Source organism: Nocardioides kongjuensis, from assembly GCF_013409625.1.
Lineage (GTDB): Bacteria > Actinomycetota > Actinomycetes > Propionibacteriales > Nocardioidaceae > Nocardioides > Nocardioides kongjuensis.
Window position 1 is genome coordinate 3,985,401 of the sequence record NZ_JACCBF010000001.1, and the last position, 451,945, is coordinate 4,437,345.

A 451,945-nucleotide genomic window follows, 5' to 3' on the forward strand; every position below is an offset into this window, starting at 1 on the left:
CGAGATGCGCTTCGCCGCCTACCAGCCCTTCCTGGTGCGGATCTGGGTCAGCCACGTCAGCCGCTCCTCGTTCGCGGTCTCGCTCGAGCTGCGGGTCGCGCCCGACCACCCGCCGGCGGTCGTCGCCGAGACGAGCGCGGTGTTCTGGGACACCGCGGCCGGGTCGTCGTGGCCGATCTCCGACCAGGTGCGCGCCGCGCTGGCGGCGTACGCCGGCGAGCCGGTGGCGCTCAGGCCCCGGCCGGGACACTGACCTCCGGCGCGATCCGCCAGGCGAGGCCGAGCAGTCCGACCAGCGCCGCCAGGGCGAGGATCCCCGCGACCGCGGCGTGGAACGCGGCGTCGTGCCAGCCGTGGTCGAGGTGCAGCACGCCGCCCGCGAGCGAGGTCGCCGTCGCTGCAGCGAAGCCCGCCGGCAAGGTGAGCGCAGGCAGCCGCCGGGGACGGGACGCGCTGCGCGGGAGGCGGCGGACGTGGTGCACGATCGCCCAGCCCACCGCGAGGAGGCCGAGGATGCCGGAGGCGAACTGCGCCCACTGCTGACCGGGCAGGGCCCCGTGCGTCTCCCGCAACCAGGCGACGTGCCGCACACCCCACCGTCCCTCGTGGGTGAAGGCGTCCCACAGCGTGTGCGTGGTCGAGCCGACCACCGCCGCGAGCGGGGCGAGCAGCCAGGCACGGCGTCCGATCCGGGCACGGGCCGGGAGCCGGTCACGGATCACGCAGGGCGCGGTGTCGACGAGGGCGTCGCGCCCCAGCAGGTCCCAGAAGGCCAGCAGGACCAGGCTCAGCCCGAGGTCGAGAGTGGCGATGCCGGCCGCGCTGTGGCTGAAGCCGTAGAGCCCCCACGTCTGCGCGAGCACCGGCAGGTCGGGCGCCATCGACCCGATCACCAGCGCCGAGAGCGGCAGCCCGAGCCCCCGCAGCGGCAGTACGGCGGCCGGATGGGCCAGGGTGACCGGCACGTCAGGACCTCGGCGCCAGGTCCAGGGTCGCGGCGAGCTCCTGCCCGACCTCGATCCCCTCGGCCCGTCGTACGGCGACCTTCAGCGGCACCAGGTAGCGCCCGTCCTTCGGGAAGAGCGCGGTGCGGAAGTCGGTGTCGCCGATCCGCACGTCGACCGCCACCTGGCCCCAGTACTCCTGGCCGCGCGCGGCGTCCTTGATGTCGTCGCTGGTCCCAGCGGGCACCTCGAGGAAGACGAAGGGCGCCGGACCGCGCCACTCGACAACGGCGCCGGAGAAGACGAAACCGGGGTCGGGGGACGCGGGCACGTGGCCACGGTAGCCGTCAGGACCCGCTCGCCGGGTACGACGGCGAGAGGCGGCCCCGGGCGTCAGCGGCGCAGCAGGTCCGCGATCTCGTCGTACCCCCGCTGCTCGGCGTGCTGCAGCGGCGTGACGCCCTCACGGTCGGCGATGGACCGGTCGGCGCCGGCGTCGAGCAGGATCCGGACGATCTCCTGGTAGGGCTCGCTGCCGTCGCCGAGGATGATCGCCTCCAGCATCGAGGTCCAGCCGAGGTCGTTGACGTGGTCGATGTCGACGTCGGTCTGCACGACCCGGCGGACGTAGTCGACGTGGCCGCGCTCGCCGGCGGGGATCGGCGAGAGGCCGCCGTACCGGTTCTCGATCGTCAGGTCCGGGTTCGCCGGCAGCAGCGCCTCGAGCATCGCCACGCTGCCGGTCACGCCGGTCACCAGCCACGGGGTGTCGTGGCGGTCGTCGAGGGCGTCGGGGTCGGCACCCATCGCGACGAGCACCTCGGCGACCGCGACGTGGTCGTACGTCGAGGCCAGCAGCAGCGCGGTGCGCTGGTGGTCGTCGCGGGCCTCGACGTCGGCGCCGGCGCGCAGCGCGACGGCGACGGCGTCGGCGTTCCCGGTGCGGGCGGCGCGCAGCAGAGCGGCGTTCGCGTCGGCGGGCTTCTCGGCAGTGGTCACGTTGCTCAGGATCCTCCCCAGTCCGGCGTACCCGCGTTCGCGGGCCATCTGCAGCGGGGTCAGGCCCGCCGACGGCGAGACCATGTCGAGCTGGACGCCGCCGGCGGCGAGCACCCGCACGGTGGTGACGTACGACGCCGTGTCCTCGCCGAGCCAGACCGCCTCGTGGATCGCCTGGCAGCCGATCCGGTTGACGTGGTCGCGGTCGATGCCGGCGCGCAGCAGCTCGCCGACGACCAGACCGTGGCCGCGCTCGGCGGCGCGGATCAGGCCGGTGCCGTTCCAGCTGTCCTTGTCGTTCACCTCCGCGCCGTGCCGCAGCGCCAGTCGGAGCAGGTCGAGGTGGCCCTCGCTCGTGGCGATCAGGTACGCCGACTGCTCGGTCTCGTCCTTCGCGTCGACGTCGGCGCCCTGCCTGATCAGCCGCCGGGCGCGGGCGACGTCGTTGGCCCAGGCCGCGTCCCGCAGGCGCCGGTCGAGCCGGGCCTGCGGGACGGGAGCCCCGGTGGGAGCCGGGCTCGTCGTCGGCTCGGCCGCGACGGACCGCTCCACCGGGCGACCGGCATCCGCCGTCCCGGCGGGGTCTCCACCCCCGCACACACCCAGGACGAGCGCGAGCGGGAGCGTGACGACGACGAGCCGACGGTTCATCGCGTCGGGTCCGCGATGACCTCGTAGGGGCCCGAGGCGACCGGCTCGTCGAACTTGCTGTCGACGTACAGGACCTCGCCGCGGAACTCCTTGGCGGTGGTCAGCACGCGGTCGGGCGAGGAGGCGGCCTGGCGGACCAGCTTGGCCTTGCGGCCGTCGGCGGACAGGCGCAGGGTCGCGATCTGCTTCTTGAAGTTGCGGACCACGGTGAGGCGGTTGCCCTGCAGGACCAGGCCGTCGGCGTCGGTGAGGTCGGCACCACCGGTCCTCACCGCGCTGACCTTGCCGGTCCCGAGCGAGAAGCGCCACAGCGCGCCGGTGTTGCCCTGCGCGACGACGAGCGCCTTCTGGTCCTCGGTCACGACGATGCCACCGAGGTTGAAGCCGGCCTGCGTGGCGATGGTGGCGCTCGCGTCGGCGAACAGGCGCACCCGCCAGCCGTTGCGGCCCTTGTCGACCTTGTAGACCTCGGCGGCCTTGGAGTTGGTGAAGTACGCCGCACCGTCGGGGCCGATCGCCACGTCGTTGAGGAAGACGGGCTTGCCGGGGATCTGGAGGGCAGCGAGCAGGTCGCCCTTCTTGGAGTAGACCCACAGGTCGGGGCGGGTCGGGTTGTCGGTGCCGGGGTTTCCGATGCCGTTGGCGCCGGCGTCGTTGATGCCGTTGGGGCCGCCGGCGATGTAGACGCGGCCCTTGTCGTCGACCGTCACGCCACGCGCGGTGTAGCGGCCGTCGGTGCCGTTGCCGGCGAGCCACTCCTGGGTCCAGGAGACACCGGCCCTGCCACGGTGGATCTCGCCGCCGGTGACCTCGCTGACGTAGAACCGGCCGCGCTTCTCGTCCGCCCCGATGCCCTCGAACTTGGAGCCGGCCGGGTTGCTCGCGTCGACGGCGTCACCGTGCAGGTTGTAGACAGCGGCGTGGCCGTTGTCGCGGTCCTTGTCGGCGAAGGCCGGGGTCGCGGTGCCGAACGCGGCACCGAGGGTGCTGACCGCGGTGGCGGCGAGCAGCGTGCTGGCGATGGTCGTGCGGTTCATCGTCTCTCCTGGAGTGGGTGGATCGGGTTGATGTGCTCCACTCTCGCCCGGCCCGGGACCTCCGGACGTCGGGCAGCCGGCTACCCCTCGATAGCCGAATGGTTGATGCCGCCGACCGTCGTCGCTCCCTAGGGTGGGCGCACCATGTCCCTGCCCTCCCTGTCCCACCGACCCTCGGTCTCGCTCGGCCTGCGCCGGCCCGGCGAGCACGGCATCCTCGCGCCCGCCGGCCGCCTCGACCGCTGGCTGCTGGGGGTGCTCGTGGTCATGCTCGTGACCTGCGCGGTGCGCTACGTCGACCGGCACGCCCTCGACGCGACCGGCGTCGCCGTGCTGGCCGGTGCGTTCGTGCTCGGCCTGGCCTACGCGACCCGGGGGCTGCTGGCCGACCGCAGCTGGTGGCCGACGGCCTGGGTGAGCGGCATGGTGGTGCTGTGGGGCGCGTTGACCGCGGTGGCGCCGTCGTTCGCGTGGTGCGCCGTCCCGGTCGCGTTCGCGGTGATGCGGGTGCTCCCGTTCCCCTGGGCGGTCGGCACGGTCGTGCTGATGACGGTCCTGCTGACCGCCGCCTGGCAGCGGATCACCGACGGCTTCGACCCGGTCCAGGTCGCCGGCCCGATCGGCGTCGGCCTGGTCACCGTGCTCGCCTACCGTGCGCTCGACAACGAGTCGCGAGCACGCCAGGACCTGCTCGACCGGCTGCTCGAGGCGCAGGCCGAGCTCGCCGAGGAGCAGCACCGCACCGGCGCCCTCGCCGAGCGGACCCGCCTGTCCCGCGAGATCCACGACTCCGTGGGTCAGGGCCTCTCGAGCATCAACCTGCTCCTCCAGGCCGCCGAGCAGTCCTGGTCCGCGCAGCCCGCGACCGCCCGCGAGCACGTCCGGACCGCCGCGGCCACGGCCCGTGACGGCCTCGACGAGGTACGCCGCGTCGTACGCGACCTCGCGCCTGCCGACCTCGCCGGCGACGTCACCGGTCACGCGCTTCCCGACGCGCTGCGCCTCGCCGCCGACCAGTGGGCCCAGGCCTCCCCCGGCACGCGGGTCGAGGTCCGCGTCGACGGCGAGCCGGTCGTCGTCCCCCCGGACGTGGCGGCGGCCCTGGTCCGCACCGCCCGCGGGGCGCTGGCCAACGTGCGCGAGCACGCCGAGGCCCGGCGCGTGGCACTCACTCTCACCTACCACCTCGACGAGGTGGTCCTCGACGTCCGCGACGACGGTCGTGGCTTCGACCCCGCACAGGTGCGTGCCGTGGGGACGCGCGGCCGCGGTCTCGCCGGCGTCCGCGACCGGGCGGAGGCCCTCGGCGGACGCGCCGACGTCGAGAGCGCCCCGGGCGAGGGCACGACCGTGTCCGTCCGCTTCCCCGTGACCCAGGCCAAGGAGGAGCGATGATCCGGATCGTGCTGGTCGACGACCACCCGGTCATCCGGGCCGGGCTGCGTGCGCTGGTCGAGGGACAGGAGGACCTGTCCGTGGTCGGCGAGGCGGACGGGCTCGACCGCGCGGTCGCGGTGGTCGGCGCCGACCAGCCCGACGTCGTTCTGATGGACCTCAGCCTCGGCGACGGCGAGGCCGGCGGTGCCGAGGTCACCGCCGCGTTGCGGGCGCTGGACCCGCCGCCGGAGGTGCTCGTCCTGACGACGTACGACACCGAGTCCGACATCCTGCGCGCGCTCGAGGCCGGCGCCCGCGGCTACCTGCTCAAGGACGCCCCGCCCGACGAGCTGTTCGCCGGCATCCGCGCCACCGCCCGCGGCGAGACCGTCCTCGCGCCGTCGGTCGCCGCGACGCTCGTGCGCCGCACGACGCCCGGCGCGGTCACCATCACCGAGCGCGAGGTCGAGGTGCTCGAGCTGCTCTCCCGCGGCCTCGGCAACAAGGAGATGGCGCGTGAGCTGTTCGTCTCCGAGGCCACGGTCAAGTCGCACCTGTCGCACATCTACACCAAGCTCGGCGTCGACACCCGCGCCGGCGCGGTCGCCGCGGCCATCGAGCGGCGGATCATCCGCGCCTGAGGGTTGCGGTTTGGGACCAAACCGCGGCAGATCCGGGCGAAATCGTGCGGTCTGTGCCCAAACGACGACTGGTCAGACCAGGTCGGCGAGCGGCACGGCCGGGTCCCGGACCGCGTCGGTGACCTGCCGGCCGACCACCGCGCGCAGGGGACCGATCGCGTCCCAGTCGTTGAGGTGCATCCCGGCGACCACGCGGTCCTCCTGCAGCCACAGCACGCTCGCCTGGCGGCCGGCGAGGTCGCCGCGGACCACGAGGTCGTGGCCGGCTCCCCCGGCGACGTGGCCGACGTACTCCATCCCGAGGTCGTACTGGTCGGTGAAGAAGTACGGCAGCCTCGTGTACGGCTCGTCGCTGCCGAGCATCACCCGCGCGGCGTGGCGGCCGTGGTGGATGGCGGTGTCCCAGTGCTCGACGCGGACGTGGGTGCCGAGCGTGGGGTGGTCGTGGTTGGCGACGTCGCCCGCGGCGAGGACGTGGGGGTCGGGGGTACGCAGCCAGGCGTCGACGAGGACGCCGTTGTCGACGGCCAGGCCGGCCCGGGCCGCGAGCTCGTCGGTCGGGGAGACGCCGACGGCGACCAGGAGCAGGTCGGCGACCACGGGGCCGGAGCCCTCGACGTGGACGACGGCCTCGCCGTGCTCGTCCTCGATGCCGACGACCTGGGCGCCCAGCCGCAGGTCGACGCCGTGCTCGCGGTGCAGGTCGGCGAAGACGGTCGCGACCTCGTCACCGAGCACCCGCTGCAGCGGCAGCGGCGCCGACTCGAGGACGGTCACCGACGCGCCCCGTTGGCGGGCGGCCGAGGCGACCTCGAGACCGATCCAGCCGGCGCCGATGATCGCGATCCGCGCGCCCTCCGTCAGCCGCTCGCGCAGGGCGAGGGCGTCGTCGAGGGTGCGCAGGTGGACCACCGGCGCACGCGACGCGTCGGCCATCGGCAGGTGGCGCGGGGTGGCGCCGGTGGCGAGCAGCAGCCGGTCGTAGGGCAGCTCACCCGACTCGAGCCGCACCCGCCGCCGGTCGAGGTCGAGCCCGGTCGCGACGGTGCCCGTGCGGAGGTCGACCTGGTGCTCGTCGTACCACTCCGGCGGGTGCACGGACGCCTCCTGCGGCTGCGAGGAGCCGAGCAGGAGGCCCTTGGACAGCGGCGGCCGCTCGTACGGCGGGTGCGGCTCGCCTCCCACCACGACGATGTCGCCGGTGTGCCCCTGCTCGCGCAGCTCTGCGGCTGCGCTGGCCGCGGCGAGCCCGCCGCCGATCACCACGACGTTCATCGCCGCCCGCTCCTCAGGTCGAGGAGCTCCGCACGCCTGCGGGCGTCGTCACGCGGCTGCTGAGCATCGCCGGGTCGCCACCCCTCTTCTAAAACTGTCACGCTTACCATTTAGATCCTGTGGAATGGCGGTGTCAACCGTCGGACCCTGCGGCCACACTCCTGCCATGGCTGAGCGACGACACGGAACCCCCACCCCGCCGACCGACTCCGAGGTGGTCGCCGAGCGCTGGGACGGCGAGGACCTGTCCGGCCGGACCTTCCGACGAGTCGCCTTCGTCGACGTCGACCTGACCGACGTCGTCGCGCGGGGCGCGAGCTTCGAGGAGTGCATCTTCCGCGACTGCGACCTCAACGGAGGGCAGTTCACCGACACCGGCTTCCTCAACTGCACCTTCACGAAGTCCGCCTTCTTCGGCGCCCGGTTCGACGGCTGCAAGCTGGTCGGCTCGATGTTCGACCGCTGCCGGTTCGGACCGGTCGAGGTCGTCGGCGGCAACTGGCAGTTCGTGGGCCTGCCCGGCGCGGACCTCCGGCAGGCCACGATCCGCCGCGCGAGCTTCCGGGAGGCCGATCTCACCGGTGCGCGACTCAGCGGCGCGACGCTCCACCACGTCGACCTCGGCGGCGCGTGGCTGCACCAGGCCGACCTGTCCGGCGCCGACCTGCGCGGCTCGGACCTGTCCTCGCTCGACCCGGTCGCGGCTCAGCTGGGCAAGGCGGTCGTGGACCTCGACCAGGCCGTGGTGCTGGTGCGCGCCCTCGGGCTGAAGGTGGAGGAGGCGGTGCCGATGGAGTCCTGACAACTCCACGACCGACCGATCCGGCCTGCTGCCGGGCCGCCACGATCAGGTGAGCCCGGCCACCGCCGTCCCGGCCCGGTGCAGCTCCTCACGTACGACGGCCGCCGGCACGCCGCCCGCCACGAGGTCCGCCGACGACCGGACCAGCCCGGCCACCAGCAGCGCGCGGACCCGCGCCTCCTCGGGCGTGCGGGCGCCGCCGGCCCGGAGGACGGGGCCGAGGGTCGCGTAGAGCTCGCGGTGCCGTTGCCCGAAGTGCGCGACGATCTCGGGCGACAGCTCGGGCGCCGCCGCGCTCGCGTCGACGAGGGCGCCGTGCGCCTCGTCGGTGACGAAGTCGAGCTGCACGTCGAGCCACGCGCGCAGTCCCGCCGCCGTCGGGCCGAGCTCGTCGACGACCTCCTGCGAGCGGGCGAGAAGGGGGTCCATCTCCCGGTCGAACCAGACCTGGAGGATGTGCCCCTTCGTCGGGAAGTAGCGGTACAGCGAGGTCCGGCCCAGGCCGACCTCGGCGGCGATGTCGCCGAGCGAGACCGCCGCGACCCCGCGCTGCGCGAACAGGCGCTGCGCGGCCTCGACCACGGCGGCCTCCTGCGCGGCGACGTGCTCGGCGATGTTCGCGCCGGTGATCCGCGGCATGGGGGCTCCTCCCGTGGGTCGGGTGTCGGTGTCGGCCCGGGTGGGCACCCGGGGCGGTCAGGTCCTGCTGCCCACCTGGACCACGCCCTGGCTCAGGTGCAGGTGGCGGTCGGCCCGGGCCGCCTGGTCCGGGTCGTGGGTGACCACCACGGTAGCCGCGCCGACGCGCCGGGCCTCGTCCAGGAGCAGGTCGAGCACCGCCTGGCCCCGCTCGGGGTCGAGCGAGGCGGTCGGCTCGTCGGCCAGCACGACGCTCGGCTCGTTCATGAGGGCGCGGGCGATGCCGACGCGCTGCCGCTCGCCGCCGGACAGCTCCGCGGGCCGGGCGTCGAGCCGGTCGGCCAGGCCGACGCGGGTCAGCAGGTCGACCGCGCGGGCGCGGGCCGCCGCGTCGAGGTTGCCGGCGACGTGGGCGACGACCTCGACCTGCTCGCGCGCGGTGAGCGCCGGCAGCAGGTTGGGCGACTGGAACACGATGCCGACCCGGTCGCGTCGCAGCCGGACCCGACCGCGGTCCTTGAGTGCGCCGGCGTCGGTGCCGCCGATCAGCACCCGGCCCTCGTCGGGGACGCGGAGCAGGCCGGCGACCGCGACCAGGGTCGACTTGCCGGAGCCCGAGGCGCCGGTGACGGCGACAGTCTCGCCGGGGCGGACCTCGAGGTCGAGCCGGTCGAGGAGGACGCGGCGCGTGGTGCCGTCCGGGACGGCGACGGTGATGTTCTCCAGGCGGAGGGACATGGGGTTCTCCTTCGGGTCGGACGAGGTCACTCGGCGCTGCGCAGCGCCATGGCGGGGTCGACCGAGACCACCTTGCGGATGCCGGCGAGGCAGCCGAGCAGGCCGGCGACCACGAGCAGGCCGAGCGAGGTGAGGGCAGGTGCAGGGGCGAGCCGGAACGGGACGGCGGTGTTGTCGACGAGCGCGCCGGCGCCGAACGCGACCAGTCCGCCGAGCACGGTGGCGCCGAGGAGCACGACGACCAGCTGGCCGACGGCGTCCTTGGCGACGTAGGCACGGGACGCGCCGAGCGCCTTGAGCAGCGCGATCTGGCGCGAACGCTGCATGGTCCACACCACGAAGAAGGCGCCGACGATGAGCGCGGAGATGACGAGCAGGAACCACTGGATCATCGACATGGTCTGGGTCTCGCCGGCATAGCCGGGCGAGCCGGCGTAGGCCTGCTCCTTGGTGACGGTCGTGGTGGCGTCGGCGGCGTCGATCCGCTTCGCGGCGGCGGCGACGGTGTCGGGGTCGCCCTCGAGGGCGATGGCCGAGAAGCGGCCGCGGGCGTTCTCGCCGTACAGCAGCGACTGCCACGTCTCGAGGCTGGTGAACGCGATGTCGACGTGCCCGTAGGACCCGGCGTACGTGAAGCCGAGCACCGGGACCAACTCGTCGACGCCGACGATGGTCAGCTCGTCGCCGACCTTGATCCCCTGCTCCTTGAACTCGTGGCTGAGCACCAGCCCGGGCGGCCCGGCGAGCGCCTCCTCGGCGTCGTGGCGCGGCGCGAGGAAGGACCCGGCGGGTACGCCGAACAGCGCGACGTCGACCGTCGTGCCACCCTCGGTCCGGGCGTTCACGAAGGAGACACCCAGCGGCGAGGCCTCCACGCCGTCGACGCCCGACCACTGGTCGAGGTCCTCGTCGTTCAGCGTGGAGCGGCTGAAAGTCTCCTCCGCCCCGTGCTGGAAGGCGAGGTGGGTCATCGGCAGCCGGCGCAGGCCGGAGATGCCGTCGTCGACGAGCCCGTTGGCGAGGCCCGACAGCATGGTGGTCAGCATCGCCACCAGGGCGATCACCGACCCGACGAGGACGAACCGTCCCCTGGCGACACGCAGCTCCCTCAGCGCGAGGTACATCTCCACCACTCCCTATTTGCGGACACTGTGTCGACATCATATCGACACAGTGTCTGCAAACAAGGAATCGGAACGACCGTGACGGGGGGCTCAGCCCTTCTGGAGCGCGGCCAGCACCGCGTCGAGCTTGGTCTTGAGCTCGGGCACCTCGTCGAGGAGAACGAGCTTCTCGTTGAGGTCGCCGAGCAGGCCCTGCACCTCCCCGAGCACCACCTTGGTCTCGGCCAGTGTCGTGTCGACGGTGGTCAGCTTGCCGTCGACGTCGGCCAGCGTGGTGCCGACCGTGGCGAGCGTGGTGTCGACGTTGCCGAGCGCGGTCTCGGCGCTCCTGAGCACCTTGTCGGCCCGCTTGAGCACGTCGGCGACGGGGTTCAGACCCATGGGTTCTCCTTCAGCACGGAACAGGTGGCCTCACTGTGGCAGGCGGACCCTCAGGCGAGGCGGCCCAACACGGCCTCGGACTCGACGAGCCCGGCGTCGCTGGGCGCCTCCCCGCGGCCGAACACCTTCTCGCGCTGCTGCGCACGCCAGGCGAGGTGCGCCTGCGCGGGCCGGTCGTACCCGTACCGCTCCTGTGCCTGCACCGGCGTCAGCAGCTCCGGGGTCACCGGCGGTACGCCGAGCAGGACCGGCGCCACCACCGGGACCGTGCTGGGGGACAGCAGGGCGAGGATCCGCAGCTGGAGCCGCTTGCTCACCGAGATGGCCGCGAACGTGGCCCGCAGCACCGGGCGCGCCACGACGTCCAGGTACCGCGGCTGGGTCACCTGGCCCATCTCCCGCATCCAGTGCGGCAGCGTCGCGATCACGCCCGCCCGGAAGAACCGTCCGACCACCCACCGCGCCGGCCGGAGCACGAGCGGCACGTCGACCAGCTGGTCGACGTCCATCAGGTGCTTCATCGCCCGCTGCGCGATGGGCGATCCGGACATGACCGGCCGCATCCGCTCGTAGTACGCGTGCAGCTCGGCCCGCGATCGCGGCACGTCGTCGGGCGAGCAGGTCTGCAGCTCGGCTGCCCGGGCGCACTCCTCCCAGTACTGGGCCTCCTCCGCCTCCGAGAGCCGCCCTGGTCCGTACATCTCGTAGGCCTTGAGCACCGAGTGCCACCCGGTGACGAGGATCCACAGCTGCGAGGCGGGGTCGTTGGCGTCGTACCGCCCACCCCCGTAGGGCTCGGTGCCGATCGCCTTGCTGTGCACCTTGACCAGCACGTCCGCGGCGCGGGCCGTGGCCCGGCTGCCACCGAAGGCGACCAGCGCGAAGTAGTGGATGGTGCGGTCGTAGCGGGTCTTCGGCCGCCGGTAGATGTCCTGGGTGCGGTCGACCGAGGCCACCAGGTTCGGGTCGAGCTCCTCGACGACGACCGCCCGGCTGAAGCCGATGGTCAACGAGGTCGGGTAGCCCCAGACCTTCCAGGCCACGGACGCGGGGCCGAAGAAGCCGTAGTCCTCGGCGGGCGTGATCTCGCGGGAGCCCCTGCTCCGGTTCATCAGTGGGATCGCCATGGCGACAGAATGCTACAGTCGTGTAGTAAATGGAAGAGGGAGCTCGAACTAGGGTGGGCGCCATGTCCGAGACCGCCCGCAAGCGCCGCCCGTACGCCCCGCGCGTGCCGATGGCCGAGCGCCGCGAGCAGCTCCTCGACGCCGCCCTGACGATCATCGACCGCGACGGGTACGACGGCGTCTCGATCGACGCGATCGCCCGCGAGGTCGGGGTCACCCGCCCGGTCGTGTACGGCGCCTTCGACGGCCTCGGCCCGTTGCTGACCGCGCTGCTCGACCGGCAGCAGCAGCGCGCGATCACCCAGCTCTACGGTGCCCTGCCGCTCGCCGCGCTGGCCGGCACCCCGCTGGCGATCGTCGAGCAGGGCATCCCGGCGCTGCACGCGATGGTGCTCGCCGACCCCGTCACCTGGCGCGCGATCCTGCAGTCGCCGGGCAACGCACCGGACCCGGTGCGCGAACGGATCGAGGGCGACCGGGGACGCGTGCTGGGCACCATCCGGATGATGGTCGCCGCGGTCGTGCCGGGCGCCGACGCGGACGTGCTCGCCCACGCGGTGCTCGCGCTGCTCGAGCACTTCGGCCAGCTGGTCCTCGCCGCGCCGGAGGAGTTCAGTGCCGCACGGCTCACCGCGTCGGCCAGCGCGATGATCGGGGCGTGGCTGCCATGAGTGCCCCCACGGTCCGGCTCGCGACGCCTGCCGACGCCTTCGTGGTCGGCGGCCTGCTCTTCGACTTCAACACCGAGTACGACACCCCGACCCCGAGCGCGGCCGACTTCGGCGACCGCTTCAACGCCCTGCTGACGCGACCCGACGTGCTCGTCGTGCTCGCCGAGGACCCGGCGAGCGGAGACGCCACCGGGTTCGCCTTCCTCACGCTGCGCCCCACGCCGTACGGCGACGGCCCGCTCGCCCAGCTCGAGGAGCTGTACGTCGTCCCGCCGCTGCGCGACCAGGGCATCGGCACCGCCCTGCTGACCCGGGCGGTCGGCGAGGTCGAGCAGCGCGGCGGGATCGAGGTGCACATCAACGTCGACGAGGTCGACACCGACACCCGGCGGTTCTACGAGCGCCACGGGTTCACGAACATCCAGCCCGGCGAGGACTTCCGGATGCTGTGCTACCTCCGCGAGCTCACCTGAGCTGGCCGGCCGAGGTGGACCCCCGCTGCGCTACCTCGGGGCGGGCTCCGCGCTGAACTCCCCCGGCGTGACGCCGGTGACCGAGCGGAAGTCGCGGGTGAGGTGCGCCTGGTCGGCGTAGCCCAGCTCGGCGGCGACCCGGGCCAGGTCGACCCGCTCGCCGGCGCGGAGCAGGTCGGCCGCGTCGTGCAGCCGGCGGCGCTGCACCAGCCACTTCGGCGACAGCCCGATCCGGCGCCGGGTCAGCCGCTGCAGCGCACGCTCGCCGAGGTCGAACTTCTCGCACACCTGGGAGACCCGCTGCACCTCGCGTTCCCCCTCGACGTACTCCACGATCGCGTTGACCAGCCGGCCCTCGTCGTCGACCGGCACGAGCACGCCGAGCGCCTCGGCCACGAGCGCGCACGCCTCCTGCTGCCGCGCGACCTCGGCGGGGTCGTCCCCGAGCGCGTCGGCCACCGCGGCGACCAGGCGCGCCGCGTCCAGGCCGGCGACCGAGGCCAGCGGGCGCCGCTGGTTGGTCAGCTCGGCCACCGGACCACCGACCAGCGCGAGCCCGGCCGCCGGCTGCATCATCACGCCGAGCGCCCACCCGGTGCCCGAGAGCTCCTCGGTGCTCAACCCGGCGTGCGGGCCGACCAGCTGTGCTCCGTCCGGGCCGACGACGACCTGGCACACCGGGTACTGCAGCACCCGCTGCACCGAGCTCTGCCCCGGCGGCAGCGACCAGACCGGCACCCAGAACCGGCGCACCGCGTCACCCAGCGAGGGCGGCGGGGCGTAGCGCCGCAGGGACGGGCTGTACCCGCGGACGTCGCGCAGCTGGGCGGGCTCGACCACGTCGAGCGGTCCGTCGGGCGTCCAGCGCATGTGTCGGATTCTTTCAAGACAGGTGTCGGCGGGCCCGGGCATGGTGGGGCCATGACTTCTCCCGTGACCGAGCTCATCGCGTTCACCATCGACTCGGCCGACGCCGCGGCGCTGGCCCGCTTCTACGCCGACCTGACCGGCGGCGAGGTGACCGGCGACTACCCGGAGTACGGGTACGCGTCGGCCTCCGTCCTCGGCGCGACCCTCAACTTCCAGACCGTGCAGGACTACTCCCGCCCGCAGTGGCCGGGCCAGGAGCACCCGCAGCAGTTCCACCTGGACTTCCGGGTGCCCGACCTCGAGGCCGCCACCGAGCACGCCCGCTCGCTCGGCGCGACCGTGGCCGACACCCAGCCGGCAGCGCAGGCGGGTGGCTCGTGGCGGGTCATGCTCGACCCCGACGGGCACCCGTTCTGCCTGTGCCCGCCGCAGGAGGGCTGACCCTCTGGGATCACCCGAACCGGTGACAGCCCGGCGCACCCCGGCCCATGATGGGGCTGTGCGCCGGGTCCACCAGCCCCTCCCGAGCGCGGGTGCCGCCTACCTCGACGCCCGCGGGGACGGCCGCGCGATGCGGGTCAGCTGGCACGCCGAGGCCGAGGTCGTGGTCCTCTCGCTGTGGCGCGACAACGTCTGCACCGGCAGCTTCCAGCTCGCGCTCGAGGACGTCCCGGGCCTGGTGGACCTGCTCGCGGCCCGGTACGGCGACGCACCTGACGAATGGGCCGGGTACCAACCGGACACGGAGCCCATCCGTCAGGTGCGTGGTGGAGCCTAGGGCCCCGGCGAGCGTCAGCCGACGGTGCGGATCAGCTTCTTGTTGACGAACTCCTCCATGCCGTAGCGGCTCAGCTCGCGGCCGAAGCCGGAGCGCTTGATGCCGCCGAAGGGCAGCTCGGCCGCGTCGAGGCCGACGCCGTTGACGAAGACCATGCCGGCGTCGATCTGGTCGGCGACGCGCTGGGCCTGCTCGGCGTCGGTGGAGAAGACGTAGGAGCCGAGGCCGTACGGCGTGTCGTTGGCGATCTGCACCGCCTCGGCCTCGTCTGCCGCCCGGAACACCATCGCGACCGGGCCGAACAGCTCCTGGCGGTACGCCGGGTTGTCGGTCGTGATGCCCGAGAGCACGCCGCTGGGGTAGAACGCTCCGTCGCGCTCGCCCGCGCTGGTCAGCTGAGCGCCGCCGGCGACGGCCTGGTCGACCTGCTTCGCGAGGTTCTCGGCGGCGGTGACCGAGGACAGCGGGGAGCCGCCGGAGGCCGCGAGCAGCTTCTCGGTGAACTTGGCGACGAACTCGTCGTACAGGCCGTCGACGACGATGAACCGCTTGCCGCCGTTGCAGACCTGGCCGGCGTTGTCCATGCGGGCGAAGACGGCCGCCTCGACGGTGGCGTCGAGGTCGTCGGAGGACAGCACGATGAACGGGTCGGAGCCGCCGAGCTCGAGGACGACCTTCTTGAGGTTGCGCCCGGCGATCTCGGCGACGGCCGCACCGGCGCGCTCGGAGCCGGTGAGCGAGACGCCCTGGACGCGCGGGTCGGCGATGATGTCGGCGACCTGCTCGTTGGTGGCGTAGATGTTGACGTAGGCGCCCTCAGGGAAGCCGGCGTCCTTGAAGATCTGCTCCTGCAGCGCGGCCGAGCGCGGGCACTGCGGCGCGTGCTTGAGCAGGATCGTGTTGCCGATGATCAGGTTCGGGCCGGCGAAGCGGGCGATCTGGTAGACGGGGAAGTTCCACGGCATGATCCCGAGCAGGACGCCGACCGGCATCTTGCGGACCACCGCGGTTCCCTCGCCCTCGCCGAGCTCGATCGGCTCGTCGGCGAGGAAGCGCTCGGCGTTGTCGGCGTAGAACTCGTAGATCGACGCGGAGAAGTCGACCTCGCCCTCGGCGTCGGCGAGCGGCTTGCCCATCTCCTCGACCATCGCGGCGGCCAGCTCGGCGCTGCGCTCGCGGTGCAGCTCGGCGACCCGGCGGATCAGCGCGGCCCGGTCGGCGACGGTCGAGGTCCGGCCCCAGGAGCCGTACGCCGCGGAGGCCGCGTCGATCGCGGCGGCGATGTCGGCGTCGGTGGCGGTCGGGAAGGTCTCGACCAGCTCCCCGGTCGCGGGGTTGCGGACGGCGTACTCGGTCATGGGGTGGGGCTCCTTCGGACGATGCAGGTGAAGTGGGACGGGATGGGGTGGATCAACGGACGCCCTCGACGTCGGAGGACAGCCGCTGCGCCAGCCAGACGGGGATGATCGAGAACACGATCAGCACGACCGCGACGACGTTGACCACCGGGGCCTGGTTGGGGCGGAACATGTTGTTGAGGATCCAGATGGGCAGCGTGGTCGCCCCCTGTCCGGCCGTGAACGTGGTCACGATGATCTCGTCGAAGCTCAGTGCAAAGGCAAGCATGCCACCGGCGAGAAGTGCGGAGCGCAGCTGCGGCAGGGTGACCAGGCGGAAGGTCGTCAGGACACCCGCGCCGAGGTCGGCCGAGGCCTCCTCGAGGCTGGTGCCCATCCTCCGCAGCCGCGCCTGCACGTTGTTGAACACGGTCACGATGCAGAAGGTCGCGTGCGCCACGACGATGGTCCACAGCGAGAGGTCGACCCCCATGATCCCCTTGAACCCGTTGTTCAGCGCGATGCCGGTGACCACGCCGGGCAACGCGATCGGGAGGATCACCAGCAGGTTGACGGCGTTCTTGCCGAAGAACGAGTAGCGCTGCAGGGCCAGGGCGAGCAGCGTGCCCAGGAGCAGGGCCAGCGCGGTGGCGATCACCGCGACCTGGAGGCTGGTCACCAGCGCCTCGCGGGCGCCGGCGCTGTGCGCGGCCCGGCGCCACCACTCGAAGGTGACGCCGTCCGGCGGCCAGGTCATCGACTGGCTCGGGTTGACCGAGTTCGCGACGACGACCAGCAGCGGCACGTAGATCAGCGCGAGGACGCCGAAGGTGAGGCCGGCCAGGACGCGCCGGGAGAGCGGACTGAGGGTCATCGGAGGCCTTCTCTCGGGTGCCCGGGCATCAGAGGTTGTCCAGGGCGCCGGTACGACGGATCGCGGTCAGCAGCACCAGCATCACCACGATCGGGATCATCGCGATCGCGGCGGCCAGCGGCAGGTTGTTGGCCGCGCCGGCGTTGATGTAGACGAGGTTGCCGAGCATCTGGTTGGCGCCGCCGACGATGTTGACGGTGATGTAGTCGCCCATCGTCAGCGAGAAGCTGAAGATGGCGCCGGCCACGATGCCGGGGACGAGCAGCGGGAAGACGATCGAGCGCAGCACCAGGCCGCTCGGGGCGCCCAGGTCACCGGCCGCCTCGAGCAGCGAGTCGGGGACCCGCTCGAGCGAGGCGAAGATCGGCAAGATGACGTAGGGCAGCCAGATGTAGGCCTGGGTGATGATCACCGCGGTCAGGCCGTAGCCGGGCGAGCCGAGTCCGGTCCAGTCGGCGAGGCCGCCCTCGGAGAGCACGACCCGCCAGGAGAAGACCTTGACGAGGTAGCTGGCCCACAGCGGGGTGAGCACCGCGACCACCAGCATCCTGCGCACGCGCGGCGAGGCGACCTTGGCCATGTAGAAGGCGATCGGCAACGCGATCGCGACGTCGATGACGGTCACCGCGACCGCCACGCCGAGCGTGCGGAGGGTGACCGTGCGGTACACCTCGTTGTCGAGGAGCGTGCGGAAGTTGTCGAACGTCCACGTCCGGTCGATCTCGCTGGTGAGGCTGTCGACCGACCACAGCGAGGTGATCAGCAGCGCCGCCAGCGCGACGACGTACACCAGGAGCATCCAGGCGAGCGGCGCGGAGAGCAGGAGCGAGAGCCGGAGCCACACCATGCGGTGCAGCAGCCGGGACCCCGGCCGGGCCACCGGCCCCCGCAGTGCGGGGTCGGTGGTCCGGCCGGGCCGGATGTCGCTGTGCGACGAGGACGTGGCGGACATGATCAGCCCTTGATCTCCGTCCAGGCCTCGGTCCACTGCGAGTAGTCGGTGCACTCGACGTCGGTGCGGCCGTCGAGGCACTTCTTGACCGGCGTGCGCCAGAACCACAGCTGCTTCGCGTAGTCCTGGTCACCGGCGTGGAAGGTCGCGCAGTGGTTGGGGTCGGTGGTCTTCTTGCAGGCCTCGGGGCTGTTCGGCGCCTCGCCGAAGTACTCGGTCGCCTGCGCGTTCGCCTCGGGCGAGAGGATGTAGTCCATCCACTTGTAGGCGCAGTTCGGGTTCTTCGCCTGCGACGACAGCATCCAGGTGTCGTTCCACGCCGTGGCGCCCTCGGTGGGCAGCGTGACGTCGACGTCCTTGTTCTTGATGTTGTTCTTGATGACCTGCCAGGTCGTGCCGACGACCGAGTCGCCGGTCTCGAAGGCCTGGATCTCCTTGAGGTAGTCCGACCAGTACTCGCCGACGTACTGGCGCTGCTCCTTGAGCAGGGCGACCGCGGCGTCGAGCTGCTGCTGGTCGAGCGCGTAGGGGTTCTCGATCTTCAGCTCGGGCTTGGTCTTCATCAGGTACAGCGCGGCGTCGGCGATGTAGATCGGCGAGTCGTACGCCGTCACCTTGCCCTTGTTCTTCTCCAGCTGTGCCTTGTCGAACACCGCACCCCACGAGGTCGGGGCCTCGGCGAAGTTCGACTTGTTGAACATCAACAGGTTGGCGCCGTAGCCGTGCGGGACGCCGTAGTTCTTGCCGTCGACGGTGTTCCACTCGGTGTTCTTGAGGAAGTCGTAGACGTTGGCGTAGTTGGGCACCAGGTCGGTGTTGATCGCCTGGGCCTCCTTCGACGCGACCAGGCGCAGCGACAGGTCGCCCGAGGCGGCGATGACGTCGTACTCGCCGGACTTGGCGAGGTTGAACGCCTCGTCGGAGGTGCCGTAGCTCTTGCTGGTGACCTCGCAGCCGGTCTCCTCCTCGAACGCCGAGACCCAGTCGACCTCGGGGTCGTTGCTGCCGTCCTCGACGTAGCCGGGCCACGCCAGGATGGAGACCTTGCCCTCGGTCTTGCCGAGCTTCTCGACGGCCTCGGTCTTCTTGTCGCTGTCGCCGCTGCCACAGGCGCTCAGCACGGAGACCGAGAGCAGGGTCAGGCAGGCCGCGGCCACACGGCCTCTCCGGAGGGTGTTCTTCATCGGGTTCTCCGCTTTCTCGTTGGGTTGGGAGCGATTCATGAGCTGAGGGGTACGACGTCCGCACGGGCGAACCGGACGGTGACGTCCTCGCCGCGGTGCTCGCGGGCGTCGAGCGACCCGGTCGACTGCTCGAGCGCGACCAGGTCGACGCCGTCGCGGGTGCGCAGGTGCACCCGGTTGCCGGTCCCGAGGTAGATCGTCTCGACGACGACCGCGTCGAGCCGGACCTCGCCGTCGCGGGCGGCCTCGGTGTCGGTGCCCGGCGAGAGCCGCAGCCGCTCGGGGCGCACGGCGTGCTCGCCGGCGACACCCAGCACCCGCTGCGAGGTCTCGGCGTCGAACAGGTTGGTGGTGCCGACGAAGCCGGCGACGTACGCCGAGGCCGGGTTCTCGTAGATCTCGCGCGGGGTGCCGAGCTGCTGGATGCGGCCGGCGTCGAACACGGCGATCCGGTCGCTGAGGGTCAGCGCCTCCTCCTGGTCGTGGGTGACGAACACGAAGGTGATGCCGAGCTCGCGCTGGAGCTGCTTGAGCTCGACCTGCATCTGCTCGCGCAGCTTGAGGTCGAGGGCGCCGAGCGGCTCGTCGAGGAGCAGCACCCGCGGCTGCAGCACGATCGCGCGGGCCAGCGCGACCCGCTGCCGCTGGCCACCGGAGAGCTGGGCCGGGCGGCGCGCACCGAGGTGGCCGAGGCGGACGGTGTCGAGCGCCTGCTGGGCCCGCTCGCGGCGCTCCCTCTTGCCCATCTTGCGCACCCGCAGCCCGTAGGCGACGTTGTCGAGGACGCTCATGTGCGGGAACAGCGCGTAGTCCTGGAACACGGTGTGCACGTCGCGCTCGAAGGGCGCCGAGCGCGTGACGTCGACGCCGCCGAGCTCGACCGAGCCGGCGGTGGCCTGCTCGAACCCGGCGATCAGCCGCAGCACGGTGGTCTTGCCCGACCCGGACGGCCCGAGCATCGAGAAGAACTCGCCGTCCGCGATGTCGAGGTCGACGTGGTCCACGGCGACCACGTCGCCGTAGGTCTTGCGCAGGCCCCGCAGCGAGATCGCCGGGCTGCGGTCGACGGCAGCGGCCTCAGCGGGAGCACTGGTCGAGAGAGACATCGGATGTGCCTTTCGTCACGTACGGATTGGCGATAAGATATGACTTCACAGTTCAAAGCACAAGAGGTTCGTGGGACTGCGGGCTAGATTGCGGCGACAGCCGTGGGGACGAGGGACTGGAGGCGAGACGGTGGCCGTGCCGTTCTACGGGCGAGCATCTGCGGCGGTGTTCTCACCGCTGGAGTCGCTGAGCCGTTCGGAGCTCGTCGTACGACGGCTCACGGACGCGATCGCGCTCGGCCTGCTCCCCGACGCCGAGCAGCTGCCGGGCGAGCTCGACCTCGCCGGGATCTTCGGCGTCTCGACGGTCACCGTGCGCGAGGCACTGTCGGTGCTGCGCTCCGAGGGACTCATCGAGACCCGGCGCGGGCGCGGCGGCGGCAGCTTCGTCCGCACGCCCAAGAACGGGATCAGCCAGCTCGCCCGGCGCCGCCTCGACGGGTTCAGCCTGGGCGAGCTGCGCGACCTCGGCGACGTGTACGCCGCCATCTGCGGCGCCAGCGCCGCCCTCGCCGCCCGGCGCTCCAGCCCCGACGACGTCGACCGGTTGCAGCGCGTGGCCGACGCCCTCGAGCACGCCGAGAAGCCCGACGCCCGGCGCCGGGCCGACGCGCAGTTCCACATCGAGGTGGCCGCGGCCGCCCAGTCGCCCCGGCTCTACCACGAGGAGGTCACCCTCCAGGCCGAGTTCGGGACCCTGCTGTGGCTCGCCTTCGGCGACGACGACAGCCACGCCCAGATGGTCGGCAGCTGCCGGGCCGTCGTCGCCGCGATCGCCGAGCGCGATCCCCACGCCGCCCGCGAGGCGGCCGAGCAGCGGGTGGCCGACTCCACCGCCCGTCTCATCGACTACCAGCTCAGCGAGGTCCACGCATGAACGCGGCGAACACCCGCCTCTCCCCCGACGTCACCGCCCCCGTCATCGCGGCGGTCGCCGAGATCGCCGACCACGCGTTCGGGCTGGCGGCGTCCATCGCGACGACCGTCGAGCAGGCGCTCGCCGGCCGGCCCGCGCCCCGGCGCAGCGACCTCGCAGCCGTGGAGCCGGTCGTCGTCCCGGTCCTCTCCGACCTCGGCCAGCCGGTCCAGGGCGCCGGCTTCGTCGCCGCGCCGGGCGCGCTGCAGGACGCCGAGTGGTGGCTGGAGTGGTTCGCGCGCGACACCGACGGCCGCCCGCAGCGGCTGATCACCCACTCCGAGCCCCAGGCCATCGGCTTCTACGACTACCAGCACCTGCCCTGGTACGTCGTCCCCCGCGAGAGCGGGCAGCGCCACGTGACCGGGCCGTACGTCGACTACCTGTGCACCGAGGAGTACACGCTCACCTTCACCGTCCCGGTCCTCGTCGAGGGCCGGTTCTGCGGGGTCGGCGGCGCCGACGTCGCGGTCAAGAACGCCGAGCAGGCGCTGCTGCCGCCGCTGCGCGCGAGCGAGCACCGGATCGCCGTGGTCAACGGCTTCGGACGCATCCTGTCGAGCAACAGCGGCCGCCACCTGTGCGGCGACCTGCTCGACGGCGTCTGCTTCGACGAGCTGCCCGACGACCAGCGGGTGGGCGACCTGCCGCTCGCGGTGGTCGCGCTCGACTGATCCTCACGCCCGCCGATAGGTCAGGTGGGTGACGTGCGGCGTGTGCCGGCTCGCGACCGGCACCAGGCCGAGCGGACCGGTCCCGTCGAACATCCGCGGGCCAGCGGCCGGCCCGCCGGCCAGTCCCGCGACGTAGGGCACCAGGTGGAGGCGCAGCTCGTCGAGCTGGCCGGCCGCCAGGCAGGCGTTGATCGTCGACGCGCCGCCCGCGACGGCGACGTTGCGCTCCCCGGCCTCGCCGCGGGCCCGGGCGAGCGCGGCGTCGAGGCCGTCGGTGACGAAGTGGAAGGTCGTCCCGCCCGCCATCTCCACCGACGGGCGCTCGTGGTGGGTGAGCACGAACACCGGTGCGTGGTACGGCGGGTCCTCTCCCCACCAGCCTCGCCAGTCGAGGTCCCACTCACCTCGCCCGGGGCCGAACATGTTGCGGCCCATCACGAAGGCGCCCGCGTCGACGATCGCCGCGACCTCCGCGGCGTTGTCGTCGCCGTGCTCGAACATCCAGCGGTGCAGCTGGTTCTCGTCGAGCGAGCCGAACGGGTGCTCGCGCGTCTGGTCGGTCGCGGCGCCGAAGCCGTCGAGGGTGATGCTGATGTCCCCGGTCACGATGCCCATGCCGGTGCTGACCGAGACGCCGCAGCCGACTCATCGCCCGAGGTCGCCGAGCAGCCGCGAGCCCAGGACTCCGCGTGGGACAATGCGGTCCGTGCTGGGCATCACCGACCTGTCGACGTACCTCGTCGGCCTCGTGCTGATCATCTTGCTGCCCGGCCCGAACTCGCTCTACGTGCTGTCGGTGGCCGCACGCCGTGGCGTCCGTCCGGCGTACGCCGCCGCGGCCGGCGTGTGGACCGGCGACGCGGTGCTGATGACGCTGTCGGCGGCCGGCGTGGCGTCACTGCTGCAGGCCAACCACGTGGCGTTCTCGATCGTGAAGTGGGTCGGCGCGGGCTACCTCGGCTACCTCGCGTTCACCATGCTGCGCGGCGCGGTCATCATGTGGCGCCAGCGCCGCCGCGCGGTGAAGGCCGTCGAGGACGGCGCTCCGGCGCCGGTGCCCGGCGAGCGGCCGTACCGCCGCGCACTGGTCATCAGCCTGCTCAACCCGAAGGCGATCTTGTTCTTCGTCGCGTTCTTCGTGCAGTTCGTCGACCCGGACTACGCCCACCCGGCGCTGTCGTTCCTCGTCCTCGGCACGCTCGCCCAGGTCGCGAGCGTGGCCTACCTCAGCGCACTGATCTTCGGCGGCACCCGCCTGGCTGCGGCCTTCCGGCGGCGCAAGGGACTCTCGGCGGCGGGGACCTCGGCCGTCGGCGCGATCTTCCTCGGCTTCGCGGTCAAGCTCTCCCTCGCCCACGCCTGACCCGAGCTCGTCACCAGGTGACGGCGTCGCAGGCCGCCGAGCGGTGGCCCTCGATCTGCAGCGTGGCGTGCTCGATCTGGAACTGCTCGCGCAGCAGCAGCTGGCCCTGCCGGAGCACGCCGGTGCCGTCGGCGCCCTCGACGAGGACGAGGTGGGCGGTGGCGACGTGCATGCCGGAGGTGAGGGTCCAGGCATGCAGGTCGTGGACGTCGCACACGCCGTCGATGCCGCCGAGCGCGCCGGCGACGGTGTCGATGTCGACGCCGGCGGGGACGTGCTGGCCGAGGACGGCGAGCACCTCACGGCCGAGCATCACCGCGCGCACCGCGACGAAGGCCCCGATCAGGAAGGCGACGACCGTGTCCCAGACCGCGTCGCCGGTGGCGAGGACCAGGCCGCCGGCGACCATCACGCCGACGCTGCCCGCGGTGTCGGCGACGACCTCGGCGTAGGCGCCCTTGACGTTGAGCGACTCCTGCGAGCCGCCGCGCAGCAGCGCCATCGCGACCAGGTTGACGACCAGGCCGAGGAAGCCGACGAGAAGCATCGGGCCGGTCGCGACGTCGGGACCGGAGCCGCCCTCGCCGATCCGGCCGATCGCCTCCACCACGACGTAGACGGCGACCCCGAGCATCATCAGCACCGCGAGGCCGGAGGCGAAGACCTCGGCCCGGTAGGACCCGTAGGTACGCCGCCCGGTGCTGTCCGCGCGGGTCGCGATCTTGGTCGCGACCAGCGCGGCCCCGAGCGTGACGACGTCGGCGGCCATGTGGCCCGCGTCGGAGATCAGCGCGAGCGAGCCGCTGACCAGGCCGACCACCAGCTCGACGACGAAGAACGCCGCGACCAGGCCGAACGACACGCCCAGGCGCCAGCGGTGCCGGCCACCGGCGTGCCCGCCGTCGCCGCCGTGGCCGTGCCCGTGCCCGACGCCCATGGTCAGTCCCTCCCGCAGGGGCCGCCGGTGACCGCGACCAGCCGTTCGGCGGCGCCGACCACCTCGCGGGTCAGCTCGGGGTGGGCGAGCGAGATCAGCGAGGCCCGACCGCTGGGACGCGAGACGACGAGGCCGCAGTCGCGCAGGCAGGCGAGGTGCTTGGAGACCGTGGACTGGGCCAGGCCGAGGTGGGCGGTGAGGTCGACCACCCGGTGCTCACCGAGCGTGAGGTGCTCGAGGATCGCCAGCCGGTTGGGGTCGCTGAGCGCGTGGAGCAGGCCCGCGACGTCGGCCAGGGCGTCCACCTCGGTGGGCGCCTCGGGCAGCGCGCGGTCCAGCTGATTCATCGCCATATGGCGATGTAATCACCGCTGGGCGACGAAGGTCAAGCCGCCCCACCTCCTATGCTCGGGACCGTGATGATGCGACCCGCCGAGCTCGAGGGCGTGCGCGCCGGGACGGTCGACCTGGCGTTCCGGCGCTGGGACCGGCCGCGGGTCAAGGTCGGCACGCGGCTGCGCACCGCCGTCGGCGTCGTCGAGGTGACCAGTGTCGAGGAGGTCGCGCTCTCGCGGCTGCGGGCCGAGGACGCCCGGCGGGCGGGCGCCGCGTCGCTGACCGCGCTCAAGGACGCCCTCGCGGCGCGGGCCGACCGACCGGTGTTCCGGGTCGGTCTGCGCTACGGCGGCACCGACCCCCGCGAGACCCTGCGCGCCACCGTCCCGGACACCACCGAGATCCGCACCATCCTCGCGGGCCTCGACCGGCTCGACGCCGCCTCGGCGATCGGGCCCTGGACGCGCACGACGCTGCGGATCATCGACCGCAACCCCGAGGTCCGGGCACCGGACCTCGCGGCCGAGCTCGGCCGCGAGACGCCCGACTTCAAGAAGGACGTCCGCAAGCTCAAGGAGCGCGGGCTGACCGAGTCGCTGGCGATCGGGTACCGGCTCTCGCTCCGGGGCGAGGCGGTGCTGGACCACGAGGACGGGCCGCGCGAGCGGGCGCCCCGACGGACCGGCACCCCCCTGCCGCGCACCATCGGCGCCCCGGCGACCCGCGCCCTGCGGGCGGTCGACGTGCACACCCTCGAGGCGGTCAGCGGCTGGACCCGCGCCGATCTCGCCGCCCTGCACGGCGTCGGGCCGATCGCGCTCGACCGGCTCGAGGCGGCGATGGGCGAGCTCGGCCTCGGCTATGCGACCTGAGCCGCACCTCCTGCGCCGCCTGCTCGTCACGATCGCGGCGCTGGCGGGGCTGTTCGCCATGCACGGCCTCGCCGACCACGGCGCGGCCTCTGCGCCGCTCCCCGCGGCTGCCCTCACCCACCACGACACCGCGCCGCCCGACCACGGCGGCTCGACCGGCCACGACATGGCCGGGCTGTGCCTGGCACTGCTGGTCATGGCGGCCGGTGTGGCCGCCGGCCTGCTCGGCGTACGACGTCCGCTCGTCGCCGCGCGGAACAGGCCCGCCCGCTGGCGGCTCCTGGTCGCCCGGGCCGCGCGGTTCCGCGACCCACCCGATCTCCACCGCCTGTCGGTGCAGCGCTGCTGAGGAGCCCCGCTCCCACCCCGCAACGCACACCGACCAGACCAGGAGAACGACATGCACCGCACCACCCTGCGCCGGCTGGCCTCCGCCACCGGTGCGATCACCCTTGTCCTGAGCCTCGCCGCGTGCGGCGACGACGGCCGCGACGGCACGCCCGCCGCGGTCGAGACCGCTCGCAACGGCGACGTCTTCAACAGCGCCGACGTCGACTTCGCGACCGCGATGATCCCGCACCACGCGCAGGCGCTGCAGATGGCGCTGCTCGCCCAGGACCGCCCGTTGCCCGACGAGGTCCGGGCGCTCGTCGACCAGGTCCAGGCCGCCCAGACACCGGAGGTCGAGACGATGACCACCTGGCTGACCGACTGGGACAAGGAGATCCCGGCCACGTCGATGGACCACGCCAACGCCGGCCACGACATGGACGGGGACGCGCCCGCGCACGACATGCCCGGGATGATGTCCGGCGAGCAGCTGAAGGAGCTCGAGGACGCCTCCGACGCCGACTTCGCGAAGCTGTGGATGACGATGATGATCGAGCACCACGAGGGCGCGATCACGATGGCGAGGACCGAGCAGGCGGACGGACGGTTCGCCGACGCGATCGCCCTGGCGAGGTCCATCGCCCAGAGCCAGGCGGCCGAGATCGCGACGATGGAGGACCTGCTCGCGAAGGGCTGACCGGCGACGCGTCAGGGGGCTGACAGCCGACCACGCACGGGCCTACTGTCGGCGCCATGTCTCGAGTCGACCTTCGCACGATGGTGGGGGTCGCTGCCGGCTCCCTGATGCTCGCCGTGCCCCTGGCCTCCGCCGTACCCACCGCGGCCACCGCCGGTGCCGCGTCGCCCGCGGTCGCCGGCTGCCACGACGGCTCGGCGGCCCGGGTGGCGCAGGGCTCGACCGCGACCGAGCCCGCCCTCTATCCCAGGAACGAGGCCAACAAGTACGGCGTCATCAAGGACTCGCCGTACCTCGGCAACGGCACGGTCACCGTCCGGACCGTCTTCCACGTCATCACCGACGGCGCGAGCCAGGCCGACAGGGACCGGCTCGCCGGCATGGTGCACGCGCAGATGGACGTGCTCAACGCGTCGTACTCCGGGCAGACGGCGCCGGACGCCGCCGACACCCCGTTCCGCTTCGCCCTCGACTCGATCCAGTTCGTCGACAACCCGGCCTGGTACACCGTGACGCCCGGCAAGACCGAGCGCGACATGAAGCAGGCGCTGCACACCGGCGACTCGACGGTGCTCAACGTCTACACCGCCGACATCGGCGACGGGCTGCTCGGCTGGGCGTACTTCCCCAAGGGCTACAACAACGGCCGCGACTACATCGACGGCGTGGTCATGCTCGACGAGTCGATGCCGGGCGGCACCGCCGGCAAGTACTCCCTCGGCGACACCCTCACCCACGAGGTCGGCCACTGGCTGATGCTCGAGCACACCTTCCAGGGCGGCTGCTCGGCGTCCGGTGACGGCGTGGCCGACACCCCGCGCGAGGAGGCGCCGCAGTTCGACTGCCCGGAGGGCGCCGACTCCTGCTCGGCGCCGGGCCTGGACCCGATCCACAACTTCATGGACTACACGCAGGACTCGTGCATGAACATGTTCACCTCGGGTCAGGCGCAGCGGATGAGCGACGCCTGGGTGGCCTTCCGCGCCGCGCCGTGAAAAAGGGTTCCCGGGTGTGTCACACCCGGGAGCCGGCCGGTGTCTTGATGGCATGACCACATCAGGAACCCGCGTCCCGTCCGCCCCCGTCACCGGCCTCTACGGCGTCGTGGTGAAGAAGTTCGCCACGAGGATGTTCGGCTCGATGCCCGAGTCGATCGGCGTGCTGTGGCACCACCTGCCCGCCCTCAAGGCGAGCATGGCCTACGGCCAGAAGCTGCAGAAGTGGGACGAGTGCGACGAGACCCTCAAGACCTACGCCCACATGGCCGTCGCCTCGCTCGTCGGCTGCTCGTGGTGCCTCGACTTCAACTACTTCATGGCCCGCGACAAGGGGCTCGACCTCGACAAGGCCCGTGAGGTCCCGAACTGGCGGGCCTCGACGGTGTTCTCGACGCTGGAGCGCCAGGTGATGGAGTACGCCGAGGCGGCCAGCCAGACGCCGCCGACGGTCACCGACGAGATGGTCGAGCCGCTGCTCGCCGCCCTCGGCCCGGCCGGCCTGATCGAGCTCACCACCGTGATCGGGTTCGCGAACATGACCACCCGGTCCAACACCGCGCTCGGCATCGAGTCCGAGGGCTTCGCCTCGGCCTGCGGCATGAAGCCGCTCGCCGAGCGGCCCGCCGTAGGCTCGCCGGCATGAGCGATCCCTTCGTCGCCCACCGCAACCTGCTCTTCACCGTCGCCTACGAGATGCTCGGCTCCGCGGCCGACGCCGAGGACGTCGTGCAGGAGACCTGGCTGCGGTGGGCCGACGTCGACCAGGAGCAGGTGCAGGAGCCGCGTGCCTACCTGGTCCGGATCGTCACCCGGCAGGCCCTCAACCGGCTGCGCACCCTGAGCCGACGCCGCGAGGACTACGTCGGCGAGTGGCTCCCGGAGCCGCTGCTCACCACCCCCGACGTCGCCGAGGACGTCGAGCTCGCCGACAGCGTGTCGATGGCGATGCTCACCGTCCTGGAGACGCTGGGACCGACCGAGCGTGCGGTGTTCGTGCTGCGCGAGGTCTTCGACCTGCCCTACGACGAGATCGCGGCCGCCGTCGGCAAGACGTCGGCCGCCGTCCGCCAGATCGCCACCCGGGCTCGCAGCCACGTGGCCGCCCGGCGACCGCGGGTCGAGGTCGACCGGGACGAGCAGCACGCCGTGGTCGAGAGCTTCCTCGCCGCGGTGCAGGGCGGCGACCTCCAGGCGCTGCTCGACTCGCTGGCCCCCGACGTGGTGCTGCTGGCCGACCACGGCGGCGTCGCCCAGGCGATCCGCAAGCCCCTGCACGGCTCGGAGCCGGTCGCCCGGCTGCTGGCGAACTTCGCCACCTTCGCACCCGACGGCGTCATCGAGCCGATGTGGATCAACGGCTCCCTCGGCGCCCGGATCGACGCCCGCGGCGAGGTCACCGCGATCAGCCTGGAGGTCGAGGACGGCCGGATCTCCAAGATCCTCGTGGTCCGCAACCCGGCCAAGCTGACCTCGCTCACCGAGGAGTTCGTGCTGAGCCGCGACGCCCAGGGGCGGTCCTAGGAGACGGTTCCCTAGCTGTTCTGACCACGGACGTTAGGTACGGCGGGTCGGCTGGACCATGACGAAGACCTCCGGGTGAGGTGTGGAGCTACCACGCACCCACACTCACCACGGAGGTCTTCATGACCCACGCTAACGCCACCCTCACTCCAGCGGGACGCCTGCGTCTCGCCAAGCTCATCGTCGACAAGCGCTGGTCCCATGCCCGAGCTGCCGAACGGTTCTCGGTGAGCATCACGACCGCCCGGCGGTGGGCCAGCCGCTACCGCGAGTCCGGCAAGGCCGGGATGGTCGACCGCTCCTCCCGCCCGCACCACAATCCGAACCGGCTACCCCAGCGCACCGAGCGTCGGATCGTGAACCTGCGGGTGACCCGACGCTGGGGACCGGCCCGGATCGCGTACCACCTCGGCCTCAACCCATCGACCGTCGGTCAGGTCCTGCGCCGCTACGGCTGCCCACGGTTGAAGTGGACCGACCCGGCCACCGGCACCCGGATCAAGACCTCCTCACGCGACAAGAACCGCTACGAACACCCTGCGCCCGGTGACCTGGTCCACGTCGACATCAAGAAGCTCGGCCGGATCCCCAACGGCGGTGGATGGCGCGCCCACGGCCGCGGCTCGGCACAAGACCAACGCGCCGGCGCGGCGCGTGATCGCGCAGCCCGCGCCGGTGCATCGCCCTCGCGTGGCTACGCCTACCTGCACCACGCCGTGGACGACCACTCCCGGCTGGCCTACTCCGAGATCCTCACCGACGAGCGCAAGGAGACCGCAGCAGCGTTCTGGAAACGTGCCACGGTGTTCTTCGCCGCGCACGGCATCACAGTCAAGGCCGTGCTCACCGACAACGGGCCCTGCTACCGCTCACGCCTGTGGGCAAAAGCCCTCGGCAAACAGACCAAGCACCGCCGCACCCGCCCCTACCGACCGCAAACCAACGGCAAGGTCGAGCGGTTCAACCGGACCCTGCTCGAGGAATGGGCCTACGCCCACCCCTACACCTCAGAGGCCGACCGCGCGGCGACCTATCCAGAGTGGCTGCATCACTACAATCACCACCGCGGCCACACCAGCCTCAAAGGCAAGTCACCCATCGACCGCGTGCCCAACCTGCCCGGTCAGAACACCTAGCGGAGGTCGGCGACCGAGCCCACGACCGTGCCGTAGACGTCGCCGATCGTGGCAAGTGCCGCGGCGTGCAGCTGGGCGGCGGGGACGTCGCCGGCAGCGCTCGGCAGCGAGCGGGTGGCACACGCGTCGGCGACCACGGTGACGTCGTACCCGCGCAGCAGGGCGCCCTCGGCGGTGAACGTGACGCACATGTGGGTCATGAAGCCGGCGAGGACGACCTGCTGGTGACCGGCCGCCTCCAGGAGCTCGGCGAGCTCGGTGCCGTGGAAGGAGTTGGGGGCGCCCTTGGTGACGACCGCCTCGCCGTCGACCGGGCGCACCTTCTCGTGGATCGCGCCGATCTCGGCGGAGGTGTCGTACAGGCTGCCGGGGCCGTCGTCGTGCTGGACGTGCACCACACTCGCACCGGCGGCGCGCGCCTTGCCGAGCAGGTCCGCGGCGCGGTCGAGCGCCGCGTCCCAGCCCTCCAGCTCCATCGCACCGGTCGTGTAGGTGGTCTGGTAGTCGATGAGAACCACCGTCGCGTCGGCGAGGGTGGCGGGGACGTCGTCGGCGCCGCCGAGCGTGCGGAGCGGGGTCGAGGTCATGGGGGGTTCCTTTCCACGGGTGTGCTTCCATGGTGGCCGACCCGAATCAACACGAACAGGCCGAATCGGGTCGCCCGACATCGACATCGGCCGGAGGTACGACGTGAAGCAGCCGCGGGTCGCCGTGATCGCCGTGGAGGGCATCAGCCCGTTCCACCTGTCCGTGCCGTCCCTGGTGTGGGGCGCCGAGCAGCCGGTCGGCGAGATGGCGCCGTGGCCGATCGAGGTGGCCGCCGTACGCCCCGGTCCGTTGCGGACCTCGGCCGGTTACGCGATCACCGTCGAGCACGGCCTCGAGGCGGTCGAGCGCGCCGACGTCGTCGTGATGCCGTGGTGGGACGACCCCGAGCAGCCCGCGCCCGAGCCGGTCCTCGAGGCGCTGCGCGCGGCCCACGACCGTGGTGCGCAGGTCGTCGGTCTGTGCCTCGGCGTGTTCGTGCTCGCCGACGCCGGCCTGCTCGACGGCCGCGCCGCGACCACCCACTGGCGGTGGGCCGACACCTTCCGCCGCCGGTTCCCCGCGGTCGACCTGCGCCCCGAGACGCTGTACGTCGACGAGGACTCGGTCATCACCGGCGCCGGCGCGACGGCAGGCGTCGACACCTGCCTCCACGTCCTGGCCCAGCGCGCCGGGCGGTCGACCGCCACCAGGGTCGCGCGCCGGATCGTCGCCGCCCCGCACCGCGCCGGCGGCCAGGCGCAGTACATCGAGACGCCCGTGCCCGAGGCCTCCGACGACGCCGTCGCCCGCGCCATGGCCTGGGCGGCCGGCTCCCTCGACAGACCGCTCGGCATCGACGCGCTCGCCGACCGGGCGTGCATGAGCCGCAGCGCCTTCACGCGGGCGTTCCGGGCGCGCACCGGATCGAGCGTGCACCCGTGGCTGGTGGCCCAGCGGGTGGCCCGTGCCCAGGACCTGCTGGAGACCACCGGTCTGGGGGTCGAGGAGGTCGCCCGCCGCGTCGGCTTCGGTACGGCGGCCCGGCTGCGGACCCACTTCACCGCCGCGCTCGGGGTGACGCCCACGCGCTACCGGTCCGACTTCGCGCTCACCTCAGGAACGCCGCGAGGTGCCGGCGGCTGACGTCGGAGGCGAACAGCTCGGCGGAGAGCGCCACCATGTCGTCGACCCGGTCGTCGAGGTACATCAGGGCGTCGGCGTTCAGCAGCCGCTTGGTCGCCTCGAGCCCCTGCCGCTCGCAGGCGGTCAGCCCGGCGACCAGCTCGTCGACCGTGGCGTCGAGCCGGTCCGGCGGCACCGCGTGGGTGATCAGGCCGCTGTCGAGGGCGGTGCGGGCGTCGAAGGTCTCGGCCGTGAGGAAGGTGGTGCCGGCGACCCGGGCGTTCATGCGCGGCAGCACGCTGAGCGAGATGACCGCGGGTGTGAGGCCGAGACGGGCTTCGGTGAAGGCGTAGGTGACGTCCTCGCTGGCCACCGCCAGGTCGCAGGCGGCGACGATGCCGAGACCGCCGGCGCGGACCGGGCCGTGGATCCGGGCGAGCACGGGCAGGGGGTGGGCCAGGATCGCGCGCAGCAGTCCGGCGAGGCGCTGGGCGGACACCTCCATGCCCTCCCGGTGGGCCTCCGCGAGGTCGGCGCCGGCGCAGAACGCGCGCCCCTCGGCCCGCAGCACCACCGCCAGGACGTCGTCCCCGGCCGCCCGGTGCAGCGCCGTGCGCAGCTCCTCGAGGAGCTGGGCGGACAGCGCGTTGCGGTTGCGGTCCGAGTCGAGCGTGACGACCGCGTGCGGCCGGCCCTCGGCCTCGACCCGCTCGTAGTGGACGACCGCGGTCACGACACGGGGCCGGGCGCGGCGTCGCGAGCCGGGTCCGGAGCCGGGTCGAGGACCGGCGCACCGGTCAGCTCGCGGACCTTCTCGATGTCCATGCCGGGTGCGACGTCCACGAGCACGAGGCCCTCGGGCGTCACGTCGAGGACGGCGAGGTCGGTGATGATCCGGTCGACGACGCCGGCGCCGGTGAGCGGCAGCGTGCACGTCTCGACGATCTTGGGAGTGCCGTCCTTGGCGACGTGGTCGGTGATGACCACGACGCGGCGGGTGCCGGCGACCAGGTCCATCGCGCCGCCCATGCCCTTGACCAGTTTGCCGGGGACCGTCCAGTTGGCGAGGTCGCCGTTGCCGGCGACCTGCAGCGCACCGAGGATCGCGATGTCGACGTGGCCGCCGCGGATCATCGCGAAGCTGGTCGCGGAGTCGAAGAAGGACGCGCCCGGCGCGGTCGTGACCGTCTGCTTGCCGGCGTTGATCAGGTCGGCGTCCTCCTCCCCGTCATAGGGGAACGGGCCCATGCCGAGCAGGCCGTTCTCGCTCTGCAGCAGCACGTTGACGCCCGGCGGCAGGTGGTCGGCCACCAGGGTCGGGATGCCGATGCCGAGGTTGACGTAGTCGCCGTCGTTCAGCTCGCGGGCGGCGATGGCCGCCATCTCGTCGCGACTCCAGGCCATGTCAGGCTCCGATCCTCTCGTCGGTCCGCTGGCGCACGACGCGCTGCTCGATGTCCTTGGGCCGCTCGCTCGCCTGCACGGTGACGTCGACGAAGATGCCGGGCGTGATCACGTCGTCCGGGTCGAGGAAGCCGTCGAGGACGTGCTCGGCCTCGGCGATGCAGACCCGGCCGCTCATCGCGACCAGCGGGTTGAAGTTGCGAGCGGTCATCCGGTAGCGCAGGTTGCCCTCGGCGTCCGCGGTGTGGGCGTGGACCAGGGCGAGGTCGGCGACGATGCCGCGCTCGAGGACGTAGGTCTCGCCGTCGAACACCTCGTGCGGCTTGCCCTCGGCGACCTCGGTGCCGACGCCGGTGCGCGTGTAGAACCCGGCGATGCCGGACCCGCCGGCGCGCAGCCGCTCGGCGAGCGTGCCCTGCGGGCAGAACTCGACCTCGAGAGCACCGTCGAGGTACTGCTGCGCGAAGAGCTTGTTCTCGCCGACGTACGACGCGATCACCTTCGCGACCTGGTTGTTCTCCAGCAGCACACCGAGGCCCTTGCCGTCGACGCCCATGTTGTTGGACACGACGGTCAGCTCGCGCACCCCGCTCTCGCGCACCGCCTCGATCAGGTCGCGCGGGATGCCGCACAGGCCGAAGCCGCCCACCGCGATCGTCATCCCGTCCCGGACCCGCTCGGCCACCGCCGTACGCGCGTCGTCCACCAGCTTCCTCATGCCTGCCATCACCGCCGACGCGGACCGGCCGGGTCAACGAAGTGACCGGGCAGCGGATGCGCTGCCCCGGTGGCGTCCACTGAGTGGACGCGTACCCTGTTGCCGTGGAACGGGCTCCGGGCGTGGTCGAGAAGGTCGCCGCCCTGCTCCGCGCCCTCTCCACCGCCGAGTCGGGTGCGACGACCACCGCGCTCGCCGCCGCCACCGACCAGCCGCGCGCGACCACCCACCGGTTGCTCGAGTCGCTGGCCGCCGAGGGTCTCACCGACCGCGACCCGCAGACCGGGCGCTGGTTCCTCGGCCCGGAGACCTACGTGCTCGGCATGGCCGCCGCCACCCGCTACGACCTCACCAACGAGGCCCGCGCCAGCGTGCACCGACTGGCGAAGGAGACCGGCGAGAGCGCGTTCTTCTCGGTGCGCCGCGGCGACGAGACCGTGGTGCTGCTGCGCGAGGACGGCGACTTCCCGATCCGCTCCTACGTCCTCTACGAGAGCGCCCGGTTCCCCCTCGGCGTCGTCTCGGCCGGCATCGCGATCCTCGCCCACCTGCCCGACCGGGAGATCGACGCCTTCCTCGAACGGGTCGACCTCACCGCCGAGTGGGGCGAGCAGCACTCGGCGGCGGCGATCCGCAAGCGGCTGGCCGCGACCCGTCGTACCGGCTGGTCCGTCAACCCCGGGCACGTCGTGGAGGGCTCGTGGGGCATGGCCGCCGCGGTCTTCGACAAGTCCGGGCGGCCCGAGTGGGCGCTGACGCTCACCGGTGTCGAGCAGCGCTTCCGGCGCGACCGGCAGCCGGTGCTCGGCAGGCTGCTGCTCGAGGAGGCGCACCGGCTCTCACGGCTGGCGTGACCCGTCCGACACCCCCCGGCCTTGTCGGCGCTTGCCCGGGGTGCGTAGATTCCGCTCCGAGCCAGTCACACCCCCCGGGGTGAGGGAATCCGGTGAGAGTCCGGAACTGTCGCGCAGCGGTGAGGGCGACGGGCGAGGCACGAAGCCACTGGGCCGCACGCTGGCCTGGGAAGGCGCCTCGTCCGATTGACCCCGAGTCCGAAGACCTGCTGGCTCGATGTGTCCACCGAGCTTCGCGACTTGAGCTCCCGGCCCGACAGGTCTTCGATGCACAACCTCGATGCGGTGGAGCGTCGCCCCGACGCCCGCCGCCTGCCCGTGGCTGCGTGCGTCACCGTCCTGGTGGCGGCGGCGGTCGTCACCGTGGTCCTCTCGACCGCCTTCGGGGCCGAGCCGCTGCCCGTGGCCGTCGTGGTCGACGCGATCACGGCGCGGTTCTCGGGGGCGACCCCGGACCCGGCGTACGACGCGATCGTCTGGGACATCAGGCTGCCCCGGACCCTGCTCGCGCTCGTCGTCGGCGCCGGTCTGGCCGTCGCCGGCACCGGCATCCAGACGCTGGTGCGCAACCCGCTCGCCGACCCCTACCTGCTGGGGGTCTCCGCGGGGGCCAGCGTCGGCGCCACCGCGGTGATCACCACCGGCGTGCTGGCCGGGGCCGGCCTGTGGGCGCTGTCCCTCGGCGCCCTGGTCGGCGCGCTGGTCGCGTCGGTGCTCGTCTTCGGCATCGCGATGCTGCAGGGCGGCCTCACCCCCCTGCGCCTGGTGCTGACCGGCACCGTCCTGTCGGCGGCGTTCTCCTCGATGGCCAGCTTCCTGGTGTTCCGCAGCGCGGAGCCGCAGGCCGCGCAGTCCGTGCTGTTCTGGCTGCTGGGCTCGGTGTCGGGGGCGACGTGGCAGCAGCTGTGGCTGCCGGCGGTCGCGGTCGTCGTGAGCTTCGTGCTGCTGCTCGCGGCCAGCGGGTGGCTGGACGCCCTCGCGGTCGGGCCGGACACCGCCTCGGCGCTCGGCGTTCCGGTCGCCCGCCTGCGCATCGGCCTGTTCGCGCTGCTCGCCGTCCTGGTCGGCGTCCTCGTCGCGGTCGCCGGCGGGATCGGCTTCGTCGGCCTGGTCGTGCCCCACCTGGCCCGGATGACGGTCGGGCCACGGCACCGGGTCGCGCTCCCGGTCAGCGCGCTGGCCGGCGCCGTCTTCCTGGTCTGGGTCGACATCGCCGCCCGGGTGGCGGTGCGCCCGACCGAGATCCCGCTCAGCGTGGTCACCGGCCTGATCGGCGCGCCGGTCTTCCTCGTGCTGCTCGGACGGCGCCGCTACCGGTTCGGGGGCGACGAGTGAGCCTCCTCGACTCCACCACCCGGACCGCGGTCCCGGCGCTGAGCGCCCAGGGCGTGACCTGCGCGATCGGACGCAGGACCGTGCTGTCCGACGTCGACCTCTCCGTCGTACCGGGCGAGGTGCTCGGGCTGATCGGGGCCAACGGGACCGGCAAGTCCACGCTGCTGCGGACCCTGGCCGGCGTCCGGTCACCCGCGGCCGGTGAGGTGCGGGTGGGCGATCGTCCGCTGGCGGGCCTGCGGCCCCAGGAGCGGGCGCGCCGGATCGGGTACGTCGCGCAGGAGGAGGCGGCACCGTCCGACCTGCTGGTCGCCGAGCTGGTCGCGCTCGGCCGGGTGCCCCACCGCGGCGCCTGGGGCGGGCTCGGCGAGGACGACCGGGCCGCCGTACGGCGTGCCCTGCGGCTCGTCGACCTCGAGTACGCCGCCGCCCAGCCGCTGGACCGGCTCTCCGGTGGCGAGCGCCGCCGGGCGGTGCTGGCCCGGGGCCTGGCGCAGGAGGCGCCGCTGCTGCTCCTCGACGAGCCGACCAACCACCTCGACATCGGGCACCGGCTGGCGCTGATGCGGCTGATCCGCGGCCTGGGCCGCACCGTCGTGCTCGCCCTGCACGACCTCGACCTCGCCGCCACCTTCTGCGACCGGATCGCGGTGCTCCACGACGGCCGGCTGGTCGCGGTGGGCGAGCCCGACGCCGTCCTCACCCCGGCCGTGCTCCACGACGCGTTCGGCGTCCTGGCGACCCGGGTCACCCACCCCCTCACCGGCCGGACGCACCTGCTGTTCAGCCACGACGAAAGCGAGACCCACCCGTGAACCTGCGCTCGTACGGCGTCCTCGCCACCGCGGCCGTCCTCGCCCTCAGCGGCTGCTCGGCCGGGGCCGACGGACCCGACGAGTCGGCGGCGCGGGGCTCGGTCTCGATCACGAACTGCGGCCGGCAGACCGAGTTCCCCACCCCGGCCCGGCGGATGTTCGTCAACGACTCGAACCTGATCTCCATGGTCCTCGCGCTCGGCGCCGAGGACCAGGTCGCGGCGGTGTCCAGCATCGGTCGCGACGAGGAGGTGCTGGCCGAGCACTACGGCGACGCGGTCGCGGGGCTGAACCAGGTCTCCGACGACTACCCGAGCCTCGAGACCGTCGTCGCCGCCCGGCCCGACGTGATGGTCGCCGGCTGGAGCTACGGGTACGACGAGACGAAGCAGCTCACCCCCGACAGCCTCGCCGAACGCGACGTCGCGGCGTACGTGCTCACGGAGTCCTGCCGCCAGGCCGGCAGCAGCGCCCGCGGCATCGTCGAGCCGTGGACCGCGCTGCGCGAGGACCTCACGAACCTCGGCGCGATCACCGGACACGAGGACCGTGCCACCCAGGTGGTGGCCGACGTCGACCAGCGCCTCGCAGCCCTCGCCGAGGCCCCGCAGGCGCAGGAGCCGCCCGTGGTCTTCGTCTTCGACAGCGGCGAGAAGGCCGTCTACACCTCCGGCGCCTACGGCGCGCCGCAGGCGATCATCGAGTCCGGCGGCGGCGTCAACGCGATGGCCGAGACGTCGGACACCTGGACCGAGGTCTCCTGGGAGAAGCTCGCGACCTCCCAGCCGGATGCGTTCGCCTTCGTCGACTACCCCGGCCAGACCTTCGAGCAGAAGGTCGCCGTGCTGCGGGCCAACCCCGCCACGAGGGACCTGCCCGCCGTGAAGGAGGGCCGTTTCCTCAACCTGCCCTACGCGCTGTGGACCAGTGGGCCGCTGAACGTCGAGGCTGCGGAGGAGGTGCGCTCCGCGCTGGAGGGCTGGGGGCTGGTCCCGGTCTCGTAGGGCCCCGGGCCCGTCCGCCCTGCGCCTGTGGGACATTTGCTGCCATGTCCGGCGCGCGGCCCGAGCCGCCCCACCCGACCGGCGGAGACGTCATCCCGTTGCGGGAGGCGACCCGGGCGTGGTTCCAGATCTCGCTGCAGACCTTCGGCGGGCCCGCCGGCCAGATCGCTGTCATGCAGCACAAGCTGGTCGACGAGAAGCGCTGGATCGGGCAGAAGCGCTTCCTGCACGCACTGAACTTCTGCATGCTGCTGCCCGGCCCGGAGGCCCAGCAGCTGGCGATCTACACCGGCTGGCTGCTCAACGGGATCCGCGGCGGCCTGATCGCAGGCGGCCTGTTCGTCCTCCCGGGGATGCTCGCGCTGCTCGCGCTGTCGGGCGTCTACGTCGGCTACGGCGAGACCGACCTCGTCACCGCTCTGTTCGCCGGGGTCGCGCCGGCAGTGATCGCGGTCGTCGTCCAGGCGGTGCAGCGTGTCGGGAAGCGGGCCCTGCACCACCCCGCCCTGGTCGCCCTCGCGGTCGCGTCCTTCGTCGCCCTCACCTTCTTGGCCGTGCCCTTCCCCGTCGTGGTCTTCGCGTCCGGGCTCCTCGGCTGGCTGCTCAGCCTGCGCCTGCCCGCCCTGCGTGAACCCCGGCCCCACGGGAGCGACGAGGGTCCCGAGCCGCTGATCAGCGACGACGCCCTGCACCACGAGCTGCCGACGGTCCGCCGCTCCGGCACGGTCCTGCTGCTCGGGGCCGTGCTGTGGTTCGCCCCGGTGGCCGCGTTCGCCGTCCTGGCCGGCACGACCGGCACCCCCGTCTTCGTCGACCAGGGACTGTTCTTCTCCGGCGCCGCGGTCGTCACCTTCGGCGGTGCCTACGCCGTGCTGTCGTACGTCGCCCAGCAGGCCGTCGGCGTCTACCACTGGCTGGCCCCCGGCGAGATGGTCCGCGGCCTCGCGCTCGCCGAGACCACTCCCGGGCCGCTGATCATGGTGGTGCAGTTCGTCGCCTTCGTCGGCGCCTACCGCCACCCGGGTTCGCTCGAGCCGTGGGTGGCGGCCGTCCTGGCGTCGCTGCTCGTCACCTGGGTGACCTTCGTGCCGTGCTTCCTGTTCGTGCTGCTCGGTGCGCCGTACGTCGAGCGGCTGCGCGACAACCGCGGCCTCGGTGCCGCCCTGACCGGCATCACCGCAGCCGTGGTCGGCGTGATCGCGAACCTCGCGGTCTTCTTCGCGCTGCACACCCTGTTCGACCGCCACCGCACCCTCGACGCAGGCTGGGTGCACGTCGACGTCCCCGTGCTCGGGTCGTGGGACCCGGTCGCCTTCGCGATCACCGCCGTCGCGCTGGTCGTGATGCTCCGGCACGGCTGGAGCCCCCTGCGGACGCTGGGCCTGTGTGCGGCGCTCGGAGTCGGGATCTTCGTGGTGGGGCTGGTCTGAGCGTCGCACCTGACGAATGGGCTGCAGATCCAGGCCCTTCACAGCCCGTTCGTCAGGTGCGACGCCGGGAGGCGACCAGGTCGGCCAGGGCCGCCACCGCGCAGCGCAGCGCACACGCGGCGGCGACCCGGACGACGTCGCGAGCGGTCACGAGGACCGGCCCCGCAGCAGCACGGCCGAGGCGAGCGCCCCCACGGCGGCCACGACCGCGGCACCGACGAACGCCGCGGAGTAGCCCTCCGTCAACGCGCCGACGTCGCCCAGCCGGTCGGCGCCGGCTCCCGCTGCGATCGCGGTCATGACGGCCAGGCCGAGGGCCGAGCCGATCTGGTAGCTGGTGTTGACGATGCCCGAGGCCAGGCCGCCCTCCTCCGGCGGCGCGGCGGAGATCGCCGTGCCGAGGGTGGGGATGAAGGCGAGCGACATGCCGAGGGCGGCGACCAGCGAGGCGGGCAGCACGTCCACCGCGTAGCTGCCGTCCGCGTCGATCATCGCCAGCCAGGCCATGCCCGCGGCAAGCAGCACCAGCCCCGTGACGGTCGCGGTCCGCACGCCGAGCAGGGCGAGGACGCGCGGGGCGAGCACGACCATGCCGACCATGATCAGCAGCGTCATCGGCAGCAGCGCGGCACCGCTGGGGAACGCGGTGAAGCCGAGCACCTGCTGCAGGTAGAGGTTCAGGAAGAACCACATCGGGATCCACGCGGCACCCAGCAGGAGCTGGGCGAGGTTGGCGGCGGCCAGGTCCGGCGCGCGGAGGATGCCGAGGCGCACCAGCGGGTCGCGGCCGCGGGCCTGCTGGGCGACGAAGACCGCGACGAGCAGGACGCCTGCGCCGAGCACCCACCAGGTGCGGGCGGCGCCCCAGCCGACCTCCGGGGCCTGGACCACGGCGTACACGAGGGCGGCGAGACCGGCGGTCACCGTCACCGCACCGACGACATCGACCCGCCGCGACGTCCCCGAACGACCCGCGGGCATCGAGGACGGGACGAGGGCGAGGACCAGCAGCGCGACCGGGATGTTGATCGCGAACACCCACGGCCAGCTGAGGTACTCGGTGATCACACCGCCGAGGAAGACACCGGCGGTGCCGCCGGCGGGCGCGGCCGCGCCGTACAGGGCCAGCGCCCTGGTGAGCTCGCGCGGGTTGCCGCCGAACAGCATCATCAGCAGGGTCAGCGCGGAGGGCGCGACGAGGGCCGCCCCTGCGCCCTGGACCGCGCGGCCGGCGAGCTCGACCTCGACGTTGCCCGCGACCGCCGCCACGAGCGAGCCGGCGGCGAGGACGACCCAGCCGGCGGCGAAGACGGTGCGCGCGCCGAGGACGTCGGACACCTTGCCGCCGAGCAGCAGCAGGCCGCCGAACGCGACGACGTAGGCGTTGAAGACCCAGGACAGGTTCTCCGGCGTGAAGCCGAGGTCACGCTGCATCTCGGGCAGGGCCACGCCGATGATCGACGTGTCCATGATGACCATGAACTGGGCGGCGGCGATGACCGCGAGCCCGAGCCAGCGCCGGTTCCGGCGGCCGGCCTCCGGTGGGGTGAGGACTGACATCTCGATCTCCTTCTTGACGGATGGGTACCCTAGGGGGGTACCGTACTGAACGGATCGGGACGCTACCACGGAATACCACAGGGGGGTATCCTGTTCGGGCAGGTCGATTCCCAGCACACGAAGGACAGAGGGCCATGGCACACAGCGACACCGGCGCGGAGCACCAGCACAGCTACATCGCCAACCGCACCAAGGACGACTACCTCAAGCGGCTGCGCCGCATCGAGGGCCAGGCGCGGGGTCTGCAGCGGATGGTGGAGGAGGAGCAGTACTGCATCGACATCCTCACCCAGGTCTCCGCCATGACGAAGGCCCTCCAGTCCGTCGCCCTCGGCCTGCTCGACGAGCACATGGCGCACTGCGTCGTGAACGCCGCCAGGGAAGGGGGCGAGGAGGCCGACATCAAGCTCAAGGAGGCCTCCGACGCCATCGCCCGCCTGGTCCGTTCCTGACGCGTCCCGATCCGACTCCACCCCATCCAGCGAGAGGAATCTCCGATGAGCACCACCCAGACCTTCACCGTCACCGGCATGACCTGCGGCCACTGCGTCGCCTCCGTCACCGAGGAGGTGCAGGAGATCTCCGGCGTCCAGGACGTCGCGGTCGACCTGCCCACCGGTGCGGTCACGATCACCAGCGCCGCCCCCCTCGACGAGTCCGCCGTGAAGGCCGCCGTCGAGGAGGCCGGCTACCAGCTCGCATGAACACCCCGACGCGGCTGGCGGGCTTCGGTGCCGTCGCCGCGGCCGTGTTCGGCATCGCGCTCCTCGCCGGCCGGGCCATCGGCCCGGTCGAGGTGGAGAAGCCGGGCCACGACACGCACGCGGGCGACGCCACCGGGGGCCACGCCGAGCACCAGCAGGACGCCGGGACGACGACCGAGATCCCAGGAGGACTCATGACGTCGCAGGACGGCTACACCCTCACCCTCGACCACGCGCAGGCTGCCGCCGGCGCCGCGGTCCCGGTGAGCTTCACCATCACCGGACCCGACGGCGCACCCGTGACGTCGTACGACGTCCAGCACGACAAGCGGCTCCACCTCATCGCCGTACGACGCGACTTCAGCGGGTTCCAGCACGTCCACCCCACGCTCGACGGCGGCACCTGGTCGACCGACCTCGCGCTGACGCCCGGGACGTGGCGGCTGTTCGCCGACTTCAAAGCCACCGGCGGCGAGGCACTCACCCTCGGCACCGACCTCGCGGTCGACGGCGCGTTCGAGGCGGCAACGCCGGCCCAGGAGAACCGCACCGCCACGGTCGACGGCTACCGGGTCACCCTCGACGGCGACCTGTCCGCCGGCGCCGACGCGAGGCTCACGCTGAGCGTCAGCAAGGACGGCAAGCCGGTCACCGATCTGCAGCCCTACCTCGGCGCCTACGGCCACCTGGTCGCGCTGCGCAGCGGCGACCTCGCCTACCTCCACGTCCACCCCGACGGCGAGCCCGGCGACGGTACGACGCAGCCCGGGCCGGACGTCGTGTTCCACACCGCCGTCCCCAGCGCCGGCACCTACCACCTCTACCTCGACTTCCAGCACGACGGCGTCGTGCGCACCGCGGCGTTCACCGTGACCGCCGGGGACACCGGGGACGAGGAGAAGCACGGAGGCAGCGGTGAGCACGGACACTGACCACCAGGTCGAGCTCGCGCTGACCGGGATGACCTGCGCGTCGTGCGCCAACCGGATCGAGCGCAAGCTCAACAAGCTCGAGGGCGTCACCGCGACGGTCAACTACGCGACCGAGAAGGCGAAGGTGACCTACGCCGACGGCGTCTCCACCGACGACCTGGTCGCCGCCGTCGAGGCCGCCGGCTACGGCGCCTCGCTGCCGAGGCCGCCGGCCGCAGAGGGACAGGAGCCCGCAGCACAGGCGGATCCGGTCGCGACCCTGCGGCAGCGGCTGGTCGTCTCGGCGCTGCTGACGGTGCCGGTGGTCGCGATGGCGATGGTGCCGGCCCTGCAGGTCGACAACTGGCAGTGGCTCTCGCTGACGCTGGCCGCGCCGGTGGTGGTGTGGGGCGCGTACCCGTTCCACAAGGCGGCCTGGACCAACCTGCGCCACGGCACCTCCACCATGGACACGCTGATCTCGCTCGGCACGCTCGCCGCGCTGGGCTGGTCGCTGTACGCGCTGTTCTGGGGCACCGCCGGCACGACCGGGATGAAGCACCCGTTCGAGCTGACCATCGAGCGCAGCGACGGCAGCGGCAACATCTACCTCGAGGCCGCCGCCGGCGTGACGACGTTCATCCTGGCCGGGCGCTACTTCGAGCAGCGCTCGAAGCGGCGGGCCGGCGCGGCCCTCAAGGCGCTGCTCGAGCTCGGCGCCAAGGAGGTCGCCGTCCTCGGACCCGACGACGTCGAGGTCCGCGTCCCGGTGGGCGAGCTGAAGGTGGGCGACCGGTTCGTCGTGCGCCCGGGCGAGAAGATCGCCACCGACGGCGTGGTCGAGCGCGGCAGCTCCGCGGTCGACGCCTCGATGCTGACCGGCGAGTCCGTGCCGGTCGAGGTCGGGGAGGGCGACGCGGTCGTCGGCGCGACGGTCAACGCGGGCGGCCGGCTGGTCGTCCGGGCGACCAGGGTCGGCGCGGACACCCAGCTCGCGCAGATGGCGCGGCTGGTCGAGGACGCCCAGAACGGCAAGGCCCAGGTGCAGCGCCTGGCCGACCGGATCTCCGGGATCTTCGTCCCCGTCGTCATCCTGCTCGCGGCCGGCACCCTCGGGTTCTGGCTGGGCACGGGCAACGGTCTCGCCGCGGCGTTCACGGCGGCGGTCGCGGTCCTCATCATCGCCTGCCCGTGCGCCCTCGGCCTGGCCACCCCGACCGCCCTCATGGTCGGCACCGGCCGCGGTGCCCAGCTCGGCATCCTGATCAAGGGGCCCGAGGTGCTCGAGTCCACCCGCGCGGTCGACACGGTCGTCCTCGACAAGACCGGCACGGTCACGACCGGGCGGATGACGCTGCGCGACGTGGTCGCCGACGACGGCGAGGACGCCGCCGAGGTGCTGCGGTACGCCGGTGCGCTGGAGGACTCCTCCGAGCACCCGATCGCCCGCGCCATCGCCGACGCCGCCCGCGAGGCCGGTCCGCTGCCTGCCATCGAGGACTTCGCGAACGTCGAGGGCCTCGGCGTGCAGGGCGTGCTGCTCGACGGCGACGCATCGCACGCGGTGCTCGTCGGCCGGCCCCGCCTGCTGGAGGAGTGGTCGCAGCACCTGTCGCCGTCGCTGGCCGCCGCACTGGCGCAGGCCCAGGACACCGGCGGCACGGCGGTCGCCGTCGGCTGGGACGGCAGGGCCCGCGGGATCGTCGTGGTCGCCGACGCGGTCAAGCCGACCTCGGCCACGGCCATCGCCCAGCTGCGGGAGCTGGGCCTGCGGCCGGTGCTGCTCACCGGCGACAACGCCGTGGTGGCCCGGACGGTCGCAGCACAGGTCGGCATCGACGAGGCCGACGTCATCGCCGACGTCCTGCCCGCCGACAAGGTCGACGTCGTCAAGCGGCTGCAGGACGAGGGAAGCGTGGTGGCCATGGTCGGCGACGGCGTCAACGACGCCGCGGCGCTCGCCCAGGCCGACCTCGGCCTGGCGATGGGCACCGGCACCGACGTGGCGATCGAGGCCAGCGACCTGACCCTGGTGCGCGGCGACCTGCAGGTCGCGGTCGACGCGATCCGCCTGTCCCGGCGGACCCTGGCCACGATCAAGGGCAACCTGTTCTGGGCGTTCGCCTACAACGTCGCCGCCCTGCCGCTCGCCGCCGCCGGCCTGCTCAACCCGATGCTGGCCGGCGCCGCGATGGCGTTCTCGTCGGTGTTCGTGGTGTCCAACAGCCTGCGACTGCGCTCGTTCAAGGCCACGGCGAGCTGATCGCGGAACCCGTCAGGAATCGAGAAGCAGCGGCGGCGGGGTCGGCCATAGCGTCAGGGACATGAACACCAACTCCCTGGACACCATCCTCCTCGAGGTGGCCGACCCGGCCGCCGCTCGCGACTTCTACGCCCGGGCCTTCGGTCCGGACCTGCCGCTCGACTTCCGGGCCTCCGAGGCCCCGACCGAGGGATTCCGCGGCTTCCACGTCTCCCTCACCCTGGCCCAGCCGGCCGACGTCGACAGCTTCGCCGAGACCGCCCTGGCGGCCGGAGCCACCGCGATCAAGCCGGTCGCGAAGTCCTTCTGGGGCTACGGCGGCGTGCTGCGGGCGCCTGACGGCGCGATCTGGAAGGTCGTCAGCTCGTCGAAGAAGAACAAGGGGCCGGCCAGCCGCGACATCGAGAGCATCGTGCTCCTCATCGGCTGCGACGACATCACCGCCACCAAGCAGTTCTACGTCGACCGCGGCTTCGAGGTGGCCCGCAGCTTCGGGCGCAAGTACGTCGAGTTCGAGCCCGGCTCGGGCGCGGTGACCCTCGGCCTGCTGCCCCGCAAGGCGCTGGCCAAGGACGCCGGCGTACCGATCGAGGGCAGCGGTTCGCACCGCGTGGTCCTCGTGGGAGGCCAGACCGCGGCGAGCGACCCCGACGGCTTCGCGTGGGAGCCGGCCGGCAGTGCCGGGGTCAGCGGATCGCGAAGCCGAGCCACGACCCGAGGATGACGGTCGCGACGACGACCTCGACCCGCCGGGCCAGGCGCGAGGGGTAGACCCGGTCCTCGAGGTAGTGGGCGATGAACCCGCGCTCGTCCATCCTGGGCTTGCCCGCACCTTCGCGGCCCCAGTCCTCCAGGCGCGAGAGCGGGCAGGCGGCATCGGTCACGGCCATCCGGCCGCCCCACGCGGCGGCAGCGAGGTGCGGGATGACCACCCACGGCATCAACCAGGCCAGGAACCCGCCCACCACCGTGAAGCCGACGAACAGCACGTGGACCACGAAGGCTCCTGCTGCGACGACCCGGTGCATGGGCCGGATTGTAGTGACACGGCGTCACAGGTCCGCGGGTGGCCGGGACCCACTGATCGCCTCAGCACGCGTAGGTGGTGAAGGTGTAGCTGATCGACGCGGTCGAGTCGAAGTGCAGCTGCACCTTGGTGTAGTGCCCGACGGCGGTGCGGTAGGCGAGCACCGTCGTCGAGCCGGCATCTCCGGCGGTCTGGAGGTTCGCGGTATAGGGGAGCGACTTCAGGTCGGTGCACGAGAGACCGTTGTACGTCGTGCCGATGGGATTCGCCCCTGCCGCGCCCAAGATGGCCGCCACCGTGCCGCCGGTCGGCGATCCCCATCCACCCGCGTAGCCCGCGTCGCAGCCGGCGCAAGCAGACCCGGTCGACTGCGCGCCAGTCTCCCAGTCGATGAAGCCGCCTGCAGGCATGGTCCCGTTCCCCGAGGCCACGACAGTGGTGGGAACCGCGTGCGGGCAGGTGATCTGGCGACTGACGACGCTCCGCGCGCCGACGGAGTCGACCGTCGAGACGGCGATGGTCGACGTGCCGCCGTCGCCCGGGTAGGAACGCGTGACGCTCTCGACTCCCGTCGGCTGCGCGACCACGACGGTGTCTGTCGGGAATCCCCCACCGTTGACCAGGTACCTGTTCACCGGTCGCCCGTTGGCAGCAGGCGCGGACCAAGCGAAGGTGACGACCCCCGCGGGGTCGACGCTGCAGGGCGACGGCGCGGCCGCGGGCACGAGCGGCAGGGCGTACGGCTGTGCCGCCAGGCCCGGGGTGGACGAGCTGGTCGGTGCGCTGCAGACCGGGGTCGCGGCCGCAGTCGTGGTGCACAGGGCGACGGACACGACCACCGGCCGGTTGTCGATCACCAGCGGTCCGGTCAGGAGCACAGGGAGGCTGGCCCCGGGCGACGGCGCCGCTGCGGGGACCCAGTCGCCCTGGGACCCTCCCGAGTCGTCGGCGGACCAGTGCAGGTGGTGGAACGTCCCAGTGCCGAAGCTCGCCGGAAGCGTGACGGAGACGTCCAGCGTCTGATCCGGCCGCACCGCAGCCACGGTCACCGCTGTCGGCGGCAGGGGTGGTTTCGAGGCGCTCACCGGACCAGCCCAGTGCCGTAGTCGGCTGGATCGATGGCGCCCGTTGACGGCCTTCACCGCATAGAAGTGCGCCACCCCGTCGACGGCGACCTGGTCGCGACACGCGCGCACCGCCGGACCGACCGTGCACACGGTCCGGCGCGGACCTTCGACCCCTCCGTCCGCGCGCACCACCTTGTAGCGAAGCGGTCGACCGCGCCAACGGTGCTCCGCGGGCCAGGTGACGTCGACCGCCGTGGTCGCTGCTCCCACGCCCACAGGCACCACGGCGGCGTCCGGCGCTGGCAGCGGCGCCGGGCGGCGCTTCGCGACCGTTGCCGTCGCGTCGGAGGGCACGACGAGCAGGGCGACGGTGACCAGGAGCGAGACGAGCTCCCCACAACGACGTACCGGACGGAAGGACATCCCACGGCCCCCTCTCGGAGCCGTCAGGCGATGCCGCCGACCCCCATGAAACCCACGGAACCCATCATGACGGCGACGAGGCCGGGGTCAACCCCATCATTCGGCATCACAGCAGCCCCGTCGCCGCGAAGGCCCGCGCGTAGATCGCCCGCACGACCTGCTCCTTGCGGGCGTTGTACTGCATCCCGTGCTCCCCGGCCGCGCTCGAGGCGGCGGACGCGGCGAGCTTGGCGGCGGCGTACCGCTCGCGCTCGTCGGGGTTGCCGCGCAACCAGTCGCGGAAGATCCGGTGCTTGACCACCTCGGGGCTGTCGGGGCCGAAGACGTGCACGTGCGAGGTCGGCGACGTGCCGCGGAGCAGGCGGTGCTCGAACCACCAGGGCTCGCGCACCCGCAGCACGAAGCCGCGCGCCTCCAGCGCCGGCACGTAGGACGCCTCGTCGGCAGGGTCGGCGACGACGAGGTCGACGTCGATCACCGGCTTGGCGGGCAGGCCGGGGACGGCGGTGGAGCCGACGTGCTCGACGACCAGTGCTCGCCAGCCGAGCGCCTCCCTCACCCGGGCGGCGACCTCCTCGAACAGGTCGGGCCACGCGGGATCGGCCGCCACGACCGCCACGTCCGGCGACGGACCGGCTCCGTCCACCCACGGTGAGGCGCCCGGCGGGACGGGCGGGTCGTGGAAGGTGACGATGTCGTGGCGGCTCGGCACGGTCGGCTCGCTCAGCCCGCCAGGCCGTGCTCGTGGGCGAACACGACGATCTGCACGCGGTCGCGCAGCCCGAGCTTGCGCAGGATCGCGCCGACGTGGGTCTTCACCGTCGACTCGCTGAGGAACACCTGCCCGGCGATCTCCTGGTTCGACAACCCGCGCGCGACGGCGGCGAAGACCTCGCGCTCCTTGTCGGTGAGGCCCGTGTACGACGCGGGCGGGGCGGCGGCCGCCCTGAACTGGCTGTCGAGCAGGGTGGACAGGTCGGCCGGGGCGAGCACGGCGTTGCCGGAGTGCACGGTGCGGATGGCGTCGCGCAGCATCACCGGGGTGGTGCCCTTGAGGAGGAACCCGCTGGCGCCGTACCTGATCGCGGTCGCGGCGCGGTCGTCGAGGTTGAAGGTGGTGAGCACGACGACGCGGACCGGCTTCTCGCGGCGGGCGGCGCGGTCGGGCAGGAAGATCTGCCGGGTGGCCTCGACGCCGTCCATCTCCGGCATCCGGATGTCCATCAGCACCACGTCGGGCGCGAGCTGGTCGACCAGGCGGACGGCCTGGACGCCGTCGGCCGCCGTACCGACGACCTCCATGCCCTCCTGGGCGTCGACGATCACCCGGACGCCCTCGCGGAACAGCTCCTGGTCGTCGACGAGCAGCACCCGGATCGGCTCGGTCATCGGTTCCTCACCGGCACCCACGCGGTCGCGGTGAAGGTCGGCGGATCGGACCGCCGGCGTACGTCGAGCCGGCCACCGACCGCCTCGAGGCGGCGCCGCATCCCGTCCAGCCCCTGTCCCCCGCTGTCGGCCGGATCCCCCGCAGGTACGGCGTTGCGGACCTCGATCCGCAAGTCGCCCTCCCAGTGCCGCTCGACGTGAACCGGCTGGTCGCGCCGGCCGTGCTTGATCGCGTTGGTCAGCATCTCCTGCAGCACGCGGAACGCGACGACCGCGAGCTCGGGCGGCATCGGCTGCGGCGTACCGACCTCCGTCGTGACCACCTCGTGCCCGCTGGCCCGCACCCCGTCGACCAGGCTGTCGAGGTCGGTCTGCTGCGCGGCCGCCGTCGGGCCCGCCTGCCCAGCGGTCGAGGAGAGCACCTGCCGGACGTCCTCGAGCGAAGCGCGCGCGGAGCCGGCGATGTTGGCCATCGTCGTCTTGAGGCCCTGGGTGTCGGCGTCCTCGAGGTACTGCGCGGACTCGGCCTGCGCGAGGATCACCGCCAGCGAGTGGCCGACCACGTCGTGCACGTCGCGCGCCAGCTGGGCCTGCTCCTCGCGCAGCCGGGCGATCTCCTCGGCCTGGTCGCGCTGCGCCTCGGCTGCGACCTGCGAGCGCCGCGAGTCCTGGGACCGGGCGGCGAAGCGGAGCGCGAGGCCGAGCAGCCACGGCGTCGCCAGCAGCGCGAAGCCGACCAGCCCGGCGGCCAGCCGCCAGTCGTAGCGACTGTAGGAGTCGATGGCGAGGCGCTCGACGCCGAGCATCTGCAGCACCCGGTAGAACGAGTACGGCGACGTCATCAGCACCGCGATCGCCGCACTCAGGGGGATCGAGAGGCCGCTGAGCCAGACCGTCGGCGGCCGGCCCCACCGCGCGCAGCCGAACGCGACGGCGGCGAGCAGCACCTCGGTGAGCATCGGTTCGACGCCGATCACGACCTGCACCAGACCGGTCCCCCACGCGACCGCGAGCGCTGCTGCGGGCAGCCGTCGGGCCAGGCCCACCGCGACCGCAACGCCGACCACGACGAGCAGCGCGGGCAACGGGTCGGGCTCGTAGGAGCGCTTCACCTCGAGCAGCCCGATCACCAGGGCGACCGCCCCGACGACCAGGTCCGGCAGCCAGCGCTCGGCACGGTTCACGCCGGTCCTCCTGCCGGGTCGGTCGAGATGGTCTGCGGACAGCGAACCACACGCCTCACCGATGCGCGGAGCGGACGAGCTCGTCGAGCAGCTCGGCGTACGCCATGCCACCGGCGGCGAACATCCGGGGCGCCTGGGAGTGCGCGGTCATGCCGGGCATGGTGTTGACCTCGTTGAGCACGGGGCCGGCGGCGGTCAGGAAGAAGTCGACCCGAGCGACGCCCGCGCAACCGAGCGCGTCGAACACCTCGGTGGCGGCGTACCGGAGCGCCTTCGCGTCGGCCTCCTCCAGCCGTGCGGGAAGCCGGAAGTCCGCGTGGCCGCCGTACTTCGCGTCGTAGTCGAAGATCCCGTCGGCCACGATCTCCAGCGCCGGCGGGACGAACAGGCTGCCGTCCGCGCGCTTCAGCACGGCGACGTCGACCTCGCGACCGACCACCACGTCCTCGACGAGCACGCGGTCGTCGAGCGCGAAGGCGGCGTCGAGGGCAGGCTGCAACGCATCGGGGACGTCGACCCGGCTGACGCCCTGGCTGGACCCGGCCGCGACCGGCTTGACCACGACCGGGTGCGTCCAGCGCAGGTGCCGCGCGGTCGCCGGGGTGACCAGGACGCCCGGTGCGACGGCGATCCCGACCGCCTGCGCGACCAGCTTGGTCGCCCACTTGTCCATGGCCAGGGCGCCCGGGCGGATGCCGCTGCCGACGTACGGCAGGCCGGCGAGCTCGCACAGGGCGGCCAGCGCGCCGTCCTCGCCACGCGGGCCGTGCACGACGGGGAAGACCACGTCGCAGCCGCGTAGCACCTGGGCCGCGCCGCTGAGCCCGATCGGGCGCAGGCCGCGGTCGCGCCAGGTGCCGTCGCGGCCGATGGTGAGGGGGACGACGTCGTACGTCGCGGGGTCGAGCGCGCCCGCGACCGAGGCCGCGGAGGCGAGGGAGACGTCGTGCTCGCAGTTCTGCCCGCCGCCGATCACGGCCACCCGGGTCCTCATGCCAACCTCCGCAGGTACGTCGCCGGGCGGACCAGGCGCGGGACGCGGGCGCCGATCCCGGTGACCACCTCGTGCTCGATGGTCCCGGCCCAGGCGGCCCACTCGGCGACGGTCGGCTCGCCGTCGCGTCCGGGCCCGAAGACGGTGACGGTGTCGCCGGGCTGCGCCCCGTCGGCGCCGAGGTCGACGACCACCTGGTCCATCGAGATCCGGCCGACGAGCGGGCGCCGTACGCCGCGGACCAGGACCTCGGCGCGCCCGGAGGCGACGCGCGGCAGGCCGTCGGCGTACCCGAGCGGGAGCAGGCCGAGGTGGGTCGCGTGGGTGGTGCGGTGGTCGTGGCCGTAGCCGACGGGGGTCCCGGCACGGACCCGTCGTACCTGCACCAGCGGCGCGGTCAGCGTCATCGCCGGCTCCAGCGCGGTGGTGCGAGAGGGGTCGATGCCGACCAGGCCGGCGCCGACGCGGCTCATCGTGTGGTGCGTGCGCGGGTCGGTCAGGGTGGCGGCGGTCGCGGCGAGGTGCCGGTCCCGGGGCCGCAGCCCGGCGGCGCGGGCGACCTCGACGGACCACGCGAACCGCGTCCTGCCGCAGGCGTTGCAGGCGTCGGCCGGGTCGTCGGCGCAGCCCAGGTGTCCCATCACACCGACGACCTCGACCTCGCCCCGCTGCTCGGCACGACGGGCCGCGCGGCACAGCGCCGCCCACTCGGTCGGCTCCGCGCCGTCGCGGGCCATGCCGGCGTCGACGTGGAGGTGGACCTTCTGCCTGCCGGGAGCTGCGGCGACGGCCGCGAGGTGCGCGAGGCTCGGGACGGCGACGTCGACGTCGCGGACGGCGGCCGCAGGGAAGTCGGCGTCGACCGGGTTGAGCCAGCTGAGGACAGGTACGACGAGACCCGCGTCGCGCAGCGCGAACGCCTCCGCGAGGCTGGTGACCCCGAGCCGGGTGGCGCCGTGGGCGAGCGCGGTCCGCGCCACCTCCGTCGCGCCGTGCCCGAAGCCGTCGGCCTTGACCACCGCCATCAGCTCGCCGCTCGCGTGGGCCGCGAGGGTACGGGTGTTGCGGGCGACGGCGCCGAGGTCGACGGTGAGCTGCGGTTTGCTGACCGTGGTGGCGCGCTGGACCACCGCGAGCCCGCCGCTCACGCCGCTCCTGCCGCCACCGCCGCGGCGATCGGTCCGTAGAGCGCGTGCGGCGCGTGGGTGAGCAACGCCCAGTACCGGTCGCCGTAGCTCCAGTGCCACCACTCCGTCGGGTAGTTCACCAGCCCCTGCGAGCGCAGCACCCGGGCCAGCAGCGTGCGGTGCGCCCGCGCGTCCTGGCCGATCCCCGCCGCCGCGAACCAGCACCGCCCGTCGCTCTGCTCCGGCGTCGCGTCGATCGCCGTCCCGAGGTCGAGCTCGTCGCCGGTGATGTCGACCAGGGTGAGGTCGACCGCGGCCCCGGCCACGTGCGGCGCCACGTCGACGGGAGCCACGAACCGACTCGTCAGCCGCTCGAGCGCCGTGTCGCCGATGCCGGGGTGCAGCGCGGCCAGCTCGGCGCCGTACGACGCCACGATGGCGCGCTGCTCCTCGACCGGCCGGAAGCCCTCGACCACGCGGAGCCGGATGCCGGGCGGCAGCAACCGGTCGGCGGCGACCAGCCGGTCCGCGAGGTCCGCGCGCACCAGGGCGCCGGCGGGCGAGAGGTCGTGCGGCAGGCGCACCAGCGGCTCGCCGCACTCGGCCACGGGCACCGCTCGGACGCGGGGATCGGACAGCAGGATCGTCATGCCGTCCACGCTAGGAAGCCGGCAGGGTGCTCCACCTCGGCCTGAGGTACCGGGCAACGGTCCTCAGGTGCCGCTCGTGAACCTCCCGCATGGGGCTGGTTCAGGCGGCGCGTGGTCGGGCGGGTGCGTAGGTGATCCCCGCCTTGCTGTAGCCGTCGCGGGTGTTGCGGGGTGGTGGGGTCCACACGGGTTGTCTGGTGTCGTGGTCGATGTGGACGGCCCAGGGGGTCTGGTGGACCAGGACGTGGTGGTGGCGGCACAGCATCACGAGGTTGTCGAGACTGGTCGCACCGCCGTCGGCCCAGTGGCGGATGTGGTGGGCATCGCAGGCGAGGGGCATGCGGGTGCAGCCGGGGAACGCGCAGTGCCGGTCGCGGATGACCAACGCGGTCCAGATCGCGGTCGTCACGAGTCGTTGGGCACGGCCGACGTCCAACACCTGCCCGTGGGCGCCGAGCACGGTGGGGATGATCTCGGCGTCACACGCCATCCGCCGGACCGCGGTCGCCGAAACCCGGGCTCCGGTCGGCGTGTGTCCGTTGCGGGCCAGCCCGGCGTCGATGACCTGCTGCTCGAGTGATTCCTGGTCGATCAGCACCACCACTCGCGGCTTGGTGCCGTGGTCACGGGGCAGCTCGTCGGTGGCGGCGAGCCGGTCACAGGCGTCGACCAGCGCGTCCCAGAGTCGGGCACCGGCCTCACGCGGGTCACGCCCATCGTGGCGGCAGCCCGGGGTCAGACACGCCGCAGCGCTCGTGGAGACCCCGTCGTCGTCGAACATCGCTTCACCCGGTGCACGGTTCACACCGCCGCACGAGCCCGGCTCGCTGGTCACGGGGGCGGCGAGGGGGTGGAGGGTGGCCTTGATCCTCTCGACGTCCTCCACACTGCCGTAGCCCTTCACCCTCACCCCGCCGTGGCCGTCCTCGGCGAACGACAGGTGCCGGGCGTGATGAGCAGCGCGTTCGGCCTTCGCGCGTTCCTTCTCCGCGTTGACCAGCGCGGCGTCGGGGTCGAGCTCGCGGACCACGTCACCGAACACGGTCTGCAGATCCGACGCGTCGTGCCCACGGGCCTCGACCAGCTCCAGCATCCGCCCAGCGACCGCGGTCCGGAACTGCGGCACCCGGGGCAAGGTGTGGACCTTCGACGCGATCGTCCGGGCCTGGGGCAACGTGACCCGCCCGGACTCGAGGGCCTCCTGCACCTCCGGGAGGTCACGCAGCTGCTCGACCGCGCGGACCAGCCCACCACCAGTCCCCTTGTGACCACCCGTGGCGTGGGTGAGGAAGTCCTTGACCGACGCCCACCCCAACCCCCGGACCGCGTCGGTGGCATCGAGCCGCTCGATCCCGCGCAGCAACGCGGCATCGAGGAACGAGCGTGCCGCGACGATCGCCTCCACACCCGCCACCACGTCCGGCCCGTCGACCGCGTCCCACTCGACGCCGGCCAGCACCGAGGCACGCTCGGCCACGGCTGTGGCCTGGTCGAGCGCCCCGGGAGAAGTCATGCGCTCATCCTATCGAACACCTGTTCGAATCGTCAAGGCTCGCCTGACGGTCTCTCAGATCTCGCGTTCCCGAGGCGCGCAGGGCCCGGTGAGGTCCGCGCTCCCGCACCCAAGGTTGCAACCGCAAGAAGGCGGACCGCCTGGCGAGACGTCGTGGCCATGGAGCCGCCCGACGAGACACTGCAGGCTCGATTCGGGAGGCTCACCAAGGTCACCGACCGGTCACCTCACGGGCACCAGTCGAGCTTCGAGCGCCGTGCTCACCAACGCGATCTGGTCACCGCTCAGGCGGACGACGATCGACTGCGCGCAGTCGGCCAACGCGACCAGACGGTGTGCCCCCTGCCCCCACGCCGACGCATCGAACGCGTAGGGCGCGAACGCGACGAACGCATCCCATGCGCCGACCTGGTCGTTCTTTCGTACCCCCGTCCGGCGGTAGAGCCGGTCTTCCCCGCGTCTGGGCTCCCTCAACGAGCTCAAGCGCTCGGCTGCCTCGCGCACCTCGCTCGGCCACTCCTCCGCCATGGACCATGGAATGTCAGTCTCGAAGGTCGCGACCTCCGGCGCCGCGAGGGCAAGAAGCTCCCGGCACACGTCAGCTCGCTCGGAGGTGCTCAGCCCATCCGTCTCGACCACGTACTTGTCCCGCGACACCACAAGCTCAGGTTGTCACGAAGCCCCCGGGATCTGGCCCACGTTCTGGCAACCCTGGCTGCGCTGCCCGAGCCTCAGTCCTCGCGTCCGGGGCATGCCGCCGCGGCGCTGAGCGGGACCTCCCTCATCCCCTCCAGCGCATCGACCGCCCGCGAGCGTCCCAGGTTCCACTCCAGCCAGTCGTCGCCACCCACCTCCCGACCCGCGAGCGCGCACACCCGGTCGTTGCCGGTGAGCTCGGCGAGCGCGGGGACGGCGTCGTCGGACAGGCCGCGCAGGTAGAACCAGTCGACGCGGCCGGTGTCGTCGTACCGCGCCAGGTTGTGGCGGGCGATCCACGCGTCCGGGTTGACCAGGGCCAGGCCGAGCAGACCCACGACGCCACTCAGGAGCGCGAATCGCGCGAGCCACGCACCGCGGAGCCCGATCCCGCTGACGAGCACCGCGAGCACGAGCAGCCCCAGCCAGCCCTCGAAGACGTCGACGAGCAGGCGCAGGCGGGTGAAGCCGTAGGCCTCTTGGTAGACGTCCATCCGGTACAGCGCCGACGCGACCACGACGAGCGTCTCCGCGCACAGTGCGCCGAGGGCTACCCGCAGCCAGAGCCGGTCGGACGGGGTCTCGCGCGGGGCCTTGCGGGCGGCGACGGCGATCACGAGCAGGGTCAGGGCGGTGGCGACGGTGAGCTGGGCGAAGCCCTCGTGGACGTACTCGGCGTACGTCAGCCCGGTCGTCCGCTGCAGGTAGGCGTGCCCGCCGAACACCACCGTCGCCTGGGCGACGAGGAAGACCGCGAAGACACCGACCACGACGAGGACGGGAGCGAGCCACTCGTAGCGGCGCGCCACCGACCGCGGGCCGGTCGTGCTGCGCTCGACGCGCGGCGGGTTGAGCGAGAGGTACGCCGCCGCGAGCACGGTGCCGCCGACGGCCACGGTCACGAAGGCCCGCAGCACGAACGTGTCGATCGTCAGGTCGGGCAGCAGCGCGTCGACCCACTCCGCGACGAGCGCGTCGGCGGAGGCGAAGAGCGCTCCGAAGACGACCAGCCCGAGCACCGACCAGGCCAGGGTGCGCAGCACCGCGGCGCCGTGGCCGACGACCGGGACCGCGGCGATGGTCCGCCCGAGCCACGGCATCCCGCGCAGCCCCGCGACCGGCCACATCAGCCCCGACAGCAGGAACCCGCCGAGGCTGCGTCCGCGGGTCACGCCGATCACGCACACCCCGGCGCCGGCGAAGAGGCAGAGCACGACCACCCACTCCGCATCGCGTACGACGGCGGTCGCGGCGAGCAGCACGCACAGCCCCGCGCAGGTGAGCGTGAACGGGTCGCGTCGCTGCCGGCTCGCACCGAGCACCACCGACCCGGCGGCGAGCAGGACCAGGAACGTGCCGATGCCCAGGGCGCGCTCGGGCAGGACCAGGCCGCCGAGCAGGCCGGCGCCGACGGCGCCGAGCAGCAGGGCTGGGCGGGCCGGGACTCCGCGCTCGGGCCAGAAGCCACCGAGCAGGTCGTCGGTGATGGACGGCGGCGGGGACACCGGGGCCGGCGGGGGTGCGGTCGGAGTGGACACGGGTGCCTCCTGGCTCGACGGGATCGGTACGGCGCCCGGGCGGGCCGCGGGTTCGAGGGGCAGCTCGACCCGGACCCGGGCGCCCGTGGCGCCGCCCTCCGGGTCGAGGAAGCCGATGGTGCCGCCGTGCAGGTCGGTGACCCACCGGGCGATGGCGAGGCCGAGACCGGTGCCCCCGGTGCCGGCGGATGCGGCGAGGGTGCCGAACGGCTCGAAGACCCGCTCCCGGTCGGCCGCGGGGACACCGGCTCCGGAGTCGCGGACCTCGATCCGGTACCGCTCCCCCGCCACCTCGGCCCGCACCACGACCGTGCCGCCGGCAGGACTGTGCCGCGACGCGTTGTCGAGCAGGTTGGCGACGAGCTGGTGCAGTCGCGCCGGGTCGGCGGTGACGACGAGGTCGGGCGGGGCCACGCGCACGTCGTACGTCACGCCGCGGCCGAGCGCCTGCGCCTCGGCGACCGCATCTCTCAGCAGCTGGGCGAGCGGGACGGCCCGCGCCGCGAGCGGCGCCTTCCCGGCGTCGACACGGGCCAGGTCGAGCAGGTCCTCGACCAGGCTGCTCATCCGCTCCGCCTGGGTGAGGGCGGTGGCGAGCACCGCAGGGTCGTCGGGGACGACGCCGTCGACGACGTTCTCGAGCACCGCCCGCAGTCCGGCGAGCGGGGTGCGCAGCTCGTGGCTCACGTTGGCGACCAGGTCGCGGCGCTGCCGGTCGACGCCGGCGAGGTCGCGGGCCATCGTGTTGAACGCCCGGGCCAGCTCGCCGACCTCGTCACGTGCGGTGTCGGGCACCCGGACGGCGTAGTCGCCGGTCGCCATCCGCCGCGCGGCCTCGGTCATCTGCCGCAGCGGCGAGGTCATCCCGACCGCGAGCAGCTGGGTGAGGGCGAGCGCGAGACCGATGGTGACCGGGATCGTCAGCCAGGTGGGTACGCCGTCCGAGCGGCCGAGCGCGGCGACCAGCGCGGCCACGGTGGCGCTGGCCGCGACGAGCAGACCGAGCTTGACCTTGATCGAGCGGACGCCGACCAGCGGTTGGGGCGTCACGGCGCCGGCACCTCCAGCGCGTAGCCCACGCCGTGCGCGGTGCGGACCAGGTCGGCGCCGACCTTGGCGCGCAGGCCCTTCACATGGCTGTCGACGGTGCGGGTCCCGGTCGCGCCGTCCCACCCCCAGACCTCGGCGAGCAGCTTCTCGCGGGTGACGACCGCGCCGGGTGTCGCGGCCAGGCAGAGCAGCAGGTCGAACTCGGTCGGCGTCAGCCGCACCTCCTCCTCGCCACGCCACACCCGCCGGGCCGGGGCGTCCACCCGCAGGTCGCCGAGCTCGAGCGCCTTCCGGCCGGCCAGCGAGGCCGCCCGGTCGACGCGGCGCAGCAGTGCCGCCACCCGGGCGACCAGCTCGCGCATCCGGAACGGCTTGGTCAGGTAGTCGTCCGCCCCGACCCCGAGCCCGACCAGCACGTCGGCCTCGTCCGCACGGGCGGTGAGCATCAGCACCGGCACCGGCCGGTCGGCCTGGATGCGGCGGCACACCTCGTGGCCGTCGTACCCGGGCAGCATCACGTCGAGCAGCACGAGGTCCGGCTCGTGCTCGTCGTGCGCCGCCACCGCACCGGGCCCGTCGAAGGCCCGCACGACGTCGTACCCCTCGGCCCGGAGGCGGTCGGCGAGCGCCTGGTTGATGACCGGGTCGTCCTCGACGACGAGGACCAGGCGGCGCACGCTCTCCATGCCTCCGAGGCTACGAGCGTGGAGGGGCGGGAGGCGGGGACGACGTGTGCAGGTTCTGTGCAGATCGGCGCAGACCGGCGCGGATCGGGCAGGTCGATCAGCGACGCGCGGCGATCTCGTCCTCGACGTACCGGTCCCCGGTGGCGTAGAGCCCGCACAGGTACAGCGGCACGCACAGGCCGAGCAGCAGGAGCACCGACGGCGTCCAGCTCCCGGTGGCGGCGTGCAGGGCGCCGATCCCGAACGGCCCGGCCGCGGCCATCAGGTAGCCCGCGGACTGGGTGAAGCCGGACAGCGCGGCGGTGCCCTCGGGGGTCCGGGCACGCAGCCCGATCAGGGTCAGCACCAGCGGGAAGGTGCTGCAGCCCGCGCCGATCGCCAGCGCCCACAGCCAGCCGAGCGGGCGGGGATCGGCGAGGAAGCCGAGGTAGCCGACCGGGTAGCAGGCGATGAGCGCGGTGAGCAGCCCGCGCTGGTCGCGGAACCGGCCGGCGAGGACCGGGATGAGCAGCGAGAGCGGGATGCTGGCACCGGTCACCACGCCGAGCAGGACGCCGGAGGCCTCGGCGGAGTAGCCGGCGTCGCGGCACATCTGCGCGAACCAGCCGAAGATCGCGTACGCCTGCAGCGACTGCAGCCCGAACGCACCCACCATCGCCCACCCGAGCCGGGTGCGGGCGATCGCGCCGACGCCGAGGGAGCGGGTGCGGCGGCCCTCGTGGAGGTCGTGCCGGATCAACCCGATCCACGGCAGCACCGCGATGCCTGCGGTCAGCGACCACGCGAGCAGGCCGCGGGTGTAGTCGACCTGGTCGCCGCCGCCCGTCGCGATCGGCACGCTCAGTGCCGACGACACGGTGAGGCCGACCGCCATCGACGTCGTGTAGACGGCCGTGAGCTGGCCGACCCGGTCGGGGAAGTGGAGCTTGACCAGCGAGGGCATCAGCACGTTGGCGGTGGCGGCACCGGCGAGCGCGGTGAACGAGAGGACGAGGAACACCCAGCCCTGGTGGACGTGTCCGCGCGCCCACAGGCAGCCGGTGAGCAGCAGCAGCCCCAGCAGCGCGACCCGGTGCAGCCCGATCCACGACGCCAGCCGCGGCGCCAGCCCGCCGACGACGGCGAAGCAGATGACCGGGAGGGTGGTCAGGATCCCGGCCTGGGTGTCGCCCAGCGGCACCCCCGCGCGGATCTCCTCCAGCAGCGGGCCGACGCTGGACGCGGCCGGGCGCAGGTTGAACGCGAGGACCACGATCCCGAGGACGACGAGCAGGCGCTGGAGGCGGGTGTCCTGGACGACGTCGTCGGTGATGGTGGTCACGGAGCCATGGAACACCAGACATCCGATGTCCATTCCGCCGGGTTCGGCGCGTGCTTCAGGTGCGGTACGTCGCCCGCCGCACCAGCACCTCGAACGGACCGCGGCGCCCGCGCCGCCCCAGCTCGGCCGCGAGGAGCACCGACCCGGCCCAGGTGGTGATCGCGAGCAGGGCCGTCGCGGTGACGGTGAGGGTGCCCGCGAGCCCGAGCAGGTAGGGCGTGAACACGACCGCCCACACCACCGACTGCGCGAGGTAGCAGGTCATGGAGCGCTGCCCGGTCGCGGCGAGGGCGTCGATCACCCGGCCCGGCCGGCCCTCGACCACGCTCTCGAGCCGGCGCGCGGCGAGCGTGACGAGGGCGGCGTACCCCAGCCCACCGAGCACCCCCGTGGCGTCGTGCAACGGTCCGACCACGTCGAGCACGCCGGCGGACGGGACCGCGATGACGCCGGCCAGCGCCAGCGCGACCGGCTGCGCGCCGAGCACCGCCACCGTGATGCCGGCGGCGGCGACCGTCACGAGCAGCCGCCGGTAGCGCTCGGGCTGCTCGAGCACCCGCCGACGACCGGCCCACAGGCCGAGCAGGTAGGGACAGGCGAACCCGATCGGCCCGAGCAGTGCGATGAACGCCAGCACCGGTGGACGCTCGGCGAGCTGGGTCGCGAGGTCGGGCGGCAGCATCACGGTCCCCGGCGGGTCGGTGCTGACCGACAGCGAGTCCGCGGACGGCAGGGCGCTCAGCGCCAGGAACAGGCCGGCGACGACCAGCAGCCACCGGTCCGACCAGCGCACCGCCCAGGCGCCGACGATCAGCAGGACGCCGTACATCGCGAGGATGTCGCCCGCGAACAGCAGCAGCCCGTGGACCACGCCGACCGCGAGCAGCACGCCGGCCCGGCGCCACAGCAGGTGGCGCACCTCGCGCGGGGTGGCGCCCGCCTCGCTCTGGCGGCGCACGATGTGCGCCACGCCGTAGCCGAACAGGAAGCCGAACATCGGGAACGCCCGGCCGTCGACGAAGGTCGCGATCACCCACGTGACCGCGCGGTCGACGCCCGAGCCGTCGAGCGGGAACCCGCCGCGGATCTCGGCACCGGCCGTCGTACCCGTCAGGAAGTAGTGGGAGTTGGCGAGCGCGATGAACAGCAGCATGCAACCGCGGGCCAGGTCGGGTCCGAGCGCCCGCGCGGACAGGGCGACGGGGCCTGCGCTGGTCGTGGAGCTCACCGCGCCAGTCAAGCCGCGCCGGCACGCGGCCACATCGGACCGCGGTCGGCGCCGCCCCCTACTTCGGTCGGTGCACCTGCGCAGGCACCTGCGGTCGGCCGCCTACCTCGACGAGGCCGCGCGCGCCGCCCTCGACCTCACCGACGCGCTCAGCCGAGGTCGGGCGGCGTCGTCTCCGTGAGCCGGGGATCGGGATCGCCCGACGCCATGCCCAGCGCGCCCGCCACCACCCGCCCGAGGGTGAGCAGGTCGCCGGGCCTGCGCTTGTCGAGCCCGGCGACCAGCTGCTTGAGGATCGTCAGCTGGTCGAAGTAGATCCGCTCCGCCACGAGGTTCTCGTCCTCGTCGAAGACGAAGTACGCCGTCATCCGGGTCCGGTGCGCCGACCCGGTCGGCGGCATCCTCCCGAGCGGACCGAGGTGCGTCCCGGTCAGCCAGAACTCCACGACCACCGCGTCGTGGGTGTGCCGCAGCGCGATGATCTCGTGGTCCTGGTCGGGGAACGCGACCCGGGTGTCGTGGTAGTAGCCGCGCACCTCGTCGTCGCCGTCGTGCACCGTCATCGAGGCGACCAGCTCGTAGTGCGGGTGCGGGAAGGTCGACAGCGTGGCGTCCCAGTCCTGACGCACCTCGTCGTGGAAGTGGTCGAGCACCAGCTTCTCGCGGGCCTCGAGGACCTCGGCCGGCGGCAGCGTGAAGCGGGACATCGGCGACTCCTGGCGTCCGGTCGTCACTCGGCGGGCGCCGTGCGCACCCGGCCGTCGTCGGTGCGGTAGCCCAGGGCGAAGCTCGGGCACCGGTCCACGACCGCCACGATCTCGTCCGCGCTCGCGCGGCTCGGGTCGATCCACGGCCGGGCGTCGCGGTCGAAGACCGCCGGCAACCCGCGGACACACTCGGTCGCGTGCCGGCAGCGACCCGGCTCCCAGGTCACGACGATCCCGTCGCCGGCGTACTCGCGGATGGTCTCGCGGGGCTCCACGCCGTCAGCGTACGCCGGGGGGCGACACCCTAGGCTCGCCCGCGTGAACCTCGTCGTGTGGATCGTGACCGGGCTGCTGGCCGCACTGTTCTTGATGTCCGGCTCGATGAAGCTGGCCAAGTCGAAGGAGCAGATCCTCGCCGACCCGCGGATGGGCTGGGCCGAGACGATGCCCGCCGGCCTGATCAAGGTGATCGGCGCGAGCGAGGTGCTCGGTGCGCTCGGCCTCGTGCTGCCCGGCGCCCTCGAGGTCGCGACGGTGCTGGTCCCGGCGGCCGCGATCGGCCTCGCCGTGATCATGGCGCTCGCCGTCGTCACCCACCTGCGCCGCGGCGAGCGGCAGACCGCGCTGTTCAACGCCTTCCTGCTCGCCCTCGCCGTGTTCGTCGCCGTCGAGCGGATCGGCCCGCAGGCCTTCTGACGCTGCTACGGCGCGCGGAGGATCACGCTGACGAACACCATGCCGTCGTCGTCGCGCCAGGCTCCCACAGCCGCCTGGCGGTACGACGGCCGCACGATCACCTCGTGGTGCGAGGGCGAGTCCATCCACGCACGCACGACGGCGGCCGGGTCCCGGAAGCCCTTGCCGCGGGCGATGATCTCGCCGACCCGGCGCCCGCCGCAGTGGTCGAAGACCTTGCCCAGCCCGGGGTAGTGCACCATCTCGTCGCGCACGGCCATCCGCCGCGACCGGGCCTCGGCGACGTCGTCGACGCAGGCCGAGGCGGTCAACCCGGACAGGTCGCGTCGTACCCGGCGCCGCTCGATCGCCTGCAGCACGGCCGTCTCGTAGGCATCACCCATCGGTCGCACGACCCGCTCGGGCGCGGAGGCCGCGACCCCCGCCGGGCCGGCCACGACGAGCGCGCTCGTCACCACGAGCAGCGCGAGGGCCGCGCGGACCAGGGCATGCATGGGGGACACCTCCGAGCCGGTGTGATCCCTCAACGCTGGTGCCGGAGCGGCGTCGCCGTCAACCGTGGGTCCACGGGGGCGTCGGGCGAGACGACGGTGAGATGCTGGTCAGGTTGATCCTCACGGGGCGTCCTCCGGGTCGGTCGGGGGTCACCGGCGCAGCGCGACCGCCCGGACCCGGCCGCCACGGCCGGGGATCATCGTCACGTTGCGGTGGACCGGCCGCTCCGGTGCGGGATCGTCGACGACCAGGTCGGCGCGCCGCACGATCTCGGGCACGACGATCCGCAGCTCCTCCATCGCCAGCGCGGCGCCGAGGCAACGGCGCGTGCCACCACCGAACGGCAGCCACTCGTGGGCACCCGGCTTGCGGCCGAGGAAGCGCTCGGGTGCGAACCGGAACGGGTCCGGGTAGATGTCGTCGCGGTGGTGGAGCAGCAGGATCCCCACCAGCAGGCGGCTGTCGGGTGGCACGACGACCTCGCCGAGCCGCCACGGCACCCGCACCCGCCGCCCGATGAGGGGTACGACGGGCCGCACCCGCATCGACTCGGTGATGGTCGCCTCGAGGTAGCCGTCCGGGTCCTCGCCCGAGCGCACCACGTCGCGCAACCGGTCGTCCGCGGCAGGCGTGCGCAGCAGCCGCTCGAAGGTCCACGCGATCGAGTTCGCCGTCGTCTCGTGGCCGGCCAGGACCAGGGTCAGCAGCTCGTTGCGCAGCTCGAGGTCGCTCAGCGGCGCACCGTCCTCGTCGCGGACGTCGAGCAGCAGGCCCAGGATGTCGTGCCGGGCACCCGGTTCGTGGGCGGCACGACGCGCCGCGATCACGGCGTACATCGCGGTGTCGAGGCGCGCGACGATCCACCTCTGCGGACCCACCGACTCCTCGCGGTCGAGGTTGAGCAGCTCGGCGAGCTGGGCGAGCGGCCCGACCGAGAGCCGCAACGTCTGCCGTACGACGTGCCGCAGGCGCGCCTCCTCCGGCGCTGCCCGGTGGTCGATGCCGAAGACGCCGCTCATGATCACGTCGAGCGTGATCGCCTGCGTCGTCGCGGCGAGCGGGAACGGCGTACCCGTGGTCCAGCGGTCGAGGTGGCGCCGGGTCGCGGTCTCGATCTCCGCGCGGTAGCGGGCGATCGCGTCGCCGTGGAAGGAGGGCATCATCAGCTTGCGTCGGCGCCGGTGCTGGTCGCCGACGGCGGTGAGCACGGACAGCCCGAGGATCGGGCGCACGGGCGACTCGCCCGCGAGCGAGGGCGCCACGTCCGGAGGGGCCGCGAACAGCGAGCGGACGTGCTCGGGGTGGCGGGTCAGCACGACCGGCTTCGGGTCGAGCAGGCTGGCGAACGAGAACGCCTCGCCACGCCGGGCCCCGGCGAAGAGCTCGCCGCCGAGGTCGGCGGTGATCCGCAGGCTCTGGCGCAGCCGGTTCGGGTGCCCGGTGGCCGGCGCGGCCGGGCCGGTGCTGCCGGGCTCGAGCGGCCCGGCCAGCGACGGCTCCGGGAGGACCGGGTCGAGCGCGGCACCGGTCGAGGCACGTGCGTACCAGGGATCCGGGCGGCCGCGGCGCATCAGGAGGCCGACCAGTCCGCGCGCAGGATGCTGTAGGAGTAGCAGTCGCGGTAGGCGCCGTCGCGCCACTGGGCGCCGCGAACCGTGCCCTCGCGGGTGAAGCCGGCCTTCTCCAGCGCCCGTTGCTCGGCGAGGTTCTCGACGTCGGTGCAGGCCTCGACCCGGTTGACGCTGGTGTGGCGGAAGAAGAGGTCGACCAGCGCCCGCTGGGCCGCCGTGCCCGCACCGCGGCCGCGCGCCTCCGGGCGCAACCCGATGCCGATCATCGGGTTGCGCGACTCGGGCATCGGCCCCCACTGCTGCCAGATCCAGCTCACGCTGCCGAGCAGCAGGCCGCCGGTGTCGCAGACCGCCATCCCGCCGTGCTCACGCAGCACCGGGGAGTACGGCTCGGTGCGTGGTGCTCGGGGCCCGAAGTCGTCGTACGGCGCATCGCCGACCGCCAGCAGCGGCAGGTCCGCGGCCACGACGGGCCGGAGCACGACGTCCATCTCATCCCCTCCGGGTCGTCCGCCACAGCAGCACCGCCGCAACCACCTGCAGCACGCCGATCACCACCGCGAGCAGCGTCGCGTGGTGGTCGACGAGCGCGCCCGCGACAGCGCCGCCGACGAGGGCGCCGATGCCCTGCACGGCGGCGAACACACCGTACGCCGTGGCCCGGCGCCCGGCCGGGACCAGATCGGCGACGTACGCCTTCACCGTCGAGTCCTGCACGCCGCTCGCCGCACCCCACACGACGACACCGGCCAGCACCAACCAGAGCCGGTCGGTGAAGACGCAGAGCGGGACGACCGCGACCAGGAGGGGCACGACGAGCAGGACCCGGCCGCCCCAGCGGTCGAACATCCCGCCGGTCGCCAGCGCGGCCAGCGCCTCGATGCCCATCGCGAGCGCGTAGACGAGCGGTACGGCGGCCGCGGCGACCAGGCCTGCCTCCACGAAGCGGTAGGACATCACGCCGAAGGTCATCAGCCCGGCGGTCGTCAGGGCCGCGGACAGCGAGAACAGGTGGAAGGTGCCCGGCAGGTCGGCGCCGACCGCCGCGGCACGGACCTCGGCCCAGGCGCTGCGCGGCGGCCGGTCGAGGGCCGGTGCGTCGTCGGCGTCCGGGTCGGCCCGGGTGGCGATCGGGGCCCGGCGGCGCAGCTGGGCGAGCAGCAGCATCGCCAGCGCACCGGGGATCGCGAGCACCGCGAACCCGGGCCACAGCAGTCCGGTCAGCCCGGCGATGCCGGCCAGCAGCAGCGGTCCGGTGAAGGCACCGACCTGGTCGAGCGCCTTGTGGACCGCGAACCCCTTGCCGCGCCCGGTCGAGGTCGCCATCCGCGCCAGCAGCGCGGACTTGGCCGGGCTGCGGACCGCCTTGCCCGTGCGCTCCAGCACGATCAGCGTCGCGGCGACCGCGAGCCCGGCGCTGCCGAGGAAGGGCGTGAGCGCGAGCAGCGGCACGCAGACCGCGGTCATCGCGTAGCCGACGACGGTCAGCCGCCAGTGCCGGTTGCTGCGGTCGGCCCACGGCCCGGTGACGAGGCGGAGCATCAGGGCCACCGCCTCGCCCGCACCGGTGACCAGGCCGACCGTCAGGGCGGAGGCCCCGAGGCTGCCGAGGAAAGGGCCGGCCATCGCCCGCATGCCCTCGTAGACCATGTCGGCCGCCAGGCTGACCAGGCCGAACGCGAAGACCGTGCGCCACGGCGTCCAGACCGGGCGGTCCGGCGCGGCCTGGTCGGAGGAGGTCACCCTCAGATCCAACCAGCCCCACTGGCGATGAGCACGAGGCCGAAGATCGCGAAGAGCGCGGCGGCGCCGTACGTGACGACCTTCTCGGGCAGCTGCCGGCCGAGGACCGCGCCGAGGCCGATCGCCAGCGCGTCCGCGGCGACCATGCCGACCGTCGAGCCGAGCCAGGTGCCGAACCAGCCCTCCTGGGTGGCCAGGGTGATCGTCGCCAGCATGGTCTTGTCGCCGAGCTCGGCGAGGAAGAAGAAGACCGCGACGACGAGGACCGCGCGGCCGGTGGCGCTCGCGGCCTTGCGCTCGTCCTCCTCGGTCAGCTCGTCGCCCCGCAGCGTCCACAGCGCGAAGCCGAGGAACGCGATGCCGGCGCACACCTCGATCGTGCCCTGGTAGTCGGCGAACGCGTCGCCGATCGCGTAGCCGATGCCCACCGACACGAGGTGCACGACGGCAGTGGCCGCGGTCAGGCCGATCAGCACGTCGCGGGCGCGGTAGCGGGTGGCGAAGGTCATCGCCATCAGCTGGCTCTTGTCGCCGAGCTCGGCCACGAAGATGACCGCGGTGCTCAACAGGAAGGCGTACATCAGGATTCCTCTCCGGCGCCCGGCCGAGGAGCCCGCCGCGATGACGTGCCTTCGACCAGGCACGTCCACAAAACAGGTCGCACAACTGGTCGAAAGTCTCGTCCGCCACCTCCCGGTGGCCTGCTGCGCCGGGCCCGCACGCGGTCCAGTGTGTCGACGCAGCCGTTGAGGACTACTCCCCTTCGTGCCCCCAGTCTAGGGCTGTGTCCCGCCACCGGCCGAATCGCCCGCGACCAGGCCGAAGGCCGCGAGCAGGGAGGGCGCGGCGGCCGCCCTGCGCAGCGGCGGGGCACCGGCGACCTCCGAGAGCGCCCGGGACAGGGCGTAGTGGTCGAGCCGGGTGCCGACCACGACGTGGTCGAGCGAGGGGTGCAGCACCGCGGTGAGGACGAGGTTGTCGTGGCGCTTGTCGTCCTCGTCCGCGGTGACCACGACCGCCAGCCGCCCGGACCTCCAGTCCGGACCGGCGAGCACCCGGCCGACCACGTCGCGCATCCACCGGTCGGCCTCGGCCAGCCCGCAGTCGTGGGCGTCGTTGCACAGGTCCGGGACCGCCATCCCCACGGCCGGCAGTGTGCCGGCGGCGACGTCCCGGTCGAGCTCGGTCAGCGCGACGTCGTACGACGAGCAGTCGGCCCGCTCGTCGACGAAGTAGGTCCACGGGTTGTGCCGCACGGCGTACCGGTCGCGGTCGGCGCTCGAGCACGCCGACGGCATCCCCTCGGCGTACACCCGCGCCGTCCGGCCCGACGCGACCGCCTGCCCGAACACGCTCGGCCCGGTCAGCGGGTGCGCGGCGGGCGTCCGGTCGTCGGCGATGCCGAACGTGTCGCCGCCCGCGATGGCCAGGTAGTTGGGCAGCGAGGGGTGGGTCATCGCGTGGTAGTCGCTGGCGTGGCCGTAGCGGGTCGCGAGGTCGTAGGTCCACGGCATCCCGCTGCGCACCTGGTCGAACGAGTGGTTCTCCACGACGAGCACCAGGATCTTGTCGACCCGGTCGACCCGGTCGGCCGGGGCGCTCGGCGTCGGCGTGGGTGTCGGCGTGGGCGTGGGCGTCGGCGTGGGCGTGGGTGTCGGCGTGGGGGTCACGGTCGCGCTGGTGGCGTCGGTCGGCGTGGAGGCCGGCTTCTCGTCGGAGCCACCGCACGCTCCCAGCAGCAGCGCCGCGCTGCACACGACCACGACCCAGCCCCGACGCCCCATGGCACCCACGATGCCACCGTCGGGCACCTGTCGGGTCACTGTCGCCCAGGTGGCGGCCGCCTGTCGTGGTCCCCGGCCGCGTGGCCGGCCACGGTTGAATCACCAGTCCGACGCACGAAAGGCGATCGAGTGATGAACGAACCCAGGATCCGGGACCTTCGCACGGCACGGGGGTGGAGCCAGGAACGCCTGGCCGAGGCGAGCGGCGTCGCCGTCCGCACCATCCAGCGACTCGAGGCAGGCAACGACGCCAGCCTGGAGACGCTGTCACTGGTGGCGACGGCGCTCGAGGTACCCGTGCGTGACCTGTTCGTGTCGGTGGACGACGACCGGCTCGGCATCGCCGTCGACGGCCTGGACGCGCGCATCGCGGACGAGCGGATCGCCCGGGCAGGAGCCGAGCGCGCCCATCGGGGCTGGCGCTACCTGTATGTCGCGCTCGGGCTCGCCGTCACCGCCGCGGCGATCATCGCGGTCGGCTCACCGTCCAGCTCGGGAGAGGCGATCCTGGTCGTGCCCGCCTACTGGGTCGGCGGGTTGTTCGTGCTGCGCTTCCTCGAGAGGTCGGTGCTCGGCCCGCGGCTCGACGCCCGGTTCCCGCTGACAGCGCGCGACGCGTCCACCCGGGCCCGGTCGTGAACGGGCGTACCAGCCGCGTCGCGGGCGCGGCCGTCCCCGCCGCGCTCCTCGTCTACGCCGGGTCCCGGTGGCTCGACGGCCGCGACCTCCAGCACGGGCCGGGGCTGTGGTGGAACCTGGGACACTCCGCGTTCCTCGTCTCGTGGGTCGCGTTCGCGGTCCTCGCGGTCGCCACGGCGACCGCACCGGTCCGGCCACGCCGGGTGGCCCGCGGTGCGGGCGTCGCCACCCTGGCCGGCATCGGCGCGTTCACCTGGGTGAGCCTCGCCGACCTGTTCCCGGGCTGGCCCGAGCTGCCCGACCCGCTGCGCGTCACCGGACCCCTGCTCTTCCTCGGCGGGCTCGTCGTCCTGCTCGCGGTGACGGCCCGCGCCCGCGGGCGAGGTCCGTGGCTCGCGTTCCCGCTCCTCGCTCTCGCTGCCGCGGTCGTGGTCTCGGCGGACCTGGACCTGCTCGCCGTGTCCGCGGTGCTGTTCGGCGTGGCACTCGTGCCGGCCTGGCACGGCCTCGGTCAGCAGCCGGTGGGAGCCAGCGCGCCCGCCAGCGACCGCAGCGCCTCGGGCGCCACGCGGTAGTAGGCCCAGCGGCCGCGCTGCTCGCGAGTGGCCAGGCCCGCGTCGACCAGCAGCTTCATGTGGTGGGACACGGTCGGCTGGCTGAGACCGACCGGCTCGGTCATGTCGCAGATGCAGGCCTCGCCCTCGGGCGCCGCGGCGATCAGCGACAGCAGCTTGACCCGGGTGGGGTCACCGAGTGCCTTGAACATCCGGGCGAGCGTCTCGGCGGCCTCGTCGCTGACCAGTCCGCCGGTGACCGGCGAGCAGCAGGCCGCGAGGTCGTCGGGCTGGATCACCGGCAACGAGGAGGGCATGGATCCATCCTGCCTGACCCATTGACATTTGTCGATGTGTTGGCCAGGGTTGGCCCATCGAAGAACGTCGATACGTTTGGATCCGAGTCGAGGAGCGCGATGATGAACGACCTGCCCGTCGTGGTGATCGGCACCGGCCCCCAGGGCCTGGCCGCCGCGGCCCACCTGCTGGAGCGCGGACTGGAGCCGCTGGTGCTGGAGTCGGGCGACGGACCGGCGGCGGCGGTCGCCGAGTGGGGGCACGTACGCCTGTTCTCGGCGTGGCCGGAGCTGGTCGACGCCGCCGCGGTGCGGCTGCTCGAGCCCACCGGCTGGGTCGCTCCGGCCACCGGCTATCCCACCGGCGCCCAGTGGATCGAGGGCTACCTGGCCCCGCTCGCGGCGACGCTCGGCGACCGGGTGCGCTACGACGCCCGTGTGACCGGGGTGTCGCGCAAGGGTCGCGACCGCCTCGTCGACGCCGACCGGGCGGCCCAGCCGTTCACCGTGCACGTCAGCGACGCCGCAGGTCACGAGACCCGGGTCGAGGCCCGCGCCGTGATCGACGCGTCGGGCACCTGGCGACGACCGAACCCGGCCGGCGCGGACGGCCTGCCGGCCCTCGGCGAGCGGGCCTGCGCCGACCTGCTCACCTCCCAGGTGCCGGACAGTGCCCGCCCCGGGCGCTACGCCGGGCGCCACACCGTCGTCGTCGGCTCCGGCGACTCCGCCTTCAACGCGATCCACGAGCTGGTCCGGATCGCGGGCGAACACCCGGGGACCCGGATCACCTGGGCCATCCGGCGCGTCGTCAGCGAGGGCACCTTCGGGGGCGGCGCGGCCGACCAGCTCCCCGAGCGCGGCGCCCTCGGCCAGCGGGCGCGGCGCGCCGTCGAGTCCGGAGCCGTCGAGCTGGTGACCGGGTTCCGGACCGCGGAGATCCGCCGGGACGGCGCACGCGCCGTGCTGGTCGGCGAGGACGGCCGCGAGCTCCCGGCTGCGGACACGGTCGTCGTGCTCACCGGCTTCCGGCCCGACCTGTCGTTCCTGTCCGAGGTGCGCCTGGACCTCGACCCCACCCTCGAGGCGCCGCGTCGCATCGCGGCCGAGATCGACCCCAACATCCACTCCTGCGGCTCGGTGCAGGCGACCGGCGCCGCGGACCTGGCCCAGCCCGAGCCGGACCTCTACCTGGTCGGCATGAAGTCGTACGGCCGCGCGCCGACCTTCCTGGCCCTCACCGGCTACGAGCAGGTGCGCAGCGTCGTCGCGGCGATCGCCGGCGACCACGAGGCGGCGGCCCGCGTCGAGCTGGTGCTGCCCGACACCGGGGTGTGCGGCGGCGCCGGCGTCTTCGACGACCCGGAGGCGGCCGGCGGCGGCTGCTGCGCACCGGCGCCGGCAGCGACGGCGGGCGCGGAGCTGCTCGAGATCGGGCGGGCGCCGGTCGAGGCCTGAGCCGAAGAGCCCACGGCCACGGTGCCGAAGGTCCCTGTGCCCCCGATGCCGCGCGGCGGAGGATCGGACTGTGTCCGCACCCACCACCTACCAGGTCCACGCCACGGCCCGCCCCGGCGGCGAGGCTGCCGTGACGGCCGGCAGCACGACCGTCGCGATCGACGCCGCGTGGGACGAGCCGCCGTCGGGCTCGCCCGGCCCGGCCGAGCTGCTCGCCGGCGCCTTCGCGGCCTGCCTGCTGAAGAACCTGGCGCGGTGCCGCGGGCTGATCGGCTTCGACTACGAGGACGCCGAGGTCACGGTCACGGCCCGCCGCCAGGACGCACCGCCGCGGTTCGTGGAGATCTCCTACGCGCTGCGGGTGAGGACAGCCGAGCCCGCCCGCCGGGTCGACCTCGCACACCAGAACCTGCGCAAGTTCGGCACGGTCTTCAACACGCTCGCAGCGGTCTGCGAGGTCCGGGGCACCGTCGAGGCCGTCCCACCGGTCGGGTGAGAGGCGGTCCTCAGCAGGCCTGCTCGACCAGCGGGGCGAGCAGGCGGACCCGGGTCGCGAGCTCGTCGTACGCCAGGTCGAAGGCGGCCCGGGTGCCGGCCACGACCGGGTCGGGGACGGACCAGTGCACCTGGGAGGCCGCGCCCAGCTCCTCGTGCGCGCGGTCGCAGACGGTGACGACCAGGTCGTCGCCCCGCGGCGCCGGCCCGATGTCGTCGAGGTGGCGCGGTCGTACGTCGGGCAGGTCCAGCCCGTGCCGGCGGGCGGCGGACCGCGCCCCCGCGGCCACCCGGTCGGCCGGGTCGGTCCCGGCGGAGGTGGTGGGGATCGGGCTGGCCGCCCGCCACAGGGCGGCCGCCAGGTGGGACCGCGCCGTGTTGGCCGTGCAGACGAAGACCACCCTCCCGGGCCGGGCGAGCGAGGGGCCGCCGGTCGGCGGCAGGCCCGACGCCAGGCGCCAGTAGCTGCGCCGGCCGTCGCCCTCCGAGCGGTGGCGCGCGACGACCCCCGCGCGCTCGAGGACCTTCAGGTGGTGCGCGAGCAGGTTCGACGCGACGTCCAGGCGGGACGAGAGCTCGGACGACGCGGCGTCACCGACCGTCAGCAGGTCGACCACCCGCAGCCGGGTGGTGTCCGCGAGCGCCGCGTGGACCTCGGCCCGGCGCTCGACGGACCGAGTTTGCTCAACTTTCATTGACTCAAGTTTGACTGAGCAATATCCGACGGTCAAGATGTGCGTCGTGACCCCCACGCTCTCGCGCCGCCTGGTGGCCGAGCTCCTCGGCACCGCGTTCCTCGTCGCCACGGTGATCGGCTCCGGCATCGCCGCCAGCCGGCTCTCCCCCGGCGACACCGGCCTGCAGCTGCTCGAGAACAGCCTCGCCACCGGTGCCGCCCTGGTGGCGCTGATCATCGCGTTCCAGCCGGTGTCGGCCTCGTTCAACCCCGTCGTGACCCTCGTCGAGCGTGCCATCGGCCGGATCGGCACCACCGAGGCGGTGGCCTTCGTCGTCGCCCAGGTCGTCGGCGGCTGCCTCGGCGCGATCGCCGCCAACGTGATGTTCGGCCTCGACGCCGTCGCCGTGTCCGGGCACACCCGCGACGGCGGTGGGGTGCTGCTCGGCGAGGCGGTCGCGACCTTCGGGCTGGTGCTCGTGGTGTTCGGGGCGCTGCGCTCGGACCGCATCGAGACGGTCGCGTACGCCGTCGGCGGCTACATCGCCGCGGCGTACTGGTTCACCAGCTCGACCAGCTTCGCCAACCCGGCCGTGACCCTCGCACGGACCCTGTCCGACACCTTCGCCGGGATCGCGCCGTCCTCGGTCGCGGCGTTCGTCGCCCTCCAGCTGGTCGGCGGCGCGCTCGCCGCGCTCGCCGTCCGCTTCCTGCACCCCGCCGCGGCCGAGGAGGCCCGATGACCCCCACCGTCCTTTTCGTCTGCGTCCACAACGCCGGCCGCTCGCAGATGGCCGCGGGCTACCTGCAGCACCTCGCCGGCGACCGCATCGAGGTCCTCTCCGCCGGCTCGCAGCCCGCCGACCAGGTGAACCGGGTCGCGGTCGCGGCGATGGCCGAGGAGGGCATCGACATCGCGGCCGAGCAGCCGAAGGTGCTCACCGAGTCGGCCGTGCGCGAGGCCGACGTCGTGATCACGATGGGTTGCGGCGACGAGTGCCCGTTCTTCCCGGGCAAGCGCTACGAGGACTGGGTCCTCGACGACCCGGCCGGTCAGGGCATCGACGCCGTGCGGCCGATCCGCGACGAGATCCGGCGCCGGGTCGAGGCGCTGGTCGCCGAGCTGATTCCCTAGCCCGGGACCGGCGTCGACCAGGTCGGCGCGTGGTCCTTGTCGACCAGGACCGACCGCACGCCCTCGACGAAGTCGGCGCTGCGGATCATCGCCGCCGCGCTCACGAGCTCGGCCTGCAGGCACTCCTCGAGCGATCGCCCCCGGCCCTCGACGAGCAGGCGGTCGGTCATCGCGAGGCTGTACGGCGACGCCGCCTCCAGCGCGGCGAGCGTCTCCCCGGCCCAGGTCGCCGCCGGTCCCCCGTCGGCGACCAGTCGGCCGAGCCGCGAGTGGATGCCGGTCAGGTCCGGCGAGCTGAACACCCACTCCAGCTCGGGCCGCACCGGCGCCAGCGCCCCGGCGGGGCCGGGCGACGAGGGCGCGAGCTCGCGCAGCAGCTGCTCGAGGGGGCCGTCGTACCCGGCGATCAGCTCGGGCAGGCGGGCCAGGTCGGCGGCCGAGCAGGCGTGGGTGGCGAGGCCGAGCGCGAGCGCGTCGGCGGCGCCGATCCGGGCGCCGGTCAGGCCGAGGTAGCGGCCGGTGTGGCCGGGCAGGCGGGGCAGGAAGTGGGAGCCGCCGACGTCGGGGAAGAACCCGATCTTCGTCTCCGGCATCGCGAAGGACGCCTCCGGCGAGACCACGACGAAGGTGCCGTGCACCGACAGGCCCATCCCGCCGCCCATGCAGATGCCGCCGACCAGGGCGACGACGGGCACCGGGTAGCTGCCGAGCAGCGCGTTGACGGCGTACTCCGTCTCGAAGAAGCGCATGCTCTCCTCGTGCCGCCCGGCCAGTGAGTTCTCCCGGACCCGGCGGATGTCGCCGCCGGCGCAGAACGCCCGCTCCGACGCGCTCTCCACGACCACGGCGCGCAGGCCTGCCCCACGCCACTCCTCGAGCGCGGCGTGGATCCGCTCGACCATGGCGAGGGTGATCGCGTTGAGCGCTCGCGGCCGGTCGAGCACGATCCGGCCCACGGGCCCGAGGCGTTCGATGCGGACGTCGTCAGTGTCGACCTGCTGCACGTCCAGCAGTCTCGCAGTGGGAGGCTGGACCCCGTGAACGGGGAGCAGCTGGCGGACTGGCTCGAGGGCCTCGGCCTCGCCGACCACCTGGCCGCGGCCGGGCTGCCGACCTTCGAGCGCGACCTCGGCGGTGTCGTGCGCTGGCGCGACCCGGTGACCGGTACGGCGCTCGGTGACGAGCAGCTCGCCGACCTCGACCGGGTGCTCCACCAAGACGGCGACGACCCGACCCACGCCGTGCCCCTGGCGCTGGTGCAGCTGCGCCGTCAGACCGAGGTCCGTAGCAGCCTGCTCGCCTCGCCGACCCACACCTACGCCAGCCTCGCCGAGGTGCGCGGGGTGTCGGAGAACGCCGCCCGGTTCGCGGTGCACAAGGCGGCCGAGCGCAACGCGCTGCTCGTGGTCCCCCACGACGGCGGGGTGCTGGTGCCGGCCTTCCAGCTGGGCGACGACGGCGAGCTGCGCCCCGAGCTGGCGGCCGTCCTCGAGCCGTTGCTCGCCTCGGCGATGGACGCGTGGCAGGTGTGGGCCTGGCTCACCCAGCCCGCCGGCCTGCTCGGCGGCCAGGTGCCGCACGAGGCCGCGCGGGACGACGACGAGGTCGCGATCGTGCGCCACGCCGCCGTGCGGCTCGCCGAGCGCGCCGGCCGCTGAGCTCCCGGGGTCACGCCGGGACGAGCGAGCCCTCCGGCTGGAGGTGGGTGGTGATGCCGGTCATGTTCCAGGTGGTGATGGTGCCGACGGCGACGACCAGGTCGGCCCGGCGCTCCTCGCCGAGCAGTCGCCCGGCCTCGTCCCACAGCTCGTCGTCGACGGCGTCGATGCCACCGGTGAGGCGCTCGGTGAACGCGAGGGCCACGCGCTCGGTCTCGTCGAAGAACGGGCTCTCCTGCCAGGCGGCGACACCGTGCAGCTTGCGGCTCGGCGTACCGCGCCGCTCGAGGTCGGTGGCGTGCATGTCGACGCAGTACGCGCAGCCGTTGAGCTGCGAGGCGCGCAGCTTGACCAGGTCGTAGAGCACCGGGCCGAGCGACTTCTTCAGCCGGTTGTCGAGGGCCACGAGCGCCTGGAAGGTCTCGGGCGAGGCCTCGTGGGTGCGGGTGCGGGTCATGGTGCTTCCTTTCATGGACATTGATTGTCCAGTTATGGACCGGAGCGAAGCGCTCAGGTGCGGGAGAAGTGCCGCCGGGCGTCAGCGGCGACACTGCGGGGCGTGGCCGCGGCGAGGTCGAGGACCGAGGTGGTGGCCAGCTCGCGGCGCCAGGCGAGCTCGGCGCCGCGCATGGCGTGCGCGATGCCGCAGGGCTTGGCGAACTCACGGGCCGGCCGGTCCTGGTTCATCCCTCGCTGCCGGATCTCGGTGCAGGCGAAGGCGTCGTCGGGACCCTCGATCGCCGCGACCACGTCCATCAGGGTGATCCGGCCGGCCGGCCGGGCCAGCCGGACCCCGCCGTTCTTGCCGGGCACCGACTCGGTGATCCCGGCGCGGGTGAGCGCCTGGACCTGCTTGACGAGGTACGGCGCCGGCAGCTCGTAGGCCTCGGCCAGCCGCGCCACCGGGACCGGCGCAGCGCCCCCCTGGTCCTCCTGGAGCCAGTGCAGCAGCACGCAGACGTGGGCCGCCCACTCGACGCCCTCGTTCATCCGCACCGCACTGCCTCCTTTTAACTGGACATAGGACATCCATGTATGAGTCCGCGTGGCAACCTGCCCGCTCGGGGACTCAGCTCGACCGCGGCGCGTACATGATGATCGCGACGCCGAGCAGGCACACCAGCGCGCCGGCGACGTCGTACCGGTCGGGGCGGAAGCCGTCGAGCGCCATCGCCCAGCCGAGCGAGCCGGCGACGAACACCCCGCCGTAGGCCGCCAGGATCCGGCCGAAGTGGGCGTCGGGCTGGAGCGTCGCGACGAAGCCGTAGAGACCGAGTGCGATCACGCCCGCACCGATCCAGAGCCACCCGCGGTGCTCGCGCACGCCCTGCCACACCAGCCAGGCACCGCCGATCTCGGCGACCGCGGCGAGCACGAAGAGCGGGATCGAGCGCACCAGGTCCATGGCCCGCATTCTCACAGGGTCCGGTCGGCTGCCCGGCTCGCGCGGGGGTACCGAAGGAGCACGACACCGAACCCGAGGAGGTCACCATGAGAGGGATGGGCATCGTCGGTGTGCTGATCGTCGTGTGGCTGGCGTTCGGCGTGCTCGCTGCCGCGCAGCGCGGCTACCTCAACGGCGAGCGCGACGTGAACTGCCGGACCTTCAGCGACACGGCACTGACCGTGGTCGCGGGACCGCTCAACTACTTCGGCGTGAACCCGAAGGTCCACTGCAACGTCCGCCCGTCACGCTGAGGAGCACGCTGAGGAGCACGCCGGGGCGCGCGGCGGGCCGGGAGGGCTGCGCGCCGCTCAGAAGTAGCCGCGCGGGCGCTCGGCGGTGTCGGCGGGGTCGCCGGGCCGGTAGCCGTCCTGCCACTCGATGATGGTGCTGCGCGCGTCCATGTCGACGTGCGGGTTCGCCCGGATGAACTCGTGGACGACGCGCTCGGGGTCGACCCGCTCGCGGTTCACGATCAACCGGCCGTACGCCACCAGCTCCCGCACCGTGAAGGTCCGCACCGCGTCGTAGCCCTGAGCCCGAGTCATGGCAGCACGGTACCTCCGGTCGTCGCCGGACCGTCACCGAGCGTCGTTCGACGGGTCACCAGAAAGTTCTCCGGAATCAGGCTTGACCTTGACGCAGCGTCAACCCTGCACGCTTCCTTCATGACCAACGAAACCACCCCCGGGCAACGCCCCGAACCGGCCATCCGGGTCGCCGGCGTGGAGAAGGCCTTCGGTGAGCTCGCGGTGCTCCGCGGTGTCGACCTCGAGGTCGCGCCGGGCAGCATCGTCGCCCTGCTGGGCTCCAACGGCGCCGGCAAGACCACCCTCATCCGGATCCTCGCGACACTGCTGAAGGCGGACGCCGGGACGGCCAGCGTGCAGGGCCACGACGTCGTGACCCAGGCCGACCGCGTGCGGCAGTCCTTCAGCCTGACCGGCCAGTTCGCCGCGGTCGACGAGATCCTGACCGGACGCGAGAACCTCGTGCTGGTGGGCCGGCTGCGCCACCTCCCCGACCCCGGGCGGATCGCGGACGCCCTGCTCGCACGGTTCTCCCTGACCGAGGCCGGGAACCGCTGCGCCGGCACCTACTCCGGCGGCATGCGCCGGCGCCTCGACATCGCGATGAGCCTGATCGGCGACCCGCCGGTGATCTTCCTCGACGAGCCGACCACCGGCCTCGACCCCCAGGCCCGGATCGAGGTGTGGCAGGCCGTGCGCGACCTGGCTGCGGGCGGCACCACGGTGCTGCTCACCACGCAGTACCTCGACGAGGCCGAGGAGCTGGCCGACCGGATCGCGATCCTGCACCGCGGCCGGATCATCGTCGAGGGCACGCTCGCCGACCTCAAGCAGCTGCTGCCGCCGGCCCGGGTCGAGTACGTCGAGAAGCAGCCGACGCTCGAGGAGATCTTCCTCGCGCTCGTCGGCGACACCACTGGCGCCGAGAACTGAGGAGGACCCCATGAGCACCCACGTCGTGAGCGACACCCGCACCCTGCTCGGCCGGTCGCTGCGCCACGTCCTGCGCAGCCCGGACACCATCATCACCACCGCGATCACGCCGATCGCCATGCTGCTGCTGTTCGTCTACGTCTTCGGCGCGGCGATCGACAGCGGCGACGGGAAGTACGTGGACTACCTCCTGCCCGGGATCTTGCTGATCACCGTCGCCTCGGGGATCGCCTACACGTCGTACCGGCTCTTCCTGGACCTCAAGGGCGGCATCTTCGAGCGCTTCTTGTCGATGCCGATCGCCCGGTCCGCGGCACTGTGGGGCCACGTGCTGACCTCGCTGGTGGCCAACGCGATCTCGGTCGTGCTGGTCGTGCTGGTCGCCCTGCTGATGGGCTTCCGGTCGGGCGCCGGGGTCCTCGCCTGGCTCGGCGTGGCCGGGATCCTGGTCCTGTTCACGCTGGCCCTCACCTGGCTCGCGGTGATCGCCGGCCTGGCCGCCAAGTCGCCGGACGGCGCCGGCGGGTTCGCCTACCCGATCATCTTCCTTCCGTTCATCAGCTCGGCCTTCGTGCCGACCGACGGGATGCCCGGTCCGGTGCGGTGGTTCGCCGAGCACCAGCCGGTCACCTCGATCGTGAACACGCTGCGCAACCTGCTCGCCGAGCAGCCGGTCGGCAACGACGCGTGGATCGCCCTCGCCTGGTGCGTCGGCCTGCTCGTGCTGGCCCACGCCCTCGCGATGCGCGCCTACCGCCGCCGGTTCGCGTGAGCACCGGCGCGACGGGCAGGCTGGAGCCGTGCTGACGATCGGACAGCTGGCGTCGTACGCCGGGGTGACCATCCGGACGGTGCGCCACTACCACCAGGTCGGGCTGTTGCCGGAGCCGGAGCGGGACCGTTCCGGCTACCGGTCCTACGACGCCGCCGCCGTGGTGCGCCTGATCCGGATCCGCACCCTCGCCGACGCCGGCGTCCCCCTGGCGCGGGTGCAGGAGCTGCTCGACGCCGACCCGGACACCTTCGGCGCCGCGGTCGAGGAGATCGACCGGCGCCTGCGGGCCGAGATCCGCGAGCTGCAGCAGCACCGCAAGCGGATCGCCCAGCTCGGATCCGGGGACACGCTGGCCGTGCCCGACGAGGTCGCGGACTACCTCGACCTGGTGCGCGCGACCGGGGCGCCCGAGGAGATGCTGGAGGCCGAGCGGGACGCGTGGATCCTGGTCGCCGCGCGCTACCCGGACCAGATCCCGGCGTTCATGGCCGACAAGCGGGCCCAGCTCGAGGACGAGCGGACCGTGCGGTTCTACCGGCTCATCGGCCAGCTGCTGCGCAGCGACGGGACCGACGACGAGACGCTCGTGCACGAGATGGCCGACCTGCTGGTCGAGCTGTTCGAGGAGGCGGCCGCTGCCGGGCAGCTCGAGCAGCAGGACGGCATGATGGACGACTCCGCCTTCGTGCAGCTGCTCGACTCGATGGCCGAGGGACATCCCATGGTCACCCGGCTGCGCGAGCTCCTCGCAGAGCGCGGCTGGGCCGGCTGGACCCGCATCGAGCGGGCCTGAGGCCGCCCTCGGTAGCCTCGTCCGCATGGACATCCAGCGACTCGTCGAGGCGCTCGCGCCACTGTTGCGCGACCCCGTCGCCGAGGGCGACTTCGCCTACGGAATGGCCGACCTGCCGGCGGCCGGCACCGACGTGATGGTCAACGTGGACCCCGAGACCGAGGACCGCGACGACGTCGAGGTCGACGCCCTCGTCGAGCGGGTGCGTGCGTTCCTGGCGCTGACCCCCGAGCAGTGGGCTGCAGTGGTGGACCGGGTCGTCGCGGAGATCGAGGACGCCGTCGGCGACCAGCCGGTCGCCGAGCGCACGCCGCTGCGCGACGACCTCGCACTGACCTCGTCGGTCGTCTTCGTCGACGCGGTGCTGCTCTCGTTCGAGGCGCCGCTGCAGCTGCCCGACGCGGTCGTCCGGGTCCAGCTCGACGCCGACCACCGCTTCGAGGACCTCGAGGTCGAGATCGAGGGCGTCGAGCCCGTCTCCTTCGAGGGCCTCGACGACCTGCTCGACCACCTCAGCGAGGAGCCCGGCCCGAGCGCTCCTTGATGTCGGCGAACATGGCCTGCAGGTCGGGAGAGATCTGCGCCAGCTCGACGTACGACGCCCCTGCGGCCGAGGTGTCGAGGTAGGCGAACCGCATCAGCCCGCCCGCCATGGTGCCGGCCTGGACGACGCTGAACCCGTCGCGCTCGGCCCGCGCCAGCGCGTCGTCCATCGAGGGCACCTCGCAGCACACGTGGTGCAGCCCCGGCCCGCGCTCGGCGAGGAACTCGGTGTAGATCGAGTCCCCGGTCACCGGGCGGATCAGCTCGAGCTGCAGGTCGCCGGCGTAGCTGAGCGAGATGTCGGCGATGAAGTCGGCCGGCTCCCCGCGCAGGGTGCACGCGTCGGGGCCGAAGTGGACCCCCGGCATCCGGGTCCACCCGACCGCGCCGAGGCTCGCCCCCAGCGCCTGCTCGGTGGCGTCGAGGTCGTCGGTGACCCAGGCCAGCTGGGTCACCGGGCCGTACCCGGCACTCGGCGACGTCATGGGCGCTCCTCTCGGTCGCGCCCACAGTAGGGCCTCAGCCGGCGGCCGGCCGGGTGGCGATGCCGTCGAGCCACAGGGTGTCGGACTCGTCGCGGTGGCTGCCCGTGGAGCCGACGTGTCGCGAGCTGATGGTCGCGCCGTTCCTCAGGACGTGGACCAGTGCCATCGCGTGGCCGCGGCCGAGGTCGTAGTCCTCCTTCAGCCAGGCGATGACGTCGTTCGCCTTGACCGCGGGGCCGGCGAACCCGCGCTCCTGGGCGCGCTCGATGAGCTGACGCGGGGTCTGCCCGGTCTTCTTCTCGATGTTGTCGAGGTAGGCCTGGAAGGACATGGTGGTTCCTCTCGTGGTGCTGGTCGGTCGCCCGTACGTCGAGCGACGGTCCCGGACTTCGACATCGGGTCGCGATCGAGCTCCGGCGATGAGTCTGCGCCGTCGTACCGGTCGGTCCCTGCATGGCGAGCCTCGACGACGTGCGCCCCCTGGCCGACGAGCTGGAGCGGTCCTACCCGGTCTACGTCCGCAACCGGCTGAAGTTCCGCGTCGGCCAGATCGTGTACGCCGCCTTCTCCCGCGACGAGACCGTGATGGGCTTCGCGCTCCCGAAGGAGGAGCGCGACGCGCTCGTCGCGGGCGAGCCCGACAAGTTCCGCCTGCCGGCGGACTCGGACCTGCGGTTCAACTGGGTGCACGCCGAGCTGGCCGCCCTGGACCCGGCCGAGGCGCGCGAGCTGGTCGTCGACGCGTGGCGGATGGTCGTGCCGCAGAAGCTGTCGCGGGCCTACGACCTCACGCACCCCGAGGGCCCGGGCGACGGTCGATGAGCGCCGCCAGGCCGTCGAGGGTGCGCGCCAGCCCGAACCTCCAGGCCCGGTCGGCGTCCCACGCGCTCCCCTGCGCCTCACCGGCAGCGGCACCGATGCGGACCGCCCGCGGGTAGGTCTCCGGATCGAACGCGCGCGCCAGGATCGGCTGGTTGGCCGCCCACCACTCGGCGTCGCTGATCGCGCTGTCGGTCGTCGCGCGGGCTGCGTCGTGGGCGGCGCGGCAGTGCGACTGGACGAAGCCGAGCAGGTAGCTGAGCGCCGCGTCGGTGTCGACGTCGCCGAGCCCGGTGCCGTCGTAGGCCGCCAGCTCGTGCTCGTACTTCGCCATCACGCCCGGCCCCAGCGGCGGTCGGCTCAGCGCCGCGACCTCGGTCAGCCAGGGATGGGCGCGCAGGAGGTCGCGGTTGGACTCGGCGACCCGGGTCAGCCGGGCCCGCCACGAGCGCGCGCGCCAGGCGGGGCGCGCCATCGCGAGGTAGACCGCGTCGACCATCAGGTCGAGCAGCTCGGGCTTCCCGGGGACGTAGGTGTAGACCGACATCGCCGAGATGCCGACCTTCTCGGCCACGGCGCGCGTGGTGACCGCGGCCAGGCCCCCCTCGTCGGCGAGCGCGAGGGCGGCCGCGACGAGCTGCTCGGCGCTCACCGAGCGGCCGGGGCCCTTGCGCCGCGGCCCGGCCGACGGGTCTCCCCACAGCAGCGCCAGGGTGCGGCTCGGCTCACCGGCTCCGGTGCTCGTCCCGCTCACGGGAACAGTCTCGCACACTCGTACGTTGTACACTGTACAACGTATAGAGAACCACCCGAGGAGAACCATGGACATCACCGCCACCGCCGTCTCCCTCAACGTCGCCGACGTCGAGGCGTCCGCCGACTGGGCCCGGCGCCACCTCGGTTTCACCGAGGCGATGGCCGCCGACGGGTTCTGCTCGCTCGAGCACCCCCAGTCCGCGATGAACCTGATCTACCTGCGCACCGGGCTGTCGAGCTTCAAGCCGGCCTCCGCCGCGGGGCACGCCGACGGCGTGCTCGTCGTGTTCACCGTCGAGGACGTCGACGGCGAGTACGCCCGGCTGCGGGCCGCCGGGGTCGAGGTCGTGACCCCGATCGAGACCGAGCCCTGGGGCGAGCGCTACTTCCAGATGGCCGACCCGAACGGGGTGGTCTACCAGCTCGTGCAGTGGGTCGAGCCCACCGCCGCTCAGCCGACGACGCCGTAGAGGAGGCGCAGGACGCCTTCGGTCAGGTCGGCCAGCAGCTGCTCGACCTCGGCCTCGTCGGCGGAGGCGACGACACGCATCCGTGCATCGCGCAGGTCGAACACCATCTGCGCCAGCGCCGGTGCGTCGACCCCTCCGGGCGCGACGCCCTCGGCGCGGTCCCGCAGGACCTTCGCCGCGAGCCCGTCCACGAACCTGGCGCGCGCCCGGTCGGCCCACTCCAGCAGCGGCTGGTAGTCGAGGCTGGGGCCGGTCGTGCACGACAGGATCGAGGCGTGCTCGCGCCACACCTCGGCGACGAGGCGGTGGTGCTCCCGCAGGGCCGCACGGTCGGCGCCGGTCGTGTCCAGCCAGCCGTAGCTGTCGCCGAAGCGGTCCCACAGACCGTCCAGCAGGTCCGCCACGACGGCCTGCTTGGTCGGGAAGTAGAAGTAGAACGCGGTCCGGGAGACGCCGGCCGCCTTGGCGATCGCGTCCACGGTGAGCTCGTTGACCGACTTCGTCGCGAGCAGCCGTCGCGTCGCATCGACGATCGCCGCCTCGCGCTGGTCGCCCTTGCTGGGGCCGCCTCGACGACGGACCGGTCCGGCCGTGGTCGCGTCGGTGCTCATGACCCCGAGGATACGTCAGGTCGACAGGATGTCGAACGTGATTGACGGCACGTCACGCATTCTCGACAGTGCGTCAATTCCATGTCACCTTGGTTCCATGACCAGCACCCTCGACACGTCGGCGTCCGTCGGCGGGCAGCCCTCGGCAGCCGCCCCCACGACGTACTCCCGACTCGTCCTGCCCGCCATGGCGGCCAACGTCTTCCTCCTCGCCGTCATCCAGACCGTCGTCGTGCCGGCGCTGCCGCTCATCGGCCAGCAGCTGCACACCTCCGCCACCACGGTCGGCTGGCTGGCGACGGCCACGATGCTCACCGCGTCCGCCACGACGCCCCTGTTCGGTCGCCTCGGCGACGTGTTCGGCAGCCGGCGCGTCATCCTGGTCGCGCTCACCTTGACCCTCGCGGGTTCGGTGCTGGCGGCGACGACGCACAGCATCGGGCTCCTCATCGCGGCGCGCGTGCTGCAGGGTGCCTCGTTCGGCCTGTTCCCACTGGCCATCAGCGTGCTGCGCCAGGAGCTGCCGCTGCACAAGCTGCACCACGGGATGTCCATCGCCGCGACCGCCCTGGGGGTCGGCTCCGGCTTCGCGCTCGTCGCGACCGGGGTCCTGACGAACCACGACGGTGACTACCGCCGCATCTTCTGGCTCACGGTCGTGCTCTCGGTCGCGATGCTGGCCCTGTCGGCCAGGGCGCTGCCGAAGCACCCCGGCCGCGGAGGCAGGGTCGACTACCTCGGTGCCGGCGTCCTGGGCGCGGGACTGGTCTCGCTCCTGCTCCCCATCTCGCAGGGTCACGAGTGGGGCTGGACCTCGGCGCGCACCATCGGCCTGCTGGTCGCCGCGGCCGTGATCCTGGCCGGGTTCGCCGTGCTGCAGGGCAGGGTGGCACAGCCGCTGATGTCACTGCGCCTGCTCGCCCATCGCGACGTCGCGTTCACCAACGCCGCCTCCCTGTTCGTCGGCTACGGCATGTTCTCGGTCTTCCTCGGCGCCACGTTCTTCGTGCAGGCCCCGTCGGCACTGACCGGCTACGGCTTCGACGCCTCCGTGCTCCGCACCTCGGTCGAGTTCATGCTGCCGGGGACGCTGCTGGCCATCCCGCTCGGCCCGCTCGCGGGACGGTTCGTCGGGTCGCACGGCCCGCGCAAGGTGCTCATCGGTGCCACCGCGCTGGGCATCGTGTCGATGGCAGCGCTGGCCCTGTTCCACGCCCACGCGGCGGAGTTCATCGTCGCCGTGGTCGCGGTCAACGCCGCCATCTCCATCGCGTACGCCGCCATGCCGGCCCTGCTGAACCAGCACGTCGCTCCCCAGGACACGGGCATCGCCAACTCGGTCAACGCGGTGATGCGAACCGTCGGCGGTGCCATCGGTTCAGCCATCGTCGTCACCATCCTCGCGTCCTCCGCCCAGGCACACGCGACACCCGTCGGCACCGTCTCGATCCCCACCGAGGCGGCGTACGACACGGTGTTCGTCCTCGGCGCGGTCGCGTTCGTGCTGGCCGCGCTGTCGGCGGCGTACGGCGTCCGCAAGCACCACGTGGCTCACTGAGGCCGGTGCGGGGACGTGCCGGGTCAGCCCCCGTAGGCGTCGTCGTAGCCCTCGAGCGGGCTGCTGGGGTTGCTCTCGACGTGGAATCCGCGGTCCTGGAGGTCTTCGAAGGCGTCGGTCGCGAAGTCGTCGCCGATCGCGACGACGGCGATCCACTCGTCGCCGTCCCTCTTGATGGCCCACGTGACACCCGTGCCGTCGCCGGACTCCCAGCCGTCACCGAGGCCGAGCAAGGGACCCGCCGGGTCCTCGGCCACGATGAACGCCTCGACCCGGTCCTTGCCGGACTCCGGGTCGTCGTCGCACGCGGCGTACTCGGTCACCTCCATCTCGTGCAGGCTCGCCCTGCCGCCCTTCTCGACCGGGCGGCCCTCGGGGCAGATCGGCTCGAGCAGGCCGGCCAGGTCGCGGTCACTCGCGGGGCGGCCGAGCGCGACCACGACCGTCATCACCACCACGGCCGTGAGCAGGATGGCACCGACGATCGACCAGGTCCGACGTGTCATGCACCAGTACTGCCACCGGGCTCCGACCCGAAACCATCCGCGCGTACGTCACCCGTCCCGCCGCCCTCCCGGTCCACCCGGGCCGGGACGGCCGGACGCCAGCGCGCCCGGAAGGCCACGCTGACCGCGCCCAGCTGGGAGGTGACGCCGAGCTTGGCGAGGATCGACTTCACCTGAGTGCGCACGGTCGCCTCGGAGACGACGTGCACCGCCGCGATCTCGCTCACGGTGTCGCCGTGGACGAGGTGGGCCAGCACCTCCCGCTCACGCTGGGTCAGGGCATCGAGCCGGGCCCGGCAGTCGCGGACCTCGTTGCGCTGCTGGTGGTAGAGAGCGACCAGGCGGTGGCACTCGTCTCGCGCGAGCACCTCGCGTCCCGCGCCGATGGCGCGGATCGCGGCGAGCAGGTCGGTGAGGGAGACCGACTTCGAGAGCACGGCGTACGCGCCGAGGAAGAGCCAGCCACCCCACCGGGCCCGGTCGATCTCCGCGGTCAGGACCACGACGCTCACCCCACAGCGGCTCAGCGTGCGGATGAGCGCCGACGCGCCGTCGTGGTCGAGGTCGGGGTCGACCAGGAGGACCCGGGGACAGGTACGGGCCACGGCCTCGACCAGACGTGTTGCCGAGGTCGACGACTCGGGCGGCGAGAGCCGCTGCACCTCGTGCCCTGCGCTCGTCAGGGCCACCTGCAGCGCCTCGGCGAACATCTCGTGCCGGGCGAGCACCGTGATCTTGCACGGAGCGGGAACCATCCGGACCACCTCCAGGAGTCAGCCAAGCGGTGGGCTCCGATCCGGAGCCCTCTCCTCAACTCGTCAACTCTCAGCGGCACGGACCCGGCTCCGCCTCTTGCCTGGCCTGGATGCACCCGACGGTGCACCCGGCCGGCTTCACCACTACCGGATCACCGCCCACGGTACGTCGAGCGGTCGGGTCGCGCAGGGCATTCCACGCACGGCCTGCGGGAACTGACCGATCGGCGCCCACCCACGCCACCCGTCGGCGTCAGGGCCGCCGGGACCGAAGGCCCGTCCGACCGGACGACGGTCCCGGCGCGCACCCGTCGGGTCGCGGAGCGGCTAGCGGTCGAACTCCGCCACCACGCAGAGCTCGGCATCCTCCTGCTCGATCCAGATCCGCCGCGCACCGGTGCCGAGGAGCGCCTCCTCGACGGCGCTGAGGACCGAGTCCAAGGTCGTGACAGGCAGTCGCATGGGCACACTCAGCACGCGTTGCGGGTCCATCGGTCGGCCACCTTCCCCATGTTGCCGGTTCCCAAGAGCTGGACAGTGCAGTCCGGTCGACCCCCCACCATCGAGCATCGTGCGGTTGGGGTGACCGGTCAAGTGAAACCTGTTCTCGGGTTCGTGGAGCGCGGTTCCGCGAGCGTCAGTGCGCCATGTCGACGAACCGGCTGTAGTGGCCCTGGAAGGCCACCACGATGTCGCGGGTCGCGCCGTTGCGGTGCTTGGCGACGATCAGGTCGGCCTCGCCGGGGCGGGTCGACTCCTTCTCGTAGACGTCGTCGCGGTGGAGCAGGACGACCATGTCGGCGTCCTGCTCGATCGAGCCCGACTCACGCAGGTCGCTGACGGCGGGGCGCTTGTCGGCGCGCTGCTCGGGGCCACGGTTGAGCTGGGAGAGCGCGATCACCGGGATCTCGAGCTCCTTGGCGAGCAGCTTGATCTGGCGGGAGAACTCGGAGACCTCGAGCTGGCGGGACTCGACCTTCTTGCCGGAGCTCATCAGCTGGAGGTAGTCGATGACCATCAGCTTGAGGTCGTGCTTCTGCTTGAGCCGGCGGGCCTTCGCACGGATCTCGGTCATCGTCATGTTGGGGGAGTCGTCGATGAACATCGGCGCGGCGGAGACCTTGGCGACGTGGCGGGCCAGGCGGTCCCACTCCTCGGTGCCCATCTTGCCGTTGCGGATGTGGTTGAGCGGGATCCGCGCCTCGGCCGAGAGCAGGCGCATCACGATCTCGCCGCGCGTCATCTCGAGGCTGAAGAAGCAGGCCGTGAGGTTGTTGTGGATGGCGGCCGCACGGCAGAAGTCGAGCGCCAGCGTGGACTTGCCCATGGCGGGACGGGCCGCGACGACGATCATCTGGCCGGCGTGGAAGCCGTTGGTGAGCTCGTCGAAGTCGGCGAAGCCGGTCGGCACGCCGTAGATGCCGGCCTCGCGGTTCTCCATCGCCTCGATCTCGTCGAGGACGCCGTCCATGATGTCGGACAGCGGTGCGTAGTCCTCCGACTTGTTGCGGTCGGTGACCTTGTAGATCTCGGACTGGGCCTCGTTGACGATGCCCTCGACCTCGCCCTCGCCCGCGTAGCTGATCTGGACGATCTTGGTGCCGGCGTTGACCAGGCGGCGCAGGATCGCCTTCTCGTAGACGATCTCGGCGTAGAAGCCGGCGTTGGCGGCGATCGGCACGTTGGCGGCGAGGGTGTGCAGGTACGGCGCGCCGCCGATCTTCTGCAGCTGGCCACGCCGCTGCAGCTCACCGGCGACGGTCACCATGTCGGCCGGCTCGCCGCGGCTGTAGAGGTCGAGGATCGCCTCGTGGATCTCCTCGTGGGCCGGCCGGTAGTAGTCGACCCCGCGGATGACCTCGACGACGTCGGCGATGGCGTCCTTGGAGATCAACATCGCGCCGAGCACGGACTGCTCGGCCGCCATGTCCTGCGGAGGCGTGCGGCCGCCCGTCGGGGCCTCCCCGGGCTGGTACGGCGCGGGGCCGTCGCCGTACTCCTCCGGCGGCTCGGCGGTCCAGGCCGGGGGGTCGTCCGTGAGGCTCACGGTCCTGGCCCCCTTCCTGGTGATCGCGCCTGGGCTGGTCTGGGCTGGCTGGGCTGGTCCGGGCTGGTCGGGTCGTCCGGTTCCCAGCGTGCCGACCGGGTCCGACACAATCGTCGGGCGGTGGTCCGCGAGGACCACCGGTGCGGCAACCTACGGGGCCGACCGGGGACACCGAAAGTGGCCTGTCCACAAGGGTTGGGGATAACTCGGGGTGGGTCGTGGAGGACACGCGGACGCGGTGTGCACGGGGTGGGGAGGAAGCTGTGGAGAAGGTGCGGCACGGAGGACCCAGCTGGGCTCTGACCTGCGCAAACTCCCTCCACGGACTGTGGAGGACAAAAACCTCGGGTGTGATCCCGTTCACCTTCTGGCCACCGGCTGGTCGGACCGGGTCCGCCGCGGTGCCGCCCGCGACTACCACGCCGGGACCCGGGTTTCCACAGCGGGACCCCACTTATCCACCGGCCGGTGAGGGCGGTCACGACGCCGCCGACGGCGCCGCCCGCGAAGCGGCCGCGAGCGGCGTGCGGTGAGCAGCCCCCGCGCCCTCGACCGCGAGATCGCCCGGCTCGCGTTCCCGGCCTTCCTCGCCCTGGTGGCCGAGCCGCTGTTCCTGCTCGGCGACGCCGCCGTGGTCGGCCACCTCGGCACCCCGGAGCTGGCCGGCCTCGGCATCGCCGGCACCGTGGTGACGACGGTCGTGGGCCTGTCCATCTTCCTGGCCTACGGCACCACCGCCGGGGTCGCCCGCCAGATCGGCGCCGGTCACCGCGACGCCGCGCTGGCCCAGGGCCTCGACGGGCTCTGGCTGGCCGTGCTCATCGGGATCCCGGCCACCCTGGTCACCGCGCTGGCCGCCGACCCGCTCGTCGCGGTCTTCGGGGCGTCGTCGGACGTGGTCGAGCCCGCGACGACCTACCTCCGCGTCGCCGCCCTCGGCCTGACGCCGCTGCTGCTCATCCTCGCCGGCACCGGCGTGCTGCGCGGCCTGCAGGACACGCGGACGCCACTCGTCGTCGCCGTGGCCGGCAACCTCGCGAACCTCGCGCTCAACATCGCGCTCGTGTACGGCGCCGGCCCGGCCCCGCGGCTCGGCATCGCCGGCTCGGCGCTGGGGTCGGTGCTCGCCCAGGCCGCGATGGCGGTGGCGCTGGTGCTGGTCGTGGTCCGGGCGGCCCGGGCCGAGGGCGCCACGCTGCGCCCGCACCTGCCCGGCGTCCGGGCGGCGGCACGGGCCGGCGTTCCGCTCATCGTGCGGACCCTGACCCTGCGCGCCTCGCTCCTCGTGACGACGTACGCCGTGGTGCTGACCGCGAGCGGGGCCGGCAGCAGCACCGCCGTCCCGGTCGCCACCCACCAGCTGGCGATGACCCTGTGGGGCTTCCTGGCCTACGTGCTGGACGCCATCGCCATCGCCGCGCAGGCGATCACCGGGCGCTTCCTCGGCGCCGGCGACGTCGCCGCCACCCGCGCGGTGACCGGCCGGATGGTCGGGTGGGGGATCGTCAGCGGCGTGGTCACCGGGCTGCTGCTCGCCGCGACCAGTCCTTGGCTCGGCGCCCTCTTCACCACGGACGCGGGCGTGCGGGACGCCCTGGTCCCGGTGCTGCTGGTGGCTGCCCTCGACCAGCCGGCCGCCGGCGTGGTGTTCGTCCTCGACGGGGTGCTGATCGGTGCGGGCGACGGCCGCTACCTGGCCCGCGCCGGCGTGATCGTGCTCGCGGGCTACGCTCCGCTCGTGCTGCTGACGAGTGCGCTGGGCGCCGGTCTCCCCTGGCTGTGGGCCGTGTTCTGCGCCGTGTTCATGGGCGGCCGGCTGGCCACGCTGGTCCACCGCTCGCGCGGGGACGCCTGGCTGGTGGCCGGCGCGTGAAGCCGCTCTACTGGATCGCGATCGGCCTCGCCGTCGTCGTCTTCACCGCCGCCCCCGCCGACAGGTACGACGTCGCGGAGGTCCTCGGCTGCCTGCTGGTGCTGGTCGGCTACGTCCGGCTGGTCCGGGCGGCACCCGACCTGCCGCTGCGCCTGACGCTCGGCTACCTCGCGGTGCTCGCCCTGGTCGTCGCCGCCGTGCTCAGCCCGCCCGGCGCCCGCGCGTGGCTCGACGACGCCGACCCGGCCGTCGTGTGGGCGTCCTCGCTGCCGGCGCTCGGCTTCCAGGCCGCGCTGTGCCACGCCCTCGGCACCCGTGCCCGCGAGGCTGGTGCCCGCAGCGGCTGGACGTGGTTCGTCGCGGAGACGGCGATCCTGTTCTCGCTCGTCGCCAACGTGCTCTACGACGGCGCCGGCTGGCGCTGGCTGTACGGCGTCGGCACCGTCGGCCTCGCCGGCGTCCTGCTCGTGATCGTGCTCTGCGCGCTGCTCGGCTCGGCCCCGTGGGCCGGGGCCGAGCCGTCGGAGCCCGAGCCGTCGGAGGACGTCAGCCCTTGATCGCGGCCAGCACCTTCTCGGCCAGGCCCACGGACTGGTTGAGCGGGTCGCCCTCGTACTCGACGCCGTCCTCGTAGTCGAGGTCGATCTGCAGCAGCACGCTCGGGGTGCAGGCGCGCAGCTCGCCCTCGAAGTCCGGCGGGTTGCTGACCTTCCACCAGCCCTTGGTGGCGCCGGCGATGTCGTCGGCCGGGTCGACGACGCCGTCGTCGTCGCGCGGCTGGGGGCAGCCGAAGCTCCCCTTGGTGAAGTCCTCGGGGCCGGTCAGCTTGACCGTGACCTCGGCGAGCCCGGCGGCCTCGAAGGAGCAGTTGTCGCTGGACCACTCGAGGTCGCCCTCGCTGGTGCCGCCACCGCCGACCTCGGCGGTGCCGAAGGACATGCCGTACGCCTCGGCCAGGTCGTCGGCGGTGACCACGTCGCAGGCCATGGGCAGCCCGGCGGCCGCGGTGCTCGACGGCGCGGTCGGCTCCGTGGTGGGGGCGCTGGTCGTCTCGGTCGGTGTCGACGCCTCGGTCGCGCTGGAGGCGTCCGTCGGGGTGTCGGTCGCGTCGGGCTCGTCGTCGCCGCAGGCCGCGAGGACCGGGGTCAGCAGCAGGAGGGCGGCAGGCGCCAGCCGTCGTACACGCATGGGGGAAGCTCCGGGGTCGCAGGGGTGGGTGGGAGTGGCCCCAAAACTAACGGCGTGGCCGGTCCCGAGGGGACCGGCCACGCCGTTGGTGGTCGTGCGTGTCGAAGACGACCGGGTGAGGTCAGGCCGGGATGACGTTGAGGGCCACCGCGGCGGACACCTCGTCGTGCAGCTTGACCGACACCGCGTGGTTGCCCAGCGACTTGATCGGGTTGCCGAGGACGATGGTCCGCTTGTCGATCGCCTCGCCGGCGGCCTCGCCGAGCGCGGCGGCGATGTCGGCGGGGGTGACCGCACCGAACAGGCGGCCGCCCTGGCCGGCCTTGACCTTGACGTCGACGGGCGAGCCCTCGAGCTTGGCCTTCAGCTCGGCCGCGTGGGCCTCGTCGCGGACGGCACGCGCCGCGCGAGCGGACTTGATCGAGTCCGCCTGCGCCTGGGCGCCGCGGGTCCACCGGATGCCGAAGCCGCGGGGGATGAGGTAGTTGCGGCCGTAGCCGTCCTTGACCTCGACCACGTCACCGGCAGCGCCGAGGTTCTCGACCTCCTGGGTCAGGATGATCTTCATGAGTTCAGCTCTCCTTCTCTGACTCTGCTCAGCGACCGGCGGAGGTGTAGGGCAGCAGCGCGACCTCGCGGGCGTTCTTCACCGCGATCGCGACGTCCCGCTGGTGCTGGACGCAGTTGCCGGTCACCCGACGGGCGCGGATCTTGCCGCGGTCGGAGATGAACTTCTTCAGAAGGGCGGTGTCCTTGTAGTCGACACCGGTGGCCTTCTCCTTGCAGAACTGGCAAACCTTCTTCTTCGGCTTGCGGACGACTGCCTTCGCCATTGTGGTGCTCCTCCTCAGAGCCCGGCCGCGTCAGTCAGAAAGCGGCCGGAATGGTTGGTTGGTGATGCTGGTCAGAACGGGGGCTCGTCGTTGGACGAGACACCCGGCGCGGCCCACGGGTCGTTGGCCGGGGCGCCGCCCCCGTAGTTGGAACCGCCACCCTGGTTGCCGCCACCGGACGGGGCGCTGCCCCACGGGTCCTGACCCGCGGGACGGCCGCCGCCACCCTGGTTGCCGCCACCCTGGCCGCCGCCGTACCCGCCGCCACCGCCGGAGCGGCTGGCGCGGGTGACCTTCGCGGTCGCCCAGGTGAGCGACGGGCCGATCTCGTCGACCTGCAGCTCGTTGACGGTGCGCTTCTCGCCCTCGCGGGTCTCGTAGGAGCGCGACACCAGACGGCCCTGCACGACGACGCGCATGCCCTTCTGGAGGGACTCGGCGACGTTCTCCGCGACCTGGCGCCAGACCGAGCAGCGCAGGAACAGGGTGTCCCCGTCCTTCCACTCGTTGGTCTGGCGGTCGAAGGAACGCGGCGTCGAGGCCACCGTGAAGTTGGCGACAGCCGCGCCCGACGGGGTGAAGCGAAGCTCCGGGTCGTCGGTGAGGTTGCCGATGACGGTGATGACGGTGTCGCCAGCCATGGTGGTCTCCTGTGCGGTGGGTTCGAGTGGCCCGCCCGGGCTCGTCCCGGGCAACGGACCCCATGGTGTCCCGTGGTGCCGACATTGAACAGCCGACATCCACAGGACAGGGGTCCTGGCTACCTCAGACGGTGGGTCGCAGGACCTTGGTCCGCAGGACGGACTCGTTGAGGGTCAGCTGACGGTCGAGCTCGTCGACGGTCGCCGGAGCGGCGGTCAGCTTGATGATGGCGTAGATGCCCTCGGCGTTCTTCTTGATCTCGTACGCCAGGCGACGCTTGCCCCACACGTCGACGTTCTCGACCGTGCCGCCGTCGTTGCGGACGACGTTCAGGTACTTGTCGAGCGACGGCTGGACCGTCCGCTCGTCGAGGCTCGGGTCGAGGATGACCACGACTTCATAGTTGCGCAAAGCGGTCTCCACCTCCTCTGGACTCAGGCGGCCGTGGACTTTCCACGGCAGGAGGGCCTTGCTTGTCTGGCTGGTTCGGCCCAGCAGACGGTACGGCGCCAGCGGCACCGGACAGGAGAGGTTAACAGCGCTCGGGGGAGCGGGCCGAATCGCGACGGCAGGAACGACGAGCGGCCCGGCGCACCCAGCGCCGGACCGCCCACCGCGAGCTCGCCGGAGCTAGCCGAACAGCACCGGGTTCTGGATCTGGGTGCCGTCGATGACGAGCACCGCGATCGCGGCTGTCAGGCCCTCGGGCACGTCGAGGGACACCGTGGCGCACACGTCGTCCGAGCCGAGGTCCCACGACCCGTCGAGGGAGCCGAGCAGCTCACCTTGCGGGTTGTGGAGCTCGATGGTGAACGGCGTCCCGTCGGGCAGCCCGGTGACGGCGAAGTGCGCGTACAGGGTCGCCGGGAGGGTCACGCCGCTGAGCACCTGCGGGTCGTCGAGCGTGCTCGTGGTCGAGCAGTCGCTGTTGCCGTCGACGGTCCAGCCCGCGGGAGCAGCCGTCGCCTGGCCCATCGGGTCGGCCGGAGGCTCCGGGACGTCGTCGAGGTACGGCGAGACGTAGTCCGGGTCGCCGCCCTTCTCGGCGATCTCGACGATGTCCGAGCTGAGGTTGACCGGCCGGATCCGCGCGGAGCCACCGGTGAACGCCCCGCCCTCGCCGCTGTCGCCGACGGTGGACTCGGTGACGACCGCGCTGTTGATGCCGACCAGCTCGCCGTCGTCGTTGATCGAGGCGCCGCCGGAGTTGCCGGAGCCGATCCGGATGTCGCTGTCGATCCAGGCCCGGTTGCCGGGGACCGCGGCCTCCTTGAGGAAGGTGGACACGACGCCGCGGGTGACGGTCAGGGCCCGGTCGAGCCCGTCGTCGGACGCCACGTGGGCGACCGCCGGGAACCCGAGCGCGGTGAGCTCGTCGCCGGTGCGCAGGTCGTCGCTATCGCCGACCGGGACCGGAGGCGGCAGGTCGAGGTCCTTGTCGTCGATCTTCTTGCCGTCGGCGTCCGCGGTGATCTTGAGGACCGCAAGGTCGAGGACGCCGTCGGCGACGATCGCCTCGGCGGAGTACGACGGCGCCGCGGGCTTGTCGTCCTCGGCGGAGGTGAGGGCCACCAGGAGCCCGGCCGGGTCCTCCTCGCCGCCCTGCTGGCCAGGCGCGCTCGGCTTGCCGACGTGGGCGTTGGTCAGGATCAGCCCGTCCTCGCTGATGATCGTGCCGGAGCCGGTGTAGATGGGCTCGCCGCTGTCGTCGACGGCGATGATGAGCACGCTGGCGAGCTTGGCCCGGTCGAGCGCCTCGGTGCTGAGACCTGCCGCCTCGGTGGGGCCGTCCTCCCCGCCCGAGTCGTCGCCACCGAGCAGCACGGCTGCGGCGACGCCACCGCCGACCAGCACCAGGGCCGCGACGATCCCGCCGACGAGGGCGGCGGTGCGCCTGCGCTTCTTCTTGGCGATCGACTTCTGCGCGACACCCGTCGCCACGATCGGGACGACCTCGACCTCGGCACCCGCGGTGGGGTGGCCCAGCATCAGGGTCGTGGGCTCCTCGAGCTTGCGCTGGGTGACCCGGTCCTCCTCGAGGAAGGTGCCTGCGGTCGACCGGTCGACGTACCACCAGCCGTCGGGACGGCCCTCGACCACGCCGTGCAGCCGGGAGACCGACGGGTCGTCGACGACGACCTCGCTGGCCGGGTCGCGGCCGATCCGGACCACCACGCCCGGGGGGAACCGCTTCGACGCGCCGCCGACGCGCACCAGGAGCCCGGGGCCGCTGACGTAGCCGGGACCGGCCGGGCCGACGCCGGGCAGCATGGTCTGGGCCAGGCCGGCGGGCGGGAGCACCGCCGGGTCGGGCGCGGCGGGGCGGGCGGCGGTCGCGGGCGTGAGCACGACCTCCTCGCCGTTGACCCCGCCGAAGCGGACGGTCGTCGCACCGGTGAGCCGCACCTCGGTGACCCGGTTGCCGCCCAGGAACGTGCCGCCGCTCGAGCCGGTGTCGACGAGGACCCAGCCGGAGCCGTCCGAGCGCAGCTGCGCGTGCTGGCGGGAGGCGGAGGGCGCGGTGAGGACGATGTCGGAGCCGGTGTCGCGGCCGATGCTGACGACGCGCGGCTCCTCGAACGACCAGGTCCGGCCGCCCGCGGAGACATGGAGGGTGGTCACGCGAGGACGTTAGTGCCCCACCGGCCCTGTCCACGAGGATTCCGGGCGAAGAGGGGACACGCCCAGGACAAGGAGGGGACACACCGGGACAGCACTGTCCGGGCCCGTCCCTACGATGGCCGCATGAGCGAGCTGCGCATCGGAGCCCACGTCGACCAGACCGACCCGATCGCCGAGGCGGCGGCCCGCAACGCCCCGCTGGTGCAGTTCTTCCTGGGCAACCCGCAGTCCTACAAGGGCCCCGTCCTGTCGTACGACGGCGGCCCGGCCGCCCTCCGCGCGGCGGCCGAGGAGGCCGGCGTCGACCTGTACGTGCACGCGCCGTACCTGATCAACGTCGCCACCACCAACAACCGCCAGCGCATCCCGAGCCGCAAGCTGCTGCAGCAGCACATGGACGCCGCGGCCGAGCTCGGCGCCAAGGGACTGATCGTGCACGGCGGCCACGTCACCGACGAGGACGACCCCGCGAAGGGCTTCGACAACTGGCGCAAGGCGGTCGAGGCGACCGACATCAAGATCCCGCTGCTGATCGAGAACACGGCCGGCGGCACGAACGCGATGACCCGCTACCTCGAGCGGATCAAGGGGACCTGGGACGCGATCGCGTCCGCCGAGGGCGCCGACATGGTCGGCTTCTGCCTCGACACCTGCCACGCCCACGCCGGTGGCAACGCGCTGGAGACGATCGTCGACGACGTCCTCGCGATCACGGGCCGCATCGACCTGGTCCACGCCAACGACAGCCGCGACGCCTTCGACTCCGGCGCCGACCGGCACGCCAACTTCGGTGCCGGCCAGATCGACCCCGACCTGCTCGCCCAGGTGGTCCGCGACGCCGGTGCGCCGGTCGTGTGCGAGACGCCGGGCGGCGCCGAGGAGCACGTCGCCGACTTCGCGTGGCTGCGCGAGCGCCTCTGACGAACCCCTTGCACTCCGGCGGATCCGGCGTAATCTCGATTACATGATTACAACCGAGCAGCGCGACCAGATCCGCGGCTGGTTCGTGGGCCGGCTGCCGGAGGACCTGTTCGAGTCCCTGGTGGAGGTCACCGTCGACCGCGAGGAGATCACCGTCATCGGCCGCATCGCGGCCCCCAGGCTCGCCGAGGACGCCTCGGCGACCGAGCGCGAGGCCGCGGCCCAGGGCCGGATCCAGGAGTTCCGCGAGCGCACCCGCGACACCCGCATCGCCATCGCCCGCGAGGCCGAGCGCCAGTACGACCAGAAGGTCGCGTGGGGTGTCGAGTGCGACGGCACCCGGGCCCTGTTCACCCACCTGGCGGTGCCGACGATGACCCGGCTGCGCCAGCCCGAGCGTGCCGTCCTCGACACCCTCATCGCCGGCGGCGTCGCCCGCAGCCGCAGCGAGGCGCTGGCCTGGTGCGTCCGGCTCGTCCAGCAGCACGCCGACGACTGGCTGGCCGAGGTGCGCGACTCGCTCGAGCACGTCCAGCAGGTGCGCGCCCAGGGCCCGGACGCCCGGTGACCCGACCGGACCCGGCGACGCCGAGCATCTACGAGTGGGCCGGCGGGATGGACGCCCTGCGCCGTCTCACCACCGTGTTCTACGCACGGGTGCCGGGCGACCCGGTGCTCGCCCCGGTGTTCGCGGGCATGGACGCCGACCACCCCGAGCACGTCGCCGTGTGGCTGGCCGAGGTCTTCGGTGGCCCGGCCGGCTACACCGCCCACCGCGGCGGCCACCCGCACATGGCGCGCCAGCACCTCGGCCGCGCGATCACCGAGCAGCAGCGCCGGCGGTGGGTCGAGCTGCTGCTCGACGCTGCCGACGAGGCCGGGCTGCCGACCGACCCCGAGTCCCGGGCGGTGTTCGTCTACTACCTGGAGTGGGGCACCCGGATGGCGCTGGTCTACTCCGGCGAGGACCCGCCGGCCGTCGATGCCGCGGACGTCCCGCGGTGGGGGTGGGGACAGACCCCGCCCTGGCAGCCGGACCGACCCTAGGAGACGGGACCGTCCGCGAGCCAGCCGAGGTTCGTGGCCACCTGCTCGAGCGAGCCGAGGAGCGCGTCGTACTGCTCCGCCGAGAGACCCTCGACCGCCCGCTCGGCGACCGCCTGCACGGGGCCCTCCTGGAGCTCGGCGACCCGCTCGCTGCCTGCCTCGGTCAGCCGGTACTCGCCGCTGCGGTGCTCGACCAGCCCCGCCGCGACCAGGCCCTCGACGGCGGGGAGCAGCTCGACGGCGACGTCCTCGGCGACGGCACCGTGCTCGAGGCGCCCGAGCGCGTGCCACTCGCTGCGGCTCAGCCCGCGCTCGGCCAGGGCGTCCGCGACCTGGTCGTCGAGCAGGCGGTCGAGCGTGGTCAGCCAGTAGCCGAGCGGGCGGGGTGCGGTCATGGCCCGGCGGTACCCCGCTCGCCGGGGCTCACCCGGAGCCACCCGCCCGATAGGTTGGTTCCCATGCCCAGCGTGCGCCCGATCAGCCCGACCGAGCACCGCGACCACCTCGCCACGCTGCCCTCCGCCAGCTTCCTGCAGACGCCCGGCTGGGCGCAGGTCAAGAGCGAGTGGCGCAGCGAGTCGCTGGGGTGGTTCGACGACGCGGGGAAGCAGGTCGGTGTCGCGCTGGTGCTGTACCGGAAGCTCCCGAGGCTCAACCGCTACCTCGCCTACCTGCCCGAGGGACCGGTCATCGACTGGAGCTCCGACGACCTCGGCTCCTGGCTCGACCCGATGGTGCGGCACCTCAAGGAGCAGGGCGCGTTCGCCGTCCGCACCGGTCCGCCGGTGGTCACCCGGCGCTGGACCACCGCCCAGGTCAAGGACGGCATCGCCGACCCGGCGGTCCGCCTGCTCGGCGAGATCCCGCCGGCCGAGCGCACCCCTGCGGGTGCCCGGGTGGTCGCCCAGCTCCACGAGCTCGGCTGGCGCCACCAGGGGGTCGAGGGCGGCTTCGCGGCGGGCCAGCCCCAGTTCGTCTTCCAGGTCCCGCTCCGCTCCGCCGACGGCATCCAGCTCAGCGAGGACGAGGTCCTCAAGGCGATGAACCAGCTCTGGCGCCGCAACATCAAGAAGGCCGCCAAGGAGGGCGTCGAGGTCACCCGCGGCTCGCGGGAGGACCTGAAGGCGTTCCACGAGCTCTACGTCCACACCGCCCAGCGCGACCACTTCACGCCCCGCCCGCTGCGCTACTTCGAGACGATGCACGACGCCCTGCAGGCCGACAGCGACGAGCGGTTCACGCTGTGGCTGGCCCGCCACGACGGCGACCTGGTGGCCTCGACGATCGCGATCCGGGTCGGCGAGCACGCCTGGTACTCCTACGGCGCCTCCTCCACCGAGAAGCGCGAGGTCCGCGGCTCCAACGCGATCCAGTGGGCGATGATCCGCGACGCGATCGCCGCCGGCGCTGCGGTCTACGACCTGCGCGGCATCACCGAGACCCTCGACGCCGAGGACCCCCACGTCGGGCTGATCCAGTTCAAGGTCGGCACCGGCGGCGAGGCGGTCGAGTACGCCGGAGAGTGGGACCTGCCGATCAACCGGGCGCTCTACAAGGCGTTCCAGGTCTACCTGCAGCGGAGGGGCTGATGGTCGCGACAGGCTCGACCGGCGGGCTGACCCTCACCGTCGACGGCCCGCGCTGGCGGTCCCACCTCGAGGCGGTCGCCGACGCCCAGCCCGGGATCGTCCCGGTCGCCAAGGGCAACGGCTACGGCTTCACGCTGGGCCGGCTGGCCCGCAAGGCCCAGTGGCTGGCCGAGCGCGGCCACGACGTGCGCACCCTCGCGGTCGGCACGTACGACGAGCTGCCCGAGGTCGCCCAGCGCTGGCACGGCGACCTGCTGGTGCTCACCCCGTGGCGCCCCTGGGTGCCGCTCCCCGACACCGCGACCGGCCGGCGCCTGGTCCACACCGTCAGCCGGCTCGGCGACCTGCGCGACCTGCTGCACGCCGACCCGACCGCCCGGATCGTGCTCGAGCGGATGACCTCGATGCGCCGCCACGGCATGGCCGCCCGCGAGCTGTGGGAGGCCGGCGACCTGCTCCGCAAGCACCCCGGCGCCCGGGTCGAGGGCCTCGCCCTGCACCTGCCGCTGGGGCAGGGCACCCACCTCGGCGAGGTGACCCGGCTGGTCAACGACTTCGTCGCCGCCGAGGTCCCCACCCGCGGCACCCCGGAGGTCTGGGTCAGCCACCTCACCGACGCCGAGCTGACCACCCTGCGCAGCCAGTACGGCGACTTCACGGTCCGCCCGCGGATCGGAACCGGCCTGTGGCTCGGTGACCGCGGCGCGCTGCGGGTGACGGCGAGGGTCCTCGACGTGCACCCGGTCGAGCGCGGCGACGCGTTCGGCTACCGCGGCCGCACCGCCCCGAAGTCCGGGCACGTGCTCGTCGTCAGCGGCGGCACCGCGCACGGCATCGGCCTGGAGGCGCCCACGGGTGAGCAGTCGATCAAGGCGCGCGCGGCGACGCTGGCCCGCGGCGGCCTCGACGCGGTCGGGTTCGTGCGCTCGCCGTACGCCATCGACGGCAAGCAGCGGCTCTTCGCCGAGCCGCCACACATGCAGGCCTCGATGCTGTTCCTGCCGCACGGCGCGCGGGTGCCCGAGGTCGGCGAGGACGTCGACGTCCGGGTCCGCTACACCGCCACCGCGTTCGACCGGGTCGTGGTCACCGGCTGAGCTCCGCCACGGCCGACCCCGGCTCGACCCGCTCGAGCGCGCACGGGTCGTGGACGGGCCGGTAGAGGTCGCGCACGATCACGGCGGCGAGGTAGAGCTCGCCGAGCACCCGCACCACGATGCCGACCCAGTAGAACCCCGCGTCGCCGCCACCCGCGGGGGCGAGGTAGCCGCCGAGGTACCACCAGACCGTGCAGAAGTAGAAGACCTCGCACGCCTGCCACACGACCTGGTCGCGCCAGCGCGGCCGGGCCAGCACGGCGAGGGGGAGCAGCCACAGCACGTACTGCGGCGAGTAGACCTTGTTGACCAGCAGGAAGCCGACCACGACCAGGTAGCCCAGCTGCGCGAGGCGGGGGACCATCGCCACCGGCCCGCGGCGACCGGCGCTCATCCCGATCGCGAACACCCCGACGCACCAGGCGCCGAACAGCGCCCACGACCACACGTTGATCGTGTGCGCCGAGATGCCGAGGTCACCGGCCTGGTCGACGAGCAGCCACAGCGACCCCAGGTCGGCCTTCCGCTCGGCGTTGAACGACCAGAACACCTTCCACTGGTCCGGGCCGCTGAGGTACGCCGGCGCGTTCGCCACGACCCACGCGACCACCGCCCACAGCGCGGCGAGGGCGAAGCGCCCGACGCGGCGCTGGCGCAGGCAGATGACCAGCAGCCCGCCGAGCAGGAACAGCGGGTACAGCTTGGCGGCGGTGCCCAGCCCGATCAGCACGCCGGTGAGCACGGGCCGGTCGCGCGACCAGGCCCACAGTGCGCCGGCCACCAGGGCCACGGCGAGCAGGTCCCAGTTGATCAGGCCGGTCAGCAGCAGCGCGGGGGACGCGGCGAAGGCCGCGGCGTCCCAGGGCCGGGACCGGTTCGTCCCCGCGAGCAGCCAGGTCGCCAGCAGCGCGAGCGCGGCGAAGCCGACGGCGTTGACGAGCAGGAAGATGTCCTCCTCGTCGTGGACCTCCGGGTCGGCGTACAGGTCGGAGACGGGCTCCTTGTAGCGGGCCGCGACGTCCGGCGACCCGTTGAGCCAGTGCGTCACCCACGCGGTGCCCCAGGCCCAGTAGGAGATGCCGACGGGGTACTCCATCACGTCGTAGCGCGCCCGGGTCTGGGCGTCGTCGGAGTAGGGCCAGGCGTGCTCGGCCATCCCGCGCGGCACGTACAGCGGCTTGAGGTCGGTGTAGCACATGTGGGAGTAGACCCAGTTCTGGTCGCGTCCCTGGGCCAGCGAGCACGGCGCCTTCTGCACGAGCCCGGCCGCGAACACCACGGCGGTGAGCAGGAGCAGGACCCGGGCCGGCGTCCACCACCGGTGCGGCCGCGCGTGCTCGCCCATCGGCCCGCCGACGACCTCGCTCAGCGCCGTGACGACCGCGTCGTCGCGGGTGGGGTGGACGTGCGTCACCGGTCCCTCAGCGGTTCGCCGGTCGGCGACGCCCCTGGCGCACGCGCGGCTTCTGGCCGTTGCCGGGCCCACCGATGATCGGACCACCGCCCGTCGTGGTCGGCGGGCCGGTCGGCTGGGTCGGCACCGTGTCGGTCGGCGGCGGCGGCAGCTCCGTGGTCGGCGGAGGCGGCGGCAGCTCCGTCGGGGGAGCCTGCGTCGTCTTCGTCTCCTTGGGCTTCTTCGTCTTCTTCGGCGGCGGGGGCGGCGGCGGCACGTACTCGTGCCCGTCGTCCGGTGCCTCGCCCTTGACGTACGCCGCCGGCGGCAGGCTCTCGACGTCCGCGCCGTCGAGGGCGCGCAGCATCACCGCGGTCCAGGTCTTGGCGGGGTAGGCGCCACCGAAGTACGACGGCAGCCAGTCCTTGAGCTGCTCGTTGCCCTTGCCGCGCACGTACATCACCGCGGTCGCCAGCTGCGGCGTGTAGCCCACGAACCACGCCGAGGAGACCTCGCCGTTGCCGTTGGTGGCCGTGCCGGTCTTGCCGCCGGCCGGGCGGTCCAGGCCCAGGGCCGCCGTACCGGAACCGGACTTCACGACCTGCTGCAGGGCGTAGCCCACGTCGTCCGCGATGCCCTCCGGGACCGCGTCGTGGGTGGTGACCTTGTGGTCGTAGCGCACGACGCCGTCGCGGTCGACGACCTTCTCGATGATGTAGGCGTCGGCGGCGACGCCGCGGTTGGCGATGGTCGCGTAGCCGTTGGCCATGTTGATCGGGCTCACCGTCTGCGAGCCCAGCGAGACGCCGGTGTTGGGCTGGAGGCCCGGGCTCGAGGTCGGGATGCCGTACGGCGGGTCGGCCGGCTCGGCCGGCGGGATCCCCATCGCGTTGGCGGTGCTGATGATCTGGTTCGGGCCGTCCGGCATCGACAGGGTCATGTCGATGTAAGCGGTGTTGATCGAGTCCTCGGTGGCCTTGATCAGGTTGACCCGGCCGTAGCTGTGGTTGCCCTGGTTCTCGATCGGGCGCCCGCCGCCCGGCAGGTCGTAGGGCGAGTTGCCGTCGAAGGTGTCCTTGAGCTCGAAGCCGGACTCGATCGCCGAGGCGAGCGCGAACGGCTTGAACGTCGAGCCGGCCTGGCCGCCCGCGACCGCCCAGTTGATCTGCGAGTCGAGGTAGTCCTGGCCGCCGTAGAAGCCGCGCACGGCGCCGGTGCCGGGCTGGACCGAGGCGACCGCGACGTGCAGCTGCTTGGGGCCGAAGCCCTCCGGGCGCTGCTCGGCGACGCCCTCGGCGGCCGCGGCCATCGCCTTCTTGGTGAAGGTGGTGGTGACCTGGAGGCCGCCGCCGTTGATCTCCTCCTCGCTGAAGCCGAGGTTGCTGAGCTCCTTGCGGACCATCGTCAGCACGTGGCCGCGCTGGCCGCCGTACTGGGCGCTCTGCTTGATCTGCGGGAACTTCGGCAGCGCCTCGCGCGCCTGGGAGACCTCACCGGCGGGCGCGGTGCCCATCTTGGCCATCGAGTCGAGGACGTACTGGTAGCGGCCGAGCAGCCGCTGGGCCACGTCGTCGCCGTCCGCGGGGTCGAGCCCGTTGGGGTTGTTGAGGATCGCGGCCAGCGCGGCGGACTGCTTGAGGTTGAGGTCCGCGGCGTCCTTGGCGAAGTAGGACTGCGCCGCGGCCTGGATGCCGTAGGCGCCGCGGCCGAAGTAGATCGTGTTGAGGTAGCCCTCGAGCACGTCCTGCTTGCTCAGCTGGTTCTTCACCTTGAGCGAGAGGATCGCTTCCTTGAGCTTGCGCTTCCAGGTGCGCTCCTGGGTGAGGTACAGGATCTTGACGTACTGCTGGGTGATCGTCGACGCACCCTGGGTCGCGTTGCCCTGGGCGTTGCTGAACGCCGCGCGCAGGATGCCCTTGGGGTCGAGGCCGTTGTCGGTCCAGAAGGTCTGGTTCTCGGCGGCGACGACCGCGTCCTTCACGTACTGCGGCATCTCGTCGTAGTCGATCGAGTCACGCTTCTGCACCGCGAACTGGCCGAGCTGGCTCTTGCCGTCGGAGTAGTAGACCTGCGTGGTCTCGGTGAGGAACTCGGCGTTGGGGTCCGGGATGTCGATCGACCGGTACGCCACGAAGAAGCCGGCAGCACCCAGCAGCGCCATCACCACGCAGGCGATGAGGCCCCAGACCGTGTACCGCTTCAGCCGCTGCTTCCAGGTCCGCGGCGTGCGGTCCTTCGAGCGCGCCTTCGACTTCTTGGTCGACGCGCCGGACTTACGTTTTCCCTGAACCACGCAGGACAGGGTACGGCGCCGGTGTCAGCCGACCCGATTCCCGGAGATCTGTCCACGCAGCGCCGCCAGTGCCCGCGACGACTGGCTCTTGACCGTGCCCTCCGCGATGTCGAGCTCGGCGGCGGTCTCGGCGACCGACAACCCGAGCCAGTGCCGCAGCACGACCACCCGGCGCTGCATCGGCGGCAGCGAGCGCACGGCGGCGAGCAGCTCGGCACGCTCGTCGACCCCCAGCCCGGCGCGGGCCGCGGGGTCGTGGCCCTCCAGACCCGGCCGCTCGCGGCGCCACGGCCGGCGCCGCTCGTCGAGGTCCGCGTTGACGATGATCCGGCGCACGTACGCCAGCTCGGTGCCGGCCGCGTGCAGGCGCGGCCAGCTCACGTAGAGCTTGGCCAGCGCCGTCTGCAGCACGTCCTCGGCGCGGTCCCACTCGCCGCCGCACACGGCGTACGCGACCCGGCGCAGCCGGACCTGGTGGGCCTCGACGAACGCGGTGAACGCGGCGTCCCGCTCCTGGCGCCCGGTCACCGCAACCCCGCCCCCGAGGCGTAGCGGTCACGGGCGTGGGCGAGGAAGGCCGCGAGCGTCGGCTCGGGCAGGACGTCCGCGTCGACGGGGATGGCCTCGGTCGGCCCGCCGGGGGAGCGGCGCGCCAGCACGAAGGAGACCCGCCCGTCCAGCACCACCTTCGCGACCGCGCTGTCGTCGCCGGGCGCCGCGAAGCCGGGGACGTCCGGGTCCGGCCACTGCCCCAGGATCCGGACGCCGACGCCGGGCGCGAGGGTGCCGTCGGCGGTGAAGGTGACGTACGCCGCCGGCTCGGACCCGGTCTGCAGGTCGACCATGTCGGCCAGCCACTGCTCGAAGCGCGCGTGCCCGACGCGCGCCGGGTCCCACGACGCGCCGCCGCCGTCGGCGGTGTGGTCGAGGAGGTACCAGTAGGTCTCCTCCCCGTCCGTCACCACCAGCCCGACGGAGGCGTCCGGGGCGACCCGGTGCAGCGGGTTCGCCACCTCCCGCACGATCCGCCAGCCCCGCCGGAGCACGACCGCGCCGCTGGCGTCGTACCCGGCGTGCTGGCCGCGGACGAGCACGTCGGAGACCTTCTCGCCCGGCTCGCCCGGCCGGCCCGGCTGCGGCGCCGCGGTCACGACCGGCGACGGGGACGGCTGCTCCACCACGGGCGTCGGGTCCGGGGTGCTGCGCGACCCGGACCCGTCGGGCAGCAGGGCGACGGTGACCGCCGCGGCCGCCACGAGGGCCCCGGCCGCGCCGTAGCGCAGCCGCCGGTTGCGCTGGCGGCGCCGGCCGGACGCGACGTAGGCCGACGCCGGACGCGGGGCCGGCTCGTCGTCGTACCCGGCCTCGAGGGCGGCCGCCACCTCGTCCCACACGTCGGTGCTCACCGGCGTCCCCGCGGTGGGGTCCGGCCCAGGAGCGCAGCGGCGGAGGCGGAGGCGTCCGTGAGGTGGTTCATGTCCCTCCTACGGAGCGGGGCAGGGATCGGTTGCAGCCGACGTGCCAGTTTCACCGGTCGGCCGGTGAAACTGGCGCTGGGACGAGGAAGCTTCCTCGTCCCAGCGCCAGTTTCCTCGTCCAACCACCCCGTGCCGACACTCCCGATCCATCGGAAGTTCACGTCTCGCGGATATATCGCTACGATAGATCGCATGGCACGGCGCGGGGACACCATCGAGCTCGCAGTCCTCGGACTGCTGCACGAGGGACCCATGCACGGCTACGAGCTGCGCAAGCGGCTGAACCTGATGCTGGGCTGGGGCCGGCTGCTGTCGTACGGCTCGCTCTACCCCGCGCTGAAGAAGATGCTCCGTGGCAACCTCATCGAGGAGACCGTGCCCTCGGGTCCCCAGACCCGCCGGCAGCGGATCGTCTACCAGGTGACCGACCTGGGCACCGAGGAGTTCTCGCGCCTGATGTCGGAGGTGGGTCCTGCCGCGTGGGAGGACGACAACTTCGACATCCGGTTCCGGTTCTTCTCCTCCACCGACATGGAGATCCGGCTGCGCGTCCTCGAAGGACGCCGCTCCCGGCTCCAGGAGCGGCTCGACCGCGTCCAGCGCGAGCTGGCCATGACGCAGGCCGAGGCCGACCGGTACGCCGCAGAGCTGCAGCGTCACGGAGTGGAGTCGGTCGAGCGTGAGGTCCGGTGGCTCTCCGAGCTCATCAACGCCGAGCGCAGTGGCCAGCAGGCACCACCCGGACCGGAGACGCCGACTCCAGCAGCACCGTCGACGCCGTCCTGACCGGCACCGCACCACGCAACAGGTCAGCACCTGATCATTCACGAGATGTCATGAGTACCAAGGAAGGAAACCCCATGGGTTCGGTTCGAGTAGCGATCGCCGGCGTGGGCAACTGCGCCACGTCCCTCATCCAGGGCGTGCAGTACTACCGGGGCGCCGATGCCGCGAGCACCGTCCCGGGGCTCATGCACGTCCAGTTCGGCGACTACCACGTCAGCGACGTCGAGTTCGTCGCCGCGTTCGACGTCGACGACAAGAAGGTCGGCAAGGACCTGTCCGAGGCCATCAACGCCTCGGAGAACAACACCATCAAGATCACCGACGTCCCCACCCTGGGTGTCGAGGTCCAGCGCGGCCCGACCCTGGACGGTCTCGGCAAGTACTACCGGATGACCATCGAGGAGTCCGCGGCCGAGCCGGTCGACGTCGTCCAGGTCCTCAAGGACGCCCAGGTCGACGTGCTCGTCTCCTACCTCCCGGTGGGCTCCGAGGAGGCCGACAAGTTCTACGCCCAGTGCGCGATCGACGCCGGTGTTGCCTTCGTCAACGCCCTGCCCGTCTTCATCGCCTCCGACCCGGTCTGGGCCAAGAAGTTCGAGGACGCCGGCGTCCCGATCGTCGGTGACGACATCAAGTCGCAGGTCGGCGCCACCATCACCCACCGCGTGATGGCGAAGCTGTTCGAGGACCGCGGCGTCGTGCTGGACCGCACCTACCAGCTCAACGTCGGCGGCAACATGGACTTCAAGAACATGCTCGAGCGCGAGCGCCTGGAGTCCAAGAAGGTCTCCAAGACCCAGGCCGTCACCTCGAACCTCAACGGCCCGCTGGCCGGCAAGATCGACGACAAGAACGTCCACATCGGCCCGTCCGACTACGTCGCGTGGCTCGACGACCGCAAGTGGGCCTACGTCCGCCTCGAGGGTCGCGCCTTCGGTGACGTCCCGCTCAACCTCGAGTACAAGCTCGAGGTCTGGGACTCCCCGAACTCGGCCGGCATCATCATCGACGCCGTCCGTGCGGCCAAGATCGCCAAGGACCGCGGCGTCGGCGGCCCGATCATCCCCGCGTCGGCGTACCTCATGAAGAGCCCGCCGGTGCAGATCGAGGACACCGAGGGTCGCGCCCAGCTCGAGGCCTTCATCAAGGGCGTCTGACGCTCCCCGCTCCACCCGCTACGGCCCGGCTCGCACTCGCGAGCCGGGCCGTTCCGCGTCCAGGTGTCCGGTGGGGCGCCTCCGGCGCCTCCCGTCGGCCCTCCGGCCGGCTCGAAGCGAGGACCCCGCCGTCGGCTGACGGACGTCCCCCGAAGAGCGGATGCCGTTCGACGCCGACGGCACCCCGACATCGCCGGCCGGAGGGCCGTCGTCCGGCGCCTGCGGCGCCCCACCGGGCGCGTGCGCGCGGCCCGGGTCGCGTCAGCAGGCGGGCGGGGGCTGCAGCTGCATCCGGGTCCACACGGCACGGTGGTCGGAGACGGCGGAGTAGAGCACCTCGGCCTGGACGGGGGTGAACCAGCCGTCGTGGAGGATGAAGTCGATCCGGCTGCCGGGGCGGTCGGCAGGGACGGTGGCGCCCTTGCCGGAGCCGACGGCCCAGGAGTCGCCGAGGCCGGAGCCCTTGAGGATCGCGATCGGGCGCGAGTCGGGTCCGGTGTTGAGGTCGCCGCCGAAGAGCTTGGGCAGCGGGTCGGCGGCCATCATCTGCACGGCGGTCCTCGCCTGCACCCGGCGGGCCTTGCGGCCGCGGTGGTCGAAGTGGCTGGCATAGACGCTGACGGGTACGCCGGCCACGTCGAGCTGGGCGTGCAGCAGCCCGCGCAGCTCCTTGCCGCCGGCCATCGGCAGGTGCGTGTTGGTGGCGGACGTGATGGGGAACCGGGTCAAGATGGCGTTGCCGCGGGGACCGGCGCCGGTGTTGCGGGAGTTGCCGCCGTACACGTGGTTCAGGCCGGTCTTGGTGCCGAGCACGCTGGCCTGGTCGAGGTTGCCGCTGACGGGGCGGCCCTTGTCGACCTCCTGGAGCAGCACGACGTCCGGCTGCCAGCCGCGGATCTCGGCGGCGATCCGGTCCAGCTCGACCCGGCCGTCGTGCGCGGTGCCGAAGTGGATGTTGAAGCTCATCACCGTCAGCTGGACCGGCGCGGGCGTCGGGCAGGTGGGCGGGACGGTCGGCGGCGGCGTCGGGGACGGCGGCGGCGGCTCGGTGCGGGTGGGGGTGGCGCCCGAGGAGGGCGGCGGGGGCACCGTGGTGACCGGGGCGCCCGGACCGGCGCCCGGCTGCTGGGACGGGCCCTGCAGCACGAGCACGACCACCACCGCGACCAGGACCGCCGCGGCGACCGCCACGGTGGCGACCCTGGTCGCCCGGCTGCCCTCCGTCACGCGCCTATGAGACCAGACGGGCGGTGGGGATCAGGCCTCGGCCTCGGCCTTGATCCGCTCGAGGGTCTGCCGGATGCCGCGGCGGAGCTCGTCGGTGAAGGGCCGCTGGCCGCCGAGGACGACCTTGGTCAGCACCATCGACAGGCCCGAGATGCCGTCGGGGGTCTCGCGGCGCTCGGTCAGGCGGGTGCCGCCGTCGGCGGTCGGCGCGAGCTCGAAGGACCACACGGTCCGGTTCTCGCGGATCCGGAACGCGAAGTCGCCGGGCGTGGAGGCGGTCGGCGGCTGGAACCGGACGACCTTGCCGCCGGTCGGCCAGCGCTTGAGGCCCTGCTTGTTGAGGTTGCTGAAGACCGCGCCCTGCTTGACGACGCCACCCCGGACGGTCGACTTCACGACCTGCGGGCTCCACTTGGACATCGCCGGGATGTCGGTGACGAGCGACCACACCTTCTCGACGGGGGCGGAGATCTCGATCGAGTCCTCGAGCAGCTTCTCGTACGTGTCGGCCATGGTGGCGCCTTCCGTGGGAGCAGGGGTGGTCCCCGGCAACCTACCCGCAGGTAGCAGACCGGCGGTATGTGACGCCGGGCACAGGGGTGCGACGTCCGATTGCCGCCAGACCCGAACCGGCGGGTCCCGGGAGGCTGGCTGCCATGACGACGATGACGAACGAGAGGGTCGCCCTCATCACCGGCGGCAACCGGGGCCTCGGCCTGGCCACGGCCCGGCGCCTGGGCCGGGCGGGCGTGACGGTGGTGATCGGCGCACGCGACGTCGACCAGTCCCGGGCCGCGGTCACCGGCCTGCGCGAGGCAGGGGTGTGGGCCAGCGCCGTACCGCTGGACGTCGACGACGACACGAGCGCGCGGGACGCGGCCGAGCGGATCCGGCGCGAGCACGGCCGGCTGGACATCCTGGTCAACAACGCCGGGATCCTGCCGGAGGCGACCGCGACCGACGCGGCCGGTCCCCTCGACCCCGAGCTGTTCTCGCGCACCTTCCGCACCAACGTCCTCGGCGCCGCCGCGGTGACCGCGGCCGTCCTGCCGCTGATCGTGCGGTCCGAGCGCGGCCGGGTGGTCAACGTGTCGAGCCGGATGGGCTCGCTGAGCGACCAGCTGGACCCGACCTCGCCGTACCACGCACTGGTGGTGCCGGCCTACCAGTCGTCGAAGGCGGCGCTCAACGCGCTGACGATCGCGCTGGCCAAGAAGCTGGCCGGCACGCCGGTCAAGGTGAACTCGGTGTGCCCGGGCTGGGTGCAGACCGACCTCGGCGGCCCCGACAACCGGGCGGCCGCCCCGACGACGGCCGACGAAGCGGCCGAGGTCGTGGCGCGCGCGGCGCTCCTGGACGAGAGCGGGCCGTCGGGCAGCTTCTTCGACGCGGCCGGCCCGGTGCCCTGGTAGCAGCCGGTCAGCCCCGGGCGGCCCACCACTCCCGCAGCGCCGCGGCCGCGTCCTCCTCGGACATCGGGCCGTTGTCGAGGCGCAGCTCGAGCAGGAACTTGTACGCCTCGCCGACCTCGCGACCGGGACCGATGCCGAGCAGGGTCATGATCTGGTTGCCGTCGAGGTCGGGGCGGATCGAGGCCAGCTCCTCCTCGGCGGAGAGCCGGTCGATCCGGGCCTCCAGGTCGTCATAGGTACGACGCAGCCGGTCGGCCTTCTTCTTGTTGCGGGTCGTGCAGTCGGCGCGCGTGAGCACGTGCAGCCGCTCGAGCTGGGGCCCGGCGTCGCGGACGTAGCGGCGCACGGCGGAGTCGGTCCACTCACCGGAGCCGTAGCCGTGGAAGCGCAGGTGCAGCTCGACGAGGTCGCCGACGGCGTCGATCTGCTCGTTGCTGAACTTGAGCGCCTTCATCCGCTTGCGGGTCAGCTTGGCGCCGACGACGTCGTGGTGGTGGAAGGTGACCACGCCGTCGTCCTGGAAGCGCCTGGTCCTGGGCTTGCCGACGTCGTGCATGAGGGCGGCGAACCGGGAGACGAAGTCGGGCGCGGGGATGTCGCCGCGGGTGGCGAGGCGCGGCTCGAGGTCGATCGCCTGCTCGAGCACGGTGAGGGTGTGCTCGTAGACGTCCTTGTGGCGGTGGTGCTCGTCGCGCTCCAGCTTGAGCGCCGGCAGCTCCGGCAGCACGCGGTCAGCCAGGCCGGTCTCGACGAGCAGCTCCAGGCCCAGCCGCGGGTGGGGGGCGCAGACGAGCTTCACCAGCTCGTCGCGGACCCGCTCGGCGGAGATGATCTGGATCCGGTCGGCCATCTCGGTCATCGCCTGCACGACCGCCGGGTCGACCGAGAAGCCGAGCTGGGCGGCGAACCGGGCGGCCCGCATCATCCGCAGCGGGTCGTCGGAGAACGACTGCTCGGGGGTGCCGGGCGTGCGGATCACGCGGTGCGCGAGGTCCACCACGCCGCCGTAGGGGTCCTCCAGCTCGCGGCTCGGCAGCCGCACCGCCATCGCGTTGACGGTGAAGTCGCGACGACCCAGGTCACCGGCGAGGCTGTCGCCGTACTGCACCTCGGGCTTGCGGGAGTCGGGGTCGTAGGCCTCGGAGCGGTACGTCGTCACCTCGACGACCCACTCGCCCTTGCGGCAGCCGATGGTGCCGAAGTCGCGGCCCATGTCCCACCAGGCGTCGCCCCAGGACTTGAGGATCCTGTCGGTCTGCTCGGGGCGGGCCGAGGTGGTGAAGTCGAGGTCGTTGGAACGACGCCCGAGCATCGCGTCGCGCACCGGGCCGCCGACGAGCGCCAGCTCGTGGCCCGCGGCGGCGAACAGCGCACCGAGCTCGTCGATCACCGGGGCGATGCGGTCCAGCTCGGCGGCGACCGCGGCCTGGACGTCGACCAGCCTCATCGGGGCGGGGGAGTCAGGCACGTCGGTCACGGGCGGAGAGTCTAGGAGAGACCTCGCCCAGCGCCCTACTACCCTCGGTCCGTGGTCCGCCGTCGTTCTCGCCTGCTCGCAGGCTTGGCGACCGCTCTGGTCCTCGCGGTGGCCGCGCCCGTCGCGCCCGCGCACGCCGGAGGGGACCCTGCTCCCGAGAAGGCGCCCAGGCACGCGGAGTACGACCCGCCGCTCGAGGTCAGCATCGACGCGCTCTCACCGGGGGTGCTGCCGACCAAGGGTCCGCTGGTGATCAGCGGCACGGTGACCAACGTCGACCTCGAGACCTGGCAGCGGGTCAACCTCTACCCGATGTTCGGGTCGAGCGCGCCGGCGATGACGACCGAGGCGGAGCTGACCGCGGCGGTCGCCACCGACCCCGAGGCCCAGGTCGGCGAGCGCTACACGCAGGACCTCGCGGTGCGCGCGGAGGCCGGGTCGCTCGGGCCCGGTGAGTCCGCCGACTACACGATCCGGATCCCGCAGCGGGTGCTGCGCAGCCAGTTCCCGAACCCCACCAGCGGCGTGTACTGGTTCGGCGTGCACGCGCTCGGCGAGAACACCGACGGCCGCGACGACGTCGCCGACGGCCGCGCTCGCACCTTCCTGCCCTACCTCGCCCCCGACGCCGGCGGCCCGGTGCAGACCGCCGTCGTGGTGCCCCTGCGCGGTCGCGTCGCGCACTCGGCCGACGGCGAGCTCGGCCGCACCAGCTGGTGGGACGAGGCGCTCGCGCCCGACGGCACGCTCGGCGGGCCGCTGGCCTTCGGGGCGGCGAGCAACACCCGGCCGGTGACCTGGCTCGTGGACCCCGCCCTGCCCGACGCGGTGAGCCAGCTCGCCGCCGGCAACCCGATCCGCGAGATCGCCCCGATCGCACCCGACGACCAGCCGTCCGAGAGCGGGAGCCCGTCGCCCAGCGAGTCGGGGAGCGGTGACGCCGGCGAGGGTGGCGACGACGGGGCCGAGGTCAGCGGCGCGACGCTCCAGCCCGACAGCACCCTCGTCCGGGCCGCGCAGACCTGGCTCGACAAGGCCGGCACCGTGCTGCCCGACGACACCGTGACCCTGCTGCCGTACGGCGACCCCGACCTCGCCGCCGCGGCCCGCTCGCTGCCGAGCCTCTACGACACCGCCCGCAAGCACCCCTCGCCCACGCTCGCCGCGTGGGGCGTCGAGGGCACCCCCGTCGTCGCGTCCCGCAACGGCTACCTCGACGGCGCCGCGATCGAGGAGGTCGACGACGACGCGACCGTGCTGCTGGGCGAGCAGGTGTTCGGCGCCGAGGACTACCCCGAGGGACCGCCGGCCGGCGGCCGGGTCGGCAGCCGCACGATCGTCCCCACCGCCACGTCCACGGCCAAGGGCGGGCCCGGACCCGATGCCGCCCTGGCGCCCGTCGCGCTGCGCCAGCGGCTGCTGAGCGAGGCGACGGTCCGGATCCTCGCCGCCGGCGAGGAGTCGCCGGCCCCGATCGTCGACGTCCTCCCGTCCACCATCGACGCGGCCGACGCCTCGGAGTTCTGGTCGCAGCTGGACCCCGCGCTCGTGTCGCTGGTCTCGCTGCCGACGATCGCCGACAGCGACGCCCCGGCGACCCGCGAGCAGATCGACCCCGACGACCTCACCTACCCCGAGGGCCAGGTCTCCGCGCAGGTCGACGGCAGCGTGTTCAGCGAGGCCGGCGCCCTCATCCGCGCGGGCCGCTCGCTGCAGAGCATCCTCGGCGACGGCTATGCGATCGGCGACACGATCGTGGGCGAGGCGCTGGCCGGTACGTCGTACGCCATGCGCGGCGACTCCGACGCCGCCCCCAGGCTGGGCCGTTCGCGCGACTGGGTGAGCGACCAGCTCGAGATGGTGACCCTCGACGCACCCCAGGGCGTCACCTTGTCGAGCAGCTCCGGCAGCTTCAACGTCGCGATCGCCAACACCCTCGACCACGCGGTGACCGTGCGGATCGAGGCCGCCACGGACTCCGAGGCCACCATCAAGGCCGCCAACCCGATCGTGCTGGCCGCCAACAGCCGCTCGTCGGTCCCGATCAGTGCCGACATGCACGGCACCGGCGTCCACAACGTGCGGCTGCGCCTGACCGACGGCGACGGTACGCCGATCGGTGCCGAGGACGAGCTGCCGATCCGGTCGGGTCAGGTCGGTGTGGTGATCTGGGCGATCATCGGCACCGGCGCCGGCATCCTGTTCGTCGCCATCGGCATCCGCCTGGTCCGCCGGTTCCGCTCCCGCGGTCAGGGCGGCACCGACGAGCCGACCGACGAGCCGACCGACGGGCCGACCGACGGGGTCACTGCGTGAGCGGGTCCGACAGCACGACCGGGACCGGCGGGGAGCAGCGCAAGATCCTCGCCAACACGGCGGTGATGGCGGCCGGCACGGTCGTGTCCCGGTTCAGCGGCTTCATCCGCTCCACCCTGCTCGCCGCGGCGCTCGGCATCTCGCTGCACGCCGACATCTTCACCGTGGCCAACACGGTGCCGAACATGCTCTACATCCTGCTCGCGGGCGGCGTGTTCAACGCGGTGCTGGTGCCGCAGCTGGTGCGGTCGATGAAGAACGACGCGGACGGCGGCGCGGCGTACGTCAACCGGGTGATGACCCTGGCCGCCTGCTTCCTGGGCCTGGTGACCGTGCTGCTCGTCGTGGCGGCGCCGTTGGTGATGCAGGTCCTCGTGCCGAGCTACAACACACCCGAGCTGGCCGAGCAGCGCCAGTCGGCGATCGACTTCGCGCGCTACTGCCTGCCGCAGGTCTTCTTCTACGGCATGTTCGTGCTGGTCGGGCAGGTGCTCAACGCCCGCGGCCGGTTCGGCCCGATGATGTGGGCGCCGATCGCCAACAACGTCATCTCGGTGGCAGTGCTGGTCGCCTACCTGCTCGCGTTCGGGCCGGCGACGCCGGCCGAGCAGCGCGGCGCGTTCACGTCCGGCCAGGAGGCCCTGCTCGGCATCGGCTCGACCGTCGGGATCGCCGCGCAGCTGCTGATCCTGGTGCCCTACCTGCGTGCGGCCGGGGTGCGGGTGCGCCCCCGCTTCGACTGGCGCGGCGTCGGGCTCGGCCACACCTTGCACCTCGCGATCTGGACGGTGCTCTTCGTCGTCGTCAACCAGGTCGCGTACGTCGTGGTCGTGCGCCTCGCGTCGGGCGGGACCGCCGCCGCCGAGGACGGCACCGGCATCACGATCTACTCGAACGTGATGCTGGTGACGATGGTCCCGCACTCGATCATCACCGTGTCCCTGGCGACCGCGATCCTGCCGCGGCTCTCGGCCGCGGCGGCCGCCGACGACATGGGCCGGCTCGCCGGCACGCTCGGCTCGACGTTGCGCACGGCACTGTCGGTCGTCGTACCGTTCGCGGCGCTGCTGCCCTCGATCGCGCTCCCGCTGGCCCAGGTCGTGTGGGGGCACGGCGCGACGGCGCCGTACGTCCACCGGTTCGAGTCGTCGATGGTGCTCTTCGGCTTCGCGGTCGTCGCGTTCACCGTCCACTACCTGGTGCTGCGCGGGTTCTACGCGCTCGAGCTCAACAAGCTGGTGTTCTTCGTGCAGTGCGCGATCGCGGGCACCAACATCGGGCTCGCCGTGCTGTTCGTCAGCCGGGTCGACCCGTGGGACACCTCGCCGATGCTGGTGCTGGCGTACGGCGGCGCGTACACCGTCGGCGCGAGCCTGTCGTCCCTCGTGCTGCTGCGCACGCTGCGGCGCGGGGGCATGCCCAAGGGCGCCGTGTGGCACCGGCGCGGGTTCCTGGTGCGGCTGCTCGCGGCCAGCGCGGTCGTCTTCGTGGTCGCCCGGTTCCTCGACATCGTGGTGACCGACACCGTGGTCGAGCTGGTCGGCGCGCACCCGCACTGGCTGTGGGCGGCGCTCGAGGTCGCCGTCGTGAGCGCCGGGGCCGGGGCCGCGCTGCTCGGTGTCGCGCGCCCGTTGGGGCTCGACGACGTGACGTCCGTCGCCGACACCGTCGCCAGGCGGTTGAGCCGGCGATAGATCCGGCCTCGCCCGGACCCAGAGGTTCGACGGGTGCCTCGCGTCTGCTGCGCGCCGCGAAACGCGCACGCTGGCTGCGTTGGCGTCGCTCGATGGGCGGACAAGCACGACTTCGCTCCGCCGCCTTGCCATCGCACGCGTTTCGCGACGCTCGCGACGACGCGACTCACCCGTCGAACCTCTAAGGTGACCGGAGGGACTCGAGGGTGGATCGGCAGGGGGATCGAGGTGGCGACGTCGACGCGGTCGGGCGATGTCCTCGCCGGCCGCTACCAGTTGATCGACCTGCTCAGCGAGAGCGGCGGGGGACGCTTCTGGCGTGCCCACGACCGGATCCTCGAGCGGTTCGTGGCGCTGCACGTCATCGCCCAGGACGACCCGCGCGCCGATGAGCTGGTCGAGGCGGCCCGGACCTCGGCGCGGGTGCTCGACCCACGGATCCTGCGGGTCCTCGACGCCGAGGAGGAGGACGGGCGCTGCTTCGTGGTCAACGAGTGGGGCACCGGCATCTCGCTCGACATCCTGGTCACCCACGACGGCCCGCTGACCCCGCGCAACGCCGCCTGGCTGGTCGCCGACGTCGCCGACGCCCTCGCCCGCGCGCACGCCGCCGGGGTCACGCACGGCCGGCTCAACCCCGAGAACGTCCTCATCGACCGGTACGGCGCGGTGCGCATCATCGGCATGTGCGTCGACGCCGCCCTGCACGGCCTCTCGCCCGGTGACGTCCAGGGCGACCTCGAGGACCTCGGCGGGCTCCTGCACTGCGCGCTGACCGGCACCTGGCCGGGTCCGTCCGGCTCGATCGTCCCGGCCGCGCCGCGCGAGAACGACACCACGCTGAGCCCGCGCCAGGTCGTGGCGGGCGTGCCGCAGCCGCTCGACGTGCTGTGGCGCGAGCTCGACCAGCGGGGCGCCCAGCCGCGCTGGCGCCGCCGCAGCGCCGAACACCCCGACGTCTCCTCCGCCGCCGGCATCGCCGCCGAGCTGCTCGCCTTCGTCGGCGACCCGGCCGGCGCACCGGCCCGGCTGGCCCGCGCGATCCCGCCGATCAACGAGCTGCGCCCCGTGTGGCTGCCCGCGCTCGCCGACCCGCTGCCGCACGACGCTTCGCGCGACGACATCCCCGTCGTACCGCCGGCCCCGGAGCCCCGGGACGAGCCGGACGACGAGCCGGACGACGAGCTGGACGACGAGCCGGGCGACGAGCCGCCGATCCCGCTGGTGACCGAGCTGCCGACCGAGGCCGGGATGCCGGTGTTCGGCGACGACGAGGACGTCACCTGGCTGCGCACCCGCAGCACGCCACCGCCCCCGCCCCCGCCGTTCGAGGACCTGCCGGAGCGACCGCTGTTCGCCCCCGACCCGCCGGGCGGCGTACGACGCCGGCTGCCCCCGGTGCCCTCCGAGCCCGAGCCCGGCGCACCGCCCCCCGGGGTCACCCCCACCGGCTTCTGGCCGTGGGACACCGACACCGGCCACGACGACCACGACTCGACCGACAGCCTGGACACCGTGCCCGGACGCAGCTGGCTGCGACTGGCCATGGCGGTCGCCCTGGCGGTGCTGCTGCTGGTGGCGGTGGCGATCGCGTTCAACCTCGGCCGCGGTCGCACCGTCCTCGGCGGCGAGCCGAAGCAGGCGCCGACGACCGCCGGGACGACGGCCGGCCAGGCCGCGGTCATCGGCGGGGTGAAGGCCGGCGCGTTCGACCCGCTCGGCACCGACGGCGACGAGAACGGCGCCCTGTCCGGCGACGTGGTCGACGGCGACCCGCGGACCAGCTGGCGCACCGACACCTACTTCGACCAGCTCGGCCCGACCGGCCTGAAGACCGGCGTCGGGCTGGTCCTCGACCTGGGGCGGACCCGCTCGGTGAGCTCGGTCGACGTCCGCATGGTCGACGAGGGCGTGATGACCCCCGACAAGGTCGGCCTGTACGCCGTCGACGGCACCACCGGCCCAGCCGAGTCCCCCACCGGCACCCCTGTCGCCACGGCCGACGGCGGCGGCCGGCTCACCCTGGCTCCTGCGGCCCCGGTGAGGGCTCGCTACCTTGTCCTGTGGTGGACGGCCCTGCCGGAGGTCTCCGGTGGCTTCCGGGCCGAGGTCTCCGAGGTGGTGGTCCGTGGTGAGTGACGACGCGCTGAGCGATCACGAGCTGCTCGCTGCCCACGTCGCGGGCGACGCGACGGCCTTCGGCACCCTGGTCGCCCGGCACCGCGACCGGCTGTGGGCGGTCGCGCTGCGCACCTGCGGGAACCCCGAGACGGCCGCCGACGCCCTGCAGGACGGCCTGGTCTCGGCGTTCCGCCGCGCCGCCACGTTCCGGGGCGACGCCGCCGTGACGACCTGGCTGCACCGGGTCGTCGTCAACGCCTGCCTGGACCGCCTGCGCGCCGACAAGGTACGCCGGGCCGAGCCGCTCCCCGACGACCTCGACGACCTCGGGTCCGGCCACCGGCACCGCGAGACCGCCGGCACCGCGACCGACCCGGCCGAGCACGGCATCGTGGTCGAGCGGCGCGCGCGGGTGCTGGCTGCGCTGCGGACCCTGCCGGAGGAGCAGCGGGCCGCGATCGTGCTCGTCGACATGGAGGGCTACCCCGTTGCCGAGGTGGCCCGGATCCTCGACTGCGCCGAGGGCACCGTCAAGAGCCGCTGCTCCCGCGGCCGCGCCCGGCTGGCCGTGCTGCTGGCCGATCTCCTCGAACCCGTCGACGACGACGAGGTCCCCCCACCGCACGTCGCCGGGAACCCGATCGGGGGCCCGGACGTCGGATCGGTGACGCCTCGCGGACCGCCCGCCGGGACCGCCGTCGACTGATCACCCCACGTCCCCACCAGGGACCCCCACCCCCCGTGCCAGGAACCCCCACATGAACGACGCCCACGAGCCACTGACCCCCGCCGAGGAGGACGCCGTCCGGCGCGCCCTCGCGGACGCGGGCGGTCCGGTGCCGATGCCCGCGGAGGTCGCCGCCCGCATCGACGGCGTGATCGCCGGCCTCGCGGCCGAGCGCGGCTCGGGCACCCGGCCGCTCGGTGGCGTGCACGAGTCGCACCCCGAGGCGGTCGTCGTACCCCTCGACGAGGCAGCCCGCCGCCGGCGGAGCCGGGTCCGGATGCTGCTCGGCGCCGCGGCCGCCGTGGCCGTCGTGGCGCTCGGCGTCGGGATCGTGTCCGACCAGCAGGGTCAGGACGACCTGACCGCTGCCAGCGAGGCGGCCAAGGACGACTCCGCCCGCGGCGCCCCGAGCGACAGCGCCGGCACCAGTGCCCTCAAGGACGCCCCTGAGGCGGCCGAGGTGCCCAGTGCGGTCGACCAGGGGCGACCCTTCGTCGAGGCCCAGCGGGTGCCGACGGACCAGCCGCTGCGCGAGGTCCGCATCGCCCACCTGCGCGAGGACCTGGTCGCCCTCCAGCACGTCGAGCTGCCGCGCCCGAGCAGCGCCGACTACTCCGGCACCACCCTCACCGCGCCGGCCGACTTCATGTGCGACCCGGCCGACTTCGGTGCCGGGCACCTCGTCGGCGTCGAGTACGACGGCAAGCCGGCCGTCGTCGCCTTCCGATCGCCCGTCGGGTCGACCCAGGTCGCCGAGGTGCTCGCCTGCGGCACCGGCGACGTGCTGCACTCCACGTCGCTCGCCGCCACCGGCTGACCCCCTGCTGGACCGGGACGGGCGTCCGGGAATCCGGCGGCCTACGATCTCGTTGTCGAAGTGTCCGTCGTACCCGATCATCGGCCCGCCGGCCAGATCCTGTTGGGAGTCCCATGTCCGAGTCCGCCACCTCCGAGCCCCGCAACGTCATCGTCATCGGCTCGGGGCCGTCCGGCTACACCGCCGCGATCTACGCCGCGCGGGCCCAGCTGAACCCGCTGGTCTTCGAGGGCTCGGTCACCGCCGGCGGTGCGCTGATGAACACCACCGAGGTCGAGAACTTCCCCGGCTTCCGCGACGGCATCCAGGGCCCCGCCCTGATGGACGAGATGCGCGCCCAGGCCGAGCGCTTCGGCGCCGAGCTGGTCGCCGACGACGTCGTCGAGGTCGACCTGACCGGTGACGTCAAGGTCGTCAAGACCGCCACCGACACCTACACCGCCCGCGCGGTGATCCTGTCCACCGGCTCCGGCTACCGCAAGCTCGACCTCCCCAACGAGGAGAAGCTGTCGGGCCGCGGCGTCTCCTACTGCGCGACCTGCGACGGCTTCTTCTTCCGCGAGCAGCACATCGCGGTCGTCGGCGGCGGCGACTCGGCCGTCGAGGAGGCAACCTTCCTCACCCGCTTCGGCTCCAAGGTCTCCCTGATCGTGCGGCGCGACGAGCTGCGCGCCTCGAAGATCATGCAGGAGCGCGCCTTCGCCGACCCGAAGCTCGAGATCGTGTGGAACTCCGTCGTCGAGTCCATCAACGGCGAGGACTCCCTCGAGTCGCTCACCCTCAAGGACACCGTGACCGGCGAGACCTCCGTGCTGCCCGCGACCGGCCTGTTCATCGCGATCGGCCACGAGCCGCGCTCCGAGCTGCTGGTCGGCCAGGTCGACCTCGACGACAACGGCTACGTGCTGGTCCAGCCGGGCTCGACCGCCACCAACATCCGCGGCGTCTTCGCCGCCGGCGACCTGGTCGACCACACCTACCGCCAGGCCATCACCGCCGCGGGCACCGGCTGCTCGGCCGCCCTCGACGCGGAGCGCTACATCGCCGAGCTCGACCACGCCGCCGCGACCGCCGGGAATGCCCCGGCCAACGCGTAGGTTCCACTACACAGACTTCACGTTCAACCACAGATCCGAAGGGGTGCCCACCGTGGCCGACAACATCTCCGCCGTGACCGACGCCGAGTTCGACGCTCAGGTCCTCAAGTCCGACAAGCCCGTCCTCGTGGACTTCTGGGCCGAGTGGTGCGGTCCGTGCCGCCAGGTCGCCCCGATCCTCGACGAGATCGCCGGCGCCCACGGCGACAAGATCACGTTCTTCAAGATGAACGTCGACGAGAACCCCGTCACCCCGGCGTCGTACCGCGTCACCGGCATCCCGACGATCAACGTCTACCAGGGCGGCGAGGTCGTGAAGACCATCGTCGGTGCCCGCCCGAAGGCCGCGATCCTCAACGAGCTCGCCGACTTCATCAACTGACGTCGCAGCGGCGTCAGCCCCGACAGCCCCCGGTCATCTGGCCGGGGGCTTTCGCATTTCCCCCACCCTGCCTGGCGGCAGCCCCCAGAATGTCCACGCTCCCGACCGAAGACCGGAGGACCCATGGGGAACCACTCGGCCGTACGACGGCGCCCACCGGACCTCGGGCAGGTGCTCGCCCGGATGCTCGCCGTCCTGTTCGTCGTCGCCGTCGCCGTGGTCCTCGGGCTGCTGCTCACCGGACGGGACGTACCCCCGCCGGAGGTCACCGCACCGCCCCGCGCCAGCACGGCGCCGGCCGCCGGCCCCGTCCCGATCGAGGACGCCGAGCGCGCCGCGGTGCTGAGCGCCGCCGCGACCGCGACGGAGCAGGTCGTCGAGCAGGTCGCCGACCCGAACGCGCTGATGACCCCGCGCTACGCGCGCATCTACCGGCGCACCGTCGGCAGCGACGCCGACCCGGCCGCGCACGCCACCGTCGTCGGCACCGGCCTGGTCGGGATCGACCGGGAGCAGGCCGACGTGCTGGTCCTCCTCGACCGCACCGACGCCGAGCCGGAGAACGTCCTGGTGCACCTGCGCCGTGACCGCGGCAGCTGGCGCGTCGACGACCTGGCGCCCCTCACCGCTCCGGCCGAGCACCTCGACGAGCCGGACCCGACCCGCGGCGACCTGCTCGCCGCGGCCACGCAGGCAGCCGCGCAGGAGGTGGCGGGGGAGGTGCTCGCCGCCGGCGTCGCGACGTACGACACCACGACCGCGAGCGTGCTGGCCGTCACCGAGGACCAGCGGCTCCGGGTCGCGATGAGGCTCGTCGACGGGACCTGGCGCGCGAAGGTGTCCGCGCTGGAGCCGGTCAGCGCCGACTGATCGGCGTCGGGGCGTGCTTGGGCCGTCGTACGACGCCCACCAGCCGCTCCCAGGCCGCCTCGACCTCGCCGCGCCAGGTGACCAGCGAGCGCATCTCCATCCGCATCCGCGGCGTGACCGGGTGTGCGCGCTGGGTCTTGAACCCGACCCGGGCCAGGAAGTCCGCCGGCACGACGCACTCGGGGACCCGGCTCGGCACTCGGCGTCCGGTGCGGGCGAAGGCCTCCACCGCCCGGATCCCGTCGCGCCCGACCAGGTCGCGGGCCATGCCCTGGACGAGCAGCCGCCCGATCCCGCCGCGCGTGTGGTCGGGGCGCACCCACGCGGTGGTGAGCAGGACCGCGTCCGCGGACACGGGGGCCGTGGGAAAGGCGGCCGCACCCGGCACGTAGGAGGCCGGCGCGTAGACGACGTAGCCCACCGGCCGGCCGTCGACGAGCGCGACCCGGCCGCAGGAGCCCCACTCGCGCAGCAGCTCGGAGACCCAGGCCTCCTTCTCGGCCGCACGCTCCTCGGCATCCAGGCGCTGGCGGTGCACCGGCTCGCGCTCCCAGAACAGGCAGGTGCGGCACGGCGCGTCCGCGTCGCGGAACAGGGCGTCGAGCAGGTCGAGCGTGAGGGGGACCGTGGTCCGGGCCACGTCATCGATCCTACGACGGTGAGCGAGCCGGAAACCGGTGGCGCGGACCTGAGAGAATGCGGTTCGTGCGCAAGATCCGCCAGAGCCAGAAGCTCCGCAACGTCCGCTACGACGTCCGGGGACCGATCCTCGTCGAGGCCCAGCGCCTCGAGGCCGAGGGTCACAAGATCCTCAAGCTCAACATCGGCAACCCGGCACCGTTCGGCTTCGAGGCACCCGAGGCGATCGTGGCCGACATGGTGCACAACCTGCCCGAGGCCCAGGGCTACTCCGACTCGCGCGGCATCTACTCCGCCCGCACCGCCGTCGCGCAGTTCTACCAGTCGCGTGGCCTCAAGGACACCGCCGTCGAGGACGTCTTCATCGGCAACGGCGTCTCCGAGATGATCTCGATGGTCCTGCAGGCCTTCCTCGACGACGGCAACGAGATCCTCGTCCCGGCGCCCGACTACCCGCTGTGGACCGGCGCCGTGTCGCTGTCCGGCGGTACGCCGGTCCACTACCGGTGCGACGAGGAGAACGGCTGGATGCCGGACCTCGAGGACATCGAGTCGAAGATCACCGAGAACACGCACGGCCTGGTGATCATCAACCCCAACAACCCCACCGGCGCCGTCTACAGCAAGGAGATGGTCGCCAAGCTGGTCGACATCGCCCGGCGCCACGACCTGGTCGTCTTCGCCGACGAGATCTACGAGAAGATCCTGTTCGACGACGCCGAGCACCACCACGCCGCCGCGGCCGCCGGCAACGACGTCCTCTGCCTCACCTTCAGCGGCCTGTCCAAGGCCTACCGGGTCTGCGGCTACCGCGCCGGCTGGGTGATGATCTCCGGTCCCAAGGAGCTCGCCGAGGACTTCCTCGAGGGCCTCACCACGCTCTCCAACATGCGCATGTGCGCCAACGTCCCGGCCCAGCACGCCATCCAGACCGCGCTCGGGGGCTACCAGTCGATCAACGAGCTGATCGTCCCCGGCGGCCGGTTCTACGAGCAGGCGATGCTCGCCGACAGGCTGCTCAACGAGATCCCCGGCGTCTCCTCGGTGCGCCCACGCGGCGCGCTCTACTGCTTCCCGCGCCTGGACCCCGAGATCTACCCGATCGAGGACGACGAGGCGTTCGTCATCGAGCTGCTGCGCGCCAAGAAGATCCTGGTCACCCACGGCACCGGCTTCAACTGGTTCGCGCCCGACCACTTCCGCCTGGTCACGCTGCCCGACGTCGAGGTGCTCGAGGAGGCGATCGGCCGGATCGCGGACTTCCTCGCCGCCCGCCGCTGACGCTCACCACCCGGCACCGTCTGGGCCGGACACCGGCCGCCTGTCAGAATCTGGCCATGCTCGACATCACCTACCCGCCCGTCATCGTCACCGCCAAGGTGCTCTTCAAGCTGATGCGGCAGAAGGTGGTCGTGTCGGGCTCGGAGAACGTGCCCCGCAAGGGCGGCGCGCTGATGGCGATCAACCACACCGGCTACATCGACTTCATCTACGCCGGCGCGGGTGCCGAGCCGCAGAAGCGGCTGGTCCGGTTCATGATCAAGAAGGAGATGATGGACGCGCCGGGCGTGGGTCACCTGCTCCGGTCCTTCCACCACATCCGGGTCGACCGCTCCTCCGGCGTGCAGGCCATGAAGGACGCGCTGGCCTACCTCAAGGCCGGCGAGGTCGTCGGCATCTACCCCGAGGCCACGATCTCGCGCTCCTTCGAGATCAAGGAGCTCAAGTCCGGTGCCGCGCGGATCGCCGCCGACGCCGGCGTACCGCTCATCCCGGTCATCGTCTGGGGCGCGCACCGGCTGATGACCAAGGACCACCCGAAGGACTTCTCGCGCTCGGCCAAGACGATCATCGTCAAGGTCGGCGAGCCGCTGCACCCCACCGGCGAGGACGTCGAGGCCGAGACCGCCGAGCTGCGCGCCGTCATGCAGCGGATGCTCGACGAGGTCATCGCCGAGTACCCCGAGGCCGAGAAGGCGCCCGGCAGCTGGTGGACGCCCGCCCGCTTCGGCGGCTCCGCCCCCACCCCCGACGAGGCCGACGCGCTCGACAAGGCCGAGCTGCGGGCCCGGGCCGCCAAGCGGGCCGCCAAGAAGGCCGGCTGACACCGTCGTCGTGGAGTCGCCGCTGGTCCTGCTGGTCGAGGACGACGACGACCTGCGTACGACGACACGGCTGGTCCTCGAGTCACGCGGCTTCCGCGTGGTCACCGCTGCCGACGGCGAGGCCGGGTGGACGACGTACCTCACCCAGCCGGTGGACCTCGCCGTCGTCGACGTGGTGCTGCCCCAGCTGGACGGGCTGCGGCTGACCGAGCGGATCCGGGCCGACGGCGACCTGCCGGTGCTGCTGCTCACCGCCCGTGACCTGCCCCGCGACCAGGTCGTCGGCTTCGACGCCGGAGCGGACGACTACGTCGTGAAGCCGTTCGACGGCGACGTGCTGGAGGCGCGGCTGCGCTCGCTGCTGCGCCGGCGCGGTGGCTCGGCTCCTGCGCGGGTCGTCGAGCGCGACGGGCTGCGCGTCGACGTCGACGGGATGACGGTCGAGCGCGACGGCGTACCGGTGGAGCTGTCGGCCACGGAGTTCCGGCTGCTCACCGCGTTCCTCGACAACGCCGGCATCGTGCTCGGCCGCACCCGGCTGCTCGAGCTGGTCTGGGGGAGTGCCACCTGGGGCGACCCGCACGTCGTGGACGTGACCGTGCAGCGGCTGCGCGCCAAGATCGGCGCCGAGCAGGTGGTCACCGTGCGGGGCGCGGGCTACAAGATGGCGCGGGCCTGACCGTGCCCTCCGCACCGGCCGGCTGGCGGCACTCGCTGCGGACCCGGATCACCGTCGCCGTGGTCGGCGCCGCCACGGCGACCCTCGTGGGCGTCGGCGTGGTCGTCGACCACCAGTCGGCCGTGGACGCCCGCGACCGGCTGCGCACCCAGGCGCTGACCGAGCTCGACGCCGGGATCGCGGTCCTCGAGGTCACCTCCACGCTGCGCTACGACCTGTCCCTGGACCCGGCCCGGGTGCCCGGTCCGCTCCGGGCCTCCCTGCCGGCCGCAGGGGAGGACCGGGCGGCGACGTACTACGCCGACGACCGGATGTGGGCGGCCCGGCGCCTGTCGTCCGACCGGGTCGCGAGCGTGGCGCTGGACGACGGGCCGGTGCGGGCGGCCCGCGCCTCCCTGCGGCGGCGGATGCTGGTCGCGGCCGGTGCGGTGCTGCCGCTGACCGCACTGGTGGGGCTGCTCGTGGGTGCTGGGCTGAGCCGTCGATTGCGACGGGCAGCCGGCGCGGCCGAGGTGATCAGCCACGGCGGCACGGCGCGCTGCACCGTCGGCGGCCGCGACGAGGTGGCCGCCCTGTCCCGGGCCGTCGACGCCATGGCCGACGCCCTAGAGCGAAGGTTCCACGTGGAACAAGCGTTCTCCGCCGACGTCGCCCACGAGCTCCGCACCCCGGTCGCCGCACTCGTCAGCGCCAGCGAGCTGCTGCCGCCCGGCGAGACCACCGACCTGACCCGCGCCCTGGTCGCCCGGCTGCGCCGCCTGGTCGAGGACCTGCTCGAGGTGGCCCGTCTCGACAGCGGCGCCGAGGAGGTCGCCCTGTCGGTGCACCGGCTCGGCTCCCTGGTCCCCGGCGCGTCAGTCGTCCGCGACGCCGACGTGCTGGTCGACCCGCGCCGGGTCGAGCGGATCGTCACCAACCTGGTCGCCAACGCCGAGCGGCACGGTGGCGGACTGACGCAGCTGCGGGTGGACGGGCCACGGGTCGTCGTGCGCGACGGGGGAGCGGGCTTCCCCGCCGACGTGCTGGCCGCCGGCGCGATCCGGTTCCACAGCGCCGGCCAGGGCACCGGCCTGGGCCTCACCATCGTGCAGGGCCAGGCCCGGGCCCTCGGCGCCACGGTGACGATGAGGAACCCACCCACCGGCGGCGCCGAGGTCGTGGTCGGCTTTCAGGAGCCGGGGCCCAGCTCGGGGTCGACCGGGTCCACCGTCTGCAGCGGGTAGGTCTGCCGGGCCTGCATCCCGTCAGGGACCGGGCCCCGGACGGTGATGGTGATCCTCCCGTACGTCGCCGACGCCTCGCCCTCGACGATGTCCGAGACCACGACCTTGGCCGGCACGCTCACGTCGGTGCCCTCCGCGCAGCTCGGGTCGCAGTCGTTGGCCACGAGCGTCCCGGTCGCCGTCGCCTCGTCCGCGCCCCAGTCCGTCCAGGCCAGGTCGGTCAGGCTCTGGTTGCCGTCGGCGCAGGCGACGGTGACCGACGCCGGACTGGCCACGGGCTCACCGACGCAGTCGAGGATGTAGGTCACCGCGGCCCGGGCCGCGACGGCCGGATCGGTGGCGGCCGTCGTACCTGACCCGGCGCCGGGGCGCGCCTGCACCGGGGCGTCGTCCTCGACCCCGCAGGCGGCGAGGGCGCCGAGCGAGAGGACCAGGGACCCCGCCAGGGCGGCGGAGCGGCGGGTGCGCAGGATGTTCATGGGGTTCCGTTCTGCTGGGTGCGCGGCGGATCTCGCCGGCCCGTCCAGCGTCGCGCCCCAGCCTCACACGGCGCCGGCGCGACGATCACAGCAGCCTCACAGATCGCGTGTCGATTTCGCGATATATCGGCATATCGATCTGTCGCCTTGTCGACAAATGGCCACGGGGCGCCCGCGTCACCGGGTTCCACGTGAAACAGGGCGCGACCACCGAGGTGGTCGCGCCCTGGTCGGGACATCCGGCGTCGGTCAGATCGGGCGGTCGTTCCGGTTGCGCGGGTCGATCAGGTCGACGATGCGCTGCAGGTCGCCGGTGTTGGCGAACTCGATCGAGATCTTGCCCTTGGCCTTGCCCAGGTCGATCTTGACCCGGGTCTCCAGCCGGTCGCCGAGCCGCTCGGACAGCTCGCCCAGCCCGGGGGCCTGCGGCTTGGCGCGGCGCGGGCGGGGCGGCGTACCGGTGGTGCCGTCGCCGACCGCGACGATCTCCTCGAGGCCACGCACCGAGATGCCCTCGGCGATCACGCGCTGGGCCAGGCGGTCCTGCTGCTCGCTGTCCCCGACCCCCAGGAGGGCACGGGCGTGGCCGGCGGACAGCACGCCCGCGGCGACCCGGCGCTGGACGGCGGGGGAGAGCTTGAGCAGGCGCAGGGTGTTGCTGATCTGCGGGCGCGAGCGGCCGATCCGCTGGGCCAGCTCGTCGTGGGTGCAGGAGAAGTCCTCGAGCAGCTGCTGGTAGGCCGCCGCCTCCTCGAGCGGGTTCAGGTTGCTGCGGTGCAGGTTCTCCAGCAGCGCGTCGCGGAGCATGTCGGTGTCGTCGGTCTCGCGCACGATCGCGGGGATCGTGCCGAGGCCGGCGGCCTGGGTGGCGCGCCAGCGGCGCTCGCCCATGACCAGCTCGTAGCTGTCGGTGCCCGTCTTGCGCACCACGACGGGCTGGAGGAGGCCGATCTCCTTGATGGAGTGGACCAGCTCGGCCATCGCCTCCTCGTCGAAGACGGTCCGCGGGTTGACCGCGTTCGGCGAGATCTGCTCGACGGGCAGCTCGGCGAAGTAGGCACCGTCGACGGGCTGGAGAACCGAATCCGCGTTCTGAGCGCCGTTCGTCGAGCCGGTGGACCCAGGTGCCACCGGAGCGCTGGAAGAGGCTCCAGTGGCAAAGTCCGAATTCTGGGCGCCAGGGTTGACATCCTCGCCTCCGGCCGGGGCAGGTACGGGCGTCGGCGGGGCCGTGGGGATCAGCGAGCCGAGGCCGCGGCCGAGGCCGCGGCGGGGGGCCTGCGCGTTCACGAGAGACTCCCTCGGACGACGATCTCGCGCGCTGCTTCGAGGTAGCTGAGTGCTCCCGGCGAGCCCGGGTCGTAGGTCATCACGGTCTGACCGTACGACGGCGCCTCGGACACCCGCACCGAGCGGGGGATCGCGGTCTTGAGCACCTGGTCGCCGAAGTGCTCGCGCACCTCGGTGGCGACACCGGCGGCCAGACGCGTGCGGGCGTCGTACATCGTCAGCACGATGGTCGACACGGCGAGCTCCGGGTTGAGGTGGGCGCGCACCATGTCGACGGTCGCGAGCAGCTGGCCGAGGCCCTCGAGGGCGTAGTACTCCGCCTGGATCGGGATGAGCATCTCCGCACCCGCGACGAGCGCGTTCAAGGTGAGCAGGCCGAGCGAGGGCGGGCAGTCGATGAAGACGTAGTCGAAGCGGTCCTCCCCGACGGCCTCGGCGGTGCCGATCCGCGGGTGGGCGTCGAGGGCCTTCTTGAGCCGCTGCTCGCGGGCGACGACGCTGACCAGCTCGATCTCGGCACCGGCCAGGTCGATGGTCGCGGGGACCACCCACAGGCCGGCCGCGTCGGGGCACGGCTGGGAGATGTCGGAGATGGCGACGCCGTCGACCAGGAGCTCGTACGACGACGGGGTGCCCTGGCGGTGCTCGATGTTGAGGGCCGTCGAGGCGTTGCCCTGCGGGTCGAGGTCGATCACCAGCACGCGCTGTCCGAGCTGCGTCAGGGCGGCCGCGAGGTTGACGGTCGAGGTGGTCTTGCCGACGCCACCCTTCTGGTTGGCGACCACGAAGACCCGGGTCTCCGACGGACGGCTCAGCTGCTCCTGTGGGATGCCCGCACGGACCATCACCGTGGCCTGGGCCGCGCGAGCCAGTGGAGTCAGGTCGTCGTCGTAGCCGGCAGCGCGCTCGGCGAGCTGTGCGGCGGTCAGGGGAGCAGAGGAGGACACGGTGGCCGTCTCACGTGAAACGCCTTCCGTATCGACAGCCCCGGTTTCACGTGAAACGTGGTCCTCGGTCACTACGGTCCCTTCCGGGGCAGCCTGTGGATAACTTGGGGCGTTCTGTGGAGACTCACGCTCAGCACCCGCCTCCGGACCGGTGGAAAACCCGGGACCAGGACCCAACGAGTCGCTCACGACTTCCTCCTCTTCCTTCGCGTCGAGCCACCGCGTGATCCCCGAGAACCACGCTGGCCACGAAGCGGCAACGATACGCGGGCCGGATCGGCCCACGACAGACGGACGATGCGGATCGGCTCGACGGCGCCGTCGGCGGCGAGCTCCGCACCGAGCTCCTCCACGACAGCGGGGGCGCACCCCAGCCGCCGGGTGACCGCTTCGGCCTCGGCGACCTCCCCGGCCGCGCTGGTGCCCTTCATCGCGAGCAGAGCGCCATCGGGAGCCACGAGGGGCATGCACCAGGTCGCCAGCTTGTCGAGGGCGGCGACGGCACGGGCCGTGACGACGTCGTACGTCGCGACGCCGTGGACCGCGTCGGCGCGGCCCCGGATCACGGTGACGTTGTCGAGGCCGAGCCGCTCGACGGCCTCCTCCAGGAAGGTCGTCCGGCGCAGCAGCGGCTCGATCAGCGTCACCTGCACGTCAGGGCGGGCGATCGCGAGAACCAGGCCGGGCAGGCCCGCTCCGGACCCGACGTCGGCAACCGTGGCGTCGGCGGGCAGGGCCGCGGCCAGCAGGCCGCAGTTGATCAGGTGGCGCTCCCAGAGCCGGGGAGTCTCGCGGGGGCCGATCAGGCCGCGGACGACACCATCGGTCGCCAGCAGGTCGGCGTACGCCAGCACGAGATCGAGGCGATCGGCGGAGAAGACCTCCGCCAGGATCGCCGGGGGAGCGGGAAGGGCAGCACGCAGCACCCCCGGGTCCGCCTGGCCCTCAGGGCCGGGGGACACCGGGGGTGTGGTGTCGTCGTCTTGTTTCACGTGAAACGTCGACCGGGGGTTGTCAGGCCGGCAGGACCACGACGTAGCGCCGCGGCTCGACACCGGCGGACTCCGAGCGCAGTCCGGCGGCGGCGACCGCGTCGTGCACGATCTTGCGCTCGAAGGGGGACATCGGCTCCAGCGAGACGGGCTCGCCGGTCTTGGCGACCTCGGCGGCCGTCTCGGTGCCGAGCTGCGTCAGCCGGGTCCGCTTGTCCGCACGGAAGCCGGAGATGTCGAGCATCAGCCGCGACCGCTCACCGGTCTCCCGGTAGACCGCCAGGCGGGTGAGCTCCTGCAGCGCCTCGAGGACCTTGCCGTCGCGACCGACCAGCTGGCTCAGGTCGGCACCGACGATCGACACGGCGGCACGGTCGGCCTCCACGTCGATGTCGAGGTCACCGTCGAGGTCGGCGATGTCGAGGAGCTCCTCGAGGTAGTCGGCGGCGATGTCGCCCTCCTGCTCGAGGCGGGAGATGCGGTCGCCCTCGCCGGCGGGGGCGTCGTCCTGGACGTCGTCGGCCTGGACGTCGTCGGCCTGGTCGGCCTCGACGCTCTCCTCGGCCTCGGTCACGACCTCGGTACCGGTCTCGGTCTCGGCGCTCACTTGGTGTCTCCCTCGTTCTTCTCGGTTGCGGCCTCGGGGTCGTAGCTCTCCCAGTCGGCCGACGGGTTCTTGGCGCCGCCGCCGGCGGCTGCGCCGCCCGGCTTCGGCGTGGTCTTGCGCTGGGCACGGCTCTGCCGCTTGGGCTGCTGGCGCGTGCTGGGCCGCTGCTCCGGCTCCGGGGCGGCCTCGGTGATCGTCTCGGTCACGGTGTGGCCGTGCCGGGCGGCCTTGGCCTTGTCGCGGTCCTGCTTGGCCTTGAAGGCGGGCGTGCCGGGCGCCGGGTTGTTGCGGATGACGTAGAACTGCTGGCCCATGGTCCACAGGTTCGAGGTCGTCCAGTAGAGGAGGACACCGATCGGGAACGCGATGCCACCGAGACCGAAGGCCACCGGGAGGATGTAGAGCAGCATCTTCTGCTGCTGCGCGTACGGACCGCTCATCGCCTCGGCCGGCATGTTCTTGGCCATCAGCTGACGCTGGGTGGTGAAGGTGGTCGCCGTCATCGCCAGCACCAGGATCGCCGCGATGACCATGACCGCGGTGTTCGGGGTCTCGCCCCAGGTGCGCGACTCCCAGAAGTTGCCGTTGATCGGCAGGCTGCCGAAGAGCTTGGACTCGCCGAACTCGTGGGCCTTCTCCACGGTGAGGAAGCCGTGCGGCTTGTCGCTCTTGGTGGCACCGGAGAGCAGGCGGAACAGCGCGAAGAAGATCGGCATCTGCAGGAGGATCGGCAGGCAGGACGCGAACGGGTTGGTCCCGGCGTCCTTGTAGAGCTTCATCGTCTCCTCGGCCAGCTTCTGCCGGTCGTGGCCGTACTTCTTCTGCAGCTCCTTCACCTTGGGCTGCAGCAGCTGCATGTTGCGGCTGGACTTGATCTGCTTGACGAACAGCGGGATCAGGGCCGCGCGGATGACGAGGGTCAGGCCGATGATCGACAGCGCCCAGGACAGGCCGCCCTTGGCGTCGAGGCCGAGCACCGTGAACAGCTTGTGCCAGCCGAGGAGCACCGCCGAGATGATGTAGTACAGCGGCACCATGATGAAGTGGCCGATGTCGCCGATGATGCCCACGAATCAGGCTCCTTGCTGGAAGGGGTGACGCCCGGCGGTCGCCGGGCGGAGTTCAAGGTCGCGCTCAGCACCCGTGGGTGGACGCGCGGGGGAGTGCTCGTCGTGCACGTGGCCGCGCCGCGGCGGGACGTGGTCGACGCCGCCGGGGGACCAGGGGTGGCAGCGCAGCAGCCGCCGGACCGCGAGCCAGGTGCCGCGGAACGCGCCGTGCACCTGCAGCGCCTGCACGGCGTACGCCGAGCACGACGGGTAGTAGCGGCAGGTCGGACCCAGCAGCGGGCTGATGAGGAGCTGGTAGCCGCGCACCAGGCCGATGAGCAACCACTTCATCGCGCCTCCTGACCGGCTGCGTGCCCCTGCGAGGTCACCCGGTCCAGACAACGTGCGAGGTCCTCGCCCAGTTCCGCGTAGGACGCCTCGGCAGCGGCCGGCTGTGCGCGCACCACCAGCACGGAGCCCGCGGGGATTCCCACGAGCGCCGGGCGCACGGCGTGCCGCAGCCGCCGCTTCACGCGGTTGCGGACGACGGCGTTGCCGACGGCCTTGCTGACCACGAAGCCCGCCCGGGCGGGACGAGCCGGCAGCGCACGGTCCCCGGACATGCCGACAACCTGCTGCTCGCCAGGGAGCAGCAGGTGGGCGACGAGGGTGCGCGAGCCGGCACGACGACCCTTGCGACTGGCGGTCCGGAACAGGTCCGGCTCGGTCAGCCGCTGGTCGGCAGCGAGCACGTCAGCCCCACGGGAACCGCTGGGCGGACACGCTGGTCCGTCCTCAGACGGACAGGCTCGAGCGGCCCTTCCGGCGACGGTTCGCCAGGATGGCGCGACCGGCGCGGGTGCGCATGCGCAGTCGGAAACCGTGCACCTTGTGGCGACGTCGGTTGTTGGGCTGGTACGTCCGCTTGCTCACGATCGGCCTCTCAGGATGATGCAGATGTCGGGAAGGGTCACCGGCAGCCTCGTAGCGAGCTCCGATCGGGAGCCGCACAGCGCGTCGGCCGGCACCGCGCAGCCACGATGACCGGTGGATCCGGGGCGTCGTGGACATGCGGCACCGGTCGACACCGGTTTGACCAATCAACGGTACGCGGACGCCGGATCGGGGGTCAAACCGACGGCGTCCGGAGCACTGGGGGACACCTCACCGGTGAGCGAGGTCAAAACCTGTGGATAGCGGGTTGATCCACAGCCGCCCGGGCGGTTAGGTTCGACGGATCCGGGATTCCCCGCCGGTGCCGGCCACCCTCGGTCGACGTTCGTCGCACAGCTGCTCTCTCCATCTCGGAAAAGTGCTGCTGACCTGCGCAAACGGTGAGCCGAGGACGAGCCGGACAGGCCTCGGTTCGGCATTGTCAGCCCAATGATGCAAGAGTTCACAACCTGTGGACAAACCTGTGGAGCCAGCGTCGACCTGACGCGGTCCGGCTCCGCCGCAGACAGACGAGCGAGAGGGAGTGGCGTGACCGGCAACCCGGATCAGCCCCAGGACGAGACCAGCACCACGGCCCCGGACACCCCGCCCGTCGATCCGGCGACCGCGCGCCTCGTCCACGAGTGGACGACGGTGGTCGGCGAGCTGCAGACCCACCAGCGCGCCTGGCTCCAGGCCAGCCGTCCGGTGACCCTCCACGGCACCACCGCGATCGTCGCCGTCCCCGACGACTTCACCCGCAAGCGTCTCGAGGGCCGGCTGCGCGGCGAGCTCGAGGACGCGCTGACCGAGCGGTTCGGCCACGACGTCCAGCTCGCGGTCACCGTCGACAGCTCCCTGCGCCACGAGCTCGGGGCAGAGGTGAGCGCCTCCTCGACGTACGAGACCGGCCCCTCCTACGGGGAGCCGGCCGGCTACGAGACCTTCGAGTCCGCGCCCGCGTACGAGCGCCCGCGCGAGGACGTCGCGCCCGTCGAGCCGCAGGATCGACAAGTCGCCATGTCGACAAATCTCCCTGTCGACTCGTCGACATTGCCGCCGGACCTGGGCGCCATGCCCTCGCCGAGCGCACCGCCGGCCACGCCGAGCGGCGAGTCCCGGCTCAACCCCAAGTACACGTTCGAGACGTTCGTCATCGGCTCGTCCAACCGGTTCCCCCACGCCGCCGCGGTCGCGGTGAGCGAGGCGCCGGGCCGCAGCTACAACCCGCTGCTGGTCTACGGCGAGTCCGGTCTCGGCAAGACCCACCTGCTGCACGCGATCGGGCACTACGTCCGCACGATCTACGCCGGCTCCAAGGTGCGCTACGTGTCGAGCGAGGAGTTCACCAACGAGTTCATCAACGCGATCCGCGACGACCGGCAGGACCGGTTCAAGCGGAAGTACCGCGACGTGGACGTCCTCCTCATCGACGACATCCAGTTCCTGGAGGGCAAGACCCAGACCCAGGAGGAGTTCTTCCACACCTTCAACACGCTCCACAACGCCAACAAGCAGATCGTGCTGACCTCCGACCGTCCACCCAAGCGGCTCGAAGCGCTGGAGGACCGGCTGCGCAACCGGTTCGAGTGGGGCCTGATCACCGACGTGCAGCCGCCGGACCTCGAGACGCGGATCGCGATCTTGCGCAAGAAGGCGGCGATGGACCGGCTCACGGCGCCGTCCGACGTGCTGGAGTTCATCGCGAGCAAGATCCAGACCAACATCCGCGAGCTCGAGGGCGCCCTGATCCGGGTGACGGCCTTCGCCAACCTCAACCGCCAAGACGTCGACATGACCCTGGCCGAGATCGTGCTCAAGGACCTGATCCCCGAGGGCGGCGAGCCGGAGATCACCGCCTCGCTCATCATCGCGCAGACCGCGGCGTACTTCGGGCTCTCGATCGACGAGCTGACCGGCCCCAGCCGCGGGCGGCACCTGGTGATGGCCCGGCAGATCGCGATGTACCTGTGCCGCGAGCTCACCGGCCTGTCCCTGCCGAAGATCGGCGCGCAGTTCGGCAACCGCGACCACACGACCGTCATGTACGCCGAGCGGAAGATCAACCAGCTCCTCGGCGAGCGCCGCGCGGTCTTCAACCAGGTCAGCGAGCTGACGAACCGGGTGAAGATGCAGGCCCGCCAGGGCTGAGCCCGTGATCACGATTCCTGTGGAGAGAACCTGCGGAATTGTGAGAACTACACGGGGAGGATTCCGTGGAGGCACCGGCGCGCCCGTCCACACCGGTCGCTGGGTGCACATCGATCCTTGTGATTCACGATTTCGTCCACAGCCGTCATCCACCGGTCAACTGGCCGCTCACCTGCGCAAACACCGGTTCTCCACAGTTTCCACCACCGCTATGACCACTCCGTGACTACATGCGGACCTCGATCGCCGGAACTCCTCCGGACCTCCGATCTGTGGATGAGTGCCTGATCGTTCCCTCGCCGTCCCGCCCTCAGGGACGACGTGGCAGGATGCAACTCCCAACAACCACGTGAGAGGTACGACGACGTGAAGTTCCGTGTCGACCGCGACGTCCTCGCCGACGCCGTCGCCTGGGCTGCGCGCAGCCTGCCCGTCCGGCCCAGCGCGCCCGTGCTCGCGGGACTGCTCATCGAGGCGGGCAACGACGGCCTGGTCCTCTCGACGTTCGACTACGAAACCTCCGCACGTGCGACGCTCGCGGCCGAGGTGAGCGACGAGGGCAAGGCGCTGGTCAGCGGCCGCCTCCTCGCCGACATCTGCCGCAGCCTTCCCAACAAGCCCGTCGACCTGGTGCTCGACGGCGCCCGGGTCTCGCTGACCTGCGGCTCGTCGCGGTTCTCGCTGCAGACGCTGCCGGTCGAGGACTACCCGACGATCCCCGAGATGCCCGCCGCGACCGGCACCGTGTCCAGCGACGCGTTCGCCCACGCGGTCGCCCAGGCGGTCACCGCCGCCGGCCGCGACGACATGCTGCCGGTGCTCACCGGCGTCCGCCTCGAGATCGAGGGCTCGACGATCGCGCTGCTCGCGACCGACCGGTTCCGTCTCTCGCAGCGCGAGCTCGCGTGGAACCCGGGCACCCCGGACGCCACCCTCGCCGCCCTCGTCCCGGCGAAGGTGCTCGGCGACACCGCGAAGTCGCTGACCGCCGGGCCCGAGGTCACCATCGCGCTGTCCGCGTCCGGCTCGGGCGACGGCATCATCGGTTTCGAGGGCACCGGCCCGGGCGGCGTACGACGCACCACGACCCGCCTGCTCGACGGCGAGTTCCCCAAGGTCCGCAGCCTGTTCCCCAACGAGAAGCTCACCGTTGCGCGGATCGACCGCCAGGAGCTGATCGAGTCGGTCAAGCGCGTCTCGCTCGTCGCCGACCGCAACACGGCGGTCCAGCTGAGCTTCCGTGACGGGGCGCTGGTCCTCGACGCCGGGTCCGGCGACGACGCCCAGGCCTCCGAGTCGGTGTCCGCGCAGATCGAGGGCGACGACCTGGTCACCGGCTTCAACCCGACCTTCCTGCTCGACGGCCTCACCGCCATCGACCAGCCCGTGGTCGAGCTGGCCTTCACGCAGGCCTCGAAGCCGGTCGTCATCAGCGGCACCGGTGACCAGGGCGAGGCCGAGGACGGCGGGTCCTTCCGCTACCTGCTGATGCCGCGCCGCCTGCTCAGCTGACCCCGGCCACACCGCCCGCAGCACTGACCGCAGCACCGCCCATCGCACTGCCAACCGGAGGGAGAACCGCCGTGCACATCGGACTCGTCGGACTCGGAAAGATGGGCGGCAACATGCGCACCCGGTTGCGCAACGCCGGCCACACCGTGGTCGGCTACGACCGCAACCCCGACCTGGCTGACGTCGACAGCCTGGCCGCGATGGTCGAGGCGCTGCCCGCGCCGAAGGTCGTCTGGGTGATGGTCCCGGCCGGCGACCCGACCCGCTCCACGATCGCCGAGCTCAAGGACCTGCTCGGTGAGGGCGACCTGGTCGTCGACGGCGGCAACTCCAAGTACACCGACGACGCGATCAACGCCGCGTCGCTGGCCGAGAAGGGCATCGGCTTCGTCGACTGCGGCGTCTCGGGCGGCGTCTGGGGCCTGGAGAACGGCTACGCCCTGATGTACGGCGGCGCCGCCTCCGACATCGAGAAGGTCCAGCCCGCCTTCGACGCGCTCAAGCCCGAGGAGGGCGGGGCGGTCCACGCCGGCCCGACCCCGGGCGCGGGGCACTTCGCCAAGATGGTCCACAACGGCATCGAGTACGCCATGATGCAGGCCTACGCCGAGGGCTGGGAGCTGCTCGAGAAGGTCGACATCGTCGAGAACGTGCCCGCGATCTTCGAGTCGTGGCGCCACGGCACCGTGATCCGGTCCTGGCTGCTCGACCTGCTGACCGAGGCGATCGAGGACGACGAGCACCTCGAGGCGCTGCGCGGGTACGCCGACGACTCCGGCGAGGGCCGCTGGACGGTCCAGGCCGCGATCGACAACGCGGTGCCGATGCACGTGATCGCGTCGTCGCTGTTCGCTCGGTTCACCTCGCGCCAGACGGACAGCCCGGCGATGAAGGCGATCGCCGCGATGCGCAACCAGTTCGGCGGGCACGCGGTCCACACCGATCCGCCCCCGGGTGGAGAGGCGAACCCCGACGCTTGATCGTCGGGCGGGTCAGATGGCGAGGACCGCGCGGACGAACGCCCAGCCGAGCCATCCGACGATGACGACGACCGAGAGCGGGTGCTTGACCAGGCGGTCGAGCGAGGGGGCCGGCGCACGTCGTACCCGTGCCCGGACGGCGAGCACCGCGAGGACGACGACGACCAGCGCGAGCAGCGGCCCGAACGCGTTGGCCTGCAGCGAGTCCTGCCACCAGCCGTGGGTGAGGTAGGTCCACGAGCGGGTCAGTCCGCAGCCGGGACAGGGGAGTCCGGTCATCCGGCGGAACGGGCAGATGACCGGCCCGTCCTCGATGTGGTCGGGCGAGAGCAGCGCGCTCACGCCCAGCGCGGCGACCCCGGCGGCCGCGACGAGCTCGGAGCTCGCGAGCCGCCGGGTCGCCGGCGCGTGGGTGGTCGACATCAGCGCAGCGGCCGGCCCTGCGCGTCGGGGACCTTGCGCAGCAGGACCAGGACGAGGTCGATGATCGCCCAGATGCCGAGGCCGCCGCAGGTGAGCAGCTTCGCGACGCCGAGGCCGGTGTAGCCGAGGTAGAACCGGTCGACGCCGAAGGTCCCGACCAGCCACGACAGCAGCACGGTGGTCAGCCACTCCTTGTCGGAGTAGAGGCCGGGGACGTCCTTGGCGAGCCAGTACTGCTGGCTGTCGGCCGTGCGCACCGCGGTGTCGGGCTTGATCTGGCCGGCGACGGCCATCTGCGCGAGCTGACCGAACTCGATCGGACCCTGGTCCTGGCCCAGGTAGTTGATGAAGAACGGCCCGCTCGGCGCGGCGCCGTACCCGGGCTGCCCCCCGGGCTGCCCCGGCACGCCCGGAGCGCCGTAGGCGCCGTACTGCGGCTGGCCGTAGCCCGCCGGAGGCTGCTGGGGCGGCTGCTGCTGGCCGTAGGGGTCCGAGCCGCCGTAGGGAGGGGTGGGTGGTTGCGTCATGCGGGTCAGCCTAGGGTTCTCGGGCCACGCGCAAACCCCCAACCGGGGTGGGTTCGGGGGAGAATCGTCACGTGAGCGGGTCGAGGGAGGTGAAGACATGCACGTCGCACGGCTGAGCCTGCACGACTTCCGGTCCTACGCCACCGTCGACGTCGAGCTCGAACCCGGCGTCACCGCCTTCGTCGGGCGCAACGGCCAGGGCAAGACCAACCTGGTCGAGGCGGTCGACTACCTCTCCCGGCTGTCCTCGCACCGGGTCGCCACCGACGCCCCGCTGATCCGCGCCGGCGCCGACCAGGCGATCATCCGCGCGGCCGTGGTCCGCGAGGGGCGCACCGCCGTCCTCGAGGTCGAGCTCAACCCCGGCAAGGCCAACCGGGCCCGGATCAACCGATCGCCGCTGCCGCGGGTGCGCGAGCTCGCCGGCATCGTCCGCACCGTCGTGTTCAGCCCCGAGGACCTCGCACTGGTCAAGGGCGACCCCGGCGGCCGGCGCCGCTTCCTCGACGACCTGCTGGTGCTGCGCACCCCGCGCTACGCCGGCCTGATCTCCGACCACGAGCGGGTGCTCAAGCAGCGCAACACCCTGCTCAAGACGCTGTACGCCGCCCGCGGCTCCAGTCGCGACGCGGCGCTCGCGACCCTGGCGGTGTGGGACGACCACCTGGTGGCGACCGGCACCGAGCTGCTCGGCGCCCGGCTCGCGCTGAGCGCCGACCTGGCGCCGTACGTCGGGAAGGCCTACGAGGCCGTCGCCCGCGGAGCCTCGCGCGACGACGCGCGGATCAGCTACGAGCCGACCGTGCCGGAGCCGACCCCGGAGGCGTTCCGGGCCGAGCTCGCCCGCCGCCAGGCCGACGAGATCGGCCGCGGCGTGACGCTCGTCGGCCCGCACCGCGACGACCTGCTGCTCACCCTCGGCCCGGGCGACGACCAACGACTCCCGGTGCGGGGCTACGCCAGCCACGGCGAGTCCTGGTCGTTCGCGCTGGCGCTGCGGCTGGCGTCGTACGACCTGCTGCGGGCCGACGGCGACGACCCGATCCTGATCCTCGACGACGTGTTCGCCGAGCTCGACACCGAGCGGCGGGTGCAGCTCGCCGGGCTGGTCGCGGGTGCCGAGCAGGTGCTGGTCACCGCGGCGGTGCCGGCCGACGTACCTGTCGAGCTGGCGGGCGCGACCTTCCACGTCGCGGCGGGAGAGGTGACCCGTGGCTGAGCCCGACGAGGTCTCCGGTACCGGCGAGGAGGTCGGTGAGGAGGTCGCCGAGCACCGTCCCGACGGGCTCGACCTGGCCCGGGCGCAGATGCTCGGCACCGCCGGGTCCAGTGCGGCGCCCGCGCGTCGCCTCCCGCGGGTCAACCCCGGCAAGGGCGGCACCTACTCCTTCCGACGCCGGGCCGGTCGCTCCGAGCCGCAGCTGAGCAGCGCCCACCCCGACGGCCGCGACCCCCAGGGGCTGGGCAACGAGGTGGACCGCCTGATCGACGGTCGAGGCTGGGGCCTGGACCTGCAGGTGCGGGGCGTGTTCGCGCGGTGGGCCGAGATCGTCGGACCGGAGATCGGCGCCCACAGCACGCCCGAGTCGCTCACCGACGGCACCCTCGTGGTGCGCACCGACTCGACCGCCTGGGCCACCCAGCTCAAGCTGCTCGCGGCCACCGTCGTCCGGCGGCTCAACGAGGAGCTGGGCACCGGCACCGTCACCGTGGTCGAGGTGCTCGGGCCGCACGCGCCGACCTGGAAGCACGGTCGCCGCAAGGCTCCCGGGAGCCGCGGCCCACGCGACACCTACGGCTGATCGGGAGGCCTGGCGACGTACCGGGGCTCAGCGACACCCCTGTTCGGCGCTCCGAGCCCTGTTTCTGGGCCATCTGCGGCCACATTTCACCCGACGTTGTCCCCTGACCGCGTCGCCACGCGTGTCCTGAGGCCCTCAGAAGGCTAGAATGGGGCATCGGCCGGGAACGCGTCTCGGGACGCCTGACTCGGCCTTCGCCATGCCTTCGACAAAAGTCGGCCAGGCATGCTCCGTACGACCAAAGTGAATGAGGTCCCGCGTGTCCACTGACGACCAGTCCCCCGAGTACGACGCCTCGGCGATCCAGGTTCTCGAGGGTCTCGAGGCGGTCCGCAAGCGTCCCGGCATGTACATCGGCTCCACCGGTGAGCGCGGTCTGCACCACCTGATCTGGGAGATCGTCGACAACGCGGTGGACGAGGCGCTCGCCGGCTACTGCGACACCATCAAGGTCACCCTCAACCCCGACGGCTCGGTCAGCGTGTCCGACAACGGCCGCGGCATCCCGACCGACACCGCGCCCGGCCAAGAGCTGCCGGCCGCGACCCTCGCGCTAACCGTCCTGCACGCCGGCGGCAAGTTCGGTGGCGGCGGTTACAAGGTCTCCGGTGGTCTGCACGGCGTCGGCTCGTCGGTCGTCAACGCGCTCTCCACCAGCCTGCGCCTGGAGATCAAGAACCGCGGCTACCTGTGGGAGCAGGACTTCTCCCTCGGCGTCCCCGACTTCGACCTGCGCCAGGTCCGTCCCCTCGAGGACGGCGAGCGCACCGGTACGACGGTCACCTGGTTCGCCTCGCCGGAGATCTTCGAGACCACCGACTACAACCTCGAGACGATCTCGACCCGGTTCCGCGAGATGGCCTTCCTCAACAAGGGCCTGCGCATCGAGCTGCGCGACGCCCGGCCCAAGGCCGAGGAGCTCGCCGACGCGGTCGAGGACGGCACGGCCGAGGAGACCGCCGGCGTCGCCACCGCCGCGTCCGCGGTGCACGCCGTCGACGTCGACGGGCACAAGGCGCTCGAGCAGGTCTTCCAGTACGAGCGCGGACTGGCCGACTACGTCGACTTCCTCAACCGCAACAAGACCACCGTCAGCTCGATCATCGCGGCCGAGGCCGACACGGGCGACGACGTCCCCAACCCGATGAGCCTCGAGCTGGCGATGCAGTGGCAGGTGTCGTCCTACAACGAGTCGGTCCACACCTTCGCCAACACGATCAACACCCCCGAGGGCGGCACCCACGAGGAGGGCTTCCGCGCCGCGCTCACCTCGCTGATCAACCGGTGGGGCGAGGAGTGGGGCCTGATCAAGAAGAAGGAGGACCGGCTGACCGGTGACGACATCCGCGAGGGTCTCACCGCGATCATCAGCCTGAAGATCTCCAACCCCCAGTTCGAGGGCCAGACCAAGGCCAAGCTCGGCAACACCGAGGCCAAGGGCTTCGTCCAGTCGGTCGTCAACGACCAGCTCGGCGCCTGGCTGGAGCAGAACCCGAACGAGGGCAAGGAGGTCATCCGCAAGGCGCAGGCCGCGGCGACCGCGCGGATCGCGGCCCGCAAGGCCCGCGACCTGGCCCGCAACCGCAAGGGCCTGCTCGGCGGCGGCGGTCTCCCCGGCAAGCTGCGCGACTGCAGCTCGCGCAACCCGGAGGAGTGCGAGGTCTTCATCGTCGAGGGTGACTCGGCCGGCGGCTCGGCGGTCATGGGCCGCGAGAACCGGATCCAGGCGATCCTCCCGATCCGCGGAAAGATCCTCAACGTCGAGAAGGCGCGCATCGACAAGGTCCTGGCCAACCAGGAGGTCCAGGCGATCATCTCCGCGCTCGGCACCGGTGTGCACGAGGAGTTCGACCTCGACAAGCTGCGGTACCACAAGATCGTGCTGATGGCCGACGCCGACGTCGACGGCCACCACATCAACACCCTGCTGCTGACCCTGCTGTTCCGGTTCATGCGCCCGCTGATCGAGGCCGGCCACGTCTACCTCGCCCAGCCGCCGCTGTACCGGATCAAGTGGAACAAGCCGCACGAGCACGAGTTCGTCTACTCCGACGCCGAGCGCGACGCGGTGATGCGCGACGGCCTCGAGCAGGGCAAGAAGCTCCCCAAGGAAGCGCCGATCCAGCGCTACAAGGGTCTGGGTGAGATGAACGCCGACGAGCTGTGGGAGACCACGCTCGACCCCGACCAGCGGGTGCTGCTGCAGGTGAACCTCGAGGACGCGGCCCAGGCCGACGAGATCTTCTCGATCCTCATGGGCGAGGACGTCGAGCAGCGGCGCTCGTTCATCCAGCGCAACGCCAAGGACGTCCGATTCCTCGATATCTAGGTCTCTAACGCCAGCCCTAGACATCGATAGATCGAACCAGAAAGAGCAATCGTGACTGAGACGCAGAGCAACCTCGGCGACGGAGCGGGCGGCGGCCGGATCCAGCCGGTCGACCTCCAGGAGTCGATGAAGCGCTCCTACATCGACTACGCGATGGCGGTCATCGTCGGCCGGGCGCTGCCCGACGTGCGCGACGGCCTCAAGCCCGTGCACCGCCGGGTCCTCTACGCCATGTACGACGGCGGCTACCGCCCCGACCGCGGCTTCAACAAGTGCGCCCGCGTCGTCGGCGACGTCATGGGTAACTACCACCCCCACGGTGACTCCGCGATCTACGACACCTTGGTGCGCCTCGCGCAGCCGTGGGTGATGCGCAACCCGCTCGTCGCCGGGCAGGGCAACTTCGGCTCGCCGGGCAACGACCCCGCCGCGGCCATGCGGTACACCGAGTGCCGGATGGCACCGCTGGCCATGGAGATGGTCCGGGACATCGACGAAGAGACCGTCGACATGACCCCGAACTACGACGGCAAGACCGAGGAGCCGACGATCCTGCCGGCCCGGTTCCCCAACCTGCTGGTCAACGGCAGCGCGGGCATCGCGGTCGGCATGGCGACCAACATCCCGCCCCACAACCTGCGCGAGGTCGCCGCCGGCGCCACCTGGGCGCTCGAGCACCCCGACGCCACGCGCGAGGAGCTGCAGGACGCGCTCATCGAGCGGATCAAGGGTCCCGACTTCCCCAACGGCGCGCTGATCGTCGGGCGCGAGGGCATCGAGCAGGCCTACCGCACCGGTCGCGGCTCGATCACGCAGCGCGCGATCATCGAGGTCGACGAGGACAAGTCCGGGCGCACCCTCCTGGTCATCACCGACCTGCCCTACATGGTCAACCCCGACAACCTGCTCGTGAAGATCGCCGAGCTCGCCGACGCCGGCAAGGTGCAGGGCATCAGCGACGTGCGCAACGAGACCTCCTCGCGGGTGGGCCAGCGCATCGTCATCGTGCTCAAGCGCGACGCGGTCGCCCGGGTCGTCCTCAACAACCTGCTCAAGCACACCGAGCTGCAGACCAACTTCTCGGCCAACATGCTCGCGCTGGTCGACGGCGTACCGCGCACGCTGACCATCGACCAGTTCATCAGCAACTGGGTCGAGCACCAGGTCGACGTGATCCGGCGGCGCACCGAGTTCCGGCTCAAGAAGGCCGAGGAGCGGGCCCACATCCTGCGTGGCCTGGTCAAGGCCCTCGACATGCTCGACGAGGTGATCGCCCTCATCCGGCGCTCGCCCGACGTCGCCGAGGCGCGCCAGGGCCTGATGGAGCTGCTCGACGTCGACGAGCTCCAGGCCGACGCGATCCTCGAGATGCAGCTGCGTCGCCTCGCCGCCCTGCAGCGCCAGAAGATCATCGACGACCTCGCCGCCATCGAGCTCGAGATCGCCGACCTCAAGGACATCCTCGCCAACGTCGCGCGGCAGCGGCAGATCGTCGTCGACGAGCTCGGCGAGATCGTCGAGAAGTACGGCGACGACCGCCGTACCCAGATCATCGCGGCCGCCGGCGACATGTCCATGGAGGACCTGATCCCCGACGAGGACCAGGTCGTCTCGATCACCCGCGGCGGCTACGCCAAGCGGACCCGCGCCGACCAGTACCGCACCCAGAAGCGTGGCGGGAAGGGCGTGCGCGGCGCGTCGCTGCGCGGCGACGACGTGGTCGACCACTTCATCTCGACCACCTCCCACCACTGGCTGCTGTTCTTCACCACGGCCGGGCGGGTCTACCGCACCAAGGTCTACAACCTGCCCGAGGCCTCGCGCGACGCGAAGGGCGGCCACGTCGCCGGTCTGCTGTCGTTCCAGCCCGACGAGTCCATCGCCCAGGTGCTGGCGATCCGTGACTACGAGCAGGCGCCGTACCTCGTCCTCGCGACGAAGAAGGGCCTGGTCAAGAAGACCCGCCTCGGCGACTACAACAGCCCCCGCCAGGCCGGCGTCATCGCGATCAACTTCAAGCACGACGACGACGAGCTGATCGGTGCCGAGCTGGTCAACGTCGAGGACGACATCCTGCTCGTCTCGCAGAAGGCGCAGTCGATCCGCTTCCGCGCCACCGACGAGGCGCTGCGGCCGATGGGCCGGGCCACGGCGGGCGTGACGGGCATGAAGTTCAAGTACGACGAGGACGCGGTCCTCTCCATGTCGGTCATCCGGGCCGACGACGCGGCGCGCGAGGAGAGCGACGACAACGTCCAGTACGTCTTCACCATCACCGACACCGGCTACGCCAAGCGGACCCCGATCAAGGAGTACCGCGTCCAGGGCCGCACCGGCACCGGCATCAAGGCGATGCAGCTGGTCGACGAGAAGAAGGGCCGCCTCGTCGGCGCCTTCATCGTCGTCGAGGGCGACGAGATCCTCGCCATCACCGCTGCGGGCCAGGTCGTCCGCTCGCCCATCGACGCCAACATCGCGCCGAAGGGCCGGATCACCCAGGGCGTGCGCTTCGTGAGCCTGCGTGGCAACGACACCGTCGCCGTCGTCGCCCGCTCGGTCGAGGCCAAGGACGCCGACAGCGAGGGCGCCGAGGAGGGTGCCGAGGACGGTGCCGCCGAGGGTGGCGCCGAGGGTGCCGGCGCCGTGGGTGAGGGCTCGACGGAATCGTCGGTTCAGGCTCCGGATGCCACAATCGAGGGATCCGAGGGCACGAACGAGGCCGACGGGGAGAGTGAGAGCTGATGACCGAGCGCGTCGAGGACACCGTGGTCCGGCCGGCGGCCGCCGCCGGCCGCCCTGCCGGCGCGCCCTCGGCGTCCGGGCCCGTCCCCGCGGCTGTGCCGGGCGGCGTACCGGGTGCTCCGGCGCGGGGCCGTGCCCCGCGCCGCGCCCGCCTGCGACTGACCCGGGTCGACCCCTGGTCGGTCATGAAGACGTCGTTCCTGCTGTCCATCGCCTTCGCCGTCGTCACCGTGGTGTCGGTGGCGATGGTGTGGCAGGTGCTCGGCGCCGCCGGCGTGTGGGACTCGATCAACTCCACGATCCAGGAGGGCATCGGCGGCGAGGACGTCGCGTCCTTCCGGATCGAGGACTACGTCGGCACCAGCCGCGTCCTGGGCTTCACCATGCTCGTGGCGGCCATCGACGTCGTCCTGATCACCGCCGCAGCCACCCTCGTCGCCTTCCTCTACAACATGTCGGCCGCCCTCCTCGGCGGCATCGAGATCACCCTCGCCGAGGACGCCTGAGCTGACGAAGCTCGTCGAGTAGTCCGAGCCGCTGGGCGAGGACGTATCGAGACGCCCTCGTTTTGTCCCTCGCTCACCCCCTCCGGTAGTGTCTGTCCTCGGCTCGCTGCCGAGGGGCTTCCACCCAGATCGGCGAGTCACCCGGGCCTATAGCTCAGACGGTTAGAGCACCACACTGATAATGTGGGGGTCAGAGGTTCAAGTCCTCTTAGGCCCACGGAAAGCCCCGGCCGCGGTCACCGCGGACCGGGGCTTCTTCGAAGGAGGAGCGGTTCATGAAGAAGGTTCTTCTCGCGGTCTTCGGACTGCTCGGCCTGGTCATCGCCGGTCGCAAGCTCCAGGAGAGCAAGGCCGAGCAGGCCCTGTGGGCCGAGGCCACCGACACGCTCCCCAAGAACTGAATCACCCGCTCGGCCGTCGTACGGCTGAGCACGGGGGCCTTGGCGCAATTGGTAGCGCACCTGCTTTGCAAGCAGGGGGTTAGGGGTTCGAGTCCCCTAGGCTCCACCGCCTGACCGGGCTGCGCCTTCGGCGTAGAAACCAGCGAGGTCGGGGATCTCGCGCAACGGCCGCGCCGCCCCGAACGGGGCGTTCCAGAAGTCGCCGACCAACCCGTCGCGGTGCCACGGACCGACGTACGCGTAGGGCTCGGGGAGGAAGCCGTCCCCGGGGGAGACGCCGTAGTTCACCTCGTCGAGGGTGATCCCGAGGTCGAAGTGCTCGGGCCACAGCACCCGGTCGGCGGTCGGGCAGAAGGCGGCCAGCGCGGCGTCACCACGGGCGAAGGCGGCGTGGATCTCGGCGGCCGCCGTCGGGTCCACCTGCAGCAGGTGGGTCTCGTCGAGGCCGCAGCCGTCCTCGTAGACGCCCGCCAGGGTCAGGGGTACGACGCCCGCGGCCTCGCCCACTTCTGCGACCGTGCGACCGGGGAGGTCCACGGCCCGGTCGCCGACCCGCAGCTCGGTGCCGACGACCGACGCGTACGGTGCCCGCACGGCCGCGAAGCCTCCGGGACAGACGGCCAGCCGGATGGTGCCGTGCACCGCGTGCTGGGGACCGGCGAGCAGCAGCTCGGCGACGGTGTGCAACGAGCGTCGGGTCGCGACGAGGTCGGTCATGTCCGGACGCTAGCGCGCGATCCGGGCCGGGCGACCGGCCGACTTCTTACGGATCGGGGACAGGTGGGCGGCGAGCCTTCCGGTCCCCGCGGGTGCGGTGGACGCTGTCAGGATGACGGAGACCGCCTGGCACCGCGTCGACACCGCCGATCTCCCGGAGGAGGGTCGCGTCTCGACGTCGGTGGGTCGACGGACGGTCCGTCGCGCTGACCCGGTGCGGCGGGCGGCTGGGGGCGTTGGAGAACCGGTGCCCCCACCAGGGAGGACCCATCGGCGAGGGGTCCATCGAGAACGGCTGGTTGCGCTGTCCCTGGCACGGCTACGACTACGACCCCACCAGCGGCGAGCCTCCGGAGGGCTTCAGCGACGCCGTCGCGGCGTACGACGTCGACGAGCGCGGCGACGGGACCTACGTGCGGCTCCCGGTCCCGCCCGCACGACACCGCACCGTCTCCGACGTCCTCGTCGAGACGCTGGTCGCGCACGGGGTGGACACGGTCTTCGGGATGGTCGGCCACTCCAACCTCGGCTTCGCCGACGCCCTGCGCCGGGCCGAGGAGCGGGGAGAGGTGCGCTACATCGGCATCCGCCACGAGGGAGCAGCGGCCTTCGCGGCCAGCGCCTACGGGAAGCTGACCGGCCGCCCCGCTGCCTGCCTCGCGATCGCCGGTCCGGGGTCGACCAACCTCATCACGGGCCTGTACGACGCCCGGCTCGACGGGGCGCCGGTGGTCGCGATCTCCGGACAGGTGCCGTCGTCGGCCCGCGGCCGGGGCGCCTTCCAGGACCTCGACCTGTCCGCCGTCTTCCGCGACGTCGCCGTGTCGACCGCGACGGTGGAGGCCGGCGCCGACCACGCCGAGCTGGCGGCGCTCGCGGTGAAGCACGCCGTGGACGGGCGCGGGGTCGCCCACCTCGTCCTGCCCGACGAGGTCCAGGAGCAGCCCAGCGACGCGGCCGCGAGCCTGCCGGACGGTCGCTACGGGCGGGGTGTCGCTCGTCCCGCGGACGACGACGTCGCCCGGGCCGCCGCTCTGCTCGACCAGGCGCGGCGGCCGGTGTTCGTGGTCGGCCAGGGCGCCCGCGGTGCCCGGGCCGAGCTGCTCGCCCTTGCCGAACGCCTGGACGCCCCGGTGCTGACGACCTTCCGGGCCAAGGGTCTGGTGCCCGACGACCACCCGCTCGGCGCGGTGGCTCAGGCCGGTGGACCGCTTGAGGGTGCAGTTGATGAAGATCGCCCGCAGGTCGCCGAAGTCGAGGTCGAGGTCCGTCATGCCGTCCAGCATGGACCGCACGGCACCCCTCGCGGATCGCCCGGATGTGAACAAATGCTGACGACGACGAACGGCACTGGTCAGTGTCGGTGCCCGGTCCTACTGTCGACGCATGACCGCAACCCAGTGGACAGCGGACACCCTCCTGACGCGCTACGACGAGGTCAGGTCCCACACCGAGCGCCTCGCCGCGCCGCTCTCGCCCGAGGACCAGACGGTGCAGTCGATGCCCGACGTGTCACCGACGAAGTGGCACCGGGCGCACGTGACGTGGTTCTTCGAGACCTTCGTGCTGGCGGAGAACGAGGCGGGGTTCGCGCCGTACCAGGACCAGTACTGGTTCCTCTTCAACAGCTACTACGAGGCCGTCGGGCCCCGCTACAACCGCGCCGAGCGCGGGGTCATCAGCCGACCGGGGGCCCACGACGTGGGCGTCTACCGGGGCAACGTCGACGACCGGATGCGTGAGCTCGTCAGCAGCCTCGACCAGGGCACCGTCGACAAGCTGGCCGGCACGATCGAGCTCGGCTTCCACCACGAGCAGCAGCACCAGGAGCTGCTGCTCATGGACATCAAGCACGTGCTCTCGCTCAACCCGCTGCGCCCGACGTACGCCGGAGCCCCGGCCGCGACCACGACCCCCGACCCCCTGGGCTGGGTCGACGTCGAGGGCGGCCTGGTGGAGATCGGCCACCGCGACGCGGGCTTCTCGTTCGACAACGAGCTGCCGCTGCACCAGGTCTGGCTGGAGCCGTTCCGGCTCGCCGACCGGCTGGTGACCAACGGGGAGTGGCTCGACTTCATGGCCGACGGCGGCTACCAGCGCCCCGAGCTGTGGCTGTCGGACGGCTGGGCCCAGGTCAAGGCGCACGAGTGGCGCGCGCCCTTCTACTGGACCCAGGTCGACGGGGTCTGGTTCGAGCACACGCTGCACGGCACCTTCCCGGTCGACCTCGGCCTGCCGGTCAGCCACGTCAGCCACTACGAGGCCGACGCCTACGCGACGTGGGCGGGCAAGCGGCTGCCGACCGAGGCGGAGTGGGAGCACGCCGTGCGCAGCCAGGGCGACGACGACGCGACGGCCAACCTCGCCGACACCGAGACCTGGCACCCCCGCGCCGCGGGCGCGAGCACGGGCCGGCTGCGCCAGGTCCACGGCGACTGCTGGGAGTGGACCTCGTCGGCCTACCTGCCCTATCCCGGCTTCCACCCGGCGGCGGGCGCGATCGGCGAGTACAACGGCAAGTTCATGTCCGGCCAGATGGTGCTGCGCGGCGGCTGCGCGCTGACGCCGCCCGGCCACGCGCGGGCGAGCTACCGCAACTTCTTCCCACCCGGCGCTCGGTGGGCGTTGAGCGGACTGCGCCTTGCCGACGGCGGGGTGCGCGCATGAGCGAGTCACCCCGGGTCTGCGTCCTGCTCGAGCCCGACTGGGCCAGCGACAGCCTCGCGGCCGACGTACGCCGTGGCCTGAGCACCTACCCGCGCACCCTCCCGCCACGGTGGCTCTACGACGACCGCGGCTCCGCGCTCTTCGACGAGATCACCCGGCTGCCGGAGTACTACCCGTTCACCGCGGAGCGCTCGATCCTCGAGACGCACGCCGACGAGATCGCCGCCGCCAGCGGGGCCACGTCCCTGGTCGAGCTGGGCAGCGGGACGAGCGAGAAGTCCCGGATCCTCCTCGACGCCTTCACGCGGACCGGTCAGCTGGAGCGGTTCGCCCCGGTCGACGTGGCCGAGGGGACGCTGCGGCAGGCGGCCGACGAGATCGCGGCCCGGCACCCGGGCCTCGAGGTGGTGGCGGTGGTCGGTGACTTCACCCTCCACCTCGCGCACCTGCCCGAAGGCGGGCGCCGGATGGTCGCCTTCCTCGGCGGCACGATCGGCAACCTCTACCGCGAGGAGCGCGCGGCCTTCCTCGGCGCGCTCGCCGACCAGCTGCAGCCGGGCGACTCGCTGCTGCTCGGCACCGACCTGGTCAAGAGCGCGGACCGCCTGATCGCGGCGTACGACGACAGCCAGGGCGTCACCGAGGAGTTCATCCGCAACAGCCTGGTCGTGGTCAACCGCGAGCTCGGCGCGGACTTCGACCCCGAGGCCTTCTCCTACGTCCCGTTCTGGGACCCCCACATGGAGCGGATGGACCTGCGGCTGCGGGCCGAGGTCCCGCAGCGGATCACCATCCCCGGCGCCGACGTCGTGCTCGACCTCGCGATGGGGGAGGAGATCCGGATCGAGATCTCGACCAAGTTCCGGGTCAGCCGGATCGCCGCCGAGCTCGAGGCGGCGGGTCTCGACGTCGCCCGGGTGTGGACCGACGAGGCGGGCGACTTCGCGCTCACGCTGGCCGTCAAGGCCTGAGCGGATACCCCGCCCGGTTGTGGGTATCCCCGGGACCGGCCTGCGCGTCGGGGTGGACGTGACCGAGATGACGCGGCAAGGTCGGACCTGTGCCGGAGATCCCGGACACACCGCACATCTCGGAAGGTTGTGACGTGAAGAGAGCACTGACGATCGTTGCGTCGGTTGCGACGGCAACAGCACTGCTGGTGCCCGGGGGGAGCAGCAGCGCTGCACCGCAGGCTCCCCAGGTCGCCGCGAAGGCACCGTCGTACACCCCGCCCGCCCCGGTCTGGGGCGCGTGCACGAGCCAGCGTCTGATCGACGCCGGCGCCCAGTGCGCGATGCTCGAGGTACCCCTCGACTACGACAAGCCCAAGGGCAAGAAGATCCAGATCGCGGTCAGCCGGATCCTGCACACGAACCCCGACTACAAGGGCATGATCGCCGCCAACCCCGGCGGTCCCGGTGGCTCCGGCCTCGGCATGTCCCGGCTCGGTGCGGCGATCCCCAACGGCGTCGGCGCCAAGTACGACTGGTACGGCTTCGACCCGCGCGGTGTCGGCAGCAGCACGCCCTCGCTGAGCTGCAACCCGAACTACAAGGGCGCGGGCTACGACCGGCCCAACTACGTGCCGACCAAGAACAAGAACCTCAAGTGGTGGCAGCGCGTCACCAAGCGGTACGCCAAGGCGTGCTCGAAGGCGGACGCCAAGCGGCTGCTGAAGCACATGCACACCACCGACGTGGCCATGGACCTCGACAGCCTGCGCAAGGCGGTCGGTGCGCCGAAGCTGAACTACTACGGCTTCTCCTACGGCACCTACCTCGGCCAGGTGTACGCGACGCTGTTCCCGAAGAAGGTCGGGCGGTTCGTGTGGGACGGCGTCCTCAACGCCGACCGCGCGTTCTACCTGTCGAACGTCGACCAGAACGTCCAGTTCGACAAGAACATCAACACCTACTTCAAGTGGCTGGCCCAGAACAACGCCGTGTTCGGCCTCGGCACGAGTGGCAAGGCCATCCGCAAGGGCTACTACAAGCTGCTCAAGCGGCTCGACAAGCAGCCCGCCGCCGACGGCAAGCTCGGTCCCGACGAGCTGGCCGACGTGCTGCTCAGCGCCGGCTACTACGTCTACGACTGGAACACCATCGGCCTGGCGTACGCCAAGCTGGTCAAGACCGGTGACGGTGCGGACCTGATCGACATGTACGCCGGCCCCGGCGACGACAACGGCTTCGCCGTCTACAACGCGGTGCAGTGCACCGACGCGGTGTGGCCGAACTGGAAGAAGACCGAGGCCGACGCCTGGCGCGTGCACCGCAAGCACCCGTTCCTGACGTGGGGCAACACCTGGTACAACGCGCCCTGCCTCAACTGGCCGGCCCCGTCGCGCAAGGCGTTCGACGTCAGCGGCAAGAAGATCAAGTCGCGGATCTTGATGATCGGTGAGACCAACGACGCCGCGACGGTGTTCTCCGGCGCGCTCGTCACCCGCAAGGCGTTCCCGTCCTCGTTCCTCATCGAGGGCAAGGGCGGTACGACGCACTCCGGCTCGCTGTCCGGCGTCGCCTGCACCGACGACCTCGTCGCCAGCTACCTCGACACCGGCGTGCTGCCGAAGCGCAAGAAGCACAAGGGCAGCGACCTCAAGTGCGACCCGGTCCCGCCGCCGACGGCGAGCGTGTCCGCCCGGGGCACCGGTCCGCTGACGGTCGACGACCGGATGCCGGCCGACCTGCGGCGGCTGATCCTCGAGGCCCAGGCGAGCGGTCGCTGAGGAGGGCCCTGAGAAGGCACGGAAGCACCGGGTGATTGCCACCCACGAGCGGGCGTCGACGTCATCGTCGGCGCCCGTTCGGCTCTCCCGGCCCGAGGGGCATGGCAAGATTCGGCGCGTGAGTCGTGTGGGGAGTCTCGGTGCCGCGCTGGTCGGCGTCCTGCTCCTGACCGGCTGCAGCGGGGATCCCAAGGTCGTCCACCAGGTCGTGCCGACGCCCGAGGCGGTCGTCACCGACTACGACGCCTCGAAGGAGCCGTCGGCCGCGGTGCTGGCCCTGGTGCCGGCGGCCGCCACGACGCTCGAGGTCACCGACTTCGACCAGCTCCGCCTGGTGCTGGGCTTCTCCACGCTCGACGGGGCCACGCCCGGCCCGGAGCGTGACCGGTTCTGGGAGAAGGTCCCGCACACGGCGGCGCTCTCCGAGGGGCTGCTGCGGCCGGCCGACCAGCGGCTGCGCAACCAGTTCGGGATCAGCCAGGACGACGTCTCGTGGGAGGCCAGCTGGTCCGGGGAGTCCGGCAAGGGCTGGGTCCTCGCGTTCCACGACAAGGTGCCGATGCCGGCGATCCACCGTGCCGTCGAGGCCGGAGTCGGCCCGCTGGCCGGTGCCGTCGTCGACGACACCCGCCACCTCGTCACCTCCGCCGCGCCGCCCGAGGCGGCCGACTCCTGGGGGGCCGACCCCGCGCTCGTCGCGCTGACGGGCACGGAGGCGGTCTCGACGTACGTCGAGCGCGGCTGCACCCCCTTCGACACCGTGTTCGGCGCCGGCATGGAGAAGCAGCTCGCCGCGGCGCCGGCGGCAGCGCTGCACGGTCTCGACGAGCTCGACGCCTGGTCGGTCGCGCTCGGCACCGAGCTGGTCACGGTCCAGCTCGGCGAGAAGCGCGGCGACGCCTTCGACCGGGTCCGGCTGGCCGACGTGATGCCGCCGACGGATCCGGACTTCGGCCTGGTCATGAGCCGCGGCGTGGCGGACCCGGCCAGCGGCCGGCTGGGCTACGTCCTCAACGACCCGGCCACTGCGGCCCGGCTCACCCGCGAGGGGCACCTGCCCTTCACGGTCTGCCCGAGCTGACCTTCCCTTCGGCGAAGGTTCCATCTCGGATCCGAGACGAAAGCCCGCGGAAGGTCCTTCCGGCGACCCGATCGCGCGTCGTCGAATGGGAGCACGGGTCACCCGGGACCCGTCCAGGAGGGACCCACGATGACCAGCACCACGCGCGGCGTCGAGCGCCGCACCATCGACGTCGTACCGGCGTCCGAGCGCCACGGCACCCCACGCAGCCAGTTCACCCTCTGGTTCGGGGCCAACCTGCAGATCACCGCGATCGTCGACGGTGCGCTCGCCGTCGTCTTCGGCGCCGACGCCCTGTGGGCGATCGTCGGCCTTCTCCTCGGCAACGTGCTCGGCGGTGCCGTGATGGCGCTGCACTCCGCGCAGGGACCGAAGCTCGGGCTGCCGCAGATGATCTCCTCGCGAGCCCAGTTCGGCGTGTACGGCGCGGTGATCCCGCTCGTGCTCGTGGTCGTGATGTACCTCGGCTTCGCCGCGACCGGCAGCGTCCTCGCCGGGCAGGCGCTCAGCGAGGGTCTGCACCTCGGCGCACCGAAGCTCGGCATCGTGCTGTTCGGCGTGCTCACCGCCGTGGTCGCGACCCTCGGCTACCGCTACATCCACCTGATGGGGAAGATCTCGACCGTCGTCGGGATCGTCGGGTTCACCTACCTCGCCATCAAGATCGTCGCCGACTACGACGTCACGAGCTTCTTCGGCACCAAGGGCTTCGACATCGTCACCTTCCTGCTCGCCATCTCGCTGGGCGCCGGCTGGCAGCTGACCTTCGGCCCGTACGTCGCCGACTACTCGCGCTACCTGCCTGCCGACACCCCGGCGACCACGACCTTCCGCGCCACCTTCCTCGGCAGCGTGCTCGGCTCGCAGTGGTCGATGACCCTCGGCGCGATCATCGCCTCGATCCCCGTCACCGCGGGGGATCCGGGCTTCCTGGGCAACCAGGTCGGCTTCATGGGCGACCTCGCCGGCGGCGGGTTCGTGGCGCTGGTGATCTACCTCGTCATCGTCTGCGGCAAGCTCGCGGTCAACTGCCTCAACGCGTACGGCGGCCTGATGACCATCCTCACCACCACCTCGGCGTTCACCCGCACCAGCAAGGTCTCGCAGACGACCCGTGCCCTGCTGATCGCTGCGTTCCTGGCGACATCGGTCGGCATCGCGCTGTTCGCCTCCGCCGACTTCCTCGACAACTTCAAGAACTTCGTCCTGGTGCTGCTCATGGTGTTCACGCCCTGGAGCGCGATCAACCTCGTCGACTACTACCTGGTCTCCCGCGAGCGGGTGGACGTGCCGGCGCTCTACGACCCGGACGGCCGCTACGGTCGGTGGAACGCGACCGCGCTGGTCTCCTACGCCGTCGGCGTCGTCGCCCAGGTGCCCTTCCTCGCGCAGAAGCTCTACACCGGACCGATGACCGACGCCCTCGGTGGCGCGGACGTCTCCTGGATCGTCGGCCTCGTCGTCACGGCCGCGGTCTACTACGTGTGGGCACGCCGCACGGCGAACCCGCCCGCGGAGACGATCCCGATGCCGGAGAGCGTCTCGGCGCGCGCCGCGGTCTAGGCGCCGCTGAGCTCGTCGTACTGCGCCTTGTCGTGGGCGCAGATGACCGTCACCTCGTCGTTGCCGCGCGCCAGCTCCTGGAGCCGGTCGAGGTTCGCGAGCCGTGCCCGGTTGTCGATCGCCATCAGCCGCTGGAACGCGGCGAGCGACACCGGGCAGGCTGGCGGGTCGGCGAGCTGGCCACCGTGGAAGAAGGCGTCACCGGCGTGGAGCAGCCAGGTCCCGTCGTCGCGGCGTACGGCGACCCCGGAGTGACCACGGGTGTGGCCGTGCAGCGGGACGACCACGACGTCGTCGGCGAGCGCCGTGACCGAGGCGAACCCGAACCAGTCGTCGCCGCCCTCCTCGTGGAGGGTCCACTGCGGGCCGTGCGCCCACTGCGCGCCGACGTACCGGGCCTTCTCGCGCAGGCTCGGGTGCGTGGCGGCGGCGTGCTCGGTCGCGTGCACGTGGACCCGGGCGTTCGGGAAGTCGCCGATGCCGCCGGCGTGGTCGAGGTCGAGGTGGGTGAGCACGATGTCGGTGACGTCGGCCGGGTCGTGGCCGCGTGCCTTCACCTGGGCCAGGGCGGTCTCGCCCGGGTCGAGGTCGGGGCGCACCGTGGTGAGGAACGGCCGACCGAGGCGCTTGCGGTCGGCGAGGTCGCCGGTGCCGAACCCGGTGTCGACCAGGGCGAGCCCGTCGGGCCGCTCGAGGAGCAGGACGTGGGCGACCATGGGGGGAGCGAGGGCGGGCCTCATGGTCGCGCAGTTGAGGTGGGAGATCCGCACGGCGCTCAGCGTGTCACAGCTCGAGGTCGTGCAGGCGCTGAACCGTCGGTGACGTCGGCACCGTGCTCGGGTCGGGAGCGGTGCCGAACAGGCGGTCCGCGGTGCCCGCGGTGGTGACGGTGAACCAGTAGTGCTCGCTCTTGTAGTGGTGCAGGCGGTGGTTGCGCCAGACCTTGCGGTACCACGCCGACCGGGGCCGGTAGTCGCTGTGGAGCAGGTAGTGGGTCCACTCGTAGGCCGACTTGATCGCGTAGATCGCCGTCAGCAGGCTGAACATCGCGCTCGTCGAGGGCGTGACCAGCCAGGCCAGCCCGGTCCAGGCCGGCGCCAGCCAGAGCTGGGCCTGCCACGGGATGAAGACGAGCGGGATCGCGCGCGGGTCGGCGTGGTGCGCGCGGTGCTTGCGGGCGAGCAGCGGGTCGAGGGTGACGGGGCCGAGGTGGCGCGGCTTCCAGTGCAGGATGAACACGTGGACCACCCACTCCACGACCGGGAGGACCGCGACCAACCCGGCCGGGATCGCCAGCTCCCACCAGCTGCCCGGGCCCGCCACGACCCGTCCGGTGACCGCGGCGGCCAGGCAGGTCGCCAGCAGGTAGGGGCTCGGGTGCCGCCAGAACTCGGCGAACACCTCGCCCAGCGTCTGGTTGGTACGCCGACCGGCAGCCCGGTCGCCGACGTACTTCCCGTCGAGCTTCGCGTCGAGCCGGGCCTCGTCCTCGGCCAGCCGGCGCTGCGCGTGTGCCTCGCGCGGGCTCACGCGCCGTCCCCCATCGCGGCGAGGGCGCCGAGCAGCGTGTCGGCGGTGGGGGTCAGCACCCGGGCCGCGGCCGCTCGCGCCGTGGCGGTGTCGCCGGAGCCGATCGCGGCGGTGAGCAGCCGGTAGGGCTCGACCTGCCCGACCTCGCCGGCGAGGACGCCCGCGAGCGCGGGCAGTGCGGGCTCGTAGGCCGCACGCAGGCTGTTGAACATCAGCCGGAACACCATCGAGTCGGCGCCGTCGACGAGCAGGTCCCAGTAGTCGAGGGCGTGCACCTGCCACTCGACCGCGTCGGCGGTCGCGCTCATCGCCTCGGTGACGGCGTCCAGGGCGGTGGCCAGGGCCGGTCCGCCGCGCTCGGCGGCGAGGGCGGCGATCCCGGGACCGACCTCGGCCCGGGCCTCGATCACGCTGCGGCCGATCGACGTGTCGAGCTGGCCGCCGCGGACGAGCAGCCTGGGAAGCAGGTCGAGGCCGGCGGCCCGGCGGAAGTCGCGGACCAGGGTGGCCCCGCCGTGGCGCACCTCCACCAGGCCGGTCTGCGCGATCCGCTGCAACGCTTCGCGGACGGCGGGCCGGGAGATGCCGAGCACCTCCGCGAGACGCCGCTCGCTCGGAAGCGGCTCGCCGGCCGGCAGCTCCCCGTCGACGACCTCGTCGAGGAGCTGGTCGAAGACCTGGTCGGACACCGAGCGGCGGGTGACGGGACGAAGGGCCATGGGTCTGACGGTAGAGGCACGCTGGACTAGTGGTCAAGTGGCCAGACCAGTTGCGGTTTGGTCCCAAACCGCATGCCCGAGGCCCCGAATTGCACGGTTTGGTCCCAAACCGCAACGCCTCGGCCCGCCCCCGTAGGCTGCTGACGTGGTGCGCTGGTGGAGCATGCGGTTGTGGGGTGCCCACCTGCTCGGGCTGGTCTGCGTGTCGATCGCGGTGGGCATGGGCGCGTGGCAGTACGACGCCTGGCAGGCGCGCCGCGACGCCGAGCGGGTCGACCTGACCCACGCGAAGCCGGTCGCGATGACCGAGCTGATCGGTGCCGACGACCCGTTCCCGACGGCCGGGCTGGGGCGTCCGGTGGAGGTGCGCGGCACCTTCCTGCCGGAGGGCACCGTGCTGGTGTCCGGCCGGGCCGGCGCGACGGGCGCCGACGGCGACTGGCTGGTCACCCCGATCACGGTGGGTGACGCAGGGGCTGCCGCCGTTCCCGTGGTCCGGGGGTGGGTGCCCGACGGCACCGACCTCGCGAGCCTGCCGGCCCCGCCGAGCGGCGAGGTCGACCTGGTCGGCTGGCTGCAGCCGCCCGAGGGCAGCGGCCAGGAGGACGACGACCCGCGCGACGACGTCCTGCCCGAGCTGCGGATCGCCGACCTGGTCCAGCGCGTCGACCAGGACCTCTACGGCGCCTACGTGGTCGCCGAGAAGCCGCTGGCGGCCGACGCCGCGGCCGGGATCGAGGGCGCGACGCTCGACCAGCTGCCCGAGGCGAGCCGGTTCACCGGGCTGCGCAACATCCTGTACGCGGTCGAGTGGTGGGTCTTCGCCGCGTTCGCGGCCTTCCTGTGGTTGCGCTACGTGCGCGACGCCACGTCCGAGCGGGTGCTCGAGGAGGCCGACGCCGGGACGGGCGAGGACGCCGTCGTACGCTCGGACCCGTGACCAAGCTCTTCAACGTCTACCGCGTGCTCGCGCTCGTGGTCGGCGTGCTCCTGCTCGTCGGCACCGTCGGCTCGCTGCTGAAGTACCTGCTCGAGGACGGCACCACGCTGCAGCGGCTGGGTGACGACCTCACCCCGATCTGGCTGGTGCACGGCTGGATCTACATCGTGTACGTCGTCGTCGCCTTCCTGCTCACGCAGAAGGCGCGCTGGACGATCCCCCAGCTCGGCCTGATGCTCGTCGCCGGCCTGATCCCCGGCCTGATCTTCTGGGTGGAGCGCCGGGTCGCCCAGCGCCTGCGCGAGGACCACGCGGAGCTCGCGCAGGGCTGAGGCACCTGCGGCACCTGCAGGCGGCTAGTCCCGCGGCTCCTCCGGCAGCGGGTCGGTGAGCGGGTCCGGGCGGGCGTCGGCCGGCGCGGGCGGCGGCGGGACCTGCTCGGGCTCGTCGATCGGCGCGGGCGCGTTGTCGACGAGCAGCTCGTCCGGCGCCTCGGTGGGAGCCGGCGGCGTCGGGGGCGTGGGCGGCACGGGCGGGGTCGTCGGCGAGGTCGGTTCCGGGGCGGACTGCCACGGCGACTCGTTGCCACCCTGCAGCCTCTTGGCCACCGCGGTCACGATCGCCCCCAGCGCACCGAGGACCACCAGCTTCTTGAGCTTTCCCATGCCCTGCGCTCCCTTCGACGTTCCCGACCCCGACCGGGTCGACGACTCCATCCCACCATGTACCCGGAGGCGGGGGTCAACCCCCGGTGCGTGGGTGGCCGGGCCTGTGGTGGGGCGTGCGGGCGTCAGTAGGATCGAGGTCGTTCCGCACCACACCCGTACCACCTGGAGACGAGGCACTTCCATGGCAGAGCAGCAGGCCGTCCTGAAGACCAACAAGGGCGACATCACGCTCAACCTGTTCCCGAACCACGCGCCGGAGACGGTCGCCAACTTCACCGGCCTCGCCTCGGGCGAGAAGGCGTACGACGCCGGCAACGGTGCGTCCGGTCCGTTCTACGACGGGCTCACCTTCCACCGGGTCATCCCCGGCTTCATGATCCAGGGCGGCTGCCCGCTCGGCACCGGCACCGGCGGCCCGGGCTACACGTTCAAGGACGAGCCGCACCCCGAGCTGGTCTTCGACAAGCCCTACCTGCTCGCCATGGCGAACGCCGGCCCGGGCACCAACGGCTCGCAGTTCTTCATCACCGTCGGCCCGACCATGTGGCTGAACTTCAAGCACACCATCTTCGGCGAGGTCGCCGACCAGGCCGGTCGTGACGTCGTCGACGCCATCGCCGCCGTCCAGACCGGCCCGATGGACCGCCCGGTCGAGCCGGTCGTCATCGAGTCCGTCGAGCTCATCGGCTGACCGACTCGCATGAGCACCCCTCCGGTCGGAGTGCCGACCTGCTACCGGCACTCCGACCGCGAGACCTGGATCCACTGCCAGCGCTGCGAGCGCCCGATCTGCCCCGACTGCATGCGTGAGGCATCGGTGGGCTTCCAGTGCCCCGAGTGCGTCGCCGAGGGCCGCAAGTCGGTGCGCCAGCCGACAGCCGCGTACGGCGGCACGCCGTCCTCGAACCCCGCCCTCACCTCCCTGGTCCTGATCGGCATCAACGTCGTCGTGTGGATCGCGATCACGGCGTCGGGCGGCAACGGCAGCCGCCTCGGCGAATGGCTCGCCCTGCGGGCGCGCGGCTTCTGTCTCGACGGCGACGGCATCCTCGTCACGACCGAGGCAGCATGCAAGGCCGGCGTCTCTTCGACGTGGGTCCCGGGAGTGTCTGACGGCGGCTACTGGGAGCTGCTGACCAGCATGTTCACCCACGTCCAGCCGCTGCATCTGGGCTTCAACATGCTGGCGCTGTGGTTCCTCGGGCCGCAGCTCGAGCGCGTGCTCGGTCGCACCCGTTTCCTTGCGGTCTACCTCCTGTCCGGCTTGGCCGGCTCGGTGACGGTCTACTGGTTGTCCTCCGAGTTCGGGGGCACCGTCGGCGCCTCCGGCGCGGTCTTCGGGATGATGGGCGCGCTCGTGGTCGTCGCCTACAAGATCGGCGCGAACCCCCAGGAGCTCCTGGTGTGGATCGGCATCAACGTGGTCTTGACCTTCACTCTCTCGAACGTCTCCTGGCAAGGACACTTCGGCGGCTTGGCCGGCGGTGCCGCGATCGCCGCCGTCCTCGTGTTCGCGCCGAAGGAACGTCGGACAGCCGTCCAGGCGGCCGGCCTGTGCGTGATCGGTGCCGTGCTCGTGGCCGCCACCGTGCTCCGCACGCTCACCCTCACCTGACCCGGCACAAACTGGCTCCCCCATCGCGTCGACCCGGCAGAAACTTTCTGCCGGGTCGGGCTGTTTCTCGAGCCAGTTTCTGCCGGGTCGGCGTTTTCCCCAGGGTTGTCCACCGATGTGGATGAATGACACCCATGTAGTTCTCCCCAGCTGTGGACATCCCTGGGGAAAACGGGCTGTGGAAAAACGACCGCGCCGGCGGACCAGGGCGGTCCGCCGGCGCGGCGTACGAGGCTGCGGGAGGCCTACTCCCAGCGGGTGGCGAAGGCGAAGCCGACGGCCATGAACCCGATGCCGACGAACAGGTTCTTCTGGCCCAGGTCGTTGAGGATCGGGATGTCCTTGGGGTCGTTGCCCGTCAAGAAGATGTAGAAGACGCAGATCCACAGCAGGCCGATGAGGAAGCAGGCCAGCATGCTGATCACCACGCCGCGGCCCCGGCCCATCGGGGTGGACGGGTGGGCGGAGACCATCAGGCCGAGGAAGAACGCGATGAAGCCGATCAGGTAGTTCTTCGTGTCGAGGTCGGCGAAGAACGACGGGCCACCCGGCTGGACCGGCTTGCCGGACTTCGTGAACGTCGAGGTCCAGCCGTCCGAGGGACGGATGCCGTAGTAGGTGTAGAGGACCCAGCCGATACCGCCGAGGATCAGCACCAGCGCGATGGCGAAGCGGATGCTCAGCAGGGGGCCGCGATCGGGGTCGCCGAAGACCTCGCGCTCCTTGCGCTTCGACAGGCGGGACGACTTCGCCACGGGTGGCTCCTCGATCAGGTTCAGTGGTGGTGGACACTGTCAGTATGACGGGTGCCCACGCCGGAGGTACGACGGGCCGCCGACCCGAGGCGCGCAACCGCTCCCGGGCGTGGCGGGTGGGCACCCCTGCGGTGGTGCTGCTGTGTGGTGCGCTGCTCGCCGTCTCGGCGACCAACAGCGAGGGATCCGACCTGCGCCCGGGCCGCTACACCGACCTCGCGGGCCTGGTCGAGGGCGAGGCGTCGGACTACCGCAAGGTCGAGGCCAGGTACCAGGAGCTGTCCGACCAGGTCGACCGGCTCAGCGCCGGCGTCGGCGACAAGAGCGTGCGCGACGCGCGGCGCGAGATCGCGAAGCTGCGCGACCCGGCCGGCATGACGCCCCGCACCGGACCGGGCCTGAAGATCACCCTGTCCGACGCGCCGGAGGAGCTCCTCGACGACGCCGTCGAGCGCAACAAACACCTCGACCCCGACGAGCAGCTCAACCTCAACCGGTTCGTCGTGCACCAGCAGGACATCCAGGCCCTGGTCAACGCGCTGTGGCGCGGCGGCGCCAGTGCCGTCACCATCGCGGGCCAGCGGGTCATCTCCACGACCGGGATCCGCTGCAAGGGCCCGGTCGTCCAGCTCCAGGGCGAGCCGTTCCCGCAGCCCTACGTCATCGAGGCGGTCGGCGACGCGGGCGAGCTCTACGCCTCGGTCGCCAGCGACCCGATCGTCGCCGGCTACCGCAAGGACGCCGACAACCCGCTCATCGAGATGGGCTGGGACCTCGAGCTCGAGGACCGGATCGAGGCGCCGGCGTACGACGGCCTGGTCGACCTGCAGTACGCCCGGCCCCTGCGCTGACCTCGAAGCTCAGGGACGCACGCGGCCCAGCGGGTTGAGCGGGTCGGTCCCGTTGGCGACCTCCTGGCCGTCGCTGACGCCGTCGCCGTCGGTGTCCGGGTTGGTCGGGTCGGTCCCGCGGGCAGCCTCGTCGGCGTCCGGCAGCCCGTCGCCGTCGGTGTCGGTGACCGGCGGTGCCGGCTCGTAGGTCGACACGAAGATGACGACGTTGGAGCCCTTCGCGAGCGTCCCGTTTGCGGGGATCTGCTCGGTGACCCGGCCCTTCTTCTGGCTGGTGTCGTCGGCCGACGCGGGTCGGACGACCGGCACGAAGCCGGCGTCCCGGATCGCCTGCTCGGCGGCGGCCTGCTTCATGCCGACCACGCTCGGCACCGTCTCCGGCCCGTCGGACAGGCACAGCTCGACCGTGGCGTCCTGGTCGACCATCGTGTTGGCGGCCGGGTTCTGCTCGACGACGGTGTTCTTGGGCTCGTCGGTGTCGCACTCGCGCTCGGTGATGTTGCGCTCGGCGATGCCCGCGTCGACCAGGGTCTGGATCGCCGCCTTGCGCTTCTGCTCGACCACGGACGGCAGCGCGAACTGACCCTTGCCGAGCGAGACCACGAAGCTGATCCGGCTGCCCGCCTCGACGTAGTCGTCACCCACCGGGTCCTGCTCGATGACGCGGCCGGCCTCGATGGTGTCGTCGTTGCGGACGCTGACGGTGCCGACCTCGAAACCGGCCTTGCCGATCGCGGCGCGGGCGTCGTCCTCGGTCATCCGGACGACGTTCGGCACCCGCTCCGGCGGCGGCGTGTTGTCGAAGAGCCGGGGCAGCACGAAGAACGCCGTACCGATCAGCGCGGCGATCAGCAGGCCCAGGAGGACCCACAGGGTGGCCCGGCTGCGACGGTCGCTCTCGCGGTCGCGGTCGGGCGGCAGCGGCTGCCGGACGGCGGTCTCGTGGTGCTCGACCGGGGCGGCGTGCCGCGGCGCGACGACCGACGTCTCGCTGGTCTCGGCGGGCAGCACGGCCTGCACCGGCCGGCCGGCGAGGTAGCGCTCGATGTCGGCGCGCATCTGGGCCGCCGACTGGTAGCGGTCCTCGACCCGCTTGGCGAGCGCCTTCATCACGATGGCGTCGACCTCGGGGGTGAGGTCGTCCTCGTGCCGCGACGGGGGGACGGCGGGCTCGCGGACGTGCTGGTAGGCGACCGCCACCGGGGAGTCGCCGACGAAGGGGGGCCGGCCGGTCAGCAGCTCGTAGAGCAGGCAGCCGGCGGAGTAGACGTCGGAGCGGGAGTCGACGGTCTCGCCGCGGGCCTGCTCGGGGGAGAGGTACTGGGCGGTGCCGACGACGGCCGCGGTCTGGGTCATCGAGGACTGGGCGTCGCTCATCGCGCGGGCGATGCCGAAGTCCATCACCTTCACGTCACCGGACGGGGTGAGCATGACGTTGCCGGGCTTGATGTCGCGGTGGATGATCCCGGCGCGGTGGCTGTAGTCGAGCGCCGACAGCACGCCGCTGGTGATCTCCAGGGCGCGCTCGGGCAGGATCTTGCGGCCCTCACGCAGGATGTCGCGCAGCGTGCGGCCGGCGACGTACTCCATCACGATGTAGGGGACCACCTCGGTGCTGCCGTCGAGGTGGGTCGTGCGCTCCTCGCCGGTGTCGTAGACCGCGACGATCGCGGGGTGGTTCAGCGACGCGGACGACTGCGCCTCGCGGCGGAAGCGGGCCTGGAAGGTCGCGTCGCTGGCGAGGTCGGTGCGCAGCCGCTTGACGGCCACGACCCGACCGAGCCGGGTGTCGGTGCCCTTGCGGACCTCGGCCATGCCGCCGCGGCCGAGGAGCTCACCGAGCTCGTACCGTCCGCCGACGACGGGCCGGCCGGCGCCGGGCTCGTGCGGAGGAGTGGTCACTGGGCACCACCTGTCAGGTCGGTGGGAGCGGTGGGCAGGGTGACGGGGTTGCTGGGCTGGGTCGGCTCGGTGGTCGGCTCCTCGGGGACCGGGCCCCAGTAGTAGACGACGATCGAGTCGCCGACGGTGAGGGTGCCGTTGCGGGAGAACCGGGACACGGTGCCCTCGTCGCAGCCGCCGTCGTTGGTCCGGGAGTCCTGCTCCCAGGTGACCTTGAGGCCGTCGGCGCGCAGGTCGGCGACGGCGTCGTGGTAGTCGCTGAAGCAGGTGTACTGGTCCTCGTCGACCTCGACGGTCTTCGGCGCCTCGGTGGTCGGCTCCGTCGTCGGCTCGGTGGTCGGCTCGGAGGACTCGGTGGTCGCCTCGGTGGTCGGCGTCGTGCTCGTGTCGTCGACCGCCGGGGTGTCGTCACCGCGGTTGCCGAGCAGCAGCACGGCCGCGACCACGGCGAGGATGACGAGCACGATGACGGCGAGGGCGATCGGCCAGGGCGACTTGCGCCGCTCGTCGTCGTCCGGCGCGGGCCGGGCGTCGCCGGCGTACGCCGACGGGCTGTCCAGGCGGCGCATCGGCTGGGACGGCGGCTCGGCGGGAGTGGGGACCGGGACCGGCACGGGCGGCACGACCCCGGTCAGCACCCGGGTGCCGTCGTCGGGCTCCGGGGTCGCCGCCGCGGCCGCGACCTCGGGCGAGCGCAGCGCCTCCGCGAAGGCGGCGCCGTCGGCGTACCGCTCGGCAGGGTCCTTGGCCAGTGCGCGGCGCACGACGGCCGCCAGCGGAGCGGGCACGCTGGGCGGCAGCTGCGGGACCGGCTGCTGGAGGTGGGCGAGCGCGGTCGCGACCGGCGTCTCGGCCTCGAACGGGCGGCGCCCGGACAGGCACTCGAAGGCCACCACGCCGAGCGAGTAGACGTCGGAGGCGGGCGTCGACGGGTTGCCGCGGGCCTGCTCGGGACTGAGGTACTGCGGCGTGCCCATCACCGAGCCGGTGCGGGTCAGCGCCACCGAGTCGAGCGCACGGGCGATGCCGAAGTCGGTGATCTTGACCGTGCGGTCGGGGGTGACCAGCAGGTTGGCCGGCTTCACGTCGCGGTGCACGATGCCCGCGCGGTGGGCGACGCCGAGGGCGTCGGCGGCCTGCGCCATCAGGTCCTGGACGACCCCCGTGTCGAGGGTGCGGTCGCTGGCGCGGGCGTTGGACAGCAGGGCGGAGAGCGGCTGGCCGTCGACCAGCTCCATGACGAGGTACGGCGGCAGGTCGCCGCCGTCCTCACCGGCGCCGTAGTCGTAGACCCCCGCGATGCCCGGGTGGTGCAGCGCGGCGGCACTGCGCGCCTCGCCCTCGAACCGGCTGCGGAACAGCGAGTCGTCGGCGTACTCGGGCTTGAGGACCTTGACCGCGACCGGCCGGCCGAGCCGGGTGTCGGTCGCGCGCCAGACCACGCCCATGCCGCCGGTGGCGATCATGGAGTCGAGGCGGTAGCGACCGGCCCGGTCGGCGTACCTGCTCTGCTCGGAGGTCACTTCTTCAACACCGCTTCCATCACTGCCTTCGCGATCGGACCACCGAGCTGGCCGCCCGCGATCTCGCCGCACGCCACGTCGGGCGCCTCTTCGATCATGACTGCCACCGCCACCTCGGCGTCCTCCGCGGGCGCGAAGGAGACGAACCAGGCGTACGGCGGCTTGCCGCCCGCGCTGCACAGGGAGTCGCCGCGCTGCGCCGTGCCCGTCTTGCCGGCCACCTTGACGCCGGGGATCGCGGCCGGCGACGCCGTGCCGTTGTCGACCGTCGCCTCGAGCAGCTGGGTCAGCTCGCCGGCGGTCTGGGCCGACACGGCGTGCTCGTTGAACACCTCGGGCTCGCTCGTGCGCAGCACGTTGAAGCCGGCCGTCTGCACCTTCTCGACGAGGTAGGGCCGCATCAGCGTGCCCTGGTTGGCGATCGCGGCGGTGACCATCGCCATCTGCAGGGGCGTCGCCTGCACGGTGTTCTGGCCGATGCCGGTCTGCGCGGTCTCGGCGAGGCTCAGCTCGCGGGTGCCGCCGCCCTCGCTCTCGGGGACCTCGACGTCGGCCGGGTAGACCGACTGGACCTGGCCCTGCAGGTCGCGCAGGTAGTCGCTGTTGAAGCCGAAGGCCTCGGCCTGGGCGCGCATCTTGTCGGGGCCGACGTCGACCGCGAGCTGCGCGAAGGTCGTGTTGCACGACCACTCCATGGCCGTCGCGAAGGAGATCTTGGCCGGGCTGCACTGGCTGCGCCCGTCGTTGGCGATCCGGTGGCTGGTGCCCGGCGGCTGGTAGGTCGCGCCTGCGGGGACCTGGTCGCCGGCGTGGAACTTGCCGTTCTCGATCGCCGCCGCCGCGGTCACGAGCTTGAACGTGGAGCCCGGGAACAGCCGGGTGCGGATCGCCCGGTTGAGCAGCGGCTCCCGCTCGTCGGCGTCGAGCTGCTGGTAGGCGGCCGAGGCCTTCGCCGAGTCGTGGCTGGCCAGCTCGTTGGGGTCGTACGACGGGTAGCTGGCCATCGCGAGGATCCGGCCGGTCTTCGGCTGGATCGCCACCACGGAGCCCTCGCCGCGCGGGCCGAGGGTGTCGCGCAGGCCCTCGAACGCGGCCTTCTGCGCGGCCGCGTCGAGGGTGAGCACGACGTTGCCGCCCTGCGCGGTCTCGCCCTTGAGCAGGTCGACCAGCCGGGTCACGAACAGCTGCGGGTCCTCGCCGGTGAGCACGGCGTTCTGGCTGCGCTCGATGCCGGTCTGGCTGCCGAGCTGCAGGTAGCCGGTGACCGGGGCGAACATCCGGGCGCCGGCCTCGGGGTAGACGCGCAGGTACTTGTAGCGGTCGTCGACCGGCTTGCTCGTCGCCACCGGCTCGTCGCCGACGATGATCTGGCCCCGCTCGCGGCTGTAGGACGCCTCGGCGACGCGGGCGTTGCGCGGGTCCTTGTTGTAGGAGCCGGACTTCACGAACTGCACGTAGGTCACGTTCGCCATCAGGGCGAGGAACAAGAACATGCAGAAGATGGACACTGCGCGGATCGGCTTGTTCATCGCTCGGTCACCACCTTCACGATCTGGGTGGCCTGCTCGTCCGGGTCCTCCGCGTCGGGCGCGAGGTCCGGCAGGGGACGGCGGGCCTGGTCGGAGATGCGCAGCAGGATCGCGATGATCACCCAGTTCACGACCAGGGACGACCCGCCGTAGGACAGGAACGGTGTGGTCAGGCCGGTCAGCGGGATCAGCCGCGTGACGCCGCCGATGACGACGAAGACCTGCAGCGCGAAGACCGCGGCGAGACCGGTCGCGACCAGCTTGCCGAAGCCGTCGCGGGAGATCAGGGCGGCGCGCAGCGCGCGCTCCACGACGAGGCCGTAGAGCAGCAGCACCGCCATCACGGCGGTCAGGCCGAGCTCCTCGCCGATGGCGGCGAGGATGAAGTCGGACTCGACGTACGGCACCCGCTGGGGCATGCCCTCACCGAGGCCGCGGCCCACGAGCCCGCCCCAGGCGAAGCCGTAGAGCGCCTGCACGAGCTGGTAGCCCTTGCCGTCGGCGTCGGCGAACGGGTGCAGCCAGATGTCGACGCGGCTCTGCACGTGGCCGAAGATGCGGTACGCCGCGGTGGCGCCGCCGAAGAACAGGAGGGCGCCGACGACCAGCCAGCCGGGACGCTCGGTGGCGACGTAGAGCATGACCAGGAAGAGGCCGAAGAACAGCAGGCTGGAGCCGAGGTCGCGCTGCAGCACCAGGATGCCGAGGCTGACCACCCACATCATCAGGATCGGGCCGAGGTCGCGGCCGCGGGGCAGGTCGACGAAGACGACGCGGCGCCCGGCGAGCGCGAGCGCGTCGCGGTGGACCACGAGGTAGCCGGCGAAGGTGATGACGAGCAGCAGCTTGGCGACCTCGCCCGGCTGGAAGCTGAACGGGCCGAGCGAGATCCAGATCTTCGCGCCGTTGATCGAGGTGCCGAGGCCGGGGACCATCGGCAGGACCAGCAGCACGATCGCGGCCAGGCCGGAGGTGTAGGTGAACCGCGCGAGGAGCCGGTGGTCGGGCAGCGCGACGAGCGTGCCGACGAAGAGCGCGACGCCGAGCGTCATCCAGGTCAGCTGCTGGCTCGCCAGGCCGGTGTCCTTGGCCAGGTCGACGCGGTGGATGATCGCCAGGCCCAGGCCGTTGAGGGCGGCCACGACGGGCAGCAGCACCGGGTCGGCGTAGGGCGCGACGATGCGGACCGCGACGTGGGCCGCCACGACGAGCAGGGTCAGCCAGCCGCCGTACCCGATCAGGTTGGCGGGCACCTCGCCGTCGACACCCAGGCCGACCGCGGCGTAGGCGCCGATGCCGACGATCAGGGCGAGCACGAGCAGGAACAGCTCCGCGCCCCGCCGGCGGCGGTGCACGAATCCCATCAGCGCGGAGTTGGCGGGCATGTCCGGACTCACGACCCCTGCGGGCCGAGGGTGGTCAGGTCGGCCGCGCCGCCCTCGGTCGGGGTGGTGAACGGGGACGCCGAGTCGGCCGGCGGCGTCGTGGTCGTGGTGGCGGGCGGGGTGGTGCCCGCGGGTTCCTCGGCCTGCCGGCCGTTGGCGCCGATCCGGGTGATCGCCGCGCGGGCCCGCTCCACGCTGCCGTAGATCATCGCGCCGCCCCGGACCTCCTCCTGCGTGGACTCCTGCAGGTCGGCGACCTCCAGGTCGGAGACCTCGTAGACGTGGGAGAGGCCGGGGACGTCGACGCCGCGGTAGATGACGACGTACCCGTCGCTGTCGCCGGTGCCCTCGCCGACGTAGTACTTCTGCTGGCTCCACCAGTACGCCGTGCCCAGGGCGATCCACACGATGCCGAGCACGATCGCGGCACCCAGCAGGCGCCGCGCCCAGGCGAACCGCGGCGGCGGCTGGGGCGCGTAGCGCAGCGCCTCGGGGTCGACGATCGGGTCCTCGGGGATCGCGTAGCCGACGCCCTCGGGGATCTCGGCGGTCACCGGCTCGAGCTCGCCGGTGTCGCCGGAGCGGTGGCCGCGGAACAGGCCGCGCGCCCGGCGCCGGCTCATGTCGGCGGCGGCACCGACGACCATCGGGTCGGCCGGCGGGTGCTCGGAGGGGTCGACCACGTCGGCGACCACGCAGGTCACGTTGTCGGAGCTGCCGGCGTCCAGGCTCGCGCGCACCAGCTCGATCGAGGAGAACTCGGGCGTCCCCTCGGACAGCAGCTCGGTGAGCCGGTCGTCCTCGAGCACGCCGCACGCGCCGTCGCTGCACAGGAACAGCCGGTCGCCCGGCACCAGCTCGAGCGCGAACAGGTCCGGCTCCACGTCGTGGAGGCCGTCGAGCGCCTTGAGGATCAGGTTGCGGTGGGGGTGGACCCGCGCCTCGGCCTCGGTGATCCGGCCCTCGTCGATCAGGCTCTGCACGAAGGTGTGGTCGTTGGTCAGCTGGGACAGCTCGCCGTCGCGCAGCAGGTAGGCCCGTGAGTCGCCGATGTGGCCGACCGCCAGCCGCTGACCGTCGAACAGCGCGACCGTAGCGGTGGTGCTGGTGCCGTTGAGGGCCGGGTCCTGGTCGACCTGGGCGCCGATCGAGACGTGCGCCTCGTGCAGGCCGTCGTTGACCCGGTCGATCACGTCGACCGAGCCGGGCGACTCGTCGAGCTGGCGCAGCTCGCTGATCGCCGTACCGGAGGCGATGTCGCCACGCGCCGCGCCGCCCACGCCGTCACACACGGCCAGCAGCCACGGGCCGGAGTAGCCGGAGTCCTGGTTGTCCTTGCGCACGCGGCCGACGTCGGAGACGGCGTACCCGTCGAGCTGGAGCAGCGGGCGCGTCACGGGGAGGGGTACGTCGACCGTGTCGGGCTGGGGGTCGTGCGGCACCTCGTTGCCGGGCTCGGTCATCTACTTCCTCAGCTCCACGATGGTCTTCCCGACCCGGATCTGCGAGCCCAGACCGACCGGGACCGGTTGGGTGAGCCGCTGGCTGCCGAGGTAGGTGCCGTTGGTGGAGCCGAGGTCCTCGACGTACCACTGGCCGCCGGACTCGACGATCCGTGCGTGCCGGGTGGAGACGTAGTCGTCGTCGAGGCGGATCGCCGCGTCGTTGCCGCGTCCGATCAGCACCGGCGCCTGCGAGAGGTCGGCGACGATGCCGGTGTTGACGCCCTGCACGACCTCGACCTTGGTCGGCTGGCCGCGGCGCGGGCTGGCCGGCTTGGGGGCGCGCGGCTGCTTGCCGGGTGCGGCCGGCGCCGGCACCCGGGCACCGAACATGTCGGAGCGGATCACCGAGATCGCGGAGAGCACGAAGATCCACAAGATCGCGAGGTAGGCGATCCGGACGAGGAACAGGGTCAGCTCAGACACCGTCCACCACCTGACTTGTCTCCTGGAGCAGTCGGAGGACCAGGGACGTGTGGCCGATCTGGACCCGCGAGCCGTCGCGCAGGGCCGCACGCGCGACCTTCTGCCCGTCGACGCGGATGCCGTTGGTCGATCCCATGTCGTGCACCTCGACGTGGACGGGGGCTGCGGTCGTCGTACCGGGCTGGGGCGTGGGGGTCGTGATCAGGAACTCGGCGTGTCGCCGGCTGATGCCCGGGTCGTTGATCCTCAGGTCGGCCTCGCTGCCGCGGCCCACGACCAGTCCGGGCGCCCGCAGCGGGTGCTGCGTGCCGTTGACCTCGAGCACCGCCCGGGTGCGCTGGCTGCTGGGTCGCCGGTTCTGGTCGGTGACCTCGGCCTCGGCCTGGCTGCGCACGCGGAACCGTCCGGTCCCGAGGTCGTCGGCGGACTCGAACACGATCCGGATCGGGCCCGGGAAGACGTAGGACTGCAGCTCGGCGTGCTCGGTCAGCTGGGTCGTCAGCTCGCTCGCCAGCGCGGAGTCGTACGGCGCCAGCCGCTCAAGGTCGCCGTCGGACAGCTCCACCACGAAGCTGTTGGGCACCAGCCGCCGCTGCCGCGACAGCACCTGCGCCTTGTTGTCGAGCTCGCGCTGGAGTGCCGCCGCCACCTCGACCGGCTGCACCGCACTGCGGAAGGTGCGCGCGAACACGCCGGAGATCGCCTGCTCGAGCCGCTGCTCGAACCGCTGCAGTCCACCCACGTCGCCCACCCTCCTTCCGCACGCCTCGCTCGCCGAGCCCCCTGCCCGGCCGTTCATGATCGTATCGGTGGCGCCTCGCCCAGCCCGGGACCTTGGCTCCCGCACCCCCCGTTTTGGGCGTGGGGTGATGGCTGGGATAACCTTGCCCGGCTGTTGCATGACAGTGACGCGCGAGTGGCGGAATAGGCAGACGCGCACGGTTCAGGTCCGTGTGTCCGAAAGGACGTGGGGGTTCAACTCCCCCCTCGCGCACGTGAGAGGGCCCCGGTCGGGAGACCGGGGCCTTCGTGCTTCTCGGGGCGGTCGCGAGGTGCGCTACTGGAGCCGCGGGTCGAGCAGCAGGTCGATCATCCGTCGGTCCAGCTCCGGGCCGATGCCCGCGCCGTGCTTCGGGACGATCCGGTACATCCCCGCGGTCACGGTGTGCCGCGGGCCGACGTACACGAACCGCCGGCTGACGGCCCGCGAGTGCCGCGGGCAGCAGTCCGCCCACTCCGCCTCGTCCCAGGAGCCGACGAACACCGTGGTCGGGTCGTCCGCCCCGAACACGTGGCGCTCGACGCAGAGGACCAGCCAGGTGCGTCCGCAGACGGGGTCGCCCCCCGCGAGCCACACCGTCATCCCGAACGCGTAGGGCCCGAGCATCCCCTCGGCGTACGCGACGCCCGGGTGGTCCCTCAGCAGCGGCGCTCCGGGGTCGGCCCGCCAGCGGGGGAAGTGGTCGGAGACGACCGTCCTCGCGACCCGGCTCGAGGGCACCGCCCGGGCTGCGTCCGGCAGGGTGAGCCGTGGGTCCGCGGCCGCGGCCGCCATGGCCGCGGGAGCGAGCGGGTTGCGGTCCGCCGTACCCCTCCCGGTCATCACCAGGTATCCGATCAGCCCGTCGCGGCGCTCCACCGCGAGGGCCACCGCGTAGTCGCCGCAGGTCGCGTACGCCGCGGCCGGGCCGTCGAACGCACCGCACAGGCGCTGGTACCGGGAGATGCGGGCACGTTCACCGTGTGGTCCCGCGAGCCTCCTCGTGTGGCACGACGTCGTCCCGTTGACGGGCGGCGGGGGGCGCAGGTAGCGGCAGCCGTGCTCGAACGGGCCGCGATCGGTCAACAGGTCGACGCTGCCGTCGTGGGTGTACGAGTAGGGCGTGCCGCCGGCGGGCCAGGTGAACGCGACACCGGGGCCGCGGTCCAGGGGCGCGAGCCGACCGCCGTCGGGGTCGAGGTGCTCTGCGACCAGGGGGAGCCATCCGGCCTGGACCGCCGTCAGGGGGTTCGGGACCTCCCAGCCGGAGCCCTTGCGGGCGGCGACGGGCGTGTCGACCCAGGTCCGGGGCGACTGCGTCGGCGGCGCCGACGGCGGTGCGGCCGACGCAGGTGATGACGCCCCGACCGGCCCCTGCGTGTGCTCCCGGCCGCTCGTCGTGACCAGCACGCCTGTCACGGCCAGGGCCGCGGCCGCTGCGGCGCCCAGCGCCATCGTTCGCCGGCCCATCGACACGACCGATCACCTCCTCACGGGGACGAGCCGCAGGCGGCCGTCGAGGTTCCACGACCAGCAGGTCGCGGCCATCAGCGCTCCTTCGCGGGCCAGATCAGCCAGCCGCCGTCATCCGGGTGCTCGGCGAGCCGTCGGCCGTTGCTGGCGGAGATCTCCACGACCGGCCCTGTGTTCCTGGAGGCCTGGTGCGCAGTCCGCACGGCGATCCGGGTCCCGTCCGGCGACCAGGCGACGTTGCCGGCCCAGTCGAAGTGGCGGTGGGAGTGGTACAGGTCCTGGACGACGACCGGGCCTGCCACGCCGCCGGGGTGCAGGTGGAGCAGGACGACGTCGCTGCTGTGCGTGCCGCGGTAGACGTCGAGCAGGACCGTCTGCCCGTCGGGTGACCACCCCCAGCCGCTCGCGGTGAAGATCGATCCCCTTCCGTCGAAGTCCGCAGCGTCGTGTCGGTGCGGTTGGCTCTTGTCCAGCGCGGCGCAATCGACCAGGAGCGAGTAGGCGAGCCGGGCGTCACGACCGTCCCGGTCGACCAGCCACAGCTGCGAGACGGCGTCGCACCCGGGCTCGAGATCGCGCCTGGTCACGACCGCGAGCCGGCTGCCGTCCGCCGACCACCGCAGGCCAGACACCTGCGCCCCGCCGGTGCTCGTCGCGCCGAGGTCGAGGGTCCGGTGCAGCGTGCCGTCGTACCCGATCACCTGCGCCGTGCTGTCGCCGGCAGCAATGGTGATCTCGCCCGCTTCCGGCCCGAGGGTGGCTCGAGGCTTGCCCGTCGCGGGGCAGGGCACGACCTCGCCACAGGTGAGCGTCGCGACAGGACCGGCCCGGCCCACGACGGCGAGACCTTCCGCTGGGCTCGAGGGGTCGTCGCCGCCGAAGCGGATGACAGAGAGCCCGGTCGCCGAGACGGCGTCGAAGGAGAGCCAGTCGTAGCCGACCTCATCGCCCCCGAGGTAGTGCTCGGCGCTGGTGACCCGACCGTTGAGCGGCAAGGGATCGATCGCGGTGTGCTCCTCGCTCGGCGTCGGTCCGACCGGCTGCGGTGAGCCGTTCCCGTCGCGGGAGATCGCGAGCACGCCGGCCACGACGGCGAGGACGGCGGCCGCGGCGGCGAGGCCGGCGACGATGGTGTGGCGGTGGCGCCGGTCCCGCGCGGCTTGCTCGATGGCGCGGTCGATGTCGCCGTACACGGGGACGGCGGGGGTGATCTCGTCGAAGGTGTCGCGCAGCCTGCTCATGACTCCGCTCCCTCGAACTCGGCCACCACGTCCGGAACCAGCTCGCGCAGCCGCTGCAGTGCGACCCGGGTCTGCGACTTCACCGTGTTCGGGCTGATGCCGAGCGCGGCGGCGGCCTGGGCCTCGGTGAGGTCCTCGTAGAACCGCAGCACCAGGAGGGCGCGCTGCTTGGGCGTGAGCCGGGCCAGCGCGGCTGCGAAGGTCAGCCGGTCGCCGGCCGCGCCGGCCTCATCGCCGACCGGCGTCTCAGGGGGTGACGCCCAGGGCAGCTCGAGGAGCCGCCGTCGTCTCCAGCCGTCGACGAACCGGCTGTAGAGGATCCTGCGGACGTAGGCCTCCGGATCCACGGTGCCGGACTTCTGCCAGCGCCGGACCAGCACCACGTAGGTGTCCTGGACCAGGTCCTCGGCCGCCTGGTGGTCACCCGTGAGCAGGTAGGCCGCCCGGGAGAGCGCGGCCCCGCGCGCCGAGACGAACTCCCTGAGCTCGACCTCCCGGTCCATGGGACCACTCTCCTCGTCCGGATTCCCCTGTCATCCCTTGAACGAGGGAACGGCTCCCCGCGGGTGGGGACGGACCGGGCGTGGGTCGACGCGTCGCCGCGGTCAGGGACGCTGGGTGAGCCAGCCGGGCAGGTCGCCGACCGGGCGGTCGCCGGCGATCGTGGCGAGCGCGTCGACCAGGGCGTCGTACCGGGTCGGGCCGAGCTGGTGGCGCCAGCGCTCCGCAACGCGCTCGAACCCGGCCTCGCTGGCGACCAGGAGGTCCTCGGCGCGGGGCGTGCGGCGCAGCCGCACGGCCCGCCGGTCGCCGGGGACCGGCTCCCGGGTGAGGTAGCCGGCCTTCTCCAGCCCGGCGGCCGTCTTCGCTGCGGCCTGCTTCGTGACGCCGAGGCGCTGGCCCAGCTCGTTGATCGTGCAGCCGTCGGGGCCGATCGCCTGGAGGGCGAAGCCGTGCAGCGGTCGGGCCTCGGGGTGACCCTGCTCGGCGAGCTCGAGGTGGAGGGCGTCGACGCCGTCGCGGAAGGCACCGGCGAGCAGCAGGACCACGCGCCACGCGGGCTCGCCCACGACTCCACCTCCTGCTCCAGACCTGATCGACAACCTGGTTGACGGTAGCGCACCTGAAGCCTACCGTGATGGACAACCACATTGTCTATCTCTGAGGAGCACCATGTCCGCTCTCAAGACCGCCCGCGCCGACGCGCGGGTCACCACCACGCCGAACGCGACGATGACCACGCTCGCCTCGCCGACCCAGGGTGGCTCTGGCGCGCTGAGCATGTGGCGCGTCGACATGGCGGCCGGCCAGTCGGGGCCCGAGCACGTCTTCGACGTCGAGCAGGCCTGGCACCTGCTGGACGGGGCGGCCGCGGTCGTCGTCGACGGGCGGACGATCGAGCTGAGTGCCGGCGACACCGTCGTCGTCCCCGCCGGCAGTCCTCGGCAGGTCAGTACGACGGCCGGTGCCGCCTTCGTCGTCGCCGGGCCGGCCGGCGGGCTGGCCACCCCGCTCGGTGGTGGGACGCCCGAGCCGGTCGCGCCCGCCTGGATCCAGTGACCCCCGTGAGCGGCGTCACCGGCCAAGTAGTTGAAACGGCAACCTATTTGGGAGATGGTTGACCCATCAACCAAAGTCCTACTGCTTCAGGAGCCAGCACCATGAGCGAGTCCACCGCCCTCACCGACATCACCGGCGACTACACCCTCGACGTCGCGCACAGCCGCCTCGGCTTCGTGGCCCGGCACGCGGTGGTCACCAAGGTCCGCGGCCAGTTCACCGACTGGAACGCGACCGCCCACATCGACACCGCCAACCCCGCCGCGTCCTCGGTCACCGTGACCATCAACCCGGCCAGCGTCTCGACCGGGTCCGCGGACCGTGACGGCCACCTGACCTCGCCGGACTTCTTCGACACCGCCGCGTTCCCGGAGTGGACGTTCGTCTCCACGAACGTCTCGCGTGAGGGTGACGAGTGGACCATCACCGGCGACCTGACGATCAAGGACGTCACCAAGCCGGTCACCATCGAGTTCGAGGAGAACGGCTCGGCGAAGGACCCGTTCGGCAACGTCCGCGTCGGGTTCGAGGGTGAGGTGACCGTCAACCGCAAGGACTGGGGCCTGACCTGGAACGCCGCGCTCGAGACCGGCGGCGTGCTCGTGTCGGAGAAGATCAAGCTCGAGTTCGACATCTCCGCCATCAAGAACGCCTGACCCACGAGGTCATCGACGGCCCGTCGCGCGCAACGCGCGGCGGGCCGTTGTCGTCGTACGCCGAGATCCCGGCTCCCGGGCCTGTCGCGCCGCTGCGAGCAGTGCCAGTCTCGAAGGTGCGTCCCGCGACCCGCGCCCGACGCACCTACGTGAGGAGCCCCTCCATGAGCACGTACCAGGTCGGATACTTCGTCGGCAGCCTCTCCTCGACCTCGATCAACCGGATCCTCAGCCGGGCCCTGATCAACCTGGCGCCGCCGGACCTCGCGTTCACCGAGATCCCGATCGGCAACCTGCCGCTCTACAGCCCGGACTTCGACGCCGACTACCCGCCCGAGGCGCGGGCTCTCAAGGACGCCATCGCCGCGTCGGACGCCGTCTTGTTCATCACCCCGGAGTACAACCGGTCGATCCCCGGCGCGCTGAAGAACGCGATCGACTGGGCCTCGCGGCCGTGGGGCCAGAACTCCTTCGACCACGTGCCGGCCGGCGTGATCGGCGCCTCGATCGGCCAGATCGGGACGGCTGTCGCGCAGCAGAGCCTGCGCGGCGTGCTCAGCTTCTGCAACGCGCGCCAGATGACCGCACCCGAGGCCTACATCTACTTCAACCCCGACGTGTACGTCGACGGGCAGGTCACCGACGAGGCGACGGCGGACTTCCTGCGCGGCTACCTCACGGAGTTCCGTGACCACGTCGAGCGCGTGCTGACCGTGCTGCCCCGCAACACCTAGGAACCGATGACAGGCGCCGATGACAGGCACCGATGCTAGGCATCGACCGCTGCGGCCACGGGGCGCAGCTGGACGACGCCGAGGAGGTCAGCCGGCTGCTCGCGGAGCACGGCAGGCCGGACCGGCGCCGGTCGTGGCGCCGCGTTGAAGCCGATCACCCCGGCGACGACGAGCACCAGCGCCACGGCCAGGCCGGTCCCGATCGCCTCACCGAGCAGGGGTACGGCGGCCACGGCGGTCACGACCGGGCTGAGCGCGCCGCCCACGGCGGCGACACCGCCGCCGAGCGCACGGACGGCGTGGGTGTAGCAGAGCGTGGAGAGCAGGCCGGTGCCGATGCCCTGGAGGACGACGAACGACAGCAGGTCGGTGGGGCGCACCGACCCGGCGAGGAGGTGGGAGGGCGCCAGGCCGCTCCCCACCAGCGCGAGTGCGGCCAGTGTCGAGCCGGCGCACACGGCGACGACGATCTCGAGCGGCCTCAACGAGGTGCGCTGCAGGCCCAGCGTGTAGACCGCCCAGACCGCACCTGCCACCAGCAGGACGGTGATCCCGCTCGGTCCCGCGCCGTCGCCGATCATCGTCGCGCTCGCGACGACGCCGGCCACGATCGCGCCGAGCGAGGCCCAGGCCCGCGGTGACACCCGGCGCTGCCCGAGCAGGAGCAGGGTGACGAACAGTGGAACCGTGCCCGGGACGAGCAGGCCGGTGAGGCCGGCGCTGGTCAGTTGCGCACCGAGCGCGAACAGCAGGTAGTGCGGCAGGCCGCCGGCCAGCAGCAGCGCGACGGTCGCGCAGCGCTCGCGGGCGAGCGCCCGCACGGTGCGGGGGAGGAGCGGCGCCAGCACCAGCAGCGGTACGGCGAAGCGCACCAACGCGGCGTCCTGCTCGGTCAGGGAGGAGCCGCCGATCGCCCGCGAGGACAGGGCGAAGGACGCCCACAGCAGCACGGTCGCCGCCAGCGCGACGTACCCCGACCTCCTCCTACCGCTCTCGTCCACGGCGGCAAGATTAGGGAAATCGACGCGGCATACGATTGCGGAAAATGCCCAACAGTGGCCGATCTGTAGCAGGATCTGCCACATGACGGCCCTCGACGCGATCGACCAGCACATCCTGCTCGAGCTGCAGCTCGACGGCCGTCTCACCAACCAGGAGCTCGCCGACCGGGTCGGGCTCTCGCCGTCGCCGTGCCTGCGCCGGGTGCGGGCGCTGGAGCAGGCCGGGGTGATCACCGGCTACCGCGCCGTCGTCGCGCCGGAGACCGTCGGCCTGGCGATCACCGCCTTCGTCCGGCTGACCCTGTCGTCGCACGCCTCCGAGGTCGTCGACGCGGTCGAGCGCGAACTGCGGGACGTCCCGGAGATCACCGAGGCCTACCTGCTCGCCGGCGACGCCGACTACCTCGTCAAGGTCGTGGTCGCGTCGTTCCCTGCCTACGAGGCGTTCCTCCGCGACCGGCTCCGGGGGATCCCGTCGCTCGCCTCGATCGAGACCACCTTCGCCTTCGGCACGACGAAGGACGTCTCGCCGCTCGCGATCAGCTGAGCGGCAGCCGGTCGGGCCCGGTCGCGAACGCGGCAGCGAAGTCGAGCACGGCGGCGGTCCGGAAGCAGTTGTCGACGAGCGGGGCCTGGCGCCGGTCCTCCGAGGCGATCATGGACACCACCGAGTAGGCGTCCTTGTCGGTCAGCGCGAGATAGCGGATCCCCGGCAGGTGGAGCGCCCGGAGCGAGTCGGGGACGATCGCGACGCCCTGCTGCGCGGCGACCAGACCGAGGATGGTCGGGAACTGGACGGCCTCCTGGGCCACCTCGAGCTCGACCCCGGCGCGCCGGCACAGGGCGGCGATGTGGTCGTAGAGCCGCGAGACCTGTCGCCGGGGGAAGACCACGAAACGCTCGCCGGCGAGGTCGGCGATCCGGATCCGGCCCTGCTCGGACAGCCGGTGGTTGACCGGGACGGCGGCGACGAGCGGCTCCTTGGCGAGCGGCTGGCTCACGAAGCCCTCCAGCGGCGCCATCTCCCGGGCGACGCCGATGTCGATGCGGCCCTCGCGGATGTCCTCGATCTGGCGATCGGTGGTGCCCTCCTCGAGGGTGAGGTGCAGTCGCGGCCAGCGCTCCTGGAGTGCCAGGACCAGGGTGGGCAGCACCTGCAGGGCCGCCGAGCTCACGAAGCCCAGGCGCAGCAGGCCGGTCTCGCCGTCGGCGGCGTGCCGGACGGCGGCCAGCGTGTAGTCGACGTCCGCGAGCACCCGCCGCGCCTCGGCCAGGAGCACCCTGCCGGTGTCGGTGAGCTCCACGGACCGGGTGGTGCGGTGGAAGAGGGTCGTCTTCAGCTCGTGCTCCAGCCGGCGGATCTGCTGGCTCAGTGCCGGCTGCGCGATGTGGAGACGTTCGGCGGCACGGTTGAAGTGCATGTCCTCGGCCACGGCGACGAAGTAGCGAAGCTGACGGAGTTCCACGGGATTAAGAATGATTCATTACCAATGTAGTGGCAATAGATACTTCCGATCGATCCCCCACGCTCCTACCGTCGGAGGTCAGGACACACCGGCCGAGCACGAGGAGCACCGATGGCATCGCCCACCCCACTGACCCTCCGTCACCTCATCGACGGAGCCTGGATCGAGGGAGACGGCCCCAGCGCGGCCAGCACCGATCCGGCGAGCGGCGGCGTCGTCGCGACCTACCGCGAGGCGGGGGTGGACCTGGTGGCCAAGGCCGTCGCGGCCGCCGGCCACGCCACCTCCGACTGGGACCGTCGCGGCGTCCTCGCCCGCGGCCAGGTCCTGCGTCGCGCCGCCCTGCTCCTGGCCGAGCGCGCCGAGGACGTCGCCGTGCTGATGACCCGCGAGCAGGGCAAGACCCTCGCCGAGTCGCGCGGCGAGGTGGGCGCCACGATCGAGACGCTGCACTACCACGCGGAGTCCGCACGCCGTCCCGACGGAGCGACGTACCCCTCCTCGCACCCGGACGAGGTCGTGCGCACCGTGCGACGGCCGGTGGGGCCGGTCGCGGTCATCACGCCGTGGAACTTCCCGTTGCAGATCCCGGCCTGGAAGATCGCGCCGGCGCTGGTGCACGGCAACCCCGTGGTCTGGAAGCCCGCGAGCGACACCCCGGCCGTCGCCGTTGTGTTCGCCGAGGTCCTCGCCGAGGCCGGTGTGCCCGCGGGTGTGCTCAACCTGGTGCTCGGCCCCGGCGCGATCGGCGCGGTGCTCGTCGACAGTCCCGAGATCGCCGCCGTCACCTTCACCGGCTCGGTGCCCGTCGGCCACGCCATCCGCGACCGGGTGGTGCCGCGGGGCGCGAAGCTGCAGATGGAGCTGGGCGGTCACAACGCCGCGATCGTCCTCCCTGACGCCGACATCGCCTCGGCGGCCGACGCGATCGTCTCCGCGTCGATGGCGAGCACCGGCCAGAAGTGCACGGCGACCCGGCGCGTGATCGCCGTGGGAGACGTGTACGACGACCTGCGGGCCGCGCTCGTCGAGCGGGTCGCGGCGCTCCGGGTCGGCCCGGGCCTCGACCCCGGGAGCCAGATCGGCCCGCTGGTCTCCGAGCGGGCGCGCAGCGAGGTCGCCGCGGCCGTCGAGCAGGCGATCACCGAGGGAGCCGAGGTCGCCGCCCGCGCGGCGGAGCCGGACTCGACCGGGCACTACCTCGCGCCCACCCTGCTCGTGGGACGACCCGCGCTGACGATCTGTCGTGAGGAGGTCTTCGGGCCGGTCACCACGCTGCTGCGCGCCGAGGACCTCGACGCGGCCATCGCGCTGGCCAACGGCACGGCGTTCGGCCTGACCGCCTCGGTGTTCACCCGCGACGAGCGGGCCGCGCGTCGCTGCGTCGACGAGCTCGTCGCCGGCCTGGTCAAGGTGAACGCCCCCTCGACCGGATCCGAGATCCACGCACCCTTCGGGGGTCTGCGCGACTCGTCGTACCACGCACCGCGCGAGCAGAGCAGCGACGCCGCGGCCGAGTTCTTCACCATCACCAAGACCGCCTACCTGAGGCTGGCACCCGACGCGGTGGGGGGACGGTCGTGAGCACCCCCACCCTGGCGATGCGCCCGGCGGACCGGGTGCTCGACCCGGCCGACCTCGGCGGTGCCCGGTGCACCAGGCACAGCTTCGCCCGCACGCTCCTGCGCCGGGCGGCCGAGCGCGGCTGGCGGGTCGGGACCGAGCGGTTCGACGTCGACGACCACGGCCGCGGCACGGTCGTCTACCGGGTCGAGGCGGAGGGCCACGTGTGGCGCTTCGTCGCCTTCAGCAACGAGATCCCGGAGGCCGCCCGCACGGACCGGGTCGTCGCGGAGGCCTGGGACATCACCGGTGCTCTCGTCGAGGGCGGCCTCGACGAGGCGAGGATCGAGCGTCTCCGGGCGGAGGTGCCGCGCCAGGAGGCGGGACGCGCCGACGCCGGGACGATCATCTGGACCCGCGCCAACCGCAGCGCCCGGTTCTTCGACTACGTCGTCGACCGCCTCGCCGCAGGTCGGCAGCCCGACGCCGGCGTGCTCGGATCGGCGCCGTACGTGCTGCGGTCGACCGCGTTCTACAGCAACGGCAAGTTCGGCCTCGCCGACTTCGAGCGCTTCGACGCCGAGCACCCGCTCGGCGTGCCCTACCGGGCGCACATGCTGACCGCCTGGCTGCTGCGCGAGCTCGCCTACGACCTCGTCGAGCACTGCGCGCGTCGCCGCGATCCGGACGCCGCGCGGCTGACCGGCGCCTGGCGCCGCCACCTCGGACTCGGCAACGCGACGGGCCTCGGCATGGTGCCCTACGTCGTCAACCACCCCGCGGTGCTCGACGCCTGGGTGCAGCTGCGGGAGCGAGCGCTCGCGAGCGTCCTCGCCCGTGAGGTGCCGGCAGGCCACCCGGACGTGGCGCGCGTCGTGGCCCTGCTGGGGCGAGCACGCGACCACCTCGCGGCGCAGGTCGACCTCGCCACCGCGCCGTACCCGACCGGGCCCGAGGTCGCCGCGACGATCAGCGAGGTGCTCGCCCTGGCCGAGGAGCTTGCCGCGTGCGGGACGGTGGCGGGCATCTCGGCCACCCAGCCGTGGCGTGCGTTGCACGAGGCCGCGGAGCGGCGTGGCCCGGAGTGCCGGGGCATCGTCGCGTCGGTGCTGAGCGAGCTGTGCGACCCCGCGGTCGACTCCGCCATCGAGGCGGCGCTGCGGGTCGACGAGACCAGCCGGGTCCGGCCGTCGATGTCCTGCGGCGAGGTGGCCCGGCTGCTCGACGAGCACTACGCATGGTGCGACGACCTGGGGGCCGACGCGCCCGACGCCGAGCACCACTTCTGGTTCTCCTCGGCCAACAACGAGGAGCCGCGCCGCGCGGTGAGCACCGTCGACCCGGGCGAGCCCGTGCAGCACCGGGTCGACGTCGTGCGTCAGGTGCGAGCGCTGCGCCGTGCCCTCGCCGCCCCGGACGCTGACGCCGAGCAGCCGGTCGCCGTGCTGCTCGCCCGCGCACCGTCGCTGCGCCAGGTCGTCGCACGGGTCCAGCGCGCCGCCTCGCTCACCTACCCCGAGGTGCACGACAACCTGCTGGCGCGCGACTTCCTCCCCCTCAACGTCCAGCGGTTCCAGCTCGCCGTCTACGGCATGGAGAACTTCAGCCCGCAGTCGACCGACTGGCTGCGCGTCACGCTCTTCTCCGGAGCACCGCGCGTCGGCGAGCTCGCCGACGGAACCGTCGACGACGACTGGATCTTCGTTCCCCGACCCACCGAGAGGAGCGACGATGTCGCGCCTGCATGAGGAGTCCGTCGTCGTCGACGGGCTGCAGATCAACAACTGGTCACGTGAGGTGCTCGAGGAGCTCCGCTCCGGCGGCATCAGCGGCGTCAACGCGACCTGCGCCGTCTGGGAGGGGCCCGACGAGACCCTCCGCTCCGTGGCGGACTGGTACCGGCTGGCCCGTGAGCACGCCGACCTCGTCACCCTCGGCACCACTGCCGACGACATCCGCAAGGCGAAGGAGGAGGGGCGCGTCGCGGTCCTGCTGGGCTTCCAGAACACCAGCCCGTTCGGTGACGACTTCCGCCTGGTCGAGGTCTTCGCGCGGCTCGGCGTGCGGATCGCGCAGCTGACCTACAACATCCAGAACCTCGTGGGCGGGTCCTGCTACGAGCCCGAGGACTCGGGCCTGACCCGCTTCGGGCGCACGATCGTCGCGGAGATGAACCGGGTCGGCATGCTCGTCGACCTCTCCCACGTCGGCAACCGCACCTCGCGCGACGCCATCGACGCGTCCTCGAGGCCGGTGGCGATCACGCACTCGAACCCGACCTGGTTCTACGACAGCCCACGCAACAAGCCGGACGAGGTGATCCGGGCCCTCGCGGCGCGCGGTGGCGTGATCGGATGCTGCCTCTACCCCAACGTGATCGGCGGCGAGCGCGCGACCCTCGAGGAGTTCTGCGGGATGGTCGCGCGGCTGGTCGAGCAGATCGGTGCCGAGCACGTCGCCATCGGCAGCGACTGCACCCGCAACTGGGACGACGACTTCGTCGGCTGGCTGCGCAACGGCCGCTGGCAGGCACCGAGCGACCCGGCCCCCACCTGGCCCGCGTGGCCGGGGTGGTTCGACGGGCCCGAGCACTTCCCGCGCCTGACCGAGGGGCTGGCGGCGACCGGACTCGACGAGGACGCCATCCGCGGTGTCCTCGGCGAGAACTGGCTGCGGCTCTTCGACGACGTCCTCGTGGGGGAGCCGGTGCGATGACGACGACCCTGCACGAGATGGACGACATGCGCACCAGCACCGGACCCGTGTCCCCCTCCCGGGTGCGGGTCAGCCTCCGCGAGGTCCGCGAGGTGGCCTACCGCGCGCTGGTCGCGCACGGCGCCTGCCCCGGTCGAGCGCCCGCGGCGGCGGAGCAGGTGCTCGAGGCCGAGCTGCACCACGGCGCCGGCCTGACCGGGTTGCTCGCCGACCTGGCCCGCGGCCCCTGGGACGGCGGCGGTCTCGACCTGCGGGCCGACGAGCGCGGCGGGCGGACGCTGCTCCGGGTGGACTCGCCCGACGCGGCCGCCCCGCTCCGCGTCGGCCAGCTCGTGGCCGACCTCGCCAGCGCCGCCGGGACCGTTCACGTCCCGGCACTGCGCGACGACGGCCCGCTCGCGGCAGCGGCCCTGATCGGCGCCGCCGCGGCCGGCGGTCACGCGCTCGCCCTGGTCGGGTCCCTCGCCGAGGCCTGGATCGCGACACCGGACGGTGCCCTCCTCCGGCTGGACCGGATGTCCGTGCTGGGCGACTGGGAGCCACCGCCCGACGGCTCGGTCGTGCTGGTCGTGGATCCACCGCCGGATCTCGATCCGCACCCGCGTGCGGCGCGCCGGCGTAGCGCTGCACGGGAGGGGCTCCTCGTCGACGCGGCGGCCTTCGCCCGTGCGTACGACGCCGCCCGCGCCTACCTGGTGCCCGAGCGATGAGCGGCCTCACTCGCCGGTCCCACCCTGACGGCAAGGCCCGCTCCTACTCCGCGAGCACGACCGTCAACGGCGTGGTGTGGGCCTGCGGCCAGGTCCCGACGGATCCGGACGGCGCGACGCCGGCCGCGATCGGAGACCAGGTGCGCCTGGCCCTCGACAACCTCGCGGTGGTGCTCGCCGACGCGGGCGCGTCCCTCGACACGCTGCTCAAGACCACCGTCTTCCTGGCCGATCTCGACGAGTTCGACGCCTATGACCGGGCGTGGGTCGACCGGCTCTCGCCCCATGGCCTGCCCCCGCGCACGACCGTGCAGGTGGTCCGTTTCCGGGGCGCCAAGCGGGTCGAGATCGATGCGGTGGCAGCCGTCCGAATAGATAAGTGATCGCGATCAATGAAGACCGTATTGATCCTTCACAGCGCAGCTCCAACCGGCCTAGCGTCCTCGCCAACGCCGGCCCGTTGTGAGGCCGCACACACCCGGAGGTGACCTCCATGCAGATCACGGCCAGCGCCCGCCACGGGGCGCGCAACACCCTCGACGACGCGCCGCTGAGCACGTTCCACAAGAAGCTGACGCTGTTCAGCTCGGGTGGACCGTTCCTCGACGGCTACATCCTCAGCATCATCGGCATCGCCCTGGTCCAGATCAACGAGGCCTGGGACATGGGCACGCTGTGGAACGGCCTGATCGGCGCCTCGGCGCTGATCGGCGTGTTCATCGGCGGCCTGGTCTTCGGCAACGTGACCGACCGGATCGGCCGCAAGCTGATGTACACGATCGACCTGATCGCGATCATCGTGTGCTCGGTCGCCCAGTTCTTCGTCGCCGAGGCGTGGCAGCTGTTCGCGCTGCGCCTGGTCATCGGCGTCGCGGTCGGTGCCGACTACCCCATCGCCACCGCGCTCGTCGCCGAGTTCGCTCCGTCCACCTGGCGGGCCCGCCTGCTCGGGGGCCTCAACGCGATGTGGTTCGTCGGCGCCACGGTCGCCGCCTTCGTCGGCTACTGGCTGCTGCAGTTCGAGGACGGGTGGCGCTGGATGCTGCTGTCGTCGGCGCTGCCCGCGCTCGTCATCGTCGTCGCCCGGACCACCATCCCCGAGTCACCGCGCTGGCTGGCCAGCAAGGGACGCTCGGAGGAGGCGCTCGCCGTGCTGCACGCGACCCTCGGCCCGGACGCCACGCTCGACGACCTGCCCGAGGAGCCCGCGCCGACGACCTTCGGTGCGGTCGTGAGCTCCGGCTACCTCTCGCGGGTGGTCTTCATCTCGATCTTCTGGACGGCCACCATCGTCACCCTGTTCGCGATCTACGCCTTCGGCCCCCAGATGCTCTCCCTGTTCGGGCTGGACTCGGGTGACGAGGCGAACCTCGGCTACGGCCTGATCAACCTGTTCTTCTTCGTCGGCAACGTCGTCGCGCTGCTCTTCGTCGACAGGCTGGGCCGCCGCCCTGTGCTCATCGGCGGCTTCCTGGTCTCCGGCCTGGGCCTGGTCTACCTGGCGATCAACCCGGATGCGTCGCTCGGCATGGTGGCCCTCGCGTTCGCCGTCTACGCGATCTTCAACGGTGGCCCGTCGATCCTCGAGTGGATCTACCCCAACGAGCTGTTCCCGACGGAGATCCGTGCGACCGCGGTCGGGCTGTGCACCGGGACCAGCCGGGTGGGCGCCGCGGTCGGCACCTTCGCCACGCCGTGGGCCCTGGACAACATCGGCATCTCCGGGACGATGTGGATCGCAGCCGGGATCGCCGGCGTCGGTGCGCTGGTCAGCTACCTGATGGCTCCCGAGACGGCCGGCAAGTCGCTGCACGAGGCGGCCTCGCTCAGCCGCTGAACGATCGCTCGCGGGCCGGCCGGACCCCGGCCGGCCCGCGACGCTCAGCGCAGGGGAGCGAGCACCGGCGCGGCCGGCTCCTCCGCGACCGGCCGGTGAACCGGGCGTGCCCGGCGCGGCCACGCCCGCTCGCCGAGCAGCACCAGCACCGCCGGCAGCACGACCAGCCGGATGACGGTGGCGTCGATGAGGATCGCGGCGGACAGCCCCACGCCCATCATCTTCATCTCCATCATCGACAGCGTCGCGAAGATGGCGAACACCGAGACCATCACGGCCGCGGCGCTGGTGATCACACCGGCGGTGTCCGCGATGCCGCGGTGCACGGCCTCCCGCGCCGGCAGGCCACGGTCGACGAGCTCGCGGATCCGGCTCAGCACGAACACGTGGTAGTCCATCGACAGGCCCACGAGCACGACCAGCACGAAGATCGGGATCCACTCGATCACGAAGCCGGGGCTGGTGAAGTCGAGCAGGTCCGCGCCGACGCCGTGCTGGAAGACGATCGACAGCAGCCCGAACGCGACGCCGACCGACGCCAGGTTCAGCACCGTCGAGACCAGGCCGAGCAGCACGCTGCGGAAGGCCAGGACCATCATCACCATCGTCAGCACGAGCACGAACCCCAGCAGCCACGGCATCCGCTGGTCGCGCTGCTGGTCGTGGTCGAGCGACTCCGCGGCGCCACCGCCGACCGCCCACGAGCTGTCGGGGCCGAGCCGGTCGAGCGCGGCCGGGGCCAGCGCGGACCGGAGCCGCTCGATCGCCGCGGTGGCCCGGTCGTCGGACTCCTCGTAGGGCATCGGCAGGTCGACGACCGACGTACCGCCGTCGCTGGAGGTGCGCACCTGTACGCCGTCGGTGGCGAAGCCGTCCGTGCCGGCACGATCGGCGAGCCGCTCCAGCGCCGCCCGGGCGTCGGCGGGAGCAGCGCCCGTGACGACGACCTGCGCGGCCGTCCCCTCGGCGGGGAACGCCTCGGTGATCGACCGCAGCGTCTGCACGGCGGGGATGTCGGCGGGCAGGGTCTCGAGGCTGGCCTGGTGGGTCCGCATCCCGAGGGCGGGTACGGCGAGCGCGACGATCCCGACCGAGGACACGACGAGCGCGGCGACAGGTTGCCGGACCACCGGACCGAGGATCCGGCCGCTGATCGTGCCGGTGGGGACGCGACGGGTGAGCCGCCACAGCAGCGGGAGTCGCGGGCGGTCGACCCAGCGGCCGAGCTTGACCAGCAGGGCGGGCAGCACGGTGATCGAGCCGAGGACGGCGACAGCGACGACCAGGATCGCGCCGGTGGCCAGTGAGTTGAAGGTGACGTCGGAGAGGACGAACAGGCCCGCCAGTGCGGCGATCACGGCGCCGCCGGAGACCAGGATCGCGTGGCCGGAGGTCTCGGCGGCGATGGCGACCGCGTCGAGCGTCGTGCGTCCGGCGGCCCGCTCCTGCCGCTCCCGCTTGAGGTAGAACAGCGAGTAGTCGACGCCGACGGCCATGCCGATCAGCACGATCATGCTGAGCACGGTCGACTCGGCCGGGACCAGCCACGAGATGGGCGCGCTGATGCCGATGGTCGCGGCGACACTGGTGGCGGCCAGCAGGACCGGCAGCCCGGCCGCGATGAGCGCACCGAACGCCAGCAGCATCAGCACCAGCGTGATCGGCAGGCTGATGAACTCCGCGGAGTGCAGGTCCCCGCCGACCCGGTCGTCGATCGCCTCGTCGATGCTGACGTCGCCGGCCTGCGCGACCAGGAGGTCCGGGTGCGCCGCCTGCACGGCGGCGGTGACCGCGAGCAGGGGAGCGGCGTCGACCTCGTCGGAGCTCAGCTCGACGGGGACGAGGAGGGCCGCCCCGTCCGCACTCGGTACGACGCCGCCGACACCCGCCACGCCGGGCGCCGTCCGCATCCGCTCGGCGACCTCGGCGGCCGCCGCCCGACCGTCGGCGGCGTCCAGCGTGCCGGACCGGGCCCGGACCAGGACGCTCTCGGACGGGGGCTGGTCGAGGCCGGCCCGCTCGATCGACGCCTCGGCCCGGCCTGACTCGCCGACCCGGTAGTCGGCGTCCAACACGTCGTTGGTGGAGACGGTCGCCGCGAGACCCACGGCGACGAGGACGAACGCCAGCCAGGCGCCGATCGCACGCCACGGGTGGGTGGCGCTCCAGCGGGCGGCCCGGGTGGGCAACGCACTCGGGGAGAGGGACATGACGAGCTCCTGGTGAGAGGACGACAGGGAGTGGTCCCACCCTCCCGACGGAGCACCCCGCGGTCAGGGGTGGAGCGTCCCGAGCGGTGGTGGTGCCTGCACCACTGCACGTTCCCCTCCGGTCGGTGAGGATGGAGCCGTGCAGCCCGTCCCCATCCGTCGCGTCGGCCCCCTCAAGGTCAGCGGCGTCGCGACCGCGCAGGTGCTGCTGCTCGTGCCCGTGGTCGTGGTCCTCGTCCTCGTCGTGGTGTCCAGCGTGCTCACCGTGGTGTGGGTCGGCATCCTGCTGCTGCTCGCCGTGCTGCCGCTCGGCCGGCTGATCGCGAACGCCCACCGGCGGATGGCGGCCACGGTGCTGGGCGAGCCGGTGCCGGCGCCGTACCTCCCGGTGCCTCCCGGTCCCCTCCTCGGCCTGCGCGCGCGGGCGCTGGACCCGGCGACCTGGCGTGACCTGCTCTGGATGCTCTGGGCGATGACGGGGGGCTTCGTCCTCTCGTTCCTGGTGTTCCTGCTGATGGTCGCGGTCGTGACCCTGCCGCTGTGGTGGTACGCCGCGGTGCCGCTGATGCGGGCCCGCTCCTGGGTGGATCGTGCGATCCTCTCGCCGGGCCGCACCGAGGCGCTCGAGCGGCGGGTCCACGACCTCACCGCGTCCCGTGCCGTCGTCGTCGACCACTCCGCCGCCGAGCTGCGCCGCATCGAGCGCGACCTGCACGACGGCCCGCAGGCCCGGCTCGCGGCGGTGTCGCTGAGCCTGGGCCTGGCCGACGACCTCTTCGATTCGGACCCGGATGCCGCGCGGAAGCTGATCAACGAGGCCCGCGGGACGTCGTCCACCGCGCTCGGCGAGCTGCGCGACGTGGTGCGCGGCATCCACCCGCCGGTGCTCGCGGACCGCGGCCTGACCGGAGCCGTGTCCGCCCTGGCGCTGGACATGGCGGTGCCGGTGGAGCTGGCGCTCGACGTCCCCGACCGGTTGCCGGCGCCCGTCGAGTCGGCCGTCTACTTCGCGGTCGCCGAGTGCCTGGCCAACACGGCGAAGCACGCCCGCGCCAACCAGTCCTGGGTGACGCTGCACCACGACGGGCGGGTGCTGCGGGCCGAGGTCGGCGACGACGGACACGGCGGTGCCGACCTGCGCGGCGGGTCCGGTCTGCCGGGGGTGGCTGCGCGGCTCGCGGCCTTCGACGGCATCCTGTCGGTGTCAAGTCCCGTGGGCGGTCCGACCGTCGTGAGCTGGGAGGTCCCGTGCGCCCCCTCCGCGTAGTCCTCGCCGAGGACCACGCGCTCCTGCGGGCCGGCCTCACCCAGCTGCTCGAGGCCAAGGGCTTCGAGGTGGTGGCCGCCGTCGACAACCTCACCGAGCTCGAGCGCGCGCTCGACGACCCGAGCGCCGAGGCGGCCGTGGTCGACGTACGCATGCCGCCGACGTTCACCGACGAGGGCCTCCGCGCCGCCATCGCCGTCCGCACGCGCCGGCCCGGCTTCCCGGTGCTGGTGCTGTCGCAGTACGTCGAGCAGCTCTACGCCCGTGAGCTCCTGGCCAGCGGCGAGGGCGCGGTCGGGTACCTGCTCAAGGACCGGGTCTCCGACGTCGCCGAGTTCGTCGACGCCCTGCGTCGGGTCGCCGGCGGCGGCACGGTGCTGGACCCGTCGGTGGTCGCCGCCGTCCTCGACCGGCGCAAGGACACCCCCGTCGACCGGCTGACCGAGCGCGAGCGGGAGGTGCTCGCGCTGATGGCCGAGGGCCGCGCCAACGCGGGGATCGCGCAGGCGCTGGTCGTCACCGAGAAGGCCGTGGCCAAGCACATCAACAGCATCTTCGCCAAGCTCGACCTCCCGGCCGACACCGACGACCACCGACGGGTGCGGGCCGTCCTGGAGTGGCTGCGGTTCTGACCCCGCGAGGGGTCAGCCGGTGAGCTGCTCCAGCTCGCCCGCCCAGGGCCTGCCAGCGTCCTCGAGCAGGCGGTCCGCCTGACGGCGGATCGCGGGGATCCGGCTCGGGCGGGCGATCACCAGTCGCAGGGCGAGCTCGGCGACGTCGTCGGGAAGTGACGGGTCGCGCTGGGCGCCCGACCAGCGCACCGCCTGGTTGATGGTGGCGTCGAGGATCTCGATGACGACGTCGGTGCGGGTCCGCACGAAGTCGCCCTCGGCGACACCGCGCTCGATCAGTCTGCGGAGGCTGTCCAGCGCGGCGTGGTAGATCGCGTGCCACTCGGCGAACTCAGGTTCGTCGATGAGCGCGCTGAGGTACAGGCCGCGCAGGTCGTACGCGCTGGTCATCTCCACGAGGATCTCCCGGCGCACACCGTGGTAGAGCTCGACTGCCGCCGGCGCGCCGTCCGGGACCTCACGCTCGCCGCGTAGCCCGGGAGAGCGTTCGTAGTCGTAGGCGTAGAGGGCCTTGGCGATGTCGTGCTTCGACGCGAAGTGGTGGAAGAGCGACGGCTGACGCACGCCGACGACGTCGGCGATCTCCCGGGTGGACGTGCCGTGGAAGCCCTTGGTCGCGAACAGCCGCGCGGCCTCGCGCAGGATCTGCTCGGGCGTGACCTTCGACCTGGCCATGGGCATCCTCCTCCGAGCTCGGTCGGGACGAAGTCTATCGATCGATAGGGAAACTCTGTACAACCGGCGCCCGCGAACCTACAGTGCTCCCGTGCCTATCGATCGATAGGCAAATGTGCGAGGAGAGCAGATGCCCCAGACCGACCAGCTGCCGGCCACCGGCGAGCTCCGTAGCGACGCCGTCAGTGCGCGGCACCTCGTCTTCTTCGTGGTCTCGGCCGCGGCGCCGCTGACCGTGATGGCGGGCTTCGCGCCGCTCGCGTTCCTCGTCGGAGGACAGACCGCGCCGGTCGGGTACCTGGCGGCCGGACTGGTCTACGCCCTGTTCGCCGTCGGCTTCTGCGCGATGTCGCGTCACGTGCGCAACGCCGGCGCCTTCTACGCCTACGTGAGCCGGGGTCTCGGCGCAACCGTCGGCGCGGGCTCCGCGCTCGTCGCTTACGTCGCCTACACCCTCGGCGAGATCGGCTTCTGTGCCGCGGCCGGACTGTTCGCCTCGGTCACCCTCGACGACCTGGCCGGCATCCATCTCTCGTGGGGCGTGTGTGCGGTGGTCCTCGGCGTGATCGTCTCGGTCGTCGCCTACTGCCGCGTCGACGTCGGCGCCCGCGTGCTCGCCCTCCTCCTGGCCGGCGAGCTCGGGCTCCTCGTGGCGCTGTCGGTTGCGGTGCTCGCCAAGGGCACGCCGGAGGGGCTCACCCTCGCCGGTTTCGGCCCGTCCGGGTGGGACGCCAGCGTGCTCGGCTCGCTGTTCGTGATCACCTTCGTCGTCTACATCGGCTTCGAGCAGACCGCGGTGTACGCCGAGGAGGCACGCGACCCGCGCCGGACGGTGCCCCGGGCGACGTACATCGCCGTCGCGCTGCTGGCCGTCACCTACACCTTCGTCTCGTGGGTGCTGCTGATGGCGATCGGTCCCGGCGCGCTCGGCGCCGCGCTCACGGGTGACCCGTCGCAGCTGGTGTTCGCGGTGAACCAGACCTACCTCGGCGCCTTCATGACCGACGTGATGCAGGTCCTCATCGTCACCAGCTTCGTCGCGGGCGTGCTCGCCCTGCACAACGCAGGCGCGCGCTACCTGTTCGCGCTCGGCCGCGACCGGCTCCTGCCCGCAGCCCTGGGCACGACCGGCGCCAACAGCAGCCCGTCACGCGCCGTCCTCGTGCAGTCCGTGATCGTGGTGGTGGCGCTGGCAGGATTCGGGCTCTCCGACCTCGACCCCTACACGCAGGTGGTGATCTGGACCAACACCCCGACCTTGGTCGGCGTGCTCCTCCTGCAGATCCTCACCTCGGTGGCGGTGATCCGGTTCTTCGCCCGCAACCAGACCGACGAGAGCCTCTGGCAGCGGCTGGTCGCCCCGGCGCTGGCGACCGTCGCACTCGCCGTCGTGCTCTACCTCGTCTGCTCCAAGATGGGCCTGCTCACGGGCCTCGGCGCCCGTGACAACCTGCTCATCAACCTGCCGCTCGCCGTGGCGTTCGTCGCTGGCCTCGCCCGGGGGGCGGTGGCGGCACGATGAGTGCTGCGCGCTATGCCTGGTCCATCCCCGGCTTCCCGGTCGAGCGCCCCGGCGCCGACCCGACGACACCGGAGATCTGGTGCTACGCCGACCGCTACAGCTACCTGCCCGGCGAGGAGGTGGCGCTGAGCGTCCACACCACCGCGGCGTCGTACGACGTCCGGGTGGTGCGCGACGGCGCCGACCCGGTCGGCGTGTGGTCGGCCTCCGGACTTCCGGGGGTCGCGCACCGGACGCCGAGGGACGCCTACGCGGTCGGCTGCGACTGGCCGGTCTCCGTGCGGATCCCGGTCGATCCGCAGTGGCGGAGCGGCTTCTACCTGGTCGTGGTCGGCATCGACGTCGACGGCCGGCGTCACGAGCGCGAGGGCTTCTTCGTCGTCCGCGCGTCGCGTCCTGCCTCCGACGTCGCCCTCGTGCTGACCACCGGCACCCTCGCTGCCTACAATGACTGGGGCGGCGCCAACCACTACCGCGGGCTCGGCGCCGACCCGTACACCGACATCCCCGCCCCCGTGCTGTCCAGCCGTCGTCCGGTCGCCCGCGGCATGCTGCGACTGCCCGACGGCGCCCCCCGCAACGCCAACCCGGAGACGCCGGGTCCGGGCTACCGTCCCCGCCACCCGACGTACGAGTGGGCGATCACCCACGGCTACTCCCGTCACCACAGCGATGCCTTCTGGGCGACGTACGAACGCCCGTTCGTGGTGTGGGCCGAGCAGAACGGCTACCAGCTCGACCACCTCACCCAGCAGGACCTGCACGACGACCCGTCGGCCCTGGACGGCTACCGGTGCGCGGTGCTCGTCGGTCACGACGAGTACTGGACCTGGGAGATGCGCGACGTGGTCGACCGGTTCACCGACCGAGGCGGCAACGTCGCGCGCTTCGCGGGGAACTACATCTGGCAGGTCCGGCTGGACGCCGACGGCCGGCAGACCTGCTACAAGGACCCGAACCTCGACCCGCTGCTGGCGACCGATCCGACCCGCGTGACGACGACCTGGGACGCGCCGTTCATCGGTCGGCCGGCAACGCACACCATGGGCCTCACCGGTCTCAGCGGTGCCTATGCGAGGTACGGCTCGACGACACCCCGCGGCAGCGGCGGCTACACCGTGTACCGACCCGAGCACTGGGCACTGGCGGACACCGACCTCTACTACGGCGACGTCTTCGGCGCCGCTCCGGTCTGCGTGGCCGCCTTCGAGGTGGACGGCGTCGACTACACCTTCCGGCACGGCCTGCCCTACGCGACCGGCACCGACGGTGCCCCGGCCGACCTCGAGATCGTCGCGATGACACCGGCCGTCCTCGGAGAGACCGATCGCTGGGCCGGCGAGGTCCCCATCGGCGCGCCGATCGCCGAGGTGCAGGACCTCCTCCGCGCGGTCTGGGGTGACGACGTCCCGGAGCGGTTCAGCACCGGGTACGGCGCCGGCATGGTCGCCACCTTCCGCCGCGGCGCCGGCGAGGTCTTCAACGCCGGGACGACCGAGTGGGTCAGCGGCCTGATCCACCACGACCCCTTCACCGAGCAGATCACCCACAACGTGCTGCGCCGCTTCACCGGGCAGCAGGAGGACCGATGAACCACCACAAGTCCCTCACCGACGTCCACACGATCGAGGTCGGGACCGGCTCGGCCGTCGTACCGGAGTGGGACCCGGGCACCGCGTCACCCGACTGGGAGGAGACCGAGTGGCGCACCTTCGGCACCGACGAGTCGCGAGCCTTCGGCGGCGCCTGGGAGGGACGGCCCGGGAGCCTGCGGCTCGACGACTACCCGTACGACGAGGTCTGCGTCATGCTCACCGGCGTCGTCGCCCTCGTCGACACGCACGGTGCGCGCCGGGAGTTCCGGGCGGGGGAGGCGTTCTTCGTGCCCAAGGGGTTCTCGGGCACGTGGGAGACCGTGGAGCCGTCCACCAAGGTGTTCGTGGCGCTGCCGTAGATACTCGTCCCATGAACCCGGTCGACATCGCCGAGCCGTTGCGGTCCCGCTGGAGCCCGAGCGTCTTCGACGCCGAGCACCGGCTCACCAACGCGGAGACCACCCGGCTGCTCGAGGCGGCGCAGTGGGCACCGAGCTCGGGCAACCGGCAGCCGTGGCGGTACGTCGTCGCGCCGCGCGGCAGCGTGCAGCACGCCGCGTTCGTGCCGCACCTGAGCCGCGGCAACTCCGGCTGGGTGCCGCGGGCCTCGCTCGTGCTGCTGTCCGTGGTCGAGCTGGGACAGGACGGGGTCGAGCTGAGCGACGTCCTGATCCCGACCCACGACGTCGGGCAGGCCTCGGCCCACATCACGCTGCAGGCGCAGGCGATGGGGCTCAACGCCCATCAGTTCGGGGGATTCGACCACGACGGGGCGGCAGCGGCGCTCGGGATCCCCGACACCGCGCGCCTGCTGGCGGGCATCGCGATCGGCGTTCGCGGCAACCCTGCCGAGGTGTCCGAGCGCGACGCGGAGCGGGACCACCGCGAGAGGCACCGCCGCCCGCTCGCCGAGACGGCGTTCGGCGCCTGGGGTGAGGCCTGGGCCGGTCTGGCCCCCTCCGGCCCGACCGTCGCCGAGCGCGCCTGACGTGACCGACGGGACCGAGGGCGAGGGCCGGCGTGGCGGCGTGCTGGTCGCCCTCGTGGTCGTCGCGCTGCTGGTGAACCTCCCGCTCGCGCACCTGACCTGGCAGCGCTGGGAGCTGTCGCGCGACGGCGTCGAGGTCACCGGCGACGTCACTGCGACGAACGTGCTGCGGGAGACGACGGACCCGCACTACGTCGTACGGTTCCGGCTGCCCGAGGACGTCGACCCGGGGCGTCGTACCTGGCCCGCCGAGGTCGACCACGCCACCTGGCGATCCGCCGAGGACAGCGGCGAGATCGGCGTGCGGGTGCTGCCGGACGAGCCGTCGGTCCAGCGGGTCGACGGAGCCCGCTCCTCGGCACTGGGCTACGTCGTCATCGGCGGGGTCGACCTGATCGTGCTCCTGCTGGGGCTGCTGCTGTGGCGCCAGCGTCGCGCCACGCGTGCCACACTGCCTGCATGACCTCCCTCCACGACTTCAAGGCCACCGCGATCGACGGCCAGGAGACCGACCTGGCGTCGTACGACGGCACCGTGGTCCTCGTCGTCAACACGGCCTCGAAGTGCGGGCTGACCCCGCAGTTCCAGGGCCTGCAGGAGCTGTACGACCAGTACGGCGACCGCGGCTTCACGATCCTCGGCTTCCCCTGCGACCAGTTCGCCCACCAGGAGCCCGGTACCGAGGAGGAGATCGCCGAGTTCTGCCAGCGCAACTACGGCGTCTCGTTCCCGATGTTCGCGAAGATCGACGTGAACGGGAAGGACGCCCACCCGCTCTACCAGTGGCTGAAGAAGGAGCAGGGCGGCCTGATCGGCGGTGCCATCAAGTGGAACTTCACGAAGTTCCTCGTCGGCCGCGACGGTGCGGTCCTCGAGCGCTACGCGCCGACCACCGAGCCGGCCAAGCTCGCCGACGACATCGAGAAGGCGCTCGCCTGATCCCCGACCCGGCAGAAACTGGCTCCTGGTTCACGCCGACCCGGCACGAGCTGGCTGAGAAGAGCAGCTGACCCGGCAGGAACTTCCTGCCGGGTCAGCGCCATTTCCGGGCCATTGCGGGCCGGGTCGATCAGACCCCTGCCAGCTCCTTGTCCGTGACGTGCACCGGGGCGGAGTCGCGCTCGAGGGACTCGCCCTCGACGTCGACGTTCGGCAGGACCCGGTCGAGCCACGTCGGCAGCCACCAGGCCTTCTCGCCGAGGAGGTAGAGCACCGACGGGATCAGGACCATCCGGACCACGAAGGCGTCGAACACGATCGAGACGGCCAGGGCGAAGCCCATCGACTTCACGACGGCGGTGTCCTCGAGGATGAAGCCGGAGAACACGGCGATCATGATCGTCGCGGCGGCGGTGACCACCCGGGCGCTGTTGCGGAAGCCGTCGACGACGGCCTCGTGGGTCGGCAGCCCGTGGACGTGGGCCTCCCGCATCCGGGTGACCAGGAAGACCTGGTAGTCCATCGCGAGTCCGAACACCACGCCGATCAGGAAAATCGGCATGAAGCTCACGATCGGCTGGCCCTCGAACAGGCCGAACGCGCCCTCCTGGAACACCGCGACCGTCGCACCCAGCGTGGCCAGCACCGAGAGCAGGAAGCCCAGGGTCGCGGTCAGCGGGATCAGGATCGAGCGGAACACCAGCACCAGCAGCACGAACGCCAGGCCGATGACGACGGCGAGGTAGATCGGCAGCGCGCTGTTGAGGCGGTCCGACACGTCGGTGGTGATCGCGGTGAGGCCGGTGACGCCGACGACGGTGTCGGTCTGCGCCTCGATCCCGGCCTGCCCGTCGCGCAGGGCCTCCAGCAGGTCCAGCGTCTCCGGCTCGTCCGGCCCGGAGGACGGGACGATCTGGATCATCGCGCCGGTACCGGTCCCGACCGGGGCACCGTCCGCGCCACGCTCGGCGTTGGTGGCGACCAGGTCGGCGCTGGCGACGTCGTCCTGGCTCCCGGCCCACTCGACCACCCGGTCGAACGCAGCCTGGCGCTGGTCGTCGTTCGCGATCTTGCGGCCGTCGACGACGACGAGCAGCGGGCCCTCACGACCGGGGCCGAACGCGTCGGTCATCAGGTCCGACGCCTTGCGCTGCGTCGTGTCGGTCGGCGAGGTGCTGTCGGTGGGGAACGCGAGGTACATCTGCGAGATCGGCGCGGCCAGCGCACCGAGCAGGACGACGACACCGAGGGCCCAGGCGACGGGAGCCTTCGCGAGGACCCGCGCCCAGCGCACGCCGTTGTTGTGGACCCGGCCGTGCTCGTCGCGCTTCGGGTTGTACTTGCGCACCTGTCCCGCGAAGGACTTCGACTTGGTCAGCCCGAGCAGGGCGGGCAGCAGGGTCAGCGCGACCAGGACCGCGACGAACACGGTGGCGGCCGCGGCGAGGCCCATGGCGGTCAGGAACGGGATCCGTACGACGGCCAGCGCCGACAGTGCGATGAGCACCGTGAGGCCCGCGAAGACGACCGCGCTGCCCGCCGTACCGACGGCGATGCCGGCCGCGTGGGCGCGGTCCTTCGTGTGGTGCAGCTCGGTGCGGTAGCGCGCGAGGATGAACAGCGTGTAGTCGATGCCGACAGCGAGGCCGATCATCGTGGCCAGCATCGGGGTGCTGGAGCCGATGTCCATCAGGGCGGTCATGGCGGTGATCCCGGTCATGCCGAGGCCCACGCCGAACACCGCGTTCAGCAGCGGCATCCCGGCGGCCATCAGCGAGCCGAAGGTGAGCACCAGGACGACCAGGGCGATGCCGAGTCCGATCAGCTCGGACGAGCCGCCCGGCGGCTCCATCACGGCCATGCCGGGACCGTTGGCCTCCGCGACCAGGCCGGTCGCGTCGGTCGTGTCGGCCAGCAGGTCCTCGAGGTCGTCGATCGTGGTGACCTTCAAATCAGACGGCGAGTCGACGTCCCACTCGAAGGACATGGTGCCGATCCGGCCGTCCTCGGACAGGGTCGAGAACGCGGCGGGCATGCCCTCGGGCGCGGGCGCCGGGGCGACCAGGCCGGGGTTCTCGTTGCCGGTCTGCGGCAGGGTCGGTACGCCGTCGATCAGCTGCTGGATCGCGGCCTGGTACTCCGGCTCGGCCAGGGTGTGGCCCTTCGGTGCGGCCACGACGAGGTTGACCGACGCGTCGTCGAAGGCGTCGCCGGACTCGGGGAACAGCTCCTGCTGGATGTCGGCGGCCTTCTCCGAGGGGATCCCCGGGATGGAGAAGGCATCGGTCATCGGCTTGGAGAAGGCAGCGGCGAGGCTGCCGAGGACGACGGCGACGAGCAGCCATCCGGCGATGAAGAACGGCCACCGCCGGTAGGCGGTCGAGCCGAGGCGGTAGAGCAGGCGGGCCATGTGGGGTCTCCTGTGGGCCTGGTTGGGCGTGCTGGGGAAGGTGATCAGCCGAGCGCCGCGCGGGCGTCGGCCACGGAGTTGTCGAAGTGCTGGGCGAAGGTGAGGCTGGCGTCGGCGGCGGTGCGTTCGAGGGCGTCGTCGAAGAACGTGATGAGCAGGCGCAGGATCACGCGCACCTTCTCGCTCGCGAAGTCCGCGCCCTCGCGCTGGCGGATGCAGTCACCCAGCAGCGCCGCCGCGGACTCGAACCGCTGGTGCACGAGCTGGATCAGCCGCGGGTCGTTCATCACGGCGTCGCGCACCGCGGCCATGTGCTGGTCGGAGTCGGCCTTCTCGCGGGTGGCCTCGTGAGCCATCACGATCAGGTCGTCGAACAGCCGTCCGGTCGGGCCGCCCCCGACGAACGTCGCGACGAGCTCCTCGTCGACGTCCGGCTCGGGGCCGAGCACGACCTCGGCCTTGCCGTCGAAGTAGTTGAAGACCGTCCGTCGCGACACGTCGGCCGCGGCCGCCAGGTCGTCGATGGTCCAGCCGTCGAAGCCGTGGTCGAGCGTCAGCCGTACGGCGCACTGCTGCAGGCGCAGCGCGGTCTGGTACCGCTTCGCCTCGCGTCTGTTGCACAGTTCGGTCATGAGTGCATCTTTGCACTTAAGTTGAGAAGAGTGCAACTTTGTGACGGTGGTCACTCGTCCCGAAGCCGAGTTTCCGGGCCCTCCCCGTGGATACGATCCAGAGCCCGTCCCCCGTTCCCGGAGCACTCGTTGACCGTCTTCCTCGTCCTCGGCATCGCCGGGCTCGTCCTGCTCGCGCTGTCCCTGGTCGTCGGCGACCTGCTCGACGGTGCCTTCAACGCACTCGAGGCCGACTGGATCTCCTCCGCGGTGATCGGCGGCTTCGTGTCCGCCTTCGGCTTCGGCGGCGCGGCGAGTGACGGCGCCGGCCTCCCGGTCGTCGCGTCGCTGGCCATCGGTGGCGGTTGCGGTGTGGTGGTCGGCTGGTTCGCGTGGTGGCTGACCCGCCTGCTCAAGGACAGTCCCAGCGACGGCACGGTCTCGATCGGCGACAGCGTCGGCCTGGTCGCGAAGGTCGTCACCGACATCCCCGGTGACGGGTACGGCGTCGTGCGGGTCGTCGTCGGCGGCCACCCGATGCGCCTCAACGCCAGCGCCCACCGGCCCATCGAGGCAGGAGCCGAGGTCAACGTGACCGCCGTGCTCTCGCCCACCGCGGTCAGCGTCACCGAGGTCTGGCCGTCCTGACCGGGCGCCGACCTCCTCTCCCCAGGCTTCCTCTGCTCACAACCCTCGGAAAGAACGGAATGCGATGAACACCGCCGTCCTGGTGCCGATCGCCGGCATCGTCGTCCTGCTGGTCCTCCTGGTGCTGCTGGTCACCAGCCGCTACAAGGTGGCCGGTCCCAACCAGGCCTTCATCATCACCGGCCGCAAGGGCAAGGCGGTGATCAACCCGGAGACCGGTGAGCTGACCACCGACCTGTCCGGCCAGAAGGTCGTGCTCGGCGGCGGCGTCTTCGTGATCCCGTTCGTGCAGAAGCAGGCCACCATGGACCTGTCGAGCCGCCGGATCTCGGTGCAGATCCGCGGTGCCGTCTCCGGCCAGGGCATCAAGCTCAACCTCGACGGCGTCGCGATCGTCAAGGTCGGCGGCAACGCCGACCAGATCCGGCTCGCCGCGCAGCGCTTCCTCTCGCAGCAGGCCGACATCGAGCCGTTCACCCAGGAGGTGCTCGCCGGTGCGCTGCGCTCGATCGTCGGTGGTCTGACCGTCGAGCAGATCATCCGCGACCGGGCGGCGTTCGCCCAGCGTGTCGCCGACGAGTCCGAGGCCTCGCTGACCGGCCAGGGCCTGATCCTCGACGCCTTCCAGATCCAGGACGTCACCGACGACGGCACCTACCTGGCCGACCTCGGTCGGCCCGAGGCCGCCCGGATCCAGCAGGCCGCGGCCATCGCCGAGGCCAACGCCCGCCAGGCCGCCGAGCAGGCGCAGATCGCCGCGGAGCAGGAGATCGCGATCGCCCAGCGCACGCTGGCGCTCAAGCAGGCCGAGATCAAGGCCGAGACGGACGCCGCGTCCGCCCAGGCCGCCGCGTCCGGTCCGCTCGCCCAGGCCGAGCGCGACCAGGCGATCTTGTCCGAGCAGGAGAAGGTCGCCGTGCAGCAGGCGGCGCTGACCGAGCGCCAGCTCGAGACCCAGGTCCGCAAGCCGGCCGACGCCGAGCGGTACCGCGTCGAGCAGGAGGCCGAGGGTCGGCGCAACGCCGAGATCGCGGCGGCCGACGCCCGCAAGGCGGCGACCATCGCGGCCGCCCAGGCCAAGGCCGAGGAGACCAAGCTCAGCGGTGAGGCCGAGAAGGCCCGCCGTGCCGCGCTCGCCGAGGCCGAGGCGATCGAGGGTGCCAAGCGCGGTGAGGCCGAGAAGGCCCGTCGTGTCGCGGAGGCCGAGGCGACCCGGGCCGAGGGTGAGGCGCAGGCCGCCGCGACCCTGGCCGTGGGTCAGGCCGAGGCGGAGGCGATGGACAAGCGCGCCGAGGCGTTCGCGCACTACAACGACGCCGCGGTGCTGCAGATGCTGATCGAGGTGCTCCCGCAGATCGCCAAGGAGGTCGCGTCCCCGATCGCCGCGATCGACCAGCTGACCGTGCTCTCGACCGACGGGGCAGGTGCGCTTCCCAAGCAGGTCACCGACAACGTCGCGCAGACCCTGCAGATGCTCAAGACCTCGACCGGTCTCGACCTCGACGCGCTGATCAAGAAGTCGGTCACCAAGGTCGCCGGCGGGACCGACGCCGTCGTCCCGGGCGAGCTGGACGCGACGCCCTCCGCCTGACCGTCGACCCGGCAGGAACTGGCTCGTCGATGCTGTCGACCCGGCAGGAACTGGCCCGCAACAGGCCACTTTCTGCCGGGTCGGCGCGTTCTCCCAGCTAGTTGCTGCCGGGTCGCAGGGGTGAGACCAGGCCGTGGTCGTAGGCGTAGACGATCGCGGCCGGGCGGTCCCGCAGGCCGAGCTTGGTGAAGATCCGCCCGACGTGGCTCTTCACCGTCAGCTCGGAGATGACCAGCTCGGCCGCGATCTCGCCGTTGCTGCGGCCGACCGCCATGGCTCGGAGCACCTCGAGCTCGCGGGCGGTCAGCGGGTCCACGCCGTCGGAGGCCCGGCCCACCGGGACGGGCGCGAAGGTCCGGAACCGGTCGAGGACCCGCCCGGTGACGGCCGGGTCCAGCCAGCTGCCGCCCTCGGCGACCGTGCGGACCGCACGGATCAGGTCGTCGGCCGAGGAGTCCTTGAGCAGGAAGCCGGCGGCGCCGGCGCGCAGCGCGCCGGACAGCATCTCGTCGTCGTCGAAGGTCGTCAGCACCAGCACGGGCGGGCCGTCGGCCGCGACCACCGCGCGGGTCGCGGTGATCCCGTCGACGGCGCGCATCCGCAGGTCCATCACGAGCACGTCGACCCCGTCCGCGCCGAGGCTCGACAAGGTGGCAGGCACGTCGCCCCCGTCGGCGCACTCGGCGACGATCTCGAAGCCGTCGCGCCGGCGCAGGATCCGGCGCAGGCCGGAGCGCACCAGCTCCTGGTCGTCGACCAGGACGACCTTCACCGCCGCTTCGCTCACGCTGTCTCCATCCTTCCGAGGGTCCGCCCGCAGGGCAGCTCGAGGCCGGGTCGCCCCGACCCCAGCCGTACGTCGACCACCCAGTCGCCGCCCGCCGGACCGGCGTCGAGCCGGGCACCGAGCTGGGCTGCGCGGGCCTGCATCCCGGCCAGCCCCGAGCCGAGTCCGTCGGGCCGCGGCCGGCCGGTGGGCAGCGGGTTCGAGACCTGCAGTCGTGCGCGGGCGCCGGTCACGGAGAGCCGCACCCGCACCGGGGCCTCGCCGCCGGCGTGCTTGACGACGTTGGCCAGCGACTCCTGGGCGATCCGGTACAGGCCCAGCCCGGCGGCGTCCGGCAGCGTCGAGGGGTCGCCCTGCTCGTCGTACTCCACCGCGAGGCCGGCGTCGGCCATCTCCCGCACCAGGGCGGCGATGTCAGCGGCGCCGGGGAGGGCGTGGCGCTCGGAGGTGCCGTCGGCCAGCGCGCTCACCGCACGGCGGATGTCGGCCATCGCCCGCCGCCCGACCTGCTCCGCGTCGGCGAGTGCGGCGTCCACCTCGGCGACGGCATCGGCGGTCTCGTCCGCGCTGGCGGCCTCGCCGACGTCGCGGAGCGCGCGGCGGGCGCCGGTGACCTGCAGCAGCGAGATGCTCAGCGAGTGCGCGACCAGGTCGTGGATCTCGCGGGCGATGCGCTCGCGCTCGGCCGTGGTCGCACGGTCCCATGCCTGCTCACGGGCCTTGCGCTCGGCGATCAGCGCGCGCATCTGCCACAGCAGCATGGCGCCGATGACGAAGCCCAGCAACAGCTCGAAGGTGTAGAGTGGCGCGCCCACGAGTCCGGGGCGGATCGCGGCTCCGACCAGCACGAGCTGACCGATCGCCGCGACCGACAGGCCCTCGCGCAGCCCGTCGCGGGCGGTGATCTCGGCCGTCGCGAGACCCAGCAGGACGGGGGCCAGGTCGAGGACGCCGTCGGGGGGACGGGACAGCAGCAGCGCGGCCGCGAGCACGCTGCCGGCGCTGTCGGCCCACCACGGCAGCCATCGGTGGGTGGTGAACTGCAGCAGCGGGGAGATCATCACCAGTGGCACGCAGACCAGCAACGGGTCGAGCGGCCAGAGCGCGTCACGCAGCACGAGGGCGACCAGCACCGAGAGCACCTGGCCCAGGTGGGAGGCCAGCGGCACCCACCAGGGGTAGAGGATCTGGTGCCGTTCGAGGTTCGACTCGATCCCGGCGCGCAACCAGCGCAGCATGACAACAGCCTAGGGAGGGCGGCGACCGCGGTCATCCGGCCGCGGGAGGTCGGATGCCTCCTCCCCTGGTAGGACGCCAGGTGCCTGCCGTCGTCCGATGTCCGAGCACCCGTCCCACGCCTACCGTCGAGTCATCCCTCCGAAGACATCCACCCGACAGAGAGGTCGGTGAGGACCATGACCTGGACCCAGACGCACCGTCGCTGGCAGGCACTGCGCGCGATCGAGCAGGACCTGTGGTCCGCCGAGCGGCCCGAGCTCCCCTGGAACGACGAGCTCGCGCAGGTCTTCGGCGACCGCGACGGCCTGCGCGCCGCGCTGCGCTACCGCTGGAGGCTCGCGGTGAGCACCCAGCTCGACACGCACCTGCCCGAGCGCGTCCTCGAGGAGCAGCGCCGGGCCCTCACCGAGCGGGCCCGCGGCGTGCTCGCCGTGCTGGACAACGGCACCGACGAGGAGTTGGGTACGACGCATGCGGTCGCCTGACCTGGCCCGTGCGGTCGACCTCCCGCGCTCCTTCACCGCGTGGGCGCTGGCCCACGGGCTGCAGCGCTCCCTCATCCAGCGCGGCGCCCGCAAGGGCGACCTGATCAGCCGGATGGTGATGGACCCGGCCCTGCGGCTGGACCCCTTCCCGGCGTACGAGGAGCTCCGCGGCCGTGGCGTGATCAGCGCCAACGACCTGATCTCGGCGAGCGTCGACCACGCGGTGTGCAACGAGGTCCTGCGCAGCGACGCGTTCGGCACCGCGGGCGGCCAGGGCGAGCTGCCCAAGCCGCTGCAGTGGCTGCACCACAAGGTGATCGACCCCGACACCCTCGGCCCGGTCGACCCGCCGTCCATGCTGGCGGTCGACCCGCCGCTGCACACCCGCTACCGCAAGCAGGTCGCCCGTGCCTTCACCGCCCGCAAGGTCGGCCGGATGGGCGACCGGGTGAGCGACGTCGCCGGCGACCTGCTCGACGACCTGGCCGGGGTCGAGGACTTCGACCTCGTCGAGCGCTACGCCTCCCAGCTGCCGGTCACCGTGATCGCCGACCTCCTGGGCGTTCCCGAGCACGACCGCGGCCGCCTCCTCGCGCTCGGCAACGAGGCAGCAGTGACCCTCGACCCCGGCCTGTCCTGGCGCCAGTTCCGCCGCGCAGAGGTGGCGCTGCGCGAGATGCACACGTGGTTCCGCGGCCACGTCGAGCGCCTCCGCGAGGACCCCGGCGACGACCTGATCAGCCAGCTGATCCTGCTCGACGGCCCGGACCGCCTCGACCCGGTCGAGCTGCACCAGGTCGGCCTGCTCGTGCTCGCCGCCGGCTTCGAGACGACCGTCAACCTGATCGGCAACGCGGTGGCCATGCTCGACGGGCACCCCGACCAGCTGCGCTTCCTGCAGGAGAACCCCGACGGCTGGGGCAACGCGGTCGACGAGGTGCTGCGCCACCAGTCGCCGGTCCAGCTGACCCTGCGGATCGCGCTGCGGCGCACCGAGGTGGCCGGCAAGGTCTTCGAGCCGGGTCACGGGATCCTGCTCTACCTCGGCGGCGCCAACCGCGACCCCGCGGTGTTCGCCAACCCCGCCGCCTTCGACGTCACCCGGGCCAACGCCGACCAGCACCTCGCGTTCTCGGCCGGCGTGCACTTCTGCCTCGGCGCCAGCCTGGCCCGGCTGGAGGCCGCGGTCGCCCTGAGGGCGCTGTACGAGCGCCACCCCGACCTGCACGTCGCCGGCCGTGCCGAGCGGCGCGGCACCCGGGTGCTGCGCGGCTTCGAGCGGCTGCCGGTGCGGACCACGGCCCGCGTCCCCGGCTAGTTGTGATGTCCAGGGAGGTTGTACCGCCCGGCACCGGTGAGCCTGTCTGACAGACGAAGGCCTCCGGTTGTGAAGTGGAGCTGTCTAGTTCAACGCTTCACTGACCGGAGGCCCTCGTGTCCCACGCTAACGCTGCCCTGACCCCGCGCGCCCGTTTGCGGCTCGCCCAGCTCGTCGTCGACCGCGGCTGGACCTACGCTGCAGCGGCCAAGATGTTCATGGTCGCCCCACGCACCGCGAAGAAGTGGGCCGACCGCTACCGCATCGAAGGCCCGGGCGGGATGGTCGACCGCAGTTCACGACCGAAGACGTGTCCGAACAGGACCAGGCCGGAGGTGGTGCGCCAGATCGTGCGACTGCGATGGCGCCAGCGACTCGGTCCGGTCCAGATCGCCGGCCAGCTCGGCATGCAGGCCTCGACCGTGCACGCCGTGCTCGTCCGCTGCCGGATCAACCGGCTCTCCCACATCGACCGCGTTACCGGGGAGCCGCTGCGACGCTACGAGCATCCGCACCCCGGCTCGCTGATCCACGTCGACGTCACCAAGTTCGGCAACATCCCCGACGGCGGCGGGCACAAGTTCCTCAGCCGCCAACAGAGTCGAGCCAACGGCATCGCGACAGCACTCCGCACAGGCGAACGCGGGAAGCACTATCGACCATTGATCGGGACCGCGTTCGTGCACACCGTCATCGACGACCACTCACGCATCGCCTACGCCGAGATCTGTACCGACGAGAAGGCCGCCACCGCGATCGGCGTCCTACAGCGTGCGGTGGCCTGGTTCGCCGATCACGGCGTCACCATCGAACGAGTCCTATCAGACAACGGCTCGGCCTACCGGTCCTACGCCTGGCGCGACGCGTGCGCTGAGCTCGCCATCAGCCACAAGCGGACCCGGCCCTACCGGCCCCAGACCAACGGGAAGATCGAGCGCTTCCACCGAACCCTCGCCGACGGATGGGCCTACGCCCGGCTCTATGAGTCAACCGAGCAACGCAACGCCGCGCTGCCCGCCTGGCTCCACTTCTACAATCACCACCGCGCCCACTCCGCCATTGGAGGCCGCCCACCGGTCACCCGGCTGACCAACCTCCCCGGACATCACAGCTAGTCCGGCATCGCCGAGAAGTGCTGGTGGTCGACCGGGTCGTGCCACCGCCCGCCCCAGTGCCAGCCGATCGCGTCGAACGCCGCCACCACCGGGTCGCCCTCGCGAACCACACCGGGACGTGCCGTGCTCCGGTCCAGGTAGCGCACCGAGCCGTCGTGGGTGGTGCGCCCGTGCAGCACGTACGGGTTCTCCAGCGGGTCCAGGTCGATCGCCCGGCCGTAGGCGTGGTGCGACCAGATAGAGCTCGACCCGGTCTTCGGCCGGCAGTTGAACGCCGAGGTGTTGTCGGCCTCGATCGAGGCGAAGTCGTCGCCGCCGTACGCCTCGATCGGGCGCATCCGCCGGATCGGGAACCCGAGGTCCCACAGCCGAGCGAAGACCCGGCGTACGTCGGCGACGACGTCGTGGTGCACCACGAGCCGCCCGGTGCGACGTCGCCCCGCGAAGTCGTGGAACGCCAGCCGCACCAGCCGCAGGTCGCTGAGCGGGACCGGGCAGCCGGGGTGCCAGGTGACCCCGCGCATCGCCGCCTGCTCTGCGTCGGTGAGCCGGCGGCTGCTCGAGGTGAAGCCCGTCGGTGCCGGTGTCGCGGTCGGAGCCGGCGTGGCCGGTACGGTCGCGGTGGTGGTCGGAGCAGCCGGCGCGGGCGTGGTGTCGCCCGAACTGGCGGCGCAGCCCGCCGCGAGGAGCGCGGTCGCCGCCAGCAGTGCGCGGCTCAGCACGGTGGCACGGCGGGGTCGTCGGCCGTGGTCCCGGAGAGGTGGAGCATCGCGACCCAGGTGTCGTCGACGGTCCGGGCCCAGCGGTCCGAGCTGCCGCCCAGGGTCTGCGAGGAGACGGTGCCGCCGTGCACCCAGCAGACCACCTGGTGCACCGAGCCGTTCCTCCAGCGCTGGCTCTGCCCCCGGGCGTCGCGCGCCTCGGCGTCGTCGGTGGACGGCCCGGTGCGGACCTGGAGGTAGCAGCTGCCGTCGCCGCAGGTGCCGGCCACCCGGACGTCGACCGCGGCCGGCGCCTCGTCCGCGGTCGGGTCGGACCGGGTCGTCGAGACCCCGCCGACCTCGCCGGTGTCGGCGGTGGTGGCGTGCGACGACGGCGTGGTCGCGGGGTCGGCGCGCGGCTCGTCCCCGCTCGCCCACGGCCGGAGCACGGCCGCTGTCGCGCCCACCACCAGGAGCGCCGCGACGCCCGCGGCGAGGGTGATCAGGCTGGCCCGACGGGCCGGTGCGGGGGCCGGAGCGGGCACGGGAGCAGATGCCGGAACAGGAGGGGGTGGGGTGTCGACCCGGACGGGCAGGGGCGGCGTGGGCGCCGGCAGCTGGGTCGGGAACCCCGCCGGCGGCGCAGGCGGCGCCGTCACCGTCTCGCCGGCGGGGCGGACCGCGAGGCGGCGCACCTGCATCGGCACCTCGGCCAGCACGTGGTCGAGCGCGACTCGCATCGCGTCCACGGACGCGAACCGGTCGGCCGGGTCCTTGGCCATCGCCTGGAGCAGCACCCCGTTGAGGTCCTCGACCCACGGCGCGTCGGCGGCCAGCTGGCGCACCGGTGCCTCGAGGTGCTCGCGGGCGAGGGCGAACTTGGTGCCGGCGTACGGCGTCGCGCCGGTCAGCATCGTCCAGAGCAGGCAACCGAGGGCGTAGACGTCGGTGGTCCGGGTCGCGGGGGCGCCACCGAAGCGCTCCGGGGCCAGGTAGGGGAAGGTGCCGATCACCGCGCCGGTCGCGGTCAGGCCCTGGTCGGGCTCGGTGTCGCGGGCGATGCCGAAGTCGCACAGGTAGGCGAACGGCGCGTCCGCGCTGCCCGTGACGAGCACGTTGCTGGGCTTGATGTCGCGGTGCAGGACGCCCGCGCGGTGGGCGTCGGCGACCCCGGCGGAGATCTGCACGGCGAGCGTCAGCGCGGTGCCGACGGGGAGCGGCCCGTCCTCGAGCCTGCGGGCGAGGTCGGCGCCGGTGACCAGCTGGGTCGCGATGAACAGCGAGCCGTCGACCTCGCCGTGGTCGAGGACCTGGATGATGTGCGGGCTGTCCAGGCGGACCAGCGTGGCGGTCTCGTGGAGGAACCGGGTGCGGTACTCGTCGTTGCCGGCCAGCTCGGGAGCCATCACCTTGAGCGCGACCCGGCGCCCGATCCGGGTGTGCGTGGCGGCGTACACGACGCCCATGCCGCCCCGGCCGAGGACGCCGTCGACCTGGTAGTCGCCGAAGGTCTCGCCCTCGCGCGGGTAGCCCGTCATCACGACCCCCTTCTGCCCGCTCGTCCGGAGCCCCATTCTCCCGCCTGAGTGCCGATCCGGGTGTGACGACCGGCACTTTACAGATCCAGCCCTCTTGTCAAACCACTTTACAAGTCCTACCGTTCTGTCAAACGGCAGAGCTGCCGCAGTGCGAGGAGGCCAGACGATGACCGGACCGACCATCGGTGCGACCGTTCCCGACGGATCCACGGTGCAGTGGAAGGACAAGAAGCGCTACCTGTGGCTGTGGGGCCTGATGGTCCCGGGCTTCGGCGTGCTGTTCGCGCTGGCCTACATCGCGACGGGCGGCTGGTGGGGCTTCACCCTGGTCGCGCCCTTCCTGGTCAACTTCCTGATCCCGATCCTCGACCTGCTGATGGGCACCGACCAGAGCAACCCGCCGGACGAGGTCATCGAGGAGCTCGAGAACGACAAGTACTACCGCTGGGTGGTCTTCGCCTACGTGCCGATGATGTTCGCGCTCGTCTTCGCGGGCTACTACATCATCGGCGAGGGCAACCCGGTCGCCTGGCTGCTCAACCACGTCGGCCTCGGTGACTGGGGCGATGCGCACCTCAGCGCCAACCTGATGGCCGACCACCTCGAGCTGCCGTGGTGGGAGAAGGCGCTGTGGGCCCTGTCGATCGCCGGTGTCGTCGGCATCGGCATCAACACGGCCCACGAGCTCGGCCACAAGAAGGAGTCGCACGAGCGCTGGCTCGCCAAGATCACCCTCGCGCCGACCTTCTACGGCCACTTCTACATCGAGCACAACCGGGGTCACCACGTGCGCGTGGCCACGCCCGAGGACCCGGCGTCCTCCCGCCTCGGCGAGAGCCTGTACCGGTTCTGGCCGCGCACCGTCTGGGGCTCGCTGAAGAGCTCGTGGGAGGTCGAGGCCAAGCGCTACCGCCGCAAGGGCACGCACCCGTTCCACCTCGGCAACGACGTGCTCAACGCCTGGGCCATGTCGGTCGCGCTCTGGGCCGCGGTCATCGCGCTCAACGGCTGGGGCGTCGCGGTCTACATCCCGATCACCGTCGTGTTCGGCTTCTCGCTCCTCGAGGTCGTCAACTACCTCGAGCACTACGGCCTCAAGCGCCAGCGGGTCGGCGAGAAGCAGCGCTACGAGCGGGTGCTGCCGATGCACAGCTGGAACAGCAACAACATCGTCACGAACATCTTCCTCTACCACCTCCAGCGGCACAGCGACCACCACGCCAACCCCACCCGCCGCTACCAGGCGCTGCGCGACTTCAAGGAGTCCCCGGCCCTGCCGACCGGGTACGCCGGCATGATCAACCTCGCGCTGATCCCGCCGCTGTGGCGCAAGGTGATGGACCACCGCGTGGTCGAGCACCTCGACGGCGACGTCACCCTCGCCAACATCGCTCCGGGCAAGGAGGCGAAGTACCTCGCCAAGTTCCCGCCGCCTGCCCTGCACGCGGTCAAGACCGAGGACCTGTTCGCGCAGAGGTTCGTCGGTGAGGTGCTCGCCGCGAAGTGCCCCGGCTGCTCCTACGTCTACGAGGTCGCCGCGGGCGACGAGCACGAGGGCTTCGCCGCCGGCACCGCCTGGTCCGACATCCCGGACGACTGGTGCTGCCCGGACTGCGGTGTCCGCGAGAAGATCGACTTCATCCCGTTCGATCCCGAGAAGGTGCAGGCCTGAGATGAAGATCGTTGCTGACCTCGACAAGTGTGAGGGCCTCGGCATGTGCGAGGCCATGGCCAACGACTACTTCGAGGTGGACGAGGACGAGGACAAGGTCAACGTCCTCGACGACGCCCCGCCGGAGGGCGACCGGGCCCACGTGTACGCCGCGGTGCAGGCGTGCCCGGTGCTCGCCTTGACCCTCGAAGGCTGAGCGAGGGCGCATGTCCCTCCTCGCCGACCGGACCCGCGCGCTGGTCGACCGGGTGGCTACCCTCACGGGGGTGGCCACCCTGACCCTGCGCGACCGTCTGCTCGAGGCGGCCGTCGAGCTCACCACCACCGCCGGCTGGGCGAAGGTGACGATGGCCCGGCTGGCCGACGAGGTCGGAGTCAGCCGGCAGACCGTCTACAACGAGATCGGCACCAAGAACGACCTCGCCGAGGCGATGGTCCTGCGCGAGCTCGACCGCTTCCTGGCCGGGGTGACCCGCTCCTTCGACGAGAACCCCGACGACCTGGTCGCCGCGATCCGCGACTCCGCGCGCCGGGTGCTCAAGTACGCCCAGGACAACGCCCTCCTGCACGCCGTGGTCTCCGCGACCCACGGCGCGGACACCGAGCTGCTGCCGCTGCTGACCACCCACTCGGAGTACCTGCTCGAGGGTGCCAAGCTCGTGGTCGCCGACCGCGTCGCGGCGTACGACGTCGACCTCCCGCCGGACCGTCTGGCCGCCAGCATCGACATGGTCGTGCGCCTGGTCCTCAGCCACGTCATGCAGCCCTCGGCCGATCCCACCCGCACCGGCGACGACATCGCGTGGATCGCCGAACGCGTCCTGCGCTGAACCCGACGTACTACCCTTCGCCTCGGGAGATGCCGGGAGCACCCGGCGGAGGGAAGTGGTCCATGGGGTTGGTGCGACGCGCCCTGACGAGCCGGCCGGTGGTCGGGCTCGCGGGTGGTGCTGCCCTCCTCGCCCTCAGCGCCTGCGGCACGCCGCAGGGTGCGGACAAGGACCCGAAGGCCGACCCGAGCGAGGCCGCGGCCAGCACGTCCGCCACCGCGAAGGCCGACCCGACCACCCCGGTGGCCGACCCGGCGCACGCGGTGGCGCCGCCCGGGCCCTTCGACGGCAAGCAGTACGGCGACGACCTGCTGCTGGTCTCGCAGGACTCGCTCTCCGAGGACGACCTGGCCACCATCACCGGCGTGACGGTGCGCGGCAAGAAGGGCGTCGCGGCCTACACCCAGCTCTCCTACGGCCAGTTCTCGGTGGAGAACAAGCTCTTCAACATCGCGGCCGTCGACCCGGGTGACTACCGACGTTTCACGGGGAACGGCTCGGCGACCTTCCAGGAGCAGTGGGACCGGATCGCCGGCGGCGAGGTCGCGATCCCCAAGACCCTCGAGAAGGACCTGGTCCCCGACAGCGAGGGCTACCTCGCGGTCGACGAGGAGAAGATTCACATCGGCGCGCTGTTCCCGGGCGGGGTCGACGGCGTCGACGCGGTCGTCAACACCAAGTGGGGCCAGGCGCTCGGCCTGCCCGAGGACAACGCGGTGCTGATCAACACCGGCCTCTCCTCGCCGCAGGTGGTGCGCAAGAAGATCGAGAACGCCTTCGGCAAGGACCGGTTCTCGATCAGCGCGCTCGACATCGTCGCCCAGAGCGGCATCGACCCCGGGACCTACCAGCAGGCGATCCCGGTCGGCGCGTTCAGCGACGCGGTCGGCGTCTTCCGCTACACGCCGATCGGTGGCGGCCGGATCGCGCCCGACCCCGCCTGGGTGAAGGCGCACATCGTGACCGAGGTGGTCCCGATCCTCGGGTCGGTGACCTGCAACAAGTACCTGATGCCCCAGCTCAAGGCGGCGCTCGCGGAGATCGTCACCAGCAAGCTGGCCGACAAGATCCACCCCGGCGAGTACGCCGGCTGCTACTACCCGCGCTTCATCGCCGGCTCCACCCAGCTCTCCAACCACTCCTTCGGCCTGGCGCTCGACCTCAACGTGCCGGGCAACCAGCGCGGCACCGTCGGCCAGATGGACCGGGTCGTCGTCGCGATCTTCAAGAAGTGGGGCTTCGCGTGGGGCGGCGACTGGGCCTACACCGACCCCATGCACTTCGAGCTGGCGCGGATCGTCAACCCCGGCTGACGGCTACTGGACGATAGCCGATCGTGACACCACTGCTGTCACGATCCGTGCCATGATGCGCGCATGACGTTCGCGCTGGGTCAGGGAACCGGTCCGCTCAAGGGCCTCAAGGTCGTCGAGATCGCCGGCATCGGGCCGAGTCCGCACGCCTGCATGATCCTGGCCGACCTGGGCGCCGACGTGATCCGGGTGGAGCGCCCGGGCGGGCAGATGCTGACCGGCGGCTCGCACGACCTGCTCAACCGCGGCCGCCCGAGCGTCGCGCTGAACCTCAAGGACCCCGAGGCGGTCGCGACCGTGCTCGACCTGGTCGAGCAGGCCGACGTGCTCGTCGAGGGCATGCGCCCGGGCGTCGCCGAGCGGCTCGGCTTCGGGCCCGAGGAGTGTCACGCCCGCAACCCGCGGCTGGTCTACGGCCGGATGACCGGCTGGGGCCAGGACGGTCCGTGGTCGCAGGCGGCCGGGCACGACATGAACTACATCGCCATCACCGGCACCCTCCACGGCCTCGGCCAGGTCAAGGACAAGCCCCAGTTCCCCACCAACCTCGTCGGCGACTTCGGCGGCGGGTCGACGTACCTGGTCATCGGCATCCTCGCTGCGGTCCTCGAGGCGAAGGCCTCGGGGCAGGGCCAGGTCGTCGACGCCGCGATCGTCGACGGTACGGCGAACCTCAACGCGATGACCTCCGCCTTCCTCGCCGGTGGCGGCTTCAAGGAGGAGCGGGCGGCCAACCTGCTCGACGGCGGCGCGCCGTACTACGACATCTACGAGACCGCCGACGGCGAGCACATGTCGGTGGGCGCGCTGGAGCCGCAGTTCTACGACCTGTTCGTCGAGCTGCTCGGCATCAAGGACACCGCGCCGGACCGCTGGGACGTCACCAGGACCGACGAGCTGCGCGAGCTGATCACCTCGACCTTCAAGCAGAGGACCCGCGACGAGTGGTGCGCGATCTTCGACGGCACCGACGCCTGCGTGGCGCCGATCCTGCGGATGAGCGAGGCGAAGGACCACCCGCACGTCAAGGGCCGCGAGATCTTCGTCGAGCACGAGGGCATCGTGCAGCCCCAGCCTGCGCCGCGGTTCTCCCGCACGAAGGCGACGCTGTCGCAACCGCCGGCCCCCGGCGCCGGCGCCCACACCCGCGAGGCGCTCGAGGCCTGGGGCGTCAAGGACGTCGACGGGCTGATCGAGCGCGGCGCCGCGGTGCAGATCGAGGGCTGAGCCGGGAGGCCGGCCGGGCGGCGCGACCCCGACGCTGCAACACGTGGTCCGCCCCTCCACCCGCCCGGTGACCACCGCGCAACAGCCCTGCACGGGGCTGCCACAGGGGACATGGGGCGGGTGGAGCAGCGATCAACGTGTCACAGCCCACACCGCCGCCCCGGTCACGGATTCACCCTCCCGGCACCTGCGCACCTAGGGTGGAGGCACCGATCCGGCCAGTCTTGCCCCGGATCCCGGCGCACCGCTCGGCACGACCTCGCGGACCGCGCCCCTCACCAGAGGCACCGCTTCACCGCCTGTCACCGGACAGGCAGCACGGCGAGACGCCCAGCTGAGGGGATCGCTGTGTCCTGCGGTCTCCGGAGAGATACACCCGTGACCACCACCTTCGCCGACCTCGGCGTGCCCGCTGCCCTGCTCGACGTCCTGACCGCGGACGGGATCACGATCCCCACGCCGATCCAGGCCGCGACCCTGCCCGACTCGCTCCAGGGTCGCGACGTGCTCGGCCGCGGCCGCACCGGCTCCGGCAAGACCTACGCCTTCGGCATCCCGCTGGTGGCTCGCCTCGTCGCCGAGGGCGACCGCCGCCGTCCCGCGCCGAAGCGCCCCCGCGCCCTCGTCCTGGCGCCCACCCGTGAGCTGGCGAGCCAGATCGCGGCCACCGTCGCCCCGCTCGCCAAGGCCGTCGGCCTGCGCACCACCACCGTCTTCGGTGGCGTCGGCCAGGGACCGCAGGTCAACGCGCTGCGCGACGGCGTCGACATCCTCATCGCCTGCCCCGGCCGGCTCGAGGACCTGATCGGCCAGGGCCACTGCAGCCTCGCCGACGTCAGGGTCACCGTGCTCGACGAGGCCGACCACATGGCCGACCTCGGCTTCCTGCCCGCCGTACGCCGCCTGCTCGACCAGACGCCCAAGGGCGGTCAGCGGATGCTGTTCTCCGCGACGCTCGACAACGCGATCGACGTCCTGGTCAAGCGCTTCCTCGTCGACCCGGCCGTGCACCAGGCCGACTCGGCGCAGTCGCCGGTCGCGAAGATGGACCACCACGTGCTCCACGTCGAGCGCGAGCAGCGGCTGCCCGTCCTGCTCGACCTGGTCAGCGCGCCGGGTCGCACGGTCGTCTTCACCCGCACCAAGCACGGCGCCAAGGCGCTGGCCCGTCAGCTCAACAAGAACGGCGTGCCCGCCGTCGACCTCCACGGCAACCTCAGCCAGGGCGCGCGCACGCGCAACATGGAGGCCTTCCACAGCGGCACGGCCACCACCCTCGTCGCCACCGACATCGCCGCTCGCGGCATCCACGTCGACGACGTCTCGCTCGTCGTCCACGCCGACCCGCCGGCCGAGCACAAGGCGTACCTGCACCGCTCCGGTCGTACGGCGCGCGCCGGCGCCGCGGGCACCGTGATCACGCTGATGACCAGCGAGCAGCGCGGCGACGTCCGGGCGCTGACCCGGGCGGCCGGCATCACGCCCACCACCACCCGGATCCAGGGCCCCGACCACCCGGTGCTCCAGGACCTCGCCCCCGGCGAGCGCTCCCGTCCGGGCGGGATCGACCTCACCCCCGCCACCCCGCAGGGCGGCGGCAACGGCGGCAACGCCAACGGTGGTGGCGGTCGTCGTCGCTCCGGCGCCAAGAAGCCCGCGGCGAAGAAGCCGGGCGCGCCGAAGGCGGGCGGCCAGGGCCAGCAGCGCTCCGGCGGTCAGGGCGGCCAGGGCCGCTCGGGCCAGGGTGCCGCGAAGCCGGCCGGTCAGCGCTCCGGTGGCAACCGCGGCCGCTCGCGCTCGCGCGGTGCCGGTGCCGCCTCGGGCGGCGGCCACAGCGCGGCCGGCTTCAGCTCCGGTCGTCGCTGACCCGGCACGAACTGGCTTCGAACCCGCGTCGACCCGGCAGGAACTTCCTGCCGGGTCGAGGCAATTCCGGGGCCGGTTCGAGCCGGGTCAGCGGCGGCGCGGGGTGCGGGCAGCGCGGGCGACCGCCGACTCGTACGCCGACACCAGGCCGCCGACGGAGAGCGGCTTGAGCCGCTCCATGATCTCGCGGAAGTGCTCGGAGGTGGTCGCGTCGCCGTACAGCGGCGCGAGCTTGTCGTTGATCACCTCGTAGAGCTCCTTGGCCATCTGCTCGCCGTGCTCCTGGTAGACCGCCGCGGCGGCGACGGCGACCTCGCGCGGGAACCCGAGCTCCAGCAACCGCATGCCGATCGAGAGCTGGTTGCTGGCGACGAGGTACGACGTCCCGCGGATCCGCAGCACGCCGAGGGCCTGCAGCGTGGCGATGTCCTCGGCCGAGAGCGCGCGCCCGGCCTTCTTCTCCAGCTGCTCGCGGTCCATCTCGACGGGCAGGTCGGACTGCCAGGGCGCCAGCATGGTGCGGGCCAGCGTGATGTCCTCCGGGGTGGCGTCCTCGGGGATGCCGGCGACGTACCGCTCGATCGCGGAGAGCGTGAACCCGTGGCTCTGCAGCTCCAGCACCAGCTCGATCCGCGCCAGGTGGGCGGCGGAGTAGTAGCCCGACCGCCCGCGCCGGATCGGCGGCGGGACCAGGCCCCGGGACGTGTAGAAGCGCACCGTGCGCACGGTCAGCCCGACCCGCGCGGTGAGCTCCTCGAGGGTGAGCAGCTCCTCCTGCGGATCGCCGTCCGATGCGTTGTCCGATGCGTCGTGCGTCACACCGTCCGCGGGCCCCTCGCTCTTGACCATGACAGTAATAGTGTCACAATCGACCCCAGAGACACCTCTCCCGTACAGAAACAAGGACGGTCATGGCAGAAGCATTCGTGTACGACCACCTCCGCACGCCGCGCGGCCGGGGCAAGGCCAACGGCTCCCTCCACGAGGTGAAGCCGGTCGACCTCGCCGTCGGCCTCGTCGACGCCGTGCAGGAGCGCAACCCGGGCCTCGACCCGAACCGGATCGACGACATCGTGCTCGGCGTCGTCTCCCCGATCGGCGACCAGGGTGGCGACATCGCGAAGACCGTGGCCATCGCCGCCGGTCTCCCGGACACCGTCGCCGGCGTCCAGCTCAACCGCTTCTGCGCCTCGGGCCTCGAGGCCGTCAACCAGGCCGCCGGCCGCGTCCGCGGCGGGTTCGAGGACCTGATCATCGCCGGTGGCGTCGAGTCGATGAGCCGCGTGCCCATGGGCTCCGACGGCGGCGCCTGGGCGTCCGACCCGGCCACCGCCTTCAAGGCGGGCTTCGTGCCCCAGGGCATCGGCGCCGACCTGATCGCCACCATCGAGGGCTGGAACCGCGAGGACGTCGACGCGTACGCCGCCGAGTCGCACCACCGCGCCGCCAAGGCCCAGGCCAACGGCTACTTCGACGGCGCGATCGTGCCGGTCAAGGACATCAACGGCCTGACGATCCTCGACCGCGACGAGACCGTCCGCCCCGACACCTCCGTCGAGGGCCTCGCCGGCCTCAAGCCGTCCTTCGCCCAGCTCGGCGCCGACGCCGGCTTCGACGACGTGGCGCTCGAGAAGTACCACTGGCTCGAGAAGATCAACCACGTCCACCACGCCGGCAACAGCTCGGGCATCGTCGACGGCTCCGCGCTCACCCTGATCGGCAACGAGCAGGTCGGCAAGGACCTCGGCCTGACGCCGCGCGCCCGCATCATCGCCACCGCGGTCTCCGGTGCGGACCCGATCATCATGCTGACCGGCCCCGCCCCGGCCGCCCGCAAGGCGCTGGCCAAGGCCGGCCTCGAGGTGGGTGACATCGACCTGTTCGAGATCAACGAGGCGTTCGCCGCCGTCGCCATGCGGTTCATGCGCGACATGGGCATCAGCCACGACATCACCAACGTCAACGGCGGTGCGATCGCCATGGGCCACCCGCTCGGTGCCACCGGCGCGATGATCCTCGGCACCCTGATCGACGAGCTCGAGCGGCGCGACCTGCGCCGCGGCCTCGCCACGCTCTGCGTCGGCGGCGGCATGGGCATCGCGACCATCGTCGAGCGCGTCTGAGCGCCGTACTCCCTCGAACCTCTCGAACTCTCAAGGAACGACATTGAGCACCGAAACCCAGACGTCCGTGCGCTACGAGCGCGACGCCGACGGCATCGTCACCCTGACCCTCGACGACCCCAACCAGAGCGCGAACACGATGAACGAGCTCTACCGGGAGTCGATGGCGGCCGCCGTCGAGCGCCTGTACGCCGAGCAGGACGACATCACCGGCGTGGTCATCACCTCCGCGAAGAAGACCTTCTTCGCCGGCGGTGACCTCAAGCTGATGGTCCAGACCACCAAGGAGAACGCGGGCGACGTCTTCGCCCAGTGCGAGGGCATCAAGGCGTCGCTGCGCCGCCTCGAGCTGTTCCCGAAGCCGGTCGTGGCCGCGATCAACGGCGCCGCCCTCGGCGGTGGCTACGAGATCACCCTCGCCACCCAGCACCGGATCCTCGTCAACGACCCGAAGATCAAGGTCGGCCTCCCCGAGGCGACCCTCGGCCTGCTCCCCGGCGGTGGCGGCGTCACCCGCGCCGTGCGCAAGTGGGGCCTGCAGACCGCGCTGATGGACGTGCTCCTCCAGGGCACCCAGTTCAACCCGGAGACGGCGCTCAAGAAGGGCGTCGTCGACGAGCTCGTCGCCACCCAGGAGGAGCTGGTCCCCGCCGCGAAGGCGTGGATCAAGGCCAACCCCGAGGCCGCGCTGTCCCCGTGGGACGCCCCCGGCTACAAGATGCCCGGCGGTACGCCGAAGTCGCCCGCGCTGGCCGGCTTCCTGCCCGCCTTCCCGGCCCTGCTGCGCAAGCAGCTCAAGGGTGCCGACTACCCGGCGCCGCGCGCGATCCTCTCGGCCGCGGTCGAGGGTGCGCAGGTCGACTTCGACACCGCCTCGCGGATCGAGTCGCGCTACCTGGCCAACCTGGTCGTCAACCAGGGCTCGAAGAACATGATCCAGGCGTTCTTCTTCGACCTGCAGGCGATCAACTCCGGCTCCCTGCGCCCGCAGGGCATCGAGCCCTACAAGGCCAAGAAGGCCGTGGTCCTGGGCGCCGGCATGATGGGTGCGGGCATCGCCTACGTGCTGGCCAAGGTCGGCGTCGAGGTCGTCCTCAAGGACGTCTCGGTCGAGGCGGCCGAGAAGGGCAAGGCGTACTCCGAGGGCCTGCTCGACAAGGCGATCAGCCGGGGCAGGTCGACCGAGGAGAAGAAGGCCGAGCTGCTCGGCCGGATCACCGCGACCGACGACCCGGCCGCCGCTGCCGGTGCCGACCTCGTGGTCGAGGCCGTCTTCGAGGACCCCTCGCTCAAGGCCAAGGTGTTCGCCGAGATCCTGCCGCACCTCGCGCCCGACGCGCTGCTGTGCTCCAACACCTCGACGCTCCCGATCACCGAGCTGGCCGCCGGCCTGGAGAACGAGGCCGACCGTCCGCGGTTCATCGGCCTGCACTTCTTCTCGCCCGTCGACAAGATGCCGCTGGTCGAGATCATCGCCGGCAAGGAGACCTCGGACGAGGCGCTCGCCAAGGCGTACGACGTCGTCCTGCAGATCCGCAAGACGCCGATCGTGGTCAACGACAGCCGCGGCTTCTACACCTCGCGCGTCATCGGCTACATGGTCAACGAGGGCATGGCCATGCTCGCCGAGGGCGTGGCGCCGTACTCCATCGAGCGCGCCACCACCTCGGCCGGCTACCCGGCCCCGGTGCTCCAGCTCTCCGACGAGCTGAACCTCGAGCTGATGGCCAAGATCGCGAAGGCCACCGCCGACGCCAACCCCGACCTGCCGGTGCACCCGGGTCAGGCCGTGGTCGGCAAGATGCTCGAGGCCGGTCGGGCCGGTCGCCTGCGCGGCGCCGGCTTCTACGACTACGTCGACGGCAAGCGCGGCTCGATCTGGGCCGGCCTCGGCGACCTGTTCCCGCTCGCCGAGGAGCAGCCGCCGATCGAGGACATCCGCGACCGGATGCTCTTCGCCGAGGCGCTCGAGACCGCGAAGACCTTCGAGGAGGGCGTGATCACCTCGGCGGCCGCAGCCAACATCGGCTCGATCATGGGCATCGGCTTCCCGCCCAACACCGGTGGTGCCGCCCAGTTCATGACCGGCTACGAGGACAAGGCCACCGGCGAGATCGGTCTCGGCGCCTTCCTCAAGCGCGCTGACGAGCTGGCCGAGAAGTACGGCGACCGGTTCCGGGCCACCCCGTGGCTGCGCGAGCTGGCCGCCTCGGGCAAGGGCTTCCCGGCCTGATCGGGTAGCGAACGGCACGCCGGGCCGGGCTGGACGGAGCACTCCGTTCGGTCCGGCCCGGTACGTTTCCGGGCATGGGTGGCCGGCGACGGGTGGCGCGGCCCGGGCGGACCGTTCTCCGGGTGATCGTCTCGAGCCTGCTCGCGCTCGGCCTGCTGACCGGGGTCGGAGTGGTGCTCGCCTACCAGAGCTGGAACGGCAACCTCGAGCACCCGTTGGTGATCGGCAAGAACCGCCCGAGGAACAAGACCAAGGCCATCAACATCCTCGTGATGGGCACCGACACCCGCGACTGCGCCGGGTGCAGGCTCGACAGCGAGGCCGGCGGTGGCCTGTCCGACACCACGATCCTGTTCCACCTCTCGGCCGACCGGACGTTCGCCTACGGCATCTCCATCCCGCGGGACACCGCGGTGATGCGGCCGGCCTGCTACCGCGCCGACGGCAGCGAGATCCCGGCCGCGACGACGTACCAGAAGTGGAACGAGGCGTACCAGGTCGGCGGTCCCGGCTGCACGCGCCAGCAGCTCGAGCAGCTCACCGGGGTCCCGGTCGACAGGTTCGTGGTCGTCGACTTCGGCCAGTTCAAGGACATGGTCAACGCTCTCGACGGCGTCGAGATCTGCGTCCCGCAGGACATCGACGACACGATCGGCAACATCCACCTCGAGGCCGGCACCCGCGAGGTCGACGGCGCCGAGGCGCTGGCCTACGCGCGGGTGCGCCACGGCATCAGCGGCGGCATCGACCCGTACCGCACCCGCCGCCAGCAGGCCCTGATCGGCGCGATGATCGACAAGGCGCTCACCGCCGGCATGCTGGCCCGGCCGGACAAGCTGGCGGGCTTCATCAGCGCCGCGACCACCAAGCTGCAGACCGACTTCACCTCCGTCGCCGCGATGGCCAAGGTCGCCGCCAGCCTGCAGGGCATCGACTCCAACGACATCAAGTTCATCACCACGCCGTGGACGCTCGACACCGACAAGGTCAGCGGTGGCGTCGAGTGGCTGCCCTCGGTCGAGCGGCTCTGGCAGCTGGTCATCGACGACAAGCCGCTGACCAAGGAGTTCCTCGACCAGTCGCTGAGTGCGGGGGAGCCGCCGTCCGGTACGTCGGGCCCGGCCTCGGGCTCCGGGTCCGAGACGCCGTCCGGCAAGCCGTCGAGCACCTCGTCGAGCACGCCGTCGAGCACGCCCTCCGGGTCGGCGTCAGCGTCGCCGGGCGGCACGGCCACCCCCGGGTCCCCGGGCGGCCTGTCCGACGACGATCGCGCTGCGGCCGGCCTGTGCAGCTGAGCCCCTCAGGGCGCCGCGGAGGCTGCCGATGGGCTCCCGTGTGGGAGCCGTGATCGACGTGGCCGGGCTGCAGGTGCGCTTCGGCACGGTCGACGCCGTGGCCTGCGTGGACCTGCAGGTCGAGGCCGGGCAGGCCCTGGCGCTGCTGGGGCGCAACGGCGCCGGGAAGTCGACGACCATGCGGGTGCTCGCGGGCGTCGTGCCGCCGACGTCGGGACGCGCCGTGGTCGCCGGGCACGACGTGCGCACCGAGCCGCTCCTGGCGAAGCGGTCCGTCGGGTACTGCCCCGACGTCGGCGGCCTGGTGCCGCGCGCAACTCCCTGGGAGCACCTCCAGCTGAGCGCCCGGCTGCGCCGGCTCGAGGGCTGGGAGCCACGGGCGCGGGGGCTGCTGGAGCAGTTCGACCTCGGCGACGTCGCGCACCGGGTGACCGCCGGGTTCAGCCACGGCATGGGCCGCCGGCTCAGCGTCGTGCTCGCCGCGCTGCACGAGCCGGAGGTGCTGCTGCTCGACGAGCCGTTCGACGGTGTCGACCCGCTCGGGGTCGAGGCCACCTTCGCGGTCGTCGAGGACGCCCGTGCCCGCGGTGCCGCGGTCCTCGTCTCCACCCACCTGCGCGACCTCGCGGTCCAGGTCTGCAGCGAGGTGGCCGTGCTGCGCGGCGGGGTCCGGGTCGCCACCGTCAGCGCCGACCACATGGCCGGGGACGAGGGAGCCCGTGCCTACCGCGCGCTCCTGGCCTGAGACCTCCCGGGCGCTGGCCGACGTCCGGCACCTGCTCTGGTTCCGCCGCGCGACGGTACGACGCCGGCGGGCCGCCGCGTTCGCCCTCGCCGCGCTCGGCCTGGTCACCGTGGCCGCCGCGGTGCTGCCGCCGCTCCTCGTCGCGACCGACGAGCTCGACCGGTTCGTGAGGCCGGCCCTGGTCGCGGTCGTGCTGGTCGCCGTGACCGGTGCGATCGCCGGCGGGGGCGGTCGCGAGCTGCTCGCCCGGGACCCGGCCGCCGTGCACCCGATCAGCCCGGTGAGCGACCACCTCGGCGCGCTGCTGCTCGCCCCGCTCAGCGCGGGCTGGCTGATCCAGGCGTGGGGCCTACTGGGGCTGGCCTCCGCGGTCGCGGGACCCGGCGGGCCCCCGGTCGCCGTCGCCTGGCTGGTCGCGGCGACCGCGCTGGCGCAGGCTGTCGGCTGGGCCGGGGATTACCTCCGCCGGCGCGGGGTTCTCGCCTGGTTCGCGGCGCCGCTCGCCGGTCTCGGTGTCCTTCCGGCGCCGCTCGTCGCGGAGGCGATCGGTGACGGCCCGGCCGCGCAGTCGCTGGCCGCCTTGGCCCTGCTCGCGGCCACCGTGCCGCTGGTCGCCGCGGGTGCGGTCCTCGCCGTGGTGACCGCCCGCCTGGTGCCGCGCGACGAGGCGCGCCGCGAGACGGCCGACCACGCTCCGCGGTCGCTGCCGCGCTCCGACCTCGCCCTGCTGCGGCGTACCGACCGGGCGTCGGTGTGGCGCAGCGTCCCGTTGCGCCGGGGCACCTACCTGCTCGCCCTCGCCCCGGGTGCGGTGGCCCTCGCGGGCGGTCTCGCGTGGTCGAACCTGGTGCTGCTCCCGGGGCTGGTGGCCTCCGGCTGCGTGCTGCTGTTCGGCGTGAACCTGTGGTGCCTCGACGGTCGCGGGATGCTGTGGCGCGAGTCGTTGCCGGTCGCGCCGCGCACGGTGCTGCTCGCCCGGGCGCTCGTGCTGACCGAGGTGCTCGCCGGCGCCGGGACGGCGACGCTGCTGCTCGGTGCGCTCCGGGCCGGCCGGCCCACGACCGCCGAGCTGCTGGCCGTCGTCCTGGCCCTGCTCGTGGTCGTCGCCCAGTCCCTCTCGGCCGCGCTGCGTTGGTCGCTGGCCCACCCGTACGCCGTCGACCTCCGCTCTGCCCGCGCCACCCCCGCACCGCCGCTGGCGATGGTCGGCTACTCGTTGCGTCTCGCCGTCACCACGACGCTGTCGGGCCTGCTGCTCGCGGGGTTCGCGGGCGTCGGCCGAACCGACCTGCTTGCCCTCTCTGCGGTCGTCCTGCTCGCAGTCGCGGCTGTCCGGATCCGGCGCGCCGCCCGCCGCTGGTCGGACCCGGTCCGGCGAGCGGCGGTCGTCGCCGTCGTCGCGGCGTAGCCGCTCGAGCGTTCATTCCTGGCGTCGCCGCTCACGGAAGGCGGCGACGGCATGCCGGTTTCCGCACGCCGTTGAACAGAACCGCCGTGAGCGGTTGCGGCTGGCGTCGAACACGATGCTGTCGCAGGTCGTGTCCGCGCAGTTGGTGAGTCGGTCCTGGTCACCGGCCGCGACGATCAGCAGCAGGGACAGCGCGAACTGGCTGATCGCGTCCGAGGTGCGGCCCCTTCGCCGACTGGTCGCGTGCAGGTGCCAGGAGAGCATGTCGTGCCGGACCAAGGCGACCTGGGCGTCGTGCTCCGCGAGGAGGGCATTGGCCCTCCGGGTCAGATCCACCTCGGAGAGGCTCGCCAGCGCATCCTGCACTGCTGTCCGAAGGGCCGGCGCATCCTCCGCCGTGAGGCCCGCCGGCCCGCCGGCGAGGATCCGACGACGGTCCGTCCGGGGATAGGCGAGCGCGAGTGCCGTCTGCAGGGTCCCGACAGAGCAGCGTGCCTCCCTCATCGGTCAGCACTCCTGGTCTCGGGCGAGGCACCTCATGAACGAGACATTACAGAATGATCTCTTGACATGGAACCTGAAACGCATCTTACTTGTCTCCAACACCGACCACTTTGGAGATGTGATGTCCATCAAGTCCCCGTCGGCCCGCGTAGTCGCGACCGTCACCGCCGCAGTGGCCGCCCTCTCACTCGCGGCCTGTTCGCTCCCGTCCTCGAGCAACGGGGGATCGACGAGCGATGGCTCGGTGAAGCTGGGTCTCCTGGCGCCGCTCACCGGCGCTTCCGCTGCCGACGGCAAGGCGATGCGGCAGGGCGCCGAGCTCGCGGTGAAGGAGCTCAACGCCGGCGGTGGGGTCAATGGCCATGAGATCAGCCTGGAGTCCGCCGACGTCAAGGATCTCAAGGCCGACGCCGTCGCTTCCGCAGTCTCGCGGCTGACCGCTGACCCCGAGGTCGCTGCGGTCATCACGGGCTACGCCAGCACGACGAACTTCGAGATCGACCAGCTCGCCGAGGCGACCATGCCGTACCTGATCGGAGGCGGCAGTGCGCAGACCGCCGAGATCATCGAGAAGGACCCCGAGAAGTACCCGGGCATCTGGTCGACCGCACCGAGCTACGACGCCTACAAGACCGACCTGCCGAACCGGCTCGAGCAGTGGGACGCCGATGGCACCTTCCCGCTGCGCAACAGGACCGTCTACATCGTGTCGAGTGACAACCCCTACTCCAACGACATCGCCGGCGGCCTTGCCACGAACTTCGAGGCCGGGGGCTGGCAGGTCGAGGGGCCCGATGTCGTGCCCTTCGGAGAGGTCAACGACTGGACCCCGCAGATCTCCAAGATCCATGCTGCTGATCCGTCGGTGATCGTCAACCTCGACTACCTGACGGCGAACGCGGTCAAGTTCTTGACCCAGTTCCGGGACAACCCCACCAACGCCCTCCTGTTCTCGCAGTACGCGCCCAGCGTGCCGGAGTACAAGAAGCTTGCGGGGGACGCGGCCGACGGGGTCATGTACAACCTCCCGGCAGGCGCGATCCTGTCCAGCAAGTACGCCCCGGCGCAGGACTTCTTGAAGGAGTTCCGGGACGCCTATGGCACCGACCCTGGCCTCTACGGAGTCATGAGCTACGAGCAGGTCATGCTCTGGGCCAAGGCTGTCGAGAGCAGCGGTGGCGATCCGCTCGACAAGGAGGCGGTCGGCGAGGCGATCGGCACCACGGTGATGTCCGGAACCGCGATGGGGACGATCAGGTTCGACCAGCAGACCCACCTCGCCGTCGCCGACGACGAGGACGGCATGCCGCTGCAGTTCTTCGAGATCCAGGACGGCCGTGACACGCTCCTCGGCCCTGCGCAGTGGGCCGACGGCGAGTTCCAGCAGCCCACCTGGTTCAAGTGAGGCACTCGCCGTGACCATGACCATGCATGACCGAGTGCTCCTGAGCGTTCGCGAGGTGAGCCGCTCGTTCGACAGCTACCAGGCAGTCCGCCAGGTCACCTTCGACGTCCACGAGGCCGAGGTGCTGGGGATCGCCGGCCCGAACGGCGCCGGCAAGAGCACGTTGTTCAATCTGCTGAGCGGAGTCCCGTTCAGCGCCAGCGGAGGGCAGATCGAGCTTGACGGCCGGCGCATCGAACGCTTGGCCGGCCACCGGATCTGCCGTCTCGGCCTCCGTCGCACCTTCCAGGCGGATCAGGTCTTCCCCGAGCTCACCGTCTACGAGAACGCGCGCCTCGCGGCCGCGTACCTCCGGGGCGGTCGCGGGGTTCGCCGGGAGGCCATGAAGGTCCTCGAACGCACCGGCCTGCTGGCGCTCGCCGATGCCCGTGCCGGCGACATCAGCGTTCTCGCGAAGAAGAAGCTGATGATCGCGGGCGCGCTGGTGGGCGACGTCCAGGTGCTGTTGCTGGACGAACCGGCCGGCGGCCTCGATGCCCACGACCAGGACGAACTCGCGTCCTTGATCGAGACCCTCAGCTCGACCGGCCTGACCATCGTCGTCATCGAGCACGTCCTGAGCCTGCTGCGACGTGTCGCTGACCGGATGATCGTCATGGTCGCCGGTGAGGTTCTCGTCACCGGGCGCCCCGAGGACGTCCTGGCTGATTCCCGCGTCGTCGAGGCCTATCTCGGAGAGGCAAGCCCATGAGAGCCGGTGCAGGCACTCTCACGATCGACCGGCTCGCCGCCGGCTACGGGAGGCTCCAGGTCGTCAAGGGCATCTCGCTCGAGCTCGGCGCCGGCCGGGCGCTCGCTCTCCTCGGGCCCAACGGTCACGGGAAGACCACGCTCCTGCGCGCGATCACGGGCCTCGGGCCGATCACGTCGGGCACGGTCGAGCTCGACGGGGAGCGCATCGAGAAGCTCACGACTCCCGAGATCGTCGAACGCGGCCTGATGCACGTGCCGCAGGGGGACATGCTCTTCCCCCGGCTGACGGTGAACGAGAGCCTCACCCTGGCCGGCCGGCTCCGCCGGGCACGCGGGCAGCGTGCGACCAATCTCAGCCTCGTGCTGGATCTCTTCCCCCGCGTCGCGGAGCGACGTCACCAGCTCGTAGGAACGATGTCGGGCGGGGAGCGACAGATGCTCGCCATCGGCATGGGCATCATGGCGAACCCCAGCGTCCTCATCCTCGACGAGCCGACGCTCGGTCTCGCCCCGAAGGTCCGCCACGAGATCCTCACCAGACTGCTCGACGTCCGGCAGGCCGGACTCTCCCTGCTCGTCGCCGACGGCGACGTCGACTTCCTGTTCGGGCTCGCAGACGAGTGGCACGTGATCGAGCTCGGGCGCATCGTCGGGAGCGGGACGACGGAGAACAGGCCGACACACGAACAGATGATGGCCATGTACGTCGGAGCGTCGAGCACTCCGTCCGGCGGCCCCGATACGACGACGGAGGTGTCGCATGTCTGAGGGTCTCGTCTCGATCCTGGCGTCGGCTTTGCTTCTCGGCTCGATGTACGCACTCCTCACCGCGGGAATGTCGCTCATCTGGTCCACGCTCCAGGTCTTCAACTACGCCCACGGCGCGACCCTGGTCATCGGTGGGTACCTGATCTGGAGCCTCACCGAGCATGGCGTTCCGGTCCTGCTCGCGACGGTCCTCGCAACGATCGCCATGGCCGGGGCGGGTGCGCTCGTGGAGCTGGTCGCCGTACGGCCGCTCGCATCCCGCCCGGACGGGACCCTGATGGTCATGGTGGCCACGCTCGCGCTGGCGAGTGCGTCCGAAGGGATCGCGCAGATCATGTGGGGCCCTCAGAACAAGCAGCTGCCCGCCCTCACGACCGCGACCTTCGACGTCGCCGGTGTCGCCGTCCGGTGGACCACGGTCGTGGCCCTCCTCATGGCCGTCGGCCTGGTCGGCACGCTGATCGCCGTCGTCAACCGGACCGGATGGGGGGCGGGCATTCGGGCGGTCGCCCAGAACCGCGACATGGCGATGCTCCTCGGGATCAGGCCCGGTCGCATCTACATGTCGGTCTTCGCCGTGGCAGCCGGGCTCGCGACGGCCGGTGCCCTCGTCTTCGCGACCACCACGACACTCACCCCGACGAAGGGAAGCGGCCCCCTGCTGACCGCGTTCGTCGTGCTGGTCTTCGGAGGCACCGCGTCCTTGGTCGGAACCCTGGTCGGCGCCTACGTGATCGGCCTCCTCGAGGCGTCGACCAGCTACTGGATCGGCCTGCAGTGGAGCCCGGTCGCCGTGTTCGCCCTGCTCGTGGTCGTCATGCTGGTACGTCCCGAGGGACTCGTGAGGAGGCGCGCGTCATGACCAACCTCCGACTCCTCCTGAGGTGGGGCGGCTATGTCGCCCTCGCCCTCGCCGTGCCGTACGTCGTCCTCGCGCCGACCAGCCGGCTGGTCGTCTCCACCGCCCTCATCTACGCACTGCTCGCCGCGAGCTGGAACCTCACCCTGGGGTTCGGCGGGATCTTCAACTTCGCCCACGTCGGCATGTTCGGGGTCGGGGGCTACGCGATGGCCATCGCGTCCCTCAAGTGGGAGTGGACCACCGTGCCGGCCGTCGGGTTCGCCGTCCTGTGCGGGGCGGCCATCGGTGCCCTGGCCTATCTGCCCGTGGTCAGGATGCGAGGGATCTACATCGCGCTGATCACCTTCGTGCTCGTCCAGATCTGCTACCACCTGGTTCTCGCCCTGCCCGACCTCACCGGAGGATCGAACGGGCTGCCCGGAGTGCCGGCGATGACGCTGGTCGGCCACAACCTGGCGATGAACGACGGTCTGGGCTACCTGTGGTTGCTCGGGCTCTCCGTCGCAGTGATGCTGATCATCCTCGAGCTGATCATGTCGAGCCCGTTCGGGCAGAGCCTCGTCGCACTGCGCGACAACGAGCAGCTGGCCTGCAGCCGCGGCGTCAACCGCATCCGGCAGCAGCTCATCGCGTTCGTCATCTCCGGCGCGATGGCAGGCTTCACGGGTGCGATGTACGTCAGCTACTACCGGGTCGCCGACGTGAGCCTGTTCAGCTTCACCTTCGTCACCCTCGGCCTGAGCATGATCTTCCTCGGCGGGACCAAGCAGACCTGGGGCCCGGTCGTCGGGGCGGTCGTCGTGACCCTGGTCGACAACCAGCTCGCGGCCCTCGACGCATGGCGGCCGGTCATCTTCGCCCTGGCCACGATAGCCGTCCTCGTGTTCGCGCCCGGCGGGATCAGCGCGACCCTGGTGCGCGTCACCGAGGCTGCTCGTCGCCTGAGCAAGACCGCCGTCGCACCCGGTCGGCGGCAGTCCACCAACGAGACCAGCACGTCGCGAAGGAGTATCGAGAATGTCTGACGACCAGCTCAAGAAGGCGGTGCTCGACGCCGTCGACGCGCTTACGCCCAGGCTCGTCCAGTCGGTTTCGGACGCGGTGAGGATCCCGTCGGTGAACCCCAAGTACCCCGGCCAGGACTACGACCGGCTGGTCGGCGCCGAGTCCGACGTCAGCGCGTTGGTCGCCGATCTCTACCGTGAGGCCGGCGCCGAGACCGAGATGGTGACCGCCGAACGGCGGCGCGACAATGCCTGCGGCCGGATCCGGGGTACGGGTGGTGGACGGACTCTCGTCCTCAACGGGCACGTCGACGTCGTCCCCGCTCTCCAGCCCGACCTGTGGACGGGGCCCACGTTCTCGGGACAGATCACCGACGACGCCGTTCTCGGGCGTGGAGCGACGGACATGAAGGGGGGCACCGTCGCGGCTGCCTACGCTGCCTTGGCCCTGGCCAAGGCAGACGTCAGGCTCCGGGGTGACCTGATCCTGCAGGCCGTCGTCGGCGAGGAGGTCGGTGACCACGAGGCGGGGACCAGCGCCGTGCTGGATGCCGGCTACGGCGGGGACGCCGTCCTCGTGTGCGAGCCCACCAACGCGACCGACGGACCACCCCATCTGAGCACCAGCGCTCCGGGTCTGCTCTGGTTCTCCCTGACCCTCAAGGGCAGGACCGCTCACGTCGGGTGGCGGGGGCGGACCATTCATCCGACCCTCGACGGAGCAGCGCTCGGCGTCAACACCATCGACAAGTACTGGGTCATCTATCAGGCCCTGCGCGATCTGGAGAACATGTGGGCGGAGCGGGATCGCCATCCCCTGTTCGCCCCGGGACACTTCTGCATCATGCCGGGGGTCCTGAACGCGAACCCGAAGGGAATCGACGTCCCCTTCTTCCTGGCCGACACGCTGACGGTCGACTACTGCGTCCTGCATCACCCGGATCGCAGCAATGGCGAGGTACGCGCGGAGATCGAGGAAACGGTTCGTCAGGCATGTCGCCGCGACGTGTGGCTGCGCGAGAACGAACCGGAGTTCGACTGGAAGCTCGACTGGCCGGCGTACACGACACCATCGGGCCACGGCCTCGAGGCATCCGTCTCCTCCGCGCACGCCGAGATCCTCGGGGGCGTGGAAGTCGGAGCGGGACCGACGAAGTCAGGAATGTTCGGGGTCTGCGACATCACCTGGACCGCGGCCCAGGGAATCGATGGCGTGATCTACGGACCCGGCGTGGGGAAGACCGCTCACGCCGAGGACGAGTACGTGCCGATCCACCAGCTCGTCACCGCGGTGAAGACCTATGCGCTCACCGCACTCGACTACTGCGGGGTCGCCGAATCCGCCGAATCCGCCGACGCTCCGCAGTAGCCGGAGCCGGGCAGCGACACGCCCCGGTCCGCCAGTCCCTCCACCGCTCCAGCGTTCCGTCCGCGACGACTCGTCGCGGACGGAACGGGGGCGCCCGAAACAGGAGCATCGCCATGACGAAGCCGTCTGCCGCCGGGAACGACAACGCCGTGCGATCCGGGCTCCACCGCAACCTGTCCGTGTGGGCCGCGCTGGGGCTCTCCGTGGCGCTCCTCGGACCAAGCATGGCCGTGAACATCAACCCCCAAGCGCCCGCCGGCCTCGTCGGATCGGCAGTCCCGCTCGTCTTCGTGTTCGCGATGGTCGGGGTCCTCGTCGTCGCGCACTCCTTCGCGCGGCTCTCCCAGTACATCTCGAGCGCCGGCTCCGTCTACGGGTTCATCGGCGCCACGGTCGGCCCGCGAACCGGGTTCGTGGGAGGTTGGCTCCTGCTCGGAACCTACATCGCCTTCGCGGCATGCACGGCCGCCGGAGCCGCGCTGTTCCTCGGAGGCCTCGTCGACTCGCTCATCGATCCGGTCCTTCCCTGGGAGGTCGTCGGCGGGGTCGTCGTGACCGCGGTGGGCTTCCTCGCGACTCGTCCGGCGAAGGCAGCGACCACGGTCCTTCTGGTCGTCGAGCTCGTCACCATCGCCCTGATGCTCGTCGTCGCAGTCGTCGTCCTGGTCAGGGTCAGCGGCGGAGGCGGGCCGGTCGGCGGGTCCAGCTTCTCTCAGCTCCTCACGCTTCCCGACGGCGTCGGGGGCTCTGCGCTCTTCGCCGCGATGACGTTCGGGTTCCTCTCGTTCGCGGGTTTCGAAGCGGCCTCGACGCTCGGCGAGGAGACCGAGGACCCGCGCCGCTCGATTCCGATCGCGTTGGTCGGGTCGGTGCTCCTTGCGGGAGCCTTCTTCGTGACCGTCACCAGCGCGGAGGTGCTCGGCTTCGGAACCAGCGCAGCCGGCACCGAGGCGCTCGTCTCGTCGTCGTCACTGGTCGGCGACCTGGCGCGCGACTACATCGGTGGCCCCATCGGAGACCTGGTCACGCTCGGCGCGGGTCTCAGCGCCTTCGGCTCGTGCCTCGCCTGCACGGTCGGCGCATCACGGCTGCTCCTCGCGATGGGCCGTGACGGCTTCATCAGCACCAGGCTCGGTGACACGGACAGCAACGGGGTACCCCGACCTTCCGTGCTGGCCACCGTCGCTGTGCTCCTGGTGCTGGCCGTCCTGATGCGCACGTTCGCCACCGACGACGTGGTCGACATCTTCTTCTGGACCGCGACCGTCGGCTCGCTGTTCCTCCTGGTCGCGTACCTGTTGTCGCTGGTCGGTGCCGCGCGCTTCATCGTCACCAGTCGAGCGCACACCATCCCCGCGATCGAAGGTCTCCTTCCCTTCGGGGGCATCGCGATGATCGGCTACGTGCTGTACCGGAACGTCTGGCCGATCCCGGCCCGCCCCTACGACCTCTTCCCCTACATCGTCGCGGTCTGGGCGTTCGTCGGCCTCATGGTCGCGTCCGCCACTCCGGGCCTTGCCCGTCGAATCGGAGAACGTCTCGTGCTCGAGGACCACTGATGCAAGGAGCCGCACCCTAGTGGTCGCCCTCCAGGTCCTGGAGACGCTTGAGGCCGGTCTCGCCGAGTCTCTCGGTCACGCCGGTGATGACGCTCTCGGTGAGGGCCATCGCCGCGACGAGGGAGTCGAAGGGCGAGGCGGACTCGACTCGGCACGGGAGGACGACCTTCGCCGACTGCGCGGCCGGGGACAGCCAGTTGTCGGTCATCAGGCAGACGGTCGCGCCGCGCTCGGCCGCGGCCTCGGCGAAGGCGGCGAGACTCTCGTCGTAGCGCCGGTAGTCGAAGATCACCACCACGCTCGAGCTCGTGAGGTCCGCAAGGGTGGTCCTGTGCCCCATGGCGTCGGGGAGGGTCATGTTGACCCGTGGCCGCAGGAGCCGGAGATGCAGGACCAGGTACTCGGCCAGGAGCCGGCTGAAGCGACCGCCGACGACCCAGACCTCGGCGGCGCTCTTGCTCAACAGCTCGACCACGCGGTCGAACTCGGACTGGGGGACCTCGTCGTACGTCAGCTCGATCATGTCGGCGAAAGCGTGCTGGGTGCGCGTCAGTGCGCCCGACGTCGGCTCCATCGCCTTGGTCGAGAACTGGCGCACGGGCGAGCCCATCTCGGCATTCACCTCGTGGATGAGCGCCCGTTGGAACGCCGGGTAGCCGGCATAGCCCAGCTTCGCGACGAACCGGACGACGGTGGGAGCGCTGACGCCGGCCGCTTCGGCCAGGGAGGCCACCGTGTTCAGTCCGGCGGCCGGGTACTGCGCCAGCAGGGAGCGCGCGACCTTCTTCTCGCTGTTCGAGAGGTCGTCCATCGAGTCCATCAGCGACTTGCGCACGGACCTGTAGTCATCCACCTGAATCACGCCGCCTTCGGGAGTTCTTGCCGGGGGCCTTGCGAACCACATGTTACAGAGTTACGCTTCTGACAAGAACTGAAACAAACATTACAGTCCGGCCCGAGGTCCTCTTCGGCCATCCAACGCAAGGTAGCGCAGTGACCATTCAGCTCGCCGAGTACGTGAGCCACCTCGGGCTCATCGATCACCACTGTCACGGGGTGACGTCCGCCAACCTCTCCTCGGGGCAGTTCGAGGCGCTCGCCACGGAGTCGTCCTGGCGCTCTCCCTTCGGCGGGTCGAACTTCGACACCCCCTTCGGCGTCGCTGTGCGTGCGCTCTGCGCGCCGGAGCTCGGACTCGAGGCCCACTGCACGGGCGAGCAGTACATGGAGCGTCGCATCGCCCTCGGCCCGGATGCGGTCAACCAGACGCTCCTGCGCGGGACCGGCATCGAGCGCTACGTCGTGGAGACCGGGGTGGGCGCGCACATGCTCGGACCGAAGGAGGTCGCCGATGCCGCCGGTGCCGAGTTCGGTGAGATCGACCGGCTCGAGGCTCTCGCCGAAGATGAGCTTGCCCTGGCCGAGAACGGCGAGGACTTCGTCGCTCGCGTGGTGGAGCGGATCGGCGCCAGCGCGGCGCGATCACTCGGCTTCAAGTCCATCGTCGCGTACCGCTGCGGGCTCGACTTCGACCCCGACCAGCCCACCCGCGACGAGGTGAGGGACGCAGCCGACCGCCTCCTGCGTGCCAGGACGTCCGAGGAGCCGGTCCGGCTCGAGGATCCGGTCGTCATCCGGTTCCTGATCTGGGAGGCGGTGCGCCACGGGTGTCCTCTCCAGTTCCATGTCGGCTACGGCGACTCGGACATCGACCTGCACCGGTGCGACCCGAGCAAGATGACCGAGTTCATCCGCAGGACGGTCGACACCGGAGCCAGCATCATGCTGCTGCACTGCTACCCGTTCCAGCGGGAGGCGGCCTTCCTCGCCCAGGTCTACCCGCACGTCTACCTCGACACCGGTGCGGCCGTGAACTACACCGGGTTCGGCTCCCACGCGATCATCCGCGAGTCCCTGGAGCTGGCCCCGTTCAACAAGGTGATGTTCTCCACGGACGCGTACGGGCTGCCCGAGCTCTACTACTGCGGGAGTCACCTGTGGCGACGCGGCGTCGCAAGGGTGTTCGGCGACTGGGTGGCCGACGACGAGATGAGCCTCGACGACGCAAAGCGATATCTGGACATGATCGCCGTCGGCAACGCCGCGAAGGTGTACGGCAGGTGATCACGCCAGTGGCGGCCGGTCGCCGTCCCTTCGACCACGAGATCCGGGCGGGTCTCGGCGATGCCCAAGCCCTACGCCGAGAGCTTCACCGGACCCCGCGGACCGGAGGGGACGAGGAGCCGGTCGCCCGGCTGCTCGCGACCCGGCTCGGACGCGCCGAGGCGCCGAGCATCGCGGGTGGACGGATCCTTCGCTTCGGGCCGGCGGACGGTCCTGCCGTCGCGCTGCGCGCGGAGCTCGACGCACTCCCGATCGATGAGGAGACCGGCGTGCGCTGGGCCTCTCGCAACGGAGCCATGCACGCGTGCGGGCACGACGTACACATGGCGGCTCTCGCCCTGGCCGTCGGCTGCCTGCGCAAGACGATGCCCGACGTACCGGTGGTCGCCCTTCTCCAGCCTCGCGAGGAGACCTATCCGTGCGGCGCGCCCGATCTCCTGGGCTCGGACGAGTGGGCGGGCGCGAACATCGGCGCCGTCGTCGGGGGACACCTCCAGCCCCGACTCCCGGCCGGCGTCGTCTCGGCCGCACCGGGCGCGGTGAACGCGGCGTCCGACGAGTTCGAGCTGACCGTCCACGGAGTCGGTGGGCACGCCGCCTATCCGCACACGGTCGAGGACCCGGTGGTCGCGGCAGCGGCGATCGTCGGCGCGATGCAGCACATCGTGTCTCGGCGGACGGACCCGATGCAGCCGGCGGTGGTCAGCATCGGCTCCGTTCGAGGTGGTCAGGCGGCCAACATCATCCCCAACGACGTTCGGATCCTCGGCACTGTCCGCACCTTCGACTCTGCGCAGCGCGAGGACGTGAAGTCGCACCTCGAGGCGATCGGTCGCAACGTGGCCGCTGGCTACGGATGCACGACGACGCTGCGCATCGTCTCCGGAGAGCCGGTGCTGACCAACTCGCCGGACATCGTGCATCGTCTGCGACCCAACATCCGCGAGCAGGGGATGAGCCTCGGAGAGGACCTCAGGTCGTGCGGTGCCGATGACTTCGCCTACTACAGCGACGCCGTCGCTTCCGTGATGGTCTTCGTGGGGACCGGCGACGGAACGTCGAGCTCCCCCGGCCTGCACAGCCCCAGGTTCCTGCCGCCCGAGAGTGCCGTCGAAGACGTCGCCCGGGTGCTTCTCGCCGGATTCTCGGCGGCGAACGACCACCTGAGAGCAGACATGAGTTCGAGATCACTTTCCGAAGGGAGTGTCACATGAGCGACCACCAGGCCACCGGTGACGGACAGAGCCTCCTGCTCAACCTCGTCGACAACTCAGGGGTGACTCGCGCGAAGCTGCTTCCGGCGTCGCGCATCGCCGCGGTGAGCGAGAGGGGAGTCGGCCTGTCGACCGCCTTCGCATACATGTGCGTCGACGACCACCTCGCTCCCATCCCAGGTGGAGTCGCGGTCGGGGACATGCGACTCGTACCTGCGGCTGATGCTCGACGGATGCTCGCCGCAGGTCTCGACTGGGCCCCGGTCGATCAGCTCGACCAGGAGACGCTCGACCCGGTGCCGACCTGCGCCCGATCGGCGGCGAAGCGTCTCGTCGCCGCCGCGAAGGACGCCGGGTACGTGTACCGGATGGCGTTCGAGTTCGAGTTCACGCTCTACAAGGAGAACGCCGACGGCTCACTCGAACTCGCCCACACCGGACCAGGCTACGGCGTGGGTCCCTTCCTCCGCCTGGAGCCGATGATCCGCGACCTCGAACAGAGCCTGATCATCGCGGGGATCGAGGTGGAGCAGATCCACCCCGAGTACGGCAACGGGCAGATCGAGGTCTCCATAGCGCCGGCGGACCCGGTTCGAGCGGCCGACAACGCCGTCCTGTGTCGCGTCATCGTCGCCCGGACCGCACTCGCGCACGGCTATCGAGCCTCGTTCGCGCCGATCACCAGCGTCGAGGGCATCGGCAACGGGGCCCACCTCCATGCGTCCGCCTTCAAGGACGGTCGCAACGTCTTCAGCGGCGGCGACCGGGAGTGCGGCATGACCGATGACGGTCTCGCCATGGTGTCGCGCCTCGCCCAGCTCCTCCCGGACACCATCGGTCTCTACGCTCCGAGCGTCCTCAGCAACGAGCGACTTCGGCCCGGCATGTGGAGTGGTGCCTGGGTGTGCTGGGGTCACGAGAACCGCGAGGCCGGAGTCCGGTTCGTGCAGGGAACCGGGGGTCACGGCCAGTCATCGGCGAATTGCGAGGTCAAGGTGATCGACCCGGCGGCCAACCCCTACCTCGTGGTCGCCGCCGTCGTGGCGATCACGCAGGACGCCCTTGCCCATCCGTACGACATCCTGCCCGAGATCCATGTCGATCCGGCCGTCATGACCGACGACGAGCGAGCCCGGAACAAGGTCGGCAGGCTCCCGGGCAGTCTCGCCGACGCGCTCGACCTTCTCGAGAAGAACCAGACTCTGCGCGCCGCGCTGGGAGCCGAGCTGCTCGACTCGTTCGTTGCCGTGCACAGGCACGAGGACGAGGAACACGGCTCGAAGGACCTGGAAGCACGCATCGACCTCCTCCGCTGGAAGTACTGACATGACGAACCTGACCAAGCACCGCTCGTTCTGGCTCCAAGAGGCTGGCGTCGACGACGTCTGCCCACCGCTGACCGGGAACAGGAAGACCGACGTCGCCATCGTCGGCGGGGGCTACGTGGGTCTGTGGACGGCGCTTCGCATCAAGGAGCTCGACCCCGCCGTCGACGTCACCATCGTCGAAGCCGACGTGTGCGGCGGGGGCGCCAGTGGTCGCAATGGCGGCTTCGTCCTGTCCTGGTGGCCCAAGTTCGCGTCCTTGACCGCGTTGTGCGGAGAGCAGGAGGCGCTCCGCCTGGCACTCGCCTCGGAGGACGCGATCACCGAGATCGGTGAGTTCTGCGCGGCACACTCTCCCGAGGCCGAGTTCCGCCGCTCCGGATGGCTGTGGACCGCCACGTCCCCCGCACACGACAGGTCCTGGGACGACGTCGTCACGCTGGCCGACCGGGCCAAGGAAGGGACGTTCGAGCATCTCGCGCCCCGAGAGGTCGCTCGACTGGCCGGCAGCCCGACCCATCTCGCCGGAGTGCTGGAGCACTCGGCTGCGATCGTCCACCCCGGCCACCTGGTCCGCGCCCTGCGCCGGCGAGCACTCGAGCTGGGTGTCAACATCTACGAGAACACAAAGGTCAAGCGCCTGAACCGTCGAGGCGCTCCCCGCCTGGCCACCGCGGCCGGCACGATCTGCGCCGACCGTGTCGTCGTCGCCACCAACGCCTGGGCTGCCGGGCTGAAGGAGCTGCACACCCGCCTCTTCGTGATCTCGAGCGACATCGTCGCGACCGAGGAGATCCCGAATGAGCTCGATGAGATCGGATGGCGCGAGGGTCCGGCCATCACCGACTCGCAGACGCTCGTCTGCTACTACCGGACGACGGACTCCGGACGTGTCGTCTTCGGCAAGGGCGGCTGGTCGATCGGGATCGGTGGCCACATGACCAAGGCGATGGAACGCAGCGCCGGTCGTGCGGAGATGGTCACGCGCGACTTCCAGCGCTACTACCCGATGTTGCGTCAGGCCAGGATCACGCACGACTGGGCCGGTCCGATCGACCGCACCCACAACAGCCTCCCCATCATCGACTGGCTCAACCGGGAGAAGACGATCGCGGTCGGGGTGGGCTGGTCCGGGAACGGTGTCGGTCCCAGCGTCGTCGGAGGCAAGATGCTCGCCTCCATGGTCCTGGGCCGGCAGGACGAATGGAGCTCCGCAGGGCTGGTGTCCGCACGTGCGAAGCACTTTCCACCGGACCCGGTCCGCTACGTCGGTGCCCACCTGGTACGCGAGGCGATCGTCCGCAAGGAACGAGCCGAAGCGCTCGACCTGCGTCCCAGCCGGGTCGCGGTCGCCATCAGCAACCTGGCCCCGTCCGGCCTGGAAGACAAGTCCTGATGGTGCGTGGCACCGACCGTGGGTGACGACGAGACCAGGCGCGGCCGGGGCGGCCCGCCGCTGGTCGGAGCCGCTACGACGGGCGGCGGTCGTCGCCGTTGTGGCGGCCTGACGGGGACGGTCATGCTGGAGCCATGACGACCACCCGCCACCACATCGACCTCGTCGAGACCTACGCCGCGCACAACTACCACCCGCTGCCGGTGGTGCTCGCGTCCGGAGAGGGTGCGTGGGTGACCGACGTCGAGGGCCGGCGGTACCTCGACTGCCTCGCCGGCTATTCGGCGCTCAACTTCGGCCACGGCCACCCGCGCCTGGTCGCCCGGGCGACGGAGCAGCTGCAGCGGCTGACCCTGACCAGCCGGGCCTTCCACAACGACCAGCTCGGTCCGTTCGTGGAGGCGCTCGCCGGGCTGACCGGCAAGCAGATGGTGCTGCCGATGAACTCCGGCGCCGAGGCGGTGGAGACGGCGATCAAGGTCAGCCGCAAGTGGGGTTACCAGGTCAAGGGCGTCACGCCGGGCGCCGCCACGATCGTCACGATGAGCGGCAACTTCCACGGCCGCACGACGACGATCGTCGGCTTCTCCGACGACCCCGACGCCACCACCGACCACGGGCCCTTCACCCCCGGCTTCACCCGGGTCCCGTACGGCGACCTGCCGGCCGTCGCTGCCGCGATCGACGCCGCCGCGGGGAACACGGTCGCGGTGCTGCTCGAGCCGATCCAGGGCGAGGGCGGCGTGGTCATCCCTCCCGACGGCTTCCTGCGCGGGCTGCGTGAGCTGTGCACCGAGCGCAACGTGCTGATGGTCGCCGACGAGATCCAGTCCGGTCTCGGCCGCACCGGGCGGACCTTCGCCTGCGACCACGAGGACGTGGTACCGGACATCTACGTCCTCGGAAAGGCGCTGGGCGGAGGGATCCTGCCGGTGTCCGCGATCGCCGCGGACCGCGAGGTGCTCGATGTCGTCCGCCCGGGCACCCACGGCTCGACCTTCGGCGGCAGCCCGCTCGCGGCCGCCGTCGGGCACGAGGTGGTCGGACTGCTGGCGACCGGGGAGTACCAGGAACGCGCACGGGTGCTCGGGAAGCGACTCGTCGCAGGACTCGACGCTCTGGTCGGATCGGGACTGGTCGCGGTGCGGGCACGAGGGCTCTGGGCCGGGGTCGACGTCGACCCGGGGCTGATGACCGGACGCCGCGTGTGCGAGGAGCTGATGGCACGCGGGGTCCTCGCCAAGGACACCCACGGCTCGACCGTCCGCTTCGCCCCGCCGTTGGTGTGCACCGAGGACGACGTCGACCTGCTCGTGAGCACCCTCCGGAGCGTTCTCGAGCAGGCACTACTGTCGGCCGGGTGAGCGACCAGCAGCCCCTGCGTGTCCTGATCACCGGCGCCGCCTCCGGGCTCGGCGCCGCCCTCGCCCGGGCCTGGGAGGACCGGGGCGCCGACGTGCTCCGCACCGACCGCGCACCCGCCGACGGGATCCTCACGCTCGACATCACCAGCGACGCCGACTGGGCCGCCGCCCGTGAGCACGTCGAGCAGACCTGGGGCGGCCTGGACGTCCTGGTCAACAACGCCGGTATCGCCGGCGGTGGGCGGCTCGACGTGGCGGGGATCGACGAGTGGCAGCGGCTGGTCGACATCAACCTGCTCGGCGCCGTCCGCGGGACCGCCACGTTCACGCCGGTCTTCAAGCGCCAGGGGAGTGGTCGGGTCGTCAACGTCGCCTCGCTGGCCGGTCTGGTGCACCCGGCCGGGATGGGCGGCTACAACGCCACCAAGGCTGCTGTCGTCGCGCTCACCGAGACCACCGGGCACGAGCTCGCGGCGCACGGCGTGAGCGCGCACGTCGTGTGCCCGTCGTACTTCCGCACCAACCTGATGGCCGGTGTCGAGGGCCGCGACGCCGCGCTGCAGCAGGTGATGACGAAGCTGGTCGAGGACGCGCCGCTCGGGCCCGACGAGATCGCGGCTGCGGTGCTCGACGCCATCGACGCCGGCACGGAGCTGATCATCCCCGACGAGGCCGCGCGGGCGGCGTACCAGCTCAAGGTGACCGACCGGCCGTCGTACGACGCCGTGATGCGCGCCCAGGCCCGCAAGCTCGACGCGGTGGCCGAGTGAGCGGCGCGCGCGTGGACGAGTCGCGTCCGGTCCGCGACGAGGACGCCTTCGACGTCGCCGCCGTCGAGGCCTGGCTGGACCGCGGACCGATCGCGGAGGTGCGCCAGTTCCCCGGCGGCGCCTCGAACCTGACCTACCTGCTGCGGATGCAGGACGGCCCCGACCTGATCCTGCGCCGCCCGCCGGTCGGCACCAAGGCGAAGGGCGCCCACGACATGGGCCGCGAGTACCGGATCCAGGACGCGCTCGAGCCGGTCTTCCCCCAGGTGCCGGCGATGGCGGCGTACTGCACCGCGGAGGACAGCCCCATCGGCAGCGAGCTCTACGTGATGGAGCGGCTCGACGGGCTGATCCCGCGCCGCGACTTCGGGTTCCCCGTCAGCGAGAGCCAGGCGAGCGCGCTGTGCGACGCCGCCGTCGACACGCTCGTCGCTCTGCACGCCGTCGACGTGTCCGCCGTGCCGGGCCTCGCGGCGCTCAACAAGGGCGACGGGTACGTCGCGCGCCAGGTCGTGGGGTGGATCGCCCGCCTCGACGACGCCCGCACCGACGACACCGGCGACTGGTCCGACATCACCGGCTGGCTCACCACGCACCAGCCCGCCGACGTCGGACAGCGGATGATCCACAACGACTACCGCTTCGACAACATGGTCCTCGACGCCGACGACCCCACCCGGATCATCGGCCTGCTCGACTGGGAGCTGGCCACCGTGGGCGACCCGCTGATGGACCTCGGCTGCACGCTGGCCTACTGGGTGCAGGGCGACGACGACGAGTTCTTCCAGCTGTTCCGCCGCCAGCCCACGACCGCGCCGGGCATGTGGACCCGCCAGCAGGTCGTCGACGCCTACTGCGCCCGCAGCGGGCTGTCCCTGACGCCGGCGCGGTGGACGTTCTACGAGGTCTTCGGCCTGTTCCGCCTGGCCGTGATCGCCCAGCAGATCTGGTACCGCTACGTCCACGGCCAGACCACCAACGAGGCGTACGCCGCGTTCGGGCCCGCGGTCGGTTACCTCGAGGCGCGCTGCCGTCAGGTCCTGGCGGCGCTGACTGCAGGGGAGGGTGCCTGATGGGGGTGCTGCTGCTGGTCCGCCACGGCCAGGCGTCCTTCGGGTCCGACGACTACGACGTGCTCTCCGAGACCGGGTGGGAGCAGGGTCGGGTGCTCGGCCGCTGGCTCGCCAAGGAGGGGCCCGAGCCGGCCTCGGTCGTGCACGGCGGGATGCGCCGGCACCGCGAGACCTGGGAGGCGATCGCCGAGGGTGCCGGTTGGGGCCCGGGATCGCCCGAGGCCGCGGTCGACGAGGACTGGGCCGAGTTCGACCACCTCGGCGTCCTGGCGCGCTACGCCGAGGCGACCGGCGCGGTCGTCGACCACACCACCGATCGCCGCGCCTTCCAGGAGCAGTTCGAGGTCTCCACCGCGCACTGGACCGCGGCCGGTCCCGACGGCGGCTACCCCGAGCCCTACGACGCTTTCGTCGGCCGCGCCCGCGCGGCCCTCGACGCCGCGGCCGCCCGGCCGGGACCCACGCTCGTCGTCACGTCCGGAGGAGTGATCGCGGCGCTGGCCGCGCTGCTCGTCGTACCGGACACGTCGGCGGTGGGACCCGTGTGGGCGCGGTTCAACACGGTCATCGCGAACACCTCGGTGAGCCGGGTGATCGTCGGTGCGAGCGGCGCCCGGTTGCTCACCTTCAACGAGCACCCGCACCTGCCGCGGTCGCTGGTGACCTACCGCTAGGCAGGTGGGCATGTCCGACCAGGTGATGAACGCCGTCATCGCGACCGCCCTCGGCACCGTGGTGGCGGTGCTGCTGCTGATCCCGGTCGCCGCGGTGGAGTACCGCAAGGACGGGCGGCTGGGCCCGCGCGACCTGACCGTGCTGCTCTCCGGTGCGGTCTACGGGCTGGCCCTGTGGACGTACACCCTGCTGCCGATGCCGGCGGACGACGACTACGCCTGTGCGGGCCGGCAGACGGTCCCGTTCGACACGATCCGCGCGATCGACTGGGGCGACCTCGGCTCCCGGGCCGGGCTGTCGGCGCTCGTGCACGACGCGGCGTTCCTGCAGGTGGCGCTCAACGTGCTGCTGTTCGTGCCGCTCGGCTGGTTCGTGCGGCGCATCGCGCGGCGCGGTGTCGTGGTCGCGACCCTGCTCGGCTTCTCGGTCTCGCTGCTGATCGAGACCACGCAGGCCACCGGCGTGTGGCACCTCTACGACTGCGCCTACCGGCTCTTCGACGTCGACGACCTGATGATCAACACGCTCGGCGCGACCCTCGGCTCGCTGGTCTCGGCGATCTTCATCCGCCGGCAGCGCCCCGAGGTCGTCTGGCCGACGACCATCACGCTCGGCCGCCGCTGGGTCGGCATGGTCTGCGACGGGCTGTTCGTGCTGCTGCTCGGCTCGACGCTGTCGATCGCGTGGCGGGCGGTGCAGCTGTACGTCGTGGAGGTGCCCTTCGAGGACCTGCCGACCACGCCCGAGCGCCTGCTGCAGTGGGGCGTCCCGGGGCTGGTCGAGGCGGTCGCCGTGCTCCTCGGCGGGCGGAGCGTCGGCGAGTGGGTGGTGTCGGTGCGCACGACCGGCGGGCGCGGCCCGGTCCCGGTCGCCCGCCTCGTCAAGCTCGTGACCGGGGTCGGCCCGTTCGTGGCGCTGCTCGCGATCCCGGGCGCCTGGACCGGACCGGTGCTCGCGCTCTTCGTCGTCGTCAGCCTAGTGGCGGCGGTCCCCAGGGCGGGCGGGCACCGCGGCCTGTCCCACGGCGCTGCCGGGCTCGACCTCGAGATAGTGCTGCCGCGGTCGGCGCGCGAGCGGGAACCGGTCAGATCAGCTTCTTGAGCACCCCGAGCGGGGCGTGCTTCATGACCGGCGCCATCGCCGCCCACGGCAGCGGCGGCACGCAGGCGTCGGCGACCTCCTTCTCGATGGCGGCCACCATCGCCGCCACGCCCTTCTCGGTCGACGACATCAGCGGCGTGTGCTGGTCGACCTTGTCGTTCATCTCCGAGCGGATGTAGCCCGGGTAGAGCACGGTGACCTTGATCCTCTTCTGCAGCCTCGTGCCGTGCAGCTCGGTCCGCAGCCCCTCGGCCAGGTGCGCGACGCCGGCCTTGGTGGCGGCGTACGTCGTCATCGAGGAGGGCATGCCGCGCATCGCCGACATCGAGGACACCATCACCAGGTGCCCGGCCTCCTGGGCGCGGAAGACCTCCATCGCGGCCTCGGTCTGCGCGAGCGCGCCGACGAAGTTGGTCATCGCGGTCTCGAGGTTGGCGTCGAAGCGGCCGGTGCCCAGCTTCGCGCCCTTGCCGAGGCCGGCGTTGACCACGACCCGGTCCAGCCGGCCGAGCTCGTCGCGCAGCTCGCCGAACACCCGGAAGACGGCGGCGTGGTCGGTCACGTCGAGTGCGCGCAGCGCGACCCGGCGCTCGGGGTGGGCCGCGCGGATCTCGTCCGCGAGCTCCTCGAGCCGCTCGGTACGCCGCGCCGCGAGTGCGAGGTCGTACCCGCGAGCGGCGAACTGGCGGGCCATCTCGGCGCCCAGCCCGCTGGACGCGCCGGTGATCAGGATCGTCGGTGCCATGGCGGCAGTCTGGCGCACCGACCCCTGTGGCAGGGTGACCGCCGGGCTCGGAAGGGAGCAGCGATGCGGAGGATCGGGATGATCCGGACCAGCGTGGCGGTCGTGCTGCTGGCGAGTGCCGGCGCGACGGGCGCGCCCGCGCTGGCGAAGGCACCGGTGCCGACCTGCGCGGGCAAGCGCGCCACGATCGTGGACCCCTCGAAGGGCAACGACCGGATCGTCGGGACCAGCAGGCGTGACGTGATCGTCGCCGGCCGCGGCAAGGGCCGCGACGTCGTCCTCGGGCTCGACGGCGACGACCTGGTCTGCGGCGACGCCCGGACCCGGGTGCTCGGCGGGCGCGGCGACGACACCGTCTACCACGCCGGAAGCGCAGACGGCGGCAAGGGCGCCGACCGGTTCCACGGTGTCGGCACGGCACGCGGCGGCAAAGGCGCCGACGCCTACTGGGCCCCGATGGGCACCGGCTCCTTCGACGGCGGTGCGGGCCATGACCGGGTGGTCTTCTACGAGGGCTACGTCCCCGGCACCACCTCGGGCGTCTACGTCAACCTCGCGCTGGGCCTGGCGTCCGCGGAAGCCGAGGTGGGCAGCCTCCGGATGCGGACCACCCTCGCCGGGACCGAGGAGGTCCGCGGCACGCCGGACGACGACCTGATCCTGGGCGACGCCCTCGACGACGTCCTGCGTGGAGGCGACGGCAACGACGTCCTCAACGGCCGGGCCGGGCTCGACACCGTCGTCGGCGGGCGCGGCAAGGACACCTGCACCGGCGAGCTGCGCCGGGGCTGCGAGCAGTAGCGCCCGCCGGCCGGGCTCAGGCCATCCTGGCCGCGGCGATCCGCGCCAGGCGCACGACCTGTGCCTTGCGCGGCGACGCCGGCTGCTGGACCTCGATCACCAGCACCCGCTTGCCCTTGCGGACCGCGACCGTGAAGTAGTGGCTCGGAGCCAGGCCGGTGCCGGCTGCGGGAGTCGTCGTGGCGCGGTAGCCGACCCGGGGACCACCGAGCTTCGGCAGCCTCTCCGGCTGGACCGTGGTGGCGATGCCGGCCCAGTACTGGCTGCAGTCGCGCACGAAGGCCTGGTACGCCGCGAGCAGCGCCCGGGCCTGGGCCGATGTGGTGAGCTGGAGCACCCGCACGTCGATCGTGCGCCCGGTCGAGAAGTCCTCGCCCGAGCGGAGCTCGCCGTAGCGCACCCCGGTCTCGGCCCACTTCGAGCAGACGCCGGCGTACTGGCCGGTCGTCGGTGTCGAGGCCCGGAACAGGTGGAGTCCCGCGAGATCGGGGATCGCGTGGACGATCTCCGACCTCGACGGCAGGTCCTTCGTGGCCACGGGGCGCGCTGCCGCCCGGCCGGCGGGCGTGGCGGCGACCGGGGCGCTGGTCAGCACCGGGGCGACGAGCGCGAGCAGGGCGGCCAGGGCGGTCAGGACGGCGAGACGGGTGCGGTGCATCGGGTTCCTCCGGGTCCGAGATGCCCGCACGCTACTCCGGTGCCGCTGCGGCGGTTCGACCGGCTCAGGGCATACCGGGTATACAGTCTCCATACCCGGTATGTAGTCATCCCCGAGGGAGCACCGATGTCCGTGAAGCACGCCCTGCTGGCGCTGCTGGAGCAGCAGCCCATGTACGGCTACCAGCTGCGCGCCGAGTTCGAGCAGCGCACCGGCACCACCTGGCCGCTCAACGTCGGGCAGGTCTACACGACGCTGACCCGGCTCGAGCGCGACGGCCTCGCCCTCGCCGACGGCGAGGACGGCGAGGGCCACGTGATCTACCGGATCACCGAGGCCGGGCGCGGCGAGGTCGCCACCTGGTTCACCACGCCGGTCGCCCGCACCCAGCCGCCGCGCGACGAGCTCGCGATCAAGCTCGCCCTCGCCGTGACCGTGCCCGGCGTCGACGTCGGCACCGTGATCCAGCAGCAGCGCAGTGCCACGATGGCCGCGCTGCAGGACTACACCCGCCTCAAGCGGCAGGCGGCCGGTTCCGCCGACCGCGCGGACCTCGCCTGGAGCCTGGTCCTCGACTCCCTCGTGTTCGGCGCCGAGGCCGAGATCCGCTGGCTCGACCACTGCGAGGCACGGTTGCGGCGGGCGGCGTCCGAGGTTGGACGAGAAAACTCGCGCTTGGACGAGGATGCTTCCTCGTCCCAGCGCCAGTTTCACCGGCCGGCCGGTGAAACTGCCTCGGGGGCCCCGCGGTGAGCCCCGACCTCCACGACCAGGCCCGCCGTCTCGACCGGGCCGAGCGGCGCTGGCTCGCCGACGCCCGCGACCGGCTCCAGCGCATCCGAGCCACCCGCCTCCTCTCCCGAAAGCAAGAGCGATGAACCCCGTCCTCCAGCTCACCGACGTCACCCGCACCCACGGCATCGCGCCGCACGAGGTGCTCGCCCTGCGCGGCGTCTCCTTCGCGGCCCACCCCGGTGAGCTGGTCGCCGTGATGGGCCCCTCCGGCTCCGGCAAGTCGACCCTGCTCACCATCGCCGGCGGGCTCGACCAGCCGACCAGCGGTGAGGTCAGCGTTGAGGGTGTCGACCTCGCGCGGCTCGGGCAGCAGGGACGGGCGCGGATGCGGCGTACGTCGATCGGTTACGTCTTCCAGGGCTTCAACCTGATCCCCGCGCTCACCGCGACCGAGAACGTCGCCCTCCCGCGCGAGCTCGACGGGATCGGCCCCCGCCAGGCCCGGGCCGAGGCGCGGCGCGCACTGGCGGAGGTCGGCATCCTCGACCTCGCCGACCGGTTCCCCGACAACATGTCCGGCGGCCAGCAGCAGCGGGTCGCCATCGCCCGTGCCGTCGTCGGCGAGCGCCGGCTGATCCTGGCCGACGAGCCGACCGGCGCCCTCGACACCGAGACCGGCGAGGGGATCCTCCAGCTGCTCCGCGCGCGCTGCGACGCCGGCGCGGCGGGCGTCCTGGTCACCCACGAGGCGCGGCACGCCGCCTGGGCCGACCGGGTGGTGTTCCTGCGCGACGGCGTGGTCGTCGACGAGACCGGCGCCGACCGGGTCGACGTGCTGACCGAGCCGGCCGCGCGATGAGCCACCGCAGCCACGCCCTGGGGGGTTGGCGGGTCGCGCTGCGGCTCGCGCGTCGGGAGGCCTGGCGCCGCAAGGCACAGACCACGCTCATGCTCGTCCTCGTCTGCCTACCCGTGCTCGCCGTCGCCGCGGCCGCGGTCGTGTGGCGCACCGCCAGCGTCTCCGGCGCCGAGGGCGTCGACCGCCGGATGGGTGCGTCGGCCGCCCTGGTCAGCGGCAGCGGTACGTCCGAGGTGGTGCAGGCCTTCGACCCCGATGGCACCACCTCCTGGGTCAGCGAGGACGAGCACGTGGCGAGCGCCGAGGAGGTGCGCGGGGTCCTCGGCGCCGACCGTGAGCTCGTGCCGTTGGCCCGGGAGTACCTCTCCTACCGCACCGACCGTGGCGTCGGCGACCTCCTGGTCACCGAGACCGATCTCGCGAACCCGCTCACCGAGGGACTGTTCCGCCTCGACGACGGCCGCTACCCGAGCGCCGCCGACGAGGTCGTGGTCAACCCCGTGGCGGCCGGGCGCGGGCCGGGTCTCGGCGAGACGCTGACCGTGCTGCGCCGTACGGCGGACGGCGAGACCCGCACCGACCTGCACGTCGTCGGCATCGCCACGAGCGCGACCACCCGCGAGGAGCCCGTCGCGGCGGTCCTCCCCGGCGCGCTCGGCACCCCGGACGACCAGCCGAGCTGGCTGGTCGGCGGCGGCCCGGTGAGCTGGGACGACGTCCGCGCGCTCAACGCGGTCGGCCTGCTCGCCGCCTCGCGCCAGGTCCTGACCGACCCACCGCCGGACTCGGCGCTGCCGCCCGAGGTGGTCACCGACGAGCCCGTCGACGAGACCCGGCTCACCGCGCTGCTGCTGGTCGCCACGATGGTGCTGCTCGAGGTCGTCCTGCTCGCCGGGCCGGCCTTCGCCGTCCGCGCCCGGTCCCAGGCGCGCACGCTCGCGCTCGTCGCGGCCGCGGGCGGGACGCCGGCCCAGGCACGCCGTACCGTCCTCGCCTCCGGTGTCGTGGTCGGGCTGGCCGGCGGCCTGCTCGGCGCCGTCCTCGGGATCGGCGTCGGGGCGTTGCTGGTGCCCGTGGCGCAGCGCTTCCAGGGCACCTGGTTCGGACCGCTGGAGGTGCCCTGGCCGCTGCTGGCCGTGGTCGCCTGCTTCGGCCTTGCGGCAGCCGTCCTGGCGGCCGTCGTCCCTGCGTTCTCGGCCTCGCGCCAGGACGTGGTCGCCGTGCTGGCCGGTCGCCGCGGCGAGGGGCGGCCCTCGCGTCGCTCGCCGGTGCTCGGCCTGGTCCTGGTCGGGGCGGCCATCGCCTCCGGTCTGCTGGGCTCCCGGGCGAGCGGCGCCTCCCCGGCGCTGGTGGCCGCGTCCGCGCTGCTCTCGGTCGTCGGGATGATCCTGCTCGTCGCGACCGTCGTCGCACTGGTGGGACAGCTCGCCCGCAGGTTCCCGCTGGCGCTGCGCTTCGCCGCCCGGGACGCCGCCCGGCACCGCACCCGCACGGTCCCGGCCGTCGCCGCCGTCGGCGCGACCGTCGCCGGGGTGATCACCCTCGGCCTCGCCCTCGCCAGCCAGCAGGCAGCCGACGAGCGCGACTACGACCCGCTGCTCGCCGACGGGTACGCCGCGGTCCCGGTCGAGCCCGGCACCGACCCGGCCGCCGTACGCCAGGTGCTCGCGAAGCGCGTCCCCGGCGCCCGCGTCGACGAGGTCGTCGGCGTGCGCCAGGGCACCGGCGACACGTGGACGAACGTCTCCCTCGACGTCGCCGGCGACCCCTTCGGCCTGGCCGCGAGCGGGTCGCTGGGCAGCGGCTTCCTGGTCGGCTCCGCGGTGCCCGACGCGGTCGGGCTGGCTCCGGGCGACCGGGCCGTCGCCGACCGCGCGCTCGCCGCCGGCCGGATCGTGGTCGTCCGCGGTTCCGAGGCCTTCGGTCCGGACGTGGCCGACACGGTGCACGTGGTCGTCGACGAGGACGGCTCCGCAGCCCCGACTGCGAGCCTCGAGGCTCCGGCCGTGGTGGTGCGGGCCGACGGTGGCCGCGGGACGGTCGAGGCGGTGCTGCCCCCGGCCGTCGCGAAGGACCTCGGCCTCGACGTCGGCACCGTGGGGCTGACCATCGCCCCGACCGTCTCGGTCGCCGCCCAGGCGGACCTGACCGAGGCCCTGGCGACCGTTCCCGGCGCCGGCCCGCTCGTCGTGGAGCGCGGCTACCAGCCCGAGGACGGCGTGCGGATCCTGCAGTGGGTGCTGGCGGTCCTCGGCGGCATCCTGATGCTCGGCGGCACCCTCACCGCCACCTTCCTCGCCCTGTCCGACGCCCGGCCCGACCTCGCCACGATGGCAGCGGTCGGTGCCCGCTCGCGCACCCGCAGGCGGGTCGCGGCGGCGTACGCGCTGGTGGTGGGACTGGCCGGCGCCCTGCTCGGTACGCCGATCGGGTTCATCCCCGGCATCGCGGTGAGCCGACCGCTGTCCCGCGGCGACGACGGCAGCTCGCTGCTCGTGGTCCCCTGGCCGCTCCTCGGGCTCGTGGTCGTCGGCCTGCCGCTGCTCACCGCCGCAGCGGTGGGGCTGTGCGCGCGGAGCCGGCTGCCGCTGGTGGCGCGGATCGACTGACAGGTCGAAACTTAAAGTCAGTCTTGACTGTTTGTTAGTACGACGCCATGCTGGCGGCGTGACCACGACCCGCGTCCCGCAGGAGGAGCGCACCCGCGCCATGCGGCAGCGGTTGATGGACGCGACGGTGGAGCTGCTGGTCGAGAAGGGCTTCGGCGGTACGACGACCACCCTGGTCTCCGAGCGCGCGGGTGTCAGCCGCGGCGCGCAGCTGCACCACTTCCCGACCAAGAACGACCTGGTCGTCGCGGCCGTCGGTCACCTCACCGCGATCCGCGGCTCCGACCTCGAGGCCGCCGCGGCAAAGCTGCCGGCCGGACGCGGGCGCACCGAGGCGGTCATGCAGATGCTCGGCGACCACTTCGCCTCGCCGGTCTTCACCGCGGCGCTCGAGCTGTGGGTCGCGGCGCGCACCGACCCGGGCCTGCACGAGGCGGTCGCACCGCTGGAGCAGCACGTCGGCCGCGAGACCCACCGGCTGACGGTCGAGCTGCTCGGCGTCGACGAGGCGCAGCCCGGCGTCCGCGAGCTGGTGCAGGCGACGCTCGACCTGGTGCGCGGCCTCGGCCTCGCCAACACGCTCGGCGACGACGCCCGTCGTCGCCGCCGGATCCTCACCGAGTGGGCGCGCACGCTGGACGCCGCGCTGCACCCGGCCGACCCCCAGGGAGAAGACGGATGAGTGTCCTCGACGACGTGATCGCCGACCTGAGTGCCGAGGGCGACCAGCTCCGCACGACGGTCGCCGCCCTCGACGCCGACGCCTGGCGTACGCCGACCCCGGCCGAGGGCTGGGACGTCGCCACCACGATCGCCCACCTGCTGTGGACCGACGAGGTCGCGGTGCTGGCGGCCGGCGCGCTGAGCGAGGAGGGCAAGCAGGCGTGGGACGCCGTGGTGCTCACCGCCATCGAGGACCCGACCGGGTTCGTCGACGCGGAGGCGATGCGCATCGGCGCGCTCGCCCCCGAGGAGCTGCTGGCCCGCTGGGACGCCGCCCGGCCCGCCCTCGTCGCCGCGCTGCAGGCCTACCCCGACGGCCTCAAGATGCCGTGGTTCGGGCCGCCGATGGCGCCGACCTCGATGGCGACCGCGCGGTTCATGGAGACCTGGGCCCACGCCCTCGACGTGTACGACGCGATCGGGGTGCGTCCCGAGGTCACCGACCGGATCCGCCACGTCGCCCACATCGGCGTGCGCACCCGCAACTTCTCCTACGCCAACAACGGTCTCGAGGCGCCGGCCGAGGAGTTCCGGGTCGAGCTGACGGCGCCGAGCGGCGAGCTGTGGACCTGGGGACCGCAGGACGCACCCCAGATCGTCACCGGCTCGGCGTACGACTTCTGCCAGCTGGTCACCCAGCGGGTGCACCGTGACGACACCGACCTGAAGGCCGTCGGCGACGACGCCGAGAAGTGGCTCACCATCGCGCAGGCGTTCGCCGGCCCGGCCGGCGGCGGAAGGGACCCCCGATGACCACACCCCTGAGGATCGCCAACTGCTCCGGCTTCTACGGCGACCGCCTCTCCGCCCTGAGGGAGCAGCTCGAGGGAGGTGAGGTCGACGTCGTCACCGGCGACTACCTCGCCGAGCTGACCATGCTGATCCTCGGCATGGACACGCTGCGCGACGCCGAGCTCGGGTACGCCCGCACCTTCCTCACGCAGCTCGAGGACACCCTCGGCCTCGCCCTCGACAAGGGCGTCAAGATCGTCAGCAACGCCGGCGGCCTCAACCCGGCCGGTCTCGCCCGGAAGATCGAGGAGCTCGGCACGGGCGCCAAGGTCGCCTACGTCGAGGGCGACGACCTGCGCGCGGCAGGGCTGTTCGACGGGGCGCTGACCGCCAACGCCTACCTCGGCGCGTTCGGCATCGCCTCCGCCCTGGCCCGTGGCGCCGACATCGTCGTCACCGGGCGCGTGACCGACGCCAGTGTCGTCGTCGGTCCCGCGATCGCCCACCACGGCTGGACCCCCGGTGACCACGACGCACTGGCCGGTGCGGTCGTCGCGGGCCACGTCATCGAGTGCGGCACCCAGGCCACCGGCGGCAACTTCTCCGGCTTCGTCGACCTGTTCAAGGCCGGCGCCCCCATGGACAGGCCCCTCGGGTTCCCGATCGCCGAGGTCGCCGCCGACGGCAGCAGCGTGATCACCAAGCACGACGGCACCGGCGGCGCGGTCACCGTCGACACCGTCACCGCGCAGCTGCTCTACGAGATCCAGACGACCCGCTACCTCAACCCCGACGTGACCACGCACCTCGACTCGATCCGGCTGCGCCAGCAGGGCCCCGACCGGGTCGAGATCAGCGGTGTCACCGGCTCCGCGCCCGCGGAGAGGCTCAAGGTCGCGGTCAACCGCCTCGGCGGCTACCGCAACCAGCTCGAGTTCGTGCTCACCGGCCTCGACGTCGACGCGAAGGCCGAGTGGCTGCGCAGCCAGCTCGACCCGCAGCTGAGCGTCGCCGACGTGACGTGGACCCAGACGCCCGCACGCACGGGCGACGCGGACACCGAGGAGGGCGCCTCGGTCATCTTGCGGTGCATCGGCAAGGACCCCGACGCGGGCCCGCTCGGCAAGCCGTTCACCGGTCCCGCGGTCGAGCTCGCGCTCGCCAGCTACCCCGGCTTCACGATGACCACGCCGCCGCAGAAGCCCAGTCCGTTCGGCATCTACACCCCGGAGTACGTCGACCGGGCCCAGGTGCAGCACACCGTGGTCCACCACGACGGCAGCCGCGAGGTGATCGCAGACCCGACCACCTTCGCCGACCCCGCTGAGCTCGACCCGGAGCTCGGCAAGCGGCCCTCGCCGTACCCCGCACCGGCCGACACCATCACCCGCCGGATGCCGCTCGGAACCTTCGTGCACGCCCGCTCCGGCGACAAGGGCGGCAACGCGAACCTCGGCCTGTGGGTGAAGAACGACGGCTCGCCGAAGTACGAGGCCCGCGTCCAGTGGCTGGCGAAGATCGTCAAGGACCGCAAGATCCGCGAGCTGGTGCCCGAGGCCCGCGACCTCGACGTCGACGTCTACGTGCTGCCCAACCTGGGCGCGGTCAACGTCGTCATCCACGGCCTGCTCGGCGACGGCGTCGCCGCCTCCACCCGGTTCGACCCCCAGGCCAAGGGCCTGGGCGAGTGGGTCCGCAGCCGGATCGTCCACATCCAGGAGGACTTGGTGTGAGCCGCCGTCGGGGCGTCACAAGCACGCCGATTGGTCCCAAACCGCATCAATTCGGGCCGTTTTCCTGCGGTTTGGGACCAAACCGCAGGAAAACCAACACCGGGCCGGAGGCCAGTCGATGAGATGGAGCGAGGAGCGCCAGGCGCTCAAGGACTCGGCGAGCGAGTTCGCACGCCGCGAGATCATGCCGAGCCTGCAGGAGTGGGAGGACGCGGGCGAGCTGCCGCGCAGCCTCACCCAGGCCGCGGCGAAGGCCGGCCTGCTCGCGGTCGGCTACCCCGAGGCGGCCGGCGGCGAGGGCGGGGACCTGCTCGACGCGTGCGCGCTGCAGGAGGGGCTGATGGAGGCCGGTGCGTCCGGCGGGCTGATGGCCTCGCTGTTCACGCACGGCATCTCGGTGCCGCACATGGTCGAGAACGGCTCGCCGTACCTCATCGACCGCTACGTCCGTCCCACCCTCGCCGGCGAGATGATCGGCAGCCTCGGCATCACCGAGCCCGGCGGCGGCTCCGACGTCGCGGGCATCACCACGCGGGCGGTGCGCGACGGGGACCACTACGTCCTCAACGGCGCGAAGACGTTCATCACCTCCGCGGTGCGTGGCGACTTCGTGGTGACCGCCTGCCGCACCGGCGAGGCCGGCCACGCCGGCATCTCGCTGATCGTCGTCGACAAGGGCACGCCCGGCTTCACCGTCCAGCGCAGCCTGAAGAAGATGGGCTGGCACTGCTCCGACACCGCCGAGCTGTCGTACGTCGACGTCCGGGTCCCGGTCGAGAACCTCGTCGGGAGCGAGAACCAGGGCTTCTACTACATCGCCCAGCAGTTCGTGGTGGAGCGGATCTTCCTCGCACTGATGGGCTACGGCCACGCGAAGCGCTGCCTCGACCTCGCCGCGGCCTACACCCGCGACCGCGAGACCTTCGGCAAGCCGCTCACCAAGAACCAGGTCGTGCGTGCCCAGCTGGTCGAGATGCACCGGCAGGTCGAGGTCGCGCGCACCTACACGCTCGACGTCGCGGCGCGCCACGTCGCCGGCGAGAACGTGATCGCCGAGGCCTGCCTGGCCAAGCAGACCGCTGTCGACACCGCGGTCGCGGTCTCCGACATCGCGGTCCAGCTGCACGGCGGAACCGGCTACATGCACGGCACCGAGGTCGAGCGGCACTACCGCGACGCCCGGCTGCTCCCGATCGGCGGCGGCGCGACCGAGGTCCTCACCGACCTGGCCGCGCGTCTGCTCGGCTACGCGTAGGAGAGCGCGATGGACCTGATGAAGCCGCTGGGCGGCGAGGTGAGCGTGCACATGAAGGCGACGGTCGACGAGGTGTGGGCGCTGGTCAGCGACGTCACCCGGATCGGCGAGTTCTCGCCGGAGACCTTCGAGGCGCAGTGGACCCACGGCGCCACCGGCCCGGTCGTCGGTGCCCGGTTCCGCGGTCACGTGAGGCGCAACGGCGTCGGCCCGGTCTACTGGACCCCCTGCACCGTCACGAAGGCCGTCGAGCCCGGCACCAACGCAGAGGGCGTCTTCGAGTTCGCCGTCGGGCTCGACGCCAACCCGCTCAACACGTGGGGCTACCGGATCCAGCCGGAGAACGGCGGAACCCGCGTCACCGAGTACTTCCGGCTCACGCCGGCCTGGTACATGCGCGGCTACTGGCTGGTCCTCGGCCGGCTGCGCGGCAAGACCAACGAGCGCGGCATGCGCACGACCCTGGAGAGGATGAAGGCGGTGCTTGAGGGAGTGAGCGAGTCATGACGACCACCGAAGCGCCCGAGCAGTCCCGGCGCACGGCCATGGAGGCCAAGATCGCCGACCTGCACTCGGAGCAGACCAAGGCGGTCGAGGCCGGCGGCAAGTACGTCGCCCGGCACCGCGAGCGCGGCAAGCTCACCGCCCGCGAGCGGATCGAGCTGCTCGTCGACGAGGGCTCGGCCTTCCTCGAGCTGATGCCGCTGGCCGGCTGGGGCAGCGACTTCGCGGTCGGCGCCTCGCTGGTGACCGGCATCGGCGTCGTCGAGGGCGTCGAGTGCCTGATCGTCGCCAACGACCCGACGGTCAAGGGCGGTGCCCTCAACCCGTGGTCGCTGAAGAAGTCGTTCCGGGCGGCCGAGATCGCCGAGAAGAACTTCCTCCCGACGATCAACCTCACCGAGTCGGGCGGCGCGGACCTGCCGACCCAGAAGGAGATCTTCATCCCCGGCGGGCGCGGGTTCCGCGACCTGACCCGGGCCAGCGCCCGCAAGCAGCCGACGATCTCGGTGGTGTTCGGCAACTCGACCGCGGGCGGTGCCTACGTCCCCGGCATGAGCGACTACGTGATCATGGTCAAGGAGCAGGCCAAGGTGTTCCTGGCCGGCCCGCCGCTGGTGAAGATGGCGACCGGCGAGGAGTCCGACGACGAGACCCTGGGCGGTGCGGAGATGCACTCGCGGATCTCCGGCCTGTCCGACGCGCTGGCCGTCGACGAGCACGACGCGATCCGGCTCGCCCGGCGTACCGTCGCCCGGCTGAACTGGCGCAAGCAGGGCACGCCGCCGACGCGGGACTACGCCGAGCCCGACCTCGACCCCGAGGACCTGCTCGACCTGATCCCCACCGACCTCAAGGAGCCCTTCGACCCGCGCGAGGCGATCCTGCGCATCGTCGACGGGACCGGACCCGACAACGGACAGCCGTTCGACGAGTTCAAGCCGCTCTACGGCTCGGCGCTGTGCGTGGGCTGGGCCAAGCTGCACGGCCACCCGATCGGCATCCTCGCCAACGCCCGCGGCGTGCTGATGAGCGAGGAGGCGCAGAAGGCCGCGCAGTTCATCCAGCTGGCCAACCAGAAGGACACGCCGCTGCTGTTCCTGCACAACACCACCGGCTACATGGTCGGCGCGGAGTACGAGCAGGGCGGCATCATCAAGCACGGCGCGATGATGATCAACGCGGTCTCCAACTCGAAGGTGCCGCACCTGACGGTGATCATGGGCGCGTCGTACGGCGCCGGGAACTACGGCATGAACGGGCGCGCCTACGACCCGCGCTTCCTGTTCACCTGGCCCTCGGCGAAGTCGTCGGTGATGGGCCCGGCCCAGCTGGCGGGCGTCCTGGAGATCGTGGCCCGTGAGTCCGCGGAGAAGAAGGGCCAGCCCTTCGACGCCGAGGGCTTCGTCGCGATCAAGGAGATGGTCGAGACGCAGATCGAGGAGCAGTCGCTCCCGTACGTCCTGTCCGGGATGGTCTACGACGACGGCGTGATCGACCCGCGCGACACCCGGACGGTGCTGGGCATCTGCCTGTCCGTCATCGACAACCAGCCGATCGAGGGCGCCATGAACTTCGGCGTCTTCCGGATGTGAGGGCTCCCATGACCATCACTCGAATCCTGGTCGCGAACCGCGGCGAGATCGCCCGCCGCGTCTTCCGCACCGCCCGCCGTCTCGGCATCGAGACGGTGGCCGTGCACTCCGACGCCGACGCGGGGCTGCCGTTCGTGCGCGAGGCGGACGCCGCCGTACGCCTGCCGGGGAACACCCCCGCCGAGACCTACCTGCGCGGCGACCTCGTCATCGCCGCCGCACGGAAGGCCGGCGCCGACGCGATCCACCCCGGCTACGGCTTCCTCTCCGAGAACGCCGCCTTCGCCCGGCAGGTCGCCGACGCCGGCCTGGTCTGGCTCGGTCCCGACCCGGCCTCGATCGACTCGATGGGTTCCAAGATCGAGTCCAAGAAGCTGATGGACGCAGCCGGCGTGCCGGTCCTCGGGAACCTCACCGTCGACACGGCGACCGAGGCGGACCTGCCGCTGCTGGTCAAGGCGTCCGCGGGCGGCGGCGGCCGCGGCATGCGGGTCGTGCGGTCGCTCGACGAGCTGGCCGGCGAGGTCGAGAAGGCGTCGGCCGAGGCCGAGTCCGCCTTCGGCGACGGCACCGTCTTCGTCGAGCCGTACGTCGAGCGCGGCCGCCACGTCGAGGTCCAGGTCGTGGGCGACCGCGCGGGCAACGTCGAGGTCTTCGGCACCCGCGACTGCTCGCTGCAGCGCCGGCACCAGAAGGTCGTCGAGGAGGCCCCCGCCCCCGGCCTCTCCGACGCGGTGCGCACCGCGATGCACGACGCCGCGCGGGCCGCGGCCCAAGCGGTCGACTACGTCGGCGCCGGCACCGTCGAGTTCCTCTACGACGCCGACACGGAGCGGTTCTTCTTCCTGGAGATGAACACCCGCCTCCAGGTCGAGCACCCCGTCTCCGAGCTGATCCACGGCGTCGACCTGGTCGAGCTGCAGATCGCCGTTGCCGAGGGCCGGCCGGTGCCGGCGGTCACCGAGCCCGTGGGCCACGCGATCGAGGTCCGCCTCTACGCCGAGGACCCGGCCGCGGACTACGCGCCGCAGACCGGGCGACTGCTCGAGCTCGAGGTCGACCACGACGGCACGTTCGCGCTCGACGGCTTCGGCACCCGCCTCGACACCGGGTTCGAGACCGGCGACGAGGTCGGCACCTTCTACGACGCGATGCTCTCGAAGGTGATCGCCTGGGCGCCGACCCGGGAGCAGGCCGCGCGCTCGCTCGCCCGCACCCTCGAGAGGGCCCGGATCCACGGCCTGGTCACCAACCGCGACCAGCTGGTCGCCTCGCTGCGCCACCCCGCCTTCCTCGACCCGGCCGGCCTGGCGACGTCGTTCTACGGGGACCACCCGGAGACCCTGGCCGCTGCCGCCGCCGACGACCTGCTGCCCCTCGTCGGCGCGGTCGCGCTGGGCGAGCACCGCCGTACCGCGGCCAAGGTGCAGTCGCGGATCCCGGCCGGCTTCCGCAACGTGGACGCCGGCCCGCGCTCGACCCGGTTCGGCCTGGGGGCCGAGGAGGTCGAGGCGCTCTGGTACGGCGGCCGCGCCGGCTACCGCAGCGCCGAGCGCGACGACGTCGTCGTCACGTCCGCCTCGCCCGGCGAGGTCGTCCTCGAGGTCGACGGGGTCACCCGGCGCTACGACGTCCGGGTCCTCGACGACGCGGTGCTCGTCGACGGGCCGCGCGGCGGCGCCACGCTCCGGATCCTCCCGCGCTTCGTCGACCCGTCCACGCAGGTGGCCGCGGGCTCGCTGCTCGCGCCGATGCCGGGCAGCGTGATCGCGGTCCGTGCGGCGGTCGGGGACGTCGTGCAGGAGGGCCAGCCCATCCTCGTGATGGAGGCCATGAAGATGCAGCACACCATCGCGGCGCCCTACGCGGGCACCGTCACCGAGCTGTCGGCGACCGCCGGTCAGCAGGTCGAGGCGGGCGTCGTGCTCGCCGTCGTCGAGCCCGCGGGCTCCCAGGAGGAAACGGCATGACCCAGACCATGTTCACCGAGCCGGAGGAGCGCGTCGCGCTGCGCGAGGCGGTCAAGAAGCTGGCGAGCAAGTACGGCCGCGAGTACGTCGAGAAGCAGGCCCGTGAGGGCGGCAAGATGACCGAGATGTGGCTCGAGATGGGCCGCAACGGGTTCCTGGGCGTCAACATCGCCGAGGAGCACGGCGGCGGGGGCGGCGGCATGGCCGACCTGGCCGCGGTCCTCGAGGAGTCGGCCGCGGCCGGCGCCCCGCTGCTGATGATGGTCGTCTCGCCCGCGATCTGCGGCTCGATCATCAGCCGCTGCGGCACCGAGGAGCAGAAGCAGCGCTGGCTCCCCGGCATTGCCGACGGCTCGCACCTGATGGCCTTCGGCATCACCGAGGCCGACGCCGGCTCCAACTCCCACCAGATCACCACCACCGCCACCCGCGACGGCGACCAGTGGGTGATCAAGGGCCAGAAGACGTTCATCTCCGGCGTCGACGAGGCGCAGTCGGTGCTCATCGTGTCGCGCACCGAGGACGCCAGGACCGGCAAGCTCAAGCCGGCGCTGTTCGTCGTACCCACCGACGCCCCCGGGTTCACCAAGCAGCCGATCCCGATGTCGTGGCAGGCACCCGAGAAGCAGTTCACCCTCTTCCTCGACGACGTCCGAGTGCCGGCCGACGCGCTGGTCGGCGACGAGGACGGCGGCCTGTGGCAGCTCTTCGCCGGCCTCAACCCCGAGCGGATCATGGGCGGCGCCTTCTCGTGCGGCATCGCGCGCTACGCGCTGGAGAAGGCCGTCGAGTACGCCAAGGAGCGCTCGGTCTGGAAGGACCAGCCGATCGGCGCCCACCAGGGCATCGCCCACCCGCTCGCCAAGGTGAAGATCGAGCTCGAGCAGGCGCGCCTGCTCTGGCAGAAGGCCGCCGCCCTCTACGACGCCGGCGACGACTTCACGGCCGGCGAGTACGCCAACATGGCCAAGTACGCCGGCGGCGAGGTCGCCTGCAACGCCACCGACGTCGCGGTGCACACCCACGGCGGCAACGGCCTGACCCAGGAGTACGGCCTCGGCAACATGCTCGTCGCCGCCCGCCTGGGCCGGATCGCCCCCGTCAGCCGGGAGATGATCCTCAACTTCGTGGCCATGCACTCGCTGGGGCTGCCGAAGTCGTACTGAGGGCCGGAGTCAGTTTCACCGGCCGACCGGTGAAACTGGCGCTGGGACGAGGAAGCATCGTCGTCCCAGCGCCAGTTTTGTCGTCCAACCCCGTCAGATTCACCGGCCGGCCGGTGAGACTGACGCGGTGCGCGCGAGGCCGGGGCACAATGCCGGGATGCTGCGCCTGCTGCCGCCCCTCCTGGTCCTGGTCCTGTGGGTCTACTGCCTGGTCGACGTGATCACGGCGCGCGAGGACAGCGTGCGCAACCTCGCGAAGACCTGGTGGCTGCTCATCGTGTTCTTCTTCCCGCTCGCCGGGTCGCTCGCCTGGTTCATCGCCGGCCGCCCGGTTGCCGTCCGACCGCTGACCCGTGAGCAGGGCGCGGCACCGAGCTACCCGGAGTACGAGCGTCGCGGGCGCTTCGCCGCCGCCGACCCGGAGAAGGACGAGGAGTTCCTGCGCAAGGTGCGCGAGCGGGCCGAGGCCCAGCGCCGCGCCCACGAGCTCAAGAAGCGCGAGGAGCAGCGGCGCGAGCAGGAGGGCCCCGACCCGCTCTGAGCGGCCCGTTGCAGCCCGGGCCGTCTGCCCCACGCCGCAACGGGTACGCCGGGAGGATGGACGACGAGGTTCTCCACGGCTACCTGCAGCACCACTGGGCAGGATCGACGGCCGGTGTCTCCCTGTTCCGCCGGGTCGCCGGCACCCACACCATCGCGGAGGTCGCCGCTGCCTTGGCCGGCCTCGCCGACGAGGTGGCCGACGAACGCGAGACGCTGCGCCGGATCATGCACGACGTCGGGACGTCCCCGAGCACGCTCGGGACGGTGGCGGCGAGGGTCGGCGCCGAGCTGGGCCGGCTGAAGCCGAACGGGCGGATCCTGACCCGCGCGCCCCTCACCGACCTGGTCGAGATCGAGGCGTTGCGGATCGCCGTGTGGGGCAAGCGCAGCGGCTGGGACGCGCTGCGTGCGGTCGCCGACGACGACCCACGTCTGGACGCGGCGCTCCTCGACGACCTCGTCGACCGGTCGGACCGGCAGCTCGCCACCCTGGCGCAGCTGCACCTGACGACCGCGCGGCAGCGGATCCTGGCGTGAAGGTCGTCGTCACCGGCGCGTCCGGCAACATCGGCAGCGCCACGCTCCGCGAGCTGACCGCCGGCGGCCGCCACGAGGTCGTGGGGGTCGCTCGCCGTCGTCCCGAGCTCACCGACCGCGCCGTCGCGGAGGGGTCGGTCACCTGGCGGAGCGCCGACGTCGGCACCGACGACCTCGACGCGGTGCTCGAGGGCGCCGACGCCGTCGTCCACCTCGCCTGGAAGTTCCAGCCGACCCACCGCCCGGACGAGACCTGGCGCACCAATGCGGTGGGGACCCGGCGCCTGCTGGCCGCCGTACGACGCCAGCGAGTCCCGGCGCTCGTCTGCGCCTCCTCCGTGGCCGCCTACTCCCCGGCCCACCACGACGACCTCGTCGACGAGGGCTGGGAGACCGACGGGTCGTCGCCGGCGGCGTACTGCCGGGAGAAGGCCTACAACGAGCGTGTCCTCGACGCGTTCGAGGCGTCCGGCGGTGGCCGGACGAGGGTGGTCCGGATCCGGCCGGCGTTCGTGTTCCAGCGCTCGGCGGCCAGCGAGCAGCGGCGGATCTTCGGCGGGCCCCTGCTGCGGCCCCGGATGCTCGACACCCGGCTGATCCCGGCGCTGCCCGTGCCCCGCGGGCTCCGGCTGCAGGCGGTGCACGCCGAGGACGTCGCCCGTGCCGTCGTCGCCGCGGTCGAACGCCCGGTCACCGGGGCGTTCAACCTCGCCGGTGCCGGGGTCCTGCGACGCGAGGAGCTCGGCGACCTCGTCGGCGCGCCCACCGTCGAGGTACCGCCGCGAATCGTCAGCGGTGCCCTCGACCTCGGCTGGCTGGCCCACCTGGTCGGCGTGCCCGGCTCGCTCGCGGACGCACTGCTCGCCGTGCCGCTGCTCGCCACGGACCGGGCTCGCGCCGAGCTCGACTGGGCGCCGCGGCACACCGCGGCCGAGGCGATCGAGGCGTTCTTGTCGGGAGCCGCCGCCTCGGCGGGCTCCGGGATGCCGCCGCTGCACCCCTGACACCCCGCCGCGCAGGCCGGGTGATGGGATCGACCCGTGGGCGGTGTGCTGGAGGGCTTCGGGACGATCGCGATCGTCATCGCCCTCGGCGCGCTCCTCGCCGACCGCGGCATCGTCGACCTGGCCGGCCAGCGCAGCCTGTCGCTCACGTCCTTCTACCTCGCCAGCCCGGCGCTGCTCGTCACCGTGCTCGAGGACTCCGACCCGTCGCGGGTGCTGTCCGGTCCGCTGGTCGCGACGGCGGCGGGAGTGGTCGTCAGCGCCGGGTCGATGGCCGTGATCGCACGGGTGCGCCGCCTCGACGCCGGCACGTCGGTGGTCGCGACGCTGTGCTCGGCGTACGTCAACGCCGGCAACCTCGGCATCCCGATCGCGGCCTACGCGCTCGGAGACGCCGCCCTGGTCGTCCCCGCTCTGCTCATGCAGCTGCTGGTGCTGCAGCCGCTCGCGCTGACCGTCCTCGACGTGGTGACCAGCCCACGGCGCCCGTCCCTGCTGAAGATCCTGTCCCGGCCGGTCACCAACCCGCTCACCATCGCGTCCTTCGGCGGCCTGCTCCTCGCCGCCACCGACACCGAGCTCCCGCAGGTCGTGCACGCGCCGCTGGCGCTCGTCGGCGGGATGGCCGTGCCCGCCATGCTCATCGCGTACGGCGTCGCGCTGCGCCTCGGACCGCTGCCCGGACGCGGGGTCACGCCGCGCGCGCTGGCGACCGTGACCTCGCTGAAGATGGTGGTGCAGCCGGTCGCGGCGTACCTCGTCGGGCGGTTCGGGGTCGGCCTCGGGGGCACCGACCTGTTCGCGGTGACCCTGCTCTCGGCACTCCCGACGGCGCAGAACGTGTTCGTCGTGGCGATGAGGTACGAGCGCGGCGTGCTGCTCGCCCGGGACGCGATCTTCGTCTCCACCCTGGCCTCCGCACCGGTCGCGATCGGCATCTCCGCGCTGCTGGCCTGAGCCTCCTCGGTCCGCAGGGGCCGACCCTCCCGTGGCGCGTGGGAGTGATGTCATAGGTTGCGCCTGTGGGACTTGTCGGAGACATCGATCGGGCGCAGCGGCGGAAGTCCGCTGCCGGCTTCCCGCTCGCTGTGGTCTACAAGTTCTTCGACGACCAGGGCAACTACCTCGCGGCGATCCTGACGTTCTACGCGTTCCTCTCGATCTTCCCGCTGATGCTGCTCGGCACGTCGATCCTCGGCTTCATCCTCGACGGCCGCCCGGCGCTCCAGGAGCAGGTCCTCGACTCGGCGCTGGGCCAGTTCCCGATCATCGGCGACGCGCTGGGGCGGCCGGAGGGCATCCAGGGGTCGACCGGCGGCATCATCGTGGGTTCGCTGACGGCCCTGTACGGTGCGCTCGGGCTGGGCCTGGCCCTGCAGAACGTCCAGTCGGCGGCCTGGGCGGTGCCGCGCAACAGCCGTCCGCACCCGGTGATGACGCGGGTCAACAGCCTGTTCATCCTGGCGGTGGCCGGCACCGCGATCTTCACCGTCTTCGTCGGCTCGGCGGTGCTCACCGAGACCAAGCTGGTCGGCGACCTGTCGACCCACGGCTGGTTCCACTGGCTGGTGCGCCTGCTGTCCCTGGTCCTGCTCGGGTCGATGATGACGGTCCTGCTGCGGATGGCCGCGGCGCGGGCGATCCGGGACCGCGGCATCCGGGCGGCGCCCGGCGGCTTCACGGTCGCGGTGCTGTGGCAGGCCCTGCAGTGGATCGGTACCTGGTACGTCACCAACGTCGTCGCCAGCACCCACCGCAACAACATGACCGAGACGTTCGGGGTCGTCCTCGGCCTGATGGGCCTGCTCTACATCGGTGCCGTGATGGGCGTGCTGGGCATCGAGGTCAACGTCGTGCTCGCCCGCAGGCTGTGGCCGCGCGCCCTGCTGACGCCGTTCACCGACTCCGTCGACCTGACCGAGGCCGACCGCCGCGCCTACGCGATGTACGCCCAGATGCAGCGGCACAAGGGCTTCGAGACCGTCACGGTCCGCTTCGACGGCCGTGACGGCGACTCCCACGAGATCCTCCTCGACCCGCGCACCGAGAAGGTCCACAAGCAGCACATCCCCGGCCGGCCACCGCGCCCCGAGGCCGCCGAGGAGCCGACCCAGCCGGTCAACCTGCCCCCGTCCATCTGACCCGTCCACCCGACCCGTCCGACCCGAGCACTGCCATGGCCCAGAACTCCTTCACCCGCGGACTCGACGTCCTCATCGCGATCGCCCGCAACGGCCAGGTCAGCGTCGCCGAGGTCGCCGAGGAGCTCGGCCTCGCCACCAGCACGGCGTACCGCTACGTCCGCTCGCTGCGCGACTACGGCCTGATCGAGGAGTCCCAAGGCGTCTACGTGCCGGGCTGGCGGCTGATGGAGATCTCCGGCGAGCACCTCACCCACACCCGGCTCGCCGAGGTCGCGGGCGAGTACCTGCGCACGCTGACCTACCAGACCGGCGAGACCGCGGTGCTCGCCGTACGCGCGGGCTCGCACGCCATCTGCCTGCGCCAGTCCGTCTCGCCCGCTCCCGACCGCTATGCCTTCCGGATCAACGAGCTGCTGCCGCTGTACGCCGGAGCGGGGCAGCGCCTGCTCCTCGCCTACGCGCCACGCCCGATCGTCGAGGTCGCGCTCGCCAACCTGGTCAGCTACTCCGCGGCGACCATCAAGCCCGACGAGCTGCCGGCGGCGCTCGCCCAGGTACGGCGCGACCAGCTCGCCGTGTCGCGCGGCGAGTTCAAGGAGGGCGCGATCGCGGTCGCCGTCCCCGTCTTCAGCAACGGCGAGTGCGCCGCTTCGCTGACCATCGCGGGGCCCTCGGACCGCTGCGACAACGCCGAGTGGGTCCGTCGCACGACCCGGCTGCTGCGGGCCGCGGCGGGCGAGATGTCGGCCGAGATCGACGCCTGATCCCCCTCCCGGTTTCGTCGCCGGATCGCTCGGGAAGGGAGGGGCATGGCCTTCCTGGGTGGACCCGAGGCGGCGGCCCGGGTGGCTGCCGACCCGTTCTGGTCGGTCGTGCGGCGACGGCATCCCGACGTCGACCTGGTCCTGCTGCCGCCCGTGGCGGCTCCGGACGAGGCCGATGCGGGCGCGACCCCGATCGAGGCCGGCGTCGAGGAGGCGACCGCCGCCTGCCTGGCCCGCGTGGCCGGGCTCTGGCAGCGGCTCGTCGGGGACGTCGCCCCCGACGAGCAGCGGGCCGGGTGGACCACCGGCCCGAGACCGGGCCTGGAGCGCCACGAGGCCACCTGGACCCTGCTGGCCGTCGACCCGGTCGCCGCCACCGGCACCATCGACGGTGCCGCGCGGACGCTGGGTGAGGAGGGCTGGCGGGTGCTCGCACCGCCCGACGGCATGCCGCGGGTGCTCGCGGGTCGGCCGGCCGGCAACGGCCGCGAGGAGCTCGACCTGGTCCTGGTCCCCTCCACCGGGCGGTTCTTTCTGACCGTGCGGTCGGCGCTGCACCGGCTGGAGGCCGGGCGATGAGCGTCTCCGGCCTCGAGTACGACGCGATACGCCGGTCGATCGCCGACTGGCAGCGCCTCGACCAGCTGATGACCGGCTCGAAGGCCGCCCTCGACGCCGCGAGCACCGCCGGCCTGCCGCCCAGCGCGCAGCCCGCCGGGACGCTCTTCCTGGAGCGCTGGTCGGGCTTCGCCGGCGAGAGCGCCGTCATCGCGCGCGGCTTCGCCGACGCGCTGACCGCCGCCTCCGACGACTACCTCACCACCGACGACAGCGTCGACCAGCGCTTCGCCGAGCTCGACGGCCGCCTGGGACCCGAGCGGTGAGCGTCACGATCGAGGTCCCGGCTTCCCAGCCCGCCACGCTGCCCGAGCCGCCCGGCGACGCGGCGCAGTGCGACACCCTCGCCGAGACCCTCTACACCGCCGCCGCCCGCTGCGAGGAGTTCGGCGAGGAGGCCACGCAGCTGCGCAACCTCACCGGCTACTGGTGGGGAGTCGCCTACGACGCCTACGTCGTCGCCTCCGGCAAGGCCGCCACCGAGCACGCCGCGATGGCCGGGACGGTGCGCCGGGTGGGGCGCGCCGTGACGTCGTACGCCGACACGCTGCGCGACCTGACCAGCACCCACGACACGCTGGTCGAGCGCAAGGCCGGGCTCGACGAGCGCCGGACCACCCTGATCGCCGACATCAACGCGACCACCGAGGCCACGCCCGAGGTGGTGGCCGCGCTGCGGGAGCGGGCCACCGACCTGCGCACCGACTACGCCACGCTGGTGGCCGACCACGACACCCTGCAGCGCCGGGTCCGGGAGAACGAGGACCTGCTGCGCCAGGCGTTCCAGGCGGCCGACACCCTCGCCGAGGGGCTCTCGGCCGACGGCGGCGTGCCGGACGCGGCGCGCGACGCGATGCACCAACCGGGAGCGCCCGGCACCGGCGCCGCTCCCGCGCAGGTGCGCGACTGGTGGGAGCACCTCACCGACGCCGAGCGCGAGGCCGTCATCGCCGCCTACCCGAGCCTGATCGGCTCCGCCGACGGGCTGCCCGCGGACGCACGCGACCAGGCCAACCGGGTGCTGCTCGACGACGACCTCGCACGGTTGGGCGCGAAGGAGGCGGACGGCACCATCTCCGCCGACGAGCGCAAGGTGCTCGCGAACGCCGACGCGACCCGCAAGGCCGTCGAGAAGGCCGACGGCTTCGTCGACCCGACGACGGGCGAGAAGCCCGGGGGCACGCTCTGGCTCTACGACCCGGCCGCCTTCGACGGCGACGGCCGGGTCGCGGTCGGCGTCGGCGACCTCGACACCGCCGACGACGTCTCGGTGCAGGTCCCGGGCATCAAGTCCGAGATGGACGACGTCGGCGGCTACACCGACGAGGCGATCCGGCTCTACGAGTCGGCCCGCTACAACGGCGACGGCTCGTCGGTGGCGACCCTGTTCTGGCTCGGCTACAACACCCCCGAGGGCGCGGTCGACCTCGACACGATCACGACCGGCCGCGCCGAGGACGGCGGGCAGCGCCTCGCCGACGCCGTCGAGGGGCTGCGTGCCTCGCGATCCGGCGACCCCGCCCACCTGACGGTGATCGGGCACAGCTACGGGTCCACCACCACGTCCTACGCCGCCGTCGACCACGGCCTGGCCGCCGACGACGTCGTGCTGATCGGCAGCCCCGGCGCCGGCCCGGCCGACACCGCGGCCGACTTCAGCGTCGGTGCCGACCACGTCTACGACGGTCGCAACAGCCGCGACGCCGTCGCCTTCTTCGGCGACGAGGGCTGGTACCACAACCCCGGCGGGCTCGGCGTCGACCCGTCCTCCGAGGACTTCGGCGCCCACCGGTTCGAGGCCGAGTCGGTCGACCGTGGCAGCATCCGCAACTTCGACGACCACAGCCGCTACTACGACCACGAGTCCGAGTCGCTCTACAACCTCGGCAAGATCGTCGACGGCCACGGGGACCAGGTCAACGGCGCCGCGCAGAGCTACGACCCGTGGTGGCGGTGGGCGGTCGACCCGGAGAAGGACCGCGACCCGACGACCAACGTCCCCGGACGCTCCGACACCCGGGCCGATGACGTTCCCTAGCCGCCGATCGCGGCCTAGCCTTGGCGCGGCGGCGCTGGCCGTCGTACTGGCCCTGGGAGGGTGCGGCGTGGACGACCGGGAGGGCACCGCCGAGCTGGCCGCGTTGCAGGACACCGTGGTCGCCCGGACCCGGGAGGTCGTCGACCTGCTGACCGGTGCCGGGCTCGAGGTCACCCGCGCGGCCGGGGTCGCGGAGTACTGCCAGTCCGAGCCGGCGCCCGGCGTGACCTACCGCAGCGGCGGCGCGGTCGCCGGCACGCCCGCCGAGGTCCCCGCGCAGTTCGCCGCCGCCCGGGAGGCGCTCGTGGCCGCCGGCTGGTCCGTGGTCACCGAGGGCGCCGACGGCACTCGTCCCTGGGCCAACCTGGGGCGCGACGGCCTCCGGCTCGGGCTCTCCCAGGCCAAGCACGGCGAGCGGCTGCTCGGCTTCGCGATCACCAGCAGCGAGTGCGTGCGGGTCGCGGACGGCGGCTTCCTCGACGACGACGACCACCGCGTCGACCTGCTCGCCACCGAGAAATAACGTCACCGAAACGCAGGTTTCCCACACCGTGGGAACCGCGATTGTTGTGGCCTGCTCCGCGGCCGGATCCTCCTGTGATCCACGACACCCACCAGCCGCCAGGAGCGCACCGCATCATGACGCGACCCCGCCACCTCTCCCTGTCCGCCGCCGCTCTCGCCCTCGCCCTGCCCGTCCTGCTGTCCGCGTGCGGTGGCAGCAGCGAGGCCGACGAGAAGCCGTCGTACGACAAGTCCGCCCCGCTGCACAGCGCCCTCCCGAAGGACCTGCAGGGCGAGAAGTCGATCACGATCGCGAGCAACGTCGAGTACCCGCCGTTCGAGTTCCTCGACACCGACAACAAGACGGTCCTCGGCATCGACCGCGAGATCGCCGACGGGCTGGAGAAGCAGCTCGGCATCGACATCGAGTTCGACAACATCGCCTTCGACGCGATCATCCCGGGCCTGGCCTCGGGTCGCTACCAGATGGCGATGTCGGCGATGACCGACAACCTCGAGCGGCAGAAGGAGGTCGACTTCGTCGACTACTTCGCCGCGGGCGCCGGGATCATGACCCACGAGGCGGACGCCGGGAAGTACACGACACTGGCCGACATGTGCGGCACCACCGTCGCGGTCGTCAAGGGCACCACCGAGGTCCCGCAGGCCGAGGAGGCCTCCAAGCAGTGCGAGGCCGACGGCAAGGACCCGATCAAGGCGACGGTGTTCCCGGGCCAGAACCAGGTCATCCTCGCGCTGCAGAACGAGCGGGTCGACGCGATCTTGATGGACAGCGCGCCCGGTGCCTACGCCGCCTCGCAGACCGAGGGCCTCGTGATGAGCAAGCCCTACGAGTCGCAGCCGTTCGGCATCGTGTTCGCCAAGGGCACCGACGAGCTGCAGAAGGCCGTCCAGCAGGCGCTCCAGGCGCTCAAGGACAACGGTGAGTACCAGAAGGCGCTGGAGAAGTACGGCCTCGAGAGCGGCGCCATCGACGACTTCACCATCAACGGCGGCACGCAGTGACCTCGGTTCCCGTGACCGACAGCTCCGCCCCCGCTCCCGCCGGTCCCGTGTCCGCACGGGACGGGCGGGACGCCCGCGTGGTCCTCCCCACCCGGCACCCCGCCCGGTGGGCGATGGCCGCGGTGGTCCTCCTGATCGTGGCAGGCGGGATCACCCAGGTCGTCGGCAACGAGCGGTTCCAGTGGGACGTCGTGGGCGAGTACCTGTTCGCCCAGCCGATCCTGCAGGGCGTCGCGAAGACGCTGATGCTCACCGCCGCCGCGATGGCGATCGGCGTCGGGCTCGGCGTCGTGATCGCCGTGCTGCGGCTCTCGCCGAACCCGATCCTGTCGTCGGCGGCGTGGACGTACTCCTGGTTCTTCCGCGGTACGCCGCTGCTGGTGCAGCTCCTGTTCTGGTACTTCCTCGCCGCGCTCTACCCGACCATCGGCGTCGGCGGCATGTCCTGGAGCGCCAACGAGCTGATCTCGCCGCTCACCGCTGCCCTGCTGGGCCTCGGGCTCAACGAGGCGGCGTACATGAGCGAGATCGTGCGCTCCGGGATCCTCTCGGTGCCGCCGGGCCAGGCCGAGGCGGCCAGCGCGGTCGGCATGCGGCGCTCGCAGGTGATGCGCCGGGTCGTGCTGCCGCAGGCGATGCGGGTGATCATCCCGCCCACCGGCAACGAGACCATCGGGATGCTCAAGCACACCGCGCTGGTGCTGGTGATCGGCTACACCGAGCTGATGACCACCGCGTCCAACATCTACTCGCGGACCTACCAGACGATCCCGCTGCTCCTCGTGGCAGCAGCCTGGTACCTCGCGATCTCGGCGGTGCTCTCCGTCGGTCAGTACTTCATCGAGCGGCACTTCGGCCGCGGCTTCTCCAACCACCGGGTCAGCCGCAAGGGCAGTCGTGCCGCGCGCAAGGGGGAGGCAGTCGCATGAGTGCGGTCGAGGTCGGCGAGGAGCCGATGTTCCAGGCGTGGGACGTGCACAAGTCGTTCGGTCACGTCGAGGTGCTCAAGGGCATCGACATGTCGGTCGCCCGTGGCGAGGTCGTGTGCCTGCTCGGGCCGTCCGGGTCCGGCAAGAGCACCTTCCTGCGCTGCATCAACCACCTGGAGAAGTTCGACCGGGGGGAGATGTGGGTCGGCGGCGACCGGGTCGGGTACCGGCCGCACGGCGACAAGCTCAAGGAGCTCAACGAGCGCGAGGTCGCCGTACGCCGCTCCGGGATCGGGATGGTCTTCCAGGGCTTCAACCTGTTCGCGCACCGCACCGCGCTGGAGAACGTGATGGAGGGGCCGATCGTCGTCCGCCGGGAGAAGCGCTCGGTCGTCGAGAGGCGGGCGCGGGCCCTGCTCGACCGGGTGGGACTCGCCGACCGGGTCGACAACTACCCCTCGCAGCTCTCCGGCGGCCAGCAGCAGCGGGTGGCGATCGCCCGGGCGCTGGCGATGCAGCCCGACCTGATGCTGTTCGACGAGCCGACCTCGGCGCTCGACCCCGAGCTGGTCGGCGACGTGCTGGCCGTGATGCGGCAGCTCGCCGACGACGGGATGACCATGATCGTGGTCACCCACGAGCTCGGCTTCGCCCGCGAGGTCGCCGACCGCGTCTACTTCATGGACGGTGGCGTGGTCGTCGAGTCCGGTCCGCCGGCCGAGGTGCTGGAGCGGCCTCGGGAGGCGCGCACGCAGGCGTTCTTGTCGAAGGTGCTGGCGTGAGCGTTGCTCCCGCAGGCCCGTCGGCCCGGCCGGAGCTGGCCGGGCTGACGGCGTACTCCTCCGTCACGCCCGGCCCCGTCCCGGTCCGGGTCCGCGCGTCCTCGAACGAGGCGCCCGGCGGGCTGACCGGTCCGGTCCTGGACGCGGCGCTCGCTGCGGTGTCGGGCGCGACGCGGTACCCGCTGATCGGGGGCGCCGACCTGTCGGCCGCGCTCGCTGCCTCGTTGGGTGTGCCCGACGCGGCCGTGGCCGTCGCCGACGGGGCGCTGCCGCTGCTCGACCGGTTGCTGCTGGCCTACCTGCGGCCCGGCGACGAGGTCGTGATGGCGTGGCGCTCGTACGAGGCCTACCCGCTCAGCGTCCAGGTCGCCGGCGGGCGGTCGGTCCAGGTGCCGCTCACCGACTCCGGGGCCCATGACCTGGCGGCGATGGCGGCAGCGATCGGGCCGTCGACGCGGGTCGCGATCGTCTGCAACCCGAACAACCCCACCGGCACCGTCGTCCCCTGGTCCGCGCTGTCGGACTTCCTCGACGCCGTCCCGCCGGACGTGCTGGTGGTGCTGGACGAGGCCTACACGGAGTACGACGCACGCTCGCGGCCCGCGTCGATGTCGGTGCCCGAGCTGGCCCGGCGGGGGAACGTGGTCGTGCTGCGCACCTTCTCCAAGGCGCACGGGCTCGCCGGCCTGCGCGCGGGCTACCTGGTCTCGTCCGCGGAGGTCGCCGGGGCGGTCCGATCCGTCCTCCCGCCCTTCCCGGTCTCGTCGGTGGCCGTCGCCGCCGCCCTGGCCTCGCTCGCCCACCCGTCGGTGCTCGCCGCTCGCGTGGCGGCCACCCGCGAGGAGCGCGCGCGGGTGACCGCGTTGCTCGGCGCGCGCGGTGTCGTCGTACCGGACTCGGAGGCGAACTTCGTCTGGCTCCCGCTCGGCGACCGGGCGTCGGAGCTCGCGGACCTGTGCCGCGCGCGCGGCCTGCTGGTGCGGCCGTTCGCCGGCGAAGGCGTCCGGATCACCGTCGGTGACCCGGACCTGCGGGCCGTGCTCGCAGAGGTGCTCACCGCCTGGGAATGAGGGCCCGGGGCGGTGAGGGTGAGTGGCGGGGACCGGGCGGGCACGTCCGGTCCCCGCTGTCGTCTCTCCGAGTTCGTCGAGTAGTCCGAGCCCCTGGGCGAGGACGTGTCGAGACGTGATGAGACGTCTCGATACGTCGCTCGCTGGCGCTCGCTCCTACTCGACGAGCTCGGTGCCGGCTTGGGCGGACGGCGGGTCACGTGCTCAGGCGAGCAGCTTGCCCGGATTCATGATCCCCAGCGGGTCGAACGCCTTCTTCACCGCGCGGTGCAGCTCCATCGAGTCGGCGCCGACCTGGCGCTCGAGCCAGTGCGCCTTGAGCACGCCGACGCCGTGCTCGCCGGTGATGGTGCCGTCGAGCTCGAGGGCGGCGGCGAACACCTCGTCGGCCGCGGCGGCAACCGCAGCCGGGATCCCCACAGCGCCGTGATCGAAGACGAACGTGGGGTGGAGGTTGCCGTCGCCGGCGTGGGCGACGGTCAGCACGGTGACGCCGTGCCGGGCGGCAGCGGCATCGATCCGGCGGATCATCTCGGGAAGCCGGGAGACGGGTACGCCGACGTCCTCGACCAGGCACTGGCCGAGCTGCTCGGCGGCGGGGTAGGCGAGGCGGCGGACGGCGAGGAGCTCCTCGGACTCCTGCGGGTCCGTCGAGACCGCGGGCTCGTCGACGGCGCCGGCCTCCTCGCACAGGGAGGCGACAGCGGCGGCGTCGCCGGCGAAGCGGCCGTCGACCTGGACGACGAGCATCGCCTCGATGCCGGCCAGGCCCATCCGCTTCCAGGCGTCGATGGCGCGCAGGGTCGTGCCGTCGAGCAGCTCGAGCAACGACACCTCCGGCCCGCGGGCCACGACCAGGGCGACCGCCTCACCGGCCGCCTCCAAGGACGCGAACGCCGCGACCACGGTCGTCGGCGGCACGACTGGGCGGCGGGACAGGCGGACGGTGGCGGCGGTGATCACGCCGAGGGTGCCCTCGGAGCCGACCAGCAGCCCGGTGAGGTCGTAGCCGGCGACGTTCTTGGTGGTCCGGGTCCCGGTCGAGACGACCCGGCCGTCGGCGAGCACGACCTCGAGACCGAGCACCGACTGGCGGGTGACGCCGTACTTCACGCAGCGCAGCCCGCCCGCGTTGGTGGCGACATTGCCGCCGACGGTGGAGATCTCCCAGCTCGACGGGTCGGGCGCGAACATCAGGCCGTGCTCGCCCGCCGCCCGGTCCAGCGCCGCGTTGACCACGCCCGCCTCGACGACGGCGACCCGGTCCAGGGGGTCGAGCGACCGGATGGACGACATCGCCTCCGTCGAGAGGACGAGACAGCCCTCGACCGCGCTGGCGCCGCCGGCCAGCGACGTCCCGGCGCCGCGCGGCACCACCGCCACGCCGTACGACGAAGCGAGCCGCAGCGCAGCCGACACGTCCTGCGTGGTCCGGGGCAGCACGACCGCGCACGGCAGGCCACCAGGGACGACGGTCGCCATGTCCTGCCGGTACGACGCCAGGAGGTCGCCGTCCGTGACGACCCGGCAGCGCTCCCCGAGCTCGGCGACGAGGGCGGCGACGAAACCGGGAGAGGTCATGCCGGGACGATACGCACCGGCAGCGAGCTGAGCCCGCGCAGCGTGTTGTGCAGGAACGGCACCGGCTCGCCGGCGGGCTCGATCGAGCGCACCCGCCGGGCGAGCTCGCCGAACAGGACGTCCATCTCCAGGCGGGAGATCGGCTGGCCGACGCACTGGTGGATGCCCATGCCGAAGGTCAGGTGGCCGCCGGCCTCGCGCTCGATCCGGTACTGGTCGGCGTCGGGGCCGAAGCGTTCGACGTCGCGGTTCGCGGCGCCGGGGAACACGATCAGCTTGCTGTCCTCGGGCAGCGTGACGCCGCCGAAGGAGACCTCGCGCGAGGTCGTGCGGAAGAACGACTGGAAGGGCGACTCGAAGCGCAGCGCCTCGTCGATCGCGAACTTCGTGAGCCGGGGCGTGGCGTGCACGAGGTCCCACTGGTCGGGGTTCGCGGTCAGGCAGCGCAGGGTGTTGCCGATCGCGATCACGGTGGTGTCCAGGCCGGCGGAGAGCAGTGCCCGCACGAGCACGGCGGCCTCCTCCGGGGCGACCACGCCGGCGTCCGCGTGCGCCCAGATCTTGGCGCCGAGCCCGTCGGGGCTGAGGTTCTCGCGGGCGCAGTTGTTCATCGTCCACTCGATGGTGTGCTCGCCCGCCCGCATGTAGTGCTCGTAGCGGGCGTCCTCGGGGCCGAACTGCGCGAAGTTCATCGCGCCGTGGGGGAGCAGGTTCTCGGCCCGCCCCTCGCGTGGGATGCCGACCGCGTCGCCGAAGACCCGGATCGGGAACAGCTCGGCGAGGTCGGTGATCGCGTCGAACTCCCGCATGTCGAGCAGCTTGTCGACCAGCGGCGTCGCGAACTCCTGGAACCCGGCGCGCAGCGGGCGCATGTTGCGCGGGCTGATCACGTCGGCCATCACCGTGCGCAGCGGGGTGTGCATCGGCGGGTCGGAGTCGAGGATGCCGGGCTTGCGCCACGGCGGCTGGTGGTGGTAGTTCCGGGGCCCCACACCAGCCCCGGAGATGAAGGTCTCGTGGTCGACGAGGATCTCGCGGACCTCGGCGAACCGGGAGAACGCCGCGACGTCGTACTTGTCCAGCCACACGGCCGGACCGGCCTCGCGCATCCGCTGGAAGAGCGGGTACGGGTCGGTCAGGTTCGCGTCGTCGTACGGGTCGTCGGCGATGTTCATGCCGGGACGGTAGGAGCGGCCGGAAACCCCGGACAACGAAGGTTCCCGCGTCATGAGAATCCGCGTTGCCGGTGTGTGGCGGCCCTCCGCGACGATGTGCCCATGACCGCTCACCTGACGCAGACCGCCGACCGCGTCGTCGTCCTCGGCTCCGCCCGGCTCACGCTCACCGACCTCGTCGCCGTCGCCCGCCACGGCGCGCGCGTCGAGCTCGACGCGGCCGTCGACGAGCGCCTGCGCGCCAGCCAGGAGTGGGTCGAGGCCGCGGGCCTGGAGCGGCCGATCTACTCGATCAACACCGGCTTCGGCTCGCTCGCCGGACGCCAGGCCTTCGCCGACCCGGCCGACGCGGCGGAGCTGTCGCGCCGCCTGGTGCTGAGCAACGCCTCCGGCATCGGACGGTACGTCGACCGCGAGCTGGTCCGCGCCACCATGCTGATCCGCGCGGTCAGCCTGCTCTCCGGCCACTCCGGCGTCCGCCCGGAGGTCGCCGGGCTCGTCGTCGACATGCTCAACGCGGGCGTGCACCCGGCGATCCCGGAGTACGGCTCGCTCGGCGCGTCCGGCGACCTGATCCCGCTGGCCCACCTCGCGGTCGTGATGACCAAGGGCGTCGCGGGGCGCGAGAGCGCCGAGGAGGACGCCCGGAACTCCGGCGAGGTGCTCGCCGACGGCGACCGGGTCGTCAGCGGCGCGGACGCGATGGCCGACGCGGGCCTGGAGCGGATCGCGCTCGCCGCGAAGGAGGGCCTGGCGCTGCTCAACGGCACGTCGTTCTCCTGCGCCCAGGTCGCGCTCGCGCTGCACGACGCGCAGAACCTGCTCGACACCAACCTGGTCACCGCTGCGATGTCGATCGAGGCGCTCAAGGGCTTCGGCGACGCGTTCATCGCCGAGCTGCACGAGGCCCGCGGCCAGGCCGGCCAGATCGAGGTCGCGGCCCGGATCCGGCAGCTGCTCACCGGCGCGAGCCTGGTCGACGGCGACCGCGACCGCGACCCGGTGCGGCAGCCCCCGCAGGACGCGTACTCCCTGCGCTGCGTGCCACAGGTCCTCGGGCCGATCACCGACACCCTGAGGTTCGTGGCCGGCCTCGTCGAGAACGAGATGAACGCCGCCACCGACAACCCGCTCATCTTCCCCGCGCTGCCGCGGTCGCTGAAGGCCGTCTCGGGCGGCAACTTCCACGCGGAGTACATGGCCTTCGCCGCCGACTTCCTCGCCATCGCCGTCACCGAGATCGGCAACATCACCGAGCGCCGGCTGTTCCGCATGGACGACGGCACGCTCAACCGCGGCCTGCCGGACATGCTCGTCAACAGCGCGCAGGTCGGCATGGACTGCGGCTACATGCTCCCGCAGTACCTCGCGGCCGCGCTGGTCTCCGACTGCAAGACCCTCGCGCACCCCGACTCCGTCGACTCGATCCCCACCTGCGCCAACCAGGAGGACCACGTCTCGATGGCCAACAACGCCGGCCGGCACGCCCGGCAGGTCGTCGCCAACATCGAGGCCGTCGTCGCCATCGAGCTGCTCATGGCCGCCCAGGCGCTGGACCTGCGGATCCTGCAGGAGGAGGTCACCGAGGACGGGCTCGCCCCGACCAGCCGGGCCGTGCGCGCGCTGGTCCGCGGCAGCGAGGACGAGCAGGGGCAGCCGGTCGCGCACCTCACCCAGGACCGTGTGCTCTACCCGTGGCTGCGCAAGGCCGTCGAGCTGGTCCACTCCGGCGCCGTCGCCGCGACCGCCGAGGGACTCTCGTGACCGGCGAGGTCCGGGTCCGCGTGGCGGCCGCGCGCCAGGTCGCCGAGCGGGTCCGCGAGCTGGTCCTCGCGCCGGCGAACGGCACCCCGCTGCCCGGCTGGACGCCCGGCGCCCACGTCGACCTCGTGCTCACCGACGAGCTCACCCGCTCCTACTCGCTGTGCTCGGCGCCCGGCGCCGACACCTGGCGGATCGCGGTGCTCGAGGAGACCGAGGGCCGCGGCGGCTCCCGCCACGTCCACCACGCCCTCGCCGTCGGCGACGAGCTGGTGACCTCCGCGCCGCGCAACGACTTCGAGCTCGTCGTCGGCGAGCGCCGGATCGTGCTCGTCTCCGGTGGCATCGGGATCACCCCGATCCTGCCGATGGCCGCGGCAGCCGAGGCCGCCGGCGCGGACTGGCGCCTGCTGCACCTCGCGCGCAGCGAGGCCGCGGCGGCGTACGTCGACGAGCTGGCGTCGTACGGCGACCGCGTGGTCCGCCACGTCGACACCGACGGCGGACCGATCGACCTGGCCACCGCGCTCGACGGGCTCGGCGGTGCCGACGCCGACGTCTACGCCTGCGGCCCCGCGCCGCTGCTGGCCGCGCTCGAGGACTACGCCGCCGCCCGACCCGACACCCACCTGGTGCTGGAGCGGTTCACCGGCGACGGGGACGCCGTCCGCGAGGGCGACCACGCGTTCGTGGTCGAGATCGCCGACGGCACCGAGATCCCCGTGGCCGCCGACCAGACCGTGCTCGACGCGCTCACCCGGGCCGGGATCCGGGTGCTCAGCTCGTGCCAGGAGGGCGTGTGCGGCACGTGTGAGACGGTCGTCCTGGAAGGCGAGCCGGACCATCGCGACCACGTCCTCAGCGACGAGGAGCGCGAGAGCGGCGAGATGATGATGCCCTGCGTGTCGCGGTGCCGTGGCGCGCGGATCGTCCTGGATCTGTGAGGAGAGGGAGTACATGAGTCAGCAGGTGAAGGCCGTCGTCGCGCTCGCGAAGGGGGCGCCGGTGGAGGTCGTGACGATCAACGTGCCCGACCCGGGTCCGGGCGAGGCGGTGGTGAAGGTCCTCTCGTGCGGGGTGTGCCACACGGACCTGCACTACCGCGAGGGTGGGATCAACGACGACTTCCCGTTCCTGCTGGGTCACGAGGCCTCCGGGATCGTGGAGGCGGTCGGTCCGGACGTGACGTCGGTGGCTCCGGGCGACTTCGTGGTGTTGAACTGGCGGGCGGTGTGTGGTGAGTGTCGTGCGTGTCGTCGGGGTGACCTGCAGTACTGCTTCAACACGCACAATGCGACGCAGAGGATGACGCTGGCCGAGGGTGAGGATGCCGGCACGGAGCTGTCCCCGGCGTTGGGGATCGGTGCGTTCGCGGAGAAGACCCTGGTCGCTGCCGGTCAGTGCACGAAGGTCGACCCGAAGGCTCGTCCGGCTGCGGTCGGTCTGCTGGGCTGTGGGGTGATGGCCGGTATCGGGGCGGCGATCAACACCGGTGCGGTGGGTCGCGGGAAGTCGATCGCGGTGATCGGTTGCGGTGGTGTCGGTGTGGCTGCGATCGCGGGGGCGGCGTTGGCGGGTGCCTCGCCGATCATCGCGGTCGACATCGACGCGAAGAAGCTGGCCAAGGCACGCGAGATGGGTGCGACCCATGTGGTCGACTCCTCGGCCACCGATCCGGTGGCGGAGATCAAGCGGATCTGTGGGGAGACCTACGAGGGTGCCGAGGGTGCCGATGTGGTGGTCGAGGCGGTCGGTCGTCCGGAGACGTGGAAGCAGGCGTTCTACGCCCGTGACCTGGCCGGCACGGTGGTGCTGGTCGGCGTCCCGACGCCGGACATGAAGGTCCCGGACCTGCCGTTGATCGACGTGTTCGGCCGCGGTGGTGCGCTGAAGTCCAGCTGGTACGGCGACTGCCTGCCCAGCCGTGACTTCCCGATGCTGGTCGACCTGTACCAGCAGGGTCGCCTCGACCTGGACGCGTTCGTGACCGAGGAGATCGGGATCGGCGACATCGAGGCCGCGTTCGACAAGATGCACCACGGCGACGTGCTGCGGTCCGTGGTGATCCTCTGATGGCTGCTGGGAGCGCTCGGGTCGATCATGCGGTGACGTCGGGGACGTTCTGCCTGGACGGGGAGACCTTCGAGGTCGACAACAACGTGTGGGTGGTCGGTGACGACACGGAGTGCGTGGTGATCGATGCCCCGCACTCGGTCGAGGACATCCTCGCGGTGGTCGGGGAGCGGCGGGTGAAGGCGATCGTGTGCACCCATGCCCACGACGACCACGTCCGGGTCGCGCCCGCGTTGCGGGAGGCCGTCAACAACGGTGCGGGGGCTCCGATCCTGCTGCACCCCGACGACAGGCCGCTGTGGGAGCTGACCCACACCCAGTACCTGTGGGACGTGGACCTCGCTGACGGGCAGACCCTGGAGGTGGGTGGGACGACGCTGCGGGTGCTGCACACCCCGGGCCACGCGCCGGGGGCGGTGTGTCTCTACGCGCCGGACCTGGGTTGTGTGTTCACCGGTGACACGCTCTTCAACGGTGGTCCGGGCGCGACGGGTCGCTCGTTCAGCGACCGGCCCACGCTGGAGGCCTCGATCCGGGCCAGGCTGTTCGACCTGCCCGGCGACACGGTCGTGCACACCGGCCACGGCGAGGACACCACCATCGCGGCCGAGCGGGAGCGGCTCGGCGCCTGACGTGGCTGGTCTGCGGGCGCTGTAACACGTTGATCGCTGCTCTACCCGCCCCAAGACCACCTGGGAACCGCCCTGTACGGGGCTGCTACAGGTGACTTGTGGCGGGTAGAGCGGCGAATCACGTGTTACAGCGCCGAGGGGCGGTGCGGCGTCGGCGTGACTGCCGGCAGCTCGGGTACGTCGGCTGGTGACGTCCCGCCGAGTGGTGTAGTTCCTCGGCGTTGAGGTTCGTCGTGTTGCCGGTGACGTAGGCGGCCATCGTGCGACGGTCAGTGAGTACTTGCGACAGACACTCACGAATAGGACACGAAGCACGATGGCCTTGGACAATGCTGCACTACTCGAGGTACTTGAAGCCATGCAGGCCGGCGGGGTCGAGGACCGCGTCCGCACCGCGGCACAGACGATCTACCAGGCGTTGATCGACGCCGAGCTCACCGCGGTGATCGGCGCCGGCCCCTGGGAACGCACCGACCAACGCACGACACAGCGCAACGGCTCCCGGCCGCGGACCCTGTCCACGACCGCCGGCGACCTGGAACTGCGGATCCCGAAGCTGAGGTCGGGATCCTTCTTCCCCTCACTGCTCGAACGCCGACGACGGGTCGACCAGGCCTTGTTCGCGGTGGTGATGGAGGCCTACCTCCACGGTGTCTCGACCAGGAAGGTCGACGACCTGGTCAAAGCACTCGGCGCGGACACCGGGATCAGCAAGTCCGAGGTCTCCCGCATCTGCGCGGACCTCGACGAGGAAGTCGGCGCGTTCCGCGACCGGTCGCTGGGCGAGATCACCTACCCGTACGTGTTCCTCGACGCCACCTACTGCAAGGCCCGCGTGAACCGTCGCGTGGTGTCCCAGGCCGTCGTGATCGCCACCGGAGTCACCGCCGACGGGCGCCGTGAGGTCCTCGGGTTCGACGTCGGGGACAGCGAGGACGGGGCGTTCTGGACCGCGTTCCTGCGCGGTCTGAAGGCCCGCGGCCTGGGTGGTGTCCAGCTGGTCATCAGCGACGCCCACACCGGCCTGAAGACAGCGATCGCCGCTGTCTTTGTCGGCGCGAGCTGGCAGCGGTGCCGGGTCCACTTCATGCGCAACGTCCTCGCGGTCGTACCGAAGGGCAACGCTGAGATGGTCGCCGCCGCAATCCGCACGATCTTCGCCCAACCCGACGCCGAGCACGTTGGTGAGCAGTTCGAGGTCATCGCGGCGATGCTCGGCAAACAGCTGCCCAAGGTCGAGCAGATGTTGCGTGATGCCCACGACGACCTCCTCGCGTTCACCGGGTTCCCGGTGTCGCACTGGAAAAAGATCTGGTCGACCAACCCCTTGGAGCGGCTCAACAAGGAGGTCAAACGCCGCACCGACGTCGTCGGCGTCTTCCCAAACCCCGAGGCCCTGCTCAGGCTGGCCGGGGCCGTCCTGGTCGAAGCCCACGACGAATGGCAGGTCACCGCCGAACGTCGCTATCTGTCCGAACACTCCATGGAACTCATCACCGGCACCAACAAGACCGAGCAGGAGGTGGCCAAGCCCGAACTCATGACGGCATCATGAGAACCACTGACCCGCACGGTGTCGAGGAAACTCCACCACGACGCGGGACGTCACCCGTCGGCTTGTAACACGTTGTCTGGTGCTCTACCCGCCCCAAGACCACCTGGGACCCACTCTGTACGGGGCTGCCACAGCTGACTTGCGGCGGGTAGAGCAGCGAACTACGTGTTACAGCGCCGGCAACCCCATCGACCGCCGCCCGCCGCCCAGCGCCGAGGCGGTCGGGTCAGGCGTCCCGGAGCAGGTCGCGCAGCCGGCCCAGGGTGGTGTCGTCGAGACCCAGCCCGTCGCGGAGGTACGACGACCGGTCGCCGTACAGCTCCTCGACGGCCGCCCAGGCGGCGTCGAGGTACTCCACGTCGACCACGAGCGTCGGCTCGTAGACGGCGACCAGGTCGGGTCCGCCGTGCTTCTCGATCTCGGCCTCCACCCGCGCCCGGGAGGCGGCGCTGCGGGCGTTGGTGAGCAGGTAGTCGCTCTCGATCGTGGGGTCGTCGACGCCGGCGACGTGCAGGAGCAGGGCGGCGACCCAGCCGGTGCGGTCCTTGCCCTGTGAGCAGTGGAAGAGCTGGGGACCGCCCGCGGCGAGCTGGCGGAGCACGCCGCCGAACGCCGTGCGGCAGTGCTCCTCGACGACGAAGCCGCGGTAGACCTCGTCCATCAGCGCGACCGCCTCGGCGCGGCTGGTCAGGCTGGAGAGCCGCTCGATCGGGATGCCGATGGCGTCGAAGTGGAGGTTCTCGGCGCCGGGGACCTCGGGGTCGGGGTGCACCGCGATCTCCGTGGGCGAGCGCAGGTCGATGACCGCGGTCAGGCCGATCGCCTGCAGCGCCTCGAAGTCGTCGCCGGTCAGGCGCAGGTCGTTGGAGCGGTAGAAGACGCCGGTGCGGACCTTGCCGCCGTCGCGCGTCGCGTAGCCGGTGCCGGCCACGTCACGGAAGTTGTCGGCCGATGCCAGCCGGAGGTACTCCTGCTCTTCGCTCACGCAGGAAACCCTAGGGCGTCACGCCCGGCGCGGGGGCCGCGGGACGAAGCGCGCGGTGCGGGCGGCGTACGCCGGGTAGCCGGGTCGCCGCATCATCGTCTGCTCGATCAGCTTCGCCCCCGTCGCCTCGCTGAGGAACCAGGTCATCGCCAGCGGGGCGACGAGCGTGGCCAGGCCGGCGACCCACCCGGACGCGAGCCCGCCGGCGAGCCACAGGCCCCACCACACGCACGCGTCGCCGAAGTAGTTCGGGTGCCGGGTCCACGCCCACAGGCCGGTGTCCAGCACCTGCGGGCGCTCCTCGCGCGGCCGGGAGCGGTACGCCGCCAGCTGGGCGTCGCCCACGGCCTCGAAGAACAGCCCGACCGCCCAGACCACCACGCCGGCCACCACGACCGGGACCCAGCGCACGGAGAGCACCGTGCCGACCGAGACGGGCAGCGCGATCACCGGGACGATCGCACCCTGCAGCGCGAACACCTTCCGCACGGCGCGGGCCATCCCGACCTCGGCGAGGGTGCCACCGAGCAGCTTCTCGTAGCGTGGGTCCTCGCCCCGGTGCGCCGCCGTACGACGCCCGATGTGCCAGGCCAGGCGTGCGCCCCAGAGCACGACGAGCGCGGCCAGGAGCGCGGTGCGCCACGGCGTACCCACCTCCGCCACGGCCGCGCCGGCCCCACACACCAGCGCAGCCCCGGCGAACGCGACCCCCCAGGCGACGTCGACGACGGCCACCCGGCCCTGGCGGCGGGCGACCACTGCGGTCAGCGCCATCACGACCGCCGCGGCGGCGACGGACAGGGCGATGCTGACGACGACGCTCATGCGGGCCTCCGCAGCAGCAGCTGGTCGACTCCCATCCGTCCGTCCCGGAAGGCCATCGACCCGCCGACGAGGTAGAGCCGCCAGACCCGGACCAGCTCTTCGCCGACCAGGGCGGTGATGGCGTCGAGGTTCTCCTCGAAGCGTGCCAGCCAGCCGGCGACGGTCAGCACGTAGTGCTCGCGCAGGGCCTCCACCCCGCGCAGCTCCAGCCCCGCCGCCTCGAGCAGGCCGATGGTCGCGCCGACCGGGCGCATGTGCATGTCCGGCGCGATGAACGACTCGATGAACGGACCGCCGCCGGGGTGGTTCGCGCCGCGTGACATCTGCTGCACCAGCACCCTGCCGCCGGGACGCACGGCGTCGTGCAGCACCCGTGCGTACGTCGGGTAGTTCCGCTCGCCGACGTGCTCGCCCATCTCCAGCGACGCCACCGCGTCGTGCTCGGCACCCGGCAGGGGGACGGCGTCGCGGTAGTCGCACAGCCGGATCTCGACCCGGTCGGCGACGCCCCGGCGCCGGGCCGCGGCCTCCGCGAACCGCCGCTGCTCCGCCGAGATCGTCACGCCGACCACCCGGGCGCCGAAGTGCTCCGCAGCGTGCAGCGACAGCGAGCCCCAGCCGCAGCCGACGTCGAGGAGTCGCATCCCCGGCTCCAGACCGAGCTTGCGGCACACCAGGTCCAGCTTGGCCTCCTGCGCGTCGGCCAGCGGCTGGTCGGGCGAGGAGTGGTAGCCGCAGGAGTACGCCATGGTCCGCTCGTCGAGGACCAAGGAGTAGAAGTCGGCGGTGGTGTCGTAGTGGTGGCTGATCGCGCGGCGGTCGCGGTCCTTGCTGTGCAGGCGGCCGCGCACCCTGGCCTGGGTCGCCGGCGGTGCAGGCGGCCGGCCGAGCAGGTCGAGGCCCAGCGCGGTCCGCACCGCGCCGGCCATCGCGCGCAGGGAGGGCCTACCGGGCAGGTCGCGCTCGGCAGCGACGGAGAAGGCGTGGGTGAGGGCGGCGTCGAGGTCGCCGGGCACGTCGAGCTCGCCGCTCACGTAGGCCTGGGCAGCGCCGAGCTCGCCCGGGTGCCACAGCAGCCGGCGCAGTGCGTCGGGCGAGCGCAGCTCCACGACCGGAGCGTCGACCGGGCCGGCCGTCGTGCCGTCCCAGGCGACCAGCCGCACGGGCAGGTCGCCGCCGACGAACGGGCGCAGCGCCTGCTCGAGGTCGCTCGCGACGGTCGTCGTCATCGGTCCTCCTCCGGCCGGGCCAGCACCAGCTGGTGCACGTCGATGTAGTCCGCGGCGAAGCCGGCGCGGCAGTACTCCAGGTAGAAGTGCCACATCCGCACGAACGTGGGGTCGAAGCCGAGCTCGGCGACCCGCTCGTGCTGGGCGAGGAAGGCGCGGTCCCAGCGCTGCAGGGTCGGAGCGTAGTGGCGGCCCATCGCGAGGTCGTCGGTGATCCGCAGCCCCGTGTGGCGCCCGGTCACCTGCTCGATCGCGCGAACCGACGGCAGCGCGCCTCCGGGGAAGATGTACTTGGTGATGAAGGTGTGCGTCGAGCCGGTGGCGAGCATCCGGTCGTGGGGCAGCGTGATCGCCTGCAGCGCGACCCGTCCGCCGGGAGCGAGGGCGTGGTCGATGGTGCGGAAGTACGTCGGCCAGAACTCCCGTCCCACCGCCTCGATCATCTCCACCGACACGACCGCGTCGTAGGCGCCGGCGGGCTCGTCGAGCAGCGCCCGGTAGTCGCACAGGTCGACGCGCACCCGGTCGGCGAACCCGGCCACGGCGATCCGTTCGCGGGCCAGCGCCTGCTGCTCGACCGAGAGCGTGATCGACCGCACGCTCGCACCGCGGGCAGCGGCGCGGACCGCGAGCTCGCCCCAGCCGGTGCCGATCTCGAGCAGCCGGGTGCCCGGCCCGACCCCTGCCCGGTCGAGCAGCCGGTCGACCTTGCGCTGCTGGGCGGCGGCGAAGTCCTCCCACAACGCGGTCCCCAGGTCCTCGAACAGGGCGCTGGAGTAGGACATCGTCGGGTCGAGGAAGGCGGCGAACAGGTCGTTGGACAGGTCGTAGTGGTGGGCCACGTTGGCTCGCGTGTTCTCGCGCGTGCCGCGCTGGCTGCGCGGGAGGCGGGGTGACACGACCGCGCGCAACCGCTGGAGGCTGCGGGGCACCAGGTCCGCCATGTCGGCGGCCAGGACGGTCAGGAAGTCGCCGAGCACGCCGTCCCCGGGGATGCCGTCCTCGGCCCAGGCGCCGGTGAGGTACGCCTCGCCGAAGCCGATCAGCTTGTCGCGGCCGATGCGGGCGAAGAGCTCGGCCGGCCGGTGCACGACGACCGCAGGCCCGCCCAGTCCGAGCTGCTCCATCGTGCCGTCGGGCTGGTGCAGCCGCACGGTGACGTGGCGACGGGCGACGGCCGAGCGGAACAGTCGCTCCGCGATCCGGGCGGACAGCCCGCCCTCGGGGACAGGTGCCAGTCCGGGCCAGGCGGTGGCGGGGGAGGCGGTGAGCGTCATCGGGGCCCTCCTTCGGGGGAGTGGTGCGGTCGGGGCTGGACGGGGAGGCGGCGTGCCCACAGCGCGACTCCGTGGGCACGGATGAGGGCCGCACCGCGCAGGCCGGCGAGGGGCAGCCGGGGCGGGGACGTCGGGGTGCCGGTCAGCGTCGCGTCGAACCGGGCGCCCTCGCCGGTGACCAGCCGGACACCCAGGTGGAGCCGGCCGGTCGTGGGGTCGGGGGGCGGGGCGAGCACCTCGTAGTGGCCGTCGGTGCCGTGGAACGGCGAGACGTACATGGCCTTGTCGACGACGAGGCGTCCGTCGGCGCTGGTGCGCTCCGGGTCGAGCAGGTAGGCGTGCCGGTCGCCGTAGGTGTTGTGCACCTCGACGACGGTGGCTGCGGGGTGGCCGGTCTGCGTGCCCGCGGCCCAGCACCAGTGGACCGTGATCGGGTTGAAGCAGTGCCCGAGGGCCCGGGGGTGGGTGGCCGTCAGGACCCGGCCGCCCCGCAGGTCGATCCCGTGCGCGGCGAGGAACCGGTCCACGCCCTCGCGCACCGACGAGGTGTCGCCTCCGAAGTGGTCACGCCCCAGGAACCGGCCCGGCACGCCGTCGACCGACCCGTCGGCGGCGACCTGGTCGAGGTCGACGACGCTGAGGTGGGAGTGGTGGGTGAACGCGTTGCGCACGGGCTCGCGGCGCCGGTGGACCAGGGTCGTGGCGTACGTCGTGGCGGCCGGGCGCGGCGGGGCGAGCAGGCCCAGCCGCTCGACCGCCCGCTGCCCGGAGCGCGCACCGTCCTCGTGGAAGCCCCAGCCGTGGTAGGCACCGGCGAACACGACCCGGTCCGTGTCGATCCGGGGCAGCCGGGCCTGGGCGGCCACGGACTCCGGTGTGTAGAGCGGGTGGGCGTACTCGCGGCGCACCAGCACCGTGGCGGGGTCGACGGCGTCCTCGCCGCCCAGGGTCACCAGGTAGTGGGTGTCGGTCGGCAGGCGCTGCAGCCGGGTCAGGTCGTAGGTGACCTGCACCCGCTCCTGGGCGACCCTCGGCCGGCGGAAGTTCCACGACGCCCACGCGTCGCGGGCGCGGGGCAGCAGGCGGGTGTCGGTGTGCAGCAGGGCGGTGTTGCTCGAGTACGGGATCGCGTCGAGCACCTCCTTCTGCTCCCGGGTCGGGGCGGCGAGCATGCCGAGCGCCTGGTCCGGGTGGGTCGCGACCACCACGGCGTCGTAGGTCTCCCGGCCCTCGGGGGTGGTGATCTCGACGCCGCTCTCGGTCTCCTCGATCGCGTGGACCGGGCTCGAGGTGCGGATCCGGCCGCCCGCCGCCTCGACCGCTGCTGCGATCGCCGCGACGTAGGTCGCCGAGCCGCCGCTCACCGTGCGCCACGGCGGGGAGCCGAACACCGCGAGCATGCCGTGGTGCTGGAGGAAGGCGAACAGGTATGCCGCCGGGTAGTCCAGCGCCGTGTCGGGGTCGCAGGACCACACGGCCGCGACGAGCGGCTCCATGAAGTGCCGCCGGAAGTACGGCGAGAAGCCGTGGTGGTCGAGGAAGGCCGCCAGCGTCGTCAGGTCACCCTCGTCCGGGGCAGCCAGCAGCCGGCGCGCGGCCCGGTGGAAGCGCGGCACCTCGGCCAGCATCCGCAGGTACGCCGGGTTGCGTTGGTTGCCCGCCCCGGCCGGGAACAGCCCGCGCCTGCCGAGCGCGCCGGCCCACTCCAGGCCGGTCACCTCGTCGCTGGTCGACATCGACATCTCCGAGGCCTGGGTTGGTACGCCGAGCTCGTCGAGGATCCGGGTCAGCACCGGGTAGGTGCGCCGGTTGTGGACGATGAACCCGCTGTCGATGCGCAGCTCGCGACCGGTCGGGTCCGTGACGGTGTGGGTGTCGGCATGCCCGCCGAGCCGGTCGTCGGCCTCGAGCAGGGTCACGTCGGCGCCGGCGGAGGGGCGCGAGGCGAGGTAGGCAGCGGTGAGTCCGGCGACGCCGGAGCCCACCACGGCGATCCGCCGTGGAGTCGTGGTCATGGCCGGTCCCCTAGGAGTCCAGGGTGAAGAACGCGATGGGCTGGCTGGTGGGCTGGTCGGAACCGCCGTCGGGCTCGACCGTGATCCCCACCCCGGTGGCCCGCGAGGCGTCCCCGTCCAGCAGGACCGTCGCGTCGCGGAGGTCGGGCATCAGGCCGGCTCGCTCCATCTCGCCGGCGGGGGTCTGCAGCCACAGCTCGTAGACCTTGCCGTCGGGTGCCGGCGCCATGTCCTTCGTGCGGATCACGGCGCGGCCCTCGCTGCGCGAGATCACGATGGTGGCGGTCGACCCGTCCGGGAACCTCTTGTCGACCGACGTCGCATCGGTGGCGGCCAGGACCCGCTCGGCAGCAGTCAGCGCCGGCTCGCGGGGGTTGTCGTCGGCCCAGGGCCGCAGCAGGAGTCCCCCTGCCGCGGCCACCAGGACGAGGACCGCGGCCACCAGGAGCAGGTGGCCGGTCCGCCCCGGCCGGAGCGGCCGGAGCCGACGCCGGGCCGCGGCGAGCTCGACCGGCGCCCCCCCAGGCGCAGGCGTGCTCTGCGGCGGCAGCGGCCGGATCTGGGTGATCTCCGCCAGGACGCGGTCCCGCACGGCGGCAGGCGGCTCGACGGGCTCGGCGCTCCCGAGCACGGCCGCGGCCTCGCGCAGCCCGTCCACCTCGTCGCGGCACTCGGCGCACTGGGCCAGGTGGGCCTCGAAGGCGGCCCGCTCGTCGGGGTCGAGCGCGTCGACGGCGTACGCGCCGACCAGCGCGTGCACGTCCCAGCCGGGCGTCTGGTCGGGACCGGTCATCGTCCTACTCCGATCGTGTCGCGCAGCCTGATCAGGCCGTCGCGGATCCTGGTCTTCGCTGTCCCGACCGGTAGGTCGAGGAGGGCGGCCACCTCGGTGTGGGTGTAGCCGCCGAAGTACGCCAGCTCGATCGCCTCGCGCTGGACGTCGGTGAGCTGGCCGAGCGCCGCGCGCACGCGGTGCGCCTCGAGCGAGGCGTGGGCGGCCTCGGCGGTCGTGTCGTGCTCGACGCCCTGGTTGCGCTGCTCCCAGGTGGCGTCGCGCCGGCTCGCGGCCTCGGCGCTGCGCACCCGGTCGACCGCCTTGCGGTGCGTGATCGTCATCAGCCACGCGAGCGCGCTGCCGCGGGCGGCGTCGTACCTGCTCGCCTGGCGCCACACCTCGAGGAACACCTCCTGGGTGACCTCCTCGGCCTGCGCCCGGTCGCGCACCACACGCAGCGCGAGGCCGTGGACGCGAGCCGCCGTGGCGTCGTACAGCGTGGCGAAGGCAGTACTGTCGCCGCGGGCGGACTGACGCAGCAGGGCGCCCAGGTCGGGACCGTGACCGCCGGCCGGCGCCCCCGGGTGGGGGGCGCCGGCCGGGTCGCCGGGGACCGGATCCATGGTGGTGATCCTTCCGGTTTCAGCGGGTGTGCGGGAAGTGCCCGGATCGGGTCACTTGACCCCGGTCAGCACCTTGTCGATGACGTAGACGGTCGCGTTGGCCGTCGGGATGTTGCCGCACAGGACGTTGGCGGTGACGGTGCCGTCGGAGACGGTCATGCCGCTCTCCGCGTCGCCCTCGACGGTGAGCTTGTCGCCCGCGAGGGTCTCCTTGTCGCCGGCGACGGCGTCGGCAGCGTCGTTCTCGCCGAGGACGTGGTGGGCGAGGATCTTGTAGAGCGCGCTGTCCTGACCCTTCTCCTTGCCCTCCGTCACCAGGCCGTTCAGCTGGTCCTCGGGGATCGCGGCGAACGCGTCGTTGTAGGGCGCGAAGACGGTCAGCGCCTCGCCGCCGTTCAGCGTGTCGGCCAGGCCGTCGATGCTGGTGACGGCGGTGACCAGGGTGCTGAGCAGCGGGTTGTTGCTCGCCGCGGTGGCGACCGGGTCCTTGACCATGCCGTCGAAGGAGCCGGCGCCCGAGGTCGGGATCGCCGAGCAGCCGGGGCCGAAGGTCTGGGCGGCCGCGCCCTCGGCAGCCGGAGCGTCGCTCGTCATGTCCGAGTCGGAGCTCGACGTGGTGCCGGAGTCCTTGGCGTCGGCGTCCCCGTCGTCACCGCACGCGGCGAGCGAGACGGACAGGGCGAGGACGGCGATGCCGGCGCCGGTGACCCGGCGGAACTTCTGGAGCTTCATGGTGGTGCCTTCCGTGGAGGGGTGATCGGTGCCTTGTGCGGGTGATTCGGAGTGGTGCCGGATCCGGATGGGTGGGATCCGATGTGGCTCAGGACACGCGGACCAGCAGCTCGTGCAGTCCGCTGGCGCCGTCGGGGAAGGGCTCGGCACGGGCGGCGGTCTGCGGCTCGCCGTTCCCCGCGACCGCGCGGACCGCGATCCGGTGCGCGCCGGGCGCGGCGGACCAGCGGTGGAACCACTGGCGCCAGTAGTCGTCGCCGCCGTCCGGGCCCAGCTGCGCGTCGATCCACGGCCCGCCGTCGACGCGGACCTGGACCCCGGCGATCCCGCCGCGCTCCTGCGCCCACGCGACACCGCCGACCACGACGTCCCCGGCGTCGAGCTCGGCCAGCGCCCTGGGGGTGTCGATCCGTGCGCTGATCTTGATGGGCGCCTCGGTCGCCCAGCCGCGCTTCGTCCAGTAGGCCTGGTGGTCGTCGTAGGTCGTCAGGGTGAGGCGGCGCAGCCACTTGGTCGCGCTGATGAACCCGTACAGGCCGGGGATCACCAGCCGCGCCGGGAACCCGTGCTCGCGCGGCAGCGGCCTGCCGTTCATGCCGACCGCGACCAGCGCGTCGCGGCCGTCGGTGGCGAGCGCGAGCGGCGTGCTGATCGTCATCCCGGCGAAGTCCGTCGACAGGATCTGGTCGGCCTTCGTCGAGCCGATGCCGGCCAGGTCGAGCACGTCGGTCAGCCGTACGCCGAGCCAGCGCGCGCCGCCGACGTAGGGTCCGCCGACGCTGTTGGAGACACAGGTCAGCGTGATGTCGCGCTCGACCATCGGCATCGCGAGCAGCTCGTCGAAGCCGAGGGTGACCTTCCGGTCCACGTCGCCGTCGATGGTCAGGGTCCAGTCGTCGGCGCCGATGACGGGGACGTCGAGCCGGGTGTCGACCCGGTAGAAGTCGGCCGTCGGGGTGCGGAACCGGGTGATGCCGGGGACCTGGTCGTCGAGGCCGCGCGGGAGGGGCGGCGCCGGGTCGGCCGGGCTGGGCAGGGTGACGTCCTCGGGCCGGGCCCGCAGGCCCGCCACCAGGCGCCCGGCCACGCCGCCCACCGCCGCCATCGCCGCGAGCGCGGTCAGGGTGAGCAGGACCGTGCGGCGGCCGTCGTCGCTCGTGGCCGCGCGGGTGTGGGTCCGGACCAGCAACCGCAGCGCGGCCGGGGCGGCGAGCGCCGCGACGAGGGACGGGAGCAGGTCGAGCGGCTCCGCCTCCGGGCGGGTGAGCACCGCGCCCGCCGCGATGCCGACGAGCACGACCAGCAGCCCCGCCCCGAGCCCGAGCCGGCGGCGGGCCAGCAGGCCGGCGACCGCCGCCAGCACCAGCACCCCGGCGAGCACCGACCCGACGAGGATCGTCTTGTCGGCGCTCCCGAAGCTCCGGATCGCCCACTCCTTCACGGGCGTGGGCGTCCGGTCGATGACGGCCGAGCCCACCGCCAGCACCGGTGAGGCGGCCGGGTCGGTCAGGGCGGCCGCGAGGTGGGCGAGCCCGATGCCGACGAGGGTCGCCAGGACGCCGTACCCGGCCCAGATGAGCTTTCGCATGGAGGGGGTTCGTCGCGGACCCCCTGCAGGGATGGGTCAGACGGGCGTGGCGATGTGCACGAGCGCGTCGCCCGCGTTGACGATCGGCGCGCGGGTCAGCCCGATCACGATGCCGTCGCGGTCGGCGTGGACCAGGCGGACCCGGCGGCCGAAGGTGTCGGAGAGCCCGCCGAGGCGCTGCCCGGTCTCGACGCGCTCGCCGAGCTTGACCTCGAGGTGCAGGATGCCGGTGCCGCGGGCCCGGACCCAGGCGCTGGAGCGGGACTCGGCCGGTGCGGGGTGGTCGGCCCAGGCGGGGTCGGGCTCGATCATGTCGAGCGAGGCGAGCACGCGTCGTACGCCCGCGACGCCCACGGCGATCGGCTCGGCCTGGAAGCGCATCGCCTCGCCGGCCTCGTAGAGCAGCACCCGCGCGCCGCGGTCGCGGGCGGCCTGGCGCAGCGAGCCGTCGCGGAGGCGGGCGTGCAGCATGACCGGGGCGCCGAAGGTGTCGGCGAGCTCGCGGGTGCGCGGGTCGTCGAGGTCGGCGCGGATCTGGGGGAGGTTGCTGCGGCGGTCGGCGGCGGTGTGCAGGTCGATGCCGACGTCGCACTTGCTGACGACCTCGGTCATGAACAGGTGCGCGATCCGGCTGGCCAGCGAGCCGCGGGCGGACCCGGGGAACGAGCGGTTGAGGTCGCGGCGGTCGGGCAGGTAGCGGTCGCCGGTCATGAACCCGAACACGTTGACGACGGGTACGGCGACCAGGGTCCCGCGCAGCGTCTTGGGCGACAGGCTCGCCACGATCTGCTGGACCACCTCGACGCCCATCACCTCGTCGCCGTGGATGGCGGCGTTGACCCAGACCGTGGGCCCGGGCTCGCGGCCGTGGACCACGCGCACCGGCAGGCTGATGTCGCCGCCGGTCACCAGCCGGGTGATCGGGAGCTCGACCTCCTTGGCCGAGCCCGCCCGGACGCGCACGCTGCCGATGGCGAACGACTCCCGCAGTGCCATCAGGAGGTGACCTCGGAGCGTCCGCGGTTCTTGCGCCGCACCCTGCGCGGCGGGCGGCCGCCGAGGTAGGAGCGGCCGGAGTCGACGAGGAAGCCCTGCCGCAGCGCCTCGCGGCCGACCAGCATCCGGAAGCCCATCTCGTCGCGCCGGGTGAGCGTCACCTCGGTGGTGATGGTGCGCCCGAGCAGCTCGAGCTCGGTGAGGACCACGATGCGCTGCTGCGTGTGGCCCGTCGAGCTGCGGATCGTCCGCCGGTCGTGGACCGGGCACTCGACGTAGACCGCGTCCTCGGCCGAACGCTGCCACGGGTGGATCGAGAACCGGACCCAGGCGACGCCGTCGCGCTCGAACTCGTGGAGGTCGAAGGCGTGCAGCGCCGACGTGCGGGCACCGGTGTCGAGCTTGGCCTTGACGGGGCCGACTCCCAGTGCGGGCAGGCGCACCCACTCGCGCCATCCGGCGACCACCGGAGGACTGGTTGAATGGGCGGCGTCCACAAGCCAATCCAATCAGGTCGGGTATGAAGCTCGCGATCCTCTCCCGCGCCCCGCGCTCCTACAGCACCCAGCGCCTGCGCACCGCCGCCCTCGACCGGGGGCACCAGGTGAAGGTGCTCAACACGCTCCGCTTCGCCATCGACCTGTCGGGCGACGAGCCCGACCTGCAGTTCCGGGGCAAGCAGCTCTCGGACTACGACGCGGTGCTGCCCCGGATCGGCAACTCGATCACCTACTTCGGCACCGCCGTCGTGCGCCAGTTCGAGCAGATGGACGTCTACACGCCCAACACCGCCAACGGGATCGCCAACTCGCGCGACAAGCTGCGCGCCACCCAGATCCTGTCGCGCCACAACATCGGCATGCCCGCGACGACCTTCGTCCGCGACCGCGCCGACGTGATCCCCGCCATCGAGCGGGTCGGCGGCGCGCCGGTCGTGATCAAGCTGCTCGAGGGCACCCAGGGCATCGGCGTCATCCTCGCGCCGAGCATCAAGGTCGCCGAGGCGATCATCGAGACCTTGCAGAGCACCAAGCAGCAGGTCCTCATCCAGCGCTTCGTCAAGGAGTCGAGGGGCCGCGACGTGCGCGCCCTGGTCGTCGGCGACCGCGTCGTCGCGGCGATGCGCCGCGTCGCGCAGGGCGACGAGTTCCGCTCCAACGTGCACCGTGGCGGCACCGTGGAGCGGGTCGACCTGGACCCGGCGTACGAGCAGGTCGCCGTGCGCGCCGCCCAGATCATGGGCCTCAAGGTCGCCGGTGTCGACATGCTCGAGGCCAAGTCCGGCCCGCTCGTCATGGAGGTCAACTCCTCCCCGGGCCTGGAGGGCATCGAGACCGCCACCAAGCTCGACGTGGCCGGCGCGATCATCGACTACATCGACAACCAGGTCGCCTTCCCGCAGATCGACGTGCGCGAGCGGCTGTCCGTCTCGACCGGGTACGGCGTCGCCGAGCTCGTCGTCCACGGCGACGCCGACCTCGTCGGCAAGTCGATCGGCGACTCGGGCCTGCGCGACCGCGACATCACCGTCCTCACGCTCCACCGCGGCACCCTGGTGATCCCCAACCCCTTCCCGCACCACGTGCTGGAGGCCGAGGACCGGCTGCTGTGCTTCGGCAAGCTGGAGGAGATGCGCTCGATGATCCCCGCGCGACCCAAGCGCCGTGCCCGGGTCAAGAAGCTGCCGAAGACGCCCATCCATCCCGAGGCGTAGCGAGCCGCCGCACGAGTCCCCGGCCGGCGTGACCGGTGGAGCTGGTCGTGAGCCCGGCATGCGGGCCCCGGCCAGCCGGTGGGTGCGACGCGGCAGGATGGCCCGCATGACTGACGCACCCGCCGAGCTGGTCCACCTCGACGTCGCCGACGGCATCGCGACGATCACCCTCGACTCGCCGCACAACCGCAACGCGCTCTCGCGGCAGCTGGTCACCGAGCTGGTCGGCCACCTCGCGACGGCGGACGCGGCGGACGACGTACGCGTGGTGGTGCTGAGGTCGTCGGGCCGGGTGTTCTGCTCGGGCGCCGACCTCTCGGAGGCCTCGACGGTCCCGATGCAGGAGGGGGCGCGGGCGATCGTGGCCCTGCAGCGCCAGATCGTGGCCTCGGCGAAGCCGGTCGTGACCGTCGTCGAGGGCGCCGCCCGCGCCGGCGGCATCGGCATCGTGGCCGCCTCCGACGTCGTGGTCGTCGCCGACGACGCCACCTTCGCGCTGACCGAGGTCAAGCTCGGCCTGACCCCCGCGGTCATCTCGCTCACCGTCTTCCCGCGGCTCACCCCGCGCGGCCTGGCCTGGACCGCCCTCGGCGGCGAGGTCTTCAGCGGGGCCGAGGCGGCGTCGTACGGGCTCGCGACCTTCGCCGTCCCCGCCGCCGATCTCCGGGCGAGGGTCGACGACGTGGTCGGCAAGCTCGCGACCGGTGCCGCCCAGGGCCTGCGTGAGACCAAGAGGCTGCTCGCCGCCGACCTCCTCGAGCGGATCGACACCCACGGCGAGGAGCTGGTCGAGCTGAGCGCCCGCCTGTTCGGCTCCGACGAGGCGCGCGAGGCGATGACCGCCTTCCTCACCCGCAAGAAGGGCTGATCCGCCTCCGCGAAGGTGTTTGCGTCGGACCGATCCGGAGCATGGGCCCTGGTGGAGGTGGAGCGGTGCGCACGATGACGAGCAGGTTCGCGGTGGGAGTGGCGGCGCTGGCAGCGGTTGCCCTGCCGGGAGGTACGCCGGCCGGCGCGGCGACAGCGACCGACGAGGCCTGCCTGATGCAGGCGACCACCGGCCGGGTGCAGTGCTACCCGAGCGCCGACGCGCTGCTGGAGGCGGTGACCGGCGAGCCTGCCGAGGGGTTCAGCACCGCCGACCTCGCGGCGCCGGCCACGGTGGCGGCCATCGAGGCCGGGCTGGCGGACTCCCGGAGCGAAGGCCTGCGCGCGCCCGGCGCACCCCTGGCAGCAGCGGTCGTGACCGCGATCTTCTACGACGGCACCTACGCCACCGGCGCCGCACTGGTCATGGAGGCGCCCGCCGGCTGCGACGACGACCCGGGCGTCGAGTGGGCCTGGCCGACGCTCACCCCCGAGTGGCGCAACCGGATCCGCTCGGGTGTCGGCTACGCCCGCTGCGACTTCAAGGTCTGGAACCACGCCTGGTACGCCGGCGCGGCCTACGGCTTCGTGTCGAGCGCCGGGTACCTCGGGGCGCTCGACCGCGCGGCCAGCTCGGTGCGGATGCGCTAGGAGGCGCCCTGGCCGGGGCTCGGTTCCTCGCTCTCGCCGGTGGGGACGTCGACGAGCTGCGTCCGGCGGAAATCCAAGGAGGACGCCGTCGCAGGATCGGTGCATGTCGGGGTGTCGGGACCGAGCTCAGCGGTCGCGGTCGACCCGTCGGGGAAGTCGACGCGCGCAACGGGGTTCGCCTCCCCGCACCAGTTGCGCCACGACGACTGCACCATGGCGCGCTGCCCGACACCGAGCAGGACCGGTGTGACGGTGGCGGGCACGGTGGTGCTGGTCGCGGACGCACCGGTGCCGACGGTGATCCGCACTCCCTGGCCGAGGGCGCACGGGCGGGCCGCCGGGCCGTCGAGCACCAGCAGGAGCTCGTCGGGACCGACCCCGACCGACCGGATGGTCACCGTGCCGCACGCCGGGGACGCCGCCGGGCCGGGGGCGTGGTCGTGACCGCCCCGGAGCACGACCCCTGCGACGCCGATCCCGGCGACGACGCAGGCCGCGGCGGCGACGACGGCCAGCCGCCGCTGCCGGTGCCGGCGCTGGCCGGCCGCCACCCGCTCGACCATGTCGGGCACGTGGGGGACCGGGACGTCGCCGTCGTGGACGAAGGCGCGCAGCTGCCGCTCGAGGTCACTCATCGCCCGACCTCCCCACGACGTCCCCGTCGGTCAGCTCCACGCCCATCAACCGGCGCAGGCTCGCCATGCCGCGGCTGGCCTGGCTCTTGACCGTGCCGGGCCGGCAGGCCAGGACCTCGGCGATCTCCTTCTCGGAGCAGTCCTCGTAGTAGCGCAGCACGAGGACCGCGCGCTGCCGCGGCGGGAGCTGCTGGAGGGCGGCCCACACCTCGGACTCCCAGTCGGGTCCGGTCTCCTTCGCCGCCCGGTCCTCGGGCTCGGCGCGCAGCTGCTCGCGCCGGTCGCGCTTGCTGCGGGTCCACCACAGGCGGGTCATGGTGCGGCGGGCGTACGCGTCCTGGTGCTCGACGTCGCGGACGTGCCGCCAGCGCCGACCGAGCCGCAGGAAGGTCTCCTGGGTGAGGTCGGCGGCGGTGTGCGGGTCGCCTCCGGTCAGGAGCATGCCGTAGCGCAGGAGGCCGTGCTGCTTCGCCGCCACGAATGCGGCGAACTCGGCGTCCACGCGCCGCTCACCCCCTCCCGAGACTCCCGAGACCACGTCGTCACGACTACCCCAAGGCCGTTCGTGGGTCCGAGGGTTGCATCTGTCGCCGGAATCGGGGCGGCGCCCCGGCGTGTCGTTCCTCTAGAACATGTTCTACCCGTCGCCTAGGGTGCACGCGTGGACTTCGCGATGGTGACCGCCTACCACCCGATCGACCAGCTGGTGCCGCTGGCGCGCGCCGCCGAGGAGGCCGGGTTCTCCGCCTTCAGCCTCGCCGACCACGTGGTCGACCTGGAGACGCTCGCCACGCCCTACCCCTACACGCGCGACGGCGACCGACGCTGGAAGCCCGACGTCGACTGGCCGGACCCGTGGGTGACGATCGGCGCGCTCTCGCAGGTGACGACCGGGCTGCAGTTCTTCACCTCGATCTACGTCGCGGCGATGCGCAACCCGTTCGTGGTCGCCAAGGCCGTCGGTACGGCGGCCGCCCTGTCCGGTGGCCGGGTCGCCCTGGGGGTCGGGGTCGGCTGGTGCCGCGAGGAGTTCGAGCTGCTCGAGGAGGACTTCGCGACCCGCGGGCGTCGTACCGACGAGGGACTGGACCTGATGCGCGAGCTGTGGTCGCCGGGCTGGACCGAGTTCGCCGGCGAGTTCTACAGCTGCGAGCGGCTCGTGATGCTGCCCAGGCCGCCGGCCCCGATCCCGGTCTGGGTCGGCGGTCTGTCCGACGTCGCCCTGCGCCGCGCGGCGCGCAACGACGGCTGGATCGGCGACATGGCCACCGTCGACGAGGCGATCGAGATCGCCGGGCGGCTGCAGGCGCTGCGGCGCGAGGAGGGCAAGGACCCGGACGCGCCGTTCGCCGTCGTACCGGCGCTGACGGACGCCTTCGCTCCCGAGGACTTCGCCCGCGCCGCCCGGGGCGGCGTGACGATGTGCATGACGATGCCGTGGATGTACTACTACCCGCCGGACGCCACCCTCGAGCAGCGTCTCGACGGCATCGCCCGGTACGGCGCCGAGGTCATCGCGCCGACGAGAGCCCTGCTCTCGCAGCCGGTGGAGACGCGCTAGCCCTCGAGGTAGGAGGTCAGCATCGACACGATCACGCGGTGGGCGCGCTCGATGTCGATGTGCGTGCCGAGCAGCCGCTCGTTGCGCAGGCTGCGCAGCATCGCGGGCAGCACCTCCGACATGGCGGCCCGCCGCTCCTCGTCGAGGCCCTCGACCCCGTCGAAGAAGCGGTTGAACGCCAGGATCGAGAGCTCGTCGAGGTGCCGGATCGACGCCGCCGTGCGCGGATGGGTCTCCGCGAGCAGCTCGAGCGGTCGCGGCAGCGCCCAGCGCATGGTCTCGATCGTGACGGCGTACGGCGACTCCAGCACCGCGCTGTAGAGCTGGGCGACCTCGGCCACACGGCCGGCGAGCGTCGTGCTCTGCGGCCTGCTCCACAGCTCTGCGCCGTGCTCGGCGACCTGGTCGGCGACCGCCGACCAGAAACCGTCGGAGTCGCCGAAGAGGTTCTGCACCGAGCCCCAGCTGAGGCCGGCCTCCTTCGCGACCATGTTGATCGACACCGTCTCCGGGCGGCCGGTCCCGAGCATCTCGACCGCGGTGGACAACAGCTTCTCGCGCGCGGCCACGCCGCGGCGGTTGGGTTTGCGGGACATCGTCGCCCCAGTGGTCATGCTCATCGTGTTCCCCCCTTGGACACGCGATGCTTCGGGCCGTTCACCTCCACGGTACTGCCTTTGGTGGGAGTTCGCTGTCCCGTCCGCTGACCGTCCATCGGCGCCTGTAGAGTTGGTGGCTTGCCGCTTTTGTGCGGCGGTCAGGAAACGAGTGCGGACGGCAGGGGTCACGAGCGGTGGCAGACGAGCTGGTGGAGCGCGAGGTCGCAGCAGAACAGGCCTTCGTCGACCGGGTCTACCGGCAGCTGGAGCAGGCGGGCAAGGCCGCCCAGCAGCTGGCGAAGGAAGGTCATTCCCGGGGCCGGCTCGGCCACGAGGGCGGTCTGGTGGAGCGCGACGCGATGGTCTTCCAGGCCGCGAAGCGGATCGCGCAGCTCGACGCCGCCCACGAGGGCCTGGTGTTCGGGCGGCTCGACCTCGACGCGGCGGTCGACGCGGCGCCGCGGTACGTCGGCCGGATCGGCCTGCGCGACGACGACCACGAGTCGCTGCTGATCGACTGGCGTGCGCCGGCCGCCGCGGTGTTCTACCAGGCGACCGCCGCCGACCCCCACAGCGTGCTGCGCCGCCGGGTGCTGCGCAGCGCCGGCCGCTCGGTCGTGGGTGTCGAGGACGAGCTCCTCGACGCCGCCGGGCTGGAGGCGGCCGAGGCCGCCGGTCGCGAGCTGCCGATCATCGGTGAGGGTGCGCTGATGGCGCAGCTCTCCCGCGCCCGCGACCGCTCGATGCACTCGATCGTCGCGACCATCCAGGCCGAGCAGGACAAGGCGATCCGGGCGCCCTCGAGGGGTGTCGTGTCGATCTCCGGCGGCCCCGGCACGGGCAAGACGGTCGTCGCGCTGCACCGGGCGGCGTACCTGCTCTACACCGACCGGCAGCGCTACGAGCGCGGCGGCGTCCTCGTCGTCGGCCCGTCCGGCGTCTTCATGCGCTACATCGAGCGGGTGCTGCCGTCGCTCGGCGAGACCGCGGTCGCGCTGCGCAGCCTCGGTGAGGTCGTCGACGAGGTCCGCGCGACCCGTCACGACGAGCCGGCCGTCGCCGACATCAAGGGCTCGGCGCGGATGGCCGAGCTGATGCGTCGCACGGCGCGCCAGCAGGCGCCCGGCAGCCCGCGCGAGTACCGCGTCTTCTGGCGTGACGACCGGCTGGTCCTCGACCGCGGCAAGCTCGGCCAGGTCCGCCGCCAGCTGATGTCGCAGGGGTTGCGCAACAAGCAGCTCCCGCGGGTCTCGAACGCCCTCCTCGACGCGCTGTGGCGCCAGGTCCGCGGCGAGCGCGGTCGCGAGCAGGGCCGCGAGAAGTTCAACGACGAGATGCTCTCGCGCGACGACTTCCTCGACTTCGCCCTCGCCTGGTGGCCGCCGCTCGACGCGCCGACCGTGCTGTGCTGGCTGCGCGAGCCGGAGTTCCTGGCCCGGGTCGGCGAGGGCCTGCTCTCCGGTGAGGAGCAGCGGCTGCTGGCGAAGACCTGGGCCCACCTCGACCCGTCACGGCCGATCAGCCCGCAGATCTCGATCGAGGACGTGCCGCTGCTCGACGAGCTGCGCTACGCCCTCGGCGACGTGCCGCAGAAGGCCGACGACGAGCGCGACGACCCGATGGCGCTGATCGAGGGTGCGGTCGACATCCAGGAGCTGATGACCGCCTCGGACCGCGAGTTCGCGCCGTCCGGTCGCGCCTGGCGCCCGCCGATCTCGAGCATCGAGGACGACGGCTACGCGCACGTCCTCGTCGACGAGGCGCAGGACCTCACGCCCATGCAGTGGCGGATGGTCGGCCGCCGCGGCCGCACCGCCTCGTGGACGATCGTCGGCGACCCCGCCCAGTCGTCGTGGCCGGTGCCGGCCGAGTCGGACGCCGCTCGTGCGGCTGCCCTGGAGCGCAAGCAGGTGCACTCGTTCCACCTGTCGACCAACTACCGCAACTCGGCCGAGATCTACGCCTTCGCGGCGGCCTACGCGTCCCGCGTCGGCCTCGACGCGGACCTGCCCGACGCGGTGCGTCGGACGGGTGAGGAGCCGGTCGTCGTCGACCTGCCCGCCGGCGCCAGCGCTGCCGAGCTCGAGGCCGCCACCCGCGCTGCCGTGCTCGACGTCGCGGGGCAGGTCTCGGGGACGGTGGGCATCGTCGTACCCGTGGCCCGGCGCTCCGAGGTCAACGCCTGGCTCGCCTCCTGGCCGGAGCTGGCCGACGACGCCGCCGGCGCCCGCGCCGCCATCGACTCCTCGGTCACGCCCTCGGGCGAGGACCGGGTCGTCGTGCTCACCGGCCTCGACACCAAGGGCCTCGAGTTCGACGGCATCGTGGTCGTCCGTCCCCAGGAGATCGAGGACGAGTCGGCCACCGGCCGCGCCACGCTGTACGTCGTCCTCACCCGCGCCACCCAGCTGCTCACCACGATCGGCTGACGGTCACCAACGATCCACGACTCGGCGCGCTCGGCGGCTCGCGACCGCCGTCGGCGGCGAACCGTGAATCGTTGCTGACGTCGGGCCAGGTCCACGACCGAGGATCCCGGGGGATCCCGCGCCCAGGCCGGGGACCGGCCGGCGGCTCATGACCCGAACGGGCGGGTCGGACTGAGTACGCCGACCGACGCTCCGGGCGTGGCTGCGGCCGACCATCGGAGGATGAGTCGCATCCTCCTGACGGTCGTGGTCGTGGGCGCGCTGGTCCTGATGGTCCGCGGCCTCGGCGAGCAGATCCACATCGAGAACACCAGCGAAGCCGTCCGCGCAGCCCGGCACGGGGCGGCGTTGATCGCGTGGGCGTGCGTCCTGCTGACCCTGGCCGCGGCGCACGGCTGGCTGGTGATGGGGCGCTCGCCCTGGATCGCGGTCGGACTGATGGCGCCGGTGGTGCTGTGCGGTGGCCTCACCTGGGTGGTGCCGGACAGCCTGTGGGGAGTGCTGGCCGCGCTGGTCGCCGTACCGGCTGCGGGGGTGGCGGTCCTCGTCGTGCTGCTGGTCCCGAGTCGATGAGGTCGCCCGGCACCGTCGGCCACCTCGTGCTCGCCGCAGTAGGCAGTGTCCTGCTGCTGGCCGTCTCCCGTCCGATCGACTGGAATGGGTCCGGGCCCGCCACGGCACGGGAGTGGGCGGTGATCGCGGCGGTGCTCGGCGCTTCCGGGCTGGTGTTCGGCACCATCGCCGGCGCTCTGGACGGCAACTTCGCCCACGAACCGTCGAGGATCAACGCGGTGTTCGCCGTGGTGTACGACGCCGTGCTCCTCGCGCCCCACTGGTGGCTGTCGCTGATGGTGCTGGGTCTGCTGCAGCTCCCCGCCGAACCCGCCCCGCCCGCAGCTCTCGCGGTACCCGTCCTGGGGTGGCTGGTCGGCGCGGTGGTCCTGCACGTCGTGTCCGGTGCCGTCGAGCGGGAGCTGTAACACGCTGTCCACGCGACTGGTCGGCGGTTGTCAGCAGCGAACCCGCCATTCGCTCGGCGTGTCGTGCTGACAACGGTCAGGCAGTCGGGTGGACGGCGTGCTACTTCCGGGCCGGCGTGCAGGGTGGGGCACGGTCGCGGCCCGAGCTCGGCGGAGCTCGTCGACCGCGGGCTCGATCGCGGCGGCGACCCGGGATTGCGCACCCGGGCACACTGGACGGATGACGACGGACCGGCGCCTGCCCACGGTGGAGGACGTCCGCGGCCGGCTGGGGGAGGCGCTCTTCCTGCGGGTCGCCGGTCCTGACGGCGCCCGCCACCGCGACCGGATCCACCACACGCCCGGACCGCGGTGGTTCGAGGGCGACAGCCCGATCGCGCGGGTGCACGGCGACGCGGCGATGTTCGTCGGCGGCATCCGGGCGCTGCTGCTGCAGAGCCTCCACCCCGCGGCGATGCGTGCCGTGTCGGAGCACTCCGGCTACCGCGGCGACATGTGGGGACGGTTGGCGCGCACCAGCCGGTTCCTCGCCGTCACCACCTTCGGGACCGCGACCGACGCCCAGCGCGCGGTCGACGCCGTGCGGGCGATCCACGACCGGGTCAGCGGCACGATGCCCGACGGGACGACGTACGCCGCCTCCGACCCGCACCTGCTGCTGTGGGTGCACGTCGCGGAGGTCGACAGCTTCCTGCGCGCCCACCGGGTCTACGGAGCCGAGCCGCTGGACGACGCCGGCTACGACACGTACGTCGCCCAGACCGCCGAGGTCGCGCGTCGCCTCGGCGTGCTCGACCCGCCCACCACGGTGGCCGAGCTCAGGGCGACCCTGGCGATGTTCCGGCCCGAGCTGCGCGGGACGCCGGAGGCGCGGGAGGCCGTGGGGTACGTGCTGCTGCGCCCCCCGCTGCCGCTGCTGGCCCGGCCGGCCTACGGCGTGCTGGCCTCGGCGGCGGTGGGGCTGATGCCGCGCTGGACGCGCGTTCCGCTCCGGCTGCCCTGGCTCCCGCTGGCCGAGCGCACCGCGGTCCGGGCGATGGGAGCCGCGGCCGTCGGCACCATCCGCTGGGCGATGACGCCGCGCGCAGCGTCGGCCTGACGGGGGCGCCGCCCGCCGGGGCCACCCGGATTTACGCGTTGTGCAGCCAACCAACGCCCCGAGCCCAAGTTGTGCACCTCGCCCGAGATCGGTGACCGCTCCCGCTGCGACCGTTGAGTCCTACCCGGCGACGCCGCCGTCGCCACGTCCAAGGAGGCACCCGATGGCCCGGTATGAAACGCGAGGAGCAGACGGCACGGTCGTCTCGTGGCGCGACAAGAAGCGCTACCTGTGGATCCTCGGACTCGTCGTACCCCTGACGCCGATCGTGGGGATCGCGCTGTTCGAGGCGAGCGACAACGCGATCTTCTTCTGGCTGACGCCGGTGGTGTTCTTCGGGATCATCCCGCTGATCGACCTGGTCGCCGGGTACGACGACACCAACCCGCCGGACGACGTGATCGACGCGCTCGAGAACGACAGGTTCTACCGCTGGGTGACCTACCTCTACCTGCCGGTGCAGTACGGCGGCTTCGTGGCCTCGATCTGGTACCTCGCCACCACCGACATGTCGGTGCTGGCGAAGGTCGGCCTCGCGATCTCGGTCGGCGTGGTCGGCGGCGTGGCGATCAACACCGCGCACGAGCTCGGGCACAAGCGCGAGTCGGTCGAGCGGTGGGCCTCGAAGATCGCCCTGGCGCAGACGTTCTACGGCCACTTCTACATCGAGCACAACCGCGGCCACCACGTCCGCGTCGCGACGCCGGAGGACCCGGCCAGCGCCCGGATGGGGGAGAGCGTCTACCGGTTCTGGCCGCGTACCGTGTCCGGCTCGCTCAAGAGCTCGTGGGAGCTCGAGGCCAAGCGCTACCAGCGCAAGGGCACGCACCCGTTCCACCTCGGCAACGACGTGCTCAACGCCTGGCTGATGACCGTCGCGCTGTGGGGCGGGCTGATGCTGTGGCTCGGCCTGGCGTACGACGTCAACCCGCTCAGCCTGCTGCCGTACCTCCTCCTGCAGGCCGTCGTCGGCTTCTCCCTCCTCGAGGTCGTCAACTACATGGAGCACTACGGGATGGTCCGCCAGAAGGTCGGAACGCCGGGCAGGATGCGCTACGAGCGGGTCACGCCGGCGCACTCGTGGAACTCCAACAACATCGCGACCAACGTGCTGCTCTACCACCTGCAGCGCCACAGCGACCACCACGCGAACCCGACCCGTCGCTACCAGACGCTGCGCGACTTCAAGGACGCCCCCGTCCTGCCGACCGGCTACACCGGCATGATCGTGGTCGCGATGTTCCCGCCGGCCTTCCGGGCGCTCATGGACAAGCGCGTCATCGCCCACTACGACGGCGACCTGCGTCTCGCGAACCTGCACCCCGCCAAGCGGGAGAAGCTGCTCAGGAAGTACCCCGTCCCCGCCGCCAAGCGCGCCGCCGAGGCCGCCGTCCGGGCCGACACCAGCGCCCACGAGTTCGAGGGCGAGGTGCTCGCCGCCCAGTGCCCCGGCTGCCAGTACACCTACGAGGTCGCCGAGGGCAACGAGCTCGAGGGCTTCGCCGCCGGTACGGCGTGGAAGGACATCCCCGACGACTGGTGCTGCCCCGACTGCGGCGTGCGGGAGAAGGTCGACTTCAAGGCCGTCGAGCCCCGCCACCACCTCATCGGCAAGGTCGGGGCGTGAGTGCGATGCACATCGTCGCGGACCTCAAGAAGTGCGAGGGACTCGGGATGTGCGAGTCCATGGCCAACGACTACTTCGAGGTGGACGAGGACGAGGAGCTGGTCACCGTCCTCGACGCCGACCCGCCGGAGTCCGACCGGGCCCACGTCTACGCCGCCGTCCAGGCCTGCCCGGTGCTGGCCCTGACCCTCGAGGGCTGACCCCCAGGACCACCGAAGGCGCACCCACCTGCCGGGTGCGCCTTCGGTGCCGTTTCCCCAGCGTTCTGGGATGGTCCGGGCGACGTGGGGCCAGCAGGATTCGGGAGTCATCCGAACTCCCGGAAGGAATCTCGTTGTCCAGCCCCGCCCGCCGTCGTACGGCGACCGTCGGCCTGCTCGCCGCCCTCGTCCCGCTCCTGCTCCCGCACACCACAGCCGAAGCAGCAGCCGGCAAGCCCCGCTGCCACGGCGAGGCCGCGACCGTCGTGGGCACGAACCGCGCCGACCGGATCACCGGCACGCCGGGCCACGACGTCATCGTCAGCAAGGGCGGCAAGGACGTCGTGACGGGCCTGGGCGGGGACGACGTGATCTGCACCGGCGGTGGCAACGACAAGGTGCTCGCCGGTGGCGGTGACGACTACGTGGACGCCGGCGGCGGCCGCGACGTCGTCGACGGCCAGGGCGGCGACGACGTGGTCTGGACCGGCGGCGGCAAGGGCGAGCTCGCCCTCGGCGGGCCCGGCAACGACCACCTGATCCTCGAGGGCAGGGCCTCGCACGCCCTCGCCGGGCCGGGCAACGACTACGTCGACGTCCACGGCCGGGGCGGGACCGTCGACGGCGGCGCCGGCGACGACGTGCTGCGCGGCGGCTCGGGGGACGACGCCATCGACGGCGGCGAGGGCAACGACATCTGCACAGGTGGCGCGGGCAGCGACCGCTGCCACGGAGGCGCGCCCGGGGGCGACGCCAATACCCCGACGGACCCGGACCGCTGCGACGCCGAGGTGATGAGGTCGTGTCGCTCCGCGGACTCCACGGCCTACACCGGCACCGCCGGCGGCACCCTGCAGTACGGCGGTGGCGTCATCGAGACCTGGACCGCGATCTTCACCATGGACAGCGCCGACGACACCCCGCAGCTGGTCGAGGGACCGGCCGGCTTCCAGTGGAGCATCGCCGGCACCGACGAGAACGGCTGCACCTGGAGCGGCGCGGCGTCGCTGGCTGGTCGTGCGTCGTACACGGTGTGGCTGGACTTCGGCTACTACACCGGTCAGCTGTACCCCGACCGCAGCACGCAGGTCAGCGTCCAGGAGTCCTGCCCCGGCACCGGCACGCGGACCCAGCTGGTCACGCCGCTCAACGCGAACGCCGCCGACACGGGCAACGTCCCCCTGCACCCGGACATGTCGTGGATCCGTGGCAACCGGACCTACCACCCGGGCGGCGACGACACCGTCACCGCGACCTGGAGCTGGGACGCGCGCTGATCAGCCCCGGTGGAACAGCTGGTGGTGCCGCAGCGCGACCGCGAGCTGCGGGCTGATCCGGGTGATCGGCTGGCCGAGCATCTCCTCGGCCTGGCCGAGCCGGTAGCGGATCGTGTTGCGGTGCACCACCAGCGTGCGCGCGGCCTCCTCGGCACTGCCACCGCTGTCGAGGTACGCCGTGAGCGTCTCGCGGATCCGCTGCACCCCCTCCTCCTCGCCGGCGAGCGGCCCGAGCCGGCGGGTCATGAACCGATCGACCTCCGGTGAGCAGCCGAGCAGGACGGGCAGCTCGACGTCGGCGTACGTCGCCAGCCAGTCGTCGGTGTCGGGGGCGGTGACCCGCAGCGTGCCCTGCGCCTCGCGGTGCGAGGCGACGAAGCCGGCGATGTTGGGGGTCGCGGACCCGACGCCGACGACGACGCTGTCGTGGCGCAGGTCGGCCGCGGCCGCCGCCAGCCCGGACAGGTCCGGCTGGTCCCGGGTGCCGAGCCACATCCAGAGCTGGCGACCACCGGGCTTGACGATGAGCGGGTTGGCAGCGCCGATCCGGCGGGCCAGGTCGGCCGCCAGCGGTTCGAGCGCCCCGGCCTGCTCGGCGTCGCCGACCGAGAGGACGACGGCCGTGTGGTGCACGGAGATCGGGTATCCACCCAGCGCCGCCGACGCCTCGCGGGCGTCGCTGAGCTCGCCGGCGAGGATCGAGCGCACGGACTCGAAGCGCTGCGCCGCCGCACCGGCCAGCACCCGCGAGCGGGCGGCCTGGTAGGCGGCGATCGACTCGGTGATCGACTGGTCGAGCCAGACGCCGGCCCGGTTCCAGAAGTACATGAGCAGGTCGGCCCGGTCGAAGTCGGCCGGCGGCAGCTCCTTGATCACCTCGCTGACGTAGGCCCACACCTCCTGCTGGGCGATCCGGTAGAACCGGATCAGCGACTCCAGCGGCAGCTGCCGGTCGGCGATGTCGACGGACAGCCGGCGCGCCGCCTCGGGCAGGTGGAAGTGCTGCTCGGGCTGGGCGAAGTCCCCGAGGAACGCCACCCAGTGCTCGCGGACGGTCACCCGCAGGATGTCCGGCAGCCCCTCGACCAGGGTGACCTCGGGCATCTCGCGCAGGATCGCGCTCGCCACGCGGTCGACCCAGGCGTCCACCTGGCCGGGCTGGGCCTGCTCGGCGACGTACGCCAGCAGCCACGGTGCGAGGTCGGACGGCACGGACTCGCTGCTCACGGGCCCACCTTAGGGCGGCCCCGGCGTCTTTGTGCACGGTGACAACGCAGACCCGGTTCTTTGGACTGCGGCCACGAGAGCGTGACGACCGTCACCGGGTGGACTTGGCGCTCACAGGCGGGCCTGGCACAGGGGCCCTGCCGTTCTCATGGGGGGTGCAGCGGCATGCGCGCTGACTTCGAGTACGACGTCGTCGTGGTCGGCTCCGGCTTCGGCGGGTCGGTCACCGCCCTCCGCCTCGCCGAGAAGGGCTACCGGGTCCTCGTGCTCGAGGCCGGGCGCCGGTTCGAGGACGAGGAGTTCGCGAAGACCTCCTGGGACGTGCGCAAGTTCCTCTTCGCGCCGCGCCTGGGCTGCTTCGGCATCCAGCGGATCCGGCTGCTGCGCGACGTGGTCGTGCTCGCCGGGGCGGGCGTCGGCGGCGGCTCGCTCGTCTACGCCAACACCCTCTACCAGCCGAAGTCGGACGCCTTCTACAACGACCCGCAGTGGGCGCACATCACCGACTGGAAGGCCGAGCTGGCGCCGTACTACGACCAGGCGAGCCGGATGCTGGGCGTCGTCGAGAACCCGACCGTCACCCCCAGCGACGTGGTGATGAAGGAGGTCGCCGACGAGATGGGTGTCGGCGACACCTACCGGGCCACGCCGGTCGGCGTCTGCTTCGGTACGCGGGGCGAGGCGATCCCGGACCCCTACTTCGGCGGTGCCGGGCCCGAGCGGCGCGGCTGCCTGGAGTGCGGCGAGTGCATGACCGGCTGCCGCCACAACGCCAAGAACACGCTGCTCAAGAACTACCTCCACCTCGCCGAGAAGATCGGCGCCGAGGTCCGGGAGCGCACCACTGTGGACGCGATCAGGCCCCGCCAGCACGGCGGTTACGACGTCGTCACGCACGTCTCGGGCCGCTCCGCGCGTCGTACGACCACGATCACCGCCGCCCAGGTCGTGCTGGCCGCCGGCACCTGGGGCACCCAGGAGCTGCTGCACGGCATGCGCCGCTCCGGCGACCTGCCGGAGCTGTCGGACCGGCTCGGCGAGCTGACCCGCACCAACTCCGAGGCGCTGTGCGCGTCGAGCACCAAGCTGCGCAACAAGGGTGACCACGACTTCCACCACGGCGTCGCGATCACCTCCTCGATCCACCCCGACGAGGTCACCCACGTCGAGCCCGTCCGCTACGGCAAGGGCTCGGGCCTGATGGGCCTGCTGCTCACCTTGATGACCGACGGGGGCGGCCGGACCCCGCGCTGGCTGCGCTGGGTCGGCCAGGCGCTGCGCCACCCGCTGCTGCTCCTGTCGGTGTACGCCGGCCTCGGCAGCTGGCCCGAGCGCACGATCATCGCGCTGGTCATGCAGACCAGCGACAACTCGATCACGGTGTTCCCGAAGAAGCGCCGGCTGCGTCGGGAGGGCAAGGTGCGGCTCACCTCGCGGCAGGGACACGGCGAGCCGAACCCGACCTGGATCCCCGCCGGCAACGAGGTGGTGCGCCGGATCAGCGACAAGATCGACGGCGGCTCGTACAGCACCGCCGGCGAGATCTTCAACATCCCCATGACCGCGCACTTCCTCGGCGGCTGCCCGATCGGCGACTCCCCGCGGACCGGCGTGATCGACCCCTACCACCGGGTCTACGGGCACCCCGGGCTGCACGTCGTCGACGGCGCCGCGATCTCCGCGAACCTCGGCGTCAACCCCAGCCTCACCATCACCGCGCAGGCCGAGCGCGCGATGGCGGTGTGGCCCAACCGGGGCGAGGCCGACCGTCGCCCCGACCTCGGAGCCGGCTACCAGCGGCTCTCCCCGATCGCGCCGGTGCGGGCGGCTGTGCCCCCGACCGCACCGGCTGCGCTGCGCCTCCCGCTGTACGTCGTCAAGGACCCGGTCGACGCGGAGGCCACCGCATGACCGCGGCCCCCACCGCCCCGGTCCCGTCGGCCGGTGCGCCCGGCAAGCGCCGGGCCGGCCCGGACGGGATGGACGAACGGTCCCGCCGGGTCGCCCGCGAGGCGGTGCGCTCGACGTTCGTGTTCACGACGCTCGGCACCTTCGGCGACTTCTACGGCTTCGTCGGCAAGGTGTTCGCGGAGATGTTCACGCGGCGCTTCCACTTCCGCGAGTTCGTCTCGCAGGCCTGGTTCATCACGACGGTCTCGTTCGGGCCGGCCCTGCTGGTCTCGATCCCGTTCTGCGTCGTGATCATCTTCCAGGTCAACCAGCTGCTCATCCAGATCGGTGCGGTCGACCTCGCCGGCGCGGGCGCGGCGGTCGCGGTGGTCCGCGAGATCGGCCCGATCGTGTCGGTGCTCGTCGTCGCGGGCGCCGGCGCCACGGCGATCTGCGCGGACCTCGGCTCGCGCAAGATCCGTGAGGAGATCGACGCGATGGTCACCCTCGGCATCGACCCGATCGAGCGGCTCGTCGTGCCCCGGGTGGTGGCCTCGACCCTCGTCGGCGTCGCGCTCAACGGCATGGTGACCGTGGTCGGCCTGGTCGGCGGCTACTTCTTCTCCGTCGTGCTCCAGGGCGCGACACCGGGCCTGTACCTCTCCGACCTCACCCTGCTCGTCGGGCTGCCGGACTTCCTCGCCTCCGAGGCCAAGGCCGCGGTGTTCGGCCTGCTGGCCGGGCTGACCGCCTGCTACCTCGGCCTCAACGCCAAGGGCGGCCCCAAGGGCGTCGGCGAAGCGGTGAACCAGACCGTGGTCTTCGCGTTCATGCTGCTGTTCGCCGCCAACAGCGTGATCAGTGCCCTGTTCCTCCAGATCAAGCTCGGAGCGTGAGGCGCCGATGAGCACGACCGCCCCGGGCTTCATCGCCCGCCACGTCGGCAGGCCGATGTCCTCGCTGCGCCGACTGGGCGACCAGCTGAGCTTCCACGGCAACGCCTACGCGCACATGCCGCGCGCGCTCAAGCACTACCCGAAGGAGGTCGTCCGGCTGCTGGCCGAGGTCTCCCTCGGCTCGGGCGCGCTCGCCCTGATCGGGGGCACCGTGCTGGTGATCGGCTTCCTCACCGCCGCGGCCGGCATCGAGGTGGGGCTGCAGGCGTACACGTCCTTCGACAACATCGGCGTCTCGACCCTGTCCGGCTTCTTCTCGGCGTACTTCAACACCCGCGAGGTCGCCCCGATCATCGCCGGCATCGCGCTGACCGCGACCGTCGGAGCCGGGTTCACCGCGCAGATCGGGGCGATGCGGGTCTCCGAGGAGATCGACGCGCTCGAGGTGATGGCGGTCCCGCCGGTGCCGTACCTGGTGACCACCCGGATCATCGCCGGCCTGATCGCCGTCGTCCCGCTGTTCGCGATCGCGCTGATGATGTGCTGGCTGGCGACCTACGTCGTCGTGACCGTCGGCTACGACCAGGCGCCGGGCACCTACCAGCACTACTTCGACACCTTCTTGATCCCGAGCGACCTGTTCCTCGCGATCGTGAAGGTCGCGCTGATGGCGCTCGTGATCGTCTCGATCTGCTGCTACCACGGTTTCCGTGCCTCCGGCGGTCCCGCGGGCGTGGGCAAGGCGGTCGGCAAGGCCGTGCGCTCCGCGCTCATCTCGACCATGTTCATCGACCTGATCTTCGCGATCGCCATCTGGGGCGGTCCGTCGGTCCACATCGCGGGGTGAGGCGGCCATGAGCACGCGCGAGAAGCACCCCCATCACGTCGACCGGCAGGTCGTCTACGGCTTCGTGTTCATCGCCCTCGTCGCGGCCCTGGTCGCCGGCACGATCGCGAAGTACCGCGGCGCCTTCGAGGACAACGTCGTGGTCACCGTCCAGGCCGACCGGGCCGGACTCACCCTCGCCCCGGGAGCGCCGATCAAGCTGCGCGGCGTCGAGATCGGCCGGGTCGGCCACATCGACAACGACCCCACGGCCGACGGCGGTGCCGGTGGGAAGGTGAGCATCGAGCTCGAGATCGACGCCGACAAGGTCGACCGGGTGCCCGCCGACGTGACCGCGCAGATCGTGCCGCCGACCGCGTTCGGTGCGAAGTACGTCCAGCTGACGCCGCCCGCCGATGACCCCGGCAGCAGTGGCGGGACGATCGAGGCGGGTGCCGTGATCCCGGCGGACCGGGTCACCGTCGAGGTCGACGAGGCCTTCGAGAACCTCACCAAGGTGCTCGACGTCGCCCGTCCGGCCGAGGTGAACTCGGCGCTGACCGCGGTGGCCGGCGCGGTCGAGGAGCGTGGCCAGCTGATCGGCAACCTGATCACCCAGACCGACACCTACCTGCGCTCGCTCAACCCGTCGCTGCGCACGCTGTCCGCCGACCTGCGGGTCGCCGACGACGTCGCCGACGCCTACGACATCGCGCGGCCCGACCTGGTCGGCATGCTCACCCACACCGGCGAGGTCTCGCAGACCCTGGTGCGGCAGCAGGCCTCGCTGCGTGCCCTCGAGCGCAGCATGACCGGGTTCAGTGACCAGACCGACGTGCTGCTGCGCAGCTCGCGGCACGGCCTGGTCGCCTCCCTCGGCCTGCTGCAGCCGGTGACCGACGTCCTCGAGCGCTACTCGCCCGAGCTGCCGTGCCTCGTGCTCGGCCTCGCCTCGGCCAACGGGCTCGCCGAGGCCGCCGTCGGCGGCACGCACCCGGGCGTCACCACGATCACCCGGATCGTCCCGGGCCGCGATCCCTACACCTACCAGGAGAACCTGCCCGAGCTCGGCGCCGACAACGGCCCGGCCTGCTACGGCCTCCCGTACGTCGATGCGCAGGAGGGCAGGGCCGTGCCGCCGTCGTTCCGCACCGGCGCCAACCCGTACGTCGGCCCGCAGCCCACGCCCAGCGAGGCGGTCGCAGACACGCTGCTGGGTGTTCTCGAGGGAGTGAGGAACCTGCCATGAGCTCCACCTCCTCCGGCCGGCTGAGTCCCGAGAAGCGGCGCCAGCGCGCCGACCTCGTCAAGTTCACCGCCTTCCTCTCCCTGGCCGCCGTGTTCACCGTGTGGGTCGCGGCCGTCACCGGCGAGTACCGGCCGGGCGACCGCGACGACTACAAGGCCGTCTTCGACGACGTGTCCGGCCTCGCGGTCGGCGACGAGGTCCGCGTCGCCGGCGTCGACGTCGGCAAGGTGACCGGCATCGACGTACGCAAGGACAACACCGTGCTGGTCACCTTCGACGTCCGCGATGACCAGCAGCTCACCACCGGCACGCACGCGACGATCCAGTACCGCAACCTGATCGGCGACCGCGTGGTCCAGCTGACCCGCGGTGAAGGGGACACCGGCGAGGTCCTCGCCGCAGGCGGCACCCTGCCGGCGAGCCAGACCGCCTCGGCGCTCGACCTCGACACCCTGCTCAACGGCTTCAAGCCGCTGTTCGCCGGGCTCAGCCCGACCCAGGTCAACGAGCTGTCCGGCCAGCTGGTGCAGGTGCTCCAGGGCCAGCAGGCCGCCGTCGCCACGCTGGTGCAGCACGTCGCGTCGTTCACCACGACGATCGGCGGACGCGAGGAGCTGATCGGGCAGGTGATCGGCAACCTCAACAGCGTCCTCGGGACCGTGGACGACCGCAAGGCGACCGTCGGCCTGCTCCTCGACCGGCTCGACGAGCTGTTGACCGGGCTCGACCAGCAGGACACCCAGGTCCTCGACGCCGCTGCCCGGATCGACCGTTTCGCGACCACGACGACCGACCTCGTGACGAAGGCACGCGGTGACCTGCGCACCGACCTGTCGGGGTTGGCCGTCTCGGCCCGCGGCATCAACACGAACGCGGGGACGCTGGAGACCGTGCTGCAGAACCTGCCGGCGCACTACCGGGCGGTGCAGAACACCGCGTCGTACGGCAACTTCTTCAACTTCTTCCTCTGCGGCGTGCGGATCCAGACCGGCCTCGCCGGCGCGAACGTCACGACGCCGTGGATCTACTCCGACGCCCCGAGGTGCAAGCGATGAGCCGCGTCACCAGCCCCGACCGGCTCGCCGCCCGCGGCCTGCTCGGCACCGTCGTCCTCGTCCTCGCCGTGCTCGCCGCGCTCAACGTCAACAAGCTCCCGCTGATCGGCAACGGCGACGTCGTGCACGTGGAGTTCGCCGAGGCCGGCGGGCTCAAGGGCGGTGATGCCGTCATGGTCTCGGGCGCCCGGGTCGGCAAGGTCCGCGAGGTCCGGCTGGACCGGAAGCACGTCGTCGCCGACGTGGTCCTCACCGATCCCGACATCGTGCTCGGCGACCGGACCGAGGCCCGGATCATCACGATGACCCTGCTCGGCCGGGCCGCCGTCGAGCTGGTGCCCCGCGGCACCGGCGAGATCGGGGCGGGCGAGTCGATCCCGCTGGCGCGGACCTCCTCGCCGTACAACCTGACGAGCACGCTCAACGAGCTCACCGAGACCACCGCCGACATCGACAAGGCGCAGCTCGCGGCCGCGCTGGACCAGGCCTCGAGGACGCTGTCTTCGGCCAGCCCCGACCTGCGGCCCGCACTCGACGGGATCACCGCCCTGTCGCGAGCGGTGTCGTCGAACGACGACGAGCTGCGCTCGCTGCTCGCCCACGCCGACAGCGTGACCGGGGTGCTCGCGAGCCGGGACCAGCAGATCGCCTCGTTGCTGACCAACGGGCGTTCGTTGCTCAGCGAGCTCGACGCCCGCCAGGACGTCGTCGTCAGCCTGCTCAGGAGTGCCCGTGCCCTGGCGGCCCAGCTGCGGCTGCTGCTGAAGGACACCGACGACGTGCTCGGCCCGGCGCTCGACGAGCTCGACGGGGTCGTCGACGTGCTCAACGCGAACAAGAAGGACCTGCAGGCCAGCATCGTCGGCCTGCGCGGCTACGCCACCGCCTTCGGCGAGGCGATCTCGAGCGGGCCGTGGTTCGACGCCTACATCCAGAACCTCACGTCGCCCGGAACCCTTGCTCCCGTCCTGTCAGGAATCGTGCCGTGAACCGCCTCGTGAACAAGAAGATCCTGGTCGCGCTCGTGGTCGCCGCCGTGCTGGTCGGCGGGCTCGCGTGGACCCGCGACACCGGCAGCACCACGGTGCGCGCGTACTTCTCCAGCGCCGAGGGGCTCAACGTCAGCGACGACGTGAAGGTGCTCGGCGTGAAGGTCGGCACGATCACCGCGATCGAGAACGAGCCCGACGGCGTGCTCGTCACGCTGGAGGTCGACTCCGGCCAGCCGATCCCCGCCGACGCGCACGCCGCGATCGTCTCCCCCAGCCTGGTCAGTGGGCGGTTCGTCCAGCTGGAGCCGGTGTACGACGGCGGCCCGCGCCTGACGGACGGCGCCACCATCGCGCTGGACAGGACGGCGGTGCCGGTCACCTTCGACGACGTGAAGCAGCAGCTGACCGACCTCGCGACCACCCTGGGGCCCGACGCCGGGAAGAAGGACGGCCCGCTGGCGGTGGCGATCAAGGCGATCGACCAGAGCCTGGCCGAGGGCAGCTCCGACCAGCTGCGGACCTCGATCGCCGAGCTCCGGGGCGCCGCGACCGCCCTGTCCGACGGCCGTTCCGACCTGTTCTCGACCATCGAGCACCTCGACACCTTCACCCGCAACCTCGCCCTCAACGACGCCGCGGTGCGGGGCTTCACGACCGAGCTCGACGACGTCAGCACCGTGCTCGCGGACAACCGCACCAACCTGACCGGCGCGCTCACCGACCTCGGTCAGGTGCTCGCGGTGACCGAGAAGTACTTCCGGAAGCACCGCAGGCAGATCCGTACGACGACCGCCGACGTCAACCTGCTCGCCGCGGCCCTCGCCGACCGGTCCAACGAGCTCGCCGGCGTGCTGCACGTCGCGCCGCACGCGATCGTCGACCTCAGCAACACCATCCAGGACCAGGCGATCACCGGCCGGGCCACGCTGTCGGCGCTCGACAACGTCCCGCAGCTGCTCTGCGGCGCGGTGCTCGGCGTCGGCGGCACGGCCGAGCAGTGCTCGACGGTGCTGCAGCCGCTCATCGACCTGCTCGGGATCGGCTCGATCGGAGGCACCCGGTGACCCGCTTGTCCCGCGCCCTCGTCCCCGCTGCGCTGGTGGCCGGACTGCTGTTCACCGGCTGCGACATCCAGCCCAACGACAACACGCTGCCCGGCCAGGTCGCAGTGCGCGACGACGGCTACACCGTCGAGGTGCACTTCGACCAGATCGAGAACCTGGTCCCGAACTCGACGGTCCAGAAGGACAACGTCGTGATCGGCACCGTCGGCGAGATCCGTGCCGAGGGCTGGGAGGCCGTCGTCGACCTCCACCTGCTCGACGACGTGCGGCTGCCCGCCGACGCCGTGTTCTCGATCGGGCAGAAGACCCTCCTCGGCGCCCAGTACGTCGAGGTGTCGGTTCCCGCCGGATCCACCGGAACCCGGCCGACGGACGCCCGCCTGGCCGACGGTGCCGTGGTCCCGGTCGCCCAGACCGGCACCTACCCCGCCACCGAGCAGGTCCTCGGCGCCGTCGCGCTGCTGCTCAACAACGGCGGTCTCTCCCAGATCAGCACCATCACCGGCGAGCTCTCGACCGCGCTGCGCGACCGGGTGCCCGACACGCGTGGCCTGGTCCGGCACACCGACGAGCTGCTCGCCGTCCTCGACGCCAACAGGTCCGAGATCGTGCGCGCCCTGGAGTCGCTCGACAGCCTCAGCGCCGGCCTGCGCAAGGACCAGGAGCAGATCGCCACCGCGATCGACCGGATCACGCCCGGCCTGAAGGTGCTCGACCAGGAGCGCAACCGACTGGTCAAGGCGGTCACGAGGACCAGCCGCACCGGCGCCCGCGCGAACGAGGTCATCCACGCCAGCGAGACCGCGCTGCTCGCCAACCTCGACGCCCTCGGGCCGATCCTCACCAACCTCGGCCAGGCCAGCGAGTCGCTGCCCGAGTCCCTCAAGATCGCCCTCACCATCCCGTTCCCGGTGATGACCACGCGCAACGCACTGCGCGGCGACTACGCCAACCTGTTCGCCACGCTCGACCTGCGCGACCAGAGCCTGCTGGGCAGCTGGCTCGGGCTGATCGGCGTACCGAGGACGACGCCCGCCGATGCCGCCGCCCCCGAGACCCCGGCGGTCCCGGAGGCGCCGGTGCCTGCGTCGGGCACTCCCGCGCCGAGCGAGCAGGCGACGCCCGGCGACACGCCGGCGCCGGTTGCGCCGACCGAGCCCGTGCCCGCCTGCGGGCTGCTCAAGAAGATCCTCGGAGGCTGCTAGGCCATGCTGCTCACCCCGCTGATCAAGCGCCAGCTGCGCATCTTCACCGTGCTCGCGGTGGTCGCGCTCGGTCTCGCCTTCTTCCAGTACGCCCGGGTGCCGGCCATGCTCGGCATCGGCGTCTACGACGTGTCCGTCGACTTCGGCGACGCGAGCGGGCTCTACCCGAAGGCCGCGGTCACCTACCGCGGCGTCGAGGTCGGCCAGGTCTCGAGGCTCGAGGTCACCGACAGGGGCGCCATCGCCACCCTGCGCCTCGACGACGACGCGCGGATCCCGGCCGGCGCCTCCGCCGAGCTGCACAGCACCTCCGCCGTCGGCGAGCAGTACGTCGACCTGGTCGACCCGCGCACCCCGACGTCCGGGGAGCCTTCTGGGGGGAAGGCCGACGCGGGTTCCGGGGACGTGCTCGCCGACGGCGCGAGGATCCCGCGGGACCGCGCGGTCGAGATGCCCCAGATCACGCCGGTGCTCGACTCCGTCAACCGGCTGCTGGAGTCGGTGCCGAAGGCGGAGACCAAGCGGGTCCTCGACGAGGTCGACGCCGGCCTCGGTGGCGCCGGGCCCGACCTCAACGAGCTGGTCGACGCCACCGGCGACGTGCTGAGCGAGGCGCAGGCCCGGATCGACGCCACCACCTCGCTGATCGCCGCGGTGCAGCCGGTGCTGGAGACCCAGCGCGACCTCGGCTCGCGGACGCGGTCGTACGCCGCCTCCCTGGACCAGCTCACCGCAGCCCTCGCCGCGGGCGACTCGGCCGCCGTACGCACGTTGCTGCGGAACGCCCCCGGTGGACTGGACGCCGCCACCCGCACCGTCACCGACCTGCAGCCCGTGCTGCCGATGATGCTGGCCAACCTGACGACCAACGCGCAGGTGCTCCACACCTACCTGCCGCAGGTGCACCAGACCCTGGTCGTCTACCCGTCGCTCGTCGCGCGACTGCAGTCGGCGATCAACCCCCGGGCGAAGTACGGCGACGTGCAGCTCGACCTGCGTGCCGCGCTCAACAACCCGCCGACCTGCCAGAGCGGGTACCTGTCGCCGAAGCAGCGGCGCAACCCGCGGGCGACCGAGGTCCGCGACGTCGACACCCTGGCGCACTGCGAGATCGCGCCCGACGACCCGACGGCGATCCGCGGTGCCCGCAACCTCCCGTGCCCGGAGGGCGACGGTCGTGGCAACACCCCGGCTGCCTGTGGTGAGCACTTCGGTGGCGGTGTGTGGCCGGACTCGAGCGGCACCGTCGCCTACGACCTCGCCGTCGGTCGCGGAGACGGGACCGCGACCGCACCCGCGCCGGCCTCCGCCGGTGCGCCCGAGAACGGAGGAGACGAGCTGTGGAAGATCTTGGTGCTGGCACCCCTGGGGGTCCGGTGAGGACCGGCGTCGTCGTCCTCGTGGCGGTCGTGCTGCTCCTCGTCACCGGCCAGCGGGCGCTGGCCTGGCACGACGAGCGGGCGCAGGTGACCGACGGGAGGGACGCCGTCGCCGCGGCGAGCGCCGAGGTCGAGGGGCTGATCGACATCAGCTCGGCGACCTCGGACGCCGACATGGAGGAGCTGCTCGCCGGCGCGACCGCCGGCTTCCGCACCGAGCTCGAGGGCCAGGCCGACCGGCTGCAGCAGGCCCTGACGGAGAACGCGGTCAAGGCCAGCGGCGACGTCGTCTCCGCCGGACTCGTGAAGCTGGCGGGCGATCGCGCGACGGTCATCGTCGCCGCCGCCGGGTCCGTGCAGAACAAGCAGACGAAGGCCGCCGAGCCGCGCAACTACCGGCTCACGGTCGACCTGCAGCGGGTGAAGGGGGACTGGCTGGTGTCCGGACTGGAGTTCGTCGCATGAGCGCCCTGCGCAGCCGCGGCCTGATCGTGGCGACCGTCGTGCTGGTCGTCGGCGTCGCCGCGGTCATCGTGGCCACCGTGGCCGCGCACCGCGCGTCGGCCGTCACGTCCGCCCGCGCCGAGGCCCTGGCGGCCGCGAAGGAGCGGGTCCCCGCCCTGCTCGGGTACGACGCCGCAACCCTCGACGCCGACCTGGCCACCGCCGACGACCAGACCACGGGTGGCTTCCACGCCGACTACGGGAGGATCCTCGACGAGGTCGTGAGGCCGACCGCCACCCGGCGGGGCATCTCCACCACCGCCACCGTGGATGCCGCGGGCGTCGTCCGCGGCACCCGCGACCGGGTCGTCGTGCTGCTCTTCCTCACCCAGACCACGACCGCGGCCAAGGCGGAGGACGGCGGCAAGGGCGGGACGTCGGTCTCCGGCAGCCGGGTCGAGGTCACCATGGAGCGGGTCGGCGACGCGTGGAGGATCGCGGGTCTCGAGCCGAGGTAGGGCTGACCTACCCGGCGCGCTCGGTGGCGGCCTCGATCTCGGCGAGCAGCGGGTCGCGCAGCCCGGTGGAGTCGTGCTCCCACCACACGTCGCGGTAGACGACGCGGCCCGTCATCCAGCTCTCGTACGCCGCCAGCGGCACCGCCTGGAACGCCGGGCCCGGCACCCGGCGGGTGGGTGCCTCGATGCCGAGGTCGGCGGCCGGGGACCAGCCGCGCCGGCCGTAGTAGCCCGGGTCGCCCTCGAGCACGACGACCGGAGCGCCGAGGCGGTCGGCCTCGGTGACCGCGGCCTGGAGCAGTGCCTTCCCGACGCCCCGGCCCTGCCGGTCCGGGGCGACGCTGAGCGGACTGAGCACGAGCACGTCGACCAGCGCCTGCCGGGTGTCGAGCCAGCCGTGGCTGAGTCCGACGTGCCCCACCAGCTCGCCGGTGCCGTCCACCGCGACGAGCTGGGCCCGGTCGAGCCCGCGCGCGACGACGTCGCTCCACACGCCCACCACGGCCGCACCCTCGTCGCCGAAGGCGGCGGTGATCAGCTGCCGGGCCGCGTCGCTCTCGTCGGGGCGCTGCGGACGGATCTCGGGGCTCATCCCGCCATGGTCGCAGCCGAGCGGGCGAACGCCTCGACCGCCGCGAGGTCGTAGCTCCCCGCGTCGGTCCCGAGCCCCTGCGCGACCTGGGCGGCGGTGGCACAGCCGAGCGCGGCCGCCTCCGCCGGCGTCCGGTCGAGCGAGAGCCCCCGCAGGTAGCCCGCCGAGAAGGCGTCCCCGCAGCCGGTGGTGTCGACGACCTCGACGGCGTACGCCGGCACCTCCGTCACCCCGTCGGCGGTGGCGACGAGCGCGCCGCGTGCGCCCTGGGTGACCGCGACGCAGCCGGCGCCCGCGGCGACCAGCGCCAGTGCGCCCTCGGCGAGGGTGGCGGCGCCGGTGAAGCCGAGGACCTGCTCGTCGTTGGGCAGCAGGTGGTCGGTGTGGGGGAGGGCGGCGGCGATCCAGGCCAGCATGTCGGGGTCGCCGGGCGCGAGGACGTCGAGCGACGTGGTGATCCCGGCGGCGCGGGCGCGGGCGAGCAGCTCGGCCGCCGCGTCACCGCCGAGGAACTCCGGCCCGCCCAGGTGCAGGTGCGTGACGCCGTCGAGCACGTCGGCCGGCAGGTCGTCGAGCGTGAAGGCTCCGTTGGCGCCGATGCAGTGCCACGCCGGGCGCTCGCCGTCCGGGCGCACCGGCAGCACCGAGGCCGACGTCTGGGCGGAGTCCTTGCGGACCAGTCCGGCGACGTCGACGCCCTCGCGGGTCAGCAGGGCGAGCAGGGTGTCGCCGACGGGGTCGGTGCCGACGGCGCCGTACGACCGGACGGTGGCGCCCAGCCGGCTGAGCACGACCGCCGTGCCGCCCGCGGTGCCGGCCGGCGACATCCGGATCGTCTCGACCAGCTGGCCCTCGGAGCCCGCGGGGATCGACTCGATCCCCAGGACGTGGGTGTCGAGGACGTGCACGCCGACGGCGGCGACCACCATGCTCATTCGCGAAGACCTTTCGGGGAGCCGTAGCCGCGCTCGAGCGCGGCCCGGATGACGTCGAGCTGCTGCTCCTCGGTGAGCACGCGCGGTGTGCCGAGAGCACTGGCCCGGTGGTGCAGCTGGCACAGCCACTCGAGCAGGAGGGCGTTCTCGACCGCCTGGTCGAGCGAGCCGCCGAGGGTGACCGAGCCGTGGTTCGCCAGCAGGGCAGCACTGCGGCCGGCCAGGGCGGTCCGCACCGCAGCAGCGAGCTCGGCGGTCCCGAAGGTGGCGTACGGCGCCACGCGGACCTCGCCGCCCAGCGTGAGCTGCTGGTAGTGCAGCACCGGCAGGGTGTCGAGCACGCAGGCCACCGCGGTCGCGAACGGCGCGTGCGTGTGGACCACGGCGGCAGCGGGCCCGTCGGCGTACACGCCGAGGTGGAGGGAGAGCTCGCTGGTCGGCGCGAGGGCTCCCTCGACGACGGTCCCGTCGAGGTCGACGACCGTGACGTCGTCGGGGGTGCAGGCGCCGAGTGGGACCCCGGTCGCGGTGATCGCGACCAGGTCGCCGGCGCGGGCGCTGACGTTGCCGGCGGTGCCGACGAGCAGCCCGGCGTCCGCGAGCCGGCGGGACGCGGCCGCGACCGCCGCCCTGAGCTGGTTCACCGGCCGGCGGCGATCTGGTCCAGGTAGCCGGTGACCAGGGCGATCGCCTGGTCGATGAGGAAGGCATCGCCCTGCGGGTCGTTCTCGAAGGCGACCTGGAAGGCGCGGTCGCCGACCTCGACGGCGAGCTCGGCGATCGTGGCGAGCTGCTCCTCGTCGTAGGACCCGGCGGTGAGCAGCCCGGCGTCGATGCCGAACGCCAGCAGGTTCTCGGCCGTACGACGGTTGTGGTGGCGGCCGTAGTCGTAGATGGCGGGGTTGGTGCGCCCCCGCATCCAGATCTGCATGAAGGCCGGGCGCCGGTGGTAGACCTTCACGAACGCGCGCATCGCGGTGTCGACCATCGTCGCGACGGTGAGCTCCTCGACGGCGAGGAGGTCGGCGGCGACCTGGTCGTCCATCTCGGCCATGTCGCGCTCGCAGAGCGCGAGCAGCACGGCCTCCTTGTCGGTGAAGTACTGGTAGAGCGAGGCGACCGGCAGCTCGGCGGCCTCCGCGATCGAGCGTGTCGTGAGCCCGTCGACGCCGTTGGTCAGGACGAGCCGGGCGGCCGCTTCCAGGATCCGCTCGACCCGCTCGCGGGACCGGGCCTGGGCGGGGACCCGGCGGCGGCTGGGACCCGTGCTGGCTCCAACGGTGGCGGAAGGCATGCACGGAGTGTAGCCTCCGAACCCGAACCTGACACAGATTCATCTTCGGAGGCGACGTGCAGAGCATCGATCCGCGATTCACCCTGGGCCGCCGCGGCCTGCTCGCCGGAGGTGCGGCGACGGTCGGTCTGCTCGCGCTCGAGGCGCTCGAGGCGGAGGTCCAGGCCGGCGTGCGCAAGGGCCGGCTGCCCCGCAAGGTGGACGTCGTCGTGGTCGGGGCCGGCATCGCCGGACTGGTCGCGGCCCGCCGGATCCGCAGCGCCGGGCACTCGGTGCTCGTCGTCGAGGCGCGAGACCGGGTCGGCGGCCGCGTGCTCAACCACGAGCTGCCGACCGGCGGCACCATCGAGGCCGGCGGCGCCTTCGTCGGCCCCACCCAGGACCACATCAAGCAGCTCGCGCACGAGCTCGGCGTCGCCACCTTCGACGAGTACGCCACCGGCAAGAACGTCTACCTGTCCTCGCTGCTGGGGCGCATGGAGTTCACCGGAACCGTCCCGCCCGACCCGACGATCCTGCTCGATGCCGCGCTCGCGCTGAAGCGGCTCAACGCCTACGCCTCGGAGCTGCCCGTCGACGCGCCCTGGTCGCACCCGCGCGCGGCCGAGTGGGACTCGGTGTCCCTCGGCGACTGGCTGCGCCGCAACACCGTCAACAGCCGGGGCATCGAGAAGCTGATCCAGTCCTGGACCCAGCCCGGCTTCGGCGCCGACCCGGACCAGATCTCGCTGCTCTTCGTGCTGCACTACATCGCCTGCTCCGGCAACGAGACGACGCCGGGCACCTTCGAGCGCAACTCCGACACCGTCGGCGGCGCGCAGGAGAGCCGCTTCGTCGGCGGCTCCCAGCGGGTCCCGCTCGAGCTCGCCCGGCGGCTCGGCAAGCGGATCGCGCTCAACGCCGCGGTCACCCGCATCGTGCAGCCCGCCCACGGCCGGATCCGCGTGCACACCCGCCGCGGCAAGGTGAGGGCGCGCCGGGTCGTCGTCGCCGCCCCGCCGAAGCAGGTCCTCGGCATCGGCTTCTCGCCCGCCATGCCCGCCGGCCGGCAGGCGCTGCTCCAGCAGGTCCAGATGGGCCGGCTGATGAAGTGCGACGCGGTCTACGACAAGCCGTTCTGGCGCGACAAGGGCCTCACCGGCTTCGGCATCGCCGAGACCGGCGCGGTCCGGGTCGCCTTCGACAACCACGTCGCCGACACCGGCCACGGCGTGCTGCTCGCCTTCGTCGGCGGCTCCGCCTGGCAGCAGTTCGGCAACCGCTCGCTCGAGGAGCGTCGCGCCGCGGTCCTCGAGGGCTTCGCCAGGATGTTCGGCGAGAAGGCACTGCACCCGATCGACTACACCGAGCACGACTGGACCCGCGAGCAGTGGAGCGGCGGCGGACCGACCGCGATCTACCCGCCGGGCGTGATGTCGACCCACGGCCAGCACATCCGTACGCCGCACGGCCGGGTGCACTGGGCCGGCACCGAGACCTCGACGTACTGGACCGGCTACATGGACGGCGCCGTGCGCTCCGGCGAGCGCGCGGCCCAGGAAGTGCTGGACACGCTGTGAGGCGGGCGCTCGCGCTCGCCCTGACCCTCATCGGTGTCGTCGCGCTCGCCGGCCCGGCGGCCGGGGAGCGGACGGCGCCGGAGAAGTGGCCGACGACGGTCTTCTCGACCGTCGGCAAGCCCGGCTTCCCGGCCTACGTGCACGTCGCGCCGAACGGGCGGGTCTACGCGGCGACGTACACGAACCCGGCCGGCGACACGATGGCCTCCCGGGTCCTCGAGTGGACCGCGAGCGGCACCCTGCTGCGGTCGTGGACGGTGCCCGGGCAGGACCTCGGCGCCCCGCACGGCGTGCAGGTCGCGACGTCCGACGCCCGCGGCCGGCTCGTCCTGCTGGAGAAGTCGCGCGCCCAGGTGCTCACGCTCAACCCGCGCACCGGCCGGTTCAAGGTGCAGGCCACCCTCCCCGACCTCCCCGGCGCGGGCCACCCGATCCCCAACTACGCGGCCTGGGGGCCGGGCGGCAAGCTGTACCTGACCGACTACGGCCAGGGCGTGATCTGGCGGATCCCGGCGAAGGGCGGCGAGCCCACGCCGTGGTTCCGGTCGGAGGCGCTCGAGGGCGCAGGGTTCGGTACGACGGGCATCGTCTACGAGCGCTCCCGCCGCTCCTTCCTGATCAGCCAGCAGACCACCGGCAACCCGCTCGACCTGCTCCGCGGCCACCTCTACCGGCTGCCGGTCGTGGCCGGCGGGGCGCCGGGGGAGATCGCCACGGTGTGGACCTCCGGCCCGCTCGACCTGCCCGACGGCTTCGGCGTCGCACAGTCCGGCAACGTCTACGTCGCGCTGCTCGGCACCAACCGGCTGGTGCGGCTCGGCCCCGACGGGAAGGTGCGCGCCACGTTCCCGCCCGGCCCGGTCCTCGGCGCCAACGGCTCGGCGATCCCGTTCGACAGCCCCTCGAACGCGACCTTCCTCGGCACCCGGGTGCTCGTCGCCAACCAGTCCGCGATCCTCGGCACCGCCTCCCACCACGCGATCCTCGCGGTCGAGGTCGGTGAGCCCGGCGCCCGGGTGTTCATCCCGCGGCGAGCGCGGCTTCGCTGACGGGCGTCGTGGGTCGGGTTGGTCGCCGCGCATCTGACGAATGGGCTGTGAATTCACCGAAATCACAGCCCGCTCGTCAGATACGAGCGGACTCCGGAACCACCGCCGGTGTCGTACGACGGGTCAGGCCCCGGATCGACGGCGCGCCCAGCGCCGCGATCGAGCTGAGCCCGATCACGGCGGCGACCACGACCAGCCACCGGTCCGTGCCGACGACGGCGGCGACCGGGCCGGTGAGGGCGAGGCCGAGCGGGCGGCAGACGAACGATCCGACCGTGTCGAAGGAGTAGACCCGGGCGAGCATGTTCTCGGCGACGTTCTCCTGGATCGCGAGGTCCCAGCTGACGCTGAAGAGCTGCAGCCCGACTCCGTGCACGAACGCGCCGAGCAGCACGACGGACAGGTCGTCGGCGACGGCCAGCGCGAGCGGGAAGGCGGCGGTCAGCGACAGCATCAGCACGCCCCAGCGCAGCAGGTGGCGCGGTCGCCAGCGCAGCGCGACGACGCCGCCGGCGACGAAGCCGGCCATCAGCGCCGAGAGCGCCCACCCCCAGGCCTCCTTGCTCCAGGTGTCGCTGACCACGATCGGGCCGAGCACGCCCTGCACCCCGCCGAAGCACAGGTGGTAGAGCAGCGCCTGCGCGATGAGCAGCCACAGCCAGGTGTGCCGGAACACCTCGCGCGCGCCGTCGGCCAGCTCGGCGAGGAGACGCTCGCGCTCGGCAGGCGCGGAGGCCGGGACCCGGATCATCGCGAACAGCACCGCCGCGACGGCGTACGTCGCCGCGTCGACCGCGATCGCCCAGCCGGGGCTGGTGACCGCGACGATGACGCCGGCGACGGCGAAGCCGATCGCGAACGCCGTCTGGTTGGCCAGGCTGCGCAGCACGACGGCGCGGCCGAGCTGCTCGTCGGTGACCGTCGAGCGGGTCATCGCGTTGGAGGCGGGCTGGGCGATGGCGCCGAGGCAGCCGTTGACGACGCCGATCGCGGTGAGGAACCACAACGAGCCGTGGCCGGTGATCAGCACGGTGGCGCAGGCGCCCTGGCTGAGGGCCGTGGCTGCGGACGAGCCCTGCATGAGCAGCTGGCGCGGCAGGCGGTCGCCCAGCACGCCGCCGTACAGGATCGTGACGACCTCCGCCGCCGAGAAGGCCGCGACGACCAGGCCCAGCTGGGTGGCCGTGCCTCCCAGGTCGAGGACCGCGAACGCCAGCGCCACGGGGGTCATGGCCGACCCGAGTCCGCTGACGGCGACGCCTCCGACGAGCAGTCGGAAGTCGCGCGAGCGCAGGGGGGAGGGGGGCTTCACCCGAGGAGAATACTTCGCCACCTAAGTATTCGCCAACGAATTACCTGTTTCGGCCCCGGCGGTGCGCGGGCAGGCTCGCGAGCATGACCGAGTCAGCTGCTCCGTACTTCCCGCCGCCCGGGCCGTCACGCCGCTCGTCCATGGTGCTGCGCCACCTCGCCAGCGTCGTCCTCGCACTCGGCCTCACGCCTGTCGGTGTGCTCGTGTTCGACTACGGCGCCGGCAACTACTACCTCGAACGGGCCCGGAGCTTCGACAACTCCGGCACGACGGGCGAGCTGCTGCTGATGCTGGTCGGTGCCGTGATCCTCGTGGCCGTCGCCGTGACCGCGCGGATCTCCGGCCTGGGGCCGGTGCTCGCCGGCCTGGTCTGGGGCGTGGCTCCGTTCGTCTGGTTCCTCGCCGACGTCCGCAGCTTCTTCGACTTCACCCGGGACCTGCCGTCGGCCTACTTCTGGTTCGCCTCGCCGTCGTACCTCTTCCCGCTGGTCGCGGTCCTCTGCTTCGGCAGCGGGCTCGCCGGGCGCTGGCGCGGAAGCCTGCGGGTGGCGCAGTAGCGTTCGGCCATGGCCGAGGACTGGACGGACCGTCATGTCGCGCGGTGGAAGGACCACTGGCTCGACCTGGCCTTCGACGAGGCCGTCGAGGGTGTGTTCGTCCGGGTCAACCGGATCGACCGCTACCTGCGCCGGGCCAAGCAGCGCGCCGTGGCCGAGGTCGGGCTGACCGACTTCGAGTACGACACCCTCCACGTGCTGATGATCCGCGACACGCCCGGCTCCGCCTCGCCCACCGAGCTCGCCACCGAGCTCGGGGTCTCGGGTGCCGGGATGACCGGGCGGCTCGACGGCCTCGAGAAGGCCGGCTGGATCCGCCGGATCCCCGCCGTCGACGACCGCCGGCGGGTGATCGTCGAGGTGACCAAGACCGGCATGACGATCTGGCGCCGGGCGATGGAGCTGCGGGGCCGGGCCGAGGACGACCTCGCGGAGGCGCTCACCGAGCGCGAGCTGGCCACCCTCAACCGGCTCTTGAAGAAGGTGACGGTGCGCTCCGAGGAGCGCGAGCGCTGAACGGGAAGGCGGGTGGCCCGTCCTGAGTCAGGACGGGCCACCCGTTCGCGTCGCACCGACCCCCCACAGGCCGAGAACGCGAGGAGCGGTCCAGCTCCGACTGGCGGAGCGTCAGGACCGCGAGCAGTCGCTTCGAGAGGTACGGCGTCGGCCGCAGCCCCAGCGTCCGGAAGACGCCCGAGCACAGGGCGGCGGTCGTCTCCGGGCTCAGCCCGAGCTGGGCCGCGATGGCCGACTCGGACTGGCCCAGGGCGATCAGCCGCAGCACCTGGCGTTCCCGGATGCCCAGCCGGTCGAGCCGGCTGGTGGCGGCGAGGTAGGTGAGCTCGAGCATCGTCATGGCTCTCAGGCGGGGAGGATCGGCCCGCGCAGGTGGAACCGGCGGGTCCGCGGCGGGAGGGACACGGGCCGCGGACCCGCCAGGCCGAGGACGACGGGCGCGCCGGGCGTGCCGGCGTCGTACCGCCGCAGGATGAGGAGGACGGCGGCCTCGGTACGGCGCATCCGCGCGTACGTCGCCTGCAGCTCGTCCTCGCCGGTCTGGGTGTCGAGCTGCGCCTCGCACATGTGCTGCCAACGGGCGCGCAGCGCCGTGACCAGCGCGGTCGGGCCGTCGAAGTACGGGCGCCACTCCTCGCGCCAGGGCACCGCGCCGCTCATGTCGGTCGCGGCGGCCGCCTCGACCTCGCGGATGATGCGGGTGCGTTCGTGGGTCTCGGACCAGGTCATGACGGTTTCCTTCCGGGGAGCCGCGGGAGTGCCGCGCGGGGTGATGGGGCGTTTCGGGGGGGCGCTGGAAGGAGGAGGCGCCGGGGCGGGGCGGTGATACGCGGAATCTCGACGTATCAGCGGTACTGGTTCGCGGGTCAGATGTGCGGGACGATGCATCCGCAAGCTCTCGCGTCGAGCGATAGGGGGTCGGGTGTGGACGTCGATACACCGCTGTCAGCGCTCGTCCCCGCGGCGCGGGAAGGAGATCAGCATGCATGGGATGCGATCGTGGACCGCTTCCTCCCGCTGGTGGACGCGATCATCCGCGGCCACCGGCTCTCGGAGGCCGACGGCGACGACGTCAGCCAGACCGTCTGGCTGCGCCTCGTCGAGCACCTCGGCGACCTGCGCGAGCCCGCGGCGCTGCCCGGCTGGATCCGCACGACGACCCGCAACGAGTGCCTGCGCCTGCTGGCGGCCCGCGGCCGGGTCCGTCCCGTCGACCCGCAGGACGCCTCCGGTCTCGACGCGGTCGTCGACGACGTCGCCGGGACCGACCTCCTCGCGGCCGAGAGCCGCCAGCTGCTCCGCGAGGCCCTCGCCGTGCTCCCCGAGGCCCGCCGGGCCCTGCTCCTGCTCCTGCTCGCCGACCCACCCGTCGGCTACGAGGAGATCAGCCGCCGCCTCGGCATCCCCGTCGGCAGCATCGGCCCGACCCGCGCCCGCGCGCTCGAGCAGCTGCGCCGTACCCCCGCGCTGCGCCGACTGGTGGAGGTGATCCCGTGACCGGTCCCCTGGACGACGACGAGCTGATGGCCCTGCTCGGCGAGGCCGTCGCCGAGGAGGCGGCCGTCAGCGACCGACGGCGTACGGCGGCCAAGGCTGCCTTCACCTGGCGCTCCGTCGACGCCGAGCTGGCCGAGCTGCTCCACGACTCCGCGCTCGACGCCGGCGCCGCGGTCCGCTCGGCTTCCGGCGGTGAGCCGCGCACGCTGTCCTTCGGCCACAGCGGCCTCACCCTCGAGGTCGAGATCGACGGCGAGACCCTGCTCGGCCAGGTGATCGGCACCGGCTCCGCCGCCTCGGCCGTGGAGCCCGCCTCGGTCCTCCTGGAGCGCCCCGCGGCCGAGGCCCTGAGCGCTGAGGCCGACGCCGCCGGGTTCTTCCGGCTGGAGGGTGTGCGGCCCGGCACCGTGCGGTTCATGGTCGAGCAGGGTGGCTGGTCGCTCACCACGCCCTGGGTGACGCTGTAGCGCGTGGTCGGGTCTTCCGCGTCGTACCTGACGAACAGGTCGTGAATCGGCGCGATCTGCAGCCCATTCGTCAGGTGCGTGTGTGGGTCAGGTGAGTGGGCCGACGATCCGGATGTCCTCGTGGATCCGGGCGTCGTGCTCGTCGATGGCCGTTGCCTCGACGGCCTGCCACGCGGCGCGCGGGGAGGTCTTGCTCGCGCGCATCTCGGCCGCGACCAGGCCTGTCACGACGGGTGCCGAGAACGACGTGCCGCTCCACTGGGCGAGGCCGTCGAACTTCCGCACGACGCCCGCGTGGGGAGGCTCGTGACAGGTGTAGGTACCGATCGGGAAGGCGTTGACGAGGTTGCGGCCGCGCGCATAGACCTTCACCCAGTGCTTGCCGTAGTTGGAGAAGTCCGAGACCTTCTTGTCCGGGTCGACCGAACCGACCGAGACGGCCCAGGGAAAGGCGGCCGGCCAGAACTCGTCGTCGCTCGCGTCGTTGCCCGCCGCCGCGATCACGAGGACGTCGTCGCGCTCGGCCAGGCGGTACTTCACCCCCAGCATGGCGAAGGACAGTGCCGGGAGGTTGCCGAAGGTGTGGGTGCCTGCGGAGATGCTGATCAGCTGCGGGTGGTCGTTGTCGCCGAGTGCCTCGTCGAGCTGCCGGACGATCCTCGACTCCCAGATCGCGCCGCCGAGGGTCAGTGCACCCTCGACCTCGATCCGGGTCTCCGGGGCCAGGCAGCTGATCACGCCCGCGACGAACGTGCCGTGCCCGGCGTACGGGTGGATCGCCGCGCTGTTGACGTGCTCCTCGTCCGTGGAGTCCGCGAACACGTCGTCGGACTCGAGCCAGGGCGAGGCCGCGCTGTCGATCGCGTCCATCCACAGGCCGGTGTCGACGACGGCCACGCGGACCTTGTCCTTCGCGTCCGGAGCGGGGATCGGGTCGGGCTGCTGGGGCGGCCAGGGCCGGCGGCTGCGCGGCACCTCGGGCTCGGTGGCCGGGCAGAATCCCGGCTTGAGGGTCGTGACGTACACGAGGTGGTCGGGCGCAGCGACCGGCGGTGTCTCGTCCTCGTCCGACCGGCCGAAGAAGTCGTTCAGCTCGGTGACGGTCGCCAGGACGTCGTCGCCCCGGTCACGGCGGCTCGGGAGGCGCAGGACCACGAGGTGGTCAGCGACCGGGTCCTCCACGCGCTCCGGCTCGCCGCGGAAGTCCTCGCCGCGGCCGCGGAACCACTCCATGACCTCCTCGAGCCGCTCGGCCTGCACGAGGGCGTGGCCGGGCCGGTAGAAGAAGCGGATGTCGGCGTCGTCCTTGACCGCCCGGTCCTCCGGGCCGGCGGCCGCGATCTCGCCCTTGAAGGCGTCGCGGATCACCCGCGCCTGGACCCTGGCCTTCTCCCGATCGATCCGTCCCGGGTCGGTCGGACGGACCTGGGAGAGGTCTGGTCGCCGCAGGCGCCAGGGAAGGCGGAGCAACCGGATCAGCGGGCTGAGCGGGTTGAGCGTGCGAGCAGGACCATCGGGCTGTGACATAGCCGCTCCTGAGGGGGGAGGACTCGGGCCGATTGCACCGGGCGGCGCTAACGTAGTGCCCCCCTCGCGACGCCGTAAAGGAGTCCGTTCCCCACAACCCGGCGAGGCGCCCATGGAGGACCTGCTCGACCTGGCGCTCGACCAGCCCGAGGAAGCCCGTCGGCGTGCCGAGGTCGTCCTCGCCGCGGAGCCCGACGAGCTCAGCCGGTCGTACGCCTACCAGTGCCTCGGCATCGTCCTCCGCGACGCCGGCAGCACGGTCGAGGCGCTGGCCGCCCTGCGCAGCGCGGTGCGGGCCGCGCGCCGGAGCGCCGACCCCGATCGGGTGCGCGACGTCCGCGCGACCCTGGGGGTCACCCTCGCCTTCGACGGCCGCTCCCGGGCCGCGCTGCGAGAGCTCGAGACGGCCTTCGCCGGCGCCGAGGGCGAGGTCGCAGCCAAGATCGCGGTGCGGCTGGCGGGTGTGCTCACCGTGCTCGGGCGGCATGACGACGCCATCCCGGTCCTTCACGTCGCTCTTCGGGAGATCCAGCAGGCGGGGAACCGCGCCTGGGAGGCGCGGACCCACCTCTGGCTGGCCTACGTCCTGCTGCGTCTCGGTCGCGTCGACGAGGCCGAGACCGCGGTGGTCGCGAGCGCCCGCATCCTGGCGGAGGAGGGCGCCTGGGTCGACCGGCTCGCCAGCCTGACGAACCTCGCCGAGATCGCGGTCGCTCGGGGAGATCACGCTGCCGCGTTGCGCCGCTTCGCCGACACGGCCGAGGCGTATGACCGGGCGGGTTTGCCGATCGCGCCCGGCTTCGTCTCGATGTTCGCCGACGCCTACCTCTCAGTGGGGCTCACGGTCGAGGCGGTTGCGCTCCTTCGCGACTTCGACGCAAGGATCGCTCCGCTCGAACAGGCCGAGTTCCTGGCAACGCTGGCCACGGCATTGCTCGCTGATGGTGATGCCGCGGCGGCAGTCGATGCGGCACGGCAGTCTGCGTTGCTCTTCAAGCGCCAGGACCGGCCTTGGTTCGGGCTGCGCAGTCGCCTCACCGCCGTCCGGGCACGCCTGGCCCAGGACGACCGGCGTGGTCTGGTCGGCGAGGCCGCGGCAGTCGCCGAGGAGCTCGACACGCAGAGTGCGGACGAGGCCCCCCTCGCCCTCACCCTCGCCGGCCGGCTGGCCCAGGGCGACGACCGGGCGAACTTCTGGACCCGGGCCGCGTCGTACCGCCACCACCCCAATGCCCTCGTCCGCGCCGGCGCCTGGCACGCCCAGGCCCTGGCCCGCGAGGAGACGCACGACCGGGGCGGGGTGCTGCGCGCGGCCGCTGCCGGACTCGACGCGATCGACGAGCACCGACGGCTGATCGGCTCCTCCGAGCTCCGGGCGCTGGCGACCACCCACGGGCGTGACCTGACGACCATCGCGCTGCGGCACGCGGCCAGTGACGCCCGGACCCTGCTGCGGTGGAGCGAGCGGACCCGGGCCACGGCGCTGGCGCAGCCGCCGGCGACCTCGGACGCGGCGACCATCCCTGCCTCGCTGGCGGCCCTGCGCGACAACGGACGGCAGCTCGCCGAGGCTCGGCAGGAGGGCGCGGAGACCGAGGAGCTCGAGCGGGAGCGGCGGCGCCTGGAGCGGGCGGTGCGGGCGGAGAGCCACACGCTGTCGGCCACCACGGCCGCGCAGCAGCGGCCGGCGCGGGTCGAGGAGATCCTCGCGGCGACCGGCGAGACCTGCCTGGTCGAGCTGGTCGACGTCGACGGGAGCCTCCACGTCGTGGTCGCCCACGCCGGAAAGGTACGACGCCGGGTCGCCGGCACGACCAGCGAGATCGCCGCCCTGCTCGGCCCAGCGGGGATGCTGCTGCGGCGTGCGGCCCGCGGCCGGCCTGCCGACACCGGCGCCATCGGGAAGGCCCTCCAGGAGGCGGTCCTCGGCGACGCCGTCCGCCTCCTCCCCGACACCCCGGTCGTGCTCGCACCGACCGCCCGTCTGCACGGACTGGCCTGGTCGCTGCTGCCCACGCTCCACGACCGGCCGTTCGCGGTGGTCCCGTCGGCGGGCCAGTGGCTGCGGGCCCGGGCCACCCCGCCTCCGCGGAACGCCGGCACGGTCCTCGTCGCCGGCCCGTCCCTGGCGAGCGGCGGCGCCGAGGTGCCGGTCCTGGCGCAGCGGCACCCGGACGCCGTCCTGCTCGACGGGCCGGGCGCCACGCTCACCGCGGTGCTGGCCCACCTCGACGGCGCTGGTCTGGTCCACCTGGCCGCCCACGGCCGGTTCCGGGCGGACAGCCCGCTGTTCTCGGCGCTCGACCTGGCCGACGGCCCGCTGACGGTCCACGACCTGGAGCGGGTCCGGCGGGCGCCGTACCGCGTCGTGCTCTCGGCCTGCGAGTCCGGCGTGCTCGCCCCGGTCGGTGCGGACGAGCTCCTCGGGCTGGCGGCGGCGCTGTTCTCGCTCGGCACCGCCGGCCTGGTGTGCAGCGTCGGTGAGGTCAACGACGACGCGACCGCCGCCCTGATGGTCGACCTCCATGCCGCGCTCGCCACCGGCAGCGACCCGGCGACCGCCCTGTGCGAGGTACGCCGCCGAGCCGCGGGCGACCCGGTCGCGGCCGGCACCGCAGCGGCCTTCCTCGCGCTGGGCGTGTGACCGATAGAACCTGTTCTCGTTGGGGAGGGCATGCTGCGCCGTGCCCTGACGACCGTCGCCGTCCTGCTCGCCCTGCTCGGCGGCCTCCTCGTCGCACCCCCGGCGCAGGCCGACACCAAGCCGCTGCCGGTGCCCTACAGCTTCTTGCCGAACGCCGCGTTCGGTGGCATGCCCGGCGCCAACGCTCCCGGCACCAACGACTTCACCTGCACGCCCACCGCCGCCCACCCGCGCCCGGTGATCCTGCTGCACGGCATCCTCGGCAACCGCTCCACCAACTGGCAGACCTACGGCCCGCTCCTGAAGAACAACGGCTACTGCGTGTTCTCGCTGACCTACGGCGTCGAGTACGACGTCACCCCGGTCAACCTGTTCGGCGGCCTCGACGACATGCGGACCAGCGCCCGCCAGCTCAAGCGGTTCGTCACGAGAGTGCTGGAGGCGACCGGTGCGACCAAGGTCGACCTGGTCGGCCACTCCGAGGGCACGCTGATGCCGCAGTGGTACCTCAAGTACCTCGGCGGCGCGAAGCGGGTCGAGAACTTCGTCGGCCTCGCCTCCGCCTTCAAGGGCACCGGCGTCGCCTCGCTCGGCGACCTGGTCGCCGGCGTCCTCCCCGACGGCATCCTGCCGACCGGCTGCCGCTCCTGCCTGCAGTTCTCGCCGACGTCAAGGTTCATGAAGAAGCTCCACGAGGGCGGCATGGTCCAGCCCGGGGTGCACTACACGAGCATCGTCACGAAGTACGACGAGCTGGTGCTGCCCTACACCAACGGCACCCTGCCCGGCGTGAACAACGTGGTGCTCCAGGACGTCTGCAAGCAGGACTACTCCGAGCACTTCCAGATCGCGTCGAGCCGCAACGCCGCCCAGGTCGTGCTCAACGCGCTCGACCCCGAGCACCCGCGGCCGATCCGCTGCGCGCTGGTCCTGCCGTTCGTCGGCGAGCTGATCCCCGGACTGCTCTGAGCGGGAGCGCCGTGGCCGAATAGGCTTCGGCCATGCCAGATCAGCTCAGCACCAGCCTCACTGCCCGGGAAGCCATCACGGCCGTCCAGGGGCACGAGGCCTGGGCGATCATCCGGCGCTCCACCCGCGCGGGCGACCGCGACACCGTCGGCGTCCTCGGCGGCACCCGCAGCGTGGTCGAGTCGATCATGGACATCCCGCTCGAGACCGGCGTGCCGGAGCCGGGGCACATCTGCGACCGGCTGGTCGCCGTCCCCTTCCGCCAGGTCGGCGAGCGCGGCTTCGAGGCCCACGACGACGGCACTCCGCTCGTCGTGGTCGACGTGCAGAGCGAGCACGAGTTCTCCGTGGCCGACGTCATCGACGCGATCGACCCGGTCGAGGTGGAGTTCACCGACCGCGGCGGCTTCGAGACCTCCGACGAGGAGTACGCCAAGATCGTCGCGGCGATCATCGACGGCGAGATCGGCCAGGGCGAGGGCGCGAACCTCGTCGTCGGCCGCAACTACCGCGCCGTCGTCGCCGACTTCGGCCCCGACGTCGCACTGACCGTCTTCCGCCGCCTGCTCGAGCGCGAGCGCGGCGCGTACTGGACCTTCGTCTTCTTCACCGGCGACCGCTTCCTCATCGGCGCCTCGCCCGAGCGGCACGTCTCCGTCCACGGCGGCGACGTCCGGATGAACCCGATCTCCGGCACCTTCCACCTGCGCCCGCCCGCCGGCGAGACCCGCAGCACCGAGGCCCGGCTCCGTGAGTTCCTCAAGGACGAGAAGGAGATCTACGAGCTCTTCATGGTCGTCGACGAGGAGCTCAAGATGATGTGCGACATCTGCACCGAGGGCGGCCAGGTGCTCGGCCCGTTCCTCAAGCCGATGACCCACCTGATCCACACCGAGTACCTCCTCGCCGGCCGCACGACGCGCGACGTGCGCGAGGTCCTGCGCGACACGATGTACGCCGCGACGGTCACCGGGTCGCCCGTCGAGAACGCCTGCCGGCTGATCAAGCAGTACGAGCCCGAGGGCCGTGGCTACTACGCCTCCGCGCTGGCGATCTTCGGCCGCGACGAGGAGGGCGAGCCTGTCCTCGACAGCCCGATCGTGCTGCGGACCGCCGACGTCACCCCGGACGGCCACGTCAAGGTCACCGCCGGCGCCACGCTGGTGCGCGACTCCGTGCCGGCGTACGAGGTCGCCGAGACGCACGCCAAGGCCGGCGGCATCCTGTCCGCCTTCGGCCTGGTCCCGCCGGCCCCGGTGCCCACCACGGACATCGCCACCCTCGTCGCCGACGAGGAGGTGCTGATCGCGCTCAACGCCCGCAACAACCGGCTCTCCGGCTTCTGGCTCGCCGACCAGGCCGGCACCCCGGTCGACCCGCGCCTGGCCGGGAAGTCCGCCGTCATCCTCGACGGCGAGGACGACTTCGTGAACATGCTGCGCCACATGCTCGCCCGGATGGGCATGACGAGCGACGTCGTGCGCCACGAGGAGTACGCCGACGGCGTGCTCGACGGCTACGACCTCGTCATCGTCGGGCCCGGCCCGGGCGACCCGCGCGACGACGCCGACCCGAAGATGGGCCAGCTCCGTGCCGCCGTCGCCTGGCTGCTCGCCAACGAGAAGCCGTTCGTCGCGGTCTGCCTCGGCCACCAGGCGCTGTGCCACCAGCTGGGCATCCCGCTCGCCTACAAGGACATCGTCTTCCAGGGCACCCAGGCGACCGTGCTGCTCGACGGGCGTCCCCAGCGCGTCGGCTTCTACAACACCTTCGTGGGTCGCGTCGGCGACGACGTGGCGCTGCCCGAGGGGGTGCGGGTGGACGCCGACGCCGAGACCGGCGACGTCAACGCGCTGACCGGCCCGCACTTCCGGGGTGTCCAGTTCCACGCCGAGTCGATCCTCACCGAGCGCGGCTTCGACCTCGTCCACGACCTGGTCTCCGGCGTCCTGCTGTGAGCGTCCCGACGTGCAGCTGATCGCGGGGTCGCCGGCGTCGTACCTCGTCGCGGACGAGGTCGTCGAGTCCACGGCGCCCGCGATCGTCGCGCTGGCCGAACGGCTGGGCGCGGGCGCCCCGGACGACGCCGCGTTCGCGGCCGCCGCCTTCGCCTGGGTGCGCGACGAGATCGCTCACGCCGGGGACGCCGGGGACCCGCGGTTCGCGGTGTCGGCGACCGAGGTGCTCGCCGACGGGGTCGGCTGGTGCTACGCGAAGGCCCACCTGCTCGCCGCCGTGCTGCGGGCGGGTGGCGTACCGACCGGCCTGTGCTACCAGTGGCTGGCCGACGGGGACGCGCACGTCGTGCACGGCCTGGTCGCGGTGCACCTCGACGGCGGCTGGCACCGCCAGGACCCGCGCGGCAACAAGCCCGGTGTTGCCGCCGAGTTCTCCCTCGACGAGGAGCGGCTGGCCTGGCCGGTCGACCCCGCTGCCGGCGAGATCGACTGGCCCGAGGTGCACGTCGTACCGGCTGCCGGTGTGGTCGCCGCGCTGCGGCGCGGCGAGCTCGCGGTGGCGCTGTGACCACTCCCGACGTCGTGGTCGTCGACCACCGCGACTCCTACACCTGGAACCTGGTCCACCTGGTCGCCGGCGTCACCGGCGTGCTGCCGACGGTGGTCCAGTGGGACGACCGGGTCGACCTCGCGGCGTACTCCCACATCGTGCTGTCCCCCGGCCCGGGCCACCCGGGCGAGTACGCCTGGGGCTTCGACGAGGACCGGCCGGTGCTCGGCGTGTGCCTCGGGATGCAGGGACTGGTGGTGGCCTTCGGCGGCGAGGTGGGGCGGGTCGAGCCCGCGCACGGCACGGTCGAGCCGGTGACCCACGACGGGCGCGGGGTCTTCGCCGGACTGCCGGACCCGATCGCCGCGGTGCGCTACCACTCGCTGGCCGCCACGCGGCTGCCCGACGAGCTGGAGGCCACCGCGTGGGCGGCGGACGGCACCGTGATGGGGGTCCGGCACCGGACCCGGCCCCTCGAGGGCGTGCAGTTCCACCCGGAGTCGGTCCTCTCCGAGCACGGCGCGCGGCTGGTCGCGAACTTCCTCGCAGTGGCAGGGTGAGCGCATGGTGATCCAGGGCGAACCCGCGGAGCTGTTCGCCCGGATCCAGGCACGCCACGCCCGCTGCATGTGGCTCGACGGCGGAGGCGCCCGCACCTGGTCGCGACGCCGCTCGATGCTCGGCTGGCTCGACGAGGACGACGTGTCCCTGACCTACGACGCCGCCGCCCGCGAGGTGACCCGCCACGCCGGCGGCCGCTCGGTGGTGGTCGGTGACGACCCGTTCGCCGTGCTGGAGGCCGAGCTGGCCGACGGGCGGCCGAGCGACCAGTGGTTCGGCTACTTCGGGTACGCCGCGCGCGCCGACCTGCCCGCCGTGCCCGACCCGGACCTGCCCGACGCCCTGTGGCTGCGGCCCTCGCACATCCGGGAGTACGAGCACCCGCTCGCCGCCCCCGCCGCCTCCCTCGGCATCACGGCCGGTGAGCCGACCCCCACGCCGCCGGCGTACGCCCGGGCGTTCGCGAGGGTCCAGGAGCACCTGCACGCCGGCAACTCCTACGAGGTCAACCTCACCCACCGCCTCCGGGCGGGCAGCCCGCTCAGCCCGGCGGCGGCGTACCTGCGGCTGCGAGCGCTCAATCCCGCTCCCTACGCGGGCTTCCTGCAGCACGACGTCGACGGCGCGCGGGCGTGGCTGCTCAGCTCATCCCCCGAGCGGTACGCGCTCGTCGACGAGGACCGGGTCATCGAGACCAAGCCGATCAAGGGCACCACCGCGCGCGGGAGCACGCCGGCCGAGGACACCGCGGCGCGGGACCGGCTGGCGAGCGACCCCAAGTTCCGTGCCGAGAACCTGATGATCGTCGACCTGCTGCGCAACGACCTCGCGCTGGTGTGCGAGGTCGGCTCGGTGGAGGTCCCCACGCTGATGGACGTCGAGTCGTACGCGTCGGTGCACCAGCTGGTGTCCACGGTCCGGGGTCGGCTCCGCGACGACGTCAGCACCGTCGCCGCGCTCAGGGCGCTGTTCCCCGCCGGCTCGATGACCGGCGCGCCCAAGCTGCGCACGATGGAGATCATCGAGGAGGTCGAGGCCACCCCGCGCGGGGTCTACTCCGGCGCCTTCGGCTGGATCTCCGGCGACGGCCGCGCCGACCTCGGCGTCGTGATCCGCACCCTCACCACCTCCGGCGACGACTACGTGCTCGGCACCGGCGGCGGGATCACCGTCGCCAGCGACGTCGACGAGGAGTGGGCCGAGACCGAGTGGAAGGCCGCCCGGCTGCTGCAGGCGATCAACCCCTGACCGTGAGCCGCTCGTCCGGGTTCGAGGTCGCGGACGGGGGTAGGCGTGGGGTCGTGCCCGTCGTCCAGTCCCGGATCCGCGTCCCTGTCCCGCCGGAGGTCGCCTTCGCGGTCTCCCAGACCACGGGCGCGGTGCGCCGCCGGTGGGACGTGTTCATCCGCGAGCAGCACTTCCTCGACGGGGCGAGCGAGCCGGCCACCGGCGTGCGGACGTTCACGCGACAGCGCCTGGGGCCCTCGATGGTCAGCCGCTACGTCTCCTACGCCCCGCCTCGCAACGTCGGCATGGTGATGGAGCGCGGCCCCTGGTTCTTCGACAGGCTCGGCGCCGGCTGGCGCTTCGAGGCCGACGGGGAGGGGACCGTCGCCACCTGGAAGTACAGCTTCACCTGCCGGCCGCGGTTCCTCGCGCCGGTCGCGGAACGGATCGGCCGGGTCCTGCTCGGCAGGGAGATCCGGGCCCGGATCGAGGGTTTCGCCCGTGGGTGCGGTGACCCGGTCGTGCTCGCGGCGGTCCGCCCGGGTGGGCAGACCTGAGCGCACTCAGCCCGGCGACGCGCTCGGGTCCGCCCCCGCGCCGGTCTCGGCGGCGTGGGTGGACAGCGTCGTGAGCGTGGCGACGACCCCGCGCACGACCCGCTTCTCGTCGTAGGGCGCCGGGTCGACCACGTCGACCTGCTGGATCAGGTCGCCGTTCTGGACGAAGCCGGTGACGTAGAGCTGCTCCTTCGTCGCGTTGACGACCACGCGCGCGTCGTCGGCCTGCTCGACGCTGGGCGTGCGGACGTCGGCGTCGGCACCCTGCCCCATCGTCCTCCAGGCCTGGTCGAGGGTGCCGGGGAAGAGCAGGTAGTTGGACGTGATCACCGCGTCGCCACTGCCCTCGGCCGGGGTGAAGCGGCACTCCGGCTTCGTGGGCGTGCCGGCGTGCTCGGTCGCGTCGATGCCGAACTGTGCCTTCACGAACGCCGTGTCCAGGGCGTCGCACGGGTTCCACAGCGCCGGGGTCTCGCTCGGCAGGTCCGGCTTCGCGCCGACCTTCTCGTCATCGCCGCACGCGGCGAGAGCGAGGGTCGGCAGCAGGGCCGCCGTCACGAGCGCGGCACGACGCAGGTGCGTCCTAGGCATGGGGGTTGTTCTCCCGTCCGGGCAGCTTGAGCACGAGGCGGGCGCCTCCGCTCGCATTGGCGGTCGCCATCACCGAGCCCGAGTGCCGCTCGGCGACCTGGCGCACGATCGCCAGCCCGAGACCCGATCCGGGCAGGGTGCGGGCGTCGTCGGAGCGCCAGAACCGGTCGAAGATCCGGGTCCGGTCGCCCTCGGCGATCCCGGGGCCCTGGTCGTCGACGGTCAGCACGCCGTCGCTGAGGCGAACGGTCACCTGACCGCCCTCGGGGCTCCACTTGGCGGCGTTGTCGAGCAGGTTGGTCACCGCACGCTCGAGCTCGGCGTCCTCGCCGATCACCCACCACGGCCGGGTGAAGACCTCGAACTCGAGGCTGGGTGCGCGACGTCGGACGCGCTGGACCGCGTGGTCGACGACGTCGGCGAGGTCGACCGGCTCGACCTGGACCGGTATCGGCTCGTCGCGGGCGAGCTCGGTGAGGTCGCCGATGAGGGTGGTGAGCTCCTCGATCTGGGCGCGTACGTCGTCGAGCAGCTCGTCGCGCGCGTCGGGCGGCAGGCCGCCGAAGCCGTCGGCGCTGCGGGCGGTCATCGTGAGCAGGTCGATGTTGGTGCGCAGCGCTGTCAGCGGCGTGCGCAGCTCGTGGCTCGCGTCGGCGACCAGCTGGCGCTGCCGGGTCCGGCTCGCGTCCAGCGCCACCAGCAGGTGGTTGAAGGCCGTCGCCAGCCGGGCGACCTCGTCGTCGCCCTCGACGGGCAGCGGGGTGAAGTCCTCGGTGCGGGCGATCTCCTCGACCGAGCCGCTCAGGCGTCGTACCGGACGCAGGCCGTTGCTCGCCACGGCCCAACCCGCCAGCCCGGCCGCGAGGACGCCGAACACGCCGAACGCGACCGTCACCCAGCCGAGCCGGCGCAGCGTCCGGTCCTGGTCGACCAGCGGCTGCGCGATGATCAGCGCGAGCCCGCTCTGCTGGGTGGGGACGGCGACCACGCGGTAGCGCTCGCCGCCGAGCACGATCGTGCGCAGGCTGCGGTCGCTCTTGCCCTGCGCCACCTCCAGCTCCGAGCGGCCCAGCTCCAGGGTCGGGCCGCGGTCGAGGATCCGCAGCGTTCGCTCGTTGTAGTCCAAGATCGCGATCCGTACGTCGCCCGCGCCGAGGGCCCACGACGGGATGCCCTGCGAACCCGCCTGCAGGAGGGTGTCCGAGTCGGCGGCCTTCTCGGCCCGGGAGACGAGCGCGTTGTCGAGGGTGTCCTGCATCTGCACGCGGGCGGTGATGTAGGCGCCCACCGCCACGAGCGCCACCGACATGCCGACCGCGATCGTGGTCAGCCAGATGACCCGGCTCGCCAGCGAGCGGCGGTAGTGCCAGCGCCCGTCGGGTCCCGGACCCATCGCGAGGCCCCAGGAGGTCGCCATGCTCACTCCGTCGCGCGCAGGACGTACCCGATGCCGCGGACGGTGTGGATCAGCCGCGGCTCGCCCTCGGCCTCGGTCTTGCGGCGCAGGTAGCCGACGTACACCTCGAGCGAGTTCGCCGTCGTCGGGAAGTCGTAGCCCCAGACCTCCTCGAGGATGAAGCTGCGGTCGAGCACCCGGCGCGGCCGGCGCAGGAACATCTCGAGCAGCGTGAACTCGGTGCGGGTCAGCTCGATCAGCCGGCTGCCGCGGCGCACCTCGCGGGTGGTGACGTTCATGGTGAGGTCGGCGAAGGAGAGGACCTCCTCCTCGGCGCCGTCCTCGATCGGCGCCACCCTGCGCAGCAGTGCGCGCAGCCGGGCCAGCAGCTCCTCGAGCGCGAACGGCTTGGTCAGGTAGTCGTCGGCGCCGGCGTCCAGCCCCTCCACCCGCTCGCCGACGGCGTCGCGCGCGGTCAGCACCAGGATCGGCACGTCGTTGCCCGCCGCCCGCAGCGCGCGCGTGGCCTCGAGGCCGTCGAGCTTGGGCATCATCACGTCCATCACGACCACGTCGGGCGCGACCGCGCCGATCCCGGCGAGGGCCTCGGCCCCGTCGCCGGCCAGGTGGACGTCGTACCCGTTGAACGCGAGCGAGCGTCGCAGCGACTCCCGCACGGCACGGTCGTCGTCGACGACGAGGACGCGGTGCGGGACGGCGGTACGTGCGGACACGCCCCCATCATGGCCGATCGGCCTGAGCGGTGCCTGAGAGGCGCGAGCGCGGACCGGATCAGTCGTCGTCGATGGCGGGGTCGCGCTCGACCTCTCCGGCGATCTGCTCCAGCCCGGTGCGGATCGCGGCATCGGTCATGGTGAAGCTGCGCGCGATCAGGCGCACGACGTCGGCGGAGTGGTCGAGGTAGGCCGCCGAGCTGCGCAGCGTGTCGGTGACCGTGCCGACGAGGTAGGAGTACTCGCCCCACCCGCCGTAGGTGCCCAGGCCCATCCCGCTGGGCCGCTGCCACGGGGCGAACTCGGTCGCGCCGTCGAGCTGGGTGGCGGCACCGGTCAGCACCGGGCTGATCTCGGTCTCGATCGCCGTGGCGATCCGGCGCAGCTCGTCGGCGTCGGTCTGGATCTCCTCGAAGTACGCCGGGTCGGTGTGCTGGAGGATCCGCGGCTCGGCGAGGTCGTAGGTGCCGTTCTCCCAGCCGGGGAGCCGGCTCACCGTGCGCACCATGGACTGGATCGCGGTCTCCTCGGTCGCGATGTCGTCGGAGAGCTTCTCGAGCGCCTGCCGGATGTTGGTCAGGACGCCGACCGGGTTGTCGGCGCTGAGGGGGACCGGCTGCTGCTTCCTCTCCGGGATGAAGTCCTTCGAGGTCTGCAGGACCGTGCCCGCGATCGCGAAGGCCGCCGACGTCGCTCCCAGCGTCAGCGGACCGAGGATGGCCGAGAGCCCGCCGACGATGTTGAGGATCGCCACGATGTCCCCGCCGCCCCCGGCGGAGATGTCGGAGGCCTTCATCGCGTCGATCGACTTCACCATGATGTCGGCGAGGCCGTCGGCCCCGTTCTTCCACGCCTCGGCCTCGCCGTGGGCCGCGGCGTAGAGCACCGACGTCACCGCGCCCAGCCCCTCCAGGGAGTGGGGGATGCGGGCGGTGACGTCCTGCTGGAGGTGCCACATCGCCTCGCCACGGAAGCCCGCGACGTTGGTGTTGACCACGTCGATGGAGGTGTAGAGGTCGACCGCGGGGTCCCAGGCGTCGCCGGTCTTCGGGTTCGGGTTGCCGGTCGCGGCGATCGCCTTCGCGGCGTTGTACGTCGCCTGCACGGCACCGTCGAAGTCGGCCGGACGAGGCCGGGTGATCCACGGCCGGAACATCTCGTGGATCTCGGTCGTGTAGTAGTCGATGAGCCCCTGGAGGCTGTCGAAGGGCCAGCCCGGCGGGATGGGGAGCGTGGTCGGGGTGCCCGTGAACGGGTCGGTCACCTGACCGCCCTTCTCGAACGTGCTCCCGTTGTAGTGCCCCCCGAGGGGGGAGATGTGGATGCCGCGGCCTGCGTCGGTGCCCTCGAACCCGCCGTCGACCGTGCCGTTCATCCCGAACCACGACAGCTGCGCCTCGATGGCGGCGTCGACGATCTTGCCGACGAGCTCGGGGAGGTCTTCAGCGGTGTAGGCCATGGGAGAGGGGATCCCCCGGCTGCCCGGTGTCAAACGTCGTGGTGAGGGCTCACAGGTAGCGCTGGGCGACCCGCGCCGCCCGGGCGCCGTACTGCCCGCCGAACAGGCAGGCGTGGACGAGCAGCGGGAACAGCTGGTGATAGCCCAGCCGGTCCTCCCAGCCGTCGGCCAGGGGGTGGGCCTCGTCGTAGGCCGTCATGACCTGCGGCAGCTGGGGCAGGCCGAACAGGGCCAGCATGGCGAGGTCGACCTCGCGATGCCCGCCGTACGCGGCCGGGTCGATGACGACCACGCGGTCGCCGGCACCCCACAGCACGTTGCCGTTCCACAGGTCGCCGTGCAGCCGGGCGGGCGGCTCCTCGGGGACGATCGACGGGGCCCGGGCGGCGGCGGTCTCGATCAGCGCGGCGTCCTCGGCGCTGAGGATGTCCTTGTCGCGCAGCACCTTGAGGTACGGCGCGATCCGCCGCTCGGCGTGGAACTCCGCCCAGGTCGGCAGGGTGCGGTTCGGCAGGGGCAGCCGGCCGATGTAGCCGTCGGAGTCGGCGCCGAACCCGGTGGCGCCGTACGCGTGGGTGGCGGCGAGGGCGCGGCCGAAGGAGCCGGCCGCCTCGGCCGTCGGGCGGCCCGCCTCCACCCAGTCGAGGATCAGGCAGTCGGTGTCGACGGCGAGCACCTCGGGGGTGGCGACGCCGCCGCTCGCAGTGGCCTCGGCGAGCCAGCGCAGGCAGGCGGCCTCACGGGCGAAGAACTGCGGTGGCGCGGGGCTGAGCGTCTTGAGGAAGGCCGAACGGCCGCTGGACAGGCGCAGCTTGACCGCCGTCGAGATGTCGCCGCCGGCCACCGGCGCGGTGGCGACGACGGCAGCGCCGAGCAGCTGTTCGGCCCTCCCGGCGACGACCGGCTGGCGCGCCATCGGCTCCCCCTGTCCGGCCCGTCAGGCGGACCGGGTCAGGCCTGGCCCTTGAGGGCGGCCGGGATCTTCGAGCCCTGCTCGATGGCGCGTTCGGGTGCCTTGACCTTCTTGAAGCTGCGGATCGCCAGGAACACCAGCAGGCCCGCGAGCAGCACGTAGAACGCGAACACGATCAGGAACGCCCAGTGCAGGTCGAGGCCCTTGCCGTTCCAGTTGATGAAGTAGGCGATCGCCACCGAGAGCATGATGATCGCGAGCACCAGCAGGAAGCCCGCCGCCGCGACCAGCCCGAGCCCGACACCGCCGGCCGTCACGCTGACCTTGAGCTCGGACTTGGCGAGCTGGATCTCCTTGCGGATCAGCGTGGAGATGTCGGTCTGCGCGTCCTTGATGAGACGTCCGATGGTCGGCTCTTCGCGGAGCGGTTCGGTGGCCATGCGGCCGACCTTACCGTCGATCGACAGGAGGCCGCCTACTACGCGGCACCCCAAGGGCGCGCTGGCGGCGTTGCCGACGCTGGACGTGCCCCCAGCATGCCTGCGCGCCGGGCGCCTTGCCAGCACACCCCCGTGGCACCGCTCGCCACGGCGCCCTCCTGCCGATCGACGGTCGCCGACATCGCTAGGATCGCTACAGGTGAGCCGGGAAGTCTGGTCGGCATGTGAACGCCCCTGCCCGCACGACGCCAGGAGACCCCGCCGTGTCCGAGCCCCCGCACCAGCACCCGCACCACCCCGACGACCTGTGGCGTCGCGGGCCCGTCTGGACCGCGAGCGAACGACCCCTGGCGCGCTACGTCGCCCGCCCGTTGCGGGAGTTCCTCCACGTCGAGTCGGCGGGCTCGGTGCTGCTGCTCGCTGCCACCGTGCTCGCGCTGCTGTGGGTGAACCTGCCGTTCGACGGCTGGGCGTCGGCGTACGACCACTTCTGGCACACCCCGCTCGCGATCGAGATCGGTGAGTGGCGCATCGAGGAGTCGCTGCAGCACTGGGTCAACGACGGGCTGATGACCGTCTTCTTCTTCGTCGTGGGCCTGGAGATCAAGTACGAGCTGGTCCACGGCGACCTGCGCGACCCGCGCACCGCCGCGCTGCCGATCGTCGCCGCGGTCGGCGGGATGGCCGTGCCGGCGCTGGTCTACGTCGCGGTCGTCGGTGGCGGCGCCGGCTCGGCCGGGTGGGGCATCCCGATGGCGACCGACATCGCCTTCGCGGTCGGGGTGCTCGGGCTGCTCGGGCCGCGGATCCCGTCCGCGGCACGGCTGTTCCTGCTCACCCTCGCGATCGTCGACGACATCGGCGCGATCCTCGTGATCGCGGTGTTCTACACCGACGACCTCTCGCTCGGCTGGCTGTTCGCCGCGCTGGCGCTGCTCGCCGGGATGGCCGTGCTGAGGGCGGCGCGGGTCTGGGCGATCCCGGTGTACGCCGTGCTCGGCGTCGCCGTCTGGTTCGCCCTGCTCCAGTCAGGAGTGCACGCGACGCTGGCCGGCGTCGCGGTCGGCCTGCTCACTCCGGCAGTCGCGCTGCTGCGTCCCTCGGTCGCCACGGAGTACGCCGTCGAGGGGCTGCGCGACAACGACCTCGACGCCGAGGAGCTGCACCGGCTGCGCTTCCTCATCGGCGAGTCCGTGCCCGTGGTCGAACGGCTGCAGACGCGGCTGCACCCGCTGTCGTCGTACGTCGTGCTGCCGGTGTTCGCCCTCGCCAACGCCGGTGTCGCCCTCGGCGACGGCGTCCTCGGCGACGCGCTGCGGGCGCCGGTCGCGCTCGGCATCGCCGCCGGCCTGGTCCTCGGCAAGCCCGTCGGCATCACCCTCGCCTGCTTCCTCGCGATCCGCCTCGGCGTCGGCCGCATGCCCGAGGGCACCTCGTGGCCCCAGGTCGTCGGCATCGGCGCCGTCGCCGGGATCGGCTTCACCGTCTCGCTGTTCATCGCCGGGCTGTCCTTCCCCGGCTCCGAGGTGCTCACCGCGGAGGCGAAGGTCGGCATCCTGCTGGCGTCGGTCCTCGCCGCGGTGGTCGGTGTCGTGCTCCTGCTGCTCTCGGGCCGCGCCGATCAGAACGGGACTGCGGTCGCCAGCAGTCCTGACCCGGTGCCCCTGCCGGACACCAGCCGGCAGAACTGAACGGCATCGAGCTCGAGCTCCTCGCCACCGGCGCCGGCGCCCCACTCGCCGCCGGCGGGTCCGCCGAGCGTGAGCCGGTAGGGCTTGCCGTGACGCTGTGCCCACTCGGCCACGACGTCGGCGACGATGACGCCGTCGTGCTCGGGTCGCAGCACCATCGCGGTGCCCGTCGCCTCGGCGAGGTCGCTGCGGTGCATCCAGGTGTCGCGCGTCAGGATCACGTCGACGAGGTACCCCAGCGCCCAGCTCTCCTCGACCCCCTGCACCTCCTGCGGCACGCCCATGTCGCGTCGGCGGAGGAGCCCCGGGACCATCCGGCGGCCCCGGACCGCGCGCGGGCCGACCCGGCGTACGTCCTCGACCAGTCGGGCGGGGCTGTGGTCCGCGCGCTCGCGCACCTGGACGTCGGTCAGTGCGTCGAGGAACGCGATCCCCTTCGCGGCGGCGTCCTTCCCGGCGATCCTGCGCTGGCGGGCGCCCTCGCGGATCCCGGCGGCCATCTCGGCCATGCCCACCACGTGGGCGGTCATCTGCCGCACGTCCCACAGGGTGCAGGCGGTCGGGCGGGTCCAGTCGCTCACGGCGAGCGCCGCGACGGCGTCGGCGTAGTTGCGGTACTCGTCGGCGGCGAGCCTCATGGCGGTGCTGCGCTCGAGCGCGGGTCGGCGCAACGGCCGGCCGTTCGAGGGGTCCTTCACGGTGGTGCTCATTTCCGGGTTCCTGCCTTTCGGCGGGTCGGGCTCTTCCCGGGGAGGGGGAGGAGCCCGACGGCGTCCGCGAACATGTCGATGGCCCGGTCGAGCAGCCGCGCGAAGCGGTCCCCACCCGGGTCGTTGGCGAGCTGCTGGTCGATCAGCCCGCTGATCAGGGAGATGTAGATGTCGATGTCGGCGCGGTCCGAGACGCCCAGGCCGGTCAGGAAGGCCACGCCCTGGTCGAGCACCCGGACGGCGGGCGCGTACGACTCCGGCGTGGGCTCGAAGCCCGGGATGGTCCGCTGGTTCATCAGCTGGTGCCGGGCCAGGTCGGCGACCGCGTAGTCGAAGAACACCCGCGCCATCCGGTGCAGGGCCGCCCGCGGGTGGTCCGGCAGGTCGTCGAGGGCCCGGGAGGCGTGGGCCTCGAACTCCGCCCACGCCTCGCCGTACATCGCGTCGTAGACGGCGTTCTTGGAGTCGAAGTGGGAGTACAGCGACGGCGGCTGCATCCCCACCGCGCCCGCGATGTCGCGCAGCGTGATGCTCGCGATCCCCACCTCGCGGGCCTGGGCCCACGCGGCGTCGAGGATCTCCCGACGAGTGGCCGCACGCCGTTCGGCGATCCTATTGCGAGTCGGAGTGCCTACCATAATTAGGAGAATGCGCTCCACGCGTGCCCGTTGTCAACGGCGAAAACGGGCCTCGTCACAGCAGCCCCAGGCGTCCCGGGCGCGACCGCCTCACCCCCGAGGCAGCACCTGGGACGACCCGAGGAACCTCGTCACGCTGATCCGCAGCGCCACGCGGTTCGGGTTGGGCCGCGGCTCGCGGTAGCGCTCGGCGTACCGCTCGCAGGCACGCGCGACCGACGCCGGGTCGGAGAGCACCTCGGCCGTGCCGACGATGGTCGACCACCGGGCGCCGTCGACCTGGCTCACGGCGAGTCGGCCGTCGCGGCGCAGGTTGGCCGCCTTCTGCGAGCCGCCGTCGGTGATCACCCAGGCGCACTCCTGCTCCGGGTCGAGCACCGCGCCGACGGCGACGGCGTGCGGAGCGCCGTCGCGGTCGAGGGTGCTCAGCGTGCAGAGGTGGCGCTCGGTCCAGAAGGCCACGAGCGGGGCCGGCAGTGCCGTCCAGACGACGGGGTGCAGCACGGGCAAGGCTGGTTCCTCCTCGGATGTCGACCCGGGTGCGATGATGCTGGCGACCTGCGACGATCGTTCAGACACTCGGGAGAACGCGATGGGCATCTTTCGCCAGAATGCGGGCGAGACTCGCGAAGACTACGTCCGTCGTCACTGGAACCGCTCCGGCGTCGTCGCCAACGGCGTCACGCTGGTCGATCTCTACGACCGGATCCGGGCGCTCGAGGCGCGGGTGGCGGAGCTGGAGGCTCGGGCCCGGCACGATGGTTGAGCCGGAGGCCTCGTCCTGCCTCGACGAGCTCTTCGTCGACGGGCCGCCGCGCTGGCCACGCTCCGCGCGTCCGGCCGGGACTGATCCCGACCGGACGCGCGGCAGGGACGCTCAGGCCTCGGTGGAGGTGGCCTGGCCGGCGGAGATCAGGTCCATGATCGAGGCGTCGGCGAGGGTCTGGGTGTCGCCGACGGAGCGACCCTCGGCGACGTCACGCAGCAGGCGGCGCATGATCTTGCCCGAGCGGGTCTTGGGGAGCTCGGGGACGATCATGATCTGGCGTGGCTTGGCGATCGGGCCGATCTCCTTGCGGACGTGGTCGGAGAGCTCCTTGACGATCTCGGGGCCGCCGTCGCCCGCCTCGTTGCGCAAGATCACGTACGCGACCACGGCCTGGCCGGTGTCGGGATCCGTGGCGCCGACCACGGCGGCCTCGGCGACCTTGGGGTGCGAGACGAGGGCCGACTCGATCTCGGTGGTCGAGAGGCGGTGGCCGGACACGTTCATCACGTCGTCGACGCGGCCGAGGACCCAGATGTCGCCGTCGTCGTCCTTCTTCGCGCCGTCGCCGGCGAAGTAGTAGCCCTCCTTCTTGAAGCGTGACCAGTACGTGTCGACGTACCGGTCGTCGTCGCCCCAGATGGTGCGCAGCATCGAGGGCCACGGCGAGGTGACCACGAGGTAGCCGCCCGAGCCGTTGGGCACGGGGTGGCCCTCGTCGTCGACGACGTCGGCCTCGATGCCGGGGATCGCGGTCATCGCCGAGCCCGGCTTGCCGGCGGTGACGCCGGGCAGCGGGGAGATCATGATCGCGCCGGTCTCGGTCTGCCACCAGGTGTCCACGACCGGCGTGCGGTCGCCGCCGATGACGTGGCGGTACCAGACGTAGGCCTCCGGGTTGATCGGCTCGCCCACCGAGCCGAGGATCCGCAGCGACGACATGTCGTACTGGTCGGGGATCTCGTTGCCCTGCTTCATGAACGAGCGGATCGCGGTCGGGGCGGTGTAGAACAGCGAGACCTTGTAGTCCTGGATGATCTTCCACCAGCGGCCCGGGCCGGGCGCGTCGGGCGTGCCCTCGTAGAGCACCTGGGTGACGCCGTTGGCGAGGGGGCCGTAGACGATGTAGGAGTGGCCGGTGACCCAGCCGATGTCGGCGGTGCACCAGTAGACGTCGGTCTCCGGCTTGAGGTCGAAGACCGCGTTGTGGGTGTACGCCGCGCCGGTCAGGTAGCCGCCGGTCGTGTGCAGGATGCCCTTCGGCTTGCCGGTCGTGCCGGAGGTGTACATGACGTAGAGCGGGTGCTCGGAGTCGAACGCCTCGGGGGTGTGCTCGCTCGATGCACCGTCGACGGCGTCGTGCCACCACACGTCGACGGCGTCGTCCCACCCGTTCTCACCCAGGTCCTGGCCGGTACGGCGCACCACGAGCACCTTCTCGACCACGTCGGTCTTGGTGCGGGCCTCGTCGACGGCCGGCTTGAGGGCGGAGGCGGTGCCGCGGCGGTAGCCGCCGTCGGCGGTGACGACGACCTTGGCCTGGCAGTCGTCGAGGCGCGAGGCGAGCGCGTCGGCGGAGAAGCCGCCGAACACGACCGTGTGCGGGGCGCCGATCCTGGCGCAGGCCAGCATCGTGACGACGGCCTCGGGGATCATCGGCAGGTAGATCGCGACCCGGTCGCCCTTGCCGACGCCGAGGTCGGTGAGCGCGTTCGCGGCCTTGGAGACCTCGTCCTTGAGCTCGGCATAGGTGAGGTCGCGGGTGTCGTCCTCCGGCTCGCCGACCCAGTGGATGGCGACCTTGTCGCCGCGGCCGGCCTCGACGTGCCGGTCGACGCAGTTGTAGGCCGCGTTCAGCTTGCCGCCGACGTACCACTTGGCGAACGGCGGGTTGTCCCAGTCGAGGACCCGGTCCCACCTGGTGTCCCACGACAGCCGCTCGGCCTGCTCGGCCCAGAAGCCCTCGCGGTCGGCCCTGGCGGCGGCGTACGCGTCGGCCTTCACGTTGGCGTCGGCCGCCAGCTCGGCCGGCGGCTCGAAGCGCCGGTCCTCCTTCAGCAGGTTGGCCAAGGTCTCGGCGGTCTGGTCGCTCACGGTTGTCTCCTGATCGAATCGGGTGCCACAGGTCACATTAGGACCCACGGGAAGTGTGGTCACCAGGGGTTGCACGAGGGTTGCTCGTGCCGGAGGCCGGGACGGGTTCCTCCCGTCCCGGCCTCCAGGTCGGTGGTGGCGCAGTGGGCCGGGACCGGCTCAGTGCTGCACGGCCTGCTCGGCGCCCGCGCCGGTCAGCGCGCGCACCTCGAGCTCGGTGAACCGCTCCTCCGCGGCCGGCTCCTTCGAGGTGACCGTGCCGAGCCAGCCGAAGAAGAAGCCGAGCGGGATCGAGAGCAGGCCCGGGTTCTCGAGCGGGAACCAGTGGAAGTCCACGCCGAGCGGGAACAGTGCCTTGCTGATGATCTCGCCGTCCGGCGTGACCGCGGTCTTGCCGGAGACGACCGGCGAGAAGAACACCAGCGTGATCGCGGAGACCAGGCCGCCGTAGATGCTCCAGGTGGCGCCGCGGGTGTTGAAGCGCTTCCAGAACATGTTGTAGACGATCGACGGCAGGTTGGCCGAGGCCGCCACCGCGAAGGCGAGGGCCACGAGGAACGCGATGTTGAGGTTGCGGGCCGGGATGGCCAGCAGGATCGCGACCACGCCGAGCCCCGCCGCGGCGTACCGGGTCACCTTGATCTCCTCCGCCTCGGTGGCCTGGCCCTTGCGGATGACCGAGTTGTAGATGTCGTGGGCCACCGAGGTCGACGACGTCAGCGTCAGGCCGGCGACCACCGCGAGGATGGTCGCGAAGGCGACCGCGGAGATCAGGGCGAGCAGGATCGCGCCGCCGGTCGATCCGGCACCGCCTCCGACCGCCTCGGCGAGGAGCGGCGAGGCCAGGTTGCCCTCGCTGGCGGCCACGTCGCTGCCGACGCCGGTGTTGAGCAGGGCCGCGGCACCGAAGCCGAGGACCAGCGTGAACAGGTAGAAGACGCCGATCAGGCCGATCGCCCACAGCACCGACTTCCGCGCGTCCCGCGAGGTCGGGACGGTGTAGAAGCGGACCAGGATGTGCGGCAGGCCCGCCGTGCCCAGGACCAGGGCCAGGCCCAGGCTCAGGAAGTCGAGCTTGTGGGTCGTGTCGATGCCGTACTTCAGGCCGGGCTCGAGGAAGCCGGGCTTGCCCGAGTTGCTGGACGCCGCGCCGAGGAGCTCGGAGAGGTTGAAGTGGAACTTCGCCAGCACCAGGACGACGATCAGCGCCGAGCCGATCATCAGCAGGACGGCCTTGACGATCTGCACCCAGGTGGTGCCCTTCATGCCGCCGACCGTGACGTAGACGATCATCAGCGCGCCGACGCCCGCGATGACCGCGCTGATGGCGAGGGTGTTCTCCTTGTCGATGCCGAGGAGCAGCACGACCAGGCTGCCGGCGCCGACCATCTGCGCGAGCAGGTAGAAGATCGACACGACCACCGTGGAGGTCGCTGCGGCCGTGCGGACCGGGCGCTGCTTCATCCGGTACGCCAGCTGGTCGGCCATCGTGTAGCGGCCCGAGTTGCGCAACATCTCCGCGACCAGCAGCAGGGCCACCAGCCACGCCACGAGGAAGCCGATCGAGTAGAGGAAGCCGTCGTACCCGGCCAGCGCGATGGCGCCGGAGATGCCGAGGAAGGAGGCGGCCGACATGTAGTCGCCGCCGATGGCGAGGCCGTTCTGGAAGCCCGAGAACGACCGGCCGCCGGCGTAGAAGTCCGCCGCGCCGCTGGTCTGGCGGCTGGCCCGGATCGTGATGAAGAGGGTCAGCGCGACGACGCCGAGGAAGAGGCCCGCGGTGAGTACCTGGTGGTCCATCAGTGCTCGCTCCTGCCGTGAGAGGCCTTGCCGGCCAGGGAAACGAAACGCTCGTCGAGCTCGCGGGCGAGCGGGTCGAGCTTCTTGGTCGAGTAGCTGCTGTAGAGCCAGGCGAGCAGGAACGTCGTCGCGAACTGCAGCAGCCCGAGGACCAGCGCGACGTTGATGTTGCCGACGACCTTGGTGCTCATGAAGCCGGTCGCCCACATCGAGAGCACGACGTAGGTGAGGTACCAGGCGAGGAAGGCCGCGGTCGCGGGGAACGCGAAGCCGCGGTAGCGGCGCTTCAGCTCGGCGAACTCCGGCGAGGCGTGGAGCTCGTCGTACACGGGGTCATGGCGCGCTGCGGCGACATTGGGGTCATGGGGCGAGATGTCGGACGTCACGACGGGCCTCCTCGTCGATGGTGGTGTGACGGGCGTCACGGGCTGGTTCCGACGCTAGGAGCGGCGGTACGGGGTGGGGGAGGGGTGCGGTCCGGCTGCGCGCCGAGTGGGTCCGGGTTGTCGACCAGCGGTCGGTACGACGCGACGAACGGTCGGTCCGCGCGGGGATCGCCGGTGTTCACCTCGACGACAGCCGGGGTCCACCCGGGCGGGGTTGGCTGGGCCGGCTGGCCCCCTTCAGCTCCCCGCCTCACCGAAAGAGCACTCACGATGACCGCTTCCCGCCGCACCATGCTCGCCGGCGGTGCCGCCGGCGTCGGCTTCGCCGTCACCGGCGCCATGCCCTCGCTCGCCCAGGCCACGCCCGGCCGCGGCGACGACCACCGCGGCCGGGGCCGCGGTCGCGCCGTCACCCCGTTCCCGCCGCTGCAGGACGACCCCGCCGGGCTGCTCGCACTGCCCGCGGGCTTCTCCTACGCGATCGTCACCCGCGCCGGCGTCACCCGCCTCGACGAGGGCGGCCTGACTCCCAACGCGCACGACGGCACCGCCGTGTTCACGACCGGCCGCGGCCGCTACCGCCTGATCCAGAACCACGAGCTGAAGGCGGGCTCGCCGCTCGGCGTACCGCACATCGAGGGCACCGTGTACGACGAGGGCGCGGTCGACGCCGGCGGCTGCACCGTGATCCGCACCGACGCCCGGGGCCGCAACCTCGGTGAGACCGTCGGCATCTCCGGCACGTCGACCAACTGCGCCGGCGGTCCGACGCCGTGGGGCACCTGGCTGACCTGCGAGGAGACCGAGGACCGCGCCGGCAAGGCGTGGAGCGGCAACGGCAGGAGCGGCACGTACGCGAAGGACCACGGCTACGTCTTCGAGGTCTTCCACGACGGCCGGGCCAACCCGAAGCCGATCAAGGCGTTCGGCCGCTACGCCCACGAGGCGCTCGCCGTCGACCGTGCCCGCAAGCACGTCTTCCTGTCCGAGGACGCCTCCGGCCCGAACGGCCTGTTCTACCGCTGGACCGCCCCGCGCGGCTTCGAGATGGGCCCGGACCTCGCCGACCGCCTGGCCGACGACGCCGGCGTCCTCGAGGCGATGCAGATCCTGATGCCCGACGGCTCGGTCCTGCCGGACGTCGCGTACCTGACCTCCGCGCAGCTCGGGCTGCCGTTCCGCGTGCAGTGGAAGGCGGTGCCCGACCGCGACGCCCGGACGACGTCGGTGCGCAAGCAGTTCGCCGCGACCGGCGAGGTCACCCGCGGCAAGAAGTTCGAGGGGGTGTGGGGCACCGACCGTGGCGTGTACGTCGTCAACTCCTACGCCTTCTCCGACGGCGACCTGCCCGCGGACGCCGTGCCCCACGACGGCATGGTCTGGTTCTACGACTACCAGGACGAGACCATCCAGCTGGTCAGCTACTTCCCCCACCAGAAGACCGCCGCGTCCGGTGCCGTCGCGACGTACGACGACCTGACCTTCGACGGCCCCGACAACGTCACCGTCACCCCCTGGGGCTCGCTCGTGCTCGCCGAGGACGGCGCCGGCGCCTCGCACGTGCTGTCCACGACGCCGTACGGACCGACCCAGGCGATCGCCCGGAACATGCTCAACGACTCCGAGTTCACGGGACCGACGTTCTCCGAGGACGGCAAGGTGCTGTTCGTGAACATGCAGACCCCCGGGCTGACCTTCGCGATCACCGGGCCGTGGGAGACCTACCTGGGCTGACGCGGTTCCGCTGGGCGAGAGCCCGGTGCGTCGGCGACGTCCCCGCGGCTACCGTCGCGGGAGTCGATCGCACCGGGCGATCAGCCCAGTCCCGGGAGTCACCTTGTCGATCCGTTCCCTGAACCACGCCGTCCTGTTCGTCTCCGACGTCGAGCGCAGCGTCGAGTTCTACTGCGACGTCCTCGGCTTCGAGAAGCTGCCGTTCGACTTCCCCGGCGGCGCCTTCCTGCGGGGCAGGAACTCCGCCAACGACCACGACCTCGGCCTCTTCCAGGCCCGCTCGCCGCGCGCCGCCGACGGCTCCGTGGGCCTGTACCACCTCGCCTGGGAGGTCGAGACCCTCGCCGACATGGTCGCCGCCCGCGACCGGCTCGCCGCTGCCGGCGCGCTGACCGGCATGGCCAACCACGCCAGCACCAAGGCCCTCTACTGCCGCGACCCCGACGGCATCGAGTTCGAGGTGACCTGGCTGGTCCCCGACTCCCGCCTGCGCGAGGAGCTGGTCCCCGGCGTCGCGCCCACCCGCCCGCTCGACCTGGACGCCGAGATCGCGACGTACGGCGCCGACACGCCCGGCGGGCCGCGGGCCGACCTGGCGCTGATGGTGGAGCTGCTGGGGCGCACGGAATAGGTCGCACCGGTCCGGGCCGCGTCGATCTACGCTGCGCGGGTGGACGATGCTGGACAGGCGGACGAGCTCGACGAGCGTGAGCGCATCGAGCTCGGGGCGGTCACGCCCGGGGGAGTGGAGTACCGCGTCGTTGTGGCGATGCGTGGGATCCCGTTCCGACCGATCGTGCTGGTGAACCCGTTGAGCCTGCTGGTCGAGCTCGCTCACAGTGGCGTCGCCCGGTTGCTGACCGCTCGGATGCCGATCCGCAAGGTAGGTGTGTTCGAGGTTCGCCGGGACGCGCTCGGGCGGCGCGTCCACCTCAGCTGGGTCCCCAGCCTCGACGAAGCCCTCGTGCTTGCCGCCGAGATCTGTGACGAGGTTGCGGCCGGCGAGCCTCGCTGGGGCGACCCCGCCGCCTGACGCGCCGCCTCTGCCATCGCTGTAACAGCGGGACGTGACGTGCGCCACCGAGACGGGTCTGGTGTACCCCACCTCGGATCTGGTTAGGTAAGGCTTACCTGATCTCGGACGAGGAGTACTTGCCGTGCCCCAGCTCCCGCTGCACCACGTGTTCCACCCTGACCACGCCGACCACTACGCCGCGACCCTCGGCGAGGGTCTCGACCACCTGCTGCGCCAGCTCAAGGGGGTGGCCGGGCCGGCGACGGGGTTGAGCCCCGACGCGGCCGAGCAGCGGGTCGCGGCCGTCGACCTCGAGCGGCCGCTCGACGACGCGGGCCAGGTGCTCGCGGAGATCTCGCGGCTGTGGCTCGACGACGCGGTCTGGTTCCACGAGCCGTCGTACGCCGCCCACCTCAACTGCCCCGTCGTCGTGCCCGCCCTGCTGGCCGAGCTGTTCATCGCCTCGGTCAACAGCTCGCTCGACACCTTCGACCAGAGCGTGGGCGCGACGTTCATCGAGCGCCGCCTCATCGAGTGGACCGCCCGGCGCATCGGCTTCGGGGACGCGGCGGACGGGGTGTTCACCAGCGGCGGCAGCCAGTCCAACCTGCAGGGACTGCTGCTCGCCCGCGGCCGCCCCGAGCGGGTCCCCGCCGAGCGGCTGCGGATCCTGGCCTCGGCCGAGAGCCACTTCTCGGTGCAGAAGTCCGCGCGGCTGCTGGGGCTCGGCGACGAGTCGGTCGTCAGCGTGCCGACCGACGAGCGGCACCGGATGGACCCGGTCGCGCTGGAGCGTTCGCTCGCCGCCTGCGTCGACCTCGGGCTGCGACCGATGGCCGTCGTCGCGACCGCGGGGACCACCGACTTCGGCGCGATCGACCCGCTCGCGCAGGTCGCCGACCTGGCCGTGGCGTACGACGCGTGGTTCCACGTCGACGCGGCGTACGGCGGCGGGCTCCTCGTCTCACCCACCCGCCGGGTGAGGCTGGACGGCATCGAGCGTGCCGACTCGGTGACGATCGACTTCCACAAGACGTTCTTCCAGCCGGTGTCGTCGAGCGCGATCGTCGTCCGCGACCGCGCGACGCTGCGCCCGGCGACCTGGCACGCCGACTACCTCAACCCGCGCGAGGCCACGAACCCCAACCAGGTCGACAAGAGCCTGCAGACCACGCGCCGCTTCGACGCGCTCAAGCTGTGGGTGACGCTGCGGACGATGGGCCCCGACCTGGTCGGTCGGTACGTCGACGAGGTGATCGACCTCGCGGCCCTGGTCCATGACGCCCACCGCGACCTGGACGACCTCCGGTTCGCCGCCGCGCCCGAGCTGAGCACCCTCGTCTTCCGCTACGTCCCGCCGGGGCCGCCGGTGGAGGAGAAGGAGAGCGCTGCCGTCAACAACGCGATCCGCGAGGCGCTGTACGCCTCGGGCCGGGCGATGGTCGCGGCCACCAAGGTCGACGGCGTCCAGCATCTCAAGCTCACGCTGCTCAACCCGATGGCGACGGTCGAGGACATCACGGGCGTCCTCGACCTCGTCCGGGAGACGGGCGCCCGGCTCGCCCCCGTGCACCGGCGGCCGGCACTGGAGGTCGCCCGGTGATCACCCACGACTTCGTCGGCATCGGCCTCGGGCCGTTCAACCTCGGCCTCGCCTGCCTCACCGACCCCCTGCGAGCCGGCGACGAGCTCGACGGAGTCTTCCTCGAGGCCCGCGACCGCTTCGCCTGGCACCCCGGGATGCTGCTCGACGACGCGACCCTCCAGGTCCCGTTCCTCGCGGACCTCGTGACCATGGCCGACCCCACCTCGCGCTGGTCGTTCCTCAGCTACCTCAAGCAGGCCGGCCACCTCTACCCGTTCTACATCCGCGAGAGCTTCTACCCGCTGCGCAAGGAGTACGACGACTACTGCCGCTGGGCCGCCGAGCGGCTGCCGTCCGTGCGGTTCGGGCAGCAGGTCACCGGCGTCGAGCACGACGGGACGGCGTACCTCGTCACCTCCGCGACGGGCCAGACGTACCGGACCCGCCGCCTGGTCCTCGGCATCGGCACCTCGCCGCGCGTGCCCGAGCCGCTGCGCCCGCTCCTCGAGCACGGCCGCGCGACCCACTCCGCCGACTACCTCGCCCGCAAGGCCGAGCTCCAGCAGCAGGACCGGATCACCATCGTCGGCAGCGGCCAGAGCGCCGCCGAGATCTACCAGGACCTGCTCACCGAGGCGCCCGACCACGGCTACGAGCTCGTGTGGCTCACGCGCAGCCCGCGGTTCTTCCCGATGGAGTACACCAAGCTCACCTTGGAGATGACCTCGCCGGAGTACGGCGCGTACCACCGCGCGCTCCCCATCGACACCCGCGACCGCCTGGCCCGCGAGCAGCGCCACCTGTTCAAGGGGATCAGCGGCGACCTGGTCGACGCCATCTTCGACCTGCACTACCAGCAGCGGGTCACCGGCACCGGGCCGAGCACGACCCTGCTCACCCACACCGAGGTCCGCGCCGCCTGCGCCCTGCCCGACGGCGGCAGCGAGCTCGACCTGCTCCACGTCGAGACCGGGGAACCGTTCTCCCTGCAGACGGGCGGACTGGTGCTCGCCACCGGGTACGCCCCCACGCAGCCGGCCTTCCTCGACGGCGTCCGCGACCGGATCCGGTACGACGCCCGCGGCCGCTACGACGTCGCCGCCGACTACTCCGTCGACGTCCACGGCGGCGAGGTCTTCGTGCAGAACGCCGAGGAGCACACCCACTCCCTGCTCGCGCCGGACCTCGGCATGGGCCCGTACCGGAACTCGGTCATCGTCGCGGCCATGCTCGGCCGCGAGGTGTACCCGATCGAGAAGCGGATCGCCGTGCAGACCTTCGGCGTCCCCGACCACCTGAGAGGTCTCTGATGCAGATCACCCTCGAGCCCGTCGACCTCGCGCGCGACCTCGACCTGCTCCGCGCCTGGGTCACCCACCCGCGCTCGGCGTACTGGATGATGCAGGGCGCCACCCGCGCCGAGGTCCGCGCCGAGTACGCCCGCATCGCGGCCGACCCGCACCACGACGCCTGGCTGGGCCGGGTCGACGGCCGGCCGACCTTCCTCGCCGAGACCTACGACCCGACGCACTCGCCGCTGGCCGGCCTCCCCGAGGTCCGCGCCGGCGACCTCGGCATGCACGTCCTCGTCGCGCCGCCGACCGGAGCGGCGGTCCCGGGCCTCACGACCGCGGTCTTCGGCGCGGTGATGGAGCACTGCTTCGCCGACCCCGCCGTGCAGCGGGTCGTCGTCGAACCGGACGCGCGCAACGAGAGGATCCGGGCGAAGAACCTCGCCGCCGGGTTCGTCGAGCTCCGGGAGGTCCCGCTGCCCGGCAAGACCGCGATGCTCTCGATCTGCACGCGCGAGTCCTGGTCGTCGAGCAGGCCCGAGACGTCGGCCGACCACCTCACGCCCGAGCTGATGGACCGCGCGCAGCGGCACCTGGTGGCCAAGGCGCTGGGGGAGCTCGCGCACGAGCGGTTGATCACGCCCGTGGCGGAGGGCGAGCGGTGGCGCGTCGAGGCCGGCCCGTCGTCGTACGCCTTCGCGGCGCGACGGCACCTCCTCGACCACTGGGTCGTCGACCCCGCCTCGATCGAGCGGGTGCGCGACGGCGCCCCGGCCCGTCCGGACGCGCAGGAGCTCGTCGCGGAGCTCGCACCCGCGCTGGGCATCCCGGACCAGCTGTTGCCGACCTACCTCGAGGAGATCGCCTCCACCCTCGCCGCCGGCGCCTGGAAGCTGCGTCACCGCAGGATCCCGGTCGCCGAGCTGGTCGACGCGGGCTACCAGGAGATCGAGTCCGCGATGACCGAGGGACACCCCGCGTTCATCGCCAACAACGGGCGGATCGGCTTCAGCCTCGACGACTACCGCGCCTACGCGCCCGAGACCGGGCGACCGGTCCGGCTGCACTGGCTGGCCGCCCGGCGCGACCTCACCCAGCTGTCGCTGGCCGCCGGCGGGACCGAGGCCGGGCTGTACGACGGCGAGCTGGCGCCCGAGGTACGCGACCGCTTCGCCGGCCGGCTCCGCGCCCTCGGCCTCGATGCGGACGACTACCTGCTCCTGCCGGTCCACCCGTGGCAGTGGCAGCACAAGCTGGCGATCACCTTCGCCCCGGACGTCGCCCGTCGCGACCTCGTCCACCTCGGCGCGGGCGACGACGACCACCACCCGCAGCAGTCGATCCGCACGTTCTTCAACGCCAGCCGCCCCGAGCGGCACTACGTGAAGACCGCGCTCGCCATCCAGAACATGGGCTTCGTGCGCGGTCTCTCGCCCGCCTACATGGCGGCCACGCCGGCGATCAACGACTGGGTCGCCTCGGTGGTGGAGGCCGACGACGAGCTGCGCCGCTGTGGTTTCGGGGTGCTCCGCGAGCTGGCGGCGATCGGCTACACCGGCGACGCCTTCCACCGCACGGCCGGCCCGTCGCCGTACCGGAAGATGATCGCGGCCCTGTGGCGCGAGAGCCCTGTCCCGCGCACCCCTGGCGGCGAGCAGCTGACCACCATGGCGGCGCTCCTGCACCGCGACGCCGACGGCGACGCGCTCGTCACGGCCTGGATCAAGGCGTCACCGGTCGACGCGGCGACCTGGGTGCGGGCCTACCTGCGGGCCTACCTGCGTCCGCTCGTGCACTGCCTGCACGCCTACGACCTGGCGTTCATGCCGCACGGCGAGAACCTCCTGCTGCGGTTGCGCGACCACGTCCCGGTCGGTGCGTTCATGAAGGACATCGGCGAGGAGGTCGCCGTGATGGGCGACCTGGACCTACCGGCCGGGGTCGAGCGGATCCGCGGCGAGTTCCCCGACGACGTGAAGGCGCTCGCGATCCACACCGACGTCCTCGACGGCGTGCTGCGCTTCGTCGCGGCGATCCTCGACGAGGACGGGGTGCTGCCGGCCGAGGAGTTCTGGGCGATCGCGCGCGCCACCATCGAGGAGCACGCGGCCGACCACCCGGAGCTCGCGGTCGCGGCGGCGTCCTACGACCTGCTGCGTCCGGAGTTCCGGCACAGCTGCCTCAACCGGCTCCAGCTGCGCAACACCCTGCAGATGGTCGACCTGACCGACCAGGCCGAGTCGCTCATCTTCGCGGGGACCCTGGCCAACCCGGTCGCGGTGCAACGATGATCGTGCGCGACGCTCACGGAATCCCCAGTGTCTTCGGGGGTTCCGTGCTCGAGGTGGCCCGCGAGCAGGGCCGCGCCACGGCCCAGGACCGGGCCTGGCAGCTCGAGGTCGAGCGGCGCCGGGCGGAAGGGACCTGTGCGGAGCTGTTCGGCCCGAGCGCGCTCGAGTGGGACGTCCTGGCCCGCCGCGCGCTGCTCGTCGACCTCGCCCGCCGCGCGTACGCCGCCCTCGTGCCCGAGAGCCGCGCCTTCGTCGACGCGTACGTCGACGGGGTCAACGAGGTCCTCGAGCGCCGGTGGCAGCCGTGGACCCCGCTCGCGGTGTTCGCCGTGCAGCACCTGCTCTTCTCCGGCTTCGTGAGCCAGCTCTGGGGCCGCCACCTCGCCGCGACGGCCGGCGAGGAGTGGCTCCCTCTGTTCCGCACGGAGGGCCTGCCCGGCGGCAGCAACGCCCTCGTCGTCGACGGCTCGCTCACCGTGAGCGGGCTCCCGATCCTCGCCGGCGACCCGCACCGCGTGATCGAGGCCCCCGGGTGCTACGCCCAGGTCCGCCTGGTCTGTACCGACCCCGACGACCCCTTCGACGTCGCCGGCCTCACCTTCGTCGGCGTGCCCGGCGTCCAGCACTTCGGCCATGCCGGCGGCGTCGCGTGGGGGATCACGAACGCCGTGGCCGACGACGAGGACGTGTACGCCGAGGACCTCGTCCGCCACCAGGACGCGGTCATCGCCCGCGGCAGGTCGGGCTGGGAGCCGGTCGCACGCCGGGTCGAGCAGGTGCGGGTCCTGGTCGAGGAGGACCGGTACGACGTGCACGAGGTCGAGGTGCTCGTCACCGACCGCGGCCCGGTCGTGCTCGGCGGACCGGGCGAGCCGGACACGTACAGCCTGCGCACCCCGTCCCACGTGCTCGGCGACCTCGGCCTCGACGCGATCCTCCCGCTGCTGCGCGCCCGCACGAGCGCCGACGTGACCGCCGCCTTCACCGGCTGGGTGGGACCGGTCGACAACCTCGTCGTCGGCGACCGCCACGGTGCGACCGAGCACCGCGTCGTCGGCCGGATCCCCGAGCGCGACGCGGACCGCCGCTGGACCGGCGGCTGGGTCGCCGACCTGCCCCGCCGCACCGGGCCCGTGCTGGTCACCGCCAACGACCGAGCCACCCCGGCCTTCGCGCGGGTCGGGACCGACTTCGCCCCACCGCACCGCGCCCGCCGGATCCGCGACCTGCTCGACGACCTCGCTGCCACCGGTCCGATCACCGCGGAGCAGGTCGCCGCCGTCCTCGCCGACGACCGCCAGAGCGCAGGATCCGCGCTCCTCGACGCCATCGCCTCCCTCCTCGACCTCACCGGCCGCGCCGCCGCACTCCGCGCCCGGCTGCTCGCCTGGGACCGCCGGATGGCGGCCGACAGCATCGAGGCCGCCCTGTTCGCCCGGGTCCGTGCCGCCGTCGTCGAGGGGCTGCACGACGCCCCCGCGCTCGCGGGCGTGGACCGCAGCCCTCACGGAGAGCTGTTCGCTCCCTGGTTCGACCTGCGCAGCCGGATACGCCTGTGCCTGCCCGCGATCCTCGCGGCCGAGAAGCCGTTCGGGGTCGACGTGCTGCAGGTCGTCGCCACCGCGCTCGAGCAGGTCGCCGCGCAGCCGGAGCCCGCGTCGTGGGGGACCGACCACGTCGTCGTACCCCTCACGCCGCACCAGCAGCTCGGCCTGCCCGCACCCGCGGGCACCGCGCCGCCCTCCGTGCCCCTCGCCGGCGACGACGACTGCGTCCTCGCCACCCGGGCGCTCGGTGGCACCGGCGCCTGCATCCACGGTCCCGTCGCCCGCTGGGTCTGGGACCTGGCCGGCGACAGCCGCTGGGTCGTCCCGCTCGGCGCGTCCGGTGACCCGGGCTCCCCGCACCACCACGACCAGCAAGCCGTCTGGGCCACCGGCGGCGCCCTTCGCGTGAACCGCACCCTGGAGCAGCCATGAGCATCGCAGTCCGCCCCGTCGACCCGGCCGCCGACGCGGCCGTCCTGCACGCCTGGGTGACCCAGCCGCGCGCGAGGTTCTGGGGCATGAGCGACCACTCGGTCGACGACGTCGCGCACGTCTACGCCTACATCCACGACCAGGCCCACCTCGCGGCCTACCTCCTCCTGTCCGGCGACCACCCGCTCGGGCTGCTCCAGACCTACGACCCCGCTGTCGACGAGATCGGCCGGTGGTACGACCGCGCGCCCGGCGACGTCGGCGTCCACCTCCTCCTGGCCGACGACCCGCGCCGCGCCGGCCGCACCCGCGAGGTCATCGCCGCCGGGCTCGACCTCGTCGCCCACCTGCCCGGCTGCCGCCGGCTCGTGTTCGAGCCGGACTCCCGCAACACCGCGTCGGTCAGCCTGCTCGAGCGTCTCGGCTGCGTCCGCGGCCCATTGGTCGAGCTGCGCACGAGCGTCGCGGAGAAGCCGGCGCAGTTCTTCTTCCTGGATCGCGAACGCGCGCTCGTGCTCGCCCGGCGGTGAGCCCGGGCACCCGGTCGGTCGGTCAGCCGACCGGCCAGACGATCCGGGTCTGCCAGGTGGAGGGATCGGGGTGGGACTCGGGGTCGGAGAGGTACGTCTCCCACACCTGCGCGGCAGGCTCGAGCCCCTGCTCGGACATCCACGCCACGAGCTCGCCGTAGGAGCGTTCCATCGTGTCGTACGGACCGACGTGGATCGCCTCGACGGCGCGGCCGCCGGGAAGGACGAGGCGATGGGCCCCGTCGCGAGGATCGGCGGGCCGGGACACGGGGAACCCGGCCTCCACCTCGACGGTCTCGTCCGGCATCCGGGGGTAGAAACCGAAGGGAGGACCGACGATCTCCAGGCCCGCCTCCTGGGCCTGCGCGGCTGCCTGGTGGAAGGCGTCCTCGAAGAACGCGGCAAGCTCGGCGCGTGGCACCTCGCCACGCACGGCGATGCTCTCCTGGGGCTCGAGGTGGACGACGTGCGGCGAGATGAGCGGCATGCAGCGAGTCTGGCGCCGTCGTCGCGGACGCCGGCAGGGTCGAAGGTCCCGGAGCACGCCGGCGACAGCCTCGGGACGACCCCGGCGGTGAGCCCGTGAGCCGCGTGAGCCCGTGAGACGGAGTTGACGAGACGAAATCTGCGGGCACACCGCGGCGAAACCGCCGGCCCACAGGCTTCAGGGGTACGAACCGGACCCGACCCTGCCAGGAGCCCGCGATGACCCTCACCAGTCCCACGGGTGGCGACCTCGCCGCCCGCGCACCCGAAGCGCCCCTCCGCCGACGGAAGGGCCGCTGGATCGACGACTGGCGCCCGGAGGACAGGCAGTTCTGGGAGGAGACCGGGGCGCCGATCGCCAGGCGCAACCTGGTCTGGTCGATCTTCGCCGAGCACCTCGGCTTCTCGGTGTGGCTGATCTGGAGCGTGAGCTCCGCCTTCCTGCTGGCGCAGGGCTTCGCCTTCACGCCCCAGCAGCTGTTCTTCCTCGTCGCGATCCCGAACCTCGTCGGCGCCCTCATCCGGGTGCCCTACACGCTCGCGGTCGGGAGGTTCGGCGGGCGGAACTGGACGATGGTCAGCGCCGGCCTCCTGCTCGTGCCCACGCTGGGCTTCGCCTACTTCGTGACCCAGCCGGGCACGCCGTACGCCGTCTTCTGCGTGATCGCCGCGACCGCCGGCTTCGGCGGCGGCAACTTCGCGAGCTCGATGGCCAACATCAACTTCTTCTACCCCGCGCGGCTCAAGGGCGCGGCCCTCGGCCTCAACGCGGCCGGCGGCAACCTCGGTGTCGCGATCATCCAGCTCTTCCTGCCCGTGATCGTCGGCGGTGCCGGCATCTTCGGGCTGGTCAAGGCCTCGGCGGGCGGCATCCACCTCGAGCGGGCCGCGTGGGTGTACGCCGGCCTGGCCGTCGTCGCCGTGCTCGCCGCCTTCCTCTTCATGGACAACCTGTCCAACGCCAGGACCGACACCAAGCAGCAGCTGAGCGTGCTCAAGCACAAGCACACCTGGGTGATGTCTTTCCTCTACATCGGCACCTTCGGCTCGTTCATCGGCTACTCGGCGGCGATGCCCCTGCTGATCAAGCTCAACTTCTGGCGCCAGCCGGTCCCCGCGGTGCACGGCATCGGCATCAACTTCGCGTTCTACGCCTTCCTCGGCGCGCTCGTCGGCTCCGTGGCCCGCCCGCTCGGCGGCTACCTCGCCGACCGCTTCGGCGGTGGCCGGATCACCCTGGTCGCCTTCGGCGGCATGGTCCTCGGCACGCTCGGCATCCTGGTCACCCTCGGCATGCTCGAGCCGCTCCCGCCGGCCCCCGACAAGGCGACGCTCGCGAAGATCGCCGCCGACCCCGCAGCGTTCCAGTTCCCCGACGCCGTGCGCACCGCGGTCGAGTCGAACGCCGACGTCTTCCCGCTGTTCCTCGGCATCTTCCTGTTCGTCTTCGCGTGCACCGGGATCGGCAACGGCTCGACGTACAAGATGATCCCGGCGATCTTCCGCACCGACGCCGAGCGCGCCACCGTCGCCGGCACCCCCGAGCGCGAGCTCGCCCTGCTCGACGGCACCAAGAAGTCGTCGGCCGCGGTCGGCATCATCGGTGCGGTCGGCGCCATCGGCGGGTTCCTCATCCCGATCACGTTCGGCTCCCCGTGGGTGAGCGACCCGCTGGCCGCCACGAAGACCGCCTTCGTCGTCTTCACCTGCTTCTACGTGGTCTGCGCCCTCGTGACGTGGGCCGTGTTCCTGCGGAGGACGACCAGCGCCGAGAGGGGGTACGCCGGGCTCGGCCTCTGACCGCTCTGCTGGAATGGGGCGATGCGCACCCTGGCACTCGCCCTCCTGCTGGTCCTGCTCCCGACGTCACTGGCGTCCGCGAGCGTCGAACGCGCCACTGGGCCGCTGCCCTCAGCGGCCCAGTGGCAGTCCGACGTGCGGGCCGTCTACGCGAAGAAGCGCCCGGGTGCCTACCTCACCGAGCGCGCGGCCACCGGCCAGAAGCGGCTGGCCATCGTGCTCGACATCGACAACACCTCCCTGGCCACGCACTACGCCTGGCCCGCGCCGATCAAGCGGACCCTCAAGCTGACCAGGAAGGCCGAGAGCCGCGGCATGGCCGTCGTCTTCGTCACCGGCCGCTTCGAGGACGGCCTGGCCGACGTGACGAAGGCCCTCGACGCGGCGGGCTACCACCACGACGGGATCTGCGGGCGCCGGCACGGCGAGGCGATCGCCGACGGCAAGCAGCGCTGCCGCGCCCAGTACGCCGCGCAGGGCTGGACCTTCGTCCTCAACGTCGGCAACCGCAGCACCGACTTCGTCGGTGGTGACTACGAGCGCAGGCTCCGGTTGCCCAGCTACGGCGGCGCGCTCAGCTGAGGCCCGCCCGGCCGCGACGGCGCGAGGACGGGGCGAGGACGGGGCGACAACGGGGCGCCCGTGAGTCCGTGAGGAGTCGTTGACGCCGGCGTCCTCCGCGCGGTCGCGATGCGCAACGCGGGTCCCGTGGAATGGGCGGCATGACCCAGTCCCACTGCCCCTACTGCAGCCTGCAGTGCGGCATGCAGATCTCCCGCAAGGGCCGCAGCGGGATCGAGATCGGGGCCTGGGAGGAGTTCCCGGTCAACGAGGGAGCGTTGTGCCGCAAGGGCTGGACGGCCGGCGGGCTGCGCGGCAGCAGGGAGCGGCTCACCACGCCGTTGGTGCGTGACCGCGCGACCGGCGAGCTGCGCACCGCCGGCTGGGACGAGGCGCTCGACCTGGTCGCCCAGCGCATCGCCGTCCTCCAGGCTGCCCACGGCAACGACACGGTCGCCGTCTTCGGCGGCGGCGGGCTCACCAACGAGAAGGCCTACCAGCTGGGGAAGTTCGCCCGGGTCGCCCTCGGCACCAGCCAGATCGACTACAACGGTCGGTGGTGCATGAGCTCGGCCGCCAGCGCCGGCAACCAGGCCTTCGGCGTCGACCGCGGCCTTCCCTTCCCGCTGGCCGACGTCGAGCAGGCGGACGTGGTCGTCCTCGTGGGGTCGAACCTCGCCGAGACCATGCCGCCCGCCGCACGCCACCTCGACCGCCTGCGCGAGAACGGCGGCAGGCTCGTCGTCATCGACCCGCGCCTCACCCCGACGGGCGAGCGCGCCGACCTCTTCCTCCAGCCCGTCCCCGGCACCGACCTCGCCCTCGCGCTGGGAGTCCTGCACCTGCTCGACGCCCAGGGCGCCGTCGACGAGGCGTACGTCGAGGCTCGGACCACCGGCTTCGACGACGTACGACGCGCCGCGGCCGCGTGGTGGCCCGAGCGGGTCGAGCGGACCACCGGCGTCGCGACCGACGAGCTGCGCGCTCTCGTCGCGCTGCTCACCGGCGCTGCGCGGGTGATGGTGCTGACCGCCCGCGGTGCCGAGCAGCACGCCCAGGGCACCGCCACCGTCCTCGGCTGGATCGACGTCGCCCTCGCGCTCGGCATGCCCGGCAAGCCGTACGCCGGCTACGGCTGCCTCACCGGCCAGGGCAACGGCCAGGGCGGGCGCGAGCACGGGCAGAAGGCCGACCAGCTGCCCGGCTACCGGATGATCGACGACCCCGCGGCCCGCGCCCACGTCGCCGGGGTGTGGGGCGTCCCGCCGGACTCGCTCCCGGGCAAGGGGCGATCGGCCTACGAGCTGCTCGACTCCCTCGGAACCGACGACGGCCCGAAGGCGCTGCTCGTCCACGGCTCCAACATCGTGGTCAGCGCACCCAACGCCACCCGGATCACCCGGCGCCTGGAGGCCCTCGACCTGCTCGTCGTCTGCGACATCGTGATGTCCGAGACCGCGGCCCTCGCCGACGTCGTCCTCCCTGTCACGCAGTGGGCCGAGGAGACCGGCACCATGACCAACCTGGAGGGACGGGTGATCCTGCGTCGGGGCGCGATCACTCCGCCCGAGGGCGTGCGCAGCGACCTGGAGGTGATCGCCGGCCTGGCCGAGAGGCTGGGCTCGCCGATCACGTTCGAGACCGAGCCGGAGGCGGTCTTCGAGGAGCTGCGCCGCGCCTCGGCCGGCGGGAAGGCCGACTACGTGGGGATCTCCTACCAGCGCATCGCCGACGAGAAGGGCGTCTTCTGGCCCTGCCCGACCGACGACCACCCCGGCACCCCGCGTCTGTTCGCCGACACGTTCGCCACCCCGGACGGCCGGGCCCGCTTCGTCGTGCCGGAGTACGCCGGCCCCGCGGAGGCGCCCGATGCGTCGTACCCGTTGCACCTGACGACCGGCCGCGTGCTCGCGCAGTACCAGTCCGGCGCCCAGACCCGGCGGATCCGCGAGCTCGCCGACGACGGGGCGTTCGTCGAGCTGCACCCGATGCTCGCCGAGCGGATCGGCGCCGTCGACGGCCAGCCGGTGCTGGTCCGCACGCGTCGTGGCGAGATGAAGGCACCGGCCCGGATCGTGACCACCATCCGGCCGGACACGGTCTTCGTGCCCTTCCACTGGGTCGGCGTCAACCGGCTCACCAACGACGCACTCGACCCGTCCAGCCGGATGCCGGAGTTCAAGGTGTGTGCTGCGGAGCTGCTGGTCTGAGTGCCGGGTGGGCAGCCTGCAGCTCCGCCCACCGCCAGCGGGCGACCAGCACCGCCGCCTCGCGGGCCACGTCGACGGTCATCTTCGACGCACCGGCGACCCGCTCGGTGAAGGTGATCGGGTGCTCCACGACCCGCAGACCGCGGCGCTCGGCGTGCCAGGTGTTCTCGACCTGGAAGCCGTAGCCGTTGGACTCGGTGCGCAGCACGTCGCAGCGCAGCAGGGCGGCCGCCCGCCAGGCCCGGAAGCCGGAGGTCGCGTCGCGGGTCTGCAGCCGGAGGGCCCGGCGGGCGTAGGCGTTCGCGCCCAGCGACAGGACCCGGCGGCGTACCGGCCAGCCCTCGGCGCCACCGCCGCGGACGTAGCGCGAGCCGATGACGAGGTCGTGGTCGGCGAGCAGGGCCAGCATCGCCGGGATCTCCTCGACGGGGTGCGAGCCGTCGGCGTCGAGCTGGATGACCGCGTGGTAGCCGTCGTCGACGGCGTACGAGAAGCCGGCACGGTACGCCGCCCCGAGGCCGTCCTTCGCGAGCCGGGTGACCAGGTGCACCCAGTCGCCGTGGGCGGGGTGGGCGCGGACCAGCTCCCCGGTGCCGTCGGGGCTGTTGTCGTCGACGACGAGCACGTCGAGGTGCGGCGCGCCAGCGCCGGAGCGGACGGCCGCGAGCCGGTCGAGCAGGGGGAGGATCGTCGACGCCTCGTCGTAGGTCGGCACGACGGCGACGCAGCGCAGCGACGCCGGGGCGGGCAGGAAGGTGCTCATCGTCGGCTCCAGACGTGCAGGTCGCCGAACGACGCCTGCTCGGTGTAGTGGTGTTCGAACCAGGTCTGCAGCTCCGCCGGGGCGGTGATCCCCCAGCCGGAGATGCTGGTGCCGGACACGACGACCCAGCGGGGCGCGTCGGCGCCGGACAGCACCGCCTGCAGGTCGCGCAGGCGCGGGTCGCGGACCCGGGCGGGCAGGCTCCACAGGTACTGGTACGGGCTGTCGAGCCCGGCGGCCGCGACGATGTCGGGGCGTCCGAACGCCACGACGACGCCGTCACCGGGACCGCCGTGGGTGCGCAGGTAGGCGGCCACCCTGGCGTCGCGGCCGATGGCGTCGTCGACGGGCACGGCGAGCTCGTGGCTCCACGCGCCGAGGGTGCCGAGCACGGTCAGGCCGAGGCAGGTGGCGAGCGCCCAGCGCCGCCAGCCGGTGGGCCGGACCAGGCTCGCGAGCAGCACCACGCCGGGGATCAGGCCGGTCAGGTAGTGCAGCCAGTAGCTGCCGCCGGCGGCCACGCCGACCAGCTCCCAGGCGACCATCGCGAGCGCCGCGACCCGCAGGGGTGCGGACCGGGGGCCACGACGCCACGCAGTGCGGGCCGCGAGGAAGCCGGTGACGAGCAGGGTCAGGGCCGCGCCGCTGGCGAGGAAGGCCTTCAGCACGAGGACGAAGCGCTCGGAGGTCGCCGGCGACGCGGACGACCCGATCACGGCCGAGGCCTGGAGCCGGAAGGTGACCACGGCGTCCCACAGCTCGGCGGGGGAGGTGCCGAGGGCTGCGGAGGACGCGACGACGACCGCCACCACTGCCGCCGCGCCGCCGGCGAACGCCGCCGTCCGCCGGCGCAGGTGCGGGACCCGCCCTCGCGAGAGCGGCACCAGCACGACGGCGAGCACGAAGACGTCGACCATGTTCTGCTTCACCAGCGCGGCACACGCGGCCGCCACCCCTGCCCCGGTCGCCAGCAGCAGGGAGCGCCGGTCCGCCTCGCCGGTCAGCGACGTGACGAGCGCGAGCACGCCCAGCAGCACGAACGGGACCGCCAGCACCTCGCCGTCGGTCTCCGGCATCCCGAGCAGCGGGCTGGCGAGGAGCGCGGCCGCGAGCACCGGCGCCAGGTGGGCGGTCCAGTGCGAGGCCCGGGGCGCCACCCGTGCTGCGAGCATCCCCGCCAGCAGCACCGTCGCCGCACTCGCGAGTGCGCCGAGCAGCTTGACGCCGGGCGCGATCAGCCCGTCGGGATGCAACGTCTCCGGGCCGAGGTCGGCGAGCCGGAACAGCCACAGCAGCAGCGGCGGCCGGTCGACCCAGTAGTCGCCGTACAGCGAGCTGCCCGGCGCCCACTGCCGCCCCAGCATGAGGAATCCGGCCTCGTCCGAGGCCAGCGGTACCCACAGGAACGGAAGCCATGCGAGGAACGCGACCACGCTCGCGACGTACGTCGTCCGAGTGGGCCGGGTGCGGCGCGGGGTGGGCTTCAGCACACGATCGACGCTAGGTCGGGCACCATGAAGGGACAATGAAGCCGTGATCCCGTGCGGTCGGTGAGCCCGTGAGGACTCGTTGACATCGGCGTGCAACACGAGCACACGGCCGCGAAACCTCGGTGTCCTTCGATGGACACATGACCAGCCGACCACACGCCGAGCCACCGCGACCGCGGCTCGTCGTCGTCGGTTCCGGCATGGCCGCGACCCGGCTGGTCGAGCAGCTCGTCGCCCGCAGCGCGCCCGCGCGGATGGACATCACGGTCCTCGGGGACGAGGACACCGCGCCGTACAACCGGATCCTGCTCTCCGCCGTCCTCGAGGGGACGCACCGCCCGGAGGCACTGACCCTGCGCGACGAGCAGTGGTACGCCGACAACGGCGTCGACCTGCGCCTCGGCGCCCGCGTCCTGGGCATCGACCGGGAGCGCCAGGACGTGATGCTCGTCGACGGCACCCTGGTGGAGTACGACGTCCTGGTGCTCGCCACGGGCAGCATCCCGTCGCTCCCGCCGATCCGCGGACTGGTGCGGATGGACGGCTCCCTGCACGAGGCCGTGCACGCCTTCCGCTCGCTCGCCGACTGCCGGCGCCTGCTCGCCGCGCTGCCCCACGGCCGCCGCGCGGTCGTCGTCGGCGGCGGCCTGCTCGGCCTCCAGGTCGCCCGTGCCCTCGGCGTGCGCGGCATCGGGACCGAGGTCGTCGAGGGTGCCGACCACCTGCTCCACCAGCAGCTGAGCGCCCCTGCCGCAAGGATCCTCGCCCGCGACCTGAAGAAGCTCGGCGTCGCCGTCTACACCGGTGCCCGCGCCGTCCGCCTCGTCGAGGGGCCCACCGGTCCGGCGCTGCGCCTCGACAACGGCTTCACCCTCGACACCGACCTGGTCGTGCTCACCGCCGGCGGCCGCCCCTCGACGGCGCTGGCCCGCGGCGCGGGGCTCGAGGTCCGCCGCGGCATCGTCGTCGACGACCGCCTCTCCAGCGTCACCGACCCGAGCGTCCACGCGCTCGGCGACTGTGCCGAGCACGACGGCCGCACCACCGGCTTCGTCCCTCCCGCCTGGGAGCAGGCCGAGATCCTCGCAGGGGTCCTCTGCGACGACGCGGTGAAGTACGACGGTGCGCGCATCGTCGCCCGGCTCCGCGCCACCGACCTCGACGTCGCCGTGCTCGGGGACGCCGCGGCCGAGCTCGCCGCCGGCGGCGAGGTGGTCGAGGTCGCGAACCCCGTGTCAGGGTCGCACCGCCGCCTCGTCGTGCGCGACGGCCGGATCGTCGCCGCCACCCTGGTCGGCGACCTGTCCCGGGTCGGCCTGATCACCCAGCACTTCGACCGGCAGACCGTCCTCGGGCCGAACGAGCCCGGTGAGCTGCTCCTGCCCCAGCGTGCCGCGGGAAGCGGCACCCGTGGCGTCGTGCTGCCCGACGACGCCGAGGTGTGCGCCTGCGCCGGCGTCACCGCCGGCCGGATCCGGGCCTGCTCCTCGCTCGAGCAGGTCCGCGACACCACCCGCGCGACCACCGGCTGCGGTGGCTGCGCCAGCACCGTCCGGCAGCTGCTCAGCAGCCGCCCCGCCCTCGTCACGAAAGGCTCATGAGACATGAACCAGCGCAAGCACCTGGTGGTCGTCGGCAACGGCATGGTCGGCCACCGCTTCGTGCAGGCAGCGATCGAGCGCGGTCTCACCGAGACCCACGACATCACCGTCCTCGGCGAGGAGCCGCGCCCGGCCTACGACCGCGTCGCCCTCACGTCGTTCTTCGAGCGTGGCGCGCAGGCGCTGTCCTTCCTCCCCGACGGTGCGTACGACGACCCGCGGGTCGAGCTGCGCCTGGACGCCGAGGTCGTGGCGATCTCCCCGCGCCAGCGGGTGATCACGCTCGCCGACGGCAAGGACCTGCACTACGACGAGCTGGTGCTCGCGACCGGTGCCTTCCCGTTCGTGCCGCCGGTCCCGGGCAAGGACCTCAAGAACGTCTTCGTCTACCGCACCATCGAGGACCTGGAGGCGATCCGCGCGGCGTCGAGGAAGGCGAAGGTCGGTGCGGTGATCGGCGGCGGCCTGCTCGGCCTGGAGGCCGCCAACGCCCTGCACCAGCTCGGGTTGGAGACCCACGTCGTCGAGCTCGCGCCGCGGCTGATGGCGGTGCAGATCGACGACGCCGCAGGATCCACCCTCAACCGGCACATCGAGACCCTCGGCCTCACGGTGCACACCGGTGCGATGACCGAGGCGGTGCTCGGCAAGGACAAGGTCACCGGCCTCGCGCTCAAGGATCGCAACCCGCTCGACGTCGACCTCGTCGTCTTCTCCGCCGGCATCCGTCCCCGTGATGCCCTGGCGCGGGCCGCCGACCTCGACATCGCCGAGCGGGGCGGCATCCTGGTCGACGAGCACTGCCGCACCAGTGACGAGCACATCTGGGCGATCGGCGAGTGCGCCGCCCCGGGCGGGCGGATGTACGGCCTGGTCGCGCCCGGCTACACGATGGCCGAGGTCGTCGTCGACGCGCTGCTCGGCGGCGAGGCCGGCTCGTTCACCGGTGCCGACATGTCGACGAAGCTCAAGCTGCTCGGCGTCGACGTCGCCTCCTTCGGCGACGCCTTCGCCACCGACGAGGACGCCCTCGAGGTGGTGTACGCCGACGCCGTGGCCGGCATCTACAAGAAGCTCGTCGTCAAGGAGCTCGCGAGCGGTGGCTACGAGCTGCTCGGCGGCATCCTGGTCGGCGACGCGTCGTCGTACGGCGTGCTCCGGCCGCTGGTCGGCTCGGGCATCGAGCTGCCCGACAACCCCGAGGAGCTGATCCTCCCCGCGGCCCGCGGCGGTGGCGTCGAGCTCGGCCTGCCCGACGACGCGCAGGTCTGCTCCTGCAACAACGTCACCAAGGCGGACATCGTCGCCGCCGTCTCCGACGGCGGTGGCTGCGACAGTCCGGCCTGCGTGACCGCCTGCACCAGGGCCGGATCCACCTGTGGCTCGTGCCGAGGCGTCGTGAAGAAGATCGTCGAGGACCACTTCGCGTCCGTCGGCAAGGTCGTCGACAAGTCGCTGTGCGAGCACTTCGCGATGACCCGCCAGGAGCTGTTCGAGGTCGTCGCCGTCCACGGCTACAACCGGTTCGACGACATCGTCGAGGGCCACGGCAAGGGGCGCGGCTGTGACATCTGCAAGCCCGCTGTCGCCTCGATCCTCGCCAGCCTGCTCAACCACCACGTCCTCGACGGCGCCAACGCGACGCTGCAGGACACCAACGACGCCTACCTCGCCAACCTGCAGAAGAACGGCACGTACTCGGTCGTCCCGCGCATCCCGGGCGGCGAGATCACGCCCGACAAGCTGATCGTGATCGGCGAGGTGGCTCGCGACTACGGTCTCTACACGAAGATCACCGGCGGCCAGCGGATCGACCTGTTCGGTGCCCGGATGGAGGACCTGCCGGCGATCTGGCAGCGCCTGGTCGACGCCGGCATGGAGTCCGGCCACGCCTACGGGAAGTCGCTGCGGACGGTGAAGTCCTGCGTCGGGTCGACCTGGTGCCGGTACGGCGTGCAGGACTCGGTCGGCATGGCGATCGAGCTCGAGCTGCGCTACCGCGGGCTCCGCTCGCCCCACAAGCTCAAGGGTGGCGTCTCCGGCTGCGCCCGCGAGTGCGCGGAGGCCCGGGGCAAGGACTTCGGGGTGATCGCGACCGAGAAGGGCTGGAACCTGTACGTCGGCGGCAACGGCGGTGCCGTGCCCGCGCACGCCCAGCTGCTGGCCGGCGACCTCAGCCGTGAGGAGCTGATCCGTTACCTCGACCGCTTCCTCATGTACTACATCCGCACCGCCGACCGACTCCAGCGGACCTCCACCTGGCTCGACGAGATCGGCGGCCTGGAGAGGGTCCGTGAGGTCGTCGTCGACGACTCGCTGGGCCTCGGCAGCGAGCTGGAGAGCAGCATGGAGCGCCACGTCGACTCCTACTTCGACGAGTGGAAGGCCACCATCGAGGACCCCGAGAAGCTCGCCCGCTTCGTGTCCTTCGTCAACGCCCCCGGCACCCCCGACCCCAACATCACCTTCCGTGAGGAGCGCGGCCAGATCCGCGCCGACCTCCCGGACGGCCCGGTGTCGCTGGGCGCCTCGATCCCGGTAGGAGCCCCGTGATGACGACCACCGAAGCTCGTCGAGCAGCGAGCGCCCGCGAGTGCGTCGAGACGTACGGCACCGCGATCTGTCCCCTCGACCGGATCGCCCGCGAGTCCGGTGTCGCCGCGCTGGTCGACGGCGAGGCGGTCGCCGTCTTCCGGACCTACGACGACCGGGTCTTCGCGATCTCGAACTTCGACCCGTTCGGTCGGGCCTCCGTGCTCTCGCGCGGCATCGTCGGGAGCCGCGGCGACGACGAGGTCCCGTTCGTCGCGAGCCCGCTGCTGAAGCAGCGGTTCGACCTGCGGACCGGGGCCTGCCTCGACGACCCGGCTGTCGTCGTGGCGACCTGGGACGTCCGTGTGGTCGACGGCACGGTGGTCGTCGGCGCTCGGCACGAGACAATCGAGTCGTGAGCGACCAGCCCCTGTCCGGCTTCAGGATCGGCGTGACCGCGGCGCGCCGTGCGGAGGAGCAGATCGCGCTGCTGGAGCGGCGTGGCGCCAGCGTGGTGCACGCGCCGGCGCTCTCCGTCGACCCCAACCGGATCGACGAGCCCGCCCTGCTCGCTGCCACCAAGCACGTGCTGGACCAACCCGTCGACATCTTCGTCGCCACGACCGGCATCGGCCTGAAGTCCTGGTTCGGCGCGGCGGAGCGCTGGGGCCTGCTCGACGAGCTGACCGAGCACCTGGGCGGTGCGGAGATCCTGGCCCGCGGCCCGAAGAGCGTCGGCGCGCTGCGCCGGTTCGGGCTGCGCGAGCTGTGGTCCCCGGAGTCGGAGGAGTTCGACGACGTGCTCGCGCACCTGCGTGGCCGCGACCTCACCGGCCTGCGGATCGTCGTCCAGGAGCACGGCCAGTCGCTGTCGATGGCCGCCCACGCGCTGCGTCGCCTCGGCGCCGAGGTCACCACCGTGGCCGTCTACCGGGTCGAGGGCGCCGACGACCCCGAGCCGATGTTCGGCCTGATCGAGGACATCGCCGGGCGTCGTGTCGACGCGGTCACCTTCACCGCCGCGCCCGCGATCGCCGCCATGATGCAAGCGGCTGGCACCACCGGCCATCGCGACGAGGTCGTCAGCGCCTTCCAGGCCGACGTGATCGCCGCCTGCGTCGGACCGGTCACCGCGGCCGCGTTCGAGATGTGGGGCGTGCCCTCGATCTACCCGGAGCGCTCGCGGCTGGCCGCGATGGTCAAGCAGCTCGAGGTCGAGCTGCCGTCCCGCGCGGGCGGTACCAGCCTCGACGTCGCCGGCCACACCCTGCTCCTGCACGGGGACGCCGTGCTCCTCGACGGCGCCGAGGTGAAGCTCTCGCCCGCGCCGTACGCCGTCCTGCAGGCCCTGCTCGTCAACCCCGGCACGGTCGTCTCGCGCCGCGACCTGCTGACCGCCCTGCCGTCCGGCACCGCCGGCTCCGAGCACGCCGTCGAGATGGCCGTGGCCCGGCTGCGTGCCGCCCTCGGCACCCGCTGCATCCAGACGGTCGTGAAACGTGGCTACCGCCTGGCGGTCGCCCCGTGACCCCCGGAGGTCGTCGAGCGGCCGCGTGCGCCGGCGAGCCGCGTATCGGGACGCTTCGGCCGCACCTGGTCACCGTCGCCCACGGAACGCGCACCGCGGCGGGCAACGAGGTCGCCCGCGAGCTCACCGCCGCGGCGTCCCGTCGGCTCGGCTGGGACGCCACGACGTCGTACGTCGAGCTGTGCGCACCGCTGTTCGCCGACGTCGTCGCCACCGTCGACACTCCCGCCGTGGTCGTGCCGCTGCTGCTCTCGACCGGCTACCACCTGCGCCAGGACCTGCCCGCCGCGGTGGCCGCCGCAGGCCGGGACGACGTCCGGCTCGGGGGCTCGCTCGGCCCCGACCGCCTGCTCGCCGCCGCCCAGGTCGACCGCCTCCGCGCCGTCGGCGCCGTGCCGGGCCAGCCGGTCGTGATGGTCGCCGCCGGGTCCACCGACCCCGCCGCCTCAGCCGACCTCGACGACGCCGCCCACCTGCTCGCCCACGCCTGGGGCGCTCCGGTCCGGCTCGCGACCCTCTCGGGCCGCGGCCGCCGGCTCGTGGAGGTCGTGCGCGCGGGCGATGCGGTGTCGCCGTACCTCCTCGCCACCGGCCACTTCCACCGCAGGGCCCGCCACGACGCCCTCGCAGCGGGCGCCACCGTCGTCGCCGACGTCATCGGGCCGCACCAGCGGCTCGTCGACCTGGTCGTCGAGCGGGCACGCGCCCTGGCGCCGCAGGAGACCCGGGCGTCCGCCTGACCACCGACGATCAGCACCAGTCGTCGACCGTGGGTCGGACCGGACGCCCGTCGACGCGGAGGTGGCCGTCCTCCCACGGCGGCGTGGTCGCACACTGGGACGGCCCGTGCCCCCGGATGGTGAGGCTCGTGATCGTTCCCGCCGGCACGACGACCGCCGCGGCGCGCCAGGACGTCTCGCCGTCGTCGACCGCGTCGGACTCCACGCGCACCGTCTCGGGGCCGGGATTGGAGACCGCGACGGACACGCGGTAGTCGCCCTCCGGCGTCTCGCTGCCCCCGGTGGCCCACACCGTCGGCGAGCGGCGACACCAGGCAGCGAAGGCCGGCCCGAGGGTGTCCTCGTCGTCGACCGGGTGGCGATCGGTCCGCGGCCCGCCGGCTCCGGTCGAACGCACCTCGAACACCACCCTCGACGGGGTGTCCGGGCAGGGCGCGAGGACCGTGCCCTCGAGCAGCACCTGCGTGCCGGCAGCCACGGGGACCGGCTCCGGGGGATGGTCGCTGTCGTAGCCGACGTCGACGGGGTACGACGAGCCCGAGGTGCTGCCGCCCGCCCACACCAGTCGCACGTCGTCCAGCACCCGGTCCTCGGCGTACCCGACCGTGATCGCGACCCGGACCCCGTACTCGCTGGTGGAGGCCTCGGCCGCCGCCGGGGCCGCGCCGGCGACGGGTGTCGTGACGCGGCCGCGCGGCGGCGGGTCGTCGCCGCAGCCAGCGAGCAGCCCGACGACCAGGAGCGCCGCAGCCGCGTACCGGACTCTGCCCATGCCGTGATCGTGTCCCGCCGACGTCACGGGCGCATCACCGATTGTCGGGGGCTCGACCGTGCCCCGGTGGACGGATCAGTCGTCGAAGGTCAGCCGGACCACCGTGCGCTGGCGCTCCCCTGCGGCCGTCACCGTGATGCCGGCTGCGTCGAGCGGCGCCAGGTCGGAGGGGGACAGGTCGCCGTCGGTCAGCTGCTCGGCCCAGTCCCCGCGGTCGAAGTCGATCCACGTGATGGTCAGCGCATCCTCGGCGTCGGGCACCACGTCCGCGAACCGTTCGGTGCTGCCCAGTGACCCCTTCGTCCGGGCGACCTCCTCGACGAAGCCGCGGTCGGCGCCGATCACCACCGCGTCGCCGGATCGCGCGGACGGCAGGGGGTCCTTGCCGCCGACGGTGGTGCGCACCTTCGCCAGCGCGGCCTCGACCTTGCCGGCGTCGCCGGTGATCCGGACCGCGAGGGGGACCTGCTCGTCGACACCCTCGAAGTCGAAGGCGTCCTCGAAGCCGGGGCCGGCGATCACGGCGAGGCTGTCGCCGCCGAGGTCCTCGAGGTCCTTCGCCGTGAGGCCCGTCGCCTTCTCGAAGTCGGCCAGCAGCTGCTTCGGCTCGGCGCCGAAGGAGAGCGGTCCGTGCGTGATCGCCTGCTCCGCCCAGCCGTCGCGGAAGCCACCGCCGAAGGCGAGCGCCGCGTCGCCCGGCAGCGCCGAGATCGCGGCCAGGGCGTCGGTGCCGTCGTACCGCACGGGGTCGCCCGACACGATCGGGTCGGAGACGACCTCCAGCTCGAGTGCGCCCTCGTCGAGACGCGCGACACCGCCGAGGCCGGTGAAGTCCTCGAGCCGGCGCCGGACGTCGTCCGGGATCGGCATGGAGAAGTCGCCCATGAGCTCCTCCTCGTCGATCTCGGGCATCTCCTCCTCGGACGCCACGCCGCCCATCCCGGGTTCGTCGGGGTAGAGCTCGTCCATCTCCTTCATCAGCTCGTCCTGCTCGGCGGGGGAGAGCTCGTCGAAGCGCTCCATCCGCTTCCACAGCCGCTTCTCCTCGGGTGACATCTCCGCCATGAGCTCCGCCCCGGCCTCCACGCCGTAGCTGTGCAGCGACGTGAGGCTGAGGAGCATGTCGACCGGGTCGGTCGACAGGCCCGCCGGGGCACCGACCATGAACGACAGGAAGGGGTGGTCGTCGACCGCGTCGAGCAGCGCCTGCCCAGCCTCGGGGGCGGCATACAGCGTCACCACGCCGGCATCGCCGGCCGCCGAGGTGAGCTCCTGGAAGTCGGCGTCGTCGCCGAGCCGGGTGCGACGGCCGTCAGCGACGACCTCCGCGGCGACCTCGTTGGTCCGGGCGAGCACGGCCCAGCCGTCGCCGAGGGCGTACCCGACCTCGTCGTCACAGCCCGCCGCGATCTCGTCGAGCCCGGCCCGCGCCTTGTCGACGTCGCTGACCTGGACCACCGCGACCGGCTCCGGGTCGCCCTTCCCGCCGGGCGACGGCACCACGGCGAGCGCGGCGCGGTCACCCGCCCAGGCCGCCAGGTCGTCGTACCCGATGTCGCAGCCGCTCTCCGCCGTCACCTGGTCCAGGAGCGAGCGGCGCAGGTCGTCCTGGCTGGTCAGGCCGAGGTGCTTCGCGAGGCTCGGGAACCTCTTCAGCGCCCGGTAGGCCTCGATCTTCTGACCGCCCGGCGGGTCGAGGTCGATGCCGACGTAGGCGAGCGTGTCTCCGGGCAGCGCCTGCGCCGCCTGCGGTCCCTGGGCCATCCAGCCCTGCCACGCCCACCCGCCGGCTCCGATCGCCGCCACCGCGCCGACGACGCCGGCGACCGCGGCCACGTGGCGCCTGCGGCCGGTGCTGGGCGGTGCGGGCGGCGTGGGGACGGAGGGCACGAGGTCGGTCATGGGACGACCGTAGGCGGCCACGCCGGGTTCCGAGGAAGGTTCTCCGGAAAACGGGACCCGGTCGGCTACGGTCGTCACATGGCTGAGACCTGGGAAGGCGTGGTGGTCAAGAAGTCGCGCGGCCTCTACGACGGCGCCAACCTGTACCGCCGCCTGAAGGTCCGCACCGCCGACGGATCGATCGTGAAGGCACGCGTCGACCGCGACGTGTGGGACGCCGTGGCGCTCGGCGACCCGGTTCGCCGGTCCGAGGACGGGACCGTCACCCGGGTGTGACGGAGGTCGGGAGTCCCGCCAAGCCGACCGCAAGCCCGCCACAAGCGGGGCGCCCGAGCATCGAGGGATGAGAAGAAGACTCCTCCCGGTCCTCGCGCTGGCGCTCGCGCTGCCGGCCAGCATCGGCCTCGCGTCCAGCGCCGAGGCTGCCAAGCCGCGCTGCAACGGCGTCAAGGCGACCATCGTCGGCACCAACAAGTCCGAGAGGATCAAGGGCACCAAGGGGCGCGACGTGATCGTGGCGCGCGGCGGCAACGACCGGGTCAACGGCGGTGGCGGCAACGACGTCATCTGCGGCGACGGCGGCAAGGACACCATCGACGGCGGGCCCGGCCAGGACTACGTGCACGGCGGGGCAGGCAACGACCTGATCGCGCTCGGGCCGGGCAACGGCGGGATCGGGTACGGCGACGCGGGCGACGACACGATGGCGACGGGTGCCACCGGGCAGGCCCTGTTCGGCGGCGAGGGCAACGACCTGCTCAAGACGTCGTGGCCGGTGACCCTCGTCAACGGCGAGGGCGGCAACGACACCCTCATCGGCGGCGCCGACCCCGACCAGCTCAACGGTGGCGACGGCGACGACCACGTCTCCGGAGGCGGCGGCGACGACGTCGACCTCAACGGCGGCTTCGGCATCGACACCTGCGACGGCGGCCCGGGCCGCGACAACTGCAACGGCGGCGCTCCCGGTGGACCGGGGAACTCCCCGACGGATCCGGACATCTGCACCTCCGAGGTGAAGCAGTCCTGCCAGGGCGAGGAGTTCCCGCAGCGCTGGCTGGCCAAGGTGAGCGCGGTCGAGAGGACCGACACCGAGACCAGGACCTGGTCGCTGCAGATGGTGCTGCTCCGTGCAGGCGACCCGACGACCAGCTCGTTCTGGCGCGAGGAGTCGGTCAGTGGGACCTTCTCGGTCCAGGGCCACAACGACGACTGCACCTGGTCGCACCAGGGCACGCTCGACCGTGACTTCACCGGCGACCTCGGCCTGGTGCCCGCCCAGAGCCTGTACTGGCTCGACGTCGTGGCGGGCGGGGTCGGCACCTACACGATCAGCTGCACGGGCGGCGGTGGGTACACCGAGGAGCAGGGCTTCCAGGCCTGGGCGGCCTCCGAGGGCGGACCGGACACGCTGCCCTGGGACCGCTCCCGGCGCGAGATCACCGGGAGCTGGCACGAGGACGGCTCCTACAAGGACGTCGATGCCGAGTGGGTGATCACCCCACTGGACTGACCGTCCCCACGAAGCGGACGAGGCTGGCGAGCTCGGGGACCTCGCCGGCCTCGTCCAGCGTCGTGCGCAGGACCTCGTCGTGCAGCGGGCGCGCCTTCTCGAGCAGCGCCCGGCCGGCCGGGGTGAGCTCGGTGTAGATCCCGCGTCGGTCGTCGGCGCAGAGGATCCGCGTGAGCAGGCCGCGGTTCTCCAGCCGCGTGACCAGGCGGGTCGTGGCCGACGCGGAGAGCGCGGCCGCGCGGGCCAGCTGCTGCATCCGCATGTGCCAGCCGTCCTGGCGGCTCAGCGCGTCGAGCACGGTGAACTCGACGACCGACAGGTCGTGGTCGCGCTGCAGCGCCTTCTCCAGTGCGGTCTCGATCAGCCCGTGCAGCGCGGCGAGCGTGCGCCAGCCCTGGGTGCGGATCTCGACCGCGTCGTCGGCGATGCCCATCGTGGTTCCTCCTGTCGGATGACGTCCAGCATACCCGAGTTGCGCTGGTAGTGCGCGTGTGCAACTATAAATACGACGCGTGTGCAACTAATGCACACGCGGACTATCTACTGACGCACCCCAGGAAGACACATGCCTGTCGCACTTCTCGCCCTCGCCATCGGCGGGTTCGGGATCGGCCTCACCGAGTTCGTGATCATGGGCCTGCTGCCCGAGGTCGCGGACGACTTCGCCGTCTCCGAGACCACCGCCGGCTACCTCATCTCCGGCTACGCCCTCAGCGTCGCCGTCGGCGCCATCGCGCTGACCCTCGCCCTCACCCGGGTGCCGCGCAAGACCGCGCTGCTGGGCCTGATGGTCCTGTTCATCCTCGGCAACCTGATCTCCGCGCTGGCGCCGTCGTACGGCGTGATGATGACCGGCCGGGTCGTCGCCGCCCTGTGCCACGGCGCCTTCTTCGGCATCGGCTCGGTCGTCGCCGCGCAGCTCGTCGCCCCCGACCGCAAGGCCAGCGCGATCGCCTTCATGTTCGGCGGGCTCACGCTCGCCAACGTGCTCGGCGTCCCGCTCGGCACCTTCCTCGGCCAGGCCGCCGGGTGGCGCTCCACCTTCTGGGCGATCACCGTCATCGGCGTGCTGGCCTTCGTCGGCATCGCCGCCCTGGTGCCGGCGGCCCGGGGAGCCGAGGCGGCCGGGATGTCCGGCACGACGAGCGCCCGCTCCGAGCTCGCCGCGTTCCGCAGTCCCCAGGTCTGGCTCTCGATCGTGGTCACCGTCCTCGGCTACGGCGGGATGTTCGGCGGCTTCACCTACATCGCGTTCACCCTCACCGAGGTGAGCGGCTTCGCCGCCGGCGCGGTGCCGTGGCTACTCGTCCTGTTCGGGGTCGGCCTGTTCGTCGGCAACGTGTGGGGCGGTCGCGCCGCCGACCGCGACCTGGTCCGCACCCTGCTCGCCGTCCTCGCCGCCCTGACCGTCGTGCTGGCGGCCTTCGCGCTCACCGCGGGCAGCAAGCCGCTGACCGTGGTCGCGCTGCTGCTCATGGGCGGTGTCGGCTTCGCCACGGTGCCCGGCCTGCAGATGCGGGTCATGCACTTCGCCAGCACCGCGCCCACCCTCGCCTCGGGCGCCAACATCGCCGCGTTCAACGTCGGCAACGCGCTCGGCGCCTGGCTCGGTGGCGTCACCCTCGCCGCCGGCCTCGGCTACACCTCGCCCCTGTGGGCCGGTGCTGCCATCACCGCTCTCGGCCTGGTCGTGCTCGTCGTCGCCGCGAAGGCGCCGGGCGGCGAGCTCCGCGCCGGCGTACCCGTCCCGGCTGCCGTCGCGGCCTGAGACCCCCGTCCCACAAGGAGAAACCCATGACCATCCCCTCCGTCACCCTCAACAACGGCGTCGCCATGCCCCAGGTCGGCTTCGGTGTCTTCCAGGTGCCGAACGACGACACCGAGGCCGCGGTGAGCGCTGCCCTCGAGGCCGGCTACCGCAGCATCGACACCGCCGCGATCTACGGCAACGAGGAGGGCGTCGGCCGCGCCATCGCCGCCTCCGGCATCGCCCGCGACGAGCTGTTCGTGACCACGAAGCTGTGGAACAGCGACCACCGCACCGCGGTCGCGGCGTACGACGCCAGCCTGGAGCGCCTCGGCCTCGACCGGCTCGACCTCTACCTGGTGCACTGGCCGGCTCCCGGCAACGACCGCTACCTCGACGCCTGGACCGGCCTCGAGGAGCTGTACGCCGGCGGCCGGGTCCGCGCGATCGGTGTCTCCAACTTCCTGCCCGAGCACCTGCACCGCGTCGCCGCCCTCGGCGGCACCGTCCCGGCGGTCAACCAGGTCGAGCTCCACCCCGCCCTGCAGCAGCGCGACATCGTCGCCGCCGACGACGCGCTCGGCGTCGTCACCGAGGCCTGGAGCCCGCTCGCCCAGGGCGCGATGCTCGTCGAGCCCACCGTCACCGCGATCGCCGAGAGGCTCGGCCGCACGCCCGCCCAGGTCATCCTGCGCTGGCACCTGCAGCAGGGCCGGGTCGTCATCCCCAAGTCGGTCACCCCGTCGCGGATCGTGGACAACCTCGACCTGGTGGGCTTCGAGCTCACCTCTGCCGACCTCGCCGCCATCGACAGGCTCGAGCGCGACGGCCGGGTCGGTCCGCACCCGGCCGAGTTCAACGGCTGAGCTCAACGGCCGAATGCAACGGCTGAGTCCTAGCGGCTGAGCGACTCCGGCGTGTGCAGCCGGACCAGGAACCGGCGTGCGTGCGCCGGCTCCCGGTCGGCGGTCGCGAGCGAGACGGCGACCATCACGAGCACAGCGACGGGCACGCTCCAGGCGGCGGGCTGGGCCAGCAGCGCGCCCGCCCACCCACCGGGGGCGTAGCCCGCGAGGGTCGCGATCGCGGCCCCGCCGGCGCCGAGGCCACCGGCAGCGAGCCCCGCCAGCGCGCCGGCGTCGGTCAGTCGCCGCCACCAGATGCCCAGCACCAGCAGCGGGCAGAAGGTCGACGCGGCCACCGCGAACGCCAGGCCCACCGACTGGGCGACGCCGACGTTGCGGACCAGGAGCGCCGCCAGGACCGGCACGACCACGGCCACCATCGCCGCGAACCGGAACGCCGCGACCCCGCGCTGCTCGCTGACCAGCCGGCTGGTGACGTCCTGGGTGAGCACGCCGGACACGGCGATCGCCAGCCCGGAGGACGTCGACAGGAACGCTGCGAACGCCCCGGCCGTGACCAGTCCGGTCAGCACGTCGCCGCCGACCCCGTCGAGCATCGCCCGCGGCAGCTCCAGCACGAGCACGTCCGAGCGGCCCTCGGCGACCAGCCGGCCGCCGTACACGCGGCCGAGGGCGGCGTACACCGGCGGCCAGACGTAGAAGAGGCCCAGCAGTGCGAGCACCACGACCGTCGTACGCCGGGCTGCCCGGCCGTCGGGGTTCGTGTAGAACCGCACGACCACGTGGGGCAGGCCCATGGTGCCGAGGAAGAGCCCGGCGATCAGTGAGTACGTCGTGTAGAGGCCGACTCCGCCGTCGCCCGCGACCGGGTTCGACCAGTCGCCGCCACCGATCCCGTCGGGACGTCCGTCCCCCCACCAGACCGCGACCAGCACGGCGGCCGGGACGAGCAGCGCGGTGAGCTTGAGCCAGTACTGGAAGGCCTGCACGAAGGTCACCGACCGCATCCCGCCGGACGTCACGTTCGCGAGCACGATCCCCGCCACCACGAGGGACCCGGCCCACTCGGGGGCGCCGATCGCCGAGCGCAGCGTGATGCCGGCGCCTTCGAACTGCGGGATCATGTAGAGCCAGCCGATGCCCACGACCAGCAGCGAGCAGGCGGCCCGCACCGTGCGGGAGCCCAGCCGGGCCTCGGCGAAGTCCGGCAGCGTGTAGGCGCCGGAGCGCCGCAGGGGTGCGGCGACGAGCACCAGCAGGACGAGGTAGCCCGCGGTCCAGCCGACCGGGTACCACAGCATTTCCGCGCCGCCCACGAGCAGCAGCCCGGCGATGCCGAGGAAGGACGCGGCGGAGAGGTACTCCCCGCCGATCGCGCTCGCGTTCAGGCCCGGCCGGACGGTGCGGGAGGCGACGAAGAAGTCGCTGGTGGTGCGCGAGAAGCGCAGCCCCCAGGTGCCGATCGCCAGCGTCGCGAGGGTGACCAGCACGACCGCGACCAGTCCCGGTACGTCGGCGCGCTCCATCAGGCGCCGTCCTCGTCGGGGTCGCTCACGAGGTCGGTGAAGACCCGCTCGTTGCGCTCCGCGCTGCGGACGTAGCGCCACGCGAGCAGCAGCAGGAACGGGTGCACCAGCACGCCCAGCAGCAGCCACGGCAGCGGGATCCCGAGCGGTCGGACGTCGGAGAGCGACGGCCACAGGTGGAAGGCGAGGGGGAGCACGCCGAGGGTGACCGCCAGCAGCACGAGCAGCCGCACGGCCAGGCCGAGCTGCGCGCGCAGGAGGGAGCGGAGGTAGACGTCGCCGAGCGCGGTCTGCTCGTGCACGTCGCCGAGCCGGTTCGCCGCCCGCCCCGCCGGCGTGTGGCGTGGCGGCCCGGTGACCCGCACCCGTTCAGCCATGGTGGGCGCTCATCTCAGCCTCCCGCGCGGGCCCGGCGGACGAGGACGTCGCGCAGGGCGCGGGTGTGCCGGCGGCTGACGGGGAGCTCGGTGCCGTCGCCGACCACCACCGACGTGCGGCCGGCGTCGTTGCGGACCTCCGTGACGTGGGCCAGCGCGACCAGCAGGGAGCGGTGGATCCGGTGGAAGCCCGCCTCCGCCCAGTCCTCCTCGAGCGTCGTCAGCGGCACCCGGACCAGGTAGCTGTCGCCCCCGGTGGTGTGCAGCCGGGCGTAGTCGCCCTGGGCCTCGACGTGGGTGATGTCCCCGCGGTCGACGAACCGGGTGACGCCGCCCCGCTCCACCGCGACCTGGGTGTCCGTCGCGGCCGGCGGCGGTGCGGTGCCGCCGAGCACGCGTCGTACGGCCTCGGCCAGGCGCTCGGGGCGCACCGGCTTGAGGACGTAGTCGACCGCGTGCAGGTCGAAGGCGTCGACGGCGTGCTGCTCGTGCGCGGTCACGAACACCACCGGGGGCGGCTGCTTGAACCGGCCGAGCACCTCGGCCAGCTCGAGCCCGGTCAGGCCGGGCATCTGGATGTCGAGGAAGACGCAGTCGACCTCGCGCTCGCGCAGGATCCGCAGCCCGTCGGTCGCGGACTGGCAGGCGATCACCTCGCCGACCCGGTCGTCGGCGCCGAGGAGGTAGGTCAGCTCGTCGAGCGCCGGCCGCTCGTCGTCGACGACGAGCACGCGCAGGCCCGTCATGCCGTGACTCCCGGCGCGAACTTCGGCACCCGCACGATCACCTTGGTCCCGGCGCCCGGAGCGGTCTCCACGACCAGACCGTAGTCGTCGCCGAAGCTCGCGCGCAGCCGCGCGTCCACGTTGCCCAGGCCCACCGAGTCGAGCTCGGTGTCGCCGGCGAGTGCGCGGCGTACCTTCTCCGGGTCCTCGCCGACCCCGTTGTCCTCGACCTCGAGCACCGCCTCGTGCCCGCGGTCGTGGGCCACGATCGTGAGGTGCCCGGTCTGGTCGACGCTCTCCAGGCCGTGCCTGACGGCGTTCTCGACGAGGGGCTGGATGCACAGGAACGGGACGACGACCGGCAGCACCTCGGGCGCGATGTTGAGAGTCACCTGCAGCCGGTCGCCGAAGCGGGCCTGCTCGAGGAGGAGGTAGCGCTCGATCGAGCGCAGCTCCTCGGCGAGCGTCGTGTACTCGCCGTGGCGGCGGAAGGAGTAGCGCGTGAAGTCGGCGAACTCCAGCAGCAGCTCGCGCGCCCGGTCGGGGTCGGTGCGCACGAAGCTCGCGATCGCGTTGAGCGAGTTGTAGACGAAGTGCGGACTGATCTGGGCCCGCAGCGCCCGCACCTCGGCCTCGATCATCCGGTTGCGGTGGGCGTCGAGCTCGGCCAGCTCCAGCTGCCCGGACACCCACTCGGCGACCTCCTCGGTCGCGCGCACCAGCCCGGCGGTCGGGCTCGGCGCGAACGCCTGCACGGTCCCGAGGACCCGGCCCTCCACCACCAGCGGGCTGACCACGCCGGTGCGGACCGGGCAGCCGCCGACCGAGCAGCCGAGCTGGTCGCGGTCGACCGTGCGGGTGCTGCCCCTCTCGATCGCGAGCAGGCCCACGACGGCCGCCTGGTCGGCGTGGTGGTCGCCCACCCCGTCCCAGGCGAGGACCGCCTCGGTGTCGGTGATCGCCAGGGCCGGCGTACCGAGCAGCGCCCGCAGGTGCCGGATCGCGCGCTCGGCGCTGGCCGTCGTCAGGCCCTCACGGAGCGCGGGCGAGGCGAGCGACGCCTGGTGCAGCGCCCGGAACGCCGCCCGGTCAGCATCGCTGCCCAGGTGGTCCCGCCGCCACAACCGTCCGCCGCGCACGTGATCATCGTGCCGTACGGCGCGCCGGGTCAGCGGAAGTCGATGAGCAGCATGCCCGAGTCGTCGTCGGCCGGCGGCTCGACGGCGGGGGCCAGCGCGACGGGCACGGTGTCCTCGCCGACGAGCTCCTCCGGCGCGTCGACCACGGGGGCCGGCTCCGCGGCCGTCGTAGCGCCGGCGGGCTCCTGGCGGATCGTCTTGGGCTGGATCCCGACCACCGCGCGGAAGCACTCGGTCACCCACGGCAGCTGCATGCCGTCCATGCCACGGCCGAAGTCGTCGTAGAACGCCAGCACCTCGCGGACCTTCGAGTCCTGGCCGGTGCGGTCGAGGCAGGCGACGTCGGGCAGCGAGCGCGCGAGGTCCTGCACCGACGCGCGGTCGATGACCTGCCACTGCTTGAAGGCGGTCTCGTCGGCCGGGCCGAAGTACGGCGACGAGTCGATCGCGTCGCCGATGCCCTCACCGGTCGTGTGGTGCCCGATCAGGTTGCCGAGCCGCTTGACCCACGGGATCCGCTCGTCGCGGACGTTGCGCACCACCGCGAACGTGCCGCCGCGCTTGAGGACGCGCGCGATCTCCGGCAGCGCCCTCTCGGCGTCGAACCATGCGTCGGCGTCCGCCGCGATCACCAGGTCGTACGTCGCGTCCGCCGCCGGGATCTCCTCGGCCGACGTCTGCGAGACCCGCAGCTCCGGCAGCCGGGTCCCCAGCCGGTCGAGCATCCGCGGGTCCGGGTCGGTCGCGTGCACGTCGTGGCCGAGGGCGACGAGGTGCTCGGTGAGCTTGCCGGTCCCGGCGCCGAGCTCCAGCACGGCCAGCGGCTCCTCGCCGGTCAGCCACGCGACGGCCTCGCGCGGGTAGCCGGGGCGGCCGCGGTCGTAGGCCTCGGCCACACTGCCGAAGCAGAGGCCCGGTGCGTCGGGGGTGGAGTCGGTAGCCATCGGGGCGAGCGTACGGCGGCAGCGGCTCCGGATCACGGAGGCACGCGAGCGCGCCAGTAACGTTGCCGGGTGACCTCCGACCCGCACGCCTGGCTGATCTCCCTCGAGGGCGTCCCGTCCGGCTTCGCCGGCGCCCGCGACGGCATCGACGCCGTGCTCCGCGACCGGGGCCTGCGCCGCACCAGCCCCGACCTGACCGCCGAGTCGTTGCTGCGCGGCGCACACGCCAGCGCGGTGCTCGAGGGCTCGGGCTCCACGCTGGCCGAGGTGCGGGCCGGCGAGGGCGACGAGATCGCCGCGGACGCCGTACGCCTGGCGACCGAGCTGCTCTCCCTGGTCCCCGTGCTGCGCCGCCAGCCGCTGCAGGCACTGGCCCGGATCCACACCGTCGCCGCCCGGGGCGCGCTCCCCGACGAGCTGCTCGGCCGACCGCGCGACGGCGAGTCCGCCTCCCGCCTGCGCGGCATCGCCGAGCTGGTCACCGCTCCGACCGAGGCCCCCGCGCTCGCCGTCGCCGCCGTCGTCCACGCCGAGCTGGTCACCGCCGCTCCGTTCGGCTCCCACAACGGGATCGTGGCCCGCGCGACCGAGCGGCTGGTCGCGGCTGCCCGGGGCGTCGACGAGAAGTCGCTCGTCGTACCCGAGGCGGCGCACCTCGCGCTGCGTGCGGAGTACGAGTCCAACCTGCGCGGCTGGGCGAGTGGCAGCCAGGCGGGCATGCACTCGTGGCTGCTGTACGCCGTCGAGGCCTGGTCGGCCGCCGCCGAGGCGAGCCCCCTGGTGCGCGACGCGGAGTAGCCCGAGCTCGTCGAGGAGGCCGAGCCCCTGGGCGAGGCCGTATCGAGACGCCTCGCCGAGGTCTCGATACGGCGGTCGCGGGCGCTCGCAGGCTCGCGCCCGCGCGCCTACTCGACCTTCCCGCCTGGTCCGCGGCCTTGCTCGTTCCTCGCAACGCAGCGGGCGGCAAAAGCAGGTGGCACCCGAGCCATCGAGTGTCTCGGGTGCCACCGCTGACACGTGAACCTTGGTTACCAGGCGTGCACCATCAACAACTGCCCCGGAAGTCTTCCGGATGCAAGCGCCCAATTCAGAAGGGTAGATCGCCGCGTGGGTACCTGGATCACGTGTTGCTCTTGAGTTCTTGGTGTCCTTTGTACGCCGCTGGCGAGCCACCTTCAAGGGTTGTCTTTTCCCTGGGGACGGGGAACGCTGGCCGGTTGGGAGCAGGCTCCGCTCCGGCGACGGTCAGGCGCTGAGGGAACGCCGCCGGGCACCGATCCACACCGCGGCACCCACCGCGACCACGCCGCCGACGGCGAGCGCCGCGAGGGTCGGCTTCGGCGGCGGCAGGTGCAGCCGCGACTGGAGGGCGACCGGTCGGGTGAAGACGAGGACCGGCCAGCCGCGGGAGGCCGCGATCTTGCGCAGCTCCTTGTCGGGGTTGACCGCGTGCGGGTACCCGACCGCCTCCAGCATCGGCACGTCGGTGACCGAGTCGGAGTAGCCGTAGCTGTTCTCGAGGTCGTAGCCGACACTCTCCGCGAGCTCGCGGATCGCGTTCGCCTTCTCCTCGGCGTACGCGTAGTAGTCGATCTCGCCGGTGTACCGCCCGTCCTCGACCTTGAGCCGCGTCGCGACCACCCGGTCCGCGCCGAGCAGGGCGCCGATCGGCTCGACCACCTCGCTGCCGGACGTCGAGACGATGACGACGTCCCGGCCCGCGGCGTGGTGCTCGTCGATGAGGCGCACCGCCTCGTCGTACACGAGCGGGTCGACGACGTTGTGCAGCGTGTCGGCCACGATCTCGCGGACCGTCGCGACGTCCCAGCCGGCGGTGAGCTGCGACATGAACTGCCGCATCTTCTCGACCTGGTCGTGGTCCGCGCCGCCGACCATGAAGACGAACTGGGCGTACGCCGAGCGGAGCACGGCCCGGCGAGAGATGAGCCCGCCGGCCTGGAACGGCTTGCTGAAGGCCAGCACGCTCGACTTGGCGATGATCGTCTTGTCGAGGTCGAAGAACGCGGCGGTGGGCGGCGTACCCGCGAAGGCCATGGCTCCATCCTAGGGATCCCGTCCGCCCCGCCCGTTGCGAATGCGGCCGCCGGCTGTCCACACCCGGTGTGCCCGAGGCCGTCCTCCACACCCCAGCGGACTGCGCGCATGGTCGTGCCGGAGGGCGGCGACAACCTCGGCATGACACGCAACCGACCCCTTCCGTCCCCGCACGCCCGTCCCGCGGACGTGCCTCCCCTGGTGGTGACCGCCGATGAGGACCTGCTGGCCGAGCTGCTGCCGCTCGCCGCCGCGGCCGACGTGGCCCCGACGATCGCGCGCGACCCGCTGACCGCCCTGGTCACGTGGAGCCGGGCGCCGGTCGTCCTCGTCGGCGCCGACCTCGCCGCCGCGATGGTCCGCACCGCTCCCGAGCCGCGGGCCCGCAGCTACGTCGTCAGCGGTCCGCGCCCGCCCGACCAGCTGTTCCGCACGACCCTGGACCTCGGCGCCGAGAACGTCCTCGAGCTGCCCGCCAGCGCCGGCTGGCTGGTGGAGCTGCTCGCCGACCTCACCGAGCACCAGCCCGACCGCGCCCGGGTGATCGGGGTGATCGGCGGCACGGGCGGCGCCGGGGCGACCACCTTCGCCTGCGCCCTGGGCCAGTGGGCCGCCCGGTCCGGCGACGCCGTCGTGATCGACTGCGACCCGCAGGGTCCGGGCCTGGACCGGATGCTCGGCCTGGAGCGCAGCGAGGGCTTCCGCTGGGATGCCCTGTGCCAGACGACCGGCCGGCTCTCCGCCCGCTCGCTGCGGGAGGCGTTGCCGCGGCGAGGGAGCCTGGGCGTGCTGTCCTGGTACGTCGACGGGCGCACCCAGAGCCTGCAGGCGTTCGCCGTGCGCGAGGCCCTCTCCGCGGCGCGCCGCGGGCACCGGGTGGTGGTCGTCGACCTCCCGCGTTCGCCCGACCCGCTGGTCGACGAGGTCGCCGCGCGCTGCGACGAGCTGCTCGTGGTGACGCTGGGCAGCGTCGTCGGGGTGGCAGGTGCTGCCCGGATGCGGGCGCGGTTCGCCGACCACGCCGCACCCGGTGTGGTGCTGCGGGGCGAGGCCTTCAGCACCGACGAGGTGGCCCGGGCGGTCGGGCTCCCGGTCCGCGTCCAGATGCGCGACCAGCGCGCACTCGCGGAGGCGGTCGACCTCGGGTTCGGGCCACTGCGCACGACCCGGGGGCCGCTCGCCCGGGCCGCGGCGCGGGTCCTCGACCTCGCGACGGCGGCGGAGGTCGCGGCGTGATCGCGGACGCGGACGTCACCGCGCTGGTCGAGGACGTCCGCGCGCAGCTGGCCCGTGCTCCCGGCGACCTCAGCCCGCACCGGGTGGCCGACGCGCTGCGCTCGGCGGGTCGGCCCGTCGGCGACGCGACCGTGCTCGCGGTCTACGAGGCACTGCGCCGCGACGTCATCGGCGCCGGCCCCCTCGAGTCGCTGCTCGGGCTGCCCGGTGTCACCGACGTCCTCGTCAACGGCCCCGGACCGGTCCGGATCGACCGCGGTGACGGGGTCGAGGAGTCCGACGTGGTGCTGCCCAGCGAGGAGTCCTGTCGTCGGCTGGCCCAGCGGCTGGTGGCCAGCGGCGGTCGGCGGCTCGACGACGCTGCGCCGTGGGCCGACGTACGGCTGCCCGACGGGACCCGTTGCCACGCCCTGCTCGCCCCGCTCGCCCAGCCCGGGACCGCGATCTCGCTGCGGATCCCACGCCGCGGCGGGTTCACGCTGACCGGGCTGCGCGATGCCGGCGCGCTGACCGACGCCGGGCTCGAGCTGGTCCGGCGCGTGGTCGACGCCCGGCTCGCGTTCCTCGTGACCGGCGGGACCGGCGGCGGCAAGACCACGCTGCTCTCAGCCCTGCTCGGTGCGGTCGATCCGGGCGAGCGCATCGTGGTCGTCGAGGACGCCGCCGAGCTCCGCCCCGCGCATCCCCAGGTGGTCGGGCTCGAGGCGCGTCCGGCCAACCTGGAGGGCGCCGGCGCGGTCGTGCTGCGCGACCTGGTGCGCCAGGCCCTGCGGATGCGCCCGGACCGGCTGGTCGTGGGCGAGGTGCGCGACGCCGCCGTCGTCGACCTCCTCGCCGCGATGAACACCGGTCACGAGGGCGGCTGCGGCACGCTGCACGCCAACTCCGCCGCCGACGTGCCCGCCCGCATCGAGGCGCTCGCGCTCGGGGCCGGCCTGGCCCGCGATGCCGCCCACAGCCAGCTGGTCGCGGGCCTCGACGTGGTCCTCCACGTGCTCCGGGACCGGCGCACCGGCAGGCGGCGGCTCGGGGAGGTCGCGGTCGTCGTGCGCGGCCCCGACGGGCTGGCCCGCACCGAGGTGGCCGTCGCGTTCGACGCGTCCGGCACCCCGACCGAGGGTCCCGGCTCCCCCCGGCTCCTCGACCTGCTCGAGGGGAGGGCGTGATGGGCCCGGTGCTGCTCGGGGCGGCTGTCGCGGCGAGCCTGCTGCTCGTCGTCCCCGCGTCGCCGCGGCTCCCTGTCCCGGCACACGGCTCGCGAGGCAACCACCGGCGGCCGGTCCTGGCGGTCGCGGCGGGGGCGGCGCTGGCGGCGTTGGTCTCGCACGGCTCGACGCCGGGCCTGGTGCTGCCGCTGCTGACGCTCGCGCTCGTCACGGCCGTCGTCCGGGCCGTCGCCGCGCGGCGGCGGGACCGGGCCGCGACCGACGTACGCCGTCGCGTGGTCGACCTGTGCGACGCCCTGCGCGCCGAGCTCGCCGCCGGCCAGACCCCGGCGGGCGCGCTCGACCGGGCCGCCGTCGAGTGGCCGTTCGTCGCTCCCGCGGCCCGGGCGGCGCGGAGCGGGGGCGACGTCGTCGCCGCGTTCCGCTCCCTCGCCACGACGCCCGGCGGCGAGGCGCTGCGGGTGGTCGCCGGCGCGTGGCAGGTCGCGCACCGGACCGGCCACGGCCTCGCCGACACGCTCGGCCGGGTGGCGGCGGACCTGCGCGCGGGGGAGCGCACCCGTCGGGTGGTCGGCGGCGAGCTGGCGTCGGCGCGCGCGACCGCCAGACTGCTCGCCGCCCTGCCGCTGCTCGCGCTGCTGATGGGTTCCGGCGCCGGTGCCGACCCGCTGCGGTTCCTGCTCGGCGAGCCGGTCGGGCTGGCCTGCCTCGCGGGAGGTCTGGCCGCCGGTCACGCCGGTCTCGTCTGGATCGAGGCACTCGCCCGGGACGTCGAGCGTCATGGCTGAGGCGGTCCTGGTCGGCCTGCTCGTCGGTCTGGGTGTGTCCCTGGGACCCGGAGGACCGCGTCCCACCGAGGCCTCGACGCCGACTCCGCGGGACGCGTCCGACGGCGCGGACGGGCTGCTGCGCCGGGGTCGCGTCCTGTGGGCGCTGCTCGCCGGCGGCGGCGCGGCGGTCCTCCTCGGCGGGCCGTTGGCCGTCCCCGCGGGCGTCGTGGTCGGTGTCGTGGTCGGCACGACGGCCGGTCGCCTCGAGCCACGGGCGGTGCGGCAGCGCCGCGAGGAGGTCCGCCGCGAGCTGCCCCACGTCGTCACCCTCCTCGCCGCGGCGCTGCGCTCCGGACAGGCGCCGGTCGAGGCGGTCGAGCTGGTCTGCCGGGCGCTGCCGGGTGCGGCGTCCGAGCGCCTCGCACCCGTTGCCGCGCGCCTGCGTCTGGGCGGTGACGTCGGCGCGATCTGGGGCCGGCTGGCCGACGACGCGGACCTCGGACCGTTGGGGCGGGCGCTCGCCCGCGCCCACCGGACGGGCGCGCCCGTGGTCGCGGCCGTCGAGGGGCTGGCCGACGAGCTCGGCGACCGGGCCCGGGCCGAGGTGGAGGACCGGGCGCGGGCAGTCGGGGTCCGGGCCGCCGTACCGCTGGGGGTGTGCCTGCTGCCGTCCTTCCTGCTCCTGGGCATCGTCCCGCTGGCCGTGTCGCTGGCGGCGAGCATCGTGGGCTGAGCGGGCTCAGGAGCCCCAACCGTGCTGACGGGAGACGTCGATCATCCCCAGGGCACGGATCGGCCGGACTCCGTACACAGGCCGGGGAGCCTCGAACGCGGGGCGTCGGCTGGGGCGCGCAGGGTCGGTCCCGACAGCCGCACCGGGTGGCTGCTGACGAACGGAGAGAACCTTGGCACCACGCACTTCCCGCGCCTCTCGCCACACGGAGCGGGGCGTCACCACCGCGGAGTACGCCGTCGCGACCGCCGCCGGCGCCGGCTTCGCGGGCCTGCTCTACAAGCTGCTCAGCGGTGGCTTCGGCGACAAGCTGATCAAGACGCTGTTCGACCATGTCCTCAACCTGCTCGGGCTCGGCTGAGGGCGGCGCCGCGCGGCGCCGCGCCGGTGATCGCGGCGCGGTGACAGCCGAGCTGGCCCTCGCCCTGCCCGTCCTCCTGGCCGTGACCGCCGGCCTGGTCTGGTTGCTGGCGGTTGCGGTCGCCCAGGTCCGCACGGTCGACGCCGCCCGGGAGGCCGCTCGCGCGCTCGCCCGCGGCGACGACGTCGGCGAGGCGCTGGCGCTGGGCGAGCAGGTGGCGCCGGACGGCGTCCGGCTGTCCGTCTCGGCGTCCGGTGACCGGGTCGTGGTCCGGGCCCGGGGCCGGGTCTCCGGTCCGGGCGGGCTGTTCGGTGTGCTCCCCGGCGCCACCGTCCGCGCGCAGGCGGTCGCGATCACCGAGGGGAGATCCGGAGGGGGACCGGAGGGAGGCGGGCCGTGAGCCAGCGGGGCGCCGCCACGGTGCTGGCCGTGGCGATGGCCGGGGTGCTGCTGCTCGTCGGGGCCGCGACCGGCGTGGTCGGTGCGATCGTGGTCGCCCACCGGAGGGCCCAGGCGGCGGCCGACCTGGCGGCGCTGGCCGGCGCCACGTCCCTCGCCGGCGCCGGGGCCGGGCACCCCGGACGGGATCCGTGCGCAGCAGCGGCCGAGGTCGCGACGGCCAACGGCGCTTCGCTGGTGACCTGCGTTGTCGAGGGATCCGACGTCGTCGTCGAGGTCCGGGTCAGTGGTCCCCGGTGGCTCGGCCAGGACCGCGACCTGGCTGCCGCCGCACGGGCCGGACCGGAGGGACGGTCGCGATGACGGGCCGGTCAGCCCTCGTCGTCGGCCAGCTCGTTGCGGCGGCGGTCGAGCTCGACCTGGTCCAGCTTGTCCGAGAGCTCGGCGAGGCGCTTGTGCTCCTTGCGGCGCTGCCAGCCCTGCTTCGCGCCCGCCTTCATCAGCCACAGGCCGAGCACGATGAGCAGGGTGGAGACGGCGCCCCACAGCACGAGGGTCCCGGGCGCGACGTCCCAGTTCATGATCTCGGCGGACCGGTGCTTGTAGTCGATGCTGGCGCCGAAGAAGCTGAGCACCAGCCCGATCACACCGACGACCAGGACGACCAGTCCGAGCAGCAGCATGGGGGCAGGCTACTCGCCACCGCGGCTACTCGGCGGCAGGCGCCTCGCGGAGCAGCGCGTCGAGCAGGGCGACGGCGCCGGCCTTGTCGAGCGGGTCGTTGCCGTTGCCGCACTTCGGTGACTGGATGCACGAGGGGCAGCCGGACGTGCACTCGCAGGCCGCGATGGTGGCCCGGGTGGCGCGCAGCCAGGCGGCGGCGGTGCGGTACCCCCGCTCGGCGAAGCCCGCTCCGCCCGGGTGGCCGTCGTGCACGAACACGGTGAGGACACCGGTGTCGGGGTGGCGGGCGGTGGAGACGCCGCCGATGTCCCAGCGGTCGCAGGTCGCGAAGAGAGGAAGGAGCCCGATGGAGCAGTGCTCGGCGGCGTGAGCGGCGCCGGGGAGGTCGGCGGGGGCCAGGCCGGCGCCGGTGAGCAGGTCGCTGACGACGTCGTCCGGCACGCTCCACCAGACCGCGGCGGTCGACAGGGTCCGCGCGGGCAGGTCGAGGGGCTTCTCGTCGATCACCTCGCCGGTGCGGGTCCGCCGTCGCAGGTACGACGTGACCCGGCTGGTCACCTCGACCGTGCCGAACGAGACCCGGCAGGGTCCCCAGTCGACGTGCTCGCGTTCCTCGACGATCTCGATGTCGGTGACGTCGCGCGCGGTGGTGGTGTGGTCGACGTCGGCCCGGCGCAGCGTGGCGACGTTGTCCTCGAGGTCGAGGGACTCGACCAGCCAGGTCTCGCCCCGGTGCAGGTAGACCGCGCCCTCGTGGGCCGTGCTGTGGGCGCGGCCGCCGTCGACGGTGCCGACCACGCGACCGGTCACCGCCTCGACGAGCTGGACCTGGGCGCCTCCGGTCGAGCGGATGTCGGCGAGGTCGGCGGCGCGGGAGCGGTCGGTCCAGTACCAGCCGGCCGCCCGGCGGCGGAGCAGTCCGCGTTCGACGAGGGAGCCGAGGACCTCGCGCATCCGCGGCCCGAACAGGGCGGCGTCGGCGACGGTCACCGGGAGCTCCTGGGCCGCGGCACACAGGTGGGGCCCGAGCACGTACGGGTTGTCGGTGTCGAAGACCGTGCCCTCGACCGGGCGGCCGAGCAGCGCGTCGGGGTGGTGGACGAGGTAGGTGTCGAGCGGGTCGTCACGGGCCACGAACAGTCCGAGCGCACCGCCGCCGTCGCGCCCGGCCCGGCCGACCTGCTGCCAGAAGGCGGCGCGGGTCCCGGGGTAGCCGGTCACCACGACCGCGTCGAGCCCGCTGATGTCGATGCCGAGCTCGAGTGCGTTGGTGGCGGCCATGCCGAGCAACCGTCCGCTGCGCAGGTCCTGCTCGAGGGCGCGACGCTCCTCGGGGAGGTAGCCACCGCGGTACGAGTCGATCCGCCCGGCCAGCGACGGGTCGACCTCCTCGACCAGCTCGCCCGCCCGGCGGGCCACGGTCTCGACGCCGTGCCGGGACCGCACGAAGGCCAGGGTGCGGACGTCCTCGACCACGAGGTCGGCGAGCAGGTCGGCGGTCTCGGCGGTCGCGGGCCGGCGCACCGGCGCGCCGTTCTCCCCTTGGTACGACGTCAACGGCGGCTCCCAGAGGCCGAGCGCGAGCGCCCCGCGGGGCGAGCCGTCCTCGGTCACCGTGGTCACGTCGAGACCGGTCATCCGGCGCGCGGTCACGTCGGGGTCGGCGACCGTGGCCGACGCGAGGACGAAGACCGGCGAGGCCCCGTGGAGCGCGCAGATCCGCCGCAGCCGGCGTACGACCTGGGCGACGTGGGCGCCGAACACCCCGCGGTAGTGGTGGCACTCGTCGATCACGACGTAGCGCAACGACCGGAGGAACGAGGTCCACCGCTCGTGCCCGGGGAGCAGCGAGCGGTGCAGCATGTCGGGGTTGGACAGGACGTACTCCGCGTGGTCGCGGGTCCACTCCCGCTCCTCGGCGGTGCTGTCGCCGTCATGCGTCGCGACCCGTACGTCGAGCCCGAGGTCGCGGATCGCCGCCCACTGGTCGTGGGCCAGCGCCTTGGTGGGAGCGAGGTAGAGCACCGACGCGCCGCGCTGCCCCCGCGGGCCGCGGGCGGCGCGGATGTCGGAGAGCGCGGGCAGGAGGTAGGCGAGGGACTTGCCGGACGCCGTGCCGGTCGCCACGACGACGTGCTCGCCGCGGTGGGCCGCCTCGGCCGCGGCCACCTGGTGCTGCCACGGGCGCCCGACACCCCGGGCGGTGTAGGCCGCCACCACCGCCGGATCGGCCCACACCGGCCAGTCGGCCAGGGCTGCTGGCCGCGCGGGGACCTGCTCGCGGTGGGTCAGCCGATCGGCCCGGGACGGCACCGCGACCAGCCGGTCGAGCAGGGCCTCCGGATCGCGTCGCCGGGCCGGGGCGACGTCGAGATCTGGCTGGGCGCTCACCCCCCGATTCTCCCCCGGACCCCCGACACGAGACCCACGGCATACCGACAGGATGTCCGCTCCTTGCGCGAGCGCGTGCTCGGCATGGTTTGATAAGTGCCACCAGACGTAGGAATAAAGGGCTATCCCGGGGTGAGGTCGTGAATCTGACACTGTCGACGCGCGAGGTCGGTGGGCGCACCGTCGTTGCCGTGGGTGGCGAGATCGACGTCTACACCGCCCCGAAGCTCCGCGACACCATCACCGAGCTCGTGGCCGGCGGCACGTACAACATCGTCGTCGACATGCAGGCGGTCGAGTTCCTCGACTCCACCGGCCTCGGCGTCCTCGTCGGTGGCCTGAAGAAGGTCCGTGCCCACGACGGCTCGCTCGAGCTGGTCTGCAACGCCGACCGGCTGCTCAAGATCTTCAAGATCACCGGCCTCGCCAAGGTGTTCGTCATCCACGACTCGCCGGACGCCGCCCTCGCCTGAGTTGGTCTGGCGCTCGCGCATGTCGCGCCGCCTCGTGACGCCGCTTCTTCCTCCCCCGCGCGCTCCCTCGTCCCTCGGTCGCGCGCTCATCCGTGCAGAAGCGGCGGGCGGCGCGACGACACCGGTGCAGCCGGGCGTCGTGCGTCCATGGCAGCGCGCTGATCTCCACCCCGGCGTGTGATCTGCACCACAGCCTCCATGTGTTCTACGCCACACTCTGCGTAGACTCCGGGCACGATCTCAGACCTGGCCCCCGTGGCCGAACTGAACCCCCGCAGGAGGCAGTCGTATGCCCCATCCGTTCGTCGTCCCTCAGGTAGCAGATGTCGAAGTCACCGGGGGCGACCTCGCCCTCGTGGCGGTCGTGGCAGCGATCGCCCTCGGCTCGCTGGGCATGGCCGTGCTGTTCAGATCGGAGGTCCTGCGCGCCGGCGAGGGCACCGCGAACATGCAGCGGATCGCCCAGGCCGTCCAGGAGGGCGCCAACGCCTACCTCACCCGCCAGTTCCGCACGCTGACGGTCTTCGCGGCCATCGCGTTCGTCGTCCTGCTCGCGCTCCCGGCCCACACGGTCGACGGCGCGAGCGGGCTGCAGTCGGAGTGGGCGGTCCGGATCTCCCGGTCGATCTTCTTCCTGGTGGGAGCCGGGTTCTCGGGGGCGGTGGGCTACCTCGGCATGTCGCTGGCGGTGCGCGCCAACCTCCGGGTCGCGGCGGCGGCCAACGAGCAGGGCCGCGACCCGGCGATGAACATCGGCTTCCGCACGGGTGCCTTCGTCGGGATGTTCACGGTCGGACTGGGCCTTCTCGGCGCGAGCGTGGTGGTCATCGTCTTCCAGGAGACGGCGCCCAACGTGCTGGAGGGCTTCGGGTTCGGTGCCGCGCTGCTCGCGATGTTCATGCGCGTCGGCGGCGGCATCTTCACCAAGGCGGCCGACGTCGGCGCCGACCTGGTCGGCAAGGTGGAGCAGAACATCCCCGAGGACGACCCGCGCAACGCGGCGACGATCGCCGACAACGTGGGCGACAACGTCGGTGACTGCGCCGGCATGGCGGCCGACCTGTTCGAGTCGTACGCCGTCACCCTGGTCGCGGCGCTGATCCTCGGCTCGCAGGCGTTCGGTGACAAGGGCCTGGTGTTCCCGCTGATCGTCCCGGCGATCGGTGCGCTGTCGGCGATCGCCGGCGTCTACCTCACCAAGCCGCGGGCCGGCGAGAGCGGGCTGAAGACCATCAACCGGGCCTTCTACATGTCGGCCGCGGTCGGTGCGGTCGCGAGCGCGGTCGCCGCGTTCGTCTACCTCCCCAGTGAGTGGAGCGAGCTCGGGTCCGGTGCGACGGCCGACCTGTCGCCGCCGGTGTTCGCGGCCGGTGCAGTCGCGATCGGCATCGTGCTGGCGGCGGCGATCCTCGCCCTCACCGGCTACTTCACGGGCACCGAGCACCGGCCGGTCAAGGACGTTGCCCGGACCTCGCTGACCGGCCACGCCACCGTGATCCTGTCCGGGCTCTCGGTCGGCTTCGAGTCCGCGGTCTACACGGCGATGGTGATCGGCGCTGCCGTGTTCGGTGCCGCGCTGCTCGCGGGCGGCTCGACCGGTCTCGCGCTGTTCGCGGTCGCCTTGGCCGGCTGCGGCCTGCTGACCACGGTCGGCGTGATCGTCGCGATGGACACCTTCGGCCCGGTCTCCGACAACGCCCAGGGCATCGCGGAGATGTCCGGCGACGTGAGCGAGGAGGGAGCCCAGATCCTCACCGAGCTCGACGCGGTCGGCAACACCACGAAGGCGATCACCAAGGGCATCGCGATCGCCACCGCCGTCCTCGCGGCGAGCGCCCTGTTCGCGTCCTACACGCAGAGCGCGTACGACGAGGTCGGTGCCGCGCTGGACCAGGACTTCCTGGTCTACGACGCCAAGCTGATCGTGGGCGCGCTGCTCGGCGCCTGTGCCGTGTTCCTGTTCTCGGGCCTGGCGATCAACGCCGTCGGCCGCGCTGCCGGTGCGGTCGTGATGGAGGTACGCCGCCAGTTCCGCGACATCCCCGGGATCATGGAGGGCACCGCCCGTCCGGAGTACGGCCGGGTCGTCGACATCGTCACCCGCGACTCGCTGCGGGAGCTGGCCACGCCGGGCATCTTGGCGATCCTCGCCCCGGTGGCGGTCGGCTTCGGGCTCGGTGTCGGGCCGCTGGCCGGCTTCCTCGTCGGGGCGATCGCCACCGGCACGCTGATGGCGGTGTTCCTCGCCAACGCCGGTGGCGCCTGGGACAACGCGAAGAAGCTGGTCGAGGACGGCCACCACGGAGGCAAGGGCTCGGAGGCGCACGCGGCCACGGTCACCGGCGACACCGTGGGCGACCCGTTCAAGGACACCGCCGGACCGTCGATCAACCCGCTGCTCAAGGTGATGAACCTGGTGTCGTTGCTGATCGTCGGTGCCGTCGTCAGCCTCTCCTACGGGGAGAACAAGAACGACGTGGTCCGGATCCTCATCGCCCTGGCGGCGGCGGCGGGCATCTTCGCCGCGGTCTACATCTCCAAGCAGCGCGTCTCGACCATCGGGGACGACGCCCCGCAGCCCGCTGCAGCCGAGTCCGCCTGAGGATGCGTCGACTCCTGGCCGCGCTGGCGGCGACCCTCGTGGTCGCTGCCAGCGCGGCCGTCGTCGTCCCGGCCCGGGCCACGACGGCCCGGACGACCGCGGCGTCGTACGTCGAGACGTCCGTCGTCATCGGTACCTCTGCCCACGGCCGGCCGATCCGTGCCTACTACCGCGGCGAGGAGGGCGCGCCGTACGTCCTGCTCGTGCTCGGCCAGATGCACGGTGACGAGAAGGACGGCATCGCCACCGCCCGCTGGATCCGTGACCACGCCCACCCGCGCCCGGGCACCGGCGTCTGGGTGGTGCCGACCCTGAACCCCGACGGCAACGCCCGCGGCACCCGCACCAACGGCCGCGGGGTCGACCTCAACCGCAACTGGCCCACCAGCGGCTGGTCGGGCGCGGGTCGCGGCAGCCGGTACTGGGGCGGTCCGCGTCCCGCGAGCGAGCCCGAGACGAAGGCGATGATCGCGTTCCTGACCCAGGTCCAGCCGGACCGGATCGCCTCGATCCACCAGCCCCTGCGAGCGATCGGGCGCGGCGGCCACGGGAAGTGGGAGAAGCGGCTGGCCCGGTTCCTGCACCTGCCTCGGCGCCACCTCGGCGTCGGCAACCCGTCGGGCACCGACTCCCCGACGCTGACCGCCTGGTACGACACCACCCTGGGCGAGCACGGTGCGGCCACCACGATCGAGTACGGCGCCCGCACCAGTCACCGCTACCGCACCAAGGTCGCCGGGCGCGGCATCCTGCGCGCCGCCCGGATCCAGTGACGTCGCGCGAGGGCGCTGAGCACGAGGAGTGGGGCCCGCCCGCCGACTGACGGCCGGGCCCCACTCGCGTGACGTCCTGCGGTGCGTCAGCGGCGGATCTTCACCATCCGCTGCCCGCCGTGCACCGTGACCAGGGCCTTGGTGACCGCCTTCTTGCGCAGCACCTTGAGTCCCTTCTTGGTGGCCTTCACGGTGATCACCTTCTTCTTGCCTGCCGGGATCGAGTAGCCCTTCGGCTTGGTGATCGACGTGCCCTTGACCGTCACCGTCGCCACGCCCGTGCATGCCGCTGCGGTGGCGCACTTCACGGTGATCCTGATCCGCTTGCCCTGGAGCTTGAGGGCGCCGTTCGGCTTCACGACCGTGGCGGTGCCTGTGCCGGCCGCCGGCACGAACGGCGCGAAGGTGGTCACGGCGTTGCCGAGGCTCGGGGCGTGCGCGATGACGTGCACCCGACCGGCGGCGTCGACGTCGACGTCGCGGGGACCGAAGGAGCCGAACGGGGCGGCATTGAAGGCGCCGATGCTCGTCAGGTAGCCGCCGGCGCCGGTGAAGACCTGGACGCGGCCGCCCTGGGCCGCGCCGTCGGCGTAGTCGGCCACGTAGACGTTGCCCTGGCTGTCGGTCGCCAGGCCGCGCGGCCAGTGGAAGCTTCCCGGCGTCGTGCCGAGCTGACCCCACTTGCCGAGGAACACGCCGGTGGCACTGAACCGCGAGACGCGGTTGTTCCACCGCTCGCCGACGTAGACGTCGCCGCCGGGGGCGACGGCGATGGACTGCGGGTTGTCGAGCTGGCCGTCGCCGCTGCCCGGGCCGCCCCAGCGGCCGAGGAAGGTGCCGGTCGCCGAGTAGCGGATCACCTCGTCGTCGACCACGTCGGTCACGTAGACGTCGCCCGTGGTCGGGTTGACGGCCACGTCGGTGACTCCGATGTTCTCGACCGGGAAGTAGGCGCGCTGGCTGAGGTCGGGAGTGAAGACGGTGACGCCGTCCTCGTCGGCGAGGTAGAGGTGGCCCTGCGGGCCCACGTCGATCCCGTCGGCCTCGGCGACGTCCACGCTGGCGAGCAGTGCGCCGGAGGGGCTGTAGCGCTTGACTCGCTCGAAGACGGAGTCGGTGACGTAGACGTCGCCCGTGGTCGCGTTGACCGCGATGTCGTTGTCCCCGTCGACGACGAACTGCCGCACAGGTTGGTAGCCCTGCCCCGGGGTGACCGCGCTGCCGGGGGCAGGCACGCCGATCACGGCCAGCCCCAGCGCCGTCGCACCGGCCACGACGAAGGCCGTCACGCGGCGCCGGGGACTCCGGGCGTTCGTTCCGTTGAAGTGCATTCCCACGTCTCCTCCACGAGCGTCGAAGGTGCGGCCAGGCCCGGCCGCGCCAGACACCGTGCCCGCGAGAGCCCTCACCAAACAGGATCGGCCGGACGGGGACGCAGCGCGGCGTCCGGGCTCAGGCGAGCCCGTCGAACGGGCGCACCTCGACGGTGCCCCGGCACGCGCGGGACGCCTCGGCGGCCAGCCGCAGCGCGACGTCGAGGTCGGGCACCTCGATCACCCAGAACCCGGCGATCGCCTCCTTGGTCTCCAGGTACGGCCCGTCGGTCACCACCGGCGCCTCGCCCTGCCCGTCGACGACGGTGGCGGTCGTCGCGGGGGCCAGGCCGCCGGCGAAGACCCAGTAGCCGTCGGCCTTGAGCTGCTCGTTGAAGGCGCCGGTCTCGGCGAAGGACTGCTCCATCTCCTCCTTCGACCCGTAGCCGTAGAACTCGTCGGTCATCTCGGTGGGTCCGTGCACGGACATCAGGTACGTCGTCATGTCGTCGCTCCTCGTTCGGGCGGTCCCGATGACCGCCTCCTGTCCTCACCACGAACGTCACCACACGGATCCGACAGCCACCACCCCGGAAGTTCCCGACCGATCCCTTCCGACATCTCCTTGAACATTTCTTCGGACATTTCTTCTGGCCGGTGTCGATCTGCGGCGATGGCGTTCGTGGTAGCAGCACAGGCAGGTCACCGGGCCCGCCGCTCACACCCCAGGAGCAGAGATGTCCACCACCACCACCGTCCAGGCCCCCGTCACCACCGTTGCGACCCCGGTCCGCCGTACGGTCTGGAAGCACGGCGTCGCCGCCGCTGCCGCCGCCTCGGTCGTCACCAGCACCCTCGCGGCGCTCGCCTCGGCTGCCGGCGTCTCCTTCGCCGACCAGACCGGCGCCTCGATCCCGATCCTCGGGTTCACCCAGCTGACGTTCGTGTTCTCGCTGATCGGCGTCGGGCTGGCCGCCGTCCTCGCCCGCAAGGCACGCCGCCCGCGGGCGACCTTCGTGCGGGTGACCGTCGCGCTCACCGTGCTCTCGCTGGTGCCCGACGCCACCTTCGGCTTCGACGTCGCCTCGGCCGTCAGCCTGATGACGCTGCACGTCGTCGCGGCGGCGATCGTGGTCCCGGTCCTCGCCGGACGGCTTGCCGACCGCCGCTGACGGCCCCTGACCGCCCCCGGAACGGGCGGACTAGCGTTGTCCCGTGCTGCCGATCTCCCTCGCCGCCCCGCTGCGTGACGCCCTGCTCGCTGCTGACTTCACCTACGACGCGGTCAGCGAGCTGCTCGGCCCGGAGGCCCACCAGGCGCTGTCGCGCAACGAGACGACGCCCGGCCGTCGCCGTACGACGGACGGCAGCCCGCTCGCGACCCTGGTGCGGCTCTTCCTGCTCCAGACCTCGGTGCCGGTCGAGGACGCCGAGCGGGCGCTGCCCGGGCTGGTCGACAAGCTCGCCAACGCGGGTGCGCTGGCGCAGAGCGTCGGGGAGGTCGCGGCGCGGCTCGACGTGCGGCCCTACGCGTCGGAGGAGGGCGACCTGTGGGTCGTCAGCGACCTGACGCCCGGCCTCGACGGGGTCGCGACGAAGGTGACCGGCGACTACGTGCTCGGGATCAGCCCGGCCTCGTCGAGCCTGGCCCAGCTGACCCTGCGCCACGACGTCGGCAACGCGCTCGACCTCGGCACCGGGTGCGGTGTGCAGGCGCTGCACCTGGCGACCCACAGCGACCGGGTGGTCGCCACCGACGTCAACCAGCGGGCGCTCGCGATCGCGCGCTTCAACGCGGCGCTCAACGACGTCGACGACAAGGTCGACGTGCGCGACGGGTCGTTCTTCGCGCCGGTGGCGGGGGAGCGGTTCGACCTGATCGCGACCAACCCGCCGTTCGTGATCTCGCCGGCGACCGGCGAGCGTCTCGTCTACCGCGACTCCGGCCTGCCCGGTGACCAGGTCGTCGAGCACATCGTCCGCACGGCGCCCGACCACCTCACCGACGGTGGCTGGTGCCAGGTCCTCGCCAACTGGGTGATCGACCGCGACCGGCCGTGGGACGAGCGCCTCGGGACCTGGCTGCCCGACGAGTGCGACGCGCTCGTCGTGCAGCGCGAGGTGCTCGACCCGGCGTCGTACGTCGAGCTGTGGCTCAAGGACGCCGGCCACCACCCCGCCACGGGCGGTGACCCCGCGTCGTACGCGCACCGCTACGACACCTGGCTGTCCTGGCTCGAGGAGCAGGGTGTCGGCGGGATCGGCTTCGGGTGGATCAACCTGCGCCGTCGCGAGGGCGCCGCGACCGCGACGCTGCACCGCGACCTCCTCGAGTGGCCCTACGACGTCGAGCAGCCGATCGCGCCGGCCATCGCCGCGTGGGCGGAGTCCGCACAGGCCGCTGCGGCGCTGGACGCCGACACCCGGCTGGTGATCCGCGAGGACGTCGTCCAGGAGACCAGCGGCGCGGTCGGCGCCGAGGACCCGGCGGCGATCGTGCTGCGCCAGCAGCGCGGCTTCCGGCGGGCCCGCAAGGTCGACACCGTCACCGCAGCGGTCGCCGGCGCGTGCGACGGCGAGCTGCCCCTCGGTCCGCTGGTCGATGCCGTGGGCCAGCTGCTGGAGCGCGATCCCGCCAGCCTGCGCGAGGTCTACCTGCCCGAGCTGGCCGAGCTCGTCGCCGAGGGCTTCCTGGAGCTCGCGCCGACAGCACCGGCCGACTCGTAGGCTGGTCCCCGTGACGAACGCAGGCTGGTACCCCGACCCCGCGGGCGCGCCCGACACCTACCGCTACTGGGACGGTCAGGCGTGGAGCCAGATGACCACCACCCAGCCCTCCGGCGGTGCCCGTCCGGCCGACACCCCCGCGACGCCGCCGCCGGCCGCCCCCACGCAGTACGGCGCCGTGCCGACCCCGCCGCCCCCGCCCGGCCAGCCCGCTGGGCCGACGCCTCCCGCCCCTCCGGCGTACGGCGGCGGCTACCCCCAGCAGTGGAGCCCCACCCCCGCGCCGGGTGGCAGCGGTGGCGGCAACAAGACGGTCGTCATCGTGATCGCCGCCGTGGTCGCGCTCGTGCTGCTCGGCGTCGGTGGCTTCTTCGGGATCCGTGCGCTCACCGGTGACGACGACGGCGACCGCAAGGCGGACGACAACAGCTCGCAGGACCAGGAGTCCGACGAGTCCGGTCCGAGCGAGGGCTCCTCCAGCACCGTCAAGCCGACCGGCATCCAGTGCACCGGCGGCTCACCGGCACCGTCGACCGACCCCGACCCGGCCGCCGCGGACCTGACCGGCGGCGGGCTCTCGATCCCGCGCAACCCGGCGTACGAGCTCGCGACCGGCGACCAGGTGTCCTTCGGGTTCGCGAACGCGTTCGTGCTGCAGTACACCGAGGTCGAGGAGAACTGGATCAGCCTCACCGGCGTCGGCGCCCTGCCCCGGGCCAACGGCTTCGACGACCTGGCGAGCGCCGCCGAGGTGGTCATGCAGTGCCTGACCAGCAGCGAGAACGTCTACAGCGGCTTCACCGGCCGCACCGACACGGTCAACGAGGAGACGACCGTCGACGGCAAGCCGGCGTACCGGATCTCCGCGGAGGTCCACGTCGACAGTCCCGACGTCACCGTCGACGGCGACCTGACCGACGTCATCATCGTGGACACCGGCGACCCGGCGTCGTACGGCGTCTACATCGGCATGGCCGCCCTCGGCCACGACGACCTGATCAGTGCCAACGAGGCCGTCATCGACCAGATCGACGTCGGCTGAGTCTCGGTGGCGGACGACCACCGTGGACGGCGGAAGAACGCTCACTGGACAGCACGCGCTACCGTGAACCGCCGAATCAGGCAGCGCACGAGTAGTAGAGAAGGTCCCTGTGTCCCACAAGTTGGTGATCGTCGAGTCGCCGGCCAAGGCCCGCACCATCGGCGGGTACCTCGGCGACGGCTACGTCGTCGAGTCCTCCATCGGCCACATCCGTGACCTCCCCAACAACGCGGCCGACACCCCGGCGAAGATCAAGGACAAGCCCTGGGGGCGGCTCGCGATCGACGTCGACAACGGGTTCGAGCCCTACTACGTCGTGCCCCGCGACAAGAAGTCCCACATCTCCAAGCTCAAGAGCCTGCTCAAGGACGCCGACGAGCTCTTCCTCGCCACCGATGAGGACCGCGAGGGAGAGGCGATCGCCTGGCACCTCCTCGACGAGCTGAAGCCGAAGAACATCCCGGTCAAGCGGATGGTCTTCCACGAGATCACCAAGGCCGCCATCCAGGAGGCCGCCGCCAACCCGCGCGAGCTCGACATGGACCTCGTCGAGGCCCAGGAGACCCGCCGGCTCCTCGACCGCCTCTACGGCTACGAGGTCTCGCCGGTGCTGTGGCGCAAGGTCATGTCCGGCCTGTCCGCGGGCCGCGTGCAGTCGGTCGCGACCCGGCTCGTGGTCGACCGCGAGAAGGAGCGGATGGCCTTCAAGGTCGCCTCCTACTGGGACCTCGAGGGCACCTTCGACGCAGGCAGCAAGCACGACCAGCGGATGTTCCCCGCCAAGCTGCACACCATCGACGGCACCCGCGTCGCGTCCGGTGCCAACTTCGGCCCCGACGGCCAGCTCAAGGCGAAGGCCGACGTCGTCCACCTCGACCAGCGCCGGGCCGAGGCCCTCGTCGCGGCGCTCGCCGACACGGCGTACGACGTCCGCTCGGTCGAGGCCAAGCCGTACCGTCGCTCGCCGTACCCGCCGTTCCGCACCACCACCCTCCAGCAGGAGGCCAGCCGCAAGCTCGGCATGAGCGCCTCGGTCACGATGAGCGTGGCCCAGCGGCTCTACGAGAACGGCTACATCACCTACATGCGTACCGACAGCACCACGCTGTCGGGCAGCGCGATCGGTGCCGCCCGGACCCAGGTGCAGGAGCTGTACGGCGCCGAGTACCTCCCCGACGCGCCCCGCACCTACGCCAGCAAGGTCAAGAACGCCCAGGAGGCGCACGAGGCGATCCGTCCCGCGGGCGACTCGTTCCGCACCCCGGCGCAGACCGGCCTGACCGGCGACCAGTTCCGGCTCTACGAGCTGATCTGGATGCGCACCGTCGCCTCGCAGATGAAGGACGCCGTCGGGCAGTCGGTGACGATCCGCCTCGGCGGCGCCGCGTCGAGCGGTGAGGACGTCGTCTTCTCCGCGTCCGGTCGCGTGATCACCTTCCACGGCTTCCTCAAGGCCTACGTCGAGGGCACCGACGACAACGCCGCGAAGGACGACCAGGAGACCCGGCTGCCCAACCTGGCCGAGGGCGACGCCGTGTCGGCCGCATCGCTGTCCGCCAACGGGCACGAGACCAAGCCGCCGGCCCGCTACACCGAGGCCACCTTGATCAAGGAGCTCGAGGACCGGCAGATCGGCCGGCCCTCGACGTACGCCTCGATCATCGGCACCATCCTCAACCGCGGCTACGTCTACAAGAAGGGCACCGCACTGGTGCCGGCGTGGATCGCGTTCTCCGTGGTGCGGCTGCTGACCGAGCACTTCACCCGGCTCATCGACTACCAGTTCACCGCCGGCATGGAGGACGTGCTCGACGACATCGCCCGCGGCGACAAGAGCCGGGTCGCCGAGCTGACCGAGTTCTACTACGGCTCCGAGCAGCTCGCCGGCCTCAAGCGGCTCGTCGACGACCTCGGCGACATCGACGCCAAGGCCCTGGCGACCTTCCCCGTGGGTGACCCGGAGGAGGGGATCGACCTGCGCGTCGGCAAGTACGGCCCCTACCTCGAGGGCCCGGGCGACGACGGCACCCCGGCGGGCAAGCGGGCGAACGTCCCGGACGACCTGCCGCCCGACGAGCTGACCCTGGAGAAGGCCAAGGAGCTGCTCGCCAACCCGGCGGGCGAGGAGATCGACCTCGGCGTCCACCCGGAGACCGGCCTGCAGGTCGTGGCGAAGAACGGCCGCTTCGGCCCGTACGTCACCGAGGTCCTCCCCGAGGACGCTCCCAAGAGCGCCAAGCCCCGCACCGGCTCCCTGTTCAAGTCGATGTCGCTCGACACCGTCACCCTCGACGACGCGGTCAAGCTGCTGGCCCTGCCGCGTGTCGTCGGCGTCGGCGAGGACGGCGAGGAGATCACCGCCCAGAACGGCCGCTACGGCCCGTACCTCAAGAAGGGCACCGACTCCCGCTCGCTCACCAGCGAGGACCAGATCTTCGGCATCACCCTCGACGAGGCGCTCAGGATCTACAGCCAGCCCAAGCAGCGCGGCCGGGCTGCCGCGGCGCCGCCGCTCAAGGAGCTCGGCAACGACCCCGTCTCCGGGCAGCCGGTCGTGGTGAAGGCGGGCCGGTTCGGCGAGTACGTCACCGACGGCGAGTACAACGCCACCCTGCGCAAGGACGACTCGGTCGAGGCGATCACCCTCGAGCGGGCCGCCGAGCTGCTGGCCGAGCGCCGGGCGAAGGGCCCGGCCAAGAAGGCCGCCAAGCGGGGCGCGAAGAAGACCGCGGCGAAGAAGACGCCGGCCAAGAAGACGGCCGCCAAGAAGGCCACCGCCAAGAAGACGACGGCCAAGAAGGCGGCGAAGAAGTCCTGACCGGGACCGTGTCGGGCCGGTCGTCTAGGTTGCTCCCGTGACGACCTCGACCCAGGACTGGCCCGGCCAGTACGCCGACACCGGCGTCTTCGTCTGCTTCGAGGGCGGCGAGGGCGGCGGCAAGTCGACCCAGTCGCGGTTGCTGCACGACCGGCTGGTGGCGGCGGGGTTCGCCGTACGCCTGACCCACGAGCCCGGGGACACCCCGGTCGGCAAGGAGATGCGCCGGATCGTGCTCTCGCCCGAGACCGGCGAGCTGGCGCACAAGACCGAGTTCCTGCTCTACCTCGCCGACAAGTCCGAGCACGTCGAGACCCTGGTGCGCCCGGCGCTCGGGCGCGGCGAGGTCGTCATCACCGACCGGTACGTCGACTCGACCCTCGCCTACCAGGGCGCCGGTCGGGCGCTGGACCGCGACGAGCTCGAGGACGTCTCGCGCTGGGCGACCGGCGACCTGCGCCCCCACCTGACCGTCGTCCTCGACCTGGAGCCGTCGGCGGGCCTGGCCCGCTTCGAGGGGCGCGACCGGATCGAGGGGGAGGGCTTGGAGTTCCACCAGCGGGTGCGGCAGTCCTTCCTCGACCTCGCCTCCCGCAACCCCGGGCACTACGCCGTCCTCGACGCCCGCGCGCCGATCGACGAGATCGCCGTGCAGATCTGGGAGCGTGTCGAGCCGCTCCTGGTCCAGGCCGCCAGGAACGCGTCGTGACCGTCTGGGACACCCTGGTGGGGCAGCGCCACGTCATCACGGCCCTCGAGAAGGCCGTCGCCGGGCACGGCATGACCCACGCCTGGCTGTTCACGGGGCCGCCCGGGTCGGGCCGGTCCAACGCCGCCGTCGCGTTCGCCGCCGCCCTGCAGTGCCGGCAGGGCGGGCTCGGCCCCGACTGCCCCGACGGCTGCCACGACTGCCACACGGTGCTCGCCGGCTCCCACGCCGACGTGTCCGTCGTGCGCACCGAGAAGCTCTCCATCGGCGTCGACGAGGTCCGCGACCTGGTCCGCCGCGCCTCGCTGAGCCCGATGGGCGACCGCTGGCAGATCCTGATCGTCGAGGACGCCGACCGGCTCACCGAGCAGGCCTGCAACGCCTTGCTCAAGGCGATCGAGGAGCCCAACGGCCGCACCATCTGGATGCTCTGCGCGCCCACCGTCGAGGACGTGCTGCCGACCATCCGGTCCCGCTGCCGGCTGGTGACGCTCTCGACGCCGACGGCCGAGGAGGTCGCCGGCTTCCTGGTCGCGCGGGGCGTCGCGGAGCCGCTGGCGTCGTACGCCGCCCGGGCCAGCCAGGGCCACATCGGCCGGGCCCGGGCGCTCGCGTTCGACGAGGCGGTGCGCACCCGGCGCCAGGAGGTCGTGTCGATGCCGGCCCGGCTGACCAACCTCGGGCGCTGCATGGACGCCGCCACCCGGCTGGCGTCGACGGCGAAGGAGGAGGCCGACGCGATCACCGCGGAGCTCGACGCGCGGGAGAAGGTCGACCTCGACGCGGCCTACGGCGTCGTCGAGCGCGGCCGCCGCCCGCGGGAGTACGGACCCGCGCTCGCCGCCCTCGAGAAGGGCCAGCGCACCCGCGCCAAGCGGCGCCACCTCGACGTGGTCGACCGCGGACTGACCGACCTGATGTCGGTCTACCGCGACGCGATCGCCCTGGCCAGCGGCGCCCCGGGCGCACTGGTCAACGAGGAGATCCGCGACCAGGTGGAGAGCATCGTCGCCACCTCCACGCCCGAGCTCAACCTGCGCCGGATCGGGTGGATCTTCGCCGCCCGGGAGCAGATGCTCGAGTTCAACGTGCCGGTGGCCTTGGCGCTGGAGTCGATGATGGTGGCACTGCAGGCGCCGCAGCGGTGACCTGACCCGAGACCGAGGAGCTGAGTTGTGAGCAAGCGGAGCCTGATCGTCGCGGTCGTCACCGTGTGGGCGCTGGTTCTCGCCGGCGCGGTCGGTGTCGGCATCGTCCTGCTCACGGGCGACGACTCCGACGACTCGGCCGCGAAGGGCGACACCAAGGGCTCCGACGCTGCCGAGCCCGAGGGACCCGACGGCCGCTCGCTCGAGGACTTCTACGGCCAGAAGATCACCTGGACCCGCTGCGGCCAGGACGAGTGCGGCACCCTCGACGTCCCGATCGACTATCAGTCGCCCGGCGACGGGTCGATCAAGCTCGCCGTCGAGCGCACCCGTGCCACCGGCACCCGGATCGGCTCGCTCGTCGTCAACCCGGGCGGCCCCGGTGCCCCCGGCACCGACACGGCGAAGGACGCCGACTTCTACTTCGCCGACAAGCTGCGCTCGTCGTACGACATCGTCGGGTTCGACCCCCGCGGCACGGGCGACTCCGCTCCCGTCGACTGCCTGAGCGACGACGCCCTCGACTCGTACGTCGCCGCCGACCCCGACCCGGACACCCCCGAGGAGGTCGAGACCGCGAAGGAGAACTCCGAGGAGTTCTGGTCCGGCTGCAAGGCCCGCTCGGGCGCGATCGGCGGCCACGTGAGCACCGTCGAGGCCGCCCGCGACATGGACGTCCTGCGGGCGGCGCTCGGGGAGGACCAGCTCGACTACTTCGGCTTCTCCTACGGCACCCGGCTCGGGGCGACCTACGCCGAGCTGTTCCCCGACAAGGTCGGCCGGATGGTCCTCGACGGCGCCGTCGACCCGTCCCTGTCGCCGCGCGACGGTGCGCTCAGCCAGGCCAAGGGCTTCGAGACCGCGCTGCGCTCCTACATCCAGAACTGCGTCGACGACGGCGGCTGCTTCCTCGGCGACAGCGTCGACGCCGGCCTGAAGACCATCAAGGACCTGCTCGACGGGATCGACAAGACGCCGCTGAAGACCAGCGACGCCGAGGGCCGCGACCTGACCGTCGGACTCGCGTTCTACGGCCTGATCCTGCCGCTCTACAGCCAGGACAACTGGCCCTACCTCGACGACGGCCTCAAGGAGGCGCTCGGCGGCGACGGCTCGACCCTGCTGCAGCTCGCCGACTTCTACGGCTCCCGCGAGAACGGCACCTACAAGGACAACAGCCTCGAGGCGATCTCGGTGATCAACTGCCTCGACGACCCGTGGTCGATCACCACCGACGAGGTGCCCGCGAACTTCCCCGACTTCGAGAAGGCCTCGCCCACGTTCGGCGACGTCTTCGCCTGGGGCCTGACCGCCTGCAACGGCATCCCGTTCACCTCCACCGACGAGCCGGACCTGAAGATCGACGGGTCCGGGGCCGCCCCGATCGTGGTGCTCGGCACGACCCGCGACCCCGCGACGCCGTACGCCGAGGCGGTGGCGATGGCCGACCAGCTGCAGTCCGGTGTCCTGGTCAGCCGCGACGGCGACGGGCACACGGCGTACAACAAGGGCAACAGCTGCGTCGACGACGCCGTCCACGCCTACCTGATCGACGGCACCGTGCCCAAGGACGGGCTCAGCTGCTGAGGATCACAACGGCTCGATGAGCGCCTGGATCCGCTGGGTGGCCAGCTCGATCATCAGCTGGGCGGCCGGCGACAGCGTCGCGCCCGCCCGGTGCACGATCGCCATCGTGTCGTACAGGCGCGGGCGCAACGACACCCAGCCGGCGTTCGGCGCGAGCCGGGGGAGCAGCTGGAGCGCGACGCCCTTGTTGACCACCGAGTCCGCCAGCCCGCGTCCGACCAGCTCGACAGCGGTCTCGACGTCCTCCACCTCGATCCGGGTGCTCGGGTTGTAGCCGGCCTCGTTCACCATCCGCCGCAAGATGGTGCGTGCCGAGTCGGCGTCGCGCCACGTCGTCTCCGAGAGCACCAACGGAGCCTCCGCCAGCCGCTTCGCGGTCACCGGTGCGGTCAGCCGCGCCGGGTCGGCGGAGATGTAGACGAGCTCGTCGCGCGCGATCGGCCGGATCTCCATGCCCTCGTTGGTCACCGCGGACACCGCGATCATCGCCGCCTCCAGGCGGCCGCGGTGCAGCTGCTCGTGCACGTCGTTGGAGTTCTGGCCGATCAGCTCGACCCGCACCCCGGGATGGCGCTCCAGCACGTCAGCGACCAGGTCGGCGCTGACGTAGAGCCGCGAGGTCCCGAACATCCCGAACCGGATCGTCCCGGTCTCCAGCGACCGGATGCTCGCCACCGCCCGCTGCGCGTCGTCGGCCGCCGCCAGCACCTTCTCCGCGTGCGGCCGGAAGGTGTCCGCCGCCGTCGTCGGCACGACGCCCCGCCCGACCCTCCGGAACAGCTGCACCCCGAGCGACTTCTCCAGCCCGCGCACCTGCTCCGACACCGACGGCTGCGCGTACCCCAGCTCCTCGGCAGCCCGGGTCAGCGACCGGTGCTCGTAGGTCGCGAGGAAGCAGGTCAGCTGGTGCAGCGACAGCATGGCGCGTCCTCCCATCCATAGGTGATCCCTAGGGATCGCTCTGGAAAGCGAGGCTACCCCTTTGATCGCGGTCGGCGGACCATGGAGGAAACGTCCCGAAGGAGGTCCGCCATGTTCGCCCACACCTGCACCACCTGCCACCGCCGGGAGCTCATCTTCCCCAGCCAGGTCACCGGCATCGAGACGACCGAGCACGGCATCGTCGTCAGCTTCACCTGCTGGTGCGACGCCCCGCAGACCATGCTCACCGGCGTCCACGCCACCCGGCCGGCCGCCGTACCGGCTGCTGCTGCCTGAACCGACCCCGGGCCGGATTCGCCCCCGACTGACCCTGCTCGGTATGCTTCCGCGGTCACCGGTCACGACTGGTGGCGGCGCCGCCTTAGCTCAGTCGGTAGAGCGAATCACTCGTAATGATTAGGTCGTCGGTTCGATTCCGACAGGCGGCTCGAAAAGATGCAGGTCAGGCCCGGTTTCTCCGAAGAGAGGCCGGGTCTGACTGGTTCGGGTCAACACACTTATGACACACCTACGGCCGCGTCGCTGATAGTCGCCAGCAATGTGCGGGTTGTGTTCGCTGTCACGCTGATCACGCCCCAGGTTCTCGCGACAGGCACCAACGTCGTGTCCAGCCGTCTGCCGGGTGGTGGTCTCGCGGCGCCGACGGCGATTTGACCGGCGTGATCCCGGGGCGTGCCGCTTCTGAGGCAGGCCGCGGGACAGCCGGTTGCCACCGCTCGACGCCTGAGGGGATGGCTGGTCGCACGTCGACAGGTGAGCTGTCACGCAAGAAGCGCGACGAGGACTGCGGCTACCGCCATCACAGCCACGATGAGCAACATCCCTTGTAGCTCAGCGTCGGCTCGCGCGTGATCTGGAGGCGTCGTTCCATCTGCGTTCGGCATGAGTTCCTGTGCGTGCGTCGAACTTCCGTTGGGAAGCCTGTGGGTTTGGGGCTCGCGCACGGGGTGGCCGCGTGCGCGAGCGGCACCGGTGCGCTGCCTGCCCTGTTGGGTGGCTTCGGCGCTGGTGCCATGGAGTTGACGCGCGATCAGACCCGACGCTTACACAAAGCTGCGGTCGCACAGGCGAGCGTTGCAGGTTGGTGACGACTCGGAGGCTCAGACTGTGGTTCGGTGCTGTGCCGCTCGTCTAGTTCGAAGCGGGGGCCACTCGGCCCTGTTCGATCGGACCGAGACGCAATTCGGCGACTTTTCTTACGAAATGCACCCGATTGCGACACTGTGTAGCAGGATTCGGCCATGGCCAAGCACACGATTGTGGAGATCACGGACGATATTGACGGCTCCCAAGGGGCTGAAGAGGTCGCGTTCTCCTTCCGCGGAACCGACTACACCATCGACTTGGGCACCAAGAATCTTGCTGCTTTCGAGAAGGCGCTCAAGCCGTATCTCGCTGCGGCGTCCAAGGTCGGCAAGGCGCGATCAAGTTCCACGCGCCCGACGCCCAAGAAGCCGCAGAAGGCCGTGGACCAGGCCGCCGTTCGCGAATGGGCAAGGAACGCGGGGATTGATGTGGCGACACGCGGGCGCATCCCGAAGTCCGTCGTTGACGAGTACAACGCGGCGACGCGTTGATCGGATCGCCTCGAGGGGTTATCGGCTAGGCGGCATCAGTCCGAATCGACTCGAAAGCCCTGGCGACGCGAGCGCGAATGAGGGGCAGAAACGTCGAGTCTCGTTCGATCCCGACTGCCTGCATTCCTTCGATCAGCGATGCCTCAAGGGTCGTACCCGAGCCTGCAAACGGATCGAGGACCACCCCGCCCGGAGGGGTCACCAGACGCACGAGCTCCCGCATCAGGCTCAATGGCTTCACCGTGGGGTGGCGGACCCCATCGACCACCGGCCGCTCTCGGCTACCAGGTTTGGCGACGAAGAAGAAGCGACTGGCATCGGCAAGGAGATCGGCCACCGCGTCGTCGATCACTACATTCGCCGGCCATCGCGGCGTACCGTCCTTCTGCTCGACCATGCATGCGCCCAAGTTCATTGCGCCGGTGCCATGTTCGACATGTGCCTGGGCGACCGTACCGGCGAGTGGCTTGCGAGCCAGTACCGCCGGCTCGTGCGCGGGCTTGAGTGTCGTGCCCCAACCGGTCCTGCGGCCGTCGTCGTCGGTGAGGTTGAGGCCCTTGGGTACGCCCGAGCCGTAGAGCCACACGAGTTCATCGCGGATCTCGAAGCCGGCGTCCTCAACGGCGACGGTAAGCCGGTGGATGGTGCGCGTACCGCCGAAGGCGATCAGGTGACCACCCGGCTTCAGCACGCGCAGACACTCACGTGCCCAGGTTCCGCACCACTCCTGATAAGCCTCCGCGTCGTTATCCGCATAGCCCCGTGAATGAGTCTCGGAAAGGTGGTAACCCGCTGAGATCTGACCCAGCATCTTGCCGGCGGCATCGAGTCCGTACGGCGGGTCGGTGACGACCGCGTGGACCGAACTGTCATCCAACGTTGACAACACGGCTGTGGCGTCGCCGCACAGAATCGTGGGGGTGGGGTCTTGCACGAGAGCTCCTTGATGCGCAGCCGGACGTGACCGTTGTTTGGTCGCAGTTCCTATGCCGCGAGGAGGCGGACCGGCGTCAGCACGAAGTGGGTCGGCGTCTGCGGGATCGGAGTCCGCCTGCTCGAAGTGCTCGGTGATCGACGCAACGTCGAAGGGCGGAGGGGGCGAACGTGTCCCGTGGCGGGGACTCCTCGCACCGCGTCTTCAGGTGCACCGCCGAGCGGCCGGCCACCGCCACAGCAACGGGCGCAACAACTGCACAGGTGCGAGCCGAATCGACGCGCTGCCGGGCCAACGGCTCGCTGCTGCTCGCCGCATTCGACGAATCGCGGCTGGAACTGGATCGGATCGAGAGAGACGCGGCATGGTCGCGCTATGGAACTCAACCGATCTCGCTGCCGGACTATGGCGAGCAACGGTCCTGGAGACGTGAGCGCGCCGAGCCACTTTGCCCGGCCCCAAGCACGTGTTGCTGTCGCGGACAGCACCCTGGCCGATGTCCACCTTGCGAGCGTGAGCACGGGACAGGTCGGAGGTCACTGGATCCAGCCCCCAACGCCGCACTTACGCGTCCACGTACGGTCGGGCTGGCGCGAAGAGCAGGTGATCGCTGAACGCGCCCGTCGCGAAGGCGTGCCGAACTCAGACCTGAAAGGCGCTGCCTACTGGTGGACGACTGGTCGCCGTGACCTGACGATGCACGAATGCGGCGACTGTTGCAGGCGACGGCTGGCCCGTGCCCATGGGCTCCTGCAATGAGTGTCGCAAGGCGAGACTGGCGCGGAAGAATTGAATCAAACCACGATCGTCCGCGGCCCCTGAGCACGTGGATCCGCGGAACGGCAACACTTCACTTCTCTGGCGGTGCCGCTGTGACGCTTTCGCTGTCACAGGCCGAGGTCAGGGAGCTGAGTGCGCTCATCCGCGCTACCCGCCGCTCGGACGAGCTGACATGGGACTCGCTCTCGTGGATCGTCGTGCACACGGGCCGAATCGACATCCTCGAGTTTCAAGCCGAGCCCGACCTCGGTTGGCCATCGACGGTCGCACAGCGAACTCAACTGCGGTCCAACGGCTACGAGAATGGGCTGCTGAGCGCCCTCCACGAAATGTGGACCGGGGAGCCTGAGCCCTCGTTCTCTGAGAGCGCGCTGAGGCTGCTGCACGCCTCCGCACGCGTCGATCCTCCCGAGGTCTTTGTCGAACTGGCTGAGGAACTCGAAGGGGCCGCAGGCGCGGCGTACGCGCGCCAGATCCTGGACGACGCAGTCAGCGTGGATCAAGCCGGTGGAGTCACCGATGACGAAGCCGCCGTGGGCGCGTCGCCGCCTGAGGAAGGAGGAAGGGTTGACTGACGATTGGACCTTCGAAGATCAGACCTCCGAATCGCGGCGGGCGAGCGAGCTTGAACTGTTGGCCGCTTGCGTGACAGACAGTGATGATGCTGAGCGCGATGACGCGGCTGATCCGGTCCTGCAGCTCACCAGCCAGGACATGATTGATCATTGGGTGACGACCGCGTCCGGCTCTGTCTATCGCCTCGTTTGGAACCCGTCGATCGGGATGGGCTTCCGTGTCCGCCAGCCGCACCCGACTGACGCCTTGCCCGCGCACGTGGGCATCCCCCACCTTCGAGACGGACTGCGCGTGTGTGTCGTTGATGTTGTTGACCTGGCCCTGGGACGCGACATGGTGCTGACGGTGATCCAACTGGGCGGCGCTGAGGTGACGAGTCCATCGACCCCGGTCGTCAGAATCCGCCGAGCAGGTGGCGATGACGCCGCCTGAGGTGGTGAGCGTGTCTGGCGCCCGCCGCACCTTCGTCACAACGCGAGATGCGACCAGCGCATGACAGAACAGGTTCTCGCTGAGCTCGCCGCCGACGGCTGGTACGCCGTCACACCCGCCGCTTCGACACGCCCCATCGAATGGTTGGGCCGCGTCTGTGTCCGAACCGCGCTCTGTGCCGACGAACCGGTACCTGACTGGATCATCACAGCCGAGATCGTGCGCGCATGGGACGGTCGGTCGTGGATCGTCTATGCAATGCGGCAGTGCGGAACCTGCGGCCGCGAAGACCTCGTGTCCGTGGCCGGGTTCCACGCAGAATCGGATCCGCGGACGATGTTGAGGCGCGCAGTGTCGAACCTTGACGAGCGTGACCTGCCTCATGACCCACACTGTTCAGGATCAGGCAGGTAGACGACCACGTCCCAACTCGACTGAGAGTCTGCCGGTGCCCGCCCTGTCGACCACCTTGTGGAGACCACGCCGAGCATGCGCGGCAGACGGCCGCCGTCGGCGCGAGCCGAACCCAAGGATTGAGCTTGCGTCCGGCGCTGGACGTGTCGTCAGGGTGTTCAGACGAACAGCGTCACCGGAGCTCCCGGGTCTAACGGCTCTGGCGCAACTCGTCCTCGGTAAGGAGAATTCCGCGGTCTGCCAGAGTTCGCGGCGTGCGTTCACGGACCTTGTCGAGCGGCAGGTCGTTGGAGAACGGACGCCACGGATCGCTGAGAAAGAGATACGGCCGACGAGTCCACCGGGGTGACTTGAGGCTGCGGGATTCGAACCCATGAGCAACAACCGCTGCCAGCAACGCTGACCAGCGGGGGTTGAACGACATGTAGGGTGCCGCATCCCAAGCAGACACAGCTGGAGACCCGCCCCCGAGCGCGGATCGCAGATCGTTGCTGCACCGAAGGACCTCAGCCAGTGCCTGCCGCGGACGGTTGTGGTGCAGGCAATGGACGACGTTGGAACTGGCGCTCGGCGGTGGGGACCAGCCAGCCTTGTGTGCCTGCTCGATCCCGTCCGCGATCCGCATGGCCCGAAGCAGGTCGGCGGCCGACATGGCTGCAGAACGCGACCTGTAGGCGGCCAATACGTTGGCCGAATGCCCCAGGGACACGGCGAAATGCCGTGGCGGCATCCCTGCACGTGCAGCAGCCCGGTCGAACTCGTCGAGCACGGCGAGAACTTCGCCGTCATCGTCGAGCAGGTCTGCGACGAGGGAGTCTGCTGCCGCGGCAGCCGCGCTGGGCACATCGTCGACCGACGGAACGGGGAGCTGTCCGTTCCGGTTCGGCGTCGGCAACTGCGGAACACCCAGAGCGAACTGGAGCAGACGGTTCACAAACTCGGACTGGCCCATGCCGGCACGAGACGCCTCTTCGATGACAGCGTTCTTGAGAGGTTCGGAGGTGCGCGCAGAAATGCCTAGGCGATCGCCCTTGCTGTCACGACCTGCTGACCTCTTCGCAATTCGTGGTTCGACCATGAGGCAGATCATTGCGGTTCCGAATCGGAATTTCATCATTAGACGCGCCGGAATTTGACGGGTGATTCGGAAATGATGCGCGGAGGACGTTTTGCCGACGTGGACGGTTGAATAGCCCAGATTTCTGCTGAGACAGAACGGCGCGGATCTTCCCGTGAACACCGAGCCGGGGGTCTGCAGGGCCGGCGCAACTTCTCGTTCGATCGAGCCGGGTGCCAATTCGGAAATCCGAGAAACGAAAACCGAGAATCCTAGAATCCGAGAAAGAAATGCGGGGGATCGCACACAGAAGGTCCTTGAGCAATGCGCCGGCGCTCTCTAGGACTGCCGAAGGACCTAGAAGAGGCTTACGAAGGAGCGGTGACGACCCCGAAGGCGGGCCGGAGCTCCGACCGGCTTCCGACTGGCTCGGGCTGGTTGACGGCGGAGATTGCAACGCCACGGTGACCGGTGCAGGACTGGCACGGAACCGCTACGGGCTGCGAGTCTGGGGAATCTGGCCTGCCGTCAGGGCTGCTTACGTCCGAGAGCCTCGGCCGAGGGCCGGCTGTCTTCCCAGTAGACGACTCCTGCGGCATGGGTGCCCACCCAGGGCCATTGCAGGGCTATTGCAGGGCTATTGCAGGGCTATTGCAGGGCTATTGCAGGGCTATTGCCGGGCCAACGACACCACCAGTTATCAAGTTGGGCCCGCGAACCTGTGACGTGAGGGTACGGCCCCCCTGGCTCGCCTCGCACCGATCAGTGCCACTCATTGGGACCGCTCAGCACGATGATCAGACGGAGAAGTTGAGCGTCCAGAGGATTGCAAGCGTGAAGCACGATGCCTTCGATGTTCCATGTGACAGCAGGGAGACCGGAGCATTCGGCGGTCTCCAGCATGTAGGCCACGATCGAGCCGCATTCAAGGGCCAGTGCGAAGTTGGCGACCTCGATGCGCAGATTCCCGACCGTGCTAACAACAGCGTTGGTGATTGCGCTGCGAATGGCTGGACCGATCGCATCTCCGCGCTTGTCGGGCCGCAGTTGGCCACCCACGACCTTCCAGGACGTTGCGTCTCGCCAGAGATCGAAGCGACGGGCGTCGCGCGGCGGCGCGATGAGGATGCGGTCGTCGGTTCTGCGCGGCATAGGAAGTGATATTGCGGCCTTTGCGCCGGGCCGTCACCGATGCATGCAGGTGCGCATCGCAAGTGACCGGGAAAGGCAACAGGAAAGCAGAAACGGGGCCGGTTCCTGCGATCCCATTGATTGAGTCTCGTTGAAGTGCGAACGTCGCCCTTGGGGCTCGACCGGTAACGTGCGCGGAGGTTCGAATGAGTTCGTTTCAACAACCAGAAGTCAGCGCCTCGCGAAGCACGCGGGTCAGATGGACAACCGACCCGGCACCGTTCCTTGAGGCACGCACCGACGAGGATCACCAGGCCGCCGACAGCATGCTCAGATTCGCGCGTCACTTGCCGCTTGTTGAACAGATTCGAGCGACGACCAGCGATCGGTCAGGGCAAGGGTCTGGGCGGAGGGCCGGAATCCACGTTCAGGCCGAGCCCGACTGGGACGGTACCCCTGGCTCCATTCACTGGGTGCCGATGGTGCACCGAGAGACGGCAGAGTTCGCGGCTAGATTCAATCCGGACCGCGCAGAACTTGACGCTGCGGCACGGTATGCGATCGTGCGCCTGCACCGCGCCACGGATGATGGGACGTGCCGCATCTGCATGGTGGTTGAAGATGGCCGACCGATCCCGATCGCTTATCCGTGCATGACGTTGCGGACATTGACGTGGCCCTACGCCGATCATCCCGACTACGACAAGTCTTGGGAAGAGGACGATGCCGACTTCTTCGGAGGCCCGTCAGTGTGCTGATCGACCCGGAGAGGCTGCGCCTGCGTCAAGCGTGGTCGAAGCGGACCCTTCCTCAGACATCGAACGACTGTACGGGAGGACCGGACGCCGCCAGGGTTTCGTCGCATGCGGGGCACGGGATCCGCGGATCATGCGCTCGACGACGGATTCAGCGCCGTGCGGAGAGATTGGGAGGCTCATGTCGGAGACATGACTGGCGAGCCGCTAGTTCTTGTTCCGTCGAGGAAAGATTGGTTGCCAGACCGCTGAATCGCTGCCTGCCCACAGTGCCGTCAAGGTGGTGGTCGGTGTGTTGAACATCGACGTGAATAGCAGGGCGTGGCCGCCGTATCCGAGCGCTCGCTCGGCGCGCCATTCGTCGGTGCGAGCCTTGCCGTGGTGGTTGATGAGCGCGCGCATTCCTGCGTCTTTCAGGAATGCTTTGAAATCGGCGAAATTTTCGTCAGCGCCCAAGACCGAATCCAACGTTGGAATCTCCGACTGTGGGAGGTGGACATGGACGGTGCCATCGAGGGCCTGCTCGCTCAGGAAGTCCTCTAGCGCCGGCTTCCCATCAGTCAGGCCCGCGACGTACACGAACCCAAGTTGACGGCCACGTAGTAGTTCCTGCTGGACGGTACCTAGTTCGTCGCGGTCCTCGTCGAGGTCTTCGGTGCGTTCCAACCCTAGCCAGGTCTGGATGATGTCCTTGGTCTGGCTCCCCTTCCCGATGAAGTCGTCGATAAAGACGATCGGTCGCTCTTCCTGAAGGGCGTCTCGAAGGTCTCGAGCGTGCATGTCGTGGTCGCGCCCCGCGTCGAGTGCCAAGTTGGCGAAGATCGCTGAGGAGTCTTTCAACGAACCCAGTGCACACAGATTGGCGCCGGCGAAGGTCGGATGTGTCTCGAGGAGCCCCAACAGTGCTTCTCTGAGATCGAGGCGAGTGATCTGGCGAGTTCCTTCGAGCAGGCGAAGCGCCAACTCGATGAACTGCTCATTGTCGTTGTCGAACTGCTTGAGGAAGTTGCGTAGCCGGGCCGTTGCCGCACGCGTCGTATTGCCACGCACCTGATCGTCACCCATGACCGGCCCCACGTACCCGTCCAGCTTCTTGACCGCAGACGCGACTCTGGTGTCGAACGCGGCGTGCCCGAACGCCCTGGGATCTGGGCGAAGGTCAGTTGGAAGGTCGTCGTAGAAGCCGGCCTTCGTAAGATCCCGACGGATCTGGTCGAGTGCCTCTCTACTTTGCTTTGCGTACGGAAGCATCGACGCGGGCAGGTGGACAGCGTGGGTCGCCCGTAGTTCTGCTTCAGCGGCGAGGAACACGTACGGCGCCAACTCGGACGGACAGAAGACGTGTCCGAGGTCGTGGGTTGCGATGTAGGCGTCCGACCATCCGGCCGTCTCAGGAGCGTCGTCGTTGAAGCTGGTGAGACGACCGTCCTCGTCCACCAGGAAGGCATGATCCGTGTCCGTGCCGAGTGTCTTCGGTGCTGACTTGGGCGGGCTGAGCTGGATGTAGGAATCGAGGTGGGGCTCAAGATGATCGAAGGCGTCGTTCAGGTCGAGCGTGACGATGATCTGGCGCAACCGGTCAACGATGGCTGCCTTGATCCGGGATCGCGTGGTCGGATTGCCGAGATCCTGGAGGAACAACTTCAGACCGCTCGCGTGGTCCTCGTCATCCTTGAAGGTGTCGTTGGTCATTGTGCCCGCGATCGCAAAGCCTCGGACGAACAGTCGTCGGTGCCTCAGGCGTTCGGCGAGGTCGGCGATGGTGCCGACCATCGCCAACTCGTTCGAACTGAGTTGGTCTGCCTGCCGGTTGATGAACTGCAGGACGCTGGTCTCGGTGAGGTCGAGCAGCTGCTCGTCGCTGAGAAGCAGTGGAACAATCCCGGGACGGCAGTCCGTCAGATCTGCCAGTCGGCTGACGATCTCGAACACCATCGACTCCGCGGCACGAACTGCATGGTGTCGGTACACCTTGTCGAACATCAGCACGCGAGCTAGGGCCAGCTCCATGAGCGTGCTGCCGCCCGACCGGGCCAAGCCCATGATGATGTAGCCGTGAGGTCGGTTGGAAAGGCTCGTCTGGAGGGGAGCCGGCAACTGGTCCGGAACGGCTCTGGTCGCCCGAACTTTCTGGATCAGCCGAGTAACGTCCGAGACGATCGGCACACCACACATGGTTGCGTCGCGCGCCAGGTAGTCGAGCTTGTCGGCGTCGTAGGGGCCACTGATGATCTCGTGTGCCAGGACGATTTCGTCGTCGATCCGCGCTCCAATGATCAGTTTCTGCATCAGGGAAGCCTGATCATCTTTCGGGGGCAGGCCGAGCCGGGCTCGTGTTATGCGAAGGAGCTGACCAAAGGCAGGTGATCCCAACAGGTAGTAGGCTGCCATCTCTGAGAGTTGGCTGTCATGGGATGTGTCGGCCTGGGCGCCAAATGCCTGAATCAGGCTGCGACACTCCCGGTTGCCTTCCAGGGCGAACTCCGACACGTGGGACATCGCGCCGTGCCCGACGTCGTGGCAAAGCGCGGCGAGCCGCAGGGTCTCGAGAAGAGAGTCGTTGATGACTTTGCTCGACTCCGGGGAGACATTCACGATGCCACGCGCATTGAGGCTTGCCACGATCTGCTGAACTTCGTGCACCACGCCGAGACTGTGTTCGAGGCGTGTGTGCGTCGCTGCCATGTAGACAAGATGGACAACGCCCAACTGCCGGATCCGCCGCAGCCGCTGCAGCAGAGGCGAGTCGAGAATCGTCACCTCTAGTGGCGACAGTCGAATCGTGCCCCAGATCGGGTCGTTGAACTCCTTCGGCTCTCGTACAAGGTGACCAGCAGTCACGCGTTCGATGTAGGGCCGCAGGAGTTCCTCAGCGAATTGCTCCAACGCCTGGCGATGAGACTCCAAGGGCTCGACATTGTCCGAGCCAGACGAATCGGGCGACACGAAAAAGACATTAGCCTTCGAACGCGCCGCCGCTCGGCAATTCGCGGCTGAGCGCGACGCGCGAGGCTACGACTGCGGCGACCTGTCGCGTACGACTCGCCACTGTCCTTCGCCTGGTGTCGGGCAGCGCGGGGGCGGAATGACCGGTCTCCGGAAGCTGGCGGTCGCACTACAGACCTTCCTGGTCGGTGATCTCGGGCGAGGGTGCGACGTCAGGAAGCTGAGCTTGAGCCAGCACGTCGTCGATCGTCGCGTCCAGATGGTTCATGATGGCCGCGAATGTGAAGACCTCGGGTGACGCGGTGGCGCCTGATTCGATCTTCCGGATCGTTTCCGTGGACACGTCGGCAAGCCGTGCCAGTCGTTCTCGGCTCAATCCCCTCTGCTCGCGCAGCGTCCTGACGAGTGATCCGAGCCGCCGGGCGCGCGCCAAGCGCTCAGGGGAAGCGCTTTGCCGCGGCATGGACAATAACTATACTGGTAAAATGATTGTCATGGCGCCGGAGGTCCATTGACAAGCATCGAACAGATGTTCGACCATGGTCAACAGTTGCCGCATGCGGCCGATGTGACTAGTGGGGCCGTGGGGGCCAGAGGAGCCAAAGGAATCGCGCCGAAATCCGTGACTGGTGGGCGCTAGTGGAGGAGAGTGGCAGCCGTGGCGGAAGAGCTGACGGACGTGGACGAACTCACTGCCGACGACTTCATCCTCGGGCTGTTCGCGGCCCTGACCCGGCGGAACATTCCGACGGTCTCGATGCGCGAAGAGCACTTCTATGAAGCCATTGAGGCCAGTTTTCGACGGCTGGAGGAGTTGCAGTCCAGCGACCCCGGCATTGCAGAACTGACCTTCCGCGTCAAGCTTGACCCTCTCTACGGAGACAGCGCCGTCGTGCGCAACGCGGTCAATGCTGTCGTGCAGCGGACCTTCCTCAGCCTGGACAATCCGGAGTTCGTGACCATTCGCTCCAAGCTCAACGACCGGCAAGCCGAACGCACGCTCGAGCATCTGCCAGGCAAGCCGGAGTGGTACGTCGCCCTGGCGGACAAGTTTGTCGAGGTGCGGACCGCAGCCAAGAGCGCGTGACTGTCTTGCGCACGCTGTCCGCGGCGTGACAGTGGAACAGCCCTTTCCATCGGATCGGATGAGGGTGAGTTAAGCCTGCGAGCCCGGGCGCCACCGGTCGGGAGCTCAACCATTTCGTCTCTGCCAGCGAAACCAACGCTCGGCCGATGACAACTCGTACGTCCTCGAGTGGTCTCCAAGAAAATCCTGTGGGTCTTCCGCCGTCGACAGGGTTTGGCACGCATCCAGTCCGAATCTGGTCAACGTCGCAGCGAGCCGGGCGAAAACACCGCCTCTACGTCATCGGTGACCGTGATGCGTGGAAGACGCACCTACTTTCGTCAGCTGTCTGAACATCTCCAGTGGCGGGCGAGCAGTTCGACTAGCCTCCTGCAGAGCCTGGCATCAAGCCGGGACCCCGGGGCGGCGGCCATCGTCAGTCATCGTTGGTGGGCGGGCGCCACGACCGCCCTCGCCGAGGGATGTTGTCTGCGCGGAGGACAGTCATCAGCGTCGTGTGCGTGACGTCGTGCCCGGCCAAAACCTGCCTGACTGTCATCGACGTATCGAGGTACGACGCGATGAGGGACTGGCGTTGGTGGGGCGACAGTCTCGATGCTGCGGCAACTCGAGCCTTTCGACCGATTGCGTCGCGCGCCTGGCCGGCCGCCTCGGATGGGTGGGCGAGGTCAAGTTCGAAGCCGGCCTCGCTCCACATGTCTGCTCTCGCAATGTAGCGGTCGAACCTTGTTGGCCAGCGGATGCCGGCTTCATCACGACGGCAGTCGGGGTTGAGGCACACGTGGCCAACCGGTAGCCCGATGATCATCGATGCTCTGGCCGCGCCACCGCACGCATGGCAGGGCGCGGGCCGCGGCCGCGCATTCGGCGCTTCTGCCATCGCCCAAGCGCCGCTTGCAAACCGCCCGTTGGCATGGAGCACCTTGCGCGCCAATGCCACGAGAGATTTGTCCGCCTTGGCCACTTCAACGGGTGCGCCCGTGGCTTCGGCGATGAGCAGGTAAGTGACGCCTTTGCCGCCGCGACTGGGATTGACCCACGTCCGGGAACCGGTAGTCAGGTAGTACGTCCGAATGCGATCGGCCAGCAGGTCAAGCTCAACGAAGTCTGCAAGGAGTTCGGGATCGCGGTACAGATCCGTCAAGGACGGCGCCTCTGCGGGATCCTCGCCGGGTGCCAGTTCGGGGAAGAGGGCAGCCATGCCGAGCCGAAGAAGCGCAGCATCCTCGCAGGCGACAATCGATGCGCGGTTCCCTGAGGGCCCGCCGAAGGCCCGGAGTGCATCCGTTGGAGACATCCCCACCCAGCCCGGATCTCCTGAAGCTGGAGGGCTTCCTGCGCGCAGGAGAGAAATCGCTTTGAGGCGACGAGCCGGCAGCTTGGTGACGTACCCGGAGACGTAGTGACCGGAGAACGGAACACTGTGCGGCCCTTTCGATGTGGCGAACACCAAGTCGCCGGTGAAGTGGAACGCTGTTCCTGAACCGTGACGCTCGGCGACGGGTTCGGCCGCGAACGCGAGGTTTCGGACGGCATCACGCAAGACAGTCCGACACCCGCTCGAAGCCGGGTTGCGCAGGCTTGCCACCAACGCCTGCATGGCGGGTGCTGTCACGCCCGGCGAGGCAACCATGGCGGCGGCGACCTCTCGATGCAGTCGTTGCCTCTTGAGGTCGAGTTCCTGCAGACGGTCTTGCTCGCCTCCCCAGTCTGCGTAGGCCCGGTGCCGAAGGCTCTCTGGCATGACCGGAAGGCCGTTCGCGTCAACCTCGAGGATCAACGTGAGCTGTGCTTCCTGTCGTCGACGGCCTGCAGCCAGTTCCGCCTCAACGCGATCACGCTCTGAGACCAACAGCGCTGTCGAGTGAGACTGATTCGCCTGATTCAGGAACGGCCTCAAGGGTTTCCCGTTGTGGGCGATCAGAGCTTCGATGAGCGCCGCCGTCAGCACATTGTCGGCCACGTAGCGATGGCCGCTCGGTGGGCGTCGATGAGCGGAACGAGCGTCGGTGTCGGTGCCTTCGGGCCGGTGGCCGCCGGTCAGACTTCGCCCCGGGCGGGCGTAGGACAGGATCCACGAGAACTCGCCGTCCCTGGCCGGATTGACATCCGGCTCAAGGTGGACAGGCTCCCCGTTCACCGACGCTTCGAGGCCCGACCATGACCATGAGGCGTGCGACCGAAGTGCCGGACGGTTTCGCAGAAAGGACCTGATCCGTTCGAAATCCTCCGGGCGTGCCCACGCACCTGATGCTGGGAAGATGTTGTTGATGACCAGTGGTTCGTCGTCGCTCGTGCGGACCTTTCGAACGATCCGACCTGTCTCGTACAGGTCAAGGTTCTGTTCGATGGCCCGGAACCATCGCCTCGGCCAATGTTGGTTCACTGGTTTGGTTGGGCCACCCCAGTACGCGGACGGGCCTTGGCTGCGCTCTCGGCGGAGTCCGTCAGTGCTCCAACGTCGAGCGAGGAGCTCGGGGAAGAGAGCGTGTTCGTCACGGCCGTCGACGCCGAAGTTGGCGAGGATCCACTGGAGAGTCGCGGCCTGGTCGACCAGTTGGCCGTCCTGGTCACGCACGTCCGGTACGCCGGAAAGGCTGTCATGGAGTGCAGGGTGGAATACGGGCGAGTCGATGGCCAGGTAGGACCGTCCCGTAATCCGGTCGCGATAGCGGATCAGACCTGGGGGGCAACCGCCTCCGAGCGAGTAGCGGACGCGGCCATCGATCATGCGGTCGTGTGTCTCGCGGCGAATCCCGGCGACGGCCTTGCGACGCATCGCGAGGCCCTCGGCTCTACCGCCGATGCCCTTGATCGTTGCAATCACCTCGGCCATCTCACCGAGATCCCAACGGCCCTGTTCGCCATCGCCGCTCCACGAGATCCCCAGACGACGCTCGAGATCGCGAAGCTCATGAACGACCAACATGGACGTCGATCGTGACAGTCGGTCGAATCGCTTGACGAAGACGCCAGCCAGGTCGATCGTCGACGAGCGGAGGATCTGCTGAATCAACGTCACGTGTGGCTGCTGATGATCAGTCGTCAGCTTCAGCGCAGATCCGGAGGAAAGGCAAAGCAGGACGCCGTGCTCAGTCAGGTCGATCAGGCAGGTGCGCATCGAGAAGGCTGTGCCGTCTGGCTCGGTGAATCGCTGCACGTTCGGCGAGGAGAAGAGCCAGTCCGCCATGATGTCGCGTGAAGGCAGGGTTCGTGTCAGGTCGAAGCCCGTCAAGCGAGCCAGGTCGACTACGGCATCGTGGGCGTCGGCCGCTGCTGCTTCGCTGCCCTTGCGTGTGCGTGCGTCGCTGTTACGAGCGGCGATCAGGAGGGGACGCTTCCGGCTGACGACGAGGTCGTGCAAGTCGCCATCGAAGCCAGCACGCCACGTCGGAGCCGGAAGGTGACGCGGTCGTTGAGAACCGAGCCACAGGCGTGCTTCGTGGACGTCAGCCGGCCCCGTCTGTGCCCCGCCGGCAGGGTTCGTTGGGCTGACGCTCATCATGACAGTAGACATGCGGAGACCACGACAGGATCGGAGTCGTAGGGGATCGGGTTCGATTCTGTGTGCAAGGCCCGCTCCAGTGTCATAAGTGCTTGCGCGCTTCCAACCCGTGCCACATTCGAGTGGCTGAGCACGTGAACCCGATCGCGAGAGCACGTCGTGTTGGTCTGCTCATGAGCATGCAGACGTCCCTCTCGGCGAGGGCCTGCCTATTGGATCCCACCAGTGCGTGTTGAGGACCGGCCGTGTTTGGGATCCAGATTCGTCGCTGGGCGCTGCTGGTCTGATGAAATCTGTGATCGACGCCCAGGCTCCACCGATCGGTGCTCGTGCGCCCAGTTGATCCGGTTCAGCGGCGCGTATTTGCTGTAGTCGGTGGTCACTACGGGTGGCTACGCATCCAGAGCCGGCTTGCCGTCGCCCAGCTATACGGCGCGCCCAGATGGCCCTCGGCCTGACGAAACAGGCTGCCCACAACCGGCTCGGCAACCGTTCTTTACGCGCCGAGTATTCGGCAGACCTGTGCACGAACGGCTGACCAATCGCGTCACGCGAATGCGGGACCTTGGATGTTCGCCTGGTAGCCCGGCTCTTGGGAGGTGTAATGCCTGCGGTTCGGGTGCGTCCTTGTTGTATGACTGACTTCGTCGTCGTGCATGAGCTCGAGGACATCGGACCCGTCGTCGGCACGCCCGTCCCTTGGCTGGACCGTGGCGATGTCTGAGGTGTCGGGCGTGTCGGGTGAGGACGATCTGGAGTCCGCTGGGCGGTTGCTGCGCTGGTCGGCGTACCGGCCGGGTGGTTGGGCTTACTCGGCACTAAGGGTGTCAAGGACGCTCGGACTGTGCCCGGCTTACCTTCAACTGCGGCGTGTTGTGGAGGATCACAGCTTGCTGGACGAGCTGGTCTTGGCGAGTGCCCTTGGCTTGACCTCGGAGCGGAGTGAAGCGGCGATCGCGAGCCCCAGGCTCAATGCCGAGCGTCGACGCGCACTCGTACGGGTGCATCGACGGATTCGACGCGTGATCGAGAGCGGGGACAACTCGGAGCTGGCTCGTCGGACGTTGGGGCGACTTGCAGACACAGCAGCCACGATGTGGCTCGCCTGACTCGTCCGGTCACAATCCGCGGGCCACGCCTCACTTCAGTCAGAAAGGGTACGGAATACCATTCTTACCCCGCCCGCCCGTGGCGATGGTCGCCCGCCCAGCCGTGGTGATGGTCCTAAGGGCTATCTGGGTGCATGTCCGGAGTTCATCCGTCAATCAGGTCACCGGCACTTGTCACGCCGTCGTCCAGTGCCCTCACCCTCAGATCGGGACCACCCAGCGGCACGTCCTCGCACATCATGACCTTCCACTCTTCGGGAATCGGCCGAGAATGGCCGGACGCGCGAGACTTGCCGCGATGGGAAGCGGGCCGCGTGTGGATGCCTACACTCGAAACGCCCCGTGATGCTGCGGTTGTGGACCGAGGTTCCCGCATCGTCGTTGCCGCCCTTCTGAGCGGTGCCTGCTCATGGCCCCGCCAAGTCGGACCTTTCACGTGCACCTTGTTTCGAGAGACGGCGAACGTCGCCGGGACCTTACTCCTCAAATTGAGGCACTTACTCGGCGTCAGAATCCGGGCGGCGTGTCCGGTTTCTCTGGTCGCAGCCGTTCGTCAGGGAGGTGTCTTCATCGACAAGTACTACCTCGAGCTGCGGCTCGGCGAGCAAGTCGTCCATCAACTCAAGCGGTCCGGCGACAATCGTCGAGTCCAAGTCGATGTCGGAGGCGACGAACCATCTGCGATCCTCGGGCCACCACAAGTTAGGGGATTGGACGAGACCGGCGGATCGCATGCGGTTCGCGAATTGAACCTGCTCGGCCGCACTAACCCGAGCCGGTCCATCGGTCAGGCTCGTCAGGGTCAGGTTTCCGGCCTCGGCGGCTTCCTCACGCCCGAGGTTCTCGAAGTCGGACGAGAGGTCCGCCACCGCGGCGACAGCTCCCTCGAACAGCCAGTAGTCGCGTCCGGGAAGGTGAAACGTCGGCATCTGGTGCCACGACGCGGGCCGTCGGCCATGGCCGGTCCACAGCGCGAACCACCCTTGGTCACCAGTCTGGGTGTGTCGGAGGACGACATCACGGACAAGTGGCAACGTGATCGGATCCAGGGTGCCAAGCAAGGGCTGGGAGAAATCGCAGGGCGCACCAGGCCTCAGCCGTGCCACCATGTTGAACTCGGCCTGCGGATGGACCGTTGTGCCGCGGAGCCGTGCAACTGCACTCCAGGAGGTCGGATCTCCGGGCTCGGGCAGGCCCTGGTCCGGACGATGCAGCACACGGGCGAAACCTGCATATCGATCAGCAGGCACGAGATTGCGGACGATGGCTCCGAAGTCCCGCATCTCATCGACCACCCAAGCGGCCTCCCGGGTGCGCGACACCGGCATCCGTTCCGGCCGAGGTGACGTGGAACGTGTCGTCATCCTGACCATCCCCTCACGCGATGACCTACACGACGACTTGCGGTGCGGCCACCCATCATCCACGCGAAGTGTCAATCCCGCCGCGAGTCCTCGAGCTGCTCGTCTCCGAGCACCTGACCAGACCCGGACCAGTCTCGATCCTCGCCCATGCCCTCCAACACGAACTATCGAAGATCGAGCGCCTCTCCACCAAGTTCTGTCTGACCTTCTGGCAAGCCGTGCGAAAGTCGCCGGGATGGTTGACCTTCTGACTTGTGCGATCGCGGTGGCTGACCTTGTGCCGACCCCGCACGGCATCCCGGGACTCGACGAACGGGCGGGCCGAAGGTCTCGGTCGGGGCACGTGCTTGAAGCCAGGCGACCAGCGGCTCGACTGTCGCCGGTGCTCTAATCGGACAGGGCGCAGCGGAGTCCGAGGCTGCGGCCGCGCCGTTGAAGTCGCCGACCCGACAACGACGGTCGACGTTCTGATCGCCCGTCGCACAGCTCGGGCACGAGCGAACAACCGGTGGCGGAGTGCTGAGCGTCAGCGCTGCCGGTTCGCTGGCTACGAGATGCCAGCCGGCGCGCTCTAGGTGTTCTTGAGCGACGGACTGCGTTGCTGATTCCCAGCGCCATCGACAACGGATTCTGAACGGTGCATGCGGAATCTGGCAGGACTTGAGGCAAGGCGCGTAATGCTGCTGCTGTTCCTGCCGTCCGGTAGATGACGGCTCGGGGCCATTGGAACCTCCGCGCGCTGCTTGGGCCGTCCTGGCTCGGGAGGCGTGAGTGGTCGTTCGGTGGCAAGATGTGGCGGTACAGCGATCGAGGCGACGGTGGCGCGCATCATTGGCCGGCCTCGCCCTTCTTGTTGCATGCGTTGTCGAGTGGGGATCGGCCTCGCCAAGCCAGTCACTGGCTCCAACAACAGCCATGGCAGCCGCAGCGCCATCGTCCGGTGCTGGCTTGGCGCCCCAGGCGTTGGAGGGATCGAACAACCAGACGGCTGGTCCGTCGATGTCGGGCCAGGTGTTCTGGGCCTACGTCGAGGATGGCGGCTCGTTGGACTTGACGGTGGCGTTCCGCAACCGGGTCGACGGGGGTTCGGCGACGACAGCGACGATCCGGGCCGTGTCCCCGTCCGGGCTCACCTTCGACCACACAGTGTCCATCGCGCCCAACGACCCGATGCCGGCACTTCACATCGTGGGGCTCACCGACGCTCAGGCAGGGGTCTGGCAGGTCGCGTTCGACGACGGTGTGCCGTCTGGAGACCACGATGCGGGTATCGCTACGTGGGGCATCACGCCGAGGACAGCTGGCGGGGTGGCGCATAAGGGGCGGGTGTTCACCGAGGAGTACACGCAGACCGTCCAGGCCACCCGGCCTGTTGACCCGAGCGACACCTGGGACCGCACCTGGAGCGAGACCCTCTACTTCCTCAACCGCCACGGCGTGACCTATCAAGGCGTGCTCCGGCGCTACAACCCGATCCAGGGAGCGATCGCAGCCTCGCCGCGCGGCGTGCTGGCCGCCGACGGATCATCGCGGCACGCGTCGGCGTCGTTCCATGACGCCACGGCGTCAGTCGACTCGACGCGGTACCGAATCTTCTTCGAGCCCCCCGACGTGGCGATGCCCGATGAGGCCACCTTCGCGGCCAGAGGTACACAGTGGTTGGGGCCGAACTACCGCGACCCGCTGATCAGCGACATCGTCCACACGCCGACAGCGACGACGGGCGACGGCGCGTGGGCCGGCACGGTCGCATGGAACCTGAACGGCGCATCCGGACCGGTTCGGGTGCGGATCGACACCGACGGCGACGGTTCCTTCGACACCACGCTGGACCCTCCTGAGGGAGCCAGCCAGGTAGTGTGGGACGGCAGAAGCAGTACTGGCGCGCCGCTGCCCGCGTCGGCGGACGTCACCGTGCGGGTGGTGATGACCGAGGCTGCCGAGATCCACTTCACCCTCAGCGATGTCGAACGACTCGCTGGTGGGCTCGAGGTCACCGCCCTCTCGGGGCCGGAAGCCGGGTCGAAGCGCCTGTCGTGGAACGACAACCCGCTCGGCACCGACTGCGAGACCAATGTCGCTGGTGTTTCGGTCCCCTGCGCGGATGTACCCAGCCCTCGCGCCGCGACGAATGCCGACTCCTCGGGCGGTGTCCATGCCTGGAAGCAGGGCGGCAGCGGTCCGGGATCGGGGGGTTGGGGGGATGCCCGCAACATCGACAGCTGGACCACGACGTCGGTCAACGTCGCTGCGACCGCGGGACTGCCAGGTACCCGGTTCCGTGCCGTCGATGACGCTGTCACCACGACGTCGCTCAAGCCGGTCACCGTCGACGTGCTCGCCAACGACACCGGCGTCAGGGCGAGTACTGGTGCGACGGTCACCTTGCCGTCGATCGCTCTCCCGCCAGACGAGCCGGGCGTGGAGCCGACGACGGTTGCCGGCTGCGCGAGCGGGGACGGCGTGTGGAAGGTCAACCCCGACCAGACCGTCACGTTCACCCCGACCGAGTCCTTCCACGGGTCTGCGGTCTGCCGCTATGCGGTGAGCAACGCGGACGGTCAGAGCAGACAGGCGGTCATCGAGGTCACGGTCGACAACGTGCTCCGGTTGGCCGACGACCAAACCAGCACCACGTCGAACAAGCCGGTCGCCGTAGATGTGTTGGGCAACGATCGTGCGGTCGACGAGGGCGCCCGGCTCGCGAGGTTGGAGTACGACGCACGGCAAGGCACCTGGGAGATCCAGTCGGATCGCACGATCCTGTTCGTCCCGAATCCGAGGTTCCACGGCGTCGCGACGGCCGTCTACACCGTCGTCGAGTCCGACGGAACGACAGCAACTGCGACCATCACCGCTCACGTCTCCAATGTGGCGATCCCGGTGGCGGACCATGCCAGGACCGAGCCAGGCGAACCGGTCACGATCCAGGTGCTGAGGAACGACCGGACGGTCGGTCGCGGCGCGACCGTCACCGTCACCGGTGCCAACCCGAAGCAGGGTCAGTGGCAGGTGAACCCCGACAGAACTGTCACCTTCACCCCGGCGCCGGGGTTCCACGGCACCGCGAACGCGACCTACACCGTGACAGAGGCAGACGGCGCGACCGGCACTACGACCATCACCGTCAAGGTTCCCGACCGCTCGGCTTCGGTGACTGCTCCCGGTGACCGCAGAGGCGCCCTTCCGGCCCTGGGTGGCCCCGCCCCGCTGGCCGCGCTCGTCGGACTTCTCGCCATGGCCATTGGGGCACTGCTGATCGCCGGCAGCCGCCGACGTCGTCCCGCAGGAGGCCGCCACGCATTCACCACCAGCCCGATCACCTCGACCCGTGACGGGCGGCGCCGCCGATGAGGTCAACTCGCACGTACCGATGGACTGAGCGTGCCCGCGTTCCCAGTCTCACCTTGTGGCCGATCCCGGAGGTATCCCGACCATGACAACTGTGTCGCCCGTGTCAACAACCGCTCGAGAGGCATACCGCCGGGCCCTGGTCCTGGCCGTGGTCACCGCCTGCGTGCTGATGCTGGGGCTTCTGGACCCCATGCGTTCTGATGCGGCGGTCCCGACGGCGAGTATCCAGGGAGACCCACACCCGCAGCTCGCGGCAGGCGCGAGCCTGAACCTGGCTGCCACGCTGTCCGGCGATCCCACGTCGGTGGTGTGGAAAACCAGCGCCCCCGGGGTCGTCAAGGTCACCGGGAACCCGACGGGCGCCACGATCACTGCATTGAGCGAAGGGGTGGCAACCATCAGCGTGGAAGCCTCCACCGACGAGGGCACCGCGACAGCGGCCGTGACGGTCTCGGTAACCGATCCGGCGTTCGCCGTGATCCCGACCGCCTACATCAAGTCCGCCACGCCCAAGCTGCTCGATGCGGACGCCGCCGCACCCGCCGACGGCACCGCCGCGTCCGGCGTAGGTGTCGGGCTCCAGGCCATGTCGCGCAGCTACTTCTGGACGACCGGCGGCTACTGGGTGCCCCAGTCCGCAGTTCGCATCCCAGCAACCAAGATCACGGTGCGACCTGACACTGTCACGGTGAAGGCGAAGCGAACCACGACGCTGACGGCCACTGTTGAGCCCGAGCTCGCCAACGAACCCATCGAGTGGAGCAGCAGCAAGCCAGTCGTCGCTCGCGTCGACGGCGACGGCCGCACCGCCGTGGTTCGCGGCCGGCAGGCAGGCAAGACGAAGATCACCGTCACCGAATCAGGGCACCAGGCGACAGCGACGGTCACTGTGATCGCAACAGTGCGGGGGATCCCCAAGAGGAAGCCCGGCAAGATGAAGGCAAAGTTCTCGCCGGGGAACCTGATGTGGCAGCAGTTGCCGGACGGCACTCGCGGGTACTTCAGGTCGACCCCACCGGGCGGGCCCGGCGGTGAATTCGAGGATGACATTCGCGGGAGGCTTCCCCGATACAACTGGGACGACAAATGCGACGGAAAGAGCCAGTATTACACCCTCCAGGACTACCCGCGGCCACGACGTGACTGGCGGATGACCCGAGACTATGCCCGCATGTACTGCGGGAAAGCGATGCCGACATCTGCAAGGCCATTTACGGAGAGCGGATTCGGACTTCGGCATCTTCTTGTCAGGAAGACCACAGGGTCGAATGCCGGAAAAAGCCATGGGGATGAGTTCGCGCACTATGCGGTCTTCGAGGGCGTGTACTGGGACACGATGGCGCATTGGCTCATCGGAAAGACGATATCGAAACCTTGGGTGATCACAGATCAGAACTACTACAACCTGAAGAGGGCGTATCGATACTGTTACGAGGCGATCTACCGCTACAAGTTCCTAGGAAAGGACACTCAGGAGATGTCCGTGGTCGTACTTCTAGGGATGACTGGCGTGAGAATTATGACAGCCTTCACGCACGAACGTGACTATCAATACTGCGATGGGTATGCCCTGCCATGAATGACGCCGAACTGGCCTTCCCCGACGACGACCGTCTACCCAAGCCACTCAGGGAACTCTGGGACGAGTTATTGGCGGCCATCGAAGTCAAGGGAACGATCCTTGAGGTAACGAACCGTGGGTTCGTCTTCGTGGCGAAAAGGGAGCATCAGTCGCGCGAGTTCCTGTTCACGCCGCGGACTCTCCGAGATCTGTTCCTTGAGACTGATCAAGGACCGGAGAATCGCGTCATGCCTCAATGGTGGTTCTTAGCCAACTTTGACGAGTTTGTTGATTTCGCTGGCGAAGAACCGTATGAATCTCCCTATGTGATCGTCCAGGGGTTCGGTGAGTTCTTTCCTTCGCTGGACGGTATCCATCCCTACGAATACGACAAAGCGACTGCGAAGGCTCGCATCGAAGCTGAGTTGGCCGAGACTCGGGCACGGGTGGAGGCGATGCGCAAGGCCGCGCCGCTCTGGCGTCGGATCGCCCACCGCAAGCAGACCGGTTGGTTCGCGGCGAACGCGCCTGAGGAAGCACAACGGATCCGCGAAGCGAAAAGGTCCGCTCAGCAGGAGGAGGAGCAATGATTCGACCGATGCGCGTGAGGTTGGTGGCGCCGCTGATCGCGGGCATGCTGGTCTCGCTTCCCCTTGTCGGGACCGACGGCTCGGCTGCGTCGCGACCGCAGAGAGTTGACGCTCGGACTCAGGCGGCGTCTGAGCCTCCCGGTGATGCGCCTGCGAGTGTTCGTGCACGCGTTGTTCGGCGGCCCGGCAAGGCCAAGGTCCGACTGGCGTGGAGCGCGGTCGCGAGCGCGGACCATTACGCAGTGTGGAAGCGTCGTCCGGGTGCGAAGCGGTTCGTCAAGATGCCTCGCACTGTGGCCACGGCCAGAATGCTGGATGGGCGCACCAAGCCCGGCCGCCTGTATCGCTACCAGGTCCAGGCATGCGCACCGTCGGGCATGTGCGGTCCACTTTCGCAGGTCGTGTCGGTGAGGGTGGCCCGAAAGTCCGACAGGCGCCAGAACGCCGGCCGGATCACGTACTGGAAGCACCCGCAGGCCTATGGCCTGCTGGAGCAGATGCCACTCGACGCGGCCGCGCTGCCGGGCACCACGCCGAAGCGCGGCAAGGGAAAGCGACCTGTGTCGCCGTCGATCCGGTACGTCTCGACCAACCCGTCCGTCGCGTCTGTCGATATGAGCGGCAACGTGACGGCGTGGCAGGTCGGACAGGCGAGCATCAGGATGATCGCTCACAACGGCCTCGAGCGCCTGGCTCCCGTGCGCGTGGTCAACTACGCATACCCGACCCGCTTCGACGCCACCTCGATTGGGGGAGTCGGAGATGCCATCCAGGATTACTGGAATGCCGAAGGTGCCAGGATCAGTGCTCTGACGACCGCGATCCTCGAGGCGCGCGTTGCTAAGGGAGCGACGCTGGCGCTCAGCGACAACGGCGACCTCGTCGGCGGCGATGGCCTTCCTGCCGCCATCCAAGCTCAAGCGAAGGAACTGCTGGAGGACTATTCGCTCCCCGCGACGATCAAGATCGCCCCTGACGACCCGAGCGTGGGCTACACCCTGATGGATCCGGAAACCGGTGGCGAAGCTCGTCTTGTCTACTATTACTACTACTACGGCGCCGGAGTTCCCGCGCCGCATTGGGATGTAATCTGGGTTGGTTGATATCGAAATTGATTGACTTGGATTCTGATGTGACAACTCTCGGCTCGGGCGCTGTCGTCGGTCCTGACCGGGGCGGGTATTCCTCGACGACAACAGTTCCGAATCCTTGAACACCGGTGAACCGTTTCAGGTAGCAGCCGGCGATGGGCTCCTATCCCCGGCTGCTACAGGTCGACCTGACGACCGGGATGTCACAGCCTGGAGACCGTCGGGGGAGAGGCAGGAAGCTGAATGTCCACGAAGCCGCGCGTGCAAATTGAAGCCGATGGCGATCCTCGAGATCTCTGGTTCGAGGGGGTAGCGCCGTGGTTGCTTGATCTTCCTGAACCGATCGATTGCTGGGTGGCGGCCGACCCGGATGAGTGTCGAAATCCGTTGCCGGGAGGCATCGGGGACGTGGCCTCGGCGAATCAGATCACGTTTCTTGGTTTTAGCGTTGCTCAGTCCAACTTGTATTCACTGCTTGTCGACGCGCCCCAGACTAGGGTCTACGCCACGTGCTACGTCGATCCGGTCACCGGAGAGCGGCCGTGACCGCGCCCAGGCAAGCGCGCGTGGGTGTGGCCGGCCTGGTGTTGGTCACCGGCATGTTGGCTGTCGGCTGCGAAGACAGGAGTGCACCCGAACCCGACAATCCCACGACGTGGGGAGCGGTACTCGCCGATGGCTACGGGGACGCGGTGGTCGCGATCGGCCTGTACTCCAATCCCGACGACGACGAGCGGGTCACGTTCTACCTGGCCCTCGTCGGACCAGACGGCCGCGCACAGGTGATCAAGGGCGGTCAGGAAGGGTCAAGTCAGATCGCATCTGACCACGGAAGGCTATGCGTGCCGTCCGACGGCGACCTCTACACAATCGGCCAGCACTCTGGACACCGTGAGACGCGACCCCCGGGGCTACGGTTCTCCAGCCATTGGACCGGCGTCGCGGTCGATGGCACGTGCGTGTTCATCTCCAACGATGGGGGAGGAGAGAATGGCTACGAGACCAGTGTCTACACGACCCATGGCGGTAAGTGGCGACGCAGCGTTGTGCCCGACGTGCCCGACTCCGCGGGTTTGACCAAGGATGCCGTCTGGGTGACCAACAGCGCCACCAGCAGTAGCCTGAGCGATCAACACAGCACGATCTATCGCACTGACCTGGTCACCGGACAAACTGACGCTGCAATGACCTGGCCGCTGGACGACGGTGCGCCGCCGAACATCGACCTGTCGGAGGCTGTCATGGCACCCCTCGGCTCGGGAACTGTCGTCGGCCACGACGGGCACCTGTACTTCCTTGACGAAAACAGCTCCGAATCTCTGAAGACCGGCGAACCGATCGAGGTGGCTCCCGGCATGGGCTCCTACGCCCGCCTGGTCGAGCTCAACCCCGAAACCGGGACCCAGCAGTCGACCCTGCTCTACCCCTTCGCGGGTTTCTACGATCCCGCTTACACGACGACCGCATCGGGCGCGAGATTGGCGACGTGGCCCGGCTATGCGCACAAAGGCTCGATTTTTCGAGTTGATGACAAAGGCCAGATCACTGCGGTCGACCTGGACACCCACGAGGTCCGTGAGATCGGACCCGTCAGTCCAACGCTTCGCAAAGCACCCGAGTATCGCGTTGAGGCAGCCGGCCACGGCAAGCTGTTGACGTTCGCGATCCAACTCGAGACTGGCGAGGCCCTGATCGAGACCTACAACCTCGACACGGGGAAGCTGGTTTACACCCTGCCCGTCACCGGCCTCGAAGGTCTCTTCGCCCGCGGGGTGAGCTTCACCTCTGTCGCCCCACTGACCGGGTCATGGGAATGATGCGGCGCCTGCGACGGGTGCTTCGACTCGTGTCTGGGGCAGAAGTACGCCGCGCAGAACGACCAACCAAATCGGAAGGCATCCGCAGCGCCCGAGAGTTCGGTTGGTACGCGCACCGGCCCTCGGATGCGGGGTCCACGCCGATCAGCAGCGCTGGCCTTTCAGATCGGCATGCCGCCGATCACGGCAATGGCCCAAGTCCCGCGCGCGCACCACAAGCGCGACAAGGTCGTCGGCGCCTGTACGGCACCGTTCGAATGGTCACCGAGTACGGCTGGGACAGCTTGCCATTGGCGGATGACCTTGGAATGTTGCCCACCGACCCGGTCGTCACAGGATCGCTACTCGGTATCGAGGATGACGGACTTGTCGAGGAGCTGATCCGGTGGGCAGAAGTGTTCGACACCTACGAGTACTGGGACGACGTCGACGGCTACCTCGAGCGGGGGAGGGGTCTGTGCCGGAGGCTGCAGCAATCGGTCGCGGCCGGAGTTCGGGTCGAGCTTCATGCGTGACTTCGCCCAGCGAGCCATGTCGCCGCTGCATGGGATCTACGTCGACGGGTGGATGCTTTATTCCGGTGACTTGTCGATGCGTCAGCTGCGAGTCGGTGACTACGCTCGTATTGCCGTGAGATGCACCCCCGTTCGTGAGCAGCGGCCGGGCGCCGATCACCGGGTCCAGCCGGTTCTGCTGAAGCGTGGCGAATGGCGAGATTCGATCGTCGACCTCGGATTCCCAGCAATGGCGCACACGCCGGATGTAGGCGTCCAGGTTGGAGCGGCAATCCCAGGCGATTTCTGGCTCATGCCGCTGCTGGAGACAGATGTCGCTGACCTCGCGCACCCGACGTCCACGCTTCAGGAGTACGTGCCCGTGATGGTGCAGACCTGGCTGATCGAGGCCATCGCGGAGCAATATGCGGCTTACGGCAGAAGAGGGGATCAGTCTCCCAGACGCGAGACCGGTCTGAGGTGGAGCAGCACCTCTATTGGGTGCAGGCGCGTTTGGTCTCTGAGCCGCGCTGGCCTGAGACGCCCGACGGTTCAGCAGGAGGCGATTTCGACGATGCCTGACGAAGATGACCAGTACTGGTGGGAAGATCCCGACGAGCTCGGTGAGGTGAACGTCATCTGCCTGATGGCCGACGAGGATGTTGATTGTCCGCTGTGGTCCGGCGGGCTGCTGTTCAGCGACGCAAGCGAGTTCATCAGGTTCGGCGCACCGCCCGACTTGGCCCACGATCTGGCTGACTGGGCTGCGGACCGTCAAGTGAACGGAAGAACGCCCCGCATCGACGCCTGGGCCTTAGCGCTCGTCGAGCGCCTGGCTATTGCCTTTGACCATCGGTACAGATTCGTCTACAAGCCGTGAGCCGAGCCGTGGCGGCCTGATGACGGTGGAGCACTAATGAAACGAGATGTCGTAGCGGCCGCGGTGGCTGTCGTCGTCGCAGCCGTTGCGGTCGCCGCATCGGCTGACGGTCGGTCACGTATGCCGGACCGGTCCGCGAGCCAGCGATTTGGCGCCATACCAACAGGTCGACGGTGGCCCTCGACCATTCAGCCAGCGCCTCGGGCCGACGTGACGAAGAGTGTCAGACCGACTTTCTCTTCAGCTACTTCACCCGACCGGGGCGACGGAACTCCCAGGATCCGCGCGACCAAGTCTGCGATTCGAGCGCCGTCACGTCGTCCGTTTCCGCTCGCGCCGAGGCGAACCACAGGAAGGTTCCAACCTTCGACAGTGAGGACGAGTTGAACCGCGCATCATCGATCGTCAGTTCGTAGTCGATGCACGACGTGCTCTCCCAGTCGGAGCCGTATGTCTCGACGATGCCACTATCGGGGTACTTGGCCGCGAACTGTGCAGGATCAGCCTCCCACAAGAGGCCGCCTACCGTCCCCGCCTCGCTGACCCCGAGAAGCTGGCATTCAAAGCCCACCTGGGCCGCATTGAAGATCGGGTCGCACATTTCCCGAACTTGGTCGGCCCACTCGACGTCGTACGCGGTCATGCGGCAAACGATAGGCCGGATCGATGGGAAACGAACTGACGAACTGTTCCGGTCGATCCTCGGCTTATGGCCGCGGTTGGGCGTGCAGGATTGGTTGGTTGGGGGCTCTCCGTTTGGAGCCGCTGCCTCGTACATGCGAGTCGAAGAAGGTGAGCTCCAGTGCCGCTCAACGACCTCCTTGCGGTCGATACCCGGGAAGGTCCTACTGCAGACTCTTGATCAGCTCGATCGCCCTGGGGAGCACGGCCAGCAAGCCGGTCGACACGCCGGCAACGAAGACGACAGAATCCCGCACGAGCCTCAGACGTGGATGCATTCGCCTAGCATCGGCATCGGTCGGCGCAGCGCCCGGAATCACGCCACCGACCAGCACCTTGAGGAGGTGTGCCAGCGCGTCCTGAACTTCGATCGCCGTCGCACGCGGTTTGCACAACGCGGCAACGAGAGACGACCGTGAGGCCTCTGTAGTCACGCTGAAAGGGTGATCACGCCCCAGCCGGCGCAACGCCAGGTCCGCAATCCATGCCACGTCAGCCTGGGATCGGAGGACGACGGCGCCAGTGCTCTTGACGAACGTTAGCGGTGAGTTGAGGAGCGATTCCGCGATCGCAGATTCATGCTCATCGGTATCAGGACCGGCCGACGGCGGGTCGTCGTACTCGCTAGCGCGAAAGCCCAATTCGGCGACCGGATCCCACATCGGGAAGACGACAGGTGCCAGAGCAAGGAACAGCCCGTACATCGTCATGCTCGCAACAAGAATGCCGATGCTGCCAAGACCGCCACTGCCGCGGGCCTCCCACGACAAACCGACGACGAGGACTGACAATGTCCCGGCAGCAACACCCAGCGCCGAGGATGACCGTCGCGACCGGTACCGTCCCACGCGCCAAGCGAGCACCTGCACATTCGCACGCTCAACATGATCCGTAGCGATGCCGATCCGACCGCAGCGCTCTACCCAGAAGGTCATTCTCGATCGAATCCTGCGATGGGCTGCTGCAATCAGGATCCCCGCGCCCGCGATCGACAGCCAGTATGTGAGTGACGCGACCCAATCTGGCGGCGGCGAAGAAGTCGACCTGGCAGTTGACGCTATGGCGACGACCAGGAGAACAAGCACAAGCAGGATCGCAATTCCGGTGAAGATGAACGCCGTCACCCACAACGCGAGCGCGGTTGTTTTTGCCCAGAGCCTTGGGCCGCGCGCATCGGCGCTTCCTTTCCGCGTGGCGGCGCATCTGTAGGCAGCGGCAGTCCACAGCGCCGTGTCCAAGGCCAGAGCGGCCGTGAGGCCGACGGGCGGAAGCAGGAGCACCCACAGGTGGTCACTCATCGGGCACCCCCGGCGCCAACGGGCTGATCGGCCTAGTCGCTGGCGGGGGCACTTCCTCAAGCTGTCCTGAGTGGTCCCGGCGCCAACGGGCTCCGCGAGCGTCGGTGAAGCTGAGAGTCGTGACCAGGTGCTTCTCGCTCCGTGCGTACGGTCGAAACTGCTGCAGGCTGTGGATCGGGTCTGGGAGCGACCAGATGTATCGCTCGTCTTCCATCACCATGTACTGGCCAGGTGGGAGGACATACCACGCCTTGCCCCGGCCTGGTGCCGTCGACGCAATGCCGTACATGGTGAACTCGACCTGTGTGTCGTAGATCGGGGCCGAGCTGAGATTCGACACGATGAGGCGTTGGCCGCCGCTGGACTCAGCAATATCCCACGCGATCCAGGCGTGAACGCCGGCAGCCAGAGACTGTCGATCGCGGCTGGTTTCGCGACGGTAGGCCCGGTGTGCCAGCGCTCCGGCGAACACGGCCGCCAACGTCGCCAAACCTGTGCATATCCCGCTGACCCACTCGGCCGCCGATCCAACTTCCATTCTCGTTCCACCTTTCTGAGTTCGATCGGCCGGCCGGCTGTGGCTTCAAGCCGTGCAGCGCGATGGCCTGCGCTCAACTCAGGGACGCGACTGCGGCTGCGTTGATTTCGGCAGTTCTGGCTCATGTTCATGCAATGCGCAAGATTGCAATCTGAACCCGATGGAAGCGGTCTGGCGCTTCGGGCGTGGCACGACTTCCGGCGGCCGATCTGAAGGGTCATGCCCGAGGACGACAGGCCGAGCCCGACACGGCCGCGGGGCGAATTGGGACGGGCGCAGACGCGGGCTGATCTGGTGGTTCGAGGAGATCCTGGCTGACGGTTCGCGTGCGAGAAGTTCGACAAGCTCCGAGACAGCCTTCGCCGCGGCTCTGCCGGCAGGGATTGGCCTCAGCAGGCCAGCGTCAGCTGGCGATCGCTGTCGGTCACGACCACGCGGCTGTCGTCTGCCACGCCTTCGCTCGCGAGTGCCGCGCGAACCGAGGTCGCCGCTTCCGGTTGAAGCTCGCTCAGTGCGACGATGCGCAGCCATCCGGTGCCGCTCACCTCGATGTGGCCAATCTGTGCTGATACCACCGGATCGAGGGCCTTGGGGTCGCGCAGCACGTCGGCCATGCGGTTCGCAATGTCGCGGTACGGAGACGCTTCCCAAGACGAGGCGTTCGCGGCTGCATGCTGGGGTCCGGCGTCCGGACTGCCGACGACCGTTCCACTGAGCACGACCGCGGCACCGACAGCGAGCACGTACAGCACCCCAACGCGCGGAGTGGTTGACACGAGACGCTGCCCGGCGGCGATGATCGGTGCGACGACAGGACGGGCAGCCGTGTGCGTGAGCGAAGCTCGAATGTGAGCCGTGGAAGGCCGGAGCCTGTTGAGCACTTCATGGGTCCTTTGGGGAAGTCGGTCGAACGGGCCGCGCATCGTGGCAGCCTGGAGTGGGCAGGTGCGTGTGCGCTGCCTTCCCTCCGCGGGGGAGGGTGGCGCCGGCGCCAAGGCACCCGGTGGTAGACGGGGGCGAGACCGCAGTCCTTACGGTGCTGGGCCAACCGGATGGCTGTAAGGGATCGAGAGCCTTCGCCGTCTAATCAGCGATCGGGCTTGGTACCTGTTGCTCGCCTAATGGCGACGCCGCCTTGAGCAGTCGCGATAGGTGGGTGGGCGACCCTGCGGAACGAAAGGACGTAACACCGTGATCCTGGCTGCCACACTCCTCGCCGGCGCACTTGGCGTCGGTCTGCTGCTGGACCTGCGAGCGAACCGCCGGCGCCACAGGCCGAAGCACCGCATGTAGCACGGGCCGGTCCTCACGGTCGGCGCGGGGGCCGTCGTGGCTGGCTTGACGTCGACGGTGCGGCGGTGGCGCGAGGAGTCCGTGCGGGCAGTGGTCGTGACTGAGTTGCTGAGAGACTTTGGGGACGGAGCCAGACGGTGAGTGCACTGAAGCCGACGTGGGCGTATGTGTTTGTAGTCGCCATGGTTGCTCTGGGTGGCGTTTGTTTCGCACGTTGGTCAGCTGATAGGGAGCTGGCCGTCGTCGACGGAGAGAGCGCAGCCACTGCGGATCGCATGATCGTTGCGCTCCCTGACGTCGCTGTGACGGATGCAAGAACCCCGGTCACCGTGAACGTGGTCGCGAACGACACGCTCGCTCCAGGGGTCGAAGTCAAGTTTCCTGCTGTCGAACTGCCTCAGAGCGCGGGCAAGCGGTCAGCGATCCTTGTCGGCTGTGACAGGAGTGCTGGGGTTTGGACAATCAACGAGGACATGTCCATGACCTTCACGCCGGTCGCTGGCTTTCACGGCCACGCAACGTGTCGCTATGACCTGTCTCTGCCGCGTGACAGCAGGTACCGGCATCTGATCAAGGACGGGCCACATGAATATGGTGAGCTTATCGTTGCCGGTGAAGGAAACGAGATCGAAGTGCCGGCCGGCGAAGAATTTCCGGAGTCGATCAACACCGAACTTGTCGCCAGTTCGGCCACGATTGAAATCGAGGTCCGCAACGGTCTCGTTGTGAACGGCGACCGAGCGCGTACGTCCCCCGGAATCCCCGTCATGATCAGCGTGCTGGAAAATGACATTGATGTCGACCGCGATGCGCAACTGGAACTGGGGCAATCCTCGGCGGGCCAGGGAACCTGGGTGATCGCGTCGGATGAAGTCGTCATCTTCACGCCAAACCCGGCGTTCCATGGTTCCGCCGCGGCGACCTACACTGTCACTCAGCACGATGGAACGTCGCATTCGGCGACGATCACTGTCCTCGTCAAGTAGGCGCGACGACAAGGTGCGACAGCCCTGAAGCGGCATTGAGAACTCTCAAAACGCCACCTAGCTGACACCGACGGTGATGCAGAAAGGGTCTCCTCAGCCGGAGTTCGCGCCAAGCCGGCCGGCAGGCTCAACCCTTCCGCAAAGGCGGGTCATCGACGATCAGCAACGCCGTCACTTGGTAAGCGCTATCGTTGGATCGGGACGGTTACTTGGCAGCGATCGATGTCTCACCTACGCCAACAAACTTCGCCGAGCGGGCACCGACTTCTGTCTGAAGAGGCGAATGGGTATCAGTCCCCCAGACGCGAGATCGTCCAGAAGTCGAGAAGTACCTGCACTGGGTGCAGGCGCGTCTGCTCTCTGAGCCGCGCTGGCCTAACACGCGCGGTGGTTCGGCAGGAGGCGATTTCGACGATGCCTGACGAAGATGACCAGTACTGGTGGCAAGATCCCGACGAGCTCCGTGAGGTGAACGTCATCCGCCTGATGGCCGACGAGGATGTTGATTTTCCGCTGTGGTCGGGCGGGCTGCTATTCAGCGACGCAAGAGCGTGGGATCATCGACAAACCTCTACAGAATCGACGACGGTGACGGTGCCGGCGGGGCCCAACGGGGCTCAGACGGCCGACCAGATGGCGGAGAGCAACCGATGACGACGACTCCCGGCGTGCCCGGCAATGAGCTGGACCAGCTGGCAGAAGAGATGGTCGCCCGTGGCCTTGTCGAACAGGCGGACTTCGTCGTGGACGGCCGCAAGCCAGACGAGATGCGATCGAGCGAGTACATCGGGATCCGTGGGCTGGCCGGCAGCGGCTACCAGGTCTGGTATCCCGACAATGCCATCATCAGGGTCTTCATCGAGACCGACGACTTCGAGGCGGCGCGGGCCGTCTTTGTCGACGAGGCCGTACGCCTAGCGAAAGGGCGCGGCACCACGGTCAAGAAGGCGGCGCGGTGATCGCCGACGATGGACGCGCTTGAAGGAGCGGCGGTGCATCCGTTGATCCGGGCATTCGTAGCCTCAATCAAGGCGGAGTTAATGTCGCAGACCGCGACACCGACGGTCTTCCCTGGGGCGGGGAGCGTCTGAGTGATTCAACTGATGCACGCGGATGCGTTCAATGGCGTGGGTAGCGACCAGGATGTGCAGGTGGTTGCGCAGGTCATCGCCCTGCAGGTTGGCGCCCCGCCGACAGTTCAACTGATGCAGTCACTCACCGTGAGGCCTTCTTCCGCAGGCTGATGGTGCTGGGCTGTGGCTGACGATCGCGGTCGTGACTCGTGCTCTGACTGGCGTCGTGCTTTTGCCAGGACATGCACCGTCCGCGGCAAGTGGCTGAGCGGCCGAGATAGCTTGGCGATCGACAACCTCACCCGAAGGGGGTTGGGAGTTTGTGCGCGGTCCTGTGTAGTGGGGGCACGGCAGTTCCGTTGACGCCCCCCTACCGGGGAGGGTGCAGTCCCCAGCCATGAGCAGCCTCACGGCCCGGGCTCGGTTCGGCGCCGACCCCTCGGGTGGAGGGACGTCACCCTTTCAGCGACATTGGTCAACTCTGAGACAAGGGCTGCACCCCACCAGCCGTTGTAGGTGTCGCCGGCGAGGCCCTCTCGCTCGGCGAGCCCACGGTCGAACGTATAGAAACCACACTCCTCACCGGAGACCGCGTTGATTGCGACCGTGCCATTGCGCCATGTGGCAGCTGTCTTGACGGAGAGGAGGTCATCGAGGTCGTCCACTTCGTAACGCACCATGCCGCGCGGGCTCGCTAGCTTGACGTAGTTGCGCCCATGCAGCTCAACCAGTATCTCCTCGCCGGCGATCACGGCATACCTGCCGGGTGTACGGATGGTGCGCGTCCAGCCGGCCGAGTCCTCACCGCACATGCAGGTCAGGATACGGGCTGGCGGTCTTGCCGGCTGCTGATCGAGGCGCTCGCTTGTGATCGTCCTGCATGACTAGTGCAGTGCAGCAAGCCGACATGAAGACTCGGATCGACACCTTCATCCAGGGCGCGCCGATGACTCCTTTCATGTGCCCGGCGTGACTTTGGCAACGAGCGTTGGCGAGGAGGCTGCTTCGATCAAAGCCGACTTCACGGAAATGCTGCTTGTGGCCAGCCCGGAAGCCTCGGTCGCGACTTTGGCGCACGCGGCGCTGGATATCCTCGGTTACCGATCCCCGGCGGACGATGTCGACGTGACTCAACTTCTTGGCGAGGCTCGCGAAAGGGAGCCATCGGCGGAGGAGTAGCCATGGTCCGTCTTGACGCGAGATTCGGCGTTTCGTATCGGGTCAACCCCCGACGGCAGGAGCCGGCCGTTCGATCAGTTCCTGCTGTCGTCGCCCTTTACGGTCCAAGCTGTTGAAGTTCGCGAGAGGTGGGTGGGGTGGCCCGCCTCAAGCTTCCGGGCAGAACCCGGGCTCCGTCAACCGCTGGGCTGCGCACGTGCCGCTCGGGGACGAACATCCAGAACCGCACCCGGGTCTCGCCCATAGCAACACTGGGTGACCCTCAGCAGTGCCGGCCTCCAACACGGCAAGCGCCGCACCAGGGCCGCCGCGCAGAACGTCCGAATCTCAAGCCCGATCTTGCGACTGTCCTCGAAGCCCTAATGGGGGGCAGGAATCCGATGTGAGAAGTGATGTTCCCGTCAGCGGACGACGAGTGCTCTCGTGACTGGCTCGTCGCGGGTCGACGATAGGTCGCGTTCAAGACCGGCCGCGTTGGAGATGAAGCGGCCGGGGTCGTAGATTACTGCGAGGATGGCGCGGCAGTCGGGGTGCTTTCGGTAGCGGACCCAGTCGATCGACAGTTCCTCGCCAACCTCACGGTCGCGCAGTCTTGGACGCGTCATCTTAGTCTCGATGACCACCCCCGCCTCTCGTAGGAGGAAGTCGATCCGCGAGCGACCGCCCGCGTACTCCGGCACATAGTCCTCGGGGCGGACATCGTCGTAGTGCAGTCGCAGGATGGCTTCCACAATGACCTGCAGATCTCGTTCATTTTCGATGCTCGGCGCCCTGACGTTCTCGTTCTGCTGCGTCGACAGAACTGCAAGGTAGTCCGGGAATCGTTTGAATAGGTCAGTCAACTCGTCGAGTAGACCTACGATGCCTGCCTCTGCGTCCATCGCCATGGTCAGTGCGGCGCGCTGGCGATCGAAGTTCTCTTTGAATGTCGTCTGGAATGGGTTCGTGTACTTGGGGAACGGCTGGGCGGTGCCCTTCGCCTCGTCCCAGAGCGGACTGATGGCAAGCGGGGTCGAGAGGAAGGCGCGAATCCGATTCGTCCAGACTCCGCCCTCGTACATGTCCTTGAACTCGTCGACGTGCTCATCCGGAACGAACCGGCGCGCGCGTGCGAACCATTTCTCGTAGGACCGGGCGCCGTCCAGCAGCTCCGGCCTAGTCGGCTCTTCGCCGTTCTGCCACTGTTGGAGGCGCTCTTCAAGGACGTCGGCTTCGTTGAGGATCGCTTCGATCTGTTCGCGTACGCGGGGCACGAGTGGTACTTCACCGGAAGTCGCCTTGCCGCGCAATCTGGGTCCGCGGCGACCTAGTGGCGCGGGGCGCCCATCATCCACCATCCACATGTGGTGATGGCCGGATGTGGGTGCGTTTCTCGACTCCGAAACATCGCCCGAAGACCCCGCCCGCGCCGTCACGGGGCGGCGGTGACAGAGTGGCGGCGAGCCCCCGGTCCTCTGCCGCACACCTGTTCGCCATGGATATGTGCCGACCTTCGGCACAGTTCGTCCAGCAGTCGGGGGGCCTGCTGTCCAAGGGTGACGGTCGGGGTTGGACCGCCTGAGTGGCGGCGGGCTTCATGATCAGCTTGTATTCGACCGGGGGCAGCCGTGTGAGAGCGACCTGTCTGGGTCGGCGGTGGTAGGCCCGCTCGATCCAGGTCACGATCGCGATCCGCAGCTCCTCGCGGGTGCTCCAGGCTCGCCGGTCGAGGACGTTCTTTTGCAAGAGCGAGAAGAACGACTCCATCGCGGCGTTGTCGCCGGCCGCGCCGACCCGGCCCATGGATCCGACCATGTCGTAGCGGTTGGGCTGGTGGACCAGCTTCCTGGACCTAAATTGCGACCCTCGATCGGTGTGCAGGACGCAGCCGGCCACGTCCACGCCTTTGGCGTTGCGACGCGCGACGGCGTTGTCGAGTGCAGCGACCGCGATCCGTGACTTCATCCGTGAGTCGATCGAGTAGCCAACGATCCGGTTGGAGTAGACGTCCTTGATCGCGTAGAGGTAGAGCTTGCCTTCGCGGGTCCAGTGCGCAGTGATGTCGGCGAGCCACAGCTCGTTCGGAGCATCGGCGGTGAAGTTCCGCATTACCAGGTCGTCATGGACCGGTGGGCCTGGCTTCTTGCCGTTGCGGCCGCGCTTCTTCCCGAACACCGACCACCAGCCGAGTTCGGAGCAGATCCGCCAGGCCGTGCGGTCGGCCATCGGTGACAGGGGCGGCGAGCCAGCGGTAGTAGGGCTGGCGGGCGATCTTGAGGACCCGGCACGTCACCGCGACGGGGATCCCGTCCGCGGCCAGCTCGCGGACGAGCGGGTACATCATTTTCCCGGCAGGTGTGCCTGGGACAGGTAGGCCGCCGCCCTGCGCAGGACCTCGACTTCTTGCTCGAGGAGCTTGATCCGCTTGTTCGCCTCACGCAGCGCTTCGGACTCGTTCGCGGCCTGGCCAGCGGGCGAGGGGTTGGCTGAGTTGCGGTCGTCGATGGTGATCCAGCGCTTGAGGCATGACGGCGAGATACCGAAGTCCTTCGCGACCTGGGCCAGGGAGGCATCGGAGTCGCGGTAGACCCGGATCACGTCCTCGCGGAACTCCTTGGGAAACGCCTTCGGCCTGGTGCACATCCTTCCAGCGACGACACACATCGACGCAGATCAGATGTCACCTATCCGTGCAGCAGACCCATCTGAGGCCAGCGCCGCTCAGAAGGCCTGAGCATTCGCGGCCTGAGTTCGAAGTTGGCGGGCCCAGTCCCAAGCGGGTGAGTCGGTTCGGGCGAGGAACAGGCTGCGGTTGTCTGTCTTCGGTAGCGGCGTCAACAAGCCGCATTCGATGAGGCTTCGGGTTGGGGCCTGAACGTTGGATACGGACAGACCGAGGGCTCGAGCGACCTCGGTCTGGGTCACGAGACCCTCGGATTCGGCGACGTACAGCATCACCTCAAGCCGATAGGTCTGATTGAACGCTGCACGCGAGAGCCGGCGAAGCTCCTCAAGATTCACGTCCACGAGTGTTATCTTACGGGACATACGTTACGGGAATCTCGTAACATAGTCCGGGAATGGGAGCGGGGACGGATGCGACGCAAGACCGGCATCGAATGGACCGAAGTGACGTGGAACCCCACGACTGGCTGCGATCGCATCAGCGCTGGTTGCGACAACTGCTATGCCCTCGCGATGGCCAAGCGTCTCAAGGCGATGGGATCCGAGCGCTACCAAGCCGACGGTGACCCACGGACCTCGGGACCGGGATTCGCGTTGAGCATCCATCCAGATGCTTTGGCTCAGCCCTACCGGTGGGGCGGCAGGCGGGTGGTGTTCGTGAACTCGATGTCGGACCTATTCCACGCTCGAGTCCCGCTCACCTTCATTCGCGACGTGTTCGCGGTCATCGCCGAGACTCCCCAGCACACATACCAGGTTCTGACGAAGCGGTCGGCACGGCTGCCGAAGCTCGCAGACAAGCTCGACTGGCCGGACAATCTATGGATGGGAGTGAGCGTCGAGAACGCCGATCACCTCCATCGCGTTGACCATCTGCGAGAGGTCCCGGCGGCGGTGCGCTTCTTGTCGTGCGAGCCCCTTCTTGGCCCGCTGAAGGGGCTCGATCTGGCAGGGATCGGATGGGTGATCACCGGCGGTGAGTCGGGTCCGAAGGCACGCTCGCTTGATCCGGACTGGGTGCGCGACATTCGCGACGAGTGCGTCGACAGCAACGTGCCGTTCTTCCACAAGCAATGGGGCGGTCGCACTCCCAAGGCGCACGGCCGCGACCTCGACGGGGCAATCTGGTCTGAGATGCCGGCAATGCCACGCGGCGTGACCGCGTGACGGCCAACTTATGACGGCAACGGTTGGGCTCTGACAATCGATTGGGGTGGAATCACTGCTTGATGATGTAGTGCTTCCACAGTTCCTTCGGGCTGGACGCCCGCTTGCGCACTTTCTGCGCTTTGATCAAGCCGTTCCATGCCGCTCTTAGCTCCTTCTCGCCAGCCAAGGACATGCAGTCGCCGAGCAGTTCCACGATGTTGGCTCCTGCTTGGATTCCCTGGCCTGACGGCAGCGGCGCGAGCATGCGAAGGATGTTGGCCTCAATGTGGGCTACGGATGCGTCAAAGAGTGCCTTCTCCCGTGCGTTCGCCTCGACCTCGTTGACCTCCTCGGCGAGGTCAAGCCCAAAGAGGGTCGGCTCAGCGGCCTCCGTTGCACGAAGTTCTTCGAGATCCTTTTGGCGGAACGCTTCGCGCCACTTGAGTTGGCCGATGGCGGCGGCGTCGGCGAACTTGTAGCCCGCCCCGGGGTGCCGGTAGAACAGGGTGAAGTAGAAGAGCAGCGCCCCGGTCCTTGACCGGCGGATCGGTACCACCAGGGACGATGCTCCAGTCTCCGCCCGGATTGCCTCGCGGTACTCGTCGACGACCACTGTCGCGGCCACGCCCGCGTCACCGTACCGGTCGCGCGCCTCAAGGAAGCTCCGGCGCCACCAAAGTCCACCAAAGAAGGTATCTGACTTCTCCACTCCATTGGGTGAGAGGCCCGGTCGTACTTCGGGGTCGCCGGCCGCGTCCCACTGCAGGTACCCGCCATGGCGAGAAATGGCTTCGACGTTGATGTTGACAAGTACCTCAGACGACTTGTGGGTCGGCTTGAGGAGGAGACCAGTCATGATCGCTTTCGAGACAGCGGAGACCCCGAATGGGTCGATGAAGGTCAGGACGGGATTCCCCGCGACTCTCGACCATGCCTCAGTGAGGCGATCCTCGACTGACCCGTGGAGCACCTCGACGTGCAGACCCGCCTTCTGGAACGGCTGCACATTCTTGCGAAGTGCGGCTACGAAGGTGCTATCGGCCTCAATGAAGACGCACCGGACATCACGAGAAGGGCTGAACCCTCGCTGCTTCCTCGCAAGGCGCAGGGCAACGATCGGAGACCCGTCAATCTGTGTTCCAGACTCATCGGCGTCGTACATGCCCGGGCCGGCATAACCGTCGATCAGCCACATCGGCCCGCGATGCCACCGCCCGACCATTGAGAAGTATGGATAGGCATACGCCATCAGCACTGCATGCTTCAGCACTGCAGCCGGCTTTTGCCCTGTGAAGAACTTGTCGTTGTTGACCATCTGGCCCTCCGCAACGAGTCACGCCGCCATTCCGGTTTCGGGATCCTTACATGGCCTCAGTGTTGAAAGCGGAAAGTTGGCTCGTGCCGGCGAGTTGAGGCGGCTTCAGCACCTGCGAATGTCCTGAAAAATGCCTCGAGAAGTCGCGACAGATTGCTGCCACGTGGTGCGTCTCACGCGTACAGGACCCATAGAGCGGGCTGAGTTGCGGCCCGCTGTCTGGCGGCGAGCCGTACCGGCCCCAGCCATCAGTTTTCCCGACGAAGAAGGATTGGAACCAACGCGAACAAGCCCACAATGACGACGCCGATCAGGGCTAGCAGCGGTGCGGCCTTCGCAACGATCATCAGTACGGGGCCAAAGACCCAAACGGCTGCGGTCAGCGGCATATGAGACGCTGTCTCGTTCCTGTGCCGGTCGTGCGGCGCCTGCTTACTGAACTTCACCTTTCACCTCGCAATTCGAGCTTCGCCAACTTGGGTCGACGACACGGGAAAGTCCGAGAACTCGCCAATGTGTGACAGGCCGGTTCGCTACGTCCCGTGATGACCGGTGAAGGTGCGCTGCGGGCCCCCGGTGTGACACTGCGCATGCCGTGGGATTTGAACGCGACGTCGATGGGGTTGATGCCTCGCCCTCCTCGGAAAACGGCTGGTCAGACGCGTTTCGCGATCAACCCCGAAGGCCAGAGCCGGTTGAGCGCTTGTTGGGTCCTTTCCGAACGTCGATCGAACGGGTCGCGCATTACATCGGCTTGGAGCGGGCGGGTGCCTTGTGCGCTGCCTTCCCTCCGCGGGGAAGGGGGCGCCGGCGCCAAGGCACCCGGTGGGAGACGAGGGCGAGACCGCAGTTTCTTACGGTGCTGGGCCAACTGGATGGCTGCAAAAGGGATTGAGGGGCTTCGCCGTCTGAACAACGAGCGGGCTTTCCTTAGAACCCGTCGGAGCCGTTTGACGCGCCGCAGGGCGGGTGCGCGGCGGTGTGGGCACCTAGCTGATGGCGACACTACCTTGAGCAGTCGCGATAGGTGCGTGGGCGAACCTGCGGAACGAACGGACGTAACACGTGATCCTGGCTGCCACACTCCTCGCGGCGCGCTCGGCTTCGGTCTGCTGCTGGACCTGCAAGCGAACCGCCGCGCCACAGACCAAAGCACCGCATGGAGCACGGGAAGGTCCTCATGATCGGCGCGATGTGCCGTGGTGGCTGGCTTGAGTCGACGGTGCGGGCGGTGGCGAGGCGACCTTCCGAAGGCCGCCGACCGGCGAGGCGGCATCCGACCAAGCCTGCCTGCACAAACCGCTGAGTGGGGTCTGCCGCAGCGGTCCTTCGTGGCACGCGGCCATTGGGTCCGCCTGCGACCGATAGGGTCCCCCCCGAACCGAGGCACCCGGGCCTGTCAGTTCGGCCCGTACCTAGCGGGATCGAAGTCGTACCGGCCGCCATAGCCAGCCGTCGTGCGGATGGTGTCGTCTTCGTTGATGGCCCACGGCCCACGGCCCACGGCCCATCTTTGCCGTGCTGGATGCAGAACGCCCTCTGGCGACGGCGTCGCCCGGCAACCCTCTCGCCGGGTCCACTGTGGAGGACCTGGGCGATCTGGTGCATGCTCGCGGCGCGCCGGATCGTAATAGCGCACGTCGTCCGGCTTGCTGAAGGCATGGTCCGCGGCTTACGTGGCGGGTACGACGTCTCCGCAGCAGCAGGCGTTGCTGGAATCGCGTGAAGGCGAACCGACGTTCATCACGGCCTCTCGGGTAGTCGTCCACCATTAACTGCCACGAGCGCGGTGATGAGTGTCGGCCCGGGTTCCGCGATCGAGTGGCGCGTATGGTCTTCGAGCCGACCGCTTCGACCATCACGTTCCTGCTGCTCAACGAGAACGAGACTCTGGGCGCGCTGCTGCAGCCGCCACGCGACGCAGTGGACGTCATCCTCACCAACCCGCCTTACGTCACCCAGGGGTCGTCGATCTACCGGCGCGAGATCGAGCAGATCAGCGGAGCGCGCAACGGGGTCTCGCTCGACGAGTACTACGACACGGGCGGGCTTGGCGTGGAGGCACTGTTCCTCCGTTACATTGCCGGCGCCCTGAAGCCGGGGCGCCGCGCGTTCATCATCGTTCCTCTCGGCCTTCTCAACCGGACAGCCAGCCGGATGAAGTCCAACCTCCTGAGCGAATGCAACATCTTGGCAAGCATCGCGTTGCCGAGAAACGCGTTCTTCAACACAGCGCAACCGACCTACATCCTGGCGCTGGAGAAGCGTCGTGTGCCGAACCAGTCTCGCCCGCCAGTGTTCTGCGGGATCGCTCGCAGCATTGGAGAGACGCTCGACTACGAGCGCGTTCCCACCCCGGACGACAACGACCTGATGGATCTGGCCAACCTGTTCATCCGGTACGTCGAGGATGGGATGGGCGAGG

The 451,945-nt window shown here is 71.6% G+C and carries 451 protein-coding genes, 4 tRNA genes, 2 pseudogenes and 1 riboswitch (2 of these 458 only partly in view); of the genes and pseudogenes, 268 read left to right on the top strand and 189 right to left on the bottom strand.

The annotated features are described in order from the left end of the window. On the top strand, positions 1–253 hold the 3' portion of the coding sequence (locus BJ958_RS19085; RefSeq protein ID WP_179728462.1) for a thioesterase family protein. The gene continues 221 nt to the left of window position 1, outside the view; only the last 253 of its 474 coding nucleotides appear in the window; its start codon lies beyond the left edge, outside the window; it ends in the stop codon at positions 251–253. On the opposite strand, the gene BJ958_RS19090 is transcribed toward BJ958_RS19085, so the two are convergent. The 4 genes from BJ958_RS19090 to BJ958_RS19105 form a co-directional block, all read right to left on the bottom strand. Continuing rightward, complete coding sequence (locus BJ958_RS19090) at positions 231–965, bottom strand: DUF4184 family protein (protein ID WP_179728463.1); 735 nt, start codon at positions 963–965, stop codon at positions 231–233. The genes BJ958_RS19085 and BJ958_RS19090 overlap by 23 nt on opposite strands. Position 966: 1 nt before the next feature. Continuing rightward, positions 967–1,275, bottom strand: a complete 309-nt coding sequence (locus BJ958_RS19095) for a DUF1905 domain-containing protein (protein ID WP_179728464.1) — start codon at positions 1,273–1,275, stop codon at positions 967–969. A gap of 62 nt (positions 1,276–1,337) precedes the next feature. Then, the gene (locus BJ958_RS19100) at positions 1,338–2,594 is read right to left on the bottom strand and encodes an ankyrin repeat domain-containing protein (protein ID WP_179728465.1); all 1,257 of its coding nucleotides are present in this window, start codon (positions 2,592–2,594) and stop codon (positions 1,338–1,340) included. After that, positions 2,591–3,631: an SMP-30/gluconolactonase/LRE family protein gene (locus BJ958_RS19105; protein WP_179728466.1), complete on the bottom strand. Its 1,041-nt coding sequence runs from the start codon at positions 3,629–3,631 to the stop codon at positions 2,591–2,593. The genes BJ958_RS19100 and BJ958_RS19105 overlap by 4 nt, the downstream gene beginning before the upstream one ends. Positions 3,632–3,775: 144 nt before the next feature. On the opposite strand from BJ958_RS19105, the gene BJ958_RS19110 reads away from it, so the two are divergent. Then, positions 3,776–5,026 (top strand): sensor histidine kinase, encoded by a 1,251-nt coding sequence (locus BJ958_RS19110; RefSeq protein WP_179728467.1) that lies wholly within the window; start codon positions 3,776–3,778, stop codon positions 5,024–5,026. Beyond that, positions 5,023–5,649, top strand: a complete 627-nt coding sequence (locus BJ958_RS19115; RefSeq protein WP_179728468.1) for a response regulator — start codon at positions 5,023–5,025, stop codon at positions 5,647–5,649. The genes BJ958_RS19110 and BJ958_RS19115 overlap by 4 nt, the downstream gene beginning before the upstream one ends. A gap of 72 nt (positions 5,650–5,721) precedes the next feature. Here BJ958_RS19115 and BJ958_RS19120 read toward each other — a convergent pair whose 3' ends face one another. Further along, a complete protein-coding gene (locus BJ958_RS19120) occupies positions 5,722–6,924 on the bottom strand; it encodes an NAD(P)/FAD-dependent oxidoreductase (protein ID WP_179728469.1) in 1,203 nt (400 codons plus the stop codon). Positions 6,925–7,090: 166 nt separating this feature from the next. On the opposite strand from BJ958_RS19120, the gene BJ958_RS19125 reads away from it, so the two are divergent. Beyond that, positions 7,091–7,726 carry a pentapeptide repeat-containing protein gene (locus tag BJ958_RS19125; protein ID WP_179728470.1) on the top strand — a complete coding sequence of 212 codons (636 nt, stop codon included), beginning with the start codon at positions 7,091–7,093 and terminating at the stop codon, positions 7,724–7,726. Between the two features lie 45 nt (positions 7,727–7,771). On the opposite strand, the gene BJ958_RS19130 is transcribed toward BJ958_RS19125, so the two are convergent. The 5 genes from BJ958_RS19130 to BJ958_RS19150 all read right to left on the bottom strand — a co-directional run bounded on the left by BJ958_RS19130 (position 7,772) and on the right by BJ958_RS19150 (position 11,735). Next, a complete protein-coding gene (locus tag BJ958_RS19130) occupies positions 7,772–8,365 on the bottom strand; it encodes a TetR/AcrR family transcriptional regulator (RefSeq protein ID WP_179728471.1) in 594 nt (197 codons plus the stop codon). A gap of 57 nt (positions 8,366–8,422) precedes the next feature. Next, entirely contained in the window at positions 8,423–9,103 is a 681-nt protein-coding gene (locus BJ958_RS19135) for an ABC transporter ATP-binding protein (RefSeq protein WP_179728472.1), read from the bottom strand. Between the two features lie 26 nt (positions 9,104–9,129). Then, positions 9,130–10,227 (bottom strand): ABC transporter permease, encoded by a 1,098-nt coding sequence (locus BJ958_RS19140; protein ID WP_246319722.1) that lies wholly within the window; start codon positions 10,225–10,227, stop codon positions 9,130–9,132. A gap of 90 nt (positions 10,228–10,317) precedes the next feature. Then, the gene (locus BJ958_RS19145) at positions 10,318–10,608 is read right to left on the bottom strand and encodes a hypothetical protein (RefSeq protein ID WP_179728474.1); all 291 of its coding nucleotides are present in this window, start codon (positions 10,606–10,608) and stop codon (positions 10,318–10,320) included. 50 nt (positions 10,609–10,658) lie between these two features. Beyond that, positions 10,659–11,735, bottom strand: coding sequence for an oxygenase MpaB family protein (locus tag BJ958_RS19150; protein ID WP_246319072.1), 1,077 nt, complete (start codon positions 11,733–11,735; stop codon positions 10,659–10,661). Between the two features lie 62 nt (positions 11,736–11,797). On the opposite strand from BJ958_RS19150, the gene BJ958_RS19155 reads away from it, so the two are divergent. Both BJ958_RS19155 and BJ958_RS19160 read left to right on the top strand, forming a co-directional pair. Next, positions 11,798–12,406 carry a TetR/AcrR family transcriptional regulator gene (locus tag BJ958_RS19155; RefSeq protein WP_179728475.1) on the top strand — a complete coding sequence of 203 codons (609 nt, stop codon included), beginning with the start codon at positions 11,798–11,800 and terminating at the stop codon, positions 12,404–12,406. After that, complete coding sequence (locus BJ958_RS19160) at positions 12,403–12,879, top strand: GNAT family N-acetyltransferase (protein WP_179730274.1); 477 nt, start codon at positions 12,403–12,405, stop codon at positions 12,877–12,879. The genes BJ958_RS19155 and BJ958_RS19160 overlap by 4 nt, the downstream gene beginning before the upstream one ends. Before the next feature lie 30 nt (positions 12,880–12,909). On the opposite strand, the gene BJ958_RS19165 is transcribed toward BJ958_RS19160, so the two are convergent. Continuing rightward, positions 12,910–13,749 (bottom strand): helix-turn-helix domain-containing protein, encoded by an 840-nt coding sequence (locus tag BJ958_RS19165; protein ID WP_179728476.1) that lies wholly within the window; start codon positions 13,747–13,749, stop codon positions 12,910–12,912. Between the two features lie 51 nt (positions 13,750–13,800). On the opposite strand from BJ958_RS19165, the gene BJ958_RS19170 reads away from it, so the two are divergent. Both BJ958_RS19170 and BJ958_RS19175 read left to right on the top strand, forming a co-directional pair. Continuing rightward, positions 13,801–14,190 carry a VOC family protein gene (locus BJ958_RS19170; protein ID WP_179728477.1) on the top strand — a complete coding sequence of 130 codons (390 nt, stop codon included), beginning with the start codon at positions 13,801–13,803 and terminating at the stop codon, positions 14,188–14,190. Between the two features lie 58 nt (positions 14,191–14,248). Next, a complete protein-coding gene (locus BJ958_RS19175; RefSeq protein ID WP_179728478.1) occupies positions 14,249–14,527 on the top strand; it encodes a hypothetical protein in 279 nt (92 codons plus the stop codon). Positions 14,528–14,541: 14 nt separating this feature from the next. Here the strand turns inward: BJ958_RS19175 and BJ958_RS19180 are convergent, their stop codons facing one another. From BJ958_RS19180 to BJ958_RS19200, 5 genes are read right to left on the bottom strand one after another with little or no spacing between them, the layout of a single operon-like run. Next, a complete protein-coding gene (locus BJ958_RS19180) occupies positions 14,542–15,885 on the bottom strand; it encodes an NAD-dependent succinate-semialdehyde dehydrogenase (RefSeq protein ID WP_179728479.1) in 1,344 nt (447 codons plus the stop codon). Positions 15,886–15,937: 52 nt separating this feature from the next. Beyond that, positions 15,938–16,738 (bottom strand): ABC transporter permease, encoded by an 801-nt coding sequence (locus BJ958_RS19185; RefSeq protein WP_179728480.1) that lies wholly within the window; start codon positions 16,736–16,738, stop codon positions 15,938–15,940. Between the two features lie 28 nt (positions 16,739–16,766). Continuing rightward, positions 16,767–17,690, bottom strand: a complete 924-nt coding sequence (locus BJ958_RS19190) for an ABC transporter permease (protein WP_179728481.1) — start codon at positions 17,688–17,690, stop codon at positions 16,767–16,769. 2 nt (positions 17,691–17,692) lie between these two features. Further along, on the bottom strand, positions 17,693–18,874 hold the full coding sequence (locus BJ958_RS19195; protein WP_179728482.1) for an extracellular solute-binding protein: 1,182 nt from the start codon (positions 18,872–18,874) through the stop codon (positions 17,693–17,695). Positions 18,875–18,909: 35 nt separating this feature from the next. Next, entirely contained in the window at positions 18,910–19,980 is a 1,071-nt protein-coding gene (locus BJ958_RS19200; RefSeq protein WP_179728483.1) for an ABC transporter ATP-binding protein, read from the bottom strand. A gap of 166 nt (positions 19,981–20,146) precedes the next feature. Here BJ958_RS19200 and BJ958_RS19205 point away from each other — a divergent pair, with 166 nt between their 5' ends. Both BJ958_RS19205 and BJ958_RS19210 read left to right on the top strand, forming a co-directional pair. Next, entirely contained in the window at positions 20,147–20,857 is a 711-nt protein-coding gene (locus BJ958_RS19205; protein ID WP_179728484.1) for an FCD domain-containing protein, read from the top strand. Continuing rightward, positions 20,854–21,570: a cache domain-containing protein gene (locus tag BJ958_RS19210; RefSeq protein WP_179728485.1), complete on the top strand. Its 717-nt coding sequence runs from the start codon at positions 20,854–20,856 to the stop codon at positions 21,568–21,570. Before BJ958_RS19205 ends, BJ958_RS19210 begins: the two co-directional genes overlap by 4 nt. A gap of 3 nt (positions 21,571–21,573) precedes the next feature. Here the strand turns inward: BJ958_RS19210 and BJ958_RS19215 are convergent, their stop codons facing one another. After that, entirely contained in the window at positions 21,574–22,185 is a 612-nt protein-coding gene (locus tag BJ958_RS19215; RefSeq protein ID WP_179728486.1) for a dihydrofolate reductase family protein, read from the bottom strand. A 91-nt stretch (positions 22,186–22,276) separates the two neighbouring features. Here BJ958_RS19215 and leuE point away from each other — a divergent pair, with 91 nt between their 5' ends. Beyond that, positions 22,277–22,933 (top strand): leucine efflux protein LeuE, encoded by a 657-nt coding sequence (gene leuE, locus BJ958_RS19220; protein ID WP_179728487.1) that lies wholly within the window; start codon positions 22,277–22,279, stop codon positions 22,931–22,933. A gap of 10 nt (positions 22,934–22,943) precedes the next feature. Here leuE and BJ958_RS19225 read toward each other — a convergent pair whose 3' ends face one another. Then, positions 22,944–23,870, bottom strand: a complete 927-nt coding sequence (locus tag BJ958_RS19225) for a cation diffusion facilitator family transporter (protein ID WP_179728488.1) — start codon at positions 23,868–23,870, stop codon at positions 22,944–22,946. Between the two features lie 2 nt (positions 23,871–23,872). After that, entirely contained in the window at positions 23,873–24,223 is a 351-nt protein-coding gene (locus tag BJ958_RS19230) for an ArsR/SmtB family transcription factor (RefSeq protein WP_179728489.1), read from the bottom strand. A 63-nt stretch (positions 24,224–24,286) separates the two neighbouring features. Between BJ958_RS19230 and BJ958_RS19235 the strand changes: the two genes are divergently transcribed. From BJ958_RS19235 to BJ958_RS19265, 7 genes are all read left to right on the top strand, one after another. Continuing rightward, positions 24,287–25,078 (top strand): helix-hairpin-helix domain-containing protein, encoded by a 792-nt coding sequence (locus BJ958_RS19235; protein WP_179728490.1) that lies wholly within the window; start codon positions 24,287–24,289, stop codon positions 25,076–25,078. After that, entirely contained in the window at positions 25,068–25,427 is a 360-nt protein-coding gene (locus tag BJ958_RS19240; RefSeq protein ID WP_179728491.1) for a DUF6153 family protein, read from the top strand. The genes BJ958_RS19235 and BJ958_RS19240 overlap by 11 nt, the downstream gene beginning before the upstream one ends. Before the next feature lie 51 nt (positions 25,428–25,478). Then, positions 25,479–26,105 carry a DUF305 domain-containing protein gene (locus tag BJ958_RS19245; RefSeq protein WP_179728492.1) on the top strand — a complete coding sequence of 209 codons (627 nt, stop codon included), beginning with the start codon at positions 25,479–25,481 and terminating at the stop codon, positions 26,103–26,105. Positions 26,106–26,161: 56 nt separating this feature from the next. Next, on the top strand, positions 26,162–27,100 hold the full coding sequence (locus BJ958_RS19250; protein WP_179728493.1) for a zinc metalloprotease: 939 nt from the start codon (positions 26,162–26,164) through the stop codon (positions 27,098–27,100). A 52-nt stretch (positions 27,101–27,152) separates the two neighbouring features. Then, positions 27,153–27,746 carry a carboxymuconolactone decarboxylase family protein gene (locus tag BJ958_RS19255; protein WP_179728494.1) on the top strand — a complete coding sequence of 198 codons (594 nt, stop codon included), beginning with the start codon at positions 27,153–27,155 and terminating at the stop codon, positions 27,744–27,746. Further along, the gene (locus BJ958_RS19260) at positions 27,743–28,624 is read left to right on the top strand and encodes an RNA polymerase sigma-70 factor (RefSeq protein WP_179728495.1); all 882 of its coding nucleotides are present in this window, start codon (positions 27,743–27,745) and stop codon (positions 28,622–28,624) included. The genes BJ958_RS19255 and BJ958_RS19260 overlap by 4 nt, the downstream gene beginning before the upstream one ends. 122 nt (positions 28,625–28,746) lie before the next feature. Further along, on the top strand, positions 28,747–29,760 hold the full coding sequence (locus BJ958_RS19265) for an IS481 family transposase (RefSeq protein ID WP_179728496.1): 1,014 nt from the start codon (positions 28,747–28,749) through the stop codon (positions 29,758–29,760). Here BJ958_RS19265 and BJ958_RS19270 read toward each other — a convergent pair. Further along, complete coding sequence (locus BJ958_RS19270; protein ID WP_179728497.1) at positions 29,757–30,347, bottom strand: cysteine hydrolase family protein; 591 nt, start codon at positions 30,345–30,347, stop codon at positions 29,757–29,759. The two genes, BJ958_RS19265 and BJ958_RS19270, sit on opposite strands and share 4 nt — an antisense overlap. A gap of 103 nt (positions 30,348–30,450) precedes the next feature. On the opposite strand from BJ958_RS19270, the gene BJ958_RS19275 reads away from it, so the two are divergent. Next, positions 30,451–31,431: a helix-turn-helix domain-containing protein gene (locus BJ958_RS19275; protein WP_218865873.1), complete on the top strand. Its 981-nt coding sequence runs from the start codon at positions 30,451–30,453 to the stop codon at positions 31,429–31,431. On the opposite strand, the gene BJ958_RS19280 is transcribed toward BJ958_RS19275, so the two are convergent. Genes BJ958_RS19280 through BJ958_RS19290 form a run of 3 tightly spaced genes read right to left on the bottom strand, consistent with a single transcriptional unit; the run spans position 31,397 to position 33,532 of the window. After that, entirely contained in the window at positions 31,397–32,143 is a 747-nt protein-coding gene (locus tag BJ958_RS19280) for an enoyl-CoA hydratase-related protein (RefSeq protein ID WP_179728499.1), read from the bottom strand. The genes BJ958_RS19275 and BJ958_RS19280 overlap by 35 nt on opposite strands. After that, positions 32,140–32,814, bottom strand: coding sequence for a CoA transferase subunit B (locus BJ958_RS19285; RefSeq protein ID WP_179728500.1), 675 nt, complete (start codon positions 32,812–32,814; stop codon positions 32,140–32,142). Before BJ958_RS19285 ends, BJ958_RS19280 begins: the two co-directional genes overlap by 4 nt. A gap of 1 nt (position 32,815) precedes the next feature. Beyond that, positions 32,816–33,532 carry a CoA transferase subunit A gene (locus BJ958_RS19290; protein WP_179728501.1) on the bottom strand — a complete coding sequence of 239 codons (717 nt, stop codon included), beginning with the start codon at positions 33,530–33,532 and terminating at the stop codon, positions 32,816–32,818. A 104-nt stretch (positions 33,533–33,636) separates the two neighbouring features. Between BJ958_RS19290 and BJ958_RS19295 the strand changes: the two genes are divergently transcribed. The 5 genes from BJ958_RS19295 to chrA all read left to right on the top strand — a co-directional run bounded on the left by BJ958_RS19295 (position 33,637) and on the right by chrA (position 38,970). Then, the gene (locus tag BJ958_RS19295; RefSeq protein ID WP_343052739.1) at positions 33,637–34,386 is read left to right on the top strand and encodes an IclR family transcriptional regulator; all 750 of its coding nucleotides are present in this window, start codon (positions 33,637–33,639) and stop codon (positions 34,384–34,386) included. Positions 34,387–34,431: 45 nt separating this feature from the next. Then, a riboswitch (cobalamin riboswitch) is annotated at positions 34,432–34,614 on the top strand. Positions 34,615–34,704: 90 nt separating this feature from the next. Next, positions 34,705–35,721: a FecCD family ABC transporter permease gene (locus BJ958_RS19300; RefSeq protein WP_273519918.1), complete on the top strand. Its 1,017-nt coding sequence runs from the start codon at positions 34,705–34,707 to the stop codon at positions 35,719–35,721. Further along, complete coding sequence (locus tag BJ958_RS19305; protein ID WP_179728504.1) at positions 35,718–36,536, top strand: ATP-binding cassette domain-containing protein; 819 nt, start codon at positions 35,718–35,720, stop codon at positions 36,534–36,536. Before BJ958_RS19300 ends, BJ958_RS19305 begins: the two co-directional genes overlap by 4 nt. Further along, positions 36,533–37,540, top strand: a complete 1,008-nt coding sequence (locus BJ958_RS19310; protein ID WP_343052740.1) for an ABC transporter substrate-binding protein — start codon at positions 36,533–36,535, stop codon at positions 37,538–37,540. Before BJ958_RS19305 ends, BJ958_RS19310 begins: the two co-directional genes overlap by 4 nt. A 44-nt stretch (positions 37,541–37,584) precedes the next feature. Further along, complete coding sequence (gene chrA / locus BJ958_RS19315) at positions 37,585–38,970, top strand: chromate efflux transporter (RefSeq protein WP_179728505.1); 1,386 nt, start codon at positions 37,585–37,587, stop codon at positions 38,968–38,970. Positions 38,971–39,117: 147 nt separating this feature from the next. On the opposite strand, the gene BJ958_RS19320 is transcribed toward chrA, so the two are convergent. Continuing rightward, positions 39,118–40,530 carry an MFS transporter gene (locus BJ958_RS19320; protein ID WP_179728506.1) on the bottom strand — a complete coding sequence of 471 codons (1,413 nt, stop codon included), beginning with the start codon at positions 40,528–40,530 and terminating at the stop codon, positions 39,118–39,120. Between the two features lie 134 nt (positions 40,531–40,664). On the opposite strand from BJ958_RS19320, the gene BJ958_RS19325 reads away from it, so the two are divergent. The 5 genes from BJ958_RS19325 (at position 40,665) to BJ958_RS19345 (ending at position 45,132) form a co-directional block, all read left to right on the top strand. Beyond that, complete coding sequence (locus BJ958_RS19325; RefSeq protein ID WP_179728507.1) at positions 40,665–40,982, top strand: metal-sensitive transcriptional regulator; 318 nt, start codon at positions 40,665–40,667, stop codon at positions 40,980–40,982. 45 nt (positions 40,983–41,027) lie between these two features. Beyond that, complete coding sequence (locus BJ958_RS19330; RefSeq protein ID WP_179728508.1) at positions 41,028–41,234, top strand: heavy-metal-associated domain-containing protein; 207 nt, start codon at positions 41,028–41,030, stop codon at positions 41,232–41,234. Further along, on the top strand, positions 41,231–42,166 hold the full coding sequence (locus BJ958_RS19335; RefSeq protein ID WP_179728509.1) for a hypothetical protein: 936 nt from the start codon (positions 41,231–41,233) through the stop codon (positions 42,164–42,166). Before BJ958_RS19330 ends, BJ958_RS19335 begins: the two co-directional genes overlap by 4 nt. A 28-nt stretch (positions 42,167–42,194) precedes the next feature. Beyond that, positions 42,195–44,408, top strand: coding sequence for a heavy metal translocating P-type ATPase (locus BJ958_RS19340; RefSeq protein ID WP_179730276.1), 2,214 nt, complete (start codon positions 42,195–42,197; stop codon positions 44,406–44,408). Positions 44,409–44,469: 61 nt separating this feature from the next. After that, positions 44,470–45,132, top strand: coding sequence for a VOC family protein (locus BJ958_RS19345; protein ID WP_179728510.1), 663 nt, complete (start codon positions 44,470–44,472; stop codon positions 45,130–45,132). Here the strand turns inward: BJ958_RS19345 and BJ958_RS19350 are convergent. From BJ958_RS19350 to BJ958_RS29155, 16 genes are all read right to left on the bottom strand, one after another. After that, the gene (locus tag BJ958_RS19350) at positions 45,095–45,436 is read right to left on the bottom strand and encodes a DUF2784 domain-containing protein (protein WP_179728511.1); all 342 of its coding nucleotides are present in this window, start codon (positions 45,434–45,436) and stop codon (positions 45,095–45,097) included. The two genes, BJ958_RS19345 and BJ958_RS19350, sit on opposite strands and share 38 nt — an antisense overlap. Before the next feature lie 61 nt (positions 45,437–45,497). Beyond that, complete coding sequence (locus BJ958_RS19355) at positions 45,498–46,925, bottom strand: hypothetical protein (protein ID WP_179728512.1); 1,428 nt, start codon at positions 46,923–46,925, stop codon at positions 45,498–45,500. Positions 46,926–47,031: 106 nt separating this feature from the next. Continuing rightward, on the bottom strand, positions 47,032–47,637 hold the full coding sequence (locus tag BJ958_RS19360; protein ID WP_179728513.1) for a GrpB family protein: 606 nt from the start codon (positions 47,635–47,637) through the stop codon (positions 47,032–47,034). An 11-nt stretch (positions 47,638–47,648) separates the two neighbouring features. Next, positions 47,649–48,314, bottom strand: coding sequence for a response regulator (locus tag BJ958_RS19365; RefSeq protein ID WP_179728514.1), 666 nt, complete (start codon positions 48,312–48,314; stop codon positions 47,649–47,651). Next, positions 48,311–49,498: a histidine kinase gene (locus BJ958_RS19370; RefSeq protein WP_179728515.1), complete on the bottom strand. Its 1,188-nt coding sequence runs from the start codon at positions 49,496–49,498 to the stop codon at positions 48,311–48,313. The genes BJ958_RS19365 and BJ958_RS19370 overlap by 4 nt, the downstream gene beginning before the upstream one ends. Before the next feature lie 55 nt (positions 49,499–49,553). Then, positions 49,554–50,492 carry a D-alanine--D-alanine ligase family protein gene (locus BJ958_RS19375; protein ID WP_179728516.1) on the bottom strand — a complete coding sequence of 313 codons (939 nt, stop codon included), beginning with the start codon at positions 50,490–50,492 and terminating at the stop codon, positions 49,554–49,556. Next, positions 50,489–51,640, bottom strand: a complete 1,152-nt coding sequence (gene alr, locus BJ958_RS19380) for an alanine racemase (RefSeq protein ID WP_343052741.1) — start codon at positions 51,638–51,640, stop codon at positions 50,489–50,491. Before alr ends, BJ958_RS19375 begins: the two co-directional genes overlap by 4 nt. Further along, a complete protein-coding gene (locus BJ958_RS19385; protein ID WP_179728517.1) occupies positions 51,637–52,269 on the bottom strand; it encodes a M15 family metallopeptidase in 633 nt (210 codons plus the stop codon). Before BJ958_RS19385 ends, alr begins: the two co-directional genes overlap by 4 nt. A gap of 100 nt (positions 52,270–52,369) precedes the next feature. Continuing rightward, complete coding sequence (locus tag BJ958_RS19390) at positions 52,370–53,782, bottom strand: HNH endonuclease signature motif containing protein (protein ID WP_179728518.1); 1,413 nt, start codon at positions 53,780–53,782, stop codon at positions 52,370–52,372. 222 nt (positions 53,783–54,004) lie between these two features. Beyond that, positions 54,005–54,442 (bottom strand): hypothetical protein, encoded by a 438-nt coding sequence (locus tag BJ958_RS19395; RefSeq protein ID WP_179728519.1) that lies wholly within the window; start codon positions 54,440–54,442, stop codon positions 54,005–54,007. A 71-nt stretch (positions 54,443–54,513) separates the two neighbouring features. After that, positions 54,514–57,066 (bottom strand): DUF4153 domain-containing protein, encoded by a 2,553-nt coding sequence (locus BJ958_RS19400; protein ID WP_179728520.1) that lies wholly within the window; start codon positions 57,064–57,066, stop codon positions 54,514–54,516. Then, complete coding sequence (locus BJ958_RS19405) at positions 57,063–57,752, bottom strand: response regulator transcription factor (protein ID WP_179728521.1); 690 nt, start codon at positions 57,750–57,752, stop codon at positions 57,063–57,065. Before BJ958_RS19405 ends, BJ958_RS19400 begins: the two co-directional genes overlap by 4 nt. A 97-nt stretch (positions 57,753–57,849) precedes the next feature. Further along, positions 57,850–59,073: an MFS transporter gene (locus BJ958_RS19410; RefSeq protein ID WP_273519271.1), complete on the bottom strand. Its 1,224-nt coding sequence runs from the start codon at positions 59,071–59,073 to the stop codon at positions 57,850–57,852. Between the two features lie 55 nt (positions 59,074–59,128). Beyond that, on the bottom strand, positions 59,129–60,301 hold the full coding sequence (locus BJ958_RS19415) for a DUF418 domain-containing protein (protein ID WP_343052742.1): 1,173 nt from the start codon (positions 60,299–60,301) through the stop codon (positions 59,129–59,131). Positions 60,302–60,450: 149 nt separating this feature from the next. Then, the gene (locus BJ958_RS19420; protein WP_179728523.1) at positions 60,451–61,008 is read right to left on the bottom strand and encodes an ester cyclase; all 558 of its coding nucleotides are present in this window, start codon (positions 61,006–61,008) and stop codon (positions 60,451–60,453) included. A gap of 23 nt (positions 61,009–61,031) precedes the next feature. Continuing rightward, positions 61,032–61,283, bottom strand: a complete 252-nt coding sequence (locus BJ958_RS29155) for a (4Fe-4S)-binding protein (protein ID WP_179728524.1) — start codon at positions 61,281–61,283, stop codon at positions 61,032–61,034. 43 nt (positions 61,284–61,326) lie between these two features. Between BJ958_RS29155 and BJ958_RS19430 the strand changes: the two genes are divergently transcribed. Continuing rightward, entirely contained in the window at positions 61,327–61,704 is a 378-nt protein-coding gene (locus tag BJ958_RS19430) for a DoxX family protein (protein WP_179728525.1), read from the top strand. Between the two features lie 5 nt (positions 61,705–61,709). Here the strand turns inward: BJ958_RS19430 and BJ958_RS19435 are convergent, their stop codons facing one another. From BJ958_RS19435 to BJ958_RS19460, 6 genes are all read right to left on the bottom strand, one after another. After that, positions 61,710–62,198 (bottom strand): CAP domain-containing protein, encoded by a 489-nt coding sequence (locus BJ958_RS19435; RefSeq protein WP_179728526.1) that lies wholly within the window; start codon positions 62,196–62,198, stop codon positions 61,710–61,712. Positions 62,199–62,348: 150 nt separating this feature from the next. Continuing rightward, positions 62,349–63,770 (bottom strand): cytochrome P450, encoded by a 1,422-nt coding sequence (locus tag BJ958_RS19440; RefSeq protein ID WP_179728527.1) that lies wholly within the window; start codon positions 63,768–63,770, stop codon positions 62,349–62,351. Beyond that, positions 63,770–64,261, bottom strand: coding sequence for a GNAT family N-acetyltransferase (locus BJ958_RS19445; protein ID WP_179728528.1), 492 nt, complete (start codon positions 64,259–64,261; stop codon positions 63,770–63,772). The genes BJ958_RS19440 and BJ958_RS19445 overlap by 1 nt, the downstream gene beginning before the upstream one ends. Position 64,262: 1 nt before the next feature. Then, positions 64,263–65,513 carry an MFS transporter gene (locus BJ958_RS19450; RefSeq protein ID WP_343052743.1) on the bottom strand — a complete coding sequence of 417 codons (1,251 nt, stop codon included), beginning with the start codon at positions 65,511–65,513 and terminating at the stop codon, positions 64,263–64,265. A 2-nt stretch (positions 65,514–65,515) separates the two neighbouring features. Beyond that, positions 65,516–66,094, bottom strand: coding sequence for a TMEM165/GDT1 family protein (locus BJ958_RS19455; RefSeq protein ID WP_179728529.1), 579 nt, complete (start codon positions 66,092–66,094; stop codon positions 65,516–65,518). 195 nt (positions 66,095–66,289) lie between these two features. Continuing rightward, positions 66,290–67,297: an alkaline phosphatase family protein gene (locus BJ958_RS19460; protein WP_179728530.1), complete on the bottom strand. Its 1,008-nt coding sequence runs from the start codon at positions 67,295–67,297 to the stop codon at positions 66,290–66,292. Between the two features lie 132 nt (positions 67,298–67,429). Between BJ958_RS19460 and BJ958_RS19465 the strand changes: the two genes are divergently transcribed. Then, positions 67,430–67,936, top strand: a complete 507-nt coding sequence (locus tag BJ958_RS19465; protein WP_179728531.1) for a helix-turn-helix transcriptional regulator — start codon at positions 67,430–67,432, stop codon at positions 67,934–67,936. Continuing rightward, the gene (locus BJ958_RS19470; protein ID WP_179728532.1) at positions 67,933–68,511 is read left to right on the top strand and encodes a hypothetical protein; all 579 of its coding nucleotides are present in this window, start codon (positions 67,933–67,935) and stop codon (positions 68,509–68,511) included. Before BJ958_RS19465 ends, BJ958_RS19470 begins: the two co-directional genes overlap by 4 nt. Here BJ958_RS19470 and BJ958_RS19475 read toward each other — a convergent pair. Then, positions 68,448–68,807, bottom strand: coding sequence for an ArsR/SmtB family transcription factor (locus BJ958_RS19475; protein ID WP_179728533.1), 360 nt, complete (start codon positions 68,805–68,807; stop codon positions 68,448–68,450). The two genes, BJ958_RS19470 and BJ958_RS19475, sit on opposite strands and share 64 nt — an antisense overlap. Positions 68,808–68,909: 102 nt before the next feature. Here BJ958_RS19475 and BJ958_RS19480 point away from each other — a divergent pair, with 102 nt between their 5' ends. Both BJ958_RS19480 and BJ958_RS28725 read left to right on the top strand, forming a co-directional pair. Beyond that, positions 68,910–70,244 (top strand): NAD(P)-binding domain-containing protein, encoded by a 1,335-nt coding sequence (locus BJ958_RS19480; RefSeq protein WP_218865876.1) that lies wholly within the window; start codon positions 68,910–68,912, stop codon positions 70,242–70,244. Positions 70,245–70,314: 70 nt separating this feature from the next. Beyond that, complete coding sequence (locus tag BJ958_RS28725) at positions 70,315–70,740, top strand: OsmC family protein (protein ID WP_179728535.1); 426 nt, start codon at positions 70,315–70,317, stop codon at positions 70,738–70,740. A 10-nt stretch (positions 70,741–70,750) separates the two neighbouring features. Here BJ958_RS28725 and BJ958_RS19490 read toward each other — a convergent pair whose 3' ends face one another. After that, positions 70,751–71,434 carry an arsenate reductase/protein-tyrosine-phosphatase family protein gene (locus BJ958_RS19490; RefSeq protein ID WP_179728536.1) on the bottom strand — a complete coding sequence of 228 codons (684 nt, stop codon included), beginning with the start codon at positions 71,432–71,434 and terminating at the stop codon, positions 70,751–70,753. Positions 71,435–71,471: 37 nt separating this feature from the next. Between BJ958_RS19490 and BJ958_RS19495 the strand changes: the two genes are divergently transcribed. Then, positions 71,472–72,158 carry an aquaporin gene (locus BJ958_RS19495; RefSeq protein WP_179728537.1) on the top strand — a complete coding sequence of 229 codons (687 nt, stop codon included), beginning with the start codon at positions 71,472–71,474 and terminating at the stop codon, positions 72,156–72,158. Next, positions 72,155–72,550, top strand: a complete 396-nt coding sequence (locus BJ958_RS19500) for an arsenate reductase ArsC (protein ID WP_179728538.1) — start codon at positions 72,155–72,157, stop codon at positions 72,548–72,550. Before BJ958_RS19495 ends, BJ958_RS19500 begins: the two co-directional genes overlap by 4 nt. Here the strand turns inward: BJ958_RS19500 and BJ958_RS19505 are convergent. Continuing rightward, the gene (locus BJ958_RS19505) at positions 72,547–73,554 is read right to left on the bottom strand and encodes a 3-hydroxyisobutyryl-CoA hydrolase (protein WP_179728539.1); all 1,008 of its coding nucleotides are present in this window, start codon (positions 73,552–73,554) and stop codon (positions 72,547–72,549) included. The genes BJ958_RS19500 and BJ958_RS19505 overlap by 4 nt on opposite strands. A 33-nt stretch (positions 73,555–73,587) precedes the next feature. On the opposite strand from BJ958_RS19505, the gene BJ958_RS19510 reads away from it, so the two are divergent. After that, the gene (locus BJ958_RS19510) at positions 73,588–74,208 is read left to right on the top strand and encodes a hypothetical protein (protein ID WP_179728540.1); all 621 of its coding nucleotides are present in this window, start codon (positions 73,588–73,590) and stop codon (positions 74,206–74,208) included. 10 nt (positions 74,209–74,218) lie between these two features. Here BJ958_RS19510 and BJ958_RS19515 read toward each other — a convergent pair whose 3' ends face one another. The 3 genes from BJ958_RS19515 to BJ958_RS19525 all read right to left on the bottom strand — a co-directional run bounded on the left by BJ958_RS19515 (position 74,219) and on the right by BJ958_RS19525 (position 75,613). Beyond that, complete coding sequence (locus BJ958_RS19515) at positions 74,219–74,665, bottom strand: carboxymuconolactone decarboxylase family protein (RefSeq protein ID WP_179728541.1); 447 nt, start codon at positions 74,663–74,665, stop codon at positions 74,219–74,221. A 53-nt stretch (positions 74,666–74,718) separates the two neighbouring features. Next, complete coding sequence (locus tag BJ958_RS19520; RefSeq protein ID WP_246319732.1) at positions 74,719–75,198, bottom strand: RrF2 family transcriptional regulator; 480 nt, start codon at positions 75,196–75,198, stop codon at positions 74,719–74,721. Positions 75,199–75,277: 79 nt separating this feature from the next. After that, positions 75,278–75,613 carry a YnfA family protein gene (locus BJ958_RS19525; RefSeq protein ID WP_179728543.1) on the bottom strand — a complete coding sequence of 112 codons (336 nt, stop codon included), beginning with the start codon at positions 75,611–75,613 and terminating at the stop codon, positions 75,278–75,280. 95 nt (positions 75,614–75,708) lie between these two features. Here BJ958_RS19525 and BJ958_RS19530 point away from each other — a divergent pair, with 95 nt between their 5' ends. Next, complete coding sequence (locus BJ958_RS19530; RefSeq protein ID WP_246319077.1) at positions 75,709–75,906, top strand: hypothetical protein; 198 nt, start codon at positions 75,709–75,711, stop codon at positions 75,904–75,906. Positions 75,907–75,963: 57 nt separating this feature from the next. Here BJ958_RS19530 and BJ958_RS19535 read toward each other — a convergent pair whose 3' ends face one another. Then, positions 75,964–76,200, bottom strand: a complete 237-nt coding sequence (locus BJ958_RS19535; protein ID WP_179728545.1) for a hypothetical protein — start codon at positions 76,198–76,200, stop codon at positions 75,964–75,966. A 120-nt stretch (positions 76,201–76,320) separates the two neighbouring features. On the opposite strand from BJ958_RS19535, the gene BJ958_RS19540 reads away from it, so the two are divergent. Genes BJ958_RS19540 through BJ958_RS19555 form a run of 4 tightly spaced genes read left to right on the top strand, consistent with a single transcriptional unit; the run spans position 76,321 to position 79,227 of the window. Next, positions 76,321–77,115 (top strand): ABC transporter ATP-binding protein, encoded by a 795-nt coding sequence (locus BJ958_RS19540; RefSeq protein ID WP_179728546.1) that lies wholly within the window; start codon positions 76,321–76,323, stop codon positions 77,113–77,115. Positions 77,116–77,125: 10 nt separating this feature from the next. After that, complete coding sequence (locus BJ958_RS19545; RefSeq protein ID WP_179728547.1) at positions 77,126–77,887, top strand: ABC transporter permease; 762 nt, start codon at positions 77,126–77,128, stop codon at positions 77,885–77,887. Positions 77,888–77,915: 28 nt separating this feature from the next. Continuing rightward, complete coding sequence (locus BJ958_RS19550; RefSeq protein ID WP_179728548.1) at positions 77,916–78,683, top strand: MerR family transcriptional regulator; 768 nt, start codon at positions 77,916–77,918, stop codon at positions 78,681–78,683. Between the two features lie 25 nt (positions 78,684–78,708). After that, on the top strand, positions 78,709–79,227 hold the full coding sequence (locus BJ958_RS19555; protein WP_179728549.1) for a cytochrome C5: 519 nt from the start codon (positions 78,709–78,711) through the stop codon (positions 79,225–79,227). On the opposite strand, the gene BJ958_RS19560 is transcribed toward BJ958_RS19555, so the two are convergent. Further along, positions 79,196–79,711 (bottom strand): VOC family protein, encoded by a 516-nt coding sequence (locus tag BJ958_RS19560; protein WP_179728550.1) that lies wholly within the window; start codon positions 79,709–79,711, stop codon positions 79,196–79,198. The genes BJ958_RS19555 and BJ958_RS19560 overlap by 32 nt on opposite strands. Positions 79,712–79,745: 34 nt before the next feature. Further along, the gene (locus tag BJ958_RS19565) at positions 79,746–80,042 is read right to left on the bottom strand and encodes a DUF4287 domain-containing protein (protein WP_179728551.1); all 297 of its coding nucleotides are present in this window, start codon (positions 80,040–80,042) and stop codon (positions 79,746–79,748) included. A 122-nt stretch (positions 80,043–80,164) separates the two neighbouring features. Here BJ958_RS19565 and BJ958_RS19570 point away from each other — a divergent pair, with 122 nt between their 5' ends. After that, on the top strand, positions 80,165–80,533 hold the full coding sequence (locus tag BJ958_RS19570; protein WP_179728552.1) for an MmcQ/YjbR family DNA-binding protein: 369 nt from the start codon (positions 80,165–80,167) through the stop codon (positions 80,531–80,533). On the opposite strand, the gene BJ958_RS19575 is transcribed toward BJ958_RS19570, so the two are convergent. After that, positions 80,499–81,284: a TetR/AcrR family transcriptional regulator C-terminal domain-containing protein gene (locus tag BJ958_RS19575; protein WP_179728553.1), complete on the bottom strand. Its 786-nt coding sequence runs from the start codon at positions 81,282–81,284 to the stop codon at positions 80,499–80,501. The genes BJ958_RS19570 and BJ958_RS19575 overlap by 35 nt on opposite strands. Positions 81,285–81,351: 67 nt before the next feature. Between BJ958_RS19575 and BJ958_RS19580 the strand changes: the two genes are divergently transcribed. Continuing rightward, positions 81,352–81,756 (top strand): VOC family protein, encoded by a 405-nt coding sequence (locus BJ958_RS19580; protein WP_179728554.1) that lies wholly within the window; start codon positions 81,352–81,354, stop codon positions 81,754–81,756. Here the strand turns inward: BJ958_RS19580 and BJ958_RS19585 are convergent. Then, positions 81,738–82,367: a TetR/AcrR family transcriptional regulator gene (locus tag BJ958_RS19585; RefSeq protein WP_179728555.1), complete on the bottom strand. Its 630-nt coding sequence runs from the start codon at positions 82,365–82,367 to the stop codon at positions 81,738–81,740. The two genes, BJ958_RS19580 and BJ958_RS19585, sit on opposite strands and share 19 nt — an antisense overlap. Positions 82,368–82,464: 97 nt before the next feature. Between BJ958_RS19585 and BJ958_RS19590 the strand changes: the two genes are divergently transcribed. Continuing rightward, positions 82,465–83,925, top strand: coding sequence for an MFS transporter (locus tag BJ958_RS19590; protein ID WP_179728556.1), 1,461 nt, complete (start codon positions 82,465–82,467; stop codon positions 83,923–83,925). Between the two features lie 23 nt (positions 83,926–83,948). Here the strand turns inward: BJ958_RS19590 and BJ958_RS19595 are convergent, their stop codons facing one another. The 4 genes from BJ958_RS19595 to dnaB all read right to left on the bottom strand — a co-directional run bounded on the left by BJ958_RS19595 (position 83,949) and on the right by dnaB (position 87,113). Beyond that, complete coding sequence (locus BJ958_RS19595; protein ID WP_179728557.1) at positions 83,949–84,431, bottom strand: hypothetical protein; 483 nt, start codon at positions 84,429–84,431, stop codon at positions 83,949–83,951. Beyond that, positions 84,428–85,186: a LuxR C-terminal-related transcriptional regulator gene (locus BJ958_RS19600; RefSeq protein ID WP_179728558.1), complete on the bottom strand. Its 759-nt coding sequence runs from the start codon at positions 85,184–85,186 to the stop codon at positions 84,428–84,430. The genes BJ958_RS19595 and BJ958_RS19600 overlap by 4 nt, the downstream gene beginning before the upstream one ends. Before the next feature lie 327 nt (positions 85,187–85,513). After that, a complete protein-coding gene (locus tag BJ958_RS28730) occupies positions 85,514–85,648 on the bottom strand; it encodes a hypothetical protein (protein WP_281367194.1) in 135 nt (44 codons plus the stop codon). Positions 85,649–85,823: 175 nt separating this feature from the next. Then, positions 85,824–87,113, bottom strand: a complete 1,290-nt coding sequence (gene dnaB / locus BJ958_RS19605) for a replicative DNA helicase (RefSeq protein ID WP_179730280.1) — start codon at positions 87,111–87,113, stop codon at positions 85,824–85,826. A gap of 649 nt (positions 87,114–87,762) precedes the next feature. Here dnaB and BJ958_RS19610 point away from each other — a divergent pair. Both BJ958_RS19610 and BJ958_RS19615 read left to right on the top strand, forming a co-directional pair. Then, a complete protein-coding gene (locus tag BJ958_RS19610) occupies positions 87,763–89,106 on the top strand; it encodes an MATE family efflux transporter (RefSeq protein WP_179728559.1) in 1,344 nt (447 codons plus the stop codon). Further along, a complete protein-coding gene (locus BJ958_RS19615; protein ID WP_179728560.1) occupies positions 89,103–89,663 on the top strand; it encodes a hypothetical protein in 561 nt (186 codons plus the stop codon). Before BJ958_RS19610 ends, BJ958_RS19615 begins: the two co-directional genes overlap by 4 nt. On the opposite strand, the gene BJ958_RS19620 is transcribed toward BJ958_RS19615, so the two are convergent. The 6 genes from BJ958_RS19620 to BJ958_RS19645 form a co-directional block, all read right to left on the bottom strand. Next, positions 89,653–90,294: a DUF3558 domain-containing protein gene (locus BJ958_RS19620; RefSeq protein ID WP_179728561.1), complete on the bottom strand. Its 642-nt coding sequence runs from the start codon at positions 90,292–90,294 to the stop codon at positions 89,653–89,655. The genes BJ958_RS19615 and BJ958_RS19620 overlap by 11 nt on opposite strands. Before the next feature lie 121 nt (positions 90,295–90,415). Next, a complete protein-coding gene (gene rplI / locus BJ958_RS19625; RefSeq protein ID WP_179728562.1) occupies positions 90,416–90,862 on the bottom strand; it encodes a 50S ribosomal protein L9 in 447 nt (148 codons plus the stop codon). A gap of 28 nt (positions 90,863–90,890) precedes the next feature. Next, on the bottom strand, positions 90,891–91,127 hold the full coding sequence (gene rpsR, locus BJ958_RS19630) for a 30S ribosomal protein S18 (RefSeq protein WP_141796553.1): 237 nt from the start codon (positions 91,125–91,127) through the stop codon (positions 90,891–90,893). Positions 91,128–91,198: 71 nt separating this feature from the next. Then, the gene (locus BJ958_RS19635; RefSeq protein WP_179728563.1) at positions 91,199–91,768 is read right to left on the bottom strand and encodes a single-stranded DNA-binding protein; all 570 of its coding nucleotides are present in this window, start codon (positions 91,766–91,768) and stop codon (positions 91,199–91,201) included. A gap of 124 nt (positions 91,769–91,892) precedes the next feature. Next, the gene (rpsF, locus tag BJ958_RS19640; RefSeq protein ID WP_179728564.1) at positions 91,893–92,180 is read right to left on the bottom strand and encodes a 30S ribosomal protein S6; all 288 of its coding nucleotides are present in this window, start codon (positions 92,178–92,180) and stop codon (positions 91,893–91,895) included. Between the two features lie 219 nt (positions 92,181–92,399). Next, on the bottom strand, positions 92,400–94,391 hold the full coding sequence (locus BJ958_RS19645; RefSeq protein ID WP_179728565.1) for an FHA domain-containing protein: 1,992 nt from the start codon (positions 94,389–94,391) through the stop codon (positions 92,400–92,402). 123 nt (positions 94,392–94,514) lie between these two features. Between BJ958_RS19645 and BJ958_RS19650 the strand changes: the two genes are divergently transcribed. The 3 genes from BJ958_RS19650 to BJ958_RS19660 are packed head-to-tail and all read left to right on the top strand — an operon-like array spanning position 94,515 to position 96,359. Continuing rightward, positions 94,515–95,312, top strand: a complete 798-nt coding sequence (locus tag BJ958_RS19650) for a deoxyribonuclease IV (protein WP_179728566.1) — start codon at positions 94,515–94,517, stop codon at positions 95,310–95,312. 43 nt (positions 95,313–95,355) lie between these two features. After that, positions 95,356–95,880 carry a hypothetical protein gene (locus BJ958_RS19655; RefSeq protein WP_179728567.1) on the top strand — a complete coding sequence of 175 codons (525 nt, stop codon included), beginning with the start codon at positions 95,356–95,358 and terminating at the stop codon, positions 95,878–95,880. Then, the gene (locus BJ958_RS19660) at positions 95,877–96,359 is read left to right on the top strand and encodes a group II truncated hemoglobin (RefSeq protein WP_343052744.1); all 483 of its coding nucleotides are present in this window, start codon (positions 95,877–95,879) and stop codon (positions 96,357–96,359) included. The genes BJ958_RS19655 and BJ958_RS19660 overlap by 4 nt, the downstream gene beginning before the upstream one ends. Here BJ958_RS19660 and BJ958_RS19665 read toward each other — a convergent pair. Beyond that, on the bottom strand, positions 96,356–96,754 hold the full coding sequence (locus tag BJ958_RS19665) for a MarR family winged helix-turn-helix transcriptional regulator (RefSeq protein WP_179728568.1): 399 nt from the start codon (positions 96,752–96,754) through the stop codon (positions 96,356–96,358). The two genes, BJ958_RS19660 and BJ958_RS19665, sit on opposite strands and share 4 nt — an antisense overlap. A gap of 63 nt (positions 96,755–96,817) precedes the next feature. Here BJ958_RS19665 and BJ958_RS19670 point away from each other — a divergent pair, with 63 nt between their 5' ends. Beyond that, positions 96,818–97,948 (top strand): lipid II:glycine glycyltransferase FemX, encoded by a 1,131-nt coding sequence (locus BJ958_RS19670; protein ID WP_179728569.1) that lies wholly within the window; start codon positions 96,818–96,820, stop codon positions 97,946–97,948. Next, on the top strand, positions 97,948–99,045 hold the full coding sequence (locus BJ958_RS19675) for an alanine racemase (protein WP_179728570.1): 1,098 nt from the start codon (positions 97,948–97,950) through the stop codon (positions 99,043–99,045). The genes BJ958_RS19670 and BJ958_RS19675 overlap by 1 nt, the downstream gene beginning before the upstream one ends. On the opposite strand, the gene BJ958_RS19680 is transcribed toward BJ958_RS19675, so the two are convergent. The 4 genes from BJ958_RS19680 to BJ958_RS19695 are packed head-to-tail and all read right to left on the bottom strand — an operon-like array spanning position 99,035 to position 104,137. Further along, positions 99,035–100,459 carry a glycosyltransferase family 87 protein gene (locus BJ958_RS19680; protein ID WP_343052745.1) on the bottom strand — a complete coding sequence of 475 codons (1,425 nt, stop codon included), beginning with the start codon at positions 100,457–100,459 and terminating at the stop codon, positions 99,035–99,037. The genes BJ958_RS19675 and BJ958_RS19680 overlap by 11 nt on opposite strands. A 7-nt stretch (positions 100,460–100,466) precedes the next feature. Next, complete coding sequence (locus BJ958_RS19685) at positions 100,467–102,731, bottom strand: transglycosylase domain-containing protein (protein ID WP_273519735.1); 2,265 nt, start codon at positions 102,729–102,731, stop codon at positions 100,467–100,469. Between the two features lie 24 nt (positions 102,732–102,755). Beyond that, positions 102,756–103,259: a SigE family RNA polymerase sigma factor gene (locus BJ958_RS19690; RefSeq protein WP_179728571.1), complete on the bottom strand. Its 504-nt coding sequence runs from the start codon at positions 103,257–103,259 to the stop codon at positions 102,756–102,758. Continuing rightward, complete coding sequence (locus tag BJ958_RS19695; RefSeq protein ID WP_179728572.1) at positions 103,256–104,137, bottom strand: hypothetical protein; 882 nt, start codon at positions 104,135–104,137, stop codon at positions 103,256–103,258. Before BJ958_RS19695 ends, BJ958_RS19690 begins: the two co-directional genes overlap by 4 nt. Positions 104,138–104,401: 264 nt before the next feature. Here BJ958_RS19695 and BJ958_RS19700 point away from each other — a divergent pair, with 264 nt between their 5' ends. Further along, complete coding sequence (locus BJ958_RS19700) at positions 104,402–104,995, top strand: PadR family transcriptional regulator (RefSeq protein ID WP_179728573.1); 594 nt, start codon at positions 104,402–104,404, stop codon at positions 104,993–104,995. Positions 104,996–105,069: 74 nt separating this feature from the next. After that, entirely contained in the window at positions 105,070–106,152 is a 1,083-nt protein-coding gene (locus BJ958_RS19705) for an inositol-3-phosphate synthase (protein WP_179728574.1), read from the top strand. A 261-nt stretch (positions 106,153–106,413) separates the two neighbouring features. Here BJ958_RS19705 and BJ958_RS19710 read toward each other — a convergent pair whose 3' ends face one another. Both BJ958_RS19710 and BJ958_RS19715 read right to left on the bottom strand, forming a co-directional pair. Continuing rightward, positions 106,414–107,379, bottom strand: a complete 966-nt coding sequence (locus BJ958_RS19710; RefSeq protein ID WP_179728575.1) for an endonuclease/exonuclease/phosphatase family protein — start codon at positions 107,377–107,379, stop codon at positions 106,414–106,416. A gap of 30 nt (positions 107,380–107,409) precedes the next feature. Beyond that, the gene (locus BJ958_RS19715; RefSeq protein ID WP_179728576.1) at positions 107,410–107,892 is read right to left on the bottom strand and encodes an SRPBCC family protein; all 483 of its coding nucleotides are present in this window, start codon (positions 107,890–107,892) and stop codon (positions 107,410–107,412) included. Positions 107,893–108,035: 143 nt separating this feature from the next. On the opposite strand from BJ958_RS19715, the gene BJ958_RS19720 reads away from it, so the two are divergent. Then, entirely contained in the window at positions 108,036–108,791 is a 756-nt protein-coding gene (locus tag BJ958_RS19720; RefSeq protein ID WP_218865879.1) for an SDR family NAD(P)-dependent oxidoreductase, read from the top strand. Between the two features lie 7 nt (positions 108,792–108,798). Here the strand turns inward: BJ958_RS19720 and BJ958_RS19725 are convergent, their stop codons facing one another. Continuing rightward, positions 108,799–110,238, bottom strand: coding sequence for a CCA tRNA nucleotidyltransferase (locus tag BJ958_RS19725; protein WP_179730285.1), 1,440 nt, complete (start codon positions 110,236–110,238; stop codon positions 108,799–108,801). An 81-nt stretch (positions 110,239–110,319) separates the two neighbouring features. Between BJ958_RS19725 and BJ958_RS19730 the strand changes: the two genes are divergently transcribed. From BJ958_RS19730 to BJ958_RS19765, 8 genes are all read left to right on the top strand, one after another. Then, complete coding sequence (locus BJ958_RS19730) at positions 110,320–112,584, top strand: DUF6049 family protein (RefSeq protein WP_179728577.1); 2,265 nt, start codon at positions 110,320–110,322, stop codon at positions 112,582–112,584. Continuing rightward, positions 112,581–114,278 carry a murein biosynthesis integral membrane protein MurJ gene (gene murJ / locus BJ958_RS19735; protein WP_343052746.1) on the top strand — a complete coding sequence of 566 codons (1,698 nt, stop codon included), beginning with the start codon at positions 112,581–112,583 and terminating at the stop codon, positions 114,276–114,278. The genes BJ958_RS19730 and murJ overlap by 4 nt, the downstream gene beginning before the upstream one ends. 228 nt (positions 114,279–114,506) lie before the next feature. Next, complete coding sequence (locus BJ958_RS19740; protein WP_179728578.1) at positions 114,507–116,417, top strand: protein kinase family protein; 1,911 nt, start codon at positions 114,507–114,509, stop codon at positions 116,415–116,417. Continuing rightward, the gene (gene sigM / locus BJ958_RS19745; RefSeq protein ID WP_179728579.1) at positions 116,407–117,105 is read left to right on the top strand and encodes an RNA polymerase sigma factor SigM; all 699 of its coding nucleotides are present in this window, start codon (positions 116,407–116,409) and stop codon (positions 117,103–117,105) included. The genes BJ958_RS19740 and sigM overlap by 11 nt, the downstream gene beginning before the upstream one ends. Positions 117,106–117,157: 52 nt before the next feature. After that, positions 117,158–117,943, top strand: coding sequence for a hypothetical protein (locus tag BJ958_RS19750; RefSeq protein WP_179728580.1), 786 nt, complete (start codon positions 117,158–117,160; stop codon positions 117,941–117,943). A gap of 113 nt (positions 117,944–118,056) precedes the next feature. After that, on the top strand, positions 118,057–119,040 hold the full coding sequence (gene trxB, locus BJ958_RS19755; RefSeq protein WP_179728581.1) for a thioredoxin-disulfide reductase: 984 nt from the start codon (positions 118,057–118,059) through the stop codon (positions 119,038–119,040). A gap of 52 nt (positions 119,041–119,092) precedes the next feature. Next, positions 119,093–119,422 carry a thioredoxin gene (gene trxA, locus BJ958_RS19760; protein WP_273519786.1) on the top strand — a complete coding sequence of 110 codons (330 nt, stop codon included), beginning with the start codon at positions 119,093–119,095 and terminating at the stop codon, positions 119,420–119,422. A gap of 123 nt (positions 119,423–119,545) precedes the next feature. Beyond that, complete coding sequence (locus BJ958_RS19765) at positions 119,546–120,292, top strand: hypothetical protein (RefSeq protein ID WP_179728582.1); 747 nt, start codon at positions 119,546–119,548, stop codon at positions 120,290–120,292. On the opposite strand, the gene BJ958_RS19770 is transcribed toward BJ958_RS19765, so the two are convergent. Next, positions 120,279–120,932, bottom strand: coding sequence for a GNAT family N-acetyltransferase (locus tag BJ958_RS19770; RefSeq protein ID WP_179728583.1), 654 nt, complete (start codon positions 120,930–120,932; stop codon positions 120,279–120,281). The two genes, BJ958_RS19765 and BJ958_RS19770, sit on opposite strands and share 14 nt — an antisense overlap. Positions 120,933–120,997: 65 nt before the next feature. Here BJ958_RS19770 and BJ958_RS19775 point away from each other — a divergent pair, with 65 nt between their 5' ends. Genes BJ958_RS19775 through BJ958_RS19790 form a run of 4 tightly spaced genes read left to right on the top strand, consistent with a single transcriptional unit; the run spans position 120,998 to position 124,938 of the window. After that, complete coding sequence (locus tag BJ958_RS19775) at positions 120,998–122,212, top strand: aminotransferase class I/II-fold pyridoxal phosphate-dependent enzyme (RefSeq protein WP_179728584.1); 1,215 nt, start codon at positions 120,998–121,000, stop codon at positions 122,210–122,212. A 56-nt stretch (positions 122,213–122,268) separates the two neighbouring features. Continuing rightward, the gene (locus BJ958_RS19780) at positions 122,269–123,036 is read left to right on the top strand and encodes a lysophospholipid acyltransferase family protein (RefSeq protein ID WP_179728585.1); all 768 of its coding nucleotides are present in this window, start codon (positions 122,269–122,271) and stop codon (positions 123,034–123,036) included. Positions 123,037–123,046: 10 nt separating this feature from the next. Beyond that, positions 123,047–123,715, top strand: coding sequence for a response regulator (locus tag BJ958_RS19785; protein WP_179728586.1), 669 nt, complete (start codon positions 123,047–123,049; stop codon positions 123,713–123,715). A gap of 2 nt (positions 123,716–123,717) precedes the next feature. Then, positions 123,718–124,938 carry an ATP-binding protein gene (locus BJ958_RS19790; RefSeq protein ID WP_179728587.1) on the top strand — a complete coding sequence of 407 codons (1,221 nt, stop codon included), beginning with the start codon at positions 123,718–123,720 and terminating at the stop codon, positions 124,936–124,938. Here BJ958_RS19790 and BJ958_RS19795 read toward each other — a convergent pair. The 9 genes from BJ958_RS19795 to rpmH all read right to left on the bottom strand — a co-directional run bounded on the left by BJ958_RS19795 (position 124,884) and on the right by rpmH (position 131,235). Then, on the bottom strand, positions 124,884–125,417 hold the full coding sequence (locus BJ958_RS19795) for a hypothetical protein (RefSeq protein ID WP_179728588.1): 534 nt from the start codon (positions 125,415–125,417) through the stop codon (positions 124,884–124,886). The two genes, BJ958_RS19790 and BJ958_RS19795, sit on opposite strands and share 55 nt — an antisense overlap. A gap of 249 nt (positions 125,418–125,666) precedes the next feature. Further along, positions 125,667–126,548 carry a ParB/RepB/Spo0J family partition protein gene (locus BJ958_RS19800; protein ID WP_343052747.1) on the bottom strand — a complete coding sequence of 294 codons (882 nt, stop codon included), beginning with the start codon at positions 126,546–126,548 and terminating at the stop codon, positions 125,667–125,669. Between the two features lie 155 nt (positions 126,549–126,703). Then, positions 126,704–127,654, bottom strand: a complete 951-nt coding sequence (locus BJ958_RS19805; RefSeq protein WP_379145814.1) for a ParA family protein — start codon at positions 127,652–127,654, stop codon at positions 126,704–126,706. Positions 127,655–127,839: 185 nt separating this feature from the next. After that, positions 127,840–128,616, bottom strand: coding sequence for a 16S rRNA (guanine(527)-N(7))-methyltransferase RsmG (rsmG, locus tag BJ958_RS19810; protein WP_343052748.1), 777 nt, complete (start codon positions 128,614–128,616; stop codon positions 127,840–127,842). Between the two features lie 52 nt (positions 128,617–128,668). Further along, entirely contained in the window at positions 128,669–129,253 is a 585-nt protein-coding gene (locus tag BJ958_RS19815; protein ID WP_379145816.1) for a Jag family protein, read from the bottom strand. Continuing rightward, the gene (yidC, locus tag BJ958_RS19820; RefSeq protein ID WP_218866479.1) at positions 129,250–130,290 is read right to left on the bottom strand and encodes a membrane protein insertase YidC; all 1,041 of its coding nucleotides are present in this window, start codon (positions 130,288–130,290) and stop codon (positions 129,250–129,252) included. Before yidC ends, BJ958_RS19815 begins: the two co-directional genes overlap by 4 nt. A gap of 36 nt (positions 130,291–130,326) precedes the next feature. Next, positions 130,327–130,653 (bottom strand): membrane protein insertion efficiency factor YidD, encoded by a 327-nt coding sequence (gene yidD, locus BJ958_RS19825; RefSeq protein WP_179728592.1) that lies wholly within the window; start codon positions 130,651–130,653, stop codon positions 130,327–130,329. Continuing rightward, the gene (gene rnpA / locus BJ958_RS19830) at positions 130,650–131,054 is read right to left on the bottom strand and encodes a ribonuclease P protein component (protein ID WP_179728593.1); all 405 of its coding nucleotides are present in this window, start codon (positions 131,052–131,054) and stop codon (positions 130,650–130,652) included. The genes yidD and rnpA overlap by 4 nt, the downstream gene beginning before the upstream one ends. A gap of 43 nt (positions 131,055–131,097) precedes the next feature. Then, the gene (gene rpmH / locus BJ958_RS28095; RefSeq protein WP_075018668.1) at positions 131,098–131,235 is read right to left on the bottom strand and encodes a 50S ribosomal protein L34; all 138 of its coding nucleotides are present in this window, start codon (positions 131,233–131,235) and stop codon (positions 131,098–131,100) included. A 654-nt stretch (positions 131,236–131,889) separates the two neighbouring features. On the opposite strand from rpmH, the gene dnaA reads away from it, so the two are divergent. From dnaA to gnd, 3 genes are all read left to right on the top strand, one after another. After that, positions 131,890–133,386, top strand: coding sequence for a chromosomal replication initiator protein DnaA (gene dnaA, locus BJ958_RS19840; RefSeq protein ID WP_343052826.1), 1,497 nt, complete (start codon positions 131,890–131,892; stop codon positions 133,384–133,386). Positions 133,387–133,752: 366 nt separating this feature from the next. Continuing rightward, entirely contained in the window at positions 133,753–134,898 is a 1,146-nt protein-coding gene (dnaN, locus tag BJ958_RS19845) for a DNA polymerase III subunit beta (protein WP_179728595.1), read from the top strand. A gap of 71 nt (positions 134,899–134,969) precedes the next feature. Beyond that, on the top strand, positions 134,970–135,878 hold the full coding sequence (gnd, locus tag BJ958_RS19850; protein ID WP_179728596.1) for a phosphogluconate dehydrogenase (NAD(+)-dependent, decarboxylating): 909 nt from the start codon (positions 134,970–134,972) through the stop codon (positions 135,876–135,878). Between the two features lie 12 nt (positions 135,879–135,890). On the opposite strand, the gene BJ958_RS19855 is transcribed toward gnd, so the two are convergent. Next, positions 135,891–136,301 carry a DUF2752 domain-containing protein gene (locus BJ958_RS19855; RefSeq protein ID WP_179728597.1) on the bottom strand — a complete coding sequence of 137 codons (411 nt, stop codon included), beginning with the start codon at positions 136,299–136,301 and terminating at the stop codon, positions 135,891–135,893. After that, positions 136,301–136,828, bottom strand: coding sequence for an NINE protein (locus BJ958_RS19860; RefSeq protein WP_179728598.1), 528 nt, complete (start codon positions 136,826–136,828; stop codon positions 136,301–136,303). The genes BJ958_RS19855 and BJ958_RS19860 overlap by 1 nt, the downstream gene beginning before the upstream one ends. 97 nt (positions 136,829–136,925) lie before the next feature. Here BJ958_RS19860 and recF point away from each other — a divergent pair, with 97 nt between their 5' ends. From recF to BJ958_RS19895, 8 genes are all read left to right on the top strand, one after another. Then, entirely contained in the window at positions 136,926–138,047 is a 1,122-nt protein-coding gene (gene recF / locus BJ958_RS19865; protein ID WP_179728599.1) for a DNA replication/repair protein RecF, read from the top strand. Next, entirely contained in the window at positions 138,040–138,630 is a 591-nt protein-coding gene (locus BJ958_RS19870; protein WP_343052749.1) for a DciA family protein, read from the top strand. The genes recF and BJ958_RS19870 overlap by 8 nt, the downstream gene beginning before the upstream one ends. A gap of 259 nt (positions 138,631–138,889) precedes the next feature. After that, positions 138,890–140,959: a DNA topoisomerase (ATP-hydrolyzing) subunit B gene (gene gyrB, locus BJ958_RS19875; protein WP_343052750.1), complete on the top strand. Its 2,070-nt coding sequence runs from the start codon at positions 138,890–138,892 to the stop codon at positions 140,957–140,959. A gap of 126 nt (positions 140,960–141,085) precedes the next feature. Then, complete coding sequence (gyrA, locus tag BJ958_RS19880) at positions 141,086–143,701, top strand: DNA gyrase subunit A (protein ID WP_218866485.1); 2,616 nt, start codon at positions 141,086–141,088, stop codon at positions 143,699–143,701. Beyond that, entirely contained in the window at positions 143,701–144,207 is a 507-nt protein-coding gene (locus BJ958_RS19885) for a DUF3566 domain-containing protein (protein ID WP_179728602.1), read from the top strand. The genes gyrA and BJ958_RS19885 overlap by 1 nt, the downstream gene beginning before the upstream one ends. A 143-nt stretch (positions 144,208–144,350) precedes the next feature. After that, positions 144,351–144,424 (top strand) — tRNA-Ile (locus tag BJ958_RS19890). Positions 144,425–144,482: 58 nt separating this feature from the next. After that, positions 144,483–144,608 carry a DLW-39 family protein gene (locus BJ958_RS27390; protein WP_218865884.1) on the top strand — a complete coding sequence of 42 codons (126 nt, stop codon included), beginning with the start codon at positions 144,483–144,485 and terminating at the stop codon, positions 144,606–144,608. A 33-nt stretch (positions 144,609–144,641) separates the two neighbouring features. Next, a tRNA-Ala gene (locus tag BJ958_RS19895) sits at positions 144,642–144,714 on the top strand. Here BJ958_RS19895 and BJ958_RS19900 read toward each other — a convergent pair. After that, positions 144,705–145,325, bottom strand: a complete 621-nt coding sequence (locus BJ958_RS19900; RefSeq protein WP_179728603.1) for a hypothetical protein — start codon at positions 145,323–145,325, stop codon at positions 144,705–144,707. The genes BJ958_RS19895 and BJ958_RS19900 overlap by 10 nt on opposite strands. 236 nt (positions 145,326–145,561) lie before the next feature. Here BJ958_RS19900 and BJ958_RS29325 point away from each other — a divergent pair. From BJ958_RS29325 to BJ958_RS19930, 6 genes and pseudogenes are all read left to right on the top strand, one after another. Then, positions 145,562–146,452, top strand: a pseudogene (locus tag BJ958_RS29325) (thiamine pyrophosphate-binding protein); the annotation flags it as partial. 259 nt (positions 146,453–146,711) lie between these two features. Then, positions 146,712–147,992, top strand: a complete 1,281-nt coding sequence (gene egtB / locus BJ958_RS28105; RefSeq protein WP_179728604.1) for an ergothioneine biosynthesis protein EgtB — start codon at positions 146,712–146,714, stop codon at positions 147,990–147,992. Next, positions 147,989–148,963: an L-histidine N(alpha)-methyltransferase gene (gene egtD / locus BJ958_RS19915; RefSeq protein ID WP_179728605.1), complete on the top strand. Its 975-nt coding sequence runs from the start codon at positions 147,989–147,991 to the stop codon at positions 148,961–148,963. Before egtB ends, egtD begins: the two co-directional genes overlap by 4 nt. 134 nt (positions 148,964–149,097) lie before the next feature. Then, positions 149,098–150,723 carry an alpha/beta fold hydrolase gene (locus BJ958_RS19920; RefSeq protein WP_218865887.1) on the top strand — a complete coding sequence of 542 codons (1,626 nt, stop codon included), beginning with the start codon at positions 149,098–149,100 and terminating at the stop codon, positions 150,721–150,723. Positions 150,724–150,841: 118 nt separating this feature from the next. After that, positions 150,842–151,804, top strand: a complete 963-nt coding sequence (locus tag BJ958_RS19925; protein ID WP_179728606.1) for a hypothetical protein — start codon at positions 150,842–150,844, stop codon at positions 151,802–151,804. Between the two features lie 129 nt (positions 151,805–151,933). After that, entirely contained in the window at positions 151,934–153,367 is a 1,434-nt protein-coding gene (locus BJ958_RS19930; RefSeq protein ID WP_179728607.1) for a purine-cytosine permease family protein, read from the top strand. Here BJ958_RS19930 and BJ958_RS19935 read toward each other — a convergent pair. From BJ958_RS19935 to BJ958_RS19945, 3 genes are read right to left on the bottom strand one after another with little or no spacing between them, the layout of a single operon-like run. Beyond that, positions 153,364–154,137, bottom strand: a complete 774-nt coding sequence (locus BJ958_RS19935; RefSeq protein WP_218865889.1) for an MBL fold metallo-hydrolase — start codon at positions 154,135–154,137, stop codon at positions 153,364–153,366. The genes BJ958_RS19930 and BJ958_RS19935 overlap by 4 nt on opposite strands. A gap of 13 nt (positions 154,138–154,150) precedes the next feature. Continuing rightward, positions 154,151–154,897 (bottom strand): sterol desaturase family protein, encoded by a 747-nt coding sequence (locus BJ958_RS19940; protein WP_343052751.1) that lies wholly within the window; start codon positions 154,895–154,897, stop codon positions 154,151–154,153. Beyond that, on the bottom strand, positions 154,894–155,616 hold the full coding sequence (locus tag BJ958_RS19945; protein ID WP_179728608.1) for a FadR/GntR family transcriptional regulator: 723 nt from the start codon (positions 155,614–155,616) through the stop codon (positions 154,894–154,896). The genes BJ958_RS19940 and BJ958_RS19945 overlap by 4 nt, the downstream gene beginning before the upstream one ends. A gap of 145 nt (positions 155,617–155,761) precedes the next feature. On the opposite strand from BJ958_RS19945, the gene BJ958_RS19950 reads away from it, so the two are divergent. After that, positions 155,762–156,556, top strand: coding sequence for an SURF1 family cytochrome oxidase biogenesis protein (locus BJ958_RS19950; protein WP_179728609.1), 795 nt, complete (start codon positions 155,762–155,764; stop codon positions 156,554–156,556). Next, the gene (locus BJ958_RS19955; RefSeq protein ID WP_179728610.1) at positions 156,553–156,888 is read left to right on the top strand and encodes a DUF3817 domain-containing protein; all 336 of its coding nucleotides are present in this window, start codon (positions 156,553–156,555) and stop codon (positions 156,886–156,888) included. Before BJ958_RS19950 ends, BJ958_RS19955 begins: the two co-directional genes overlap by 4 nt. Before the next feature lie 24 nt (positions 156,889–156,912). Here the strand turns inward: BJ958_RS19955 and BJ958_RS19960 are convergent, their stop codons facing one another. Further along, entirely contained in the window at positions 156,913–157,221 is a 309-nt protein-coding gene (locus BJ958_RS19960) for a hypothetical protein (protein WP_179728611.1), read from the bottom strand. A 184-nt stretch (positions 157,222–157,405) separates the two neighbouring features. Between BJ958_RS19960 and BJ958_RS19965 the strand changes: the two genes are divergently transcribed. Together BJ958_RS19965 and BJ958_RS19970 are read left to right on the top strand one after the other, a co-directional pair. After that, positions 157,406–157,915 (top strand): peptidylprolyl isomerase, encoded by a 510-nt coding sequence (locus BJ958_RS19965; protein ID WP_179728612.1) that lies wholly within the window; start codon positions 157,406–157,408, stop codon positions 157,913–157,915. Positions 157,916–157,924: 9 nt separating this feature from the next. Continuing rightward, entirely contained in the window at positions 157,925–158,839 is a 915-nt protein-coding gene (locus tag BJ958_RS19970; protein WP_179728613.1) for a rhomboid family intramembrane serine protease, read from the top strand. 245 nt (positions 158,840–159,084) lie between these two features. Here the strand turns inward: BJ958_RS19970 and BJ958_RS19975 are convergent, their stop codons facing one another. Further along, positions 159,085–159,594: a cell division protein CrgA gene (locus BJ958_RS19975; protein ID WP_179728614.1), complete on the bottom strand. Its 510-nt coding sequence runs from the start codon at positions 159,592–159,594 to the stop codon at positions 159,085–159,087. A 44-nt stretch (positions 159,595–159,638) separates the two neighbouring features. Between BJ958_RS19975 and BJ958_RS19980 the strand changes: the two genes are divergently transcribed. Further along, positions 159,639–160,445 (top strand): DUF881 domain-containing protein, encoded by an 807-nt coding sequence (locus tag BJ958_RS19980; protein WP_179728615.1) that lies wholly within the window; start codon positions 159,639–159,641, stop codon positions 160,443–160,445. A 9-nt stretch (positions 160,446–160,454) separates the two neighbouring features. Here BJ958_RS19980 and pknB read toward each other — a convergent pair whose 3' ends face one another. From pknB to BJ958_RS20015, 7 genes are read right to left on the bottom strand one after another with little or no spacing between them, the layout of a single operon-like run. Continuing rightward, entirely contained in the window at positions 160,455–162,347 is a 1,893-nt protein-coding gene (gene pknB, locus BJ958_RS19985) for a Stk1 family PASTA domain-containing Ser/Thr kinase (RefSeq protein WP_179728616.1), read from the bottom strand. Further along, positions 162,344–163,870 (bottom strand): protein kinase domain-containing protein, encoded by a 1,527-nt coding sequence (locus BJ958_RS19990; RefSeq protein ID WP_179728617.1) that lies wholly within the window; start codon positions 163,868–163,870, stop codon positions 162,344–162,346. Before BJ958_RS19990 ends, pknB begins: the two co-directional genes overlap by 4 nt. Beyond that, entirely contained in the window at positions 163,867–165,399 is a 1,533-nt protein-coding gene (locus BJ958_RS19995) for a peptidoglycan D,D-transpeptidase FtsI family protein (RefSeq protein ID WP_179728618.1), read from the bottom strand. The genes BJ958_RS19990 and BJ958_RS19995 overlap by 4 nt, the downstream gene beginning before the upstream one ends. Beyond that, entirely contained in the window at positions 165,396–166,784 is a 1,389-nt protein-coding gene (locus BJ958_RS20000; protein WP_179728619.1) for an FtsW/RodA/SpoVE family cell cycle protein, read from the bottom strand. Before BJ958_RS20000 ends, BJ958_RS19995 begins: the two co-directional genes overlap by 4 nt. An 8-nt stretch (positions 166,785–166,792) precedes the next feature. Beyond that, positions 166,793–168,247, bottom strand: a complete 1,455-nt coding sequence (locus BJ958_RS20005; protein ID WP_218865890.1) for a PP2C family protein-serine/threonine phosphatase — start codon at positions 168,245–168,247, stop codon at positions 166,793–166,795. Continuing rightward, complete coding sequence (locus BJ958_RS20010; RefSeq protein WP_179728620.1) at positions 168,248–168,712, bottom strand: FHA domain-containing protein FhaB/FipA; 465 nt, start codon at positions 168,710–168,712, stop codon at positions 168,248–168,250. Beyond that, the gene (locus BJ958_RS20015; RefSeq protein WP_179728621.1) at positions 168,705–169,454 is read right to left on the bottom strand and encodes an FhaA domain-containing protein; all 750 of its coding nucleotides are present in this window, start codon (positions 169,452–169,454) and stop codon (positions 168,705–168,707) included. Before BJ958_RS20015 ends, BJ958_RS20010 begins: the two co-directional genes overlap by 8 nt. 168 nt (positions 169,455–169,622) lie before the next feature. On the opposite strand from BJ958_RS20015, the gene BJ958_RS20020 reads away from it, so the two are divergent. Next, a tRNA-Leu gene (locus BJ958_RS20020) sits at positions 169,623–169,706 on the top strand. A 63-nt stretch (positions 169,707–169,769) separates the two neighbouring features. Here the strand turns inward: BJ958_RS20020 and BJ958_RS20025 are convergent. From BJ958_RS20025 to BJ958_RS20040, 4 genes are all read right to left on the bottom strand, one after another. Further along, the gene (locus BJ958_RS20025) at positions 169,770–170,942 is read right to left on the bottom strand and encodes a hypothetical protein (protein WP_179728622.1); all 1,173 of its coding nucleotides are present in this window, start codon (positions 170,940–170,942) and stop codon (positions 169,770–169,772) included. 77 nt (positions 170,943–171,019) lie between these two features. Then, positions 171,020–172,186, bottom strand: a complete 1,167-nt coding sequence (locus tag BJ958_RS20030; protein ID WP_179728623.1) for a TolB family protein — start codon at positions 172,184–172,186, stop codon at positions 171,020–171,022. Then, the gene (locus BJ958_RS20035; protein WP_179728624.1) at positions 172,183–172,689 is read right to left on the bottom strand and encodes a SigE family RNA polymerase sigma factor; all 507 of its coding nucleotides are present in this window, start codon (positions 172,687–172,689) and stop codon (positions 172,183–172,185) included. The genes BJ958_RS20030 and BJ958_RS20035 overlap by 4 nt, the downstream gene beginning before the upstream one ends. Positions 172,690–172,791: 102 nt before the next feature. Further along, on the bottom strand, positions 172,792–173,256 hold the full coding sequence (locus BJ958_RS20040; protein WP_218865894.1) for a MarR family transcriptional regulator: 465 nt from the start codon (positions 173,254–173,256) through the stop codon (positions 172,792–172,794). 103 nt (positions 173,257–173,359) lie between these two features. On the opposite strand from BJ958_RS20040, the gene BJ958_RS20045 reads away from it, so the two are divergent. The 3 genes from BJ958_RS20045 (at position 173,360) to BJ958_RS20055 (ending at position 175,136) form a co-directional block, all read left to right on the top strand. Continuing rightward, positions 173,360–173,746: a cupin domain-containing protein gene (locus tag BJ958_RS20045; protein ID WP_179728626.1), complete on the top strand. Its 387-nt coding sequence runs from the start codon at positions 173,360–173,362 to the stop codon at positions 173,744–173,746. Positions 173,747–173,847: 101 nt separating this feature from the next. Further along, positions 173,848–174,402 carry a YceI family protein gene (locus BJ958_RS20050; protein ID WP_179728627.1) on the top strand — a complete coding sequence of 185 codons (555 nt, stop codon included), beginning with the start codon at positions 173,848–173,850 and terminating at the stop codon, positions 174,400–174,402. A 164-nt stretch (positions 174,403–174,566) separates the two neighbouring features. Further along, entirely contained in the window at positions 174,567–175,136 is a 570-nt protein-coding gene (locus BJ958_RS20055) for an NADPH-dependent FMN reductase (protein WP_179728628.1), read from the top strand. Between the two features lie 35 nt (positions 175,137–175,171). Here BJ958_RS20055 and BJ958_RS20060 read toward each other — a convergent pair whose 3' ends face one another. Next, a complete protein-coding gene (locus BJ958_RS20060) occupies positions 175,172–176,137 on the bottom strand; it encodes an EamA family transporter (protein ID WP_343052752.1) in 966 nt (321 codons plus the stop codon). Between the two features lie 82 nt (positions 176,138–176,219). On the opposite strand from BJ958_RS20060, the gene BJ958_RS20065 reads away from it, so the two are divergent. Then, positions 176,220–176,684: an Lrp/AsnC family transcriptional regulator gene (locus BJ958_RS20065; RefSeq protein ID WP_179728630.1), complete on the top strand. Its 465-nt coding sequence runs from the start codon at positions 176,220–176,222 to the stop codon at positions 176,682–176,684. Here the strand turns inward: BJ958_RS20065 and BJ958_RS20070 are convergent. Next, positions 176,677–177,603 carry a LysR substrate-binding domain-containing protein gene (locus tag BJ958_RS20070; RefSeq protein WP_179728631.1) on the bottom strand — a complete coding sequence of 309 codons (927 nt, stop codon included), beginning with the start codon at positions 177,601–177,603 and terminating at the stop codon, positions 176,677–176,679. The genes BJ958_RS20065 and BJ958_RS20070 overlap by 8 nt on opposite strands. 111 nt (positions 177,604–177,714) lie before the next feature. On the opposite strand from BJ958_RS20070, the gene BJ958_RS20075 reads away from it, so the two are divergent. The 6 genes from BJ958_RS20075 to BJ958_RS20100 all read left to right on the top strand — a co-directional run bounded on the left by BJ958_RS20075 (position 177,715) and on the right by BJ958_RS20100 (position 184,428). Beyond that, positions 177,715–179,187, top strand: a complete 1,473-nt coding sequence (locus BJ958_RS20075; RefSeq protein WP_179728632.1) for an aldehyde dehydrogenase family protein — start codon at positions 177,715–177,717, stop codon at positions 179,185–179,187. Continuing rightward, positions 179,184–180,914, top strand: coding sequence for a hypothetical protein (locus BJ958_RS20080; RefSeq protein WP_246319079.1), 1,731 nt, complete (start codon positions 179,184–179,186; stop codon positions 180,912–180,914). The genes BJ958_RS20075 and BJ958_RS20080 overlap by 4 nt, the downstream gene beginning before the upstream one ends. Continuing rightward, complete coding sequence (locus tag BJ958_RS20085; protein ID WP_179728633.1) at positions 180,898–181,881, top strand: dipeptidase; 984 nt, start codon at positions 180,898–180,900, stop codon at positions 181,879–181,881. Before BJ958_RS20080 ends, BJ958_RS20085 begins: the two co-directional genes overlap by 17 nt. After that, the gene (locus BJ958_RS20090; RefSeq protein WP_179728634.1) at positions 181,878–182,591 is read left to right on the top strand and encodes a hypothetical protein; all 714 of its coding nucleotides are present in this window, start codon (positions 181,878–181,880) and stop codon (positions 182,589–182,591) included. The genes BJ958_RS20085 and BJ958_RS20090 overlap by 4 nt, the downstream gene beginning before the upstream one ends. After that, positions 182,588–182,974: a RidA family protein gene (locus tag BJ958_RS20095; RefSeq protein WP_179728635.1), complete on the top strand. Its 387-nt coding sequence runs from the start codon at positions 182,588–182,590 to the stop codon at positions 182,972–182,974. Before BJ958_RS20090 ends, BJ958_RS20095 begins: the two co-directional genes overlap by 4 nt. Positions 182,975–183,084: 110 nt before the next feature. Then, positions 183,085–184,428: an MFS transporter gene (locus BJ958_RS20100; protein WP_179728636.1), complete on the top strand. Its 1,344-nt coding sequence runs from the start codon at positions 183,085–183,087 to the stop codon at positions 184,426–184,428. A gap of 44 nt (positions 184,429–184,472) precedes the next feature. Here BJ958_RS20100 and BJ958_RS20105 read toward each other — a convergent pair whose 3' ends face one another. Further along, on the bottom strand, positions 184,473–186,638 hold the full coding sequence (locus BJ958_RS20105) for an MMPL family transporter (protein WP_246319080.1): 2,166 nt from the start codon (positions 186,636–186,638) through the stop codon (positions 184,473–184,475). A gap of 139 nt (positions 186,639–186,777) precedes the next feature. Here BJ958_RS20105 and BJ958_RS20110 point away from each other — a divergent pair, with 139 nt between their 5' ends. After that, positions 186,778–187,905: a sensor domain-containing protein gene (locus BJ958_RS20110; protein ID WP_218865895.1), complete on the top strand. Its 1,128-nt coding sequence runs from the start codon at positions 186,778–186,780 to the stop codon at positions 187,903–187,905. Further along, the gene (locus BJ958_RS20115) at positions 187,887–188,537 is read left to right on the top strand and encodes a response regulator (protein WP_273519873.1); all 651 of its coding nucleotides are present in this window, start codon (positions 187,887–187,889) and stop codon (positions 188,535–188,537) included. Before BJ958_RS20110 ends, BJ958_RS20115 begins: the two co-directional genes overlap by 19 nt. Before the next feature lie 12 nt (positions 188,538–188,549). Here BJ958_RS20115 and BJ958_RS28745 read toward each other — a convergent pair whose 3' ends face one another. Then, positions 188,550–189,212 (bottom strand): TetR/AcrR family transcriptional regulator, encoded by a 663-nt coding sequence (locus tag BJ958_RS28745; protein WP_281367195.1) that lies wholly within the window; start codon positions 189,210–189,212, stop codon positions 188,550–188,552. A 130-nt stretch (positions 189,213–189,342) separates the two neighbouring features. Between BJ958_RS28745 and BJ958_RS20125 the strand changes: the two genes are divergently transcribed. The 6 genes from BJ958_RS20125 to BJ958_RS20150 are packed head-to-tail and all read left to right on the top strand — an operon-like array spanning position 189,343 to position 194,256. Beyond that, entirely contained in the window at positions 189,343–190,734 is a 1,392-nt protein-coding gene (locus tag BJ958_RS20125) for an APC family permease (RefSeq protein ID WP_179728637.1), read from the top strand. Continuing rightward, positions 190,731–192,326, top strand: a complete 1,596-nt coding sequence (locus BJ958_RS20130) for a N,N-dimethylformamidase beta subunit family domain-containing protein (protein ID WP_179728638.1) — start codon at positions 190,731–190,733, stop codon at positions 192,324–192,326. Before BJ958_RS20125 ends, BJ958_RS20130 begins: the two co-directional genes overlap by 4 nt. After that, on the top strand, positions 192,323–192,688 hold the full coding sequence (locus BJ958_RS20135) for a cupin domain-containing protein (protein ID WP_179728639.1): 366 nt from the start codon (positions 192,323–192,325) through the stop codon (positions 192,686–192,688). Before BJ958_RS20130 ends, BJ958_RS20135 begins: the two co-directional genes overlap by 4 nt. Positions 192,689–192,699: 11 nt before the next feature. After that, the gene (locus tag BJ958_RS20140) at positions 192,700–193,317 is read left to right on the top strand and encodes a nitroreductase family protein (RefSeq protein ID WP_179728640.1); all 618 of its coding nucleotides are present in this window, start codon (positions 192,700–192,702) and stop codon (positions 193,315–193,317) included. A 1-nt stretch (position 193,318) separates the two neighbouring features. Further along, complete coding sequence (locus tag BJ958_RS20145; protein WP_179728641.1) at positions 193,319–193,780, top strand: DUF3592 domain-containing protein; 462 nt, start codon at positions 193,319–193,321, stop codon at positions 193,778–193,780. Continuing rightward, positions 193,777–194,256, top strand: coding sequence for a glutathione peroxidase (locus BJ958_RS20150; RefSeq protein WP_179728642.1), 480 nt, complete (start codon positions 193,777–193,779; stop codon positions 194,254–194,256). Before BJ958_RS20145 ends, BJ958_RS20150 begins: the two co-directional genes overlap by 4 nt. A gap of 130 nt (positions 194,257–194,386) precedes the next feature. Here the strand turns inward: BJ958_RS20150 and BJ958_RS20155 are convergent, their stop codons facing one another. Together BJ958_RS20155 and BJ958_RS20160 are read right to left on the bottom strand one after the other, a co-directional pair. Next, positions 194,387–196,666, bottom strand: coding sequence for an MMPL family transporter (locus BJ958_RS20155; protein ID WP_179728643.1), 2,280 nt, complete (start codon positions 196,664–196,666; stop codon positions 194,387–194,389). A gap of 44 nt (positions 196,667–196,710) precedes the next feature. Continuing rightward, positions 196,711–197,298: a TetR/AcrR family transcriptional regulator gene (locus BJ958_RS20160; RefSeq protein WP_179728644.1), complete on the bottom strand. Its 588-nt coding sequence runs from the start codon at positions 197,296–197,298 to the stop codon at positions 196,711–196,713. A gap of 129 nt (positions 197,299–197,427) precedes the next feature. Between BJ958_RS20160 and BJ958_RS20165 the strand changes: the two genes are divergently transcribed. Next, positions 197,428–197,925, top strand: coding sequence for a hypothetical protein (locus BJ958_RS20165; protein ID WP_179728645.1), 498 nt, complete (start codon positions 197,428–197,430; stop codon positions 197,923–197,925). A gap of 64 nt (positions 197,926–197,989) precedes the next feature. Then, complete coding sequence (locus BJ958_RS20170) at positions 197,990–199,516, top strand: flotillin family protein (protein ID WP_179728646.1); 1,527 nt, start codon at positions 197,990–197,992, stop codon at positions 199,514–199,516. 97 nt (positions 199,517–199,613) lie between these two features. On the opposite strand, the gene BJ958_RS20175 is transcribed toward BJ958_RS20170, so the two are convergent. Next, the gene (locus BJ958_RS20175; protein ID WP_179728647.1) at positions 199,614–200,303 is read right to left on the bottom strand and encodes a response regulator; all 690 of its coding nucleotides are present in this window, start codon (positions 200,301–200,303) and stop codon (positions 199,614–199,616) included. Next, positions 200,300–201,541, bottom strand: a complete 1,242-nt coding sequence (locus BJ958_RS20180; RefSeq protein ID WP_218865899.1) for a sensor histidine kinase — start codon at positions 201,539–201,541, stop codon at positions 200,300–200,302. Before BJ958_RS20180 ends, BJ958_RS20175 begins: the two co-directional genes overlap by 4 nt. A gap of 177 nt (positions 201,542–201,718) precedes the next feature. On the opposite strand from BJ958_RS20180, the gene BJ958_RS20185 reads away from it, so the two are divergent. The 3 genes from BJ958_RS20185 (at position 201,719) to BJ958_RS20195 (ending at position 204,460) form a co-directional block, all read left to right on the top strand. Beyond that, entirely contained in the window at positions 201,719–202,027 is a 309-nt protein-coding gene (locus BJ958_RS20185; RefSeq protein ID WP_179728648.1) for a hypothetical protein, read from the top strand. Continuing rightward, positions 202,014–203,345, top strand: coding sequence for a cytochrome P450 (locus BJ958_RS20190; protein ID WP_179728649.1), 1,332 nt, complete (start codon positions 202,014–202,016; stop codon positions 203,343–203,345). Before BJ958_RS20185 ends, BJ958_RS20190 begins: the two co-directional genes overlap by 14 nt. A 116-nt stretch (positions 203,346–203,461) precedes the next feature. Beyond that, a complete protein-coding gene (locus tag BJ958_RS20195; RefSeq protein WP_179726692.1) occupies positions 203,462–204,460 on the top strand; it encodes an IS481 family transposase in 999 nt (332 codons plus the stop codon). Here the strand turns inward: BJ958_RS20195 and BJ958_RS20200 are convergent. Both BJ958_RS20200 and BJ958_RS20205 read right to left on the bottom strand, forming a co-directional pair. Next, the gene (locus BJ958_RS20200) at positions 204,457–205,182 is read right to left on the bottom strand and encodes a M15 family metallopeptidase (RefSeq protein ID WP_218865900.1); all 726 of its coding nucleotides are present in this window, start codon (positions 205,180–205,182) and stop codon (positions 204,457–204,459) included. The genes BJ958_RS20195 and BJ958_RS20200 overlap by 4 nt on opposite strands. Continuing rightward, positions 205,176–206,699, bottom strand: coding sequence for a serine/threonine-protein kinase (locus BJ958_RS20205; protein WP_179728650.1), 1,524 nt, complete (start codon positions 206,697–206,699; stop codon positions 205,176–205,178). Before BJ958_RS20205 ends, BJ958_RS20200 begins: the two co-directional genes overlap by 7 nt. A 166-nt stretch (positions 206,700–206,865) precedes the next feature. Between BJ958_RS20205 and BJ958_RS28750 the strand changes: the two genes are divergently transcribed. The 6 genes from BJ958_RS28750 (at position 206,866) to BJ958_RS20235 (ending at position 213,607) form a co-directional block, all read left to right on the top strand. Then, positions 206,866–208,371 carry a fatty acid desaturase gene (locus tag BJ958_RS28750; RefSeq protein WP_179728651.1) on the top strand — a complete coding sequence of 502 codons (1,506 nt, stop codon included), beginning with the start codon at positions 206,866–206,868 and terminating at the stop codon, positions 208,369–208,371. A gap of 1 nt (position 208,372) precedes the next feature. Continuing rightward, entirely contained in the window at positions 208,373–208,567 is a 195-nt protein-coding gene (locus BJ958_RS20215) for a ferredoxin (protein ID WP_179728652.1), read from the top strand. Positions 208,568–208,577: 10 nt separating this feature from the next. Next, positions 208,578–209,201: a TetR/AcrR family transcriptional regulator gene (locus BJ958_RS20220; RefSeq protein WP_179728653.1), complete on the top strand. Its 624-nt coding sequence runs from the start codon at positions 208,578–208,580 to the stop codon at positions 209,199–209,201. 62 nt (positions 209,202–209,263) lie between these two features. Next, the gene (locus tag BJ958_RS20225; protein WP_179728654.1) at positions 209,264–210,514 is read left to right on the top strand and encodes a M15 family metallopeptidase; all 1,251 of its coding nucleotides are present in this window, start codon (positions 209,264–209,266) and stop codon (positions 210,512–210,514) included. A gap of 63 nt (positions 210,515–210,577) precedes the next feature. Continuing rightward, positions 210,578–211,741, top strand: coding sequence for a CaiB/BaiF CoA transferase family protein (locus tag BJ958_RS20230; protein WP_179728655.1), 1,164 nt, complete (start codon positions 210,578–210,580; stop codon positions 211,739–211,741). 378 nt (positions 211,742–212,119) lie between these two features. Next, positions 212,120–213,607, top strand: a complete 1,488-nt coding sequence (locus BJ958_RS20235; RefSeq protein ID WP_343052753.1) for a DEAD/DEAH box helicase — start codon at positions 212,120–212,122, stop codon at positions 213,605–213,607. An 87-nt stretch (positions 213,608–213,694) separates the two neighbouring features. Here BJ958_RS20235 and BJ958_RS20240 read toward each other — a convergent pair whose 3' ends face one another. Further along, positions 213,695–214,456, bottom strand: a complete 762-nt coding sequence (locus tag BJ958_RS20240; protein ID WP_179728657.1) for a MerR family transcriptional regulator — start codon at positions 214,454–214,456, stop codon at positions 213,695–213,697. A 62-nt stretch (positions 214,457–214,518) separates the two neighbouring features. Here BJ958_RS20240 and BJ958_RS20245 point away from each other — a divergent pair, with 62 nt between their 5' ends. The 5 genes from BJ958_RS20245 to BJ958_RS20265 all read left to right on the top strand — a co-directional run bounded on the left by BJ958_RS20245 (position 214,519) and on the right by BJ958_RS20265 (position 221,411). After that, a complete protein-coding gene (locus tag BJ958_RS20245) occupies positions 214,519–215,730 on the top strand; it encodes an acetyl-CoA C-acetyltransferase (RefSeq protein ID WP_179728658.1) in 1,212 nt (403 codons plus the stop codon). Between the two features lie 43 nt (positions 215,731–215,773). Beyond that, positions 215,774–217,963, top strand: a complete 2,190-nt coding sequence (locus BJ958_RS20250) for a 3-hydroxyacyl-CoA dehydrogenase NAD-binding domain-containing protein (RefSeq protein ID WP_218865902.1) — start codon at positions 215,774–215,776, stop codon at positions 217,961–217,963. 122 nt (positions 217,964–218,085) lie between these two features. Further along, positions 218,086–219,258 carry an LCP family glycopolymer transferase gene (locus tag BJ958_RS20255; protein ID WP_179728659.1) on the top strand — a complete coding sequence of 391 codons (1,173 nt, stop codon included), beginning with the start codon at positions 218,086–218,088 and terminating at the stop codon, positions 219,256–219,258. Between the two features lie 28 nt (positions 219,259–219,286). After that, positions 219,287–220,003 carry an ABC transporter ATP-binding protein gene (locus BJ958_RS20260; RefSeq protein ID WP_179728660.1) on the top strand — a complete coding sequence of 239 codons (717 nt, stop codon included), beginning with the start codon at positions 219,287–219,289 and terminating at the stop codon, positions 220,001–220,003. Further along, positions 219,978–221,411, top strand: coding sequence for a hypothetical protein (locus tag BJ958_RS20265; protein ID WP_179728661.1), 1,434 nt, complete (start codon positions 219,978–219,980; stop codon positions 221,409–221,411). The genes BJ958_RS20260 and BJ958_RS20265 overlap by 26 nt, the downstream gene beginning before the upstream one ends. A gap of 12 nt (positions 221,412–221,423) precedes the next feature. On the opposite strand, the gene BJ958_RS20270 is transcribed toward BJ958_RS20265, so the two are convergent. After that, positions 221,424–221,915, bottom strand: coding sequence for a CGNR zinc finger domain-containing protein (locus tag BJ958_RS20270; protein ID WP_179728662.1), 492 nt, complete (start codon positions 221,913–221,915; stop codon positions 221,424–221,426). A gap of 244 nt (positions 221,916–222,159) precedes the next feature. Between BJ958_RS20270 and BJ958_RS20275 the strand changes: the two genes are divergently transcribed. The 7 genes from BJ958_RS20275 (at position 222,160) to BJ958_RS20305 (ending at position 229,635) form a co-directional block, all read left to right on the top strand. Continuing rightward, positions 222,160–223,320, top strand: coding sequence for an ABC transporter substrate-binding protein (locus BJ958_RS20275; RefSeq protein WP_179728663.1), 1,161 nt, complete (start codon positions 222,160–222,162; stop codon positions 223,318–223,320). Between the two features lie 16 nt (positions 223,321–223,336). Continuing rightward, positions 223,337–224,071, top strand: coding sequence for an ABC transporter ATP-binding protein (locus tag BJ958_RS20280; RefSeq protein ID WP_246319757.1), 735 nt, complete (start codon positions 223,337–223,339; stop codon positions 224,069–224,071). Next, the gene (locus BJ958_RS20285; RefSeq protein ID WP_179728665.1) at positions 224,068–224,841 is read left to right on the top strand and encodes an ABC transporter ATP-binding protein; all 774 of its coding nucleotides are present in this window, start codon (positions 224,068–224,070) and stop codon (positions 224,839–224,841) included. The genes BJ958_RS20280 and BJ958_RS20285 overlap by 4 nt, the downstream gene beginning before the upstream one ends. Further along, complete coding sequence (locus BJ958_RS20290; RefSeq protein ID WP_179728666.1) at positions 224,834–225,703, top strand: branched-chain amino acid ABC transporter permease; 870 nt, start codon at positions 224,834–224,836, stop codon at positions 225,701–225,703. Before BJ958_RS20285 ends, BJ958_RS20290 begins: the two co-directional genes overlap by 8 nt. Then, positions 225,700–226,728, top strand: a complete 1,029-nt coding sequence (locus tag BJ958_RS20295; protein ID WP_179728667.1) for a branched-chain amino acid ABC transporter permease — start codon at positions 225,700–225,702, stop codon at positions 226,726–226,728. The genes BJ958_RS20290 and BJ958_RS20295 overlap by 4 nt, the downstream gene beginning before the upstream one ends. Continuing rightward, entirely contained in the window at positions 226,721–228,076 is a 1,356-nt protein-coding gene (locus BJ958_RS20300; protein ID WP_179728668.1) for an ArgE/DapE family deacylase, read from the top strand. Before BJ958_RS20295 ends, BJ958_RS20300 begins: the two co-directional genes overlap by 8 nt. 113 nt (positions 228,077–228,189) lie before the next feature. Next, the gene (locus tag BJ958_RS20305) at positions 228,190–229,635 is read left to right on the top strand and encodes an APC family permease (protein ID WP_179728669.1); all 1,446 of its coding nucleotides are present in this window, start codon (positions 228,190–228,192) and stop codon (positions 229,633–229,635) included. Between the two features lie 16 nt (positions 229,636–229,651). Here BJ958_RS20305 and BJ958_RS20310 read toward each other — a convergent pair whose 3' ends face one another. Further along, positions 229,652–230,488: an SIS domain-containing protein gene (locus BJ958_RS20310; RefSeq protein WP_179728670.1), complete on the bottom strand. Its 837-nt coding sequence runs from the start codon at positions 230,486–230,488 to the stop codon at positions 229,652–229,654. A 140-nt stretch (positions 230,489–230,628) separates the two neighbouring features. Here BJ958_RS20310 and BJ958_RS28130 point away from each other — a divergent pair, with 140 nt between their 5' ends. From BJ958_RS28130 to BJ958_RS20350, 9 genes are all read left to right on the top strand, one after another. Then, on the top strand, positions 230,629–231,759 hold the full coding sequence (locus BJ958_RS28130; RefSeq protein ID WP_343052754.1) for an amidohydrolase family protein: 1,131 nt from the start codon (positions 230,629–230,631) through the stop codon (positions 231,757–231,759). An 8-nt stretch (positions 231,760–231,767) separates the two neighbouring features. Beyond that, the gene (locus BJ958_RS27410) at positions 231,768–232,973 is read left to right on the top strand and encodes a M20 metallopeptidase family protein (RefSeq protein WP_343052827.1); all 1,206 of its coding nucleotides are present in this window, start codon (positions 231,768–231,770) and stop codon (positions 232,971–232,973) included. After that, positions 232,970–234,298, top strand: coding sequence for a type I glutamate--ammonia ligase (locus BJ958_RS20320; protein ID WP_179728671.1), 1,329 nt, complete (start codon positions 232,970–232,972; stop codon positions 234,296–234,298). The genes BJ958_RS27410 and BJ958_RS20320 overlap by 4 nt, the downstream gene beginning before the upstream one ends. A gap of 1 nt (position 234,299) precedes the next feature. Next, positions 234,300–235,694, top strand: a complete 1,395-nt coding sequence (locus BJ958_RS20325) for an NAD(P)/FAD-dependent oxidoreductase (RefSeq protein ID WP_179728672.1) — start codon at positions 234,300–234,302, stop codon at positions 235,692–235,694. A 134-nt stretch (positions 235,695–235,828) separates the two neighbouring features. Then, on the top strand, positions 235,829–237,058 hold the full coding sequence (rocD, locus tag BJ958_RS20330; protein WP_179728673.1) for an ornithine--oxo-acid transaminase: 1,230 nt from the start codon (positions 235,829–235,831) through the stop codon (positions 237,056–237,058). Next, positions 237,055–237,828: an SDR family NAD(P)-dependent oxidoreductase gene (locus BJ958_RS20335; protein WP_218865905.1), complete on the top strand. Its 774-nt coding sequence runs from the start codon at positions 237,055–237,057 to the stop codon at positions 237,826–237,828. Before rocD ends, BJ958_RS20335 begins: the two co-directional genes overlap by 4 nt. Before the next feature lie 11 nt (positions 237,829–237,839). Beyond that, positions 237,840–238,901, top strand: a complete 1,062-nt coding sequence (locus BJ958_RS20340; protein ID WP_343052755.1) for a phosphotransferase family protein — start codon at positions 237,840–237,842, stop codon at positions 238,899–238,901. Next, a complete protein-coding gene (locus BJ958_RS20345) occupies positions 238,901–239,575 on the top strand; it encodes a histidine phosphatase family protein (RefSeq protein WP_179728675.1) in 675 nt (224 codons plus the stop codon). The genes BJ958_RS20340 and BJ958_RS20345 overlap by 1 nt, the downstream gene beginning before the upstream one ends. 10 nt (positions 239,576–239,585) lie before the next feature. Next, positions 239,586–240,677, top strand: coding sequence for a VanZ family protein (locus tag BJ958_RS20350; protein WP_179728676.1), 1,092 nt, complete (start codon positions 239,586–239,588; stop codon positions 240,675–240,677). On the opposite strand, the gene BJ958_RS20355 is transcribed toward BJ958_RS20350, so the two are convergent. Next, complete coding sequence (locus tag BJ958_RS20355; RefSeq protein ID WP_179728677.1) at positions 240,661–241,422, bottom strand: SDR family oxidoreductase; 762 nt, start codon at positions 241,420–241,422, stop codon at positions 240,661–240,663. The two genes, BJ958_RS20350 and BJ958_RS20355, sit on opposite strands and share 17 nt — an antisense overlap. A gap of 78 nt (positions 241,423–241,500) precedes the next feature. Between BJ958_RS20355 and BJ958_RS20360 the strand changes: the two genes are divergently transcribed. Beyond that, positions 241,501–242,223 (top strand): calcium-binding protein, encoded by a 723-nt coding sequence (locus tag BJ958_RS20360; protein ID WP_179728678.1) that lies wholly within the window; start codon positions 241,501–241,503, stop codon positions 242,221–242,223. A 16-nt stretch (positions 242,224–242,239) separates the two neighbouring features. Here the strand turns inward: BJ958_RS20360 and BJ958_RS20365 are convergent, their stop codons facing one another. Then, positions 242,240–242,881, bottom strand: a complete 642-nt coding sequence (locus BJ958_RS20365) for a hypothetical protein (RefSeq protein ID WP_179728679.1) — start codon at positions 242,879–242,881, stop codon at positions 242,240–242,242. Positions 242,882–243,007: 126 nt separating this feature from the next. Here BJ958_RS20365 and BJ958_RS20370 point away from each other — a divergent pair, with 126 nt between their 5' ends. From BJ958_RS20370 to BJ958_RS20490, 25 genes are all read left to right on the top strand, one after another. Further along, positions 243,008–243,634, top strand: coding sequence for a PadR family transcriptional regulator (locus BJ958_RS20370; RefSeq protein WP_179728680.1), 627 nt, complete (start codon positions 243,008–243,010; stop codon positions 243,632–243,634). 121 nt (positions 243,635–243,755) lie between these two features. Then, positions 243,756–244,475, top strand: coding sequence for an ABC transporter ATP-binding protein (locus BJ958_RS20375; protein WP_179728681.1), 720 nt, complete (start codon positions 243,756–243,758; stop codon positions 244,473–244,475). Further along, on the top strand, positions 244,472–247,084 hold the full coding sequence (locus BJ958_RS20380; RefSeq protein WP_179728682.1) for an FtsX-like permease family protein: 2,613 nt from the start codon (positions 244,472–244,474) through the stop codon (positions 247,082–247,084). The genes BJ958_RS20375 and BJ958_RS20380 overlap by 4 nt, the downstream gene beginning before the upstream one ends. Positions 247,085–247,142: 58 nt before the next feature. After that, positions 247,143–247,766: a TetR/AcrR family transcriptional regulator gene (locus tag BJ958_RS20385; RefSeq protein WP_343052756.1), complete on the top strand. Its 624-nt coding sequence runs from the start codon at positions 247,143–247,145 to the stop codon at positions 247,764–247,766. Next, entirely contained in the window at positions 247,763–248,560 is a 798-nt protein-coding gene (locus tag BJ958_RS20390) for a TIGR03084 family metal-binding protein (protein WP_179728683.1), read from the top strand. The genes BJ958_RS20385 and BJ958_RS20390 overlap by 4 nt, the downstream gene beginning before the upstream one ends. After that, positions 248,557–250,272, top strand: coding sequence for an acyclic terpene utilization AtuA family protein (locus BJ958_RS20395; protein WP_179728684.1), 1,716 nt, complete (start codon positions 248,557–248,559; stop codon positions 250,270–250,272). Before BJ958_RS20390 ends, BJ958_RS20395 begins: the two co-directional genes overlap by 4 nt. Positions 250,273–250,390: 118 nt before the next feature. Continuing rightward, positions 250,391–251,527: an acyl-CoA dehydrogenase family protein gene (locus BJ958_RS20400; protein ID WP_179728685.1), complete on the top strand. Its 1,137-nt coding sequence runs from the start codon at positions 250,391–250,393 to the stop codon at positions 251,525–251,527. 9 nt (positions 251,528–251,536) lie between these two features. Continuing rightward, positions 251,537–252,034: an SRPBCC family protein gene (locus BJ958_RS20405; protein ID WP_179728686.1), complete on the top strand. Its 498-nt coding sequence runs from the start codon at positions 251,537–251,539 to the stop codon at positions 252,032–252,034. Next, positions 252,031–253,623, top strand: a complete 1,593-nt coding sequence (locus tag BJ958_RS20410; RefSeq protein WP_179728687.1) for an acyl-CoA carboxylase subunit beta — start codon at positions 252,031–252,033, stop codon at positions 253,621–253,623. The genes BJ958_RS20405 and BJ958_RS20410 overlap by 4 nt, the downstream gene beginning before the upstream one ends. Before the next feature lie 8 nt (positions 253,624–253,631). Next, the gene (locus BJ958_RS20415) at positions 253,632–255,593 is read left to right on the top strand and encodes an acetyl/propionyl/methylcrotonyl-CoA carboxylase subunit alpha (protein ID WP_179728688.1); all 1,962 of its coding nucleotides are present in this window, start codon (positions 253,632–253,634) and stop codon (positions 255,591–255,593) included. After that, positions 255,590–256,759 (top strand): acyl-CoA dehydrogenase family protein, encoded by a 1,170-nt coding sequence (locus BJ958_RS20420; protein WP_179728689.1) that lies wholly within the window; start codon positions 255,590–255,592, stop codon positions 256,757–256,759. The genes BJ958_RS20415 and BJ958_RS20420 overlap by 4 nt, the downstream gene beginning before the upstream one ends. 157 nt (positions 256,760–256,916) lie before the next feature. After that, entirely contained in the window at positions 256,917–257,300 is a 384-nt protein-coding gene (locus BJ958_RS20425; protein ID WP_179728690.1) for a PLD nuclease N-terminal domain-containing protein, read from the top strand. A 56-nt stretch (positions 257,301–257,356) separates the two neighbouring features. Then, positions 257,357–257,839 (top strand): hypothetical protein, encoded by a 483-nt coding sequence (locus tag BJ958_RS28135; RefSeq protein WP_179728691.1) that lies wholly within the window; start codon positions 257,357–257,359, stop codon positions 257,837–257,839. Further along, on the top strand, positions 257,836–258,843 hold the full coding sequence (locus tag BJ958_RS20435; protein ID WP_179728692.1) for an NAD-dependent epimerase/dehydratase family protein: 1,008 nt from the start codon (positions 257,836–257,838) through the stop codon (positions 258,841–258,843). The genes BJ958_RS28135 and BJ958_RS20435 overlap by 4 nt, the downstream gene beginning before the upstream one ends. Positions 258,844–258,879: 36 nt before the next feature. Further along, positions 258,880–259,800, top strand: a complete 921-nt coding sequence (locus BJ958_RS20440) for an AEC family transporter (protein WP_179728693.1) — start codon at positions 258,880–258,882, stop codon at positions 259,798–259,800. Positions 259,801–259,865: 65 nt separating this feature from the next. Next, a complete protein-coding gene (locus BJ958_RS20445; protein WP_179728694.1) occupies positions 259,866–260,984 on the top strand; it encodes a YhjD/YihY/BrkB family envelope integrity protein in 1,119 nt (372 codons plus the stop codon). Between the two features lie 35 nt (positions 260,985–261,019). Next, complete coding sequence (locus BJ958_RS20450; RefSeq protein WP_179728695.1) at positions 261,020–261,751, top strand: IclR family transcriptional regulator; 732 nt, start codon at positions 261,020–261,022, stop codon at positions 261,749–261,751. Positions 261,752–261,796: 45 nt separating this feature from the next. Next, positions 261,797–262,330, top strand: coding sequence for a hypothetical protein (locus BJ958_RS20455; RefSeq protein WP_179728696.1), 534 nt, complete (start codon positions 261,797–261,799; stop codon positions 262,328–262,330). Next, on the top strand, positions 262,327–262,635 hold the full coding sequence (locus tag BJ958_RS20460) for a hypothetical protein (RefSeq protein WP_179728697.1): 309 nt from the start codon (positions 262,327–262,329) through the stop codon (positions 262,633–262,635). The genes BJ958_RS20455 and BJ958_RS20460 overlap by 4 nt, the downstream gene beginning before the upstream one ends. Further along, positions 262,632–264,407: an alpha/beta hydrolase gene (locus BJ958_RS20465; protein WP_179728698.1), complete on the top strand. Its 1,776-nt coding sequence runs from the start codon at positions 262,632–262,634 to the stop codon at positions 264,405–264,407. Before BJ958_RS20460 ends, BJ958_RS20465 begins: the two co-directional genes overlap by 4 nt. 67 nt (positions 264,408–264,474) lie before the next feature. After that, a complete protein-coding gene (locus BJ958_RS20470) occupies positions 264,475–264,930 on the top strand; it encodes a hypothetical protein (protein ID WP_179728699.1) in 456 nt (151 codons plus the stop codon). Positions 264,931–265,046: 116 nt separating this feature from the next. Beyond that, complete coding sequence (locus BJ958_RS20475) at positions 265,047–265,937, top strand: ABC transporter substrate-binding protein (protein ID WP_179728700.1); 891 nt, start codon at positions 265,047–265,049, stop codon at positions 265,935–265,937. A gap of 11 nt (positions 265,938–265,948) precedes the next feature. Next, positions 265,949–266,866, top strand: a complete 918-nt coding sequence (locus BJ958_RS20480) for an amino acid ABC transporter permease (RefSeq protein ID WP_343052757.1) — start codon at positions 265,949–265,951, stop codon at positions 266,864–266,866. Beyond that, positions 266,863–267,648: an amino acid ABC transporter ATP-binding protein gene (locus BJ958_RS20485; RefSeq protein ID WP_281367196.1), complete on the top strand. Its 786-nt coding sequence runs from the start codon at positions 266,863–266,865 to the stop codon at positions 267,646–267,648. The genes BJ958_RS20480 and BJ958_RS20485 overlap by 4 nt, the downstream gene beginning before the upstream one ends. Beyond that, complete coding sequence (locus tag BJ958_RS20490; RefSeq protein WP_179728701.1) at positions 267,645–268,718, top strand: histidinol-phosphate transaminase; 1,074 nt, start codon at positions 267,645–267,647, stop codon at positions 268,716–268,718. Before BJ958_RS20485 ends, BJ958_RS20490 begins: the two co-directional genes overlap by 4 nt. A 204-nt stretch (positions 268,719–268,922) precedes the next feature. On the opposite strand, the gene BJ958_RS20495 is transcribed toward BJ958_RS20490, so the two are convergent. Beyond that, positions 268,923–270,299, bottom strand: coding sequence for an FAD-binding oxidoreductase (locus tag BJ958_RS20495; protein WP_179728702.1), 1,377 nt, complete (start codon positions 270,297–270,299; stop codon positions 268,923–268,925). Then, the gene (locus BJ958_RS20500; protein WP_179728703.1) at positions 270,296–271,474 is read right to left on the bottom strand and encodes a cytochrome P450; all 1,179 of its coding nucleotides are present in this window, start codon (positions 271,472–271,474) and stop codon (positions 270,296–270,298) included. Before BJ958_RS20500 ends, BJ958_RS20495 begins: the two co-directional genes overlap by 4 nt. Positions 271,475–271,576: 102 nt before the next feature. Between BJ958_RS20500 and BJ958_RS20505 the strand changes: the two genes are divergently transcribed. From BJ958_RS20505 to BJ958_RS20525, 5 genes are all read left to right on the top strand, one after another. Continuing rightward, a complete protein-coding gene (locus BJ958_RS20505) occupies positions 271,577–273,238 on the top strand; it encodes an HAL/PAL/TAL family ammonia-lyase (RefSeq protein WP_179728704.1) in 1,662 nt (553 codons plus the stop codon). Next, positions 273,235–274,179 (top strand): 2Fe-2S iron-sulfur cluster-binding protein, encoded by a 945-nt coding sequence (locus BJ958_RS29160; protein ID WP_179728705.1) that lies wholly within the window; start codon positions 273,235–273,237, stop codon positions 274,177–274,179. Before BJ958_RS20505 ends, BJ958_RS29160 begins: the two co-directional genes overlap by 4 nt. Before the next feature lie 13 nt (positions 274,180–274,192). Next, positions 274,193–275,308: an S-(hydroxymethyl)mycothiol dehydrogenase gene (locus BJ958_RS20515; RefSeq protein WP_179728706.1), complete on the top strand. Its 1,116-nt coding sequence runs from the start codon at positions 274,193–274,195 to the stop codon at positions 275,306–275,308. Further along, positions 275,308–275,940 carry an MBL fold metallo-hydrolase gene (locus BJ958_RS20520; protein ID WP_179728707.1) on the top strand — a complete coding sequence of 211 codons (633 nt, stop codon included), beginning with the start codon at positions 275,308–275,310 and terminating at the stop codon, positions 275,938–275,940. The genes BJ958_RS20515 and BJ958_RS20520 overlap by 1 nt, the downstream gene beginning before the upstream one ends. A 316-nt stretch (positions 275,941–276,256) precedes the next feature. Continuing rightward, on the top strand, positions 276,257–277,495 hold the full coding sequence (locus BJ958_RS20525) for an IS256 family transposase (protein ID WP_179725696.1): 1,239 nt from the start codon (positions 276,257–276,259) through the stop codon (positions 277,493–277,495). Between the two features lie 226 nt (positions 277,496–277,721). Here BJ958_RS20525 and BJ958_RS20530 read toward each other — a convergent pair whose 3' ends face one another. The 11 genes from BJ958_RS20530 to BJ958_RS20580 form a co-directional block, all read right to left on the bottom strand. Next, positions 277,722–278,480, bottom strand: coding sequence for a tyrosine-protein phosphatase (locus tag BJ958_RS20530; protein ID WP_179728708.1), 759 nt, complete (start codon positions 278,478–278,480; stop codon positions 277,722–277,724). 18 nt (positions 278,481–278,498) lie between these two features. Continuing rightward, a complete protein-coding gene (locus tag BJ958_RS20535) occupies positions 278,499–279,305 on the bottom strand; it encodes a DUF1295 domain-containing protein (RefSeq protein WP_179728709.1) in 807 nt (268 codons plus the stop codon). After that, a complete protein-coding gene (locus BJ958_RS20540; RefSeq protein WP_179728710.1) occupies positions 279,302–280,534 on the bottom strand; it encodes an SAM-dependent methyltransferase in 1,233 nt (410 codons plus the stop codon). Before BJ958_RS20540 ends, BJ958_RS20535 begins: the two co-directional genes overlap by 4 nt. Next, positions 280,531–281,811 (bottom strand): class I SAM-dependent methyltransferase, encoded by a 1,281-nt coding sequence (locus BJ958_RS20545; RefSeq protein WP_179728711.1) that lies wholly within the window; start codon positions 281,809–281,811, stop codon positions 280,531–280,533. The genes BJ958_RS20540 and BJ958_RS20545 overlap by 4 nt, the downstream gene beginning before the upstream one ends. Then, positions 281,808–283,826 (bottom strand): FAD-dependent oxidoreductase, encoded by a 2,019-nt coding sequence (locus BJ958_RS20550; protein ID WP_179728712.1) that lies wholly within the window; start codon positions 283,824–283,826, stop codon positions 281,808–281,810. The genes BJ958_RS20545 and BJ958_RS20550 overlap by 4 nt, the downstream gene beginning before the upstream one ends. 10 nt (positions 283,827–283,836) lie before the next feature. Then, positions 283,837–284,619 carry an anti-sigma factor gene (locus BJ958_RS20555; RefSeq protein WP_179728713.1) on the bottom strand — a complete coding sequence of 261 codons (783 nt, stop codon included), beginning with the start codon at positions 284,617–284,619 and terminating at the stop codon, positions 283,837–283,839. Further along, the gene (gene sigK / locus BJ958_RS20560) at positions 284,616–285,224 is read right to left on the bottom strand and encodes an ECF RNA polymerase sigma factor SigK (protein WP_179728714.1); all 609 of its coding nucleotides are present in this window, start codon (positions 285,222–285,224) and stop codon (positions 284,616–284,618) included. Before sigK ends, BJ958_RS20555 begins: the two co-directional genes overlap by 4 nt. Before the next feature lie 51 nt (positions 285,225–285,275). After that, positions 285,276–285,956 carry a fasciclin domain-containing protein gene (locus tag BJ958_RS20565; RefSeq protein ID WP_179728715.1) on the bottom strand — a complete coding sequence of 227 codons (681 nt, stop codon included), beginning with the start codon at positions 285,954–285,956 and terminating at the stop codon, positions 285,276–285,278. Positions 285,957–286,044: 88 nt separating this feature from the next. Further along, positions 286,045–287,544 carry a molybdopterin-dependent oxidoreductase gene (locus BJ958_RS20570; protein ID WP_179728716.1) on the bottom strand — a complete coding sequence of 500 codons (1,500 nt, stop codon included), beginning with the start codon at positions 287,542–287,544 and terminating at the stop codon, positions 286,045–286,047. Between the two features lie 36 nt (positions 287,545–287,580). Next, positions 287,581–288,540: a succinylglutamate desuccinylase/aspartoacylase family protein gene (locus tag BJ958_RS20575; protein ID WP_179728717.1), complete on the bottom strand. Its 960-nt coding sequence runs from the start codon at positions 288,538–288,540 to the stop codon at positions 287,581–287,583. After that, positions 288,540–289,007, bottom strand: coding sequence for a putative ATP-dependent zinc protease (locus BJ958_RS20580; RefSeq protein WP_273521926.1), 468 nt, complete (start codon positions 289,005–289,007; stop codon positions 288,540–288,542). The genes BJ958_RS20575 and BJ958_RS20580 overlap by 1 nt, the downstream gene beginning before the upstream one ends. Positions 289,008–289,060: 53 nt before the next feature. On the opposite strand from BJ958_RS20580, the gene BJ958_RS20585 reads away from it, so the two are divergent. From BJ958_RS20585 to BJ958_RS20595, 3 genes are all read left to right on the top strand, one after another. After that, the gene (locus BJ958_RS20585; protein WP_179728719.1) at positions 289,061–290,254 is read left to right on the top strand and encodes a RimK family alpha-L-glutamate ligase; all 1,194 of its coding nucleotides are present in this window, start codon (positions 289,061–289,063) and stop codon (positions 290,252–290,254) included. Between the two features lie 106 nt (positions 290,255–290,360). Then, entirely contained in the window at positions 290,361–291,122 is a 762-nt protein-coding gene (locus tag BJ958_RS20590; protein WP_179728720.1) for an enoyl-CoA hydratase-related protein, read from the top strand. Positions 291,123–291,187: 65 nt separating this feature from the next. Then, positions 291,188–291,772 (top strand): hypothetical protein, encoded by a 585-nt coding sequence (locus BJ958_RS20595; RefSeq protein ID WP_179728721.1) that lies wholly within the window; start codon positions 291,188–291,190, stop codon positions 291,770–291,772. On the opposite strand, the gene BJ958_RS20600 is transcribed toward BJ958_RS20595, so the two are convergent. Together BJ958_RS20600 and BJ958_RS20605 are read right to left on the bottom strand one after the other, a co-directional pair. After that, complete coding sequence (locus BJ958_RS20600; RefSeq protein ID WP_179728722.1) at positions 291,769–292,407, bottom strand: hypothetical protein; 639 nt, start codon at positions 292,405–292,407, stop codon at positions 291,769–291,771. The genes BJ958_RS20595 and BJ958_RS20600 overlap by 4 nt on opposite strands. Continuing rightward, on the bottom strand, positions 292,400–292,909 hold the full coding sequence (locus BJ958_RS20605) for a SigE family RNA polymerase sigma factor (RefSeq protein ID WP_179728723.1): 510 nt from the start codon (positions 292,907–292,909) through the stop codon (positions 292,400–292,402). The genes BJ958_RS20600 and BJ958_RS20605 overlap by 8 nt, the downstream gene beginning before the upstream one ends. Before the next feature lie 159 nt (positions 292,910–293,068). Between BJ958_RS20605 and BJ958_RS20610 the strand changes: the two genes are divergently transcribed. After that, positions 293,069–293,968 (top strand): TIGR03619 family F420-dependent LLM class oxidoreductase, encoded by a 900-nt coding sequence (locus tag BJ958_RS20610; protein WP_218865910.1) that lies wholly within the window; start codon positions 293,069–293,071, stop codon positions 293,966–293,968. On the opposite strand, the gene BJ958_RS20615 is transcribed toward BJ958_RS20610, so the two are convergent. Beyond that, on the bottom strand, positions 293,965–294,588 hold the full coding sequence (locus tag BJ958_RS20615; protein WP_179728724.1) for a TetR/AcrR family transcriptional regulator: 624 nt from the start codon (positions 294,586–294,588) through the stop codon (positions 293,965–293,967). The genes BJ958_RS20610 and BJ958_RS20615 overlap by 4 nt on opposite strands. Before the next feature lie 173 nt (positions 294,589–294,761). Here BJ958_RS20615 and BJ958_RS20620 point away from each other — a divergent pair, with 173 nt between their 5' ends. From BJ958_RS20620 to BJ958_RS20650, 7 genes are all read left to right on the top strand, one after another. Further along, entirely contained in the window at positions 294,762–296,996 is a 2,235-nt protein-coding gene (locus BJ958_RS20620; protein WP_179728725.1) for a UvrD-helicase domain-containing protein, read from the top strand. Between the two features lie 222 nt (positions 296,997–297,218). Further along, entirely contained in the window at positions 297,219–297,569 is a 351-nt protein-coding gene (locus tag BJ958_RS20625; RefSeq protein WP_179728726.1) for a hypothetical protein, read from the top strand. Positions 297,570–297,595: 26 nt separating this feature from the next. Continuing rightward, positions 297,596–297,976, top strand: a complete 381-nt coding sequence (locus BJ958_RS20630) for a hypothetical protein (protein WP_179728727.1) — start codon at positions 297,596–297,598, stop codon at positions 297,974–297,976. A 220-nt stretch (positions 297,977–298,196) separates the two neighbouring features. After that, positions 298,197–299,075 (top strand): oxygenase MpaB family protein, encoded by an 879-nt coding sequence (locus BJ958_RS20635; protein WP_179728728.1) that lies wholly within the window; start codon positions 298,197–298,199, stop codon positions 299,073–299,075. Between the two features lie 163 nt (positions 299,076–299,238). Beyond that, a complete protein-coding gene (locus BJ958_RS29330) occupies positions 299,239–300,702 on the top strand; it encodes a fatty acid desaturase (protein WP_179728729.1) in 1,464 nt (487 codons plus the stop codon). A gap of 5 nt (positions 300,703–300,707) precedes the next feature. After that, the gene (locus BJ958_RS20645) at positions 300,708–300,902 is read left to right on the top strand and encodes a ferredoxin (protein WP_179730306.1); all 195 of its coding nucleotides are present in this window, start codon (positions 300,708–300,710) and stop codon (positions 300,900–300,902) included. 134 nt (positions 300,903–301,036) lie between these two features. Next, positions 301,037–302,179, top strand: coding sequence for a calcium-binding protein (locus tag BJ958_RS20650; RefSeq protein ID WP_179728730.1), 1,143 nt, complete (start codon positions 301,037–301,039; stop codon positions 302,177–302,179). Here BJ958_RS20650 and BJ958_RS20655 read toward each other — a convergent pair whose 3' ends face one another. After that, positions 302,180–303,406, bottom strand: coding sequence for an RsbRD N-terminal domain-containing protein (locus BJ958_RS20655; RefSeq protein WP_179728731.1), 1,227 nt, complete (start codon positions 303,404–303,406; stop codon positions 302,180–302,182). A gap of 165 nt (positions 303,407–303,571) precedes the next feature. Here BJ958_RS20655 and BJ958_RS20660 point away from each other — a divergent pair, with 165 nt between their 5' ends. Genes BJ958_RS20660 through BJ958_RS20710 form a run of 11 tightly spaced genes read left to right on the top strand, consistent with a single transcriptional unit; the run spans position 303,572 to position 314,924 of the window. Further along, on the top strand, positions 303,572–305,317 hold the full coding sequence (locus BJ958_RS20660) for a GMC family oxidoreductase (protein ID WP_179728732.1): 1,746 nt from the start codon (positions 303,572–303,574) through the stop codon (positions 305,315–305,317). Next, a complete protein-coding gene (locus tag BJ958_RS20665) occupies positions 305,314–306,192 on the top strand; it encodes an MlaE family ABC transporter permease (RefSeq protein ID WP_246319081.1) in 879 nt (292 codons plus the stop codon). The genes BJ958_RS20660 and BJ958_RS20665 overlap by 4 nt, the downstream gene beginning before the upstream one ends. A 7-nt stretch (positions 306,193–306,199) precedes the next feature. Continuing rightward, positions 306,200–307,039, top strand: coding sequence for an MlaE family ABC transporter permease (locus tag BJ958_RS20670; protein WP_179728733.1), 840 nt, complete (start codon positions 306,200–306,202; stop codon positions 307,037–307,039). Positions 307,040–307,046: 7 nt separating this feature from the next. Then, positions 307,047–308,267: an MCE family protein gene (locus tag BJ958_RS20675; RefSeq protein WP_179728734.1), complete on the top strand. Its 1,221-nt coding sequence runs from the start codon at positions 307,047–307,049 to the stop codon at positions 308,265–308,267. Beyond that, the gene (locus tag BJ958_RS20680) at positions 308,264–309,322 is read left to right on the top strand and encodes an MCE family protein (protein WP_179728735.1); all 1,059 of its coding nucleotides are present in this window, start codon (positions 308,264–308,266) and stop codon (positions 309,320–309,322) included. The genes BJ958_RS20675 and BJ958_RS20680 overlap by 4 nt, the downstream gene beginning before the upstream one ends. Further along, on the top strand, positions 309,319–310,311 hold the full coding sequence (locus tag BJ958_RS20685; RefSeq protein ID WP_179728736.1) for an MCE family protein: 993 nt from the start codon (positions 309,319–309,321) through the stop codon (positions 310,309–310,311). The genes BJ958_RS20680 and BJ958_RS20685 overlap by 4 nt, the downstream gene beginning before the upstream one ends. Continuing rightward, positions 310,308–311,378, top strand: coding sequence for an MCE family protein (locus BJ958_RS20690; protein WP_179728737.1), 1,071 nt, complete (start codon positions 310,308–310,310; stop codon positions 311,376–311,378). The genes BJ958_RS20685 and BJ958_RS20690 overlap by 4 nt, the downstream gene beginning before the upstream one ends. After that, a complete protein-coding gene (locus BJ958_RS20695; RefSeq protein ID WP_179728738.1) occupies positions 311,375–312,583 on the top strand; it encodes an MCE family protein in 1,209 nt (402 codons plus the stop codon). Before BJ958_RS20690 ends, BJ958_RS20695 begins: the two co-directional genes overlap by 4 nt. A 3-nt stretch (positions 312,584–312,586) precedes the next feature. After that, positions 312,587–313,963 (top strand): MCE family protein, encoded by a 1,377-nt coding sequence (locus BJ958_RS20700; RefSeq protein ID WP_179728739.1) that lies wholly within the window; start codon positions 312,587–312,589, stop codon positions 313,961–313,963. Next, positions 313,960–314,427, top strand: coding sequence for a hypothetical protein (locus BJ958_RS20705; protein WP_179728740.1), 468 nt, complete (start codon positions 313,960–313,962; stop codon positions 314,425–314,427). The genes BJ958_RS20700 and BJ958_RS20705 overlap by 4 nt, the downstream gene beginning before the upstream one ends. Then, positions 314,424–314,924: a hypothetical protein gene (locus BJ958_RS20710; RefSeq protein ID WP_179728741.1), complete on the top strand. Its 501-nt coding sequence runs from the start codon at positions 314,424–314,426 to the stop codon at positions 314,922–314,924. The genes BJ958_RS20705 and BJ958_RS20710 overlap by 4 nt, the downstream gene beginning before the upstream one ends. 7 nt (positions 314,925–314,931) lie before the next feature. On the opposite strand, the gene BJ958_RS20715 is transcribed toward BJ958_RS20710, so the two are convergent. From BJ958_RS20715 to BJ958_RS20730, 4 genes are read right to left on the bottom strand one after another with little or no spacing between them, the layout of a single operon-like run. Then, positions 314,932–315,516 carry a GNAT family N-acetyltransferase gene (locus BJ958_RS20715; protein ID WP_179728742.1) on the bottom strand — a complete coding sequence of 195 codons (585 nt, stop codon included), beginning with the start codon at positions 315,514–315,516 and terminating at the stop codon, positions 314,932–314,934. Further along, on the bottom strand, positions 315,513–316,451 hold the full coding sequence (locus BJ958_RS20720; RefSeq protein WP_179728743.1) for a carbohydrate kinase family protein: 939 nt from the start codon (positions 316,449–316,451) through the stop codon (positions 315,513–315,515). The genes BJ958_RS20715 and BJ958_RS20720 overlap by 4 nt, the downstream gene beginning before the upstream one ends. After that, positions 316,448–317,095, bottom strand: a complete 648-nt coding sequence (locus BJ958_RS20725; protein ID WP_179728744.1) for a class II aldolase/adducin family protein — start codon at positions 317,093–317,095, stop codon at positions 316,448–316,450. The genes BJ958_RS20720 and BJ958_RS20725 overlap by 4 nt, the downstream gene beginning before the upstream one ends. Further along, complete coding sequence (locus tag BJ958_RS20730; RefSeq protein ID WP_179728745.1) at positions 317,092–317,745, bottom strand: TetR/AcrR family transcriptional regulator; 654 nt, start codon at positions 317,743–317,745, stop codon at positions 317,092–317,094. The genes BJ958_RS20725 and BJ958_RS20730 overlap by 4 nt, the downstream gene beginning before the upstream one ends. Before the next feature lie 56 nt (positions 317,746–317,801). On the opposite strand from BJ958_RS20730, the gene BJ958_RS20735 reads away from it, so the two are divergent. After that, complete coding sequence (locus tag BJ958_RS20735) at positions 317,802–319,304, top strand: flavin monoamine oxidase family protein (RefSeq protein WP_343052758.1); 1,503 nt, start codon at positions 317,802–317,804, stop codon at positions 319,302–319,304. Then, positions 319,301–320,353 (top strand): SMP-30/gluconolactonase/LRE family protein, encoded by a 1,053-nt coding sequence (locus BJ958_RS20740; protein ID WP_179728746.1) that lies wholly within the window; start codon positions 319,301–319,303, stop codon positions 320,351–320,353. Before BJ958_RS20735 ends, BJ958_RS20740 begins: the two co-directional genes overlap by 4 nt. 76 nt (positions 320,354–320,429) lie before the next feature. Here the strand turns inward: BJ958_RS20740 and BJ958_RS20745 are convergent, their stop codons facing one another. Next, the gene (locus tag BJ958_RS20745) at positions 320,430–321,665 is read right to left on the bottom strand and encodes an MFS transporter (RefSeq protein WP_343052759.1); all 1,236 of its coding nucleotides are present in this window, start codon (positions 321,663–321,665) and stop codon (positions 320,430–320,432) included. A gap of 83 nt (positions 321,666–321,748) precedes the next feature. On the opposite strand from BJ958_RS20745, the gene BJ958_RS20750 reads away from it, so the two are divergent. Then, positions 321,749–322,222: a hypothetical protein gene (locus BJ958_RS20750; RefSeq protein ID WP_179728748.1), complete on the top strand. Its 474-nt coding sequence runs from the start codon at positions 321,749–321,751 to the stop codon at positions 322,220–322,222. Positions 322,223–322,231: 9 nt separating this feature from the next. Continuing rightward, entirely contained in the window at positions 322,232–322,738 is a 507-nt protein-coding gene (locus tag BJ958_RS20755) for a MarR family winged helix-turn-helix transcriptional regulator (RefSeq protein WP_179728749.1), read from the top strand. On the opposite strand, the gene BJ958_RS20760 is transcribed toward BJ958_RS20755, so the two are convergent. Together BJ958_RS20760 and BJ958_RS20765 are read right to left on the bottom strand one after the other, a co-directional pair. Continuing rightward, a complete protein-coding gene (locus BJ958_RS20760; protein ID WP_179728750.1) occupies positions 322,686–323,078 on the bottom strand; it encodes a LuxR C-terminal-related transcriptional regulator in 393 nt (130 codons plus the stop codon). The two genes, BJ958_RS20755 and BJ958_RS20760, sit on opposite strands and share 53 nt — an antisense overlap. Positions 323,079–323,083: 5 nt before the next feature. Next, the gene (locus tag BJ958_RS20765) at positions 323,084–323,467 is read right to left on the bottom strand and encodes a hypothetical protein (protein ID WP_179728751.1); all 384 of its coding nucleotides are present in this window, start codon (positions 323,465–323,467) and stop codon (positions 323,084–323,086) included. Between the two features lie 153 nt (positions 323,468–323,620). Here BJ958_RS20765 and BJ958_RS20770 point away from each other — a divergent pair, with 153 nt between their 5' ends. Both BJ958_RS20770 and BJ958_RS20775 read left to right on the top strand, forming a co-directional pair. After that, complete coding sequence (locus BJ958_RS20770) at positions 323,621–324,235, top strand: RNA polymerase sigma factor (protein WP_179728752.1); 615 nt, start codon at positions 323,621–323,623, stop codon at positions 324,233–324,235. Continuing rightward, the gene (locus BJ958_RS20775) at positions 324,232–324,702 is read left to right on the top strand and encodes a hypothetical protein (RefSeq protein WP_179728753.1); all 471 of its coding nucleotides are present in this window, start codon (positions 324,232–324,234) and stop codon (positions 324,700–324,702) included. The genes BJ958_RS20770 and BJ958_RS20775 overlap by 4 nt, the downstream gene beginning before the upstream one ends. Positions 324,703–324,789: 87 nt before the next feature. On the opposite strand, the gene BJ958_RS20780 is transcribed toward BJ958_RS20775, so the two are convergent. Continuing rightward, positions 324,790–326,229, bottom strand: a complete 1,440-nt coding sequence (locus BJ958_RS20780) for a S8 family peptidase (RefSeq protein WP_179728754.1) — start codon at positions 326,227–326,229, stop codon at positions 324,790–324,792. Between the two features lie 112 nt (positions 326,230–326,341). On the opposite strand from BJ958_RS20780, the gene BJ958_RS28760 reads away from it, so the two are divergent. Genes BJ958_RS28760 through BJ958_RS20815 form a run of 7 tightly spaced genes read left to right on the top strand, consistent with a single transcriptional unit; the run spans position 326,342 to position 334,695 of the window. Next, complete coding sequence (locus BJ958_RS28760; protein ID WP_179728755.1) at positions 326,342–328,873, top strand: CHAT domain-containing protein; 2,532 nt, start codon at positions 326,342–326,344, stop codon at positions 328,871–328,873. Between the two features lie 30 nt (positions 328,874–328,903). After that, positions 328,904–329,842 carry an esterase/lipase family protein gene (locus tag BJ958_RS20790; RefSeq protein ID WP_179728756.1) on the top strand — a complete coding sequence of 313 codons (939 nt, stop codon included), beginning with the start codon at positions 328,904–328,906 and terminating at the stop codon, positions 329,840–329,842. Positions 329,843–329,874: 32 nt separating this feature from the next. Continuing rightward, complete coding sequence (locus tag BJ958_RS20795; protein WP_179728757.1) at positions 329,875–331,800, top strand: anthranilate synthase family protein; 1,926 nt, start codon at positions 329,875–329,877, stop codon at positions 331,798–331,800. Between the two features lie 10 nt (positions 331,801–331,810). After that, positions 331,811–332,368 (top strand): transglutaminase domain-containing protein, encoded by a 558-nt coding sequence (locus BJ958_RS20800; RefSeq protein ID WP_179728758.1) that lies wholly within the window; start codon positions 331,811–331,813, stop codon positions 332,366–332,368. After that, positions 332,365–332,910: a glutamine amidotransferase-related protein gene (locus tag BJ958_RS20805; protein ID WP_179728759.1), complete on the top strand. Its 546-nt coding sequence runs from the start codon at positions 332,365–332,367 to the stop codon at positions 332,908–332,910. Before BJ958_RS20800 ends, BJ958_RS20805 begins: the two co-directional genes overlap by 4 nt. Before the next feature lie 4 nt (positions 332,911–332,914). Further along, complete coding sequence (gene pabB, locus BJ958_RS20810) at positions 332,915–334,159, top strand: aminodeoxychorismate synthase component I (RefSeq protein ID WP_179728760.1); 1,245 nt, start codon at positions 332,915–332,917, stop codon at positions 334,157–334,159. A 53-nt stretch (positions 334,160–334,212) separates the two neighbouring features. Further along, positions 334,213–334,695 carry an SRPBCC family protein gene (locus BJ958_RS20815; protein ID WP_179728761.1) on the top strand — a complete coding sequence of 161 codons (483 nt, stop codon included), beginning with the start codon at positions 334,213–334,215 and terminating at the stop codon, positions 334,693–334,695. Positions 334,696–334,701: 6 nt separating this feature from the next. Here the strand turns inward: BJ958_RS20815 and BJ958_RS20820 are convergent, their stop codons facing one another. From BJ958_RS20820 to BJ958_RS20845, 6 genes are read right to left on the bottom strand one after another with little or no spacing between them, the layout of a single operon-like run. Further along, entirely contained in the window at positions 334,702–335,286 is a 585-nt protein-coding gene (locus tag BJ958_RS20820; RefSeq protein WP_179728762.1) for a hypothetical protein, read from the bottom strand. Next, positions 335,279–336,703, bottom strand: a complete 1,425-nt coding sequence (locus tag BJ958_RS20825) for a sensor histidine kinase (RefSeq protein ID WP_246319082.1) — start codon at positions 336,701–336,703, stop codon at positions 335,279–335,281. The genes BJ958_RS20820 and BJ958_RS20825 overlap by 8 nt, the downstream gene beginning before the upstream one ends. 2 nt (positions 336,704–336,705) lie before the next feature. Then, on the bottom strand, positions 336,706–337,416 hold the full coding sequence (locus BJ958_RS20830) for a response regulator (RefSeq protein WP_273521839.1): 711 nt from the start codon (positions 337,414–337,416) through the stop codon (positions 336,706–336,708). 58 nt (positions 337,417–337,474) lie between these two features. Further along, complete coding sequence (locus tag BJ958_RS20835) at positions 337,475–338,875, bottom strand: hypothetical protein (RefSeq protein WP_179728764.1); 1,401 nt, start codon at positions 338,873–338,875, stop codon at positions 337,475–337,477. A 49-nt stretch (positions 338,876–338,924) separates the two neighbouring features. After that, positions 338,925–339,791 (bottom strand): fructosamine kinase family protein, encoded by an 867-nt coding sequence (locus BJ958_RS20840; protein WP_179728765.1) that lies wholly within the window; start codon positions 339,789–339,791, stop codon positions 338,925–338,927. A gap of 35 nt (positions 339,792–339,826) precedes the next feature. Beyond that, complete coding sequence (locus BJ958_RS20845; protein WP_179728766.1) at positions 339,827–340,228, bottom strand: phage holin family protein; 402 nt, start codon at positions 340,226–340,228, stop codon at positions 339,827–339,829. Positions 340,229–340,491: 263 nt separating this feature from the next. On the opposite strand from BJ958_RS20845, the gene nhaA reads away from it, so the two are divergent. Continuing rightward, positions 340,492–341,919: a Na+/H+ antiporter NhaA gene (nhaA, locus tag BJ958_RS20850; RefSeq protein ID WP_218865914.1), complete on the top strand. Its 1,428-nt coding sequence runs from the start codon at positions 340,492–340,494 to the stop codon at positions 341,917–341,919. Here the strand turns inward: nhaA and BJ958_RS20855 are convergent. From BJ958_RS20855 to BJ958_RS20865, 3 genes are all read right to left on the bottom strand, one after another. Continuing rightward, positions 341,850–342,629 (bottom strand): maleylpyruvate isomerase family mycothiol-dependent enzyme, encoded by a 780-nt coding sequence (locus BJ958_RS20855; RefSeq protein WP_218865916.1) that lies wholly within the window; start codon positions 342,627–342,629, stop codon positions 341,850–341,852. The two genes, nhaA and BJ958_RS20855, sit on opposite strands and share 70 nt — an antisense overlap. Next, the gene (locus BJ958_RS20860; RefSeq protein ID WP_179728767.1) at positions 342,626–343,267 is read right to left on the bottom strand and encodes a TetR/AcrR family transcriptional regulator; all 642 of its coding nucleotides are present in this window, start codon (positions 343,265–343,267) and stop codon (positions 342,626–342,628) included. Before BJ958_RS20860 ends, BJ958_RS20855 begins: the two co-directional genes overlap by 4 nt. Positions 343,268–343,357: 90 nt before the next feature. Further along, entirely contained in the window at positions 343,358–343,771 is a 414-nt protein-coding gene (locus tag BJ958_RS20865; RefSeq protein ID WP_343052830.1) for a pyridoxamine 5'-phosphate oxidase family protein, read from the bottom strand. 40 nt (positions 343,772–343,811) lie between these two features. Here BJ958_RS20865 and BJ958_RS20870 point away from each other — a divergent pair, with 40 nt between their 5' ends. Next, a complete protein-coding gene (locus tag BJ958_RS20870) occupies positions 343,812–344,033 on the top strand; it encodes a hypothetical protein (protein ID WP_179724395.1) in 222 nt (73 codons plus the stop codon). Between the two features lie 111 nt (positions 344,034–344,144). Here the strand turns inward: BJ958_RS20870 and acs are convergent, their stop codons facing one another. From acs to BJ958_RS20885, 3 genes are all read right to left on the bottom strand, one after another. After that, positions 344,145–346,127, bottom strand: coding sequence for an acetate--CoA ligase (gene acs, locus BJ958_RS20875; RefSeq protein WP_179728769.1), 1,983 nt, complete (start codon positions 346,125–346,127; stop codon positions 344,145–344,147). Positions 346,128–346,286: 159 nt separating this feature from the next. Next, positions 346,287–347,927 (bottom strand): solute symporter family protein, encoded by a 1,641-nt coding sequence (locus tag BJ958_RS20880; RefSeq protein ID WP_179728770.1) that lies wholly within the window; start codon positions 347,925–347,927, stop codon positions 346,287–346,289. After that, positions 347,927–348,313, bottom strand: coding sequence for a DUF485 domain-containing protein (locus BJ958_RS20885; protein WP_179728771.1), 387 nt, complete (start codon positions 348,311–348,313; stop codon positions 347,927–347,929). Before BJ958_RS20885 ends, BJ958_RS20880 begins: the two co-directional genes overlap by 1 nt. Positions 348,314–348,583: 270 nt before the next feature. Between BJ958_RS20885 and BJ958_RS20890 the strand changes: the two genes are divergently transcribed. From BJ958_RS20890 to BJ958_RS20925, 8 genes are all read left to right on the top strand, one after another. After that, a complete protein-coding gene (locus BJ958_RS20890; protein WP_179728772.1) occupies positions 348,584–350,047 on the top strand; it encodes an alkaline phosphatase PhoX in 1,464 nt (487 codons plus the stop codon). A 103-nt stretch (positions 350,048–350,150) separates the two neighbouring features. Further along, positions 350,151–350,678 carry a VOC family protein gene (locus BJ958_RS20895; RefSeq protein ID WP_179728773.1) on the top strand — a complete coding sequence of 176 codons (528 nt, stop codon included), beginning with the start codon at positions 350,151–350,153 and terminating at the stop codon, positions 350,676–350,678. A 39-nt stretch (positions 350,679–350,717) separates the two neighbouring features. After that, complete coding sequence (locus tag BJ958_RS20900) at positions 350,718–351,080, top strand: hypothetical protein (RefSeq protein WP_179728774.1); 363 nt, start codon at positions 350,718–350,720, stop codon at positions 351,078–351,080. 124 nt (positions 351,081–351,204) lie between these two features. After that, positions 351,205–352,665 (top strand): pyridoxal phosphate-dependent decarboxylase family protein, encoded by a 1,461-nt coding sequence (locus BJ958_RS20905; protein ID WP_343052760.1) that lies wholly within the window; start codon positions 351,205–351,207, stop codon positions 352,663–352,665. Continuing rightward, positions 352,662–353,957 (top strand): SidA/IucD/PvdA family monooxygenase, encoded by a 1,296-nt coding sequence (locus BJ958_RS20910; RefSeq protein ID WP_179728775.1) that lies wholly within the window; start codon positions 352,662–352,664, stop codon positions 353,955–353,957. Before BJ958_RS20905 ends, BJ958_RS20910 begins: the two co-directional genes overlap by 4 nt. Next, complete coding sequence (locus tag BJ958_RS20915; RefSeq protein WP_179728776.1) at positions 353,957–356,230, top strand: GNAT family N-acetyltransferase; 2,274 nt, start codon at positions 353,957–353,959, stop codon at positions 356,228–356,230. The genes BJ958_RS20910 and BJ958_RS20915 overlap by 1 nt, the downstream gene beginning before the upstream one ends. A gap of 2 nt (positions 356,231–356,232) precedes the next feature. Next, the gene (locus tag BJ958_RS20920) at positions 356,233–358,209 is read left to right on the top strand and encodes a penicillin acylase family protein (RefSeq protein ID WP_179728777.1); all 1,977 of its coding nucleotides are present in this window, start codon (positions 356,233–356,235) and stop codon (positions 358,207–358,209) included. After that, on the top strand, positions 358,206–358,739 hold the full coding sequence (locus tag BJ958_RS20925) for a GNAT family N-acetyltransferase (protein ID WP_179728778.1): 534 nt from the start codon (positions 358,206–358,208) through the stop codon (positions 358,737–358,739). Before BJ958_RS20920 ends, BJ958_RS20925 begins: the two co-directional genes overlap by 4 nt. A 22-nt stretch (positions 358,740–358,761) precedes the next feature. Here BJ958_RS20925 and BJ958_RS20930 read toward each other — a convergent pair whose 3' ends face one another. Beyond that, the gene (locus BJ958_RS20930) at positions 358,762–359,226 is read right to left on the bottom strand and encodes a GyrI-like domain-containing protein (RefSeq protein ID WP_179728779.1); all 465 of its coding nucleotides are present in this window, start codon (positions 359,224–359,226) and stop codon (positions 358,762–358,764) included. Between the two features lie 218 nt (positions 359,227–359,444). Here BJ958_RS20930 and BJ958_RS20935 point away from each other — a divergent pair, with 218 nt between their 5' ends. The 3 genes from BJ958_RS20935 (at position 359,445) to BJ958_RS20945 (ending at position 363,796) form a co-directional block, all read left to right on the top strand. Next, complete coding sequence (locus BJ958_RS20935; protein WP_179728780.1) at positions 359,445–361,025, top strand: MFS transporter; 1,581 nt, start codon at positions 359,445–359,447, stop codon at positions 361,023–361,025. A gap of 21 nt (positions 361,026–361,046) precedes the next feature. Continuing rightward, positions 361,047–361,607 carry an HAD family acid phosphatase gene (locus BJ958_RS20940; protein WP_179728781.1) on the top strand — a complete coding sequence of 187 codons (561 nt, stop codon included), beginning with the start codon at positions 361,047–361,049 and terminating at the stop codon, positions 361,605–361,607. A 140-nt stretch (positions 361,608–361,747) separates the two neighbouring features. Next, positions 361,748–363,796 (top strand): molybdopterin oxidoreductase family protein, encoded by a 2,049-nt coding sequence (locus tag BJ958_RS20945; protein ID WP_179728782.1) that lies wholly within the window; start codon positions 361,748–361,750, stop codon positions 363,794–363,796. On the opposite strand, the gene BJ958_RS20950 is transcribed toward BJ958_RS20945, so the two are convergent. Continuing rightward, the gene (locus BJ958_RS20950) at positions 363,765–364,559 is read right to left on the bottom strand and encodes a polyprenol monophosphomannose synthase (protein WP_179728783.1); all 795 of its coding nucleotides are present in this window, start codon (positions 364,557–364,559) and stop codon (positions 363,765–363,767) included. The two genes, BJ958_RS20945 and BJ958_RS20950, sit on opposite strands and share 32 nt — an antisense overlap. Next, positions 364,556–366,049: a hypothetical protein gene (locus BJ958_RS20955; protein WP_343052761.1), complete on the bottom strand. Its 1,494-nt coding sequence runs from the start codon at positions 366,047–366,049 to the stop codon at positions 364,556–364,558. Before BJ958_RS20955 ends, BJ958_RS20950 begins: the two co-directional genes overlap by 4 nt. A gap of 140 nt (positions 366,050–366,189) precedes the next feature. On the opposite strand from BJ958_RS20955, the gene BJ958_RS20960 reads away from it, so the two are divergent. Genes BJ958_RS20960 through BJ958_RS20980 form a run of 5 tightly spaced genes read left to right on the top strand, consistent with a single transcriptional unit; the run spans position 366,190 to position 372,450 of the window. Continuing rightward, a complete protein-coding gene (locus tag BJ958_RS20960; protein WP_179728784.1) occupies positions 366,190–367,650 on the top strand; it encodes an FAD-dependent oxidoreductase in 1,461 nt (486 codons plus the stop codon). A 3-nt stretch (positions 367,651–367,653) separates the two neighbouring features. After that, on the top strand, positions 367,654–370,203 hold the full coding sequence (gene nirB / locus BJ958_RS20965; RefSeq protein WP_179728785.1) for a nitrite reductase large subunit NirB: 2,550 nt from the start codon (positions 367,654–367,656) through the stop codon (positions 370,201–370,203). Continuing rightward, on the top strand, positions 370,203–370,601 hold the full coding sequence (nirD, locus tag BJ958_RS20970) for a nitrite reductase small subunit NirD (protein WP_179728786.1): 399 nt from the start codon (positions 370,203–370,205) through the stop codon (positions 370,599–370,601). The genes nirB and nirD overlap by 1 nt, the downstream gene beginning before the upstream one ends. Continuing rightward, entirely contained in the window at positions 370,598–371,710 is a 1,113-nt protein-coding gene (locus tag BJ958_RS20975) for a uroporphyrinogen-III synthase (RefSeq protein WP_179728787.1), read from the top strand. Before nirD ends, BJ958_RS20975 begins: the two co-directional genes overlap by 4 nt. After that, positions 371,707–372,450, top strand: a complete 744-nt coding sequence (locus tag BJ958_RS20980) for a CbiX/SirB N-terminal domain-containing protein (protein ID WP_179728788.1) — start codon at positions 371,707–371,709, stop codon at positions 372,448–372,450. Before BJ958_RS20975 ends, BJ958_RS20980 begins: the two co-directional genes overlap by 4 nt. A 10-nt stretch (positions 372,451–372,460) precedes the next feature. On the opposite strand, the gene BJ958_RS20985 is transcribed toward BJ958_RS20980, so the two are convergent. Next, complete coding sequence (locus BJ958_RS20985; protein ID WP_179728789.1) at positions 372,461–373,222, bottom strand: hypothetical protein; 762 nt, start codon at positions 373,220–373,222, stop codon at positions 372,461–372,463. Positions 373,223–373,297: 75 nt separating this feature from the next. Beyond that, positions 373,298–375,124 (bottom strand): hypothetical protein, encoded by a 1,827-nt coding sequence (locus BJ958_RS20990; RefSeq protein WP_179728790.1) that lies wholly within the window; start codon positions 375,122–375,124, stop codon positions 373,298–373,300. Between the two features lie 78 nt (positions 375,125–375,202). Between BJ958_RS20990 and BJ958_RS20995 the strand changes: the two genes are divergently transcribed. Together BJ958_RS20995 and BJ958_RS21000 are read left to right on the top strand one after the other, a co-directional pair. Next, a complete protein-coding gene (locus BJ958_RS20995) occupies positions 375,203–375,400 on the top strand; it encodes a DUF7489 domain-containing protein (protein WP_179728791.1) in 198 nt (65 codons plus the stop codon). A 67-nt stretch (positions 375,401–375,467) separates the two neighbouring features. After that, complete coding sequence (locus BJ958_RS21000; RefSeq protein WP_179728792.1) at positions 375,468–376,637, top strand: calcium-binding protein; 1,170 nt, start codon at positions 375,468–375,470, stop codon at positions 376,635–376,637. Here BJ958_RS21000 and BJ958_RS21005 read toward each other — a convergent pair. Next, positions 376,621–377,070, bottom strand: a complete 450-nt coding sequence (locus BJ958_RS21005) for a MarR family winged helix-turn-helix transcriptional regulator (RefSeq protein ID WP_179728793.1) — start codon at positions 377,068–377,070, stop codon at positions 376,621–376,623. The genes BJ958_RS21000 and BJ958_RS21005 overlap by 17 nt on opposite strands. Positions 377,071–377,202: 132 nt before the next feature. Between BJ958_RS21005 and BJ958_RS21010 the strand changes: the two genes are divergently transcribed. Both BJ958_RS21010 and BJ958_RS21015 read left to right on the top strand, forming a co-directional pair. After that, a complete protein-coding gene (locus tag BJ958_RS21010; RefSeq protein ID WP_179728794.1) occupies positions 377,203–378,405 on the top strand; it encodes an MFS transporter in 1,203 nt (400 codons plus the stop codon). Between the two features lie 26 nt (positions 378,406–378,431). Then, a complete protein-coding gene (locus tag BJ958_RS21015) occupies positions 378,432–379,250 on the top strand; it encodes an aldo/keto reductase (RefSeq protein ID WP_179728795.1) in 819 nt (272 codons plus the stop codon). Positions 379,251–379,279: 29 nt separating this feature from the next. On the opposite strand, the gene BJ958_RS21020 is transcribed toward BJ958_RS21015, so the two are convergent. The 5 genes from BJ958_RS21020 to BJ958_RS21040 are packed head-to-tail and all read right to left on the bottom strand — an operon-like array spanning position 379,280 to position 383,961. Next, the gene (locus BJ958_RS21020; protein WP_179728796.1) at positions 379,280–380,776 is read right to left on the bottom strand and encodes a sodium/solute symporter; all 1,497 of its coding nucleotides are present in this window, start codon (positions 380,774–380,776) and stop codon (positions 379,280–379,282) included. Continuing rightward, complete coding sequence (locus BJ958_RS21025) at positions 380,776–381,153, bottom strand: hypothetical protein (RefSeq protein WP_179728797.1); 378 nt, start codon at positions 381,151–381,153, stop codon at positions 380,776–380,778. Before BJ958_RS21025 ends, BJ958_RS21020 begins: the two co-directional genes overlap by 1 nt. A 14-nt stretch (positions 381,154–381,167) precedes the next feature. After that, entirely contained in the window at positions 381,168–381,899 is a 732-nt protein-coding gene (locus BJ958_RS21030; protein WP_179728798.1) for a LytR/AlgR family response regulator transcription factor, read from the bottom strand. Then, positions 381,896–383,017, bottom strand: a complete 1,122-nt coding sequence (locus BJ958_RS21035) for a histidine kinase (RefSeq protein ID WP_179728799.1) — start codon at positions 383,015–383,017, stop codon at positions 381,896–381,898. The genes BJ958_RS21030 and BJ958_RS21035 overlap by 4 nt, the downstream gene beginning before the upstream one ends. Before the next feature lie 29 nt (positions 383,018–383,046). Next, on the bottom strand, positions 383,047–383,961 hold the full coding sequence (locus BJ958_RS21040) for a class I SAM-dependent methyltransferase (RefSeq protein WP_179728800.1): 915 nt from the start codon (positions 383,959–383,961) through the stop codon (positions 383,047–383,049). A gap of 69 nt (positions 383,962–384,030) precedes the next feature. Here BJ958_RS21040 and BJ958_RS21045 point away from each other — a divergent pair, with 69 nt between their 5' ends. Then, positions 384,031–384,759, top strand: a complete 729-nt coding sequence (locus BJ958_RS21045) for an oxidoreductase (protein WP_179728801.1) — start codon at positions 384,031–384,033, stop codon at positions 384,757–384,759. Between the two features lie 447 nt (positions 384,760–385,206). Here the strand turns inward: BJ958_RS21045 and BJ958_RS21050 are convergent, their stop codons facing one another. Next, a complete protein-coding gene (locus BJ958_RS21050; RefSeq protein WP_179728802.1) occupies positions 385,207–386,016 on the bottom strand; it encodes an HAD family hydrolase in 810 nt (269 codons plus the stop codon). Positions 386,017–386,217: 201 nt separating this feature from the next. Here BJ958_RS21050 and ssd point away from each other — a divergent pair, with 201 nt between their 5' ends. The 7 genes from ssd to BJ958_RS21085 all read left to right on the top strand — a co-directional run bounded on the left by ssd (position 386,218) and on the right by BJ958_RS21085 (position 391,044). Further along, positions 386,218–387,252 (top strand): septum site-determining protein Ssd, encoded by a 1,035-nt coding sequence (gene ssd / locus BJ958_RS21055; protein ID WP_343052762.1) that lies wholly within the window; start codon positions 386,218–386,220, stop codon positions 387,250–387,252. Continuing rightward, positions 387,249–388,418 (top strand): TadA family conjugal transfer-associated ATPase, encoded by a 1,170-nt coding sequence (locus BJ958_RS21060; protein ID WP_179728804.1) that lies wholly within the window; start codon positions 387,249–387,251, stop codon positions 388,416–388,418. The genes ssd and BJ958_RS21060 overlap by 4 nt, the downstream gene beginning before the upstream one ends. Then, positions 388,418–389,206, top strand: coding sequence for a type II secretion system F family protein (locus tag BJ958_RS21065; protein WP_179728805.1), 789 nt, complete (start codon positions 388,418–388,420; stop codon positions 389,204–389,206). The genes BJ958_RS21060 and BJ958_RS21065 overlap by 1 nt, the downstream gene beginning before the upstream one ends. Continuing rightward, entirely contained in the window at positions 389,199–389,921 is a 723-nt protein-coding gene (locus BJ958_RS21070) for a type II secretion system F family protein (RefSeq protein ID WP_179728806.1), read from the top strand. The genes BJ958_RS21065 and BJ958_RS21070 overlap by 8 nt, the downstream gene beginning before the upstream one ends. Positions 389,922–390,093: 172 nt before the next feature. Then, the gene (locus BJ958_RS21075; protein WP_179728807.1) at positions 390,094–390,282 is read left to right on the top strand and encodes a DUF4244 domain-containing protein; all 189 of its coding nucleotides are present in this window, start codon (positions 390,094–390,096) and stop codon (positions 390,280–390,282) included. Further along, complete coding sequence (locus BJ958_RS21080; protein ID WP_179728808.1) at positions 390,254–390,682, top strand: TadE family type IV pilus minor pilin; 429 nt, start codon at positions 390,254–390,256, stop codon at positions 390,680–390,682. The genes BJ958_RS21075 and BJ958_RS21080 overlap by 29 nt, the downstream gene beginning before the upstream one ends. Further along, entirely contained in the window at positions 390,679–391,044 is a 366-nt protein-coding gene (locus BJ958_RS21085; RefSeq protein ID WP_343052763.1) for an Rv3654c family TadE-like protein, read from the top strand. Before BJ958_RS21080 ends, BJ958_RS21085 begins: the two co-directional genes overlap by 4 nt. Positions 391,045–391,052: 8 nt before the next feature. On the opposite strand, the gene BJ958_RS21090 is transcribed toward BJ958_RS21085, so the two are convergent. Then, a complete protein-coding gene (locus BJ958_RS21090; protein ID WP_179728809.1) occupies positions 391,053–391,364 on the bottom strand; it encodes a hypothetical protein in 312 nt (103 codons plus the stop codon). A 25-nt stretch (positions 391,365–391,389) separates the two neighbouring features. Beyond that, the gene (locus BJ958_RS21095; RefSeq protein ID WP_179728810.1) at positions 391,390–393,756 is read right to left on the bottom strand and encodes a DEAD/DEAH box helicase; all 2,367 of its coding nucleotides are present in this window, start codon (positions 393,754–393,756) and stop codon (positions 391,390–391,392) included. A gap of 140 nt (positions 393,757–393,896) precedes the next feature. On the opposite strand from BJ958_RS21095, the gene BJ958_RS21100 reads away from it, so the two are divergent. From BJ958_RS21100 to BJ958_RS21110, 3 genes are all read left to right on the top strand, one after another. Further along, positions 393,897–394,229 carry an anti-sigma factor antagonist gene (locus BJ958_RS21100; protein WP_179728811.1) on the top strand — a complete coding sequence of 111 codons (333 nt, stop codon included), beginning with the start codon at positions 393,897–393,899 and terminating at the stop codon, positions 394,227–394,229. 289 nt (positions 394,230–394,518) lie between these two features. Then, entirely contained in the window at positions 394,519–396,831 is a 2,313-nt protein-coding gene (locus BJ958_RS21105; RefSeq protein ID WP_179728812.1) for a sodium-translocating pyrophosphatase, read from the top strand. 2 nt (positions 396,832–396,833) lie between these two features. Then, on the top strand, positions 396,834–397,604 hold the full coding sequence (locus tag BJ958_RS21110) for a M14 family zinc carboxypeptidase (protein ID WP_179728813.1): 771 nt from the start codon (positions 396,834–396,836) through the stop codon (positions 397,602–397,604). 86 nt (positions 397,605–397,690) lie between these two features. On the opposite strand, the gene BJ958_RS21115 is transcribed toward BJ958_RS21110, so the two are convergent. Together BJ958_RS21115 and BJ958_RS21120 are read right to left on the bottom strand one after the other, a co-directional pair. Next, positions 397,691–398,935, bottom strand: coding sequence for an NHL repeat-containing protein (locus BJ958_RS21115; RefSeq protein ID WP_179728814.1), 1,245 nt, complete (start codon positions 398,933–398,935; stop codon positions 397,691–397,693). Positions 398,936–399,056: 121 nt separating this feature from the next. Continuing rightward, entirely contained in the window at positions 399,057–399,422 is a 366-nt protein-coding gene (locus BJ958_RS21120) for a YciI family protein (RefSeq protein ID WP_179728815.1), read from the bottom strand. 232 nt (positions 399,423–399,654) lie between these two features. On the opposite strand from BJ958_RS21120, the gene BJ958_RS21125 reads away from it, so the two are divergent. The 7 genes from BJ958_RS21125 (at position 399,655) to BJ958_RS21155 (ending at position 408,948) form a co-directional block, all read left to right on the top strand. Beyond that, the gene (locus tag BJ958_RS21125) at positions 399,655–400,089 is read left to right on the top strand and encodes a DUF6069 family protein (RefSeq protein WP_179728816.1); all 435 of its coding nucleotides are present in this window, start codon (positions 399,655–399,657) and stop codon (positions 400,087–400,089) included. Between the two features lie 43 nt (positions 400,090–400,132). Further along, positions 400,133–401,644, top strand: coding sequence for a DUF7059 domain-containing protein (locus tag BJ958_RS21130; protein WP_179728817.1), 1,512 nt, complete (start codon positions 400,133–400,135; stop codon positions 401,642–401,644). Positions 401,645–401,654: 10 nt separating this feature from the next. Next, a complete protein-coding gene (locus tag BJ958_RS21135) occupies positions 401,655–402,686 on the top strand; it encodes a DUF2510 domain-containing protein (RefSeq protein ID WP_179724397.1) in 1,032 nt (343 codons plus the stop codon). 109 nt (positions 402,687–402,795) lie between these two features. After that, positions 402,796–405,504 carry a type I DNA topoisomerase gene (gene topA / locus BJ958_RS21140; protein ID WP_179728818.1) on the top strand — a complete coding sequence of 903 codons (2,709 nt, stop codon included), beginning with the start codon at positions 402,796–402,798 and terminating at the stop codon, positions 405,502–405,504. Positions 405,505–405,541: 37 nt separating this feature from the next. Next, the gene (gene tmk / locus BJ958_RS21145; RefSeq protein WP_179728819.1) at positions 405,542–406,213 is read left to right on the top strand and encodes a dTMP kinase; all 672 of its coding nucleotides are present in this window, start codon (positions 405,542–405,544) and stop codon (positions 406,211–406,213) included. Further along, complete coding sequence (locus BJ958_RS21150; protein WP_179728820.1) at positions 406,210–407,361, top strand: DNA polymerase III subunit delta'; 1,152 nt, start codon at positions 406,210–406,212, stop codon at positions 407,359–407,361. Before tmk ends, BJ958_RS21150 begins: the two co-directional genes overlap by 4 nt. A gap of 27 nt (positions 407,362–407,388) precedes the next feature. Continuing rightward, positions 407,389–408,948, top strand: a complete 1,560-nt coding sequence (locus BJ958_RS21155) for an alpha/beta fold hydrolase (RefSeq protein ID WP_179728821.1) — start codon at positions 407,389–407,391, stop codon at positions 408,946–408,948. Positions 408,949–408,951: 3 nt separating this feature from the next. Here BJ958_RS21155 and BJ958_RS21160 read toward each other — a convergent pair whose 3' ends face one another. Further along, positions 408,952–409,869, bottom strand: a complete 918-nt coding sequence (locus BJ958_RS21160) for a LysR family transcriptional regulator (RefSeq protein ID WP_179728822.1) — start codon at positions 409,867–409,869, stop codon at positions 408,952–408,954. 111 nt (positions 409,870–409,980) lie between these two features. Here BJ958_RS21160 and BJ958_RS21165 point away from each other — a divergent pair, with 111 nt between their 5' ends. The 3 genes from BJ958_RS21165 to BJ958_RS21175 all read left to right on the top strand — a co-directional run bounded on the left by BJ958_RS21165 (position 409,981) and on the right by BJ958_RS21175 (position 411,467). After that, positions 409,981–410,166: a hypothetical protein gene (locus BJ958_RS21165; RefSeq protein WP_179728823.1), complete on the top strand. Its 186-nt coding sequence runs from the start codon at positions 409,981–409,983 to the stop codon at positions 410,164–410,166. A gap of 79 nt (positions 410,167–410,245) precedes the next feature. Beyond that, positions 410,246–410,318, top strand: a tRNA-Thr gene (locus BJ958_RS21170). Between the two features lie 813 nt (positions 410,319–411,131). Then, a complete protein-coding gene (locus BJ958_RS21175) occupies positions 411,132–411,467 on the top strand; it encodes a histone-like nucleoid-structuring protein Lsr2 (protein WP_179728824.1) in 336 nt (111 codons plus the stop codon). 25 nt (positions 411,468–411,492) lie between these two features. On the opposite strand, the gene BJ958_RS21180 is transcribed toward BJ958_RS21175, so the two are convergent. Next, positions 411,493–412,401 (bottom strand): DNA methyltransferase, encoded by a 909-nt coding sequence (locus BJ958_RS21180; protein WP_218865920.1) that lies wholly within the window; start codon positions 412,399–412,401, stop codon positions 411,493–411,495. 872 nt (positions 412,402–413,273) lie between these two features. Here BJ958_RS21180 and BJ958_RS21185 point away from each other — a divergent pair. Both BJ958_RS21185 and BJ958_RS21190 read left to right on the top strand, forming a co-directional pair. Beyond that, a complete protein-coding gene (locus tag BJ958_RS21185) occupies positions 413,274–413,756 on the top strand; it encodes a hypothetical protein (protein WP_179728825.1) in 483 nt (160 codons plus the stop codon). Next, a complete protein-coding gene (locus BJ958_RS21190) occupies positions 413,701–414,189 on the top strand; it encodes a hypothetical protein (RefSeq protein WP_179728826.1) in 489 nt (162 codons plus the stop codon). Before BJ958_RS21185 ends, BJ958_RS21190 begins: the two co-directional genes overlap by 56 nt. Positions 414,190–414,793: 604 nt before the next feature. Here BJ958_RS21190 and BJ958_RS21195 read toward each other — a convergent pair. After that, complete coding sequence (locus BJ958_RS21195; protein ID WP_179728827.1) at positions 414,794–415,966, bottom strand: hypothetical protein; 1,173 nt, start codon at positions 415,964–415,966, stop codon at positions 414,794–414,796. A 456-nt stretch (positions 415,967–416,422) separates the two neighbouring features. Next, positions 416,423–416,812 (bottom strand): hypothetical protein, encoded by a 390-nt coding sequence (locus tag BJ958_RS21200; RefSeq protein ID WP_179728828.1) that lies wholly within the window; start codon positions 416,810–416,812, stop codon positions 416,423–416,425. A 185-nt stretch (positions 416,813–416,997) separates the two neighbouring features. Between BJ958_RS21200 and BJ958_RS21205 the strand changes: the two genes are divergently transcribed. Continuing rightward, a complete protein-coding gene (locus tag BJ958_RS21205) occupies positions 416,998–417,549 on the top strand; it encodes a DUF6221 family protein (RefSeq protein WP_179728829.1) in 552 nt (183 codons plus the stop codon). A 204-nt stretch (positions 417,550–417,753) separates the two neighbouring features. Here the strand turns inward: BJ958_RS21205 and BJ958_RS21210 are convergent, their stop codons facing one another. After that, positions 417,754–420,492 (bottom strand): phosphoribosyltransferase-like protein, encoded by a 2,739-nt coding sequence (locus BJ958_RS21210; protein ID WP_179728830.1) that lies wholly within the window; start codon positions 420,490–420,492, stop codon positions 417,754–417,756. A 169-nt stretch (positions 420,493–420,661) separates the two neighbouring features. Continuing rightward, positions 420,662–420,955 carry a helix-turn-helix domain-containing protein gene (locus BJ958_RS21215; RefSeq protein ID WP_179728831.1) on the bottom strand — a complete coding sequence of 98 codons (294 nt, stop codon included), beginning with the start codon at positions 420,953–420,955 and terminating at the stop codon, positions 420,662–420,664. A 195-nt stretch (positions 420,956–421,150) separates the two neighbouring features. On the opposite strand from BJ958_RS21215, the gene BJ958_RS21220 reads away from it, so the two are divergent. After that, on the top strand, positions 421,151–421,579 hold the full coding sequence (locus BJ958_RS21220; RefSeq protein ID WP_179728832.1) for a hypothetical protein: 429 nt from the start codon (positions 421,151–421,153) through the stop codon (positions 421,577–421,579). A 415-nt stretch (positions 421,580–421,994) separates the two neighbouring features. Here the strand turns inward: BJ958_RS21220 and BJ958_RS21225 are convergent, their stop codons facing one another. Further along, positions 421,995–424,943 carry a hypothetical protein gene (locus tag BJ958_RS21225; protein WP_179728833.1) on the bottom strand — a complete coding sequence of 983 codons (2,949 nt, stop codon included), beginning with the start codon at positions 424,941–424,943 and terminating at the stop codon, positions 421,995–421,997. Between the two features lie 1,747 nt (positions 424,944–426,690). Further along, entirely contained in the window at positions 426,691–427,557 is an 867-nt protein-coding gene (locus BJ958_RS21230; protein ID WP_179728834.1) for a hypothetical protein, read from the bottom strand. Positions 427,558–427,577: 20 nt separating this feature from the next. Between BJ958_RS21230 and BJ958_RS21235 the strand changes: the two genes are divergently transcribed. The 9 genes from BJ958_RS21235 to BJ958_RS21275 all read left to right on the top strand — a co-directional run bounded on the left by BJ958_RS21235 (position 427,578) and on the right by BJ958_RS21275 (position 437,344). Beyond that, complete coding sequence (locus tag BJ958_RS21235) at positions 427,578–427,808, top strand: hypothetical protein (protein ID WP_179728835.1); 231 nt, start codon at positions 427,578–427,580, stop codon at positions 427,806–427,808. 697 nt (positions 427,809–428,505) lie between these two features. Continuing rightward, a complete protein-coding gene (locus BJ958_RS21240; protein ID WP_179728836.1) occupies positions 428,506–430,911 on the top strand; it encodes an Ig-like domain-containing protein in 2,406 nt (801 codons plus the stop codon). Between the two features lie 100 nt (positions 430,912–431,011). Then, complete coding sequence (locus BJ958_RS21245) at positions 431,012–432,490, top strand: Ig-like domain-containing protein (RefSeq protein ID WP_179728837.1); 1,479 nt, start codon at positions 431,012–431,014, stop codon at positions 432,488–432,490. After that, positions 432,487–433,062, top strand: a complete 576-nt coding sequence (locus BJ958_RS21250; protein WP_179728838.1) for a hypothetical protein — start codon at positions 432,487–432,489, stop codon at positions 433,060–433,062. The genes BJ958_RS21245 and BJ958_RS21250 overlap by 4 nt, the downstream gene beginning before the upstream one ends. A 242-nt stretch (positions 433,063–433,304) precedes the next feature. Continuing rightward, the gene (locus BJ958_RS28160; protein ID WP_179728839.1) at positions 433,305–434,165 is read left to right on the top strand and encodes an Ig-like domain-containing protein; all 861 of its coding nucleotides are present in this window, start codon (positions 433,305–433,307) and stop codon (positions 434,163–434,165) included. A 231-nt stretch (positions 434,166–434,396) separates the two neighbouring features. Further along, the gene (locus BJ958_RS21260) at positions 434,397–434,699 is read left to right on the top strand and encodes a hypothetical protein (RefSeq protein ID WP_179728840.1); all 303 of its coding nucleotides are present in this window, start codon (positions 434,397–434,399) and stop codon (positions 434,697–434,699) included. Further along, entirely contained in the window at positions 434,696–435,970 is a 1,275-nt protein-coding gene (locus BJ958_RS21265; RefSeq protein WP_179728841.1) for a hypothetical protein, read from the top strand. The genes BJ958_RS21260 and BJ958_RS21265 overlap by 4 nt, the downstream gene beginning before the upstream one ends. A 257-nt stretch (positions 435,971–436,227) precedes the next feature. After that, positions 436,228–436,485: a hypothetical protein gene (locus BJ958_RS21270; protein WP_179728842.1), complete on the top strand. Its 258-nt coding sequence runs from the start codon at positions 436,228–436,230 to the stop codon at positions 436,483–436,485. After that, on the top strand, positions 436,478–437,344 hold the full coding sequence (locus tag BJ958_RS21275; RefSeq protein ID WP_179728843.1) for a hypothetical protein: 867 nt from the start codon (positions 436,478–436,480) through the stop codon (positions 437,342–437,344). The genes BJ958_RS21270 and BJ958_RS21275 overlap by 8 nt, the downstream gene beginning before the upstream one ends. 244 nt (positions 437,345–437,588) lie before the next feature. Here the strand turns inward: BJ958_RS21275 and BJ958_RS21280 are convergent, their stop codons facing one another. The 3 genes from BJ958_RS21280 to BJ958_RS21290 form a co-directional block, all read right to left on the bottom strand. Next, positions 437,589–437,987, bottom strand: a complete 399-nt coding sequence (locus BJ958_RS21280) for a hypothetical protein (RefSeq protein WP_179728844.1) — start codon at positions 437,985–437,987, stop codon at positions 437,589–437,591. 202 nt (positions 437,988–438,189) lie between these two features. After that, positions 438,190–439,323: a hypothetical protein gene (locus BJ958_RS21285; protein WP_179728845.1), complete on the bottom strand. Its 1,134-nt coding sequence runs from the start codon at positions 439,321–439,323 to the stop codon at positions 438,190–438,192. Between the two features lie 927 nt (positions 439,324–440,250). Continuing rightward, entirely contained in the window at positions 440,251–440,784 is a 534-nt protein-coding gene (locus BJ958_RS21290) for a hypothetical protein (RefSeq protein WP_179728846.1), read from the bottom strand. Between the two features lie 507 nt (positions 440,785–441,291). On the opposite strand from BJ958_RS21290, the gene BJ958_RS21295 reads away from it, so the two are divergent. The 3 genes from BJ958_RS21295 (at position 441,292) to BJ958_RS21305 (ending at position 443,099) form a co-directional block, all read left to right on the top strand. Beyond that, positions 441,292–442,140, top strand: a complete 849-nt coding sequence (locus BJ958_RS21295) for an Ig-like domain-containing protein (protein ID WP_179728847.1) — start codon at positions 441,292–441,294, stop codon at positions 442,138–442,140. Positions 442,141–442,554: 414 nt separating this feature from the next. Then, positions 442,555–442,794, top strand: coding sequence for a hypothetical protein (locus BJ958_RS21300; protein WP_179728848.1), 240 nt, complete (start codon positions 442,555–442,557; stop codon positions 442,792–442,794). Continuing rightward, positions 442,791–443,099, top strand: coding sequence for a hypothetical protein (locus BJ958_RS21305; protein ID WP_179728849.1), 309 nt, complete (start codon positions 442,791–442,793; stop codon positions 443,097–443,099). Before BJ958_RS21300 ends, BJ958_RS21305 begins: the two co-directional genes overlap by 4 nt. Before the next feature lie 521 nt (positions 443,100–443,620). Here the strand turns inward: BJ958_RS21305 and BJ958_RS21310 are convergent. Beyond that, positions 443,621–444,025 carry a hypothetical protein gene (locus BJ958_RS21310; protein ID WP_179728850.1) on the bottom strand — a complete coding sequence of 135 codons (405 nt, stop codon included), beginning with the start codon at positions 444,023–444,025 and terminating at the stop codon, positions 443,621–443,623. 157 nt (positions 444,026–444,182) lie between these two features. Here BJ958_RS21310 and BJ958_RS21315 point away from each other — a divergent pair, with 157 nt between their 5' ends. Continuing rightward, positions 444,183–444,392: a hypothetical protein gene (locus tag BJ958_RS21315; protein ID WP_179728851.1), complete on the top strand. Its 210-nt coding sequence runs from the start codon at positions 444,183–444,185 to the stop codon at positions 444,390–444,392. 401 nt (positions 444,393–444,793) lie between these two features. Here the strand turns inward: BJ958_RS21315 and BJ958_RS29180 are convergent, their stop codons facing one another. The 3 genes and pseudogenes from BJ958_RS29180 to BJ958_RS21330 form a co-directional block, all read right to left on the bottom strand. Then, positions 444,794–445,645 (bottom strand): PD-(D/E)XK nuclease domain-containing protein, encoded by an 852-nt coding sequence (locus BJ958_RS29180; protein WP_179728852.1) that lies wholly within the window; start codon positions 445,643–445,645, stop codon positions 444,794–444,796. A 301-nt stretch (positions 445,646–445,946) separates the two neighbouring features. After that, a pseudogene (locus BJ958_RS21325) lies at positions 445,947–447,014 on the bottom strand (IS3 family transposase); the annotation flags it as partial. Between the two features lie 78 nt (positions 447,015–447,092). Further along, positions 447,093–447,398, bottom strand: coding sequence for a MarR family transcriptional regulator (locus tag BJ958_RS21330; protein ID WP_343052764.1), 306 nt, complete (start codon positions 447,396–447,398; stop codon positions 447,093–447,095). Between the two features lie 69 nt (positions 447,399–447,467). Between BJ958_RS21330 and BJ958_RS21335 the strand changes: the two genes are divergently transcribed. Then, positions 447,468–448,223: a DUF5131 family protein gene (locus BJ958_RS21335; RefSeq protein ID WP_179728854.1), complete on the top strand. Its 756-nt coding sequence runs from the start codon at positions 447,468–447,470 to the stop codon at positions 448,221–448,223. 52 nt (positions 448,224–448,275) lie between these two features. On the opposite strand, the gene tcmP is transcribed toward BJ958_RS21335, so the two are convergent. Both tcmP and BJ958_RS21345 read right to left on the bottom strand, forming a co-directional pair. After that, positions 448,276–449,520, bottom strand: coding sequence for a three-Cys-motif partner protein TcmP (gene tcmP, locus BJ958_RS21340; protein WP_179728855.1), 1,245 nt, complete (start codon positions 449,518–449,520; stop codon positions 448,276–448,278). A gap of 248 nt (positions 449,521–449,768) precedes the next feature. Next, complete coding sequence (locus tag BJ958_RS21345; protein ID WP_179728856.1) at positions 449,769–449,966, bottom strand: hypothetical protein; 198 nt, start codon at positions 449,964–449,966, stop codon at positions 449,769–449,771. A gap of 1,384 nt (positions 449,967–451,350) precedes the next feature. Between BJ958_RS21345 and BJ958_RS21350 the strand changes: the two genes are divergently transcribed. After that, on the top strand, positions 451,351–451,945 hold the beginning of the coding sequence (locus BJ958_RS21350; RefSeq protein ID WP_179728857.1) for an N-6 DNA methylase. Its footprint extends 884 nt past the window's final position; 595 of the gene's 1,479 nt are visible here — the first part of the coding sequence; the start codon lies at positions 451,351–451,353; its stop codon lies off the right edge, out of view.

Bases quoted from the DNA above. Each gene is read 5' to 3' on its own strand.
- BJ958_RS21070 (WP_179728806.1), top strand. From the start codon at position 389,199: ATGGCTGAGGCGGTCCTGGTCGGCCTGCTCGTCGGTCTGGGTGTGTCC.
- chrA (WP_179728505.1), top strand. From the start codon at position 37,585: ATGTCCGGCGCGCGGCCCGAGCCGCCCCACCCGACCGGCGGAGACGTC.
- BJ958_RS20535 (WP_179728709.1), bottom strand. From the start codon at position 279,305: ATGAGCGTCGTCGTCAGCATCGCCCTGTCCGTCGCCGCCGCGGCGGTC.
- BJ958_RS20345 (WP_179728675.1), top strand. From the start codon at position 238,901: ATGGGGGTGCTGCTGCTGGTCCGCCACGGCCAGGCGTCCTTCGGGTCC.
- BJ958_RS19435 (WP_179728526.1), bottom strand. From the start codon at position 62,198: ATGCATGCCCTGGTCCGCGCGGCCCTCGCGCTGCTCGTGGTGACGAGC.
- BJ958_RS21030 (WP_179728798.1), bottom strand. From the start codon at position 381,899: ATGACGGGCCTGCGCGTGCTCGTCGTCGACGACGAGCGGCCGGCGCTC.
- BJ958_RS19565 (WP_179728551.1), bottom strand. From the start codon at position 80,042: ATGTCCTTCCAGGCCTACCTCGACAACATCGAGAAGAAGACCGGGCAG.
- BJ958_RS19155 (WP_179728475.1), top strand. From the start codon at position 11,798: ATGTCCGAGACCGCCCGCAAGCGCCGCCCGTACGCCCCGCGCGTGCCG.
- BJ958_RS20870 (WP_179724395.1), top strand. From the start codon at position 343,812: ATGATGCTGGCGACCTGCGACGATCGTTCAGACACTCGGGAGAACGCG.
- BJ958_RS19460 (WP_179728530.1), bottom strand. From the start codon at position 67,297: ATGGGGCGTCGGGGCTGGGTCGTGGTCGTGTGCAGCGCGGCGCTGCTG.
- BJ958_RS21275 (WP_179728843.1), top strand. From the start codon at position 436,478: ATGCGTGACTTCGCCCAGCGAGCCATGTCGCCGCTGCATGGGATCTAC.
- BJ958_RS19335 (WP_179728509.1), top strand. From the start codon at position 41,231: ATGAACACCCCGACGCGGCTGGCGGGCTTCGGTGCCGTCGCCGCGGCC.
- BJ958_RS19265 (WP_179728496.1), top strand. From the start codon at position 28,747: ATGACCCACGCTAACGCCACCCTCACTCCAGCGGGACGCCTGCGTCTC.
- BJ958_RS21335 (WP_179728854.1), top strand. From the start codon at position 447,468: ATGCGACGCAAGACCGGCATCGAATGGACCGAAGTGACGTGGAACCCC.
- yidC (WP_218866479.1), bottom strand. From the start codon at position 130,290: ATGGTGCCGCTGTACTACATCATCTCGGCGGTGCTCCTCGGCTGGCAC.
- BJ958_RS20375 (WP_179728681.1), top strand. From the start codon at position 243,756: ATGAACCCCGTCCTCCAGCTCACCGACGTCACCCGCACCCACGGCATC.
- BJ958_RS21285 (WP_179728845.1), bottom strand. From the start codon at position 439,323: ATGAGTGACCACCTGTGGGTGCTCCTGCTTCCGCCCGTCGGCCTCACG.
- BJ958_RS20300 (WP_179728668.1), top strand. From the start codon at position 226,721: ATGTCTGACGACCAGCTCAAGAAGGCGGTGCTCGACGCCGTCGACGCG.
- BJ958_RS21010 (WP_179728794.1), top strand. From the start codon at position 377,203: ATGCCTGTCGCACTTCTCGCCCTCGCCATCGGCGGGTTCGGGATCGGC.
- BJ958_RS20600 (WP_179728722.1), bottom strand. From the start codon at position 292,407: ATGAGTGACCTCGAGCGGCAGCTGCGCGCCTTCGTCCACGACGGCGAC.
- BJ958_RS19720 (WP_218865879.1), top strand. From the start codon at position 108,036: ATGACGACGATGACGAACGAGAGGGTCGCCCTCATCACCGGCGGCAAC.
- BJ958_RS20835 (WP_179728764.1), bottom strand. From the start codon at position 338,875: ATGGCCTACACCGCTGAAGACCTCCCCGAGCTCGTCGGCAAGATCGTC.
- BJ958_RS21115 (WP_179728814.1), bottom strand. From the start codon at position 398,935: ATGCACTTCAACGGAACGAACGCCCGGAGTCCCCGGCGCCGCGTGACG.
- BJ958_RS19515 (WP_179728541.1), bottom strand. From the start codon at position 74,665: ATGACCCGCACCCGCACCCACGAGGCCTCGCCCGAGACCTTCCAGGCG.
- BJ958_RS19540 (WP_179728546.1), top strand. From the start codon at position 76,321: ATGACCAACGAAACCACCCCCGGGCAACGCCCCGAACCGGCCATCCGG.
- BJ958_RS21160 (WP_179728822.1), bottom strand. From the start codon at position 409,869: ATGCTGTCGCTGCACCAGCTGACCTGCTTCCTCGCGACCTACGAGCAC.
- BJ958_RS19655 (WP_179728567.1), top strand. From the start codon at position 95,356: ATGATTACAACCGAGCAGCGCGACCAGATCCGCGGCTGGTTCGTGGGC.
- BJ958_RS19130 (WP_179728471.1), bottom strand. From the start codon at position 8,365: ATGCCGCGGATCACCGGCGCGAACATCGCCGAGCACGTCGCCGCGCAG.
- BJ958_RS21120 (WP_179728815.1), bottom strand. From the start codon at position 399,422: ATGACGACGTACCTGATGTCCGTGCACGGACCCACCGAGATGACCGAC.
- BJ958_RS20935 (WP_179728780.1), top strand. From the start codon at position 359,445: ATGACCCTCACCAGTCCCACGGGTGGCGACCTCGCCGCCCGCGCACCC.
- BJ958_RS20635 (WP_179728728.1), top strand. From the start codon at position 298,197: ATGACGACGGACCGGCGCCTGCCCACGGTGGAGGACGTCCGCGGCCGG.
- BJ958_RS19330 (WP_179728508.1), top strand. From the start codon at position 41,028: ATGAGCACCACCCAGACCTTCACCGTCACCGGCATGACCTGCGGCCAC.
- BJ958_RS21215 (WP_179728831.1), bottom strand. From the start codon at position 420,955: ATGCCGCGGCAAAGCGCTTCCCCTGAGCGCTTGGCGCGCGCCCGGCGG.
- BJ958_RS19545 (WP_179728547.1), top strand. From the start codon at position 77,126: ATGAGCACCCACGTCGTGAGCGACACCCGCACCCTGCTCGGCCGGTCG.
- BJ958_RS21000 (WP_179728792.1), top strand. From the start codon at position 375,468: ATGAGAAGAAGACTCCTCCCGGTCCTCGCGCTGGCGCTCGCGCTGCCG.
- BJ958_RS27390 (WP_218865884.1), top strand. From the start codon at position 144,483: ATGAAGAAGGTTCTTCTCGCGGTCTTCGGACTGCTCGGCCTGGTCATC.
- BJ958_RS20365 (WP_179728679.1), bottom strand. From the start codon at position 242,881: ATGCACCGCACCCGTCTCGCCGTCCTGACCGCCCTGGCCGCCCTGCTC.
- BJ958_RS20350 (WP_179728676.1), top strand. From the start codon at position 239,586: ATGTCCGACCAGGTGATGAACGCCGTCATCGCGACCGCCCTCGGCACC.
- BJ958_RS19480 (WP_218865876.1), top strand. From the start codon at position 68,910: ATGAACGACCTGCCCGTCGTGGTGATCGGCACCGGCCCCCAGGGCCTG.
- yidD (WP_179728592.1), bottom strand. From the start codon at position 130,653: ATGAAGTGGTTGCTCATCGGCCTGGTGCGCGGCTACCAGCTCCTCATC.
- BJ958_RS20540 (WP_179728710.1), bottom strand. From the start codon at position 280,534: ATGACGACGACCGTCGCGAGCGACCTCGAGCAGGCGCTGCGCCCGTTC.
- BJ958_RS20550 (WP_179728712.1), bottom strand. From the start codon at position 283,826: ATGACCACGACTCCACGGCGGATCGCCGTGGTGGGCTCCGGCGTCGCC.
- BJ958_RS19240 (WP_179728491.1), top strand. From the start codon at position 25,068: ATGCGACCTGAGCCGCACCTCCTGCGCCGCCTGCTCGTCACGATCGCG.
- BJ958_RS21105 (WP_179728812.1), top strand. From the start codon at position 394,519: ATGCCCCATCCGTTCGTCGTCCCTCAGGTAGCAGATGTCGAAGTCACC.
- BJ958_RS20840 (WP_179728765.1), bottom strand. From the start codon at position 339,791: ATGGCGCGCCAGCCGGTCGTCGCCGGGAGGGCCGAACAGCTGCTCGGC.
- BJ958_RS19325 (WP_179728507.1), top strand. From the start codon at position 40,665: ATGGCACACAGCGACACCGGCGCGGAGCACCAGCACAGCTACATCGCC.
- BJ958_RS20170 (WP_179728646.1), top strand. From the start codon at position 197,990: ATGAACACCGCCGTCCTGGTGCCGATCGCCGGCATCGTCGTCCTGCTG.
- BJ958_RS19715 (WP_179728576.1), bottom strand. From the start codon at position 107,892: ATGGCCGACACGTACGAGAAGCTGCTCGAGGACTCGATCGAGATCTCC.
- BJ958_RS20425 (WP_179728690.1), top strand. From the start codon at position 256,917: ATGCTGCGCCTGCTGCCGCCCCTCCTGGTCCTGGTCCTGTGGGTCTAC.
- BJ958_RS19270 (WP_179728497.1), bottom strand. From the start codon at position 30,347: ATGACCTCGACCCCGCTCCGCACGCTCGGCGGCGCCGACGACGTCCCC.
- BJ958_RS19560 (WP_179728550.1), bottom strand. From the start codon at position 79,711: ATGACGTCGCCGAGTGCCGGGTACGGCCCGGTGACCCAGCTGGCCTGG.
- BJ958_RS20990 (WP_179728790.1), bottom strand. From the start codon at position 375,124: ATGACCGACCTCGTGCCCTCCGTCCCCACGCCGCCCGCACCGCCCAGC.
- BJ958_RS20790 (WP_179728756.1), top strand. From the start codon at position 328,904: ATGCTGCGCCGTGCCCTGACGACCGTCGCCGTCCTGCTCGCCCTGCTC.
- BJ958_RS20565 (WP_179728715.1), bottom strand. From the start codon at position 285,956: ATGAAGCTCCAGAAGTTCCGCCGGGTCACCGGCGCCGGCATCGCCGTC.
- BJ958_RS19585 (WP_179728555.1), bottom strand. From the start codon at position 82,367: ATGAGCACCGACGCGACCACGGCCGGACCGGTCCGTCGTCGAGGCGGC.
- BJ958_RS20180 (WP_218865899.1), bottom strand. From the start codon at position 201,541: ATGCTGCGCTGGTTGCGCGCCGGGATCGAGTCGAACCTCGAACGGCAC.
- BJ958_RS20545 (WP_179728711.1), bottom strand. From the start codon at position 281,811: ATGACGCTCACCGCCTCCCCCGCCACCGCCTGGCCCGGACTGGCACCT.
- BJ958_RS20405 (WP_179728686.1), top strand. From the start codon at position 251,537: ATGGACCTGATGAAGCCGCTGGGCGGCGAGGTGAGCGTGCACATGAAG.
- BJ958_RS20770 (WP_179728752.1), top strand. From the start codon at position 323,621: ATGCATCCGCAAGCTCTCGCGTCGAGCGATAGGGGGTCGGGTGTGGAC.
- BJ958_RS20665 (WP_246319081.1), top strand. From the start codon at position 305,314: ATGACCGCGGCCCCCACCGCCCCGGTCCCGTCGGCCGGTGCGCCCGGC.
- BJ958_RS21230 (WP_179728834.1), bottom strand. From the start codon at position 427,557: ATGACGACACGTTCCACGTCACCTCGGCCGGAACGGATGCCGGTGTCG.
- BJ958_RS19160 (WP_179730274.1), top strand. From the start codon at position 12,403: ATGAGTGCCCCCACGGTCCGGCTCGCGACGCCTGCCGACGCCTTCGTG.
- BJ958_RS19420 (WP_179728523.1), bottom strand. From the start codon at position 61,008: ATGTCCCGCTTCACGCTGCCGCCGGCCGAGGTCCTCGAGGCCCGCGAG.
- BJ958_RS19650 (WP_179728566.1), top strand. From the start codon at position 94,515: ATGAGCGAGCTGCGCATCGGAGCCCACGTCGACCAGACCGACCCGATC.
- BJ958_RS19180 (WP_179728479.1), bottom strand. From the start codon at position 15,885: ATGACCGAGTACGCCGTCCGCAACCCCGCGACCGGGGAGCTGGTCGAG.
- BJ958_RS19150 (WP_246319072.1), bottom strand. From the start codon at position 11,735: ATGGCGATCCCACTGATGAACCGGAGCAGGGGCTCCCGCGAGATCACG.
- BJ958_RS19210 (WP_179728485.1), top strand. From the start codon at position 20,854: ATGAACGCGGCGAACACCCGCCTCTCCCCCGACGTCACCGCCCCCGTC.
- BJ958_RS19465 (WP_179728531.1), top strand. From the start codon at position 67,430: ATGAACGAACCCAGGATCCGGGACCTTCGCACGGCACGGGGGTGGAGC.
- BJ958_RS19195 (WP_179728482.1), bottom strand. From the start codon at position 18,874: ATGAAGAACACCCTCCGGAGAGGCCGTGTGGCCGCGGCCTGCCTGACC.
- BJ958_RS19145 (WP_179728474.1), bottom strand. From the start codon at position 10,608: ATGGGTCTGAACCCCGTCGCCGACGTGCTCAAGCGGGCCGACAAGGTG.
- BJ958_RS20125 (WP_179728637.1), top strand. From the start codon at position 189,343: ATGCCCCAGACCGACCAGCTGCCGGCCACCGGCGAGCTCCGTAGCGAC.
- BJ958_RS20290 (WP_179728666.1), top strand. From the start codon at position 224,834: ATGTCTGAGGGTCTCGTCTCGATCCTGGCGTCGGCTTTGCTTCTCGGC.
- BJ958_RS20585 (WP_179728719.1), top strand. From the start codon at position 289,061: ATGAAGCTCGCGATCCTCTCCCGCGCCCCGCGCTCCTACAGCACCCAG.
- BJ958_RS19245 (WP_179728492.1), top strand. From the start codon at position 25,479: ATGCACCGCACCACCCTGCGCCGGCTGGCCTCCGCCACCGGTGCGATC.
- BJ958_RS19670 (WP_179728569.1), top strand. From the start codon at position 96,818: ATGCCCAGCGTGCGCCCGATCAGCCCGACCGAGCACCGCGACCACCTC.
- BJ958_RS19200 (WP_179728483.1), bottom strand. From the start codon at position 19,980: ATGTCTCTCTCGACCAGTGCTCCCGCTGAGGCCGCTGCCGTCGACCGC.
- BJ958_RS21200 (WP_179728828.1), bottom strand. From the start codon at position 416,812: ATGCCGCGCAGAACCGACGACCGCATCCTCATCGCGCCGCCGCGCGAC.
- BJ958_RS20285 (WP_179728665.1), top strand. From the start codon at position 224,068: ATGAGAGCCGGTGCAGGCACTCTCACGATCGACCGGCTCGCCGCCGGC.
- BJ958_RS19375 (WP_179728516.1), bottom strand. From the start codon at position 50,492: ATGAGGACCCGGGTGGCCGTGATCGGCGGCGGGCAGAACTGCGAGCAC.
- BJ958_RS21110 (WP_179728813.1), top strand. From the start codon at position 396,834: ATGCGTCGACTCCTGGCCGCGCTGGCGGCGACCCTCGTGGTCGCTGCC.
- BJ958_RS19250 (WP_179728493.1), top strand. From the start codon at position 26,162: ATGTCTCGAGTCGACCTTCGCACGATGGTGGGGGTCGCTGCCGGCTCC.
- BJ958_RS20855 (WP_218865916.1), bottom strand. From the start codon at position 342,629: ATGAGCACCACCGTGAAGGACCCCTCGAACGGCCGGCCGTTGCGCCGA.
- BJ958_RS19120 (WP_179728469.1), bottom strand. From the start codon at position 6,924: ATGAACGTCGTGGTGATCGGCGGCGGGCTCGCCGCGGCCAGCGCAGCC.
- BJ958_RS20035 (WP_179728624.1), bottom strand. From the start codon at position 172,689: ATGGACCGGGAGGTCGAGCTCAGGGAGTTCGTCTCGGCGCGCGGGGCC.
- BJ958_RS19765 (WP_179728582.1), top strand. From the start codon at position 119,546: ATGGGGAACCACTCGGCCGTACGACGGCGCCCACCGGACCTCGGGCAG.
- BJ958_RS19445 (WP_179728528.1), bottom strand. From the start codon at position 64,261: ATGGACGTCGTGCTCCGGCCCGTCGTGGCCGCGGACCTGCCGCTGCTG.
- BJ958_RS20280 (WP_246319757.1), top strand. From the start codon at position 223,337: ATGACCATGCATGACCGAGTGCTCCTGAGCGTTCGCGAGGTGAGCCGC.
- BJ958_RS21190 (WP_179728826.1), top strand. From the start codon at position 413,701: ATGACGAAGCCGCCGTGGGCGCGTCGCCGCCTGAGGAAGGAGGAAGGG.
- BJ958_RS19285 (WP_179728500.1), bottom strand. From the start codon at position 32,814: ATGGCCTGGAGTCGCGACGAGATGGCGGCCATCGCCGCCCGCGAGCTG.
- BJ958_RS20520 (WP_179728707.1), top strand. From the start codon at position 275,308: ATGGCTGCTGGGAGCGCTCGGGTCGATCATGCGGTGACGTCGGGGACG.
- BJ958_RS20400 (WP_179728685.1), top strand. From the start codon at position 250,391: ATGAGATGGAGCGAGGAGCGCCAGGCGCTCAAGGACTCGGCGAGCGAG.
- BJ958_RS19970 (WP_179728613.1), top strand. From the start codon at position 157,925: ATGAGCACCCCTCCGGTCGGAGTGCCGACCTGCTACCGGCACTCCGAC.
- BJ958_RS19165 (WP_179728476.1), bottom strand. From the start codon at position 13,749: ATGCGCTGGACGCCCGACGGACCGCTCGACGTGGTCGAGCCCGCCCAG.
- BJ958_RS20205 (WP_179728650.1), bottom strand. From the start codon at position 206,699: ATGACGGGCTACCCGCGCGAGGGCGAGACCTTCGGCGACTACCAGGTC.
- BJ958_RS20090 (WP_179728634.1), top strand. From the start codon at position 181,878: ATGACGACGACCCTGCACGAGATGGACGACATGCGCACCAGCACCGGA.
- BJ958_RS20130 (WP_179728638.1), top strand. From the start codon at position 190,731: ATGAGTGCTGCGCGCTATGCCTGGTCCATCCCCGGCTTCCCGGTCGAG.
- BJ958_RS20940 (WP_179728781.1), top strand. From the start codon at position 361,047: ATGCGCACCCTGGCACTCGCCCTCCTGCTGGTCCTGCTCCCGACGTCA.
- BJ958_RS20780 (WP_179728754.1), bottom strand. From the start codon at position 326,229: ATGTCACAGCCCGATGGTCCTGCTCGCACGCTCAACCCGCTCAGCCCG.
- BJ958_RS21165 (WP_179728823.1), top strand. From the start codon at position 409,981: ATGTTCGCCCACACCTGCACCACCTGCCACCGCCGGGAGCTCATCTTC.
- BJ958_RS20000 (WP_179728619.1), bottom strand. From the start codon at position 166,784: ATGCCCGCCAACTCCGCGCTGATGGGATTCGTGCACCGCCGCCGGCGG.
- BJ958_RS20945 (WP_179728782.1), top strand. From the start codon at position 361,748: ATGACCCAGTCCCACTGCCCCTACTGCAGCCTGCAGTGCGGCATGCAG.
- BJ958_RS21125 (WP_179728816.1), top strand. From the start codon at position 399,655: ATGTCCACCACCACCACCGTCCAGGCCCCCGTCACCACCGTTGCGACC.
- BJ958_RS20645 (WP_179730306.1), top strand. From the start codon at position 300,708: ATGCACATCGTCGCGGACCTCAAGAAGTGCGAGGGACTCGGGATGTGC.
- BJ958_RS19960 (WP_179728611.1), bottom strand. From the start codon at position 157,221: ATGGGAAAGCTCAAGAAGCTGGTGGTCCTCGGTGCGCTGGGGGCGATC.
- BJ958_RS19100 (WP_179728465.1), bottom strand. From the start codon at position 2,594: ATGAACCGTCGGCTCGTCGTCGTCACGCTCCCGCTCGCGCTCGTCCTG.
- BJ958_RS20240 (WP_179728657.1), bottom strand. From the start codon at position 214,456: ATGGTCAAGAGCGAGGGGCCCGCGGACGGTGTGACGCACGACGCATCG.
- BJ958_RS20845 (WP_179728766.1), bottom strand. From the start codon at position 340,228: ATGGCCACCGAACCGCTCCGCGAAGAGCCGACCATCGGACGTCTCATC.
- BJ958_RS19780 (WP_179728585.1), top strand. From the start codon at position 122,269: ATGCTCGACATCACCTACCCGCCCGTCATCGTCACCGCCAAGGTGCTC.
- BJ958_RS20390 (WP_179728683.1), top strand. From the start codon at position 247,763: ATGAGTGTCCTCGACGACGTGATCGCCGACCTGAGTGCCGAGGGCGAC.
- BJ958_RS28135 (WP_179728691.1), top strand. From the start codon at position 257,357: ATGGACGACGAGGTTCTCCACGGCTACCTGCAGCACCACTGGGCAGGA.
- BJ958_RS20985 (WP_179728789.1), bottom strand. From the start codon at position 373,222: ATGGGCAGAGTCCGGTACGCGGCTGCGGCGCTCCTGGTCGTCGGGCTG.
- BJ958_RS19860 (WP_179728598.1), bottom strand. From the start codon at position 136,828: ATGACGCAACCACCCACCCCTCCCTACGGCGGCTCGGACCCCTACGGC.
- nirB (WP_179728785.1), top strand. From the start codon at position 367,654: ATGAACCAGCGCAAGCACCTGGTGGTCGTCGGCAACGGCATGGTCGGC.
- BJ958_RS21020 (WP_179728796.1), bottom strand. From the start codon at position 380,776: ATGGAGCGCGCCGACGTACCGGGACTGGTCGCGGTCGTGCTGGTCACC.
- BJ958_RS20715 (WP_179728742.1), bottom strand. From the start codon at position 315,516: ATGAGCCCCGAGATCCGTCCGCAGCGCCCCGACGAGAGCGACGCGGCC.
- BJ958_RS19945 (WP_179728608.1), bottom strand. From the start codon at position 155,616: ATGGCCCTTCGTCCCGTCACCCGCCGCTCGGTGTCCGACCAGGTCTTC.
- BJ958_RS20030 (WP_179728623.1), bottom strand. From the start codon at position 172,186: ATGAGCAGGCTGCGCGACACCTTCGACGAGATCACCCCCGCCGTCCCC.
- BJ958_RS19230 (WP_179728489.1), bottom strand. From the start codon at position 24,223: ATGGCGATGAATCAGCTGGACCGCGCGCTGCCCGAGGCGCCCACCGAG.
- BJ958_RS19385 (WP_179728517.1), bottom strand. From the start codon at position 52,269: ATGACGATCCTGCTGTCCGATCCCCGCGTCCGAGCGGTGCCCGTGGCC.
- BJ958_RS19700 (WP_179728573.1), top strand. From the start codon at position 104,402: ATGGCACGGCGCGGGGACACCATCGAGCTCGCAGTCCTCGGACTGCTG.
- BJ958_RS20295 (WP_179728667.1), top strand. From the start codon at position 225,700: ATGACCAACCTCCGACTCCTCCTGAGGTGGGGCGGCTATGTCGCCCTC.
- recF (WP_179728599.1), top strand. From the start codon at position 136,926: ATGCACGTCGCACGGCTGAGCCTGCACGACTTCCGGTCCTACGCCACC.
- BJ958_RS19570 (WP_179728552.1), top strand. From the start codon at position 80,165: ATGGCGAGCCTCGACGACGTGCGCCCCCTGGCCGACGAGCTGGAGCGG.
- BJ958_RS20455 (WP_179728696.1), top strand. From the start codon at position 261,797: ATGGCCTTCCTGGGTGGACCCGAGGCGGCGGCCCGGGTGGCTGCCGAC.
- BJ958_RS21040 (WP_179728800.1), bottom strand. From the start codon at position 383,961: ATGGCTACCGACTCCACCCCCGACGCACCGGGCCTCTGCTTCGGCAGT.
- BJ958_RS20075 (WP_179728632.1), top strand. From the start codon at position 177,715: ATGGCATCGCCCACCCCACTGACCCTCCGTCACCTCATCGACGGAGCC.
- BJ958_RS19535 (WP_179728545.1), bottom strand. From the start codon at position 76,200: ATGACTCGGGCTCAGGGCTACGACGCGGTGCGGACCTTCACGGTGCGG.
- BJ958_RS21280 (WP_179728844.1), bottom strand. From the start codon at position 437,987: ATGACCGCGTACGACGTCGAGTGGGCCGACCAAGTTCGGGAAATGTGC.
- BJ958_RS19675 (WP_179728570.1), top strand. From the start codon at position 97,948: ATGGTCGCGACAGGCTCGACCGGCGGGCTGACCCTCACCGTCGACGGC.
- BJ958_RS20360 (WP_179728678.1), top strand. From the start codon at position 241,501: ATGATCCGGACCAGCGTGGCGGTCGTGCTGCTGGCGAGTGCCGGCGCG.
- BJ958_RS21260 (WP_179728840.1), top strand. From the start codon at position 434,397: ATGTCCACGAAGCCGCGCGTGCAAATTGAAGCCGATGGCGATCCTCGA.
- BJ958_RS19635 (WP_179728563.1), bottom strand. From the start codon at position 91,768: ATGGCTGGCGACACCGTCATCACCGTCATCGGCAACCTCACCGACGAC.
- BJ958_RS20890 (WP_179728772.1), top strand. From the start codon at position 348,584: ATGACCGCTTCCCGCCGCACCATGCTCGCCGGCGGTGCCGCCGGCGTC.
- BJ958_RS20305 (WP_179728669.1), top strand. From the start codon at position 228,190: ATGACGAAGCCGTCTGCCGCCGGGAACGACAACGCCGTGCGATCCGGG.
- BJ958_RS20670 (WP_179728733.1), top strand. From the start codon at position 306,200: ATGAGCACGACCGCCCCGGGCTTCATCGCCCGCCACGTCGGCAGGCCG.
- BJ958_RS20685 (WP_179728736.1), top strand. From the start codon at position 309,319: ATGAGCCGCGTCACCAGCCCCGACCGGCTCGCCGCCCGCGGCCTGCTC.
- rpsR (WP_141796553.1), bottom strand. From the start codon at position 91,127: ATGGCGAAGGCAGTCGTCCGCAAGCCGAAGAAGAAGGTTTGCCAGTTC.
- egtB (WP_179728604.1), top strand. From the start codon at position 146,712: ATGACCGCAACCCAGTGGACAGCGGACACCCTCCTGACGCGCTACGAC.
- BJ958_RS19475 (WP_179728533.1), bottom strand. From the start codon at position 68,807: ATGCCCTCCTCGTTGCCGGTGATCCAGCCCGACGACCTCGCGGCCTGC.
- BJ958_RS20050 (WP_179728627.1), top strand. From the start codon at position 173,848: ATGAGCGAGTCCACCGCCCTCACCGACATCACCGGCGACTACACCCTC.
- BJ958_RS20680 (WP_179728735.1), top strand. From the start codon at position 308,264: ATGAGCTCCACCTCCTCCGGCCGGCTGAGTCCCGAGAAGCGGCGCCAG.
- BJ958_RS20730 (WP_179728745.1), bottom strand. From the start codon at position 317,745: ATGCCTTCCGCCACCGTTGGAGCCAGCACGGGTCCCAGCCGCCGCCGG.
- BJ958_RS19140 (WP_246319722.1), bottom strand. From the start codon at position 10,227: ATGTACCTCGCGCTGAGGGAGCTGCGTGTCGCCAGGGGACGGTTCGTC.
- BJ958_RS19115 (WP_179728468.1), top strand. From the start codon at position 5,023: ATGATCCGGATCGTGCTGGTCGACGACCACCCGGTCATCCGGGCCGGG.
- BJ958_RS20475 (WP_179728700.1), top strand. From the start codon at position 265,047: ATGACGCGACCCCGCCACCTCTCCCTGTCCGCCGCCGCTCTCGCCCTC.
- BJ958_RS20820 (WP_179728762.1), bottom strand. From the start codon at position 335,286: ATGCCTAGGACGCACCTGCGTCGTGCCGCGCTCGTGACGGCGGCCCTG.
- BJ958_RS20450 (WP_179728695.1), top strand. From the start codon at position 261,020: ATGGCCCAGAACTCCTTCACCCGCGGACTCGACGTCCTCATCGCGATC.
- BJ958_RS19965 (WP_179728612.1), top strand. From the start codon at position 157,406: ATGGCAGAGCAGCAGGCCGTCCTGAAGACCAACAAGGGCGACATCACG.
- BJ958_RS20215 (WP_179728652.1), top strand. From the start codon at position 208,373: ATGAAGATCGTTGCTGACCTCGACAAGTGTGAGGGCCTCGGCATGTGC.
- BJ958_RS19555 (WP_179728549.1), top strand. From the start codon at position 78,709: ATGGACATCCAGCGACTCGTCGAGGCGCTCGCGCCACTGTTGCGCGAC.
- BJ958_RS20410 (WP_179728687.1), top strand. From the start codon at position 252,031: ATGACGACCACCGAAGCGCCCGAGCAGTCCCGGCGCACGGCCATGGAG.
- BJ958_RS28760 (WP_179728755.1), top strand. From the start codon at position 326,342: ATGGAGGACCTGCTCGACCTGGCGCTCGACCAGCCCGAGGAAGCCCGT.
- BJ958_RS20485 (WP_281367196.1), top strand. From the start codon at position 266,863: ATGAGTGCGGTCGAGGTCGGCGAGGAGCCGATGTTCCAGGCGTGGGAC.
- BJ958_RS20625 (WP_179728726.1), top strand. From the start codon at position 297,219: ATGAGTCGCATCCTCCTGACGGTCGTGGTCGTGGGCGCGCTGGTCCTG.
- BJ958_RS20525 (WP_179725696.1), top strand. From the start codon at position 276,257: ATGGCCTTGGACAATGCTGCACTACTCGAGGTACTTGAAGCCATGCAG.
- BJ958_RS20750 (WP_179728748.1), top strand. From the start codon at position 321,749: ATGACCGAGTCAGCTGCTCCGTACTTCCCGCCGCCCGGGCCGTCACGC.
- BJ958_RS20105 (WP_246319080.1), bottom strand. From the start codon at position 186,638: ATGTCCCTCTCCCCGAGTGCGTTGCCCACCCGGGCCGCCCGCTGGAGC.
- BJ958_RS19995 (WP_179728618.1), bottom strand. From the start codon at position 165,399: ATGAACAAGCCGATCCGCGCAGTGTCCATCTTCTGCATGTTCTTGTTC.
- BJ958_RS21305 (WP_179728849.1), top strand. From the start codon at position 442,791: ATGACGACGACTCCCGGCGTGCCCGGCAATGAGCTGGACCAGCTGGCA.
- BJ958_RS20930 (WP_179728779.1), bottom strand. From the start codon at position 359,226: ATGCCGCTCATCTCGCCGCACGTCGTCCACCTCGAGCCCCAGGAGAGC.
- BJ958_RS20720 (WP_179728743.1), bottom strand. From the start codon at position 316,451: ATGAGCATGGTGGTCGCCGCCGTCGGCGTGCACGTCCTCGACACCCAC.
- BJ958_RS19930 (WP_179728607.1), top strand. From the start codon at position 151,934: ATGACCAGCACCACGCGCGGCGTCGAGCGCCGCACCATCGACGTCGTA.
- BJ958_RS19345 (WP_179728510.1), top strand. From the start codon at position 44,470: ATGAACACCAACTCCCTGGACACCATCCTCCTCGAGGTGGCCGACCCG.
- BJ958_RS20755 (WP_179728749.1), top strand. From the start codon at position 322,232: ATGGCCGAGGACTGGACGGACCGTCATGTCGCGCGGTGGAAGGACCAC.
- BJ958_RS20500 (WP_179728703.1), bottom strand. From the start codon at position 271,474: ATGAACATCGCCGACGACCCGTACGACGACGCGAACCTGACCGACCCG.
- BJ958_RS20570 (WP_179728716.1), bottom strand. From the start codon at position 287,544: ATGCGAAAGCTCATCTGGGCCGGGTACGGCGTCCTGGCGACCCTCGTC.
- BJ958_RS19620 (WP_179728561.1), bottom strand. From the start codon at position 90,294: ATGCGTGTACGACGGCTGGCGCCTGCCGCCCTCCTGCTGCTGACCCCG.
- BJ958_RS19350 (WP_179728511.1), bottom strand. From the start codon at position 45,436: ATGCACCGGGTCGTCGCAGCAGGAGCCTTCGTGGTCCACGTGCTGTTC.
- rocD (WP_179728673.1), top strand. From the start codon at position 235,829: ATGACGACCACCCGCCACCACATCGACCTCGTCGAGACCTACGCCGCG.
- BJ958_RS20100 (WP_179728636.1), top strand. From the start codon at position 183,085: ATGCAGATCACGGCCAGCGCCCGCCACGGGGCGCGCAACACCCTCGAC.
- BJ958_RS20795 (WP_179728757.1), top strand. From the start codon at position 329,875: ATGCCAGATCAGCTCAGCACCAGCCTCACTGCCCGGGAAGCCATCACG.
- BJ958_RS20950 (WP_179728783.1), bottom strand. From the start codon at position 364,559: ATGAGCACCTTCCTGCCCGCCCCGGCGTCGCTGCGCTGCGTCGCCGTC.
- BJ958_RS20710 (WP_179728741.1), top strand. From the start codon at position 314,424: ATGAGCGCCCTGCGCAGCCGCGGCCTGATCGTGGCGACCGTCGTGCTG.
- tcmP (WP_179728855.1), bottom strand. From the start codon at position 449,520: ATGGTCAACAACGACAAGTTCTTCACAGGGCAAAAGCCGGCTGCAGTG.
- BJ958_RS19255 (WP_179728494.1), top strand. From the start codon at position 27,153: ATGACCACATCAGGAACCCGCGTCCCGTCCGCCCCCGTCACCGGCCTC.
- BJ958_RS21025 (WP_179728797.1), bottom strand. From the start codon at position 381,153: ATGGCTGAACGGGTGCGGGTCACCGGGCCGCCACGCCACACGCCGGCG.
- BJ958_RS20085 (WP_179728633.1), top strand. From the start codon at position 180,898: ATGTCGCGCCTGCATGAGGAGTCCGTCGTCGTCGACGGGCTGCAGATC.
- BJ958_RS19355 (WP_179728512.1), bottom strand. From the start codon at position 46,925: ATGTCCTTCCGTCCGGTACGTCGTTGTGGGGAGCTCGTCTCGCTCCTG.
- BJ958_RS20230 (WP_179728655.1), top strand. From the start codon at position 210,578: ATGACGTTCGCGCTGGGTCAGGGAACCGGTCCGCTCAAGGGCCTCAAG.
- BJ958_RS20860 (WP_179728767.1), bottom strand. From the start codon at position 343,267: ATGGTAGGCACTCCGACTCGCAATAGGATCGCCGAACGGCGTGCGGCC.
- BJ958_RS19750 (WP_179728580.1), top strand. From the start codon at position 117,158: ATGAACGACGCCCACGAGCCACTGACCCCCGCCGAGGAGGACGCCGTC.
- BJ958_RS20220 (WP_179728653.1), top strand. From the start codon at position 208,578: ATGTCCCTCCTCGCCGACCGGACCCGCGCGCTGGTCGACCGGGTGGCT.
- BJ958_RS19490 (WP_179728536.1), bottom strand. From the start codon at position 71,434: ATGAAAGTTGAGCAAACTCGGTCCGTCGAGCGCCGGGCCGAGGTCCAC.
- BJ958_RS19595 (WP_179728557.1), bottom strand. From the start codon at position 84,431: ATGACACGTCGGACCTGGTCGATCGTCGGTGCCATCCTGCTCACGGCC.
- BJ958_RS20380 (WP_179728682.1), top strand. From the start codon at position 244,472: ATGAGCCACCGCAGCCACGCCCTGGGGGGTTGGCGGGTCGCGCTGCGG.
- BJ958_RS28750 (WP_179728651.1), top strand. From the start codon at position 206,866: ATGACCGGACCGACCATCGGTGCGACCGTTCCCGACGGATCCACGGTG.
- BJ958_RS20915 (WP_179728776.1), top strand. From the start codon at position 353,957: ATGCAGATCACCCTCGAGCCCGTCGACCTCGCGCGCGACCTCGACCTG.
- BJ958_RS19520 (WP_246319732.1), bottom strand. From the start codon at position 75,198: ATGAACGAGGGCGTCGAGTGGGCGGCCCACGTCTGCGTGCTGCTGCAC.
- BJ958_RS28745 (WP_281367195.1), bottom strand. From the start codon at position 189,212: ATGGCCAGGTCGAAGGTCACGCCCGAGCAGATCCTGCGCGAGGCCGCG.
- BJ958_RS19795 (WP_179728588.1), bottom strand. From the start codon at position 125,417: ATGAACATCCTGCGCACCCGCCGCTCCGCCGCCCTGGCGGGGTCCCTG.
- BJ958_RS20615 (WP_179728724.1), bottom strand. From the start codon at position 294,588: ATGAGCATGACCACTGGGGCGACGATGTCCCGCAAACCCAACCGCCGC.
- BJ958_RS19190 (WP_179728481.1), bottom strand. From the start codon at position 17,690: ATGTCCGCCACGTCCTCGTCGCACAGCGACATCCGGCCCGGCCGGACC.
- BJ958_RS19900 (WP_179728603.1), bottom strand. From the start codon at position 145,325: ATGACCGACCTCGTCGCGACCCGACGCTCGTTGCACACCGTCGCCGAG.
- BJ958_RS20155 (WP_179728643.1), bottom strand. From the start codon at position 196,666: ATGGCCCGCCTGCTCTACCGCCTCGGCTCGACCGCCTACCGGCGGTGG.
- BJ958_RS20555 (WP_179728713.1), bottom strand. From the start codon at position 284,619: ATGACCGGTCCCGACCAGACGCCCGGCTGGGACGTGCACGCGCTGGTC.
- BJ958_RS19135 (WP_179728472.1), bottom strand. From the start codon at position 9,103: ATGTCCCTCCGCCTGGAGAACATCACCGTCGCCGTCCCGGACGGCACC.
- BJ958_RS21080 (WP_179728808.1), top strand. From the start codon at position 390,254: ATGTCCTCAACCTGCTCGGGCTCGGCTGAGGGCGGCGCCGCGCGGCGC.
- BJ958_RS20055 (WP_179728628.1), top strand. From the start codon at position 174,567: ATGAGCACGTACCAGGTCGGATACTTCGTCGGCAGCCTCTCCTCGACC.
- BJ958_RS20065 (WP_179728630.1), top strand. From the start codon at position 176,220: ATGACGGCCCTCGACGCGATCGACCAGCACATCCTGCTCGAGCTGCAG.
- BJ958_RS20320 (WP_179728671.1), top strand. From the start codon at position 232,970: ATGAGCGACCACCAGGCCACCGGTGACGGACAGAGCCTCCTGCTCAAC.
- BJ958_RS21065 (WP_179728805.1), top strand. From the start codon at position 388,418: ATGGGCCCGGTGCTGCTCGGGGCGGCTGTCGCGGCGAGCCTGCTGCTC.
- BJ958_RS20355 (WP_179728677.1), bottom strand. From the start codon at position 241,422: ATGGCACCGACGATCCTGATCACCGGCGCGTCCAGCGGGCTGGGCGCC.
- BJ958_RS20825 (WP_246319082.1), bottom strand. From the start codon at position 336,703: ATGGCGACCTCCTGGGGCCTCGCGATGGGTCCGGGACCCGACGGGCGC.
- dnaB (WP_179730280.1), bottom strand. From the start codon at position 87,113: ATGGCGGCCGAGCAGTCCGTGCTCGGCGCGATGTTGATCTCCAAGGAC.
- BJ958_RS20460 (WP_179728697.1), top strand. From the start codon at position 262,327: ATGAGCGTCTCCGGCCTCGAGTACGACGCGATACGCCGGTCGATCGCC.
- BJ958_RS19110 (WP_179728467.1), top strand. From the start codon at position 3,776: ATGTCCCTGCCCTCCCTGTCCCACCGACCCTCGGTCTCGCTCGGCCTG.
- BJ958_RS20150 (WP_179728642.1), top strand. From the start codon at position 193,777: ATGACCTCCCTCCACGACTTCAAGGCCACCGCGATCGACGGCCAGGAG.
- BJ958_RS20045 (WP_179728626.1), top strand. From the start codon at position 173,360: ATGTCCGCTCTCAAGACCGCCCGCGCCGACGCGCGGGTCACCACCACG.
- BJ958_RS21290 (WP_179728846.1), bottom strand. From the start codon at position 440,784: ATGCGCGGCCCGTTCGACCGACTTCCCCAAAGGACCCATGAAGTGCTC.
- BJ958_RS19725 (WP_179730285.1), bottom strand. From the start codon at position 110,238: ATGAGGCTGGTCGACGTCCAGGCCGCGGTCGCCGCCGAGCTGGACCGC.
- BJ958_RS21005 (WP_179728793.1), bottom strand. From the start codon at position 377,070: ATGGGCATCGCCGACGACGCGGTCGAGATCCGCACCCAGGGCTGGCGC.
- BJ958_RS20960 (WP_179728784.1), top strand. From the start codon at position 366,190: ATGACCAGCCGACCACACGCCGAGCCACCGCGACCGCGGCTCGTCGTC.
- BJ958_RS28730 (WP_281367194.1), bottom strand. From the start codon at position 85,648: ATGCGACTGCCTGTCACGACCTTGGACTCGGTCCTCAGCGCCGTCGAG.
- BJ958_RS20700 (WP_179728739.1), top strand. From the start codon at position 312,587: ATGCTGCTCACCCCGCTGATCAAGCGCCAGCTGCGCATCTTCACCGTG.
- BJ958_RS20590 (WP_179728720.1), top strand. From the start codon at position 290,361: ATGACTGACGCACCCGCCGAGCTGGTCCACCTCGACGTCGCCGACGGC.
- BJ958_RS21015 (WP_179728795.1), top strand. From the start codon at position 378,432: ATGACCATCCCCTCCGTCACCCTCAACAACGGCGTCGCCATGCCCCAG.
- BJ958_RS19600 (WP_179728558.1), bottom strand. From the start codon at position 85,186: ATGGTTCCCGCTCCGTGCAAGATCACGGTGCTCGCCCGGCACGAGATG.
- BJ958_RS20575 (WP_179728717.1), bottom strand. From the start codon at position 288,540: ATGGCACTGCGGGAGTCGTTCGCCATCGGCAGCGTGCGCGTCCGGGCG.
- BJ958_RS19665 (WP_179728568.1), bottom strand. From the start codon at position 96,754: ATGACCGCACCCCGCCCGCTCGGCTACTGGCTGACCACGCTCGACCGC.
- BJ958_RS19390 (WP_179728518.1), bottom strand. From the start codon at position 53,782: ATGACTTCTCCCGGGGCGCTCGACCAGGCCACAGCCGTGGCCGAGCGT.
- BJ958_RS19705 (WP_179728574.1), top strand. From the start codon at position 105,070: ATGGGTTCGGTTCGAGTAGCGATCGCCGGCGTGGGCAACTGCGCCACG.
- BJ958_RS20515 (WP_179728706.1), top strand. From the start codon at position 274,193: ATGAGTCAGCAGGTGAAGGCCGTCGTCGCGCTCGCGAAGGGGGCGCCG.
- BJ958_RS19185 (WP_179728480.1), bottom strand. From the start codon at position 16,738: ATGACCCTCAGTCCGCTCTCCCGGCGCGTCCTGGCCGGCCTCACCTTC.
- rplI (WP_179728562.1), bottom strand. From the start codon at position 90,862: ATGAAGATCATCCTGACCCAGGAGGTCGAGAACCTCGGCGCTGCCGGT.
- BJ958_RS19225 (WP_179728488.1), bottom strand. From the start codon at position 23,870: ATGGGCGTCGGGCACGGGCACGGCCACGGCGGCGACGGCGGGCACGCC.
- BJ958_RS20225 (WP_179728654.1), top strand. From the start codon at position 209,264: ATGGGGTTGGTGCGACGCGCCCTGACGAGCCGGCCGGTGGTCGGGCTC.
- BJ958_RS29330 (WP_179728729.1), top strand. From the start codon at position 299,239: ATGGCCCGGTATGAAACGCGAGGAGCAGACGGCACGGTCGTCTCGTGG.
- BJ958_RS19440 (WP_179728527.1), bottom strand. From the start codon at position 63,770: ATGCGCCGCGGCCGCCCGGATCCCTGGTACGCACGTGCCTCGACCGGT.
- sigK (WP_179728714.1), bottom strand. From the start codon at position 285,224: ATGGATCCGGTCCCCGGCGACCCGGCCGGCGCCCCCCACCCGGGGGCG.
- BJ958_RS20880 (WP_179728770.1), bottom strand. From the start codon at position 347,927: ATGGACCACCAGGTACTCACCGCGGGCCTCTTCCTCGGCGTCGTCGCG.
- BJ958_RS19580 (WP_179728554.1), top strand. From the start codon at position 81,352: ATGGACATCACCGCCACCGCCGTCTCCCTCAACGTCGCCGACGTCGAG.
- BJ958_RS21300 (WP_179728848.1), top strand. From the start codon at position 442,555: ATGCCTGACGAAGATGACCAGTACTGGTGGCAAGATCCCGACGAGCTC.
- BJ958_RS19320 (WP_179728506.1), bottom strand. From the start codon at position 40,530: ATGTCAGTCCTCACCCCACCGGAGGCCGGCCGCCGGAACCGGCGCTGG.
- BJ958_RS21205 (WP_179728829.1), top strand. From the start codon at position 416,998: ATGAGTTCGTTTCAACAACCAGAAGTCAGCGCCTCGCGAAGCACGCGG.
- BJ958_RS19290 (WP_179728501.1), bottom strand. From the start codon at position 33,532: ATGAGGAAGCTGGTGGACGACGCGCGTACGGCGGTGGCCGAGCGGGTC.
- BJ958_RS19885 (WP_179728602.1), top strand. From the start codon at position 143,701: ATGACCGAGCGCGTCGAGGACACCGTGGTCCGGCCGGCGGCCGCCGCC.
- BJ958_RS20660 (WP_179728732.1), top strand. From the start codon at position 303,572: ATGCGCGCTGACTTCGAGTACGACGTCGTCGTGGTCGGCTCCGGCTTC.
- BJ958_RS19495 (WP_179728537.1), top strand. From the start codon at position 71,472: ATGTGCGTCGTGACCCCCACGCTCTCGCGCCGCCTGGTGGCCGAGCTC.
- BJ958_RS19170 (WP_179728477.1), top strand. From the start codon at position 13,801: ATGACTTCTCCCGTGACCGAGCTCATCGCGTTCACCATCGACTCGGCC.
- BJ958_RS20270 (WP_179728662.1), bottom strand. From the start codon at position 221,915: ATGAGGGAGGCACGCTGCTCTGTCGGGACCCTGCAGACGGCACTCGCG.
- BJ958_RS19405 (WP_179728521.1), bottom strand. From the start codon at position 57,752: ATGGAGAGCGTGCGCCGCCTGGTCCTCGTCGTCGAGGACGACCCGGTC.
- BJ958_RS20025 (WP_179728622.1), bottom strand. From the start codon at position 170,942: ATGGGCCGGCGAACGATGGCGCTGGGCGCCGCAGCGGCCGCGGCCCTG.
- BJ958_RS19455 (WP_179728529.1), bottom strand. From the start codon at position 66,094: ATGTACGCCTTCCTGTTGAGCACCGCGGTCATCTTCGTGGCCGAGCTC.
- BJ958_RS20505 (WP_179728704.1), top strand. From the start codon at position 271,577: ATGACCGCTCACCTGACGCAGACCGCCGACCGCGTCGTCGTCCTCGGC.
- BJ958_RS19980 (WP_179728615.1), top strand. From the start codon at position 159,639: ATGACGGGTGCCCACGCCGGAGGTACGACGGGCCGCCGACCCGAGGCG.
- BJ958_RS20675 (WP_179728734.1), top strand. From the start codon at position 307,047: ATGAGCACGCGCGAGAAGCACCCCCATCACGTCGACCGGCAGGTCGTC.
- BJ958_RS20005 (WP_218865890.1), bottom strand. From the start codon at position 168,247: ATGACCGAGCCCGGCAACGAGGTGCCGCACGACCCCCAGCCCGACACG.
- BJ958_RS20495 (WP_179728702.1), bottom strand. From the start codon at position 270,299: ATGACCTCTCCCGGTTTCGTCGCCGCCCTCGTCGCCGAGCTCGGGGAG.
- BJ958_RS20765 (WP_179728751.1), bottom strand. From the start codon at position 323,467: ATGACCTGGTCCGAGACCCACGAACGCACCCGCATCATCCGCGAGGTC.
- BJ958_RS21310 (WP_179728850.1), bottom strand. From the start codon at position 444,025: ATGTGCGGTGAGGACTCGGCCGGCTGGACGCGCACCATCCGTACACCC.
- BJ958_RS20095 (WP_179728635.1), top strand. From the start codon at position 182,588: ATGAGCGGCCTCACTCGCCGGTCCCACCCTGACGGCAAGGCCCGCTCC.
- trxB (WP_179728581.1), top strand. From the start codon at position 118,057: ATGTCCGAGTCCGCCACCTCCGAGCCCCGCAACGTCATCGTCATCGGC.
- BJ958_RS20260 (WP_179728660.1), top strand. From the start codon at position 219,287: ATGGGCTCCCGTGTGGGAGCCGTGATCGACGTGGCCGGGCTGCAGGTG.
- BJ958_RS21050 (WP_179728802.1), bottom strand. From the start codon at position 386,016: ATGGCCTTCGCGGGTACGCCGCCCACCGCCGCGTTCTTCGACCTCGAC.
- BJ958_RS19530 (WP_246319077.1), top strand. From the start codon at position 75,709: ATGGGCATCGTCGGTGTGCTGATCGTCGTGTGGCTGGCGTTCGGCGTG.
- pabB (WP_179728760.1), top strand. From the start codon at position 332,915: ATGGTGATCCAGGGCGAACCCGCGGAGCTGTTCGCCCGGATCCAGGCA.
- BJ958_RS19365 (WP_179728514.1), bottom strand. From the start codon at position 48,314: ATGACCGAGCCGATCCGGGTGCTGCTCGTCGACGACCAGGAGCTGTTC.
- BJ958_RS19215 (WP_179728486.1), bottom strand. From the start codon at position 22,185: ATGGGCATCGTGACCGGGGACATCAGCATCACCCTCGACGGCTTCGGC.
- BJ958_RS20415 (WP_179728688.1), top strand. From the start codon at position 253,632: ATGACCATCACTCGAATCCTGGTCGCGAACCGCGGCGAGATCGCCCGC.
- nirD (WP_179728786.1), top strand. From the start codon at position 370,203: ATGACGACCACCGAAGCTCGTCGAGCAGCGAGCGCCCGCGAGTGCGTC.
- BJ958_RS21250 (WP_179728838.1), top strand. From the start codon at position 432,487: ATGAATGACGCCGAACTGGCCTTCCCCGACGACGACCGTCTACCCAAG.
- BJ958_RS20395 (WP_179728684.1), top strand. From the start codon at position 248,557: ATGACCACACCCCTGAGGATCGCCAACTGCTCCGGCTTCTACGGCGAC.
- BJ958_RS20760 (WP_179728750.1), bottom strand. From the start codon at position 323,078: ATGACGATGCTCGAGCTCACCTACCTCGCCGCCACCAGCCGGCTCGAC.
- BJ958_RS19590 (WP_179728556.1), top strand. From the start codon at position 82,465: ATGACCAGCACCCTCGACACGTCGGCGTCCGTCGGCGGGCAGCCCTCG.
- BJ958_RS20160 (WP_179728644.1), bottom strand. From the start codon at position 197,298: ATGACCGAACTGTGCAACAGACGCGAGGCGAAGCGGTACCAGACCGCG.
- BJ958_RS19525 (WP_179728543.1), bottom strand. From the start codon at position 75,613: ATGGACCTGGTGCGCTCGATCCCGCTCTTCGTGCTCGCCGCGGTCGCC.
- BJ958_RS21235 (WP_179728835.1), top strand. From the start codon at position 427,578: ATGACCTACACGACGACTTGCGGTGCGGCCACCCATCATCCACGCGAA.
- BJ958_RS20135 (WP_179728639.1), top strand. From the start codon at position 192,323: ATGAACCACCACAAGTCCCTCACCGACGTCCACACGATCGAGGTCGGG.
- BJ958_RS20185 (WP_179728648.1), top strand. From the start codon at position 201,719: ATGACCTGGACCCAGACGCACCGTCGCTGGCAGGCACTGCGCGCGATC.
- BJ958_RS19105 (WP_179728466.1), bottom strand. From the start codon at position 3,631: ATGAACCGCACGACCATCGCCAGCACGCTGCTCGCCGCCACCGCGGTC.
- gyrA (WP_218866485.1), top strand. From the start codon at position 141,086: ATGAAGCGCTCCTACATCGACTACGCGATGGCGGTCATCGTCGGCCGG.
- BJ958_RS19125 (WP_179728470.1), top strand. From the start codon at position 7,091: ATGGCTGAGCGACGACACGGAACCCCCACCCCGCCGACCGACTCCGAG.
- BJ958_RS20325 (WP_179728672.1), top strand. From the start codon at position 234,300: ATGACGAACCTGACCAAGCACCGCTCGTTCTGGCTCCAAGAGGCTGGC.
- BJ958_RS20420 (WP_179728689.1), top strand. From the start codon at position 255,590: ATGACCCAGACCATGTTCACCGAGCCGGAGGAGCGCGTCGCGCTGCGC.
- BJ958_RS19340 (WP_179730276.1), top strand. From the start codon at position 42,195: ATGACCTGCGCGTCGTGCGCCAACCGGATCGAGCGCAAGCTCAACAAG.
- BJ958_RS21175 (WP_179728824.1), top strand. From the start codon at position 411,132: ATGGCCAAGCACACGATTGTGGAGATCACGGACGATATTGACGGCTCC.
- BJ958_RS19855 (WP_179728597.1), bottom strand. From the start codon at position 136,301: ATGTCGACCACCCACGCGCCGGCGACCCGGCGGCTCGCGAGCTCCGAG.
- BJ958_RS20995 (WP_179728791.1), top strand. From the start codon at position 375,203: ATGGCTGAGACCTGGGAAGGCGTGGTGGTCAAGAAGTCGCGCGGCCTC.
- BJ958_RS20925 (WP_179728778.1), top strand. From the start codon at position 358,206: ATGAGCATCGCAGTCCGCCCCGTCGACCCGGCCGCCGACGCGGCCGTC.
- BJ958_RS19260 (WP_179728495.1), top strand. From the start codon at position 27,743: ATGAGCGATCCCTTCGTCGCCCACCGCAACCTGCTCTTCACCGTCGCC.
- BJ958_RS21270 (WP_179728842.1), top strand. From the start codon at position 436,228: ATGGTCACCGAGTACGGCTGGGACAGCTTGCCATTGGCGGATGACCTT.
- BJ958_RS20190 (WP_179728649.1), top strand. From the start codon at position 202,014: ATGCGGTCGCCTGACCTGGCCCGTGCGGTCGACCTCCCGCGCTCCTTC.
- BJ958_RS19500 (WP_179728538.1), top strand. From the start codon at position 72,155: ATGACCCCCACCGTCCTTTTCGTCTGCGTCCACAACGCCGGCCGCTCG.
- BJ958_RS20140 (WP_179728640.1), top strand. From the start codon at position 192,700: ATGAACCCGGTCGACATCGCCGAGCCGTTGCGGTCCCGCTGGAGCCCG.
- BJ958_RS20245 (WP_179728658.1), top strand. From the start codon at position 214,519: ATGGCAGAAGCATTCGTGTACGACCACCTCCGCACGCCGCGCGGCCGG.
- BJ958_RS21090 (WP_179728809.1), bottom strand. From the start codon at position 391,364: ATGCTGCTGCTCGGACTGGTCGTCCTGGTCGTCGGTGTGATCGGGCTG.
- BJ958_RS20370 (WP_179728680.1), top strand. From the start codon at position 243,008: ATGTCCGTGAAGCACGCCCTGCTGGCGCTGCTGGAGCAGCAGCCCATG.
- egtD (WP_179728605.1), top strand. From the start codon at position 147,989: ATGAGCGAGTCACCCCGGGTCTGCGTCCTGCTCGAGCCCGACTGGGCC.